Origin of the sequence: Propionicimonas sp. T2.31MG-18, from assembly GCF_964266745.1 — a bacterium.
In the GTDB taxonomy this organism is placed as follows: Bacteria; Actinomycetota; Actinomycetes; order Propionibacteriales; family Propionibacteriaceae; genus Propionicimonas.
The window spans coordinates 277,842-645,391 of record NZ_CAXWGX010000012.1 but is presented as its reverse complement, the minus strand read 5'-3'; the positions used below and the strand labels follow the sequence as shown (position 1 = coordinate 645,391).

Genomic DNA, 367,550 nt, shown 5'->3' with positions numbered 1-367,550 from the left:
ACTCCTATTCCAGGTCCTGACCGAGCGCGAGGAGAAGACCGCGATCGCGATCGCGTCCAACGAGCCCTTCAGCGGCTGGACCAAGACCTTCACCGACCCCCGCCTGTGCGCCGCGATCGTCGACCGCCTGACCTACGACGCCACCATCATCGAAACCGGCACGACCAGCTACCGCCTCGCCCACACCCGAGCAGGTGGGGCCAACTCAAGCCGTCCTGGTGGGGCCAAGTCGAGTTGACATACTCACGTGGACGCACTGACGCCTGGATCTACGTCGCAGAAGCAGGCGGATGGACTCGGTGGGGAGTCGACCACTACCTGGGCGCCTTCCAACCTCGCTGGTTCAAGAACGCGCCAGCAGAGGTCTAGCAGCCACGGCGTAGGCACACCGGGCGCGGTGAAGTCGGATGCTCCGCATCACCAGGAGCCGGCCGCGCTACCTATGACGAAGGTCGCGATTGCGATGCCCGAGAGGCCCCACACTGCCTTTCCGGCGAGGATCCAGCCGGCGGTCTTGGTGCCTGCCAGCCTCGAGAAGTGCTCGATGAAGCCGCGGTCAAGCCCTGGTACTCGCTGCCACTGCCGCCGCGGCACTTCCCGAACACCATCAGCCATGGCCGACAGACCTACACCCAACGCGACGAATAGCCCTGCAACGATCGCCCAGAGACCGCTTGGGTCGGCGAGGGCTCTGTCATCGGCGTTGGTCCAGCTAGCCGCACTGAAGATGAGCGCTGCCGCTGCCCCGATTGGAGGCAGCAGGCAGGAGCAAAGAGCAGCAATAGCGGTCGCCCGGGTTGCGCGGTCGGGCGCACGATCGGTCACGTTGGAATCATCTCGCACCGCATGGACGTTGGCCCGCGATCGCTCGGTCTACGCGTGCACGCGCGCAGCGGCACAAGCGATGCCCGCAGGTTGACCTATTCGCGGCTTGACCCGGCTTGCTTAGGGGTAGACGACGGTGTCGTAGGCACACAACTGGTCGACCTTCTTCAGGAGCCTGCCATTCTCGTCGACGATTTCCCAGTTGTTCACACAGCGACCCTCGAGCGGAGAGTTCATGATTCGCTCCTTCGTGTGCGGCATAGCTGTCGCCTTCGGCACGACGCGTCCATCTACTTTCGCCTGCAGAACGATGACTTGGTCGGAGTTGTTCTGGACCAAGATGGTGGGTCTTGCGGCTTCCAGGCCGCACCCGCCCAGCGCGAGGGCGATGGTGGCTGCTAATGCACTGAGAGCGGGCTTCATGTGGCCGTTCGTTGGTCGCTGGGTCGGGCCCGAGCCTAGTTGGGGCGAGGTGCGTCGGAAGCCGAAATCGAACTCCGCATGAAGAACCCGCCTGTGCTTCAGCTGCGCGCGATCGACATTGACATCGCAGATGTGAGGAGACGCCACCGGCAGCACCAAGACCGAAGACTGCCGTCGGCAGTGCCAGTGGCCCGCACCGCTAGCTCCTAACAAGCTCATCGGCAAGACCGCCCGGGTGGATAGCGGCATGGGCGGCTTGCTGACAGTCCCCGCGAGCGTTCCTTGACTCACAACATCGATCACACGGTGGTTGTGCGACCCCGGCTGTAGCTTCGTGCGTGCAGCGACGGGTCCTGGTCGGGGGGAATCCCTGGCGGTGGGCCCTCGCGGCTGTCGGCCTGCTGTTTGTCAGCCTTGAACTGCCGCCGTTCTTCAGGCCGCTGCCCGACTATGCAGCAGGATGGTTTCGCCCGGCGGAAGCGTTCTCTCAGCCGACATTCTGGCCCGCTGGGTTGCCGGGCGTAGCGGTGGCTGCGAGTGGTGGATACCACCGGATCTCCCGCCGAAGCGAACGGCCGCGGACTCGGACCCAAGCCGCCCGCGGTGTTCGCCGAGGGGCCACATCGGTTACCTCGGGAGCGCGAAACACAAGCTCGGTCCTGACTATGCGGTCGTCGATCGAATCGATCAGCACTGCGCTGGGACCCCGTACACCGCTGATCAGAGCGCCGAGCTGCTGAAAGAGCACTTCTGCGCTTTCGCCCCGCTCGAACCCGCGGGCGGTCGACTCGTGTCCCCCGAAGCTCGATCGAAACGCGGTCAGGAGATCGCCTGCGACTTGGAGTGCCGCCGTCCGGCTCGGATCCGCCGCAGGCCAAAGCTGAACCTCGAAGTAGCCGTCCGCAACGTCGGACACACGCCATCCAATGTCGGGTCTCAGCGCGAGGTATTCAGGGACTAGAGCGGCCAACCCCGCGGCGTCGAGACGGGGCAGCGACCGGCGGGCAAGCCAGTTGAGAAGCCCGACCGCGATGACGTCCACGAGCATCACTGCGAGCGCGACAAAGAGCAGAACCAATGAGATCCAGGGGATATCCGAGACCGGCCACGTTCCCGTGCCCCATTCAATCAACGCGGTCTCCAGGGCCAGCCCACCGAGCGAGGCGAGTGACAGCCATTGGGCAGACCAGCCCCACACCGAGACTTCCGCCCCGTTTGCCAGCCAGAACCCGCCCCAGTTGCTCTGGCGCGGTCGCGGACCCCTGGTGATCCCACTCACAGCCGAAAGGCTAGCCCTAGCCCACCGGCGAACCCACGGAGCGGGTCTGCTGCACGATCAGGTGACAGTGGTTAGTCACGCAGCCTGATCGGCTGTCGAGACGAGAAGCGATCCGCTGCCTGAAGCGCTGCGTCGCCCGCCAGACCTACCACGCAACCCTCGCCGCTCCGACGCGAGGGTTGACGCTCCACAGGACCATCACAGAGGGGAGCCAGATGAGGTCGCGGCCGGGCAGCCGTGAGGCTACCGTCCGCGGCGCGGCATGACCGGATGATTCCACTCCGTTCTAGAGTGCGTGTTGTGGGACTAGGCCGTCTTGTGCAGCAACTCCGCTCCAGACTCACGCCAGCGAGCCCAGCCTGGGCGGCGCTCACTTCCCCTGCGCATGCTGCGGGTACCTCACCATCCAAGAGCCGGGCGATTACGAGTTGTGCCCGGTCTGCTTCTGGGAGGACGACCCTGACCAGCAGCAGGACTCCGCCTTCGAGTTCGGGGCCAACGGATACTCACTGGCCTTCGCGAAGGAAAGCTACGCAGCTACAGGATCGTCCCACCCGAGCTTCCGCTTCAGAGTTCGCCACCCGCTGCCCTCGGAACTGCCGCTTTAGCTCCGCGGAGCGCGGCAAGTCCGGATGAATCTCGAGGGGGCAGCCAGGCCGTGAGAGCATCGTGCTCGTGGCGAGCTGGGTCTATTGCGTGATTGCGATGGCGCTTCTGCTGATTGCCGTGGCCCGCGAGACGGAGACCGTCCCTGCGAGCGGGCCACGCATCGCGCTGATGCTGATTCCGGCCGCCGTGGCGATGACGCTCGGCGCACATGCAACCGGGGTGGACCCATCGCCTCTCGCAGCTGGCACGTTCGGGCTCGCCTGGACCACGCTCAGCGGCTTTCACCCAGGACGAGTCTGGCGGGCCAAGGGGTCGAAGGGACGTCGCCTTGCCTTCGGGGCTCTTTGGGTGTCCATCGCCGCCTGGGTCGCGGCGTTTGTGTTGACGACCGCCTGATCGCGGCAGATGAGGTCGCGGCCGGGCAGCCGAAGGCTACCGTCCGCGGCGCGGCATGAGCGTGAATCCCCACCCAGCCATCCAGGGGTCCTGAGGGGCGCTCACGGATGGTCGAGATCGGCGGGGCTTGCGGTTCAGATCTGTCCGACGATGGCTTTGGTTTCGAGGTATTCCTCGAGTCCTGCGGTGCCCCAGATGCGGCCGTTGCCGGAGTGTTTGTAGCCACCGAAGGGGGCGAACAGGTTCGGGGTGACGGCGTTGACGACGACTTGTCCGGCGCGAATCCTGGCTGCGACCCGTTTGGCTTGGTCGGTGTCTTCCCCGGTGACGTAGCCGGCGAGGCCGTACTCGCTGTCGTTCGCGATGCGGATCGCGTCGTCGATGCCGGTGTAGGTGATGACGGACATGACGGGGCCGAAGATCTCCTCTCGGGCGATGCGCATGTTGTTGGTGACGTCGGCGAAGACGGTGGGGCGGACGTACCAGCCGCTTGCGGTGGGGTCGGGTTTGCCCGGGCCCCCGGTGATGAGGGTGGCGCCTTCGTCGAGTCCGATCTGGATGTAGTCCTGGACGGTGTGCCACTGGGTCTGGTTCGCAACAGGCCCGAGGTCGACCTCCTTCATCGGGTCGCCGACGGTGAGCCCGTCGACCGCGCTCTTGACTCGTCGGAGAAAGTCGTCGAGGAGTGGCGCAGGGACGAGTGTGCGGGTGGGCGCGGCGCAGGTCTGGCCGGAGTTGCTCATGACGCCGTTGACGGCGGTGGTGACGGCGAGGTCGAGGTCGGCGTCGGGCAGGACGATGTGGGCGGACTTGCCACCGAGTTCCTGGCTGACCCGTTTCACGGTGTCGGCGGCGTCCTTCTGCACCTGGATGCCGACGTCGGTGGAGCCGGTGAATGCGACCATGTCGACGCCGGGGTGCTTGCTGAGCGCGGTGCCTACCGTCGAGCCCTTGCCGACGAGCAGGTTGAACACCCCTGCCGGGACCCCGGCAGCGTCCATGATTTGGGCGAACACCTCGCCGGCGTGGGAGACGATCTCGGCGGGCTTGAGGATGACGGTGCAGCCTGCGGCAAGGGCGGGGGCGACCTTCTCGGCCATTTGCAGCGAGGGGTAGTTCCACGGCGGGATCAGGGCGGCGACGCCGACTGGATCCTTGTCGATGATGTGGTCGCCGGCGACGTCGTGGAACGGGTAGCCGGGCAGGGTGTCGATCATGGACGTGAACTGCAGGATCGCCGCTCCCACGGCGATCCGGCTGCCGGCGATCGGGATTCCCATGTCGGTGGTGACGGCGATCGCCATGTCCTCGGCGCGACGGGTGAACTCGGCGGCGATCCGGCTGAACATAGCCACCCGATCCGCGATCGTGGTGTGGGAGTAGGTCTCGAACGCCGCCCGGGCGGCCGCGACAGCCCGGTCGACCTCGTCGAGGCCTGCCAGGGCGACCCGGCCGGTCACCTGGCCGGTGGCGGGGTTGCGCAGCTCGTTGGTTAGTCCGGCCCAGTCGGTGGTCCAGGTGCCGTTGATGTAGTGGGTGACCAGATCGGTGGTGGCTGTAGCGGTCATGGTGGTGTCCTTTCAGGGGATGTCCCGCGATGGCGAGACTGCGAGCGACGGTTCCTGAGGTGCCGGCGGCTGCCAGCCAAGGGCGCCGGGAGCCACACCGCTCGGCCCGTCAGTTGCGGGGGAGTCCCGTGGCGCGGGCGATGAGGGCGTCGTACTGGCGGTCGGAGAGGATGCCGCGGGCCGCGATCAGCGGCTTGGCGCCGAATCCGACCGCGTAGCGGGTGCGGGGTCGCCGGGCGGTCACGGCCTTGGCGATGGCGTCGGCGATCACCGAGGGCGGGGAGTTGCGGTTGGCGTTGGCCTCCGACCGCAGCGAGCTGGCCACGGCCTTGGCCTGGGCGGCGTACGGGCCGGTCCCGGAAGTCGCCTCGACGTGATCGGCGGCGATTGCGCCCCATTCAGTGGCGATGCCGCCGGGCTCGATGACCACCACGTCGATCCCGAAGGGGGCGACTTCCATGCGCAAGCAGTCGCTGAGCGCCTCGAGGGCGAACTTGGTGCCGTGGTACCAGCCGCCCAGCGGGGTGTGCAGCTTGCCGCCCATCGAGGTGATGTTCACGATGGTGCCCGACCGCTGGGCACGCATGTGCGGCAGCACGAGCTGGGTCAGCCGCATCGCGCCGAACACGTTGACCTCGAACTGGCGACGGCCTTCGTCGATGTCGACGTCCTCCAGCGCGCCGTAGGAGCCGTAACCGGCGTTATTGACCAGGACGTCGATCCGGCCGGCCTCAGCGATGATCTTCGCGATGCCGGCGGTCATCGACGCTTCGTCGGTGACGTCCATCGCGACGGCCCGGATGCCTTCGGCGGACAGCTTCTTGAGTCGTTCGGTTCGGCGGGCTGCTCCGTAGACGGTGTAGCCCAGCGACTGGAGCTTGCGGGCGGTGGCCTCGCCGATCCCGGAGGACGCTCCGGTGACGAGGGCAACGGTGTTGGTCATGGTCTCTCTCCTGCTGTAAAGTGAATCTCGGTTCACGTACATCATGAACCATCATTCACGTTAATGCAAGTGAGAGATCCTCTCTCGTTTCATGGAGGAGTCAGATGGCTGCCGAACGGCCCCAACGCGCCGACGCGATCCGCAACCGACGCCGGATCCTGGACGCCGCCGCCGCGCAGATCACCACCGCCGGCCCCGAGGTCGGCATGGACGACATCGCCCAGGCCGCCGGTGTCGCCGTCGGCACCCTCTACCGGCACTTCCCGACCAAGACCGACCTCCTTGCCGCGGTGATCGCCGAGGACGTCTCCGCGATCGCCGATGACGCCGAAGCCTCCCTCGCCCGCGTCCGTGCCGGCGCTCGCGCGGTCGACGAGGTGGTCGGCTTCCTCCAGCGCGTCGCCGAGGCCACCGCAAAGAGCCACGCCGTCAAAGCCGCCGCCGCCGGCCTCGGCGTTCAGGGTCATGGGGAGCAGACCGACGAGACCCGTGCCGGCGTCGCCGTGGCAGAGCTCCTCCAAGCCGCCCAGCGAGACGGCGACGTCCGTCCGAACATCACCGTCGACGACATCTACCTCCTCGTCGCCACCGCCCCCACAGACCAGCCCCAACAGATCGGGCGCTGGCTCGAACTCGTCCTCCCCGGAATCGTCGCTGGCTGACCACCGCTCCGTCGCGTCAACAACAGGAGCCCTGTCAGTCCTGCCCGAGGGGCGGGGGAATGCCGCCTTGCCGCACACGCTGTATTCGGCATGAGCGCGCGACTCAGGAGCTACCACTCGTCCAGGTGATGCTCCGGCGACGGCTATCGCCGAGATCGTCGCGGCCCTTCCTGCTGTGGGCCGGCTCGTCTTGGCCGAGTCGAGTCGTGTCCCCCGAGCGTCCGGCTTGCGCGCACCGGCTCGTGCCTGCCAGCCTCCTTGGAGCCGAACAGCAAGGAACCCGATGACCGACCAGACCACCCTGCACATGTGGACCGACGGCGCCTGCAAGGGCAATCCGGGTCCGGGCGGCTGGGGCGTGCTGATGACCTACGGCCCGCACTCCCGGGAACTGTTCGGCGGCGAGGCGCTCACCACCAACAACCGGATGGAGCTGCTGGCGGTGATCCGCGGCCTGGAGGCGCTGACCCGTCCCAGCGAGGTGCACCTGCACGTCGATTCCGCGTACGTGATGAACGGCATGACCAAGTGGATCCACGGCTGGAAGCGCAACGGCTGGCGCACCGCGGACAAGAAGCCGGTTAAGAACGCGGAGCTGTGGCAGGAGCTGGAGGCCCAGATCGCACGACACACCGTCCGCTGGGAGTGGGTGAAGGGCCACGCGGGCGATCCCGGCAACGAACGGGCGGACCAGCTGGCCAACCTGGGGGTGGAGCAGGCCCGCGGCTGAACGCATCCCGCAGGGGAGCCGGTGGTGATTCTGCAGATGGCCGGTTCCGCGCGTGCGCCCCTAGCCTGAGGGCATGGGCAGCTTCACAGAGCTCCTCGGAGCGCAGGTCAGGAATGAGTTCGCGGCGTCCCAGCAGTACGCGGCGGTAGCGGTGTGGTTCGACTCGCAGGACCTTCCGCAGCTCGCCCGCTACTTCTACCGCCAGTCGCTGGAGGAGCGCAACCACGCGATGATGATGGTCCAGTACATGCTCGACCGGAACCTGGCGGTGACGATCCCCGGGATCGATCCGGTGCGCAACGACTTCGCCACCCCGTCCGAGCCGATCGCGCTGGCGCTCGCCCAGGAGAAGCAGGTGACCGCCGACATCGAGGCCCTCTTCGCCGCCGCCCGCAACGGGGGCGACCCGCTCGGCGAGCAGTTCATGCTGTGGTTCCTCAAGGAACAGGTGGAGGAGGTCGCCTCGATGGCCACCCTCCTCAACGTCGCGCAGCGCGCGGGCGACAACTGGTTCGACCTGGAGAACTACGTCGCCAGGGAGAGCATCGGCGACGGTGGGCACGACACGTCCGCCCCGGCCGCGGCCGGGGGCGCGCTGTAGGCCCGGGCGGCGCGTCCAGATGCCGTCCGGAACCGCCGAGCAGGTCGAGGAGTACCTCGCCACCCAACCCGGGCCAAAGCAGGCCGACCTCCGGCACCTGCACGCCCGGATCCTGGCGGAGTTCCCGCGGTCCCGGCTGTGGTTCCTCGACGGCACGGACGAAACCGGCAAGGTCGTGGCCAACCCGAGCATCGGCTACGGCACCCACGCGCTGACCTACGCCGACGGATCCTCGCGCGAGTTCTACCTCATCGGCCTGAGCGCCACCACCAGGGGCATCTCGGTCTACGTGTTGGGGCTCGACGACAAGACCTTCCTCTCCCGCACCTACGCCGCCTCGATCGGCCGGGCCACCGTGACCGGCTACTGCATCAGGTTCGCCCGCCTTGCCGACATCGACGTCGACGTCCTGCTGGCGGCGGTCCGCCACGGCATGGCCAGGGACACCTCCGCCTCCGCGAACGTGTAGTCGGTGCCGGCCCGCCCCGTGCGCGGTGACGCCGGACGGGCGGGCCCGCATCCGGTCACTCGGCAGGGACGGACAGCTGCTGCAGCCACGCCTCCCAGGCCGGCTCCTCACGCCGCACGTACTCGGCCGCGTCCGGGGAGAACAGGTAGGCGCGCACGCCCGCCGACGACTCGCCCTCCCCCGCCCCGTGCACGAAGACGGTCAGCATCCCGGGCACCGGCGCCGTGAGTCGGACGAGGGCTTGCCGCTCGCCGACGCGCTCGACCCTGCCGGTGGTGTCGCGCAGCTCGAGAGTCGTGCCCTCCCCGCCCAGGCCCAGCTCCTCGCGCAGCGCCGCCCAGACCGTCCCGGCATCGCCCGGGTGGGACGCGGAGGCCTCGAGCGGCGTCGCCTCCTGGCCGGCGAAGTGCGCCAGGTAGAGGCGCAGGTTGTCGAAGAACGGCTTCCAGCTCGTCCCCATGTCCTCCCAGAACTCCGCCTCCCAGTCCGCGCCCGTACCGAAGCCACTACTCGTGACCCGCACCACGCAGGTGCCGCCGGACTGAGCCTCGACGAGGAACTCCGACGTCAACGGGCTCAGGGCGTCGGGGTCGAGGCCCATCAGGGCGGCCCAGTCCTCCTCGTAGACGAGGCGCCGTGGCGGCTCCCAGGCGGTCACGTGACCGTCCGAGCCCATGTCGGGGCCCATCGAGAAGTGCAGGGAACCGCCTTCGCGCTCCTCGAGCTCGGTCGGCAGGAACCAGGCGCTCATGCCCCTGGCGGTGGCGACCGCCTGCCAGACCTGCTCGGCGGTGCCGGGCACCTCGACGCTGAACTGCAGACGGTACGGGACGGTCGCGGTCATGGCTTCTCCTTCGGACGCGGGTGGACGGCGACGACGAGCCGGTGCGGGCGTCCGTCGTCGTGGTGGTAGCGGGCGGCCAGGTCGAGCACCGCCGCGGTCAGGTCGTCGGCGAAGGCCGCCCGGTCGGCGGCCGATCGGAAGCCGATCTCGGTGTCGATCGCCAGGGTGGGCAACCGCGTGCCGGTGACGCGGGCGCGGCGCGCCAGGGCACCGACCTCCCGGACCAGCCGGCCGGCCAGGGCGACCAGGTACGCGGCCGAGAAGTGGTCGGTGGTGGCGTCCGGGTCGGCCGCCGACGCGCTCACCGCCGCCGGCGACACGACGTAGGACGCCGCGGACGCCTGGAGCACCCGCTCGGTGATGCCCCCGTGCCGGCGCTCCTCGGACAGCTCCACCAGTCCGTGCGCCTCGAGCGCCTTGAGGTGGTAGTTGACCTTCTGGCGTGCGATCCCGACGCGGGCGGCCAGACCGGCGGCGGAGGCAGGCACGACCAGTTCGTTCAGCAGCCTCGCCCGGACGGGGTCCAGCGCCGCGGCGGCCGCCTCCGGGCTCTCGATGACTTCGACGTCCTGCATGGCCCCACCCTGCCCCTGACAACATTTCTTGTCAAGAGGTGCGGGAGGTGACGGCGGCGGCTTCGGCGTCACCCTCGCGGTATTGCTCCTGTCGGCGGGACGATGCAGGCTGGACCCTCGACCTGGGGAGGTTCCATGGGCAGGCTGATCTACGCGGCCAACATCTCGCTCGACGGTTTCCTGGAGGACGCGGCCGGTTCGCTGGACTGGTCGGTGCCCGACGAGGAGGTGCACGCCTTCTGGAACGAGCACGAGCGCGGGATCGGCACGTCGCTGTACGGGCGGCGGATGTACGAGACCATGCGGGTCTGGGAGCTGGATGACTGGCTGGCTGACGAGCCCGCGGTCGTCCGTGAGTACGCCGGGATCTGGCGTGACACCGACAAAGTCGTGTACTCCTCCTCGCTCGGGGAGGTGTCGACCGCCCGCACCAGGATCGAGCGCCAATTCGACCCTGAGGCGGTGCGTCGGCTCAAGGAAGCCTCCCGCGCCGACCTCAGCATCGGTGGCGCGACGATCGCCGCCGAGGCCTTCCGGCACGGACTGGTCGACGAGTGCGTCCTGCTGCTGTGCCCGGTCACGGTGGGCGGCGGCAAGCCTGCGCTGCCCCGCGGGGTCCCGCTCGACCTTGAGCTGATCGACCACCGACGGTTCGACAACGGCGTGGTCTTTGTGCGCTACGCGGTCCGGAACCGGTGACGGGAGACTTGCGCCGGGCGGATCGGCTCCCCGGGCGCTGAACAGGTCGCCGGCAAGGGTCAGCCGAACCTCGTCCAGTCGCCCTCTGAAACCACCTCGGCCCTGCCGTCGACGACCGTGATGGCCGTCTGCTCGTCGATCGCGTACGCCGGTCCGCCGATGCCGGCGGCCCACCGCTCGGCGTCGGCCGGGCTGTTCTGCGGGAACGCGCCCAGGTGCGGGAAGATCGAGAAGTCGACCACACCCAGCCCCGAGTCGTCGGGCGCCGAGGGCCACTCGACGAAGCACTCCCCGATCCGCGGCGCCATCACCATGCTCCCGGCGCTCACTCCCACCCACACCGTGTCGGAGAGCGAAGGCAACAGCGCGGCGAGGCCCGACTCCCGCATCCAGTGGCACAGGTACGTCGCGTCGCCGCCGTCGACCAGCAGGGCGTCCGCCTCCCGCACCCACGGCACCCAACGGTCGGCGCCCACGGTGGGCAGTGCGGTCAGCTCGAGGACCCCGAGCGAGGCCCAGCCGAGGCCGGTCAGGTGGCGGAACCGGGGATCGGCAGCGATCAGCCCCCGCACCGAGGCCGGACCGCACAGCGGGTGTCCCCACTGCGCCGTCGGCACGCACAGGGCGTGGCTGTCGGCGATCGGCTTCCCGAGGAGCTGCACGAGCGCCGACTCGATGCTGGCGTTCGTGACGCCGCCGGAGGTGAGCAGGAGTCTCACAGTGCCTCCCAGGGTCGGACAACGGGGATGTGCGCCCGGACGTCAGTCCGTCTTGGGCCCGATGGTAGTCACGCCGTCCGGGATCTCGTCCCGGCCCCTCGACGCCCCTACGATGCCGCCGTGACCGCTCGCCTGTATCTCGACGACGCGTACCTGTCGTCGTTCGGTGCCGTCGTCACCGCCGCCCACGACGGGTGGGTGGCCCTCGACCGGACGGCGTTCTACCCCGGTGGCGGCGGGCAGCCCCCCGACCAGGGATCCCTTGCCGTCGACGGGAGCGACGTCGGCGTGACCGAGGCGAAGGAGGATCAGGACGGCCGCGTCTGGCACCACGTCCACGCCGACCTCGGCGTCGGTTCAGCGGTGGAAGGCAGGATCGACTGGCCCCGCAGGCACACCGTGATGCGGGCGCACGGGCTGATGCACGTCGTGAACAGCGTTGCGCGTGCCCGTTTCCGCGGCGCGATCACCGGCGTCCAGCTCGGCGTCGACCGCTCCCGTATCGATCTTCGCCTGTCCGGGTTCGACCGGGACCGGCTGCCGGAGTTCGAGGGCGCGGTGAACGCCGTCCTCGCGCGGGATCTGCCGATCCGCGCCCACGTCATCCCCGAAGCCGAGTATCGCTCCCGTCCCGAGCTCGTCCGAACCCTCAACGTCGAGCCACCCGTGGCGGCCGGGAGAGTCCGGGTCGTCGAGATCGTCGGATTCGATGCGCAGGCCTGTGGCGGCACCCACGTCCACAGCACCGGCGAGATCGGCACCAGCCGGATCATCCGATACGACAACAAGGGTCGCGACAACAAGCGCCTCTACTGGGAACTGGCCTGACAGGTGCAGGAGCACGGGCGACGGAGCGGCGGTTCGTACGGATTCGGTCCCGACGCTCCGGTGTACCCCTCGGCCGAGTGTCTAGGCTCGGCGAAGGGTCCAGAGGAAGGTTCACGGCCGTGCCGCCGAAGTGGTCTGCACTGACTGTCGTGTTGGCAGCGGTGCTGATGTTCCCGCTGCCAGCGGCGGCCGCGCCGCGGCCTTCGCCGGGGACGTCTGCACGGGCGACGCGGATCAACGACATCGACGGCGACCGGAAGGTCGACCTCGTGCTGCTCGACCCGGGAACCGGCGACTTCTCCACCACGGACGACAGCGAGCAGCGCCGGGTCGGCGGCATTCGGATCCTGTTCGGCGACGGGGCGGTGCAGACCATCAGCCGACACCAGTTCCATGACCTTCCTGTCGAGGACTCCCGGTTCGGTGCAGGGCTCGTCGTGGGAGACCTGAACCGCGACGGGTACGCCGACATCGTGGTGTCGGATTCCAGTGCCAACGACTACAAGGGCGTGGTGTGGGTGGTCTGGGGATCCGCTCGGGGAGTCTCGGCACGAGGCGTGCAGATACTGCTGGAGGGCTCCCGCGGGCGTCCCGTGGGCGCGGCCTTGGCCTTCGTGCCGGTGCCCGACCCGGTCCTGGCCGTCGGGACGGAGGCGACGGACGGCCGGCCCGGCGGGGTGTTGCTGTGCCAGGTGACTCCCGGTGGCCGGCTCGGAGCCCAGCGCTACGTCACGATCGGGTCGCCCGGCATCGTCGGATCGGCGAGCGGGGGTCCGGCACTCGGACGGACCTTGGCCGCCTCGAACGACCTTCTGGTTCTCGGCGCGAACGAGGCCGGTCCGAAGCTCTACGGCGGAGCGGTCTGGATCCTCCAGATGGCCGGCGGGCTGACCTACTGGGCCATCCGCGTCACCCAGGACACCCCCGGGGTGCCGGGACGAACGGAGACCGACGACAACTTCGGGCTCGCGGTGTCGGTCCTGGACGACTGGGTCGCGATCGCCGTTCCGGAGGAGCGTGTCCGGGGGACGAACCTCCGGGGGGCGCTCCAGCCGGTCCGCGTCGAACGGACCGGTCACGGACTGAGGCTCCATCCCGGCAGGCTGATCTCCAGAGCTGACGCCCCCCTCGCCGCAGCGTCCGGTCCGACGGGCGCACCGCAGGAGGTCTTGATCACGCGCTGCAACACCGGATACGGAGCCATCCTCGGGCCTGGACTCGCGCCCGTACCGCTGGCCAGCGCCGCCGGCTGCACCTCAGAGACCCTCGGCACCGGAGCACAGTCCGGCATCGTGCGCACCGGCACGGGCGCCGAGGTCCGGGACCAGCCTGCCGTCGTCGAAGGCGGCGGCGTGATCGTGGGCTGGGCGGCACAGCGAAGCACCTACGACGCCGGGTCGTCAGACGCCTGGGACGTGGCTGCCGCCAAGCTCGCCCCGCCGGCAGCGTGAGCCCCCACGGCTGGCCGACCCGCAGGACCCGCGCGCACCGTCGGCATGATCGGGCGCTCGTCGACGCTCAGCGACCCCGGACCCCGCGGACGGCTCGTGGCACGACGTGGGTCTCCCGCGCTCGCAGCCACGGGACGGCCGCCAGCAGCGTGATCGCGCCGGTGACGCCGAACGCCAGCGCGTAGCTGCCGCGATCGACCAGAAGCCCGGCGACGATCGGCCCGATGATCGAGCCGAGGTCCGACGACATCTGAAAGGCGGCCAGAGCGGGGCCGCCGTTGCGCTCGCGACCCACCACGTCGGCCAGGGACGCCTGCTGGGCCGGGTTCAGCGCCCCCGCGCCGATCCCGGCGACCACCGACACGACGACGAGCACCGGGAGGTCGTGCGCGAATCCGGTCACCGCGGTGGCGATTCCCGAGACCACCAGCCCCGCGATGATGAACGGACGGCGTCCCACCCGGTCGGACTGGCGTCCGGCGAGGACGAGCCCTGCGGCGTTCCCCGCGGCGAACACCGCGAGCGCCATCCCGGCCACCCACGGTTCCCGGCCGACGACCGCGGTGGCGAACAGCGGCAGGATCGCGTTCCGCACGCCGAAGTTGGCCCAGCCGTTCGCGAAGCCCGACCCGAACGCCGCCCGGTAGGCGCTGTCCGTCCATGCCTCGCGGACCGTCAGCGCCGGCAGGGTCGGGCTGCCCGGCGCCGGACGCAGGGACGCACGCCGCAGGAAGACGGCCACGATCCCGGCCGCCAGCAGCAGCGCGACGGCGTACACCAGGAACGGCACCCGCAGCCCCAGCCCGCCGAGCAGTCCGCCGACCACCGGCCCGCCGACACCACCGAGGAGGAAGGCCGTCGCGTACGCCGACGACACCCGGGCGCGGATGCCGGGGGGGGCCAGCCGCACCAGCAGTGCCACGGCCGAGACCGTGAACATCGTCGAGCCGATCCCGCCGAGCCCCCGGAACACCAGCAACTGCCAGTAGTCCTGGGCGAACGCCGTGGCGCCGGTGGACACCGCGACGATGACCAGCCCCGCCAGGTAGACGGGCCGCTCGCCGAGCCGGGCGATGAGCCGCCCGCCCGCCGGGGCGAACACGAGCCGGAAGAACGCGAACGCGCTCACCACCACGCTGGAGGCGAGGGCGCCGACGCCGAAGCCCTGGGCGAACGACGGCAGCACGGGCGTGATCAGCCCGAAACCGATGGCGATGACGAACGCTGCGGCGACGAGCACCCACACCTCGCCGGGGATCCGGTCCCGGGCGCCGTGCGGCGTTGGTGGGGTCTGGTCGGGCACGGTCACCCAGTATGCCGAGCCGGAGGGAGTTCCCTCGGCAGGAGCGACGCGGCACCATTCGACGCGGTTCCGGCACGCCGCCCGCCGCTCTCGGCTACCGTCGAGAGATGGCTGGGCCCTCGGGCGAGGCGCAGACCCCGGACGGCTCCCGCTGGCACACCGCCGGCGTGGACGCGGCCTTCGACGCGCTCGGCAGCGGCGAGGACGGGCTCAGCAGCCGCGAGGCCCGGGCCCGGCTCGAGAGCTACGGGCCCAACGAGATCCGCGCGACGCGTCGGGTCTCCGGCTGGCGGATCCTCGCCGCCCAGTTCCAGAACGTGCTGATCGTGATCCTGCTCGCGGCGACCGGGCTGTCGTTCTTCCTCGGGCACTCCACGGAGTCGGTCGTGATCGCCGTCATCGTCCTGTTCGCCGTCGCCCTCGGCTTCGTCCAGGAGTTCCGCGCCGAGCGGGCCATCGAGGCCCTCCGCGAGCTCGCCGCCCCCGTCGCCACCGTCGTGCGGGACGGCCGGGAGGGCCCCGTGCCCACCCGCGACCTCGTCCCCGGCGACGTCGTGCTCCTGCACCCCGGCGACCGCGTCCCGGCCGACGCCCGCATGGTCGAGTCGGCCAACCTGATGGTCGACGAGGCCCCGCTGACCGGGGAGTCGCTGCCGGTGGCCAAGCACGCCGAGCCGCTCGCGGACGCCGACCTCGCCGTCGCCGACCGCACCAACATCGTGCACGCCGGCACCGCGGTGACCCACGGGCGCGGACGGGCGGTCGTGGTCACCACGGGCATGCGCACCGAGTTCGGACGGATCGCCCAGCTGCTCGAGGGCGTCGAGGCGGGCCGCACGCCGCTCCAGAAGAACCTCGACCGGGTCGGGGCCGTCCTCGCCCGGGCCGCGCTGGCGATCGTGCTGGTGATCGTGGTCCTCGGCCTCCTGCGGGGACAGCCCTGGCTGGAGATGCTCCTGTTCGGCATCGCGCTGGCGGTCGCCGTCGTGCCCGAGGCACTGCCCGCGGTGGTCACGATCTCGCTCGCCATCGGCGTCCAGCGGATGGCCCGCCGGCACGCCCTGATCCGTCGGCTCCCGGCCGTGGAGACCCTGGGCAGCACGTCGGTGATCTGCTCGGACAAGACCGGCACGCTCACCCGCAACGAGATGACCGTCCGCAGGGTGTGGGCGGCCGGCCGGACGTGGGAGGTCGGCGGCTCCGGCTATGAACCGGCCGGCGACTACTCCGTCGACGGTGCCGCCGCCGCCCCCAGCCCCGAGCTCACCGCCCTTCTCGCTGCCGCCGTCCTGGCCAGCGACGCCCGGCTCCAGCAGTCCCCGGACGGCTGGCGGATCACCGGCGACCCCACCGAGGGCGCGCTGGTGGTGGCCGCGGCCAAGGCCGGCCTGGACCGGGAGTCGCTGGAGGCGTCCGCGCCCCGCACGCAGGAGATCCCGTTCACCTCCGAGACCAAGCGCATGACCACGCTCCACGTCGCACAGGGACGTACGACGGCCCTCACCAAGGGGGCGCCGGAGGCCGTCCTCGGCGACTGCACGGGCCTGCGAACGGGCGAGGGCGTCGTCCCCCTCGACGAGGCCACCCGGGAACGGGTCGCCGAGGTGGCGAGGGCCTTCGCCGCCGACGCCCTACGCGTGCTCGCCGTCGCCGAGCGGCCCGACGCCGCGCTCGCCACCGCGCGCCACGGGATGACCCTCCTGGGCCTGGCCGGGATGATCGACCCGCCCCGGCCGGAGGCCCGGGCGGCGATCGAGGTGTGCGAGCGCGCCGGCATCCGGCCGGTGATGATCACCGGCGACCACCCCGTCACCGCGGCCGCGGTGGCGCGGGAGCTCGGCCTGCTGCGCCACGGACGGGTCGTGGTCGGCGCGGAACTCGACGCCATGGACGACGCCCGGCTGATCGAGGAGGTGCCGTCCATCGACGTGTACGCGCGGGTCTCGCCCGCGCACAAGCTGCGGGTGGTGAGCGCGCTGCAGGCGCGCGAGCACATCGTGGCCATGACCGGGGACGGCGTGAACGACGCCCCGGCCCTGAAGAAGGCGGACATCGGCGTCGCCATGGGCCAGACCGGCACCGACGTCACCAAGGAGGCCGCCGACATGACCCTCACCGACGACAACTTCGCCTCGATCGTCGCGGCGGTCGAGGAGGGTCGCGGGGTCTACGACAACATCAAGAAGTACCTGATGTACCTGCTGTCGGCGAACATCGGCGAGGTCGGGCTGATGGTCGGCGCGGTGCTCGCCGGCCTGCCGCTGCCGCTCTCGGCCGTCCAGATCCTCTACGTGAACCTCGCCACCGACGGCCTCCCCGCCCTCGCGCTCGCCGTCGACCCGCCCGAGGGCGACCTCATGGCGCGACACCCGCGCCACCCGCGCACCGGCATCTTCACCCGACCCGTGATCACCCTGATGGCCGCCGGAGGCGCGTGGTCGACGGCGGTGAACCTCGGCCTGTTCGCCTGGGTCCTCTCCACCGGACGCGGGCTGCGCGAGGCGATGGGCATGGTGTTCGTGTCCCTGGTGCTCATCGAGTTCCTCAAGGCCTACAACTTCCGCTCCGACCGGCATTCGGTGTTCGACCGGCCGTTCGCGAACCGCTGGCTGAACCTGGCGCTCCTGTGGGAGGCCGCCCTCCTCTGCGCGATCATCTACCTTCCCGTCCTCCAGGGCCCGTTCGGCACGTTCGGGTTGTCGGTGACGGACTGGCTCGTGGTGGTCGGGCTGTCCGCGTCCCTCGTGCCGGTGCTGGAGCTGGTGAAGTGGATGGTGCGCCGCGGGTGGCTGGGCGACCCGGACAGCCCGGCGCCGGGGGGCTCGCACGCCTGACCGCCACCCCCGGCCCACGCCGCGCCCTACAGGTCGCAGTCCTCACAGCCGCCGGCGAGGCGGGACCACTCCCCCACCTCCGGGCGGCTGGACGCCGGGGGCAGCGGCACACCGAAGAACTCCCGGCGCACCCAGTCGTGCAGGTCGAGGCCGTAGAAGATCACGTCGCTCTGCACCACCGACAGCACCGGCGCAGGCGCGGGGCACGGCCCGGCCGGGACGTAGCGGTGGCCGTAGAGCGGGACGAGCCGGGGCCAGCGGGCGAGCTGCTCGCGGGCGGTGGCCTCCGCCACAGCGGCCGCCGCGGGGCGCTCCCCCCAGGAGGCCGGCCAGAAGCCGTTGTGCCCGACGTCGAACAGCAACCCGTCGACCGGGAGGTCGAGACGGGCACGCACGATGATCTCGGGGTCGTCGCGCCAGTCCAGCCAGCCGTCGCCCACCGGGACGCCGAGGGCCAGCAGCGCGGCGTGGTCGTCGCAGAAGCGGAATCCCCAGCGCGCCTCGACGTCGACACGCTCGGCCTCGGTCAGGCCCGGTTCCAGGCGGGCGCCGGCCTCGACCAGCGCTGCGAACGCCCGTTCGGCCACCCCGCTCATCCCCCCATCATGGACCTGGAAGGGAGCAGATTTCAGCCGCGGCGCCCCGACGCCCCGCAGCCTCGTAGACTCCCAGCGCCGAACCGCGAGACCGGAGCACCCATGACCTATGACATCGACGAACTGCGCAGCCACTTCCCGTCCCTGCGCTCGGGGCTGGCCCACTTCGACGGCCCCGGCGGGACCCAGGCCCCCCGCGAGGTGGCCGACGCGATCGCCGCGACCCTGACCGCCCCCCTGTCGAACCGCGGGACGGTGGGCCCGTCGGAGCGGAACGCGGACGCCGCTGTGCTCGCCTTCCGTCGCGCCTACGCCGACCTCCTCGGCGCCGACCCGGCCGGCATCGTGTACGGACGCAGCGCCACCCAGCTGACCTACGACCTGTCCCGTCCCCTTGCCCGCACGTGGGCACCCGGGGACGAGGTGGTGGTCAGCCGCCTCGACCACGACGCGAACGTGCGTCCGTGGGTTCAGGCCGCCGCCGCCACGGGCGTGACCGTCCGCTGGATCGACTTCGACCCGGCGACCGGGGAGGTCGACCCCGACAGCGTCGCGCAGGCGATCACCCCACGGACGCGGCTCGTGGCCGTGACCGGCGCCTCCAACCTCATCGGCACCCGTCCGCCGGTCGCGGAGATCGCCGCCGCCGCCCACGCGGTGGGCGCCCTGGTGTGGGTCGACGGCGTCCACCACGCCGCGCACTCGTTCGTCGACGTCGCCGCGCTCGGGGCCGACGTCTACGTGTGCTCGCCCTACAAGTTCCTCGGGCCGCACTGCGCGGTGCTGGCCGCGTCCCCGGCCCTGCTCGAGACGCTCCACCCCGACAAGCTGCTGCCCTCCACCGACGTGGTGCCCGAGCGCTTCGAGCTCGGCACCCTGCCCTACGAGGTGATGGCCGGGGCCACCGCTGCGGTGGACTTCCTCGCCGGCATCGTCCCGGGCACCGGCGGCAATCGCCGCGCACGCCTGCGAGCGTCGATGGAGGCCGTGGACGCGCACGAGCTGCGGCTCCGGCGCCGGCTGGAGGACGGCCTGGCCGAGCTCGGCGACGCCGTGGTGCTGCACTCCCGCGCGGCCGACCGGACACCGACGCTCCTGCTCACGCTTCCCGGACGCCGCACCGCGGACGCCTACGCCTTCCTCGCCACGCGCGGCGTCCTCGCGCCCGCCGGGTCGTTCTACGCCTGGGAACCGTTCCAGCGCCTCGGTGTCGCCGACACCCACGGGCTGCGCCTCGGCCTGGCCCCGTACAGCACCGACGACGACGTCGACCGGGCGCTCGCCGGCCTGCGCGCGTTCCTGGGCTGACGCCTCACCCGCCCCACACCGCGACCGCCCCGCTGTGGCCGGTGAGCACCACCAGCACCAGCGCGGCGACCGCGGAGAGAACCACCACGACCGCGGCCGCCCACCATCCCGGACGCCACCGGGCCCGCAGCACCAGCGCCGCGGGGAGCGCGACCGCCAGCGCGACAGCCGGGTAGGGCACGACCTCGCCCCACGTGCGGTGGACGTCGACCAGCGACGGGGCGACGAGCGTCGCGGCGAGGGCCTCGCCGGACAGCTTCGCCACGATGGCCGACCCCGCCGCAGCGACGGCGAACGCCACCGCGAGCCAGCCGTACCGCTCACGGGCCCGGCCGGACGCGACCACGGCGAGCCCGCCGAGGGCCGCCAGGGGCACGAGCACCACGGCGGCGTGCACCACCAGGGGGTGCAGCGGAAGCCCGAAGACCGACATCGGCTACTTCTTCACCGCGTCGCCGTTGCGGTCCAGCACGAACCACACGCCGTTGACGTTCTGGCCGAGCACGTCGCCGGGCGCGCGGTCGTCCTTCCAGTAGTACAGCGGCCAGCCGTTGTAGGTGGCCTGGACCCGGCCGTCCTGGCGGGTGAACGAGCCGAGCAGGCTGCCGTCCACGCCCGCGCCGGCAGTGGGCGCACCGATCAGCGGTGGCCAGGCGACCAGGCAGGCGCCGGTGCAGGCGCTGGTGTTCGCGCTGTCCTTGGTGAACAGGTAGAGGGTCATGCCCTTGCCGTCCACGAGGACCTGGCCGAGGCTGGTGTCGGCCATCGCGAGGGCGAGGGTCGCCGCGTCCGCCGTTGCCGGGCTGGTCACCGGGGTCGGGGGGGCCGTGGCGGCGGTGGTCTGGGCCGGCGCGCCGGCAGGTGTGGCCGGGGTCGCCGTGCAGGCGCCCAGCAGGACGACGCAGAGCGCGGGCGCGACGGCCATGGCGAGCCGGGATCGTGCGAACATGGTTCCTCCTCGATCGGGTGGGTGGTCCTGCACGGTGATACGTCCGGGCTCGGGTTTCGGATTGCGTCGGCGTCCGAGGGGCGCCCGCGCAATCCGTCCGGCCCCTTCGCCCGTATCCGATGGTGTGACCCTGTTCTCGCTGGCCGATCGCGCATCGGACGCAGCGCTGGTGAGCGCGCTGGCGCTCAACGACGACGCCGCAGCGGTCGCCTTCGTCCGCCGGTTCCAGGGCCCGGTCTTCGGGCTGGCGGTCGCGATGACCCGCGACCGTGCGCTGGCCGAGGACATCGCCCAGGAGGCCTTCCTGCGTGCCTGGCGCGCGGCGGGCAGCTACGACCCGCGGCGGGGGTCGGTCCTCACCTGGCTGCTGACGATCACCAGGAACCTGGCGATCGACGCCATCCGGGCACGACGGTCCTCCCCCGTGGAGGCCGGAGAACTGGAGGTGCTGCTGAACGCCACCCTGGGCTCGAGGACGCCCGAGGGGACGGGTGGGCGGCTGGAGACGCTCGCCGCGGCCGAACGCCTGGCGCGGCTTCCACCCGAACAGGCCCGTGCCGTGGTGCTGTCGGTGGTCGCCGGCCTCACCATGGTGGAGGTCGCGGAGCACGAGGGCATCCCCTTGGGCACCGCGAAGACGCGGATCCGCACCGGGCTGCGCCGGATGCGGCTGGCAGTGGAGGCGGAACGTGACTGACCACCCCGGCACCGACGCGCTCGTCGCGCTGGCCCTCGCCGAACTCGACGCCGGCACCCAGGAGCGGCTCGTGGCGCACCTGGCTGCGTGCCCCGAGTGCCGCGACGAATACGCCGGCCTCTCCGACGGGCTCGCCCAGGCGCTGGCGTCCACCCCGTCGGTTGCGCCCCCGGCGGGCTTCTCCGGGCGGGTGCTGGCGGCCATGGGTGCGACGCAGCCCGCGACCCCTCCTCTCCCCCGGCGCACGCGACGCCCGGTGCTGCTGCTCGCCGCGGCCGTCCTGGTCGGACTCCTCGCCGGGATCGGCGGCACGCTGGCCGCGTCGTCGCTGTTCGGCGGGCCGCCGGCGACCCCGCGCCACGCCCCGGTCGCCGCCCCGTTGCTCACGGCACGCGGAGAGGCCGTGGGCTCCGCCGGCCTGGCAACCCTCGACGGGCGGCCCTATCTGGTGCTCAACGTCACCACCGGCCGGCCGGGCGCGACCTACGAGTGCGTGCTCGTGGCGCGCGACGGCTCCCGCAGCAGCGGCGGTTCCTGGTCGTTGAGCGACGAGTACGGCACCGGTGTCGCCTCGGGCTCGTGGGTCGTGCCGCTCCCCGGCGACCCACCCGCCTCCGTCGAACTGGTCGGGCCGGCCGGAACGGTGTGGTCGACCGGCACGTTCTAGACCGCGGCCCTGGCCCGGTGTCACCGGGGCGTCCGATACTGGCAGGCATGGCTTACGACGAGGAACTCGCCGGACGCCTCCGCGCGGCCCTGTCGTTCACCGACGGGGTGAGCGAGAGGCGCATGTTCGGCGGCCACGGCTTCATGGTGCACGGCCACATGGTGGCCGCGGCGAGCAGCAGCGGCGGCCTCATGCTGCGCGTCGACCCCGCCGAGGGGCCCGGCCTGTGCGACGGGAGCGGCGTGCGTCCCTTCCGGATGAACGGCCGCGACCTGGACGGCTGGCTGCACCTGGCGCCCGACGCCGTCGCCGACACCGCGTCCCTGGAGACCTGGCTGCGGCGCGGCCTCGTCTACGTGGCCTCGCTGCCGCCGAAGTAGCCCCCGCCCACGATCAGGAGGCGAGGAACGCGCGCAGCTGCGCCACGACGAAGTCGTGGTCGTCGCGCTGCGGCAGCCCCGAGACCCCGACCGCCCCGACCACCGCGCCCCCGCGCAGGCGGATCGGCACCACCCCGCCGTGGGCGGCGAACTCCCGCGGGTCGAGCCGGGCGTCGGTGTCGAAGTCCCGTCCGCGGTCACGGAAACTCTCCCCGACGGCGAGGGACGCCTGCCCGTACCGCAGCGCCACCCGGGTCTTGCGGGCCAGCCACTCGTCGTTGTCTGCGCTCGCCCCGGCCAGTGCCGAGTGGAAGACGCGCTGCTGCCCGAGCACGATGCCGATCACGACGGGCAGGCCCTGCTCGACCGCTGCGGCCCGCATCCGGCTGCCCAGCAGCCAGGCGTCGTCCACGGTGAAGTCGGCGAACCGGAGTTCCGCGTCCTCCCGCGACAACTGCTCGCTCAACTCGCTCATCCCGGTCCGTCCTCTCCTCGTTGTCCCGGAACGACGCTAGCCAATCCGCCCGCCCCGCGCATCGGGTCACGCGCGGGCACTTCCGGCCCGTTGGCCGGCGGAGCACACTGGCGGCATGCGGGTTCACCTCGGCTCAGACCATGCCGGCCTCGACCTCAAGGACCATCTCGCCACCCTGCTCGCGGCCGCCGGCCACGAGGTGGTCGACCACGGCGCGCCCACCTACGTCGCCGACGACGACTACCCGGTGTACTGCCTGCGCGCGGCCGAGGCGGTCGCGGCGGACCAGGCCGGAGGCCTGGCCGCTCTCGGCGTGGTGATCGGCGGTTCCGGCAACGGCGAGCAGATCGCAGCCAACAAGGTGCGCGGCATCCGCTCCGCGCTCGCCTGGTCGGAGGAGACGGCCCGCCTGGCCCGGGAGCACAACGACGCCAACGTGGTGGCCATCGGCGCCAGGCAGCACAGCGTGGCGGACGCCGCGCGCTTCGTCGAGGTCTTCCTCGGCACCCCGTTCAGCGGAGGGGAACGCCACCGCCGCCGGATCGGCATGCTCGCGGCCTACGAGGCCTCCGGGGCGTTGCCGCCGCTGCCCGCCGGCTCCTGACCCGGGAGGGGCGGGACGCCGGGCACCCGGCGGTAACGCCGCCCGTCCGGCGAACGCTCCAGCAGGCCCGCGTCCACGAGGTAGCGGCGCAGCGTCGCCACGTCGTCGGTCCGCGGTCCCAGCCGCTCGCCCAGCTCCGGCTCTGACAGCTCCTCCTCCGGCTCGAGGGCACGCGCGACGAGGTACTCCAGCAGTGCCCGGCGATCCGTCGCGCGCGACGGGTAGTCCTGGATCCGCCCGTCCCTGGAGAGGAACCGCTCGGGGCCAGAGGCCGGCGGGGCCGCGGCGCGGCCGAGCGTCGCGCGCAGGCGTCCCTCGGCGACCACCGGGCCGTCGGCCCCCGCCTCCAGCAGGCCCGCCGCCAGCAGCCGCTTCAGTGCCCGGTCCCTGGCCGCCCCGGGCGCCACCGGTGCCGCGGCCACCTGCGCGAACACGGCGCGGGTGTCGGCGTTGGCGAGCAGGGCCAGCGCGGCGCGCCAGTCGAGGGGTTCGTCATCGGGCATGCCCGGAGACTAGACCCGGCGACCGGATCCGCGCGTCCACAGGGCCCACGACCGGCCGCAGTCTTGCCCATACCGCCGGTTCCCGGCGTGTTCCACGATGGCAGCGCAGGGATCGCCGCCCCTGGTCTGCCCACGTCACCAACCGGAGGCACCATGCGGGTCACCCGCCTTCTCATCGCTGTTGCCGCGGTCGGCACGGCGACCAGTCTCATCCTCACCGCAGCGCCAGCACAGGCCCACGCGCCCGAGCCTCGCCCGGCACCGTCGCCGGAGGTCCTCAGCACCGCCGTCGCGGCTCCCTTCAACCTCGAGGTCAGCGGCCGACGGGTCCTGGTCGCCGACGGCGGCCTGAACATCGTCGGCAGCGTGAAGCCCGACGGGACCCTGTCCCCCGTCGTGGCCAGCGCGCCCGGGACGTCCGGCGTCGCGGCCGCCCACGGCAGGATCGCGTACACCACCACGGTGGGCGGGCCGCCCACCGGACCCATCACCGCCAGCGGCCTGACGATCGTCGGTCACGGCGGTCGGAGGACCAGCGCGGACACGCTCGCGTACGAGACCGCGAAGAACCCCGATGCCGGCGTCCACTACGGCGTCACCAACCCGAGCGCGTGCGTCCGCGACGCCTTCGAGGGCATCGGCCTCCCGGTCGACTACACCGGCGCCATCGACTCGCACGCCTACTCCGTTGCCGCCTACGGCCACGACTGGATCGTCGCCGACGCCGGGGCCAACGCCCTGCTCCGCGTGAGCAGGTCCGGCCGGATCTCCACGGTGGCCGTGCTGCCGGCCCAGCCGGCGACCATCACCGCGCAGGCCGCGGCGGCGTTCGGGCTGCCCGACTGCGTGGTCGGCGTGACCTACGCCTTCGAGTCCGTCCCGACGGACGTCGAGGTCGGCCCGGACGGCCAGCTCTACGTGACCACGCTGCCCGGCGGGCCGGAGGACGCCTCGCTCGGCGCGCGCGGGTCGGTCTACCGTGTGGATCCGCGCAGCGGCCGCACGAAGCTGGTCGCCACCGGGCTGCTGGGCGCCACGAACCTGGCGCTCTCCCGCGGACGGATCTACGTGACCGAGTTCTTCGCCGGGCGGGTCTCGGTGATCCGCAACGGCAAGGTCGGCGAGTTCCTCGACCTCCCTGGGGCCGTGTCGATCGAGGCCGGTCCGGGTGGCAGCCTCTACGCCGGCACCGGCCTGGCCGGGCCGCCGTCCATCGTGCGGATCGACACTGCGAAGGGCTGGCGGCACTGACGACGCGTCGCAGCGCGTCGTCAGACCACAGGGCCGGCATCCCGAGCAGGGCGTGGCCCGCGGCCCAGCGCCGGGCACGCGGGCCCGCCCAGGAGCCAGCCCGGTGGGAGGTGCGGCGACCTCTCACCGGGCTGCCACCCCGAATCGGCCGCGGCGCCCCTGATGTGGTGAGATGGTGCGCGTGGCTGTGCCGGACCGACTGAGCTATCCCATCCACCAGCGCACCCTGGGCAACGGCCTGAGGGTCGTGGTGAGCCCCGACCACAGCGTCCCGCTGGCTGCGGTGAACCTCTGGTACGACGTGGGCTCGCGCGACGAACGCCCCGGCGAGTACGGGTGGGCGCACCTGTTCGAGCACCTGATGTTCTCGGGGTCGGCACACGTCGCCAGCGGCGAGCACCTCAACACGCTCCAGGCTCTCGGCGGCTCGGTCAACGCCACCACCTGGTTCGACCGGACGAACTACTTCGAGACCCTCCCGGTGGGCGCGCTCGACCTGGCGCTGTGGATGGAGGCCGACCGGCTGGCCACGCTCCCCGACCATCTGGACGAGGCCAGCGTCGACACCCAGCGCGAGGTGGTCAAGGAGGAGAAGCGGCAGCGGTACGACAACGTGCCGTACGGCGATGCGATGACCCACCTCGCCGAGATGCTCGTCGGCCCGTCCCACCCCTACGGGCACACCACCATCGGTTCCATGGCCGACCTCGACGCCGCCACCGCCGAGCGCGCCGCGGTCTTCTTCCGCAACCACTACCGTCCCGACAACGCGGTGCTCACCCTGGTCGGCGACATCACCCCCAAGGACGGCTTCCGGCGCGCGGAGAAGGCGTTCGGGCACCTGCCGTCCTGGAACCCGAAGACGCGCCCGCCGGTGTCACCCCTGCCCCCGCTCGACACCGTGGTCGCCCGCCAGGTGGCCGGACGGGTGCCGGTGGCGGCCACCTACTTCGGCTGGCGCCTCCCGGTGCGCGACACGTGGGGTTTCGACGCCTGCGACCTGGCGCTGTCCGTCCTGGGCGGCGGCCAGACCTCCCGTCTCTACCGGGAGCTCGTGCGCAACCAGCAGATCGCCACGGCCGCCGGCGCGTCGGCCGTCCCGCTCGTCGGAGGGACGTCCTTCGGCATCGCGCAGGTGCGCGCACTGCCCGGCCAGGACGCCGCAGAGGCGACAGAGGCGGCGCTGGCGGAGATCGACCGCCTCGCCACAGACGGGCCCACCGACGCGGAGGTCGCCCGGGCGAAGGCCCAGCACGCCCGCGAGTGGCTCGCCGAGCTCGCCCGGTTCGACTCGCGCGCGGACCTGATCAGCACCTACGCCACGCTGCACGACGACCCCGAGCGCGTGAACCGGAAGCTGGACGAGGTGATGAGCCTCACCACCGATCGCGTCGCCGAGGCCGCGAGCGCGTTCCTGCGTCCCGACCAGCGGGCACAACTCGACTACCAGCAGGAGGCCGACGATGCGGCGCTCTGACCAGCGTCCCGAGGTGAAGGCGCCGCCGCGCTGGCGCTTCCCCGACCCGGCCCGGCTCTGGCTCGACAACGGCATGGAACTGATGGCCTGCCACCGCGAGGGCCAGCACGTGGCCGCCGTCTCCCTGGTGTTCGACGTGCCCCTGAACGTCGAGGGCGTCGACATCGAGGGGGTGGCCACGATCACCCAGCGCTGCCTCGACGAGGGCACGCGGACGCATCCCGGCACGGCCTTCGCCGAGAGGCTGGAGGACATCGGCGCCGTGCTCGGCGGGTCGGCCGGCTACGCCGGCAGTGAACTGAGCCTCGAGGTGCCGGCGGACCGGCTCGGCGAGTCGCTCGCGCTGCTCGCCGAGGCCGTCCGCGAGCCCGAACTGGCCGCCGACGACGTGGCGCGGCACCGCACGCTGCGCCTGGCCGAGATCGAGCAGGCGATGGCGAACTCCGCGCACCGGGCGGCGATCGGGTTCCGGTCCGCGGTGATCGGCGGGCGCTACCGCGCGTCCCGGATGCCGGGCGGCGAGGCGCGGACGGTGGCCGCTGTCACCACAGAGGACGTGGTCGCCTTCCACGGCAGGCACTACCGTCCCGACGCGGCGACGCTGATCATCTCCGGCGACCTCACCGGGCAGGAGTTCGGCCAGGCGGCCACGGCGTTCGGCGACTGGGCGAACCCCGCGGAGGGCTACTTCTCCCACGAGGTCCCCCAGGGCGTCGCCCCGCGGTGCCTGCTCATCGACCGGCCGGGCGCCGTCCAGGCGGACGTGCGGCTGGGGTCCTTCGGCATCGACCGTGGTGACCCGCGGTGGGCCGACCTCCAGGTGGCCACCCACGCCCTCGGAGGGGCGTTCCTGAGCCGCCTGAACAAGGTGCTGCGCGAGGAGAAGGGGTTCACCTACGGCGCTCACCTGGTGAACTCGCCCATGCGGGACGGTGGGCTGATCGCGGTGCAGGGATCCTTCCGCACCGAGGTCGTGCCCGAGGCGGTGAGCCTCGCCCGAGGGCTGCTCGACCTGAGCAGCCGTCCGATCACCGGGCAGGAGGTGGCGGCCGCGGTCAGCTACACCAACGGGGTCGCGCCCCTGCGCTACTCGACGGCCCAGGGCATCACCGACCGCATCTCCGCCCTCGTCCGGGACGGGGTGAACGTCGAGTTCGTGAACGCCAACTTCCAGGCCCTCACGCTGGTGACGCCGGAGTCGGCGACGCAGTCGATCCTCGAACTGCTGCCCCCCGACCGGCTGACTCTCGTCGTTGTCGGCGACGCGGCCGCGCTGGAGGCGCCCCTGGCCGCCGACGGCTGGCCGGTGGAGGTCGTGTCGGCGCCGTAGGCGTCCGCTCCTTTCCCGATCAGTTCTCCTGGGAGCCGCCGCCTCCGACGAAGGGCTGGAGCAGGGCGTTGAGGTCCGGCAGGTCCGCGAACCCGGTGAAGGTCCCCTCGTCCCTGATCTCGCGGGCGGCCTGAAGGAACCCGCGCCACGCCGTCTTCGCGAGCATGCCGCCCACGCTGATCCGGCGCACGCCGAGCGACGCCACTTCGGCCAGCGTGGTGAACGGGGTGTTGACCAGCAGGTTCACCGGTGTCGGCGACACCGCGGAGACGATCGCCGACACCTGGTCGACCGAGGTGAGCCACGGCGCATAGACGCAGTCGGCCCCGGCCTCGGCGTAGGCCGTCAGCCGACGGATGGTCCCGGCGAGGTCCGGGCGCCCCCAGACGAACCCCTCCGAGCGCGCGGTCAGGACGACGCCGGTGCCGGTCGCGTCGATCGCAGCCCTCGCCGCCGCGATCCGCTCGACGGCCAGCACGGGGTCGATCAGGGGGTGTGCGGGATCGCCGGAGAAGTCCTCGATGGACAGCCCGGCCACGCCGGTCCCCACCGCCAGCCCCACGTTGGTCGCGACCGCCTCCGGCTCGAGGGCATAACCGTCCTGGAAGTCCGCGTTCACCGGAAGGTCCACCGCATCGACGATCAGGCGCAGGTGGACGAGCGTCTCGTCCAGCCCGACGCTGTTGTCAGGGCGCCCCGTCGACCACGCGAACCCCGCGCTCGTCGTCGCCAGCGCGGGGAATCCCAGGGACGCCAGCGCCCGTGCGCTCCCCGCGTCCCACGGGTTCGGCATGACGAAGCACCCCGACTCGTGCAGCCGCCGGAACGCGGCCGTTCGTCCTGCGCCGTCGCTCATGAGGCACCCCCGTCCCTCCGACACCGACCCGGGCCGTGCAGCGACCGGCCCCTGTGGGCAGCGTAGGTTCGCCCGCGTCAGGCCGGACGTCCGTACTTGTGCCACAGCGCGTCGCGGACGGCCCCGGTCACCGGTCGCGCGTCGAACACGGTCCCTGCGATGTCCTCCAGCGCGAAGCGACCGCGCTCGAGGTCGCCGACCACCGGCCAGTGCGGGCCGTGGTCCTCGCGAGGACGTTCCCGCCGCCCGTCCGGCCAGGCCACGCGGTACCAGACCGACTCGGCCCTCTCCCAGAACAGCGGCAGGGCGCGGCTGGGCACCACCCGGCAGGTGAGGTAGCCGGCCACCCGGCCGCCCCGCGACAACTCCCACACGGCGTCGCGGAAGGGGTCGAGGCGGGGGTCCCGCGGCCACGGCTCAGCTGCTCTCACCCCGGAAGTCTCGCAGCCGCGCTCAGGAGTGTGGTACCGGGAGCCCGCCGAGCTCGTAGTCGACCTCGCGTGCCACCCGGTAGTCGCGCCAGGTCTGCTCGCGCACGAAGAGCCCGTGGTCGAACCACGCGGCGACGTCGGCCCAGTGGGCGACGAGCTCGCGATGGGGCAGGACGGACGCGTCCGGGCGCGGGGTGCTGCCCGTCCGCAGGCCGTCGGCGATGACGACCGGGTCTCCCCGCGACCGCATCACCAGCGTGCGACCCACCCGCTCGCGGACGCGCTGCCACGACTCCGGCCTCCGCGGCAGGACGGGCGTGTGCATCAGCACCAGCAGCGACACCTCGAGCCCGCGGTCGATCGCCCCGAGGACGACGTTGCCGCCGTGGCTGTGGCTGAAGGCCACGCGGACCCTCCCGCGCGCCCGCTGCCACTCCAGGAGTTCGGCCGCCGCACGCTCCCGGTCGTCCTCCCGGTAGGCCCCCGACCACCGGAAGTAGTCCTCGCCGGTGTAGAGCTCAGCGACCGACGACTCGGTGCGGATGAGCCGGTGCAGGCCCGACTCCGGGGCGTACCAGCGGTCCTTCACCAGCCTCGACCAGGTGCCGTGCACGGCGATGCTGATCGGTGACCCGACCACGCCGGCCGGCGCCGCCCGGAGCCCGGGCGCCTCTGCTCCGCCGAGGGCGGTGGCCGCGATCTCGGCTGCCAGCGGGTCCGGGGAGTCCAGGCAGCCGGCCAGCGCCGAGAATGCCCGGGGTGCGGCCGACTCGAGCGGCACGAACGTGCGGAACGCCGGCGGGACGACGATCGCCGCCACCGCCGCGCCCGCCATCGCCCGCTCCACGTCGTGGGGGTTGTCGAGGTTCACGTAGGCGTACGCGCAGACCGCTGCGGTCGTCGGCGCCGCGTCCAGTGCGGCGCGCAGGCCGGCCGTGGCGTCCGGGTCCATCGGGCGCTCGCCCGGCACCCAGTCGTGGCCCGCCACATGGTCGGAGGCCAGGTCGAGCGCGATGGTCGAGACGACGGGCTCCGGCAGCCCCTGCAGGGACCCCTCGTCCCCGAGCCGGGGGACGCCGAGGTCTGCGGCGTCCTGCCGGTGGGCCTCGCGCTGGTCCTGCGACCCGACCGCCAGCAGCGCGAGCAGGCCCAGCTGGGCGGCGCGGTTCGGGGCATGCCGGGCGTCCGCGCCATCAGCCCAGGCCTCCAGCCCCCGGGGCGGCATGGCCGGCATCGCGAGGGACAGGTCCTCCTGGCCGGGTGTCATGGGCCTCCCATCGACGGGCCGTTCCGACCATCGTTTCCGCCACAGAGCCTCCCCACAACGGGCAATGCTCCGCATGCCGGCGCCGGCGGACGACCCCTGCCGGGCACCTTCGCCGACTGGTTAGGGTGGCCTCCGTGGATCACGACTTCGACGACCTGCTCGCGTCCAACCAGCGCTACGCCACGTCGGCCCCGCGCAACTTCGACGGCTACGCCCACGCCGGCATCGCCGTCGTCACCTGCATGGACTCCCGCCTCCAGCCGCTGGAGATGGTGGGCCTCTTCCTCGGCGAGGCCAAGATCCTCCGCACCCCGGGCGGGCACGTCACCGAGGACGTCGTCAACGGCTGTGTCCTCGGCGTCCACCTGCTGCAGGTCGACCGCATCCTCGTGATCAGCCACAGTCGCTGCGCGATGGCCTCCGGGTCGGACGATGAACTACGCCGGCGCATCCTCGAGGCCAGTGGCCTGGACGCCGGCGCCTGCCACTTCGGCGCCGACCCCGACCAGGCGGGACGCCTCCGGGAAGACGTCAGGACGCTCGCGGAGCACCCCCTGATCGCCGGACGGGCACGCGTCGGCGGCTTCCAATATGACGTGGACACCGGCCTGCTCGAGCGCGTCTGCTGAGCGCGAACGCGGCGATGCCGGTTCAGGCGTCGATGCGCTCGGCGTCCAGGGCGTAGGCGCCCTCGATGATGAACTCCTTGCGCGGGGCCACGTCGTTGCCCATCAGCTTCTCGAACGTCGACTCCGCAGCCGCCGCGTCGTCGACGGTGATCCGCCGCAGCGTACGGTGCCGCGGGTTCATGGTGGTCTCCGACAGCTCGTGGGCGTCCATCTCGCCGAGGCCCTTGTAGCGCTGCGGCTCCTTGAACGACTGGCCCTTCTTCGTCAGCTCGGCCAGCTTCCGGCGGTACTCGGCCTCGTTGTAGGTGTAGATGTACTTCTCCTGGCCCTTGCGCGGGTTCGTGAGCTCGAACCGGTGCAGCGGCGGGACGGCGGTGTAGACGCGTCCCGCCTCGACCAGCGGGCGCATGTACTTGAAGAACAGGGTCGCGAGCAGCGTCCTGATGTGGGCACCGTCGGAGTCCGCGTCCGCCATGAAGATCACCTTGGAGTAGCGCGCGGCGTCGAGGTCGAAGGTGCGCCCCGAGCCGGCGCCCACGACCTGGATGATCGAGGCGCACTCCACGTTCTTGAGCATGTCGCCGACCGACGCCTTCTGGACGTTCAGGATCTTGCCCCGGATCGGCAGCAGCGCCTGGTACTCGGAGTCGCGCGCCAGCTTGGCCGTGCCGAGCGCGGAGTCGCCCTCGACGATGAACAGCTCGGTCCGGTCGAGGTCGGTGCTGCGGCAGTCGGCGAGCTTCGCCGGCAGGGTGGACGACTCCAGCGCGTTCTTGCGCCGCTGCGCCTCCTTGTGCGCGCGCGCCTGGACACGGGTGCGGGACGCGGACACGACCTTCTCCATGACCGCCCTCGCCTGCGTGCGCAGGGCCGCACGGCTGGAGGTGAGGAAGTCACCGAGTTCCGCCTCGACGATGCGGGTCACGAGCCGGGTGACCGGCGGCGTGCCGAGCACCTCCTTGGTCTGCCCCTCGAACTGCGGCTCGGCAAGGCGGACCGTGACCACGGCGGTCAGCCCCTCGAGTGCGTCGTCCTTGGTGATCTCCTCGCCGGCCTTGAGCAGGCGGGTCCCGTCCAGCCCCCGGAGGAAGGCTCGGGTGAGCCCGCGCTCGAAACCGGCGACGTGCGTACCGCCCTTGGGCGTGGAGATGATGTTGACGAACGACTGCACCTGGGTGTCGTACCCGGTCCCCCAGCGCAGGGCGATGTCGACGTCGAGGGTGCGCTCGACGTCGGTCGGCGTCATCGCGCCGCGGTCGTCCAGCATCGGCACGGTCTCGGTGAAGCTGTCGGTGCCCCGCAGCCGCAGCACCTCGGTCACCGCGGGATCGGACGCGAGGTACTCGCAGAACTCGGAGATGCCCCCGTCGTGCCTGAAGACCTCGGTGACCGGTTCCTGGCCCCGCGCGTCGGTGACCACGAGCTCGAGGCCGGGCACGAGGAAGCTGGTCTGGCGGGCACGGCCGAGCAGCTGCGGCAGCGCGAGCTGGGCGTCCTTGAGGAAGATCTGGCGGTCGGGCCAGTACCGCACGCGGGTCCCGGTGACGCCCTTCGCCACCCGCCCCTCCTTGCGCAGCGTGCCGCCGGGGGTGAAGGTCGCGTCCGGGCCGTCGCCGTCGAAGGTGCCGACGACGCCGCGGCGGAAGCTCATCTTGTGGGTCGCCCCGTTGCGGTCGACCTCCACGTCCAGGCGGGCGCTGAGCGCGTTCACCACGGACGCACCCACGCCGTGCAGGCCACCGGTGGCGTTGTAGCTGCCGGCACCGAACTTGCCGCCGGCGTGCAGCTTGGTGAAGACCACCTCGACGCCGGTGAGGCCGGTGCGCGGCTCGATGTCGACCGGGATGCCCCGCGCCCGGTCGACGACCAGCACGCTGCCGTCCGCGCCCAAGGTCACCTCGATGCGCTCGCCGAACCCGGCCAGCGCCTCGTCCACCGCGTTGTCGATGATCTCCCACAGGCAGTGCATCAGCCCCCGGGTGTCGGTGGACCCGATGTACATCGCCGGGCGCTTGCGGACGGCCTCCAGTCCCTCGAGCACCAGGAGGTGCCGGGCCTCGTAGTCCCTGCCCTCTGCGGCCTTCGTCGTCGTCACCGGCTGAGACTATCTCGGACGGGTAACAGTTCTTTGCAATCGCGTGACGGTGTCGGGCGGTCGCGGGTTCTGTCCGCAGGGCCGCCTACACTGAACACCTCACCGGGAACAAAGAGTGCTCCGCCCTCGTTGGAACCGGTGCGAGGACAGTGGTACTTCGCGTGGTGAGAGAGTGAGGAAGACCTGATGAGCGCAACCATTACCGAACCCCTGACCGCAGCCGATCGTTGCGACCGGTGCGGAGCTCAGGCCTACCTGCGGGTCACCCTCACCTCCGGCGGCCAGCTCCTCTTCTGCGGACACCACGGCAAGGCCCACTCGGACAAGCTCCAGCAGGTGGCCCTGAAGATCCACGACGAGACCGACAAGCTCAGCTGACGGTGTGGTCGAAGGGCCCCGGGGTCTCCCCGGGGCCCTTCGCCTGTCCGGACCGTTTGCGATACTCGGCCCATGAGCATCGACGCGGTTCGGGGTGACCTGACGACAGAGCGGGCGGACGCCCTGGTGAACGCCGCCAACTCCTCGCTGTACGGCGGGGGTGGCGTGGACGGGGCGCTGCACGCTGCGGCCGGGCCGGCGCTGCTGGCCGCGTGCCGCGAGGTGCGCGCCACCCGGTGGCCGGACGGCCTCCCGGTCGGCGAGGCCGTCGCCACCGCTGCCGGGCTGCTTCCCGCGCGCTGGGTGATCCACACGGTCGGGCCGAACCGGAACGCCGGCCAGGCCGACGAGCGGCTCCTGGCGTCCTGCTACACCCGCTCGCTGGACGTCGCACAGGACCTCGGTGCGCGCACCGTCGCCTTCCCGGCGATCGGGGCCGGCATCTACGGCTGGGACGCGGCGACCGCCGCGCGCGTGGCGGTGGGCGCGGTCGCCGCGCACCCGCGCGCCGGCATCGAACGGGTGCGCTTCGTGCTGTTCAGCGAGCGGCTGCTCGCCGCCTTCGCCGACGAACTGGCGACCCGCGCATGATCGTCGTGCCGTACGGCTCCTGGCCGTCGCCGATCAGCCCCGGGGACCTGGCGCGCGCGTCCCTCGGCCTGGACCGCGGGCTCGTCGACGGCGACCGGGTGTACTGGACGCAGGCCCATCCCGAGCAGCGCGGACGGGTCTCGCTGTGGACGATGGGCCCGGACGGCTCACGGGAGGAGCTCGCGCCCGACCACAGCGTCCGCAACCGGATCAACGAGTACGGCGGAGGCGCGTGGGCGGTCTCCGGCGGGGTGGTCGTGTACTCCGCCGACCCCTCGGGGGAGCTGTGGGCGCACGAGGGGGGCAGGCGGCGCCTGCTGGCTCCGGGCGGCGTCCACCGGTACGGCGCCCTCAGCATCGACCCGGGCCGTCGTCTCGTCCTCGCCGTGCGGGAGGACCACGCGTCCGAGGGACCCTGCGTGCAGCGCATCGTCGCGCTCGACCTGGACGGCGACAACGCCGGCGGCGGACGCACCCTGGTCGCCGGCGCGGACTTCTACGCCTCGCCGGCGCTCCGCGCCGACGGCCTGCTGGCATGGGTGCAGTGGCGGCTCCCGGACATGCCGTGGGACGCCACGGAGCTCTGCGTCGCGCCACTCGACGACCCGGGACTGCCCGTCCGTGTCGCGGGCGGACCGGGCGTCAGCGCACTCCACCCCGCCTGGGACACCACCGGCGGGCTGGTCCACCTCAGCGACGCCTCCGGTCACTGGAACTTCCACCGCTGGGACGGCGTCTCGTCCGTGTCGCTGCACAGCGACCCGCACGACTTCTGCGGCCCGATGTGGAACCCGGGGCCGGCGCCCTACAGCCTGCTGCCCGACGGGCGCATCGCCTGCGTGCGTCTGGTGGACGGCATCGGCCGGGCCGGCACCCTCGACCCGGCGACCGGGTACCTCGAGGAGGTGTCGACCGGTGCGGTCAGCTGCGAGCTGACCGGGCCGGGCGCCCGGGTCGTCGCCCTTCTCGGCTTCGCCGACCGGCCCAGGGAGCTCCGCCTGCTCGACCTGTCCGACGGCTCCGACGTGCTCCTCGCGCGGGCGGAGGAGGTGTCCCTGCCGCCGGAGGCGGTGTCGGTCGCCCGCGCGATCACCTGGGACTCCCCCGACGGCCCGGTCCACGCCTGGTACTACCCGCCCACCCATCCCGGCGTGTCCGCCCCGGAGGGCGAGCTGCCCCCGGTGCAGGTGTGGAGCCACGGCGGCCCGACCGCCTTCTCCTCCCCCGACTTCCGGCTCGCCACCCAGTTCTGGACCTCGCGCGGCATCGGCATCCTCGACGTGAACTACTCCGGCTCCTCCGGCTACGGGCGCGCCTACCGGGAGCGGCTCGACGGCGCCTGGGGCGTCAGCGACGTGCGCGACTGCGTGGACGCCGCCCGCGCGCTCGTCGCGGAGGGCCTTGCCGACCCCCGCCGGCTGAGCATCCGCGGCGGGTCCGCCGGCGGCTTCACGACGCTGGCCGCGCTCACCACGACCGACGTCTTCTCCGCGGGCGTCAGCCTCTACGGCATCGGCGACCTTGAGTCGCTCGCCACCGACACCCACAAGTTCGAGTCCCGCTACCTCGACCGGCTGGTGGCGCCGTACCCGGAAGGCCGCGACACCTGGATCGAGCGATCGCCGATCCACCACTTGGACCGGCTCGCCTGCCCGATGCTGATCCTCCAGGGGGCGGACGACACCGTGGTGCCGCCTGCGCAGGCCCACGCCATGGCCGACGCCGTCCGCGCCAAGGGACTGCCCGTCCGCCTGAGGGTCTTCGAGGGCGAGGGCCACGGGTTCCGGCAGGCGTCAACGATCACGGCGGTCGCCGAGGAGGTGCTCGCGTTCCTCGGTCGCGTCCACGGGTTCACCCCCGTGGGCGCCGCGGCTCCCGCCGCCGGCCCGGACGGTCGTCCGGGCGGGGCATGATCGTCTCCGGGACATCGGGTTCGGCCGCCGGGCCGGGCACGAAGCCGGCCGTCACCGACTGGGTGACGATCGCACGCGGGCCGCGACGCAGGCGTTGTTCGACGGCCGCGGCGAGGCGGGTCAGCAGCGAGTTCAGCACGATGTAGATCATGGCGAGGACGATCAGGGTGGGAATGAGGTTCGCGAAGGCCACCGCGAGGTTGGTGCCCGAGCGCAGCAGCTCCAGGTAGGCGATCATCGACCCGAGGGCCGAATCCTTCAGGATCACCACGAGCTGGCTCAGCATGGACGGGAGCATCGCCGTGATCGCCTGCGGCAGGAGGATCTCGGTGAGCGTCTGGAACGGCGTCAGCCCGATCGCCAGGCCCGACTCCCGCTGCCCCGCGGGCAGGCCGTTCACCCCCGAGCGGACGAGCTCGGCGAGCACGCACGAGTTGTAGACCGTCAGGCCGACGACCACCCCGAACAGCGGCAGCAGCGGGCCCGAGATGCGCAGGGCGAACAGGCCCGCGTAGTACGCGAAGAGCATCATCATCAGCACCGGAACGGAACGGAAGAACTCGACGAACGCGCCGCAGGCCCAGCGTAGCCAGCGCTGCGGCGCCAGCCGTCCCACTCCGAGCAGCAGACCGAACACGATCGACAGCAGCACCGACAGCGCGGCCGCCAGCAGCGTGCCGCCCAGGCCCGGCAGGAGATAGGCCGTCCAGGCGGTGGGGGTGAGGAACGGCAGCCACTTCTCCGCGGTGAGCTGGTTGTTGGCCGGGTCGGCGAGGCGCACAACGACGAAGGCCAGCAGTCCGAGAAGCGCGAGCACACCCGCGGCGGCGATCACGCGGTGACGGGCTCTCGCCCGCGGACCCGGCGCGTCGAACAGCACCGATGCGGCGCTCACCGGTGCACTCCGAGCCGGTTGGACAGCCAGGTGAACAGCAGGCCCATGGGCAGGGTGAGCACCACGAACCCGGTGGCGAGGAGCGCGAAGATCGCGTACAGCAGCGACGGGTTGAACTCGATCATGTTGCGCATCAGGTAGGCGGCCTCGGCCACCCCGACCGTCGCGACGACGGTCGTGTTCTTGGTGAGCGCGATCAGCGTGTTGCCCAGCGGCGCGATCGCGCCGCGGAACGCCTGGGGCAGCACGACGTGCCGCAGCGTCGCGGCGAACCCGAGGCCGATCGAGCGTGCGGCCTCCGCCTGTCCCGCTGGCACCGTGTTGATGCCGCTGCGGATCGCCTCGGCCACGAAGGCGGCGTGGTACACGGCGAGGGCGACCACGCCCCACCGGAAGCCGTTGTCGACGATGAAGGTCGGCGAGTCCGCCGGGGCCAGCTGCACCTTGAGGGTGTTCGCGATGCCGAGCGAGCACAGCGCGACGATGAGCGTGAGCGGGGTGTTGCGGACGAGGGTCACGAACCATGCCCCGAAGCGCTGGAGGACCCCGACCGGGGACACCCGGGCGACGGCCACCACCGTCCCGACGACGAGCGCACCGACGGCACCCCAGACGGTCAGCTGGACGGTCATCCAGAAGGCGGCGAGCACGTCGTACTCCCGCAGCAGCGTGGCCAGGCCGTCCAACCGCTCATCCTCCCGTCATCGGGCCGCCGGCCGTCCGCGGACTCCTCCGGCGGCGGGCCCGCGCTAGGCGCAGGCGTCGGCCTTGGGCGGGTTGGTCGCGGCGTCGGGGGTGAACCCGGACGTGCCGACGGTGTCGTCGAGGGCCTTCTGCCAGGACCCGTCGGAAACCATCTTGGCGAGCGCGTCGTTGATCGCCGTGCAGAGCTTGGTGTCGCCCTGCTTGATCCCCACGCCGTAGCGCTCGGTGCTGAACGTCTTGCCGACCACTTTCAGCTTCCCGGCGTACTGCGGCTGGGCGGCGAAGCCGGCGAGGATGACGTTGTCGGTCGTGACGGCGTCGATGCTGCCCGAGGCGAGGGCCTCGACGCACTTGGAGTAGGTGTCGTACTCCTGGAGCTGCACCTCGTTGGCGATGGTGTCCTTGATCTTCTTGGCCGAGGTCGAGCCCACCACCGAGCACAGCTTCTTGCCGTTCAGGCTCTCGGGGCCCGTGATGCCGGACGCGCTCGCGCTCACCAGCAGGTCCTGCCCGGCGATGAAGTACGGCCCGGCGAAGGACACCTTCTTCTTGCGATCGTCGGTGATCGAGTAGGTGGCGAAGATCATCTTCACCTGGTCGGACTGGAGCATGGTCTCGCGCTGCGCGGACGGGGTCTCCCGGAACTCCACGTCGGTGTAGCCGAGTTCCTTCGCGACGTACCGGGCCACCTCCACGTCGAATCCTTCGAAGGAGTCGCCGTTCTTCAGGCCCAGCCCGGGCTGGTCGAACTTGATCCCGACGGTCACCTTGCCTCCGCTGCCCGGGTCCCCGCCGGCGGGACTGGCCCCCGCGCAGCCGGACAGTCCCAGGGCCAGGACCAGCGCACCGCCGATCGCCCACCGGGGCGTACCACCTGTCATCATCTCTCCTCCTTCGTGGGGTGACTTCGTCGGGGATGTCAGTGGGTGAGGATCTTGCTCAGGAAGTCTTTGGCACGGTCGGTCCGGGGTGCGGTGAAGAACGCCTCGGGAGTGTTCTGCTCGACGACCTGCCCGTCGGCCATGAAGACCACGCGATCGGCCGCCTTGCGGGCGAAGCCCATCTCGTGGGTCACCACGATCATCGTCATGCCCTGCGCGGCGAGGGTCACCATCACGTCGAGCACCTCGTTGACCATCTCCGGGTCGAGGGCGGACGTGGGCTCGTCGAAGAGGATCAGCTTCGGGTCCATGGCGAGGGCGCGGGCGATCGCCACGCGCTGCTGCTGCCCGCCGGACAGCTGCGCGGGGAACTTGGCGGCCTGGTCGGCCACCCCCACCCGCTCGAGCAGCTCGAGGGCCCTCGCCTGCGCGTCGGCCGGCGTCAGCCCGCGCACCTTGACCGGTCCGAGGGTGACGTTCTGCAGGACGGTCTTGTGGGCGAAGAGGTTGAACGCCTGGAACACCATGCCGACCTCCGCACGCAGGCCCGCGAGCGCGGCACCCTCCTCCGGCAGCGGGACCCCGTCGATGGCGATCGAGCCGGAGTCGATCGTCTCCAGCCGGTTGATCGCACGGCACAGCGTCGACTTGCCCGAGCCGGACGGGCCGAGGACCACCACCACCTCGCCCCTGGCGACGTCCAGGGTGATGTCGTTGAGGACGTGCAGTGTCCCGAAGTGCTTGTTCACGCGGGAGAGGGCGACGACGGGCGGCCCGCCGGACGCCGGCGCGTGCCCTCCCGGTGCTCCCATCCACCGAACGTAACCGGAGTCCTCAGGACTTGGCTACGGTCGGTGCGGGCCTCAGAATTACGCCCCCGGGGGCAGGTGTGAACTCAGTCGAGGTAGTCGCGCAACACCTGGGAGCGGGACGGGTGGCGCAGTTTGCTCATCGTCTTCGACTCGATCTGACGGATCCGCTCACGGGTCACGCCGTAGACCTTGCCGATCTCGTCCAGCGTCTTGGGCTGGCCGTCGGTGAGCCCGAACCGCATGCTCACCACGCCGGCCTCGCGCTCGCTGAGGGTGTCCAGGACGTCGTGCAACTGCTCCTGCAGCAGGGTGAAGTTCACCGCTTCCGCCGGCACCACGGCCTCGGAGTCCTCGATCAGGTCGCCGAACTCGGAGTCGCCGTCCTCGCCGAGCGGGGTGTGCAGCGAAATCGGCTCGCGTCCGTACTTCTGCACCTCGACGACCTTCTCGGGCGTCATGTCGAGTTCCTTGGCCAGTTCCTCCGGGGTGGGCTCCCGCCCGAGGTCCTGGAGCATCTGCCGCTGCACGCGGGCCAGCTTGTTGATGACCTCGACCATGTGCACCGGGATGCGGATCGTCCGCGCCTGGTCGGCCATGGCCCGGGTGATCGCCTGCTTGATCCACCACGTCGCGTAGGTGGAGAACTTGTAGCCCTTGGTGTAGTCGAACTTCTCGACCGCACGGATCAGGCCCAGGTTGCCCTCCTGGATCAGGTCGAGGAAGAGCATGCCGCGGCCGGTGTAGCGCTTGGCCAGCGAGACCACCAGTCGCAGGTTGGCCTCGAGGAGGTGGTTCTTGGCGCGACGGCCGTCCTCGGCGATCCACTCCAGGTCGTCGCGGTCGCCGGCACCGGCCTGGCCCTCGTTCACGGTCTCCTCCGCGAACAGGCCGGCCTCGATGCGCTTGGCGAGCTGCACCTCCTGCTCTGCGTTCAGCAGCGCGACCTTGCCGATCTGCTTGAGGTAGTCCTTCACCGGGTCGGCGGTGGCGCCGGCCGCGAGCACCTGCTGCTCCGGCTCGTCCGCGTCGTCCGCGTCGGAGAGGCTGAAGCCCTCGTCCTCGGTGATCTCCTGCTCGGTCTTGGCGGCCTCGGCCGGCTCGAAGTCGGACTCGTCCACCTCGTCGAGGGTCCGCTTCTTGCCGCCGACGGTGAGGACGACGTCGTCGCCCTCGCGCTCGAACTTCACGTTCTCGACGGCGGGCTCCAGCACATCCTCGACGGTGAGCTCCTCCACCAGGGCCTCCTCGAGCTCCTCCTCGACGATGTCGGTGGGCTCGACCTCCTCTTCGGTCGCCTCGAGGGCGTCCACGTCGGGAGTCGGCACCGCCTTCACCACCGGGCCGGTGGCTTTGCGCGTCCGCCCACGGGGTGCGCCGGCGGCGCCTTCCTGGGGGGTGGAAACGGCAGCAGCACGGGCGCGTGGAGTCACGGGGCTAACCTCTCGCAGGGCGTTCAAGGGCGCACAACAACCGGGTGTTGTCAATACTTCGCCTGCCCCATTGTGCCACGGGATCGGCAAAGCCCCAAGCCGGGGCAGCACTTTAGGCTGTGGCCATGGCAATACCCCTCCTTCCGCCGGTCGCACCGCGCCGGCCGGAACCCCGCGTCCACCACGGCGACACCTTCGTCGACCCCTACGCGTGGATGCGGGACAAGTCCGACCCGGAGTTCCTCGCCTACCTCGCGGCGGAGAACGCGTGGACGGAGGCGGTCACGGCTCCGCTGGCCGGGCTTCGCGAGGAGCTGTTCGCCGACATCTCCGCCCGCACCCGGCAGACCGACCTGAGCGTGCCCGAGTTCGCCCGCCACCCGGGCCTGGGCGAGTTCTGGTACTACTCCCGCACCACGGAGGGCCTGGACTACCCCAGCATCCACCGTTGCCCGGCCGCGGGACGCGACAGCCTGCCCGACCCGTCCGCGGGGACGCCCGACGGCGAGCTCCTGCTCCTCGACGTGCAGGAGCTGGCCGCCGGGTCGGACTTCTTCGCGCTCGGGTGCTTCGAGGTCTCCCCCGACGGACGCCGTGCGGCCTACTCCGTCGACACCGAGGGCGACGAGCGCTACCGCCTCCGGTTCCGCGATCTCGCCACCGGCGAGGACCTGCCCGACGAGGTGGCGGAGGTGGCCGCCGGCGGATGCTGGGCCGGCGACGGCGCCTTCTGCTACCTGACGGTCGACGACGCCTGGCGTCCGGACCGGCTGTGGTGGCACCGGCTCGGCGACCAGGGTGCGGACGAGCTGTTGCACACCGAGCCCGACGAGCGGTTCTGGCTCGGAGTGGACGCCTCGCGCGACAACCGCTGGGTGCAGCTGGCCGCCGCCAGCAAGACCACCACCCAGGTGTGGCTGCTCGACGCGACGGACCCGGCGTCCGGGCTGCGCGCACTGACGGGCCGCCGGGAGGGCGTGGAGTACGACGTCGAGATCGCCGGCGACCGGCTGTTCATCGTCCACAACGACGGCGCGCCCGACTTCGCGCTCGCCGAGGCCCCGCTGGCGGCCACCTCGCACGAGCAGTGGCGCACGCTGCGCCCCGGCGAGGAGGGCACGCGACTGCTCGGCGTCACCGCCTACGACCGCGTACTCGTGATGAGCCTTCGCCGCGAAGGCATCCAGACCGTCGCGCTGCGGCACAGGGACGCCTCCGGCGACCTCGGCGCCGAGGTCCCCCTCGCATTCGACGAGCCGCTGTACCAGGTGGACGCCGACGACGGTGACGAGGCCGACACCGACCGCATCCGGCTGCACTACCAGTCGATGGTCACCCCCGACCAGGTCCTGGAGCACTCCCTCTCCGACGGCTCGCGGCGCCTGCTCAAGCAGCGTCCGGTGCTCGACCACCCCGTGCACGGACCGTACCGGCCCACCGACTACGTGCAGCGCCGGGAGTGGGCGACCGCACCGGACGGCACCCGCGTCCCCCTGTCGCTGGTGTACCGGGCCGACACGCCGCTCGACGGCTCCGCCGGGTGCGTCCTCTACGGCTACGGCGCGTACGAGATCAGCGTCGCGCCGACGTTCTCGATCGCCCGGCTGAGCCTCCTCGACCGCGGCTACGTGTACGCGATCGCCCACGTCCGGGGCGGGGGCGAGCTCGGCCGCGCCTGGTACGACGCCGGCAAGCTCGCGGCCAAGCAGAACACGTTCACCGACTTCGTCGCCTGTGCCCGCCATCTCGTCGCCGCCGGCTACACGACGACGTCCCGCCTGGTCGCGGAGGGCGGCAGCGCCGGCGGGCTCCTGATCGGGGCGGCCCTCAACCTCGCCCCGGACGCTTTCGGCGCCGCGCACGCCGCCGTCCCCTTCGTCGACGCGCTGACCACGACGCTCGACCCCGACCTCCCGCTCACGGTGAGCGAGTGGGAGGAGTGGGGCGACCCGCTGCACGACCCGGAGGCGTACGCCAGGATGCGGGCCTACTCCCCCTACGAGAACGTCCGCGAGCTGCCCTACCCGCCGATCCTGGTGACGGCCGGCCTGAACGACACCCGGGTCGAGGTCACCGAGCCGGCGAAGTGGGTGGCCCAACTGCGGCACGTCACCGGGGCGACGGACCGGGTCCTGCTGCGCACCGAGGTGGCGGCCGGGCACGGCGGCAATTCCGGCCGGTACCAGGCGTGGCGGGACGCGGCGTTCGAGCTGGCCTGGATGGTCTCTGCGACCCCTCCTCATCCCGCCGGGTGAGTCCGGCCACAGCCCTGGGTATGGGGGTACGTACGACCGTGGTCTGAATCTGGCCCCTACGGCTGCTCTCCGGGGATGCTCAGGGGCGTTCTGGGCAGAAAACCGCCCTGCTCGCACGTTGTACTGATGACGAGCGAAAGGGAGTCTCCGTGATTGCTACCGCACACAGGGTCCGCACGACGGACGGCATCGATGGAAAGGATGCCGTCGGCCTCTATCTGGACGGCATCGCCAAGACGCCGCTGCTGACGGCCGAGGAGGAAGTGCAGCTGGCCAAGCTCATCGAGGCCGGCCGCTACGCCCAGGCGATCCTCGACGGCACCCTGGAGGAGACCGAGGACGGCCTCCGGCGCGTGCGGGCCACCGAGGACGAGCTGCGCACGATCGCCGCGGAGGGCGAGGCAGCCATGCAGCGCTTCATCACCGCGAACCTCCGCCTCGTCGTCTCCGTCGCCCGCAAGTACGGCCGCGCGCAGATGCCGCTGCTCGACCTGGTGCAGGAGGGCAACACCGGCCTGATCCGCGCGGTCGAGAAGTTCGACTACACCAAGGGCTTCAAGTTCTCGACCTACGCCACCTGGTGGGTGCGCCAGTCCATCTCCCGCGGCATCGCCCAGCAGGGACGCATCGTCCGGCTCCCCGTCCACGTCGCCGAGCAGGTCAACCAGGTGTCCGCGGTCCGCCGGACGCTCGAGCGCCGCTTCGGACGTGAGCCGGAGCTGTTCGAGATCGCCGACGAGCTCGGCGTCCCCGAGGAGCAGGTGATCGACCTGCTTCGTCTCTCGCGCGACCACGTGAGCCTTGACGCCCCGGTCGAGGAGGACGGCGACACCGCCCTCGGCGACCTCCTGGCCCGCGAGATGTCCCCCGGCCCCGACGAGGTCGTGCTCGACGCGGAGGACCGCGCCCGGCTCGACGCCATGCTGTCCAGTCTCGACGAGCGCTCCGCCGACGTGGTGCGCCGCCGGTACGGCCTGCTCGACGGCCGCCAGGCCAAGCTCGCCGACATCGCCGCGATCTGGGGCATCACCGCGGAGCGGGTTCGGCAGATCGAGCGGCACGCGATTTCCAAGCTCCGGGAGGACTCCGAGGCGGCCTGAGCCTCGGGACACTCCGGGATCACACGGAAGCCCCAGGACGGCCGACCCCAGCACGGCCGCCCCGGGGCTTTCGTTCGTCCGCGACCGGAGCGGTGGCGACGCGGTCAGTCCTTCAGGAGCCGGATCAGGCCCTCCTGGGCGCACGACGCGGCGAGACGGCCGGCGGAGAACAGCCGGCCGAAGCTGAACCCCAGGCCGGCCGAGGCCGACGGGGACACCTGGTCGTAGAGCAGCCACTCGTCCGCCCGCGCCGGACGGTGGAACCACATCGAGTGGTCGATCGAGGCCACCTGCATGGTCGGGCCGGCGAACTCGACCGGGTGCGGGACGGTGCTCACCGCGAGCAGGGTCAGGTCGCTGAGGTAGGCCAGGACCGCCTGGTGCAGCTGACGGTCGTCGGGCAGCGCGCTCTCGGAGCGCACCCAGACCTTCATCGCCGCGTCCCGCGCCCCGGCGGCGCTGAGGGTGGAGGTGTCCGAGGCGAACCGGGTCTCCAGCACGCCCCATTCCTGGCGCCAGGCCTCGACGGCCCGCCGCGACCGTGCCCCCAGCACCTCCGACAGCGGCGGGCAGTCCTGGGGGTCGGGCACGCCCAGTGGCGTCGCGTCGGCGTGGTCGAGACCGGCCTCGAGCTCGTGGAACGAGCACACCATCGAGAAGATGACCCGTCCGCCCTGGTCGGCGACGATCCGGCGCGCGGAGAAGCTGCCGCCGTCGCGGGTGCTCTCGACGGTGTAGTTGATCGGCGTGCCGGCCACGCCGGCGCGGAGGAAGTAGGCGCCAAGGGAGTGGGCGACCCGGCCCTGCGGCACCGTGCGGTATCCCGCGGTCAGGGCCTGGGCGAGCACCTGGCCGCCGAACACGCGCTGGCGGGCCGACCCCGCGTCCTGGCCGAGGAAGGTCACCTCGGAGGTCTGCTCGAGGTCCAGGATCCCGATCAGCTCATCGACGGACTCCGGCACGCCTACCGCCGGAAGTCGTTGGGCGGGTCCTGCTCGGCCAGGAACTGCTCGACCGCCGCGCCGATCTCCTCCGCGCTGGGCACGGACGCCGCACCACTGCTGCTCAGCCGGTCGTACTGCTCCTCCAGCGCCTTCACGACGGCCGGGAAGTCGGCGTCCTCCGCGGTCTCGCTCTCGATCCCGGCCAGGTTGGCGGCCGCCCTCTCGGACAGCTCGGCCAGCGGGAACTCGAGCCCTGCGGCGTCCGCCACCCGTCGCAGGACGGCCTCGACGGCCTGCGGGAACGTCGTCTGCGCGAGGTAGTGCGGCACGTGGGCGACGAAGCCCTGCGCGAGCATCCCGGCCTCGCCCGCGCGGAACTCGAGGACGTGGGAGAAGCTGCCCGGCAGCTGCACGCGGTCGATCCACATCGGATTGCCGCTGATGGTGTGCGGGTCGGTGGCGTGGGCTGTGACCAGGGTCGGCCGCGTGTGGGGGACGGCCATCGGGACCCCGGAGACAGTGATCAGGCGGGACACGTCGAGCCGCTCCGCCAGGCCCAGCACGGCGGCGGTCGCCCGGTTCCACTGCGTGTCCGGCTCGGGACCGGTGAGCATCAGGAACGGCGTGCCCTCCGCGTCCAGAAGCCGGTGGATCACCAGCGAGAAGTCGGTCATCGACACCCACTGGTTGGTGTCGAACACCATCTGCGGCCGTCGCGAACGGTAGTCGTGCAGCTGGTCGTGGTCGAACTCCACCAGCACCTCGTGCTCGCAGGCCTCCAGCAGGTAGCGCCCCGCCGCGTGCGTCACCGACCCTGCGTCGATGTAGCCGTCGAGGAGGTGGAGGAGGGCGGGACGCGTCCCGCGGACGGACTCCATGAGCGCAGGGTTGAGGGTGTACAGCAACCGCGGATCCAGCACCCGGCCACTGTACCCCGGCCCCCTGCCACCACCGCGGCATTGCGCTGTGGGCTGACGGCGCGGCCCGTCAGCGGTGCGCGCGGCGGGCGAGCTCGGTCGGGGTCAGTTCGTTGAGGCGCCCCCCGAGGTCACCGAGCAGTTCGATGGTGCGGGCGGCGGCCGGGTTCGCGCGGACGCTCTCGCGCACGAGGGCGACGATGCGGCGGAACGGCGTGGGGTTCGTCGGGCGGACGTAGGCCACCTCGAAGCCCGACCACCCCAGCGCCAGCCCGGGGACGAGCGCGATCCCGACGCCGGCGGCCACGAACGCCAGGCCGGTGACGTGGTCCTGGGCGCGGGCCACGAAGCGCGGCGTGAAGCCGGCTGCTGCGCAGGCATCGGTCGCCAGGCGGGTCGCCATCTCGTCGCGGAAGTCGTACTGCACCCAGTCGTCCTCGCTGAACTCGGCGAGGTCCATCGTCCCGGCCTCGGCGAGCGGGTGGTCGTGCGGGAGCGCGACCAGGAAGTCGTCGCCGCCCAGCTCGACGCGCTGGAACGCGGGCGGCACGCGGGGATGGTCGCCCGGCACCTCGGTGTGCACCTCGATGTCGGCCTGGCCGGCGGTGTCGGCGGTGTCGCTCTCGTTGATCGACAGCTCGAGGGTCAGGCCGGGGAACTCCTGCCGGAGGGTCCTGGCCACGGCCGGCATCCAGGTGTACGCCGCCGAGGCGAACGTGCGCATGGTGAGCTTGTCGGTGGCACCCTCGCGCAGGTCGCGGGCCTGGGCCTCGAGGATCGCCATCGCCTGGAGCGCGTCGGCACTCGCCGCGGCGAGCTCGATGGCCGCCGGGGTGGGACGGATGCCACGGCCCACGCGCTCGACGAGGGTGAATCCGACCTCGCGCTCGAGCGTGTGCACGTGCTGGCTCACGGTGGACGGGGTCAGCCCCAGGCGGCGGGCCGTGTCGTTGACCGAACCGCTGGAAACCACCGCCCGGAGGATGCGCAGGCGATTGAGGTCGAGCATGACCTCATCATACGGCATCGACGAATGATTGTTCGGGATACTCAGCTTGTCCCGAATCAACAATCGCGGGACAATTTTCCCATGATGAGCTATACCCCAATCGATCGCGACCGTGAGCGGCTCGTCGAGGAGCTCGCCGCCGCTCGCGCCTTCACCCCCACCCGCCACGTTGCCGCCGCCAAGGACAGCGTCGAGCGCCCCCGCGCCCGATTCGCCCTCGCCGGCATCTTCCGCTCACACCCCGTGGGCGTCTGAGGACACCGGTCACCCCGCCGGCACCCCAGGAGCTCCGACCCGGTACCCCTCCCGCGGTCGGCACTCCGACGCCAGAAGGGCCCCCGCGCTCGACGCGGGGGCCCTTCTGCGTCACACCAGCGCTGCGGCCATCGCCGTCCGCACCCGCTTGGCCGACACCGGGACGGCCGTCCCGAGCGCCTGGGCGAACAGCCCGACCCTCAGCTCCTCCAGCAACCACCCGATCCGCGCCACGGCGTCCGGCAGCGGCCCGGACGGGAAGCGGGCGCACAACCGCGCGTAGTCGTCCTCCAGCTCCGCGATGACCGCCAGCCCCTCCGCCTCGTGGCGCGGGTTGCTCACCGAGGCGTCCAGCCGCCGCAGGATCGCCTTCAGGTAGGTCGGGAGCCGCAGCCACGCGTCCGCCGGCGTGGCGGAGACGAAGCCCCGGTACACCAGCCCGTCGAGCTGCTCACGCACGTCGTCGCGGGTGTCCGGGCGCGTGTCGGGGAGCCGGCGCCGCGCGTCCCCCGCCAGCTGGAGGATCTCGCCCGTCCGCTCGACGGCCCGCTGCATCGCCGACGCGGCGCCCGCACGCACGGTGTCGGCGAGGCGCGCGAACGCCTCCGCGTCCCGCACCGACGTCAGCCCGCCGACCTCGTCGGCCAGCTCCCCGATCGCCTTCAGCCGGGCGTCGGCGAGCAGCGCCGGGACGTCCGGGTACGGCGAGGTGGCCAGGGCCAGCTTCGTGGCGTTGCCCATGCGGGAGACCACCCACCGCGTGGGGTCGACCGTGGTCAGGGCGATCAGGCGACGCAGCCCGTTGCGGTGGGCGCGCCGGGCCGCGTCCTCGTCGGCGAAGACCTGGACGCCGACCCGGTCGGCACGGTCAACGAGAGCGGGGAAGCCCGGCATCGGCCGGCTGATCCGCTCCGGCAGCGTGCCGAACTCCCAGGTCGTGGCGCCGGGATGGGTCAGGTGGCTGGCCGCGGCATTGAGCGTGCTGCTGACCGCGGGCGCGAGCGTGGCGGAGAGCTCGGCGAGGTCTCGGCCGACGACCGGGTCGCTGCCCTCGGCCACCACCCGGAAGCGCACCCGCAGGTGGTCGGGCACCGCCTCCGGGCGCCAGGCGTCCGCCGGCACCTGCTCGCCGGTGAGGGCCAGTACCGCGCGACCGAGCGCGGTCCACAGCGGCTCGTCGGACGCGCCGGGGTGCGCGGCGAGCCACTCCAGGGCACGGCGGGCGGTGTCCGGAGCGGGCACCAGCCGGGTCCGCAGCGCCTTGGGGAGGGCACGGATGAGCTCCGTGGCGACCTCCGCCCGCAGCCCCGGCACCTGCCAGGTGAAGGCCGCAGGGTCGAGGCTGGTGAGACGCGCCAGCGGGACGGTCACCGTCACGCCGTCGTGGCCGGCGCCGGGGTCGAAGGCGTAGTCCACCGGCAGGTCGGACCCACCGACCGTCCAGGCGTCGGGGAACGCCCCGGTGTCGAGGTCGGCGTCCGGGGCGACCAGGTCGTCGATCGTGAGGTCGAGCAGGTGCTCGTCACGGCGCCGCGCGTCGCGCCACCAGCGGTCGAAGTGCGCGACCGTGACCACGTCGGCGGGGATCCGCGCGTCGTAGAACGCCGCGATGGCCGCGTCGTCGAGCAGGAGGTCGCGGCGCCGGTTGCGGTCCGCCAGTTGCTCCGCCTCTGCCCGGACAGCCTGGTTGCGCGCCCAGAAATGGTGGCGGGTGCGCCACTGTCCCTCCACCAGCGCCGAGGCGATGAAGACCTCGCGCGCGACCACCGGGTCGATCCGTGCGTAGCTCACCAGCCTCTGGGCGACGACGGGGACGCCGAGCAGGGTGACCCGCTCGTACGCCACGCACTGGCCGCCGCGCGCCGACCAGTGCGGCTCGGAGTAGGTGTGCTTCAGCAGGTGCCCGCCCACCGCCTCGATCCACTCGGCCTCGACCGGGGCGACCGTGCGCGCCCACAACCGGCTGGTCTCCACGAGTTCGACGGCCATCACCAGCGGCGGGTTCGTGCGGGCCGCGCTGGACCCGGGGTTGATCGCGAACCGCGCGCCGCGGGCCCCCAGGTACTCCGCCGGTCCCCGCCGCTTGCCGCGCGCCGGCCGGGCCATCGAGGCCTCGTCGAGGAGGCCGACGTGGGACAGCAGCCCGGCCAGCACCGCGGTGTGCACCCGGTCCATGCCGGCCGGCGCGTCGTTGCGGTGCAGCCCCACCTCGCCGCAGGCCTCACGCAGCTGCGTGTGCAGGTCCTGCCACTCGCGCACGCGGAGGAAGTTCAGGTACTCGGTGCGGCACAGCCGGCGGAACGCGTTGCCGGAGAGCTCCCTGCGACGCTCCCGCAGGTACGTCCACAGCCGCCACAGCGCGGCGATGTCCGAGCCGTCGGGGGTCGCCTCCGCTGCGCCGACCAGCGGGGCCCAGAAGCGGCGGTGGGCGGCGTCGGCCGCGGCCGTGTCGTCGGCGGGCCGCTCGCGGACGTCCGGGATCGCGATGCCGGCCACGATCGGCAGCACCTCGCGCAGGCAGCCCTGACGGTCGGCCTCCACCAGCATCCGGCCCAGGCGGGGGTCGACCGGCAGCCGGGCCAGCATGCGTCCGACCTTCGTGAGCCGCACCGTGCCGTGCGGCGTCCTGCCCCTGCCCTGTTCGATCGCGCCCAGCTCGGTGAGCAGCCGGAGGCCGTCCCGCACCTGGCCGGCGTCCGGGGGTTCGACGAACGGGAACCGGGTGATGTCGCCCAGGCCGGCGTCCGCCATCTGGAGGATGACCGAGGCCAGGTTCGTGCGCAGGATCTCGGGCTGGGTGAACTCCGGTCGCGAGGCGAAGTCGTCCTCGTCGTAGAGCCGGATGCACACGCCCGGCCCCAGGCGGCCACAGCGGCCGGCCCGCTGGTTCGCCGAGGCCTGCGAGATCGGCTCGATCGGCAGCCGCTGCACCTTGGTGCGCGCGGAGTAGCGGGAGATGCGGGCGAACCCGGGGTCGACGACGTACCGGATGCCGGGCACGGTGAGGGACGTCTCCGCCACGTTCGTCGCCAGCACGATGCGCCGCCCGGTGTGCGGCGCGAAGACCCGGTGCTGCTCCGCGGCCGAGAGCCGGGCGTACAGGGGCACCACCTCGGTGAAGCGCAGCTGAAGGCCGGCGATCGCCTCCGCCGCGTCCCGGATCTCGCGCTCGCCGGAGAGGAAGACGAGGATGTCGCCGTCCAGCGAGGTGGACAGCTCGCTGACGGCGTCGCAGATGGCGTCCACCTGGTCGCGGTCGCGTTCCTCCGCCGTCCCCACCACCGGCCGGTAGCGGACCTCGACGGGGTAGGTGCGCCCGGACACCTCGATCACCGGGGCATCGTCGAAGTGGGCGGAGAAGCGGGCGGTGTCGATGGTCGCCGAGGTGATGACGACCTTCAGGTCGGGGCGGCGCGGCAGCAGCTGCTTGAGGTAGCCGAGCAGGAAGTCGATGTTGAGGCTGCGTTCGTGCGCCTCGTCGATGATGATCGTGTCGTAGCGGCGAAGGTCCCGGTCGTGCGAGATCTCCGCCAGCAGGATGCCGTCGGTCATCACCTTGACGCGGGTCTGGCGGCTGCGCTGGCTGGAGAAGCGCACCTGGAACCCCACCGTGGCGCCCAGCTCCTCCCCCAGCTCCTCGGCCATGCGGGCGGCGACGCTGCGGGCCGCGATCCGCCGCGGCTGCGTGTGGCCGATGCTCGTGCGCCCGGCGAGCAGGCAGATCTTCGGCAGCTGGGTGGTCTTGCCCGACCCGGTCTCGCCGGCCACCACCAGCACCTGGTGCGCGCGCAGGGCGTCACGGATCTCGTCCACGTGGGCCGAGATCGGCAACGCCTCGTCGAAGCGGATGGCCGGGGAGTTCATAGCCGGCCAATACTACGGGGCCGCCGCGACGGGGGCGTCAGGACCCGTGGCTGTCCTTCGGCCTGATGACCACGATCGGGCAGCGCCCGTGGCTCATCAGGCCCCGGATCAGTCCGCCCACGGAGTAGGTCGGGAACGACGCGTGCACCTCGAGCACCAGCGCGTCGAGCTCCTCGGCCCGGGCGGTGAGCACGTCCAGCGGGTTGCCGTAGGACACCTCGAGCCCGACCTCCACCTCCGGGTAGTCCTCGGTGATCTCCGAGACCATGTCGACCATGCGTGCCCGAGTGACCTCGACCGCCTTCTCCTCCTGCTCGGCCGTCGGGTGCCCCGCGCTGAACCAGCGTCCCTGGGGAGCGCGGCAGACGCTGATCACCACGACCCGGCCGCCGTGGGCCCGGCATTCGCCGAGCGCCCACTCCAGCGCCACCGCGCCGCGGGCGGAGGTGTCCACGGCCACGCCGATGACGCCCGCGGGCTGCTCGCGCTGGAGGTTGTCGACGGAGACGACCACGACCGGGCAGTGCGCCGCGCCGACGGTGCCGACAGCGGTCGACCCGATGAAGGCCTTCTCGCCCGTGCCGCCGGAGGTGCGTCCGACGACCACGAGGGACGCCTCGTTGCTCATCCGGGTGAGGGCTGCCGCCGGGTTCCCGAGGACGACCTCGGTGCGCACCCGGGTGCGCGCGAGCCCGGACGCGACCGCCTCGGCCACCCCGGTCGCCAGCATCTCGGCCGCGCCCTCCTTGATCTGTTCGGGGTCGAAGACCACGCCCCACGCGCTGTTCAGGACGGTGTCGTCCACCGCGTGCACGAGCACGAGCTCTGCCTCACGCAGCAGCGCCTCCCGCACGCCGTGGGCGAGCGCGCGGAAGGAGTCGTCCGAGCCGTCGAAGCCGACGACGATCCGGGCCGGGCCCAGGTACGGAACGAGCATGCTCAACTCCTCGGGAGGTCGGCCGAGACGGCTCGGCCGGAATAGGAGAGTGGGGTGATGACCACGGTCAGGTCGCGGCGACCGGGCGCCCAGGGCGCGGGGAGCCGGACGTCGTCCGCACCCGCGCCCGATGCGTCACCCCGGACCAGGACGCTCCAGCCGGTCGCGGTCGGGACATCGATGTCGTCGACCTCGAACGCCACGCGCACCGTCCCGGCGAGCTCGCCGAGCACGGAGCCGGGGCTCACCCGGAAGTAGATGCGTTCGCCGGAGACGGCGTACGTGACCGGAAGGACCTGCAGCCCCTCCGCCGACAACCAGCAGACGCGGCCGACGCTGTGGCCACGCACCAGATGTCGGCATTCGTCCCCCGACAAGCGGGTGAAGTGGCCGGTGTCCATCGCGCGCATGCTAGCCGGTCGCGGGGTCACCCGAGGCGGGAACCGCCGAAGACGCAGGCACTTCTTCGCCTCCCTTCAGCGCAGCCACGTGGACGCCGCGACGATCACCGGGATCGAGGCGATCGTCGAGACGAAGATGGCGTCACGCGCCAGAAGCGTGCGGACGTGGTACCTGCTCGCGATCAGGTAGATGTTCTGGGCGGTCGGCAGGGCGGCGATCACCGTCACCGCCAGCAGGTCCGACGCCCCGAGGTGGAACACGCCCGCGCCGAGCGCCAGCGCGATCGCCGGCTGGAGGAGCACCTTCAGCGGTGCCACCAGGGCGAGCTCGCCCGCGTGCGGGCCGCGTCCCGGAGCCGGGTCGAGGCGCAGCGAGATGCCGAAGGCGATCAGCATCGCCGGGACCGCCAGCTGGCCCACCATCTCCACCGGCCGCCACACCAGGTCGGGCACCGGGACGTGGAGGGCGTTCACCAGCAGGCCGGCCAGCGTCGCGACGGTCAGCGGGTTGCGCACCGGCAGCGTCACGTACTTCGACCAGGACAGGCGGCGTCCGTCCGCGCGGGCGGCGGCGAGGTCGAGCAGCGCCAGCCCGACGGGCTGGAGCAGCCCGACCTGGATCAGCAGGATCGGCGCCATCCAGGTCATGTCGCCGAGCACGTACGCGGCGACGGGCAGGCCGAGGTTGCCGGCGTTGGTGTAGACCGAGCACAACGTCCCGACGACGCGATCGGCCAGCCCGGCACGGCCGAGCAGGACCCGGGCGGCCACGAGGTAGACGGCTGCGGTGAGGACGATCGCCAGCGCAGAGACCACCAGCGTGCCGCTGAAGAGGTGCCCGAGGTCCGCCCGGGAGACCAGGCCGAGAAGGAGCGCCGGGGAGGCGACGGTGAAGGCGAGCCGCGACAGCATCCGGCGGTGCTGCTCGGTGAGGACGCGGAGGTGGGCGACCACCCAGCCGACCCCGATCACCGACCAGATGGTGAGGTATCCGCTGAGGGCTGCCTGCACGGCGTCAGGGTAGGCCCGCACGGGCGGGGACGCCGTCCCGGGTTCTCAGGGCGGGACGGAAGCCGGTCCGCGGGTGCCTACGATGTGCCGGTGCCCCGCCGCAACCACCTGATCGACCTCGCACGCATCGGCTCGATGCTGATCGTCGTGGTCTTCCACGCGCTGCTGTGGCAGGTTCTCCTCGTCGACGGGCAGGTGCGGGTGGTGCCGTGGGCGCCCGGACCGGTGCTGTGGGCGATCAGCTGGGTCGCCACGATCATCCCCGTCTTCTTCGTCGCCGCGGGCTACGCCAACGCCGTCGTGGTCGACACCTGGCGCGCCTCCGGCACCCCCTACGGAGCGTTCCTGACCCTGCGGGGCAGCCGGCTGCTCGGACCCATGTCGTTCTTCCTCATCGTGTTCACCGCCATCGGCACGGCTGCGACGTGGGCCGGCTGGCTGCCCGAGGCCGCGGCGCTCAGCCGGCAGTTCGCCCAGCTGCTGTGGTTCGCGGTGGTCTACCAGCTCCTGCTGGCTGCGGCGCCGCTCGCGGTCCGGCTGCACGACCGGTTCGGCGGGTGGGTGATGCTGCCGCTGCTCGCCGGGGTGGTCGCGGTCGACGTCGCCGTCCGGCTGACCGGCGACCTCGACCTCCAGTGGCTGAACCTCGCCTTCGCCTGGCCCCTGGCCCACCAGTGGGGCATCGCCTACCACCGCGGCTGGTTCCGCACCTGGCCGGCCGGGCGGCTCGTCGGTGTCATCGCGGCCTGCGCCGCGGTGATCGCCGTGCTGGTCACGGCCTTCGGGTACCCGCCCGCAGCAGTCGCGTGGGCCGACGTGCTGGTGGCGAACCTGCTCCCGCCCACGCTGGCCATCGTCGCCCTCGGCCTCGCCCAGACCAGCGTGCTGGCGCTCCTCGAGCGGGCCGGCGTGGCGGCGCGGGTGGGCGAGCGCACCGCCCGGGTGATCCGGGTGGCCAACGCGCTGCTGCTCACCACCTACCTGTGGCACATCCCCGCGATCGTGGTCTCCGCCGGCGCCCTCGTCGGGCTCTCACTGCTGCTGCCGTCCGTCGCCCCGGTGCTGATGAACCCCATCCTGCTCATCGTCGTGGTCGTGGCGGTCGTCGTCCTGGTGGTGCCGCTGATCGCGCGCGCGGAGTTTCTCCTGATCCCCCGTCCCGGTCCCGGCACCCCCCGGCCGGGGTGGGCCGAGGCCGGCTACGCGCTGTTCACCGCCGGCACGTGGGCGGTGTGGCAGCTGGGGGCGGTGCTCCACCCCGGCGACCTCCCCGGCGCCCTCGCCGTCCTCGCGTTCGCCGCCGGCGTCCTCGCCCTCCGCAGGGCAACGACGTTGACCGTCCACGTACACTGACCTCTCCGCAACACATCTGGAGGTCGCGTGGATCCGACCAGCTGGAACCTCCCGTTCCCGGCGATCGTCGCGGCCCTGTTCGTCATCGTGATGTTCCGGGCGAACGGCACCTACTGGCTGGGACGGCTCGGTTCGGCAGGAGCGCGGCGCACCCGCCTCGCCCGGCTCATGGACTCCCCCGGCTACCTGCGGGCCACCGAGCGCATCGACCGCTTCGGCCCCCCGGTGGTGGCGGTCTCGTTCCTGACCATCGGCTTCCAGACCGTGGCGAACCTGGCCGCCGGTGCCACCGGCATGCGCCTTCGCCACTACCTGCCGGCGGTGACCATCGGCTCGGTCGCCTGGGCGCTGCTCTACGCGACGCTCGGCACCGTGGGTGTCGACATCCTCGGCCGGCTCTACGAGCGGTCCCCCGTGCTGGCGGTGGGCGCGGTGGTGGTCGCGGCGCTCGCGATCGCCGGGTACCTCGTGTGGGAGGTCCGTCGCCAGGGGCAGCGGGACCGCGTCCCACAGCCCGGTGACAGCCCGGTCGCATAGCATCGGGCCATGGCCGAGACCAGGAAGTACGACCCCGCCGCCGGCAACGCCATCGCGCAGGCCCTGAGGGCCGCCATGGGCGATCCCGTCCGTCCGAGCGAGCCGGGGCGCGGTGCCGCGCCGCGCGCGGCCGCGCCCGACGCCGCGGCACCCGTGGTGACCACGTCCTGGCTCTCGCTCACCGTCACCGCTCCCGCCGATGCGGAAACCACCGGGGATGACGAGCAGGAAGGCTGATCCCGGGGGCCCGATGGGACGCCGGGAGCACTTCTCCGCACCGTTGTGGTGCGTCGCCGACGGCACGTGGCGCTTCGTCACCCTGCCGGAGGAGATGTCCGAGGTCATCCGCTTCGAGTCCGGGCCGCCGCGCGGCTTCGGCTCGGTGCGCGTCGAGGTCACGATCGGTGCGACGACGTGGCGCACGTCGGTGTTCCCGTCCGCGGGCGGCGGCCCCTACGTGCTGCCGGTGAAGGCGGCCGTCCGGCGGGCGGAGGACCTCGGGGACGGGGAGACCGTCACGGTCACCCTCCGGACTCTCGACAACTGAGAACGGCCGGCCGGACCGAGGTCCGACCGGCCGTCCGCGTGGCAACGATCAGCTGCAACCGCTGGTGGAGCCGCAGCCCTCGCAGATGTAGCAGGAGCCCGAGCGCCGCATCTTGGTGCCACAGGTGAGGCAGAGCGGAGCGTCCACGCTCAGCCCGGACAGCTTCTCCAGCACCTCGGCGGTCGAGTGGGCGTCCATCTCCACCAGGGCGGGCTGGTTCGGCCCGTCCTCGTGCACCCGGACGTCGTCGGCGGCGTCATTCTTCAGCGACTCGGACTCGATCAGCTCGGCCTCGTCCTCCTCCGACAGGTACTTGCCGGTCTCGACGTACCGCGCCCGCTCGGCGGCGGTGTGGATGCCGAGCTCGGCCCGCTCGTCGAAGGACAGGTAGTCCAGCGCCAGCCGGCGGAAGATGTAGTCCATGATCGACTGCGCCATCCGGACGTCCGGGTCGTCGGTCATGCCGGCCGGCTCGAACTTCAGGTTGGTGAACTTCTGCACGAACTGCTCCAGCGGCACGCCGTACTGGAGGCCGATGGAGACGGCGATCGAGAACGCGTCCATCACGCCGGCCAGGGTGGAGCCCTGCTTGCCGAGCTTGAGGAACACCTCGCCGAGGTTGCCGTCGTCGTACTGCCCGGAGGTCATGTAGCCCTCCGCCCCGGCCACCGAGAAGGAGGTGGTGCGGCTGACGCGCGACTTGGGCAGGCGCTTGCGGCGTGCGCGGTACTCGATCCGCACCTCGGGCTCGGCCTTGGCCTCGGTCGACTCCTCCGGCTTCTTGCCGTCGCTCAGGGGCTGGCCGACCTTGCAGTTGTCGCGGTACACCGCCAGCGCCTTCAGCCCGAGCTTCCAGCCCTGGAGGTAGACGTCGGCGATGTCCTCGACCGTCGCGGTCTCGGGCAGGTTGACGGTCTTGGAGATCGCCCCGGACAGGAACGGCTGCACCGCGGCCATCATCCGTACGTGGCCCATCGGCTTGATCGAGCGCTGGCCCATCGCGGTGTCGAACACCTCGTAGTGCTCGGGCTTGAGCCCGGGTGCGTTCACGACGTGGCCGTGAGTGGAGATGTACTCCACGATCGCCTCTGCGGTCTCCTCGGCGTAGCCGAGCCGCTTCAGCGCCCGCGGGATCGTCTGGTTCACGATCTGCATCGAGCCGCCGCCGACGAGCTTCTTGAACTTGACCAGCGAGAAGTCGGGCTCGATGCCGGTCGTGTCGCAGTCCATCATGAAGCCGATGGTGCCGGTGGGGGCGAGCACGGACGCCTGCGCGTTGCGGAACCCGTTCTTCGCCCCGAGCGAGACCACCTGTGCCCACTCCGCGGCCGCTGCGGCGTGGATCGGCTTGTCGAGCCCGTCGAACGTGCGCGCGTCGTCGTTCGCCGCCTGGTGCTTGCGCATCACCCGCTGGTGGGCGTCGGCGTTGCGCGCGTAACCGTTGTAGGGACCGACCACCGCGGCGAGCTCCGCGGAGCGGCGGTAGGACGCGCCGGTCATCAGCGAGGTGATGGACGCGGCCAGCGCACGGCCGCCGTCGGAGTCGTAGCCGCGGCCGACGGCCATCAGCAGAGCGCCGAGGTTGGCGTAGCCGATGCCCAGCTGACGGAAGTTGCGGGTGGTCTCGCCGATCGCCTCGGTCGGGAAGTCGGCGAAGGTGATCGAGATGTCCATCGCCGTGATGATCAGCTCGACGGCCTTCACGAACAGCCCGGTGTCGAAGGTGTCGTCCTCCCGGAGGAACTTCAGCAGGTTGAGGCTGGCCAAGTTGCACGAGGAGTTGTCGAGGCTCATGTACTCCGAGCACGGGTTGGACGCGTTGATCCGGCCGGACTCCGGGTTGGTGTGCCAGGCGTTGATCGTGTCGTCGTACTGGATGCCGGGGTCGGCACACTCCCACGCGGCCTCGGAGATCTTGCCGAACAGGTCGCGGGCGTCGACGGTCTCGATCACCTCGCCGGTCTTGCGTGCCCGCAGGCCGAACTCGGTGCCGTCCTCGACCGCCCGCATGAACTCGTCGCTGACCCGCACCGAGTTGTTCGCGTTCTGGTACTGGACGCTGACGATGTCCTTGCCGCCGAGGTCCATGTCGAAGCCCGCGTCACGCAGGGCGCGGATCTTGTCCTCCTCGCGCGCCTTGGTCTCGACGAACTCGTAGATGTCGGGGTGGTCGACGTCCAGCACGACCATCTTCGCCGCGCGCCGGGTGGCTCCGCCGGACTTGATGGTGCCCGCGGACGCGTCCGCGCCACGCATGAACGACACCGGGCCGGACGCGGTGCCGCCGGAGGACAGCAGCTCCTTGCTGGAGCGGATGCGGGAGAGGTTCAGGCCGGCGCCGGAGCCGCCCTTGAAGATGAAGCCCTCCTCCTTGTACCAGTTCAGGATCGAGTCCATCGAGTCGTCAACGCTCAGGATGAAGCAGGCGCTCACCTGCTGCGGGCTGGGCGTGCCGACGTTGAACCAGACCGGGGAGTTGAAGCTGAAGTACTGGTTGAGCAGCATCCAGGTGATCTCGTGCTCGAAGATCTCCGCGTCGTCGGCGGTCGCGAAGTAGCCGTACTGCTCGCCGGCCGCGCGGTAGGTGCGCACGACGCGGTCGATCAGCGTCTTGAGGCTGGCCTCCCGCTGCGGCGTGCCCAGGGCCCCGCGGAAGTACTTGGTGGTGACGATGGTGGAGGCGTTCAGGCTCCAGAACGTCGGGAACTCCACCCCCCGCTGCTCGAAGACGTGCTCGCCGGTCTTCCAGTTCGTCTGCACCACGTCGCGCAGTTCCCAGGTGACCTCGTCGTAGGGGTGGACGCCCGCGGTGGTGAACACGCGGTCGATCTTCAGGCCCTGTGACTTCCGGCCACCCCTGGGGGTCGCCTTGGCGGTTTCGGTCATGGTCGGGCTGCCTTTCGCTATCGGTGGAGGGGGGTGTGTCAGTTGGTGACGAGCGCCACGCGGCGCAGGTTCTCGATCTCGGCCTCGAAGTCGTCGACCGAGTCGTAGTGCTTGTAGACCGACGCGAACCGCAGGTACGCGACGGGGTCGAGCTCGCTGAGCGGCCCGAGGATGGCCAGTCCGACCTCGTCGGCCGGGATCTCGGCCTGGCCGCTGGCCCGGAGGGTCTCCTCCACGCGCTGGCCCAGCCGGGCGAGGTCGGCCTCGGAGACCGGACGGCCCTTGCAGGCCTTGGCGACGCCGGTGACGACCTTCTCGCGGGAGAACGGCTCGACGACCCCGGAACGCTTCAGGACGACCAGCTGCATCTGCTCGAGCGTCGTGAACCGGCGCTCGCACATCGGGCACTGGCGGCGACGCCGGATGCTCGTGCCGTCTTCGGCGACACGGCTGTCGAGGACCCGGGTGTCGGTGTGGCGGCAGAACGGGCAGTGCATTTCTCCGGCTCCTTCCTGGGGATGCGTCGGGGGATCACGCTGTGGATAACTTGTGGGCGGCGACCACAATCTGTGGACTAACCACATCCGTGTAACTACTAGATGTAGAGGTTATGTCTCCAGAGTGCCACTGGCAAGACAGCCCCGCTGGCGTGTCGCGCGGAGATGCTCCCAATTGCGGACGCCGGCCGGCCACAGGGGCCGTCCGGCGTCGTCGATGGCGGGAGAGGACTCCGGTTTCACCCCTGCGCGGCAGCGGCCACCACCGGCGGCGCGACGGGCAGCGGGGCGTCGCTCACGGCCAGGAAGCCGCTGACGAGCACCACGGCCGCGAGCGCGACCACGGCGAGGAAGAACACCACCACGACCGCGATCCCCCGATCGGTGAGCTCCCAGGTGCGGGCTGGGGTGGACGCGGCCACGCGAGCCGGGACCCGTGGCGCGGCCGGTGCGGCGACACCGCCCGGACGGCCGCCCGGCAGCGACACCAGGTGCGGGCGGGCCTGCGGGCCGCGCTCGACATGGCGCCAGCGGCGCGGCTCGGCGCCGGTGCCCGGCAGGCTCACCGGGATGGTCGTGGACAGGTCCTCGATCAGCAGCGCGCTCATGGCATCTCCTTCGCTCGAACAGGTGTTCGATACCTTTTCTATCCCAGCCCGCCGCGCGGATCAAGCAATTCGAACAATTGTTCGCTCCGCGTGTCGGACGTGGAACAGCCTCGCACCCGCCACTGACAGTTCCTCCAGGCCTCCCGAGCGCGTAAGATATGTCTTGTATCCAAGACGCGAGGAGCACGGATGGCCCACACCCACCCCACCAATCCCGACCGCCGCTTCTACGGCACCGTGACGGTCAGTGACCGCGGCCAGATCGTCATTCCGGCGGAAGCGCGCCGCGACCTCGGGATCGAGGTCGGCGACAAGCTGCTGGTGTTCGGCGACGTCGGGTTCGGCCTCGCGTTCGGCAAGGCCGACCAGGTGCTCGCCCGCGTCCCGGGCCTCGACCGGATCCTCGGCGGTGCCACCGGAGACGCCGGCGATGACTGACCCCCGCACCCGGAGGGCACGCCTCGTCGGTGCCAACCTCTGCGCGCTGGCGGCGGGCTCGGCGGTCGCCGTCCTCGCCCCTGTGCCCGTCCTGGCCCGCGTCCCGCTCGCCGCGCTGGCCGGAACCCTCGGCTACCTGGCGGGCACCTGGCTCGCCGGCCGGGCCGTCGTCCTCGTGCGGCGCGTGCGCTCCGCGCCCCCGGGCCGGCTGGTGCACGACCTCGCCCGACTGGCCCCGGGCACGCCAGGGGCGGGGGGCAAGGCCTCCGCGCTGGCGCGCCTGGTGCAGGCTGGCTTCCGCGTTCCGGCCGGGGTCGTCGTGCTCCCGGGCGCCTTCGACGACGGCGGGCTCTCCCCCGCCGGCTCCCGCGAGCTGGCACGCGCCCTGCGCCGCCTCGGCGGCGGCCCCTTCGCCGTGCGATCCTCCGCCGGAGCGGAGGACTCCGCGTCCGCGTCGTTCGCCGGCGCGTTCGCCACCGAGCTCGACGTGCCCGCCACCGCGGTGGTGGACGCCGCGTCCCGCGTCCACCGCTCCGGGGCCGCGCCCCGCGTGCGGGCCTACGCCGAGGCGCAGGGGGTCGAGGCCCACCAGCCGGTCGCGGTCGTGGTGCAGCGCATGGTGGCAGCGCAGCGGGCGGGCGTCCTGTTCACCGCAGACCCGCTCACCGGCGACCTCGACACCATGGTGGGCGACGTCGTCGAGGGCCCGGGCGAGGCGCTGGTCTCCGGCTCCGCCGACGCGACCCCGTTCCGCTTCCACCGCCCCGACGGCGCGTACACCGGCCCTGCCGTCCTCGCGCCGGTGGCCGCCCGGCTGCATGCCGCGGCGCACGACATCGAGGCCTGCTTCGGCGGAGTCGCCCTGGACATCGAGTGGGCGGTCGCCGCAGACCGCGTCTGGATCCTCCAGGCCCGGCCGGTGACCAGCATGCGCGGCTGGGACCCGGTCACCGCGGAGCGCAACGACACCCTCACCGGCACCTGCCTGTGGTCGGCGACGAACCTGTCGGAGGCCAACCCGGAGCCGCAGACCCCGCTCACCGTCTCCGTGGTCCGCCACCAGCAGGACAACGGCGGCCCGTCGATGAAGGTGAGGGGTCGCGAGATGGCCGGCTACGTCGGCGGGCGGCCCTACGCGAACCTGAGCGTGCAGGTGAGCGCACGCGGGCCGAAGGCAGCGGCGGACCCGCGGGCGGCCTACCGCCAGATCGCCGGGCTGTGGGGCGACCTGCCCGACGACGTCCCGCTGCCCGTGCTGCCCCTGACGAAGGCCGACTGGCAGGACGAGGGGCTGCCGTTGCTGGCCACGCTGGTCCGCCTGCAGTGGCACCGGCTGCGCCTCCCCCGCTTCCTCGCCACCAGCCGGGAGGAGAGCGCGCGGCTCGCCGCCCGCGTCGCGGCCGCGTCCACCGGCGCGGAGCTCGCGGCCCTGTGGCGGGACGCGGTGTTCCCCGCCTCCCTGCGCGCGTTCTGGGCGGTGATCGCCGCCACCGACGACCGGCTCGACCCGCTCGAGGACGAACTCCGCCGGCTCGTCGGCGCCGACGATTCCGCCGCGCTGCTGGCGAACGTCGCCGGGCTCTGCGGAGGCCTGGAGAGCCTCGGCCCCGCCGCCGGGCTCCAGGAGGTGCTCGCCGGACGCCTCTCCCGCGACGACTACCTCGCGGCGTTCGGGCATCGCGGCCACAACGAGGTCGAGCTCGCCTGGCCGCGTCCGGCGGAGAACCCCGGCTGGCTCGACCGCGCCCTCGCCTCCGCCGCGACCGGCGCGGACGTGGGACGTCTCCGGGCCGGCCGCGCCGCGGCCTTCGAGGCGGCCAGGGACCGCCTCAGGACGGACCATCCCGAAAAGGCGCGCGACGTCGAGCGCCGGCTGCGACGCAGGGCGCGCCGGGCCGCACTGCGGGAGCGCGTCCGCTCGGAGTCCGTCCGCTGGACCGGGGTCGGGCGAGGGTTCGCCCTCCGTGCCGGCGTCCTGCTCGGCATCGGCGACGACGTGTTCTTCCACACCCTCCCCGAACTGCTGGACGCCCTGGACGGGACCGGCCGGGCGCCGGACGTGGCCGCGCGCCGCGCCGTGGTGCAACGGCAGCGGGACCTCCCCCAGCTCCCGCTGTTCATCGTCGGTCGCTTCGACCCGTACGCGTGGGCGGCCGATCCCGGCCGGCGCGGCGACGCCTTCGTCGCGGGCCGTCCGCTGCCGCCACCACCGGAGGGCGACGAGCGGCTCGTGACCGGGGCCGCCGGGTCGGTCGGGGTCGCACAGGGACGGGTGCGCCGGCTGGACCGCATCGAGGACGCCGACCAGCTGCTGCCGGGCGAGGTGCTGGTCACCCCCCTGACCAACATCGGCTGGACCCCGGTCTTCCCCCGGGCGGGTGCGATCGTCACCGACCTCGGCGCGCCGCTCAGCCACGCCGCCATCGTGGCCCGCGAGCTCGGCATCCCCGCCGTGGTCGGCTGCGGTGACGCCACCGCGCGGCTCGCGACCGGCGACCTCGTGCGCGTGGACGGCGGCCGCGGCACCGTCGAGGTGCTGTGACGTCCGATTCCCGACACGCTCGAACATGTGTTTGATTCCGTCGCGGCGCCGGGTTAGCGTGCTGCCATGGCTAGCAAGGCAGAACCCCCGGCCCGCAAGCGGGGCCGTCCGCGCAAGGAAGACATCGCCGCCCAGCTCGGCACGAAGGTCAGCCACCTGCCCGACGGCCCGGCGGACGCGGAGGGCCTCACCGCGCGCCAGCGGCGGATCCTCGAGGTGATCCGCGACGACCTGCTTGCCCGCGGCTACCCGCCGAGCATCCGGGAGATCGCCGACCGCGCGGGCCTGGCATCCTCGTCCTCGGCCGCGCACCAGCTCAAGGTGCTCCAGGCCAAGGGCTTCCTCTTCCGTGACCCGCACCGCCCACGCGCACTCGAGGTGCGGCTGCCCGATTCGATGGCGGCTGGGGATGAGGTCGCCGTGGCGACCCGCATCGTCGAGCCGGACCTCCCCGCCCCGACCGCGCCGTCGGTGACCGTCCCGGTGCTGGGTCGCATCGCCGCCGGTGGCCCGATCCTCGCCGAGCAGGCCGTCGAGGACGTGTTCGCGCTCCCCCGCCAGCTCGTCGGTGAGGGGACGCTGTTCCTGCTGGAGGTCAGGGGCGACTCGATGATCGACGCCGCGATCTGCGACGGTGACTACGTGGTCGTGCGGCAGCAGCCCGACGCCGTCAACGGCGACATCGTGGCGGCCCTGATCGGTGACGAGGCCACCGTGAAGACCTTCAAGCGCACGCCGGGCCAGGTGTGGCTGCTGCCCCACAACCCCGCCTACGAGCCGATCGACGGCAACAACGCGTCCATCCTCGGCAAGGTGGTCGCCGTCCTGCGGAGGGTGTAGCCATCCGCATCCCGATCCGGGTCAAGCCGGGGGCGGGGAGGACCCGCGTGGGCGGCCGCTACGGCGAGGACGCCCTGGTGGTGGCCGTCCAGGCTCCAGCGGTGGACGGACGGGCCACGGAGGCGGCGCTCGCCGCGCTCGCGAAGGCCCTCGGATGCCCGGCCCGAGACGTGGCCCTCGTCAGCGGCGCCACGAGCAGGACCAAGCTGGTCGAGGTGCCCGACGACCGCGCCGGGCGCCTCGCCGAGCTCCTCGGCTCCTGACCGCCCTCCCCCGCTCGACCGGGTCCTGCGGACGTCTCGTGCGCTATCGGGACCGGCCCGGCACGACGCCGAAGCGCCGGCCACCGAGCCGATCGCCTCGCCGGGTGCTCCGACGAGGAGCCTCGGCTTCTCGTCGCACCCGTTGCCACGCCGCGCTGGCGCCCACGCCCGCGTGGCCGAAGCCCACCCGGGCCGGGCTCAGCGGGCGCCCGCGTCCGTTCCGCTGCCGAGCCTCCGCAGCGCCCCGATGGCCGTCTCGCGATCGGTGGTCGTCCAGAAGTCGGGCATCGACGCGGTGAGGAAACTGCCGTACCGTGCGGTGACCAGCCGGGGGTCCAGGACGGCGACGACACCGCGGTCGGTCAGGGTGCGGATCAGGCGTCCCGACCCCTGGGCCAGCAGGAGCCCCGCGTGCGTGGCCGCCACCGCCATGAAGCCGTTCCCCCCGCCCTCGGTGACCGCCTGTTGGCGGGCCTGCATCAGCGGGTCGTCCGGTCGCGGGAACGGGATCTTGTCGATGATCACCAGGCGGCAGGTGTCGCCCGGCACGTCGATGCCCTGCCACAGCGACAGCGTGCCGAAGAGCGAGGCCTCCGGGTCTTCCACGAACTCCGCGGTCAGCCGGGGCAGGTGCGCGTCGCCCTGGCAGAGCACCAGCCGTTCGGGGACGTGCTCGCGGCAGTACCGCGCGGCGGCCTCCGCCGATCGCTGGGACGCGAACAGGCCGAGCGTCCTGCCGTCCGCGGCCCACAGGAGTTCGGCCACCTCGGCGAGCGCCTCCGGCCCGATGCCGTCCCGCCCCGGCGGGGGCAGCTGCCGCGCGACGTAGAGGATTCCCTGGCTGCGGTAGTCGAACGGGGAGCCGACGTCGATCCCGCGCCAGTCCGCCGCGTCCTCCCCGGCCAGCCCCAGGGACGCGGCGATCGCGCGGAAGTCACCCCCGATCTTCAGCGTGGCCGAGGTGAGCACCACCGGGTGGTTGTCGAACACCCGGCTGCGCAGCAGTCCGGCCACCGACAGCGGGGCGCAGTTCGCCTGCCGGCCGAACCGCTCGGACTCCGACACCCACACCACGTCGTAGGGGTCGAGCTTCGCCATGCGCTCGGCGACGTCGAAGACCTCCTGGGCTGCGGCCTGCGCCTGCCGGCGGTCCGTCTCCTCGTCCTTGCCGCCGGCCAGCCCCGTGATCGCCGCGCGGGCGGCCGTGCGGACGCTGCGCAGCGCCGCCACCACTTCGGCCTCCGGCTCGGTGACCCGGCCGGGATCGGTCCCGTCCAGCGCGCCCTGCAGGGCGTCCGCTGCGTCCAGGAAGGCCAGCCCGACGTCGTCGGTGAGCCAGGCGAGGCACCGCTTCGCGACCCGCTCCACCTGCGACGGGCCGAGTTCGACGGACGCGGCACCGGTCACGCGGCTGACGAGCTCGTGGGCCTCGTCGATCACCAGCCCCTCGTACTCGGGCAGCGCGGTACCCCCGTGCAGCGCGTCGACCGCCAGCAGGGCGTGGTTGGTCACCACCAGCTGGCTGGCCCGCGCCCGCTCGCGCGACTTCTCCACCAGGCACTCGGCGCCGTAGGGGCACCGCTGCGCACCCAGGCACTCCCGGACCGGGACCGACACCTGCATCCAGGCGGCCGGGGTGTGCGCCGGAGCGTCGTCGCGGTCAGCGAGCCGCCCGGAGCCGGCCTCCTCCTCCGCCCAGCGGCGCAGCGCGACCACCTCCGCGCCGACCCCCGTCGCCTCGCCGGGCTCGGGCAGCAGGGCCTCCTGCTCCGAGCCCTGGCCGTCGCGCACCCGCAGCAGGCAGGCGTAGTTGCTCCGTCCCTTCAGGACGGCGTGGGTGACCCCCTGGCCGCACACCTGCTCGCAGGCCGTGACGGCGGCCGGGATGTCCTTCCCGGCGAGTTGGGCCTGCAGCGCGAGGGTCGCGGTCGCGATCACCACCCGCGACGCCCGGTCCTCGACGAGGCTGGCGAGGGCGGGGGCCAGGTAGCCCAGCGACTTGCCGGTCCCGGTCCCGGCCTGCACCAGCAGGTGCTCACCGTTGTCGAGCGTCCGGCCGACCGCGGCAGCCATCTGCTGCTGGCCCGGACGGGGGTGACCGCCGATCCCGGCGACGGCGGCCGCCAGGATGCGGTCGGCCAGGCCGCCTCCGCCGGCCTTCTCGCCATCCAGGCCGGCCGGCTCAGGCATCGCTGGCGTAGCGCGCGAGCTCGCCGGCGAGGTCGGCGTTCACGCGGGCGACCACCAGCGTGCCGTGCTCGGTGTGCTCGCTGCTGACGAACTCCCCGCTGAGGTGGATGCGGTTGATCAGGTCGCCGCGGTCGTAGGGCACGAGGGCACGCACCTCCACCTCCGGACGCGGTAGCCGCTGCTCGACCCGGGCCCGGAGCTCGTCCATGCCCGCGCCGATCCGGGCGGAGACGAACACCGCGTCGGGGTAGCGCCCCCGCAGGGCCAGCAGCGCGTCGGGATCCGCGGCGTCGGTCTTGTTCACCACGAGCTGCTCGGCGACACCGGCGGCGCCGATGTCGGCGAGCACCGTGCGGACGGCGGCGATCTGGCCGAACGGGTCGGGGTCGGAGCCGTCCACCACGTGCACCAGCAGGTCGGCAGCGACCGACTCCTCCAGCGTGGAGCGGAACGCCTCGACGAGGTCGTGCGGCAGGTGACGGATGAAGCCGACGGTGTCGGTGAGGGTGAACACGCGGCCGTCGGCGGTCTCGGTGCGGCGCGTCGTGGGGTCGAGCGTCGCGAACAGCGCGTCCTCCACCAGGACGCCGGCACCGGTGAGCCGGTTCAGCAGCGAGCTCTTGCCGGCGTTGGTGTAGCCGACGATGGCGACGCTCGGCACCTGGTTGCGGGTGCGCTGGGAGCGCTTGGTGTCCCGCACCGCGTCGAGCTCGCGCAGGCGCCGGCGCAGGATCGCGATCCGGGTCTTGATGCGGCGCCGGTCGGTCTCGATCTTGGTCTCGCCCGGGCCACGGCCGCCGATGCCGGCGCCGGCCGCGGCCCGTCCGCCCGCCTGCCGGGACAGGTTGCCGCCCCAGCCGCGGAGCCGCTGGCGCAGGTACTGGAGCTGGGCGAGCTCGACCTGCGCCTTGCCCTCGGCGCTCTTGGCGTGCTGGGCGAAGATGTCGAGGATCAGGGCCGTCCGGTCGATCACCTTCACCCCGACCCGGTCCTCGAGGTTGCGCAGTTGCGCCGGTTCCAGTTCGCCGTCGCAGATCACGGTGTCGGCACCGGTGGCGATCACCACCTGGCGCACCTCGTCCACCTTGCCACGACCGATGAACGTGGCCGGGTCCGGCGAGCTGCGCCGCTGCACGAGCCCCTCGAGCACCTGGGAGCCCGCGGTCTCCGCCAGGAGCTTCAGCTCGGCCATCGCGTTGTCGGCGTCCACCTCGCTCCCTGTCGTCCACACGCTGACCAGCACCACGCGCTCGAGCTGCAGTTCGCGGTACTCGACCTCCGTGATGTCGGCGAGCTGTGTCGACATGCCGGCCACGCGCCGCAGCGACAGCCGGTCGGCCAGGTCCTGCTGGTCGCCGTCGTAGTCGAGGTCTTCCGGGTCTGCTTCCCAGGGTTCGTACGTCATCGCTCTCAATCCGGAAGGGTGCACTGGCCACGGGCGACGACGACGGCCGGCCCGGTCAGCACGGCCTCCTCCCCGCCCAGGTCCACCTGGAGCGTGCCGCCCGGCACGCCCACGGTGTAGGTGTCGTCATCGCGCATGGCGGCGGCCGCGGCGACGACGCCGGTGCCGCAGGACTCGGTCTCGCCCACCCCGCGCTCGTGGACGCGCAGCCGCAACCGCCCCGGCGCCTCGCGAACGACGAACTCGACGTTGGCGCCGTGCGGGAAGGCGCCGGCGGGCTCCCAGGACGGTGCGTCGTGGGTGAGGTCGAGCGCGTCGAGCCGGTCCGCCTCGACGATGCAGACCGCGTGCGGGTTGCCCACGTCGACCGCCGTGGCCGGCCAGGTGTCCGCGCCGAGGCGGACCTGGACCTGCGCGCCGATGCGCGCCCGCCCCATGGTGACCGCGACGCGTCCGTCGGGCAGGAAGCGCCCCGTCCGCAGTCCCGCCCTGGTCGCCACGGTCACCTCCGTGCCGACGACCAGTCCCTCCTCCTCGAGGTAACGGAGGAAGACCCGCAGCCCGTTGCCGCACATCTCGGCGATCGAGCCGTCGGCGTTGCGGTAGTCCATGAACCAGCGCTCGCCCTCGGCCTCCCAGCCCGGCACGAGGGCACAGCGGACGGCGCGCAGCACGCCGTCGGCACCGATCCCCCCGCGACGGTCGCACAGGTGGGACACCTGGTCGGCGGTGAGGTCGTAGAGGTTGTCGGGGTCGGCGAACAGCACGAAGTCGTTGCGGGTGCCGTGACCCTTGGCGAATTCGATGTGCATCCAGCCCTCCCTATCCGATGAGCACCCTACCCCGCACCACCGACGCCATCTCCCCCGCGCTGCCCTGCCCGGCCGGGAGCCAGTGGATCCGCGGGTCGCGCCGGAACCACGACAGCTGCTTGCGGGAGAAGCGGCGGGTGCCGGTGATCGTGGCCTCACGGGCCTGCTCCTCGGAGAGCTCCCCGTCCAGGAACTGGAGCACCTGCCGGTAGCCGAGCGCACGGGACGCCGTCCGGCCCTCCCGCAGGCCCGCGCCGACCAGCCCCGTCACCTCTTCGACCAGGCCGTCGGCCCACATGCGATGGACGCGCTGCTCGATCCGGGCGTCCAGCACGTCACGGGCGACCTCGAGTCCGAACTGCACGACGTCGTCGAGGGCGTACTCCCAGCCAGGGAGCGTGGAGGTGAAGCTGCCGGTGAGCTCGATCACCTCGAGCGCCCGGACGATCCGCCGCCCGTTGCCCGGCAGGATGCCGGCGGCGGTCCCCGGCGCGACCGCGGCCAGCCGCCGGTGCAGCTCGGCGGCGCCGAGGTCGGCGAGTTCCGCCTCCAACCGCCCGCGCACCTGCGGGTCGGTGCCGGGGAAGGCGAACGCGTCGAGGATCGCATGCACGTAGAGCGCGGAGCCGCCGGCCAGCAGCGGCACCACCCCTCGCGACCGGCAGTCGGCGATCGCCGCCCTGGCCAGTGCCTGGAAGTCGGCCACGCTCGCCGAGCGCGTCACGTCCATGATGTCGATCAGGTGGTGCGGCACGCCCCCCCGTTCGGCGACCGACGGCTTGGCGGTGCCGATGTCCATCCCCCGGTAGACGAGCATGGAGTCGGCGTTGACCACCTCGGCAGCGATCCCGGAGGCCGCGAGCAGGTGCGCGAGCTCGACGGCCACAGCGGTCTTGCCGCTGGCCGTCGGGCCGTTGAGGGCCACCACCGGGAGGGTCACGCCGGCCATTGTCTCAAGTCCCCCGGAATGGTGCTTGGCACCGGCCGTCGGGGAGCACACAATGGAGGTCGCAGCCGCAGAGAGTCTCGGCGCCGGGAGCAGAAAGGAGGTCGGATGGACATCGTCGAACAGATCAAGGGTGCCGTGGCCGGCCACGAAGCTGACATCGCGGAAGGCATCGAGCAGGTGGGTGACTTCGTCGACGAGAAGACCGGCGGCCAGTACGCGGCACAGGTGGATCAGGCCCAGGAGTTCCTGAAGGACCAGCTGGGGGGCACTGCCCGGTAATCCGGATCCCGCCGATCTGGCGCGGGAGAACCCGCAAGACGACGAACCCGAGGGGTCGGTCCGCGATGACCGGCCCCTCGGCCCTTGTTCACGCCCGGGCGAGCCTGGGCAGTCCGAGCAGGGTTCCAGCCGGGGCCGCGGCCGCCTGCCGCGCTGCCCAGGCGTCGCCGCCGCGGGTGCGGCGCAGCGAGAGCAGGCCGTCGTCGGCGTTGAGGTGGTGCGGCGCCGCGTAGCTCACCAGGACCTCAGCGAGATCACCGGGACGTGGCCGGAGGTCGGGCTGGTCGGGCACGCGGACGTGCACCAGCCGGTTGTCGCGGGCACGGCCGGACATCCGGTGGGTGGCGGCGTCCTTGCGTCCCTCGCCGTCGGCGAACAGCACCTCGACGCGCTCGCCCACCAGGCGGAGGTTCTCGGCCCACGCGCTCTCGCCGACCACCTCGACCAGGCGCTCGTAGCGCTCCTGGACGACCTCGCGCGGCACCTGGTCGGGCATCGTGGCCGCCGGGGTGCCGGGACGGATCGAGTACTGGAACGTGAACGCCGCGGCGAAGCGGGAGGCGCGGACGACGTCGAGCGTCGCCTGGAAGTCGTCCTCCGTCTCGCCGGGGAAGCCGACGATGATGTCGGTGGTGATGGCCGCGTCCGGGATCGCCGCCCGGACCCGGTCGAGGATCCCCAGGAACTTCTCGCTCCGGTAGGACCGCCGCATCGCCTTGAGCACCCGGTCCGAGCCGGACTGCAGGGGCATGTGCAGCGAGGGCATCACGTTGGGCGTCTCCGCCATCGCCGCGATGACGTCGTCGGTGAAGGCCGCCGGGTGCGGGGAGGTGAAGCGGACGCGCTCCAGCCCGTCGATGCCGCCGCAGGCCCGCAGCAGCTTGGCGAAGGCGCCGCGGTCGCCGAACTCGACCCCGTAGGTGTTCACGTTCTGGCCGAGCAGCGTCACCTCCTGCACGCCCTCGGCAACCAGCGCCTGGATCTCGGCGAGGACGTCGCCGGGCCGCCGGTCGGTCTCCTTACCCCGCAGCGCGGGGACGATGCAGAAGGTGCAGGTGTTGTTGCAGCCGACGCTGATCGACACCCAGGCGGCGTACGCCGAGTCACGGCGGGTCGGCAGCGTGGACGGGAACCGCTCGAGCGATTCCAGGATCTCGACCTGCGCCTCCTGCTGCACGCGGGCCCGCTCCAGCAGCACGGGGAGCGAGCCGAGGTTGTTGGTGCCGAAGACCACGTCGACCCAGGGCGCCTTGTCGACGACGACCTGGCGATCCTTCTGCGCCATGCACCCGCCGACCGCGATCTGCAGCCCCGGGTGGGCCTGCTTCACCGGGGCGAGGTGGCCCAGGTTGCCGTAGAGGCGGTTGTCCGCGTTCTCCCGGACCGCGCAGGTGTTGAACACCACGACGTCGGCCTGCGAGCCCGGTTCGGCCTGGGCGTAGCCGGCCTCCAGCAGCACCCCGGCGATCCGCTCGGAGTCGTGGACGTTCATCTGGCAGCCGTACGTGACCACCTCGAAGGTGCGCATGACGGCGTACTTTACCTGCCGGCGGCGGGGCGGCGAGCCGCTCACTTGGCCAGGGCGACCGCCCGCGACTCCCGCACGACGGTCACCTTGATGCTGCCCGGGTAGGTGAGCTCCTCCTCCACCCGCTTGGCGATGTCGCGTGCGATCACCTGCGACTGCACGTCGTTGACGAGTTCGGGGGTCACCATCACCCGGATCTCGCGGCCCGCCTGCATGGCGAACACCTTGTCGACGCCGGCGTGCTCCTTGGCGATGTCCTCCAGCCGCTGGAGGCGCTTGACATACATCTCCAGGCTCTCGCGCCGCGCGCCCGGACGGCTGCCGCTGATCGCGTCGGCGGCCTGGGTGAGCACCGCCTCGACGGTGCGCGGCTCGACCTCGTTGTGGTGCGCCTCGATGGCGTGGACGATGTCGGGGTGCTCGCCGTGCCGGCGCGCCAGGTCGGCGCCGACCTTCGCGTGGGAGCCCTCCGCCTCGTGGGTGAGCGCCTTGCCGATGTCGTGAAGGAACGCGGCACGGCGGCAGGTCTCCACGTCGAGGCCGAGCTCCGCCGCGAGCATCGCGGCGATGTGGCCGCACTCGATCAGGTGCCGCAGCACGTTCTGGCCGTACGACGTGCGGTACTGCAGGGCGCCGAGGATGGGGAGCAGGCCCGGAGCCAGGTCGGTGATGCCCATCTCGATCAGGGCGTCCTCCGCCGCCCGGATGCACAGCTCGTCGACGCGACGCTTGCTGCGCTCGTGCACCTCCTCGATCCGGGCGGGGTGGATCCGGCCGTCGGCCACCAGCTCGGTGAGGGTGAGGCGGGCGGTCTCGCGGCGGACCGGGTCGAAGCACGACAACAGGACCGTCTCCGGGGTGTCGTCGATGAGGACGTTGACACCGGTGATCTGCTCGAAGGCGCGGATGTTCCGTCCCTCGCGCCCGATGATGCGCCCCTTCATCTCGTCGCCCGGCAGCGGGACGGTGGCCACGACGGACTCCGTGGTCTGCTCGGCGGCCAGCCGCTGCATGCTGGTGACGATGATCCGGCGCGCGGTGGCGTCCGCCGTCCGCCGGGCCTCCGACTCGATCTCCCGCATCAGCTGGGCGGCGTGCAGGCGCGCGTCCTTCTCCACGTGCGCCATCAGCTCGGCACGGGCGGCTTCCACAGACAGCCCGGCGACGGCGGCGAGGGCGTCCGCCTGACGGGCCTCCGCCTCCTCGAGCCGGGCCTCGCGTTCGTCCAGTCCGGCAGCGATCTGGTCGAGGTGGGATTCGCGGTTGTGCACCTCTTCGAGGTAGCGGTTGAGCCGGTCCTCGCGCTCGGCGAGCAGCTCCTCGCGCCGGTCGACGGCCTGCCTGCGCGAGCGCAGCTCCTCCTCGTGGGCCGCACTGACCGGCGTGGCCGTGGGCGGGGCGGCCGCCGGCACGGGACGCCGCTGGTCGCGGCCGGCCGCGCGGGCCGGGGTTCCGGGACGACGCCGGCCCCCCGGGGACGCTACGCCGCCGCGCAGGAACACCACCAGCAGGACGGCGACGACGGCGAGGACCAGGACCAGGACTGCGACCAGCACGGCCAGTACGAGCGTCGTATCCATGGCGTCCTCCTTGAGCATGTGCGGGACGCCACGGGTCCACTCCTGGTGCGAGCACGGTGTGGCCGGGGTGACGGCAAGGCAGGCCCGGCAGGGCCGGACCGGAGTATCGCGGGGTTCAGTCCCCAGTGGTGGTCAGTCAGTCGCTCAGGAATGGGTTCGCGTGCGTACCCATGGGCAGGCTAGGGCTGACCGGGTCATTCCGCAAGCTCCGGCAGCTCAGCCAGGACCTCCCTGGTGACCTGCGCGACCACGCCGGCGGAGAAGCCGCGTCGGGCCAGCGCCCCGGCCAGCCGGCGGTACTGCGCCTGCGGGTCGAGCCCGGCCAGCGAACGAGCCTTGCGCTCGGCGAAACCCCGGGCCACCACGTAGTCGCGATCGCCGTCGAGCTCCGCAACCGCCTCCTCGACCACGTCCCGGTCGACCCCCTTCTCGGCCAGCTCGGCCAGCAGGGCCCGCCGGCTCTTCTGCCGACGGTCACCCGCAGCGAGCCAGTCGCGGGCGAAGGTCGCGTCGTCGACCAGACCGACCTCCTCGAGCCGGTCCAGCACCGCGCTCGTCACCTCGGCCGGCACGCGTTTGCGCGCCAGCGCGCGTTCCAGCTCGGCCCGGCTCCGGGCGCGCACCGTGAGCTGCCGCAGCGCGATCTCCCTGGCCACCGAAGCCGGGTCGGCGTCGGGGACGTCCTCCGGCGAGCCGGCGACGTCCCCGAACGGCTCCTGGCCCATCAGCTCAGAACTCCACCTCGCCGGTCACCGGGTCGATGCCCTCCGGCACGTCCGAGCCCACCCCCACGCCGAGGTGGCTGAGGATCCGCCGCTCGATCTCCGCGGCGACCTCGGGGTTCGCCTTGAGGAAGTTGCGGGCGTTCTCCTTGCCCTGGCCCAGCTGGTCGGCCTCGTAGGTGAACCAGGCGCCGGCCTTGCGGATGATGCCGCAGTCGACACCCAGGTCGATGAGGCTGCCCTCACGGCTGATGCCCTGGCCGTAGAGGATGTCGAACTCCGCCTGCTTGAACGGCGGGGCCACCTTGTTCTTGACCACCTTCACCCTGGTGCGGTTGCCGACCATCTCCTGGCCGTCCTTCAGGGTCTCGATGCGACGCACGTCCAGTCGGACCGAGGAGTAGAACTTCAGCGCGCGACCGCCCGTGGTGGTCTCGGGCGAGCCGAACATCACGCCGATCTTCTCGCGCAACTGGTTGATGAAGATCGCGGTGGTGTTCGCCCCCGACAGTGCACCGGTCATCTTCCGCAGCGCCTGGCTCATCAGCCGGGCCTGCAGTCCGACGTGGCTGTCGCCCATCTCTCCCTCGATCTCCGCGCGCGGGGTGAGCGCGGCGACCGAGTCGATCACGATCAGCGCGAGGGCGCCGGAGCGCACGAGGGTGTCGGCGATCTCCAGGGCCTGCTCGCCGTTGTCCGGCTGGCTCACGAGCAGCGCGTCGGTGTCGACGCCCAGCTTGCCCGCGTAGTCGGGATCGAGGGCATGCTCAGCGTCGATGAACGCGCAGATCCCCCCTGCGGCCTGTGCGTTGGCGATCGCGTGGAGCGCGACGGTGGTCTTGCCGCTCGATTCGGGACCGTAGATCTCGACGACCCGGCCACGGGGCAGTCCGCCGATGCCGAGCGCGACGTCCAGGGCGATCGACCCGGTGGGGATCACCTCGATGGGCTGCCTCGTCTCCTCGCCCAGCCGCATCACCGACCCCTTGCCGTGCTGCTTCTCGATCTGGGCCAGCGCCGCCGCGAGCGCCTTCTCCCGGTCCGCTACCGCCATCTGTCGTGTCCTTTCCCTGGACCTCGGTCATTCCGTCGCCATCACCCTAGGCACCGCCCCTGACAATCACGTCAGGCACTCGGCGAGGGTGTGGACAGCGTCCGCCCAGCCGGGCAACTGTCCACAGGTTACCCGAACAGGTGTTCGAAATCACCGCGACACGCGGCCCGCCTCAGCGTTCGCGCAGGGGCAGCTCGAGGGCCTCCCACGCGGCCCTCCAGATCTCCTTGCAGGGGACGCCGCCGGCGAGCGCCTGGGTCACCGTCCGGTGCCCCAGCGGGGCGAGCACGACGGTGTCGGACCACATCAGAGAGTAGGCGGGGCCGAGGTGTGCCTCCAGCCGCGCGCGCAGGTCCGCTTCACGCACGACGGTCAGGCTGCGGCGACGTGCTGGCTGCGGACCGGCAGCTGGGTGACGCCGGAGTGGACGTCGATCTTGTCCGAGACCTGCCGCAGCACGCGCGAGAGCGGCACGTCGAGCGCGCCGCAGATCGCGTTCAGCAGCTCGGAGGAGGCCTCCTTCTGCCCGCGCTCGATCTCGGACAGGTAGCCCAGGCTCACCCGCGCCCTGCCCGACACCTCGCGCAGGGTGAGGTTCGAGGAGGTGCGCAGCTCACGCAGCGACTCGCCGAGCAGTTCCCGCATCAGCAGCGGGCGCTCGCGCACGTCCTGGATCATGTCTCGACTCTACCTGCCTGTCGTGGGATTGATCGACGGTGACTCAACGCCACGCTGGTCAGGGTTGTTCCCTCGACCCCGCCTCGAGGTCCAGCGCCCCGGCCAGCAGCGACAGCGCCGCGGCCACCGCGGCGGCCCGCACCTCGTCCCGGCCGCCGTCGAACCGGTACCGGCGGGCCCGGCCGCCGGAGGGCCCGGCCACCCCGAGCCACACCTCGCCGGGCTCGTGGCCGTCCTGGGGGTCCGGTCCGGCGACGCCCGTCGCCGACACCGCCCAGTCCGCGCCGGCGGCGTCACGGACGCCCGTCGCGAGGGCGACCGCCGTCTGCTCCGAGACCGGGCCGAACGCGGCCAGCACCCCGGACGGGACCCCGGCGAGGGTGTGCTTCAGGTCGGTGGCGTAGGCGACCACGCCCCCGCGGTAGGCGGCGGACGAGCCGGGGACGGAGGTGAGCGCGGCGCCGATCAGGCCGCCGGTGAGCGACTCCGCCGTCGCGACGCTCTGCCCCCGTCCCACCAGGACGGAGACCACGCGCGCGGCAAGCGGATCAGGCAGGACCGCTCCCGGTCCTCAGCGACTCCGCACGCAGGCGGAGCGCGTCCCGCACGTACATCAGGCCGGTGACCACGGTCAGCACGAACGCAGCCCCCATCACCAGCCACGCCAGCCAGCCCCAGAAGGGGGCTGCCTGCACGGTGAGCTGGATGGGGTAGGGCAGGAACATCAGTAGGGCGATCGCCTGGAGCAGGGTCTTCAGCTTGCCCCCCGCGGCCGCAGCCATCACGCCGTACTTCAGCATGGCGACGCGCATCCAGGTGATGCCCCACTCGCGGACGAGGATCAGGACGGTCACCCACCACCACAGCTCGCCGAGGATGCTGAGCGAGATGAACGCCGCTCCCGTGAGCGCCTTGTCGGCGATCGGGTCCCAGATCTTGCCGAAGTCGCTGACGAGGTTGTAGCGCCGCGCGAGCTTGCCGTCCAGGAGGTCGGTCAGGATCGCGACCCCGAAGGCGACCGTGGCGGCAAGGCGCCAGCTGAAGTCGAGCGGGTGGGCGAACAGCAGGACGAGGAAGACCGGAACCAGCACCAGGCGGAGGATCGTCAGCGCGTTGGGCAGCCAGGGGGGAATCCCGACGCCGACACGCTCGACACCCTGCGTCATCGCCCCTCCACCTCCACGACGAGATCGACCCCGTCCGTCGCGGTGACCCTACCCCAGACGAGGGCACCCACGGCGAGGTCGCCGACCGGTGGTTCGAGCGTAGTACCGCCGTCGCTCTCCGGACCCTGGTGGACCGCCCTTCCCGTGGCCGCTGCACCGCCGACCGACTCCACCAGCACCTGCGTGCGCTCCCCGAGCCGGTCGGACGCGCGCTGTGCGGAGACCTCGTCGACCAGCATCGACAGCCGGTCCACCCGCTCCTCGATCTGCTCCGGTCGCACCTTGCCGTCGAGCGTCGCCCCTTCCGTTCCCTCCTCGTCGGAGTAGCCGAAGACACCCACCGCGTCGAGACGGGCGTCGGCGAGGAACGCCGCCAGCACCTCGACGTCGGCCTCGGTCTCTCCGGGGAAGCCCGTGATCACGTTGCTGCGGATGCCCGCATCCGGGCGGACGGCGCGGATGCGGTCGACGAGGGAGAGGAAGGAGTCGGCGTCGCCGAACCGGCGCATCCGGCGCAGCACCGGCGCGGACGCGTGCTGGAACGGGAGGTCGAAGTACGGCACGACCCGGTCCAGGCCCAGCATCGTCTCCAGAAGGGACGGGCGGACCTCCGCCGGCTGGAGGTAGGACACGCGGATCCAGTCGAGGCCCTCCACCGCATCCAGCCCGTGCAGCAGGTGCTCCAGGTTCGTGCCGAGGTCCTTGCCGTAGGCGCTGGAGTTCTCGCTCACGAGCACGACCTCCCGGATGCCCTGCCCCACGAGCCAGCGCGCCTCCGCGACCACCTCGTCCGCCGGACGCGACAGGTAGGAGCCCCGGAACGCGGGGATCGCGCAGAACGCGCAGCGGCGGTCGCAGCCCGAGGCGATCTTCAGGGGGGCGGACGCGCCGGCCGTGAGCCGGTGGCGCGGGATCCAGCCATGGCCGGGGACGGTCACCTCTGCCGCCCTCGCGGGGCGGGCCACCGGCGTCACCGGCAGCAGGGCGCGGCGATCACGCGGGGCGTGGGCCTCGACGTGGCCGCCGGCGAGGATCCACTCCAGCCGCCGGGCGATCTGGGGGTAGTCGTCGAAGCTCAGCACGGCGTCCGCCTCGGGCAGCGCCTCGGCCAGCTCGCGCCCGTACCGCTCGGCGAGGCAGCCGACGGCGACCACCGCGCGGGTGGTGCCGTTCGCCTTGTGGTCGCCGGCCGCCAGCAGCGTGTCGATGGAGTCCTTCTTGGCCGCGTCGATGAACCCGCAGGTGTTGACCACGATCGCCGCGGCCTCGTCCGGGTCGTCGACGAGCGCGAAGCCCCCGGCGGCGAGCCGCCCGGCCAGCTCCTCGGAGTCGACCTCGTTGCGCGCGCAACCGAGGCTGATCAGGTGTACCGGCGTGGAATCCACCCGGCCACGCTACCCGATCCGACCCTCACCGCAGCCCCCCGTCGCGACGGCACGGACGGGCTACCCGGCGCGCAGCGCCTCCAGCACCTCGTCGAGGTCGTCGGGCTTCACCAGCACCTCGCGCGGCTTGGAACCCTCCGAGGGGCCCACCACTCCCCTGGTCTCGAGGATGTCCATCAGGCGCCCGGCCTTGGCGAAGCCGACGCGCAGCTTCCGCTGGAGCATCGACGTCGAGCCGAGCTGGAGGTTCACCACCAGCTGGGCGGCCTCGAGCACGAGTTCGAGGTCGTCGCCGATGTCCTCCGCGACCGCCCGTCCGGACTCGGCGGCAGCGGCCACGTCGTCGCGGTACTGCGGGCCGAGTTGCGCGGAGACCTGCTTGACGACCGAGCGGATCTCGGCCTCGGTCACCCAGGCGCCCTGCACGCGCAGCGGCTTGGACTGGCCCATCGGGAGGAACAGCCCGTCGCCCTGCCCGACCAGCTTCTCCGCCCCGGGAGTGTCGAGGATCACCCGGGAGTCGGTCATCGAGCTCGTGGCGAAGGCGAGGCGGGACGGCACGTTGGCCTTGATCAGGCCGGTGACCACGTCGGTGGACGGGCGCTGCGTGGCGAGCACCAGGTGGATGCCTGCCGCGCGCGCGAGCTGCGTGATGCGCACGATCGAGTCCTCGACGTCGCGCGGGGCCACCATCATCAGGTCGGCGAGCTCGTCCACGATCACCAGCAGGTAGGGGTAGGGCGCGAGCACGCGCTCCGAGCCCGGGGGCAGCTTCACCTGGTCCGCGCGGACGGCCTTGTTGAAGTCGTCCACGTGGCGGAAGCCGAAGGCGGCCAGGTCGTCGTAGCGCGCGTCCATCTCGCGGACCACCCACTGCAGCGCCTCCGCGGCCTTCTTGGCGCTGGTGATGATCGGCGTCACCAGGTGCGGGATGCCCTCGTAGTGGGTGAGTTCCACCCGCTTGGGGTCGACCAGCAGCAGGCGCACCTCATCAGGGGTGGCACGCATCAGGATCGAGGTGATCATCGAGTTCACGAAGCTCGACTTGCCCGAGCCGGTCGCGCCGGCGACGAGCAGGTGCGGCATCTTCGCCATGTTGGCCACGACGTAGCCGCCCTCGACGTCCTTGCCCAGCCCCACCGTCATCGGGTGGTGGTCGTTGCGGGCCCGCGGGGAGCGCAGGACGTCGCCGAGGGAGACGATCTCCTTGTCCGCGTTGGGGATCTCGATGCCGATCGCGGACTTGCCCGGGATCGGGGAGAGGATGCGCACGTCGGCGGAGGCGACGGCGTAGGCGATGTTCTTCCCCAGCGCGGTGACCTTCTCGACCTTCACGGCGTTGCCGAGCTCGACCTCGTAGCGGGTGACGGTCGGGCCGCGGGTGTAGCCGGTCACGGTGGCGTCGATCTCGAACTGCCGCAGCACCTCGGTGAGGCTCTGCACCACCTGGTCGCTGGCCTGGCTGCGGGCCCGCGGGACGGTTCCCGGCTTGAGCAGGGCGGGATCGGGCAGCGTGTAGACCACGTCGCCCGAGATCGGGGGCTGTTCGGCCCGCAACGGGCCGGCCGACATCACCGGCGCCTCCAGCGGGGGCTGGGATGCCTTGGCGGGCCCGGCCGGAGCCGGGGCGAGGTCCACGGTGAGCTCCGCGTCCGGATCGGGCTCCGGCTCGTCCTCCACCAGGGGGGTGTCGTAGGCCTTGTGGGGCGCCCCGTACTCGATCTCGGGCTTCTCCGGACGCCGCAGGCGCTCCCGCAGGGCGTGCAGCCGGGCGCCGAGCTCGCTCATCGGGATCCCTGCGATGACCAGGACGCCGAACACGGCCAGCACCACCAGGACGGGAACGGCCAGCCAGACCGTGAGCAGCTGGACGGTGAGCGAGGAGGAGATGTAGCCGATGAAGCCGCCGGCCTCGCGCACGAGCGCCGGCGGCGCGCCGCGGGTGGGCAGCCCCTTCGCGATCTGGATCAGGCCGAGCAGCCCGAACAGCGCGGACGCCCAGCCCACCGCCTGGCGCCCGGCAGTGCCGTGGCGCTCGGGGTGGCGCAGCGTCCGCCACGCCATGCCGAAGCACAGCACGGGGACGACGTAGGAGAACGACCCGAAGAGGGTCGCCACCGCGAGCTGCACCCAGTTGCCGGCAGAACCCGGGATGCCCACCCAGAACTCTCCGGCGACGAGGAGCCCCACGAGGATCAGGAACAGCCCGGTGCCGTCGTGACGGCGCTCGGGTTCGAGGTCACGGACGGCGGGTGCGACGGCGCGCGCCGACGAGCCGACCAGGGTGGCCAGGCCGCGCCAGGTCGCGGCGATGCCACGGCCGATGGAGCCGAGCACGCGGCTCAGCCCCGAGGGCTGCGGCTTCTTGCGGGCCGTGCTGCGGGGCGGTGTCTTCTTGCTTCCGGTGCTTCGGGAGGCGCTAGGGCGCGAGGACGCGCTGCTGCGGCTCCGCGAAGGGGAAGACGCGCGGGTCGCCATGAGTCGAAGGGTAGGCGATCGGCCCGCCAAAGCCGCGTCCCCACGCCGGTCGGCCCCGGAAGCCGCGCGTGGGCTCCTGAGCAGGCCCTCCTCAGGAGAAGTGCTGCCAGCCGGCCGCGGGCCCCTCCCAGGGGCTGCCGTCCACGAGCACCCTGGGCTCGCCGGGCACGACCCGCCCGATGACCCGCCAGCCCGACGGCACCCGCCCGGCGTCGAAGGCGCCGACCAGCGCGTGGTCGTCGCCGCCGGTGAGCTGGAAGACCAGCGGGTCGCCGCGCCCGATGGCGGCGGCGACGGCCTGCTGGGGCTCGGCGACCTCGAGGGTGGAGGTGTCGACGTCGAGCGTCACGCCCGAGGCTCGGGCCACGTGGCCGAGGTCGGCGAGGAGCCCGTCGGAGATGTCGATGAGTGCGCTCGCGCCGGCCTCCGCGGCCACCCGTCCCTCGCCGTAGGGCACCTCGGGGACGCGGTGGGCGACGACGGCCGCCCGCGGCGAGCGGAACCCACGGGCGAGCACGGCCACGCCCGCCGCAGCCCAGCCCAGCCGTCCGGCCATCGCGAGCACCTGGCCCGGACGGGCACCGGCGCGGGTCAGCGGCGGGAGGCCGCCGAGGTCGGCCAGCACGGTCGCGGTGACCACCACCTGGGGGGCCGACGTCGTGTCTCCCCCGACGAGCCGGACGCCGGCCCGCTCGCACTCGGCGCGGACGCCGCCGGCGAACTCCTCGACCCACGCCGCCGGGGTGGAGGCGGGAGCGGCCAGGCTGAGCACCAGGCCGACAGGGACGGCGCCCATCGCCTCGGCGTCGGCCACGCAGGCGGCCACAGCCTTGCGCCCCACGTCGGCGGCGCTCGACCAGTCCCTCCGGAAGTGCACGTTCTCGACCATGGTGTCGGTGGACACCGCCAGGTCGCCGGCCAGGCGCAGCACCGCACAGTCGTCGCCGACACCCAGCACCACCGGGCCGCCGGCACCCAGCCCTGCGGTGATGCGTCCGATCAGCGCGAACTCACCGACGTCGCCGAGCGTCTCCCCCGCGGCGTCGCCCCTGCCGGGACCCGCAGCGGTCACCGCAGCCCCATGGGCCGGGCGAGCGCGAGGTCGACCAGGGTGGCGATCAGCGACGGGTAGTCCAGGCCCGTGGCCGCCCACACCATCGGGAACATCGAGGTGCGGGTGAACCCGGGCATGGTGTTGAGCTCGTTGACCCACGCGACGCCGTCGGCGTCCACGAACAGGTCGACGCGGGCCAGGCCCTCCACCGCCATCGCGGCGAACGTGCGGGCGGCGAGGTCCTGGATGTCGGCCAGCAGGACGGGGTCGACATCCGCCGGCACCTGGAGCGACACCTGGTCCTCGGGCAGGTACTTGGCGTCGAAGTCGTAGAAGGCGTCGGCGGTGTGCATCCGGATCTCGCCGGGCAGCGACACCCGCGGCGGACCGTCGAGGTCCTCGATCACGCCCAGCTCGATCTCGCGGGCGCCGACGAAGCCCTGCTCGACCACGACCTTAGGGTCGAAGCGCTGCGCCTCGACGATCGCCGCCTCGAGACGGGCGGGATCGTCGACCCTGCCGATGCCGATGCTGGAGCCGCCCCTGGCCGGCTTGACGAACACCGGGAACGAGAGCGCTCCGGCGCGGGCGAGGCTGGCCGCGCGGTCGTCGCGCCACTGGGCCGGGGTGATCGCCTCCCACGGGCCGACGGGCAGGCCGGCGGCAGCCATCGCCCGCTTCATCAGGTCCTTGTCCATGCCGATCGCGCTGGCCGCGACCCCCGCACCCACGTAGCGGATGCCCAGCATCTCGAACAGGCCCTGAATGGTGCCGTCCTCGCCCCACGGGCCGTGCAGCAGGGCGAACGCCACGTCGACGCCGGCCACGTCGGCCAGGCGGTCGCCGTCCCGCGTGGCCACCTCGGGTCCGTCCTCGCCGCGCAGCAGGACGGCCTCCGGCCGGTCGGCCGGCACGCGCGGCAGGCGCCCGTCAACGACCTCGTAGGAGAGCAGTTCCGCGTGCGGGATGCGCACCCAGGCGCCGTCCGCGGTGATGCCGATGCCGACGACCTCGAACCGCTCCGGGTCGATCGCCCGGGCGACGCCCCCGGCGGTGAGGCAGCTGATCTCGTGCTCGGTGCTGACGCCGCCGAACAGCAGTGCCACCCGGACTCTGGCCTGTCTGGTCACCGTGTCACCCTAGCGGGCTGCGCCCCGCGGGACCCTCCGGCCCACCCGGATGTCGTAGACGTCGGTGGGCGGCTCCTCGCCGCGGATCTGTGCTACCAGTCCGGTCACCGCGTTCATGATCCGGACGCCGGCCATGGCGGCGGCCTCTGCGTCCTCGCGGCCGAGGAGGTCGGAGAGGTCCACCGGCTCGCCCGTGCGGAACACCATCGTCCGCCGGGGACGGAACCTCGGCCACACCGGCTTCTTGCCCGGCATCACGAAGTTGGCCCCCCACTGCCCGACCGGGATCACCGGGCACCCGCTGGAGAGCGCCAGCCGCGCGGCCCCGGGGCGGGCTGTCATCGGCCAGGTGTCGGGGTCGGCGGTGATCGTGCCCTCGGGGTAGATGACGATCAGCTCCCCGTCATCGAGCGCCTGCCGGGCGTGGACGAGCGCGTCCTTGGCCCGCGCGGTGCCGCGTTCCACCGGGATCTGGCCGGTGGCCCGGGCGAGCGGGCCGATCACGGGCACCTTCCACAGGTCGGACTTGCCCAGAGCGCGCGGCCAGCGCCCGTGCCAGACCACGTAGTGGGCCAGCGCGGGCGGGTCGAAGTTGGAGATGTGGTTGCTGACCAGGATCACCCCGCCGGAGCGGGGCAGGTGCTCTGCGTCGTCCCAGTCGGTGTCCACCAGCAGGTTCAGCAGCCAGCCGGCGAACCGTGCCAGCCGCCGGTAGGTGGGCTGGACGGGCGTCGGGTTGGCGACCCGCAGCGGCAGGCGGGACCGGGCGGGCTCAGGCGTCACGCCCGGATCATCCCATGGAACACCGTTCAGCCGGCGGTCCTCGCTGGCAGCGTGCGGGGCAGCCACGACGGACGCTTCGCCTCGAAGGCGGAGATCAGGTCCTCGTGCGTGAGGGTCAGGCCGATGTCGTCCAGGCCCTCCAGCAGGCGGTGCCGGGTGTAGTCGTCGATGGTGAACTCGAAGACGTTGTCCGCGGCCTCGACGGTGCGGTGGCGCAGGTCGACGGTGAAGGTGATCCCCGGCTCGCTCTCCGCGATCTCCCAGAGCTTCTCCACGACTTCCTGCGGCACCGTGGCGATGAGCAGGCCGGCCTTGCCGGAGTTGCTGCGGAAGATATCGCCGAAGCGTGAGCCGATGACCACCCGGAAGCCGTAGTTCTGGAGGGCCCAGACCGCATGCTCCCGCGAGGAACCCGTGCCGAAGTCGGGGCCGGCGACGAGGATCGAACCCGGCGCGTACGCGGGCTGGTTGAGCACGAAGCCCTCGTCGTTGCGCCAGGCCGCGAAGAGGCCGTCCTCGAAGCCGGTCCGGGTGACCCGCTTCAGGTAGACCGCAGGGATGATCTGGTCGGTGTCGACGTTGCTGCGACGCAGCGGGACGGCGACGCCGGTGTGGGCGCTGAACTTGTCCATGTCCTCGATCTCCTTACAGGTCGGCCGGCGAGCTCAGGGTGCCGCGGATCGCAGTGGCCGCAGCCACGGCGGGCGACACGAGGTGGGTACGACCGCCCTTGCCCTGGCGTCCCTCGAAGTTCCGGTTCGAGGTGGACGCAGAGCGCTCACCCGGGGCGAGCTGGTCGGGGTTCATGCCCAGGCACATCGAGCAGCCGGCCTCGCGCCACTCGGCACCGGCGTCGGTGAAGACCTTGTCGAGGCCCTCGGACATCGCCTGGAGCCGGACACGGGCGGAGCCGGGCACGACCAGCATGCGCAGCCCGTCGGCGATCCTGCGTCCCTTGATCACGGACGCGGCCAGCCGGAGGTCCTCGATCCGGCCGTTGGTGCAGGAGCCCAGGAAGACGGTGTCCACCCTGATGTCGCGCATCGGCGTGCCCGCCCCCAGCGCCATGTATTCCAGCGCGCGCTCCGCGGCCGCCCTGTCGACCGGGTCGGAGAAGTCCTCCGGCGCCGGCACCCGGCCGCCCAGCGGGACGCCCTGGCCGGGGTTGGTGCCCCAGGTGACGAACGGGGTGAGCTGGGTCGCGTCGATGTCGACCTCGCGGTCGAAGACGGCGTCCTCGTCGGTGTAGAGGGTCTTCCAGTACGCCACGGCGGCGTCCCAGTCCTCTCCGGACGGGGCGTGCGGGCGTCCCTGGAGGTAGGCGAAGGTGGTCTCGTCCGGCGCCATCATGCCGGCCTTCGCACCCCACTCGATGCTCATGTTGCAGATGGTCATCCGGCCCTCCATCGAGAGGTTGCGGATGGTGTCGCCGCGGTACTCCACGACGTAGCCCTGGCCGCCGCCGGTGCCGACCTTCGCGATCAGGGTGAGCACGATGTCCTTGGCGGTGACGCCGTCGGGCAGCGCGCCGTTGACGTTGACGGCCATGGTCTTCGGCCGGGCCTGCGGCAACGTCTGGGTGGCCAGCACGTGCTCCACCTCGGACGTGCCGATGCCGAACGCCAGCGCGCCGAAGGCGCCGTGGGTGGAGGTGTGGGAGTCGCCGCAGACCACGGTCAGGCCGGGCTGGGTGAGGCCGAGCTGCGGGCCGATGATGTGCACCACGCCCTGGTCCTTGTCGCCGAGGCTGTGGATGCGCACGCCGAACTCGGCGGCGTTGTGCCGCAGGGTGTCCACCTGGAGCTTCGACACCGGGTCGGCGATCGGCGCCAGGATGTTCAGCGTCGGGGTGTTGTGGTCCTCCGTGGCCATCGTCAGGTCGGTGCGGCGCACCGCGCGTCCGGCGAGGCGGAGGCCGTCGAACGCCTGCGGGCTGGTCACCTCGTGGACCAGGTGCAGGTCGATGTACAGCAGGTCGGGCTCACCGTCGGCGGTGCGGACGACGTGGTTCTCCCATACCTTGTCACTCAGGGTCTTGCCCATCGGACCTCCATCAGTGCAGCTGTGGGCTCGTAGCCCGATCAGCCTAACAGCTTGCATATCATGATGCGAGACGGCAGTCTTATCCTATGGACAACTCAAGCGGCGTCGGCGTCCTCGACAAGGCGGCCCTCGTGCTCACCGCCCTGGAACAGGGACCGACCACCCTCGCCGGCCTCGTCACCGCCACCGGCCTCGCCCGCCCGACGGCGCACCGGCTCGCGGTCGCCCTCGAGCACCACCGGCTGGTCTCGCGCGACCTCCAGGGCCGGTTCGTCCTCGGCCCACGACTCACCGAGCTCGCCTCCGCCGCCGGTGAGGACCGCCTGCTCGCGACCGCCGGCCCGGTTCTCGCCCGCCTGCGCGACATCACCGGGGAGTCGGCGCAGCTGTTCCGCCGCCAGGGCGACATGCGCGTGTGCGCCGCCGCCGCCGAGCGCCCGTCCGGACTCCGCGACACCATACCGGTGGGCACGCAGCTGACCATGGGCGCCGGCTCGGCCGCGCAGGTCCTGCTCGCCTGGGAGGATCCCGAGCGCATCCAGCGGGGCCTCCAGAACTCCTCGTTCTCCGCGGTGGCGCTGGCCACCGTCCGCCGCCGCGGCTGGGCGCAGTCGGTCGCAGAGCGCGAGCCCGGCGTCGCCTCGGTGTCCGCACCGGTGCGCTCCCCCAGCGGCAAGGTGATCGCAGCGGTCAGCGTCTCCGGCCCGATCGAGCGGCTCTCGCGGCAGCCGGGTCGCCTCCACGCGCCCGCGGTGATCGCCGCGGCCGAGCGGCTGAGCGAGGTGCTGCGTCGCAACGGCGGCGAGGGCTGAGCCCCACCGGCTGCGTCCCGACACGACTCACGCCCGGCGCCCACACGGGGCGCCGGGCGTGAGTGCTGTCCGGGTCAGACCTGGTCGGAGCGGTGCTCCACCACGTTCGTGCGCCGGCTGGCCTGCGCGTTGGTGACCAGGCCGATGATGATGGCGAGCACCCCCGCGCCCAGGCAGATGTAGCCGACCATCGTGAGGTCGACGCCGGGCACCATGTCGCGCACGGCGAAGCTGAGGATGGCGCCGATCACCAGCAGGGCGATGCCGGATCCGGTGGTCGTGGACATGGGTGTATCTCCTTCGTCTCGATTGTCGGAAGGGCAATACCCACGGCCGACCCACGGCAAACCCGCGCTCAGAACCACGACAGCCAGTAGCCGTGGGGGTGGCAGCGCGCCAGCGCCCGGTCGGTGCGGACGCCGTCCCGCCAGGTGGTCGTGCCGAGGACGGTCGCGTCGGACCCGACGAGGTCGCCCTCCACGGGCAGCACGGGCACCTGGTGGGGAGACTCCACCCACACCCACGACAGCTCGGAGGCTTCCCCGTGGCTGTCCAGCTCGTCCACCCAGGCGGACTGGGCCGCAGCGTCGAGGTAGCACAGCGCCCAGGAGGTCGTCACCACCGGCGATCCGGGGCCGAGGTCGCCCAGGGCGCCGGCGAGATCGGCGACGGCGTCCCCGCGGCGCACAGGCACCGGGTCGGCACGGAACAGCGCGACCGCCCGTTCGAGCCGCCGGAACCGGTCCTCCTGGTCGGGCCACACGCACGCCTCCAGCCACCGCGCCGCGTCCGGGTCGGCCAGGTCGACCGGTGAGGTGTCCAGGCCCAGCCGGGAGCTGATCTCCGGCACGGCCGGGGCGAGCCGGCGGCCGTCGGGGCGCACCGAGCACTCGACCACCAGCTCCCCCCCACCGAGGACGCCATGGCCGTCGTCGTAGGCGAGCCGGTCGAGCATCAGGTTCAGCCCCGCGCTCGCGCCCACGTCCAGCTGCGCCCACGGGCCGCCTCCGAGCTGCCCGAGCCCGGCCACCAGCAGCGCCGACCGGCCGATCTCGTTCGTCTGCGGCAGCCGGGTGGCGACGAGCTCACGGATCCGCGTGACGTGCCGGGCGCAGAAGTCGAGGAACACCGGCACCGGGTCACCGCCGGCCCGCTCCCCGGGCGGCGTGAGGTTCGGGTAGTGGCGCGCCAGCTCGGTTCCCGGCTCGCCGAGCAGAAGGTAGTGGACGGCGGCGAAGAGGGTCACCGGGACCCGCGCGGGGCGGGGCGCATCCGCGTAGAGCTCCGGCAGCAGCGCGGAGGTCGCGATGCCGTCGCTCAGCCGCGAGTACAGCGGCGCCCGACGCCGCGTCGTGCGGGAGAAGGCGGCGAAGCGTGCCGACAGGGAGGCCATTCAGTGGTCCTTCTCCGCGACGGCCTGGAGCAGCGAGCGGAGACGGGTCGGCAGCAGCTCCGCGAGCGAGATCGCGGTGCTGCTGCGCTTCACGCCCGGGATGGTGAGCATGGCGTTGGTCACGCGGTAGAGGTGGGCGGTGTCGCGGGCGACGACCTTGACCAGCATGTCCGCGTCCCCGGTGGTCGAATGGATCTCGATCACCTCGGGCAGGGCCACCAGGCCGGCCGCGGCCTCGTCCCCGCTGGACTGGCTGATCTCGAGGGAGACGAAGGCCACCAGCGGATAGCCCAGTGCTGCCGGGTCGACCCGCTGCCCGAAGTCGCGCAGCGCGCCGGCGCGGGAGAGCCGGCGCAGCCGTGCCTGGACGGTGTTGCGCGCGACGCCGAGCGTGCGCGCGATGCCGAGGATGGTGGCGTCCGGGTCGTCGTCGAGCACGAGGAGGATGCGGGCATCCAGCGGGTCGATGAGGCTCATGTTGAGCATCATGCTGCCTCGATCGTCTCCTGGGAAGCAGACTGCCCAGTCGCTGAGCGGCCGGTTGCGCAGCACGGCCGTCCCGGCCACCATGGCGCTGACACCGAAAGGCCCATCGTGCTCCCTGACTCCCTCCCCCGCCTCCGCGCTGCGGTCTCCGCGCTGCCCGCCTACGTCGCCGGACGGAAGGCCACCGGCGACCACGTCGCTGCGCTGGCGTCCAACGAGAGCCACTACCCGCCGCTGCCGTCGGTCCTGGCGGCGATCGCCGCCGCGGCCGGACGGGTCAACCGCTACCCCGACATGGCTTCTCTCGCCCTGCGCGAGCGGCTCGCCGAGGCCAACGGCGTCGGGGTCGACGAGATCGCCGTCGGCCCGGGCAGCGTCGGCGTGCTCGCCCAGCTGGTCGCCGCGGTGTGCGATGCCGGTGACGACGTCGTCTTCGCGTGGCGGTCCTTCGAGGCCTACCCGATCCTGTGCCAGATCGCCGGGGCCGGCGCGGTGCGCGTCCCCCTCACCACGGACGAGCGCCACGACCTGCCGGCCATGGCGGCCGCGATCACCGTCCGCACCCGGGCGGTGCTGCTGTGCTCCCCCAACAATCCCACCGGCACCGCGATCTCGCTGGAGGAGCTCGCGGCGTTCCTCGAAGTCGTCCCGCCGAGCGTGCTGGTGGTGCTGGACGAGGCCTACCGCGAGTTCATGGACGCCGACCTCGACACGGTCGCCCTCTTCCGCGAGTACCCGAACCTGTGCCTGCTGCGCACCTTCTCGAAGGCCTACGGGCTTGCCGGGCTGCGGGTCGGGTACGCGATCGCGCGGCCGGAGATCGCCGAGGGGCTGCGGCGCACCCAGGTGCCGTTCTCGGTGAGCGGCGTGGCGGAGGCCGCCGCGATCGCTGCCCTCGACGCGGAGTCCGAGGTGGCCGAGCGCGTGGCGTCCGTCACCGCGGAGCGCCCGCGTGTGGAGGCCGCCGCCCGGGCCCTGGGCTGGGACGTGCCGGCCGGCGCCGCGAACTTCGTGTGGCTGCGCACCGACGACGACGAGCGCGTCCGGCTGGTCGCAGCGTTCGACGCCGCGGGGATCATGGTGCGGGGCTACGCCGGGGACGGCGTCCGGGTGACGCTGGCCGACCGGGACAGCAACGACCGCGTCCTCGCCGTCCTGGCCGCCTTCGAGCGGGGCCGGCCGTGACGCCGGTCGAGGTCGAGGCGCCCCCCGCCCTGCGGCACAGCGTTGTCGAGGACGTCTTCGGCCTGCTCAGCGGCACCTTCGTGGCCTCGCTGGGGATCTTCCTGCTGAAGTCCGCCCAGGCCGTCACCGGCGGCACGGCCGGCCTGTCGCTGCTGCTCAGCTATGCCACCGGCTGGTCGTTCGGGGTCGTGTACTTCCTGTCGAACCTCCCGTTCCTCGCCCTGGCCGTGCGGGCGAAGGGCTGGAACTTCACGCTGCGGACGCTGCTCTCCATCGCCCTGGTCTCGGCCTTCGCCTACCTGCACCCGCTGATGCTCCCGCAGGCGCCGCTGAACCCGGTGTACGCGACCCTGGTGGGCAACCTGCTCGCCGGCGTCGGCATGCTGATGGTCTTCCGCCACCGCTCCAGCCTGGGCGGGCTGAACACGCTCGCCCTGCTCGCGCAGGAGCGGCTCGGCTGGCGTGCGGGGTGGGTGCAATTGGGCATGGACACCGCGATCATCCTCGCGGCCCTGGCCGTCGTGCCCGTCGGCAACGTCCTGCTGTCCGCGGCCGGCGCCGTCGTGTTGAACGTTGTGCTGGCGCTGAACCATCGCCCCGGGCGCTACCTCGGCTAGTTCCGGCACCCCGCTGTCCGGTCAGTACCCCCAGCCGACGGTGATCGTGACACCTAGCCGACGGTGATCGTGCCGCGGGGGGCCGCCGTGCCGGTGACGTCGGTCGCCGCCCCGCTCCCGTCGGCGGCGTCCACCCGCAACTGCCAGCGGTAGGTTCCGGCCGCCACCGTCCGGCCCGCCTCGTCGCGTCCGTCCCAGGCGACGCCCCGGATGCCGCCCGTGGACGTCCCGGCGGTGGCGAGCGTGCGGACGACCACCCCGTCCGGATCGGTGATCACCAGCGTTCCGGGCAACACCGGCTCGGTGAGGTCGAGCTGCACGGTCCACGGCGAGCGTCGAGTGGCTTTCCCCGCCGCCAGGGCCCCCAGGAGCCGGGGCGGGCCGGCGGCGAGGCCCTCGAGGGTGCGCAGGACGAGGTCCGTTCCGGTGTGGTAGGCCACCCGGTCGTCGTCCACGGCGAAGGTGCTGAAGCCCTCGTTGCCCAGCGGCTCGACCTCGCCGGTGGTGAGGTTCCAGGCGGCGAGCGGGAAGGAGAAGTCCTCGCTGGGCGTCTGGATCAGCGCCCAGCCGTCCCCGAGGCCCCACAGCACGCCCGGGTGCGTCAGCGACGCCCCGGTGCGGTAGTTGTGCAGCACGGTGTCGACGTCGTGGTCGGGCGCGTCGGAGAACACGCTCGTCCCGACCCAGTCGCCCCAGATCATCACCCAGGTGTAGAGCGAGGAACGGTCGGTGAGGAGGAACGCCGGCGAGCGGTAGCCCCCGGCCAGGTCGCGCACCCGCATCGTGTAGCCGTCCGTGTGGGTCGTGCTCACGTCCTCCACGACCAGGCTCCCGAACAGGGCTTTCGGCCTGCTCGCAGCGAGCACCTTCCCGGTGACCAGACCGACCTTGGCCATGCCGATCAGGTAGGGCCCGCTGGCCTCCCTCGCCAGCGCCTGTGGAACCACAGCACCCGGTCGGCCGTCGTCGTAGGCACGGAACCTCCCGTCGTTGCCGAGGACCAGCCAGCGGGACCCGGAGGCCGCCACCGGCGCGGCCACGGCCAGGTCGCTGCGGGCGCCCAGCGTCCCTGCGGAGACGTCCCTGAGCCACACCCGGTCACCGGAGCGGCCGTCGGAGCCGAGCAGGGTGGTCGGCGTGAGCGCCAGCGAGAACGGCGGGACGGGGCGGCGGGAGAGGGTGAGCCACTCCGTCGTGACGCCGTCCGCGGCCACCCGGAGGTGGTGCGGCTCCCCGGCCGCGTCGACGGTGCGGATCAGGGGCCGCGTCGGGTCACCGGGAGCGTCGATCCGCCAGGACGCCGTGCCGGCCGGGAGAGCGATGGGCGTGACGGTGCCGTTCTCGAGCAGGAGGGCCGACCCGCCGTCCGCGACCAGCGAGGCGGCACCGGCCTGGTACAGCCTGGCCGTCGTGCCGCGGTGGTCGCCGGTCGCAACCTGGTCGCAGGCCCGGGCGCCGCCGGGCAACGGCAGCCGGCAGACCCTCAGGCCGGCCGCGTCCGCGACGAGGGTGTAGAGCGTCGAGCCACCGACGACGTGTGCCTTCGAGCGGGGAATCGCGACCGGGGTGCGGGCCTTTCCGGTCGCGGTGTCGACGATGGTCGCGTAGTCGCGGCCGCCTCTCGCCGGCCGGCTCACACGGACGAGGAAGGACGAGTCGGCGCTGAACCCGTACGTGTGCTTCCAGCTGCCCCGGCCCTTGGGCAGCGCGGGGAACACGAGCTTCCGGCTGCGCCCCACCGTGACCAGGCGCCGGCCTGTGGAGAGCGCGGCCGCCGGGCCGAGCGCGGCGAGCCGCCACTCCTCGTCCCAGGCCATCACCGACGTCCGCGCCGGCTCGGACGGATCGACCGCCATCGGCCAGGCCTCGCCGTCGTCGCCGCCGTAGAAGCTCAGCCGGCCGTTCCCGGCAGCGCTCGTCCCGACCTCCGGGTACACCGGTCCCTGCGCCCAGGTGCGGCCGCCGTCCCTCGAAACGCGGTGGCCGCTCGCCGCCGGGTCCGCGGAGTCGAACAGCGCCCACACCACGTCCCCGGTGGCCCCGAGCACGCGGACGTCCACCGGCACCGTCGGGAGGGGTTCGCGCGAGACGCGGGGTTCGCCGACAGGCACGTCGGCGTCCGCGGTGACGCAGCCGCACAGGGCTGCGACGGCGCACAGCAGGGCCGTGGGCACCGCCCGGTGCACGGGCGCGCGGCGGGGACGGGACATGCGGCGGAGCCTCCTTCCGGGCCCCACGCTAGGACGGCGTGCCGCGCCCGCGGCGGGCCGGGTGCGTGTTCGTACGACTTCGGCGCCGGCCGCAGTCTTCCTAGACTCCGCCCATGGAGACGTGGCGGATCTGTGCGACGTGCGGGGTGGAGAACAGCATCGACCTCGAGGTCTGCGCCATCTGCGCGGACGAACGGCAGTACCTGCCGCCCGGGGGCCAACGCTGGACCTCACCGGCCGAGCGGGACGCGGAGGGCTGCCGGGTCGTGGTCGAGGAGCTCGAGCCGGACCTGTTCGGGCTCACCGTCCGGCCCCGGGCCGACATCGGCCAGACGGCCCTGCTGGCGCGCACGCCGGCCGGGAACCTGCTCTGGGACGTCCCGGGACACCTCGACGACGCCGCCGCCGAGGCCGTGGGCCGGCTGGGCGGGGTCTCCGCGATCATGGCCAGCCACCCCCACATGTTCGGCGTCCAGCGGGAGTGGGCGCGGGCGTTCGGCGCGACCGTGTGGGTCAGCGCCCGCGACCGGCACTGGGTCCGTCGCGAGGGCCCCGAGCTGCGCAGCTGGGACGAGCCGTTCGAGGTCCTGCCCGGCCTGCACGCCAGCCAGCCCGGCGGACACTTCCCGGGCAGCGCGGTCGCCCTCTGGACGGCAGGGGCCGGCGGTCGCGGCGTCCTGCTCAGCGGCGACACTGTGGCCACCGTCCCGGCCGAGGGCTGGGTGACGTTCATGCGCTCCTACCCCAACCGGCTCCCGCTCTCCGCGGCGGTGGTGTCCCGGGTGGCCGCGTCGGTCACGGCGCTGGAGTTCGATCGCCTCTACGACAACTTCGGCGGCGTCGTGAGGGCCGACGCGCGTGCCGCCGTGGCCCGCTCGGCCTCGCGCTACGTCAGCTGGGTGCGCGGCGACCACGACGACGAGACCTGACCGCCGGTGCTCACCGCGGGTTTCGGCGCGCAGCAGGCGCTCGCTCGCAGCCGCGGCCCGGTCGCCGCGGGTTTCGGAGCGCAAGATGGGCCCCAGAGCCGCCCCGAACGCGCCGAAACCCGCGCCGGGACGGGACGTCCACCGCCGCATGCCGTGGTGCGCTTCGAAACCCGCGGTCACCATCCGGGCGACCCAGGCGTAGTGTCGAGGTATGAGCACCAGTCATGAGGCTCGTGAGAAGGTCGCCCGCCGCGCCTTCGAGGCCCTCGGGCCGACCCCGTCCGACAGCGTCGTGCTGATGGTGCAGTGCGACGCCGCCCACCACCTGGCCACGGTCAGCCGGACCGCTGAGGGTCGGGTGTACCACTCGGTCCTGCACTCGAGGGCCCATGGACGCCGCGACTTCGAGGACCTCGGCCACCACGCGTCGCGGCTCGGCGTCGACTGGTTCGACCTGCTCGACGCGGACGACCCGGGGATCGGCGACGACCTCCCCGCCGGCTGCGACTGCGGCCCCTTCACCCTGTCGCGACGCCAGCTCGTCGAGCAGATCGCTGCGGGCCGTAAGCGCATCATCGTTCCCTAGGGTGAACGGGCCGGTTCGCCGACGGGCCCGCCAGCGCCCGAAGAGAGCAACCGTCCAGGGTCCGTCCGCTCGTTGGCCTCCTCGGGCGTCCCGTCCCTGGTGTCGGGCGATGGCAGTGGGCCGTCGGAGTGGTCGGTCGCTGACGCCGACGCGGTGGTGGCGGCGGCGCGACGCTGCATGCGAGCCAGTGACGTCGTCAGCGCTCCGAGGAACAGGACGGCGCCCAGCATCTCCGCCCCTTCCTCGACGGCGCTGGCGGTGGCGTAGAGCAGGTTCTGGAACCCGAAGGCTGTGACCACCAGCCCCCCGATCAGCTCCATGCCCGCCGCTGCGCCCACGTAGACGACCCCCGACACGACGAACGCGACCCGGGTCCACAGCGGCTGCGCCACCAGGAAGCGCAGGTAGACGACCGCGAACACGACCACCAGCGGCACGGCGATGACCACCCAGGCGAACCTCAGCGCGCCGTCCAGGGTCAGCGCCGCGCGGAGAGGCACCACGACCTGCTCGTGGAGCTGGACCAGCTCGTCCAGCGACAGGTAGGCGAAGATGACCGCCAGCCCGCGCCAGTGCCGGTGCCAGCGATCACCGCAGGCACGCGCGGCAGAGGCGACCCGCCACGCGCGCTCGGCACACAGGAACAGCAGGATCGAGGAGAACCACGTGGGGACGTTGGCCTCGAGGTCGTAGTAGAAGAGCCGCTCGAGGCTGTCCAGGCCGGGGAAGTCGACGTGCAGGCTGCGGAACACCTGACTGGCATAGCCCAGCGCGATCAGGCCGGCGATCGCCAGCACGAGCGTCCGGGTCCAGTGGCCCGGCAGCGCGACGGACCGGCGAAGGGACGTCTCGTGGCCGCTCCTACCCACGGTCGATCACCTTCCGCAGGAGTGTCGAGCTCAGAAGGGTGACAGCGACCGGCCCGGCTGTGGGGACACCCACGGCCTTGACCGGCAGCCGTGCTCGCGCGGCAACCGACACCCCATCCTCCTCCTGTCGACGCTGGACGACGCTCAGGTCGTCCACGGCGGCGCCGTACCGCCCTGGCACATACCCGTTCTCACGTGCTGCACGCCCTGGTCGTCCGCGTGCCCACCCGAACCCGCTCAGGCGTCCGCCGCACCCGATGCGCCACCTCAACGATTCGGACGGCGTCCCCAGGTGGGCACCCACCTCTGCGCCGAGGGCGGGCCGGACGCCTCGGCCGGCGACGGTGCGCCGGCCACGTCTTCGACAAGTGCGGCAGCAAGGGGGGCTGCCGGCGACAGGAGCGACCGTGCGAGGACGGTGACGATGGCCCCGGCGGAGTCAGGTCGCTGGGCGGGGTCCTTGGCGAGGCAGGAGGTGATGACGCCGGCCAGGTCATCCGGGGTGTCCGCCGGCAGGGGTGGGGGTTGGTCCTCAAGGTGGGCCAGGGCCGTCGCGATCGGGGTGCCCTTGTCGAACGGCTTGGCCCCGGTGAGCAGCTCGTGTCCCACGACACCCAGGGAGTACAGGTCGCTGCGCGGTGTGACGACGTCGCCGAGCGCCTGCTCGGGGCTGATGTAGTAGGTCGTGCCGACGACCTCACCGGTCAGGGTGTGGGAGGCGGCGGCCCCGACGTCCTTCGCGATCCCGAAGTCCATGAGCTTGACGTACCCGTCCGGGGTGATGAGCACATTGGAGGGCTTGAGGTCACGGTGGACGATCCCGTGGGCATGCGCCCGCTCCAGGGCACCGGCGAGCTGGCAGAGAACGCTGCGGACGACGCCGGCGGGCAGAGTGCCCCGGGCCTCGAGCAGCCCGGCCAGTGTCGGGCCGTCGATGAACTCCATGACCAGGTAGGCCAGCCCGTCGTGCTCACCGAAGTCGAAGACCTCCACCACATTCGGGTGGCTGATCTGTGCGGCGAAGCGCGCCTCCGCCCGGAAGCGTGCGGCCAGCGCCTGCTGCTCCTGCGTCTGCGGGTGCATCACCTTGACGGCGACAGTGCGTCCCAGCACACCGTCGGTGACGGCCCACACCTGCCCCATCCCCCCGGCGGCGACCATATGGTCGAGCCGGTAGCGGGACGTCAGCACGAAGCCGGGAACAAGTCTCTCCACGGCTAGCGCACACCGCCGGAGGACGGGAGGTCCGGCAACCGTCGGAGCCGTCCCGGGCGCGCGGGAGCGGCGGGTACGCCCCGGACCGGCACGATGAGCATTCGACCCCCTCCACACCGGTAACCGCCACGCGTCCCCCGAAGGTTACGCGTCGTGGGCGCGGCGCCGGCCGGCTGCGCCCTCGCCGGTCCGGGGCTGTCGGCTTCGCCGGTGGATCGCCCCGACGAGGCGGAGGACCAGCGGGCCGCACCAGATGAGCCCCACAACCACGAGGTAGCCCGACCAGTAGTCGCGGTCGAGCAGGCTGGGGTTGTCCGGACGCCTGCCGAGACCAGTGAGGAACGGGAACGCGACGAGGGTCACCAGCACGCTCAACGCTGCCGCACCGGAGACGTAGCGACGCCAGGCGGACGGCACGATCCGGCCGAGGACGACGCCGCTCGCAACGACGACCGGGACCGCGATGAGATCGACGACCAGGGGTCCGCTCAGCCACCAGGCACCCACCCCCAGGGCGGGCGCTGTGCCCTCGATCAGGAGCTGGAACATCAGGACACCGCCGTAGCCGACGACGAGGGCCCCCACGACCAGCAGGGCGGCCTGGAGCCTCCCGAGCCCTCCGACCGCCTCGCGGACGTCGGCGACCTGGCCGGTCACCACGGCTGCCAACCGTCGCCGCAGGACCTCGGCTCGCGTGCGCGGGGTCGCCGATGGCGTCATCGCCGGACCTCGATCACGGTGACCCACTTGGTCTGGAGTGCACCTGGCCGGTTCGGGGCGATCAGCCGTGCCGGATAGCCGTGGTCGAGCGCCAACTGTTCACCGTTGAGGCGCAACGCGAGCAGCGTGTCGGGGTGGTTGAGCGTCTGCTTGTTCACGGTGCTCGCGCCGTAGCCACCCGGATCGGGTGAGCGCACCGTGACCTGGGCGACACCGCCCGGGTCGTCGATGAGGTCACGGAGCGGGACGCCTTCCCAGCTCGCCCACGCGTTCCAGCCCTCGACGCAGGCGATGGGCAGGAGGGCGGAGTGCTGTGGCAACGCGCGAAGGTCGGCCAGGCTGAAGGTGCGTTCGACCCCCTGGTCGAGCACCGACAGGTGCCAGTCGGGATCGGCGACGACCCCGGCAGCAACCGCGCTGCGGTTGACCGGCAGTCCCTGGGGGCCGTTCCCGCTGCGCTGGGAGAGCACGCCCACCTGACGCAGCAGGGGGATCTTGTCGCCCGCCGTGACACCCGCGACGACCACCGCCCCGAGACCGGCCAGCCTCAGCACGTCCCGCCGGTTGAGGTCGGTGGCGTCGGCGGGTGGTTCGGGCTCGGCCCACAGCGCACGGACCTTGGGCAACTGGACGGCGATGTGCACGCCGATCGCACCGATGGCCACCCAGGCGACCGCGTAGTGGACCGGCGGGAAGAAGAACCCGAAGGCGTACCACTCGGCGACGTTCAGGAGCCCGGTGACGAGCTCGAAGACCGCCGAGGCGACCAGCACCAGCACCGACCCCCGCTCGAGCATGCGGAGGACGCCGCCGACCAGCGGGCGGTGCCAGAACCGGGGCGCCACCGACCAGAGCTTGACGGCCAGCAGCGGGATGGACGCGATCCCGGTCGTGACGTGGATGCCCTGGCTGAGGGCGTACCCCCACGCCGGCCCGTCCGGGAGCGGGAACAGGCCAGGGTGCTGGTGGAAATGGCTGATCAGCCCGGTGAGGAAGCAGGTGGTGAACGTGACTCCGAGCCACAGTCCCACCCGCAGGCTGAGCCAACCCCCGCGTGCGCGGGTCGGGTACCACTCGGGGCGCGGGATCAGGTCGGCCGGCTTCATCCGGGATCCCGCCGCCAGTGGTCGCTGGTCCGGAGCTCGGCCTGCCAGCGCCCCGCAGAGCACCACACATCCTGGACGCCGAACCCCGCCGCGGCCGCCACGGCGGGCAGGGCCCCGGTCGGCAGGCTGGACCAGTGGAACCAGTCGCTGGCGAGGTCGCCGGCGCGCAGGCGGACACGGTCCGTCCGCACGTGGGCACCGGTGCCCTGCAGGTCGAGGAGGACGGTTCCGGCGGGAGTAAGCAGGTCGCGGCATCTCGCCAGGAGCCGGATCGGGTCGGCCCCGATGCCGATGTTGCCGTCCGCGAGCAGGGCGTGCCCCCACCCCCCCTCGCGCGGCAGCGGACGGAACACGTCGCGCTGAAGGACCGCGGCGCCGCGCAGCCTCGCCAGCGCCACGGCCTGCCGGCTGATGTCGATGCCGAGGGTCGGGACCCCCCGCCCCAGCAGGGCCGTCGAGAGCCTGCCCGGCCCGCACCCGACGTCGAGGGTCGGACCCTGGCAGCGGTCCAGGAGGGCCTGGTCGCCGTCGAGGTGATCCCTGTTCCAGTCGCGGACCGGCAGCTCGGCGTCCCGGCTGCCCTCCAGCCACACCCGGTCACCGGCCAGTCCCAGCCCGTAGACCTCGGCCACCGTGGTCACGACACCTCCCTCGAGCGCGCGTGCAGGGCCCTGGCGAGCGCCCCGAACCTGCCGTCGGTGGCCGCGGCGACCTCCTCGAGGTCACGGACGTTGTCCACGTCCTGCAGCGTGGGCAACAGCTCCACCCGGTGCTGCTGCGCCTCCAGTGCGGCCAACGTGTCCGCCCCGGTGTGGTCGGTGGACATGGCCACGCCGGCCAGGCAGCGGGCAGCACCCGATCGCCTCAGGCCCAGGGCCCACCAGCCGCCGTCCTCTGCCGGGCCGAGGACCGCATCGGGGCCGTCGGATGAGGTCAGTTGCTCGATCGCGGCGGCGAGCACGCCGGGCTGGAGTTGAGGGGTGTCCATCCCGACCTGGAGGGTGGTGCCGAAGTCCCCCGCCGCGTCGATGTGGGCGGCAGCCAGCCGGGCCGCGAGTCCCTCGCCGCGTTGGGGTAGCACCCGGAGGCCGGCGAGGGCCGATCGGACGGCGGCCGCCGACATGGCCCGGGCGGGATCGCCCGACAGGGCGACCACCAGCTCGGCGCCGCTCAGGGCAGCGGCCGGGCGGCAGGCGTCCAGCGTGTCCAGAAGGGACGCGGCCGCGAGTGCGGCGGCCTGGTGCGAGGTGAACGGCGGCGTCAGGCGGGTCTTCACCTGGCCGGGGACCGGCGCCTTGGCCACGACCAGCAGGACCGGGCGTCCGCCGGTCATCGAGGCCGCCTTCGCAGGAGATCCCGGTTTGCCATGAGGACGCCGGCAAAGTCCCGCAACGCCCGAAGGGTGCCGCGGATGCTGCCGGTCACCTTGGACCGGCCGCCGTTGCGTGGGTGATAGGGAATCGGGTGCTCGGTGATCACCCAGCCCGCCGCGCGGGCGCGAAGCAGCGTCTCCAGCGGGTACCCGAAGCGGCGGTCGGTGACCCCCAGGTCGCGGAGCGCCGTCCGCCGCGCGATCCGCACGGGCGCGATGTCGTGCAGGTCGAGGCCGAGGGCGAGCGAGAGGACCGCGGCAAGCACGCGATTGCCCGCCCGCGCGTGCAGGGGCCAGGCCGCCGTGGTCACCGGTCGGCGTGCGGCGCAGCACAGGTCGGCCCGTCCGGAGGCGACGTCGTCGACCAGCGCCGCCAGATCGCCCGGCCTGATCGATCCGTCGCCGTCCAGGACGACCACGATGTCGCGGTTCGCCGCGCGGAGTCCCCGGTCGACGGCCGCGCCGTAGCCCGCACGATCCTCGCGGATGACCGTCGCTCCGGCCGCCTCGGCGACCTCGGCCGTGCGGTCCCGCGACCCGTTGTCCACCACGATCACGGCCCAGCCGGACGGCACGCCGGCGAGGAGTTCGGGAAGTGCTGCCTCCTCGTTGAGACAGGGGATCACGAGTTCGACCAGGTCGGCGGCGGCGGGGGCTCGGTGCATGGCTCGACGCTAGGTAGCCTCCGCCCCGCCGAACAGGCGGCGGGCATTACCGGGATCTTGCCGGAATCGGCAGGACCTTACGAGAGTCTTTCGGGCGCCGCCGACGCGGATCCCGCGACGCCGAAGCGCCCTAGCGTCGCGACGTGAGGACCACGCCCGCCGAGTTGAGTGCCACGCTCGCTACGGAACGGGAGCGGCTCACGGCCGTTGACTGGACGGTGCTCGCGGGGTCCCTCGGCCTGGTGTGGCTGGCCCACGTCGTCGGCCGCGCCATCGAGGCGTCGGGGACGATCATTCTGCTGCCGTTCCCGCCGATCTTCGCCGAATGGGCGCCGCACGTCTCCTGGTGGACCCTGCCGGCGGCAGCGATGCTGGTCGCCGCTGCCCGCCTCCAGCAGATCGCGGCCACGCTCCGGTGGGGCACCCTGCTGGCCGCCGGCTGGGCGGTGGGGTTCGGCTGGATCTTCTCCCTCGCCTCGGTGGACGGGGACTGGGCCACCAAGCTGCTCTCGCCCCACGAGTACCTCCACGACGTCCCGCTCGTCGGCGACCCGTGGGCGTTCCTCCGCGGCTTCTCCGAGCGGATCGTCAACGTCCCCGACGCCTGGACCACCCACGTGTCGGTCCATCCGCCGCTGGCGACCCTGGTGTTCTGGTTCCTCCAGCAGGTCGGTCTGGGAGGTCCGGCGTGGGCGGCCCTGTTCTGCATGGTCGTCGGCAGCCTTGCGGTGCCCGCGTGGGCGGTCACGCTCAGGGCGCTCGGCGCGCCGGGCACGGCCCGGCAGTTCGTGCCGTGGGCGGCGGTCTTCCCCGGGGCGGTGTGGATCGGAGTCTCGGGGGACGCGGTGTTCCTGGGCGTCGCATCGTTGGCGGTGATGGCCGCCTGCTGGGGCGCGGTCCAGCGACGCCCGCTCGCGTCGCTGGCCGGCGGGCTGTTGTTCGGCGCCCTGCTCTACCTGTCGTACGGCCATGTGCTCTACGGCATCGTGGCTGCCACCGCACTTCTGCTGTCGGCACGCAGGGCGGGGTGGTCGGTGGTCCGCTGCGGCTGGCTGCTCACGACCGCAGGGGTGGGCGCCGTGGTGGGGTTCTTCACCCTCGCCGGCTTCCGCTGGTGGGAGGGTCTGGCGCAGACACAGGTCCGCTACTACCAGGGGATCGCCGACTCCCGTCCCTACAGCTACTTCGTCTGGGCGAACCTGGCCGCCGTGGTGGTGTGTGCCTCACCGATCATCGCCCTCGCCCTCGTCCGGGCCGTGCGTACTGTTGCCGGCGCGCACCGGCAGCGCCTCGAGGCGGCGCCGGCGTGGCTCGCCCTCGCCGGCCTCGCGGTGATCGGGCTGTCGGACCTCAGCGGCCTGTCCAAGGCCGAGACCGAACGGATCTGGCTGACGTTCACCTTCACGGTGTGGGTCGCCGCCGGCCTCGCGCCACCGTCCTGGCGCCGCCCGGGACTCGTCGCCGCCGGCCTGTGGGCCCTTGCGGTGAATCATCTGCTGCTGACTGAATGGTGAACGGGGTGGAGCACGAACAGGAAGGAATCGGCATGCCGGCCACGCGCGTGCTGGTGATCGAGGACGACCCGACCACGAGGGATGTCCTGCGCCGCTACCTGACCCGGGCCGGCCTGGAGGTCAGTGAGGCCGACAACGGGCTCAGTGGCCTGGACGCGGCCACCCGGGAGGCGCCCGACCTGGTGATCCTCGACCTGATGCTCCCCGGCATCGACGGTCTCGACGTCTGCGAGCGAATCCGGCGGGCCAGCGACGTGCCGATCATGATCCTCACCGCGCTCGGCAGCGAGTCCGACCGGGTGGTCGGGCTGGAACAGGGCGCGGACGACTACGTGGTCAAGCCGTTCTCGCCGCGGGAGGTGACGTTGCGCGCCCAACGGCTGCTGCAGCGGTCCTCGCCCCGGTCCGCACCGTCGGCACCGCTGGTCGACGGGGACCTCGTCGTCGACCTGTCCGCCCGCCGCGCCAGCGTGGCCGGTCGCGAACTGGTGATGACGGCCCGCGAATTCGACCTCCTCGCCTTCCTGGTCGCTCACCCGAACAAGGCGTTCCGCCGGTCCGAACTCCTGGCGAAGGTGTGGGACTGGGACTTCGGTGACGACTCGACCGTGACCGTCCATGTGCGCCGGCTGCGGGAGAAGGTCGAGCCCAACCCCGCCAACCCGGTCCGGCTCCAGACGGTCTGGGGCGTCGGGTACCGGTACCAACCGATGGGAGACAGTGAATGAGCGAGGCCTTGCTGCACATCGCGCCCTGGGCACTGCTCACCTGCGCGGTGACGATCGTCGCCTTGTGGCTCCTGCTCAGGACCTTCCGGCGCCATCTCGGGCTCTCCCTTGCCCTCGTGGTGGCCTTCCCGCTGCTGGCCGCCCTCGGCTTCGTCGTGGCGATCAGCGGTTTCATGTTCACCGAGCAACTCGGCTGGACGTTGGTCACCTGCCTCCTGGTCGCGGTGATGCTCGTGCCGGGCTCGATCCTCATCGGCCAGCAGTTCGCCCGCCGCACTCTCGCCATCGAGATGCGCCGGGCAGAGGAACGTGCCAGGGAGCAGAGCCACCGGGAGCTGATCGCCTGGATCAGCCATGACCTCCGAACCCCCCTCGCCGGCATCAAGGCGATGGCCGAAGCCCTCGAGGACCAGGTGGTGGAGAACCCGTCGGAGATCAGCGACTACGGCGCCCGGATCGGACGGGAGTCGACCCGGCTCAGCGCGATGGTCGACGACCTGTTCGAACTCTCGCGGATCAGCAGCGGCGCGCTCGAACTCCGGGTGGAGCCGATCGCCCTGGACCAGCTCGTCGAGGAGACGGTCAGCAGCCTCCGGCCCGTCGCCGCCGGCCGCGGCGTCCACCTGGACGTCGACCTGCCGGGACTCGTGGGCATGGGGTCGGGACGCGAGATGGAGCGCGTGGTGCAGAACCTCATGGTGAACGCGGTCCGGCACACCCAGCCGGGACGGACTGTCCGGATCCGCGGTGGGGACGATCCGTCGGGGGCCTGGCTTTCCGTCACGGACGGCTGCGGGGGGATCCCCGCCGAGGAACTGCCGCGCGTCTTCGACGTCGGCTTCCGCGGCACCACCGCGCGATCGCCGGAGGCCGCCCCGCTCAGCCCGGGGGCAGGGCTCGGGCTGGCCATCGTGCGGGGGCTCGTCGCCGCCCAGGACGGGACCGTGTCGGTCCGAAACGTGCCCCAGGGCTGCTGCTTCACCGTCCGGCTGCCCGCGGCAGCCCTCGCGCGGGCGAGCTGACCGCCGCGAGGTCAGGTCAGGCGCGCAGGGGCGCGGACGCGAAGTCCGCGATCCCCTCGTCGAAACGGACCCGGGCGACGAACCCGAGCTCGGCCCTGATGCGTGCCGGGTCGGCAACGACGTGGCGCACATCTCCGGGCCGTCCACCGCCCACCACCAGCGGCTGGGGTCCGCGGAGTTCCCGCGTGAGCGCGCTCGCCAGGTCGAGCACCGTGTGGGGCTCCCCGGACGCGACGTTGTAGGCACGGTGCCCTGAGGCGACCCCGGCAGCAAGGCTCTCCAGCGCCTTCACGTTCGCACGGGCAACATCGTGGACGTGCACGAAGTCGCGCATCTGGCCACCGTCCTCGTAGACCCTGGGTGCCCGGCCCGCTGCCAGTTCAGAACGGAAGATGCTCGCGACCCCGGCGTAAGGGGTGTCGCGCGGCATCCTTGGCCCATAGACGTTGTGGTAGCGCAGGCTGATCGCCCGGCCCCCGGACTGCTCGCTCCAGGCGATCGCGAGGTGCTCCTGAGCCAGTTTGGTGGCGGCGTAGGCGTTGTGCGGTTTCAGCGGCGCCCCCTCCCCCACCAGCGCCCAGGTGACCTGCTCGCCGCACACCGCGCAGCGAGGTTCGAAGCGGCCCGAAGCCAGGTCCTCGATCGCTCTCGGGCGTGTCGCCACGTCGCCGTGGACCGGGCACACCTCCCGTCCACCGCCGTAGACCACCATGGAGGAGGCCTGCACCAGGTCGTTCACCCCGGCCCGAGTCATCGCGGACACCAGCGTTGCGGTCCCGACGACGTTGTGGGAGGCATAGTCCGGGGCGTCGTGGATCGTCAGCCCCAGGCCGACCATCGCAGCCTGGTGGCACACCGCATCGACCCCCCTCAGCAGGCCGGCCAGGCGCGACTCGTCGCGGACGTCGACGACGTGGAGGCCGTCGTCCACCCACGCCGGACGGGAGCGATGGGCCCTGTCCAGCAGGAGGTCAACGGCCAGCACCTCGTGACCCTCCAGGCGCAGGAGGTCGACGATCGTCGAGCCGATGAAGCCGGCAGCACCGGTCACAAGAACCCGCATGCGCTCAGTCCAGCCCACCGCACTCCACATGGCGAGCGATCCGGCCGCTCCGAAAGAACCTCGTAAGAACTGATTCCTGAACCGCCCCGGCGTGGGCGGAGGCTCTGGTCCACCACCTCCACCCGCACGAGCGGCCGCCACACCGCAGCGTCCCCGGCGAGCGCTGCCGGTGCCGCGTCAAGGTCGTCCAGCGGATGCCCGGCGGCGAGCCGGCGACGGTGGGCCTGGGCCTGTCGGTTCACGCGGTCCAGACGTCGGCTCAAAACGGAGGAAACCCCTTGCCAGATTCCTGGCAAGGGGTTTCACCTTGTAGCCCCGACGGGATTCGAACCCGCGCTACCGCCTTGAGAGTTCGCCACAGGCTAGGTGCAGCTGGTTCTGGAGCATGTTCTCGGCGCCAATGAGCGTGGCGACCAACGCGGACAGCAGCCCGAAACGTCCCCGGCGCGAACCGACTGTGTTGGATCTGTGTTGACCTCCATCCGGAAATCGAACAGGGTCCGTGGCACAACTCGCCAAACCTCGGTTGATTAGGGCCTAGTTGGGCGAGGGGCAGGGCGTGATCGGCGGCGGCAGCCCGCACTACCCCTTCGCCCAAGTGGAAGGTCCGTCGTCCTCGAGCGATCAGCCCTGCGTCCGGTGGCTGAGCGGCTAAGCACTAGAAGGACAGCCCTGGCGGCTCGGGACCGAGCCAGGGCTCGCCCGCGTTGGGCACGCTGAAGCCATTCCCCCGAAACGCCTCGTAGTCGAAGGCATCGCATTCGCGATACCCGAGCTCGTGATAGTCATAGAAGCCTTCCCACCGCTCGTAGCCGTTTCCGAGGTATCCCTCTAGGAACGCGTCCGCCATCGCACAGGCCAGCGGCGGAGCGGTCCACAGTGCACCCATCGCCAGCAGGTTGGCACCGTTTGCGGTTGCAGCACGCCGCGCTGCCTGAATGGTCTCAGCCACGGCGGCGTGAACATGCGGACACTTGCTGGCCGCGATGTGGCTCCCCATCCCCGTACCGTCGAAGACGAGGGCCTTCTCATACATGCCCTCGGCGATCCGGGAACCGACCAGGAACCCGACTCGGTGGTACATCAAGGTGCTGTCGAGGGTCGGCGTGAGGTCGTCAACCGTCCACCCTCGGATGGCGAGGTGCGCCTTGACGGCATCCTTCAGTGGGAGGCCACAGAAGTCGGCACCAACTACGACGTACTTGTCGCGTGCCAGCCTCATGCCCACTCCACGCTGTCCACACCCGCGCGGGTCCAACGTCCGGCGCTCGATATCGAAAGCGCGGCGGTCGCGTCGGAGGCGACGAGAGCTGCGCCGATGGCGCCGGCCCACGGTCCGAGCATTGCCTTCCTGAGGTGCACGCTGGTCGGGTGGTCGAACATGATGAGTGCCTTCATCTTGTCGAGCAGCGGGTGGAAGAGTTGAGCCTCGGCCTCGGCGATGCCGCCGCCGATTACGAAGGCGTCCGGGCACAACAAGGTGTGGACGTTCGCAAGCGCCACCGCGAGATGCGCGATGTAGGTGCCGACTGCAGACACGGCGGCGAGCTCCCCTTGCGCCGCGCTCCTGAACACTGCCTGGGCGGACGGGAGCCCGGTTGCGGTCACGAGCGCCTGCGTCTTCACGAACGTCTCCGCACAGCCACGGTTCCCGCAGCCGCACCGCGCACCACCAAGGCTGACGATCTGGTGCCCGAGTTCGCCGGCGAACCCTGAGGTGCCCTCCAGTAACGACCCATTGACGACGATTCCTCCCCCTAGGCCGGTGCCTAGGGTCACGCCGACAACAACTCGCAGTCCGCGGGCAGCTCCCAGACGTGACTCGGCGAGCGCGAAGGCGCGGGCATCGTTGACGATCGACGTCTGAACACCAGTGATACCGGACACGATGTCGACGGCAGGGACACCGTGCCAGACGCCAGGGAGGTTGGGCATAACGCCGGTGACGCCCGTGCGACGATCCACGGCGCCGGGAAGCGAGAACCCGAGGGTGGCAGGCGTGGCCGATCTGTCGAGGTGGCCCCGCGCTATCTCAGCTACCTGCTGCAGGATCTCGACCGGCGTCGTGCCGGTCGTGGCGCACTCGGCTTTTTCGATGACTTCCGGGGTGCCGGTGGCCTGTGAGAGGACGACGGACTTGATGTTGGTGCCGCCGACATCGACGCCCACGAACCTCGTCGCACCGGAAGGCGCGCTGCCAGGACCGCCAGGAGTCGTCTCGACGTCGTAGGGATTGTGGATCAGCATCAGCGCACTCCTCGTGGGTTGGTCACATCGCCACCGCCCAGCGAGAGTTCGCTTGTCGAACGAGGCTGGGAAAGCGGCTGCTCAGGAATCGGTGGGCATGGCTCACCTTGTCGGGAATCTCAACGCGTGCGATGAACCCCCGGCCATTCGGGCCGTAGCCGGCATCGTCGTCGGTAAGCCTCGGGATCTCTCCCAGCAGGAGCGACACGTACTGGGACATGTGCCACATTCCGGCGGGCGGGCGCTCGAACTGCAGGCGGCCGTGCGCGGCCACCACACTTGCCGAGTACGCCGCGAAGTTGATCACCTGGTGACCGGGCGGAAGGTGCTTTCGAAAGCCCGCGTCCATGCGCAGCTGCATGGTGGCGTCCTGAATCGCGATGATCGTGCGGTGGGGAATCGAGAGAGTGTGAAGGAGTTCGAGGCAGTTGGTCACGTTCGTGCCGCAGTTCGTCGAGCGCCGCTCGAGAAGGTCGACGTCGAGCCCGTAGCGAAAAGAGAGGTACTGCGCGATCAGGTCCGCCTCAGACCGGCTGGCCAGAAGGCTAGGGACGTGCTGCGCGACCTCGTGGCGCAGGAGTGCAGTCGTGTGGCCCTCACCGCCGACAATCATGTAGCGGGTGGCCAGCCGACGCCGCATGGCCAGGGCGAGCAGGTCGGCGCCCTCCAAGATGCTTCCGCCGAAGAGAACCAGGACGTCGGCGTGCGTGAAGCCTGCTGTGGCGAGCCCCGAGTGGTCGAGTGACGCCAGGTCGCGACGCCCAAGGAACCCGGCAAGGGCGTTGACCGCGTGGGCGATGAGGTCGAGCTGGTCGCTCGGGATCCCGGGCCGGTCAAGGCCCGGGATCGGTTGAGCGACTCCGCGCGGGGGCGATGGTCGGTTCCGACCACCCTGTCCCGCTTCAGAGTTCATGTCGTCGCCCGCGCAGCGTCAGCGGGCCGAGTTCGCAGCGGCGATCGCCTTGCGGGCTGCCGCGGCGACGTTCTCCGCGGTGAACCCATACTTCTCGAAAAGCAGACCACCACTTGCGGATTCTCCGAAGTGGTCGATGCTCACGATCTCGCCCGCGTCCCCGACATACTCGCGCCAGCCCATCGCAGAACCGGCTTCGACCGCCACCTTGGCGACGCCGGTCGGAAGGACAGAGGTGCGGTAATCGGCGTCCTCGGCATCGAACCACTCCCGGCACGGCATCGACACCACTCGGGTGCCAATGCCCTCTGCCTGCAAGAGCTCACGCGCGGCAACGGCGGTCGAGACCTCCGAGCCGGTTGCGATCAGCACGGTCTGGAGTTCGCCCACTGCGTCGAGCAATGTGTACGCGCCTCGCGCCGAATCGGACGCTGCGGCCACCCCAGCGGCGCTGCGGTCAATCGTGGGCAAGTCTTGGCGCGACAGGATGATCGCGCTGGGTCGGCTGGTGTTGGCGAGGGCAGCTGCCCAAGCCTGGGTGGTTTCATTGGCGTCCGCGGGGCGGATCACGTCGAGGCCAGGGATCACGCGCAGTGAGGCGAGGTGTTCAATCGGCTGGTGCGTCGGACCGTCTTCGCCTACACCGATCGAGTCGTGCGACCAGACGAAGATCGAGGGCACTTTCTGCAGGGCTGCCAGGCGCACCGCGCCCCGCATGTAGTCGGCGAACACCAGGAAGGTGCCGCCGTAGACGCGGGTCAGGCCCGACATCGTGATCGCGTTGAGGATGTTGCCCATCGCGTGCTCGCGGATGCCGAAGTGCAGCGTGCGGCCGCAGTAGTCGCCCGCGAAGTCGTGGCTCGACTGGTCGGGCGGCAGGAACGACGGCTGGCCCTTCATCGTGGTGTTGTTGCTGCCTGCGAGGTCGGCTGAACCGCCCCACAGTTCCGGCATCACGTTGGCGAGCGCCGTCAGCACCGCACCGGACGCCGCCCGGGTCGACATCTTGCCGGCCGGGAATTCCGGGAGTGCATCGGCCAGGCCCTCAGGAAGTCGGCGGGCGCTGAGCCGGTCCAGCAGGCACGCCTGCTCGGGGTTCGCCGCGCGCCACGCTTCGAACTTCGGCTCCCATTCCGCCTTCGCATTTGCCGCACGCTGCGCGGCCTGGGCCCTGGCGTATTCGAGCACCGGAGCCTCAACCTCGAAGGACACGGCCGGGTCGAAGCCCAGGCGCTCCTTGAGGGCCGCGATCTCCGCACCCCCCAGCTTTGCCCCGTGGACGGAGTGGTGGCCCGCCTTGGTCGGCAAAGGCCAGCCGATCACCGTGGTCAGCCGGATGAAGGACGGACGATCTGTGACCGCCTTCGCCGCTTCGAGCGCGGCCCAGAGGGCCGGCAGATCCTCGGCGTAGTGGGTACCACCGTTGGTCCAGTCGACGTGCTGGACGTGCCAGCCGTACGCGGCGTAGCGGGCGGCGACGTCCTCGGTGAACGCGATCTTGGTGTCGCCCTCGATCGAGATGCGGTTGTCGTCGTAGATCACGACGAGGTTTCCGAGCTTCTGGGCTCCGGCGAGGGAGGACGCCTCCGCAGAGACTCCTTCCTGCATGCAGCCATCGCCGGTGATGCAGTAGATGGTCCGGTCGAACAGGGACGGGGATCCCCATGGCGTCGTCGGATCAAGGAGAGCTCGTTCCCGTCGAGCCGCCATCGCGAAGCCGACTGCATCCGCGACACCGGCGCCCAGCGGTCCGGTCGTGCACTCCACGCCGGCGGTGTGACCGAACTCGGGGTGTCCGGGCGTGAGCGAGCCTTCGGTCCGAAGGGCCGCCAGGTCGTCGATCTCCAGGCCGTAGCCGGCCAAGAATAACTGGCAGTACTGGGTAAGCGACGAATGCCCGATGGAGAGCACGAAACGGTCGCGCCCGAGCCAGGTGGGGTCGGCGGGATCGCCCGTCATCACCTTCTGGTAGAGCAGGTAGGCCAGTGGCGCCAGGCTGATCGCCGTCCCGGGGTGGCCGTTGCCTACCTTCTCGACGGCATCCGCGGCGAGGACACGCGCAGTGTCCACCGCCCGCTGGTCGAGGTCGGTCCAAGTCAGGGTCGTCACTTCATTGCCTTCTCTCTTCGGTGTAGCCGCGGGACCCGCGACAGGTACTCGGTGCCGGGGCTGCTGGCGGCCCGCGCGTCCCGGCTTGGGTGCGCAGCCGTGCCGGGCCCGGCCCACGCTGAGCGACCTGGCAGGGTAGGTCGCGCAACATGGGGTGGTTACCGGGCCCGGCCGGGTGTGGTGGTCGCACGAAGGGGAGGGGTTACCTTCGACGACGTCTTCCTTCTCTCAGATGGCTGGGGGCGCGCTCCTTGGCGCGTCAGGGATGCCTTGGTGGCTGACCGCAACTGGTCTCAGACTGAGCCGGCGTTGGCTCGTGAGCCCACCGAGAACAGGTCCGGCGGGATCTGGATCGCCGGGACGCTTTCGGGGTCGAGCCCCGCAACAGCGCGGTGATCCCCCAGGTCGCACAGCCATGGCGGGTCGGCACCGAGGCGGGAAACCGTGATCGCCGCGATCGTGGAGGCCATGCAGAGGGAGTCGAGCAGCGTCTCGTCGTCGATCGCTGCGAGCTGCGGCCGCTTGTCGGCACCCAAGAGGCCGTGTTCCCACAGGGCATGGATGAGTCCCGACATGAAGGAGTCGCCTGCTCCGACAGCGTCCACGAAAGATGAGCAGTAGCCGGGCAGGACACGCAGGCAGCGCCTCGCTCCGTCAACCATCCGGAAGGTCGCGGAACCGCGCTCACCCTTGGTCAGGACGACCAGGGAGCCGCCATTGGCCCACTCGGCCGCGACCGATTCCGGGTTCCGGTCCGGGTACAGCCATTCCAGGTCCTCGGCCGACACCTTGGTGACATCGGCCGCGTTCACGAGCCGCTCCACCAAGGGCCGTACCCGCTCCGGGCTCTTCATGATGTCGGGCCGGATGTTGGGGTCGTAGGTGATAGTCGCGTGCTCCCGCGACCGGGAGATAAGCGCGAACACGTCGTCGGCGCCGGGCTGGTGGATCGCACCGAGGGACGCCGCGTGGACGACGAGGGGCTGGAAATCTTCCGGCATGGGTGGCAGCGCCCAAAGCAGGTCGAAGGAGTAGTCGAGCTTGCCGTCTTCGTGCATGACGATGTTCGCCGTCGAGGTGCGTTCGGCCTGCGTTGCACCGGGTGCGAGCGTCACGCCCGACTCGTCGAGGTGTTGCTTGATGACTTGGCCGTGGTCGTCTTCTGCCATCCAGGTGACGAGCATGCTGGGGTGCCCCAGCCGGCCGAGCCCGACAGCGACGTTGAGCGGACTGCCGCCGGGGTGTTCGCTCGCTGGTTCCCCCGGACGACGGATGACGTCCATCAGGGTCTCGCCAATGACGGCGGCCATTCCTGTGGCCACGGGAGTGCTTCCTTTCCTTTGCGTGGAGTTGGGCGGCCCTGGGGTGCGGGACGCCCAACCGTCACGACCGGGGTGTTACTTCAGCAGCTCGAGCCGCTTCGGATCGTCCTTGTAGACGTCCTTGATGTTGTCCTTCGTCACCGACACGGGGGTCAGCTCGTACAGCGGCACGTCGATCTTGCCGTTGTTGGTCTTGCTGGTCGGGGCCGGCCAGGCCTCGCCCTTCTGTGCGGCGATGACGAGCTTGACTGCAGCCTCGACCAGGGGCTTGGTGGCCTTGTCGGTGGTCTGGTACTGCTCGCCCTTCCAGATGGACACGATCGACTCGTTCTCGGCGTCGAGTCCGTCGACGACCGGGATGTCCTTGCCGGCCTGCTTGCAGGAGGTGATGATCGCGCGAGCGATGCCGTCGTTGGGCGACAGCACGCCGTCGAGCTTCACGTCCTTGGGGTAGAAGCCGGAGAGCAGGGTGTCCATGCGGGCCTGCGCCTTGGCGTTGTCCCAGTCAAGGGTTGCGGCCTGTTCGAACTTGGTCTGGCCCGAGACGATCTTGATGGTGCCGTCGTCGATCTTGGGCTGGAGGATCTCCATGGCGCCCTTGAAGAAGTTCGGCGCGTTCGGGTCGGCGGGACCGCCCGCGAACAACTCGATGTTGTAGGGGCCGGCACCCTTGAGCTTGCCCAGGCCCTCGAGGAGAGCCCTGCCCTGGACGCGGCCGATCTCGACCGAGCCGTACTGCACGATCGCGTCGATCGACTTGGTGTTCTGGATCAGCCGGTCGTACCCGATGATGGTGACGCCGGCGGCCTTGGCCTTGTCCAGCACCGAGCCCAGCTGCGAGCCGTCGATGGGTGCGACGACGATGACCTTCGCGCCCTGCTCGATCATGGCCTCGATCTGGGACTGCTGCTGCGGCACCTTGTTGTCGGCCTGCTGGACAAGCGGCTTGAAGCCGGCGGCCTGGAGCTGTGAGGTGAACTGGTCCATGCCCTCAGCCCAGTTCTGGGTGCCCAGCCAAGGCAGCGAGACGCCGATGGTGGCGTCAGCCGGGAAGCCGGCGGCCGTGGAGGCCGAGGTCGACGCCGAGCCGGACGCTCCCGGCGTAGCCGGCGTCGAGCAGCCAGCGAGCGCAAGGCCGGCCAGCGTGAGCGCGGAAAGGGCTGCTACAACCCTGGTTCCGATGGTCATGCGATACTCCTCCTTCTAGTGTTTCTTTAGGCCTGGCTGGCCTCGGCATGAACCTGCGGCTTCTCCGCAGGAGCACTCCGTCTGTTACGTCCCAGGATCGAAGAGCGGCCCTGGCGCTTGTTGAGGACGTCGATCGCCACGGCGGCGAGAAGCACGACACCCTTGATCACTTGGGTCTGGTCGGCACTGACTCCGGCGAGTTGCAGTCCGTTGTTGAGGACGGCCATGAACAGGCCGCCGACGATGGTGGCGAGAACCGTCCCGATTCCGCCGGAGACTGCGGCGCCTCCGATGAACACCGCGGCGATCACGTCCAGCTCCCAGCCGGTGCCATCAGATGGCCCGGCCGCGGTGGATCGGCCGATGAACATGATGCCCGCGACGGCCGCGAGGACCGACATGTTGAGCATCGCGAAGAAGTAGGTCCGGTCCACGTTGACACCCGTGAGGGCTGCGGCGGCCTTGTTCCCGCCGACGGCGTAGATGTGCCGGCCCGTCCGGGTGTGCTGGGTGAGCACGTGGTAGAAGATCACCAGGATGCCGACGATCAGGCCCGGCACCGGGAAGGACGTCCCCTTGATGCCGCTGGCGAACAGGTAGGTGAGGTAGAGGACCACCGCGACGATCACTGCCAGCCGGACAACGACTGGCCACAGCGCCGGCTTCTCCGTCGACGAGCTGGCCTTTCGCTGCCACGCGCGGACCTGCATGAACACGAGGGCTGCGGCACCGAGCACACCGAGCACGACCGTGGGCATGTTGAGGCCGGTGAGGTCACGTCCCCAGTCGGGGAGGTATCCGGCGCCGAACCAGGACAGTTCCTCGGGGGCAGGCTTCGAGATCGAGTGCGAGACCCAGATGACGAGGCCGCGGAAGATCATCATGCCGGCGAGCGTCGAGATGAACCCTGGGATTCCCATCTTTGCCAGCCAGAAGCCCTGCCAGGCTCCAATGAGAGCGCCGAGCGCGAGGCCGCCCAGGGCCGCCAGCCACCACGGCCATCCCCAGTCGGTGGCCGCGATCGCGACCATCATGCCGACGAAGCCCGCCACGGATCCGACCGACAGGTCGATCTGGCCCAGGATGATGATCATCACCATGCCGATCGACATCGTGAACACGTAGGCGTTGCCCGCGATGATGTTCTGGAGGTTGGACGACGTGATCATTCGTCCGTGATTTATGACCTGGAAGATGATCAGGGCAACCACGACCGCCGCCACCATGGCGAACTGCTGCAGGTCGCCTCCCAGCGTCTCCCTCAGCTTCTTCATTTCACGTTCCTGTCTTCTGAGTTCGGCGTCGCCTCACGGTTCGCGCCGGTGGTCATCAGGCGCATCAGGCTTTCCTGATCGGCCTGCGCGGTGGGCAGCTCGCCAGTGACGCGCCCCTCGCAGATGGTGTAGATGCGATCGGAGATGCCGAGCAGTTCGGGCAGTTCGGATGAGATCACCACGACCGCCTTGCCTTCGTCAGCCATCTGGTGGATGAGCTTGTAGATCTCGAACTTGGCGCCAACGTCAATGCCGCGCGTCGGCTCATCGAGGATCAGGACGTCCGGCTCGGAGAAGAGCCACTTCGCCAGCACGGCCTTCTGTTGGTTCCCGCCGGAGAGGGTCGAGACGCCGGTTTCGATGCTGGGCGTCTTGATCTTGAGAGCGACTCGGTAGGACTCGGCGGCCTTCTCCTCCTTGTCGCGGTCGATCAGTATCCCTCGCAGGAGGGCCTGCTCGTTGGCGCACACGATCGTTCGCTTGACCCTGTCCAGCAGGTTCAGTCCAAGGGTCTTGCGGTCCTCGGGCACGTACGCCAGACCGGCATCGATGGCCTCACGCACGCTGGCTGCCTGGACCGGCTTTCCCTTGACCCACATCTCGCCACCGAGCCATTGCCCGTAGGTGCGGCCGAAGAGGGACCGGGCCAGTTCGGTGCGTCCAGCCCCCATCAGGCCCGCCAGTCCGACAACCTCGCCGCTGCGCACCGTGAAGCTGGAGTTGTTGCACACCATCCGGCCCGGGTTGTCCGGGTGCTCGACGAGCCAGTCCCGCACCTCGAAGATGACCTCGCCGATCTTCGGGGTGTGCTCGGGATAACGGTTGTCGAGCGGGCGCCCAACCATCAGCCGGATGATCCGGTCCTCGTCCACAGAGCCTGGGGTGACGTCGTAGCTGTCGACCGTCTTGCCGTCACGCATGATCGTGATGGAGTCGCAGACGGCAGCGATCTCGTTGAGCTTGTGCGAGATCATGATGCAGGTAATCCCCCGCTTCTGCAGGCCCCGCATGAGTTCCAGCAGGTGCGCGGAGTCCGCCTCGTTCAGGGCCGAGGTCGGCTCATCGAGAATGAGGAGGCGGGTGTCCTTGCGAAGCGCCTTCGCAATTTCGACCAGCTGTTGCTGACCGACGCCGAGCTTCTTGACTGCCAGGTTGGGGTCGAGGTCCAACTCGACCAGTGCCAGCAGCTGGGAAGCGTGTTTGCGAGCGGCCGCCCAGTCAATCAGCGGGCCCTTCATGGGCTCATCGCCGAGGAAGATGTTCTCGGCGATCGACAACTCAGGGATCAACGCCAGTTCCTGGTGAATGATCGCAATGCCAGCGAGTTCGGAGTCGTGGGTGCTGTGGAAGTTGGTCTCCTTGCCCTCGAAGATCACCCTTCCGGCGTAGCTGCCGTGCGGGTGGACACCCGACAGCACCTTCATGAGTGTGGACTTCCCGGCACCGTTCTCCCCGCAGATCGCGTGGATCGAGCCGGTCCGCACAGCCAGGTTGACATCATCCAGCGCGAGCACACCGGGAAACTCCTTGGTGATGTGCTCCATCTGGAAGATGAGGTCTGATGGACCGCTCATGGCTGGCTTCTCAGTAGCTTCCGGCCTCGACCAGCGCGCTGGCGCCGGCGGGAGCGGCCTCGACAAGGCCCAGGACGATCGGCGTGCTGCGGTAGCCGATGCCCATGCGGTCGATCCCGGCGTCGATCAGGCGGAGGAAGTGGGCGCGGTCGCGGATGGAGCCGGAGCCCTTCACTTTTGCCCGCCCGGCGGCGCACTCCATCATGAGCGCAACCATCTCGTCGGAGGCACCGGTCTTCTCGTGCATGTTGGTGCCGGTGTAGAAACCGGTCGAGGTCTTGATGAAGTCAGCCCCGGCGGCGATCGACGCCTCGGCGACAGCCTTGATCTGGCTGATGGTCAGCGCGTCGGTCTCGAAAATGACCTTCACCGGCACGCCGGCTGCGTGGCACGGGTCGATCACCGCACGCAGGTCGTCCTCGACGCGCTTGAGTTCGCCGCCACGAATCCAGCCGAGGTTGGCGACGATGTCGAGCTCCTGAATGCCCTGCTCGAGGGTGATCATGGTCTGCGCCACCTTGGAGGCGGTGCTGGAGCAGCCAAACGGGAAGTCCACGACGACGCAGATGCCGGTATCGGTGCCGGCCAGAATCGGCGCGGCCAACTCGATGGCAGACGGGTTGATGCACGCGGTCTTGCACTTGTACAGCGCGGCGTTCTCAACCTCGTGACGAATCTCGTCCGGGGTGAACTCGGGCTTGAGCACCGAGTGATCGATGTAGACGGCGAGTTCGTCGGCGGTCATTTCTGCCGCGGGTTTGATCGGCTTCATTGCAGGAATCTCCATTTCTTGGTGATGTTTGTCAGATCAGGCGTTCACGCCGGCTTCGTAATGCACCGGCAGTCCGAGGTCACCGGCATACGCCAGCGCCTTGTCGAGGAGGGCCTGGTCGGGTGAAGGCACCTTTCCCAGGTCATAGGGGCGGCCAAGTCTGCGGTACTTGCCAACCCCGAGGGAGTGGTAGCCGAGCACATCGACTCGCGTCACCTTCTCTCCCATTGCGGCAACGATGTCGAATCGCTGACGCAGGTCGGTGGGATCGTCGTTGCAGCCAGGTACCAGAACCATGCGCACCCAGATCTCTGTGGCCTCATCCGCGAGCCTGCGGCCGTTCTCCAGAATGCGCTGGTTGCCGACCCCGGTAAGGCGCTTGTGCAACTCGGGGTCCGCCGCCTTGATGTCGTAGAGGAACAGGTCGGTTCCGCCCAGCACCTTCGCGAACTCCGTCCAGGGGACGTTGCCCGCGGTATCGATGGCGACGTGGACGTTCTGGTCGGCAAGGATCGCCTCGACGTCGCGAATGAAGTCGGCCTGCAGCATCGGCTCGCCACCGGAGAAGGTGACGCCGCCACCCGAAACGTCGTAGAAGGCCTTGTTGCGGAGCAGTCGGCGGGCGCACTCCGGCGCCTCGATCCACTCCCCCACCGTTTCGAACAGCCGAAGCGTGTTCTGCTCGACCACCTCGCTGGGCTTGCCCAGCTGGTCGCGGTCGATCGTCCACTCCTCGCCCGAGCGAGTGAGCGCGCCGCTGTTCTCTTCCAGGGCCAACTCGGGGTCCGTGATGCGCTCGGGGAAGAAGAACAGCTCCTCACCGGTGCGAAGGGTTTCGGGGTTGCTGCACCAGCGGCACTGCAGGTTGCAGCGCTTGAGGAAGACGGTCTGCCGCAGTCCGGGACCGTCCTTGGTGGAGTAGTCCTGGAACGAGGAGACCAGACCTTTCCTGGTCACAGCGAGTTCTCCGTCCGGGCGATGATCGCTTCCTGGGCTTCCGGCATGAGCGACACGAACTGGGCGCAGTAGCCGGCCACGCGGACGATCAGGCTGGTGTACTGGTCGGGGAACTGCTGGGCGAGCCGGAGGGTCTTGGAGTCGACGACGTTGAACTGGTTGTGGTAGATCCCCTTCACAAGGCTCGCGCGGAGGAAGTCGATGAACTTCTCCAGGTTCTCCTCGCCCGCGAGAGTCATCGGAGTGAACCGCATGTTCAGGAGCTGGCCGGCGGCGACTTCCTCGTTCGGCAGCTTGGCGACCGAGTTGATCACGGCCATCGGCCCAGTCACGTCGGTGCCCTGGGTTGGGGAGCAACCCTCGTTGAGCGGGTCCCCTGCGAAACGCCCGTCAGGGGTTGCTCCAACCACCTTGCCATTGGGGACGTAGGAGGTGATGTTCGAGGTGGACATCGTGTAGCGGCTGAGCTTCGGGCCGCGGCCCTCACGGACGGTGCGGTACTTCGGCAGCAGGCAGAGGTAGGAGTTGAAGACGTCGGCAACGATCTCGTCAGCCTCGTCGGAATCGTTGCCGAACTTCGGGTAGCTGATGATGTCGCGGCGAATCCGCTGGGAGGCGACCGACTGCCAGTTGTCAGCGAGTGCTTCCTTGAGCTGAGCGAACGAGAACCGGTCCGTGTCGAAGACGAAGTGCTTCATCACTGCCAAGGAGTTGCCCACGACCGCGGGGCCGATGTTGGACTGGGAGACGACGTCATAGGTGCACCCCCCCTGCTTGAGCGTGCGACCCAGCTTCATGGAGTCGTGGACGAACACACTTGCGAAGGGCGAAGCGTCGAACACCTCAAGGCTCACGTCGCAGACGGCATCACATTCGACGGCGAGGTCGGAGTAGAACTCCAGCAGCTTCTCCCAGGCCAGCCAGACCTCTTCATAGCTGTTGTACTCGATGTCGGTGCCCGGCTTGCCGTTGATGCTTACGAGCTGGATTCCGCTTCGCGGATCGGTGCCGTTGTTGAGCAGCAGCTCCAGCACCTTGCCCCAGTTGACGTAGGTCATCCCGGTCGCGCGATGCCCGTACTTGCCTTCCACGCCAGTCTCAACGCAGCCGATGGCACAGTAATTGAGGGAGTCCTCATGATCGACACCGATGCCGTCGAGGCCGGCGACGACGACGTGGTCGTTGAACATGGAGGGCATGCCCATCCCGGTGCGGATCAGTTTGGCGGCGATCTCCAAGAGCTCGCGAGGGGTGTCCAGGTTGTAGCGCATCGAGAAGTTCGGCTCTGCCAAGCGGCACAGGTTCATCGCCTCGACGCAGAGGTACGACAGGTCGTTGGTGCCGTCGACGCCGTCGGGACGGTAGCCGCCGACCATCAGGTTGCTGTAGAGCGGGTAGCCCTGGGAGAAGGTCGTGTGCCCCATGGGACGGACCTTGTTCAGGCTGGAGTTGAGGATGAAGAAATGCGTGAGGAGTTCAAGCGCGGACTCAGGAGTGATCAGTCCGGCAGCGAGGTCCTTCTCGTACAAGGGGAGCATGTACTGGTCGAAGCGGCCGTAGCAGAAGGAGTGGCCGTTGCTCTCGATCATCTGGAGCACGTGGGTGACATAGGCCGAGACAACGCCTTCGTAGAAGTGTTCGACCGGGCCCTCGAGCAAGGTGTCGCTCATCGCGGCCATGCGGAGCAATTCCGATCGGCGCTTGGCGTCTGCGCCCGCGGCCAGACCGCGCAGAAGCGGTCCGTACCGCTTCACGTAGTCGAGCGCACCCTCAAGGCTGATCACGACCGCCTCGTAGAAGACGCGCTGCTCAGGATCAATGACCTCTTCGAGGCGGGCCTTCGCCTCCTCAATGATGCCGCGGTAGCCCTTGGCGAAGATCAGGCTGTGGTCGGGGACGATGTGACCGTCACCGGACATCGAGATGCCGCCACGGTGGAGAACGCCTTGCGCCGAGGCGAGGTCCATCTCGGGTGACACAGTCGCCTTGACGACGTCCTCGTGGGTGTTGCCGTGCCAGAAGCCTTGGATCCCGCGCAGATCACCCTTCACCTGCTCGTCGACCTCGAACATGTCGCCGCTTCGCAGCGCGAACTCGTCCAGTTCGTCGACGACCCAGTCGATCGAGTACTCGGGGAAGATCGGGGCCGCGAAGCTTCGCGACGCCTGGTTGCCGAACACGAGCGAGTCGGGCTCCAGGTAGAGAGTCATGGTGCGCAGCGTCTCGGCGAAAGCGAGCGCCTTGCGGGTCATGTACGGCAGGTCGGGACGGTCGGCGAATACGCGGGTGTAGGTCAAGGCCCGCTCGCTGCACAGGGAGGCCCTGCGCTTCTCCATGCGAGAGCGCAACTGCGCTATCCGCGGCAGTTCAACCAGCGTCGCGTCGAGATCGAGTTGAAGAAACGGCTGCACCATCGCTCGCCACTCCTGTCCTGTTTCGTCCAGTGCCACAAACGTACACCTTTTCCGATCTAGTTGTCTAGTAGATGCCTAGGTCTATCTTGTACATGCTAGGGTTGTCCATGTTGGGACCCACGAGCTTCCGGCGGTACCCCTAGAACTTGTCTACCGAAGTGCGAGGTGAACACGACGTGAGCGTGAAGGCGACCCCCAAGCAGGGCTATCGCGAGATCGCTGCCTGGCTGTTGGAGCGCTGCGCCGAGCTGCCGCCCGGCAGTCCGATCCCTTCCGAACTCCAGCTGGCAGAGATGTTCGGCGTTCACCGCATGACTGCGCGGCATGCACTGGAGACCCTGCGGGCGGCCGGCAAGATCGAGCGCCGTCAGGGCGCGGGGAGCTTTACCGCCCAGCCGCCGATGCACCGCGACGAGGCGCTGCTGCATTCGTTCACCGAGGAGATCCGTCGGCGGGGCGAGCAGCCCAGCTCCATCGTGATCGAGCAGCGGCTCGGTATCCTCCCCGAGCGCGCCATGCTCATGGGCCTCGACCCTCGCCAGCCCCTGGTGCGGATCTACCGCGTGCGGTGTGCCGACGATATTCCCCTGGCTCTGGAGGCCAGCTACCTGCCCGGTGAACTCGCACAGGCTGTCGACCAGGATTTCTCCAGGACCTCGCTGCATCAGTGGCTGCGCGACGCGGGCTACACCCCAGCGAAGGCGACTGGCTTCATCTCCGCCCGCCTCGCTTCCGACCGCGAAAGTCGGCTGCTTGGCCAAGAGCCACCCACCGCCCTGTTGGTCGAGGCCCGAATCATCCGCGATCGCGACGACCGGGTGGTGGAGAGCACCGAGACCGCGTACCTCAGTTCCCGCTGGGCGATCGACACCTCTGCGTCCGTCGACGTCTGAACGGACCCGCTCGTCCCAGATCACCCGCCCGAAGTCGCTGGAGGTACCATGCCCGATCCGAACCCCCGATCGGTGTGCGCCCTCGCCATCGACGTCGACGGCACTCTGCTCGATCCGGGTCACGAAGTAACGTCGGCCGCCCAACAAGCGGTCCACATGCTCAGGGACAGCGGAGTGCTCCCGGTGATCACCACATCGAGGCCGCCGGCTGCCATCGCCGCCTTCGTCCGGCTGCTCGACCTGGCCGACATGCCGGTCGTGACCTGCCAGGGCGCGGTATGGGGAAGCACCGATAGCGTCGGCACCTTCCACGCTCGCACAGAGCACCCGGTGAATATCGACGACGCCCGCGACGTCGCCCGCCTTGCGCACGAACACGGATTCGGCGTCTCGTGGTTCTACCCCGACTGCTGGCTCGCCGAGTCGGCGGATCCGCTGGTCGCGCAGGAGGAAGTAATCACCGGAACCTCGGCCCGGCGCGTCAGCCAGCTGACGGACGAGGTCCGTCCGCCGCTCAAGATCCTGATCATGGCCACTCCCGGCAGGGAGGCCGAGCTGTCGGGTATGAGTCGTGCGTTGCCAAGCACGGTCGCCGGGGCAACCTCGCGAAGCGACTACCTCGAGATCGTCAAGCGGGGCGTTTCGAAGTGGTCGGCGCTGGAGGAGGTCTTCGCTGCCCACGACGTGCCGATCGACCGAACCGCCGCCATCGGCGACGGGAACAACGATCTCGAGATGATCAGCAACGCCGCGATCGGGATAGCGATGGGCCACGCGCCGAGCACCGTTCGCCAGGCCGCTCGCTGGATTGCGCCCGACAATCGTCACGAAGGGTTCGCCGCGGCCGTGGCGTGGCTCCTCCGCCACGGATTGGATGCGGACTAGGTCACCTGCGGCCGGCCGTTCCAGGCGCCGCGCACGACCCGGGGTGGCGCTCCGCATGGGAGCGCCACCGGCGGCCACGAGGGCCGGTGTCGAGTGGTCCGCGATGTCCATGCGATTACCTGATCAGGAGCCGAGCCGCTGCTCGGCTACTTCCCGGCCTTGATCAGATCGGCGCCCTTCTCGGCGATCATCATGGTCGGGGCCATGGTGTTGCCACTGATGAGCTTGGGCATGATCGAGGCATCGATGACGCGGAGTCCTTCAATGCCGCGGACGCGCAGCTGCGGATCCACGACCGCATCGTCGCCGGTCCCCATGCGACACGTACCGACGGGGTGGTAGTCGCACGACCCGTACTGGCGGGCGTAGGCGAGGATCTGTTCGTCAGTCTGCTCACCTGCACCCGGCAGCAGTTCCTTCGCGATGAACTGCTGCATCACCGGGCGTGCGAGGACCTCGCGGATCGTCCGCACCAGCGTGACCGCCATGTCCTTGTCACGCTGCGCGGTCAGGTACTGCGGGTCGATCACCGGCTCAATGGCAGGATCCGAGGAGGCGAGGCTGACCGTTCCACGGCTCTCCGGCCGGAGGAATGTCGAGTTGACCGTGAACCCATTGCCGTCCAGGTGGGTCTGGCCTCCGCGGACCACGAGGGCCGGCGCGATGTGGACCTGCATGTCCGGACGATCTGCACCAGGGCTCTTGAAGAATCCGCCACCCTCGACGATGACCGAGGCCGCCGGGCCTTTGCGCCAAAGGGCCCACTCGACGCCCGGAGCGATCATCGCCGGGAACTTCTGAAGGTGGTCGTAGCTGATCGGATCCTTGAGGCGAGAGTGCACGTTGACGTTCAGGTGGTCCATCAGGTTCTTGCCGACTCCCGGCAGATCGTGAACCGATTTGATCCCGACCTTCGACAACTCCTCGGCAGCGCCAATGCCGGAAAGCATCAGCAGTCGCGGTGTGTTGATGGCGCCAGCGGAGAGGACCACCTCTCGGTTAGCGCGGTAGACCTTGCCACCGGCGCCACCAACCTCGATTCCGACAGCACGCCCCTTCTCCACGACGACGCGGGTGACCCGAGCACCCGTGACCACCGTGAGGTTCTTCCGGCTCTTGATCGGGCGTAGGAAGGACGTAGCCTGCGAGCGACGAAGTCCCGCACGGTAGATGACCTGGTACAGGCCGGCGCCGTACATGCTCTTGCCGTTGAAGTCGGGGTTGTACGGGAGGCCCAACTCTTCCACCGCCTTCACGAAGGAGGTGCTGAGGACGTGCGGGTTCGTCTGGTCGGAGACCGCCTGCGGTCCGCCCTGGCCGTGGTACTCGTTGACCAGACGGCTGTTGTCCTCACTCTTGATGAAGTAGGGCAGGACGTCGGAGTATCCCCAACCCTCGTTGCCGAGGCTCGCCCAGTGGTCGTAGTCCTCGGCTTGGCCGCGGATGTAGATCATGGCGTTGATCGCGCTGGAACCGCCGAGGGTCTTGCCCTGGGGGTACCAGACCCGACGGTTGTCGAGGCCGACCTGCGGGGCGGTGAAGAACCGCCAGTTGACCTTGGGGCCCATCAGGAACGGAATACCGCCGGGGATGTGGATCATCGGGTTCCAGTCGCTGGGTCCCGCCTCCAGTAGGAGGACTGAGATCGACGGATCCTCGGAGAGCCGGTTGGCCAGTACGCAGCCTGCGCTGCCGCCGCCGACGATGACGTAGTCGAAAGACATTTCGGGGGTTCCCTTTCAGTAGGAGCTGGATTGCGCTAGTAGTTGATCGATGGCCCAGGCGACACCGTCATCGACGTTGCGCCATGTCACCCAGGTCGCGATGTTGCGGACGTCGTCGCTGGCGTTGTCCATCGCGAACGAGTAGCCCACAGCCTTGAGCATCGAGATGTCGTTGTCGCAGGCCCAGATGCCTGCGGTCTGGTTGAGGTGTACGCCGAGACCGGACAGCGCCGCGCGCAGCCCGGACGCCTTGTCGATCTGATGGTCCGTGACCTCCAGCCGAGTGGGGCTCGAGAACGCCCCCTTGATGCTGAACGGGAGCTCCCGGCGGTACTGCTGCAGCGCGGACTGGTCGGCATCGCGCCCGCAGGAAACGACCAGCTTGTGGGGGGCCATGTCCGGATGGAGCGCATCACCGGTGAGGACTTCGGGGTCTAGGCCGCTGATAGCAGCCTCCTGCAGGACCGCGGCGTCGATGCCCCGCACCAGCCACTGGTCGCCGATGAACCGGCTGACTGAGAGGCCGCGGTCGAGGGCGCGGTCTTCAAGACTCAGTGCCTTCTCGGGATCGATCCGGGCCTCGCAAAGGATCTCAAGCCCACCTCCCTCGGAGCGGCGGCCGACGAGAGCGCCTTGGCAGGCGACGAAAACTTCCGCTTCGATGCCGAGGCGGCGCTGGACATCGCGAAGCCGCGCTGGCGGCCGCGCGCTAGTGAGAATCACCCTCACGCCGGCCCGCTTGACCTTCCCGATCGCCTCGACGGTCGCGCCCGTGAGGACATCGCCATCGGTCAGGACCGTCCCGTCAACGGCCAGGGCGAGGACCCGCATCTCCCCGGCGGGAAGGGCTGACCGGGTCACACCGAATCCTTCCCGGTGGACGAGTCCGCCTCGATCCGGGCGGCTCGCATCAGGGCCTCCACGAAGTAGTGGTCACCCCACATCACGCTCTCGTCGATTCCGAGGCCGTTCTTCTGGTGGTAGGTCGCGTGCTTGATGATGCCCTCATAGCCGGGGGTGTCGGCAGCGATAAAGGTGGTTGCGCGCAGGCTACGCAGAATCCTGAGGCCGTACTCGCGGTACACCTGGACCTCCAATGCGGCAGGTGCCGACTCCGAGAGGTAGAGCATCGCTGCCGACGCCACCGCTGCGGCGGAGGCCTCCCACTGAGTGAGCGGGGACGGATCCAGCCAGTCGTTCGGCGGCACGCCGTTCGACGGCGTCATCGCGATGTAGTAATTCGCGGCGCGGCACGCAGCATCGAGGAAGGCGGGGTTGCCCGTGTGCTCGTACGCTGTGGTGAAGCCGTAGATCGCCCAAGTGGTCCCGCGCGCCCATGAGGAGTCGGTCCGCCACCCTTGATGGGTGTCGGCGCGGACGAACTCGCCGGTCCCAGTGTCGAACCAGCCTTCGTGAATGGTGCTGCCGTCGCCGCGGACGAGGTGACGCCGGCTCGTAAGGGCATGAGTCTCCGCGATCTGGCGAAGCTGTGCGTCGCCGGAGTACTCGGCCGCGCGGAAGATTATGCCGACGTTCATCATGATGTCGATGAAGGTGCTTCCGGGCGCCACCCAGGAACACAGGTACCCGCCGGCCTCCATGAATCGGCCAGCCATCGTGCGCCCCGCCTCGATCACCACCTCGCGCGCCCGCGCGTCTCCGGTCAGGTCGTAGCAGCGGCCCCAGCTCGGCTCCATCAGAAAGCCGATGTCATGGGTACCGGTGTCATGCTTGCGCGGCTCGACGATCCGGCTATACGCGCGAGCCTGTTCCAACCACCACGGGTCTTGCGAGCGGTCGGCGAACATCCATACCAGGCCCGACAGGAATCCGGCGCTCCACGAGGGAGCCCAAGGATCCTCAGAGACGACCCAACTGCCGTCCTCGGTGTAGGTCGGGGTTTGCCCCGGTCGGCGGGTGATCAGGCCATGGATCTGCTGCTGGGCGAAGTCGAGCGCCTCGTCAATGCTTAGCACCCGGTCGCCAGCCACAGACTCATACGAGCGATCGGCGTCGACCGAGTCGCGACCATCGCGCGCCACGATTGCGCTCGCGATGCGGGCGGTCACTGGCTCTTCCCCCGTGTCAGGAAGGCCGCGACCGCGGCTTGCTGGGCTTCGGTCGCGCAGCTCGTTGCGACGGCGTCCGCTTCGGCGATGAGGCCTTCAGTGAGTCCGGGCTGCAGCCCAATGCCGATTGCTCGCTTGGCGCCTCGGATCGCGGTGGGATCCTTCGTCGCATAGAGCGACGCCATTTCGAGGGCGGCCGCCACGGCGTCGTCCGCGACCCGGTTCACCAACCCTGTCTCGTGGGCCCGTGCAGCGGTGATGGTCTCGCCGCCGAAGATCATCTCGTTCGCGATTCCCCTGCCGACCAGTCGCGGGAGGCGTTGGGTTCCTCCCCAGCCCGGCAGATTTGCAAGATTGATCTCGGCCTGCCCCAGACGGGCCGTTGCGGCCGCAACCCGGATGTCACACGCCATCGCCAACTCGAGACCTCCACCGAGGGCGAAGCCGTTGATTGCTGCGATCACCGGGACGGGCAGTGCCTCCAGCCGGTCGAATAGGAGCTGGCCATAGCGCATCTGCTCCCTCGCCCGGTGTTCGCCGATGCCGTTGAGCTCAGTGACGTCGGCCCCCGCGCAGAACGCCTTCGAGCCCGATCCGGTGATCACCAGGACACGCGGAGCGTCGGCCGTGCCGAATCCCAGCTCAATGCCATGGATGACTTGGTCGAGCTCCGCCAGGATCGGCCGGTTCAAGGCGTTGCCTTTGGTGGGGCGGTTGAGAGTGGCGAGGAGGATCGGCCCGCGGGTCTCGCGCAGGACCAGGTCGTCGCTCATGTCAGGACTTCTCCTTCAGGGTCAGGTGCATGGGCTCGTCGCGGAAGATCGCGCGGGGCATCAAGGTGAGCTCGGGGCTGATCTTCGGGCGAAACCCCATCTGGGCGAGAACATCGGTCTCAAGATCGAGCCCGGGGGCGATCTCAATCAGTTCCGGGCCGTCGGCGGTGAGCCGGAACACGGCCCGCTCGGTGACGTAGGTGACCGGCTTCCCGTTCTTCAACGCCTGGCGGGCGGAGAAGCTGACCTGCTGAACGCCGGGGACGAGCTTCGCCTTACCTGCGGAATCGACCCGGATCCCGGGGCCGGGCGCTTCACCGTCTGTGGACTGCGTGGCACCGAGGGAGACGGCGCCTCCGGCGGCGAATGTGCCGACGAACACGATCTGTTTGGCCCCCTGGGAGATGTTGACGAAACCGCCGATGCCAGGGATGCGTCCGCCGAACTTGCTTACGTTGACGTCGCCCCGCGAGTCGATCTCGGCGAAGCTGAGCACGGTCACGTCCAGCCCCCCGCCGTCATACCAGTCGAACTGGTGACCGGCGTCGAGGCTTGCTTCAGGGTTCACGCAGAGGCCGAAGTTGCTGCCTCCGGCGGGGACGCCGCCGACGTGGCCCTGTTCGACCGTGAACGTGACCTCATCCGCACGACCCTCCTCGGCAAGGACAGCGGCGACCCCGTCAGGCATCCCGAAGCCGAGGTTGATCACGTCGTCGCCGTGGACTTCCATCGCCGCCCGGCGAGCGATCACCTTACGCAACGACATAGGCATCGCCTGGAGGGCAGTATGGTCCTCGCGTTGAGCGCCGGTGAGCACCGGGTCGTCCAGGGTCGCGAAGGACAGACGCTGATCGGGATCGACAACAACGGCGTCAACAAGCACACCGGGAACCTTCACGTCCCTGGGATCGAGCTCACCAGCCCCGACAGCCTCCCGCACCTGCAGCAGCACGACTCCGCCGCTGTTCTTCGCCGCCTGGGCCGCCGACAATGTCTCGGCGAGAAGACCCTCGCCGTCCATGGTCGTGTTTCCGCGGGCATCGGCCCGGGTCCCGCGGATGATCGCGACGTCGATCGGGAAGCTCCGGGTGAACAGGTAGTCCTCGCCGCCGAGGGTGAGCACCTCGACAAGGTCATCGATCGCCGAGGCGTTGAGCTTGCCGCCCTCAAGCCGGGGGTCGACGAAAGTGCCGAGGCCGACGGCCGAGAGGTGTCCGGGCCGTCCGGCCGCAATATCTCGGAGCAGGTGGGAGAGGGTGCCCTGGGGCAGGCAGTAGGCCTCAATCCTCTCGTCGACCGCCAGTTTCTGCATGCGATCGGTCCAGCCCCAATGCCCGCCGATAACCCGGCGGACCATCCCGGCGTGGGAAAAGCGGTCAATGCCGCCTCCGTGGCCATCTCCCATGCCCGAGACGTGGATCAGGGTCAGGTCGCGGGGATGGCCCTCAGAAAGGAACCGCGCCTCAAGGGCGGCGAGGATCGCGCCCGGCTCGTTGACGCCACCGCCTGACCCGTCGACCAGGACGGTATCGCCGTCGCGGACCAGCTTCGCGGCCTCTGCCGCGTCCAGGGTCTTCACAGTCTCACTGGCCATGAGGACGGTCAGACTTCGGGCGAGAACGCGAAGGTGCCGGCCCGCTTCCCGGTGCGGATGTTGACCGACTTGAGCTCAGTGAACTCCTCGAAGCCGGCCAGGCCCATCTCGCGTCCAACGCCACTGGCCTTGTAGGCACCGAACGGCATCTGAGGAGGAGCGTCGATGGTGGTGTTGACGTAAATCGTGCCGCTCTTCAGTGCCTTGGCTGACACCAGCACCTTGTCGATGTTCTTCGACCAGATGCTGTTGGACAGGCCGTACTCCACGGCGTTTGCCAGCCGGATTGCGTCATTCTCGTCGGAGAACCGCGTGGCGGTCAGGACCGGCCCGAAGATCTCGTGACCAAAGGCGGTCATGTCGGGCGCGACACGGTCAAGGATCGTGGGCGAAATGAACTGGCCGGAGGCCAGCTGTCCGGTGCGGAGCCGCTCGCCGCCCGCGACCAGGACGGCGCCCTGGCTCCGACCCTTCTCGACGTGACCGAGGACCGCGTTGAGGTGGCCCTCGTGGATGAGGGCGCCGACGTCGGTCGCGCGGTCGAGGGGATCGCCAACGGTGAGCTGCCGGGTCCGCCGAGCGAGTTCGACGAGGAACTCGTCAGCCACGCTGTCCTGGATGAGGAGGCGGGACTGCGCGACGCAGCACTCGCCGTTGTTGAAGAACCCGCCGAACAACACGCCCTCGATCGCGTCCTCTAGGTCGGCGTCGGCGAACACGATGTTGGCAGCCTTGCCGCCGAGCTCGAGGGACAGCTTCTTCAGATTGCCTTTGCCGGCGTCGATGACGTGCCGACCGGTCGCAGTGGACCCGGTGAAGGAGACCACGTCCACGTCCATGTGCTCGGTGATGGCCTGCCCAGTCGGTCCCGTACCGAGCGTGAGGTTGAGCGTGCCGGCGGGCAGCCCAGCCTCCTCGTAGAGCTTGACGATGGCCTCGGTGGTGCTGCTCGTGAACTCGGACGGCTTCACCACCACCGTGCAGCCCGCGGCCAGCGCGAACGGCAACTTCTGACAAAGGATCAGTGCGGGGAAGTTCCACGGCGTGATCAGCCCGACGACTCCCGACGGCTCCCGCAGGACCAGGCCCGTGAAATCCGGGCCGTTGGTGGTGTAGGTCATCCCATGCGTCTGGGTGGCCAATCCGGCTGCGTACCGGGTGAGCGTCGCCGCGCCGGCGATGTCTCCCTCGGTGAGGCGCAGCGGCTTGCCGCCCTCCTCCGAGTCGAGCCGCGCCAACTCGGCCGCGTTGGCGTCGATGAGGTCGGCGACGCGGGTCAGCACCGCCGCTCGCTCGAAGCCCGTCATGCGGGGCCAGGCGCCGACCTCGAACTGGCGGCGGGCAGCTGCCACGGCATTGTCCACCTCCTTGGGCGTGGCGCACGGGACCTCGGCAACGAGCTGGCCATTCGCGGGCGCAGTGCGGGAGAAGACGGTGTCACCCTCACCGACGACCCAGCGACCGTCGATGTAGTGATTGAGACGACGAACGGAGGTGGTCATACCGGCGGCCTCAGCCATTTCTCGGGCTCCTTTGAACGATGAGGTATGCCGAGTAGGCTACGCGGCAGTGTTTGTAGCTGTATAACGATATTTGCAGGTCGCAAACGCTCACGGGCAGATTCCAGCGTGAGCCACGCATTGAGGATCAAGGAACGGAGGTCACATGACTGCAGACGAGGCGGACTCCCCGCCGGCTCCACGGCGCGTTCGTGCGGTCGAGCACGCGATGGATGTTCTCGACGCGATCAACGCGCTCGACGGCCAGGCGGGCGTCAGCGAGATCGCCCGCCAGACGGGCCTTAGCAAGGCCGCAGTGCATCACCTTCTGGCCACCCTGGCCGATCGGCGTTTCGTGACCCAGGACGCCGTGACGTCGCAGTACCGCCTCGGCTGGGCGCTCTACGAGCTGGGCAGTTCGGTCGTCCATGGCCTCAGGCTCGAACGCGCCTCGGCGCCACACCTGGCATGGCTGGCGGCCCACACCGGCGAATCGGTGCTGCTCAGCATTCTCAGTGAGGACGAACTGCTGTATGTGGCGTCCGCCGACGCCCCGCAGACCGTTCGGATGGTGGCGACGTCGGGTCGCCGGTCCGCCTTGCACGCCACGGCTTCGGGCAAGATCCTGCTCGCGTTCTCCGACGACCAGGAGATGGTGGACCGGATCATCAGCAAGGCGCTTCCGCGCTGGACTCCCACGACCATCACGCAGCCGAACCGCATCAGGACCGATCTCGCCAAGGTCAAGGCGAGCGGCTTCGCGACGTGTTGGGAGGAGCGCGAGGTCGGATTGTGCTCGATCGCCATACCCATCCGCGACTTCACCGGTCACGTCGTCGCAGCCCTTGCCCTCGCTGGGCCGGCAGGCCGCCTGAACGAAGAGACGGTCGGTGCGCACCTGCCACCTCTGCTCCAGACGGGCAACCGTATCCAGCTGGAGTTGGGCGTGCGGCCGGCGACGCTGCGCGCGAAGGCCAAATAGGGACCTTGCCGCTGACTCGATGCTCCGTGCGCAACCCCGCTCACTTGGACTCGGCCGATCGAGGAGGGCCGACCGAGCCTCGGTCGATGAACCGCGGTGGGGTCGGCACCAGCACGTCCTGCGACGCGCCACCTCGGATCTGATGGAGGAGCGCCACCATCGCCTGTTCGCCCTGCTCGTCGTGAGCCATCGCGATCGTGCTGAGCGGCGGGCGCAAGAAGCTCGCGGTCCGGTCGTCGTCGAACGAGATCACCGAGACCCGATCGGGCACCTTCCACTGCGCCCGCTCCAGGGCGTCGAGGACCCCCAGTGCTTGGAAGTAGTTGCCCACGTAGATCGCGGTGACCGTCGATTCGGCTTCGACGAGCGCCCGGGTCGCGACGGCGCCGCCCTCCTCGCTCAACGACGTGGGAATCAGCTCCACTGACACTCCCGCCTGCACTCCCGCCTGCGCGAAGGCGCGCGCTTGCAGCGCGGAGTTGGGCAGCTCCGCCGGGCCGGCGATGTGTGCGACATGGCGGTGGCCGGCCTCCGCGAGGCGAAGCAGCGCCTCCCGCCCTGCTGCCTCGAAGTCGACCGTGACGTTGCGGCCGCTCCCGGGATGGAGTCGGTTGACGAACACATGAGGGAGCGGGCCGATCACGGCGCGATCCAGTAGCGGATGGCCCGGACGGTAAGACGCGATAAGCAATCCGTCGGTGCGGCCTGGGTCGGCGAGCTGCCGGTACGGAAGGGCCTCGGTGGCAGTGTCCTCGGAGATCAGCACCGCGTAGCCCTCTCTCGATGCGACCTTCATGGCCCCGCGAGCGATCCGGGCATACACGGGGTTGGTCAGATCGGGGATCAGAAGAGTCACGGTGCGGGTCTGGGCAGAGGCCAGCGCTCGGGCGCCAGGGTGCGGCCGATAGTTGAGCTTCTCCGCGGCCCGCAGGATCCGGGCTCGCGTCTCCGGCCGCACCCGCACGGTCGAGTCACCGTTGAGCACCCTTGACACCACCGAAGATGTGACACTCGCTTCGGTAGCCACATCCTGCAGACTCACCCTACCCTGCGTCATTCCACGGCCCCCTGCCGGATCGACCACTGCCTGGCCATCATCCTCGTGCCCGTCAGCACGTTCGGTACTGGGTCGTCTGCAGAGACGGCCAGCCGATCGGCGCCTCATGGAAGTACGCCGAGTTCATGATCCGCAGGTCCTCATCCACACGGAACCTCGCGCCAATGATCGGAAGAAGATCACGCTCGAGATCGACCCCCGGTGCGATCTCGACCAGGCGCAGACCCTCATCATCCAGTTGAAACACTCCACGCTCGGTGACGTAGAGCACCTCCTGGTGCGTCTCCAAGGCCCGTCGACCGGAGAAGGAGATCTGCTCCACTGCGTCCACGAACTTCGGTGCGCCCTCGCGGCGCACCTGGACGCCGAGCATGCCATCCACGGAGATGTCGGCGCCCACAGCCGCCGTGCCAACGAAGATGACGCGACGGGCACCCTGAGAGATGTTGATGAATCCGCCGACGCCGGATATCCGATTGTTGAACCTGCCAACATTCACATTTCCCTGGCTGTCCACCTGGGCGAAGCTCAAGACGGCGAGGTCGAGCCCTCCGCCGTCGTACCAGTCGAACTGGTGGCCGGCGTCCAGTGTCGCCCAGGGGTTGATCGCCATGCCGAAGTCCGAGCCGCCGACCGGCATCCCGCCGACATGGCCCTGTTCGACAGTGAGCACGACCTGGTCGCTCAGCCTTTCCTCCGCAAGGACGTTGGCAACGCCGTCCGGCATACCGAAGCCCAGGTTGACGACGTCGCCAGCGCAGAGCTCCTCGGTGGCGCGGCGAGCGATGACTTTCCTCACGCCCAGCGGCATCGGCGCGGCAGCTGAGGCGGCTGCAATGGCCTGGCCGGTGAGCAACCGACTCTCACGTGTGGCGTGGGAAAGCCGCTGCTCTGGCTCCTCCACCACCACGTCGACCAGGACCCCCGGGACGCGGACCGACCGGGGCGGAAGTGACATGGCGGCGACGCGTTCGCGCACTTGCGCGATGACGATGCCACCGCTGTTGCGTGCGGCTTGGGCCGCAGACAGCGTCTCGGCGAGCAGCCCCTCGTCGGCCATCGAGATGTTGCCCAGCTCGTCGGCTTGTGACCCCCGGATCACTGCGACGTCGATCGGGAAAGCTTTGGTGAACAGCCACTCCTGACCCGCGAGCTCAATCACCTCGACGAGATCCTCGGACGCCGAGGCGTTCAGGCGCCCTCCCTCCTGGCGGGGATCAACGGTGGTGCCGAGGCCGACTTGGGAGATCACCCCTGGCCGGCCGCCGGCAACGGCGCGAAGGAGGTGCGAAAGGGTGCCTTGGGGGAGGCAGTACGCCTCGATGCGCTCTTCGACGGCTAGACGCTGCATGCGCGGGCTCCACGCCCAGTGCCCGCCAATCACCCGCTTGACCAAGCCCTCGTGGGCCAGACGATCGATGCCACCGCCCTTGGCATCACCCATGCCGGAGACGTGAACGATCGTGAGGTCCCGGGGCGCGCCCTCCGTAAGGAACCGCCGTTCGACCTCACGCAGGAATAAGTCGGGATCGTTCACTCCGCCGCCGGACCCGTCGACGAGCAGCGTGGCTTCGTCCGGAATCAGCCGGGCTGCTTGCGCGCTGGTGCGGAAGTCAGGCACGTGTCTCCTCCGTAGATGGGCGGCCTTGCGAGCGGAGTGTGGTTGCGGGCGGTACAGACGTCGCGCGCTAGCGTGCCGACATCGGCAACGCGCGTGCGACTTCGACCTCACGCAGGAATAAGTCGGGATCGTTCACTCCGCCGCCGGACCCGTCGACGAGCAGCGTGGCTTCGTCCGGAATCAGCCGGGCTGCTTGCGCGCTGGTGCGGAAGTCAGGCACGTGTCTCCTCCGTAGATGGGCGGCCTTGCGAGCGGAGTGTGGTTGCGGGCGGTACAGACGTCGCGCGCTAGCGTGCCGACATCGGCAACGCGCGTGCGACTCTGCTTGAAAACGCGCTTTTCCAAGGAACGAAGTTACCGACTGAAGCAACGGGTGTCAAGGGTTCGGCCCAGAGCGCCAAAAGGCTGCCGGACGTCAACAGAGCGCGGCCACAGCCGCGTCAGGATCGACCGGAATGCGCAGGAAGGTCAACCTTGGGGCCAGCGCGATGTTCTTCATGAATTGCCCAGCGGTCAACGGCGCCGAGATCGCGTCCAGCATTTCTGCCACCGGTCGACAGCCCAGCGCATGCCGCGCGGCAGCGAGACCGGGGACAGGGTTGGCTCGGTCGCTGGCCGAGAAGCGCGCAAGGGCCCAGACCTCGGGCTTGTAGGCATGGCCGACTCGGAACTGGGCATCCGGGGGAAGCACCAGTCGGGAACCGACCGCATCACCGAGTGACGGGGGGTCGTTTACAACCACGTCCAGGCCGGAAGCCGCGCCAGCCACACCAAGGCTGTTCAGCACCATCGTCACACCTGGCCCGGTCCGAGGGAGGCGCTCGATCGGCTGCCCGATGGTCACGTAGTAGCTCTGACCCTCGGCCTGGTCCGAGGAGGCCACACGGGCCATTTTGAAGCCGATGTCGTCGCTCCAGTTCTCCAGCGAGACCATCTCGCCGGGCACGTCGGCCACGAAGCGAGAGTAATAGGTCCGCTCGTCCGCGATCATTCCGTTCCAGAGCGCCGGCCGCAGCAGGGCTGTGCACGCCAGGGCCCAGACGAGGACTACTGGGGCGAGCCAGCGGCGGACGCCGTCGAACGGAACGAGCGCGATCGGGGCGAAGAACAGGAAGGCTGCCGGCAGCAGAAACCGGCCATGCATGAAGTCGCCACCGACGCTTACGACGAAGCCCGCGTGGACCAGTGCCGCCACCGGCATCGCAGCGAAGACCGAGCGCCCCGGGTCAGTCGCGCTGAACGCTCGCGCACCCAGCAGGATCGCGCCGGCCAGCAAAGGCAGCCAAAGCCAGTACGTGTTCACGAAGTCCAGGACGTACGCCAAGCCCTGACCGATGGAACCGTTCGCCTTCGCCAGCGCGGTGTTCGGAACCAGACACGCGAAGAAGCCCATCCGGAACACCTCGTAGGCCGTCGGCAGGGCGAGCGCGAGACCGGCCGCCGCCAGCCAGCCCCGAACGCCGCGCCGGCTCTGCACCAGAAGGGCGATCCCGAGTATCAAGGCGATCAGGGCGAAGTCCGGCCGCACCAAGGGACCCAGCCCGATCAGCACGGGCAGCGGCCACGGCCTCCACGCGGGGCGCCCCGCCATACCGACCGACCGCACCGCTAGTGCCGCGAAGCATGCCGCCAGCCAGGCCATGGAGAGGGAGGTCTCGAGGCCGGACGTCCCGAAGTCCCAGACGGGCGGCAGGGCCGCCACCACCGCCAGACCTACCGGCAGCAGTATGCCGCGGCCACGATTCAGGGCCGCGGCACCGACCGCAAGCAGCACGAGCGCGAGCGTGGTCAGTGCCGATCCGAGCACAACCATGACGAGACCGGTCTCGGCCCGGGGAAAAGCCGCCTGGCCGGCCCAGACCAGCCCGATCCAGAGTGTGCTCGTGCCCACCTCGACCCGGTCGTTGACGTTGTAGATCGGGCCGCGGCCGGCCATCAACTGCTGGATCACGCGATAGTTGATGAAGCCGTCGTCGGACACCCACCTCCGAAGCCACACCATGGTGGTAGTTGCAGCCACGATCAGCGCCACGAGCACATGGGTCACAGCACGGTGGCGCCGCAGCGTCGGCTCGACAGTCATGGCTCCTCATCAAACAGTGCGCCTGGGGCCAGCAGCCGCATGCGACCGTCGAGGCAGGCGAACGATAGCGTGCGTGACGGCTGCTCGCAGGCATCTGGCCGCACGCGGTCGGTGCTCGCGACCCGCCGAAGCGACCGGGCGGGCCGTCCGGGACTAGCGGTCGACGCGGGCGTTGCCGCCGCGGGCGAGCTTGAGGACTTCGTCGACGGTAACCATGGAGGTGTCGCCGGGGGTGGTCATGGCGAGGGCACCGTGTGCGGCGCCGAGTTCGACGGCCTGGGTGAGGTCGGCGCCGGTGAGCAGTCCGTAGATCAGGCCCGAGGCGAATGAGTCGCCCCCGCCGACCCGGTCGAGGATCTCAAGGTTCTCGCGGTGCGTGGCCTGCACGAGGCCGCTGGAAGGGGACCAGGCGACCGCACCCCAGTCGTTCACGGATGCCGACCTGACGGTCCGCAGCGTGGTCGCGATCACGCCCATATTGGGGTAGGTGGCGGCGACGGCATCGATCATCGCGGCGAACCCCTCGACTGGCAGGGTGTCGAGAGTGTGGTCGACGCCGGGTACCTCGAAGCCGAGGGCGGCGGTGAAGTCCTCCTCGTTGCCGATCATCACATCGACGTAGCGCGCGAGTTCCCGGTTCACCTCCTGGGCGCGCGGCTGGCCGCCGATCGCCTTCCACAAGCTAGGGCGGTAGTTCAGGTCGTACGACACCACGGTGCCGTGCTTCTTCGCCGCCTTCACCGCCGCCAATGCCGTCTCCGCCGATTGCTCCGACAGGGCTGCGTAGATGCCGCCGGTGTGCAGCCATCGGACGCCCGCCTCGCCGAACAGCCGGTCGAAGTCGACCTGGTCGGGACGCAGCTGCGCGATCGCGGTGTGGCCACGGTCGGACACACCCTTAGCGCCGCGGACGCCGAAGCCGCGCTCGGTGAAGTTGAGGCCGTTCCGCACCCCACGTCCGACCCCATCCGAGATGGCCCAATCGATCCATCGGGCGTCGACGCCGCCAGCCAGGATGAAGCCCTCGACTAGGTGGCCGACCTCGTCGTCCACCAGAGCGGTCACGACCGCGGTCGGCAGGCCGAACACCCGCGACAGACCACGGATCACGTTGTACTCACCGCCTCCCTCCCAGGCGGCGAAAGTCCGCGCGGTGCGGATGCGCAGGTCACCGGGATCCAGCCGCAGCATCACCTCACCCAGCGCCACCGCGGCGTAACGGCACTCCTCAGCGGGACGGAGCTCGATGGTGTTTGCCATGGTCAGACCGCCTTCGCGTAGGTGGAGGAAGCCGTAGCGGCTTCGCGGCAGAGCCGCTCAATGGTGGCAGTGTCGCCGGCGTCGACCGCGTCGGCGGGCACCATCCAGGAGCCGCCCACGGAGGCCACGTTCGGTAGCGAAAGGTACTCACCCAGGTTCGCGGCCGACACCCCGCCGGTCGGGATGAACTGCACCTGTCCGAATGGCGCACCGAGCGCCCTCAGCGCGGCAGGTCCGCCGTAAACGTTGGCCGGGAAGAACTTCACTGTGGTCAGCCCCAGGTCGAGCGCCGCCATGATCTCGGTCGGCGTCACCGCACCTGGAAACACGGGCAGGTCGTGCTGCTGCGCCCGGCGGACCACATCGGCGCTGAACCCGGGGCTCACTATGAACCGCGCCCCCGCCTCCGCCGCCTTGTCGACCTGCGCGACGTTCAGCACCGTCCCCGCCCCCACCAAAAGGTCGGGGTTCGCTGCCATCCGACGAATCGCCTCCGGCGCCGCCTCCGTCCGAAGCGTCACCTCCGCCACTGGTATGCCGCCGGCGACAAGTGCCTGACCCAGGCCAACGGCCCGATCGACGTTGTTGATGACGACGACCGGCACGATCCGGCTTCCCGACAGTTCACTCAAGACGGCTCCTCGCTCCTTGCGTTTCATTCTCTGAAACGCTACGTTTCGTTCAGCGACACAATCATGACGAAGCCAGGCCCGATCGCGCAAGATCCCCGGACCTGGGGAAGCTAGAGCCAGCGCAGGCGGACAGGAGGAGAGCCCGATGGCGAACGAATCGACCGGACTTCCCGTCGGTGCTGCCGATCGGGCTCTCGATCTGCTGCTTGCGCTAGCAGATGCCGGCCCGGCTGGAACAACCCTTGGCGAGTTGGCAAGCTCGGTCGGCATCAACAAGGCCACCGCATACCGAGCTCTTACCACCCTCCGCCTCAAGGGCTTCGCCACGCAGGACCGCGGCGGAGCCGCCTACCGGCTCGGGCCGGCAGCGTTCGACCTTGGGGAGCGCCAGTACAGTCCGACAAATCTTGCCCGGTCTCTCCATCCCGCGCTCGTTGCCCTGTCACGCAGCACAGAGGAACTCGTCAACCTAGGTGTCCTCGCCGGCGACCAGGTGCAGTACGTCGACAAGGTCGAGCCCGAGCGAGCGATCCGCGTGTGGTCCGCCGTCGGTCAGCGCGTGCCCGTCGCATCCACTTCCATGGGGCGCGCCCTGCTCGCTGCCCGACGGGTGCCCGACGAGATGCTGCACGGATACCTGCGCAGCGTTCCCGAGAGCCGGCCGGTCAGCCATGAGCGACTGCAAGAAGCGGTGTCCCTCGCCCGGAGCCGCGGCTATGCAGTCGAGATGGGCGAGAACGAACCCGACGTGGCCTGCCTTGGGACCGCCGTGATGCGGGGTCGGGCGCCGGTGGCCGCGATCTCGATAACGGCACCAGTCATGAGGATGACCGAGAATCGCCAAAGGGAACTGGCGGGGTTGATCGTGCGCGAGGCTGGCCCTCTTCTGCCCGACGGCCTGTCGCTAATGCCAGCGCTCACTACGTGGCGCCCGTGAGCCACTCACGCCGGTACGTGACATCTTCATCCCAGGACGCTTCGAGCGCCCAGTCTGCCGTGTGCCATCCCAGCGTCGAAAGGAGCCAGTCATGCAGCTCGGTGTCTTCAGTGTCGGTGACATCACCCCCGACCCGACGACCGGACGGACGCCGTCGGAGCACGAGCGGATCGTTGCCGCCGTGACGATCGCGAAGAAGGCCGAGGAGATCGGGCTGGACGTCTTCGCAACCGGCGAGCACCACAACCCGCCGTTCCACCCGTCCTCGCCGACGACGCTGCTGGGCTTCATCGCCGCGCAGACCTCGACGCTGCAGCTGTCGACCGCGACCACGCTGATCACGACCAACGACCCGGTGAAGATCGCCGAGGACTACTCGGTGCTGCAGCACCTGTCCGACGGCCGTGTGGACCTGATGATGGGACGCGGCAACACCGGCCCGGTCTACCCGTGGTTCGGACGCGACATCCGCGACGGCATCGCGCTGGCCATCGAGAACTACGCCCTGCTCCGCAAGCTGTGGCGCGAGGACGTCGTGAACTGGAAGGGGAAGTTCCGCACCCCGCTCCAGGGATTCACGCTGGCGCCGCGTCCGCTCGACGACGTGCCGCCGTTCGTGTGGCACGGCTCGATCCGCAGCCCGGAGATCGCCGAGCAGGCCGCCTACTACGGCGACGGCTTCTTCCACAACAACATCTTCTGGAGCATGTCGCACACCAAGCGCATGGTGAACCTGTACCGCCGCCGCTTCCAGCACCACGGCCACGGCCCGGCCGACACCGCCATCGTCGGGCTGGGCGGCCAGTTCTTCATGCGGAAGAACAGCCAGGACGCGATCAACGAGTTCCGTCCCTACTTCGACGTCGCGCCCGTGTACGGCTACGGCCCCACGCTGGAGGAGTTCATGGCCGAGACCCCGCTCACGGTCGGCTCGCCGCAGCAGGTGCTGGAACGCACCCTGTCGTTCACGAAGGACGTCGGCCACTACCAGCGGCAGCTGTTCCTCGTCGACCACGCCGGGCTGCCGCTGAAGACCGTGCTCGAGCAGCTCGACCTGCTGGGCGAGATCCTGCCCGACCTGCGCAAGGGCTACGCCGAGGGCCGTCCCGCGCACATCCCGGACGCCCCCACGCACGCCTCGCTCGTCGCTGCCAGGGACGCTGCCGCTGCGTCGGCTCCCGCCGAGCCGGAGCGGCAGCCGTCCCGGAAGGTTCTCGACGACGTCACCGGACGCTCCGCGGAGGTCGCTGCCGGCTTGGCCTGAAGCTCGCTCCCACTTACTTCTCCAGAACAGAATCGCAGAAAAGGATCACCCAATGAAGATTGCCGTTGCCTCTGACCACGTCGGAGTGGAGCTCCGCCACGAGCTGGCCCAGGAGGCCCGGGCTCTCGGATACGAGATCCTCGATCTCGGTCCGGCCGAAGGAGAGGCCGCGGATTATCCCGTCTATGGCGAGCTCGTCGGCCGAGCGGTCAGTGCCGGAGAGGCGGACCTAGGGATCTTGGTGTGCGGAACCGGCGTAGGCATCTCCTTGGCAGCCAACCGCGTGCCAGGGATTCGGGCCGTCGTCTGCTCAGAACCGTTCACCGCCGAACTGTCTCGGCGGCACAACAACAGCAATGTGATCGCCGTCGGCGCGCGGGTCGTAGGTGCCGGCCTGGCGCGAGCAATAGTCCGCGCATGGCTTACCGCAGAGTTCGAGGGGGGCCGACACGCCAGGCGGGTGGACATGCTCGACGCGATCCGGTGAGCGTTCGCCACTTAGGAACCCGCCGCGGCGGCCGATCGTGTCGTGAGCGGTCGCCCGGGACCAGCTGTTCGACTCGGTCGCGACTTTGGCAGCGTTATTCGACGCCGCTTGGATATCCATCGCGGGCGTCCGCGCGTGTATCGCCGGGACCACCATATTCGACGCTCGACTCCGAGCCAGGCAGTGGCGCCGAGTTCGGGTTGCGCATGGACAACCACATCACTTCAGCCTCTGCGAAGGTTCACTCATGACACCGACCTTGCCTCCGGCCCGGTACATCGACCCCGCGTCAGCTCCGCCATTCCGATGGGGAGTAATCGGGACCGGCATCGCCGGTCGGTTCGTCGATTCCCTTCACAGCCACACCACTCAGCGCGCGGTGGCCGTCGCTGCGCGAGACCTCGACAGGACCGAGGCCTTCGCGAGAGAGCACTCCGTTGAGCGGGTCTTCGGCACCACCACGGCCCTCATCGAAAGCTCCGAGATCGACGTGGTCTACATCGCCACTCCGCACCCCCAGCATCGCGACCTTGCTTTGGAAGCGATCGCGGCCGGCAAGCACGTCCTCATCGAAAAGCCCATCGCAATGTCGGCCCATGAAGCGTCTGACATCACTGCCGCCGGTCGGGCCGCAGGCGTGCTCGTCATGGAGGCGATGTGGACGCGCTACCTGCCCCAGTCAGACATCGTGCGCCAAGTTGTCGCCAGCGGCCTTCTCGGCGACCTGCGGCTCGTCCGGGCCGACTTCGGGTTCGTCATGCCATTTCTGCCCGATCACAGACTGTGGAGCGCCGAACTCGGCGGTGGCGCCCTGCTCGACGCAGGAATCTACCCGATCTCGTTTGTTTCCTCCGTCCTGGGCAGCCCTTCCATGGTGATCGCAAGAGGCTCCACGGCACCCACTGGTGTCGACGCGTCCGCGGATGTGATGTTGGCCAGCGCGGATGGCGCTACCGGCATTGCATCTACGTCGATCATCACCTCGATGCCTGTCACCGCCGAGATCTTGGGCAGTGCCGGTCGGCTTCTCGTCCACGGGCCCTTTATCGGGCCCTCCGGCCTTACGCTCACGACTGGCTCTTTCTTCGATGAGTCGAGCACCACCTGGATCGAACCGTCCCTGGCCATGTACGACGGCATGAGCTGCCAGGCCACGGCCTTGGCGAAGTACGTTGCCGAGGGACGCGTCGAGTCACCCGTCCACCCGCACGCCGAGATCGTGTCGATCATGGCGACGATCGACGAAGCACGGCACCAGATCGCGGCATTGCCGGTCAACGGCTAGACGGTCATTACTCAAGGTCGGCGTGACGGGCGTACATCGAGTCCGCGGTCTGGCCGAGCTCAACCATGAGCTCGAGGACGACGGCGTCATACGTCAGCAGCAAGAGCTGCTCAAAGGCGGAAGCCAAAGGCTGGAGCGACGTCTGCGCAGATTGCTCATGCAGCTTCGGAGACACGCCCGGCAGCACAAGAGTGAGATCGGCCAGCTGAGCGATCCGCGAGGCGCGATCCATGGTCATGGCGGCCACGCGCAATCCCGCGGCGTGGGCACTCGCAGCGAGCGCCAAAAGGCCCTCGGTCTGTCCCGAGCCCGAACCGATAATCAGGAGGTCTCCCGGGCGCGAGTGCGGACTGGTGACATCACCGACGACCGACACAGACTTGCCGAGGTGAAGGAGTCGGTTCGCGAATGCTCGGCTGGCGAGACCGGAACGACCCGCACCCGCGAGGAAGATCCGGTCCGCAGCGAGGATTTCCGCTACCAGCCGCTGCAACTGCTCGGCGTCTACGCTGCGGGCATTGCGCGTGAGTTCTTCCAGGATGGCGGCCAGCTTGTCGTGGGCGCTCATATCGCGACTCCCCTCACCAACTGGTGGATCTGCCAGGCCTCGGCGACCGGGTCCGGCGCCGAAATGATCCCGCTTCCCACAATCACCACCTGAGGGCGGTAATGAAGGTATTGCGCGAGGGTCGCAGCACGGATGCCTCCGGCGACAGCCAGACAAAGCCCCGTGCCCGCGGCCGTTAGCTCGCGCAGGTCGTCAAGCGGCGAACGTCCGAGTGCCTGCTGGTCCACGCCGGTATGCACCGCAAGCATGTCCACCCCGAGCGCGGCGAGCTCCCTCGCCCGCACGGGCAGCTCGCGAACACAGATCATGTCGGCAACCACTTTCGTGCCTGGCCGCTCTCGCGCCGCTCGGACCGCCTCCCGAACCGAACCATCATCAGTCAGCGCGAGAATCGTCACATAGTCAGCCCCGGCATCGAAGGACATGGCCGCTTCGTCGTGGGCGGCGTCCATGATCTTCGCGTCGCTCAGCAGCTTGATAGCCGGATGTTTGGCCTTGATCTCTGTGATGATGTCGACCCCGTAGCGCATGAGCAGCGGCGTTCCAACCTCGACGATGTCCACTGCGGATGCCACCTGCTCCAGCAGCGAGAACAGATCCTCACGCGCGATATCGTCCAGTGCCAGTTGAAGCTGTGGTGGAGAAGGGCTCACGCGCGCAACTATTCCTCACCTTTCCCGTGCGGAGGAAGGCCGCGGCAGATCATCAGAGGGACGCGATCGTCGAGATCACGACCAGCGCGATCTGCGGCACCGACCTGCACTTCGTGCGAGGCACCATGGCCGGCATGAACCCCGGCACGGTGCTGGGGCACGAGGCGGTCGGCGTCGTTCGTGAGGTAGGACCAGGGGTGCGGAACCTGCGTCCCGGTGACCGGGTTGTGGTGCCCTCGACGATCGGCTGCGGCTACTGCTCCTGCTGCCGGGCCGGCTACTTCGCCCAGTGCGACAAGGCCAACCCCAACGGCGCCGCCGCGGGGACGAGCTTCTTCGGCGGCCCGGCGCCGACCGGCCCGGTTGACGGGCTGCAGGCCGAGTACGCACGGGTGCCGTTCGCCAACGTGGGGCCGGTGTGGCTGCCGGACGAGGTGAGCGACGACCAGGCCATCATGCTGTCCGACATCTACCCCACGGCGTACTTCGGCTGCCGGCTCGCGGAGATCGGCCACGGCGACATCGCGCTGGTGCTCGGCGCGGGGCCGGTTGGCCAGTTCGCCGTGACGAGCGCGTTCCAGCGGGGCGCCGGAAGGGTCCTGGTGGTGGACGGCATCGGCAGCCGGTTGGAGCAGGCGCGCCGGCGCGGAGCCGAGGCGATCGACTTCAATGCCGAGGACCCGATCGAGGTCATCAAGGAACTCACCGGCGGCATTGGTGTCGACGGGGTGGTGGACGCCGTCGGCGTCGACGCGCAGAAGCCGAAGTCGGGGCCGGCGGCCGGGGCCGTGTCGTCGCTGGAGGAAGCCTTCGAGGCCGAGCGGAAGCAGGCGGCACCGGAGACGAATCCGTCCGGCGGCAACTGGGTTGCCGGTGACGCGCCGAGCCTGGCCTTGCGGTGGGCGGTGCAGGCGGTGGCGAAGGCCGGCACGATCGGCATCATCGGGGTCTATCCCCCGGCCTTCGAGACCTTCCCCATCGGGGAGGCGATGAACAAGAACCTGACCATCAAGGCCGGCAACTGCAACCACCGCCGCCACATCCCGCGGCTGCTCGACCTCGTGCGTACCGGCGCCATCGACCCGGCGAGCATGCTCACCCAGGAGGTCGAGGTCCCCTCGGTCCTCGATGCCTACGCCACGTTCGACCGCCGCGAGTCGGGGTGGACCAAGGTCGCGCTGGACGTGGCCTCGTAGAGGCTCACCGGAGGCGCAGCCGCCGTCCAAGTCCACTTCGTCGCGGCGGGCCCTTCCCGCACCTGGCCGTACCCACCCGGGCACAGCACGAGAATCACCCGAATCAAGGAGAACAAAATGAGCGCATCCGACATCATCAGCGGCTGGCCCCAGGAATCACAGGAAGCCGCGCAGCTCGTAGTAGACACCTACGGCGAACCCCACGAGGCCACCGACTCCTACCTCATCTGGCACAACGTCGGAGCATGGAAGCGGATCGTCGCCTCCAAGCAGTTCTGGGCACACCAGTTCCCCGCACCCCACATCGACGCCGTCCAGAGCTTCATCGACTACCACGTCCCCGTCGACAAGGTCGGTGAACTGGCCACGTTCGACGGAAGCGTCATCGTCGATCGCACCGCCGGCGAGGTCTCAGCACGATGCCACGACGAGCAAGCGAACAACCTGGCCCTGAACCTCATGCATGACATCGTCTCGGGAGCGAAGGACGTCACCCAGGCACGCACGTACTACGCAACCGAGTTCCTCAACGCAAGACGCAAGCAGGCCACCCCCTACATGGACACGCTCAGGGTGTCCGCCGGCGTTGATACGCCCGACCCCGACCAGAGGCTGCTCTCCGACGACGACCTCGATAAGGTCAAAGCCGCGGGCTCACGATCGTGACGTCACACCTCGGGACCAGGTTGCTGAATTCGAACTCGAGCTCGTCCGTGAACGTGGACGGGAAGGCATCGCCGATCCGGCATCTCGTGAGCCGAGCCAATGCTGAGGCTGCCGCCCCAGTAAGGCGGTAGCGCGGGCCTGCGGCCACCTACAGCTCGTCAGTGAAAGCCGGAGTCGTTACGTGAACCGAAGCGTGCATGGTTGCCGATCCGGGTCGGACACCGAGCGAGTCAGCACAAATCCAACACACCTCGTGGGTTGAGTTCGAGCGTCACATCTCGAGGACGCTCCAGTCCCGGATGTAGAAGGCGAACCCGTCCGTGTCGTCGACCGCTTCGAACCCTAGGGTGAGGAGCCAGGCGTCGAACTCGTCGGCCAGGACCCGCTGAACAGCGTCGAGGGCGGTTCGATTGGTTCGGATGTTCCCGGGCGGTACCTGTCCGAGAGTCTCGACGAAACGACGCCAGTGTGGCTTGACCATCACGCGCCACAAGCGACTCTTCCTGACGTCGTCGCTGATGGCCCTCTTCGGTGAGACACCGTCGGGGATTCGGGCAGCAAGATAGGCCAAGAGTTTCCACGCTGTGTGCGTCTCCTGGACGATGCCGTACCACAGGCGCTCGACGTCCAGGTGCTCCTGGTACTCGACGCAGGCGACGCGAACGAGTGCGGCATGCCAGTGCTCGAGAACCCCGGGCAGGTCCCATTCGTTGTCGGAGGAGACCGAATGGTCGATTGCTCGTTCTGCTCGGTACTCCTGGATCACCTGGTCAGCGACTGCCTCCAGGTTCATCCGTCCGCGCGGAAGATGGCTGAGTTCAGGATCGGTTTCGCCGGCTTGGGTCATCGCAACGTGCTGGCCCTCGTGAAGCACGGTGTGAATAGCGATGCGAGCACACGCGGCGTGTTGTTCCGGCGTCTTGTCGAGTGCGAAGAGGATGTCGGGAAGGAGGACATCTATGGTGCCGTCGGGCATGGGCATGGTCTTTCCGCCCACCACGCCGGTGCTTCTGTCCATGCCGTAGCTGTCCCTGTAAGGGCCGGGCTCCATGCGCTGGCGAGCGGATTCCAGGAAGTCGCCGGTGATAATGAGACGGCACCGATCCGGCTCGACAGCGACCTGACCGAGCAATGCTGTGCACGCCGCGATCAACTCAGAAGCGACAGGTTCTTTCAGTGTCATGCCGAGCAGGGTCGGATCGGTGAACTCGAGCTGGATACTGGGCAGGCGGGGAGCTGAGTCCTTCACTTTCCAAGTGTCGTATGTGCCACCGACACCATGCCGCCACAGAAGCCGGGCGGCACTCAAACGGTCGCCTTGAGCTGTGGGGGCGCTTTCGCGGCGCGACCGGGCTTCAGCCCCCGGAAGGGATCGCTAGAGGGCGTCAGCCTCCCGGCACCCAACCGTGCTGCGGCGGTCGGCCGGGCCGATCGATCGAGATGACTGAACTTGGTCCGATCAGTCCCCGTTCGCGGTGCAGGCTGAGGAACGGGGATGACGCGACGTGTTCCCAGACTGGCAGCGCCCGAACCCCTTCAACGTCTGCGCGGCGCAGCTGCTGCAGTAGTCCGATGGAGAGACGAAGGTCGGAGTTCGCACGTCGGGCTGAATCGGTCAAGGTCCACCCAAAATGGCTGCCAGGATCGGGAAGCCAGTCGCTGCGATGGGTGCCGGGATGCCGCGTCAGGTACGCCGGCCCGAGCGCGTCCGCGAGAACCCACAACCCTCCGGATGCCAAACGCTGCCGGAGTTGCGTCTCGTGTACCGCCCCGACCTCGCTCGCCGTGAGCAGCACCGACTCGAGTCCTGTCAATGACCCAGGTCCGGCGCACCACGTTCCCTTCGACATGGCCTCCTCGAGGTCTTTCGAGCACTGCCGCAACTCTCCGGATCGGCCATCGAGTCGGAGTTCGGTCGGCCAGTCCGCGGCAGCCTGCCAGGACTGGAAGGCTGCAAGTACCGCAGCCCGGACATGCGGCACTCCGCCGGCTTGACCCTCGTAGGTCGCGAGGTCATTCTCAACGGTGCAGCAGATGCGGGCGATGGTTGCGGCCGTCCTCTGGAAGGCGTACTTCGTCGCTCGGGTCGGGCTGCTGAGGATCTCGGTTGCGATACTGGCCCAACGGCTGATGGCATCATCGAGGCTTCCTGGTGCGGGTCCGAGGCGCAGAAGAGACACTGGCCCTTGCAGCGGCCGGGGCGGCACATGGGAGCCTAACTCGGTGCCCTCCGCGAGATCACGGAGCAGAAGCATCGCGGCCAAGTGCTGTCCCCGCGGAACGGCTCGCGCGAGGCTGGCTTCGGCAGCGAAATGGAGGCTCGCGAGGATGTTGGCGCGAAGTTGCGAGCGGTCCATCAGGCTCGCCGACCTCACTACGTCGGGACGGGAGCCGAGTGTGTCGGCGAGAACTCCCAAGGTGAGCGCGACTCTGGTCAGGGGCGAATCCTCGTCTCTTGTCTGGCCATCCGGCGCTCCGGCGAGTTGCTGCAGAATGGGCCTGAGTTCGATCGGACCCTCCAGGAGGTCGAGCACTCGCGTCGCATTGCGCGCCAGGAGCGCCCAGGCATCGGTAGTGAAGGGCAATGACGTGCTCTGCGCGACCATGAACTCCCGGGTGCGCTCCCGTAGCGAGTCAAGCAGAGCCTCAACGCTGGCCACGGTGGTTCACCTCGACGAGGACTCGGCTGAGTTCGGCCAATGCGTTGTTCGCCACCGGGTCTGCGGCCAGGACGAGATAATGGATGGCTGACTCGAGGGACGACTTCGCTCCCCCGCTCGGCGGCACCGATGACGCCGGCCCTATCCACTCGCTGAGCGTGTCCTGGACATCGAGGATTCGCGCGGCGAGAGCAAGCGCGTCGCCGCTCAGGTCGGATTGACTCAGCAGCTCGTGAACAGCGTGGCCGAGGTGAGCCTGAGCGATGACCGCGTCGTGATGCATCGGATGCTCTCTAGGCGAGGTCGCTCGCTGAAGACAGCTGCTGGGCCACGCCTCACCTCACCGACGCGGGCCGAGGGCCGAGGTCGGGCGACTTCGCCGCAGTTCTGGGGTCGCCTGCTCGGTCGTGCTCTCTACTGGCCACGATCTCCCACACCGGTGCAGAGCGGGTGGTTTCGAGCGTGATGGCCTCTTGGCTGGCGAGCAGGTCGCTGGTGGCGTCGCCGGACGGCTGGGTGTGGGCCAGGATGCGATGAGCGGCGGCGATCACGCGGTCGCCGGTTGCCTTCACGACTTGATCAATGCTGCGGGTGTCGCCACTGCGTCCTGCGGCCTCGGTCGCCCAGCCGGCGACGTAGTTGAAGGTGTACTGGCTGGCATCCAGTCCGTGGGCTCGGGTGACGAGGTATGCAACTGACTCAGCGACCACCTCGCTGATGCCACGGCAGTGCGTGGAGCCGTAGGCGGCGATGTCGTAGGGTTCCATGGTGAGAACGTGGCCGGCTTCGTGCGACAGCGTGCGGACGGCGTGGGCGTCGTCGACGTCGAGCCGCACGCGGACCTGTTTGGTGGTGAAGTCGGTGAGCCCGTTCGCGGCCCCGCAGTCTCCTCTGGCGACGGTGAAGCCTTCGCCGGCGAGGAGTTCGGTGAGGGCGTCCCACAGCCCCGGCGGCGCTTGGCCGACCAGGAGCTGGGGCTGCGGGCGCACGAGTTGGGGTGGCGGGTCGACCTGGGACGCGTCGAACACGCTTGCCACTTTCGTTCCCACCAGTTGGTAGCGGTGCAAGGGCCGTCCGTGGTCGTCAACGACGGGCCTGCCGTCGGCATCCTCGATCGGGACCTTGCGGGTGACTGGCGCGAAGACCTTGATGGCCTTCTCGCCGCGGCGCACTTGGTGTCCTTTGGCTTGCCAGGCACGGTAGCCGGCGACGAGCGTGGCGTCGGGTTTGGCCATGAGAATCAAGCAGGTATTCAGAAACGAGTATTGGTGGAACGATCCGGCGAAGGTGAGCCATCGCTGCCAGTTCTCGCGATCATCGAAGGTGATGAGCTTGTCGGCGAGGTCCTGGTGCATCTTCTCAATCAAGTCTCGCCGTGCCGCCTCGGCCTCGTCTCGCTCCTTTGGCGAGTACGGCTTGCGGACCATCTGGATCACTGACCTGAGATCTCGCGGTACTCACGCTCCAGCTCGGCCAGCTCGCGGCCCGTGACGCCCGCAGCGCGCCGGTCCGCGATCTGGTCGAGCAAGTTCTGCCGGACCAGCGGGAGGTCGGCCGGGACACCGCCGCACCTGATCTCGTAGTCGTCCTTGACCATTTGCCGGCTCCGATCGTTGTATGGGTGCTCACCCCACTAAGCCGATGAGGAGGGGTCGATTCGGACAGACTGCACGGCTTTTCTTCGACGAAAGTGGGCCGGGAGACTCGATCGCGGGTTCAGTTGTGTGCCCGGCGCCCGGCGAGTGCGACCAACCAAGCAGCCAATCAGGCCCGAAGGGGGTGGGGCACAAACAGGATAACTGCGCCCGTCAATGCCCCGACCCCAGGCATCGCGGGCACGGAACCCCGAGGGGGTCCCTTGGCTCCAAAGGCTCGCGGTCCGCTCGGCCCTGCCGGCTCCGCCGGGGGGGGGACGCCACCGCGGAGCACGATCGCCGTTGATGCAGTCTGACAGTGTTGAAAACTAGCCGTCGTTGTTTGTCCGAATCGAGGCTCGTTTTCGGCTTAGTGGTGCAGGGAGACCACCACGACACAAGGAGGACGCCATGACTCCCAGACCTAGCCCCGGATCTGCCGCCCGTGTTGCAGAAGAACCTGCGGCGAACGAGGTCGGCCAGGCCGGCACCTCGAACCCGGCGAAGGTGATCGAGGACCAGCTCCTCACCACAGCGGAGGTTGCGCTGATGCTGCGGCTGCCCCCTGCCACGCTACGCACATGGCGGTATCAGGGGATCGGCCCCCGCTCGTTCCACCTGGGACCGCGCGGCATCCGCTACAAGAGCAGCGACGTGGCCACTTGGCTCGACCGCCAGTACGGCGCGACTGGCTAGAGGCTCTGGGACGCAATCAGCATGGGAACCATCGACAAGCTGCCAAACGGCAGCTATTACGCGCGCTGGCGAACGCTGGACGGGAAGAGCCGCAGCAAGTCCTTTGAACGCAAGAAGGACGCCGAGGTGTACCTGGTTGGGGTTGAGCGCGCCAAGCTCGCCGGCAGTTACGTCGACCCGTCTCGGGCCAAGGTGAAACTGGGACCGTGGGCCGACCAGTGGCTCGCAGACAAGACGAACATCACGCCGAAGACTCGCGACCGCTACCAGAACGTGCTCGACGTCCACGTCAAGCCTCGTTGGGCTGAGGTTCAGCTGGGCAACATCCGCCATTCCGACGTTCAGCAGTGGATCGCCAGCCTCAAGCTCGCGCCGGCCTCCGTCCGGAAGATCCATCGCGTGTTCTCCCAAGTGCTGGCCGCTGCGGTACGTGACGGCCGGATCGGACGTAACGTGGCCGAGCAGATCTCCCTGCCCCGAATCCACGAGACGGAGAAGCGGTTCCTGACCCACCTCCAGGTCGAGGACATGGCCGAGCTGGTCGGCGGCCCTCAGTGGAGCCTGCTGGTGCGCTTCCTTGCCTATACCGGCCTTCGGTGGGGTGAGGTGGCCGCGCTTCGGGTCATGCGGGTCGACCTCGCCCGGCGGCGTGTCGTTGTCGCTGAGTCGGTCTCACCGATCAAGGGAGTGATGACCTGGGGGGCCACCAAGGGCCACGAGCGGCGGGAGGTTCCCTTTCCGTCCTTCCTGGTCGACGAACTGACCGACCTCGTTCGCGGCCAAGCCCCGGAGGCCTTGCTGTTCTGTGGGCCCCGGGGCGCCGTCCTGCGCTCCCAGACCTTCCAGCGCGCAGCGCTGACCCGGGCGGCGGAGGAGATGGGTCTGTGCGTGGTCAAGGTGGACGCATCCGGAAAGCCGGTCACCAAGATGGTCGGAGGGGTCGCCGTCCCGGTGTTCACCAAGCACTTCCACCCCCACGAGTTCCGCCACACCGCGGCCTCGCTCGCGATCGCGTCCGGCGCCGACGTCAAGGTCGTCCAGCGGATGCTCGGACACAAGTCGGCGACCATGACTCTCGACTTGTACGGCCATCTGTTCGCCGACCGGCTCGACACGATCGCAGACGCGATGGATGCCGCCCGCCAGGCTGCCGTGGCTGATCGCCGAAAGGCGGCTGGGTCGTGAGGAACCGTCGGCTCCACGGACGTCCCCGGGGTGCGTTCCGGAGCCCCGTCCAGACCATCGCGACGGCCGTGCGCAGAGCCTCTAACAGTGCCCAGAACGTCTTCACGCGGCGGAAACTGTGTTGGATTTGTGTTGAGTAGGCCTTCCTAGGCCCACTGTTCGAATAAAACCCCTTGCCAGACTTACGTCTGACAAGGGGTTTCACCTTGTAGCCCCGACGGGATTCGAACCCGCGCTACCGCCTTGAGAGGGCGGCGTGCTAGGCCGCTACACAACGGGGCCCTAGCTGTCGCTCGAGAGCGACGTCAGCGAACACTACCAAACCGCGCCGGGCGACTCGGAATCCACTGCGTTGGGGTACTAGGACTCGAACCTAGACTGACGGAACCAGAATCCGGCGGGCTGCCAATTACCCCATACCCCAGGGTTTGCCGGCCACGAGGGCCGAGCAGAGACTCTACTAGACCGCGGCCGGGGCACCAAACCGGGCGCCGGGGGTGGTCGTGGCGAGCCGCATCCGGCGGGCGATCCACAGGGCGACGGCGGCCGAGGCCGCAAAGCCGCCCACCGCCCAGGCGAGGCTGGCCCAGGTGGCCTGGCGGTCGCTGAAGGTCTCGACCATCGTGCCCGACAGTGCCGCGTACCCGAAGGTCAGCAGGTTGTTCACCACGTGCAGCGCGATGCCGGCCTCCAGCCCGCCGGTCCGCATCGCCAGCCAGCCCGCGATGAGGCCGAAGGCGAACGCGTAGATCAGGGCCTGGCTGTTGCCCGAGTGCAGCAGGGCGAACACGGCCGACGAGCCCACCACCGCGAACCAGGGGCTGGTCGGCGCGGTGGTGTGGATCGCCTGCATCAGGTAGCCACGGAAGAAGTACTCCTCGGCCGCCGCCTGCAACGGGGCCGTGAGCAGGATCGCGACGACGTAGCCCCAGAAGGCGGGCTCGGGAGCCACCACCCACGGCTCGCCGATCCGGGAGACCACCCACACCCCGCCGAAGACCAGCAGCGAGGCCCCGCCCGTGACGAGCGCGTAGCGCCAGCGGAAGCCCGGCTGCACGGAGGTGAGCCAGCGCGGGTGGAACCGGTGCACGAACAGCACCAGCGCGAAGCTGATCGGGATCAGCGTGGCCAGCGCCAGGTGGGTGGCCACCATGCCCGCCGGTAGCCCGAAGGACGCCGCCTGCGCGGTGTAGGACAGCACGTCGCCGGGGCTCCCCGCCAGGGACCACGACGCCCGGATGATCGCGAACGCCACCAGCGGGGCCAGCACCATGTACGTGGCCAGGCCGAGCAGCGCGCCGCCGATCCCGAGCATGACCCGCCGCCACGCCGGAACGGACGGGTCGTCGACGACGAGCACCTCCGGGTAGCGGACGCCCGGACGTGGCGCGTGCCGGACCCAGGCGTCGACGCGGGCCCTGAGCGCGTCCGCCCAGGCCACCTCAGGCCTCCTCGGAGACGACCGGGTTGGTGAGGGTGCCGATGCCGGAGATCGTCACGCTGACCCGGTCGCCGGCGACCATCGGGCCCACGCCCGCCGGCGTCCCGGAGAGGATGACGTCGCCGGGCAGCAGGGTGGTGAACGAGCTGACGTAGGCGATGAGGTCAGGGATGGAGTGCACCATCTCCGAGGTGTTGGCCGTCTGAACCGGCTCGTCGTTCAGGCTCGTCAGCAGGTCGAGCCGGCCGGCCTCATCCATGCCGAGGTGGGTGGCGATCCACGGACCGAGCGGGCAGAAGCTGTCGAAGCCCTTGGCGCGCGTCCACTGGCCGTCCGCGGCCTGGAGGTCCCGACAGGTCACGTCGTTGGCGATCGTGTAGCCGAACACCACCTCCGCCGCGCGCTCGGGCGGCACCCGCCGGCAGATGCGTCCGATCACCACGGCGAGCTCGCCCTCGTAGTGGAGGTTGGACGTCTCCGCGGGGTAGACGATCGGCTCCCCCGGTCCGATCACCGATGTGTTGGGCTTGAGGAACACCAGCGGCGAGGACGGCACCGGCGCACCCTGCTCCGCCGCGTGCTCTGCGTAGTTGCGCCCGACGCCGATCACCTTGCTGCGGGGGATCACCGGGGCGACCAGGCGCACGTCGGCCAGCGTCAGGCGCTCGCCGGTGTAGTGGACCGGTCCGGCGAGCGGGTCGCCCGACACCACGGCCACCGTCTCGGGATTGGGTCCCTGGTCCTCGGCGAGCTCGACCACACCGAACGTCGGGTCGCCCTGGGCGACGAATCTGGCGATGCGCATGGGCGTCAGACTAGCCGGGCGGGCTCCTGCTCAGGCGACGATGTTCGCCAGGGGCTCGCCCGCGGCGAACCGCGCGAGCTGCTCCCGGACGAGCCGCAGCATCCGCGGCTGGAAGGCGGTGCTCTGGCCGCCCACGTGCGGGCTGATCAGCACCCCGGGCGTGCGCCACAGGGGATGGTCGGGCGGGAGCGGCTCCGGATCGGTGACGTCGAGGGCTGCCCGGATGCGACCCGTGGCCGTCGCTGCCACCAGGGCCTCGGTGTCGACCACGCGACCGCGGGCGACGTTCACCAGCAGGGCGTCCTGGGGCATCGCCGCGAGTTCCGGGGCCCCGATGAGGTGCTCGGTGTCCGGCGTGAGCGGGGTGATCACGAACACCACGTCGGCCTCCGGCAGCAGCGAGCCGAGCTCGCCGATCGCGTGCACCGGCAGCTCGCCCGTGCGGGCCCGGCGGGCGACCCGGGTGACCGAGGCGACCTCGAACCCGGCGAGCCGCCGCTCGATCGCCGCGCCGATGCGTCCGTAGCCGACGATGAGCACCCGCCGGTCGGCCAGCGACGTGCTGAAGTCGTTGCCCCAGGTGCCGGACGGCATGTTCCGGGCGTAGGTGTCGAGGTGCCGGTTGCTCGCCAGCGCCAGGGCCACGGCCAGTTCCGCCGTGCTCGCGTCGTGCACTCCGGCGGCGTTGCTCAGGGTGACGCCTTCGGGAAGGAAGGGCAGGAAGTTGTCGTAGCCGGCGCTGAGCAACTGGACCGCGCGGAGGCTGGTCATCTCCCCCACCCGGGCCATCACCGCGGGTGCCGGATGCATGTACGGCGCCACCAGCAACTCGACCTCCGCGATCGAATCCGGCCACGTGCCGTCCGCGAGGAAGCAGTCCGCCACGAGCCCCTCGGGGAGCGGTCCGACAGCCTCCAGGGCGGTCTCGACGTCGGGATAGGGCAACCAGATGCGTCTCGCCATGCTCCTAGCCTATGGTGCCGTTCATGAGCACCTTCGACGCCGTGGAGCTGATCAGGACCAAGCGGGACGGAGGTCGCCTCAGTGACGAGGCGATCGACTGGCTGATCCGCAACTACACCGACGGCGTGGTCACGGACGAGCAGATGTCGTCGATGGCCATGGCCATCTTCTTCCGGGGGCTGGACGGCGCTGAGCTGAGCCGCTGGACCCACGCGATGATCGCCACCGGCGAGCGGATGGACTTCTCCAGCCTGTCCCGTCCGACGGTCGACAAGCACTCCACCGGGGGCGTGGGCGACAAGATCACCCTCCCGCTCGCCCCGCTCGTCGCGGCCTGCGGCGCCGCCGTCCCGCAGTTGTCCGGACGGGGGCTGGGCCACACCGGCGGCACCCTCGACAAGCTGGAGGCCATCCCCGGCTGGCGGGCGAGCCTGACCAACGCAGAGATGCTGGCCCAGCTGGAGTCGGTCGGAGCAGTCATCTGCGCGGCGGGCTCCGGGCTCGCGCCGGCGGACAAGAAGCTCTACGCCCTGCGTGACGTGACCGCCACCGTCGAGTCGATCCCGATGATCTCCGCCTCGATCATGAGCAAGAAGATCGCCGAGGGCACCGCGTCGCTCGTCCTGGACGTGAAGACCGGCGCCGGCGCGTTCATGAAGACCTTCGCCGACTCGAAGGCGCTCGCCGAGACGATGGTCGGTATCGGCACCGCCGCCGGGGTGCGGACGGTCGCCCTGATCACCGACATGGACGCCCCGCTGGGACGCACCGCCGGCAACGGGCTGGAGGTCGCGGAGTCGGTGGAGGTGCTCGCCGGAGGCGGTCCCGCCGACGTGGTGGAACTCACGGTGGCGCTCGCCGCGGAGATGCTCGACTGCGCGGGGATCGACGCCGACCCGGCCGCCGTCCTGGCCTCGGGCCGGGCGATGGACACCTGGAAGGCCATGATCCGCGCCCAGGGCGGGGATCCGGACGCGCCGCTCCCCGTCGCGCGGCACACCGAGGTCGTGACAGCCGGCGCGGACGGCTACCTCACCGGCCTCGATGCCATGGGGGTCGGGCTCGCCGCCTGGCGGCTGGGGGCCGGACGGGCGAAGCAGGGCGATCCGGTGCAGGCGGCAGCCGGGGTCACCTGGCACGCGGGGATCGGCGACCGGGTCAGCGCCGGGCAGCCGCTGTTCACCCTGCACACCGACACCCCGGAGCGGATGGAGCGGGCGAAGGAGGCCCTGGCCGGCGCGGCCACGATCGGCGCGGAGCCGGTACAGCGGCGTCCGCTGGTGCTCGAGCGCGTCAGCGCGCGCTGATCGCCCGCTGGCGACGCTGCTGCCTGCGCAGGCGCCACCGGTCGAACCGGGTGGCGTGGCGGGCCTTGAACGTGCCCATGTTCAGCGACCCGCGGACGATGAACACCGGGCACCCCGCCGCCGGCACTCCCGGCACGGCGACCTTCAGGGTTCCCATCCCCTTCACCACCTGGTCGACGTTCACCGCCCAGCCCTCCGGCACCACGAGCACGACCGTGCCCAGGGTGGCCTCGACCAGCAGGTCGATCACCTCGGCGGCCGCGCTCGCCTGGAGGCAGTCGATCCGGACGGTCTCGATGCCGGCCCGGGCGATCATGAACGGTGGCACCGTCCACGACCCGCTGCGGCTCTCCCCCGACACCCCGGCGTTGAGCACGAGCGGGTCGTCGGGACGGTAGCCGACCCGGGCGAGCGCGGCGAGCGCCTCGGCGGCCGTCGGCAGCCGCACCGGCATCGCGACCGCGCCGGACGACCCGAGGTCGGCGAGCAGGCCGGACAGCTCGTCGTTCGTGCGGGCCGACCGGGCGCGCGCGGTGCGCTCGTCCAGCTCCTCCGCGCTCAGGCGCCCGTCCTCGGCGGCCCGGCGCAGTTCGGCGACGGCCCGCTCGCGGTCGTCATTGCCCACCCTGTACGCGCCCCCGCTGGTCATGGCCCAAGGCTAGCGGCGCGCGGCCGCACGGTTCAGGCCTCGACGGCCTCCTGCTGGAGCAGCCCCCAGCGGTAGCCGTCGTAGAGCGCCTCCCACGAGGCCTCGATGACGTTGGTGCCCACGCCCACGGTGGTCCAGGTGCGTTCGCCGTCGGACATGTCGATGAGGGTCCGCACGATCGCGTCCGAGCCGTGGCCCTGGTCGAGGATGCGCACCTTGTAGTCGGTGAGCTCGAAGGCGTCGACCTGGGGGTAGGCGTGGATCAGCGCCCCGCGCAGCGCGACATCGAGGGCGTTCAGCGGGCCGTGGCCCTCCCCCACCAGGTTGGTGGTGACCCCCTTCGCGCGCAGCTTCACCGTCGCCTCGGAGTCGCCCTCCGGCTTCACCTCGTGGCCGGTGAGCACCCGCCAGCTGATCACCTCGAAGAAGTCCTGGAGAAGGCCCAGCTCCTCGCGCAGCAGCAGTTCGAAGGACGCGTCGGCGGACTCGTAGGAGTAGCCGTCCATCTCGCGCTCCTTCACCTTGTCGGTGACCTTCGCCGCCAGCTCGCGGTTGGACAGGTCGTAGCCGAGCTCGGAGCCCTTGATCTGGATGTTGGCGCGCCCGGCCATGTCGGAGACGAGCATGCGCATGTCGTTGCCGACGAGGGTCGGGTCGATGTGCTGGTAGAGGTTGGCGTCCACCTTGATCGCCGAGGCGTGCAGGCCGGCCTTGTGGGCGAAGGCGGACGCGCCGACGTAGGGCTGGCGGTTGTTCATCGGCACGTTGGTGACCCCGGAGATGGCATGGCTGATCCGGGTCGCCTCCGCCAGCGAGGACGGCGGCAGCAGCGGCCACCCGTACTTCAGCTGGAGGTTCGCCACCACGGTGATGATGTTCGCGTTGCCGGTGCGCTCGCCGTGGCCGTTCATCGTGCCCTGGACGTGCATCACGCCGGCCTCGACGGCGGCGAGGGTGTTGGCGACGGCGCACCCGGTGTCGTTGTGGCAATGGATCCCGAGGTCGACGCCGACCTGGGCCGCGGCCGAGACGATGTCGCCCATCCACGACGGCAGCATGCCGCCGTTGGTGTCGCAGAGCACGACGACCTCCGCGCCGGCCTCCGCGGCGGTGCGGACGACCTCGAGCGCGTAGTCCGGGTTGGACCGGTACCCGTCGAAGAAGTGCTCACAGTCGACGAACACCCGGCGCCCGCTCGCGACGAGGTGGGTGACCGTGTCCGCCACCATCGCGAGGTTCTCCTCGAGCGTGGTGTGGAGGGCACGGAAGACGTGCTCGTCGTGGCTCTTGGCCACGATGCAGACGACCTCGGTCCCGGCGTCGATCAGCGCCTGCACCTGCGGGTCGTCCTCCGCCCGCGCGCCGACCCGCCTGGTGGCGCCGAAGGCCACCAGCTTCGCGTTCTTGAGCTGGAGCTCCCCGGCGGCGGCCCGGGCGAAGAAGGCGGTGTCGTTGGGGTTGGCGCCCGGCCACCCGCCCTCGATGAACCCCACCCCGAGGTCGTCGAGGTGGCGGGCGATCTTCAGCTTGTCGTTGACGCTGAGCTGCAGGCCCTCCTGCTGGGCGCCGTCGCGCAGGGTCGTGTCGTAGACGTGGAAGGCGTCCGGAGCGAGGGGAAACTGGGTCACCGGGCGATCCTGCCGTGCGCCTTCGAGGTTACGGAGAGGTTTCACGGCCTGAGACGATCCGTCCCATCCTCAGGACGGGAGTTGACGGCGGGTCTACAACGGTTGCATGGCAACCCTCCTCCACCGCGGCGTCCCCGTCCACAGCATCGGCGACCTGCCGCCCGTCGGCAGCACGCTGCCGGCCTTCACCCTGACCGGCTCCGACATGGAGGACTTCGGCCCCGAGGTGGCCGCCGGCCGGCGGATCGTGCTGAACATCTTCCCCAGCGTCGACACCGGGGTGTGCGCGATGAGCGTCCGCCGGTTCAACGAGCTCGCCGCGGGCCTGGCCGACACCGTGGTGCTGTGCGTGTCCGCGGACCTGCCCTACGCGCAGGCGCGCTTCTGCGGAGCCGAGGGAATCGGGAACGTCGTGATGGGCTCGAGCTTCCGCTCCGGCTTCGGCGAGACCTTCGGGGTCACCCAGGTGGACGGTCGCAACCGCGGGCTGCTCACCCGGGCGGTCGTCGTGGCCGATGCCGACGGCACCGTGCTCTACACCGAGCACGTCGAGAACATCAGCACCGAGCCCGATTACGACGCAGCGCTGGCCGCGTTCGCCTGAGCCTCGTCCGGGCGCGGGCGGCCGTCCCGCAGGAGGCGTGGTCAGACGACGCGCCGCAACCAGCCGTGCGTGTCCGGGACGCGTCCGTACTGGATGTCGAGGATCGCGTCGCGGATCGCCATGGTCGTCGGCGAACCGTTCCCGGGCAGCCGCCACTCCCCCGCGCCGGACTTGAACGCGCCGATCGGGGTGACCACGGCGGCCGTGCCGCAGGAGAACGCCTCCACCGTCGTGCCGTCCGCGATGCCGCCGAACAGCTCGTCCGGCGTCACGCGGCGCTCCTCGGTGACCAGGCCGAGCTCGCCGGCGACGGTCAGGATCGAGTCGCGGGTGATGCCCTCCAGGATGGTCCCGGTGAGCGCCGGGGTGACCAGGCGTCCGTCCGAGGTCACCAGGAACACATTCATGCCGCCCAGTTCCTCGACCCGGTCCTTGTCCGCGGCCTCGATGAACAGCACCTGCGAGCAGCCGTGCTCGTAGCCCTCGTACTGGGCGATCAGGGACGCGGCGTAGTTGCCGCCGCACTTGGCCGAGCCCGTGCCCCCCACGCCCGCGCGCGCCCAGGTGTCGGTGACCCAGATGTCGACCGGCTTGACGCCGCCGGTGAAGTACGGGCCCGACGGCGAGGCGATCACGCTGAAGGTGACCGTCTGGGCCGCACGGACGCCGAGGAAGACCTCGGAGGCGAACATGAACGGCCGCAGGTACAGGCTCCGCTCCCCCTCGGCGCCGGGCACCCAGCGGGCGTCCACGCCGACGAGTTCCGTGACGGCGCGCACGAAGTCCTCCACGGGCAGCTGCGGCAGCATCATCCGCGCGGCGGAGGCCTGGAACCGGCGGGCGTTCGCCTCCGGGCGGAACAGGTGGATCGAGCCGTCGGCGTGCCGGTAGGCCTTCAGCCCTTCGAAGATCTCCTGCGCGTAGTGCAGCACGGCGCTGGCCGGGTCGATCTGGAACGGCCCGTACGGCCGGATCTCATCCGCGCCCCATCCGCCGTCCTTCGTCCACGTCGCGACCGCCATGTGGTCGGTGAAGTGGTCGCCGAAGCCGGGGTCGGCGAGCACCCGGGCGACGTCGTCGTCGGTTGCCGGGGCCGGGTTGCGATGCAGGGGGAACGTCAGCGCCATGAGGGGCATGCTATCGCGCCCCGTGAGACGGATTCGTCCAGCCTTCGACCGACCAAGTAGCCTCGCGCGGGTGAGCGAAGCAGCAACCGGCACGCCCGTCATCTCCGTCATCGCCGGCGACGGCATCGGTCCCGAAGTGGTGGCCGAGGGCCTCAAGGTCCTCACCCGGGTCGTCGGCGACGACGCCTTCGAGTACGTCCACCACGACCTCGGCGCGGAGCGCTGGCAGCGCACCGGAGAGGTCCTTCCCGACGCCGAGCTGGAGCAGCTCGCCGCGAGCAGCGCGATCATCCTCGGCGCGGTGGGCGCGGCCCCCGGCTCGACGGCGATCCCGTCCGGCCTGCTGGAGCGCGGGCTGCTGCTGAAGCTGCGCTTCGCGTTCGACCACTACGTGAACCTGCGCCCGTCCAAGCTCTACCCGGGCGTCCCGACGCCGCTGGCCGATTCGGTCACAGGGCGCGGGCCGATCGACTTCGTCGTGGTCCGCGAGGGCACCGAGGGCCTGTACTGCGGCAACGGCGGCGCCTTCCGCGCCGGGACGCCGTTCGAGGTGGCCACCGAGGTGAGCATCAACACCGCCCACGGCGTCGAGCGCGTCATCCGGGACGCGTTCGTCCGCGCGGAGAAGCGCCGCAAGAAGGTGACGATGGTGCACAAGCACAACGTGCTGGTGAACGCCGGCGGGCTGTGGAACCGGTTGTTCCAGTCCGTTGCCGCCGAGCACCCCGACGTCGCGACCGACTACCTGCACGTGGACGCGGCCACGATCGCGTTCGTCCAGGACCCGCAGCGCTTCGACGTCCTGGTGACCGACAACCTCTTCGGTGACATCCTCACCGACCTGGCCGCCGCCGTCACCGGCGGCATCGGGCTGGCCGCGAGCGCGAACATCAATCCCGACGGCACCTTCCCGTCCATGTTCGAGCCGGTGCACGGCTCCGCGCCGGACATCGCCGGCAAGGGCATCGCCGACCCGACGGCGACGATCCTGTCGATGGCGCTGTTGCTGGACCACCTCGGCCGCGCGGACGACGCCCGCCGGATCGAGGCCGCCGTCGACGCCGACATCGCCGAGCGCGGCGCGAGCCGCCGGCCGACGTCGGTGATCGGCGACGACATTGCCGCGCGGCTGTAGCCCGTCCAGGCACGTCCGCGGCGTCGCGTGCGGGCGCCGACCCGGCCGGGAGGCTGCTTCGCCGGTGGCCGGCTACCGTTCGCCCAGGCTCCCGAACAGGTGCCGCCGCTCGCCGGTGAGGCGCCCCGAGACCCACCAGATCGCCTCCACCAGAACGACCGCGACCAGGCCCACCCAGGCGGCCGTCGTCATCATGGCGAGGTTGCCCGGGTCGAGCTGGGGGTCGAAGCGCTTCAGGAACGGCCAGGCCTGCACCCAGCCGCTGACCTGGTAGGGCAGCCAGAAGATCACGAGGTAGGCGGCGAGCGCGCACAGCGCGATCATCAGCAGCTTCCACCACTCGTAGGGACGCGCGGTCGCGATCATCACCCACGCGCCGCCGATCATCAGCGTGAGCAGCGCAGCGGTGGACGCCTGGCGGCCCAGGGACGGATCGGAGCCGGCCGGCGGCATGATCAGCAGGTAGCTGACGAAGGTGGTCACCGCCACCACCACCCCGGACGGGATGGAGAAGCTCATCACCCGCTGGAGGAAGCCCGGCCGGGCACGCTCGGCGTTCGGGGCCAGCGCGAGGATGGACGCAGGGATGCCGATCGTGAACCAGCCGACGAAGGAGATGTGGATCGGCATGAACGGGAACTGGAGTCCCCACAGCGCCACCAGCAGGGCGAGGATGATCGAGTACATCGTCTTGGTCAGGAAGAAGTTCGCGACCCGCTCGATGTTGCCGATGACGCGGCGTCCCTCGGCGACGACGTGGGGCAGGGTGGCGAAGCTGTCGTCGAGCAGCACGAGCTGGGCGACCGACCGGGTCGCGGCGGCGCCGGAGCCCATCGCGACGCCCAGATCGGAGTCCTTGATCGCGAGCACGTCGTTCACGCCGTCCCCGGTCATCGCGACGTTGTGGCCGCGGGACTGGAGCGCCGCCACCATCTGGCGCTTCTGCTGCGGCGTGACGCGTCCGAACACGCCGGCGGACTGGACCCGGTCGGCGAACTCCTGGTCGTCCTCCGGCAGCGTGCGGGCGTCGACGACGTCGCCGGTCTCGACGCCGAGCGAACCGGTGACCGCGCCGACGGAAGTGGCGTTGTCGCCGGAGATCACCTTCACCGCCACGTTCTGCGCGGCGAAGAACGCGAGGGTGTCGCGCGCCTCCGGGCGCACCTTCTGCTCCAGCACCACCAGGGCGCGCGGGCGCACGTCTCCGGGGGCGTCCGGGTCGTCGACCGGACGGTCGACCTCGCCCAGCAGCAGCACGCGGCGTCCGGTCGAACCCACCTGTTCGGCGCGGGCCGCCGCGGCGCTGTCACGGCCGGCGAGCACGTCGGGGGCGCCGAGCACCCAGTGGCCGTGGCCGTCGAACGACATCCCCGACCACTTCTTGGCCGAGGTGAACGGCGCCATCGCGGTCACCGTCCAGCTGCTGCCGGAAGGGGGCAGCGCGTGGGCGAGCGCCTGCACCGAGGCGTTGGGACGCGGGTCCGCCGCGGCGAGCTGGGCCAGCGCCTCCGCGACCTCGCCCTCGTCACCGTCGAGCACCTCGCACTCGCCGAAGCGCAGGCCGTTCTCTGTGAGGGTGCCGGTCTTGTCCGCGCAGACGACGTCCACCCGGGCGAGGCCCTCGATCGCGGGGAGTTCCTGCACCAGGACGTTGCGCTGGCCCAGCCGGACCACGCCCACAGCGAACGCCAGGGAGGTGAGCAGGACCAGACCCTCGGGCACCATCGGCACCAGCGCGCCGGCGGTGTAGAGCACCTTCGACTGCCACACCCCCGGTTGGTTCCACTGCACCCAGATCGTCGCCAGCCCCACCGGCACGAGCAGCCAGGTGATCAGGCGGAGGATCTTGTTGATGCCGGTCTGCAGCTCGGACTTGACCAGGGAGAACTTGCTGGCCTCCATGGTCAGCCGGGCGGCGTAGGAGTCGTGCCCGACCCGGGTCGCGCGGAACGCGCCGACGCCGGCGACGACGAAGCTGCCCGACATCACCTCGTCCCCGGGCTGCTTCAGCAGGGGGTCGGACTCGCCGGTGAGGAGTGACTCGTCCACCTCGAGGTAGGACGCCTCGACGACCTCCCCGTCCACGATGACCTGGTCACCGGGACCGATCTCGATCAGGTCGTCCAGCACGACCTCCTCGCGGGGAAGCTGTCGCGCGATCCCGTCCCGGCGGACGGTGGGCTTGCCCTCGCCGACCACGGCGAGGTTGTCCAGCGTCCGCTTCGCCCGGAGCTCCTGCACGATGCCGATGCCGGAGTTGATGATGATCAGGAAGCCGAACAGGGCGTTCACGATGGAGCCGGTCGTCAGCACCATGATGAACAGCACCATCAGCAGGAAGTTGATCCGCGTGAAGACGTTCGCCCGGACGATGTCCCAGGTGGTCCGTCCGGAGCGGGGAGGAAGGTCGTTCGTCAGCCCCCGCTGGACGCGGTCGGCAACCTCGTCAGCGGTGAGTCCCGGGGCGGTCGGCGCGGCGATCGTCATGCCGGAAAGCTTGCCAGACCCTGCAACCCTCGCCGCGGCGCCGCTCGGCGTCCTAGCTCGCCCACCCCTCCCACCGGCGCGGCGTCCCACCCGTCCCACTCGCCGCGTTCGCTGCCGAGTGCAACGCTCGCTACCGGAATTCCGGTAGCGAGCGTTGCACTCGGGGGCGGGAAGGGCCACGGGGCCCAACCGGGGCAGGGTGGGAGTTGGTGGGGACGGTCGCGGGCCCGTCCGGGGGCCGACGGGCGGACGGCATCGCTCAGGATGCGAGCCGGCCGTGGGTGGCCAGCGCGAGGGCACTCTCGATCCGGGTGCGGAAGCCGACGGGGTCGCCCAGGTCGGCCCACGTCCAGCGGACGACGGACCACCCGGCATCCCGGATCGCCTGCTCGCGAGCCTTCTCCCGCATCACGGTGCGCGCGAGCTCCTCCGGGGTTCCGAGGTACTTGACGCGTCCGTCGAACTCGCCGATCACCCAATGGTCGAGCCAGCCGAAGTCGGATCGGGCGATCCAGACACCCTGTCGGTCGTGCAGATCCACCTGGAGTTCCGGTGCGGGCAGGCCCACCTGCGCCATCAGGACGCGGCTCAGCGACTCCCCCACGCTCTCGGACCGCCCGTCGGCGAACCGCAGGGCCGCGCGCGCGATACCCACGCCGTGGCGACGGCGGGCGTCAGCGACCACCGCGGCCAGGGACGCCGGGTCCGCCCCGAGGTGGAGCGCCGCGTCGAGCGTCGCCACCGCGCGGTCGAACCGCAGGACGCACGCCTGGTCGATCGCCGTACGTTCGAGGCTGGTGGTGCGATAACCCGCGCGCTCGACGACGTCGCCTGGAGCCAGGGCGGCCACCCGCACGTGCAGGAACCGGCCCTTCCTGCCGTGCCCACCGGCCGGTCGCACCGCGGACACCCCGGCCAATTGGGCGTCCCAGGCGGGCAGCCCATGCAGCACGGCGGCGCTCGCATGGCTGAGGACGGTGTCCGGCCCGAACAGTGGCCACGTGGCCGCGATCAGCTGGCGATGCCGCTCGCGGACGTCGTCCGCCCGAGTGTCGACGTACCCCCCGTGCCTGATCCGCACGATCGCGCCCTCACGCACCTGCCTGGTCAGGCTCATCCGGTCCTGGCCTCTCGCCGCGAGCGATGCGGCCCTCGAGACATCCATGTCAGAACGCTGGACGAGGACGGCGTCCCTGCGCCACCCCTCTCGCCGAATCGACAACACCTCGCCGGAACCGACAACACCCGACCGCTGAAGCGTCCCCCCGTCCCGTCCCACCCCGCGTCGGGAACCCCGCCACGACGAGCCCCGCCCCCTCCCACCCCGCGTCGGGAACCCCGCCACGACGAGCCCCGCCCCGTCCCACCCGTCGCGTTCGCCACCGATCGCAACCCTCGCTACCGAAATTTCGGGGGCACGCGTTGCCTTCGGCAGCGAACGCCACGGGTGGGGCGGGTGGGACGCGCGGGACGGGTGGGACGCGCGGGGCGAGTGGGACGCGCGGGAGGAGTGGGACGCCGAAGGGACGGTCGGCCGCGACAACGTCGGCGGAACGCAGCGACGGCCCGTCCGTCGGACGGGGCGTCGCGTGCCGGAGCGTCAGCGGGCGGCTGTGCCCTCCACGTAGTCGTCGTCGTGGGACTTGACCCAGGCCATCAGGCCACGGAGCTTGCGGCCGGTCTCCTCGATCGGGTGCTGCTCCCCCTTGGCGCGCAGGGCCTTGAACTCGGGAGCCCCGGCGTCCTGGTCGTCGATGAAGCGCTTGGCGAACGCGCCGGACTGGATGTCGGCCAGCACGTCCTTCATGCGCTGCTTGACGGACGCGTCGATCACCCGCGGCCCGGAAACGTAGTCGCCGAACTCGGCGGTGTCGGAGACGCTCCAGCGCTGCTTGGCGATGCCGCCCTCGTACATGAGGTCGACGATCAGCTTGAGCTCGTGCAGGCACTCGAAGTAGGCGACCTCCGGTTGGTAGCCGGCCTCGGTGAGCACCTCGAAGCCGGCGGTCACCAGGGCGGACGTGCCGCCGCACAGGACGGCCTGCTCACCGAACAGGTCGGTCTCGGTCTCCTCGGTGAACGTCGTCTTGATGCCACCCGCGCGCAGGCCGCCGATCGCCTTGGCGTAGGCGAGGGCGAGCGGCCAGGCGTTCCCGGTCTCGTCCTTCTCGACCGCGACGATCACCGGGACGCCGCGTCCCTCGGTGTACTCGCGGCGGACGAGGTGACCCGGGCCCTTCGGCGCGACCATGCAGACGTCCACGCCCTCGGGCGGGGTGATGTAGCCGAAGCGGATGTTGAAGCCGTGCGCGAAGAACAGCGCGTCACCGGGCACCAGGTTCGGCTCGATGGCCTCCTTGTAGAGGTGCCGCTGCACCTGGTCGGGGGCGAGCACCATGATCAGGTCCGCCTCCTCGCAGGCCTGCGCCGGAGTGACGACCCGCAGGCCCTCGGCCTCTGCCTTCGCCCAGCTCTTGGAACCCTCCCGCAGGCCGACGCGCACGTCGACGCCCGAGTCGCGCAGGCTCAGCGCGTGCGCATGGCCCTGGCTGCCGTAGCCGATCACTGCGACGTTGCGACCCTGGATGACCGACAGGTCGGCGTCGTCGTCGTAGAACATCTCTGCCATCTGGTTTGCTGCTTCCTTCTCGCTACGCCAGCCGGGCGGCCGGACGGGTCTTCTCGATCTTGGCACGATCGCTGAGGGAGCGTCCGCCCCGGGCCAGCGCGACGAGGCCGGACTGGACCAGCTCCCGCACGCCGTAGGGCTTCAGCATCTCCAACAGGGCCTCCAGTTTGTCAGGAGAGCCCGTCGCCTCGATGGTCATCGAGTCGTTGTGGACGTCCACGGTTTTGCCGCGGAACAGCTGGACGATCTCGATGATCTGGCTGCGGCTCGCCGGGTCGGCCTTCACCTTGATCAGCATGAGCTCGCGCTGGACGGCCGCCGCCGGTTCGAGCTCGACGATCTTCAGCACCTCGATCAGCTTGTTCAGCTGCTTGACGATCTGCTCGAGCACGAGCTGGCTGTCGACCGCCACCTGGACGGTGATCCGCGAGAACTCCTCGTTCTCGGTCGGGCCCACGGCCAGCGACTCGATGTTGTAGCCGCGGCGGGCGAACAGGCCGGCGATCCGCGCGAGCACGCCGGGCTTGTTCTCCACCAGCACGCTCAGGGTGTGCGTGTTCACAGGTCTTCCCCCTCCCAGTCGGGAGCGAGGTCCCGAGCGATCTTGATGTCGTCGTTGCTGGTGCCGGCCGCGACCATCGGCCACACCATGGCGTCCTTGTGCACCACGAACTCGACCACGACGGGACGGTCGTTGATGGCCATGGCCTGCTCGATGACGCTGTCGACCTCCTCGGGCGTCTCCGCCCGCAGGCCGACGGCACCCATCGCCTCGGCGAGCTTGGGGAAGTCCGGCACGAGGTGGCTCTTCAGGTTCGTGTTGGAGTAGCGCTCCCCGTAGAACAGGGTCTGCCACTGCCGCACCATGCCGAGGCTGCGGTTGTTCATCACCGCGATCTTGACCGGGATGTCGTTCAGGGCGCAGGTGACGAGTTCCTGGTTGGTCATCTGGAAGCAGCCGTCGCCGTCGATGCCCCAGACCACCTCGCCGGGGCGCCCGACCTGGGCGCCCATCGCCGCGGGGACGCAGTAGCCCATGGTGCCGGCGCCACCGGAGTTCAGCCAGCGCGCAGGACGCTCGTGGGGCAGCAGGTGTGCGGCCCACATCTGGTGCTGGCCGACGCCGGTGACGTAGGTGGCGTCGGGCCCGGCGAGCTCCCCCAGCCGCTTGATCACGTACTCGGGGCTCAGCAGGCCCTCCTCCATCGGCTCCAGCCCCGGGGTGTAGCGGGTGCGCAGACCCTGGAGGTAGCGCGCCCAGTCCCCGTAGTCGGGCAGGTCGGTCTCGGCGAGCAGGGCGTTCAGCTCCGCGATGACCTCGGCGAGGTGCCCGACGATCGGGACGTCCGCCACGCGGTTCTTGGAGATCTCCGCCGGGTCGATGTCGGCGTGGATCACCTTGGCGTCCGGCGCGAACGAGTCGAGCTTGCCGGTCACGCGGTCGTCGAAGCGGGCACCGAGGGTGATCAGCAGGTCCGAGCGCTGGAGCGCGCCGACCGCGGCGACAGTGCCGTGCATGCCGGGCATGCCCATGTTCAGCTCGTGGCTGTCCGGGAACGCCCCGCGGGCCATCAGGGTGGTCACGACCGGGATCTTCGTGATCCGCACCAGTTCGGCCAGCGCGTCGAAGGCCTGGGCCTTGACCACGCCACCACCGACGTACAACACGGGGCGCCGGGCGGACGCGATGAGCCGCGCGGCCTCGCGCAACTGCTTGCTGTGCGGCTTGGAGACCGGGTGGTAGCCCGGCAGGTCGAGCTCCTCCGGCCAGACGAAGGGCGCCGGGTTGGTGAGCGCGTCCTTCGCGATGTCGACCAGCACGGGGCCCGGGCGACCGGTGCCGGCGATGTGGAACGCCGCGGCGATCGCGTGCGGGATGTCCTCCGGCCGGGTCACCAGGAAGCTGTGCTTGGTGATCGGCAGGGTGATGCCGCGGATGTCCGCCTCCTGGAAGGCGTCCGTGCCGATGGCCTTGCTGGTGACCTGGCCGGTGATCGCGACGATCGGCACCGAGTCCATGTAGGCGTCGGCGATCGCGGTGACGAGGTTGGTCGCCCCCGGACCGGACGTCGCGATGCACACGCCCACGCGGCCGGTGACCATGGCGTACCCCTCCGCGGCGTGGCCGGCGCCCTGCTCGTGGCGCACCAGGATGTGGCGGACCTTCGAGTCGTAGAGCGGGTCGTAGGCGGGCAGGATGGCGCCGCCGGGGATGCCGAAGACGACCTCGACCCCGACGCGCTCCAGTGATTCCACCAGGGCCTGGGCCCCGGTCAGGATTGTCGGTGACTCCCCGGGCATCTTTACCTCTCTTCTGTGACGGGTGGACGGAAGCAGAAAAAAACCCCCGCTGCGAAGCGCAGGCGAGGGAGCGTGTCGGTGGGAGAGCTGGCGCTCAACCGACACGCTGGAGAACTACGAGAAGGAACTTCCGCACGGGTCAAGGGTGGACCGGCCCGGGGGCGGTGTCAACAGCTCACCTCGGCGTTTCACATTCTGGGCTCCTCGTCCGGCTGGTGAGCGCCGCGGTGGGCGGCGACGAGCAAGCCTCAACCTCACCCTTCGACTTCGCCGGTGGTTCTGAGGAAATCTCAGTCGCCGTCTGGCAAGCCGACACGCCGATGGGTGACGATAGTCCGAGCTAGCAGACGGAAGGGACCCCCCATGTTCACCCACGCTGCGCCTGGAACGTTCCTGCGCGCCCTCGCGGTCACGGCCGCGGCGGCGCTCGTCCTCCCGCTCGTGGGCGCGGGCGTACCCGCACAGGCAGACACCGCCGTGGCGCCGAAGAGCGGCTCGGTCACCGTCCAGGGCGCCGGCTGGGGCCACGGCAAGGGGATGTCGCAGTGGGGTGCCTACGGCGCGGCGACCAAGGGCCTGGACTACACCGAGATCATCGCCTTCTACTACCCGGGCACCACCCTCGACTCCCTGCCCGACGGCAACACCATCCGTGTCTGGATCAGTGCCGACAACGACAACGGCGTGCACGTCCGGGTGGCGAAGGGCCTCACCCTCACCGACTCCGCCGGCACGAAGCTCACCCTGCCGACCGGCACGAAGTACACCAAGTGGCGGGTCCGTCGCTCGGGAAGCTCACGCGTGCTGTCCTACCGCAACGCGTCCGGCACCTACGTCACCTACGCGACCAAGCTCGACCCCACGCGGGTCTGGTACTTCTCCAATCCCACCACCGACACCGTCCGGCTGGCCATGCCGGACGGGTCCACCCGCACCTACCGCGGCAAGCTCGGCGTCCGCTTCTCCGGCACCGGCGTGCGGACGGTCAACTACGTCTCGATGGAGAACTACCTGCGCGGCGTCGTGCCGGCGGAGATGCCGGCGTCGTGGTCGGCCGAGGCCCTGAAGGCTCAGGCCGTGGCGGCCCGCACCTATGCCGCCAAGCTCCGCGACAGCGTGGCGTCCAGCGCGATCTACGACCTGTGCGACACCTCCGCCTGCCAGGTCTACAAGGGCGTGGCCGCGGAGTACGCCTCGACGGACAAGGCCATCGCGGGGTCGGCGAACAAGGTCGTCGAGTACAAGGGCAAGCTCGCCCTCACGATGTTCTCCTCCTCCAACGGCGGCTGGTCGGCCTCCGGCGGGTCCGGCTACCCCTATCTCGCCGCCCAGAAGGACCCCTACGACGGCGTCAAGCGCGACCAGTCCTGGTCGGTGACGCTGAGCTCCACGAAGATCCAGAAGGCCTACCCCTCGATCGGGACGCTCAAGGCCGTCCAGGTGACCGGCCGGGACGGGGACGGCACCTACGGCGGCCGGGTGGAGGAGCTCAAGATCGCCGGTTCCAAGGGCACGGTGACGGTGACCGGTGCGTCGTTCAAGAGCAAGTTCGGCCTCAAGGAGCGGTTGTTCAAGGTGGTCGGCGGTACGACGACGACCAACCTGATCACGTCCACGGCCACCGCCACGGCGACGGCGTCCAGCACGGCCACGGCGACGGCGACCGCAACGGCCACCGCGACCTCCACCGCCACAGCGACGTCCACGGCGACGGCGACAGCGACGTCCACGGCGACAGCGACGTCCACGGCCACCTCGACCGCGCTGAGCGGTTCGGTGCTGTCCGCCTACAAGGCGCTGGGCTCGACCGACGCCGGCACCCTCGGCGCACCCAGGGGCGGCGTGGTCACCACCTCGAGCGGCACCTACGCCGACTTCGCCATGGGGCGGATCACCTGCCCCACCGGCGGGTCCTGCCTGGTCAGCTTCGGCTGACCGTCCCCGGCGCCGGCGCGCCGCCGACGATCTGCCGGTGCACCCGGTCGAGGTCGACGTCCTTCTCGTGGACGAACAGCTCCCGGAGGCCGGGACGGTGTGCGAAGCGCGGCACCAGGTGCACGTGCAGGTGGAACACCTCCTGGCCCGCCGCGTCCCCGGAACTGCTGAGCAGGTTCAGTCCGTCGGCGGCCAGCCGGTCGACCAGCAGCCGGGCTGTCGCACTGATCGCCGGCGCGATCTCGGTGAGCGCCTCGGGCTCGCCCAGCAGGTCGTCTACGTGGCGACGCGGGACGACGAGCGTGTGCCCGACGTGCCAGGGGTTGATGTCCAGGAACGCGATCGCGTGCTCGTCGGCGTAGACCTGCTTCGACGGGATCTCCCCGGCGACGATGCGGCAGAACAGGCAGCTCATGCGGCCCAGCGTACGGCGATCCGGGTCGCGCCCGCTCAGCGGACGGCGAATCCGGCGGCGGCGAGGCCCGCCTTCACCTCGGCGATCCTGAGGGTGCCGTAGTGGAAGACGCTGGCTGCCAGGACGGCGTCCGCGCCTGCCCGGGCGGCCTCGACGAAGTGCTCGACCGTCCCCGCGCCGCCGGAGGCGATCACGGGCACGTCGACGACGGCCTTGACCGCCGCGATCATCTCCAGGTCGAAGCCGTCGGTGGTGCCGTCAGCGTCCATCGAGTTGAGGAGTACCTCCCCCGCTCCGCGCCCCGTCGCCTCGCGCACCCACTCGATGGCGTCCAGCCCGGCGGGGGTGCGGCCGCCGTGTGTCGTCACCCCGAAGCCGGACGGCTGCCCGGGCTCGCGCCGGGCGTCCAGCGACAGGACGAGCACCTGGTTGCCGAAGCGGTGGGCGATCTCGTCGATGGCCGCCGGGCGGGAGATCGCACCGGTGTTGATGCCGACCTTGTCCGCGCCTGTGCGCAGCAGCCGGTCCACGTCCTCGACCCCGCGCACTCCCCCGCCCACGCACAGCGGGATGAAGACGGTCTCCGCCGTGCGGGTGACCACGTCGTAGGTCGTCGCCCGGCCCTCGGCCGACGCCGAGATGTCGAGGAACACCAGCTCGTCCGCGCCCTGCTCCCCGTACGCCCGTGCCAGCTCCACCGGGTCGCCGGCGTCGCGCAGGTTGAGGAAGTTCACGCCCTTGACGACGCGGCCGTCGTGCACGTCGAGGCAGGGGATGACCCGGATGGCGAGCGACATGGCCACAGGGTACCGAGGTGTCAGTCCTCCAGCGGCGCGGCGTCCACCACGCCCCGGCGGACGCGGAACACCAGCTCGCGGCAGGTGTCGCGCAGCGGCCCGGGACCGGCGGCGTCCGCCAGCTGGCCGGCGGCGTCCACCACCTGGCGGGCCCAGCGGACGAAGTCGCCGGCGGTCAGCCCGGACAGGTACAGCACGTCGGAGAGCTCCGCGCCGGCGGTCCAGCCGTGGATGGCCTCGGCGAAGCCGATGTCGGGCTCGTCGTGGCTGGGCAGCCGGTGGTCGCGCTCCGACAGCGAGACCTGCCGCCAGATCGCGCGCAACCGGAGCTGGGCGTCCTCGGAGCGGCGGTCGGGCATCCGGGCCGGCGCCCTGCGGTCGCCGCGCGCCTCGTAGACGAGGCTGGACAGGACCGCGGCCAGCTGGGGGGCCGACAGCCCGTCGAAGACGCCGTCGCGGACCGCCTCCGCGGTGACCAGGTCCAGTTCGGAGTAGATCCGAGCCAGCATCCGTCCCAGTCCGGTCACCTGCTGGCCGCCGTCCGCGCTCAGGTAGCCCAGCGACTCCAGCACCGAGCACACGCGGTCGAAGCGGACCGCGATCGTGTTCGTGCGCCGCTCCACCTGCCGCTGTGCGGCGTCCGCGTCGCGCTCCAGCCGCAGGGCGGCTTCGGCGGAGCGCGCGTGCACCTCCCGGTCGGGGCAGCGGTGCACCGGGTGTGCCTTCAGCTCCAGCCGCAGCCCGGCGACCCGGGCCATGACGTCGGCGTCCGCGTCGGCCTCGGCAGCCGGCGCCTCCAGCGGCCCGTGCTCGATGCGGGACAGCAACGCCGCCCCGAGGTTGCGGCGGGACGCGGCCGAGCGCAGGTCGAAGTGCTTGGGGACCTTGATCCGTCCGGCCACGACCGGGGGGACGGGGAAGTCCAGCGCGGTCAGCCGCTTCACCTGCCGGTCCGGGGTGAGCACGGACGGCGTGGGCCCGTCTCCGCCCAGGCCCGGGTCGACCACGACGGCCCACCCGCGGTGCCGCCGGGCCGGGATGTCGATGATGTCGCCCGGACGCAGCGCGCGCAGGGCCTCGATCGTCTCCGCGCGGCGGTCGGCGCGACGCTCGCGGGCCGCCTCGGCCTCCACCGCCGAGATCCGTGCCCGCAACCGGAAGTAGGCCGCCGCGTCCCCCGCCTCGCAGGCGGCCTGTGCCCACTCCCGGGCGGCCCGGCTCCGGTTGGCGGCGATGGTGTGCGCCAGTCCGACCACGCCGCGGTCGGACTGGAACTGCGCGAACGACTGCTCCAGCAGGCCGCGGGCGCGCTCGCGTCCGACGGTCGCCACCAGGTTCACGGCCATGTTGTAGGTGGGCTGGAACGAGGAGCGCAGCGGGTAGGTGCGCCGGGACGCCAGGCCCGCCAGCGCCCGCGGGTCGAGGCCGGGCTGCCAGCTGACGACCGCGTGGCCCTCGACGTCGATGCCGCGCCGGCCCGCCCGTCCGGTGAGCTGGGTGTACTCGCCCGCCGTGATGTCGGCGTGCGTCTCGCCGTTGTACTTCACCAGCTTCTCCAGTACGACGCTGCGCGCCGGCATGTTGATGCCCAGCGCGAGGGTCTCCGTGGCGAACACGACCTTCACCAGCCCGCCGGTGAACCCTTCTTCGACGGCCTCCTTGAACGCCGGCAGCAGGCCGGCGTGGTGGGCGGCGATCCCGTCGCAGAACGCGGCGAGGAAGCGGTCGTACTCCAGCGCCGCCAGGTCGGACGGGCTGAGTCCCGCGGTGTGGCGGGCGGCGATCTCGGCCAGTGCGCGCCGTTCTGCGGGGGTGGTGAGACGCAGGCCGGAGTTGGCCAGCTGCCCGACCGCGGTGTCGCAGCCCTGGCGGGAGAAGATGAAGTAGATCGCAGGGAGCAGCCCCTCCGCGGCGAGCCGCTCGACGGTGGCGTCCCTGCGGGGCACCAGGTGGCGGCTGGCGTCCTGGCGCTCGCGGGCCGCGGCGCCGCCGTAGCGCCCGGAGCCGTAGGCGCTGGTCCGTCGCCCGTTCCCCGAGCGGCCGCGGGGGCGACGGCTGTCGTCGCGCTGGCCCCGGGACTCCTCCCTGGCCAGGCGCAGCAGCTCGGGGTTGACGTCGTCCCCACCGAACAGCTCCACCAGCCGCCGGCCCACCATCACGTGCTGGTACAGGGGCACGGGACGCCGCTCGGTGACGACCACCTCCACCCCGCCGCGCACCTCGGAGAGCCAGTCGCCGAACTCCTCGGCGTTGCTGACCGTCGCCGACAGGGCCACCAGCTGCACCGACTCGGCCAGGGAGATGATCACCTCCTCCCACACCGCCCCGCGGAACCGGTCGGCGAGGTAGTGCACCTCGTCCATCACCACGTAGCCGAGGTTCGCCAGGGTCGGCGAGCCCGCGTAGATCATGTTGCGGAGCACCTCAGTGGTCATCACCACCACCGGGGCCTCGCCGTTGACGCTGGTGTCGCCGGTCAGCAGGCCCACCGCGGCCTCGCCGTGCCGGTCGACGAGGTCGTGGTACTTCTGGTTGCTCAACGCCTTGATCGGTGTGGTGTAGAAGCACTTGCGCCCCGACTGGAGCGCCAGGAAGACCGCGAACTCCCCGACCACGGTCTTGCCGGCGCCGGTCGGCGCCGCCACCAGCACGCCCCGTCCGGCGGCGACGTGCTCGCAGGCCGCGACCTGGTAGTCGTCGAGGGCGAACGGGTACTGCGCGCGGAACGAGGCGAGGGAGTCCACGGGGGTAACCTAACCCGCCGCCGCCCGCTCGGCCGGGACGAAGACGTCCAGCATGTCCGGGACCGCCCGCAGGTGCAGGGGCACCGGGCCGAGCTCCTCCCCGTCCGCCATGCCGTAGAGGCCGTCGCCGTCGACCCGCACCTGGCGGGCACGGAGCAGCTCGACGGCCGGGTCCTTGACGAAACCGCCACTGAACATCGTGGGCAGGAGCCGCAGCAGGGTGGCGCGGCTCACCGGGTTGATGATCGTGATGTCGAGGAGGCCGTCGGTGACGTCGGCGTCGGGGCAGCCGCGCATGCCGCCCCCGAACACCCCGGCGTTGCCCACGGCGATGAACATCGCCGTCTGCTCCCTGGGTACCCCGTCGATCACCAGGCGGTAGGACAACGGCTCGAACCGGCTGAGCTCCGCCAGCGCCGACCACGTGTAGCTCAGCTGGCCGAGGTTCCAGCGCAGGTGGTTGGTGCGGTAGTTCACCCGCGCGTCGAAGCCCGTGCTCACGATCGAGCCGACCCAGCGCCGTTCGGCGCCCTCGAGCAGCGCGCCGGTCACCTCCATCAGGTCCATGCGCAGGGTGTGGCCGCCGACGATCGTGCGGATCGCGCCCGACAGGTCGGGCGGGACGCCGAGCCCGCGGCCGAAGTCGTTGCCGCGACCCGCGGCGACCAGCCCGAGCGGGACGCCGGTACCGGCGGCGGCGTTCAGGCCGAGGTGCATCATGCCGTCCCCGCCCATCACGATCAGGGCGTCCCTGCGGTGGCCCTCCACCGGTGGACGTGCCTTCTCGACCGCCTGGATGCACCGCAGGCGTGCGTCGCTGAACGAGGTGGTCTGGTGCACGTGGAGGGTGGCGTCCGGGAGCCCGGCCACCAGCCCGGCGGTGAGCTGGGGCAGCAGCCGGCGGGCCCGCCCGCGTCCGGCCGCCGGGTTCACCACCAGCGTGAGGGTGGGCCCGTCGTAGTGCAGCGCCATCAGGCGTCCGCCGGTACGGCGACCTTGGCCTTGCGCCGGTCGTGCACGCGGCAGAACACCTCCGCGGCCAGGTACAGCAGGCTCATCGGGATGGACAGCGCCAGCATCGAGAACGGGTCGGTCGACGGCGTGGCGGCGGCCCCGAACACGAAGATCCCGAAGATCACGTAGGTGCGGATCTTCCCCAGCTGGCTCGCCCGCAGGACGCCGACCAGGTTCAGGCCCACCACCACCACCGGGATCAGGAAGCCGATGCCGAACACCACCATCAGCTGGAGGGTGAGCTGGAGGAAGTCGTTGACGTCGATGAGGTTGGTGACCGGCACGCTGGACGGGGTGAAGGCCAGGAGCACCGAGATGCCCTGCGGCATGATGTAGTACCCGATCAGCACGCCCAGCAGGAACAGCGGGATCGCGGCCGAGAGGAAGCCGATCGCGTAGCGCTTCTCCTTCGCCAGGAGCGCGGGCACGATGAACGCCCACACCTGGTAGAGCCACACCGGGCTGGACAGCACCATCCCGGCCACGACGCAGACCTTCATGGCCAGGATCAGCGGGGTCGTCACGCCGGTGATCACCGTGGTCGGGTCGAGGTTCGGGTTGCTCTCGGCGAGCATCTGGACGGCCAGGGTGTAGGGCCGCAGCATCACCTGGTAGAGCGCGTCGTACCAGATCGCTGCGATCAGGCTGCCCAGGCCGATGGCCAGCACGGAGACGATCAGCCGGTACCGCAGTTCCCGCAGGTGGTCACCCAGGGACATCGTCCCGCCGGGGCCCGCCTCGGGCGGCCTCAGCCAGGCGAGGCGACGGCGCTTGCCTTCTGCCATCGGCGGATCAGGGCCTGTCCGCGTCCGGCCCGGGCGCGGGTGGGGACGCCGGCGGCGCCGGGCTGGGCGAGCTCGCCGGGCTGGCGGGGGCGGCCGGGGTCACCGGCTCGGCGGCACCGGAGCGCAGCGCCGCAGACTCCTCCTTGAACTCCCGGACGGCCCTGCCGGTGTTCCGTCCGACGCCGGCCAGGCGCGAGCCGCCGAACAGCAGCAGCGCGATGAGGGCGAGGATCACCCACTCCCAACCGCCGAGACTCGGCATGGCACTCTCCTTCCGGCGGACGCTGCGCGCAACCCTAGCTCTCGGCGCGCTCGGGCAGTTCCGGCCGGATCTGTTCGAGCAAATGCGCGAGTTCCTCCGCGCGGGTGCCCAGCATCTCCAGCTCCGAGAACAGGTCGGACGCCTTGTGCCACAGCCAGACGGCGTAGCTGACGAGCATGATCAGGCCGCCGAGGGCGATCCCGCCGAACACCAGCACCCAGACCATGGGGAGAACCCTACCCCGCCGGGTAGGCGGCCAGCGCTTCCGCTGCCGACTCCGCTGCCCCGGCGGCCGCCTCCGGCGGGTCGACCGAGACGACGTCCCTGCCCAACCGCAGGAGCAGCGAGCGCAGCCACGCCGGGTCGGCCACGAGCAGGTCGACCTCGAGCCCGCCGCGCACCTGCCGGACCGCGCGGATCGGGTGGTACTCGGTGATCCAGGCCGCGCTCGGCTTCAGGCGCAGCGTGACCTCTGCGGCGTCCGGACGCTGCTCGAGCCAGCCGGGTCCGAACTCGGGCGGCTCCCCGTGGTCGCCGGCCGGCTCGCCGGTCCGCCGGACGGCGTCGATGCGGTCGAGCCGGTAGGTGCGCCAGGCCGCACGGTCCCGGCTCCACGCCTGGAGGTAGCCGAACCCGTCCCTGGTGATGAGCCTGACCGGCGCCACCCGCGGCGTGGACGGGGCGAGGCCTGCGCCCGTGTAGTCCAGGTCCACCGCTTCCGCGGCGTCGATCGCGTCGGCGAGCTGCTCGCGGATCTCCTCCGACCCCGACACCACGCGCACCTGTGGCCCGGGGACCGCGGCCGCGCCGCTGGCGCGCTCCAGCTTGGCCAGCGCGGAGTCGATGCCCTCGGCGAGGTGCCCGCCGGCCAGTTCGCGCACCGCACGCAGCGCCACCACGAGGCTCATGGCCTCGTCGGGGGTGAACCGCATCGGCCGCGACAGGTACTCGGCGTTGGTGAGGCGGATCCGCCCGGATTCGGCGACGGTGTCCATGTCGATCTCGATCAGGTCGCCGGGCATCCCGCCGGGCAGGCCGCAGTACCACAGCACGTTGAGGTCGTCGAGCAGCTGCGCGGGCGCGATGCCGAAGACCGCCGCGGTGTCGCCCAGCTCCGCGTCCGGGTGCGACTGGAGGTAGGGGACGAGCGCCAGCAGCCGGTTCACCTGCTCCGCGGACGTCATGACGCCCGTCCCGCGGTGGCGGAGAGCTCTGTGACCACGGCGCGCCGGAGGCGCTGCGGGGAGAGCACGACGACGTCGGCGCCGTGGGCGCAGATCTCGCCCACCACGTCCGCGGCCCGCGAGTAGCTCACCGCCCACGCCTCGCAACCGGCGGGGACGCCGTCCGCGGCAACCGGGCGACCACGCCGGCGCAGGTCCGGCGCCCGTCCCGGACGCAGCGCGAGCACGGCCTCGGAGTCGGGCTGGCGCGGCTCGAGGCTGCGCCAGGCGGCCTCCAGGTCGACGTCGGGGACGCGGTAGCTGCCCGGCTTGCCGATCCGCTCCGCTGCGGCGTCCACCCGGGCGACCTTGAACATGCGCGGCGCCTGGCGGTCACGGTCCTGGCCGAGCAGGTACCAGGCCCCACGCCGGTAGGTCATCGCCCACGGCTCGACGCGCCGGGGGGTCCCCCGGTAGCCGAAGCGGACCGGCGCCCGCTCCAGCGTCGCCGCCCAGATGCTGGGGAAGGCGGGTTCGCGCGCACCGATGGACGGCGCCAGCGCCCCCAGCCGCCCAGGGTCCGGATCGACGCCGGCGGCGCGCAGCTTGGCCAGGGCGGAGACGGCCTGCTCGGCCTGGGTGGCCGACTCCCACACCGTCGCCGCCAGGCCAAGGGCCGCCGTCTCGGAGGGGGTGAACTCGATGGCGGGCAGCTCGAAGTCCTTGCGCCGGATGCGGTAGCCGACCTCGTCGGGGAAGAGCGGGTTGTTGCTGCCGGTCTCCACCGGCACGCCCATCGCGCGCAACTCGTCCTTGTCGCGCTCGAAGGTGCGTTCGAAGGCGGCGTCGGACAGGTCGTGGTACCCCTCGACCACCTGGCGGATCTGCGTCTTCTCGATGAACCGACGGGCCATGAGCAGGCAGATCGCCAGGTTCATGATCCGTTCGGACTTGCGGGTCGACACCCCGGTGACGTTACCTGAAATGCTGTGGGGACGGGCACACTTCCGCGCCCGGCGAAGGAGGGGTCGTGGCAGGCAGGTTCGCACCCAGCCCCACCTCCGACCTGCACCTGGGCAACCTGCGGACCGCCCTGGTCGCCTGGCTGCTCGCCCGGGGCAGCGGACGCGCCTTCCGGCTGCGGATCGAGGACCTCGACACCACCCGGGTGGCCGCGGCCGGTGACGTCGCCCGGCGCCAGCTCGCCGACATCGCGGCGCTCGGCCTCGACACCGACGGGGAGGTCGTGTGGCAGTCGCGGCGCCTCGACGCCTACGCGACGGCCGTCGCCGGCCTGGAGACCTACCCCTGCTACTGCACCCGCCGCGAGATCGCCGAGGCGGCCTCCGCCCCCCACGGCGACGGCCACCGGCCCTACCCGGGCACCTGCCTGCGGCTGTCCGCGTCCCGCCGCGCCGAACTGGCGGCGACCCGACGGCCCGCGCTGCGGGTCCGCGCCGGCGGCGCATCGTGGACGGTCCACGACGTCTGGGCCGGAGAGGTCACCGGCGTCGTCGACGACTTCGTCCTGGTGCGCAACGACGGCGTCCCCGCCTACAACCTGGCGGTCGTGGTGGACGACCTGGCCATGGCTGTCGACCAGGTGTGCCGTGGCGACGACCTGCTGTCGTCCTCTCCCCGTCAGGCGTGGCTGGCCGTCCGCCTGGGCGGGGAGCCACCGGCCTACGCCCACGTGCCGCTCGCGGTGAACTCCGAGGGCCGGCGACTGGCCAAGCGGGACGGCGCGGTGACCATGGCCGACCTCGCCGCGCGCGGCGTCACCGCGGGACAGGTGCTCACCCGGCTCGCGGCCTCCCTCGGGCTGGCCGCGCAGGACGAACCCGTGACCCCTGCGGAGCTGCTGCGCCGGTTCGACCCGGCGGCACTCCCCCGCGAGCCCTGGGTGGTGGCCTGAGCCCCGGCCGGACGGTCAGGCGGCCTGGGTGAACAGGAGGTCGATCACGTAGACGACGGTGTCGCCGGCCTCGACCGGCGGGTTGTTGCTCCCCTTGGGGAAGCCGTCGGCCGGGGGCAGGACGAGCAGGACCCGCGAACCGACCTTCTTGCCGAGCAGGCCGGACTGCCAGCCCGGGATGAGCCCGGAGAGCGCGCCGCTGGTCGGGGTCGCGAAGCCGTCGTCGATCAGCTTCCCGGTCTTCCAGGAGTAGCCGACGTAGCGGGCGGTGATGGTGTCGCCCTTGGCGACCTTCGCACCAGTGCCCTCGATCAGCGCCACCGCCGACATCGACGTCGGCGCGCTGCCGGAGGGGATCGTCACCGTGGGCTTGTCCGCGGCACCACCGGTGACCTTGGGCAGGCCGGCCGGGGGCTCGACGACCTTGCCCGACGGTTCGGTCACGGAGACCGCCAGCACGTCGACCACGAAGATCAGGGTGTCGCCCACGGTGATCCCCGCGGCCTCGTTGCCGCCCATGGCGTCGTAGCCGTCGGCGCCGGGGATCGCGATCAGCACCCGGCTGCCGGCCTGCTGGCCGGTGAGGCCCTTGCCGAAGCCCGCGATCACCTGGTTCAGCGGGAAGGTCGCGGGCGTCCCGGAGAACGACTCGTCGAAGTTCTTGCCGTCGCGGCCGTTGACGCCGTAGTAGTCCATCGTCACCGAGCCGTCCGCGCTCGCCTTCGGGCCGGAGCCCTTGACCAGCACCTCCACCCGGGTCTGGTCGATGGCGAACGGCTTGTCGAAGGTGACCGTCGGCTTCTTGCCGATCGCGCCCTTCACCGTGATGCCGTCGAGCGAGTTCTGCGCCTTGACGGTCGAGCTCGGCGTCGGGGACGCGCTCGGCGTCGCCGAGGTCGACGCCGACGGGCTCGTCGAGGTGGAGGGGGTGGCGGACGGGCTGCCGCAGGCGGTGAGCAGGAGCAGTCCGGCGACGACGGGGATCAGGCGGGCGTTAGGCACCCCGAGAGGATACCGAACCCGGCTGTGCCCACCGGCCCGAACCCGCCGGTACGGCCGTGCCCCGGCGGGGCCACGGTGTCAGGAGCCGGTGGGCGGCGCGTCCGCGAGGGCCGCCAGCAGGTCGTCCAGGCCGGCGGGGACCGGGTCGAGGGGGTCCGGCAGTCCGAGCGTCCGGTCAGCGGGACGCCCGTCGGCACCGGCCAGGTCGTGGACGGTGCAGGACTGCCAGTCCACCGTGGCACGCACGGACGCATTCTCCGCTGCGGCCACGACGGCCGCGCGGGCGGCGGCCCGAGTGTCCGGCGGAGGTGCCACACGCGCCGCGGCGACCTCCTCCGGGGTGGTCAGCCGGGTGACGGCGCCCCCGGCCTCCAGGACGCGGAAGGTCCCACCGAGCTCGTGGAAGGCGAGGTCGAGCTGTGCCAGCCGGCCCTCGGTCGCCTCCTCGCCGTGCCGACGGCGGAAGGCGGTGAGGAGCCGGCGCTTGGCCACCCACTCCACCTCGCCGGCGACCGTCTCCTCCTCACCGGCACCGACGGCGTCAAGGACGCGCGCCCAGAGCGCGGCCAGGGCCGGCTCGGCGTGGTCGCCGGCGAGTTCCAGGTGGGCCCGCTGCACCTCCACAGCGCTCAGCTGCCGCCCGTCGGCCAGCTCGAGGCGGGCCAGCGGGTCGTCCGCCACCTGCCGCAGGGCGGCCAGCGGGTCGGCCAGCCGCAATGCCTCCAGCCGGGCATCGGGACCGCCCGGCCGGTCGACGAGTTCGAGGACGGCCAGCATCGTGCCCACCTTCAGCCAGGCCGAGGGCTCCAGGAGGTTGGAGTCCCCGGCCAGGACGTGCAGCCGCCGGAACCGGGCCGGATCGGCCAGCGGCTCGTCCCTGGTGTTCACCAGCGGTCGCGAGCGCGTGGTGAGCGCGGAGAGCCCACCGTGGAGGTGCGCGGCGCGCTGGCTGATCCGGAACGTCCCCCGCTGCCACCGGCCGGCACCACAGGTGACGGGCCTGGTCACCAGGAAGGCCGTCAGCAGGTCCACGGCCCCCGCCAGTTCCAGGTCCCGGCCGACCAGGTAGTTCTCGTGGCAGCCGTAGGAGTTGCCGACGCTGTCCACGTTGTTCTTGAACAGCCGGAAGGACACCGGCGTCCCGGTGGACGCCGCCAGTTCCCGCGCCTGCGCGGCCAGGCCGGCGACGAGCTCGTCCCCTGCCCGCTCGGCCGCGAGCACCTGGCGCGGGGTCCGGCACTCGGGGGTCGCGTACTCGGGGTGGGCGCCCACGTCGAGGTAGAGCCGCCCGCCGTTGGCGAGGAAGGCGTTGGCGGAGCGATGCCGGGCGACCAGTGGACGGAACAGCAGCTCCGCGGCCTCCGGCGCGCTCAGCCGGCGCCCGCCGCTGCGGGCGCTCAGCCCGTACTCGGTCTCGACGCCCAGGACGCGGTCCACGGCCGCTACAGCTTCACCAGGTCGAGCAGCGCCCCGAGTTCCTCCCGGGTGAGGTCGCGGACGGCGCCCGACTTCAGGTCGCCGAGCCGGACCGGGCCGATGGCGATGCGCGACAGCTTGCGGACCGGGTGGCCGACCTCCTCGAACATCCGGCGGACCACCCGGTTGCGCCCCGAGTGCAGGGTGACGCGCACCAGGCTGCGGTCCTCCAGGCGCTGCATCAGCTTGGTGCGGTCGGCGCTCACCGGTCCGTCCTCGAGCGTGACACCGTCGCGGAGCCGCTTCAGGGTGGCCTCCGTCACCTGGCCGGCCACCTCTGCGACGTAGGTCTTGGGCACCTCGAAGGACGGGTGCGCCATGCGCTGGGCGAAGTCGCCGTCGTTGGTGAGCAGCAGGAGGCCTTCCGTGTCGGCGTCCAGGCGGCCGACGTGGAACAGTCGTCCCCGACCGCCGAGGAAGTCGGCCACCGTGCGGCGCCCGTGCGGATCGTCCATGGTGGAGACGACGCCGCGGGGCTTGTTGAGCACCACGTACTGGTGCTGGCGCTGCGGCGGGATGCGCTTGCCGTCCACCCGGATGACGTCGCGTGCCGGGTCGACCCGCAGGCCCTGCTCGCGGACCACCTCGCCGTTGACCTCCACGCGCCGCCGCGCGATCAGGTCCTCCGCGGCCCGCCGCGAGGCCACGCCGGCCTGGGCAAGGACCTTCTGCAGGCGGATGCCCTCTTCGGTGCTCACTCGGCCACCTCCGCCGTCGGGACGGGTGCGGCGTCGCGCAGCCCGCTTTCGGCGAGGCTCGCCAGTTCCGCCTCCAGCGCGGAGGCGTCGGGCAGGTGGGGGGCCAGCGGCGGCAACTGGTCGAGGCTGGTCATGCCCATCCGTTCCAGGAAGTGGGAGGTGGTGCCGAACAGGCGGGCGCCCGTCTCGCCGTCGCGGCCGACCTCCTCGATCAGGTCGCGCGTGGCGAGCGTCCGCATCACGCCGTCGACGTTCACGCCGCGGACGGCCGACACCCGGCCGCGCGAGATCGGCTGGAGGTAGGCCACCACGGCCAGCGTCTCCAGCGCGGCCTGGCTCAGCGTCCCCCGCTGCCCCTCGAGCAGCCAGCGGCCGATCACGTCGGCGTGCTCGTCGCGCGTGTAGTAGCGCCAGCCGTTGCCGACCCGGCGCAGCTCGAAGCCGCGGCCGGTGCGGTCGTAGAAGCCCGCGAGCTCCGCCAGGCACGCCTCGACCTCCGCGACGGGCGCGTCGACGGCCTCGGCGAGCTCGGTGGCCGGCACCGGCTCGGTGGCCATCAGCAGCAGCGCCTCCACGGCGCCGGAGATGGGCGAACCGGCCTCGTCCGTTGCTGTCATGCGGTCTCCTCCGGTGTCGGTGCCTGGTCGAATTCTGCGCCGATCGCCTCGGCGTCCACCTCCGCCCCGAGCCACCGGATGGTGAGCTCGCCGAGCGGGGTGAGCTGCTCGAAGGCGACGGCCTTCTCGCGGAACAGCTCCAGCAGCGCGAGGAAGCGGGCGACAACCACCAGGCGGTCGGCGGCGTCCGCGGTGAGAGCGCGGAAGGTGATGGCCGGGTGCGCGCGCAGCCGCCGTACGATCTCCTCCGCCTGCTCCCGCACCGACACCAGGGGGGCGTGGAGGTGTTCGAGCGACACCTGGGGCGGGGCCTTGGGGGTCAGCGCGCGGCCGGCGAACACGGCGATGACGTCGGCGAAGCCGTCCAGCACGACGTCGGGCAGGAGCGCGGCGAACCGCTCCTCGAGTCCCCCCGGGCGCGGGTGGCGTCGGGCCTGCACCTCGAGCGTGGTGGCCAGCCACCCGCTGACGAGCTTGAACGCGCGGTACTGCAGCAGCCGGGCGAAGAGCAGGTCGCGCGCCTCGAGCAGGGCCAGGTCCTCCGCGTCCTCCACCTCCCCCTGCGGCAGGAGGCGGGCGGCTTTCAGGTCGAGCAGCGTGGCGGCCACCACGAGGAACGAGCTGGTCTGGTCGAGGTCCCACCACTGGCTCCCCGTGCTGGCCTGCATCGCCTTGATGTGAGCGACGAACTCGTCGGTCACCTTCGACAGGGCGACTTCCGTGACGTCCAGCTTGTGCTTGGAGATCAGCTGGAGCAGCAGGTCGAACGGTCCGGAGAAGTTCGTCAGGTGGACGGTGAACTCCTCCGTGGGCAGCGGGCTCACGGCTGCCGCAGGCCGCGGACGAGGTCCGAGTCGCCCCCACGGGCCGCCAGGTCCGCCATGGCCAGCCCGATGGCGGTGCGAACGATCCGGCCGCGGTCCACGGCCACGCCGTACTGTGCGCGCAAGGTCAGCCGGGCCTGCTCGAGCGCGAGCAGCTCGTCGCTGCTCACATAGACGGTGATCTTCTCCTCGTGCCGCACCCGGCCCGACGGGAGACCCGGCTCCGCGCCCTCCTCCGGCGCCTCGGTGTCGGGCGCAGTGGTCGGCCGGAACAGTTCGGCAGCGCCCGGCAGTCCTACGCGCCGGGGCATCGGGCGAGCACCTCCCTGGCCAGCATCCGGTAGGCCGCGGCCCCGGGCGAGGTCGTGGCGTAGGTGGTGATCGGCTCGCCGGCCACCGTGGTCTCCGGGAACTTGATGGTGCGCCGGATGACGGTGTGGAAGACGGTGTCCCCGAACGCCTGCACGACCCGCTCGAGCACCTCGCGGCTGTGCAGGGTGCGCGCGTCGTACATCGTGCCGAGGATGCCGAGGATCTCCAGTTCGGGATTGAGCCGGTCCTGCACCTTGTCGATGGTGTCGGTGAGCAGCGCGATGCCGCGCAGGGCGAAGAACTCGCACTCCAGCGGCATGAGCACCTTGTCCGCGGCGGTCAGCGCGTTGACGGTGAGCAGGCCCAGCGACGGCGCACAGTCGATCAGGATGACGTCGTAGCTGTGCCGCACCTTGGTGAGCACCCGGCGCAGGGTCTGCTCGCGGGCGACCTCGGAGACCAGCTGCACCTCCGCGGCGGACAGGTCGATGTTGGACGGCAGCAGGTCGAGGCCGTCGACCACGGTGCGGGCGATCACGTCCTCCACAGCCGTGTGCTTGTTGAGCAGCAGGTCGTAGATGCTGGTGTCGAGCGTGTGCGGGTTCACCCCGAGGCCCACCGAGAGGGAGCCCTGCGGGTCGAAGTCGACGAGCAGCACCTTCCTGCCCGTCTCGGCCAGTGCCGCGCCGAGGTTGATCGTGGTGGTCGTCTTGCCGACCCCGCCCTTCTGGTTGCACATCGCGATGATGAGCGCGCGCTTGGGCTTGGACGGGTCGGGCGCAACGGGCTCGGGCAGGTCGGGCAGCGGACGCCCCGTGGGGCCCAGGTCATCCCCGGTCAGCATCGGTTCCGGGTCGATCAGCGCAGGGGTGTCGGTGTTGCTCACGGGCCCCACCCTAGCCCCCAAAATGTCGACAAGTCTGCTCGGGCCGGAGATTCCCGGCCGGCGTGTCCGCCGGGGAACGCTCACCGTGCGGGGACGACCACTTCCGCCTGCACCGGGCAGTGGTCGGACGGCAGCGGCCCGTCGGCGAAGAACGGACGGCCGTCGATCCGGCGGACGTTCGGGCCGGTGACGACCTGCCACGTCGGCACCCCCAGTCCCGGCGAGACGAACACGTAGTCGTAGCGGAGCCCGTCGGTGCGGATCGCCCGGTACCGCCAGCGCCCGCCGACGCGCGCGCCGAGCCCGTTGACGGACGCGGCGCCGGGCACCCGGCTGGTGTCGGCCCGCGCTACGTCCGCGGCGTCCCGCAGGCCCGCGGAGCCGATGGTCCGCAGCGCGGCCGCGTACTCCGGGCGCGGGTCCCGCGGCCTGGTGTTCAGGTCCCCGACCAGCACGGTCGGCACCTGCCAGCCGGGATTGAGCGCCGTGAGCAGGGAGACGATCCGGCTGGCCCCTGCCGCCCGCGCCCGGGCCATTTCCGGCCGCTGGTACGGGTCGAGGTGGGTGTTGGCCACCAGCAGCGACCGTCCGGTCGCCCGCGACGTCAGCCGGGCCCACGCCAGGTGACGGGCGTAGTAGCCCTGGCTGATGTCGGCCGCGTCGGCCGAGGCCACGGCGTAGGCGCTGTCGCGCACCAGCAGCGGCACGTCGAGATCGGCGTGGACGGGGGTGAAGCCCGGCAGGCGGTCCAGAAGGGGCGGCAGCGGGAGGGCTGCGGCGCTCGACGCCTCGTTCTCCTGCACCCCGATCACGTCCGGCTGCGCCTTCTCGATCCAGGCGGCCATCACCGGGACCCGGGCGGCCAGCCGCACCTCGTCGTCGGGAACGGACGGGTCGAAGTCCGCCGCGCCCCGGGTGGGGGTCAGCACGTTGAAGCTCATCACCGTCGTCCGCCAGCCGTCCCTGCGCGCCCCGATCGTGGCCGGGGGCGGACCCGCGGCGCCGGGTGGCCGGAGCGTGCCGCAGCCCGCGAGCGGGGCGATCGCCCCCAGCAGCAGCGTGCGGCGGGTGACCATGCCTCCACGGTAGGCGCGCGTCAGCGCGCGCGGGGGTGGACGGCGAGGAAGACCTCGCGCAGGTGCTCCACGGTCACCAGCGTGTAGATCTGGGTCGTGGTCACCGAGGCGTGGCCCAGCAGTTCCTGCACCACCCGGACGTCGGCTCCGCCGTCGAGCAGGTGCGTCGCGAAGGAGTGGCGCAGCGTGTGCGGGGACACCTCCACCGGGAGGTGCGCGGCCTCGCCGGCCTTCCGCAGCACGTTGTAGGCACTCTGCCTGCTCAGCCGCTGCCCCCTGCTGTTCAGCAGCAGGGCCGGGCTGGGCCGGGACGAGGCCTGGGCGAACGACGGCCGCCCGCGCACCAGCCAGGCCTCCACCGCCCGCCGGGCGTACGAACCGACCGGCACCAGCCGCTCCTTGCGCCCCTTGCCGAACAGCCGCACCCCGGCATCCGGATCGGCCACCAGCCCGGCCAGGTCGTCCACGTCGAGGTCGAGCACCTCGGAGACGCGCGCACCGGTGCCGTACAGGAGCTCCAGCAGCGCGGCGTCGCGCAGGCCCATCGGCGTGGTGGTGTCCGGGGTGTCCAGCAGCGCCTGGACGCCGGCGAGGTCTAGTGCCTTCGGCAGCGCCCGACCGGCCCTGGGGGGACGCACGACCGCGGCCGGGTCGGTGGGCGTGAGCCCCTCCGCGGCGGCGAAGGCGTGCAGCGAGCGGACGGCGACCAGCGCGCGGGTGGCGCTGGAGACCGACAGCGGCGCGCTGCCGTCCCGTGGAGCCTGGACGGCGGCGAGGAACGCCGACACGTCCGCGTCGGTGACCGCAGCGGGGTCGTCGATCCCGCGGGCGGCGAGGAAGGCGGTGTAGCGGGCCAGGTCGCGGCGATAGGCGGCCACCGTGTGCACCGACGCGCCGCGCTCGACCGTCAGGTGGTCGAGGTAGCCACGGACCAGACGCTCAACCGGCGTGGCCATCGAGCCCGGCCACCGTCGCGTTGTGGGCCTCCCGGGCCGCGCGGGCGGGCCAGTCGGCGTGGGCGGGGCGCAGGTCGTCCAGCCGCCCGGACAGCCGGGCCACCTCCAGGGCGAGCACGCCGGACACCATGGTCGGGTTCTGCAGGCGGCCGGCGAGCACAGCGTCCACCAGATCGGCCCGAGCCGCCCAGCACACCTCCATGTCGGCCTCCTCGTGGTGGGCGACGAAGCCCTCCGGCGCGGGGGCCTCGGACAGGTCGCGGGCCAGGTACACGCGCAGCGACTCCTGGTTGGCGCCGGGAGTGGTGAACAGGTCGACCAGCACCTGCCAGCGGCCGGCGCGCAGCCCGACCTCCTCCGCGAGCTCCCGCTCCGCGGCCGCCACCCAGCTCTCGCCGTCGGCGTCGAGCAGGCCGGCCGGGGGCTCGACGAGCTGGAACCCGACGGGGTGCCGGTACTGGCGCACGACGGCGATCCGGTCGGCGGCGTCCCACGCGACCACGCCGACCGCGCCGGGGTGCAGCAGGTACTGCCGCTCCATCCGGCCTCCGTCCGGGGTCACGACCGTGTCGTTCACGAAGTCCGACACCGCGCCCTGGCCGAGGACCCGGTGCCCGGCCAGCGGCCACGCCATCGGGACGTCGGTCACCTCGTCGCGGGCCAGCTGGCGGGCCACCGTCCTACTCCTCGCCCTCGGGGAGGCGCGCCGACAGCTTGCGTCGCAGCGCCGCCTGGATCAGGCCGCTGAACAGCGGGTGCGGCTGGGTGGGACGGGACTTCAGCTCGGGGTGGGCCTGCGTGCCCACGTAGTAGGGGTGCAGGTCGCGGTCGAGCTCGACGAACTCCACCAGGTTGCCGTCCGGGCTGGTGCCGGAGATGGCCAGCCCGTGTGCCGCGAGCTCGTCGCGGTAGGTGTTGTTCACCTCGTAGCGGTGGCGGTGGCGCTCGCTGACCCGGGTCGTCCCGTACTGCTGGGCCACGACGGAGCCGGGCACGAGGTCGGCCGCGTAGGCACCCAGGCGCATGGTGGCACCCATGTCGCCCTGGCCGGAGACGATGGCCACCTGCTCGGCCATGGTGGCGATCACCGGGGCGTGGGTCTCGGGCTCGAACTCGGTGGACGCGGCATCGGCCAGGCCGAGCATGTTCCGGGCGGCCTCGATGACCATGCACTGCAGGCCGAGGCACAGGCCGAGCGTCGGCACCTGGTTCTCGCGGGCGTAGCGCAGGGCGCCGAGCTTGCCCTCCACGCCGCGGATGCCGAAGCCGCCGGGCACGCAGATGCCGTCCACGTCACCGAGGTTCTCTGCCGCGCCGGCCGGAGTCTCGCAGGTGTCGGACGCGACCCAGCGGATCTTCACCTTCGCCCAGTTCGCGAACCCGCCGGCGCGCAGCGCCTCGGACACCGACAGGTAGGCGTCGGGCAGGTCGATGTACTTGCCGACCAGCGCGATCGTGACCTCTTCCTTCGGGTGGTGCACCCGCTCCAGGAGGTCGTCCCAGCTGGTCCAGTTCACGTCCCGGAACGAGACGCCCAGGCGGCGCACGACGTAGGCGTCCAGGCCCTCGCCGTGGATGACCTTGGGGATGTCGTAGATCGACGGTGCGTCCGGGCAGGAGATCACGGCCTCCTCGTCGACGTCGCACATCAGCGCGATCTTGCGCTTGACGCCGGTCGGGATGTCCATGCTCGCTCGGCAGACGATGGCGTCCGGCTGGATGCCGACCTGGCGCAGCGCGGCCACCGAGTGCTGGGTGGGCTTGGTCTTGAGCTCGCCGGAGGGGCCGATGTAGGGCACGAGGGAGACGTGCAGGAAGAACGCGTTCTCGCGTCCCACCTCGCGGCGCACCTGGCGGGCGGCCTCGAGGAACGGCAGCGACTCGATGTCGCCGACCGTGCCGCCGATCTCGTGGATCACCACGTCGACGCCCGGGCCGGCCATGGCCAGCATCTCGTCCTTGATCTCGTTGGTGATGTGCGGGATGACCTGCACCGTGTCGCCCAGGAAGTCGCCGCGGCGTTCCTTGGCGATCACCCGCGAGTACACCTTGCCGGTCGTGACGTTGGCCTCTGCGTTGAGCGGGACGTTCAGGAAGCGCTCGTAGTGGCCGATGTCGAGATCGGTCTCCGCCCCGTCCTCGGTGACGAAGACCTCACCGTGCTGAAAGGGGTTCATGGTGCCGGGATCCACGTTGAGATACGGATCCAGCTTCTGCATCGTGACTCGCAATCCGCGAGCGACGAGCAGGCTGCCCAGGCTGGACGCGGTCAATCCCTTGCCCAGTGAGGAGACGACTCCCCCGGTAACGAATACGTGCTTGGTCTGAGTCGAGTTCCCCACGGGCCTCCAGCCTAGCTTTGCCCAAGCGTGGCGACGCAAATCGCCGCTCCGCGGGACGCGCGGCGTAACCGGAATGTCATCGCGGGGCCGGGCTCACGCCGACGCCGACGCCGACGCGAGCAGCTCGCGGGCGTGGGCGAGGCTGGAGTCGCTGGAGTCGAGTCCGCCCATCATGCGCGCGAGCACCTCCACCCGGTCCTCCTCCTCGACCAGCCGGACCCCGCTCGTGGTCACCGAGCCGTCGTCGGACTTGGCCACGACGTAGTGACGGTCGGCGAAGGCGGCGACCTGGGCGAGGTGGGTGACCACCACCACCTGGCAGCGTTCGGCGAGCCGCGCGAGGCGCCGTCCGATCTCGAGGGCGACCGCGCCGCCGACTCCTGCGTCCACCTCGTCGAAGACGAAGGTCTGGCCGGTCACCTCGGTGGCGAGGACGACCTCCAGCGCGAGCCTGACCCGGCTGAGTTCTCCCCCGGAGGCCACCTTGCCGAGCGGGCCGGGAGCGCTGCCCGGATTGGCGGAGAACAGCAGGTTCACCTGGTCGGCGCCGTGCGGGCCGAGTTCGGCCGGGCTGAGCGCGAAGGACAGCCGCGCCCTGGGCATGGCGAGGGCCGTCAGTTCCGCCGAGACGAGGCGGGCCAGTTCGGCGGCGGCGGTCTCCCGGAGCGCGGTGATCCTGGCCGCGCCCGCTGCCAGCCGCGCGTCGAGGGCAGCCACGGTGGCCCGCAGCTCACCGACCCGCGCGTCACCGGCGTCCAGCTGGGTCACGCGGACGGCCGCGTCCCGCGCCCAGGCGAGCACCTCGTCGACGGTCTCCCCGTACTTGCGCGTCAGGTGCGCGAGCTCGGCGCGACGGCCGGCGATCCACTCCAGCCGCAGCGGGTCGGCGTCCAGCCCGGTGGCGTAGGACGCGAGCGACGACGCCACGTCCGCGAGCCCGGCCACCGCCCCGGCCAGCTCCTCGGCGATCGGTGTGAGTTCCGCGTCCTTCTCCACCGCCGGAGCGAGGGCCTTGCGGGCCGCACCGGCGAGGCTCAGCGCGTCGGTGGCGTCGAAGGCGTCCTCCTCACCCGCCAGCGCCACGAGCGCGGCGTGGGCGGCCTGGCGAAGGTCGTCCACCGCCTGCAGCCGGACGGCCTCCGCCGCCAGCGCACGGTCCTCCCCCGGCTGGGGGTCGGCCCGCGCGATCTCGTCCAGCCCGAACCGGAGGAGGTCGAGCTCACGCGCCCGCTCCTGGGAGCGCGTGGTCAGTTCGGCCAGCTCCGCGGCGGCTGCCCGCCGGGCCGCGAAGTCGGCGCGGTACGGCTCGAGCTCGGCGGCCAGCGCCTCGGCGGCGTAGCGGTCGAGCACCTCGCGCTGCCGCTCGGGCGTGCCCAGCCGCAGCTGTTCGGACTGCCCGTGCACGGTCACCCACTCCCCGACCAGCGCCGCACCCGTCGCCAGGGGCACCTGTGCGCCGCCGACCGCCATCCGCGACCGGGTGGCGCCCAGCTGGCGGCTCACCAGCACCTCGCCGTCCTCCAGTTCGGCCCCCAGCTCGGCCAGCGGCCCGTCCTGCCCCGGCCCGACCCGCCAGCGGCCCTCGACGAGGGCGCGGCCGGCGCCGTTGCGCACCAGGCGCGGGTCGGCCTTCGCGCCGGCCAGCAGCGCCAGCCCGGTGACGATCATGGTCTTGCCCGCGCCGGTTTCCCCGGTCACGGCGGTGAAGCCGGGGCCTGGTTCGATGGTCGCGTCGCCGATCACGCCGAGGTCGGCGATCCTCAGCTCAACGAGCATGGGCCGCGTCCCGCTCGGCGGCACCGCGCCAGCCGTCGACCGGAAGGCCGAACTTGCGCACCAGGCGGTTCACGAACGGCTGCTCGGAGGTGCGGGCCAGCCGCAGGCGATCGCGTCCCACGGTGGCCTCGATCTCCATGCCGCCGGCGACGTCGGTCGTGCGGCGCCCGTCGCACCACACGATCCCCCCGGGGCTGCCCCCGGGGAGCATCTCGATGGTGACGACCGTACGGGGGCCGAGCACGAGCGGGCTCGCGAACAGCGCGTGCGCGCTGAGGGGCACCAGCAGCAGGGCCGACAGGTCGGGCCAGATCACCGGGCCGCGGGCCGAGAAGGCGTAGGCCGTCGAGCCGGTGGGGGTGGCGACCAGCACCCCGTCGGTCGCCCAGCGGGACAGAGGGCGCCCATCCAGTCGGACGAGCACCTCGATCATCCGCTCCCTGGCCATCTTCTCGACCGACACCTCGTTGATGGCGAACGACCGCCACAGCTCGGCACCGCCGGGTTCGTCGCGCACGACGGTGTCGATCGTCATGCGCTCCTCGACCTCGTAGTCGCCCCGCGCCACGTGCTCGATCAGCGCACCGACCTGGGAGGACTCGAGTTCGGCGAGGAAGCCGACGTGGCCGAGGTTCACCCCGAGCACCGGCACCTGCCGGGGCAGCGCCCACTCGGCGGCGCGGAGGATGTTGCCGTCGCCGCCGAAGACGACCACCAGCTCGCAGTCGCGCCCGTCGTCGCCGTTGAGCTCGCGCACGTCGGCGCCGGGCACCCGCGCCGACAGGGCGGCGAAGTCGTCGGAGGCGGCCAGGCAGGTGATGCCGCGGGCGTTGATCCCGGTGATGAACTCTGCCGCGGCCTCCAGCGCGGCGGGACGCAGGGGGTGGAGGGTGACGGCGACCCGCCGGCTCTGGGAGTTCACGCGCCCACCCTAACCCGCGCCACCCCCATCCGGCCGGGCGCCGACGAGATGGACGAAGTACTCCACGTTCCCCGCCTCCCCCGCCAGTCCGCTCTCCCCACGCCAGGCCAGCCGGCGCCCAAGCCGCACTGCCTCGGCCACAACGTCCGACACAGCCCGCTCCCGCAATTCCGGGCTGCGGACCACGCCACGGTCGTCCAGGCCGGCACGGCCGACCTCGAACTGGGGCTTCACCAGCAGCAGCGCCTCGCCGCGCTCTTCGAGTACGCCGAACAGCGGCTCCAGCAGCAGCCGCAGCGAGATGAACGAGACGTCGCCGACGACGAGGTCGACCGGGCGACCGTCCAGGTGGTCGAGGGTGAGGTCGCGCAGGTTGAGCCGCTCCCTGACCACCACGCGGGGGTCCGCCCGCAGGTCCGGCACCAGCTGGTCGTGGCCCACGTCCACGGCGTACACGGTGCGGGCGCCGGCCTCGAGGAGGACCTGGGTGAACCCGCCGGTCGACGCGCCGGCGTCCAGCACGCGGTCACCGACGACCACGCCGGAGGCGGCCAGGGCGCCGGCGAGCTTGTGGGCGGCGCGGGAGACGTAGCGGTCGGCGCCGGCGACCTCCACCCGGTCCCGGATGGTCACGTCCTGTGCGGGCCGGGTCGCGGTGACGCCGTTCACCGTGACACGTCCGGCCCGGACCGCCTCGCTCGCCTGGCCTCGCGACCGGGCAAGGCCGGCGTCCACCAGGGCGCGGTCGAGCCTCACTGCTGGGGGGAGCGCAGGGCCCGCTGGAGCACCTCGACCGCTGCCGAGAGCTGCTGGTGGTGCTCGGAGACGGGCCCGTCCAGCCGGACGGCGGCCAGGGCGTCGTCGATCTCCGCGACGCCGGTGACGGGCGGCTCGGCAGCGGGGGTCTGGGGCTCGGTCACGGCCGACATCCTACGACTCGCCCAGCCCCCGGGCGGCGAGCGCTGCCCCGGTCGCCTGGGCCTGGCCGACGGCACGCACGACCACGGGCGTGACCAGGGCGAACAGGTTCCGCTCGCGTCCCCGGGCGCGGGCGGCCTGGCGGACCTGGCCGAACGTGTCCAGCAACAGGGGCACCGAGCGGAGCATGATCGCGATGGCCAGCCCCACCCGTTCGGCGTCGACGCCCAGCAGCCGGAACGGCCGCAGCGCGGCCACCAACGCGTCCAGCAGGACCGGGCCCGGCGTGGTCAGGGTGAGCAGCCTGCTGGCGTAGACGGCCGTGGCGAGGTTGGCGGTCACCACGACGCCGAGGTCGGGTCTGCCCACCAGCACCTGGTAGCCGCCGAGCACGGCGACGAGGATCCAGAACCCCAGCGGCAGCGCCCACGCCGTGCGCACGCCGACCCGGGTGGACGCGAGCAGGGCCAGCGAGACGCCGAGGGCGGTGAGGCTCGGCACCGGCGCGGAGACCGCGAGCGCCGGCACGGTGAGGGCCAGGAGCACCAGGTACTTCCAGCCCACCCCGAGCCGGTGGAGCCAGGAGTCGCCGGGCGCGTAGAGGCGGAACAGGTTCATGCGCGCACCAGTCGCACGTAGGCGGCGATCGCCTCGGCCGGGTCGCCGTCGGCGACCACCCGTCCGGCGTCGATGACGAGGACGCGGTCGGCCTCGGCCGCCAGGTCGAGGTCGTGGGTCGCCAGCACCACCTGCTGGTCGAGCCCGGCGAGCGCTGCGCGCACGAGATCGCGGTTGCGCAGGTCGAGCAGGGTGGTCGGCTCGTCCGCCACCACGATGCGCGGGCCTGCGGCCAGCACGGACGTCAGTGCGACGAGCTGCCGCTCGCCGCCGGAGAGGTCGTACACGCTCTGCTCCGCGACGTGGGACAGCCCGCGGTCGGCGAGCAGCCGGAGCGCGGCGGCCCGGCGTTCGGCACGGTCACGGACGAGGGGCCGCAGCGACAGTTCGACGTCGTCGGCAGGGGTGGCCAGCACGAGCTGGGCCAGCGGATCGGTGAACACGAAGCCCACCAGTCGGCGCACTTCGCGTCCCTGGCGTGCGGTGTCGAGATCGTGCACCCGCACCTGCCCGGTGCTCGGCAGCGTGAGCCCGTTGAGCAGCCGCAGCAGCGTGGACTTGCCCGAACCGTTCGCGCCGATGACCGCGATGCGTCGCTCGGAGAGCTCCAGGGTCGTCGGGTGCAGCAGCACGCGCGTCCGGCCGGGGCCGGAGGCGGGCAGGCTGACGGTGACGCCGGCGCCGAGGAGCTGGATCAACGCTCAGGCCGTGACCGGCCGCCGGGTGGCCAGCAGCGCGGGGAAGGCACGGTGGACGGCGACGGCGACCGCAGCGGCGGCGAACATCTTGACCAGGTCGCCGGGCCAGAACGCGAGGTCGGCCACGAACGCGGCCACCGGCGTCAGCTTGACGACCGCCACGAGGCCCACGATCCCCAGCGCGTGGATCACGAGGGACGCGGCCAGGCCGGCGAGGAAGAAGCCCAGGTACTGCCTGGGACCCTTCCATCCCACGAAGAGCCGGGCCAGGGCACCCGCGACCAGCGCGCCGAGGGGGAAGGCGATGAGGTAGCCGATCGACGGCTTGATCAGCACACCGAGTCCGCCGGTACCCCCGGCAAACACGGGCAGCCCGGCCATCCCCACCAGCACGTAGAGGAGCGCGGCGAGGAAGCCACGGACGGGGCCGAGGACCAGCCCGGCCAGCACGACGGCGAGCGTCTGCAGCGTGATCGGCACCCCGCCGGCCACCGGAATGGCGGGGGTCAGCGAGAACGCAGCGATCAGGGCTGCGAACACGGCGATCAGGGCGAGGTCGGTGGCGGGGGTCGTCTTGGCGGAAGCGGGCATGGCGGGCTCCTCTCGGTTCGGCCCGGGAAGGATACCGGGCACCCGGCGGGTCAGCGGACGAGTTCCAGTCCGGCCAGGGCGTCCGTGCAGTCCAGGGCCGGATCGGCCCAGACGAGGCGGGCGATGGCCCAGAGCGCGTCGAACTGGCCCTCGGAGGTGTCGGGCCGGGTGTCGAGCCGGATGGACCCGCCCTCGACCACGGCCACCTGGCCGCGGCAGGTCGCGCGTCCGCCGTCGACGTCCACGGTGCGCGGGGGCTCCAGCAGCGCGCGCACGTCGGCCCCGATGTGGGTGGGGCGCTCGCCCTCCCCGGCTCCCACGAGGTCGGCCTTGCCGTGCGCGCCGGTGAAGACCATCAGGGAGTCGATCCCGGCATTGGCCGCGCCGACGATGTCGGTGTCGAGCCGGTCGCCGACGAACACGGGACGGGAGGCACCGGTGCGGCGCATCGCCTCCTCGAGCATGGGACGGAACGGCTTCCCGAAGATCCGTGGCTGCCCGCCGACCGTGCCGGCGATCACGGCGATCGCCCCGCCGGCGCCGGGCACCAGGCCCCGCTCGGTGGGACGGGAGGCGTCGTTGTTGGTGGCGTACCAGGTGGCCCCGGCCTGGATGGCGAGGGCCGCCTCGTCCAGCCGCGGCCAGGTCATCGCCGGGTCGTAGCCCTGCACGACGGCCACCGGCTCGTCCGACGCCTTCGACACGGGCACGAGGCCCGCCTCGGCGACCAGGTCGGCGAGGCTCTCGCTGCCGTTCACCAGCACCCTCGACCCGGGGGCGAGCTCGCGTGCGATCTGGGCGACCGCCACCTGCGCGCTGGTGAGGACGTTGTGGTCGTCGGCCCGGAAGCCGAGCTCGACGAGGTGGTCGATGACCACCTGGGCGGCACGGGCGGCGTTGTTCGTGACGAACATGACCGTCGTGCCGCGACGCTGGAGCTCCTCCAGCGACTCCGCGGCACCGGCGACGGCCGTCGGCCCGAGGTAGATCACCCCGTCCAGGTCGAAGAACGCGGCGTCGTAGGCGTCGATCAGCGCGGTCATTCCGCGGGCGCCTCGCCGTCCTGCGGCGCGGGCTCGGCATCGGCGGGCTGCTCCGCCTCGCCGGACGCGGGCTCGCCCTCCTCGTCGAACTCGTCCTCGGACTCGTCGAAGTCGATCACGATGCCGCGGATCGCCGCCACGCGGTCGACCGCGTCGGTGGAGCCGTCGACGTCGAGCCGGACGACCGCGTCGAACCACCGCTCGGCCTGCTCGTCGTCGCCCATGCGCTCCAGCAGGTCGGCGTAGGCGTAGCGGAGCCGCGCACGGGCCACCTTGGTGCCACGGGCGCCGATCACCTCGATCTCGTTCCTCAGCAGCCTCAGGGCCTCGGCGGCCTGTCCGGTGTCGGTGCGGACCCCGGCCTCGACGAGCCGAAGCTCGATCTGCTGGGCAGCGTCGGGCTCGGCAGCAAGGCCTTCGCGGACGAGCTTCAGCGCGGCCTGGTACCGGCCGAGGGCCCGCTCGCAGTCGGCCATCGCCGGCAGGTACTCGTTGCCGCCGCTCATCCGGCGCAGGGCGCGGAACTCGGTCAGGGCGGTCGCGAAGTCGCCCGCGGCGTAGGCCGTCTCTGCCGCGGCCTCCCGGGTGATCGGCAACCGTGCGGCCCGGCGGCGTGCGGCCTCGGCGTGGGCGTAGGCGAGCTCGGGATCGGTGTCGATCAGCCGGCCCGCCATGAGCAGGTGGGCGCCGACGATCTCTGCCAGCTCGGCGGTCAGCCCCCGCAGTTCGGCGCGAACGCCGCGCGGCAGCTGCCGCAGGTCGAGCCCCTTCGGGGTCTCCGGCTCGTTGGCCTTCGCGGCCAGCCCCGGACGCGGAGCCTCGCGCACGCGGTCGTCACGACGTCCGCGTCCCGCGTCGGGACCGCCCGGCCGCCGGTCGTCACGACCGTAGCGCGACCCGGCGGCGTCGGGGCGTCCACCGGCCGACCGGGGCCCGCGGGACGGGCCACCGTACGGCTTGTCGCCGCGGGTGTCCTTGTCGTAGGGACGGTCACCACGCGGGCTCTTGCTGTACGGCTTGTCGCCGCGGGAGTCCTTGTCGTAGGGACGGTCACCACGCGGGCTCTTGCTGTACGGCTTGTCGCCGCGGGAGTCCTTGTCGTAGGGACGGTCACCACGCGGGGACTTGCTGTACGGCTTGTCGCCGCGGGAATCCTTGTCGTAGGGACGGTCACCACGCGGGGACTTGCTGTACGGCTTGTCGCCGCGGGAATCCTTGTCGTAGGGACGGTCACCACGCGGGCTCTTGCTGTACGGCTTGTCGCCGCGGGAGTCCTTCGACGGGGGCCTCGTGCCGCGCGTGTCCCTGTTGGACGACGAGCCGCCCTTCGCGGCTCCGGTGGACTTCGGGCCCTGGCCCGTGCGCGCGCGGCTCGTGCCGCCTGCACCCTGCGGCCGGCTGCTGCCCTGGCCGCGGGGTGCGCTCGAGCGACCGGATCCGCCGGCGCGATCTGGGGTGGGTTCGTTCACCGCACCATCCTGCCCTTCCGCGCCACGACGGCGCAAAGCAATGACCTGAAAAAGCACAACACCCCCGTGGGGCCGAAGCTCCACGGGGGTGTTTGTATGTCCGGCGACGTCCTACTCTCCCACAGGTTCCCACCTGCAGTACCATCGGCGCTGAAGGGCTTAGCTTCCGGGTTCGGAATGGAGCCGGGCGTTTCCCCTTCGCCATGATCACCGAAACTCTATGGAGTTGTGACGGGCCTCACCCTTGCGGGGAGGCTCCCGACCGTGACTCGAGAACCGCACAGTGGACGCGTAGCACCTTTGTAGGAAACAAGCCCTCGGCCTATTAGTATCGGTCAGCTCCATGCATTGCTGCACTTCCACATCCGACCTATCAACCCGGTGGTCTTCCGGGGGCCTTACCAGATTAACTCTGTGGGAACCCTCATCTTGAGACGTGCTTCCCGCTTAGATGCTTTCAGCGGTTATCACTTCCAAACGTAGCCAACCAGCCGTGCTCTTGGCAGAACAACTGGCACACCAGAGGTTTGTCCGTCCCGGTCCTCTCGTACTAAGGACAGCCTCTCTCAAGATTCCTACGCGCGCAGCGGATAGGGACCGAACTGTCTCACGACGTTCTAAACCCAGCTCGCGTGCCGCTTTAATGGGCGAACAGCCCAACCCTTGGGACCGACTCCAGCCCCAGGATGCGACGAGCCGACATCGAGGTGCCAAACCATGCCGTCGCTATGGACGCTCGGGCAAGATCAGCCTGTTATCCCCGGGGTACCTTTTATCCGTTGAGTGACGGCGCTTCCACGTGCCACCGTCAGATCACTAGTCCCGACTTTCGTCCCTGCTTGAGGTGTCCCTCTCACAGTCAAGCTCCCTTGTGCACTTACACTCAAAACCTGATTGCCAACCAGGCTGAGGGAACCTTTGGGCGCCTCCGTTACATTTTGGGAGGCGACCGCCCCAGTCAAACTACCCATCAGGCACTGTCCCTGATCCGGATAACGGACCTAGGTTAGATAACCAGAACAGCCAGAGTGGTATTTCAACGTTGACTCCACAAGAACTGGCGTCCCTGCTTCAAAGTCTCCCACCTATCCTACACAAGCTGTACCGATCACCAATACCAAACTATAGTAAAGGTCCCGGGGTCTTTCCGTCCTGCTGCGCGTAACGAGCATCTTTACTCGTAATGCAATTTCGCCGAGTTCGTGGTGGAGACAGCGCCCAAATCGTTACTCCATTCGTGCAGGTCGGAACTTACCCGACAAGGAATTTCGCTACCTTAGGATGGTTATAGTTACCACCGCCGTTTACTGGGGCTTAAGTTCGGTGCTTCGCTTGCGCTGACACTTCCCCTTAACCTTCCAGCACCGGGCAGGAGTCAGTCCGTATACATCGTCTTTCAACTTGGCACGGACCTGTGTTTTTAGTAAACAGTCGCTTGGGCCTGGTCTCTGCGACCCTCACCGCTTCGAGCAGCAAGTGCTCTGACGGATCAGGTCCCCCTTATCCCGAAGTTACGGGGGTATTTTGCCGAGTTCCTTCACCACGATTCTCTCGATCGCCTTGGTATTCTCTACCTATCCACCTGTGTCGGTTTAGGGTACGGGCGGCTAACAACTCGCTCACGAAGATTTTCTAGGCAGCATAGGATCACCCACTTCAGAAGCCAGAGGCTTCCTCGCCATCATGTCTCAGGCACGTGAGGTGCGGATTTGCCTACACCTCGCCCTACGCACTTAGCCCGGGACAACCATCGCCCGGGTTGGGCTACCTTCCTGCGTCCCTCCGCAGCTTGCCTAATACGAGTTTGGGTCACAGACTCAAGACTGCTTGGACCGAAGTCCGCCGCAGTCTCTTGCGTGTTTAGCATTACTCGCCTCGGCAGGGTCGTTGTTTCGCCGGTACGGGAATATCAACCCGTTGTCCATCGACTACGCCTGTCGGCCTCGCCTTAGGTCCCGACTTACCCAGGGCAGATTAGCTTGACCCTGGAACCCTTGGATATTCGGCGGACGGGTTTCTCACCCGTCATTCGCTACTCATGCCTGCATTCTCACTCGTGTGCTCTCCACGGCTGGGTTACCCCGCCGCTTCACCGCGCACACGACGCTCCCCTACCCATCCGCGCACCTGGACCACGAGGGCCTGGTTACAACGCGAATGACACAGCTTCGGCGGATTGCTTGAGCCCCGCTAAATTGTCGGCGCAGAATCACTTGACCAGTGAGCTATTACGCACTCTTTCAAGGGTGGCTGCTTCCAAGCCAACCTCCTGGTTGTCTGTGCAACTCCACATCCTTTTCCACTTAGCAATCTCTTAGGGGCCTTAGCTGGTGTTCTGGGCTGTTTCCCTCTCGACTATGAAGCTTATCCCCCACAGTCTCACTGCCGCGCTCTCACTTACCGGCATTCGGAGTTTGGCTGATTTCGGTAAGCTTGTGGGCCCCCTAGACCATCCAGTGCTCTACCTCCGGTAAGAAACACGCGACGCTGCACCTATATGCATTTCGGGGAGAACCAGCTATCACGTAGTTTGATTGGCCTTTCACCCCTATCCACAGCTCATCCCCTCGGTTTTCAACCCAAGTGGGTTCGGGCCTCCACGACGTCTTACCGTCGCTTCACCCTGGCCATGGATAGATCACTACGCTTCGGGTCTAGAGCACGCGACTATGTCGCCCTATTCGGACTTGCTTTCGCTACGGCTTCCCCACACGGGTTAACCTCGCCACGTACCACTAACTCGCAGGCTCATTCTTCAAAAGGCACGCCGTCACCCTTGCAGGCTCCGACGGATTGTAGGCAATCGGTTTCAGGTACTATTTCACTCCCCTCCCGGGGTACTTTTCACCTTTCCCTCACGGTACTTGTCCGCTATCGGTCATCAAGGAGTATTTAGGCTTAACGGGTGGTCCCGCCAGATTCATGCGGAATTTCAGGGGTTCCGCATTACTTGGGGTGACGCTCGGGAGAGATCAACTTACATCTACAGGGGTGTTACCTTCTTTGCCGGAACTTCCCAGAGTCCTTCGACTTCATTGATCTTTTTTGACTCCCTGACCGGTTAACAGCCCGGTCGGAGCGGCCCCACTACCCCCAGCATGCAACGCCTGTTAGCTATCACACACGCTGGGTTTGGCCTCTTCCGCGTTCGCTCGCCACTACTTACGGAATCACGGTTGTTTTCTTTTCCTGTGGGTACTGAGATGTTTCACTTCCCCACGTTCCCTCCAACTACCCTATGTGTTCAGGTAGAGGTCGCCGGACATTACTCCGGTTTCTTTCGAGGTTTCCCTATTCGGAGATCCCCGGATCGAAGCTCGTTTACCAGCTCCCCGGGGCTTATCGCAGGTTACAACGTCCTTCATCGGCTCTTGATGCCTAGGCATCCACCGATTGCCCTTAGTAGCTTGTTATTTCACTACAAAGATGCTCGCGTCCACTGTGCAGTTCTCAAGTAACGGGCGGGCCCAGGGCCGGCGCCACGAGTGGCTCCGGCAGCTGGTCCGCAGAAGAGGGGTTGCCAGGCAACCGACCCTTCAGGGCCCAACAGCGTGCTTCGGGTATCACTCCTGATCTCGAGGTTCCACTCCGCCGGCGAACCGGAGGTTGTACTGACGAGACAGGTGGCTCAACTTAGTGGTCAATGTTCCACTTCGGTGCCTGCTCCGCCATCGACGTGTGCGATGGAACGGAAGCGCTGGACAGGTTTGATTAGGCCTGCCAATGGCTCCTTAGAAAGGAGGTGATCCAGCCGCACCTTCCGGTACGGCTACCTTGTTACGACTTAGTCCTAATTACCGGTCCCACCTTCGACGGCTCCCTCCACAAGGGTTAGGCCACCGGCTTCGGGTGTTACCGACTTTCATGACTTGACGGGCGGTGTGTACAAGGCCCGGGAACGTATTCACCGCAGCGTTGCTGATCTGCGATTACTAGCGACTCCGACTTCATGGGGTCGAGTTGCAGACCCCAATCCGAACTGAGACTGGCTTTATGGGATTCGCTCCACCTTGCGGTATTGCAGCCCTTTGTACCAGCCATTGTAGCATGCGTGAAGCCCTGGACATAAGGGGCATGATGACTTGACGTCATCCCCACCTTCCTCCGAGTTGACCCCGGCAGTCTTCTATGAGTTCCCGGCCGAACCGCTGGCAACATAGAACGAGGGTTGCGCTCGTTGCGGGACTTAACCCAACATCTCACGACACGAGCTGACGACAGCCATGCACCACCTGTATACCGACCTTGCGGGGCACCTGTCTCCAGATGTTTCCGGTATATGTCAAACCCAGGTAAGGTTCTTCGCGTTGCATCGAATTAATCCGCATGCTCCGCCGCTTGTGCGGGCCCCCGTCAATTCCTTTGAGTTTTAGCCTTGCGGCCGTACTCCCCAGGCGGGGCACTTAATGCGTTAGCTTCGGCACGGAACCCGTGGAATGGGTCCCACACCTAGTGCCCACCGTTTACGGCGTGGACTACCAGGGTATCTAAGCCTGTTTGCTCCCCACGCTTTCGCTTCTCAGCGTCAGGAAATGTCCAGAGAACCGCCTTCGCCACTGGTGTTCCTCCTGATATCTGCGCATTCCACCGCTCCACCAGGAATTCCGTTCTCCCCTACATCCCTCAAGTCTGCCCGTATCGAAAGCAGGCTCAGGGTTAAGCCCTGAGTTTTCACTTCCGACGCAACAGACCGCCTACAAGCTCTTTACGCCCAATAATTCCGGACAACGCTCGCACCCTACGTATCACCGCGGCTGCTGGCACGTAGTTAGCCGGTGCTTCTTCTGCAGGTACCGTCATTTTCACTTCGTCCCTGCTGAAAGCGGTTTACAACCCGAAGGCCGTCATCCCGCACGCGGCGTTGCTGCATCAGGCTTTCGCCCATTGTGCAATATTCCCCACTGCTGCCTCCCGTAGGAGTCTGGGCCGTATCTCAGTCCCAGTGTGGCCGGTCGCCCTCTCAGGCCGGCTACCCGTCGTCGCCTTGGTGAGCCGTTACCTCACCAACAAGCTGATAGGCCGCGAGCCCATCCTTGACCGTCGGAGCTTTCCACCTCTGCAGATGCCTGCGGAGGTCGTATCCGGTATTAGCAGCTGTTTCCAACTGTTATCCCGGAGTCAAGGGTAGGTTGCTCACGTGTTACTCACCCGTTCGCCACTGATCAGAGGAGCAAGCTCCTCGTCACCGTTCGACTTGCATGTGTTAAGCACGCCGCCAGCGTTCGTCCTGAGCCAGGATCAAACTCTCCGTTGAAAATTATCAGCCAGGCCGAAGCCCGTTAGCTGTCAACTTTGGTTTGACACTGACGCAGACCCATTGCTGGATCTGTTCAATAATCAAAGGAATCCGTCCGGATCATGTTCGGCTTGCGCCTCGCACTCCCCGGTACGGGGTTGATTTGGCACTGTTTAAAGTGCCTATTGTGCATTGACTTTTAAAGCACGCTGTTGAGTTCTCAAGTTTCGGGTGCGCTCCTCGCTTTGGCTTTCACCGCTGCTTGGGGCAACTCGTCTTACTTTACTTGGCCTTCCGACCGGTGTCAAACCGGCCTTTCAGCCACCCACCACCCGCGACGAAGTCCGGATCTGGATGGGCTCTGGCATGAGCGCACATCGCATCCGTGCTAGTCAGTGGTGGTTTGGCGCCCCGATCCGGCCGTTCCAGGAGCTTTCCTGTCCCGTCCGCCTCACCGGCAGCGCTCGATGAACATTACGCAGTTCGCCGGGCAGGGTCAAATCGGCCGGACGCCCGGGCGTGTCGTCACCGTTCGACCGCGAGGGCACCCACCGTGCGGCGCCCCCGGCGCACGACGACGAACCGCCCGTGGAGCAGGTCTTCGGCCACCAGCCGGGCGTCCGCGTCGGTCACCTTGCGGTTGTTCAGGTAGGCGCCACCCTCGTCGATGGCCCGCCGTGCGGCCGACCGTGACGCCACCACGCCGGCGGCAACCAGGACCTCGACGACCGTCGGGAGCTCCTCCCCCACGCGCAGGGGCGGGCTGCCGAGCTCTGCGACCACGGCGCGCAGCGTCGGCTCCGGGAGCCCGGCGAGCTCCTCCCTGCCGAAGATCGCCGCGGCCGCGGCCGCGGCCGCGCGCCGCTCGGCCGGCGAGTGCACCAGGTCGGTGATGTCGTCGGCGAGCGCACGCTGGGCGGCCCGCAGGTGCGGTGCCTCCGCGGTCTGCCGGGCAAGGTCCTCGATCTCCTCCGCGCTGCGGCGGGTGAAGATCTTCAGGTACTGCACCACCATCGCGTCCTCTGCGTTCAGGAAGAACTGGTGGAACGCATAGGGACTCGTCATCGCGGGATCGAGCCAGATGGTCCCCGACTCGGTCTTGCCGAACTTCGTCCCGTCGGCCTTCGTGAGCAGCGGCGTGGCGAGGGCGTGCACCTTCGCGCCCTCCGCCCGGCGGATCAGGTCCACCCCAGCGGTCAGGTTGCCCCACTGGTCGGAGCCCCCTGTCTGGAGGATCACGCCGTGGCGCCGGTAGAGCTCGAGGAAGTCCAGCGACTGGAGCAGCACGTAGGAGAACTCCGTGTACGAGATCCCCGACTCCAGGCGCGCCTTCACCACCTCGCGGTCGAGCATCCGGTTCACGCTGAAGTGCTTGCCGATGTTCCGCAGGAAGTCGAGGGTCGACAACTCACTGGTCCAGTCGTAGTTGTTGACCACGACCGCCCCGTCGGGCCCGTCGAAGTCGACGAACCGGCTCACCTGGGCCCGGATCTTCTCCACCCATTCGTGGACGAGCTCCCTGGGGTTCAGGTTGCGCTCCGAGCTCTGCTTGGGGTCACCGATCAGGCCGGTCGAGCCACCCACCAGCAGGAACGGGCGGTGGCCCCCCGATTGGAGGATCCGCGACAGCATCAGCTGGACCAGGTTGCCCATGTGGATGCTGGGCGCCGTGGGGTCGAAGCCGACATAGGAACTCACCCGTCCGGCGTCGAAGGCGGACGACAGCGCGTCCGGGTCGGTGGAGTGGGCGATGAAGCCCCGCCAGGTCAGTTCGTCGAGTACGGCATTCACGCTGCGTAAGCCTAGATCAGAGCGGGCCCGGACTCCGGACGGGACCGGGGACGGCGCGCGCCTAGCGGGTCGCGGCGCCCGGGACGTCCTCGCGCAGGATGCGGCGCAGCTCGCCGGCCTGCTCGAAGGCCACCGAGTGGCCCGCGTCCGGCAGCTGGTACCAGCGCTTGGCCGGCGCCTCGAGCCGGTCGAACCAGGCCCGGGCGGGGTCGGTCCGTGCGGCGAGCTCGTGGTCACCGCACAGGATGAAGACCGGCACCTCGAGCCGCGGCGCCTCCCGGCGGAGGTCGACCCCTTGGAGCTGCGGGTACATCACCGAGAACATGTCCAGCAGGCCGCGCACGACGTTCAGCTTCTCGATCGGGCCGTACTCCTGGCCGAGCACCCCGAGCGGGCCGACGCCGCCGGCGGCCGCGCGCTCCCGGTACTCGCGCGGCGGGGTGTACGTGCCCTCGAGCACCGGGTAGAGCGTCATGATCCGCCCGTAGTCGAACACGCTCGGGTACGGCGGCGGGGAGAGCTGTGCGAGCTCCGCCACGAGCGCGCCGTCCCCGGCCGTCCCGGCCGCGGCGACCAGGTCGGCGTAGATCCGGCGGTCGGTCTCCAGAACGTCCACCATCTGCCCGCTGCCGATGTAGGACGCGAAGAGCTCAGGAGCCCGCTGGACGGCGAGCACCCCGAGCAGGCTCCCCCACGACTCGCCCAGCAGATGGATGGGTCGCCCGTCGAAGCGGTCACGCAGGTGCCGGGCGAGCTCGACGACGTCGTCGACCGCCCGGTCGAGGCTGAGCCCCGCGGCGTCGAGCGACGGGTACGACTTGCCCGTGCCGCGCTGGTCCCAGCCGACGATCGTGACGTCGGCCAGGAGCGGCTCGAGCAGGACGCGGGAGAACGCGAGGTCGCTCTGGCCCGGCCCGCCGCTGAGGTAGAGCAGCACCGGGTTGCCCGGGTCGGTCCCCCGGACCTGGATCCACTGGGAGTGGCCGCCGAGGGTCACCTCCTCGAGTTCGGCGAACCCGCCCCCTGGGGCGACGTCCCGCCCGACGGGGGCCGCGGTCGGTGGCAGCAGCAGCCAGCCGGCCAGCAACGCGGTGGCCGTCGTCGCCGCGGCCAGGGCCCACGGGGCCCGCCCCGGCATCCGCCGCCGGCCCCAGGCGGCGCCGAGGGCCATCGGCACCCCGGCGAGCGCCCACGGCACGACGCGGCCGAGCAGGAACGCGACGACGCCGAAGGCGGAGTCGAGCACCACCGGACCGGCGCTGGGCAGGCCGGTGCCCTGGCGTGCCACCTCGAAGGCGAGGATGTGGGCCGCCGGCATCGCCAGGGCCGCCCACCGCGAGCGGGTGAGCCGGCCGCCCAGCATCCCGACGGCCAGGCCGCTGGTCATCAGCGCAACGGCCTGGACGGCCGTGACCGGGCCGCGCGGTTCGTACCAGGCCCAGGCGAGGCCGGACGCGGCGCCGGCGAGGACGGCGAGCCCGGCGCGCAGCGGGCGCGGCAGGCCGAGGGAGTCGTGCGGGGAGGAGCTGTCCGAGGTCATGGGCCCATCCTCGCCAGCGCCGGCGGGCGCCGCGTCCGGCCAGGGCGTGGTCTTCGCCGTGCATCCCGGGGTGGACCGCGGCGCGGCATCCGTCCCGGGATGGACGCCGGCCTCCGTCCCGGGACCGTTGTCCGGCCTCGGCGGGGCACGGGATGCTTGGCGGGTGAGCATCTGGCGTGCCCTCCAGCGAATCGATGCCGCGAGGCCCTGGGTCCTCGACGGCGCGCTCGCGCTCGCCCTGCTGGGGGCATCGCTCGCGACGATGGCCGCCGCCGGCTCGCTGACCGCCGACCCGGTGCACCTGGGCCTTGTGCTGCTCGCCTCCCTCCCCTACGCCCTGCGGCGGCGGGCACCGCTGCCGGTGCTGCTCGTCGCCGGAGCGGCGGTGTTCAGCCTGCTGCTGCTCGGCCACGGCACGGCCGTCATCGGGACCGGCCTGTTCCTCGGCGCCTACACCGTCGCGGCACGCACCGGCCGGGGGGCGACAGCGGTCGCGGCAGCGTTCTGCGGCGTCCTGCTGGTCGCGGTCGCCGCGCTGCCGGGACGGATGGGGTGGCCGGAGTTCGCGACGAACCTCGCCCTGTTCATCGGAGCCTTCGCCCTGGGCTGGGGCGCGCGGGCCCACGCCGAGTCCACGCGCCTGCTCGCCGAGCGCGCGGAGCTGGCCGAGCGCGCACAGGAGGAGGCCAGCCGGATGGCGGTCAGCGAGGAGCGGCTGCGCATCGCGCGAGACCTGCACGACGTCGTCGGCCACTCACTGGGTGTGATCGCGCTCCAGGCCGGCGTCGGTGCGCGGGTGGCGCTGTCCGACCCGGAGGAGGCCCGCTCGTCGCTGCTGGCGATCGCGGAGCGCAGCCGGGCGTCGCTGCAGGAGGTGCGCCAGATCCTCGGCGCCCTGCGCAACCCCGAGGACGACGCCGCGCCCTCGCCCGGCCTGGACGACCTGGACGACCTCGTGGGGCGCTCGGCGGACGCGGGCGTGCGGGTGTCCGTGACCCGGACCGGCGAACCGTGGCCGCTCACCGAGTCCCTCGGCCTGACCGCGTACCGGGTGCTCCAGGAGTCGCTCACCAACGTCGTCAAGCACTCCGGGGCCGACCGGGCGGAGGTGGAGGTGCGCTACGAGCCCGACCGGCTCGTGCTCTCGGTCGCCGACCACGGGCGCGGCGCCCCCGCCCACGCCCGCGAGGGCACCGGCCAGGTCGGGATGCGGGAGCGGGTCGCCGTCTGGGGCGGCCGGTTCCGCGCCGGCAACCGTGCGGGCGGCGGGTACGAGGTGGCCGCGGAGCTCCCGCGGCCGGAGGAGGCTGGACGATGATCACGGTCGGGATCGCCGACGACGAGGCGCTGGTGCGCAGCGGGCTCGCGGTGCTGCTGAGGCACGAGCCCGGGTTCGAGGTGGTCGGCGAGGCAGCGGACGGGCTGGCCGCTCTCGCGCTCGTCCGCGAACGCCACCCCGACGTGCTGCTGATGGACATCCGCATGCCGGGCATCGACGGGCTCGAGGCGACCCGCCGCCTGGTCGGCGACCCCGCGGCGGCCGGGACCCGCATCCTGGTGCTGACGACGTTCGACCACGACGAGAACGTGTTCGCGGCGCTGCGGGCCGGAGCGAGCGGTTTCCTGCCCAAGGACACCGAGCCGCAGCGCCTGCTGGACGCCCTGAGGACGGTGGCCGACGGCGAGGCGCTGCTGGCGCCGAGGGCCACGCGGCGCCTCATCGAGGAGTTCCGGCGAACCGCCCCGGTCGCGCCGCCGTCCCGCCGGCTCGAGGGCCTGACCGACCGGGAACTCGACGTGCTGCGCGCGGTGGCCGCGGGACTCAGCAACGCCGAGATCTCCGAGCGGCTGGTGATCAGCTACGCCACGACCAAGACCCACGTCAGCCGGCTGCTGTCCAAGCTCGGCGCGCGCGACCGCGCTCAACTGGTCGTGATCGCCTTCGAGCACGGTGTCGCCAGGCCGTCCGCGGCCGACTGAGCTCTCAGCCCAGCGCGGCCCGGAGCTCGGCGAGCTGGGCCCGCACGGCCTGGGGCGCGGTGCCGCCGCGTCCGTTCCGGGACGACACCGAGCCTTCGGCGGTGAGCACGGCGAGCACGTCCACGTCCAGCTCCGGCGAGATGGCGGCGAGCTGCTCCGCTGTGAGGTCGGAGAGCTCCTGGCCGGCCGCCTCGCAGGCGCGGACGCACGCCCCCGCGATCTCGTGGGCCCGGGCGAACGGCACCCGACGGCGCACGAGCCAGTCGGCGACATCGGTCGCCAGCGAGAACCCGCGCGGCGCGAGGTCGGCCATCCGTGCGGTGTGGAAGCGCAGCGTCGCAACCATTCCCGTCATCGCCGGCAGCAGGACGCGGAGCTGGTCGAGGCTGTCGAACACCGGCTCCTTGTCCTCCTGGAGGTCGCGGTTGTACGCCAGCGGCAGGCCCTTGCAGGTGGCCAGCAGGCCGGCGAGGTTCCCGATCAGGCGCCCGGCCTTGCCGCGGGCGAGCTCGGCGACGTCCGGGTTCTTCTTCTGCGGCATGATGCTCGAACCCGTCGACCACGCGTCGTCCAGGGTGGCGAAGCCGAACTCGTGGGTGCACCACAGGATCACGTCCTCACTGAGGCGCGACAGGTCGACGCCGATCTGGGCGAGCACGTAGGCCTCCTCCGCCACGAGGTCCCGGGACGCGGTGCCGTCGATGCTGTTCGGCACCGAGGAGGAGAAGCCGAGCGCGCGCGCCACCAGTTCGGGGTCGAGACCGAGGGAGGTGCCGGCGAGCGCCCCCGAGCCGTACGGGCTCACGGAGAGCCGGGCGTCGAGGTCCCGCAGGCGCTGGAGGTCGCGCACCAGCGGCCACGCGTGCGCGAGCAGGTGGTGGCTGAGCAGCACCGGCTGCGCGGACTGGAGGTGCGTGCGCCCCGGCATGATCGCGCCGAGGTGGGCCTCCGCCTGGGTGGCCAGCGCGCCGGCGAGCGCCTTCAGGTCGTCGGCAAGGGCGGTGTTCGCGTCCCTCAGGTACGCGCGGATCAGGGTGGCGATCTGGTCGTTGCGGGAGCGCCCGGCGCGCAGCCGCCCGCCGAGGTCGGCGCCGACCCGCTCGATCAGGCCGCGCTCCAGGGCACCGTGGACGTCCTCGTCGGTGGCCGCGGCCACGAAGGCGCCGGAGGCGACGTCCGCGTCCAGCGCGTCGAGGCCGGCGACCATGGCCGCGAACTCCTCGTCGGTGAGCAGGCCCGCTGCGTGCAGCGCGAGGGCGTGCGCCTTCGAGCCGGCGAGGTCGTGGCGGGCGAGCCTCCAGTCGAACTGGGTCGACCTGCTGAGCGCGAACATCGCCTCGGCGGGTCCGCCGGCGAACCGGCCGCCCCAGAGTCGCCCGGAGTCGGTGGGGTCTGTCATCTGGCGCCTTTCAGCTGGTGTGCAGTCCGAGGAAGGCCTCGGCCATCGCCGCCCCGCCGTCCGCGGCACGGGTGACGATGACCACGGTGTCGTCGCCCGCGATGGTACCGAGGACGGAGTCCCAGCCGACCTTGTCGATCGCCGAGGCGAAGAACTGTGCCGCGCCGGGGGGTGTCCGCAGGACGGTGAGGTTGGCCGACCCCTCCGCCGACAGCAGCAGCTCTCCGGCGAGGCGGTTGAGGCGGGCGAGCGCGGCCGGGGTGCCGGGAGCGTGTTCCCCGGCCAGCAGGGCGTAGGCGAACTCGCCCGCAGGGGTGCGGACGCGGACGGCGCCGAGCTCGAGGAGATCCTTGCTGAGGGTGCCCTGCGACACCGCGATCCCGTCCGCGGCGAGCCGGGCGGCCAGCTCTGTCTGGCTGCGGACGACCTCGCGCTCGATCAGCTCGACGATCCGGGACTGGCGCGCCGACTTCGTCAGCGGCGTACGGGACTCGGTCATGGCCGTCCCCCGGCCGTACCCACCGCGTCGAGGAGCCCGGGCAGGGCCGCGACGAAGGAGTCGAGGTCGGTGTCGGAGATGACCAGCGGCGGGGCGAGGCGCAGCACGTGCGGGCGGGGCGCGTTGATCACGAACCCCGCCTCCAGCGCCGCCTCCGCGACGGCGGGCGCGACGGGGTCTGCCAGCAGCACGCCGCGCAGCAGCCCGCGGCCACGCACGCCGACGACCTGCGGGTGCCCCAGCGCGAGGATCCCTGCGGCCAGGCGGTCGCCGGCCTCGACGGCCCGCGCCAGCAGCCCGTCCCGCTCGATGATGCCGAGCACGGCCAGGCCGGCGGCGGCCGCCACCGGGTTGCCGCCGAACGTGGTGCCGTGGGAACCGGGGCCCAACAGGGACGCGGCCGCGCCCGTGGCGACGCAGGCACCGACGGGGAAGCCGTTGCCCAGGCCCTTGGCGAAGGTGACGATGTCCGCCGTGACGCCGGAGGCCGTGCTGGCCAGCCAGTCACCGCACCGCCCGATCCCGGTCTGCACCTCGTCCAGCCAGAGCAGCGCTCCGGAGGCTGAACAGATCGCGCGCGCACGCGCGAGGAAGTCCGACGGGGGCTCGACGACGCCGTTCTCGCCCTGGATCGGCTCGATGACCACGGCAGCCACGGTCTCGTCGACCACGGCCGCCAGCGCGTCCGCGTCGCCGTAGGGCACGAACACGACCTCCCCGGGCAGCGGCTCGAAGGGCTCCCGGTAGGCGGGGTTCGCGGTGAGCGCGAGGGCGCCGAGGCTGCGTCCGTGGAACGCGCCCTCCATGGCCACCAGCCGGGTGCGTCCGGTGCGCCGGGAGATCTTGAAGCCGGCCTCGTTCGCCTCCGTGCCGGAGTTGGTGAAGAACACCCGGGCCTCCAGGCCGGGCGCGTTGGCCGTCACGAACCCGGCGAGCCGCTCGGCCAGCGCGATCTGCGTGGGGGTGGCGAAGAAGTTCGACACGTGCCCGAGCGTCGACAGCTGGGCGGAGATGGCTCCGAGCACCTGCGGGTGCGCGTGGCCGAGCGCGTTCACCGCGAGTCCGGCCAGCAGGTCGAGGTAGCGGGCGCCGTCCGCGTCCCACAGGTGCACACCCTCGCCCCGGACGAACACCCGCTTCGGCGGCCCGAAGGTGTTCATCAGGGCGTGGGCGTAGCGGGCGGTCAGGTCGGCCTGGCTGCCGGTCGCCGTCGCGACGCTCATGCCCGGGCCCCCGGAGTGACCATCGTGCCGATGCCCTCGTCGGTGAAGATCTCGAGCAGCAGCGAGTGCGGCACCCGGCCGTCGATGACGGTGGCCCGGGTGACCCCGGCCCGGACGGCGCCCAGGCAGGCCTCCATCTTCGGGATCATCCCGGACGCCAGGCTGGGCAGCAGCGAGGCGAGGGCGTCCGCGTCGATCTCCCGGATCACCTCGGTCGAGGCGGGCCAGTCCGCGTACAGGCCGGCCACGTCGGTGAGCACGACGAGGCGCTCGGCGCCGAGGGCCGCGGCCAGGGCACCGGCCGCGGTGTCGGCGTTCACGTTGTGCACCTGGCCCTCCTCGTCGGGGGCCACGGTCGCCACCACCGGGATGCGGCCGGCGTTGATCAGGTCGAGGACGGCGCCGGGCTTCACCTCTGCGACCTCGCCCACCAGGCCGAGGTCGATCTGCTCCCCGTCGAGCTCGATCCCCTTGCGCTCGGCGATCAGCAGGCCGGCGTCCTCCCCGGAGAGCCCGACCGCGAGCGGGCCGTGGGCGTTGAGCAGACCGACGAGTTCGCGGTTCACCTGGCCCATCAGCACCATCCGGACGACATCCATGGCCTCGGGCGTGGTCACCCGGAGGCCGCCGCGGAACTCGCTGGCGATGCCCAGCCGGGCCAGCATCGAGGAGATCTGCGGCCCGCCGCCGTGCACGACGACCGGCTTCACGCCCACCATCCGCAGGAACACGATGTCCTGGGCGAACGCGCGCTTGAGGTCGTCGTCGACCATCGCGTTGCCGCCGTACTTCACCACGACGGTCTTGCCGACGTAGTCCTCCAGCCAGGGCAGGGCCTCGATCAGGATGGCCGCCTTGTCCCCCGCATCGATCATGTCGAGTACTCCGCGTTCTCTTTGACGTAGTCGTAGGTCAGGTCGTTGGTCCAGATCGCCGCGGACGCGTCACCGGCGTGCAGGTGCACCTCCACGAGCACCTCCCGCGCGGTGAGGTCTACCTCGGAGCGGTCGGCACCGAGCTGGCCGTCGACGAACACCCGGACGCCGTTGAAGGCGACGTCCACGTGCTCGGGGTCGTACTCGGCGGGGACGGTGCCGGCAGAGGCGAGCACGCGCCCCCAGTTCGGGTCGTTGCCGAAGATCGCGCACTTGAACAGGTTGCTGCGGGCGATCGCCCGGGCGACCGCAAGGGCGTCCGCCTCGCTGGCCGCACCCTCCACGCGCACCTCGATGTCGTGCGCGGAGCCCTCGGCATCGGCCAGGAGCTGCCGGGCGAGGTCCGCGCAGACGCCGGTGAGCGCCTCGGAGAACTCCGCGGCGTCGGGCGTGACCCCGGAGGCGCCGGAGGACATCAGGATCACGGTGTCGTTGGTGGACATGCAGCCGTCGGAGTCGGTGCGGTCGAAGGTGAACCCGGTGGCGGTGCGCAGGGCCTCGTCGAGCCCGGAGGCGGGGACGACCGCGTCGGTGGTGATCACCACGAGCATCGTGGCGAGCGCCGGGGCGAGCATGCCGGCCCCCTTGGCCATGCCACCGATCGTCCAGCCGTCCGGGGAGGTGTGGATGGACTCCTTCGAGACGGTGTCGGTGGTGCGGATCGCCTCCGCGGCCGAGGGGCCGCCGGTGTGGGCGAGGTCCTGGGACGCCAGCTCGATGCCGGTGAGCACCGCGTCCATCGGCAGCCGGACGCCGATCAGGCCGGTCGAGCAGACGGCCACGTCCGCTGCGGCGCACCCGACCTCGGCCGCCGTCCACTCGGCCATCTGGCGGGCGTCGGCCAGGCCGGCCGAGCCGGTGCAGGCGTTCGCCCCGCCGGAGTTCAGCACCACGGCGGCCAGGCGGCCGTCGGCGACCGCCTGCCTGCTCCACACCACGGGTGCCGCGGTGAACCGGTTGGAGGTGAAGACCGCGGCGGCGTGCGCGTCCGGGCCCTCGTTCACCACGAGGGCGAGGTCGGGACGGCCGGACGCCTTGATGCCCGCGGTGACGCCGGCGGCGAGGAAGCCCTTGGCTGCGGTGACGCTCATGCGGGGTCCCCAGGGAGCTGGCCGAAGGAGCGCAGTGGAGAGGAAGCCCGGGGAGTGTTCACGGTGCGACTCCGATCGTGGTCAGGCCCTGGGCCTCGGGCAGGCCGAGGGCGATGTTCATCGACTGGACGGCACCGCCGGCGGTGCCCTTGGTGAGGTTGTCGAGCGCGGCGACGGCGACCAGTCGCCCGACCGCGGCGTCGACGGTCACCTGCACGTGCACGGCGTTGGAGCCGACGATCGACTGCGTCTGCGGCCACATGCCCTCGGGCAGCAGCGTGACGAAGGGCTCGTCGTCGTACGCGGCGGCGTAGGTGGCGCGCACCACGTCGGCGGGCACCTCCGCGGCCAGCGGCGCGGTGACCGTGGCCAGGATCCCGCGGGGCATCGGCGCGAGCAGCGGGGTGAACGACAGCGACGGCTCACGTGCCCCGAGCAGGCCGAAGTTCTGGAGCATCTCCGGCACGTGGCGGTGGACGCCACCGACGCCGTAGGCGCTCACCGAGCCCATCACCTCCGCACCGAGCAGGTTCGGCTTCAGCGACTTCCCCGCCCCGGACGTGCCGCTGGCCGCGACGGCGACCACGTCACGTCCGGTGACCAGTCCGCCGGTGAGCGCGGGCAGCAGCGCCAGGGTCACCGAGGTCGGGTAGCAGCCGGGGACGGCGATCCGGCGCGTGGCCGAGAGCACCGCGCGCTGGCCGGGCAGTTCCGGCAGCCCATAGGGCCAGGTGCCGGCGTGCTCCGTGCCGTAGAACTGCCGCCACTGCGCGGCGTCGGTGAGCCGGTGGTCGGCGCCCGCGTCCACCACGAGGACGTCGGGACCGAGCTGGGCGGCGACAGCGGCGGAGTGGCCGTGCGGGAGCGCAAGGAAGACCACGTCGTGGCCGGAGAGGATGTCCGCCGACGTTTCCGCCACCACGCGGTCGGCCAGCGGCGTGAGGTGTGGGTGGTGGGCGAGCAGCCGCGTCCCGGCGTTCGAGCCGGCCGTCAGCGCACCGATCTCCACCTCCGGGTGGCCCAGCAGGAGCCGCAGGAGCTCACCGCCCGCATAGCCGGTGGCTCCCGCCACCGCAACCGTGATCGTCATGCCAATGACTATGCCGCATCTCGAATGAATATTCCACCTGAGCTGGGCGCGGCGGGTCGCTGGGTTACCATGCTCGACGTGCCACTCACCGCCATCGGCATCAGCCACCACCGTGTCCCGCTGGAGGACCTCGCGGCCCTGAGCCGTCACGGCGATGCGGTCCTCGACCGCCTCGACGGGGCCGGGCTCACCGGAATGGTGCTGCTGAGCACCTGCAACCGGTTCGAGCTCTACCTCGAGTCCGCGTCCTTCCACGCCGGGCTGGAGTCGGCCCTGGCTGCCGTCCGTGAGGCCCTGCCCTCCGACCAGCGCGGCGTCGTGGACCAGTTCGAGGTGTACGTCGGCCAGGCCGCCGTCCAGCACCTCCTGGAGGTCGCCAGCGGGCTCGAATCGATGGTGGTCGGCGAGGCAGAGGTCATCGGGCAGGTGCGCGAGGCGCTGGCCGCCGCCGGCGATCGCGCCAGCGCCGCACTCCACCGCCTCTTCCACGCCGCCCTGACCACCGCGAAGGCGGTCACCACAGAGACCGCGCTCGGCGCGTCCGGCCGTTCGGTGGCGACGATCGGCCTCGACCTGGTCGAGTCCCGGCACTTCCCGCTCGCCGGGCGCCGCGTCCTCGTGGTCGGTACCGGCAGCTACGCGCGGGTGGTCACCGCAGCGCTCGCCCGGCGCGACTGCGTCGACATCCACGTGTTCTCCCCCAGCGGCCGGGCCGACCGGTTCGCCCGGAGCCACCCGGTGATCGCCGTCGACCCGGACGGGCTGGACGAGGCGCTCTCGTCGGCCGACCTGGTGATCACCTGCAGCGGCGGGGAGCACCACGGCGAACCGGCGATCAGCGCCGGCCGGCTGGCGGGCGCGCGGTCCGCATCCACCGCGCTGCTGCCGGTGCTCGACCTGTCGCTGTCCGGTGACGTCGCCCCGGACGCCGCCGACCTGCTCGAGGTGGACCTGATCGACCTGGCGGAGATCGGCGCGCACGCCCCGGCCGAGCAGGGGGCGGCCGTCCTCGCCGCGCGCGACCTCGTCTCCCGGGGGGTGGAGGCCTACCTGCACCTCGAGCAGGGACGGGCCGCGACGCCCGCCGTCACCGCCATGCGGGCACACATCAGCCAGTTCATCGAACGCGAGATCGAGTCGGCGAACCGCCGCTACGACGCGGAGACCGCCGCGGCCGTCGCCCAGTCGCTGCGCCGGGTCTCCAACGCGCTGCTGCACGCGCCGTCGGTGCGCGCGGCGGAGCTCGCCCGCAGCGGCGGGCTGGCCGACTACTCGCGCGCCCTGAACACCCTGTTCGGGATCGACGTCGAGGCCGGACGGTGAGCGGGGCCGTTCCCCCGGCACCCCTGCTGGCGGCCTACGCCGGACGTCCGACCGGACGCCGCCCGGTGTGGTTCATGCGGCAGGCCGGCCGCTCGCTGCCGGAGTACCGGGCGCTCCGCGAGGGCACCTCGATGCTCGAGGCGTGCCTGACCCCGGAGCTGGCGGCGGAGATCACCTGCCAGCCCGTGCGCCGGCACGACGTGGACGCCGCCATCTTCTTCTCCGACATCGTCGTCCCGCTGCGGCTGGCCGGGATCGGCGTCGAGATCGTCGCCGGCGTCGGGCCCGTGCTCGACGCGCCCGTCCGTACCGCCGCGGACGTGGACGCCCTCCCTGACCTCGACCCCGCCGCGCTCGCGCCGGTGCGCGAGGGTGTCGCGGCGAGCGTCGAGCGCCTCGGCGGCGTCCCGCTGATCGGCTTCGCCGGCGCCCCGTTCACCCTCGCGTCCTACCTCGTGGAGGGACGCCCCGACCGGGCGCTGCCCGCCACCAGGGCACTGCTGGCCGAGGACCCCGCCACGTGGCACCGGCTGCTCGCCAGGGTCGCGGGGATGACCGCGGCGTTCCTCCGCGCGCAGGCCGAGGCAGGGGCCGTGGCCCTCCAGCTGTTCGACTCGTGGGTGGGCCGGCTGTCGCCGGCGGAGTACCGCAGCGCCGTCCAGCCGCACTCTGCGGCGGTGTTCTCCGCCGTCGCCGACCTCGGCGTCCCCCGGGTGCACTTCGGCACCGCCACCCGCGAGCTGCTGCCCGACCTGCTGGCCGCCGGTGCCGACGTCGTCGGCGTGGCCGCCGACATCGGGCTGGACGAGGCGAACGCCCTGCTCGGCGGCGCGGTGCCGCTCCAGGGCAACCTCGATCCGGCGCTGCTGGAGGCCCCGTGGCCGGTGCTGGAGGCGGCGGCGCGCGACGTCGTCCGCCGCGGCGCCACCGCCCCCGGCCACGTGTTCAATCTCGGCCACGGCGTCCCGCCGTCCACCGACCCCGACGTGCTCACCCGGCTCGTGGAGCTGGTGCACGCGATCCCCCTCGAGCAGGAGCACTGACATGCCGCACCCGGCCACGACGAGCCGTCCCGCCCACACCCACGGCATCGGTGCGGTGAAGCCGGACGGCTGGGCGTACAACCGGGCGCCGATGATCGTCTACTGGGAACTCACGAACGCCTGCGGCCTCGCGTGCCGCCACTGCCGCGCCACCGCGATGCCCGAGCCCGCGCCCGGCGAGCTGAGCACCGCCGAGGCGATCGCCGTCCTCGACGACATGCTGGGCTTCGCCACTGCCGCGGGAGAGGCGCTGCCGCACGTGGTGATGACCGGCGGTGACCCGCTGATGCGCGCCGACCTGCCCGAGCTGGTCGCCGCGGCCACCGCCCGGGGTATCGGCGTCTCGCTCGCCCCCGCCGTCACCCGGCTGCTCACCCGGGAGCGGCTGTTCTGGATGAAGGAGGTGGGCATCCAGGCGATCTCGCTGTCGCTGGACGGGTCGACCGCGGCCTTCCACGACGGCGTCCGCATGGTGCCGGGCACGTTCGACGCGACGATCGAGGCCCTCGACCTCGCCGCGGAGGCGGGCCTGCCGGTGCAGGTGAACACCCTCGTCACCGCCACGACCGCGGCGGACCTGCCCGCGGTGTACGAGCTGCTCAGCCGGCACACGCTCATGCAGTGGAGCCTGTTCTTCCTGATCTCGATCGGACGCGGCAGCGAGCTCGCGGAGCTCGCCCCCGGCGACGCCGAGCGGTGGTTGCTCTGGGCGGCCCAGGTGAACCGGGACGCCCCGTTCCGGGTGAAGACGACCGAGGCCATGCACTTCCGCCGGCTGATGGCCGCGCCGCTGCTGCGGGCGGGCCGGACGAAGCAGGAGGTCGAGGCGCTCCCGATGGCCCGCGCGTTCGGGATCAGGGACGGCAACGGCATCGTGTTCATCTCCCACCAGGGCGACGTGTGCCCGTCCGGCTTCCTCCCGGAGGTGGTCGGCAACGTGAAGGACACCTCGCTGGTCACCCTGTACCGGGACGCGCCACTGATGCGGGCCCTGCGCGACCCGGACCGGTTCGCCGGCCGGTGCGGCGTGTGCGAGTTCCACGACTGGTGCGGCGGCTCGCGGGCCCGGGCCTACGCCTGGACCGGCGACCCGCTGGAGTCCGACCCGCTGTGCCCCTACGTCCCCCGGACCACCCCGTGAGGCTGCTGGTCGTCGGGGGCGGCATCACCGGGCTGGCCGCGGCGTGGGAGGCGGCCTCCGGCGCCGACGGACGCCCGCCCGCCGAGGTGCTCGTGGTCGAGTCCGACACGCGCTGGGGCGGGAAGCTGCACACCGAACGGATCGACGACCTCGTGGTGGAGCACGGCCCGGACTCCTTCGTCAGCTACCGGCCGGCCGCGCTGCGGCTGGCCGCGGAACTCGGCATCGACGGCGATGTCATCGGCACCAGCGGCACCCGCAGCGTCTCCCTGCGCGCCCGCGGACGGCTCCGTCCGCTGCCGGCCGGCATGGGCATGGTGCTGCCCACGCGGCTGTGGCCGTTCGTCACCACCGGGATCCTCTCGCCGCTCGACAAGCTGCGGGCCGGCCTCGACCTGGTGCTCCCCCGGCAGCTGCGCGACGGCGAGGACGTGGCGATCGGCGCGTTCCTGCGCGCCCGCCTGGGCGAAGGGATCGTCCGGAGGTTCGCCGACCCGATGGTGGGCGGCATCTACGGCGCCGGTGTCGACCAGCTGAGCCTCGACGCCGTCCTGCCGTCGCTGCGCGCCGACGAGGCGGCCTCGCGGAGCCTGATGCTCGCCGCTCTCGCGCAGGGACGCCGTGCCCGCGCGGCCGGCCGGGCCGGCGGCTCGCCGTTCCGCACGCTCCGCGGGGGTCTCGGCACGCTCGTGGACGCGCTCGTCGAGCGCCTCGGGACGCTCGGCGCGGACCTGCGTCCCGGCACGTCGGTGGTCTCGCTGCGACCCACGGACGGCGGCGGCGCGGAGGCCGACCTGGGCGACGGGACGACCGCCACCGTGGACGCCGTGGTGCTGGCCGGCGGGGTGGCCAGTTCGGCCGCGCTGCTGGCGGGGCCGGCACCGGCAGCGACGAGCGCGCTGTCGGAGGTGCCACTGGCCACCTCCACCGTGGTGTCCCTCGCGTACCCCGAGGATGCGTTCGGCAAACCGCTGGAAACCCACGGGTGGCTGGAGGCCGATCCGGCCCCCATCAGCGGCGTGACGGTGAGCTCGGCGAAGTGGGCCGGGCGGGCGCCGGAGGGAACGGTGCTGATCCGGGCATTCGTGCCCGAACGCCTGGGCGAGATCGCGCGGGCCGGCGACGAGGTCCTGACCGCACGGATCGGCGCCCACCTGGCAGAAGTGATCGGCGTGCGCGGCGAGCCGCTGCTCACCCGGATCGCCCGGTGGCCGGCGATGATGCCCACCTACACCGTCGGTCACCCGGCCCGGGTCACCGCTGCCGAGGAGGGCCTGGCCGGACTCCCCGCGTGGCGGATCGCCGGGTCGGCGCTGCGCGGCGTCGGCGTGCCCGACTGCGTCGCGGACGGACGGCGCCAGGCCGCCCTCGCGCTCGACCATGCCGGAAGCCGGGCTAGGGTCGCACCATGAGCGAGAACTCCGGCGAGGGCCTGCTGGCCTACACCTCCTACTCCGTCTTCGCCCGGCGGGAGCCGATTCCCGACGAGGTGGCTGAGGCCACCCGCGACCTGGTGGAGGACCTCGCCACCACGGGCATCACCACCCGGGGCCTCTACGACGTGCACGGCATGCCCGCCGACGCCGACGTGCTGGTCTGGCTGCACGGCGAGTCCGCCTCCGACCTCCAGGAGGCCCAGCGCCTGTTCCAGCGCGAGGCCTTCGGCGGCCGTGTCGACCTGGCCTGGTCCGGCTACGGGGTGCACCGCCAGGCCGAGTTCAGCCGCGACCACGCCCCCGCGTTCCTGACCGGCGTCGAACCGCGGCACTGGCTGACCGTGTACCCGTTCGTCCGCTCCTACGAGTGGTACCTGCTGCCGGAGGCCGAGCGGAGGGAACTGCTGGCCGAGCACGGCCGCCTGGGCAGGGACTACCCGCAGGTGGCCAGCAACACCGTCGCGGCCTTCGCCCTGGGCGACTACGAGTGGCTGCTGGCGCTGGAGGCGGACGAGCTCACCGACCTGGTCGACCTCATGCGCCACCTGCGCGCGTCGGGCGCTCGCCGCCACGTGCGCCTGGAGGTGCCGTTCTTCACCGGCCACCGCATCACGGCCGCCGACCTGCCGCGGGTGCTGCGGTGAGCGCAGCGGCCTACGACGCCGTCGTGCTGCTCGGCTTCGGCGGCCCGGAGGCCGAGGACGAGGTCGTGCCGTTCCTGGAGCGGGTCACCGCAGGGCGCGGCATCCCGCGCGAGCGGCTGCGCGAGGTCGGCGTCCACTACTTCACGATGGGCGGGGTCAGCCCGATCAACGCCCAGAACCGTGCATTGCGGGAAGCCCTGGCCGACGCCCTCGCCTCGCTCGGCGTGGAAGTGGAACTGGTGCTGGCCAACCGCAACTCCGCGCCGTTCGTCGCCGACGTGCTCGCGGAACTCGCCGCCCGGGGGCACCGGCGCGCCCTGGCCGTCGCCACGGCCGCGTACTCCGGCTACTCCAGCTGCCGCCAGTACCGGGAGGACCTGGGCCTCGCGCTCGCCGGCGCAGGCCTGGACCTCGAGGTGCGCAAGCTGCCGCCGTTCTTCGACCTGCCCGCCTTCTCCGGCACGATCACGGCGCTGCTGCTGGCCGCCGTCGCCGGTGGCCCCGACCTGGCCGCGCCCACCACCCGGCTGGTGTTCACCACGCACTCGGTGCCGACCGCCGCTGCCCGCGCGTCGGGCCCGCACGGGGACGCGTACGAGTCCCAGCACCGCTGGGTGGCCGCGCGCGTCGTCGACGGGATCGCCGAGGCCACGGGCGTCCGCCCGGCGTGGGACCTGGTCTTCCAGTCCCGCAGCGGCCCGCCGTCGGTGCCCTGGCTGGAGCCGGACGTGAACGACGCGATCTCCGCCTACGCCGCCGAGGGGGTGACCGACGTCGTGCTGGCGCCGATCGGCTTCCTCTCCGACCACATGGAGGTCATCTGGGACCTCGACACGCAGGCGCGGCAGACCGCGGACGAGCTCGGCGTCCGGCTGGTGCGCACACCGACGGTGGGCACCCACCCCGCGTTCGTCGCCGCCCTCGCCGGGCGGATCGCGGACGAGCTCGCGACGGGCTCCCCGGAGCCGGCGGAGGGCCAGTTCTGCTTCGGCGCGTGCTGCGCGAACCCGCGCCACGAGCTGCCCACCGTCCCCGGCCTGGCCGAGGACGCACCGCGGTGAGGCTGCGGCTGGCCACGCGCGGGTCGGCACTCGCGTGGACGCAGTCCGGTCACGTCGCGGACGCGTTGCGCGCGCGGGGCCACGAGGTGGAACTGGTCAAGGTGGTCACGCACGGCGACGTCAGCACCGCGCCGCTGGCCGGACTGGGCGGGGTCGGGGTGTTCGTCGGCGCGGTGCGGGCCGCCGTCCTCGCCGGGGACGCCGACCTGGCCGTCCACTCGTTCAAGGACCTGCCCACCGCGGCCGCAGACGGGCTGCTGCTGGCCGCGGTGCCGCCACGCGAGGATGCCTCCGACGCGCTGTGCGCCCGCGACGGGCTCACCCTCGCCACGCTGCCCCGCGGCGCCCGGGTGGGGACCGGTTCGCCCCGCAGGGCCGCGCAACTGCTCGCGCTGCGCCCCGACCTCGAGGTGCTCGCGATCCGGGGGAACGTGGAGACCCGGCTGCGCCGGGTGCACGAGGACCTCGACGCGGTGGTGCTGGCCGCCGCCGGCCTGCGGCGACTCGGCCTGCAGGCCGCGATCACCCAGCTGTTCGGTTTCACGGACATGCTGCCGGCGCCCGCGCAGGGCGCCCTTGCCGTGGAGTGCCGCGCGGACGCCCCTGAGGTCGTGGCTGCGCTCGCCCCTCTCGACGACGCCGCCACCCGGTTCGCCGCCGTGGCCGAGCGGGCGGTGCTGGCCCGGCTGGAGGCCGGGTGCGCGGCACCGGTCGCCGCGCACGCCACGGTCGAGGACGGCCGGCTCACGCTGGTCGCGACCGTCGTGGCCGTGGACGGCTCGCGACGGCTCCTCGAGCGCGGCGACGCCGAGGTCTCTCCCGAGGCGGCCGAAGAGCTCGGACGGCGGGTGGCCGGCGGGCTGCTCGACGCCGGCGCAGCAGGGGTGGCCGACCTCGGCGCCGCCAGGCCCCGTCCCCTCGACGGGCGGACGGTCCTGGTGCCCCGGCGAGCGCCGCGTGGCACGGCGGACGCGCTGCGCGCCGCGGGCGCGGACGTGGTGGCCGCCGCGTTCACCACCATCGTCGACCTGCCGCGCGAGCCGCTCGAGGCCGCGCTGGAGGAGCCCTGGGACTGGGTGGTCGTGTCCTCCGCCCACACGGTGGACGCCCTCGCCGCCTGCCCCACCCTCGCGGGCACCCGGGTGGCTGCCGTCGGCCCGGCCACGGCGGACGCCCTGCGCGCGGCCGGGATCGAGCCCGACCTCGTCGCCGACCCCGGCGGCGGGGCTGCGCTGGTCGAGGCGTTCCCCGACGGCCCGGGACGGGTGCTGCTGCCCGGCGCGCAGGAGCCGTCGGCGGAACCCGCGGCCGGCCTGGCCGCGAAGGGCTGGACGGTCCGTCCCGTCGGCGTCTACGCCACCGTCGCGGAACCCCTGCCCGACGACGTGGTGCGGGGGTGGCGGGACGGTCGGTTCTCCGCCCTCGTGGTGACGGCCGGTTCGGTCGCCCGCGCCGCCGTCGATGCCTGCGGGCTGCCCGGCCCGGGCGTCGTCGCCCTCGGCGCGTCGGCGGCCGCCGCAGCGACGGCGTGCGGGATGGACGTGCGTGCCGTCGCGGCCCGGCCGGAGGCGTCCGCCCTCGTCGAGGCCGTGCTCGCCGCGCTGGGCGGCCCGTCCTGACCTACAGCAGGGGCACGAGGTCGGCCACCGAGTCGAGCACGAGGCTGGGCCGGTAGGGGTAGGTCTCGATCTCCTCGCGCGCGGTGACGCCGGACAGCACCAGCACCGTCAGCAGCCCCGCCTCCATGCCGGCCACGATGTCGGTGTCCATGCGGTCGCCGATCATCGCTGTCGTCTCCGAGTGCGCCTCGATGCGGTTCATCGCCGAGCGGAACATCATCGGGTTCGGCTTGCCGACGACGTAGGGCTGCCGGTTCGTGGCCGCGGTGATCATCGCCGCCACCGCGCCGGTGGCCGGCAGCACGCCCGAGGGCGAGGGACCGGTGGTGTCGGGGTTGGTGACGATGAACCGCGCGCCGGCGTTGATCAGCCGGATGGCGGTCGTGATCGCCTCGAACGAGTAGTTGCGGGTCTCCCCGAGCACGACGTAGGCGGGTTCGGTCTCGGTGAGCACGAACCCGGCGCTGTGCAGGGCGGTGGTCAGTCCGGCCTCGCCGATCACGAAGGCGGACTTCTCCCCCGGCTGGTTCTTCAGGAACGCGCCGGTGGCCATCGCGGACGTCCACAGGTTCTGTTCGGGAACAGGCAGGCCCGAGCGGGCGAGCCTCGCCGCGAGGTCCCGCGGGGTGTAGGTGGAGTTGTTGGTCAGCACCAGGAAGCGGCGGGAGGTGTCCACCCAGCGCTGGAGGAGTTCGATCGCCCCGGGCACCGGCTGCTCGTCGTGGACGAGGACGCCGTCCATGTCGGTGAGGAAGCATTCGATGTTGCGCACGCTGCGATGGGCCATGACCCCAGTCTGGCACCGGTGGGCGGACGGGAGTGCAACCGCCGGTGGACGGCCGGCGAACGGCGGCCTCCCCGGATGGCGGAGAATGGAGGTCCCCCACCTCGTGGTGGGTCCTGTCCCGCCAGAAGGAGTCCCGATGATCCCTCCCGTCCGTCGCCCGCGCAGGCTGCGCGGCACCCCCGCCGTCCGGCGCCTGGTCGCGGAGACCCGCGTCCGGCCCGCGCAACTGGTGCTGCCGGTCTTCGTCGCCGACGGGATCGCGGAGCCGCGTCCGATCGGCTCGCTGCCCGGCGTCGTGCAGCACACGCTGGACTCGGTGCGCGCGGAGGCCTCCCGCGCTGTTGCCGCCGGGCTGGGCGGCATCGTGCTCTTCGGCGTGCCCGAGCCCGACGACAAGGACGCCACGGGCTCGGCCGGCTACGCGGAGTCCGGGATCCTGAACCGCGCGATCGCCGCCGTCCGTGCCGAGGTCGGCGACGACCTCGTGATCGTCGCCGACACCTGCCTCGACGAGTTCACCGACCACGGCCACTGCGGCGTGCTGGCCGCGGACGGGACGGTCGCCAACGACGCCACCGTCGAGCTGTACGTGCAACAGGCCGTCTCCCAGGCGGTCGCGGGGACGCACTTCGTCTCCCCCTCCGGGATGATGGACGGCCAGGTGGCCGCCATCCGGGCCGGCCTCGACCTCGCGGGCTTCACCGACGTGGGCATCCTGGCCTACGCGGCCAAGTACGCATCGGCGTTCTACGGCCCGTTCCGCGAGGCCGTCGGCTCGTCCCTGGTCGGCGACCGCCGCGCCTACCAGCAGGACCCGGCCAACCGCAGGGAGGGACGGCTGGAAGCGTCCCTGGACGAGCTCGAGGGCGCGGACATCCTGATGGTGAAGCCGGCCGGGCACTACCTGGACGTTCTCGCCGACGTGGCGGCGTGGTCCCGGGTGCCGGTAGCCGCCTACCAGGTCTCCGGGGAGTACGCGATGATCGCCGCCGCAGCAGAGCGGGGCTGGATCGACCGCGACGCCGCCCTCCTCGAGTCGACGACGGCGATCGTGAGGGCCGGGGCCGACATCGTGCTCACCTACGCCGCGCTCGAGCTCGCCGGGTGGCTGCGATGAGCGGGAACGCCGAGGCCTTCGACCGCGCACGGGCCGTCATCCCCGGTGGCGTGTCCTCCCCGGTGCGGGCCTTCGGGTCCGTGGGCGGCACGCCGGTCTTCGTCTCCCGGGCTGAAGGCGCCCGCATCGTCGACGTGGAGGGACGCGAGTACCTCGACCTGGTCGGCTCGTGGGGCCCCGCCCTCCTCGGCCACGCCCACCCGGAGGTGGTCGCGGCGGTCCAGGCAGCGGCGGCGCGGGGGCTGTCGTTCGGCGCCCCCACCCTCGCCGAGGCCGAGCTGGCCGAACTGGTCCGCGAGCGGGTGCCGCTGGCGCGGAAGGTCCGGTTCGTGTCCACGGGCACCGAGGCCTGCATGACGGCGGTGCGCCTGGCCCGCGGCGCCACCGGGCGCGACCTCGTGGTGAAGTTCTCCGGCTGCTACCACGGCCACTCCGACGCCCTGCTCGCCGCAGCGGGCTCCGGCGTCATCACCGCGGGGCTCCCGGGTTCTGCCGGGGTCCCCGCCGCGGCGACGGCCCAGACTCTCGTGGTGCCCTACAACGACGCGGACGCGCTCCGCGAGGTGTTCGCCGCGCGCGGGACGGAGATCGCAGCCGTGATCACCGAGCCGGCGGCAGCCAACATGGGCGTCGTGCCGCCGGTTCCGGGGTTCAACGAACTGCTCCGCGAGCTCACCACGGCCCACGGGGCGCTGCTCGTCTACGACGAGGTGCTCACCGGCTTCCGCGTCTCACGCGCCGGCTGGTGGGGGCTCGAGGGCGGGGCGGTCACCCCCGACCTGTTCACGTTCGGCAAGGTGGTCGGCGGGGGCCTGCCGCTGGCCGCGATCGGCGGTCGTGCGGACCTGCTCGACCTGCTGGCCCCGGTCGGCCCGGTGTACCAGGCGGGCACCCTGTCGGGGAACCCGCTGGCCACCGCCGCGGGGATCGCCACGCTCCGCCTCGCCGACGACGCCGTGTACGCGGCGGTCGACGCGGCGTCCGCCACCCTGTCCGCCGCCGTGGCCAGCGCTCTGGATGCCGCCGGCGTCCCCCACCGTCTCCAGCGGGCCGGCTCGCTGTTCAGCGTCTTCTGGGGCGTCACCGGGCCGGTGCTCGACGACGCGTCCGCCCAACGCCAGGACGTGGGCGCCTACCGCGCGTTCTTCCACGCCATGCTGGACGCGGGCGTGGCGCTGCCCCCGTCGGCCTACGAGGCGTGGTTCCTGTCGGCCGCGCACGACGACGCGGTCCTCGACCGCATCACCGGGGCCCTCCCCGGTGCGGCGAGGGCCGCCGCTGCGGTGCTGGGTGCCTAGCTGCTGGTCTTGATGCCGACCCAGTCGCTGGTCGTGCTGATCGCGCCGTCGACGGTGAACTTCACCCGGTAGTAGTAGGTGGTGCCGGGCTTGAGCGAGCAGGTGTTCGGGGTGATCAGGGTGGCCCCGCCCGAGCAGCCTGCCGCCGTCACGGCGGTCACGGCGACCGGGGAGTTGGTGCTGGTGGTCGAGCTGTTGCCGAGGCGCCCGCTCCCGTTGGCCCCCCAGCAGTAGGCGCTGTCGCCGGAGAGCGCGCACGCATGGTCGCTCCCGCTGCTGACCCGGGTAACGGTGCCACTCAGGACCGAGGTCGCCACAGCCACCGGGGTCGTGCGGTTGCTGGAGGAATTGTTCCCGATCTGCCCGGACGCACCCTCGCCCCAGCAGTAGGCCTTCCCGTCTGCCACCACGCAGCTGAAGTACTGGCCCAGGCTCAGGCTGCTCAGCGTCGCACCGGCGGCCCAGGATTCGGTCACCGCCACCGGCAGGGAGTTGAGGGTCGTCGAGCCGTTGCCCAGCTGTCCGTAGAGGGCGTAGCCCCAGCAGTACGCGTCGCCGTCCGCGATCACGCACGTGTGGGCCTCACCTGCGCTGATCTCGGTGACGGTCCGGCCGGCGAGGGCGCCGGAGGTGCTCACCGCGACCGGGACCGAGCGGTTGTTGGCGGAGCCGGTCTGCCCGTCGCCCAGCTGGCCGGAGACGTCGGAGCCCCAGCAGTAGGCCTGCCCGCCGGCGAGAGCGCAGGTGTGACCGGCGCCCGCAGCGATCTCGGTCACGGTCTTCCCGGCCAGCAGACCACCGACCTTCACCGGGGAGGTACGAGGAGTGGTCGTGCCGTCTCCCAGCTGTCCACGGGAGTTGTCGCCCCAGCAGTAGACGTCACCGTCGGCGAGCGCGCAGGTGTGCATGTAGCCGGCCGCGAGCTCTGACGCACTGGTGAAGCTTCCGGCGGCGACGGGAACCGAACTGGCCGTCGCGGAGCCGTTGCCGAGCTCGCCGTACTCGTTCTGCCCCCAGCAGTACACCCCTCCGTCCGCGATCACGCAGGTGTGGTTGTCCCCGCTCGCGACCCGGCTGGCCGTGAGCCCGGAGAGCACACCGGTCGTGGTCACTGCTGTCGGGGACGTGCGTGCGGTCGTGGTGCCGTCGCCGAGTTCGCCGTTGTCGTTGTTGCCCCAGCAGTACACCGCACCTTCGAGCACGGCGCAGGTGTGGTCGGTGCCCGCCGAGATGCGGTCGACCACCAGGTTGTCCGTCCGTGCAGCGATGCCGCCGCGGTCGAGCGCGGAGCGCAGGGGTCCGGCGTACACGGTGACGGGGGACGATCCGCTGGAGGACGTGGACCGCTGGAGGGTGTATCCGGCGTAGGAGTCACCGAGTTCGGCCACGGCGTCCCAGCCCAGGGTGAGCGACCGGGAGGTCTTCGCGTCGGCGGACGGCACCACGGCCGCACGGGTCTTCGTGGTGGCGGTCACCCACGGGCTCGCGGGAGCCGTCCAGGTGCCGATGCTGTAGCCCAGGCGGTAGGAGAAGCTGCTGCCCTGCACCAGCGAACAGTCGCTGCCCACCAGGACCGCTCCGGCCGGGCAGGTGAGCCCGTTCACGGCCGCGTCGACCGGCACGCGCGAGGTCGAGCTCGCAGAGTTCCCGAGTTGTCCGCTGGTGCCGAGCCCCCAGCAGGAGCCCAGGGAGTCGCCGACCACGCAGGAGACGGACGCGCCGGCGCTGATCGAGGTGACCGGGCGACCGTCGAGTACTCCGGCCGTGGACACCGCCACGGGCGTGGTGCGCTGGGTGACCGTGTTGTCGCCGAGCTGGCCGTAGTTGTTGTAGCCCCAGCAGTACGCCGTGCCGTCGCTGATCGCGCAGGTGTGGGTCGACCCGGCGTTGATGGCCGTCACCGAGCCCGCCGTGAGCAGCGTGGCGGTCACCGTCACCGGCTGGCTGACGTCACCACTCGTGGCACCGTTGCCGAGCCGGCCGTTGGTCGTGCTGCCCCAGCAGTAGGCGGTGCCGTCCACCACCGCGCAGGTGTGCGTGTTCCCCGCGGACACCGACGTGACCGTCCGGTCGGCGAGGCCGGTGGCGGTAGAGACTGCCACCGGGCTGGTGTAGTTGCCGCTGGTGGAGGCGTTGCCGAGCCGCCCGTTCGTGCCGAGGCCCCAGCAGAAGGCGAGCCCGTCGGCGACCGCGCAGGAGTGGGAGGTGCCGGCAGAGATCGTCGTGACCGTGCGGCCGCTGAGGACGCCGCTCGTCACGACGGCGACGGGCGTCGAGGCGGTGGACGTGCTTCCGCGGCCGAGGCGGCCGTTGGAGCCGTTGCCCCAGCAGTAGGCGTTCCCGTCCGCCGTCGCGCAGGTGTGCGAGTCGCCCGCGGAGATCGACGTGACCGTCCCGCTCATCGCCCCGGTGCTGACCGCGACGGGGCTGGTGTAGGTGCCGGTGGTGGTGCCGTTGCCCAGGCGGCCGTTCGTGGCCAGGCCCCAGCAGTACGCGTTGCCGTCGGCCACGGCGCAGGCGTGGTTGGTCCCGACGCTGATGTCGGTGACGGTCTTCCCGGCCAGTGCGCCACCCACTTCGCGTGGGACGTTGGTCGAGGTGGTCGCTCCCAGGCCGAGGGCTCCGTTGGTGTTCGCACCCCAGCAGAAGACGCGTCCCTGAGCGACTGCACAGGACTGGGTGCCGCCGGTCGAGACCTTCGTCACGACGAGGCCCCCGGAGGTCGCGGCCGAGCCGATCGACTGCGTGGCGCTCGTGCCCGTGCCGGAGTAGAGCTCCGCAGCACCGCTCCCGCTCGGGGAGGAGGACCAGTCGAGCGTGTACTGCGGGGTCGCCCAGTCACCGCTCGCCGCGGCCCAGTCGATGTCGACGCGGGACGCGCGGGCGGTCGTGTCGGGCGTGATGGCGTCCAGGCTGGCCGCGCTGAAGCTGGCCTTGGCGAACTCCACGTCGACGTAGCTGGCCAGCGTGGCCTGCTGCTGCCAGATCAGGGACAGCGCGGCCAGCACGCCCAGTCCGAGCGCGGCGATCCGCCGGCGTCCCTTCCTGGGGGAAGCCGGGAGGTAGCGCAGACCCCTCCTCACTGCGCTACCTCCCGGTCGGCGTCCCGCCGGCGCCCGCCGGCGAGCCGGGCCACCACCAGCCCGGTACCGATCGCGGCCCCCGCGAGGGCCAGCGTCTGGGGAATGCCGTCCGCGCCGGTGTAGGCCAGGCCGTTGCCGTGGCCCTTGCCTCCGCCGTCGGTCTCGGCACTGACGACCTCGCCGGCGCCCCAGGCGTCCACCCGGAGCGTGGCGTTGACGTTCTCCTCCTGCCGGGCGAGCGTGGCCCGCACCTGCACCCACACCGGGTCACCGGCCGGGGTGACGCCCAGCTCGCGGGTGTCACCGTGGGTGGCGGGCAGGAAGGCCTGGTCGAGCGGGGTGTCGTTGACCCAGCTCTCGGCGACACCGTTGCAGGTCTCGCCCTGCCAGCGCTCCGTGCAGGCGAGGACGTCGACGCGAAGGGCGTCGGCGGCGACGGAACCGGCGGCGACGCCGAGCCCGACGTGCACCGCGCCCTCCTCGTCACCCCTGGTGTCCACCCCGATCTGCCAGAGCACCTGCTCCCCGGGAACCATCGAGGACATCCTCTCCTCGTCGGAAACGATGGTGAGGACCAGGTGCTGCCCCACCACCTGGTACTCGGTCTCCGCGGCCTGCGCCTCGCTGGCGCCCAGGACCTGGGAGCCGGCGACGACGGCCGCGGCGGCGATGATGGTGGCGCGGCGTGCCTGCCGCGGCCAGAACGCCCAGGTGACCAGGGCGCCGGCCAGGAGGGTCATCAGACCCATCAGCCGGGGGTCACGCAGGTTGGCGAACCAGGTCGCCACACCGGGCATCGACGCCAGCACGATGCGGGCGTCGTTGATGACGTAGGGCTCCGGGTCGTCGACCGCGTTGGCGTCGCCGCGCATCGTGATCACGCGGGACGACGGCGTGCCGGGAAGCGGCTCGATGGACGTGATCCGGTGCGTGATGGGCAGCTGGCCCGGGCGCTCCACCGTGGTCACGTCACCGACAGCGAGGTCGGCGGCCGGGACCAGCCGGACGAGCGCAGCCGACCCCGCGGGGATCGTCGGCGCCATCGAGCCGGTGGAGAAGAGGATGATCGAGAAGCCCCACAGGTGCGCGGCGAGGGCGGCGACGATGCTGGCGGCGCCGAGGGCGCCCAGCGTCCACAGCAGCACATCCACGATGCGCCGGCCGACGGCCGCGAGGCCACCGCTGAGGGCGCGCGACGGCGAGCTCTCGACAGCCCTGCGGGGTCGATCACTGGCCATGGTGTGGGGTTCCTCTGTTTGGCCGAAGCCCGGTCAGGTTCGCGGCGGCGAACCTGACCGGGAGTCCGGGATAGGGGCTACTTCGGGTCGGCCGGTGTTACTGCGAGACGGCCTGGAACTGCCAGGTGACGCTGCCGGTCTGGCTCTGGGCGAGGCCGCTGCCGGCGGTCACCTTGAAGCACAGGTAGGCGGGGGCGCCGGCAGTCGTGGTCGGCGAACCCATGGCGAGGGTGAAGGACGAGGCGCCGGTCACGGAGCTGATCGCGGTGCCGGCCGGGACGACCGTGGTGCCGGTGGTGCTGGTGGTGCAGCCCGCGGTGGCGGTCTTCACGACCTCGTAGGTCAGGTTGGTGACGGTGCCGGTGTTGGTGGAGGCCACCAGGTTCACCTGCGCGTTGTTGGTGGTGCCGGCGGCGAGCCGGAGCGCGTACGGCGCGGCGACGACGTCGGTCGGGGTCAGGTTGTTGAAGGGGGCGGTGAAGCTCAGTGCCCCGGCGGCGCCGCTGGTCGAGTGCTGCGAGAAGCTCGCCTGGCTGGCGTCGACGGCACCCTCGAGGTTGAAGTAGCCGGCGGTGAACGTCGCGTTGGCGTACTCCGAGTCGTTCCAGGAGGCCAGCGTCGCCATGGTGCCCACGCCGAGGACGAGGCCCCCCGCGAGGATGGCTGCGACCTTGCGGCTCCCCTGCCGCTTGGTCTCGGTGGTGGTGTTGCTCACTTGTCGTACCCTTTCGTGATATCCCCAATGTCGGATGAGTGGTTAGAGATTAACCAGCGAATCATTCACACAACAACTTCGAACCCAACTTTGATGGCCTCGCAGGGCCCTTGTATTGATCGTGGTTAAACCCTGAGCGCGACCGGTCCCTGAGGCCCAAAACCCCTTGTCACTCGCTAGAGGGTCACCCGTGAGGGGTCGGTGTCACCCCCCCGGATGACATTCTGTGAAATGCTATTGTCACCCGCGCGGGGACGTTGTGAATATGTGGGCTGTCACCCATTGGGGGACGTTCTCGAAAATGGGTTGTCACCTGTGGGGGGACGCCACCGAATTATCGGTGGTCACTCGCGTGGGTGACGATCGCCGAATTCTGTGGCGCAGCTGTGCCCGGTGGTGGCCCGCCCCCAGGGCGCCACGACGGGGCCGTCGGGACCCCCGGACACGCAGACGGCGCAAGCCCTCCCGCAGGAGGCGCTCGCGCCGTCGGTACCGGTGGCTAGAAGTCCCGCAGCACGGCCCCGCACCGTTCGGCAGCCAGGCTCACGGCCGCGTCGCGCGCTGCCGCCGTCTCCGCGTCGGTCAGGGTGCGGTCCGGGGCCCGGAAGCGGAGGGCGAAGGCCAGCGAGCGGTGACCGGGCGGCACCTGGCCGCCGGTGAACACGTCGAACAGGCTGATCGACTCCAGCAGGTCTCCTGCCCCCTCCACCAGCGCCTGCCGGACGTCACCGGCGCAGACACCGTCGGCGACGACGAGGGCGACGTCCTCCTTGGCCACCGGGTGCCCGGAGACCGGGAGGATGGAGCCCGTGCCGGGCGCGAGCCGGACGAGTGCGTCGAGGTCGAGCTCGACCGCCGCGGTCCGCGCCGGAAGACCGAAGGCACGCACCACCGCGGGGTGGAGTTCGCCGGCGTGCCCGACGACCTCGCCTCCCAGGACGAGCGCGGCACAGCGGCCGGGGTGCCAGGGCGCCTGGTCTGCGGGCCGGCGCTCCAGCGTCGCTCCGAGGGCAGCGGCGGCCTGGTCGGCGAAGGCGAACGACTGGGCCCAGCCCGCCTCGACCGCCTCGCCCTGCCACCCGGCGCGTCGCCACTGGCCGCAGAGCACGGCCGCGAGGTGGCGCGGCTGCACTGGCAGGGCCGCCTCGATCGCCGCGAGCTCGTCGGCGGAGGGGCGCCCGGCGACCGACGGGATGGGGGTGGCCGCACCGGAGCCGGCGAAGAACACCCGTCCCGCCTCGTAGAGGGCGAGGTCGTCGTTGCCGCGCGAGGTGTTGCGTCCCACGGCAGCGAACAGCCCGGGCAGGATCGAGGTGCGCAGGAAGGGCGCGGTCTCGGCGAGCGGGTTGGCCAGGCGCACGAGCGCCCGGCGCCGGTCGTCGTCCGGCACGCCCATCCTGTCGAGGTCCTCGACCGAGGCGAACGGGAACGTCAGCACCTCGACGAAGCCGCCGGCGGCCACGCGGGAGCCGATCGCCCGGCGAGCGCGCTGGTCCGCGGTGAGGCCACGCCCCACCGGTGCCGGCGGCACGATCGAGGGCAGCTTGTCGAAGCCGATCTTGCGACCGACCTCCTCCACGTAGTCGTAGGGGTCGCGCAGGTCGGGACGCCATGTCGGCGGCACCATGCTCAGCCGGTCGCCGTCGATCTCGACGTCACAGCCGCTGGCCCGCAGGATCTCCACCACCCGCTCGCGGGAGACCGGAAGGCCCAGGATCCTCGAGGGCAGGTCCGCGTCGATGGCCTGGGACGGCATCGCGGGCACCGCGCCGGCGACGGTCTCCGCCGCCGACAGCGTGCCGCCGGCCAGCTCGACCAGCAGCCGGGCCGCCAGATGCGCGGCGCTGTACGCCGCGGCCGGGTCGACGCCGCGGTGGAACCGCTTGGACGCCTCCGAGGGCAGGTTGTGACGGCGCAGGGTGCGCGAGATCGTCGTCGGGTCGAAGGAGGCCGCCTCGATCACCACCTCCGTGGTGGTCCCGCGCAGCTCCGTCGACTGCCCACCCATCACACCGGCGAGCCCGATCGGACCGGTGTCGTCGGTGATCAGCAGGTCGTCGGGGTCGAGCGCCCGGGTGACGTCGTCCAGGGTGACCAGGCTCTCCCCCGCCCGCGCCTTGCGCACGACGATCTCGCCCTTCAGCAGCGACGCGTCGTAGGCGTGGAGGGGCTGACCGGTCTCGAGCATCACGTAGTTGGTGATGTCGACGGCCAGCGAGATCGAGCGCATGCCCGCCATCACCAGGCGGCGGGCCATCCAGCGCGGGGTGGGGCGCGACGGGTCGATCCCGGACACGCCGAGGGCCACGAAGAGCGGGCACGCGTCGTCGTCCAGCCGGACGGGGTAGCCGTCCACCCGGGTGGTGGGCGTCGTCCGGGCGACCACGTCGGTGAACCGGACGCCCAGATTCTGGCCCGCCTCGCGCGCCAGGCCCCGGATGCTGAGGCAGTAGCCGATGTCGGGGCTCACGTCGATCTCGAGCACGTCGTCGCGCAGGTGCAGGACGTCCGCCGGGTCGTCTCCCGGTTCGAGGGCGCGGCCGTGGTCGTCGACCGGCGGCAGCACGATGATGCCGGTGTGGTCGTGGCCGATGCCGAGTTCGTCCTCGGCGCAGATCATGCCGTCGGAGGTGTGGCCGTAGGTCTTGCGGGCGGCGATCGCGAACCCGCCGGCCAGCCCCGCACCGGGGAGCGAGACGACCACCAGGTCGCCGACGGCGAAGTTGTGCGCACCGCAGACCACGCTGCGGCAGCCCTGCGGGTGGTCGGGGTGCGGCTCGTTGTGCCCGGGGCCCACGTCGACCTGCACCCAGCGGATCGTCTTGCCGTTCTTCTGCGGCTCGTCGACGTAGGCGAGGACGCGGCCGACCACGACCGGCCCGGTGACGTCGGAGCCGAGCTCCTCGACGCGCTCCACCTCGAGGCCCGCGCGGATCAGCACCTCGCCGAGCGCGCGTCCGGTCAGGCCCTCCGGCAGGTCGACGTGCTCTGCCAGCCAGCTCAGCGGCGCCCTCATCGTGCCATCCCCTTCAGTGAGCGGCTGAACCGTACGTCTCCCTCGACCATGTCGCGCATGTCGGCGGCGTTGTTGCGGAACATCAGCGTCCGCTCGATGCCCATGCCGAACGCGAAGCCGGAGTAGGTGTCGGTGTCGATGCCGCACGCGGCGAGCACCCGCGGGTTCACCACGCCGCAGCCGCCCCACTCGATCCAGCCCTGCGACTTGCAGGTTCGGCACGGGGCGTCCGGGTTGCCGACCGACTCGCCCCGGCACACGAAGCACTTCAGGTCGACCTCGGCCGACGGCTCCGTGAACGGGAAGTAGTGCGGGCGCATCCTCGTCTCGATGCCGTCACCGAACATCGAGCGGGCGAGGTGGTCGAGCGTGCCCTTCAGGTGGGCAAGCGAGATGCCCTTGTCGACCACCAGGCCCTCGATCTGGTGGAACACCGGCACGTGGGTGGCGTCGAACTCGTCGGCCCGGTACACCTTCCCCGGGCAGACGACGTAGATCGGCAGGGGACGGTCGAGCATCGAGCGGATCTGCACCGGTGACGTGTGCGTGCGCAGCACGATGTGGTTCTCCAGCGGCGCGACGAACAGGGTGTCGGTGGTGCCGCGCGCCGGGTGGTCGGGACCGATGTTGAGCGCGTCGAAGTTCAGCCACTCCCCCTCGGCCTCCGGGCCCTCGGCGATCTCCCAGCCCATCGCGACGAACACGTCGCCCATCAGGTCCATCAGCGCGGTGATCGGGTGCGGGGCACCCTCGGGGGCGAGCTCGACCGGCAGCGTGACGTCGATCCGCTCGGCCGCCAGGCGCTGCGTGAGCTCTGCGGCGCCGATCCCCGCCTCCCTCTCGGCGAGGGCGGCGTTCACCGCGGCGCGGGCCGCGCCGAGGCGCTGGCCGGCGTCCTTGCGCTCGGGGCCGGGCAGCGTCCCGATGGCGCGGTTGGCCAGGGCGAGCGGCGAACGCTCGCCGACGTGGGCGAGCCTCGCCTCCTTCAGCTCCGCGCTCGTGGACGCGGCGGCGAAGGCCCCCAGGGCGTCGGCGACCACGGCGTCGATCGCGGTCTGGGAGAGGTCGGCCGGTTGGTCTCCAGGCACGGTGATCGGTTTCCTTCGGGTCAGTTGGACGCGCGCTGCGCGCTGGCACTGGCGTACAGGCACACTGCCGCCGCCGTGGCCAGATTAAGGCTCTCCGCCTGTCCGTAGATGGGCACGGCCACGGTGTGGTCGGCCAGGGCCAGGTGTTCGACGGGCAGGCCCCAGGACTCGTTGCCCATCACCCAGGCGGTCGGCTTGTCCAGGTCGGCGTCCAGGTCGGTCAGGTCCGTGCCCGCGGCACCGTCGGTGGCGAAGATCTGCATCCCCGCCGCGCGGCAGGCCTCGATCGCCTCACCCAGGTCGGCACCCACCACGATCGGCAGGTGGAAGATGCTCCCCACGCTCGCCCGGACGACCTTGGGGTTGTACACCTCGACCGAGTCGGAGCTGAGGATGACGGCGTCCGCCCCGAACGCGTCGGCACAGCGGATCACCGTCCCGGCATTGCCCGGGTCGCGCACCTGGGCGCAGATCACGACCAGCGACACGTCCTTGCGGCGGTGCTTCTTCTTGGGCTTGTCTTCCTTCCTGGGCTTCTTGCCCAGGACGGTCTTCAGCGGCACGTCGATCGCCCGCGCGACCGCGACGACGCCCTGCGGGGTCACGGTGTCGGTCAGCGTGGCGAGGTTCTGCTCGCTCACGCCGTAGTAGGCGACGCCGGCGTCCCTGGCCATCTCGAACAGGTCGATGTTGTCCATCGCCGATGCCCAGCGGAAGAACACGGCGTCCACCACCCCGGGGAGCCGCAGGGCCTCGCGGACGGCCTGCCGGCCCTCCACCAGGAACAGGCCGGTCTCCTTGCGCTCCTGCCGGCGCTGCAGTGCCCGGGCCGCCCTCAGGACGGCCTGTGAGGGCTCGGGGAGTTCAATCGGTGCGACGCTCATCGTCTTCCACCTCGGCGAGTGGGGAGTGGATCGGCCGGGCCCGAAAGTGGGCCCGGCCGTCCGAAAGGGTGGGCTCAGGCGGCCTGGACCGGCTGGTTGGCCTTGGCGATCTCGACGAGCGCGGCGAACGCCCCGCTGTCGTTCACGGCCAGCTCGGCGAGGATCTTGCGGTCCACCTCGACGCCGGCGGTCTTCAGGCCGCTGATGAAGCGGTTGTAGGTCATGCCCTCTGCGCGGCAGGCCGCGTTGATCCGCTGGATCCACAGCGACCGGAAGTCGCCCTTGCGGGCGCGACGGTCACGGTAGGCGTAGGTGTAGGAATGCAGCAGCTGTTCCTTGGCCTTGCGGTACAGCCGGGAACGCTGGCCCCGGTAGCCGGAGGCGGCGTCCAGGACCTCACGACGCTTCTTCTGCGCGTTGACGGAACGCTTCACGCGTGCCATAAGGGTTACTCCTCAGTCTTCGTATCGGGGTTGGACGTCACTTGGCCTTGTAGCTGCCGAGGAGACGACGCGCCTTCTTGGCGTCGCCCTTGGCCACCACCTTGTCGCCGTCGAGACGACGGGTCTGGCTGGTCGGCTTGTGCTCGTTGAGGTGCATCTTGCCGGCCTGGCGGTGCATGACCTTGCCCGAGCCGGTGAGCCGGAAGCGCTTCTTGGCACCCGAGTGGGTCTTCATCTTCGGCATAGCGTGTGTCCTTACTCTTTCTTCCTACAGGTCGATGTCCGGGTCCATGTTGTCCGCCGGACCCCGCTTCTTCTTCGGCTGGGCCGCCGCAGCTGCGGCCGCCCTCAGTTCCGCCTCCTGCTGGCGCTCGGCCTCGGCGGCGGCGGCCCGGGTGGCCGCCTTGGCGGCCTTCGCCGCCTCGACCTCGACCTTGGCCTCGGTCTTCTTCCGCGTCGGCGAGAGCACCATCAGCATGTTGCGGCCGTCCTGCTTCGGGGCCGACTCGATGAAGCCGTCCTCGGCGACGTCGTCGGCGAGCTTCTTCAGCAGGTTGAAGCCCAGTTCGGGCCGGCTCTGCTCGCGTCCGCGGAACATGATGGTGATCTTGACCTTGTCCCCGGCCTTCAGGAACCGCACGACGTGACCCTTCTTGGTCTCGTAGTCGTGGGAGTCGATCTTGGGGCGGAGCTTCATCTCCTTGATCACCGTGTTGGTCTGGTTGCGCCGCGACTCGCGGGCCTTCTGGGCCGCCTCGTACTTGAACTTGCCGTAGTCCATCAACTTCGCGACCGGCGGGCGGGCCATCGGGGCCACCTCGACCAGGTCGAGATCTGCCTCCCGCGCCAGGCGCAGGGCGTCCTCGATCCGCACGATGCCCACCTGTTCGCCGGCAGGGCCGACCAGGCGCACCTCGTTGACGTGGATGCGATCGTTGATCCGCGGTTCAGTGCTGATGTGTCCTCCAAGGCTGGTGTTCGTCTGCCGACCGGCTGCACACGAAAAGGGGCCCCCGCGCATGCGGAGACCCTGAAGGACGGACGGTGCCGTGGCACCGCCTCGCGCGTACCGACCTGTCACCGGGGGCGATCAGGTGGGAGTTCAGGACTCCACTTGTGCGGACTGCCACCTCACGGCGCAGTCGATCCCGGCCAGTCTAGCCGTTGGAGGCCTCGGGCGACGAATCGGCGGCGTACAGCCACCCCCAGCCACCGTCGTCGAGGCGGACAATGCGCCGCCCGCGTGCCAGTTCTGCCAGCAGTTCGCCCTCGATCACCAGCGGGTGTGGCCCGGCGACGTCGACCAGCACGGCGACCGAGCCCTGCTCGACCGCGGACGCGGCGAGCTCGTCCAGGCGGCACGGCACCGGCCGGGCGTCGGCCTTCCAGGCGGTCAGGGCGTCCAGCCCGGTGAACGCCGGCAGCGCCGTCCGTCCATCGGCCGCGACGAGCTGGGCGGCCTGGAGCTGGGCGTGCCGGGTCGGGTCGGGCCCGTCCCCGCCGTCGTCGCCGACGGCGACCACCGGGAGCAGGAAGCGGGCCGTGCACAGAGCAGCCACGGCGGTGAGGTACCCCTCGTGGTCGCCGGCGCCGGCCAGCAGCGCGCGGAGCTGCGGATCCGGGTCGCCCCGGTCACCGGAGTACGCCGCGCTGGGACGGCCGAGCGTGGACACGGCTACAGGCGGCAGGCGTGGATGCTGGTGACCAGGATGGCGTCCGCGCCGGTGTCCCACAGGGAGTCCATGATCTGCTGGGCCTCCTTCGCCGGGATCATCGCGCGCACGGCGACCCAGCCGTCCTTGGCCAGCGGGGAGACCGTCGGCGCGTCCAGCCCGGGGGTGACGCGGCACGCGGCGTCCAGCAGCTCGCGGGGCACGTTGTAGTCGACCATCAGGTAGTCGCGCGCCGTGATCACGCCGTTCAGGCGGCGCTGGAGCAGGTCCAGCCCGGCCGGAGGGACGCCGCCGCTGCGGTGGATCAGGATCGCCTCGGACTCCAGGATCGCGTCGCCGAAGAGCTCCAGCCCGGCTCGCTTCAGCGTCGTCCCCGTCTCGACGACATCGGCCACGACGTCGGCGACACCCAGCCGCACCGAGCTCTCCACTGCCCCGTCGAGGTGGATCAGCCGCGCCGACACGCCGTGGCTCTCCAGGTAGGTGCGGACCAGCCCCGGGTAGGAGGTGGCGATGCGCAGCCCGGCGAGGTCGGCGACCTGCATCCCCGAGCCTCCGGGGGCGGCGAACCGGAACCGGGTGCCGCCGAAGCCCAGCGCCATCACCTCCTCGGCCTCCGCCCCGGAGTCGAGCAGCATGTCGCGTCCGGTGATGCCGAGGTCGAGGGTGCCCTCCCCCACGTACACGGCGATGTCACGGGGGCGGAGGTAGTAGAACTCGACCCCGTTGGCGTCGTCGACGAGCACCAGTTCCTTGGCGTCGTGGCGCTGCCGGTAGCCCGCCTCGCGGAGCATGCCGGTGGCAGCCTCGGCGAGGGAGCCCTTGTTGGGCACCGCGATCTTGAGCAGGTCGGATCCGTTCACCGCTGTTCCGTTCACAGGTATTCGTAGACGTCTTCGAGGTCGAGGCCGAGCGCGATCATCAGCACCTGGAGGTGGTACAGCAGCTGGCTGATCTCCTCCGCGGCCTCGGCCTTGCCCTGGTACTCGGCCGCCATCCAGACCTCCGCGGCCTCCTCGACGACCTTCTTGCCGATCGCATGGACGCCCGCGTCGAGGGCGCGGACCGTCCCGGAGCCCTCCGGGCGCGTCGCCGCCCGGTGCCGCAACTCGGCGAACAGGTCATCGAAGGTTTTGCTCACGACCGGTCAGCCTACCGGTGCCCGCGTGGGAGAGGCAGCCGCGGTCCAGCACGGCGGGCGGCTCGGATCCAGCGCGGTGGGCCGCCCAGGCCAGCGCGGCGGGCCGCCCGGGTCCCGCGCGCGGGCCGCCCGGGTCCAGCGCGGCAGGCCGCCGGGGTCCAGCGCGGCAGGCCGCCGGACCGCCCCACCCCGCCCACCGGCGCCTCACGCTCCCCAGCGCCTCGCGCTCCCCAGCGACTCGCGCTCCCCAGCGCCGAGGGCCAGCCTTACGGTCGAGGGCCAGTACACAGGGGCTGGCCCTCGGCATCAACGCTGGCCCTCAGCGCGGAAGTCTGGCCCTCAACGCGGAGGGCTGGCCCTCAACACGGAGGGTGCGGCCCGCAGCACCAAGGGTGCTCGCCGCACACCGACGGCTGGCCCCTCCAAACGGGCGATCGGGCGTCCCGACACCTGCGACGCCGAACGGAGGCGGCCCCTGAATGGAGACCGCCGCTCGCGCGGCCGGCTCCCGCGCTCCAGGACGTGTACAGATCGCCCGGACCGCCCCGTCCCACCGAGGACCAGCCTTACGGCCGAGAGCCAGCGCGCAGGGGCTGGTCCTCGGCAGGAACGCTGGCCCTCGACACGGGGAACTGGCCCTCGACACGGAAGGCTGGCCCTCGACACGGAAGGCTGGCCCTGGACGGCTGGCCCACGACGTCAGGCGCCGGGCCAGCACGAGAACGGCCCTCCACGAGGACGGAGACCGGAAACGACGGTGCAGAGCGCTGCGGCCCCGCGTCAGAGGCGGATGCCGAGGAGCGCGTCGGCGACCTCGGCCACCAGCGCCGGCGCGGACGGGTCGTCGCCGCCGGCTGCGGCCCAGGCGTCGATGGCGGCCAGGGCCGCGGGGGCGTTGAGGTCATTGCGGAGCGCGGCACGGACGGCGTCCAGCGTTGCGGTCGCGTCGGCTCCGGCGGACGCGGACGTTGCGCCGCGCCAGCGGCGCAGGCGCTCCTGTGCCACGGCGAGCACCTCCGGCGTGTACTCCCAGTCGGCGCGGTAGTGGTGGGCGAGCAGCACGAGCCGAACGGCCATCGGGTCCACCCCGTCGTCCAGCAGGCGACGGACGAACACCAGGTTGCCCAGCGACTTGCTCATCTTCTCGCCATCCAGGCCCACCATCCCGGTGTGCAGGAAGACCTTCGCCATCGGCCGCCCGGTGGCAACCCGGGCCTCCGCGGCGCACATCGGGTGGTGCGGGAAGGCGAGGTCGCGGCCGCCGGCCTGCACGTCGAACTCGGGGCCCAGCGCGTCGAGCGCGATCGCGGTGCACTCGACGTGCCACCCCGGTCGTCCACGCCCGAGCCAGGAGTCCCACGCGGGCTCGCCGGGACGCGCCTGCCGCCACACGAGGCAGTCGAGCCGGTGCCGCTTGCCGGGACGCTCCGGGTCGCCGCCGCGCTCGGCGAACACCTGCTCGGCCTCCACCACCGAGATCCCGGTGCCGGCCATCAAGTTGCTCGCCCGCGTCACGGAGAAGTACCAGTCCGGGTACACCGGATCGGGCACCTGGTAGACAGCCTGTTCGTCCCGGAGCACGGCGATCAGGTCGGTGACCGTCTCAAGGCTCTCCACCACCCCGGTGAGTTGGTCCGGCGGCAGCACCCGCAGGGCCGCCATGTCCGTGCGGTACAGCTCGATCTGCTCGTCGGCCAAGCCGACCCAGTCGACGCCGGTCGCCGCTGCACGCTCCAGGAGCGGGTCGTCCACGTCGGTGACGTTCTGCGCGAAGCGCACCCGCAGCCCCGCGTCCCGCCAGGCGCGGTTGAGCAGGTCGACCGCGACGTAGGTCGCGGCGTGGCCGAGGTGTGTCGCGTCGTAGGGCGTGATCCCGCAGGCGTACAGCCGTGCCTCTCCGGTCAGCGGGCCGGCCGGTTGCAGCATCCCGGTCACGCTGTCGTGGAGCAGGACGCGACCGCTTCCGGAGCCCGGCAGCACCGGCGGTTCGGGGGTCACCCACGCACGCATGGGCCGCAGCCTACCGGGCACCGGTTAGGGTGTGCTGCGAGCCGGAAGGGGAACCGAATGGGTTGGTTGGAAGCGATCGTGCTGGGCATCGTCCAGGGTTTGACCGAGTTTCTCCCGATCTCCTCCAGTGCGCACCAGTCGATCGTCGGACAGCTGTTCTTCGGCGGACACGACCCCGGTGCGGCGTTCACTGCGGTGAGCCAGCTGGGTACGGAGACCGCCGTCATCGTCTACTTCGCCAAGGACATCGGACGCATCATCGCCCGCTGGTCGGGGTCGCTGGTGGGACGCGTCCCGCGCGAAGACCCCGACGCCCGGATCGGCTGGCTGGTGATCATCGGTTCGATCCCGATCGGCATCCTGGGCCTGCTGTTCGAGGACGCGATCGGCACCAGCCTGCGCAACCTGTGGATCACCGTCGCCATGCTCGCCGGCGTGGGCATCGTGCTCTGGATCGCCGACCGCGTCGCCCGGAACCGGTACGAGCTCACCCAGCTCACCTGGCTGGACGGCATCGCGCTCGGCTTCGCCCAGGCGCTGGCCCTGATCCCCGGCGTCTCCCGCTCGGGCGCCACCATCGCCGGCGGGCTGTTCCTCGGCTACAAGCGCGAGGCCGCCACCCGGTACGCGTTCCTGCTCGCCGTCCCCGCGGTCTTCATCTCCGGGCTGTTCAAGCTCAAGGACATCCCCGACGACCCGAACCTCTCGTGGGGGCCCACGATCGTGGCCACCGTGATCGCCTTCGGGATCGGCCTGGCCGTCATCCACTGGCTGCTGAAGTACGTCAGCAAGCACAGCTTCTCGATCTTCGTCTGGTACCGGCTGGGGCTGGCGGCGCTCGTCGCCGGGCTGCTGCTGGGCGGGGTCCTGCAACCGTAGGGGACGCGCGGATGCAGCGACGGTCGGTCGGCCACAGCGGCCTGCAGGTGTCCAGGCTCGGCCTGGGCACCCTCACCTGGGGTCGCGAGACCCGGCTGGAGGACGCCCGTCCCCTGCTGCGGTCCTTCGTCGCCGCGGGTGGGAGCCTGGTGGACACCGCCGCCGCGTACGCCGCGGGGGACGCCGAGCGCATGATCGGACGGATGCTGCGCGCCGGCGACGTGCAGCGCGACGACCTCGTGCTGGCCAGCAAGGCAGGCTTCGGCATCCGGGACGGCCAGCGGGTCGTGGACACCTCGCGCACCGCGCTGCTCTCCGACCTGCGTGGCTCGCTGCGCCGCCTCGGCACCGAGCACCTCGACCTGTGGCAGCTCCACGCCTGGGGCCAGGCGCCCCTGGAGGAGTCGCTGGCCGCCATCGACACCGCTGTCGCCGCGGGGGACGTCCGCTACGCCGGCGTGTGCAACTTCGTGGGCTGGCAGACCGCGCAGGCGGCCACCTGGCAGGCGGCGTTCCCGGGGCGCACGCCGCTGAGTTCTGTCCAGGTCGAGTACTCCCTGCTCGCCCGCAGGGCCGAGGTGGAGGTGATCCCGGCCGCCCGGGCGTTCGGGATGGGCCTGTTCCCCTGGTCGCCGATCGGGCGCGGCGTCCTCACCGGCAAGTACCGCACCGGACGGCCGCGCGGCTCGCGAGGGGCGTCCCAGCACTTCTCGTGGTTCGTCGAGCCGTACCTGGAGACGCGCTCGCGGGCGGTCGTGGACGCGGTGACGACCGCTGCCGCCGGCCTCGACCTGACCCCCGGACAGGTGGCGCTGCTGTGGGTGCGGGACGCCCCCGGGGTCACCGCCCCCCTGCTCGGCGCGCGGACGGTCGCCCAGCTCGAGCCCTACCTGGCCTGCGAGGACGCCGACCTGCCCGCGGAGATCGTCGCCGCGCTCGACGACGTCTCCGGCGGGCCCAACGCCATGCGCGAGGGCTACGAGCCCACGCTCACCCCCTAACGGCCGCGAGGAGACACCCGATGGCCATGGCTGACGCGGAGCGGTTCCAGCCCGCCTCCCTGGGCGAGTGGCACGACTGGCTGGCCGCGCACCACGACCGCGGGGCGGGCGTGTGGGTGGTGATCTGGCGGGCGTCGTCCGGCGAGACGCAGCTGACCTACGAGGAGCTCATCCGCGAGGCCCTGTGCTGGGGCTGGGTGGACGGCCAGTCGAGCCCCCTCGACGAGCGCCGGTCCATGCTGTGGTTCACCCGGCGCAAGCCGAACAGCCCCTGGGCCGCGACGAACAAGGCGCGGGTCGCCGAGCTGGCGCGCGAGGGCCGGCTCCAGCCGTCGGGGCTGGCCGAGATCGAGCGGGCGAAGGCCAACGGGATGTGGACGGTCTACGACTCGGTGGACGCGCTGGAGGAGCCCGTGGAACTCACCGAGGCCCTGGACGCCGTGCCCGCCGCCCGCGCTGCCTGGGACGCGTTCCCGAGGAGCGCGCGGAAGATGGGGCTCGCCTCGATCGCCCTGGCGCGGCGGCCGGAGACGAAGGCGGCGCGGATCGCGTCGATCGTGGACCGTGCCGCGCGCGGGGAACGTCCCGCCTGAGCCCGACCCGCCTCAGGCTCGGTCGAGGAAGTCGTCGAGCACCCGGCAGCCGAACTGCAACGACTCGACGGGCACGCGCTCGTCGATGCCGTGGAAGAGCGCGACGAAGTCGAGTTCCGGGGGGAGCCGGAGTGGCGCGAAGCCGAAACAGCGCACGCCCAGGCGCGACCACGCCTTGGCGTCGGTGCCGCCGCTCATGATGAACGGCACGGGGACGGCGTCGGGGTCCTGGGTGCGCAGGCTCGCCGACATCGCGTCCACCAGGTCGCCGTCGAAGGTGGTCTCCACGGCGACCTCGGAGATCGACACCTCGTAGCGCACCCTGTCCCCGATGAGGCGGGAGATCGTGTCGTAGAACTCCTGTTCGTAGCCGGGCAGGAAGCGGCCGTCGATCCCGGCGGTGGCCCGTCCCGGGATCACGTTGTGCTTGTAGCCGGCCTCGAGCATCGTCGGGTTGGCCGTGTTCGACATGGTGGCGCCGACCATGCGGGCGATCGACCCCAGGCGGGCGAGGGTGGTCTCCGCGTCCCCCGCGTTCACCTCGACGCCCAGGGCGTCCTCGACGGCGTCCAGGAACTGGCGCTGGGCCGGGTGCAGGCGCACCGGCCAGGTGTACGACCCGACAGCGCTCACGGCCTGCGCGAGCGAGGTGATCGCGTTGTCGTCGTTGCGCATCGACCCGTGGCCGGCCGTCCCGTCGGCGATCAGGTCGAGCCAGGCCAGGCCCTTCTCCGCGGTCTGGATGAGGTAGAGCCGCTTGTCCTTCACGCTGAGGGAGAACCCGCCGACCTCGCCGATGGCCTCGCTGCAGTCCGCGACGAGCTCCGGGTGGGTGTTGGCCAGCCAGGTGGCACCGAGCGGGCCGCCGGCCTCCTCGTCCGCGGTGAACACCAGCCGGACGGGGCGTCGCGGAGCGCGGCCGGCACGCATCCGCTCCCGGACGACGGCGAGGATGATCGCGTCGAAGTCCTTCATGTCCACCGCGCCGCGGCCCCAGACGTGGCCGTCGACGATCTCGCCGGCGAACGGGTCGACCTGCCAGTCGGACGCCACGGCCGGCACGACGTCGGTGTGGCCGTGGATCAGCAGCGGCGGCAGGGACGTGTCGCACCCCTCGGGCGCCCACTCCGCGACCAGCGACGTCCGACGCGGGGCCGACTCCAGCAGGGTGCTGGAGATGCCCACCTCGTCGAGCCGGGCTGCGACGTACTCCGCCGCCTCCCGCTCGCCCTTGGACCCCGCGGGGCCGAAGTTCGAGGTGTCGAAGCGGATGAGGTCGCTGCACAGGCTCGCGACCTCCTCGGTCGCGGCGGGGACGGAGTTCATGGGCCCATCCTGCCACTGCCCGGACACGACCCGGCGCCACCGTTTCGCCAACGAAGCCCCCTTGTGGGTATGCTTCTCTGGCTGTCCGGGAGACCGGGCAACACCACCTGTCCGGGTGGCGGAATAGGTAGACGCGCTAGCTTGAGGTGCTAGTGCCCTTTATCGGGCGTGGAGGTTCAAGTCCTCTCTCGGACACTCACTCGGCTCAGCGTTTCCCCTAGTGGGAGACGGTGAGCCGGTTGTAGTTTCGGGCAGAATCGCCCTCGTGATACTCCCGTGATACTTCGCGGGTCAGGCGCGCTTGATCACCGAGGCAACGAGGCTCGCCGCATCCGACTGCATGCCGGGCAGGACGTGGGCGTAGATGTCCATCGTGATGCCAACGGTCGCGTGCCCCAGCCGCTCCTGGACGACCTTCACCGGAACGCCGTTGGCCAGAGCCAGCGTCGCCCAGGTGTGACGAAGGTCGTGAAGTCTGATGCGCGGCACGACCTCCGAGCCGTCCTGATGCGTACCGAGCCTCTTCGAGCAGCTCGCCAGCGAGTCGGTGAACCGCCGCGTGAACCGGTCTGGGTGGAGCCGTACGCCCCCGGTGTTGGCGAACACGTAGGCGTCCGCCCGGACGAGTTGCAGCGCCAGCGACCCACGTGCTGTCCGGTGGGCCTTGAGGATCTCCACCGTGCCGGGGTCGAGATCCACGCGTCGCGGCTTCTTGCCCTTCGTCCGCCCTTCGATGAGTCGAAGTCCCTCCCCCTTCACTCGAACCGGCGTTAGCGAGCGACTGATGGTGATCACGCCCTTGTCGAGATCGAGATCCCTCCACCTGAGCGCGAGCAGCTCGCCGCGCCGCATGCCTGTGAGAGCAAGCGTGTGCCAGGCCGGAGCAATGTCGGTTCGGTGTTCGAACGCCCAGGACAGGAAGGCGGACAGTTGAGCGGCCGTCCAGGTGCACATCTCCTCGATGACTTCGACATCGCCCGCCAGATCATCGATTGCTGTCTCCTCGAAGTACGGCAGAACAGCGCTGTCCGCAGGGTTCCAGACAATCCGCTTGTTCTTGACGGCGGATCTGAGTGCAGCCTTGATGAGGACTGCTACGTACTGGACCTGGCGGAAGGAGAGCGGTCCGCCGTGGTTGTAGTCACGGCGGCCATGCTCTCGAAGGTCGGCGTACAGCTTCGTCAATCGCTGATCGGTGAGCTTGTCGAGCGTCACGCTTCCGATGTAAGGCACGACGTGAAGGCGCACGTTCTTGCGGTAGGAGGCCATCGTCGACGGGGCCAGCGGTTTGCCGTCCCTCGCCCGGAGTCCGTCCAGCCACTCCTCCATCCAGGCCTGCAGAGTGATCTTGGCCGGCTCGGAGTACTCCCCGCGGCGCATGTCGGTGAGGATGTCTCCGAGCGCGCTCGCGGCATCGTCCTCGCTGGAGTACCCGCGCCTGAGCTTCGTGTCTCCATCCGGGTTGCGCCACTTGATCAGGTAGCGGTCGCCCTGAGTCGTCGTGTACTTGCTGATGGTGCCCTGCCCTGCGGGGCGGCGCTTGCTCCTCTTCCGGTTCACGGTCATCGGTCATCCTTCCGTACGGCTGGCGGAATGATCTTGAGTGCCCGAGCCTTTCGCACCGCCGCCCGCGCCTGATCGTTGGTGACGTCGAAGTTGGGGCCACTGCCGGGGTAGCCCGCCGCCTGGAGCGCTCGTTGCACAGACTGGAGACCCTTCCGGCCACCTGAGAGATAGGCCGGTACCACGATCTCGCGGAGCAAGTCAACGGTCAGGATGGACTTGGGGCCTGGCCGGGCCCGTTCGTACTCCTGCGTGGCAACGTCTCGATAGAGCCCGAAGACGTCGGCGAGCTTGGGATCGTCCTCGGCAAGGTCGTACGGGAGCTTGGAGGTCAGAGCGACCGATATCGATCGCACGGATTCGATGGCCTCCTCGACGAGTTCACCGATACGTAGCCGACGCCACACCGCTGCGTTTACATGCAGCGGAAGACGGGCTTCGAACTCCGCCCCTTGGCCGAGAGGGACGGTCTCTACCGCGACGTGACCGCATACCAGACCTCCACTCTCGACCTGAAAGATGAACAAGGTGACCTTGAGATGAGCCTGTCGCCCAGGGATCTCATCGCCAAGGCGGGCAACTGATGACCCGATCCGCCCAGGTCGGGCGGCGCCAGTCACCTTCCGAGCTTGGCCGGGCGCGACTCTCACTGGGCCGTGGCCGGGCGCTTCGATTCGTACCAGCTTGCCATGTTCTCCGGTTCGGAAGTAAGCAGCCAAGCTCCCAACGAACCTCGGTGGCCCCATGCCAGGGCTGGCCGCGGGCGTCGTCGCGCTCCGAGTACCGCCGGGCAGTCCCTTCCCGATCCCACTCATGAGAGGCAATTTAGCATGCCTCTGTCGTGAACGTGTCAAGTCACGAACGGGCTACAGCACTTTCATAAGGGGTGCCGCATTCAAGCCAACAGTCTCGGCACGCTATTTCGGCATGTCCCTGGCTGCTTCGTGCTTTAATGTTGCGATGGAGCATTCTCCAGCCTCGCCCACGGACAGGAGGGCAACCTGATGACCGACGGACTGTTCTATCGGCGAGCTGAACTCGCCAGGCTCCTGGGGTGCGACCCCCGCACGGTCGACCGCGGCATAGAGGCCGGCACCATCCCCGCAGTGAGGATCGGCAAGTTCATCCGAATCCCAATCGCTGCCGCACACCGCGCCCTCGGGCTCGACATCTCCACCGAGCCCGCCGAAGCCGACGGCCCCGTCACCCAGCACCTTCACGCAGTCGGTCGGGGACGCGGCACCGCAGCCTGAATCCACTCCGACCACTCCACTGCCACGTAGCTCAAGGCGGTCCGAACTACCGCCTTGAGCGTTCAACCCGAGCAACGTGCACTCCGTTTCACGGCGCAATGCACGCTCTGCTGAGCGTGAGACGCGACCTCCTTGGTCCCAGCAGCAGCTACACCCGCGCGCGAACTGATTCTCTTCACTTCACCACAGGCGGATCCAGTCTCGCGAGCCTGGCAAGAGCCCCCACGAAGGTGGGGCATGCCGTCAGGATGGACAAAGTGATTCACATGCGTCTTGGCGTATGCTTTCCACCGTGAATCCTTCCGCGACGCCCCGATCGGGGCAGCACGAACGCTCCGTCCGATGGCGTCGTTCGGTGCTTCGTGCGGCGCTCAGCAGGGAGCAGGCGGAGGACACTGCAGCGCTCCTCAGGGTGGTGTCTGACGGCGCGCGCATTCGGCTGCTGAGCTTGATCCACAACAGCGTTGACGGGTCGGCGAGGGTTACGGATCTCACGGAGGCAATGGGAGTGAGCCAGCCGACAGTGTCGCGTCACCTGAAGTTGATGACCGAGGCCGGCATCCTGCATCGCAGACCGGAGGGGCGCGAAGTCTGGTACTCCATCGACTCGGGCAGCCTGAGCTCCATTGCCGATCTGCTTCGCTGAGGACGCGAGAGCGATGGGCAGCCAGCGCGCAACGCCCGACGGGCGCGGCGAACAGATCGTGACTATGGCGAATGCCGATCAGCTCAGCCTTCTCCACTTGATCGTGACCGCACCTTTCGGGCAGCCGTCTGCGACCGAGTTGGCGGGTCCTCGGGGCGACGCCCGGCTCACTCTCACCCACCTCGGTGAGATGGAGCATGTGGGGATCGTGAGCCGGTTGGCGGGCGAGCCGCTGGAGGCGCCTTTCAGGCCGACGGCGGACGGGCTGGCTCGTTTCGGCGGCGCGGCGATAGGGCTGCCCGAACTCGCGCCGGACCATGTTCTGACCCCGCCCGAGCATGTCCGGGTGCTCGAGAGCATCAGCGACGACTTGGCCGAGCGTTTCGGCGCGTCCTTCGAGCGGGCGACGGTGTCTAGATTCGTGCAGGACAGCTACAGGCTGCTCGCGTCGCGGGCATCGGTCACCAACTACCTGCCCGTGCTCGCGGCGCGATTCGCCGCCGAGCGGCTGGGGGCCTTGAGCCAGCCGCAGACGGGTGTTGTCGCAGACAGCGTGCTCTTCGTGTGTGTCCGGAACCAGGGACGGTCTCAGATCGCTGCCGCGCTGGCCCGCGCACGGATCGGCGATGGTCTGGTGGTTCGGACCGCTGGCTCGGTCCCGGCCTCGGGGCTGGATGCGACGGTTGTGGCGGAACTCGACCGCCGCGGAGTTGGTGGCCTGATGGACTTCCCCAGGCCTCTCACCGAAGAGGTGGTGAAAGCCTCGGGCATCATCGTGGCGATGGGCTGCGGTGATGCGTGTCCGGTGATCCCCGGTCGCCATGTCTGGACTGGAAGATTCAGGACCCGGTCGGACGCACCCCTCAGGAGGTGGCGAGGATTGTCGACGAAGTGGATGAGCGCGTCACGTCCTTGCTCGGTGCGCCGCGCGCACAACCTGCCGAATCCAGCCGGTAGCCGAGTGAACGAACCGTACGGAGCGCTGCGGGGAGCCCTGCGGCGGTCAGCTTTCGGCGTAGCCGCCTCGTCACTGAGGTGATCGCCGTGCTTGGCGGCACCCGGTTTGGCCACAGTGCAGATGCAAAGGCTGAACGGGCAACGGTGGTGTCGGTGATGATCAGCAGGAGGTGGAGTGCGTTGAACTCTGTTGGGCTGAGGTCCACGTGCTGGTCGGCCACCGATACGTCGTGGGCCGCGAGATTCAGGACGAGGTCGCCTGCGCACAGCGACGGCGCGGGTCGTGCGCGCGTCGGGAGCGTGTCGATGGCGGCGATCAGGTCCTCACTGGAGTAGGGCAAGGTGAGTATCGGCCTGGCCCCGGCCAGGATGGCTGGCCCGACGAGATCTGCATCCCAGCGGTCGCAGGCCAGCGCGACCGGCACCCCCAGTTGATGGCGGATGGCCTCGGTGACCACTTGGAGGTCGCGCGGGTCGAGGTGGCAGCTGAGGATGAACAGCGACGCGGCGCCGTGCGCTGCGGCGGCCACTGCGCGGACCGGTTCGGCGAAGACCTGAATGGCGATCCCGGACTCGCCAAGCTCGTCGCGCAACGTCTTGGCGGCAGAATCATCATCGAGGAGGACGATCTTCAGCCGGTCCGGGTCGGGGAGGTGCCGGATGTGGTCGGAGAGATCCTTGTTGCGTGCCTGTTCGGCGGTGAGCGTCATCGATCAGCCTGTCGGGGTCTAGCCGAAGCGTCCGGTGATGTAAGCCTCGGTGCGAGGATCCGACGGCGACTCGAAGATGGTGATCGTCAGGTCGAACTCGACCAGCTCACCGGTCCGGTCGCCGGTGGTCTCGTCCACCGTCGCGGTGAAGAAGGCGGTTCGGTCCGCCACACGCGCGGTCTGCTGCATGTTTTGGGTGACGATCACGATCGTGTACAGATCGCGCAGTTCCGACATCAGGTCTTCGATGCGCAAGGTGCAGCTGGGCGTGGTCCCGGTCCAGCCCGGGAATGGCTTCGTACAGGTTGACGGGGGTGCCGCCGAGCAGAGCAGCCGCGATGCGCAGGATGCGGGTCTCACCGCCCGACAGCGCGGCGAAGTTGTCCGCGCTGCGCTGGTCGACATCGACCCGCCACCAGCCCGGATCCTCACCGGGCTGGACCCAGCGCATCCCGCTGCTGGCGAACCGGCCACCGCAGCTGCGGATCAGCAACTCGACGCCGGCCTCGAGCGGATAGATCCCGCGGACCCACGCCCGCAGGCCGTCCGCAACCACATCCGGGTCGGTGTTCATCGACATGCCCGCTTCCTGACGGCCGGCTGAAGCTCGGCCTCGCGGCCGGTGTGGCGCTGGTCGAGAGTGCCGGCCCGAGGGAGGTCGGGAACGCTGCGCGAGCGGGAGCGGATCATCGCGGCCAGTACCGGGCCGAAGCCTTCGGTGATGACCTGGCGGTCACCGAGGTCCCGCAGCGCGGCCAGCCACCGGCGCCGGCATACCGCAGTGGTGCCACTGAGCACCGCCACGATCACCAGCGGAACCACGGCGGAATCCTCTCCTTCGGGCTCAAGGCCGGACGGGAGGCCGGGTCCCGTTTGGTGGAGGAGCTCCAGCTGTTTTCGCATCTGGCCAACAGCGGCGACGCCAAGTCCCTCGTCATCCACCCCGCCTCGGCGACCCACTCCCAGCTCACGGACGACGAGCTGCAAGCGGCGGGCGTCGCACCCGAGCTCGTGCGCCTGTCGATCGGCATCGAGCACGTGGACGACATCATCGCCGACATCGACCAGGCCCTCGGTGCGCTCCCCGAGCCCGATCCCGTCCTCGTCGCGGCGTCCAGGAGGCCGTCTGACCGACAGGAGACAATGGACTGTGGCGGAGACCGTCGGAGGTCGGGGTATCAGTTCCCGAGACTGTCCAGTGCGGCTTGGAGCAGGCCGCCGATCCGCTCTGCGATCGGCTGCATCGCCGCGTTGCCGGTGAGTTCGCGCATCGTCTGCGGGTCGATGGCCTCCACGATGGTGGTCGTGGAGTCGACGGATCGCACGACGACGTTGCACGGCAGCAGCAGTCCGATGGACTCCTCCGCCTGCAGCGCCTCGTACGCGCTGGGCGGGTTGCAAGCGCCGAGGATGACCTGCGGCCTGATCTCCACGCCGAGCTTCTTCTGCAGGGTGGCGGCCATGTCGATCTCGGTCAGTACGCCGAAGCCCTGGGCGGCCAGCGCCTCCCGGGTCGCGGCGAGGGTCGAGTCGAACGGCTGGTCGATGGTGGTACTAAGGGCGTAGCCCATCTCTTCCTCCTGCATCGTTGGGTAGGTGCCCTTGACCAAAGTAGTCCCAGAGCTGAGGTCAAGACAGAGTCGGCTGCAGGCGGGACTGTCGCGGTCCGGAAAGCGATGGGCTCAGGGCCTCGACAAGTGATTGGCAGCTATGGGCATGACGGACCGGTCGTTCGAGGGGGGGTGTTAGTCAGGCTCCCCCATGGGGTAGGAGTTGGCGGTGCTCGCGGGTCTGGTCATGATGGCGTTGGTCGCCGTCGTCTTCCTCCTGGGCCTCTATCTGGTGCACCGCGTCGCCGCTGTCGCGAGCGATCCGTTCGTGGCGCTGCCGTTCCAGTCCGGATGGCAGCCTGAGGAGCATGCGCTCTCGCGTTACCACGTGCGCTGGTACCTTCCCTCATTGTTGTTCCTCGCCTTCGACATCGAGATGCTCTTCATGTACCCGTGGGCCCTCCCCGCGACGGACACATCGGATGAGTGCTCTCGATCGGAGAGGCCGATGGAGGGCATCCACGCCTGCCCGTGCGCGTCGACCTGCGACGGCTGGGTCGGGGCGTAGGTAGGATCGGCCTGCCGTCGGGCGCCTCGACATTCACCCCCGGCGCGATGCGGAAACTTGGCAAGTAGAAGCTGGGGATCAGCCTGCTCAAGACGATCAGCGCGAACGGTGCCGTATGAGAATGTCAATCTGATCTGGGACCGGCTTGCCATTCGGATTCGGGACCACCACGGCCCGGTCAACGGGTGAGAGAGCGGGTGTCCCCAAGCGCTGATGGTGTTGTGTGGCACGTCTCGTCGTCAAGGGTGCTCCGCGCGTTCGCGGATGGGGCAGCGTCGAACGCCGTCCCCATGATCGTGGTCGACCGGCAGGGAAGGATGGCGTCCGGACAAGCAGTGAACTCCGTCATCGCCGGCAGGCAGCTCTGGGGCGCCGTCTCACTCGCGCTCGTCGCCGAGTTCGTGTCATACGCACAATGAGTCAGTGACCACTGTATAGTTCAGTGCATGCTGACTATTGCTTCGCGTCTTGATGTCATGAACCGGCTCGGCCGGGCCATGGCCGACCCGACGCGCTCCCGGATCCTGATGACCCTGCTCGACGGGCCGAGCTACCCGGCAGTGCTCTCGCGTGAACTAGAGCTGACCCGTTCGAACGTTTCCAATCACCTGACCTGCCTCCGCGACTGCGGGATCGTGGTCGCCCGGCCTGAGGGCAGGCAGACGCGGTACGAGATCGGCGATCCGCATCTCGCGGCGGCGCTCACCGCACTCGTAGACGTGACCCTCGCGGTCGACGAGCACGCGCGGTGCGTGGATGCTGCGTGCACGGTGCCGGGCTGCTGCGGGACGGGGGCGGGCGAGTGAGTGCGGCGTGCGGCTGCGAGCACGAGCCTGAGGCCAGGCCGGATGAAGAGGCAGAGGAGGCTGAGCGTCCCTGGTGGCGGGACCGCGGGATCATGGTCCCGGTATTCTCCGCTGTCGCGTTCCTCGCTGGACTGGTCGTTGAGTGGACGGTCGGCGAGCCCGCTGAGACGGCCTCGCTGGTGCTGTTCTGGGTCGCCCTGCTGCTGGGCGCGTCGACGTTCGTGCCGGGCGCGATCCGGAAGGTGCTCAAGGGCAAGCTGGGGATCAGCCTGCTGATGACGATCAGCGCGGTCGGCGCGGTCATCCTCGGCTACGTCGAGGAGGCTGCCGCGTTGGCGTTCCTCTACTCGATTGCCGAAGCCTTGGAGGACAAGGCGATGGACCGCGCCCGTGGCGGGCTGCGGGCGCTGCTCAAGCTGGTCCCTGAGACCGCGACGGTTCGCCGGGGTGGCGCAGCTGTCGAGGTCGCCGCGAAGGACCTCCAAGTCGGGCAGCTCATGCTGGTGCGCCCAGGCGAGCGGGTCGCGACCGACGGCGTCATCCGGTCCGGGCGCTCCAGCCTGGACACCTCGGCGATCACCGGGGAGTCGATCCCGGTCGAGGTCGAGCCCGGCGACGCGGTCTCGGCCGGGGCGATCAACACGGCAGGGGCGTTGGAGGTCGAGACGACCGCGGCGGGCACCGACAACTCGCTCACCACGATCGTCGAGCTGGTGGAACAGGCTCAGACTGAGAAAGGCGACCGCGCCCGCCTCGCCGACCGCATCGCCCGCCCCCTGGTCCCCGGCGTGCTGATCCTGGCCATTCTGGTCGCGATCATCGGGTCGATCCTCGGCGAACCGCATCTGTGGATCACCCGCGCCCTCGTGGTGCTCGTGGCGGCGTCCCCGTGCGCGCTGGCGATCTCCGTCCCGCTGACCGTCGTGGCTGCGATCGGCTCGGCGAGCAAGTTCGGCGTGATCATCAAGTCCGGTGCCGTGTTCGAGCGATTCGGCGTGATCCGCCACGTCGCCGTCGACAAGACCGGCACCCTGACCCGCAACCAGCCCGTCGTCACCGCCGTGCTCACCGCCGACGGGGTCACCGAGTCGGAGGCGCTAGCCTGGGCGGCCGCGCTGGAGCAGCACAGTACCCACCCTCTCGCGGCCGCGATCACTGCCGCGGCACCTGGAGCGGCCGCGGCCGAGGATGTGACCGAGCAGGCCGGGCACGGCATCGAAGGCATCCTCGATGGCGCGCGGATCACCGTGGGCAGCCCTCGCTGGCTCGACGCCGAAGGCCTGGGCGACCAGGTCGCGGCCCTGGAGGAGCAGGGCATGACGGTTGTGATCGTGCACCGCGACGGTGAGCCTGTCGCCGCGATCGGCGTGCGCGACGAGCTGCGCCCCGAGGTCCCCGAAGTCGTCCGCACCCTCGCCGCGCAAGGCATCAGGGTCACCATGCTCACCGGCGACAACGCCCGCACCGCCCGCGCCCTGGCCGCGCAGGCCGGGATTGACGACGTGCGTGTTGAGCTGCGCCCGGAGGACAAAGCCGCGGCCATCGGCGAACTAGGCGAAAACCGCTCCGTCGCGATGATCGGGGACGGCATCAACGACGCTCCAGCGCTGGCCGCCGCCGACATCGGCATCGCGATGGGCGCGACCGGCTCCGACGCCGCGATCGAATCCGCCGACGTCGCCTTCACCGGCCACGACCTGCGCCTGCTCCCGCGCGCGTTCGACCACGCTCGCCGCGGGCGGCACATCATCAACCAGAACATCATCCTCTCGCTGCTGATCATCACCGCACTGCTCCCGCTGGCGCTATTCGGAGTCCTGGGGCTTGCCGCGGTGGTCCTCGTGCACGAGATCGCCGAGGTCGTCGTCATCCTAAACGGCCTGCGCGCGGCTAGAACACGCGCATGACCAGGCAGAACCTCGCCGCCCAGGTCGAGGACGAAAGTGCTGGCGCACGGCCGAAGCAGACGAGAGCGCTGCCCGTCACCCTGGTAGTTGCCGTGATCGCCGTCGTGCTCGACCAGGGCTCGAAGGCCCTCGCTGCGGCTCAGCTAGCCCCGGGTGACCGGATCCCGCTGCTCGGCGACCTGTTCGGCCTGTCCCTGGTCTACAACCCCGGGGCCGCGTTCTCGCTCGGCTCCGGAGCCACCTGGATCTTCACCCTCGTCGGGGCCCTCGCCGCCGGGAGTGTGGTCACTTTCGCCGCGCGACTACGCGGTGCACGATGGAGCCTTGCGCTGGGGCTGGTCCTCGGCGGTGCAGCCGGCAACCTCGCCGACCGGCTCTGGAACCCACCCGCCTTCGCGCGCGGGAACGTCACCGACTTTCTCGCCTACGGCGACCTCGTCATCGGAAACATCGCCGACGTCTTCGTCGTGCTCGGCGTCGTCCTCATCTGCCTGAACCTCCTCCGGTCAGGCCCACACCAAGCGACGAACAATGAACAAACCGGAGACGCCTCATGAAGGTCGAACTCCTGCACATCGTCGACTGCCCGTACACGGAGGCCTTCCTTCGCGTTCGGTGAGGACTTGAAAGAGGAGCTCGGCTCCTCGTTTGTCGTTCCATGTAGCCGAGCTCATCGACCTATCCCGATGTCGGCATAGATGTATGTCGGATTAACGGTGTGTATGGGTCCGGCCTGATCCGACGGGAGACGGCCGTTACTGACACGACCGAGATGGTGGAGATGATCGACCCCGTGACGGGAGAGATCATCGATCAGAGGCAGCTCACTGAGCAGCTACTCGCCCAGGCGAAGGCTCAGGGGATGTCCCTGGTCGGCCCGGGCGGGTTGTTGTCCGGGCTGACCAAGCAGGTCCTGGAGTCCGCCTTGGAGGCGGAACTGACCGAGCACCTGGGCCACGAACATGGCGCGGCGCCGCTGGGCACGAAGATGCGTAACGGGACCCGGGCCAAGACGGTGTTGACCGAGATCGGCCCGGTCGAGATCGAGGTCCCGAGGGATCGCGACGGCTCATTCACGCCGGTGATCGTGCCGAAGCGGAAACGGCGCCTGGACGGGATCGACCAGATCGTGTTGTCGCTGAGTGCCCGCGGCCTCCCGACCGGGGAGATCGCCGCCCACTTCGAGGAGGTGTACGGCGCCAGGGTGTCCAAGGACACCATCAGCCGGATCACCGAGAAGGTCGCCGGTGAGCTGGCCGAATGGTCCAGCCGACCGCTGGACCCGCTCTATCCGGTGATCTTCGTGGACGCCATCGTGGTCAAGGTCCGCGACGGCCAGGTCCGCAACACCCCGTTCTACGTTGTAATGGGCGTCACCACCAACGGGGAGCGGGACATCCTGGGGATCTGGGCAGGCGACGGCGCCGAAGGGGCGAGGTTTCTGGCTGCAGGTCTTCTCCGAGCTGAAGAACCGCGGCGTCGACGATGTGCTGATCGCTGTCTGTGATGGGCTGAAGGGCCTGCCGGGGGCGATCACCACCACCGGGGACCGCACCGTCGTGCAGCAGTGCATCGCGCATCATCCCGACGTCTTGGTTATGCCGAGTTCGGTTTCGTTTGTGCTTGTCAGGACGGCGTGAGGGGTGGATCGTTCGGCATAATCGCGTGGCCTTCACAGGTTGGTGAGCCAGGTCAGGAGTGCGTCGTCGGGTTGGTAGCGGCCGGCGGGGATGTCGGGTAGCCGGGTCCGGTCGAGGGCTTGTTGTTTGATGACGAGGTCGGCGTGGAGATGGATGCCGGTGGTGGCGATTTGTTCGTGGCCAAGCCATAGCGCGATCACGCTGGTGTCGATGCCCGGCGTGGAGGAACCGCATGGCGGCGGTGTGTCGCAGGGTTTGAGCATGGACGTACCTTCCTGAACCAGCGCCCCAACGCCGGTCCCGATCAAGAGCTACAAGGACTTCAGATCAGCCTCGGGATGGTACGTTCCCTCACGTCACCCCGGCGAAGACCATTCACAGGTTCTGATCATTTGCTCCGGGCGAGACCGACCAGAATCCGAGCGTCGTCCACACCACCTCAGGACTGGAGCGGCTCGGTGTGGCTCACCTTCGACTGTCGTCTCACAGCGGAGTTTGCCAATTGGCGACGAGCACCTGTAGCTGCGCGATGATCGAAGCCCAGATGCCGGTGACCTGCATGATCCCCACAGCCATCAGCAAGACGCCGCCGACCTGAGTGATCCGGCGAGCATGACGGCGGGCGAGCGCATACATCTTGAACGCTCGTTGGATACCCATGGCTGCCAACAGGAAGGGTAGCCCGAGGCCGACGCTGTAGGCGAAGGACAGTAACGCTCCTCGACCGGCGCCGCCGGTACTGAATGACAGGCCGAGAACGGCCGCGAGTGTAGGGCCGATGCAAGGTGTCCACCCGACCCCGAAGAGGACGCCCAGCAGAGGCGCGCTCGCGACGCCGAGGCGAGGCTTGAAGCTCACCCGGAACGAGCGGGCGAACAGTGGAATACGTCCCAAGACGCCGGCGAATATCAGCCCTAGCAGAATGGTGAAGACGCCCAGTACCTTGATGATGAGGTCTTGGTGCTTGAGTAGCAGGGTTCCGGCGGCACCAAACGCAGCCCCGTAACTGGTGAAGACGGCGGCGAAACCGAGCACGAAGAGCAAGGTTCCAATGACCGTGCGACTGGGGCCGCGCGGTCGGGGAGTTCTCGCTGCGACAGGGGTGGCCGTGTGCGCGGTGCCGCTGGGATGGTTGGTTGGTTGCGTGTTGGCAGAGGCTGCGTCGGCGCCCGCGGTGCCGGTGACATAGGCGAGATAGCCGGGCACCAGCGGTAGACAGCAAGGACTGAGGAACGACACCAACCCGGCAGCCATAGCCACCGGGATAGCGACAAGCAGGGGTCCGTACGCGACCAGATCGCCGGGGTTCACCTGTTGGCCTCACCGAGGGCGATCTCGTCCTTGAGTATGCCCTTGAGGGTGTTGTAGGTGACGGGCCCGATGACTCGGGTGGCGACTTGGCCATGAGTATCGACGACGAGGGTGGTGGGGACCACTGTGGTGGGGATGGTGTCCCGGAAAGCGAGCAACACTTCGCCATTGATGTCTTGAACGCTTGGGTACGGCACCCTGAAGGTCCTCACAAAGGCCTTTGCTGCGTCGAGGTTGTCCCGGGTATTGATGCCGACGAAGCGAACACCCTTATTGGCGTACTCGTTGGCTAGTCGAACCAGGTCAGGAGTTTCGGCCCGACAAGGTGCGCACCACGATCCCCACACGTTGATAACCACGATGCTGCCCGCCAAGCCCGACGGGGAGAATGCCTCGCCATCTAGCGTGGTGCCTTCAAGCTTGGGTGCTCCAACGCGCTTTCCGGGAGGGTAGAGGTCTAGGCCCGGCTTGGTCTGGAGGCCGGCCTGAACGCCCGCAGCAGGCGCTCCACGGTTGTCGGTGTTCGTCCACGGGCTCCACAAGATGACGATGGACACCAATGCGACGACGCAAAGACCCCACACAACGGGCCGTGTGCGCCGGACCGCCTCGACGGCGTTCATAACGGCTGCGACCCGATCTTCTGTTCAGACTCGTGCGGCAGCCTGATTCGGACGCCGGCGATTGCCGCACAGTTGGTAGTAAGCGACACACTCTCACCATCCTCGACCCACGCCACTGATCCCGGCAGCCAGCTCACGCCCAACTGTATGAGCAGCTGTCAAGGTTGAAGATTCCCCTCGATTCGTGAGTTCTCCCGGACGTTCCCGTCTGGGAGTCCTTTGGTGAGCATGACGCCGGCTACTGGGCCACGCAGACCCAGGCCGAGGAGGTCAGGGTCGCCCGAGCGGTCAGTACGTCTGGAAACCGACTCGCACCCATGGGGCGGTCGTGTCCCACAACGCAGCCTCAACTGATCCTCGTCGATCGAACGAGCCGTCCCGGTTCCGGCGGCCAGTGGCGTACCGCGATCTTCAGCGTCCCCTGGGCCATGACAGCTAGCGCGGCGGCGTAGCCGTCCAGTGGCGCGGACAGCTCGCGCACTACAGGGCAACCAACCTCCGTAGGCCTGGCGGGGTCGAGTGTTCGGTGTGCGGTCGCCTGCGCCTTGAGCAGGGCCTCGCTGCGCACCCACCGTGGACCGCGCGCCGCGCTGTCGAGATCGGATAGGCGTTGCACGTCCACCCCCACGGGGCCGTGTCCGCTCACGGCGACGACGACCAGCAGGCCTGAGTGGGACACCGCGGCCCACTGGGCGGGTGTACCCGGTCCCACGATGTTTGGGGCGCCGTGCGGGCCTCCACATTCGTTGCAGGTCCGGTCGATGACCACGTCCGCGGGCGAGACTCCCATCCGATCGGCAACAGCCACGCGGAGCAGGGCAGCGCCAAGGAGAGATCTCGCGCGGTCTGCGGGACGATCGAGGGAGTCGACCCGCGCCCGTTCTGTGGGGTCAAGCAGATCGAGGACTGACCGGTCGGCAGCGGTGAGAGTGGTCCACCAGACCATGACGTCCACGATTTACACTCCGATTCTGTGACCTAATCCAGTTAGGATAGCCTTACCTGCGTGAGTCTCCTGACGGCCCCGGCCACACGCCGCAGCCTGTTGCCGACTCACCGTGGGCCATCGGCCGATCGACCGGCGCTGATCAGCACCTCTGGCGCGGTCCTCTCCCACGTCCGGCTGGGCGAGATGGTCGAGGAGCTCGCCGCCCGGCTGCCGGACGTCGGGAGCGGGCGCCGGCTGGTCCATGTGCCGCTGCGTCCCGACGTGGACAGCGTGACGGGATACCTCGCGACGCTGGCGGCTGGACACGCTGCCCTGGTGACGCCGGCAGCGGCCGAGACGATTCTGGGCCGGTATCGGCCCGACCTCGTCGCCACCGGAGACCCGGACCGTCCCTTCGAGGTCCGCTCGACCACGCCTCAACACCTGCTGCACCCCGAGCTCTCGCTGCTGCTCAGCACCTCGGGCAGCACCGGCTCCCCGAAGCTCGTCCGGCTCGCCCACCGCAACATCCTCAGCAACGCTTCCGCGATCGCCGCTGCGCTCCGCCTTACCGAGCACGACCGTGCGCTCACCAGCCTGCCCCTCCACTACTGCTTCGGGCTGTCGGTCCTGCACTCCCATCTCGTCGCCGGGGCCTCAGTGGTGCTGCACGACGGCTCGCTGCTGGCCCGGGAGACCTGGAACGTCGTCGACCGACTCGGCGTCACGACATTGGCGGTGGTGCCGCACTCGGTCGAACTCATGGAATCGACGGGCGTCCTGAACAGGCCGCATCCCTCGCTACGCCTCATCGCCCAGGCGGGGGGACGGATGCCCCGCGAGCGTGTCTTGCGAACGGCCGCCCTCGGGCGCGAGCACGGCTGGGGGCTCGCGGTGATGTACGGCCAAACCGAGGCGACCGCACGCATCTGCGTCCTCGACCCGACCGACGTCGCCCGGCACCCGGACGCCGTGGGCCGGCCGGTGGCAGGCACGTCGGTGCGGGTCGACCCGACCGTGCCGGAGGCTGCCGACGGTGTCGGTGAGGTCCTGGTACGGGGCTCGGGGGTCATGATGGGTTACGCCGAGCACCCCGACGATCTGGCCCTCGGCGCCATGCTCACCGAACTCCGTACCGGCGACCTCGGCACCATCGGGGACGACGGCCTGCTCCGACTCCACGGTCGACGATCCGGGTTCGTCAAGGTGATGGGGCTCCGGGTCGATGTGGCGCGCGTGGAGGAAGCGCTCACCGCCGCGGGCCTGACCGCCTGCGTGAACGGGGACGAGGACGGCCTCACCGTCGCAGTCCAGCCGCAGCCCGGGACGCCGGCCGCCACTCTCGAGCATCGCGCCCGCGACCTCGCCGCCCGGGCCTCCGGGCTGGGACCGGCCGCGGTCCACGCCACTGCGATGGACCTGCCACGCCTGCCCAGCGGCAAGCTCGACCGACCGCTGTGCGCGGCACTGGTGAAGAGCACCCGGGTTGCGACCACCCGGGAGACGAGGGCCGGGGGTGGCGTCCCCTCGCTGGCCACCGACGTCGCGACCGCGATCCGTCACGTCCTCGGACGAGACGCCATCGACCTGCGCCGCACCTTCGTCCAGCACGGCGGCGACTCGCTCAGCCACGTCCAGGCCTCGGTGCGCCTCGAAGGCCTCCTCGGCCCGCTCCCGCCCAACTGGCACCACCGCCCGCTGGCCGAACTAGTCGAGCTCGGCACCACCCGCGCGAACCACCTCACAGCGTCACGGTGGTCGTCCGACCAGCCCCGCGGCTGGTGGTCCTGGCGTGTCTGGCACTCGGTGGAGGCGTCAGTGGCGATCCGCGCCGTGGCTGTGGTGCTCATCCTCGGCTCGCACGCCGACCTCTTCACGTTCCGCGGCGGCGCGCACACCCTGTTGGCGGTTGCGGGTTTCAACGCCGCTCGCTTCGGCCTCTCGGCACCTACTGTCGGGGGCCGCTGGCGGGCGGGTGCCCGGACCCTCGTCGGCGTAGCCGTCCCCACGATCGTGGTCGCGCTCATCGGCATGGCGAACGGGGGGCGCTACGGGTGGGGCAACGTGCTGCTGGTGAACTGGTTGACCGGCCCCGTGTCCCAGGCCAGCCACAACGAGTTCTGGTTCGTGGACACACTCCTCGCCTGCACCGCGACGATCACGGCTGTGTTGTCCATCCCGGCCGCTTCCCGGGCGTGGCGACGTCATCCCTGGCGGGTTGCGATGATCCTGACGACCCTCGCCCTCGTCCCACGATTCGTCATCCTGAACGAGGGAGAAGGTCTGCTGCGCGGCATGATGCCGACCACGATCTGGCTGTTCACGCTGGGCGCCGCGGCGGCGCACGCCGACACCGGCTGGCGGCGCGGCCTCACCCTGGTTCTCGCCGTCGTCGGGGGCGTCGGGTTCTTCCCCGCCGACCCCGCCCGCAACGCCGTGGTCATCGCCGGCATCGTGGCGCTCACCCTGCTGCGCAGCGTGCGTCTCCCTGCGCCGGCCGTCCCTGTGGTGAGCCTGCTGGCTGCGGCATCCCTCTACATCTACCTCGTCCAGTTCCAGATCATCACCTTCGCGTCCGATCCCCTCACCGGGGCGGTCCTCTCGCTCGCGACCGGCTGCCTCCTTTGGCGCCTGGCGGACGGTCCCGTGCGGCGGCTCCAGGGCCTGGTCCCACTCCCCACCAACTCGAACGAAAGGCTCCCGTGACCCGCACTCACCGTCTCCGGACGGCCGCCCTGATCGCACCGGCGCTTGGGCTCGCCCTGACAGCCTGCTCAGCGGGTTCGGCCCCGCCACAGGAGACCTTCCAGGCGCAGCCCGGTGTCCTGCAGATCTACTCCTCGCAGCACCGTAACGTCACCGAGGCCTGGGCCAGTGGATTCACCGCCAGGACGGGAATCCGAACTCAGGTCCGGGAGGGCCAGGACTCCTCCATGGGCCAGATGATCGTGGCCGAGGGAGAAGCGTCCCCCGCCGATGTCTTCCTGACCGAGAACTCCCCCGCCATGACCGTGGTCGAGCGCGCCGGCCTCCTCGCACCGGTTGCGGCGACGACCCACGGCCAGCTGTCCGAAGGGCTGGCACCCTCGTCGGGACTCTGGACGCCGATCGCCGCCCGCTCCACGGTCCTGGTCTACAACCCGGCCCAGATCAGTGCCGACGAACTCCCGTCCTCGATCATGGACCTCGCCAGCCCGGAATGGGCCGGGCGCTGGGGCGGCGCCCCGGGCGGGGCCGACTTCCAGGCCATCGTGGCCGGGATGCTGGCCGAGCGGGGCGAGTCCGAGACGGCCGCCTGGCTCAAAGCCCTCGCAGACAACGCCGAGGTCTACCAGAACAACATCGCCACCATGAACGCGGTCAACGCCGGTCAGGTCCCGATCGGCATCATGTACCACTACTACTGGTACCGCGACCAGGCCGGGACGAAGGAGGGCAGCGCCAACACCGCCCTCCACTACTTCGGCGGCCAGGATCCGGGCGCCTTCGTCAGCCTGTCCGCCGGTGGAGTGCTCGCCTCCTCCGACATGAGCGCCGAGGCGCAGCAGTTCCTCGCCTACATCACCAGTCCCGAGGGCCAGCGCATCCTCGTCGAGAGCGGATCGATGGAGTACGCGGTGGGCGCCGGCGTCGAGTCGGACCCGGCACTGCCGCCCCTGGCCGGCCTGTACGCCCCGGTCGTCGACCCGTCGGCGCTCAACTCCGAGACTGTGGTCTCGCTGATGACTGATGCAGGCATCCTCTAGGGCGCCCGGCGGCGTCCTCCTGCTCGCCACCGCGGTCGCCGCCCTCACCGTCCTGCCGCTGCTGGGCGTCGTCGCCAACGCGCTCTCCGCCGGCACCCAGCTCGCGGCCGACTACCTGTTCCGCCCCCGGGTCGGTGAACTGCTGGGCAACACCGCCCTGCTCGTCGGCGCAACCGTGCCCGCCACGGTGGTCGTGGGCGCCATCGCAGCATGGCTCGTCGAACGCACCGACCTGCCCGGGGCCGGGGTGTGGCGGGGGTTGCTGCTCGCCCCGCTCGCAGTGCCGGCGTTCGTCAGCGCCTACGCGTGGGTGACTGTGGCGCCGGAACTCACCGGCTTCACCGGCGCCGCCCTGGTCACCTCGATGGCCTACTTCCCGTTCGTGTTCCTTCCCGCGGCGGCCCTCCTACGCGCTCTGGACGGTGGTGACGAGGAGGCCGCCCGCTCTCTCGGTCTCTCCCCGGCGGCTGCCGTAATGCGCACCGTGCTGCCGCGACTGCGCCCCGCGTTGAGTGGCGGCGCCCTGCTGGTCACGCTCCACCTGCTCGCCGAGTACGGCGTCCTGGAGATGATGCGCTTCCAGACGTTCACGACTGCGATCATGCAACGCTACGCCGTCGGCTTCAGCGACGCCTCCGGAAGCCTGCTCGCATCAGTGCTGCTCGGACTCTGCCTGCTGGCCCTCGTCGCCGAAGTGCTGGCCCGAGGCCGGCGCCGGGTCGCGCAAGTCGGCGCCGGAGCCCCGCGCCGCCCCGCGCCGGCGCGACTGGGCGCGTGGACGGCTCCCGCCCTGGCCTTCCTGACCGCGCTGGTCTCCGCATCTCTCCTGGTACCGATCGTGACCGTGATCCGCTGGCTGGTCGCTGCCCCGTCCGGGGCTGGGCCGGTCGGCGCGCACCTTGCCCAGGTCACGATCAGCACGCTGGGCCTGGCCCTCCTCGGCGCGGCAGCGGCGACCACCGCCGCACTGCCGGGGGCCTGGCTGCTGGCCCGCCATCACTCGGCCCGCACGCTGCTCCTCGAGCGGGCCACCTACCTCGCCAGCGCGCTCCCCGGGGTCGTCGTGGGCCTCGCCCTGGTAACCCTCTCGGTACGGTGGGCACGCCCGATGTACCAGACCGTCGGACTCATCGTCGTCGCCTACGCCATCCTGTTCCTCCCCCGCGCCATGGTGTCGTTGCGCGCCGGCCTCGCCGCGTCCCGCCCCGAACTCGCCGAGGCCGCCCGCTCGCTCGGGCTGGGCGGCGGGGCAACCTTCCGGCGCGTGGTCCTGCCTCTGATCGGGCCGTCCGTGTTGACCGGGATGGTGCTCGTCGCTCTTGCTGTCGGGACGGAGCTGACCGCAACCCTCCTGCTCGCACCCACCGGAACCGACACCCTCGCCCTGGCGTTCTGGCGCGAGGCCAGTGAACTCGACTACGCGGCCGCCGCCCCGTACGCCGCCGTGATGGTGGCGCTGTCGGCCCCGCTGACCATCCTTCTCCGTCGGCAGATCGTGGAGGTGCCATGAGTGAAGTTGTCCTGCGCGGCGTCACAGCAGGCTACGGCGGCGAGGAAGTCCTCTCCGAGGTCGACCTGACCGTTCGCGAGGGCACCACAACGGCCGTGCTCGGAGGCTCCGGCAGCGGCAAGACCACCCTCCTCCGGGTCATCGCAGGCTTTCTCCCCCCACGCTCGGGAACCGTCGCCGTCGGAGGCTCCCCCGTCGTCGGGCCGGGCACCTGGGTACCGCCCGAGCGCCGGGGCGTCGCCTACGTCCGGCAGGACGGTGCGCTGTTCCCCCACCTCTCCGTGGCCGGGAACATCGCCTTCGGCCTCCCCAGACCCCGCCGCCGTCACCGCGAGCGGGTCCTGGAACTGCTCGACCTGGTCGACCTGCCCGCATCCATGGCCGACCGGCGCCCGGATCAGCTGTCCGGCGGCCAGCAGCAGCGGGTGGCCCTCGCGCGGGCGCTGGCCCCCGGGCCCGCCCTGGTGTTGCTCGACGAGCCCTTCTCCTCGCTCGACGCCACGCTGCGCGCTGCCACCCGCGAGGCGACCGCTCGGGCACTGAAGGGCGCGGGCGCCACCGCGATCCTGGTCACCCACGACCAGGAGGAGGCGCTCTCCATCGCCGACGAGGTGGCCATCCTCGCCGCCGGGCGGTTCCGTCAGGTGGGCCGCCCGGAGGTGGTCTACCGCGAACCCGTCGACACCGGCGTGGCCACCTTCCTCGGCGACACCGTGCTTCTCCCCGGCACCGCGGCCCACGGACAGGTCGAGTGCCGGCTCGGCAGGCTGCCCGTCTCGGGCCCACAGCCCGGGGGACTTGTCGAGGTCATGATCCGTCCCGAGCAGATCAGCCTCACCGCCGCGACGGCGGGGGCGCTCGACGCCACCGTCGGCAGGGTGACCTACTTCGGACACGACGCACTGGTCGAGCTTGTCCTCGCCGATCCTGCCGGGGTCTCTCCGTTGCGGGCGCGCGTCATGGGCCCGCAGGCCCCCGCCCCCGGCGATCGGGTGGGCGTGTCGGTACAGGGTCCCGTCCGCACCTTCCCGGACCGGCGCACGAATCCGCCCGTCGCGACAGTGTCCGGCTGAGGCAGCCGAAGCGGGGATCGGTCGCGCCCCACGACTGCGCTCAGGTTCCCGGAAGAGAAGGCAGCGGAGGTCCGGCTGAGCTCGAGGTAGCGCGAACCTATCGGGATGCGTTGGGGGCGCCATCGAGGGCCGGGAGCACCCAGAAGGCAGCGAGATCGATCAGGGTGCGGGTCATCGGCGCCAGACTCGCGCGCAGCTCTGCGTGGCGTCGTGGCTTCAGTGGTGGTCGGGCGTCGATCGAGGGATCCCTGGGTGAAGGCGTCCTTGCGATCAGGTCGATCAACGGGACGAATCGAACGGCGGATACCTCGGAGATATTTGCTGGCGCGGACAGGGACGGTGAGTTCGACCAGGCCAGGACGGGCGTGACGAGGAACCCGCTGTCAGGTAGGGCGAACCGGGGCAGGGTGGCAACGACGTGCACGCTTTCCGGATCAAGTCCTACTTCTTCGCGCGCTTCCCGGAGGGCTGTGGCGATTGCGTCGTGGTCGTCGCGGTCGTGAGCGCCTCCGGGGAAGGTGACCCGACCGGGGTAGTCCCCAAGGTCGGTGGCGCGTTCAGTGAGCAGCACTTCCGGTCCGGCGGGCCCGGACGTGATCAGGATCAGGACCGCGCTGGGCCGGAGGGTCACCGGGCGGGCCAGCGCGGGGCCGTCGGCTGGGTTCTCGGCAGCGACCCGTGCCGCCCAGTCCGGCATGGGCGGGGTCCAATCGGGTCTGCGTTGGGGGTCCTCGCTGGGGGCGGGGTGCCACTGGGTTTGACCGGAGGCCAGCCGCAGCGTGGCGACACCGGGTTCGGGCCCGGCGCCATTGACCAGGCGCAGTTGCTGCCCGAATCCGGGGTGACCGAACACGGCCCTGGCCGGGCGGGGCGAGGCCGCGCCGGGGGTGGCGGCCGGCCATTCTGCGGGGTTGTTGGCGACGACCACAAAGGCCCGGTTCGCACCGACGAGCTGGGCGGCCGGGCCGCCGAAGGCGGTGAGTGTCTCGCTCATGGCAGGCACGAGGACGAGGTTGGCGCCGACCTCGGTGAGGGACATGGACGGCGTCCCGGTTGAGCAGGTCACGGCAGACGAGGACCACCGCGTGCCACCCGTCGGTCCCGACGTGGACGCGGATCTGGGGGTAGGGGTCGGCGTCGACGCCCTCGGTCACGGGCCGATCGGCCGGACTGAACTTGTCGTGGACCAGGGGGTGGGCCAGGCCACGGACCCAGGTGAAGGCCCGGTTACGGCGGGTTCCATCGGCCTCTGGTGTGTGGACGCTGCCGGCGACCAGCACGTTGGGCCCAGCGGCGTCGGTGACCCAGTGGCGGAGGCGTTGGGCCAGGGCTGGGGTGAGGGCCAGTTCGGGCAGGACCACGATGGTCGCGCCCTGGTCCACGGCGGTGCCGATCAACGCGTCCAACTGGGCGCCTTGGCGTCGCTCGTCTGCGGGACCGATGTGGAAGACGCGCCCGTCGGGTCCGGCGGGGAACTCCAAGTCGGCCAGGGAAGCGTTGGGGTGCACGGTGGCGAGTACCGTATCGGCGCCCAGGAAAGGTGCCCCCGTTTCGGCCAGAGAGTAGTCGAACACGACGTGGAACTGGGCGGCCCACTCACCGGCCAGGCGGACGTGCCGGGTCTGGTCGAGGCGGTGCGCCAGACGCCACGGTGGCGCGGTGGGCACCAAGGTCGTCACCGCAGTGACGTTCGCAGCCCCCAACGGCACGGGGTCGCCCACTCCGGGACGGTAGGGGCTTCGGGCGCGGAAGGACGCGCTGAGGCTGACCTGGTATTGCTCATCGATGAGTTCAGCCACCCGGTGAGCCATTGCCACGACAGGCACATCGTCGTCCCGGGCGAAGAGGGTAGCCAGCTCACCGCGGACAGTGTCGTCGAGAGAGGACCGATCGCGGGTGCCGACCATGGTCCGGCGCACCGGGTCGACCCGGGCTTCGAGTGCGGTCTGGACCGGTCCGTCCGTCATCAGGGCTTGCAGCTGTCGGTGGTGGTCCCGGCACCAGCGCAGCAGCACGGTGAGGACGATGAGTGGCTCGGCCTCGGCGGCCACGGCCTCCCGCAGGGCGGTGAATCGGTCGGGTTCGGCCACCAGAGCGGCGACGCAGGACGGGCAGGGCTGAGCGGACGGGGCCGCGCCAGCCACGGCGCGCTGGGTTTCGGTGGTGTCGCAGCAGCACGTCGGCGCAGCTGCCGCCGCGGGCGGCGCCTCTGGGTGGCGAGGGGTCATCGTTGTCCTTGGCTACGTCAGAGCTGTGGCCAACGCGTCCCGGGCTGCCAGTCCTGAGGGGCTGGCTGGGCTGATCCCTGTGCTGGCTCTCTGGCTCCGGCGGGCCGGTGCGCCTCGTGTCCAGCGTGCCCGGAAGCCTCGGTCGGCCGCTGCCCATCCCGGTCCTGGTGGCCATGCCCCTGGCCCTCCCCTTGGCTGTGGCCATGACCGCCTCCGCATCCACCGGAGCCGTGGCCTCCGTGGCCACGCAGGTGCATGACGAGCATGCCGCCGACGAGCGCGATCCAGATCCAGTTGCGTACAAGGAAGTCCAACATCATGAACCTGCCGTTCTGAGGGCTGGTGCCCTCACACGAGCCAGTCTCGGCAGCTCTGGTTGTCGTTCCGCTGTCGCCGGATCAAGGTTTCATCAAGACCGGGGATCGACAGCGTCGGAGGAGGTGCCGCCGGTGACGGCGGCTGGGTGGTTGCGCGGGGACCTGAGCTGGATGAGCGGGAGTGCGGCCAGCACCAGGACGATCCCGAGCCACTGGCGGGGGGTGGGTGCCTCGCTGAGAAGCAACCACCCGAGCAGAACGCCGAATACGGGTGTCAGCATCGTCCAGGCGGTCAGCCTGACGAGCTCAGCGCGGCGGACCTCGGCGAACCAGAGCAAGTTCGTGGCAGCCGTGCCGATCACGGCGATGAAGGCCAGGACTGCGAGGAACTGAGGCGTCCACGCAACCTTGGGCGCGCCTTCCGCAGCGGCGGCCCACGCGGCCAGGGCGGCGCCGCCAACCAGGAACTGGAGCGCCGTGAGCGCAACGACGTCCACGTCCACCAGCCGCCGGGCGATGAGGGTTCCGACGACCGTGGCCGCCGAGGACGCCAGCGACAGCAACGCCCCGGCCGTCCCGGCCCCGCTCGCGGCTGCCGCGACTCCCAAGCCGACGAAGCCGAGGAGCAGCCCGGCCAGCGCCCATCGGGTGGGCCGCTCCCGGAAGAGCAGCCATGCCGGCAGCACCATGAGCAGCGGCTGGGAGTTGGCGAGCACTGCGGCCACGCCACTGCTCACCCCGGCAGTCCCTGCGAACATCGCGGCATACGCGAGGGCCACGTTGACCAGCCCCAGCACGAGCACCCATGGCCACGCGGCCCGTGGGGGCGGCCGCCAGCCGGTGCCAACGGCTGCAAGCAGCACGACCGCGCCGGCCACCAGGGAGCGAAGCGCGGCGAACCACAGCAGGGGGGCGTCCTGCAGGCCCCAGCGGATGGCGACGAAGCAGGCGCCCCACCCGGCGGTGATCAGGACCATCCGGCCGGGGCGCGGGACGAGCGCCGGTCGGGGCATGCCGGTGCCCATCCCGGATTTCACGACGCCCGGCGGGCGCGACCGGGCCACACGCCGTCTGGGGCGTCAGCCATGTCGATCGGTCCTGGACCTGGAGCGGGCACTGTGGAGTGCCTGGAACACGCGAGCGGCCAGGGCCAGCGTGACAGCCAGGACGATGCCGCTGACTGCGACCCGCAGACCGGTGGCTGGTGACCCTGGTGAGGAAAGCGCCGCGCTGAGCGATCCGGCGGCCAGCGTCGCCACTAACAGGAGGATCCACAGGCTGCTGCGGGCTCGCCGAGCAGAACCGTTGCGCGCCGGAGGGCTTGTCATGGCGGTTGTGGACTGCCTTCCTTCGTCGCTCACATGCCCAGGTGGGTCTTGGCCGTGGTGAAGGCCATCAAGATCGTCAAGACGATGATGGCCGCCACGATGGCGCTGGCGATTGTCATGGCAACTCGGCGGTGTCGCCACGCGCGGTGCGGGTTGCGGTCGATGAACGGCAGGGCCACAAGGATGGTGAACAGGGCGCCGCCGCCGTAGAGGATCCCTGACAGGCCGATCCAGTTCTCCAGGGTGAACATCCACCAGAACGGCCACATCGGCTTGGTCACCTCGATGCCCTCGACGGGCGCCGGACCGACTGGGGGTGGGAAGGTGACGGCCAGCAGGCCCAGGGCCCCCAGCAGGGCGAGCCCGAGCGCGGAGATCCGGCGCAGGTGGTGGGTGAACGGCTCGACCGGCTCCGCTGCCGGCGCGTCGGTGGACTCGTCGTCGGCGGTCAGCGATGGGTGGGGGGAGATGCGGTGCCGCTTGACCAGGAGCGCGTGCAGCGTGAACAGCACGACGATCAGGCCCGGTATGAGGACGACGTGGGCGCTGTAGAGGCGGATCAGGATGGAGACCCGGTTGGCGAAGTCCGGGGAGAACCACAGGCCGCCGCCGCCGAGCAGGTTGGCGACCTCGACGTTGTGCCCGAGCGCCTCGTACCCTTCCTGGTCCCACTTGAGGACGGTTCCGGTAAACAGGGCGAAGATCACCAGCCCGAACATGGCGACACCGATCAGCCAGTTGCCTTCTCGGGGGCGCTTGTAGGAACCAGTGAGGAAGACCCGGAGCAGGTGCAGGGCAGCGGTGACGTACATTGCTTGGGCGGCCCAGAAATGCACGCCGCGGACGAACCACATGCCCCACTCGTGGGTGACAATGTGCCGGACCGAGGCGTTGGCCTCCTCCGGAACCGGAGCGTAGAACTGGGTGAGCAGGATCCCGGTCACGACGAGCAGTACCAGGGCTGCGGCGGTGATCCCGCCCAGGCTCCACGCGATGTTGTTCGCGTGCTCCGGGACGGGATAGGTCAGCGCGGTGATGCCGAGCCGGTCATCGACGACATCGAGGGCGCGGCGCCACCACGGGCGGGTCGCAGCGGTGTTCGGGCTGGTCGAGATGGCCGGGTCGGCGCGGAGGGTGCTCATGGTGTCTCCTCCCGGGATGCTTGGGCGTCACGGTCAGCGGGTTGTGCCAGCCTGCGCCGCAGCTGTGCCGGGGTGTCGGCTGGGCGGTAGCGATAGGCCAGGTAGCTGCCGCCCAGCAGCAGCGCCAGCGACGCGATGGCGAGGATCCAGCTCGGGGCGGGCGCGTCGGGCCGGCCGGCAAGCTCCGGTTCGATGGTCCGGGTGCCGGTGGACATGCCGGTGGCGGGTGGAAGCGCGGCGACCGCGGCACTGATGGCCTGCGCGAGCAACTCCTGGGCGCGGGTCACCTGGTTGGCTTCGAGTGCCGCGCGCGCCTGCTGCACCTTCGCGATGTCGACCCCCGCGTTGTCCGAGGTCTCCAGAGCGTCGTCGACCTTCTCCATCGCCACCTCGATCCCGGCCGCGCTCGTGTCGTGAGCCAGGTGCCCCAATGCCTGCTGCGCCAGCACGTACCCAACGGTTGTCTCCTCGCCCCCGTGTGCCGAGGCAGTGGCTGCACCGGCTACGGCGAAGAGTCCCGCGAGGATCACCACCAGCACGGCCCGCCGGCCCGGTCGAACTGCGGTGGCCTCGATCGGCACAGTCGTGCCGGTGCGACTGTCTGGACGTCGCGTCATAGTTCAGGGTCTCCCCCGGACGTGGGCTGTTTCGTATGCGGATGGTCAAGGTTTGACATCGACGCGTCGGCGACGTTGATCACCCGGCTGCGCGCGCGAGTGGGCGAGGGCCGCATCGATGTCGCGGCTGGGACGCACGGATGTCGGCGCAACGGCTACCGGCCTGGTGCGGGCGGGATCGTGATGGTGAATTGCGCGCCCTGGCCGGACACGTCGCTGTCGGCGGTGAGGGTGCCGTGGTGGGCCTCCACGATCGCGCGGGCGATGGTCAGTCCGAGGCCGGAGCCGGCGCTGCTCGGCGCCTTGTGGAATCTCCGGAACAGCTTCTCGGCGTCCCCCGGGGGAAATCCCGCTCCGGTGTCGCGGACTTCAATGATCGCGCCGGGGTGGCGGGGGTCCGGGTCGGCGCCGGCCTTGACGGTCACGGTTCCGCCGGCGGGTGTGTGTCGCAGGGCGTTGTCGAGCAGGCTGGTGATGACTTCGTTGATCCGGTCGGGGTCCACGAGCAGGTCGGGGGTGTCGGCGGCGACGGACCGGGTGAGGCTCACCTGGGCGGCCCGGAATCGTTCCCGGCTTGCGGCGACGGCGGTGTCGACGAGTGCGGCAACTGGCACGGGCCTGGTGCTAAGCAGGAGTTGGCGTTCCTGGGCGCGGGAGACGACTTCGAGGTCGGCGACCAGACGCCGCAGGCGCGCGCTCTGACCGGTCAGGGTTTCCAGGGTCTGGTCGTCCACGGGGAGGATGCCTTCTGCGATGGCCTCGACGGTGGCCTCGAGCGATGCGATCGGGGTGCGCAGCTGGTGCGCCAGGTCTGCGGTGAGTTCCCGGCGGGTGGTCTCAGTGGCCTCCAGCCGCTGGGCAAGTTGGTTGATCGACACCGTCAGGGTTGCGAGCTCTGATCCCATCCGGGGGTCCTGCAGCCGGGTGTCGAGTCGTCCGTCGGCGAGTGCCCTCGCGGCGATGGCGGCGTCCTGGATGGGTGTCGCAAGCCGGCGGGCGATCAGCCAGCTGATCGCCAGTGCTGTTGCTGCGGCAGCGAGGATCCCGACCGCGAGGGCGGTAAGGACGGCCTGTTCGAAGGCGCTCATCAGGTGCTCAAGGATCTGCTGGTCCAGAGTCACTCCTGCGTCCTGCAGGTGCATGTCGAACAGCGGCCAGGAGAGCAGGAGTGCCCCGAGCAGGACGGTGCTGGCACCGGCGAGGATGACGAGGGCGATGTTGATCAGGAGCCGGCCGGCCAGCCTGAGCCCCGGTCCCTTCGGTTTGGTCTGCCGCGGGTTCATCCCGGTCCCATTCGGTAGCCGACGCCCCGGACGGTGAGAACGTAGCGGGGCGATCGCGAGTCGTCGCCCAGTTTGCGCCGCAGGTGGCCGATGTGGATGTCGACGAGGTGTTCATCGCCGGGCGCGGCGCCGGTCGTACCGTCCCAGACGTTGTCCAGGAGCTGCTGCCGGGTGAACACGACCCGCGGACGGCTGCTCAAGGTCTCCAGGAGTTCGTACTCGGTGCGGGTGAGCCCGATCAGGGACGATCCGACGTGGACCTCCCGCGCCGGGGGGTCGATGACAAGGTCGCCGAACACCTGCTTCGCCGGTTCGCCGGAATCCTCCGGTGCGCCTCCCGTCGTGCGGGGCCGGCGGAGCAGGGTGCGGATCCTGGCAACCAGTGCTCGAGGGGAAAACGGTTTGGTTACGTAATCGTCGGCACCCACAGCGAGCCCGACGAGCAGGTCCACCTCGTCGGCGCGGGCGGTCAGCATCAGCACGTAGCAGCGGGAGAAGGTCCGCAACTGCCGACACACCTCGATCCCGTCCATGCCGGGAAGGCCCAGATCGAGCACCACCACATCCGGCTCGGCTTCGCGGGCCAGCGCCAGGGCGGTCTCGCCGTCGGCAGCGGTGCGGACGTCGAAACCGTCCCGGGCCAGGAAGCCCTCGACGACCCGCACCAGGCTCGGCTCGTCGTCCACCACCAGGGCGCTCAGCCTCGGAGTCTCGACCACGATCAGGCGTCCTCCTCCGTGACGAAGTTCCCGTGCCAGGTGTGGTACCAGACTGCCCCGGTGAGGGCGTTCACCGAAAGCATGCCCACGATGTTGCCGCCCGATTCAGTGTCGATCGTGTAGTAGCCCGGGAATCCCTTCACGTCAGTGACGGTGGCTTGGGCGGGCAGGTTGACCCGCAACCAGTCATCTGCCATGACCCGCGCCTGGTCCGGCGAGACAGTGGCGTCCCGGGAACCGGAGTTCCACATCATCGCCGGCCCCTGCTCGGTGGACACCGACCCGTCGGTCGGGTTCACCAGCAGCTCCGTGGCAGGCCGCCCGGCGGCGTCTTTCAACTCGACGTAGAAGTTTCCGGTGAACTGCATCACCTCACCCGGCCGCAGGCCCCGGCCGGAGCCGGCGAGCGTCGCACGGGCGCGCGCCTGCGCGATCCCCTGGACGGGCGAGCCATCACCCGCCAACCAGACCTGCCGGCCCATCATGCCGCCCCCCATCCCCGGGCCCGGCATACCCCGGCGCCCGTTCGAGGTGTTCGGGTAGCCCGGCCCGGACGTCCCGGCGGTGGGAGTCGCGACCAGGGTCGTTCCCGAGGCGACCAGGACGACGGCGAGCGACCCGAGCAGCAGCACGCTCGCCGCCACCAGCACCAGCCACGCCAGCCGCCGCGAAGAGGTCCGTCTGGGAGTGCTCAACGCAAATCCTCCCCACGAACCCGGCCGAGCGCATCGCGCTGGGCCTGATAGGTCTGCAGATCGATCTCGCCACGCGCGAACCGCCGATCCAGGATCTCCTCAGGGCTCTCCTGCGTCGGCCGGGTGCCGTGGCCCGCCTGACGACCGGGCAGCAACCTGCTCACCGCCCAGACGATCCCGGCGATCAGCACCACCCACAGCAGCACAATGCCGATCATGCCGCCGAACGCCATGCCGCCCCAACCCATGCCGCCATATCCCATCATGTCCGTACTCCTCGTTCGCTTGGGCGGCGCTCCTCGCCGCCCGACACAACCAGCCTGCCCGCCGCTCATAGCGGTCACCCCCACCGCGAAGTAAAGATCTCCCATAGCCGGCCACCACGGTTTGGCCGCCGCGAAGCTGTTGAGGGAGATGTCGCAGCCGAAGCGACCTGCGAGATTTGGCCAATCTGCGCGGGTCGACCACCATGGTCGGGTGATTCTCCACCTGGTCCTCAATCCTTGCCGTGATGCCTGCGGAACCGTTCCGACAGGCGAGGAGGTCGACGGCGCGCCAGTCTTGCGCTGCCCGGGCTGTGAATCGAAGTGGGTCGAGGTCGCGGACCCGGGCCCCGCGGAGAGCAGTCCCACCCGCAGCGAAGCTTGAGCTGGCGTAGCGGACGGCGATACCCGCCTGGTTGCCGCGTGCCTGCGCCAGCCGGCGGGTTGAGGGGCTCCGGGCGACGGTTCGGTCAAGATTGGATCAAGAGATGGCCGCCGATGCCCCCGCAGCAGCCGGCCGCGGCCGTCGGTCCGCCATACTTCGAAGATGAGCAGCACCGTGCCGGCACCGGCCAAGATCCTCGTCGTTGATGATGAACGAGCCTTGGCGCAGATTCTTGGGTCGTACCTGGTGAAGGCCGGGTATGAGGTTCACTATGCGGTGGACGGCCCCGGCTCGGTCGCCGCCGCACGCGAACTCGATCCCGAGGTCATCCTGCTCGACCTGGGCCTGCCCGGGCTGGACGGGATCGAGGTCTGCAGGCAGGTGCGGACCTTCTCGGACTGCTACATCCTCATGCTCACCGCGAGGGACGATGAGACCGACCGGATCATCGGTCTCGGTGTGGGTGCCGACGACTACATCGGCAAGCCGTTCAGTCCAAGGGAGGTGGTCGCTCGGGTGAGCGCGGTTCTGCGGCGACCCCGCCTGTCGAGAGCGACCTCACCCGAGGAGTCGGCTGAGAAGCGTCAATTCGGTGACGTGGTGATCGATCCAGGACTGCGGGAGGTCTGGGTCGGCGATCGCCGGCTCAGCCTCACCCGCACCGAATTCGACATTCTGGACGTGCTTTCCAGCAACCCGCGAGCCACGCTCACGCGCCGTCAGATCATCGATCGCGTGTGGAACACCGAGTGGGTCGGTGACGACCACGTCGTGAACGTGCACATCGCGAACCTGCGTCGCAAGCTTGGCGACGATCCGATCGAACCCCTCTACCTGCTCACCGTCCGGGGAGTCGGGTATCGCATGGGCAGGCCCGAGGCTCCGCCCAAGTGAAGCGACCGACCCGCCCCAAGGACTGGAGCCTGGGGGTCCGGCTGTTCGTGGCGCAGAGCCTGGTGCTGCTGGCAGCCATCGCCACCGCCGGCGGTGTCGCGGCGATCCTGGGGCCAACCCTGTTCCATGACCACCTCATTGCCAGTGGTCACGTGCCGACATCCCCGGAGATCCCCCACATCGAGCAGGCCTACCTGGACTCAAGCACCGCTTCGCTGGCGGTCGCCATGGTGGTCGCGATCGGCTGCGCGCTGGGCGTCACCTACTACGTGACCCGTCGAATCCGACGGCCGCTGGAGAAGCTCTCCACGGCGGCGAAGGCCCTCTCCCAGGGCAGCCACGAACTTGTCGTGATCGAAGCGGGCGCCGGGCCGGAGTTGGCGAATCTCGCGGCAGCTTTCAACGACATGACCACGCAGCTTGCGGCGACCGAGCAGACCCGTCTTCGTCTCCTTGGAGACCTGGCGCACGAGTTGCGCACTCCCCTGGCCAACATCCAGGCGCACCTGGAAGCCGTCGACGACGGCGTAGCGGAGTGGGATGCCGATACCCGCAGCCTTCTTCTCGCCGAAACGAATCACCTGAGCCGGCTTGCCGGGGACCTCAACGACGTTTCCCGGGCCGAAGAGGGCCGGGTCACCATCGAGCCCAATGTGCAGTCGCTTCGTGATGTCGTCGCCGACGTGGTGGATGCCCATCAGCCGAAGTTCGATGCCAAGGACGTCACCCTCGCGCTCCTCCCCGGTGAGGACGCGGTTGTGGCGATCGACGCGATCCGTATCGGCCAGGCGCTCAACAACCTGGTCAACAACGCGTTGAGGCACACCTCCCCCGGAGGAAGTGTCACGATCACAGTCCAGAAGACCCAAGAAACTGCCCTCGTGGCGGTTGCCGACACCGGCGACGGCATCGCCCCCGATCAGCTGCGCCATGTCTTCGACCGGTTCTACCGAGGAGACACCGCCCGAACCCGCGATGCTGCAGGATCGGGTATCGGGCTGACCATCGCCCGCGCGCTCGTCGAAGCCCACGGCGGCCAGTTGACGGCTGTGAGCCCCGGCTCGGGCCTGGGATCCACCTTCACCCTGAGCCTCCCGATCCGCCGCACCCCACGGTAGCTAGCTCGCACGCAGCCGAAGCCTCCTGCCCGACCCGGAGCGACCTCAATGGCGATGCGACGAGCCCATCCCGAGATGCATCAGCGCCATCATCCCGAAGCACACCAGTCCGCCAAGGAGTGGCGCCAGTCCGCCGCCGCTGAAGAACTGCCACAGACCGATAGCGACGAGCGGCACGCACATCAGCAGCATCATCCAGCCGTGACCTCCGCGACTTCCGTGCTCGGAGTGGTCGGCCTGATGGCCGGCGTGGCTCGCCTGATCCGGGACCGACCGATCCGGGGACGTCTCGGCGTCGGGGTAATTCGCCCACGGCGGCGACGACTTCGACTGGTTATCCACGCTCACGGCAACTCCTTCTCCACACTCCACCTCGGTGGAGGTTGTCCTGTCTGCAACTGTGCCCACCACACATTCGGTTCCTGTTCGGCGTGGATCAAGGTGCGGTCAAGAAGAACGAACCGACGGTCGCGGCGACCCGGCAGGTGATTCGGCTCGGGTCGGCGATACGTGACGGACTCGCTGGACTCTGTGACCGCCCAACAGCGAACGAGCCGCCACGATGGTGACGAGCCACAACAGAACCAGCGCAAGACAGATGAGGATCCAGCTCGCGACCGGGGGGCCTTGATGCAGCACGTCACTCCCTTCGTGGGTCGATGCCTCGCGGTCAGGATGCCGGGCAGGTCGTTCGGCTCAGCCGTGGTTCGGGTCAAGATTCGGACAAGAAGGGGCGATCGCTCAGTTCCCGACAGGACGCCGCCTCCCCCGCGCCCGGTTGGGGTTCTTGACTGAATCTTGCGGGAAGGTCTGCGCAATCCACACCAAGGCACGGCACCGTTGACCTGACCGGCCCGTTGCTGCGGCCCACTCACTGCTTCCTTTGGAGATTGATCACCGTGCTACCCGTACTGTTCAGCATCTTCGGATTCCAGATCCAGTCCTACGGGGTGAGCAAGGCAGTCGCCGCCCTCGTCGGTGCGTACATTCTCGGCCGACGCTTCACTCGGCTCGGTTACGACAAGGACACGGCGTACTCCCTGGTGATGTGGGCGACAGTGTGGGGCTTCGTGGCAGCCAAGGTCTACTTCCTGATCGACAACTGGAGCAACTTCGACCTGCACATGCTCGGCAGCTCCGGATTCGTCTGGTACGGCGGCCTGATCGGTGGCGTCCTGGCCGTTCTCGTGATCACCCGCCGCCACGGACTTCCGCTCGGCACGGTTGCCGGAGCGATGGCGATGCCGCTGTCGGTCGCCTACGGCATTGGACGGATCGGATGCTTCCTTGCCGGCGACGGCACGTACGGCAAGCCGACCGACCTGCCCTGGGGAATGGCCTTCCCCAACGGGGCCGTTCCCGTCAACGTCCCGGTGCACCCGGCCCAGCTCTATGAGGCTGCGGCGGCGTTCCTGATCGCTCTCGCCCTGTGGGTGCTGCAGGACCGGATCGCCCCGATCGCGGTGTTCGGCAGCTACCTCGTGATGAGCGGGCTCTCGCGGATCCTCGTCGAACTCGTGCGGATCAACAACCCGGTGCTCCTCGGCATGACGGAGGCGCAGCTCTTCGGCCTGGCGAGCATCATCGGGGGCATCGTCCTGATCGCAAGAGCCAGGGGCGCCGGCCAGACCGACTCGCCAGAACCCGCGCCCCTCACGACCCCGGTTGCCTGAGAACCTCGCGCTGGCCTCCGCCCACCCAACGGGGGCTGAAGCGAAGCCAGGGCTCGGCGATCTCGCCCGGCGTTCTCAACGGCAAAGCCATCGGATCCTGATCGCCGCCCTGGCTGGCGCCCTGACCAGCGTCGGCTTCGCCCCGATCGGCCTGTGGCCCGGAACGGTGGTCGGGGTGGCGGGCTTCGCGCTGGCCTCCCGCGGTCCGTACAGTGGCTGCCGGGCCGCCGCGGTGGGCACGGTCTTCGGGTTCGTCTTCACGGCCAACACCCTCAACTGGATGGGGATGATCGATCTGGGGGCAGCGGCCGGGCTGATCGTCGCGATGACCACCTGGTACGCGCTCCTCGGCGTAGCCACCAACCTGGCCTTCAGGACCCGGGCCTGGCCGGTCCTGTCCGCCGGGCTCTGGTTGGCCATGGAGTATGCGGCGTCCCGATTCCCGTTCGGTGGATTCGGGTGGCTTCGACTGGGCTACACGATGATCGACTCTCCCCTGTCAGGGCTGCTCCCGCTGGTCGGCGTCGGCGGGCTCAGCTTCGCCACAGCACTGCTCGCGCAGTCGCTGGCCTGGGTCGCCATCCGGACGTCGTGGCGCCGAGTCTCGGTTCTCGCCGCCCTCATCGCGGGACTGCTTCTCGCGGCCTTGGCGGGACGCGCGCTGCCTCCCCCAGCAACCACCGGCAACATCACGCTCGGGTGGGTCCAGGGTGGTGCCCCCGGGGGTGGCGTCTACGGGATCGGTGCCGAGCGCTCCACCTCCTACCGCCACGCCAGCCAAACGGCGAAGCTCGCCGAGGAGATCAGCAGCGGACGCGCAGACGTGCCCGACGCGGTGATCTGGCCCGAGAACGCCACAGATCTCGACCCACGAGTCGACGCGACAACCCGCAGCCTCATCGAAGCCTCGGTCGCCGCCGCCCGGGCGCCGATACTCGTGGGAACGATCCTCAAAGGTCCAGGGCAGGACGAACGACAGACCGCATCGCAATGGTGGACGACCCAAGGCGCCGGCCCCACCTACATCAAGCGGTCTCTCGTCCCGTTCGGTGAATGGATTCCGTTCCGCGACGTCCTGCTCCCCCTCGTTCCGCAACTCCGCTACGTGGGAGCGCAATCGGTCCCCGGGACCGTAGCCGGCACCCTGCCGGTCACCCTCCGCGACGGTCGTGCCGCAACCGTGGGGGTTCTCCTCTGCTTCGACGTCGCCTTTGACCAGGTCGCCTACGACCTGCCCGGCAACGGCGCCCAGATCATCGTGGTGCAGAGCAGCAATGCGATGTACCAGGGCTCGAGCCAGGTGGACCAGCAGTTCGCCATCACCCGGGCTCGCGCGGCGGAACTGAAGCGGGAAGTACTCGTGGTCACCACCAGCGGCGTCAGCGGGATCATCGGCCCGGACGGCAAGCCACGACTTCGAGTCGAGCAAGGCGCCGCCAGCGGGGTCACGACCCTCCCGCTCCGGGACGGACTCACCCCGGCAGCGATGATCTCCGTCCCGCTCCAGCAGGTCCTCAGCCTCGCCTCCCTGGCGTGGCTCGCCCTGCTGGCCCGGAGCTGCTACATACGGTGGGCCATCGGCATCAGGAACAGGTACACGTTCATCACGGTCAAGACCCCGAGCAGCACCAGGTAGGGGGTCGTGGTGGCGCGGCGGCGTGCGACGCTGCCGTAGCGGCGGTTCGTGATTCGGCGGATGGTGTAGGCCGAACCTGCCACCCCGAGGGCGAGGATGATCAGCTGCAGGATCAGGATCGTTGAGGAACTCGCCAGCGCCGTCGGCATCTGGGCCGAATCGAAGCCGAACAGTGATGCGACGGTGGAGAACACGACCCCGCCCTCCGCGAGGAGGTGGAAGAGGTTGTGGGCCAGGTGGGCAGCGATGTCCAGCGGGATCAGGGCGTAGCCGAACCTCGCGAAGTTGGTCACCGTGTTCTCGAGGTTGCCGCGCGAGGCGACCTTCGAGGCCAGCGCCATCAAGCCGACGGGAACGCTCACCGCGACCACGAAGGCGACGGTGAAGATGAGCGGGTAGCTGGTGATGCCGGTGGTCTTTTCGATCCAGCCGAGGATGTCCTGCCAGATTGAGAGCATGGTGAGGTTCTGGATGAGGACGATGCCCATGATCGCCATGGCGAGGAACGATTCCTCGATCTTCGGCTTGTCCAGGAACCACAGTTCGCTGAGCGGCTTGCGTGCCCGCACCTGGATGGCATCGTTGGGGCAGGCCTTGATGCAGTTGGCGCACAGGGTGCAGTTCGCGCTGGAGTCCATCGTCCGCGGGAAGTTGAACAGCGGGCAGCCGGGCTGGGTGGCGGTGCCATTGAAGCAGGCCGCCTTCGCCTTGCAGGTCCTGCAGATGTCCTGGTCGGCGCGAAGTTCGACCACGCTGCCGCGGGAGTAGTTGCTGCACAGGCCGCCGAGGAAGCACAGGTAGCGGCAGAACGTGCGCCGCTGGAAGAGTGCTCCGGAGATGATCACCCCGGTGGTGAGGAGAAGAAGGAGTACGCCTGAGCCCCACGGTGACTCGACGATCCCCCAGACGTGGTCGCTCCAGGTGATCGCCAGGAACTGGGCGTCGATGATCCACAGGCCGTACAGCTTGAGGAACCGCGGCACCGGCCGGTTCACGCCGACAAGCTTCTGGACGACGTCGGAGATCGCGCCGAACGGACAGACCGCGCACCACAGGCGCCCGACCAGCACGAAGGTGATCGGCAGGATGGGCCACCACAGCACCCACATCAAGGCGGTGCCGGCATTCCTTTGCGCGGCGGCCGGCCCGGCGAGCAGCTGGAACGCCACCAGACCGAAGACAGCGGCCACCGGGACCTGCAGGATGCCGGGGTACCACCGGCTGCGCAGGATCCTTGCGATGAGCGAGATCCTCATCAGGTTGGGACCCGCCGGGGCTGAAGGGAGTGGGGGGTTTGCGTCGAGGTCGGACTCCTCGTCCCGCGGACGCAGCTGAATCAGAGTTGGCATCGATCGTCCTTGTTCGTCTGGGTGGGCTATTTGGCCGGCCGGGTGGGTCGGGAGGAGGTGGCGGCATGACGCTTGTCGCGTCGGCGCAGGACGGCGGCGGTGATCATCACCCCGCCGTTGACGGCAGCGAAGCCGCCAACGAGGGCCGCGACCGGGCGTGGCGGGGTCGCAACGCCCTCGCCATGAGCGTGCGACGACCCTTCAGCTGCGCCGCCGGCAGGCTCCGCGTTCCCACTTCCGTGATCCATCCCCGGCATGTCCTGGTCGTTCATGCCCGACTGCCCGTGGTCCATGCCCGGCATCGTCTGATCATTCATCCCGGTGCTCGGGGTGGGGGTCGATACAGACGGGCTCGCATTGTTCATGCCGGGCATGTCTTCATGACTCATCCCGGTCATGTCCTCATGGCTCATCCCGGCCATGTCGTCGGTGGCCGACGCCGATGGCGAGGGAGCTGGCGTCACAGCGGGCTCGACGGCCGGCGCTGCGTATCCGCTCCGGGGCCCGGCCGCTACGGCGAATTGGGCACCGAACGCGGGCAGCAACATCGCCACCATTACGGACGCAGCGACGACGTACGGTTTCATCAGGGGGGCTCCTCGGGGTCAGATCTCCTGAACTATGTCGGGCGGCGAACGCGGCGCGCGACCCAGAACGCGCGAGTACACCAAACCTTCACAAACACTTGACGAGATCTCGATGTGTGCCGCTTGGCACCTTGTGGGAGCCGGTTCGCGGCGACCTGGGCGCTACCGATGTTCGCCGGAGTCAGCGCGCCACCCCGGACCCGTCATCGAACGGTCCCCCGCACTGCATTCCCACCACAAACGACGAAGAAATCGTCAAGGTTCCGTCTGCTCGTCGCTCCACGATGCCAGCGGACACCCTGCGTGCAGGCACTATGTGCGGCATGACCTCATCGCTCCCGTCGTCGGCCATGCCCGCCCGCGCGTCAGACCGCTCCACCCAGCCGACCCGGGCGACGGTGGACGGGAACGAGGCCGCGGCGCGGGTGGCGCACGCCCTGAGCGAGGTGCTCGCGATCTACCCGATCACCCCGTCCTCGGCGATGGGGGAGTCGGCGGACGCCTGGTCGGCCGCCGGCCGCACCAACCTGTGGGGGGCGGTACCCGACGTCATCGAGCTCCAGTCCGAGGCCGGCGCGGCGGGAGCTCTGCACGGCGCGGTGACGAAGGGGGCGCTCGGTGCGACGTTCACCGCGTCCCAGGGGCTGCTGCTGATGCTGCCGAACATGTACAAGATCGCCGGCGAGCTCACCCCCGCGGTGATCCACGTGGCCGCCCGGACGGTGGCCACCCACGCGCTGAGCATCTTCGGCGACCACTCCGACGTGATGTCCGCGCGCACCACCGGCTGGGCGATGCTGTGCGCGTCCAGCGTTCAGGAGGCGCACGACTTCGCCCTGGTCGCGCACGCGGCGACGCTGCGCTCGCGGGTGCCGTTCGTGCACTTCTTCGACGGGTTCCGCACCAGCCATGAGGAGAACACGATCCAGCTGCTCGCCGACGACGACCTGCGGGCGTTGGTGCGGGAGTCGGATGTGTTGGCCCACCGGGCCCGAGGGCTGACCCCGGACGCGCCGGTGATCCGCGGCGTCGCCGAGAATCCCGACACGTTCTTCCAGGCGGCGGAGGCCGCCAACCCGTTCCACCTCGCCGTGCCCGAGACGGTGTCGCAGGTGTTCGACGAGCTCGCCGCGCGCACCGGGCGCCGCTACTCGCTCGTCGACTACACCGGCGCCCCGGACGCGGAGCGCGTCGTCGTGGCGATGGGCTCGGCCGCCGGCTGCCTCGGCGAGACCGTGGACGAGCTGGTGCGCCGCGGCGAGAAGGTGGGCCTGCTCACCGTCCGGCTGTACCGGCCGTTCCCGACCGAGGCCTTCCTGGCCGCGCTGCCGGCCACCGTGCGCGGCATCGCGGTGCTCGACCGCACCAAGGAGGTCGGCGCCCCGGCGGAGCCGCTGCACGCGGACGTCCTGGTCGCGCTGGCGTCCCGGCCGCACGTGACCACGACGGGGGAGCGTGCACCGCTGCGGGCAGGGCTCACGGTGATCGGCGGGCGCTACGGGTTGTCGTCGAAGGAGTTCACCCCGGCGATGGCGAAGGCGGTGTTCGACGAACTGGCCGGGGCCGCCCCCCGGCCGCGGTTCACCGTCGGCATCGTCGACGACGTCACCCACCTCTCGCTCACCCCGGACCCGGCGTTCCGCGTTCCCGACGACCACCTGTCGGCCGTGTTCTACGGACTCGGCTCCGACGGCACGGTGGGCGCGGCCAAGAACTCGGTGAAGATCATCGGCGAGCAGCCGGAGGCCTTCGCCCAGGGCTACTTCGTCTACGACTCCCGCAAGTCCGGCGCAGTCACCGTGTCGCACCTGCGGTTCGGTCGGACGCCGGTCCGGGCCACCTATCTGGTCGACCGGGCCGACTTCGTCGCCGTCCACCAGTTCGACCTGCTCACCGCGATGAAGACCGTCGACATCGCCAAGCCGGGCGCCACGCTGCTGCTGAACTCCCCCCACGGCGAGGACACGTGGGAGCACCTGCCGGTGGAGGTGCAGGCGGAGATCGCGGAGAAGCGGCTGCGCACGTGGGTGATCGACGCCGAGGCGGTGGCGAAGGCCGCCGGGCTGGGCAAGCGGATCAACACCGTGATGCAGCCCTGCTTCTTCTACCTCTCCGGCGTGCTGCCCGCCGACGAGGCGGTGGCAGCGATCAAGGCGTCCGTCGAGGCCACCTACGGCCGCCGCGGTCGCACGGTCGTGGAGCGCAACTACGCGGCGATCGACGCCGCGATCGCCGCGCTGCGCCCGCTGCCGGCCGCGCTGCGTCCGACCAGCCACAGCCACCGGCTCCCGCCGCTGCCGGCAGAGGCCGGCGACTTCGTCCGCCGGGTCACCGGTGCGATGCTGCACGGCCAGGGCGACCTGCTCCCGGTCAGCGCGCTGCCCGTGGACGGCTCGTGGCCGACGGGGACGTCGAAGTGGGAGAAGCGCGGCATCGCCGCCGAACTGCCGGTCTGGGACCCCGACCTGTGCATCGACTGCGGCAAGTGCGCGGTCGTGTGCCCGCACAGCGCGATCCGGATCAAGCTGGCCGACCCGGCCGACCTGGCGGGCGCGCCCGAGGGATTCCTGCACAAGGAGTACAAGGACCGCCAGCACCCCGGCCGGCGGCTGATCGTCCAGGTCGCGCCCGACGACTGCACCGGCTGCGGCATCTGTTCCGACATCTGCCCGGCCCGTTCGAAGAGCGAGCACAAGCACAAGTCCCTGGACATGGCACCGGCCCGCGATCACCGCGACGTCGAGCGCGACCGGTTCGGGTTCTTCCTCGGCCTGCCCGAGATCGACCGCACCCAGGTGCGCGCCGACCAGGTGAAGGGCGTGGCCCAGCTGCAGCCGCTGTTCGAGTTCTCGCTGGCGTGCTCCGGCTGCGGCGAGACCCCGTACATCAAGACGCTCACCCAGCTGTTCGGCGACCGGATGATCATCGCCAACGCCACCGGGTGCTCGTCCATCTTCGGCGGCAACCTGCCGACCACGCCGTACACGACCAACGCGGACGGGCGCGGCCCGGCCTGGTCGAACTCGCTGTTCGAGGACAACGCCGAGTTCGGGCTGGGCATGCGGATCGCGCAGGACCTCCAGGTCGCGGAGGCGCGCCGGCTGGTCGGCCTGCTGCGCAACGAACTGGGCCACGGGGTCGCGGACGCGCTCCTCGCCGCCGACCAGTCCGACGAGGCCGGCCTGGCCGCCCAGCGGGAGCGGGTCGCCGAGCTGAAGCGGGCGCTGGCCGCGCACGTCGGCCCGTCCGGGGCCGGCCCGGGCATCGGACGGGCCGAGGCCGGCGAACAGGCCCGGCAGCTGCTCTCGCTCGCCGACCAGCTGGTCGACAAGTCGGTGTGGATCATCGGCGGCGACGGCTGGGCGTACGACATCGGCTACGGCGGGCTCGACCACGTGCTCGGCAGCGGACGCAACGTGAACATCCTGGTGCTCGACACCGAGGTGTACTCCAACACCGGCGGGCAGGCGTCGAAGGCGAGCCCCCGCGGCGCGACCGCGAAGTTCGCCACCGCGGGCAAGCCGACCCGCAAGAAGGACCTGGGGATGCTGGCGCAGGCCTACGGCGACGTCTACGTCGCGCAGCTCGCGATCGGCGCGAACCAGCAGCAGGCCGTCCGGGCGATGCTCGAGGCCCAGGCGTGGCCGGGGCCCTCCTTGCTGATCGCCTACTCCACCTGCATCGCGCACGGCATCGACATGGCCACGTCGATGAGCCACCAGGCGGACGCGGTCGCCAGCGGCTACTGGCCGCTGTACCGGTTCCGTCCCGGAGAGACCGCGCACCCGTTGCACCTGGACAGCCGGGCGCCGTCCACCCCGGTGCGCGATTTCATGCTCAGCGAGGCGAGATTCGCCATGCTCGCGAGGGCGAATCCGACACGCGCGGAGGAATTGGCAAATCTCGCACAGGCAGATGTCGACGAACGCTGGCACTATTACTCGCAACTGGCCGGTGTGGAACGTGGTGTGCCGGCAGGCAAGGAGGCGACTCATGAGGCGCCTCCGCCCGAGAGTTGACGAGCAGCGGTCCAGCCTTGTCTGAACCTTGACCGAACCTTGCCCTGCGGTTCGACATCGTCGAGGACCATGGGAGGCGTGAGTCAGCCAGTAGACACGTCAGTTGATGGAGCACCGGACGAAGGCGCCGTTCAGGCGACACCCAGCCCGCTGCCTGGGTCGAAAGGTCGCGCGCGTCTGCGTAGTGCATGGGCTGCGACGCGTGCTGGTTTCGGCAGCCTCCTCGGGCTGGTTCCGCACGTGATGCACCACATCGGAATCGTGGCGGGAACCGCGCTCCTGGCCGGCTTCTGGGGCAACGCCGCTCTCTATGTGCTAGGTCTCGTTCTCAGTGTCCCGATGTTCAAGCGGCTGCACCGCCGATATGGATCGATCGCTGCCCCTATCGTGGGTGCATCGGTCTTCACCGCCCTGTTCCTGTTCTCGGCGCTCGTCCTCGGGCCCGCGATCAACGGCGTCGGGTCGGCGCCGACAGCGCCAGCACCTTCGTCTTCCTCCGCTGTGGAGTCAGGGCACGCGACGCACCATCCCTGAGTGACTCCGGTTCGTAACGCACCGCTGGTCTCTCGGCTGGATGACCCTGTCGGTGAGGCTTTCGTTGGGTCCAACCGGAACGACCAGCGCCTCTGAGTTGCGGTCGGACACTTGCCGGGGCCAGGCCCTGACATGATCAGGGCACGGCCCATGTCGAGTTCAGCCTGTCGGGTTCGCTTCGGAGGGTGGTCGGCCTCCGGCTACCTGCTCGTGGGCCGAGACGCCGCTGGGGTGGCGCCTGTCGGCACGGGCTGGGCGGGCAGCCGGAGGCGTCGCAGGAGGAGCGCATTGGCGGCGACGATCACGCTGGAGCCGGACATGGTGATCGCGGCAATCTCCGGGCTGAGCATGAGGCCAAGGGAGCTGTAGAACACGCCAGCGGCGATCGGCAGAGCGACGGTGTTGTAGCCGATCGCCCACCCCAGGTTCTGTCGCATCTTCCGGACAGTACCCCTGCCGATGCGGAGCGCGACCGCGACGTCCATCGGGTCGGAGCGCATCAACACCACGTCGGCGGTTTCGATCGCCACGTCGGTGCCGGCGCCGATCGCGATGCCGAGATCGGCGGTGGCCAGTGCGGGGGCATCGTTCACACCGTCACCGACCATCGCGACCCGGCGTCCATCGGCCTGCAGGCTCGCGATCCTGGACGCCTTGTCCGACGGCAACACTTCGGCGATGACCGTGTCGATGCCGAGCTTGTCGGCGATCCGCCGGGCGGTGACCTCGTTGTCGCCGGTAAGCATGACGACCCTGACGTCGGCCTGGTGCATCGCAGCCACTGCGGCGGCCGAGGTCGGCCGGGGCGCGTCGGCGAGCGCGATCACGGCGACGGCGCGATCATCGACAGCGACCAGGACCGCGGTCCGTCCGGCGTCAGCGAGCTCGTCGCGGCGGGCGCCGAGTGCCCCGGCCAGGATTCCCTCGGCGTCGAGCAACCGCCTGTTCCCGACCAGAACCCGACGGCCTTCGACAATGGCGCTCGCGCCGTGTCCGGGCGTGCTGCGGAAGCCTGCCGCGGTCCGTTCGGGCGCGCCACGATCGGCAGCGTAGCGGCGGATCGCCCTGGCCAGCGGGTGCTCGGACTCCCACTCCACCGCGGCGACCGCGCCGAGCAGCTCCAGTTCGTCGATTCCGTCGACCACCAGATCGGTCACCTCGGGCTCACCCAGGGTGAGAGTCCCGGTCTTGTCCATGACGACGACGTCGATCCCGGCCGCGGACTCCAGCGCGGTGGCGTTCTTGAACAGCACCCCGCGTCGCGCACCGAGGCCGGTACCGACCATGATGGCGGTCGGGGTCGCCAGCCCCAGCGCGTCGGGGCAGGTGATGACGACCACGGTGATCGCGAACAGGACCGCGGTTGCTGGCGGCGCGCCGGCCAGCAGCCACGCGAGCAATGTGGCTGTGCCGCCGATCAGGGCGACCAGGACCAGCCAGAACGCGGCCCGATCCGCGAGCCGCTGCCCGGGCGCTTTGGAGTTCTGCGCCTGTTGGACCAGGGCCACGATCTGTGCCAGGGCGGTGTCGGACCCCACCCGGGTCGCGCGGACCCGCAGCGCGCCGACGGTGTTGACGGTGGCGCCGATGACCGGCGAGCCGATCGTCTTGGCTACAGGGAGGCTCTCGCCGGTCACCATGGACTCGTCGATCTCCGATTCGCCGTCGATCACGGTGCCATCGGTGGGGATCTTCGCGCCGGGACGCACCAGCAGCACGTCCCCCGGGGTCACCTCGGAGGTGGGGACCTCGACCTCGCGTCCGTCGCGGATGACGACCGCGCGTGGCGGGGCGAGCTCCAGTAGGGTGCGGATGGCGTCGTTCGCGCCGCCGCGGGCACGCATCTCGACCCAGTGGCCCAGCAGGACGAACGTGGTCAGCACGGTGGCGGCCTCGTAGAAGACCTCGCCGCCGCCGGTGAGGGTGACGCCAAGGCTGTACAGCCAGCCGGTACCAACTCCGACTGCGACCAGCACCATCATGTCCAGGGTTCGGGCCCGCAGTGCCCGCCAGGCTCCGTCGAAGAAGATCCAGGCCGAGTAGAAGATCACCGGCAGCGACAACGCCAGGGCGAACACGTCGTCACGCAGACCGAACGGCGCCGGCACGGCAAACCCGAGCACGTTGCGCCCGATCGGCGACCACAAGGTGATCACGACCGACAGCACCAGCGCGACCAGGAACCGGTTGCGCATGTCGCGGGCCATGTCCGCCATCGACACGCCGGCGTGGTGGCCTCCGTGGCCCATCACGTCCTGCGGGGTTCCAGCCGCAGGCAGCTCGTGATGGTCGGGCCCGCCATGCGTCGTCGCCGCGTGATCGTGCGCCGCTTGTTCGTCGGTGACCTGGACGGCGGTTCCCGCAGGGGCCTGGGGGTGCCCGTGGTCGTGGTGAGCGGCGTGGTGGTCGTGGTCGTGGCCGGCGGGGTCGGCGGTCGGGTCGCAGATGTGGTCGGGCACCGACTGGCCTGCGCAGTGGTAGCCGCAGTCGAGGACCGCCTGGCGAAGTCGGACCACCGAGGTTCGGGAAGGGTCGTAGGTCACGTTGGCGGTCTGCGCGACGGGGTTCGCGTCGACCGCAAGAACTCCGGGCTGGCGTGCCAGGAAGGCTTCAGCAACGCCCTTCGACGAGGCGGCGTGCACCCCGGCGACCTCAAGGACGACGGTTCTGGGTTTCGTGGACATCAGGGCTCTCCCTCGGGTGATCATCGGCCGCGACTCGGATTCCGCGGGATCGGGTCGGGTCAGCTGCGCACGAGTCGGGCGATCGCCTCGGACGCCTCGGTGACCTTGGCGTCGAGGGTCTCGTTGCCTGACTGGGCGGCCTCGGCCAGGCAGTGCTGGAGGTGTTGTTCCAGCAGCACCAGTGCCACCGATCGCAGGGCGCTGGACGCTGCCGACACCTGGGTGAGGACGTCGATGCAGTAGACGTCGTCGTCGATCATCCGGCCGATGCCGCGCACCTGGCCCTCAATGCGGTGCAGGCGGGTGAGGAGCGCCCTCCGGTCAGGCCGCTGGTCGCCGGGCATGCTCCTCACCTCCGTTCTCGTCTGCGGGCTTGAAGGTTGTCGTTCAGTGGCCGTGGTGCGCGGTGTGGGCCTGGCCATGTCCGTAGCGGTGCGGGTCGGCGTCGAACGTCTCCGCGCAACTGGTGGAGCAGAAGTAGAAGGTCGTTCCGTCGTGCTCGCGGGTGGCCGCGGCCTTGGCGGGGTCGACGCTCATGCCACAGACGGGATCGATGGCCTTGCTGGTCTTCTTCTTGCCGAACATTGGGGTTTCCTCTCGATGGTGTTGGGTGGGGTGGGGTGCTTGGGTTCCGCCGACCTCGACGACGGGCTGGACGGCGGCCAGCGGGATGTCGGGGATGGGGCGCGGGTTGAACCGGCGGAGCCGGTTGGCGTTGGTGACAACCGACAGTGACGACAGCGCCATGGCGGCGGCGGCGATGACCGGGCTGAGGGTGACCCCGAACGCCGGGTAGAGCACGCCAGCGGCGATCGGGATGCCGAGGGTGTTGTACAGGAAGGCGAACGCCAGGTTCTGCTTGATGTTGCGCATCGTCGCCCGCGACAGGTCGACCGCGGTCACGACCCCCGACAGGGCCCCGGAGATCAGCGTGATGTCGGAGGATTCGATGGCGACGTCGGTGCCGGTGCCGATCGCCGAGCCGACGTCAGCCTGGGCCAGGGCAGGTGCGTCGTTAATACCGTCCCCCACCATGCCGACCACCTTGCCTTCGGCCTGGAGGCGCCTGACCTCGGCGGCCTTGTGCTCGGGAAGGACCTCGGCCACGACCCGTCGGATACCGACCTGGGCGGCGATCGCGGCGGCGGTCGCCCCGTTGTCGCCGGTCATCATCACAACCTGGATGCCGCGCGCCTCCAGGGCGGCCACGGCCGCTGCCGAGCCATCCTTGAGGGTGTCGGCAACGCCGATCACGCCTGCGGGTCGGCCCCCGAAAGCGGCTAGCATCGGCGTCTTTCCTTGCCCGGCGAGCCAGTCGTGGGCGGCCAGCAGAGGCTGGACGTCCACCCCGGCGGACTCCAGCAGCCGCCGGTTGCCGACCAGCACCTGTTCTCCGTCCACGGTGGCGCGGACGCCCTGGCCGGTGACCGACTCGAACCCGGCCACGTCGGGCAGCCGGAGTCCCCGCTCGACGGCACCGGCGACGATCGCGGTCGCGAGCGGGTGTTCGGAGGTACGTTCGACGGCCGCAACGGTAGCCAGTAGCCGGGCCTCCGTGAGCTCTCCGGCGGGCAGCACGTCGGTCAGGGCAGGCACGCCCTTGGTGATGGTGCCGGTCTTGTCGAGGATGATCGCGTCGAGTTTGTGGGCGGTCTCGAGTGCCTCGGCCGAGCGGATCAGGATGCCGTGTGCGGCACCCTTGCCGGTGCCGACGGTGATCGACATCGGGGTTGCCAGGCCGAGGGCGCAGGGGCAGGCGATGATGAGCACCGATACTGCCGCGACCAGGGCGAACACGAACGTGGGCGGCGGTCCGAAGAGCATCCAGAAGGCGAACGTCCACACCGCGATCGCGATCACGGCGGGCACGAAGTAGCCGGACACCTTGTCGGCCAGCCGCTGGATCGGGGCCTTGGATCCTTGCGCCTCCCGGACCAGCTTGATGATCTGGGCCAGCACGGTGTCCGCGCCGACCTTCGTCGCGACGTAGCGCAGCGAGCCGGTGGTGTTGATCGTGGCGCCGATCACGGCGTCTCCGACCGCCTTGGTGACCGGCATCGACTCTCCGGTCACCATCGCCTCATCAATCGTTGACGCGCCGGCGATGACTTCTCCGTCGACGGGCAGCTTCTCGCCGGGCCGGATGACCACGACGTCGCCGACGAGGACCTCCTCGATGCTCACCTCGAGTTCCTGGCCGCCGCGTTCGATGCGGGCGGTGCGGGGCTGCAGGCCGATCAGTTTGCGGATCGCTTCGCCGGTGCCGGCCTTCGCCTTGGTTTCGAGGAGTCGTCCGAGCAGGATCAGGGTGACGATCACCCCGACCGCCTCGAAGTAGACCTGCCGCAGTTCCGCGGGCAACAGCCCGGGCATTGCAGTGACGAGCACGCTGTAGCCGAATGCGGCGACCGTGCCGAGGGTGATCAGCGAGTTCATGTCGGCGTTGCGGTGGGACAGGGCACGCCAGCCGACGCGATGGATCGGCCACCCGGTGTAGAACATCACCGGCGTGATCAGGGCCAACTGCAGCCACGGGTTCATCAGGAACTCAGGCACCCACGTGACCCGGAACAACTCGGACGCCATCACCGCGAACAGCACCGGAGCGGTCAACGCCGCACCGATCACCAGTCGGCGCACCAGATCCCGGATCTCGGCGGCGCGCTCCGCATCCTCCTCAGAGGCATCGGGGGCGGCGCCCTGTGCGGGCGGGGTCGGCGCAGCGGTGTGCTCGTGGCCGGCAGCGGGCGCCGTCTGGCCGGCTACGCCGCGATCACCACTGACCCGGATCACTCCCGACACCATGTTCATGCCGCAAGCGAAGCGGAACTCGCCGGCCTCGGCCGGAGTGAACTCGACAGCGGTCGTGCGGAACGCCGGCAGGGATGCGTTCACCTTGAAGTCGGGCATCACCACCCGGGAGGTGCACTCACCGCCCTCACGGCGGTCGAACAGGATCCGCACCGGGACCCCGGGTCGCACGCCCTCGATCAGATCGGGGCTGTAGCCGCCATCCACGGTGACCCGGACGACCTGGACGCCGTCTTCCAGTTCAACCCGGCCGGCCTTCCTCGGGCCGAAGAAGAACCATCCCAACAATCCGGTCAACACCACCGCGACGCTGATCACCAACCAGCCCATCGCACTCACCATCCTCTGCACCGCAAGCCTCATACCCCATGGGGGTATCTTCTGTCTGAAACCGTACGCTCCCAATCACCGGTATGGCGGTGAGGTTCGGTCAAGATCGGATCAAGATCTCCACTGGCCGTTGCAGCGAACCGTTTCGGCTCAGAACCTCCGTCGCTGCCCGAGCAGATCAGCTGGACGGTCTGTACGGCGGACGTCAACAAGCCCCGCCGGAGAAGTTCGGGCCGGGGCCCAGGTCCAAGTCGGGGACGCGGTTCTAGTACTGGAGGCTGGTCATCATGCCGATTTCGGCGTGGTAGATGTTGTGGCAGTGGTAGGCCCACTTGCCGGGGTTGTCGGCCTGGAGGTCTGCGGTGACGGTCTGCATGGGCAGGACCAGCACCGTGTCCTTCCGGAGGCCGCCGTTCTGGGGAAGTGACCAGGTGTGGCCGTGGATATGCATGGGGTGGGCCATCATCGTCATGTTGGTCATCTGGAGCCGCACCCGGGCACCGTTGGTGGTGCGGATCGGGGTGTCGGCACCGAACACGGTGCCGTTCATCCCCCACGCGTAGGGCTGCATCTGACCGTTCAGGGTGACCTGCTCGACCTGGTCGGGCTGCTGGTCGGGCAGTCGCGCCGCGTCGGCAGGCATGAGTGCGGTCAGCAGCAGCGGGTCGGCGTCCAACTCGGCGGGGCGCACGGTCGCGGACGGGGCCGCACCGGAACCGGTCCGCACCAACGCCAGGCCCTGCCCGCCCTTGCCCTCGGCGGACGCGACCAGCGGGAACACACCATCCCCCAGCGTGACCAGCACATCGACCCGCTCGCCCTGGGCCAGGTACAGGGCTCGGGTCTCGGCCTGCTGGACCGGAAAGCCGTCGGTGTGGGTGACGGTCATCACGTGCCCGCCGAGGGCCACCCGGAAAAGGGTGTCGGCGGCGGCGTTGATGATCCGGATCCGGGCCTTCTGGCCGGGCTTGGCGGTGAGGGTTCGGGGTGACTTCGGGATTCGTCCGTTGATCAGGTAGTACGGGTAGCGGATGTCCCCGACGTCACCCAGCGGGGAGGAGCCCATGCCCCCCATCCCGCCCATGTCGTGGTTCATGCCGGTGCTGACCGTGCCGTTCTGGGCCTTGAACTCGGCGAGGATGTCGTCTGGGCTCTTGCCGACTCCATCGGTCCAGTCGTCGAGCACCAGCACCCATTCGGCGTCGTAGCCACCCGGCTCGGCCGGGTCCTCGATGATCAGCGGCGCGTACAGGCCGCGGTCGATCTGCACGCCACTGTGGGGATGGAAGAAGTAGGTACCGGGATCGGGCGCCCGGAAGGTGTAGCTGAAGCTGTCACCGGCCGCGATCGGGTCCTGGGTCAGGCCAGGCACGCCGTCGGCCGCGTTGTGCAACCTGATCCCGTGCCAGTGGACGCTGGTGTCGACCGGCAGGGCATTCTCCACGCGGATCGCCAGCACGTCGCCCGACTTCGCGCGCAACTCCTTCCCGGGCAGGACGCCGTCGTACAGCCAGGTGGACGCGGTCACTCCACCCAGGTCGACCTGATCCACGCCGACCCGCAGCGTTGCCTCCACCGAAGGCTTCCCCAGGCTGGGCGTGGGCGCGGCCGAGACCGGAGCACGGGTAGCCGCGCCGCCACCCGTTGACGAGCAGGCCGCCAGTAGGCCCGCGCCGGCCAGTCCCATGCCTCCGACGATCAGCTGTCGACGGGTGAAGCTGCTGTTCAAAGGTCGCTCCTCAATACTTCGGTAACCGGAGTGCCAGCATGCGCAACGACTTGGGCGACTTCGGCACGGGTTTCATGAAGTTTCGGTCAAGATCTGCCCGACCGCCTCGGGAGAAGGAGCGTGAGCACCGCTCCCCTGCCCGGTCCCTCACTCGCCGCACTCAACTGGCCGCCGTGGGCTTCGGCGATGGCACGACTGATGGCCAGGCCGACCCCGGTGCCGCCGCGCTCCCGGTCCCTTGCCGTGTCGGCCCGGTAGAACCGCTCGAAGATGTGCGGCAGGTGCTTTGAGGAGATGCCATCTCCGTCGTCGGCCACCTGGAGCTCCACCCAGCCATCCCGCGACGCCACCGAGAGTTCGACGCGCCCGCCGGGGGCCGTGTGCCGCAAGGCGTTGGACAGCAGGTTTCCCAGCACCTGCCCGATTCGGGCGGCGTCGGCCTCAACCGTCAGGTCCGGCCCGGAAGGATCCGACGTGAGCGTCAGGGTGACCTGCTTTCGGTCGTAGCCATCCCGGGCAGCGCGGATTGCGCGCTCCGCGAGTTCTAGGGCGTTCGTCGTCTGGAGGTCCATCGCCAGACGGCCCTCTTCGGCGGCCGAGACCTGTCCGATGTCCCCGGCCAGCCGGGAGATCCGCTGTATCTGGTCGGTGAGGATCCGCCACGCCTCGGGGCCCGGGTCGATCGCACCGTCCTCGAGGCTCTCGACGCAGATCTCCATGCTGGCCAAGGGCGTTCGAATCTCGTGGGCCAAGTCGGTGAGCAGCCGGCGTCGCGTCGCCTCGACACCGCCGAGCTTCTCCGCCATGGCGTTGAAGCTGTTGGCGAGGGTGTCCAGCTCCCGGGAATCAGCGTCCTGTACCCGCAGGTTGTAGTCGCCCTGGGAGATGCGGACCGCGGCATCGCCCAGCCGGTCCAACGACCGCCGCAACCGTCGTGCAACCAGGACACTGACGATCACGGTCCCGGCGAAGGCGATCAGCAGGCCGATGGTGAGCGACAGCAGGCCCGCGGTGCGGAACGCCTCAGCCGAATGCGCGAGCACCTCTGGGTTGGCCTGGCCGGCCTGGTGCATGTGCGCCTCGAACAGGGACGGTCCGGCAATCGCGGCGACGACCACCATGGTGAGCGCCATCGCTGTGGACACGGCGATCTGGGAGATCAACAGCCGGGTGGTGAGACTCCCGGGGGCTGACCGGCTCACTGTGCCGGCCCCATTCGATAGCCCACGCCGCGCACGGTCTCCACGAAGGATGCTGCCGACACCCCGCCCAGCTTGCGGCGGAGATGGGCGACATGCACATCGACGAGGTGCTCATCGCCCACCCAGTCCTCGGTCCACACGCGGTCGACCAGCTGGCGACGCGAGAACACCAGACCGGGCCTCGACGACAGGACTGCCAACAGGTCGAACTCGGTCCTGGTCAGGTCAACCTCGGCCCCACTGACCAGAATCCGCCGGCCCAACGGGTCGACGGTGAGCTGGCCGATGGACCACTCATCGTTCTCGCCACCACGTTCGGCGCGAGGACGTCTGAGCAGCGCCTTCACCCTCGCCACCAATTCTCGAATGCTGAAGGGCTTGGTCATGTAGTCGTCAGCGCCCGAGGACAGGCCGATCAGCTTGTCGATCTCCTCGTTGCGGGCGGTGAGCATCAGGATGTAACAGTCCGAGTGGCGCCGGATCTCGTGGCACACCTCGAGCCCATCCTTCCCGGGCAGCCCGAGATCCAGGATGACCACGTCGGGTCGGTCCGCCGACAGTGCCCGTGCCACCGCCGCCTCCCCGTCGTGCACGATCGTCGTCCGGAACCCCGCCTGCCCGAGGTAGTTGCCGATCATGCCCGCGAGCACGGTCTCGTCGTCGACGACGAGGATGTGCGGGCCGGCCGAAGTCGCGCGCTGGGTCATGCGGGCCATCTTGCCCGCAGGCCCGCCCCCGCCCGAGTCGATGGTGCGGATCAATACCGTTTCTTCACGATTCCTTCGGCGTATCTCCGCACTCCTCGATCACGCTAGTTACAGCTGGCGACTTGCCCAGGAGGTGGCGATGATGGGATTCGGGATGATGGGCCCGACGAGCTGGGTCCTCGGCGCGCTCGCAATGGTCGTGATCTGGGGCGGGGTCTGGTGGGCTTTGTCCACCTTCGTCTTTCGCTGGCCACCCAGGGAGCACGCTCCCGCACCGAGAACCTCGGCGCCGACCGCCCCTGCGACCTGGGACCGGCCGGACTTCAGTGTCGGCAATGCCCGAACTCTGGACGCCACCGGACAGAACGCGATGTTTCAGCCGCCGACATCCGCAGCCCTCCCATTCAGTTCAGCCACCCAGAAACAGGAAGCGACTACCGATGAGCCTTGACCGTGCCCTCCCGCCGCCCACTGCGATCACCTTGGTGACCGCACCGGGCTGCCACTTCTGCGAGGACGCCCACAAGACCCTCACCGAGCTGACTCATCGCGACCCCTCACTGGTTCTGCAGCTGGTCGAGGCGGCGACACCGCTCGGCACCGCACTGATCAGTGCGCACCGGCCCGCCATGAACCCTCTGGTGCTCGTCGATGGGCGCTACTTCTCCGCCGGCCGACTCCCCCGTCGCAAGCTGGAAGCACTCCTCTCACGGCGCGAGTCGGTCGCTGCAGGAGGCGTCCGCAATGGGTGACCTGCTCACAACCGGGGGAATCCTCGCGGCCTTCTTCGCCGGCGGGGTCGCGCTCTTCGCCCCGTGCTGCATCGTGTTCCTCGCACCGAGCTACCTGGCCGGCGCGGTGAAGAACCGCCGCTGGCGGCTGCTGCCCCTCACCTTTCTCTTCGCGGCCGGTCTCGCCGTCGTGCTCGTGCCGATCACCGTCGGCGTCAGCCTGATCGCGGCAGCCATTGCCAAGTACCACTCGGTGCTCTACTGGGCCGGCGGAATCCTGATGCTCGTGCTGGCCGGCTTCACACTGTTCGGGCGCATGTGGAGCCTCCCGAACTTCCTCCGTGCGCCCGATACCGCCCGTGGTGACGGTGCCAGCTTCTTCGCCCTCGGCGTCTTCAGCGGCATCGCATCCAGTTGTTGCGCGCCGGTCCTGGTCGGCGTGATGACCCTCTCCGCGCTCGCCGGCAACCCCGTCGGGGGCGTCGCCCTCGGCCTGGCGTACGTGTTCGGGATGGTCTTCCCGCTGTTCGTCATGGCCCTGGTCTGGGACGCCACCGGCCTGCGCAACAAGCCACTGGTCGCCAAGCCCGTCCGGCTCCGCCTGGGCCGCTGGACGCTGGCCACCAACACCGTGAATCTCACCGTCGCCATCGGCTTCGCCATCATGGGCGTCTTCATCATCTACCTGGCCAACACCGGCCAGATGACCAGCGGTCCCGACGTGCAGGTAGCCATCGGACGCGGCCTCGCCACCTGGTTCGCCCAAATCGAAACCTGGCTCCAGCCCGTGCCCGAACCGATCCTCGGCCTCGGCCTACTGCTCGTCGCCGGCGTCTTCGTCTGGGGCACCCTCGTCGGGCGTCAGCGGGTGCGCCGGCCGTCCGACCATGCGCTCACCGGGCCGGTCGAAGCCCCTCCACCGTCGCGGCCGTCCACCACCGAGCCTTCGAACCACTGAAACCACTTCGCGAACAAGGAACAACACCATGAGCACCAACAACGCCCGCCAAGAGCTGCACGCCCGCCAGCGCGCCGCCGCGACCGCAGACAAGCGGCGACGAACCTGGCGCCGCTGGCTCGCCTGGTCCGCCGCGGTAGCAGTGGTGGCGATCATTGCCGGCATGCTGATCACCTCCCAGACCACCACGGCCACAACCAGCACAACCGCACCCGACTTCACCATGGCGACAACCAGCGGAACATCCGTCACCCTCTCCACACTCCGCGGGAAGCCCGTCCTGCTCTACTTCAACGAAGGCGCCGGTTGCGGCGCCTGCCTCATGCAAATGTCATCCATCGAAAAGAACAAGGCCGCCTTCGACGCCCTCGGCATCACCGTCCTCCCGATCGTGATGAACTCCAAGGCCGAAATCACCGCCGACATGAACCGCTACGGTGTCACCACCCCATTCCTTCTCGACGACGGCAAGGCGTCCAAAGCTTACGGCACCCTCGGTAAAGGGATGCACGCCGAATTGCCGGGGCACAGCTTCGTCCTCATCGACGCCCAAGGGGTCCAGCGCTGGTATGGCGAATACCCATCAATGTGGCTGGATCCCCAAGCGCTCATGACAGAAATCAAGGCACGCCTGGGACAGTAGCCGGACGTGAGGGCGCTGTTGGGGCGGTCGTGCCGACGACTCCGAGTCATCCCCCCGGCGCTCCTGGCAGTAGCGGGTGGCGTCGGCGTCTTCGCCGTCCTCGCGAGCCGGGGACCTCAGCCGGGCCTCGCTGCTGTCATCGCGATCGGCGCCGTGACTGCGGTCCTCCTGATCCACAAGTCGGCAAGGTGGCGCCGGTCGCATCGCCTCGCGAGGCGCCCCGGCGGGTGCCATCAGGCGGATGCCCTCGTGGTCGAATCCTCAACGAAACAGCACGCACCCGGCAGTCTCGGAACCGACAGCTGAGTGATTAACGCACCTCCGACTACTCTATATGAGAAACTGCTGATAGACTCTTAAGCAGTACTTCAGCTTTCGGAGGGGTGTTGCGCAAGATGAGCCGTCGGGTTGGCGCTCCACCCCGCTACGCCTACCAGGACGAAACCCTCCCGCCCGCCCTCGCCCGCCATCGACCCCGTCGGAACCGGGTCTGGGCGGCACTGAGCCCGGCACTGGTAGGCGCGACCGCCGCCGTGACCCTGCTCGGATCCGTGGCGATCGTCCCCTCCTTCGCCGCCAACTCCTTGATCATTCCAGTCACCGCGAAGACCATCGCTGGCGATTCCGATCCCGAAGTCACCATTGCCGACCTTGCCGCGGAACGCCAAGCGGCCCTCGAGGACGGCAGTGGCGCCATCGAAATCCAGCTCGAAGCCACGCTCTTGGCCGCGCACCACAAACGCGAGGCGTCGCAGACTTCTCTGATCAAGACAGAGATCACGCGCCTGCGGAACCTCAGCACGTTCTTGTGGCCGACTGAGGGTGGCGTCTCATCGGGATTTGGGTGGCGCATTCATCCTATTCTGAAGACCCGCAGGCTGCACAACGGCGCCGATATCGGTGGTGCGTGCAACAATCCGATCTACGCGGCACAATCCGGCATTGTCGTCAAAACGGGAACCGGCTACAGCGGGGGCTCTGGCAACAACGTCCGCATCGACCACGGCACGATCGAGGGAAACAACATCCAGACCGCCTACCTGCACATGACCCGGTTCGTCGTGAAGATCGGCCAACGCGTCGACAAGGGCGATCTGGTCGGCTACGTGGGCAGCACCGGGCTGTCAACCGCCTGCCACCTTCACCTGTCGCTCTACAAGGACGGGGTGGGCAGCGACCCGCTCGAATACGTCAAGAAGTAGGCACTCGTCGATCCCGAGATGATGACAGTCAATGGCGGGGCCGCATCTGAGGCGGCGACGGCCAACGTCACCGCGGGCATGGCCCGAGCAGCATCAAGGACAACTACAGAGCAACGACGACCCGCCGGCCGTGCCGTTGGCCGCCTCGCCCATGGGCTGCTTGAGGATTGAGTATGTCAACTCGACTTGGCCCTACGATGGTGGTGGGTTGGCCCCACCTGTGCGTGACCCATTGCCGCGCCCCAGCCGCGCTATGGGACTCACCCGTTTCCCGCCCCTCACGGCGTGTAGCGATCCATCGCAGCGGGTTATCGTGGTGATCGAGTTGCCGCAACTGGTCCGTTGGGCTGCGCCAAGGGGTAGTTGGTGGTCCTCGGCAGTTGAAGGAGGCGGCACGCAGCCGTGGCGGCCAGAGCGAAGACTGCGAAGATGGTCAAATTGGTGAGTGCGTCCGCCCAGGTAACCTCCTGAGTCGCTCGCAGTTGCGCGACACTCGACGTCAGCGCGGCGATCGAGTAAGCGCCGACATTGTTGACGATGTGGGCTGCGATCCCGGCCTCGAGGCCGCCGGTGAGAATCACGAGGCACGAGGCAAGCATTCCGAACGCGAATCTGTCCAGCAGGAGAGCTGCATTCTGGCTGCCGTGGAGCGAGGCGAACAGTAGGGATGAGGCTACGACTCCAATCCAGGGGTTCGTGGTGACTCCGGTCACTGCCTGTAATAGGTAGCCCCTGAAGAGATACTCCTCGGCTGCGGACTGCCAAGGAGTGACGATCGCCACCACGACGAGGAAAGCCCACCACCCCTCCTGCGGTGCGAACTGGAGCGGCTCACCCCGGAGGCTCCCGACCACCAGTGTGCCGCCAAGAACGACGACAGCCGCAATCGCGAGGCAGGTGACCAGATAACCTGGGCGAAGGCGCTGCTCGACGGAGGATAATTGTCCGAACGGTGCGCGATGGAACAGCGTCATCAACAGCCAGCAACACACCAATAGCGCGGCGATCGCCACGCCGTTCGCGGCAAGTCCGGCGGGTGTCTCGTACCTGGTGGCGGATGTGCGGAAGTCGGCGAAGGGGACGTCGGGCGCGACCAATGCGTGGGCAGCCGCGGTTACTGCAAGCGAGATCCACGGGGTGAGAAGGAAGTAGACAGCGAACGCCACGACGATGCCGAATAGCGCTGTCGTCCTTCCTCCGGGGCGGCTGAGTTGCCCGGCGAAGGTGACGGAAGACCCCGCTGAGTCTGGTTTGCCCGGGTCGGTGCTCGTGCCTGGTCGGGCGCGGAATGTCCCCATGAGTGGCTGCTTCTGTCTAGCGCGCCGGTGATGGTGCAGAGGGACGGCGCTCGGCGGTGGGGCTCACGCGGACAGCGGTCGCTGCGTGGACGCTGAGTTCGACAGGGGTGTCGTTGATGCTGAGCCAGGCAGCCGCGGCAGCAGGGTTGATCTCGGTGACGGTCAGCCAGGTACCAACGGAGATGCCGTGCTCGGTGAGGTAGCGCAGGATGTCGGGCGAGCGGTCGCATACTCGCAGAACCTGCACGCGATTGCCGGGTTCGGCCTCGCCCAACGCCTGGCTGTGGTCGGATGGAATCCGTCCATCGACGTCGGGGATGGGGGCGCCGTGTGGGTCGTGGGTGGGGTGGCCGAGGGCGGCGTCCATCCTGTCGAGCACCAGGTCGGAGGCGGCGTGTTCCAACCGGTTGGCCTCGTCGTGGACCTGGTCCCAGGACAGGCCTAGTCGTTGTACGAGGTAGGTCTCCAGGATGCGGTGGCGGCGAACGATGTCGACGGCGATCGTACGTCCGTCGTCGGTCAGGTCGATGGAGCCGTAGGGCTGGTAGGAGATCAATCCGTCCCGGGCGAGCCGTTTGAGGTTCGCCGACACGGTCGAGGGGGTGACGCCCAGTTGGGCGGCCAGATCGGTGGTGGTGGGTTGACCACCGGGCCACTCGTGGGCCTTCCAGATCAAGGTGACGTAGTCCTCGACCATGCGGGTGACGGGGGCGCGATTCATTGCCCCCATGCTAGGGAAACGCTGATCAATGAGCGAGTCTCGGTTGTCGGGTTTGGGGCGTTTGTCCTGTGTCGTGGCCCTGGATTGTGCTGTTGGCTAGGCAAAATGCTATTGTGACCGAGTTCCAGCCGAGTTTGTCCGATGTCGAGTACACGCAGCGTCGCCGTACCCCGAAGGCGGGAAGAGTTCCTAAACCGGATGGACCAGGTCGTGCCGTGGGCTGACTGGGTCAAGCTGATCGAGCCGCACTACTTCTCCAACAAGCGGGGCAGGCGGGCGGTGGGCCTGGAGACGATGCTGCGGATGTGCCTGTTGCAGGTGTGGTTCCACTTGTCCGATGAAGGGGGTGGAAGACCAGATCAACGACTCGTTCGCGATGCGTCAGTTCATGCGGCTCGACTTCGGTCGCGGCCAGCAGGTTCCGGACGCGACCACGCTGCTGCATTTCCGGCACCTGCTGGAGCGTCACAAGCTGGGCGAGAAGATGTTCACCGTCCTCAACGCCAAGTTGGAGGCTGATGGGCTGATGATGCGCGGGGGCAGCATCGTGGACGCCACGATCATCGCCGCCCCCTCCTCGACGAAGAACACTTCGGGTACCCGGGATCCCCAGATGCGTCAGACTAAGAAGGGTAATCAGTGGTACTTCGGGATGAAGGCCCATGCCGGGGTTGATGCCGGGACCGGCCTGGTGCACTCGGTCAGCGTCACGGCGGCGAGCGTGCACGACCTGGACGAGATCACCCGGCTGGTCCGTGATGATGATCAGGTGGTGTACGCCGATGGATTATCAGCACCGGGGTTTAGCAACGCGCCCTAGGCGCGTGCTCCGACCGCGACCTTCGACTGGTCCTCGTCGATCGGCGGCTCGTCACGGAAGGGTGCCACGAGCGTGCGCAGGATGTCCCGACGGTGCGCGATCAAGAACGCGGCCGCGAGGACGAGGTGGACGGCGCTCAGGAAATAGCGGCCGGTGGTGTCGGTGACCAGGAACTGGACGCCGAACAGGGCGGGCGAGCCCGATCGCGGGCCACCAGTGGAACCGCAGCGCGAGGATGATCGCCACGCCGAGCAGGGTCTGGGTGGCGGTCAGCGTGAACTCCTCGATCTGGCGGGCGTCCAGGGCCAGCGAGGAGGGGCCGCCGCCCAGGAAGTGCGCCACCGGCAGCGACCCGACCAGCAGGCTCCACTGGTTGACCTTCGAGGCGATCAGGGCGCCGATGGCGGCCGCTCCCTTCCCGCGCACGGCGAACATCACCGCGATGATGAACTCCGGGGCCTCCGAGGCTAGCGGCGCGAGCACTGGACCAGGAAATAGCTGTCGACACCGAGCGCAGAACCGGATGCAACGAGAGCTTCTGCGAACGGCTCGGCTGAGGCCAAGATCACTGCGCCGGAGCCGAGAAACATCGCGACTACGAGCACCCGACGGGCGGTGGAATGCAGGTCGGCGATGAGGGCTGCCGCGCCGATGAACTCCTCCTCCTCAACACTCTGGGCCTGCCCGGCCCGCCACAGGTGGAGGCCGAAGAGGGCGATCAGACCCACCCCGAACCACAGCGGGATGCTGCCGATCAGCGGAATCGCGAAGGCGATCACGCCCAGGATCGCGAGGAAGCCGATGTCACGGCGGCTGTCACGAGGCAGCACCAGGGCGCTCGGGACGACTGCTCCGTCCCGGCGGGCAGCACGGCGGGCGACGACGAGTGCCACGATCACGACCAGGGGCCACCCGAAGCCGAGCAGCAGCCGGTTCGACCCGGTCATGTTCGCGGCGGCGAAGTGCCGGTAGGACGGGTCGGAGCCGGACCGGTAGGCGTAGTACAGGTCGACGGCGTACTCCGGCAGGACGGCGATCAGCGCCAGCAAGGCGATCGCCAAGGCGCCGGAGATATCCTTTTGGGCGGCCTCGGCGGCCCAGGCGAGCAGGAACGCAGCCGCCACCACGGCGGCGCCGAAGACGAGCACCGCCACCACAGGCGGGAATACCATCCCGAGCACGCGGGTGGTGATCGCGGGCACCGCGATGAGCAGACACAACAGGATCCGACGGACAAGGGCAGCAGGCATCGGGAGTCTCCAGGTGATGCCGTAGCCGAGGGGTCTGCCCTCGGCCACGGCGATATGGCCGAAGGTCTCGTTCGCCTCCCAATGTGAGGTACTACTCCGGGCGGATCAGAATGACCGCCAGCATGTCGACGCACCGCGTCCGAACCAGGGTTCGGCGGAACTACTCCCCTTCGCAGTTCAGCTTCTCCAATGGTTCCCGGGTGTGTCCACGCACAGACTCATGTTGGACGAGCCACACAATTCTCCGCTGCGGCTTCAGGTGTTTCTGCAAGCCAGCGGCTACTCCCGGTCCGTTAACGCCCCTTCGATCCCGCCAGCCAACCCGAGCGGCGTGCGCGTCTGGCCGTTTGTGTTGGGGCGGCATGCTTGGCACATGACCTACCCAAAGGACCCCCCTCCGTACGAGCCATATCCCGATCCCGGGCAGCAGCCTCCTGCGACCGCGCTGGTGTGTCCCAAGTGCCACGGCGCCATGCGCACCTACGAACGCAACGGCATCCAGTTGGAGCAGTGCGGCAACTGCCGCGGACTCTTCCTCGACTTCGGCGAACTCGAACAGCTCACCCAGATGGAAGGCCGGTTCCTCAACCAGCCACCCCCGATGCCCGGTTACGGCCCGGCGTGGGGCAAACACGGCGACCGCCGATACCGCAAGGGTGGACTGGCTGGGCTCTTCTTTTCCAGTTAGCCGCGACGCACTAGCACGATCCAAGGGCGGAGGATCGGTGAACGAGCACTCCCCGAACGGCAGACGCGGACGGACCAGGACGTTCGCGAAGGCTCCGCCCGTCGCGGTTCTTGCCGCGGCGGCGGCAGCCCAACTCCTCCTTGCCCGCGGTCGGCGGACGTCGGCGATGTCCGTGATTGAGTCGGCACTGGTGGCGGCGCTGGCGCTCGGGCTGCTGATCGGGAGCCTGGTCGGCTTCCGGCGCCAACGCACGACAGTGGATCCACTTGTTCCTGGGCGAGCAACCTCTCTGGTGGTGACCGGGCCGAATGCCGTGACGCGGAATCCGATGTATGTCGGGATGGCCGGGGTTCTGCTGGCGCATGCCGTTGCGCGTCGATCGCTGCCGGGGCTGGTTCCGTTGGCGGGATTCGTGGTCTGGATGGACAGGCTCCAGATCCCGCCCGAAGAAGCGGCTCTGGAAGCCACCTTCGGCGACGAGTACCGACGCTACGCCCGACACGTCCCACGATGGCTCGGCGGCACCCCCGGCCGGCAAGAGGTACTCGGCAGCGGGTCCTGTGGAGGCCACGGACTTCAGATGCCTCAGCGCGGGCGTCGGCGACAAGTGCGCTGCGCGGATGGCGGGCTGCAGATTCGTCCCAAGAATGGAGCGAACCCTTCGCGAGCTCCCCGGTAGCCGGGACAGGCCGGATCGAGGACCGGGATCTGCGGTAGCCTCACCGCCGGGCTGCGAACCCGAGCAACAGGAGGCCGGGCAGGCTGGTCGTGGCCAGGAGACCGGCGAGCCACGGGCCGAGAGCGACCGCGGGGGTCAGTCCGGTGCGGAGTGGGATGGTGGTGACCCGAGCGCCGGCGGTGTCGGCGGGGAGCTCATCGAGGAGTGTGCCGTCGGGGGCGAAGGCCTGGCTGGTGCCCGTCGTGGAGACGTTCACGACGCCGCGACCGGTCTCGATTGCGCGCATCCGGGCGAAGGCAGCCTGTTGCAGGTTCTCGTCGGTGCCGCGGAAGTCGCCGTTGTTGGACTGAAGCAGGTACAGCTGAGCCCCGTCCTGGGCACCCCGCCAGATGACGTCGTCGAAGATCACGTCGAAACAGATCGCCAATCCCACCCCGACCCCGTTCAGGCTGACATACGGGGAGTTGGTGCCGGGGGTGTACTCGCGTCCGATCAGGCCGATCAGGTCCGGTGCGATGCGCTGGTAGAACCATAGGTCGGGCACATACTCACCGAACGGGACCGGGTTGGCCTTGTCGAACAGCTGGACTACGCCGCCGGCGGCCGGCCAGAGCAGGGACGTGTTGTAGGTGTTCCCCCCGCGACGGGTTGCAGCGTTCACCAGCAAGGGTGCCGAAGCCTGGCGGGACAGCTCATCGAGCGCTGCATCGGTCCCCGCGTCGTTGAGTGGGTCACTGTCTACCCCTCCTTCGGGCCAGACCAGCACATCCACCGGCTGGCCGATCAGCGGAATGCTTGCGGCGGTCTGTGCGGTGAGCATCGCACCAGGGGCAGCGGCGTCGAAGTAGCCGGCTGGCCCGTTGCCCTGCACCCATCCGACGGTTAACTCACCAGCCGGTGTGGTGGGGAACTGCGGCACAACCAGAAGCAAGCCGATCACCGCGGCGGGCATGACCAGGCCTCGCCAGTCACGCCCGCGACCGACCCGCCACCACTGGCCGATCCCCGCACAGACGGTCGCGATCATGAACGACATTCCGGTCACACCTACCCACGAGACCGCTTCGGCGAAGGGGCTGGTCGCCTGGCTCATCCCCAGGCGAGCCCAGGGGAATCCGCCGTAGGGCCAACTGCCCATGACGGTCTCGCGCAGCGTCCACAACCCTCCGACCAGAAGCGGGACGACCACCACCTGACCCCACCGGCCGCGCAGCGCCCGCGTGGACCACCGGAAGGCCAACGCGATCGGTACCGCTCCCACGGCGAACAACAGCGCCTGCACGCCAGCCAGACCGAGCCACGGCAGCGGACCCAGAAACCGTCCCGCCCAACTCAGGTGAGTCACGTAGAAGGCACCGCCGTAGACCAGACCAACCAGAAGGGCCCCGCCTGCCCGGCGGCCGGTGAGAGCGATCAAGGCCAGGGTGACGCTGACAAGCGCGATCGGCCACCAGCCGAGTTCAGGGAACGCTGTGTCCAGCGCCAAGCCAGCCAAGGCCGAGGTCACGACAGCCCACCCCAGCGGCAGCACGGGCTGAGTCAGGTGCGCAGGCTGGCGGGCACCGCCCAAGCGGCAGCTGGTCGTTGTGGTGATCGTTGGGCTGCTCACCATAGAGCAATCCTTCTTCCGGCCGCACTCGTCCTCAAGCGACTTCATCTTTCGACCTTGACTGACCATTGGTGACGTCGGTGAGTTCAGCAGGCCCAAGGTCTTGAGGACATGTTCGTTGACATTGACGAACTAGCAGCTGTCTCGAAACTCCTTGAGATTGGTGGGGCCAGCCAGCGTAACGGCGGGTCCGAACTGCAGCGGCAGGAGCCTGCTGGCCGGGTCGGGCAGATCGTCGGCGGAAAGTGGCGCTCGCGCCGTGGGTGACGCCATCGAGGGTGAGATCGACCTGCACGGTGGACTGGAAGTCGCCCAGCGTCGCGGACTGTTTGCCCTTGCCGGCCGGGCCATTCCACCACACCGAGCCGGCCGGGCCGCAGCCGATGCGGGGATTGGTCGCCTCGAACGAGAGCGAGCGTCCGTTGGCTGCCGTGAGCGAGATGATCGCCGAGGCCTGTACCGGTGAGGTGGCGAGGCCGCCCACAGACAACTCGACACCGAAGGAGTCTGGGCGTCCGTCGTCGGCGATGACCGCGATCTGCGCCGTGGATTCGGGGATCGCCTGGTCGGACGGGGTCTGCCAGAGCAGGTCGGCGACCATTTCGCCGCCGTGGCCCGAGGCGAAGACGCTCACCCGGTGGTCGCCGGGCAGGCCCCGCGGGCGGACCACCCACCAGCCGCCGCCCGAGGCTTCGGTGCGCGCGTTGATGCTGGTCGGGCTCTTGTCCATCCCGCTCGACTGCCTCACCGTCAGCTCGTCGAAGACAGGGACCGGGACGTAGACGAACAGCACTTCTGGCCACCCGACTGAAGGCGGGTAGATGTCGAAGCCGTCCACGCAGACGCTGCCGCCGCCGGCGCCTGAGTAGTAGAAGGTGAACGGTGACAGCGTGAGCTCGGTTCCGGCGAACCGCACCCGAAGGCACGGACCAGAGCCGGGCGCCCGGGGAACTGCCATGGTTGACGGTCGCAGTCGGGGTGGGCAGGTCCGGGTCTGACGCGCCAGGAAGGGGCGCGTGGCAGCACGGTGGCGCCACCGGTCAGCGGGCCGGCGGCTGCCACCACCAGAGCAGTGCGTTCCTCGCACCGCGCTCCACGCCCGTGCCTGCCCAGTCGTTGCAGGTAGTCCTCCGACTTCAAGCGAACCCGTCCGATTCCCCCAAAGATGGCCCGGGTGGTGCCCTGTGACGACTGCGTCGACGTGGTCAATGGCCAAGCATCCTGCGGCACGCCTGGACGAGCACGCAAGTCATGTCTGGGTGCTCGGGTGAGCGGAGCGCCTGGACGGTTGCGATCAGGGTTGCCGCGCGGGCCGGCAGGTCGAGGTTCGCCCAGGGGTCGCCGGTGGGTGGTACTGCGGCGCCGCCAGCGTCTCGATACGCGGTGAGGAGAGCGTTCCAGGAGGCGTCGTCGAGTAGTCCCGCCGCCCACAAGCCGGCAGGACGTGCGAGGTCCCAGGCCGGGTCGCCGATGCCAGTGTCGTCCGGATCGAGTAGCTTCCAGCTACCCTCGGGCGGGCGGCCCAGTTGCCCGAGGTGGAGGTCGCCGTGGATCAGCGTGGTGCGAGACGGCTGGCGTAGCTGTCGGATCAGGCCATCGCCAAGTTCTGCGAGCCAGTCCAGGTTCTCGCCGGTGTGCTGGCGGAGGTGGGCGGTTGCTCGTGCGAGGCGGGCGGGCGCGCCGGAGGGCGGAGCGCCGGGCCGAGAGGGCGGGGTCTGGTGCAGTCTGGCGAGCAGTGTTCCCAGCTGTGTCCAGGGCGGCTGGTCGGTGGGTGTGAGCACGCCGACGTGCGGCCAGGTCGTGGCCAGCCGCCCTCGTGGTCCGGGCATCGGCAGGGCGCGCAGCGGCTGGATCCAGAAACGGCTGACGCCCGGTCGGGCCATGCTCTGCAACCGGCGGGCGAGGAGGACGACGTCGGTTCCGCGAGGGTGGAGCTTCACGACGACTCCGGCGCAGGTGTACAGCTGTGCGTGGTCCGGGCCGGGTTGGCGCCGACCTTGCTGCGTCAGTTCGCGCACGACGGTCCGCGGACCGACAGTGGCGTCATGGTCACTGGCCACCAGTCGCACGAAGTCGGCGATGTCGTCCGAAGCAGCGGTTCGCTCCGGCCGCTCTTCGTGGCTGCCGGCTTGGGCCTTGCGCGCCCTCGGGTCTGCTTGGCGACTCGTTGCCGGGTCTTGGCGTCCGGTCGGTGTCGGGTTCGTTGTCACCGGTACTCCAGGGCGATCGCCATCCCTGTTTCGGCGTGGTAGGGGTTCTGGCAGTGGATGCTCCATGCCCCGGGATTGGTGGCGTCCAGCTGGAGCGGGATGGTGGTACTGGGAGGTATCAGGACGGTGTCCTTCCGTAGCCCGTTGGGCATGGCCATGGTGTGTCCGTGCAGGTGCAGGGGATGGGCGCTGGTTGTGGCATTGGTGACATCCAGTTGCAGCCGCTGGCCCTGGAACACGGTGATCGGGTTGTTGCGTCCGAACGGTGCCCCGTTGATGGTCCACCCATACGGATCGGCCTGACCGCCGAGGCGAAGCCGGGCGAACACATCGGTGGGGCGGCCGGGCAGCCGGGCCGAGTCGTCCGGGGTCAGTTCGGTAGCCTGGAGTACCGGCTTGGTGAACTCGGGTAGCCGACCAACGGCTGGTGCCATGCCGGTGGTGGTACGGATAAGGGCCATGGCTTGCCCGGGTCGACGCCAAGGTCTCGCGACGAGCGGGAACACACCATCGCCGAGGTTGACCAGCAGGTCGTAACGCTCGCCCTGGCCGATGTGGAGCGCCGCTGTCTCACGTGGCGCCACCCGGAAGCCGTCGGCGTGGGTGACGGTCAGCCGATGCCCGCCGACAGCGAGGGTGAAGATCGTGTCGGAAGCGGCGTTGATCACCCTCAGCCGCAGCCGGCGGCCCGGTCGGCCGCGGTAGCTGACCGGTGCTGCGGGCAGGGCGCCGTTCACCAGGTAGTAGGGGTAGTTGACGCGGCCCGGGTCGCCAAACGGGGCGGTGCTGGTGCTGCCCGTCTGGGCCGAGGTCGTCGGCCGGGTCGCGGTGAGCGCTCGCAGCACATCGTCGGGGGTGCGGCCGGTCCCGTCGACCCAGTCATCGAGGACCACGATCCACTCGTCGTCGTAGTCGCCGGGCTCGGCCGGGTCGGCAATGGTCAGCGAGGCGTACAGGCCGCGGTCGAGCTGGACACCGACGTGGGCGCCGTAGAGGTAGGTGCCCGGACGCTGCGCGACGAACTCGTACAGGTGGCGGCCGCCGGGGGCGATCGAGTTCTGGGTCATGCCCGGCGCGCCGTCGACACCGTTGGGCAGCGCGAGCCCGTGCCAGTGGAGGCTGGTGTCGGCGGGCAATTGGTTGTCCAGGGTGATCCGCAGCAGGTCTCCCACCCGCGCGTCCAGGCCGGGTCCTGGCATGACATCGCTGTAGGCCCAGGTGTCGACCAGCAGCCCTCCCAGATCGACGGTGGTCGGGGCTGCCCGCAACGTCTTCTCCACCACGGTGCCACCGGCGGCGGGGGCGAGCCGGGGCGGGGTCGGGTAGGGCATGGTTGGCTGCAGGGACGCGCCGTCCGGCCCGGAGCGAGTGCGGGCCGGGACGCAGCCGCCCAGCAGCCACGTCCCGGTGATTGCCAGGCCGCCGCCGATCAGGCTGCGACGTGAGGTGTCCATTGCTCGTTCCATGGTTCGCTGACCGGTTCTCGTGGGCTATTCGGCGAGGGCCTGCTGGATTAGGGTCTCCAGTTCGCCGAAGGACTGGGGCTCGATGAGCTTGCCGTTGAGGAAGAAGGTCGGGGTTCCCTGAACGCCCATGCTGGTGCCGTCCTGGACGTCGCTTTGGATGCGGTCGGTGGTGGCGGTGGCGTTGTAGGCGGCCTCCCACGTGGCCATGTCCAGGCCGAGTTCTTGGGCGTAGCCGCGGAAGACGTCGTCCTTGGGGACCTGCTGTTCGGCCCATTCGGTCTGGGCTGAATACATCTTGGTGTACATGGCTTCGAGTTGGCCCTGCTGGGCGGCGGCCTCGACGGCGCGGGCAGCGCGCAGGGCGTTGAAGTGGCTCTGGATGGGGAAGTAGCGGATCACGAAGCTGACCCGGTTCCCATAGGTCCGGCGCAACTCCTCGATGGCGGGGAAGGCGGCGCCGCAGGCTTCGCATTCGAAGTCCAGGAACTCCACGAAGGTCACCTTTGCGTTGGGGAGGTCGTTGAGCCGACGGGAGTCCTCCCGCACCGTGAGGTCGGCCGATGAGGTGGTCGACGGTGTCGGTGTGGCGATGGCGGCCTCCTGGGGGCGGGTGAGCTGGAAGCCGGCGTAGGCCCAGCCCGCCACCAGGACGACGCCAATCACGACGAGCACAATCCTCCTGACTCGTCGTTCGGTGCTGGCTCTGGTCTGGTCCTCGGGAGTCGTCCGTCCCTGGGGGCGTCTGTCGTTCTTGCTCATGTCGGTCTCCTGATGGCTTGTACTGGTCGGTGGATGTTGGTGAGGGTGGCGGTCCGGGGAGCCCGCGGTCAGGGGTTCGACCGGCTCCGGCGAGGCGTCACTGGTGTGGGGTTAGCTGACAAGTGCTGGGCCGTACTTGGTGACGACCAGCGTGGTGATGGCGGTGAGCCACAGCACGACGAGCAGCAGGTCGAGCCCCATGCGGAGGCCTGCGTTGGCTGCGTTGTGGACCGGCCGGGGTAGGTAGAGGTTGCCGTCGCGGATGTTGACGTGGGTGAGGGAGGCGAACACCAGGGTGGTCGACACGGTCACCACTAGGCACCAGGGGCACAGTGCTCCGATGACGAAGGTGGATTCGAAGAAGAGCCAGTACGCGAAGGTGAGCCCGAGGGTGTAGACGAGTTGGGCGGCGAGCATGAACGCCCGTGGGAACCGCACGCCGGCCAGGCTGGCGACGGCGATGGTGATCACCACAGGCTCGGCCATCAGGCCGAGGAAGGCGTTCGGGAACCCGAACAGGCCTGCCTGCCAGGAGCGCGCCACAACGCTGCAGCTGATGACTTCGTTGATGTTGCAGGGGAGGGCGATCTTGGGGTCGGCGGCGAGCCGGATCGCGTCGGTGGCCAGGACGAAGGAGGAGTACAGGCTCAGGCAGGCGGAGAACAGCATGGTGGAGAAGATCCACCGGTCGGTCTGCCGGAACCGGTGGGCACGTTCCAGCAGGTCAGCTGGATAGGGCATGGAAGGGTCGCTCTCTGATGTCGTTGGCTGCGCCCGCGATGTCATGACATGCGGGTGCGCAGCACAGCCCGCACGGCGCGGTCGCGCCGGCCGGCTGTATGGAAGGGGCTAGATCAGCAGGACGACACCGGTGGGCCGCGCCGCTGCAACGGCCGGTAAAGGCCGAAGCGCACGTCCATACATTGCGGCGCGGGCGCCGCAACGGTCGCGATGGCCACCACCGGGGCATGGAAGCCGCGAGCCGGCAGCCGCTGGCGAAGCCAGTCACGAACCTTGCGGAACGCCCGACGAGCCCACAGGCCGGCGCCGAGCGCCATCAATACCCCGACCGCGCCAGCAACCAGGGTGGAGGTCGATACCAGCACCCACAGCTGCACCGCGACGCCGTAATTGCTGCCCGGCAGATAAGAGTGCTCCGGACACAGCCGTGACTCGGCCAACACGTCCAGGTGCACACCCAGCGAGGCCAACAGCGGAACCTGCGGCGAGCAGGTCGTATCGCTCACGCTCCCGCTCGCGGCGGCGGCGGCGGCGAGGTTGGCGCCACCGACTGCGGTCAATACGACAGCGCTCCACGCACTGCGGTGTCGACGTGTTCTCATCAGCGCTCCTCGGCCTGCCGGGGTCAGTCTAGCCCGCGCCCAGAAGGCCCCGAGCTGACCTGACCGGGCGGCTGCGGCAGGCCAGCGCCAGTCGCGTCCCCCACTATCGACCGGGTGTCGATGACCCGATGGTCCGGCGCCGGTGGCCGGCTGCGGCTGTCGCGCCACGCAAGGCGCAAGGCGGCAGCGACGCCGACCGCGAGGGCGATGTCAGCGAGGTTGCCGACGAACAGTTCGCCGTAGGCCAGGAAGTCCGTCACGCGACCGCGTCCGAACGACGGCTCGCCGAGGAGTCGGTCGACCAGGTTTCCCAGCGCCCCGCCCCAGATGAGGCCAAGGGCGACAGCCCAGCCCTTCGACCGCGCGCGGGCGGCCAGCCGTCCCAGGACAACCACCGCGACCACACCCACGACGGTGAAGACCCAGGTCGCCCCTGACCCGAGCGACAGGATCGTGCCCGGGTTGAACGCCAATTGCAGCCCGAGCAGGTCACCAAGCATTGGTAGGCGCGCGTCCTGGCGCAATACGGACCGAGCAAGAGCCTTGCTGCCCTGATCCAGCAGCACCGTCCCGCCCGCGATCAGGGCGGCCACCGCGAGCCCAGAGGTGCGCGCGGTGGGAGGATCCGCCGAGACCGGCGAGCCCAAGGAGTTGGACACGTGCGGTTCGCTCACCGCCGCCGCCTAGGCAGGTTTGACGATCCTGCCCCTGCGACCGGGTTGGAGGCCCGGGTCACGGCCGGCCCGTCAGCTTCACGCGGGGCGCGGGCGAGTCGCCGGCCTGCCGGTTGGGCTTGTCCTCGTGGACGATGCCGTGGTGGTCGCGGTTGTTGTCGAACCGCAGCAGCCGCAGGGCGTTGAGGACGACCAGCACGGTGGAGCCCTCGTGGATGAACACGATCGGCCCCATCGCCAGCCCGACCAGGCTGGCCGGCACGAGGGCGGCGACAATCGCGAGTGCGGCGATCAGGTTCTGCCGGATCAAGCGGGTGGTCGCCCGGCTCAGCCGCAGCATGAACGGGACCCGGCCGAGGTCGTCGGCCATCAAGGCGATGTCGGCGGTCTCCAGCGCCACTGCGGAGCCGGCGGCCCCCATGGCGATGCCCACGCTGGCGTTGGCCATGGCCGGCGCATCGTTGACGCCGTCGCCGACCATGCAGGTGATCCTGCTCTCGCGGCCGAGTTCGCGGATCACGGCCACCTTGTCCTGCGGAAGCAGCTCTCCCAAGGCGCGGTCGATGCCCACCGAACGGCCGACCGCTTCGGCGACCTGCTGGTTGTCGCCGGAGATGAGGACGAGTTCACCCACCCCGGCCGTGCGCAACACTTCGAGGGTGTCCCGGGCCTCCTGCTTGGGTGCGTCCATGACACCGATCACGCCTAGGAACCGTTCACCATGCAGCACCAGCATCGTCGTGCGGCCTTCGGACTGGAGCTGCTCTACGGCTGCTACCAGGTCGGCGGGGGGCTCGGCGCCGGCTTCGGACAGCATCCGAAGACTGCCCATGAGAGTGGGGCGGCCGTCGACGACAGCCCGCACGCCACGGCCGGTGACCGCCTCCAGATCGGCAGCGGTCAGCCGGGCGTTGTCAGGCACAAGCCCAGCGAGATCACGGACCACGGCGGTCGCCAACGGATGGTCACTCAAGGCCTCCACGGCCAGGGCGACCGCGCTGAGTTCTGCGGTTGTGGCCCCGTGCGCCGCGATGGTGTCGGTCACGGTCGGGTGGCCCCAGGTGAGGGTGCCGGTTTTGTCGAAGGCCATCGCCTCAACCTTGCCGAGACTCTCCAGCGGCGCCCCGCCCTTGACAAGGACCCCGGCGCGGGCCGCCCGAGCCACCCCCGCCAGTACCGCCGCCGGGGTCGCGATCGCCAACGCACACGGGCTGGCGGCCACCAGCACCAGCATCGCCCGGTAAAAGCTGTCCACCGTGGGCTCCTGCAGGAACAGGACGCCCACAACGAAGACGACCGCCACCGCCGCAATGACGGCAGGTACGTAGAAGCGCTGGAACCGGTCGATGAAGCGCTGCGTCGGCGACTGGGCTGTGTCGGCCTCCTTGACCAGCTTGACCACCCTGGCCAAGGTCGTGTCGGCCGCAGCGGCGGTCACAACCATGTCGAAGGCTCCCGGGCCGTTGACCGTCCCGGCGAAGACCCGGGATCCGCTAGAGATCGCCGCCGGGTTCGCCAACGCCTTCTCGACACTGGGCACCGGCGCCTTCTCCACCGGCATAGACTCGCCCGTCACCGCGGACTGATCGATCGCGGTCGACCCGACACTCACGAACCCGTCCGCCGGAACCCGCGAGTTGGGGCGCACCGCCACCACATCACCCACTACGAGCTCCTCCACCAGCCGTTCCTCAGTGGCTTCCTGCCCGACCCGGACGGTCGCGGTCCGCGGAGCAAGCTCGGCCAGCGCCTCGATCGAGCGGGTCGCGCGCGCCATGGCGAACTCCTCCAGCGCGTGCCCGATGCTGAACAGAAACAACAGCACCGCGCCCTCGGCGAGCTTGCCGACCGCAGCAGCCCCGACCGCCGCCACGATCATCAAGAAGTCGACCTCGAAACGCCCCCGTCGCACCGACCGCCACGCCCCGCGCACAGTGAAGAAGCCGCCGAAGAAGTAGGCCAGCAGATACAGGCCCACAAACACCGCCCCCGGTGCCCCCAGGCCGAACTCGGTCAGCAGGCCCGACAGGTACGCCACCCCGGAGGCGATCGCGAACCACAACTCCCAGCGGCCATCCCCATGTGCATCCTCGGAAGACCCGTCACGATCGATAACACTCATGATCGCATCATATCATGATATTGTGACGTGATGGTCGACTCGTGACTGCGTGCGGAGTCGGCGCCGATCTGGTTTGATCAAGGGTGCCCAACTGCTCGGAGGTTCCACGATGCTGCTGACAGAAGCGGAACGCGTGGCGGAAGTGATGGGCGGTCTCGCGACACCCGCCCGCGTCCTGATCCTCGCGCGGCTGTTGCAGTCACCCGCCACGGTCGGCGAACTGACCGCCGAACTCGGTCTCTCCCAGACCGCAGTCTCCAACCATCTGCGAATCCTCCGCCACCTCAACCTCGCGACCGGCGACCGCCAGGGCCGTCATGTGACCTACCATCTTGAGGATGACCACGTCCGCGCCATGATTGAGCAGATCCTCACCCACGCCAGCCACGGCTGACGGGGTCACACCGGCGGTGCAGAGAACCGATAGACTGAGTAGAACCTGAGAGCACCTTAGGCTATCCTCATGCTGCCGGGAGGGGAGAATGGCTGACGGTCAAGCGGGGCGGCTCGCACGGCTCGCCATGAGCGTGGTGGCACTCTCCACGCTCCTCGTTGTGAGCAACTCGGTGGAACTCAGCCACCAAGCCCACGCCGCGGACCTACCCGCACGCCAACCGCTGATCGGCACCGCCAGAACCGACCCCCCCTCCACAAGACAACTCGCCGAACAGCGCGCCGCGAGCCTTCACCAAGCCGCTCGCCTGGTGCAGACCGCAGCCCAGCAGTCCCGGCTGCAAGACCATCGCAGTGGGGAAACGGAGCAAGCCAACGCCATCCAGGCAGAGGTTGATCGCCTGAACAACCTCACCGAGTTCGCATGGCCCACCAACGGTGGCGTCTCCTCCGGGTTCGGCATGCGCAAACACCCCATCCTCGGCTACGTTCGCCTGCACAACGGAGCCGACATCGGCGGCGCCTGCGGAAACCCCATCTACGCCGCCCAGTCCGGAACAGTCACCAAAGCCGGCTACAGCAGCAGTTCGGGCAACAACATCCGCATCGACCACAGCACCATCAACGGCAAACGTGTAGAGACCGCCTACCTTCACATGAGCAAGCTCGCCGTGCGCAACGGACAGAGAGTCAACAAGGGCGACATCATCGGCTACGTCGGAACCACCGGGCTCTCCACCGCCTGCCACCTCCACCTCGCCCTCTACGAGGACGGCAGCGGCAGCGACCCACTCGACTACCTCCAGCGCAGTTGATGGCATACGCCAGCAGCACCGGGCCCTCGTGGAAGCCTGTGACCCCGTCGATGGGACGCCACCCAGCGGCCGCCAAACACACCACCGGCACCCCGACCGCTGGGCGCATTGGGCACCTTTGAGGTTCCCCCGGATCGGCATCGGGATTGAGGTCTACGCTCGACAACCTCAACCCGCGGTCGCCTTGGTGTCTTGTACCGCGCCTTGCTGAGCGGCCTCTGCCAGGCGGCGGGGGAGGTGGTCGTCAGGCAGGCTCAACGACCCGACTGCAGCGCCCCGGTGGTGGCGACCACGTGGGTCAGCACGTCGATACACGTCCTGCTCCACCATCCGGGCCAAGCCGCGTAGCTCACCCTCGATCCGGTAGAGGTGGCTGATGAGGGCAACTCGTCGAAGTCGGTAGTCACAGCCATCACCTCCTGTACTCCGTGCGCTCCTGGTGAGTGTGGCTGGTCTTGGGGTGGCCGTATCGGTGGGGGTAGGCGTCGAACGCCGCCGCACACCCGGTCGAGCAGAAGCAGAAGGTCCGGCCGTCATGAGCGCAGGTTGCCGCGGGGCGGGCCGGGTCAACCGCCATCCCGCAGACCGGATCGATCGCCTTGGCGGTCTTCTTCCTGCCGAACACTCTCGTTTCCTCGCGGCGAACGGTGGGCTTGGACTCGTCCCTGGCGCTGACCATGGGGACCACGATGGTCGACGCGGGCACGGGGATCGGGCGTGGCTGGAAGCGACGAAGTCGGTTGGAGTTGGCCACCATCGACAGCGAGGACATCGCCATCGCCGCGGCCGCGATCATGGGGCTCAGGGTGATCCCGAAGGTGGGGTAGAGGGCACCGGCGGCAATCGGGATGCCGAGGCTGTTGTAGAGGAAGGCGAACACCAGGTTTTTCCGGATGGTGCGCATGGTGGCGCGGGAGAGGTCGACGGCCGTCACCACTCCCGACAGCGCCCCGGAGATGAGCGTGATGTCGGAGGACTCGATCGCCACCACATCGGTGCTCCGTGTGCCGATGACTGAGCCGACATCGGCTTGGGCGAGCGCGGGCGCATCGTTGATGCCGTCCCCGACCATCCCGACGATCTTACCTTCGGCCTGGAGCCGCTGGACCTCGGCCGCCTTGTGATCGGGCAGGACTTCGGCGATCACGCGAGCGATGCCGACCTGGCTGGCGATGGCAGTCGCCGTGTTGCGGTTGTCGCCGGTCATCATGACGACTTCGATCCCTCTGGACTGCAGCGCCTGGACCGCCGCGGCGGACCCCTCCTTGATCGTGTCGGCGACGCCGATCACACCGGCTGGGTGTGCATCGATGGCGACCATGATGGGCGTCTTGCCCTGTCCGGCCAACCAGTCGTGGCCGGCCATCAGCGCCGCTGGATCGATGCCGGCCGCCTCGAGCAGGCGGCGGTTGCCGACACGGAGGATCTGGCCGTCGATGACGGCCTGCACACCCTGCCCGGGGATGGACATGAACCCTGCCAGCTCGGGCAGGCTCACTCCGCGATCGGCGGCCCCGCGTACGATCGCGGTCGCCAGGGGGTGTTCGGAGGCCTTCTCCGCTGCCGCGACCAGACCGAGGAGTTGGTTCTCTCCGATGCCGCCAGCCGGCAGGACGTCGGTGAGCGCCCGCACCCCCTTGGTGATGGTCCCGGTCTTGTCCAGGATCACCGCATCGAGTTTGTGCGCTGTCTCCAGCGCTTCGGCCGAGCGGATCACGACGCCGTGGGTGGCACCCTTGCCGGTGCCAACGGTGATCGACATCTGGGTTGCCAGGCCGAGGGCGCACGGGCAGGCGATGATCAGCACCGATACCGACGCGACGAGGGCGAAGTTGAACACGGGCGGGGGGCCGAACACCAACCAGGCCACGAAGGCCCACACCGCGATCACCATGACCACGGGCGCGAAGTAGCTGGACACCTTGTCGACCAGCCGCTGAATCGGGGCCTTGGATCCTTGCGCCTCCCGAAGCAGCTTGATGATCTGGGCCAGCATCGTGTCGGCACCGACCTTCGTGGCCCGGTAACGCAAGGTGCCGGTGGTGTTGATCGCGGCCCCGATCACGGCATCACCCGGTGCCTTGGCAACCGGCAAGGACTCGCCCGTGACCATCGACTCGTCGACGCTCGCGGAACCGGCGACCACCTCACCGTCCACGGGGAGCCTCTCCCCCGGCCGAATAACCACCTCGTCACCGACGATGACCTCGTCGACTGCCACGTCAAGCTCCTGGCCGCCGCGAACGATTCGCGCGGTCCGGGGCTGCAGCCCGATCAGCTGGCGAATCGCGTCGCCCGTTCTAGCCTTCGCCCTGGTCTCCAGCAGTCGGCCGAGCAGGATCAGGGTGATGATCACGCCAACGGGCTCGTAGTAGACCTCGCGCGACTCCGGCGGCAGGAGACTGGGGAGGAACGTCACCAGCAGGCTGTAGGCGAGGGCGGCCATCGTGCCGACTGTGATGAGGGAGTTCCTGTCCGCGTTGCGATGGGCCAGCGCCCGCCAGCCCGTCCGGTGGATGGGCCAGCCGGCGTAGAACATGACCGGAGCCACCAGCAGCAACTGGAGCAATGGGCTCATCAGGAAGGCCGGAACCCAGGCCACTTTGAACAGCTCGGTGGCCGTCACCGCGAACAACACCGGAGCGGACAGGACCGCGCCCACGATCACTCGGTGGGACAGGTCACGGATCTCCACCGTCCGCTCGGCTTCTTCCTCGTCGGCAGCCGTTGCGAGAGCCGCCGCTGTCGCGGGCTCGGCGTGGCGTCCGTCGGCCTCGGGGGAGGCCCCGCCGGATGGCGGGGGTCGTCTCGGCGCCTCGCCCTGGACCCGGAGGAGGCCCGAGACCATGTTGATTCCGCACGCGAAGCGGTACTCCCCCGCGCTGGTCGGGGTGAACTCGACGGCGGTCGTTCGGAACGCCGGCAGTGCCGCGTTCACCTTGAAGTCCGGCACGACCACGCGGGAGGTGCACTCCCCGCCCTCCCTGCGATCGAACAGCAGTCGCAGCGGAACGCCCGGACGGACGCCCTCGATGAGGTCGGGGCGGTAGCCGCCGTCCACGACGATGCGCACGACCTGGACCCCGTTCTCAAGCTGCACGCGCCCGGCCCTCTCGGACCCGAAGAAGTACCAACCGAGCAGCCCGGTGATCCCGACCGCCACTGCCACCACAAGCCAGACCACGTCGCTCTCTCCACCTGCGCGTATACGGGGTGCGGGTATCCCAACTCGGCAACGCTATGTCCCCAAAACACCGGTCAACAGGCGCGTCCGGTCAAGAATCGGTCAAGATCGCGAAGGCGTCCCGGACGCCGACCACGGCACGATCAGGGGCGTCTTCCCCAGACGGGTCCGGTCGAGATGGGACACGGGCTCGACGTCGATGGGCACGTCGGGGCCCACGCCTGCGTGGCAGAGTCCGGCCAGCACGGCGCTCCTGATTCGGGGAAGGTCGAGGTGATGGTCCGGGTCGAGAACCCTCACCGCGAGGCCGTTGGGCAGCTGGCGAACCTGCCAGCCGTGAACGGCCAGCGGGCCCACCGCGTCGTGGAAGACGTCGGGGCGGACGACAACCGCGCCGCCGGCGTTGGCGGTCAGGCGGAGGCAGGACTCGGTCCTGCCGATCACCGTTTCCAGCACCCGATAGGGCGAGCCGCACGGGCACGCCCTGGTCGCCAACCGGACGGAGTCGTCGAGCTCATACCGGATCAGCGGCAAGGTGCGGGAGAACAGGACGGTGACCAGCAGCCGGTCGGCGAGCTGACCGTCCGGCACCGCACGGTAGGCAGCGTCGACGGGCTCGACGAGCACGAAGTCCTCGTACAGGTGCAGCGAACCCATCGGACACATGGAGGCGATTGTGGCTGTTTCGGTGGCGGCATAGGTGTTGAGGACGTCCACTCCCCACGCGTGGACCGCCATTCGTTGTGCTGCGGGGAGGAGTTCCTCTGAGGCGGTGATCACCTTCTCGGGAGCAATTCTCAGGCTGCCCGCAAGTTGCGCCTCGGCCAGCGGGGCGAGCATCGACGCATAGCAGACCAGGAGCCTGGGACGGAACCGGTTGAGCTGGTTCACGATCTGCTCCAGAGGGTCGGTTGCGTTGACCCTCAACGTGGGCACCAACCTGCTGCGAATCGAGGCCCCGACCACGGCGGACTGGTGGGTCGGGTTCCGGGTCGACACGATGGCCGTCGGCAGTGGGTGCCCGGGACCCACCCTGACGCCGACCCAGTCGTTGACCCTGGCGTAGGAGGCAAGGATGGAGACCCACTCGCGGCGGTCCCAGACGAAGACTCCCCGTTCGCCGGTAGAGCCACCAGTTGCAGCCATCCACCATCGACCCCGCCAGGGTAATGACGGGTCAGTACCGTCCGACTCACGCTCCGCGAGGTTCCGTTCGACTAACTCCCGCCTCAAGGACGGCGCGGTGACCAACTCGTCCCAGAACTCCATCAGGGTAGACTTCGTCATGGGCGGCAGTTCCTTCAACGGCGCAGCGTCGAGGTGACGGTGATATTCAGCGAGGAACGGGGATCGCTGCATCGCATGTTGGCGTAGCTGGTGCAGCCGGACGGACTGGAAGCGCATGAGGCGGGACCGGCTCCAGCGCAACCGCCCCTGCTGACCGGTTCGTCTCAGCAGAAGGTCGGCGAGCAGGAGGTTCATCAGGCAGACGCCTCCCACCCGACCTCGAGCGGATCAACCGGGTCCCGGACCATCGGCCCGGATGAGACAACGCGAAAGCCGGCCCGCAGGATCGCCGCCCTCACGACGGCAGGATCCGCACTGCCCGCGGCAGGGATCGTGATCAGCGAAACCCCGAAGGGCACCAGCCGGACACCCACTTGCTCAACCTCGGGCAGGCTGCGGATCTCGTCGAGGGCGACCCCCACGCACTTCGAGCAGGTGAGCCCCCGGACGCGGAAGGCGACACTCTTCGAGCGTTGCGGTGACTTGGCGGCCTCTGGCATGACTCCATCGTTCGCCTGCGGAAGTCAACATGTGGTGTCGAGCCGGTTAAGATCGAGAAAGGGCGGACCTCCGGATGGTGAGCCGCGCGGACCGCGGTGAACCCGCCGACCAGGACTCCGGGCCGATCGATTTGGAGGCGCTGTACGTGGACGCGTAGAGTCCGCGCCATGCAGTTCTCCACGAACGCTCACGCTCGCGCCATCCGGTTCTCCCGGCCCGCGATGTGTCTGTGTTGCGTCGTGACGCGCGCCTGTATCTGACCTGCGCAAGCCCTGATCCGGACCTGAGCGAATAGCGCTCGGGCCCTACTTGGCCGCCCGGGACGCAGCACAATCCCCACGCCCTGAGGCGTCGCTCCTGCGCGTCCTCGCTTGCAAGAACAACACCGAACGAAAGGCACAACCATGAAGTTTTCCCGCTCACTCCGGGCACTCTCCGCCGCGATCGTCCTCGCAGCGACCCTCTCGGCGTGCTCGACGCCCTCAGCTCCGTCCGCACCGGGATCCACCGCAGCGAGCAGTTCGAATCCCGCGTTAACGGAACTGCAGAAGTCCGGAGTCCTGAAGGTCGGTACGGAGGGCACCTACTCCCCGTTCACCTTCCACGACGCTGCCACCAACGAGCTGGCCGGCTACGACGTCGAGGTGATCACCGCGGTGGCTGCCAGGCTGGGTGTGAAGGCGCAGTTCTCCGAGACGAAGTGGGACGCGATCTTCGCAGGTCTCGAGGCCAAGCGGTACGACCTCGTCGCCAACGAGGTGTCAATCAACCCCGAGCGACAGGCCAGGTACGACCTCAGCGAGCCGTACTCGGTCTCCTATCCGGTGGTGATCGTCAAGGCCGACAATGCCGACATCACCTCCCTTGCTGCGATCAAGGGCCGGACAGCCGCCCAGACCGCGACATCGAACTGGGCCGACTTCGCGCGGCGGGCGGGGGCCACGGTGGAGCCGGTCGACGGGTTCACCGAGGCCGTGGCGGCGGTGAAGGACGGCCGTGTCAACGCGACGTTCAACGACAGTCTGGCGGCGCTGGAGTACTTCACCACCACCAAGGACAGCTCGGTGAAGATCGGGTTCGAGGTGCCCGATCAGACGGTCACTCAGGCGTTCGCGCTGCGCAAGGACTCCGGTCTGGTGGAGCCGATCAACGCGGCGCTGAAGGAGCTCGCTGCTGACGGGACCCTGGCCAGGATCGGCCAGAAGTACTTCGGCAAGGACATCTCCAAGTAGACCGTCGCTGCACGGGAGGGGTGTGACGTGGACGCCAGTACCTGGGAACTGCTGCTGCACGCGGTGGGTCCCCTGCTGCTCGGTGCGATCGCCGGGACGATCCCGCTGACGCTGATCTCGTTCGTGGTCGGACTCGTCATCGCCTTGGCGGTCGCGCTGGCCAGGCTCTCGTCGATCAGAGTGCTCGGGTGGTTGGCCGGGGGCTACATTTCGGTGATCCGCGGCACACCCCTTCTCGTGCAGTTGTACATCATCTTCTACGCACTGCCCTCGCTCGGGGTGGTGATCGATCCCGTCCCGTCCGCGGTGATCGCCTTCTCAATGAACGTGGGCGGGTACGCTGCGGAGGCGATCCGCGGATCGATCCTGGCCGTCCCCCGCGGGCAGTGGGAAGCCGCCAGCACTGTCGGGCTGAGCTATGCCACAACCCTGCGAAGGGTGGTCCTTCCCCAGGCCCTGCGAGTCGCGGTGCCCCCGCTTTCCAACACCTTCATCTCGCTGGTGAAGGACACCTCCCTCGCATCGTCGATCATGGTCACCGAGTTGCTCCGCCGAGCTCAGGAGATCGCCGCGCCCTCCTATGAGTTTCTGGCCCTGTACTCCCTCGCCGCCGTCATCTACTGGGTCATCTGCACCGCGCTCTCCTTCGCCCAGCAGCGCCTCGAGCAGCGTCTCGGGCGATATGTCACCACCTAGGAACCCACATGCCCCTGGTCACGGTTCGCAACCTTCACAAAGCCTTCGGCGACCACGTCGTCCTGGCCGACGTCAACCTCGACGTCGCCGAGGGCTCGGTCACCGTCCTGATCGGCCCATCCGGTTCAGGCAAGACCACGCTGCTGCGCTGCCTCAACGGGCTGTCCCACCCACAGCGAGGCCTCGTCACCATCGGGGATGTCACCGTGGACTACTCCACCAACCCGAACCGACGCGAGCTGGCTGCCCTGCGCGCACAGTCGGGCATGGTCTTCCAGGCCCACCACCTGTTTCCCCATCGCACTGCCCTGGAGAACCTCACCGAGGGTCCGGTCCACGCCCATAGCGAGCCGCTGGCCTCGGCTCGGACGCGCGGCCGCGCACTGCTCGAGCAGGTGGGGCTTGCGGACAAGGCGGACGCCTACCCCAGTGAGCTGTCCGGAGGCCAGCAGCAGCGGGTGGGGATCGCCCGGGCCCTGGCCCTGCGTCCGAGGCTGATCCTGTTCGATGAGCCGACCTCAGCACTCGACCCCGAAACCGTCGGCGATGTGCTCGCCGTCATGAGAGACCTGGCCGACCAGGGCTGGACGATGGTGGTGGTCACCCACGAGATCCGGTTCGCCGAACAGGTGGCCGACCACGTCGCCTTCCTCGACGGCGGACTGATCGTCGAGGAGGGTACGCCGGCCCAAGTCCTCACCAGCCCTCGGGAGCACCGGACCAGGCAGTTCCTCCGTCGCGTACTCGACCCCCTCGCCGGCGAGCCGGACCAGAACCGGTCGTAACGAGCCGGACAGGGTCAGTTCTGGGGTTGACCCACGCCTCCGGTGCACTCCCCTTGGGTTCGGGCGCCTTGCTGCCGTCGCCGTACTCGGTGATGAACGCAGACAGTTGGGGATCGGAGGCCGAGGTCAGCTTCATCTGGACGCCCCACGCGGACGCGACCACCGGGGCCGGCAGGTCGGGGTAGGGGCTCAGCAGGGCGTAAGGCTGATTCCTCAGCAGGTCCTGCAGTGCTTTCACCTGGTCGGCGGGGAGATCCGGACGGTAGGTGATCCACATGGCGCCGTGCTCGAGGGAATGGACCGCGTTCTCGTCCACGACCGGCTCGGTGTAGATCCCGCAGTTCTGCCACACCGAGGCATGGTTTCCGCCCACCGGCGGTTTCGTGTCGTAGGTCGCCGTGCCGGTGATGTGTCCACGCGCTTCGTTCGGGTAGGAGGCTGCGCCCGTTGCTGTGGTGGCCGGGCTGCCCGGGCGGGTCGCCCACAGGGCGACCGCCACGACCAGGTCGACCACGGCCAAGGCGGAGCTGCCCCAGATGATGAGCCTGCGTCGGCGCTTCCGCAGTTCCTCGCGACGCGAGGCTTCTCGCAGGGCCGCCCGGCGCGAGTTCGGATCCGGCTTCTGAGGCATGGTCATCCTGTGGGGCTCAGCGGAGTGATGGGTACCTTTCATTCTCCTGTGGGCGGCAACCCGACCGGCTCCAGGCTGGATGAAGTTCTGGTCAAGGTTTCAACGCCGCGGAGCGGAACGTGGCGACGGCGGCCTGGATCCGGATCGCCCGTTCCGGGTGGATCGTCCTCAGCCGATCCTGGCTGCGGCGGACTTCCTGACCAGGCGCTCGTAGCCGTCCTTGATGCCCGCGACCATGACAAGGACCTTCCGGTTCCGGTCCTCCGGCCGCACCTTGTAGGTCTGGCGGATCGCTCCCTTGATGGGTGTGGAGCCGCGGTACCACTGGTACTGGTAGGTGACCGGGCCGGGGCCCCAGCCCCCATGGCTGGCCGTCAGGGTCTTCCCCACTCGTCTGGTGCCGGTGATCGTGGGCTTGGGTGTTGAAACGAGCCTGGCCTTGGCTACGGTCGCCGTGGCTGCCGACACCTTCGTTACGGGCGTGTAGCCGGCCTTCGATCCAGTGATCGCCACTGTCAGTTTCGCGCCGACGTCGGCGGGGCCCACCGTGTAGCGAACCGATGTCGCGCCCTTGATGGCGTTGCCTCCACGGAACCATTGGACAGCGAACGAGACTGGGCCCGGTGCCCATGTGCCACCGATTGCGCCGAGGGTCTCAGCAACCCTAGGCGAGCCGGTGATGATCGGGGTGGGGGTGGACTTCAGGTTGGCGGTTCGCACGACCTCGGTCGCGGCCGAGGCGCGGGCGGTGAGGGTGTAGCCCTTCCTGGAGCCGGTCACCACCACTGTGAGCGCTGCGCCAGCATCAAGAGGCTGCACGTCGTACTGCGCCCCGGTGGCGCCGGCGATGGCGCTGGCGCCCCGGTACCACTGGTAGGAGATGCTCACCGTGCCGGGCCCCCAGGTGCCCGCTTGCGCCTCCATGGTCTGACCGACCTCGGCGAGACCGCTGACCGTGGGCTTCGCGGCATCGAGCGTCATGAACAGGGCCGCCCAGGTCTGCTTGTCGATCGAGCCGGTGACGGCCTGTCCGGCCGTGGTCTGGAATGCCTTGACAGCTGCCAGCGTCTCGTTACCGAACGTGCCGGTCGCGGGAACGCTGTGGCCGAGTGCGCCCAGAAGTGTGTTCGCGGCGGATACCCGAGGGCCGCTGCTCTTCGTGTCGAGTTTCGCGAAGACGGCGCTCAGGGTGAGCTCTCCTGCCTCCCCGTCGACCTTCAGCTTCCTGGCCGCCTGGAACTTCGACACCGCCGACTCGGTTGCGCGGTCGAAGCGTCCGGTGATCGGGGTGGTGTTGCCGGCGGCCTGTAGGAGGTACTGCAGAGCAGTCACCTTGGCCCCAGCGCTGCCGGACTTCAGGACCAGGCCGATCGGGACGACGTCGTAGTCGCTGAGGGAGTAGCTGCTGATCAGCGAGGACAGTGACCGGGCGTAGCTCTCGGGGTCCTTCGGGCTCACCACCTCGGCGAGTGCCCGCAGGAACTGAGGCCGGTTTGCCATCACCGTATTCGCGCTCTTGTATGCGGCGTCTCTGGTGATCGCTGCAGCATTGGCGTAGAACGAGTTCGTCACGGAGGTGAAGTTGGCGTACCGGGTCGAGCCGATCGTGACACAGCCGGACTGGTAGAGCCTCGCGGCCGAGCCGGTGCCCTCGGCGGTGCTCGCGAAGGCAATCTTCGGGAGGCGTCGAAGTCCTGCATAGTACGAGCGCTGCTTCCAGTAGCTGAGCGTGCTCCTGACCACCCCGTAGGCCCGTCCCCTGGCCTCGATGATGCGCCACTCGCCGCCGGGAAGCCGCTTGGTCAAGACCGCCATGTGGCCGATGCCGTTCGCCCGGGCCGGGTTGTTGCGGAGGAACACCATGTCGCCAACCTTCGGGGACCCGCTCACCGCACGGCTTCGGTTGTACATGCCGGCGGCGGTGTCATCACCCATCCGGTAGGCGCCGGATTGGTTGTTCAACCAGATGACCAGGCTTGAGCAGTCGAAGGTGGTCGGGCCGTTGGCACCCAGGACGTACGGCTTGCCGACCTGCGCATCGGCAAGGCTGGCGTACTGCGACTCGGTCATCGTCCCGCTGCAGGGGGTGTCGAAGAAGTTGTTCGCCTTCCTGGCCACCTCGGACCCACCCCAGTCCGACGCCGAGATCGCCTGCGCGATCGACACCGACGCCGGCACACCGAACTTGCGCTGGGCCGCCTGCGCCGCGCCCACGACTCTGGCGATGAACTCGGTCCTCCCGGTACCCGAAGCGGCCTGAGACGGTGGCGCCGCAATGAGCCCGCCGCCCAGAGACAACGCGATCCCCAGCGCCACCGACAGCATTCTCGCCACAATTCTCACAAGGAGATTCGTACCGAGCGACTGTCGACGTCGGCAAGGTACTGGTTGAGACTTTGCGTCTCGTCCGGCGACACCAAACCGTGTCTGGACTAGGTGCGATACAGCTCGGATGGATCACCAGGACACCACCCCGAGGGGTCTAGAGTTTTGATTGCGATCCGTTCCTCTCACAGTTGCACAAACAGACTCTGAACAGATTCTTTACCAAATGCATACAAACGAAGGGGGTACTCCTCCGGCCGACGCCAGGGGGTGACCGACGAGCGTCCGACTCAACCACCTCACGCGATCTTGACCATTCCGATACGGGGAGGAGACCGACTCTTCACGATCGACAGGAATGCTGGGGAGTAGGGCGTCACTCCATGGGAACGCGGGTCGCCTCGCACGTGCGAATCCCATGGAGAGGTTCTCCCGTGAGGTGTCCGATCCCCGAGGGGGTCCTCACTCCCGGGTCCGCCGCCGTGCTGTTTTGACATGGGGCAGCGCCAGGTGGGATAGAAGGTGGGGCTGGCACGTGGAAGGCCGGCCCCACCCCGCCGAGGTCGAATGTCGCGAGCCAGCGGGCGTGCGCCCAGGGACACCTTGCGGGTGAGGTCGTTGCCACCCCCTATCGGGTGCCAGCGAGCACCAGCCCCGCCCAGGGCGACCAAGCTCGACAGCCACCCGCACCGCGGGCGCGACGCGCCGCCAAACCTCGCGAGCATGACGAGCCCGACCCAGTGGTCGACGTTCACCCGGGAACTGGGCCCTCCTTCGGGCAGTCTCTGGGACCCTTCTCAGGTGGCAGGAGTCCCGATCATCTCGTATTATCTGTGCATCTATTCAGATGAAAGGTTGAGAATGGGGTCGGTGGAGAGCCTGGAGGGCTGTGTGGTGACGGCCGTCCACCCGGAGAAGGTGCGACTTGCGACGGCACATGCGCCTGCAGCCGAGGAGTTAGCGCGGGTGAGCGCGGTGTTCAAGCTGCTCGGGGACCCGACCCGGACCCGGCTGCTGTACGCGTTGCTGGAGGCGGGTGAGTTGTGCGTCTGCGACCTTGCAGCGGCGACGACCAGCACGGAAACCACTGTGTCGCAGGCCTTGCGGCTGCTCCGGGCTTCTGGTGTGGTCAGCGGGCGACGCGAGGGACGCAACGTGTTCTACCGGTTGTCGGACGCCCACGTCCGGTTGCTGTTGGACGTGACCAGGGAGCACATCACGCACGACCCGCGGCAGGCAGCGGCGGCCGCGGCAGAGGAGGCCTGATGGGCCATTCGCACGAGGTAGGCAGCGCCGCGGGCCGTCATCGCTGGCGGCTCGCTGTCACGTTCGCGCTGGTCGCCGTGTTCTTCGTCGTCGAGTTGTCCGCCGGGCTGCTGTCGGGTTCGCTGGCGCTCATCTCCGACGCCGGGCACATGGCCGCCGACGTCACCACCTTGGGCGCGGCGCTGATCGCGACCCGGCTGGCCACGCGCAAGGACAGCACCGGCCGGCGCACCTTCGGCTCCTACCGTGCCGAGGTGTTCGCGTCCGGATTGGCCGTGCTGATGATGCTCGGGGTCGGCGTCTACATCGGCCTGGAGGCGGTCGGACGCATCGGAACGGCACCGGCGCTCGCGACCGGGATGATGATGGTCGTCGGCGTCCTTGGACTGATCGTCAACCTGGTCAGCATCGTGCTCCTGCGGGCCGGAGCGGGAGAGAGCCTGAACCTGAAGGGCGCCTACTTCGAGGTGATCGCCGACACCGTCGGGTCGGTCGGGGTCATCGTGGCCGGACTGATGGTGTCCTGGACGGGGAACGCGTGGTGGGACACCGGCATCGCCCTGGCTATCGCACTCTTCGTCGTCGTGAGGGCGGTGGCGTTGGGACGCGAGGTTCTGGCTGTCCTGGGACAACACGCACCCGAAGGCATGGAACCCGCAGAACTCACCGACGCCCTGATGGCCGTCACCGGCGTGAGCGAGGTGCACGATCTGCACGTGTGGCGGCTGACCTCGGGCATGGACGTCGCCACGGCACACCTGGTCACCTCACCTGGGGCCACGCCCGGCGCCGTGCTCGCCGATGCCAGCACGACGCTGCGGGACCGTTTCCAGATTGCCCACGCCACCCTCCAGATCGAGACCGCCGGAGATGGCGACTGCCAGGGCGCGGACTGGTGAACCCGAACCGCCGGCGCGTTCGTGGGTGTCAGCGGCAGCAGTTGTCGGTGCAGTCGTCGCCGTCCACAGCGGACGCGGTCGGGGCGCAGCACGCGTCCCCACGCCAGGCGTCGCGCCCTTCCTTGACCGCGAAACCAGCGATGACGAGCGCGGCGATCGGATCGGCCCAGTACCAGCCCAGCGTGCTGTTCAGGACAAGTCCGACCAGAAGCACCGCGGACAGGTAGGTGCACAACAAGGTCTGCTTGGAGTCGGCCACCGCCGAGCCGGAACCCAGTTCGCGGCCGGTACGGCGTTCGGCCCAGGACAGGACCGGCATGACCACCAGGCTGACCGCGGCGAGCACGATCCCGACCGGCGAGTGCTCTGCCGGCGCCTGCGTCACCAGGCTGCGGACAGCGTCCCCGGTCACGAACGCCGCGAGACCGAAGAACGACACCGCGATCAGGCGCATCGCGACCCGTTCGCGCCGCTCATGGTCGACAATGGCGAACTGCCACGCGACGGCTGCGGCGGACAGCACCTCGACCACCGAGTCCAGCCCGAAGGCCACCAGGGCGGTCGAAGAAGCCACGGTACCTGCGGCCAGGGCAACCACCGCCTCGATCACGTTGTAGCCGATCGTCGCGCCGACGAGAAGCCGGACCCGTCGCCTCAGGATGGCGCGACGTGCCGGACTCGGCCCGGACGAGACGACTACGAGCGGCTGCACGAGCACTCCTCACCGGCACAACACTCCGGGTCCACCACCAGCACCACCCGCAACAACTCGTCGAGCGCGGCCGCCAGGTGCGGATCTGCCAGGCGGTACCACGCGTGGCGACCCTCCCGGGCAGCCTCGACCAGCCCGCACCCCCGCAGGCAGGTCAACTGGTTGGACATCACCTGCCGTGATACGCCCAGGGCGTCGGCCAGTTCAGAGGGCACCTCGGGCGCCTCCCGAATGGCCAGCAGGATCTGCACCCGAGTGGGATCCGACAACGCATACCCCAGCCGAGACAGGCTCTCGGCATGACTCAGGACGACTGTGCTCACCAGGCGAGCGTACAGCAGTTGCTGTATCAATGGGCCAGACGGCCACAGGGCGCCCGCCTCCCCACCTCTGGACCAGCACTGACCGGTCAGGGGTTCCTCAGGGGGTGTCCCCTCTGGGGCTCGTCCCAGCCGTCAGCCCTGACGCCAGGTCAGCACGATCGCGGCGGCGGCCGCAGTGATCTGGGCCGCGGTGGTGGAGCGGCCGAGGGAGAGCCGTAGCGCGCCGAGGGCCAGGCCGGCGTCGATGCCCATCGCCAGCAGGGTGTCCGAGGGGGTGTGGACGCCGGAGTGGCACGCGCTGCCAGTGGACGCGGCGACCCCGGGCGTCACGTCCAGCAGGTCCGCACCGAGCCGGTCCGGCAGCGCCACCATCAGCGTGTTGGGCAGGCAGCCGTCGGCCGGGCTCACCCGTCGCAGGCCGGGGATGCCGGCGGAGAGCCCCCGCCACAACTGCTCGCGCAGTTCCCTCTGGCGCGCCGGTTCGGTGGCCAGGCAGCCCAGGGCGAGTTCGGCGGCCCTGCCGAGACCGACGATGCCGGCCACGTTCTCGGTGCCCGGGCGCAGGCCCCGTTCCTGGCCCGCACCGACGAGCACCGGACGGATCGCCGTGCCCCGCCGTGCGTACAGCGCCCCGACCCCCTTAGGCGCGTACAGCTTGTGGCCGGCGATGCTGAGCAGGTCCACCCCGAGGTCGTCGACCGCCACCGGGATCTTGCCGACAGCCTGGGCCGCGTCGGCATGCATCACCCCGCCGGCGGCGTGGACCCGCTCGGCGACTCCCGAGACAGGCTGGATCGCGCCGGTCTCGTTCTGGGCGAGGATCAGCGTGCCCAGGCCGATCGGCCCGGCCGGCACCTCGTCGGGGGACACGCGGCTCTCGGCGTCCACCGGCAGGCGATGCACGGTCCAGCCGTCGGTCTCCAGCAGGGCGAGCGGCTGGACGGTCGCGGGGTGTTCCACCGCGGAGGTCACCGCGAACCGGGTCGCCGCCAGGACCGCCGTGCCGCGGACGGCGAGGTTGTTCGACTCGGTGCCACCGGAGGTGAAGGTGATCTCGTCCGGCCGCGCCCCGACCAGCGCCGCGACCCGCTCGCGCGCGGCGTCCACCGCGTCCCTTGCGGTCCGGCCCAGCGGGGTGGCGCTGGACGGGTTGCCGAAGTGTTCGGTGAGGTAGGGCCACATCGCCTCCGCCACCTCGGGTGCGACCGGGGTGGTCGCGTTGTGGTCGAGGTAGACCGGCGCGGTGTCCATCAGAACACCAGCACCTTGTCCGCCACCATGGTCTCGTGGGTCAGCTCGTCCAGGGTCGAGCGCTGCGCACCGGGAACGAGGTCATCCTGGGCCAGCCCGCGGGCGTCCATGCAGGTCCCGCAGACCAGGATGCGACCGTTGCCGCGAACCACGTTGCCGAGCATCTTGTTCACGTTGTAGTAGCCCTCCGGCACCTTCTGGCCGGCCTTGGCCGCGCTCGCCGCGTCCCCCATCAGGAAGACCACCACCTCGTGGTCCTCGTCGAGCCGCTGCAGGTTCACCGCCAGCCGCAGGCCGTTGTAGACGCGCTCGGTGCCGTAGGGCGGGTCGTTCAGGATGAACAGGGTGGACATGTCAGTTCCTTCTCGTACGGTCAGCGGCCGGCGCGGCGCCGGACGCGGTGAGCCAGTCGGGGTAGCCGACCTGCAGCCGGGCGGCCGGGAACCCGGCAGCGCGGAGCTGGTGGACCGCGGCGGCCGCCATCACGCAGTACGGGCCGCGGCAGTACGCCACGATCGGCGCGTCGCGAGGCAGCCCGCTCAGCCGCTCGGCCAGGTGCGCCAGCGGGACGTTGACCGCTCCGGGCACGTGGCCGCTGGCGAACTCCCGCTCGGGACGCACGTCGATCAGGGTCAGCTGGTCATCGGCGGCCATGGCCTCCCGAAGTTCGGCAAGACTGACCGCCCGGGCACCGTCGACCGCGCCGAAGAACGCCGACGCCAGCGCCGCCACGTCCGCGATCCGGGCCTCGGCCACCGCCACCAGCGCCTGGTAGGCCCGCAGCACCGCGGGATCGGCCAACCGGTAGATCCGGGCACTGCCCTCGACCCGGCGGGCCACCAGGCCCACCCCCGCCAGGACCTGCAGGTGGCGTGAGGTGTTCCCCACCGAGGCGCTCACCTCGCGGGCCAGGTCCTCCACGCTCCGCTCGCCCTGCGCCAGCACGTCGATCAGTTCCACCCGCTTGCCGTGACCGAGCGCGGCACCGACCCGGGCGAAGTGGCCGAACATGCCGTCCTTGAACTCCCGACCATCCACCACCAATCCCCTATTCCCGAGATCTGTAGAATAGCGGGGCTCGGTGCATCTGCTCACGCGTCTACGCGACGATCGGACTCCGAGTCGGGAGACAGCTATCTGAGCGCCACAACGGCCTCCAAGAGGACCGTCGCGATCGACACCGACCAGACGTCAGGCAGGTCGGGATGCGTGACGCCTCGAGCGCCGAAGGCCGTATCACCGGCCCATGTTGCGCGCACGCGACGCCACGGTCGTCGAGGTCCGTTGCAGGGAATGTTCTGCAGGCGCGACGGTCTCGCAGGGAGTTGGGCTGTGGGCCTGCCCAGGCGATCTGGTCACCACTTCCCGCTGTTCGACGTGGTCGACGGCTGCCCGCAGCTCTCTGCTTGCCCGTTCGCCCCGATCGATCAAGGTCGCGCCGTAGGCGGTTCCGGGGTCTGGCACCCAGTGGGCTCGGCTCGCTCCGGGATGGCGGGTCTGATAGGCCGGGCCGAGTGCCTGCACGCTGATCCAGAGGCCTCCGTCGGCGACGACGCGGATCAGTGCTGACTGGTGCTGGGCCGCGATCTTCTCCGCCTGCACGAGTGCGGTGAACATCGCGTCCTGCTGTAGCGGAGTCTCAGCCTGAACCAGGTGCTGTGCAGCGAAGGCTTCGTCGAGTTCGCGTGATCGGTGCCGTAGTTCGGTGGTGCGTCCGCCGAGGCGTACTTCGGGTGGCCAGTCGGCGGCGATCTGCCAGGCCTGGAACGCGCGAACCATGGCTGCCTCACCAGGGCCGTCGACATGGCGTTCCCCCAATGGGTCGGCGAACGCTATTGCGGCCGCGTGACAGATGCGGGCGATGGTGGCTGCCGTGCGTTGGAAGGCGTAGGACGTGATCCGGGTCCGGCTGTTGAGGATGTCGGTGGCGTTGTCTGCCCATCGGTCGACAGCCTCGTCGAGGCTGCCTGGGAATGGGCCCAGGGAGAGCCCGCCGAGGGGTTCATGCAGGGCCCGCCAGGGGACGTAGGAGGCGGCTTCCGTAGCGTCCGCCAGATCGCGGACGAGGCGGCGGTCTCGGGAGTCGGGATCGGTGTGCATGGCGGTGAGGGTCACCATCGCGACCTGGTGCAGCGCGCCGAGTACGCACGAGCGCAGTTGCCCGCGGCTGGCGTGGTCGGCGTGGTTGACCGTGTCGGGGTGCGAGTTCAGGGTGTCGGCGAGAACGCCCAGGGTATAGCCGATCGCCGTCATGGCTGAGTCGACGGGGGCGTCACGTCGCACCATGTCTCTGAGCATCTTCTGGAGGATCGGCATCACGTCTGGTGGCGGGCCGATCGTGGCCAGGATGCGGATCGTGCCTTGGGCGAGGCGGTGCCATCCGAGCATGGCTGCCTCGGGTGAGGTGGGCTGTGTCATCAGCTCGCCGGTGCGGTCGTGTAGTGCGGCCAGGAGGGCGTCAACGGTCGCCATGATCGCCTGCCTTGTGCAGCACGGCCAGCAAGGGTGGCCAAACCTGGGAGGGCACGGCCTCCACGGTTCTGCCGAGAAGCTGGCCTGCGGCCGCCAAGGAGTCGGCGGCCGAGTCTCCAGCGGGCACCCACGATGGCTCGACGCTCAGTTCCTCGAAGAGGTTCTCGATGTCAAGGATCTCGGTGGCGAGCGACAGTGCCTGGCCGGTTGGGTCGGGCTCGACCAGGAGTTGGTGGGCTGCTTGGCGAAGGTGGCCGAGAGCCTGCCCGAGAACACTGTCCATATCCCACTAAGCCGATGAAGAAGGGTCGATCCGGACAAACAGACAGAAATTGCTACATCAGAAGTAGACCGGGGAGTGCGATCGCGGCTTCAGTTGTAAGCCCGACACCCACGAGACGAGTCTCCCGAAATGGCCGATCAGCCCGCGGGGGTGGGGCACGGTCAGGATAACTCCGCCTGTCAATGGGACCGGTACGGCGGCGTTGGCTCGACCATCGTGCAGATCCGCGATGAGAGCGTCACACCTGGCGAAGGACGACTCAGGGACGGGTCCAACCCGCGCCCAGCAACGTGTGTGGCCGTCAGAAGTAACCCATATTGGTATTCTTCTGACATGACCGAGGTTTTGACCTACCTGGAGCGTCTCCGCGAGGTCGCACTGGACCAGCACGGCTTCGTGACGACCGCACAAGCCGTCGCCGACGGCATTCCGAAGACCGAGTTGCCCAAGCTCGCCAGTCGCGGCCGCATTGAGCGCGTCGCGCATGGGGTGTACCGGATCCCCCAGGTCCCGACGACTCCGCACGACAACTGGGCGCTGGCGGTGCTGTGGACCGGCGTGGCAGAGGCCTGCCTGTCGCACGAGACGGCGCTGGCCGCGTGGGACGTGAGCGACGTGAACCCCGACCGGGTCCACCTCACCGTCGGCAAGCACCGACGACTACGACGCGCCGGTGGTGAGCGGTACGTCATCCACCAGCGCGACGTCGATCCTGGCCTGCGCACCTGGTGGGAGGGCATCCCCATTACCAACTTGCCCACGACCATCGCCGACTGCATCGACACCGGCACTCCCAGCTACCTCATCCGACAGGCAATCGAACGAGGCGGACGCACCAGCCTGCTGCCCGCGTCCGACCGCGACCGGCTGATCCGACTCCTTGAGGAACGTGATGGACGCGCCTGAGTCGGTGAACCTCGCCGCAGCCCTGGCCGGCCTTCGCCCGAAGGAGAAGGCACCAAACTCAGCGCGGGTACTGGACGGCTGGATCGCGCAAGCCGAGCGACAACTCGGCTCCGACGGAGGTCGTCTCGGCTGGCTCGTCGCATCCACCGTGGCAGCTGCTGCCCTCCAGCAGGCGGTGGGCGAACAGGGAGAGCCGCTGTTTCTGGTCAAGGGTGGCACGCTGCTGCAGCACCGCCTGCCACGGCTATCGCGGGCGACGACTGACCTCGACGGTCTGGTCCGCGGCGACCTCGACCGGTTCATCGAGGTGCTCGACACGGTCCTTGCCCGACCCTGGGGTCCATGCACCCTGCGCCGCAACCCCGTCGAGGTAATCCAGGTGCCCAACCGCGTCGTCAAGCCCAGACGGTTCGCCCTTATCGTGCAGGTCAACGGCGTGACCTGGCGTCGCATCCAGGTCGAGATCTCCCCCGACGAGGGCTCGGCTGGAACTCATGGCGAACCGGTACCCGCGCCATCACTGGCCGGCTTCGGCCTACCCACACCCGACCACCTGACCGGGCTGGCGATGCGCTACCAAATCGCGCAGAAGGTGCACGCGGTGTCTGACCCCCACGACCCACCGGACTTCCAGAACGACCGCGCCCGAGATGTCGTCGACCTGCTCCTGCTGCGCGACCTCATCCGCGAGACCGGAAGCCCAACCCATCCCGAGGTCAAAGCGGCCATCCTCGACATCTTCGACACCCGGGCCCGCGACGCCTCCACCCTCGGCTACCCCGAACGAACCTGGCCCGCCCGCATCACGCCCTACCCCCACTGGACCGCCAGCTTCGAACGCGCCGCCCAGTCCGCGGCAGTCGCGGACACACTCGAGCAGGCCGCCGCACAAGCGAACGCCTGGCTCGACGAACTCGACGCCAGCTGAGGCGAACTCGTGATACTTGCGTGATACTGCCGCCCCCGTACCGGCATGCGCCGGGGTGCTCCCGGACGTAGGTTGCGCAGCCTCCGCCACGCTCCAGAAGCGCTCAAACGCACTGGAGTGCACTCGCCTGAAGCACCTGAAGCATGAGTTCAAGTCCTCTCTCGGACACCCAGCGGACGTGGCCCTGACCAGGCAAATGGTCAGGGCCACTGTCGTATCCGCGGGGCGAAAGACCAGCGCCCCCAGGGGGATCGGGGCTAGTCCCCGTCCAGGACCTCGCGCAGCCTTGCCGCGAAGGCGGCCGGGTCGTTCTGCGGCGACCACTCGTTGGCGGCGAACCCGCCGTGGTCGCCGGGGAACTCGACGGCCTCCACTCCGAGCAGCGCCGCGAGCGCCTCGCCGGCCCGGCGGGGCATCGCCGCTCCGCTCGCCGCCCCCACGGCCGGCACGACCCGCACGCCTGAGGCGCGCAGGGCCTCGCCGTCGGGGTGGTACGCGGGCATCGTCATGTTGCGCCCGAGGAGCGCGTCGTCGCGGCTGCCGTCGTCCTCGGCGGAGAACCCGAACACCGCCGGGTCCGGCGCCGGCCGGTCGAGGAAGTCGTCAGGGAGCGGGCCGTCGTACATCACCAGCTGGATGAACTTCGCCATCGCCGGGCCGTGGCCCCGGGCGCGGTAGGTCGCCACGATGTCGGCCGTCACCTGCTCGAGCACCTCGCCGTCCTCCAGGAGCGCGGTCAGCGGAGGCTCGTGGGCCACCACCGTGCCGACCTCTTCCGGATGTGCGAGCAGCCACGGGAGCGCCGCGACGGCGCCACCGCTGGAGGCGAACACGTCGACCGGGCCCAACCCGGTCGCCGCCACCACCCGGTGGACGTCGTCGCCGTGCACCTCGTAGGACACCGCGGCGCCCTCCTCGAGCGTGCTGCGCTCACTGACCCGGGGGTCGTAGGTGATCACCGTCCGGTCGCCGAACTGGCCCACCAGCTGGGCGAAGCCCGATGCACCCATCGGCGACCCGAAGACGAGCAGCGGTCGGCGGTCGCCCGGCGTGCCGGGCCGGTGCACGTCGTAGGCCAGCACGGCGCCCGGCACCTCGAGCGTGTAGGTGGTCGTCTCGGTCATGGTTCATCCTCGGCCCGGCCGCCCCTCCTGACAAGGCGCTACGCCTCGGAGCGCACCGTTGTTGACCGACTACGGATCACAACGGTGCACGCCCGCGCGAGCTCAGCGCGTGGGGGTGCCGATCCGGTCGAGGACGGCGCGCGCGGTCTCGGAGTCGATCACCAGGTCGGTGGCGACACCCGCGCGCAGGGCGCCGACGACCGCGGCCACGCGGGCGGCGTCCGCGGCCACGCAGATCCGCCGCGGGATGCGACGCAGCTCCGCAGGGGTGGGGCCGGTCGCCCGCCGGTTGAACGGGATGTCGGCCCACGTCCCGTTCTCGCGCAGCAGGACCGTGCAGACGTCGCCCACCACGCCGTCCAGGGCCAGCCGTGCGACGTCCGCGTCGTCGAGGTAACCCGCCGAGTACACCTCGCAGCGGGTCCGCGCCTGGAGGCTGCCCACGCCGAAGACGGCGATGTCAGCCCGCGCCCTGAGGTCGAGCACCTGCTGCACCGAGCGCTCCTGCCACATCACGTCCCTGGCCGCGGGCTGGTCGAAGAAGGCGGGAAGGGGGAACAGCGCCAAGTCGGCGTCGAAGGCGTCCGCGAGCGCGCGCAGGATCTCGCCCGTGTACGACAGCCCGAAGCCCCGAGGGTTCGCCCCGCCGTTGAGCTGGACGGCCGTCGCCCCGGTGAGCGGACGCCGCGAGACGTGCTGCACCACCCGGGACACCGTCGCGCCCCAGGCCACCCCGATGACGTCGTGGTCGCCGACCGCCTCGGTCAGCAGGCCACCGGCCATCTTCGCGACCTGGTCGAGGCGGGCGGTCTCGGTGGCGCTGGCCCGCACCGCCACCAGGTGCACACGCACCCCGAACGCGTCGGCCAGCGCGAGCGCGGGCGAGGAGGTCGAGCCGGCGTGGTCGGCCAGGGTGATGCGCACGAGGCCCTGGTCACGCGCCTCCCGGAGCAGCCGCGAGACTGTCGAGCGCGAGAGCATCAGCTGCTTCGCGATGGACTCCATCGTCTCGCCCTGCACGTAGTACCGGGACGCCGCCTGGTAGCGGTCCTCGTAGCGGACGTCCGGGGACGCGGGCGCCGCCGCCGGCGGTGCCGGGCGGTTCGGACCACCCCTGGCCACGTCGCTACCCCGGCTCGCCCGGGCGGAGCCGATCGCGCCAGCCGGGGTAGAGCCGGTCGGCATCGGCGGGGAAGGACGCGAAGGCGCGGGCGAACTCGTGGTGGGTGGCGGCCCATTCGACGGGATCCGCGCCGGCGGCCCAGCAGTCATGGGCCTGGCGAAGCGAGCGCGCGCCGGCCGCCGGGCCGTCCAGGTGGCCGTAGGCGCCACCGCCGGCGGTGTTGAGGACGTTCGCGTGGCCCAGGTTGGCGAAGAAGCCGGGCAGCCGCAGGGCGTTCATGCCGCCGGAGACGATGGGCGCGGTCGGCCGCATGCCGTGCCACTCCTGGTGGAACGCCGGGCCGGAGTAGGAGTCGCGCTCGCAGATGTAGGCGATCGCCCGGTCGTCGGCGCTGCCCTCCATCTTGCCGTGGCCCATGGTGCCGACGTGGATGCCCGAGGCGCCCTGGAGGCGGGCCATCTTGGCCAGCACGTAGGCGGTGTAGCCACGCCGCGACGACGGGGAGGTGATCATGCCGTGGCCGGCCCGGTGGTAGTGCAGGAACTGGTTGGGGAACCAGCGCCGCGCGGTGGTGACCATGCCGGGTCCGCCGACGAAGCCGTCGACCAGGAAGGCGACCTTGTCCGCGTCCGGACCGAACGCGGACAGGATGAACTCGCCGCGCGCGACCATCTCGGCGTGGTCGTCTGCGGTGATGTTGGCACTGAACAGCTTCGCCTCACCGGTCGCGTCCATCGCCCGCTTCATCGCGTCGTAGACCAGCGGGATCGTCTGCCTCATCGGCGCGAACACCTGGTTGCCCTGCGGCTCGTCGTTCTTGATGAAGTCCCCGCCCAGCCAGAACTCGTAGGCCGCCCTGGCGAACGGCTCGGGACGAAGCCCCAGCTTGGGCTTGATGATCGTGCCGGCGATGTAGCCCCCGTCCACGACCGGGCGTCCCAGGGTCCGCCACAGGTCGGCGATGCCCCTGGCCGGGCCGTCGAAGAGCTCGATCACCCTGCGCGGCACCCAGAAGTCGTACATCCGTGCCGACTCGATGTCGCCCATGCCCTGGTTGTTCCCGATGGTCAGCGTCAGGAACGACACCAGCATCATCCGGCCGTCGGTGATGTTCCGGTCGAACAGCTCGATCGGGTACGCGATCCGTACCTCGCCGGACGCCTCGTCGGCCCGGTAGACGATCGCGTCCACCCCGCGGGTGAAGTCATCGGTCGTGGACACCTCCACGTTGGTGCCCGTGGAAGACTCGGCGGCGAAGTGCGCGGCCGCCTCCACGAAGCCCACCCCCGGCTTCGGCCTCAGCCAGTACGCGCACAGCACGTGGCGGCCGCCGGCGATGAGCTCGTCCTCGCTGATCCCCAGGTCGGCGTACCTCCGGGACTGGTCCACAATGACTCCCATCACACTCGAAAAGCGCGCACGGAAAAGGAATGCCGGCGCACAATTGTTCACGGAACCGGCCACCCGGGGAACGAATTCCACACACCGGAGCGACCGTCCTCGCTGCGCCAATGCTAATGTCTGCGACGCGGCGCACGGAACGCACCGGAGGCGGCTTGCACAATCGTTCACCGAATCCCCGGCCCGGTGGCGTCATTGCGCAATGTGCGTCCGCGGACGCCCTTGTCGCTCTCCGGGTCAATAGCCTTTCGCCACCTGCCCACGACCGAACCCGAAGGAGCGTCCCGTGGCGGCCCGGACCCTCACCCAGCACCTGCTCGATGTCGGCAGCGACGTCCGCGGTGCCGGCTACGCGCACATCCTGAGCGCGGTCTCGGTCGCGGTCAAGCTGACCGCCGCCACCATCAGCCGGGGTCCGCTCGTGCTCGAGGGCGCCACGGCGACGGCCGGGGAGGACCGCCACGTGCGGCTGCGCCTGCGACGCCTGGCGACGGGCGCCCTCCTCGCGCAGACCGCGGGGATCCACCAGCTGGCGGGCATCTCGATCGCGGGCACGCCCCGGCTGCACCAGGTCTCGCCCGAGGGCCGCTACCTGCTGCTGATCGAGGCCATGCACGGCATGTCCAACCTCGCCGACAACCTGCCCGTGGGTTCGGCGTTCTCGCTGCTCGAGCGCACCGGTGACGGGCCCTGCACGCCCGCGGAGTTCCTCCAGCACGGCCACCGGCAGGTCGCAGCGGGCATCGCCCTGTACGGCCCCCGCACGGTGCTCGTCATGACCACCGGGGACGGGGTGGACGGCTTCACCCTCGACCGCGATGTGGGCAACTTCGTGCTCACCCACCCGCGGGTGCGCGTGCCCGCCGACGCCCGCATGTTCGCCATCAACGCCACCGAGGCGCCGTTCTGGCCGGCCCCGGTGAAGCGGTACGTCGAGGAGTGCATGCGCGGCACCACCGGCCCGCGGGGGCAGGACTTCAGCATGCGCTGGAACGCGTCCGCGCTCGTCGGGGCCTACCGGGTGCTGGTGAGCGGCGGGCTCTTCCTGGCCCCTCGTGTGGAGCGCCCGGGTGCGTGGCTGTCGCCCCTGCTGCACAACGCCGCACCCCTGGCCCTGCTGGCCGAGCAGGCGGGGGGCGCCGCCAGCACCGGCACCGGCCGCGTGCTGGACGTCGTCCCCGTCGACCTCGGCACCCGGACCCCGCTGTTCCTGGGCAGTACCGCGGAGGTGGAGCGGCTGGAGCGCTACGTCGCCGACCACGCCAGCGGGACCGACCGGGAGTTCTCACACCCGCTGTTCCACAACCGCACCCTGTTCGCCGACTGACCGGATTCCAGGAGGACGCATGTCGCGCAAGCACCCGGTGATCGCCATCACCGGCTCCTCGGGAGCCGGCACGAGCACCGTCACCGACACCTTCCAGCAGATCTTCCAGCGGGAGGGCATCACCGCAGCCATCGTCCACGGCGACTCGTTCCACCGCTACGACCGCGCCGAGATGAAGCGCGTGCACGCGGAGGCCGAGGCCGCCGGACGGGCGGCGATGAGCCACTTCGGCCCGGAGGCGAACCTCTTCGAGGAGCTCGAGGGCCTGTTCCACCAGTACGGCGAGAACGGCACCGGCAGCGTCCGCAACTACGTCCACGACGAGGGCGAGGCGCTGCTGTTCTCGCAGCCACCCGGCACGTTCACACCCTGGCAGGAGCTCGCCCCCGGCACGGACCTGCTCTACTACGAGGGGCTGCACGGGGCCGTCCAGACCGACACGGTGGACGTCGCCCGGCATGCCGACCTGCTCATCGGCGTGGTGCCCACGATCAACCTGGAGTGGATCCAGAAGCTGCACCGCGACCGCACCAAGCGCGGCTACTCCACCGAGGCGGTGACCGACACCATCCTTCGCCGGATGCCCGATTACGTGAACTTCATCTGCCCCCAATTCACGAAGACCCACATCAATTTCCAGCGGGTCCCGATCGTGGACACCTCGAATCCCTTCGCGGCGCGCTGGATTCCGACGGCTGATGAATCCATGGTGGTCATTCGATTCGCCGATCCTCGCGGAATCGATTTCCCCTACCTGCTGTCGATGATCGACGGTTCGCTGATGTCGCGGGCGAACAGCATCGTGGTGCCCGGCGGCAAGATGGAGCTCGCGATGCAGCTCATCCTGACGCCGCTGGTCTGGCGACTCCACGACACCGCGAGCAGGGAACGCTCCGTGGTCGGCAGCGGCGTCGGCTGACCCCCGGAGCTACCGGGCGTAGGCGACGGCGATCGCTGCGCCCAGCGCGGCGTTGTGCTTGACCAGGGCGATGTTCGCCCGCAACGACTCCCCGCCGGACAACTCGACGATGCGTCCCAGCAGGAACGGCGTGATCGCCGCGCCGGTGATCCCCCGCTGGTCGGCCTCGGCGACGGCCTGCTCGATCAGCCGCCCGATCTCCGCCTCGGGGATCTCGTCCTCGACCGGGATCGGGTTGGCGACGACGATGCCGCCGGCGAGCCCGAGCGACCACTTCGCACGCATCGCGCGCGCCACCTCCTCCGCGCTGTCCAGCCGCAGCGGTGAGCGGAAGCCGCTGGAGCGGGAGTAGAACGAGGGGAAGTCGTCGGAGCCGACCGTGACCACGGGCACGCCGAGCGTCTCGAGCACCTCCAGGGTGCGCCCGATGTCGAGCAGCGACTTCACCCCCGCGCTGACCACGGCGACGTCGGTGAGGCTCAGCTCGGTCAGGTCGGCCGACACGTCCATCGAGTGCTCCGCCCCGCGGTGCACCCCGCCCAGGCCGCCGGTCACGAACACGTGGATGCCGGCGAGCGCCGCCAGCCGCATCGTCGAGGCGACGGTGGTGGCGCCGTGCTCGGCCCGCGCGATCACCACGGGCAGGTCACGGATGCTCACCTTCCGCACGTGCTCGTCGGAGCCGAGCAGGTCGAGCTCGTCGTCGTCCAGCCCGATCCGGGGGACGCCGTGCAGGACCGCGATCGTCGCCGGGACGGCGCCACCGTCGCGGATGATCTGCTCGACCTCGCGGGCGGTCTGCACGTTCTTCGGGTACGGCATGCCGTGGCTGATGATCGTCGACTCCAGTGCGACCACGGGACGGCCGGACGCCAGCGCGTCCCGCACCTCCGGGGCGACGGCGAGCAGGGGATGCGGTTCGGTCATGGTCGGGCTCCTCATGGTTGTCGGGTGTCGGCGAGGGCCGCGGCGAACGCGACCCCGAGGTCGGGGCGGACGGTGTGGCCGCTGGCCACGGTGAGGGCTGCGGCGAGGTGTCCCTGCCGGGCAGCCTCCGCGGGGCTCTCCCCCGCCAGCAGCCCGTGCACGAACCCGGCAGTGAGGGCGTCGCCCGCGCCCGTGACGTCCGCGACCTCTGCGGGGACGGCGTCCAGTGCGACCACGTCGTCCGCGCTGACCAGCAGGCTGCCCCCGGCGCCCCTGCTCACCCACACGTGGGCCACCCCGCGCGCGTGCAGGCCGCGGGCGGCGGTGACGATGTCGGCGGTGGTGTCGTCCACCGGGCGCCCGACGAGGGCGGCCAGTTCGTCGACGTTCGGCGTCACCGCGTACACCGGCAGGTCCGGACGCAGCAGCGGGGCGATCCGGGCCGCCTTGGCGACGCTGACCGGTTCGAGCACCACGGGGACGCCGCCCCCGCCGGCCACCGCCAGCACCCAGGCCGCCACGGGCACGCCCACGTTCCCGTCCAGGACGGCGACACCGGCGTGGGCGATCAGCTCCTGGGACCGGCTCAGCGCGGCCACGTCCATGGCGTCGGTGGCGGCGAAGTCCGACAGCCCGACCACCAGCTCGCCGTCGGAGTCCAGGGCGGCGAGGTAGCTGCCCGTGGGGTGGGGGCTGGTGACGACGTGGTCGACGTAGACCCCCGCCTCCGCTGTGATCGCGAGCAGGTCCCGTCCCGCGGTGTCGGCACCGACGGCCGCGACGAGGTGCACGCGCCCGCCGAGGCGGGCCACGCCCTCCGCGATGTTGCGGCCGACGCCGCCGGGCGTGCGTCCGACCACGGCGGGGTTGGAGGTACGCAGCCGGACGGTCGCCACGCTGCGGGCCTTGATGTCCCAGGCGGCCCCGCCGACGACGACCGCCCAGGGCTCACCGCGCAGGATGTAGCCGCGGCCGACGATCTCGCCCTTCTGGCTCAGCGCGGACAGGGCGACCGCCACGGCTCCCTTGCTGGTGCCGAGGCTGCGGGCGAGCCCGGCCGCGTCGAGCAACGGCTGTGCCCGGAGCAGGGCGAGGATCTCGCGCTCCCGCGGCGTCAAGGTCACACTAGGCATTCTTAGCGGACCTTGATTCTCTTAGCAATCCCTCGGCGCCCCCCGTGCCGGACTACTCTTCGCATCGTGCCCTTCGCGTCCGACCCCGCACACCCGGACACGATCACCCAGTGGTGCGAGCTCCATCTCGGCTCCTCGCCGGTGCACAGCTTCATCGCCGACCCGCCGTCGTCCCAGCTGTGGGGCTTCGAACTCGCTGACGGACGCGTGGTGGCGGTGAAGGTGCGCCCCGCGTCCGCGCGTCTGGACACGTGCGTCGCGGCCCAGCGGAGGGCCCACGAGGCCGGCATCGCCTGCCCGCTGCCGCTGGCCGGGCCCGCCCCGATGGGGCCGGAGCCGCTGCTGGTGACGGCGGAGACGTGGCGTTCGGACGGCGCCGTGGTGCCCGCTGAGGACCCGCCGGGCAGCTACGGCCGGCTCCTCGCTCGGCTGGTCACCGCGCTGTCCGGGCTGGATCCGGCTCCCCTCGTGCCGCCACCACCATGGTTGCGCTACGACCATCGCGCCGCCGGCCGCCTGTGGGCCCCGGTGGCCGTCCCGGGCCGGGATCCCGAGGACGTGGTGCGCGTCCTGCCGCCCGGGCTGGTCGGTCAGGCCCGCCTCGCGAGGGAACGGCTGCTCGCCGCTGACCTCCCGTCCGTCATCGGCCACCCCGACCTCAACGGCGCACACGTGCGGTGGCTCGACGGCCCCGGCGGCGCCCCACTGCCGGTCGTGCACGGCTGGGACGAGCTCACGGCGCGTCCGGAGGCGGTGCTGGTGGGGTGCCTCACCGCCAACTACCACGAACTCCCCGATGAACCGCGGCTGGCACCCGTGGTGCAGGGGGAACGCGTCCTCGCCGCCTACCAGGCCGAGACCGGACGGGCCTTCAGCGCGGACGAGCTCGAGGTGGCGTGGGCGGCGAGCCTGTGGGTGGCGGCCCACAACGCGGCCATGGAGCACGTGAACGGCGCCGCGGGCCAGGTGACGCACCAGCTGGTGCTCGACGCCCCGCTGCGGCTCCACCTCGCGGGCTGCTGACGCTAGCCCGGCTGCCGCGCCGCCCGCACGCGGTCGCGCCAGGCCCGGTAGCCGACAGCCGCCGCCGCGACGCCGAGGCCGAGCAGCGCCGGCCAGCCCGTCAGCCAGAGCAGCACGCACACGCACAGCAGGGAGAAGCCCGCCGTCAGCTTCTCGCCCCGGCCGGGCAGCAGCTTGACCGCCGCGGCGGTACCGAACACGTACACCAGCGTGAGTCCGCCGGTGACCAGGAGCATCAGGGTGTGCAGCTCGATCGGCAGAAGCTGCGCGACGACGGCAGCGGCCACGACGAACACCAGCGAACGGCGGGTGGTGCCGAAGGCGCGGTAGGGCAGGGCCCCCTCCCGGGCCAGTGCGGCACCGAACCGGCAGGCTCCCGTGACGTAGGCGTTCACGGTGCCGAGGGTGAGCAGGACGGCGACGACGGCCAGGACGGGGCGTACCGGGCCGCCGAGGCCCCTCGCGAGCAGGTCCGCCAGCGGGGCCTGGCTGCCGGCCAGGTCCGGCCCCAGCACCACGACGCTGGCCCACGCCACCGACAGGTAGAGGACGCCCACGACGATCACGGCGAGCATGGTCGCCCTCGGCACGTCCCGCCGTGGGTTCGCGTACTCCGGTGACAGCGAGGACACGGCCTCCCAGCCGGCGAAGGCCCAGACCAGGAGGGCCGCGGCCGAGCCGACCGCCCCCCACCCGGCGGGAGCGAAGGGCGTGAGGTTGCCGAGGTCCGCGTGTGGGAGCGCGGCCAGTGCGGTGACCAGGAGCAGCGTGGCGAGAGTGGCCGACAGCGCCAGCTGGACCCGTCCGGACACGTGCAGCCCCAGCCAGTTCATCCAGAACACCGCGGCGATGATGGCCAGGAAGGTGAGCGTCTTCGTGAGCTGGCCGCCCCCGACGACATCGGCGACGTAGCCGCCGGCGAACGAGCACGCCGCGGGGGCCCCCAGGGGCACGGCGAAGTAGAAGATCCAGCCGACGGCGTCCGCGGCCCGGGTGCCGAACGCCCGCCGGACGTAGGCGGAGACCCCTCCGCCGTCGGGGAAGCGCGCGCCGAGCTCGCCGAAGGTCCAGGCCAGCGGGGCCGACAGCACGACGAGCGCCAGCCAGGCGACCAGGGACGCGGGGCCGGCGATCGCGTCGGCCACGGCCGGCAGTGCGATCACCCCGGCGCCGAGCACGGCCCCGGCGCTCAGGGCCGTCCCCTGGGCCACCGTCAGCTTGTGCACCGCGTCACCCTAACGGCTGGCGCCGACACCGCGTGGCCGGGTCAGCGAAGTTGTGCGCATGGCAGCGCGGTCCGACGTCACCAACTTGACGCCGGGTTCGCCGGCTTCTTCGTGCTGACCGTTGCCACGTCGGTGATCCTGAGCTGGGTGTACCGGCTGGGCCGGGGGTCGGTGCTGGCGTGCGCCCTGTTCCACGGGGTGATCGACGTGATGTTCGTCGCGACCGGGGTCCTGTCGGCATCGCCGTCGGCCTTCTGGGCCGTCGTGGTGCTGCACGTGGCGGTCGCGGCAGCGCTGTGGTGGCGCGGCGCCTTGCGTCCGGTCACGGCCGCCGCTTAGCTCGGGGCATGTCCACCGTCCACCTCCGCCCGGTCGAGCGGCTGGTCTTCTTCACCGACGCCGTCGTGGCGATCGCGATGACCCTGTTGATCCTCCCGCTGCTGGAGTCGGTCACGGACGCGGCGAAGGAGGGCCTCGACACCGGGGGCTACCTCCGCGCCCACGACGGCCAGCTCGTGGCGTTCGCGCTGAGCTTCGTGATCATCGCGGCGTTCTGGCGCGGCCACGACCGGCTGTTCGAGCACGTCGAGAAGCAGGACGGTGTGCTGCTGCGGCCCAACGTCGCCTGGATGTTCACCATCGTCTGGCTGCCCGTCGCGACCGCCCTCATCGGCGCCCTCGAGACCGATCGCCTCCAATTGGCGGTCTACATCGGCACGATGCTCGCGACCAGCCTGATCCCCCTGTCCATGCGCTGGTGGCTGGGCCGCCGGCCCGCGCTGGTCGGGCCCGGTTTCGCAGCGACGGCGTCCGCGCTGACGGCCCCGGGGGTGTCCACGGGCCTGTTCGCCCTTGCGCTCGTGCTGGCGGTCACGGTGCCGGGGCTCCAGTTCTGGTCGCTGCTGGTGCTGCTGCTCGAGCCGCTGGTCGCCGCCGTCCTCCGGCGCGTCCGTCACCCCTGACATGCCAGGAGCGGACGGCCGGTGAGGCTCGTCCGCTCCTGTGGCGTCTTCTGCGATCGGGTCTTCCTCAGGTCAGTCGCTGCCGGCCTCGCGGCCTCGCAGCAGCAGCGGCTGCTCCCCCCTGGCGCTTCCAGCCTAGGGACGCGGGGCCCTCCACGTCTGTCCCCCCGACGGGGGACATCACGGCGTCGTGCGGTCGGCGTCCGCGCCGGCATCAGGGGCCGGGGACGTGGCATCCTGCGCCGCTGAGGCGCTGCCGGGCGGGTGCGGCGCAGCCGGAGCGGACGCGGGGGCCGGGGCGTGCACGACCACCGGGCGCCGGGCCCTGCGCCGCCAGGCGAGCAGGGGGACGACGATGAGGGCCGCCAGCGCGGCGAACGGCAGCACGGCCCCCACGACGGTCATCAGCACGCGGCTGCTGGAGACCAGGGCGTTCCATCCCGCCATGAGCCCGCCGAGGAACCCGGTGGTCTCGATCTCGCTGGCCTTCTCCGGAGTCTCCAGGGTGATGGTGACCGGCGACGTCGCGACCCGCGCGGCGAGCACGCGCTGCTGGGCGACCAGGGAGTCCCGCTCCGAGATCCGGGCCTGCGTCTCCCCTTCGAGCTGGATCAGGTCGCTGGTGCGGTCGGCACGCTTCCACAGCTCGCGCAGCCGCGCGATGGAGTCGTTGAGCGTGCGGATGCGGGCGTCCACGTCGGCGACCTCGAGGCTGACGTCCTCCGACGACACCACCCTGCTGGTCAGGGTGCCGACCGACTTCAGCTGGTCGAGGGTCGAGTCGAGGCGGTCGGACGGCACCGTGATGACGATCGTCGAGACCGGGCCACGCTCGTCGTCCGCTGCCGCACGGGTGACGAGATTCTCGGCCGTGACCTGTCCGTCCATCGCCCTGGCGAGCTGGCGCAACTGGGCGGCGGCCGCCTCGACGTCGGTCACGGTGATCCTGACCAGCGCCGTCCGGGCGATCTTCTGCTCGACGGTGATCCCGGGCACCCCGGCGGGCTGTTCTGCCGGCGCCGGCTCCGCCCCGGCCTCGCCGGGGGCGTCGACGCGGCCGTCGGCCGCCATCGTGGCGTTGGGGAAGGAGGCGCCCGACCCGCCGGAGCAGCCGGCCAGCAGGGCGAGGGAGGCGATCGCGGCGGCGGCCGCGCCGAGCACGGGCAGTGTCTTCATGCCCTGTCCCACGGGCGGCGCATGCGCTTTGTTGCGTAGGTGGCGCCACGGCGCCGGACTGTTGCGCAATCGTGACCTGCACCAGACTGGGCCGATGACCTCCGACAGCTACGACGTCATTGTGATCGGCGGCGGGCCGGCCGGCGAGAACGCCGCCGACTACGCGATTCGCGGCTCGGACCGCACCGCCCTCCTCGTGGAGCACGAGCGTGTGGGCGGTGAGTGCTCGTACTGGGCGTGCATGCCGAGCAAGGCGCTCCTGCGGCCCCTGGACGTGCGGGCGGCCGCCGAGCACCTCGAGGGGCTACCCCAGCACGTGCCGGTGGACGCGGCCGCACTGTTCGCACGCCGTGACTCCTGGGTCTCGCACTACGACGACAGCGGGCAGGTCTCGTGGGCCACGGGGGCCGGCATCGACGTCGTCCGCGGCACCGGCCGGCTGGCCGGCGAGCGGCGCGTGCAGGTGACCACGGACGGGGTGACGCGGGAGGTCGAGGCCCGCATCGCGGTCGTGCTCGCCACGGGCAGCGTTGCGGTGGTCCCGGGCACCTTCGCCTCGGTGCACCCGTGGACGTCGCGCGACGCGACCGGGCTGTCGGAGGTCCCGAAGTCGATAGCCGTCGTCGGCGGCGGGGTTGTCTCGGTCGAGGCGTGTACCTGGCTGGCCGGGCTCGGGGCCCGGGTGACGCTGCTCGTGCGGGGCCGGCGGCTGCTCGAGCGTTTCGAGCCGTTCGCCTCCGACCTGGTCGCGGACGGCCTGCGGGGCGCGGGCGTCGACGTGCAGTTCGGCGCGGACGTCTCCCGGGCCGAGCGGCCCGACGGCAGGGACACCGGCGTCGGGCGGGTGCACGGCGGCCCGGTCACGCTCACCGTGGACGGCGCGTCCCGGGACTTCGCCGAGGTGCTCGTCGCCACGGGACGGCGTCCGGCCACCGACGCGCTGGGGCTGGAGACCGTCGGACTTCCCGCCGACGCGCTGCGGCAGGCGTCCCTGCTGCCGCAGTGGCTGCACGCCGTCGGAGACGTCAGCGGAGAGGCACCGCTCACGCACTGGGGCAAGTACCGGGCGCGCCTGGTCGGGGACCGGATCGCCGCCGTCGCCGAGGGACGGCCCGTCCCGGACGAACCCGCGGACGTGCCGGTGCCGCAAGTTGTCTTCACCGACCCACAGGTGGCCTCCAGCGGCCCCAGCGAGGACGAGGCCACGGCCCGCGGCCTCGTGGTCGACCCCGTCGAGGTCGACCTGACCAGCGCCTCGGGCTTCGGGCTCTTGCGTGACGACGCCTCGGGCCGGGCGAAGCTGCTCTTCGAGCGCGACACCGGCCGCCTCATCGGCGCGACCTTCGTCGGGCAGGAGGTGGGCGAGCTGGTGCACGCTGCGACCGTCGCCATCGTCGGCCGCCTGACGGCCGGTCAGCTCTGGCACGCCGTCCCGTCCTACCCGACGGCGAGCGAGGTCTGGCTCCGCCTCCTGGAGGCCTACCGGGCACGGTGAGGCGTCCGGTGCGGCAGGTGCCACTGGCCGTGCAGGTCCTGCGCGAGGAAGCCCTCCTCCGCGAGGCGGTCGAGGGCGGCCAGGCACCGCGGGAGGGTGATACCCGCACGCAGCGCGACCTCCCCCGCCGGTAGTGCGCCGCGGCCAGGCACCGCCTCGAACACCCGAAGTTCGACGCCGTCCAGGTCGTCGGTCGCGCGGTGCTCCCCCGGCGTCCGCGGGCTCGCCCTTCCCAGCGGCGAGAGCAGCTCGAGCACGTCCGTCGCGCCCGTGACCAGCACCGCCTCGGCCTCCCGGATCAGCCTGTGCGGGGTGACGGACGTCGCGCTGCCGACCGGCCCGGGGACCGCCATCACCACGCGCGCGAGCGCATTCGCCCACGTCACGGTGTTGCGGGCGCCGGAGCGGGCGGCGGCCTCCACCAGCACGGTGCCCGGGGCGAGCGCGGCGATCAGCCGGTTGCGGGCCAGGAACCTCACCCGCGTCGGGTGCTCCCCCGGCGCCAGCTCGCTCACGAGCACGCCACGCTCGGCGATGCGCTCGAACAGGGGCCGGTGGCCGGCCGGATACGGCTGGTCGAGTCCTCCGGCCAGCACCGCCACGGTCGGCGTCCGGCCGGCGAGGCACCCGCGGTGGGCCGCGGCGTCGATGCCGTACGCGCCGCCGGACACGATGCTGCGTCCGCCTTCGGACAGTTCCGCCCCGAGGTCGGCCGCCACCGTGTCTCCGTAGGCGGTGGAGGCCCGGGACCCGACGATCGCCACGCTGGAGGAGCACAGCTCGCCCAGGTGGCCACCGCCGCCGACCCACAGCCCCAGCGGCTCCCCCGACAGCTCGTTCACGGGCTCGCCCCCGACGAGGTCCGCCAGCGCGGCGGGCCACTCCTCGTCGTCGGGGACCACGAAGCGCAGCCCCGCGGCCCGGGTGCGGGCCACGAGCTCCTCGGGCACGACGCGACGCGCCCGGACCGCGAGCGGCACGTCGCCCGGTCGCTCCCTGACACTGGCCCACACAGCTTCGGCCCCGTACGCCGCCACCGCCTCGGCGACCGCGGGATGGCCCGGTTCGACCACGGCAGCCAGGGACATCCTCGCGAGCCGCTCGTCCATCACGCCGCCTCCGTTCCCGACTCGCCCCGCCGCATCGCCAGGGCCGTGTGCAGGTGCTCGCGCCCGGGCCGGTCCGCCCCCGCGAGGTCCGCCACCGTCCAGGCGAGCCGCAGCACCTTGTCGACCCCCCGGGCGGACAGGCGTCCCCGGGCCACGGCCGCATCGAGGATCTCCGCGCCCTCGGGGAGGGGCAGGCGCTTGCGCAGGGCCGGCCCCGGCACCTCGCCGTTGGTGCGCCACCCGCTGCCGTCGAGGCGGCGGCGCTGCCGGTCGCGCGCGGCCCGCACCCGCTCGGCCACGACGGCCGTGCTCTCGGCGGGCTCCTGGCCGTGGCGCAGGAATGCCGCCTTCACCGGGCGCAGCTGCTGGTGGATGTCGATCCGGTCAAGGATCGGCCCCGACACCCGCGAGGCGTACCGGCGCACGGCCATGGGCGCGCAGCGGCAGCCGCCCCCGGGCGTACCGGCCATGCCGCACGGGCACGGATTGGCGGCCAGGACGAGCTGGAAGCGCGCCGGGTAGACCGCCGTCGCCATCGATCGCCCGAGCACGATCCGTCCCGACTCCAGGGGCACGCGCAGCGCCTCCATCACCCGGGGGGAGAATTCCGGCGCCTCGTCGAGGAAGAGCACGCCGCGGTGCGCTCGCGACACCGCCCCCGGAAGGGCGATTCGGGCCCCTCCGCCGACCAGGCTGGCGATGGAGGCCGAGTGGTGGGGGTCTGCGTACGGCGGACGCCGGACCAGGCCGCCGTCGAGGTTCGCACCGACGAGGGAGTGCACCGCGGACACCTCCAGCGCCTCGCTCACCTCCAGGTCGGGCAGCAGGCCGGGCAGGCGCTCGGCCAGGAGGGTCTTGCCGGCCCCCGGCGGCCCGTGCAGGTAGAGGTGGTGCCGGCCGGCCGCGGCGACTTCCAGCGCCCACTTGCCCTCCGCCTGCCCCGCGACATCGGCGAGGTCGAGGCGTGCCCGCTCCTGCGCCGGTTCCTCCGCGGGGGGCGGCAGTGTGGCGCCCTCACCGCCGGTGAGGACGTCGAACAGGTCGGCGAGGTCGCCGGCCCCGAACACCTCCACGCCGTCGACGAGCGAGGCCTCCCGCATCTGGCCGGCCGGCACCACCACGCGGGCGAACCCGCGTCCGGCAGCGGAGAGGATCGCCGGCAGCAGCCCCCGCACCGTGCGCACCCGCCCGTCCAGCCCCAGCTCGCCGAAGAGCGCGAGCCCCTCCAGCGCCGCCGGGTCGAACTTCCGTCCGGCAGCGGCCACGGCAGCCGCGATCGCGAGGTCGTAGTGGGAGCCTGCCTTGGGCAGGGTCGCCGGGGAGAGGTTGATCGTCACCGGGTCGGACGGCCACCCGAAGCCCGTCGACGCCATCGAGGCGCGGCACCGGTCGCGGGCCTCGTACAGGGCCGCGTCCGGGAGCCCGACCATGGTGGTGCGCGGCAGGCCGCTGCTGATCGCGGCCTCGACCTCGACCATCGTCCCCTCGATGCCCACCAGCGCGACCGACCACGCCCTCGCCTGGCTCACCGTCCGATCCCCGGCACGTGGGTGATCACCGGCGGCGCCCCTCGCGTGAGCAGCACGCCGACCCCGTCGAACCGGATGTGGCGCACCGGGGAGGGCTGCGCCCGCAGCCAGTGCAGGGCCACCTGCTTCAGCTTGGCGACCTTCGCCGTCGTGATGCCCTCCAGCGGAGGGCCGAAACCCAACCCGATGCGGCACTTGACCTCACAGAAGACCACCACGGGCTCGGGGCCCGGCTCCAGTGCCACGATGTCGAGCTCTCCGGCCGGACACCGCCAGTTCCGCTCGAGGATCCTCCAGCCCAATCGCTGCAAGTGTGCTGCTGCCAGTTCCTCCCCGACGTGCCAGACCTCGGCGCGTTCCACCGCAACCACCTCCCGATGGTCACTATCCGGGAGGGACCGGCCGATCGCGTCAGCGGGACGCGCGGCCTGTGGACGAGCGGTGCGCCGTCCACAGGCTCAGAGGTTGTCGGGCACCTTCAGGTCGCTGTGGGCGATCTCCTCGATCGACACATCGCGGAACGTGAGCACCTTGGCGCTCTTCACGAACCGGGCCGGACGGTACATGTCCCACACCCAGGCGTCGCCCATCGACACCTCGTAGTACACGTCACCGCCCTCGGTGCGCACCTTCAGGTCGACCGCGTTGCACAGGTAGAACCGGCGCTCGGTCTCCACCGCGTAGGTGAAGATGCCGACGACGTCCTTGTACTCCTTGTACAGCTGCAGTTCGAGTTCAGACTCGTACTGCTCCAGGTCCTCGGCACTCATAACGCACTCACCTTAATCGTTCGCCGCACGTTGTCGAAGCACATCCGGTGGATGCGGCTCGGCCCGTGCTCGTCGAGCCGCTCCTGGTGCAGCGGCGTGCAATAGCCCTTGTGGATGTCGAACGCGTACTCGGGCAGGTCCTCGTGCCATCCGGCCATGATCCGGTCACGCGTCACCTTGGCCACCACGGACGCGGCCGCGACGCACGCGGCCACCCGGTCGCCCTTCCAGATCGCCAGGCTCGGCACGCCCAGGCCGTCGACGCTGAAGCCGTCGGTGAGCGCGAAGTCCCCTGCGGGTGCCAGGCGAAGGAGCGCCCGCCGAAGCCCCGCCAGATCGGCGTGGTGCATGCCGAGTTCGTCGCACTCCCGAGCCTCGACGCTGACCACCGACCAGGCGAGCGCGCGCGAGACCACCTGGTCGTAGACCCGCTCACGAGCGGCAGGGCTGAGCAGCTTGGAGTCCGCGAGCCCGGGGATCTGGCCCCCGCGCCCCGGCTTCAGGATCACGGCCGCCGCCACGAGCGGGCCCGCGCAGGCTCCCCGTCCCGCCTCATCGGCACCGGCGATCAGCTCGAACCCGGCGCGCCGCAGCGAGGCCTCGTAGGCGTAGATGCCGGCGTCCCGGCGCACCACGATCCCCATGATCGCCTAGCAGACGACCTTGGGGCCGGTCAGCACAGGTGCCTCCGGCGGCGCCTCTCCTGCGGGCACGCCCTCGAACGTCCGCGGACGGCTGATGCCGTGGAAGCGACTGAACGGGTACACCACCGCGACCGCCGTGCCGACGATGTTCTCGACCGGGATGAAGGCGTTCGTCCCCTCGGGAGCGCCGCGCGTGTCGTCGGACAGGTGGCAGCGGGAGTCGGCGGAGTCGTTGCGGTGATCGCCCATGACGAAGACCCGCCCGGCGGGCACGACGATGTCGAAGGCGACCGAGGACGGCTCGACCTGCTTGCCCGTGGTCGGGTCGACGTAGAGGTAGTCGCCCTCGTTCAGCGCCGTCCCGTTGACGCTCACGCGTCCACGCGCATCACAGCATGTGACGTGGTCACCCGGCACGCCGATGACGCGCTTGATGAGGTGGTTGGAGCTCTCGTCCGGCGCCAGCCCGACGAAGACCAGGGCACGATTCACCGGGTCGTCGTTCACCTTCGCGGGCGCCAGCCAGTCGAGGGTGTCGCGGAACACGATGATGTCGCCGCGCTGGTAGCCGGCGATCTTCTGCACGGCCACGCGGTCACGCACCAGGAGTGTGTTCTCCATCGAACCGGAAGGGATCACGAACATCTGCGCCACGAACAGGCGCAGCAGGGTGGAGGCGATCAGGGCGCCGACCACGACGATCGCGATCTCGCGCAGCCAGCCGCCGACGGTCGACAGGGCACCGCCGCGCTCGCGCTCGGTTTCGCTGGGTGCGCTCACCGCACTCCCTTCGTGGGGCTGCCCTTCACGCTGCGAGTCTGCCACCACCGGGACGTCCGGAGGCCTCAGCGGTCGCGCTTCTCCTTGATCTTCGCAGCCTTGCCACGAAGACCGCGGAGGTAGTACAGCTTGGCGCGTCGCACGTCGCCCATGCGCTCGACCTCGATCTTCTCGATGATCGGGCTGTGCAGCGGGAAGGTGCGCTCGACGCCGGTGCCGAAGCTGACCTTGCGGACGGTGAAGGACTCGGCGATGCCAGAACCGGTGCGGGAGATCACGGCGCCGGCGAAGATCTGGATGCGGGAGCGGTTGCCCTCGATGACCCGCACGTGCACCTTCACCTGGTCGCCGGGACGGAAGTCCGGCACGTCCTCGCGCAGGGCGGCCTTGCCGATCTGCTCAACAAGCTGGTTCATGGTTTCCTCGCCAGTGCCACAGGACACTTCGTCTCGTTCTGAGTGAGGTCCGTCGAGGCCTTCCCCCTGTGGCAGGAGCGCCGACGGCACAACGGTCAACAAGTTTGCCACACCCGCCCCCGGCGAGGGTAATCGCCGCCGCCCCGCGTCCCCCGTCACCGTCGCCGGCGGGCAGCCGTCCCCTGCGTTCCTGCCCCCGAGTGCAACGCTCGCCACCGGAATTCCGGCAGCACGAGTGACAATCGGCAGCAAACGCGGACCGGGGAGGGCAGCGGACGGCCTCCGCGTCCGGCAACCCTTTGGTGGGCGGCCGCTGCGTCCGCCAACCCCCGCCTGGCGGTCGCCACCTTGCCCGGAGGTCGCCCTGGAGGTCTGCCGTGCGCGGACGCCGCCAGGCGCGCCGTCCCCCGCGTTCCTGCCCCCGAGTGCAACGCTCGCCACCGGAATTCCGGCAGCACGAGTGGCAATCGGCAGCGAACGCGGGTCCGGGAGGGCCGGGGACGGGCAGGGGCAGAGGGGCCAGGGCGGAGACCGGAAACGGCGTCGGCCCCCGGAGCGTGCTCCGGGGGCCGACTCAGGCGGATGACCTACTTGCCGTCGCGGGAGAACAGCGAGGCGATCAGGTCGCGGTTGAGCTGGCTGATCGTGTCGAACGGGATCTGCTTGGGGCAGACCTCGGCGCACTCACCGATGTTCGTGCAGCCGCCGAAGCCCTCGGAGTCGTGCTGCGCGATCATGTTCTTGATCCGCAGCTTCCGCTCGGGCTGGCCCTGCGGGAGCATCGCCAGGTGGGTGATCTTCGCCGCAGTGAACAGCATGCCCGAGGAGTTCGGGCAGGCTGCCACACAGGCGCCGCAGCCGATGCAGGTGGCAGCGTCGAAGGCGCGATCGGCCTTCAGCTTGCCCACGGCATTGGCGTGAGCGTCGGGGGCAGCGCCGGTGTTCACCGACACGTACCCACCGGCCTGGATGATCCGGTCGAAGGCGCCCCGGTCGACGACCAGGTCCTTGATCACCGGGAACGGGCCGGCCCGCCAGGGCTCGACGTCGATCACGGCGCCGTCCTCGAAGGACCGCATGTGCAGCTGGCAGGTGGTGGTGGGCACCGGCGAGTTGCCGCGGCCGTGGGCCGTGCCGTTGATCACCACGCCACACATGCCGCAGATGCCCTCGCGACAGTCGTGGTCGAAGGCCACCGGCTCCTCACCCTTGACGGTGAGGTCCTCGTTGAGGAGGTCCAGCATCTCCAGGAAGGACATATCGGGAGAGACGTCCTGCACCTGGTAGGTGACCATGCGCCCCTCCGAGGACGCGTTTGCTTGGCGCCAGACGCGCAGGGTGACGTTCACTTGTAACTCCGTTGCTTCAGCTCGATGAAGTTGTACTCCAGGGGTTCCTTGTGCAGGACCGGCTTCTCGCCGGTACCGGTGAACTCCCAGGCGCCGACGTAGAGGAACTCGTCGTCATGACGCAGCGCCTCGCCGTCCTCGGTCTGGCTCTCCGCGCGGAAGTGGCCGCCACAGGATTCGCGCCGGTGCAGCGCGTCCACGCACATCAGCCGGCCCAGCTCGAAGAAGTCGGCCACCCGGCCGGCCCGCTCCAGGGTCTGGTTGAAGTCCTCGTTCACGCCGGTGACCTTCACGTCACGCCAGAACTCCTCGCGGAGCTCGTCGATCTTGGCGATCGCGGTCTTCAGGCCCTCCTCGGTGCGCTCCATGCCGCAGTACTCCCACATGATGTGGCCGAGCTCCTTGTGGAAGGAGTCCACCGTGCGGGTGCCGTTGACGCTGAGCAGCGCCTCGATCCGGCCCTTCACCGACGCCAGCGCCTCAGCGGCCGCCGGGTGGGTGTCGTCGATCTTCTCGAACGGCGCGCCCGCCAGGTAGTCGTTGATGGTGTTCGGCAGCACGAAGTAGCCGTCGGCCAGGCCCTGCATGAGGGCGGACGCACCGAGCCGGTTCGCACCGTGGTCGGAGAAGTTCGCCTCGCCGGTCACGTACAGGCCGGGGATGTTGCTGGACAGGTCGTAGTCCACCCACAGGCCACCCATGGTGTAGTGCACCGCCGGGTAGATCCGCATCGGGGTCTCGTACGGGTTCTCGCCGGTGATCTGGGCGTACATGTCGAAGAGGTTGCCGTAGCGGGCGGCGACGCCGTCCTTGCCGAGACGTCCGATCGCGTCGGCGAAGTCGAGGTAGACACCCCGGCGCACCATCCGCTCGTTGCCCTCGTGGTCGAACTCCTTCACGGCGGGGCCGACACCGCGGCCCTCGTCGCACATGTTCTTGGCCTGGCGGGACGCGATGTCACGCGGCACCAGGTTGCCGAACGCCGGGTAGATCCGCTCCAGGTAGTAGTCGCGGTCGGCCTCTGCGATCTGGCGCGGGTCCTTGTCGCAGTCCTCGGCGCGCTTCGGCACCCAGATCCGGCCGTCGTTGCGCAGCGACTCCGACATCAGGGTCAGCTTCGACTGCGTCTCGCCGTGCACCGGGATGCAGGTCGGGTGGATCTGCGTGTAGCAGGGGTTGCCGAAGTAGGCGCCCTTGCGGTGGGCCCGCCACGTGGCGGTCACGTTGCAGCCCATGGCGTTGGTGGACAGGAAGAACACGTTGCCGTAGCCGCCGGTGGCGAGCACGACCGCGTCGGCGTAGTGGCTCTCGATGGCGCCGGTCACCATGTCGCGGGTGACGATGCCGCGGGCGCGGCCGTCCACGACGATGAGCTCGAGCATCTCGTGCCGGGCGTACATCTTGACCGTCCCGGCCGCGACCTGCCGCTCCAGCGCCTGGTAGGCGCCGATCAGCAGCTGCTGACCGGTCTGGCCGCGGGCGTAGAAGGTGCGCTGCACCTGGACGCCACCGAAGGAGCGGTTGTCGAGCAGGCCGCCGTACTCACGGGCGAACGGGACGCCCTGCGCGACGCACTGGTCGATGATGTTCGCGCTGACCTCTGCCAGCCGGTACACGTTGGTCTCGCGAGCGCGGTAGTCGCCGCCCTTGACCGTGTCGTAGAACAGCCGGAACGTCGAGTCGTTGTCGTTGCGGTAGTTCTTGGCCGCGTTGATGCCGCCCTGGGCGGCGATCGAGTGCGCCCGGCGGGGGCTGTCCTGGTAGCAGAAGTTGAGGACGTTGTAGCCGGCCTCGCCGAGCGAGGCGGCCGCGGCGCCACCGGCGAGGCCGGTGCCGACGATGATCACGGTCAGCTTCCGGCGGTTGGCCGGGTTGACCAGCTTGGCCTCGAACTTGCGCTTGGCCCACTTCTGCTCGATGGGGCCGGCCGGAGCCTTGGCGTCGGCGATCTCCTCGCCGACCACGAAGTAGTCGGCGCCGGCGTCGGTCTTCTCCGCCTTCTGGCGTGAGGTCTTGGTCGTCGTGGTCATCAGTTGATCCATCCGAAGAAAACGGCCACCGGCATGATCATGAAGCCGATGTAGAGCAGGAGGGCGACCGCCCAGGCGCAGCCGTTCAGCACGGCGCGAGCCTTGGCGCTGGTGTTGGCCCCCAGCGTGGCGAATGCGCTCCAGAACCCGTGCCGCACGTGCATGCAGACGGTCGCGATCCAGATCGCGTACAGCAGGACCATCCACCAGATCCGGAACTCGCCGACCACCATCTCGTACGGGGTGGTGTAGGCGCCGGCCACCAGTGCGGAGTGCACGGTGAACTGGGCGAGGTGGAAGATCAGCAGGCCGGCCAGGATGATGCCGCCCCAGCGCATGGTGCGCGCCGAGTAGGTCTGGGCCAGCTGCTTCTTCACCTGGTACGCGGACGGGTTCGCGTCCATCGCGCGCTTCCAGAGGGTGATCGCCGAGTACATGTGGAGCACCACGGACGCGACCATCACGGCGCGGAAGATCCAGATGAACCAGCCCTTCGGGACCAGCGGGTAGAGGATGTCCCCCTTCAACCACTCTGCATAGTGGTCGAATGCCTCGGCGCCGAGGAACATCTTGAGGTTGCCGTACATGTGCATCAGCAGGAAGCCGATCATGATCAGACCGGTGACAGCCATCAGGGCTTTCAACGCGACCGTGGATCGGACAGCTCTCTGATGAGGGGTAAGAGTCGTTGTCGCCACGTCCACAGACTAGTGAGGATCGGCGACAGTTTCTGACGCCTGCGGCCTTTCCGGCACAGCCGGTCTCAGATAACGGACAAGGACTGGACGAAGGGCCGATTCGGCGCAATTGAGCAAAAGCGACGTGCCCTAATTGCGGCCCTCGAGAAGGTCAGGACGGCGCTCCGCGGTCCGGCGCCGCGACTGTTCCAGGCGCCACTTCGCGACCTCGCCGTGGTGGCCGGACAGCAGCACCGGCGGTACCTCAAGGCCTCGCCAGAGGGCCGGCTTGGTGTACACGGGGTACTCCAGCAGTCCGTCCAGGTCGGTGCCGTGGGACTCCTCCACCAGCGACGCCGGGTTGCCCAGGACGCCGGGCAGCAGCCGGACCACCGCTTCGGTCACCGCGAGGGCCGCCACCTCTCCCCCGTTCAGCACGTAGTCGCCGAGACTCACCTCGAGCACCTCCATGCGGGAGGACGCGTACTCGACGACGCGGGCGTCGATGCCCTCGTAGCGTCCGCAGGCGAACAGGAGCCAGTCGCGCGCGGCGAGGTCGTGGGCCAGGGGTTGGCTGAACGGGACGCCGGCCGGCGTCGGCACCACCAGCACCGGCGTCGGCCCGTCCGCGGGGACCAGGGCGTCGAGCGCCTCGCCCCACGGCTCGGGCTTCATCACCATGCCGGCTCCCCCGCCGTACGGGGTGTCGTCGACGGTCCGGTGCCGGTCGTGCGTCCAGTCCCTGAGGTCGTGGACGCCGAGGTCGAGCAGCCCGGCCTCGACGGCCTTGCCGACCAGGGACAGCCGCAGCGGCGCGAAGTAGTCGGGGAAGATCGAGACCAGGTCAATCCGCATCGGGCACCTCTTCCAGCAGCCCAGGGATCGGCGCGATCACCAGGCGGCCGGCTGCGGTGTCGACCTCGGGGACCAGCGCGGTCACGAACGGCACAAGGCGGTCGCCCGCGGGCGTGCGGACGACGAGCAGGTCCTGGGCGGGGTTGTGCTCGACGGACACCACCGATCCCAGCTCGCGCCCTTCGGGGTCGACCGCGGTGAGCCCGATGAGCTCGAGGTCGTGGTACTCCTCGTCGCCGGTCGCGACGTTCGTCCCCTCGGCCCAGAGGTCGAGCCCGCGCAGCGCCTCGGCTGCCGTGCGGTCGGTGACGCCGTCGAAGGCGACCACCAGGCGTCCCTGCTGCCAGGAGTGGCCCGCGACGGTGAGGGTCCGCTGCCCGGAGGTGACGACCTGCCCTGGGGCGAACCGCTCCTCGACGCTGTCGGTGCGCGGACGCACGCTCACCTGGCCACGCAGGCCGTGCGCGCGTCCGACGGTGCCGACGATGACCTGCTCGCTCAACTCGCCTCCGATACGAGCATCCGCCCCGCCGCGGGTGCGGACGGGGCGGATGGGTGGGTGGTGCTCAGCGACGGCGCGGCCGGCGGTCGACGTCGACGAAGTCGACCCGCACCTGCTCGCGGCCGGCGAGGGCTGCGATCACCGTCCGCAGCGCACTCGCGGTGCGCCCCTGCCGTCCGATGACCTTGCCGATGTCCTCCGGGTGGACCCGCACCTCGAGGGTGCGGACGCGACCACGGTCGGACTCGCGCACCCGGACGTCGTCCGGGCTGGGCACCAGTCCACGGACCAGGTGTTCCAGCGCGTCGGCCAGCATGCTCATCAGGCCTCTTCTTCGGCCCCGGCCGGAGCCTCGGCCTCCGCCTGGTCGGCCTTCTTCTTGCGCGAGATGGCGGCGGTGGCCGGCTCGCTGTCGGCCTCGGCGAGGGCGGCGTTGAACAGCGCGACCTTGTCCTTCGGCGCGGGCTGGTCCTCGACGCCGGAGGGGCTGGTGTCACCGCTGAACTTCTGCCAGTCACCGGTGCGCTTGAGCAGCGCCACGACGGCCTCGGTCGGCTGGGCGCCGACGCCGAGCCAGTACTGCGCGCGCTCGGAGTCGACCCGGATCACCGACGGCGAGTTCTTCGGGTGGTAGAGGCCGATCTCCTCGATGGCACGGCCGTCCCGCTTGGTGCGGGAGTCCATGACGACGATGCGGTAGTGCGGGGAGCGGATCTTGCCGAGCCGCTTCAGGCGAATCTTGACAGCCACGTGTGTGGTATCTCCTGTGGGAAAGGTCCGGTGACGTCACCGGGCCGGACGGGTGAACGCCGGCGCTCGCTGTGGGGCAACGCGCACCAGGTTCGGGTGGATCCGTTGACCGCCGGCGATGAGAGGGCACCGTCGGGCACAGATGCGTCGTTCATTGTGCCAGAGCAGGGCCGGACGACGCCAATGAGCACCCGGCCGCATGCGCACGCCCTTCCCCGCCGAGCGTCGCCGCGGCCCCTCCACGCCGTCGGCGAACAGCGGAACAGGGCCACCGGGCGCGGGCGTTGGCACGGTATGGCCGATTCCGAGGCGCTGGACGCCTACTCCGCCGCCGTGGTGAGGGTGGCCCGGCAGGTGCTGCCGAGCGTGGCCAGCCTGCGGGTCCGCGGCGCGCGCGGCGACGGTGCCGGGAGTGCCAGCGTCGTGACCTCCGACGGATTCCTGCTCACCAGCGCCCACGTCGTCGAAGGGGCGCGGCAGGCCACCGCCGAGTTCGCCGACGGCACCCAGGCCACCGTCGAGGTGACCGGGAGCGACCCGCTCTCCGACCTCGCCGTCCTGCGGGCGACGGGGCCGGCACCCGACCCCGTGGTGCTGGGCGACGCGACGACCCTCCAGGTCGGGCAGCTCGTCGTGGCGCTGGGCAACCCGCTCGGGCTGTCCGGCAGCGTCACCGCCGGCATCGTCTCCGGGCTGGGCCGGTCCCTGCCCACGCGCGGCGGACGGGTGGTGGACGAGGTCATCCAGACCGACGCCGCCCTGAACCCGGGCAACAGCGGCGGCGTCCTGGCCGACAGCGCCGGCCGCATGGTCGGGGTCAACACCGCTGTCGCCGGTGTCGGCCTCGGGCTGGCCGTGCCGATCAACCCCAGCACCCGGCGGATCATCGACGCGCTGATGAGCACCGGACGGGTCCGGCGCGCCTGGTTGGGCGTGGCCGCCGGCCAGGCCCCGCTGCCGCCCCCGCTCGCGTCGCGGCTGGGCCGCGCCACCGGGCTGAGGGTGGCCCAGGTCGTGCCCGGGAGCCCGGCGGCGCTGGCCGACCTGAAGGTGGGCGACGTCGTGGTCGCGGTCGCCGGGGAGCCGATGGGGTCGGCCACGAGCCTGCAGCGGTGGATGGTCGAGGAGGCCATCGGGCGTCCGGTGGAGATCACGGTGTGGCGCAACGGCGCCCTGGTCGACGTGATCGCCGTGCCGCGCGAACTGACCGCGTGAGCCCCCTCCCGGGCCGGACGGGTTCGGCCGCAATCAGGCGGGGCGGGAGGGATGGACCACCCGGCCGCGCAGGATCACCAGCTCGGGGTGCCGGGTGACGGACGGGTCGCGGCGCGGGTCGGCGGCGTACACGACCAGGTCGGCGCCGGCCCCGTCGGCGAGCGGCGGAGCACCCAGCCACTCCCGGGCACGCCAGGACGCCGAGCCCAGCGCGAAGTCGGCACCCCCCAGCGCGGCGAGCATCGTGATCTCTGTGCCGATGAGCCCGTGGCTGATGGTGCCGCCCGCGTCGGTGCCGGCGTACACCGGCACCCCGGCCTCCACGGCGGCCGAGATCGTGGCGAAGCGGCGGGCGTGCAGCGCCCGCATGTGCGCGGCGTAGGCCGGGAACTTCTCCTCGCCCGCGTCGGCGAACGCGGGGAAGTTCTCCAGGTTGACCAGCGTGGGCACCAGCGCCACCTGCCGCTGGGCCATGAGGGCGATGGTGGAGGCGTCCAGCCCGGTGCCGTGCTCGATGCCGTCGATGCCCGCGCGCACCAGCTCGTGCACCGACTCCTCCCCGAAGCAGTGGGCGGTGACGCGGGCTCCCAGCTCGTGGGCCTTCGCGATGGCGGCCGCGGCCACGTCGGACGGCCACAGCGGGGCGAGGTCGCCGGCGTCGCGGTCGATCCAGTCGCCGACGAGCTTCACCCAGCCGTCCCCGCGGCGGGCCTGGCGGGCGACCTCCGCGATCAGCTCCTCGGGCTCGACCTCCTCGGCGTAGTGGCGGATGTAGCGCCGGGGACGGGCGATGTGGCGCCCCGCCCGGATGATCCGGGGCAGGTCCTCCCGCGCGTCGATCCAGTGGGTGTCGACCGGCGAGCCGGCGTCGCGGATGAGCAGCGTGCCCGCGTCCCTGTCGGCGAGCGCCTGCGCCTCGGCGACCTCGTCGGCCACCGGGCCCTGGGAGCCCAGCCCGACGTGGCAGTGCGCGTCGACCAGGCCGGGGAGGATCCAGGCGTCGCGGCACACGGTGACCGCCCCGGGGACCGGTTCGGTGCGGACGAGCCCGTCCGCCACCCACAGGTCGGTCTGCTCCCCGCCGGGCAACAGGACGCCGTGCAGGTGCAGTCGCTGCGCCTCCGGCGCCGTGGGCACGGGGGCTGCGGCGTGGGAGTGCGCGAAGAACTCCGGCTCCCCCAGCCCGGGGGGTGCGTGCCCGCTCATCCCCGGCTCGTCAGCGCGGGCCGGTGTTCTTGGGGTTGAACAGCTGCTGCAGCTCCGGCGGCAGCTGGAACTCCCCGACGGCCTTCGCCAGGTCGGCGTCGCTGGGCACCTGCTGTCCGAAGACCGCCGGCGGCGGCGTCGCCGCGGCCGGGGCGGCCGGGCCGCCGGAGCGCCGGGCCGGGTTGCCGGACACCTTGTGGGTGCCCTTCTTCTTCTTGGCCTGCTGCTTCGGCGCGGGACGCCGCGCCCCCGGCATCCCCGGCATCCCGCCGCCGGCCAGGCTCTGCATCATCTTGCGGGCCTCGAAGAAGCGGTTCACCAGGGAGTTCACGTCGGACACCTTCGTGCCGGAGCCGGACGCGATGCGGGCGCGGCGCGAGCCGTCGAGGATCTTCGGGTTGGCGCGCTCGGCAGGGGTCATCGAGTAGATGATCGCCTCGATCCGGTCGATCTCACGCTCGTCGATATTGTTGATCTGGTCCTTCATCTGGCCCATCCCGGGCATCATGCCCAGGATCTTGGACAGCGGGCCCATCCGCCGAACGGCCTGCATCTGCTGGAGGAAGTCGTCGAGGCCGAACTCGCCCTTGCCCGCGATCAGCTTCTGGGCAGCCTTGGCCGACTGCTCGGCGTCGAAGGTCTTCTCCGCCTGCTCGATCAGCGTCAGCAGGTCGCCCATGCCGAGGATGCGGCTGGCCATCCGGTCGGGGTGGAACGCGTCGAAGTCGCCCAGGCCCTCGCCGTTGGAGGCGAACATGATCGGCCTGCCGGTGACCCGGGCGATCGACAGCGCAGCGCCACCGCGGGCGTCGCCGTCGAGCTTGGAGAGCACGACGCCGTCGAAGCCCACGCCCTCGGCGAACGCCTGGGCGGTGTTCACCGCGTCCTGGCCGATCATGGCGTCGACGACGAACAGGATCTCGGTCGGGTTCACCGCGTCGCGGATGTCCACGGCCTGCTGCATCATCTCCGCGTCCACGCCGAGGCGGCCGGCGGTGTCGACGATGACGACGTCGTAGAGCTTGCTCATCGCCTGGAGGATCGAGTTGCGCGCGACCAGCACGGGGTCGCCGACGCCGTTGCCGGGTTCGGGGGCGAACACGTGGACGCCTGCCCGCTCGCCGACGACCTGGAGCTGGGTGACGGCGTTGGGTCGCTGCAGGTCTGCGGCAACGAGCAGCGGCGAGTGGCCCTGGTCCTTGAGCCACTTGCCGAGCTTGCCGGCCAGCGTCGTCTTGCCGGAACCCTGGAGGCCGGCGAGCATGATCACGGTCGGCGGGCGCTTGGCGTAGCGCAGCGGCCGCGCCTGGCCGCCGAGGATGCCGATGAGCTCCTCGTTGACGATCTTGACGATCTGCTGCGCGGGGTTCAGGGCCGCGTGGATCTCGGCGCCGTGGGCGCGCTCGCGCACGGCGGCGATGAACTCCTTGACCACGGTGAGGTTGACGTCGGCCTCGAGCAGGGCCAGGCGGATCTCGCGGGCGGTGGCGTCGATGTCGGCGTCGCTCAGCCGGGTCTTGCCGCGCAGCCCGCGGAACGCGGCGGACAGGCGGTCGGAGAGGGTGTCGAACAAGGCTCTACCTCACGGTCGGTGACTCGGGACATCCTACCGGGAGCTCCGGCGCTCCCCCGGCGCGCGCGGCGCCGCTCAGTCGAGGATCAGCTGGACGAGCACGAGGTCGAGCCAGCGGTCGAACTTGCGTCCCACCTGCGGCAGCCGTCCCACCTCGACGAAGCCGAGCGAGCGGTGCAGGCCCACAGAGGCCTCGTTGTCTGCGCTCAGCCCGCCGATCAGGGCGTGGACGCCGTTCGCCCGCGCCGCCGCGACGACGGCCTCGAGCAGCGCCCGCCCGATCCCCCGCCCCTGGTCGGCGGGGCGCACGTACACGCTGTGCTCCATCGTGGCGGCGTAGCCCGCCTTCGCACGGAACGGCCCGTACGCCGCGTAGCCGACCACCTCGCCGTCCTCGTCCGCGACCAGCACGGGGTGGCCGTGCCCGGCCTTGGTGGCGTACCACTCGGCGTGCTCGACCGGCGTCCAGGGCAGGAGGTCCCAGGACGCGGTGGTGTGCACCACGGCGTCGTTGTAGATCTCCAGCAAGGCCGGCAGGTCCGCAGGGCGCGCCGGGCGGATCCGCATCAGGACTCCGCGAGCAGCGCGTCGACGAAGCCCTCTGCGTCGAACGGCGCCAGGTCGTCGGGGCCCTCGCCCAGGCCGATCAGCTTCACCGGAACGCCCAGCTCGCGCTGCACCGGCACGACGATGCCGCCCTTGGCCGAGCCGTCGAGCTTGGACAACACGATGCCGGTGACGTCCACGACCTCGGCGAAGACGCGGGCCTGGGCCAGCCCGTTCTGCCCGGTGGTGGCGTCGATCACCAGCAGTACCTCGGTGACCGGCGCCTTGCGCTCGATCACCCGCTTGATCTTGCCCAGCTCGTCCATCAGGCCGGTCTTGGTGTGCAGGCGGCCGGCGGTGTCGACCACCACGACGTCCGCGCCCCCGCTGATGCCGGCCTCCACGGCGTCGAACGCCACGGAGGCCGGGTCGCCGCCCTCCGGCCCGCGCACGACGGGGACGCCGACCCGCGAGCCCCACGTCTGGAGCTGGTCCGCGGCCGCGGCCCGGAACGTGTCGGCAGCGGCGAGCACCACCGAGTGGCCCTCGGCGACGAGCACCCGGGCCAGCTTGCCGATGGTGGTGGTCTTGCCGGTGCCGTTGACGCCGACGACGAGGACCACCCCCGGCAGCCCGTCCGCGCCGGTGACCCGCAGCGACCGGTCGGCATCGGTCCCGACGAGCCGCACGAGCTCGCTCCGCAGCACCGACCGGGCGCGGGCCGGGTCGGAGACCGCGTCGATCGACAGCTCGCGGCGCAGGGCCGTGATCAGTTCGTCGGTGGGGCCCACGCCGAGGTCGGCCGTGATCAGGGTCGCCTCGAGGTCCTCCCACGCCTCCGCGTCCAGCCGGTCGGCGGCCAGCAGGCCGAGCAGGCCGCGGGCGAACGGGTTGTTGCTCGCGCTCAGCCGGCGGCGCAGCCGGGTGAGCCGGGACGCCGGAGGCTCGGGGGCCTCCAGCCCGGGCTCCTCGGGGGCCGGCGCGGGAGCGGGCGCCGCGGGCGCGGGTGCTACCGGCTCGGGCGCTGCGGGGAGCTCCGCCCCGGGAGGAGCGGGCGGCAACGCCCTGCGGCGTCCGACGACGATGGTGACCGCGGCGACGAGCAGGACGAGGCCGACCGCGGCCATGAGGTACCAGAAGATCTCCACCGGGTCATGGTAGGCAACCCGGGGCGGGCCGCGCCGACGGCGTCAGCGGGTGGGCGGCTCCGAGGCCGAGGGCGCGCTGCGCGCCGACATGGCGCTCCGGGCGGACGCGGCGCTGCGCGGGATCTCACCGAAGAAGTCGACCAGCGCCTGCGGCGGCTCTGCGTCGCCGTTCAGGTGGCGCGCCGTATTGGCCAGGACGTTCGCGACGTCGGGCGCACGGTCGGCGAGGCTGCCCCGCATCCCCACGGCCACGACCGCGATGACGCACAGCGCTATCGCGACGATCGCCACGGTGATGATCCAGTAGGTCACAGCTCGCCTTCCGACACGGGACTTCCTTTGTCAGTATGCCTGAGGAAATCCGGCTCTCAGCCTTTGCTGCGGGCCCTCTCAGTCTTCCTTCAGTCGCTGGCTGATGACCGCGGAGACGCCGTCCGCCCGCATCGTCACGCCGTACAGGGCGTCCGCGATCTCCATCGTCCGCTTCTGGTGGGTGATCACCAGCAGCTGGCTGTCGGCGCGCAACTCCTCGTAGATCTCCAGCAGCCGACCGAGGTTGGTGTCGTCGAGGGCGGCCTCGACCTCGTCGAGGATGTAGAACGGGCTGGGCCGGGCCTTGAACAGCGCGACGAGGAACGCCACCGCCACCAGCGAGCGTTCGCCGCCGGACAGCAGCGAGAGCCGCTTCACCTTCTTGCCGGGCGGGCGCGCCTCCACCTCCACGCCGGTGGTCAGCCACTGGCCGGGCTCGGTGAGCACGAGGCGTCCCTCGCCGCCGGGGAACAGGCGCGCGAACGCATCCTCGAAGGCCTTCTCGACGTCGGCGTAGGCGGCAGCGAACACCTCCTGCACCCGCGCGTCGACGTCGGCGATGATGTCGGTGAGGTCGTCGCGGGTCTTGCGCAGGTCTGCCAGCTGCTCGGCGAGGAAGGTGTGCCGCTCGCTCAACGCGTCGAACTCCTCCAGCGCCAGCGGGTTGACCTTGCCCAGCACGGCGAGGTCGCGCTCCGCTGCGCGCAGCCGCTTCTCCTGCTCGGCGCGCACGTAGGGCACCGGTTCCGGCCGCGGGTCGTCGGGGCCGAGCGGCGCGCCGTCGGGGCCGACGAGCACCGGCACCGGCTGGTCGGGGCCGTACTCGGCCACCAACGACTCCGGCTCCAGCCCGAGTTCCGCGAGGGCCCGCTCCGCCAGTGCCTCGATCTTCATCTGCTGCTGGGCGCGCGCCAGTTCGTCGGCGTGGACGCTGTCGACCAGGCCCTCGAACGAGCGCGCGAGCTCGCGGCCCCGCTGCCGGGCCGCCGACAGGTCCGCCTCGGCCTCGTTGCGGCGTTGCTGGGCGAGCGTCCGTTCGGCCTCCGCCAGGGCGCGGGACGCCGCCACCTGCCCGGCGAGCCACTCCGCGGCGGCCTGGACGGCTGCTGCCACCTCCGCCTCCCTGCGCAGCTGTTCGCGCCGGGCCGCGGCCTTGGCCCTGGCCGCACGCTCGGCCTCCGCTGCCCGCAGCAGGCTCTCCGCCCTCCCGGCGAGGGCACGGGCGCGCTCCTCCACGGTGCGCAGCGCCAGGCGTGCGTCCATCTCTGCGGAGCGGGCGCCGCGCGCCGCCTCCGCGAGCCGGTCGCGCTCGGTCGGGTCGGCCTCGCTGACCTCGGTCTGCGCGGACGCCAGCTCCAGCCGCGCCTCCAGCTCGCCGAGGTTCGCCAGCGCCTGCTCGCGCGCGGTGGCGGCGTTCTCGGCCGCCGCGGCCAGCCGGCCGGCCTCCGCCTGCGCCGCACGGACGGTCTGGTTGAGCTCCCCGGCCTCCTCCGCCAGCGCGGCGTGCTCGGCGTCCGACTCGTGCAGTCGCGCCAGCGCGGCGTCCGAGCGCTCGCGGGCCGCGGCGAGCACCGCCTGCGCCTCGGCGATCGCGAACCGCAGCCGCTCGGTCTCGGCCTGCGCGGCCCCCAGCCGCTGGTTCGCCTCGTCGAGGGCGGCCTGCACCTCCAGCAGCGACGGGGCGGACGACGAGCCGCCGGCGGCGAACCACGCGCTGAGCACGTCGCCGTCGAGGGTGACCGCGGTCACCTCTGGCAGGTCGGCGACCAGGCGCCGTCCCTCGGCGAGGTCGTCGACGACCGCCACCTTGAACAGCAGCCGCTCGATCGCCGGACGCAGGGCGGGCGCGCACTCGATCATGCGGGACGCGTAGCGCGCGGCGCCCGGCAGTTCTGGCCAGGCGGTGGTGTCGGGACCGGCGTCCCCGCCCAGCAGCAGCCCCGCCCGGCCGAGGTCCTCCGCCTTCAGGTGGTCGAAGGCCGCGACGGCCGCGTCCAGCCCGGTCACCGCGACCGCGTCGGCCGCAGAGCCCAGCGCCGCGGCGATGGCCACCTCCGCGCCGGAGGGGACGCTGATCAGCGCCGCAACGGAGCCGAGCAGGCCGTCCAGCCGGTCGCCGGCGGCGAGCAGCGCGGCCGAGCCGTCCCTGCGTTCCAGCCCGAGCGCCAGCGCCTCCGCGCGGGCGGCCGCGGCGCCACGCTCCGCCGCGGCGGCGCGTTCGGCGTCCTGGAGGCGCTCCAGGGACGCGGCGGCCTCCTCGGCGTCCGCCTCCGCCGCCTCGTACGCAGCGTCCAGGCCGCTCTCCCCCGCGCTCAGGCCGGCGAGGGTCGTCTCCAGGGACGCGAACCGGTGGCGGGCGTCCTCCGCGCGCTCCTCTGCCTCCGAACGGGCGGCGGACAGCCGGCCGATCTCCGCGGCCGCGGCCTCGGCCCTGCTGCGCAAGGTGTTGACCTCGCCCGAGAGCCGGGCGAGGCCCTCCCTCCGGTCGGCGATCGCCCGCTGCTGCGCCGCGTACTGCTTCTCCGCCTCGGCGTGCAGTGCCTCTGCGGCGTTGCGCGCCTGCGTGGCCGCGGCCAGCGCGTCGGCTTTCGCCGCCACCTCCGCCTGGAGGGCCTCCTCCGCACGCCGGACCTCGGCCGCCTCG

348 protein-coding genes, 3 tRNA genes, 3 rRNA genes and 4 pseudogenes (1 of these 358 only partly in view) are annotated in these 367,550 nt (G+C 70.4%); 117 read left to right on the top strand and 241 right to left on the bottom strand.

Going from position 1 to position 367,550, the window contains the following annotated elements; genetic code table 11:
* The coding region (locus tag ACFQQJ_RS08055; protein WP_377105463.1) for an ATP-binding protein at window positions 1-238 on the top strand (238 nt) is incomplete at its 5' end.
* A gap of 179 nt (window positions 239-417) precedes the next feature.
* On the opposite strand, the gene ACFQQJ_RS08050 is transcribed toward ACFQQJ_RS08055, so the two are convergent.
* The 3 genes from ACFQQJ_RS08050 to ACFQQJ_RS08040 all read right to left on the bottom strand — a co-directional run bounded on the left by ACFQQJ_RS08050 (window position 418) and on the right by ACFQQJ_RS08040 (window position 2,527).
* The gene (locus tag ACFQQJ_RS08050) at window positions 418-825 is read right to left on the bottom strand and encodes a hypothetical protein (RefSeq protein ID WP_377105461.1); all 408 of its coding nucleotides are present in this window, start codon (window positions 823-825) and stop codon (window positions 418-420) included.
* 120 nt (window positions 826-945) lie between these two features.
* Complete coding sequence (locus ACFQQJ_RS08045) at window positions 946-1,407, bottom strand: hypothetical protein (RefSeq protein WP_377105460.1); 462 nt, start codon at window positions 1,405-1,407, stop codon at window positions 946-948.
* Window positions 1,408-1,735: 328 nt separating this feature from the next.
* Window positions 1,736-2,527: a hypothetical protein gene (locus ACFQQJ_RS08040; RefSeq protein ID WP_377105459.1), complete on the bottom strand. Its 792-nt coding sequence runs from the start codon at window positions 2,525-2,527 to the stop codon at window positions 1,736-1,738.
* Between the two features lie 359 nt (window positions 2,528-2,886).
* On the opposite strand from ACFQQJ_RS08040, the gene ACFQQJ_RS08035 reads away from it, so the two are divergent.
* Window positions 2,887-3,135, top strand: coding sequence for a CPCC family cysteine-rich protein (locus tag ACFQQJ_RS08035; RefSeq protein ID WP_377105519.1), 249 nt, complete (start codon window positions 2,887-2,889; stop codon window positions 3,133-3,135).
* 67 nt (window positions 3,136-3,202) lie between these two features.
* The gene (locus ACFQQJ_RS08030) at window positions 3,203-3,532 is read left to right on the top strand and encodes a hypothetical protein (protein ID WP_377105458.1); all 330 of its coding nucleotides are present in this window, start codon (window positions 3,203-3,205) and stop codon (window positions 3,530-3,532) included.
* Window positions 3,533-3,666: 134 nt separating this feature from the next.
* On the opposite strand, the gene ACFQQJ_RS08025 is transcribed toward ACFQQJ_RS08030, so the two are convergent.
* Window positions 3,667-5,100 carry an aldehyde dehydrogenase family protein gene (locus ACFQQJ_RS08025; protein WP_377105457.1) on the bottom strand — a complete coding sequence of 478 codons (1,434 nt, stop codon included), beginning with the start codon at window positions 5,098-5,100 and terminating at the stop codon, window positions 3,667-3,669.
* A gap of 109 nt (window positions 5,101-5,209) precedes the next feature.
* On the bottom strand, window positions 5,210-6,043 hold the full coding sequence (locus ACFQQJ_RS08020; RefSeq protein WP_377105456.1) for an oxidoreductase: 834 nt from the start codon (window positions 6,041-6,043) through the stop codon (window positions 5,210-5,212).
* Between the two features lie 104 nt (window positions 6,044-6,147).
* Here ACFQQJ_RS08020 and ACFQQJ_RS08015 point away from each other — a divergent pair, with 104 nt between their 5' ends.
* From ACFQQJ_RS08015 to ACFQQJ_RS08000, 4 genes are all read left to right on the top strand, one after another.
* A complete protein-coding gene (locus ACFQQJ_RS08015; protein WP_377105455.1) occupies window positions 6,148-6,705 on the top strand; it encodes a TetR/AcrR family transcriptional regulator in 558 nt (185 codons plus the stop codon).
* 283 nt (window positions 6,706-6,988) lie between these two features.
* On the top strand, window positions 6,989-7,435 hold the full coding sequence (gene rnhA, locus ACFQQJ_RS08010) for a ribonuclease HI (protein WP_377105454.1): 447 nt from the start codon (window positions 6,989-6,991) through the stop codon (window positions 7,433-7,435).
* A 73-nt stretch (window positions 7,436-7,508) separates the two neighbouring features.
* On the top strand, window positions 7,509-8,036 hold the full coding sequence (locus tag ACFQQJ_RS08005) for a ferritin (protein ID WP_377105453.1): 528 nt from the start codon (window positions 7,509-7,511) through the stop codon (window positions 8,034-8,036).
* Between the two features lie 19 nt (window positions 8,037-8,055).
* The gene (locus ACFQQJ_RS08000; RefSeq protein WP_377105452.1) at window positions 8,056-8,505 is read left to right on the top strand and encodes a DUF1801 domain-containing protein; all 450 of its coding nucleotides are present in this window, start codon (window positions 8,056-8,058) and stop codon (window positions 8,503-8,505) included.
* Window positions 8,506-8,560: 55 nt separating this feature from the next.
* Here ACFQQJ_RS08000 and ACFQQJ_RS07995 read toward each other — a convergent pair whose 3' ends face one another.
* Window positions 8,561-9,349, bottom strand: coding sequence for an SRPBCC domain-containing protein (locus ACFQQJ_RS07995; RefSeq protein ID WP_377105451.1), 789 nt, complete (start codon window positions 9,347-9,349; stop codon window positions 8,561-8,563).
* Entirely contained in the window at window positions 9,346-9,924 is a 579-nt protein-coding gene (locus tag ACFQQJ_RS07990; protein ID WP_377105450.1) for a winged helix-turn-helix domain-containing protein, read from the bottom strand. The genes ACFQQJ_RS07995 and ACFQQJ_RS07990 overlap by 4 nt, the downstream gene beginning before the upstream one ends.
* 135 nt (window positions 9,925-10,059) lie before the next feature.
* Here ACFQQJ_RS07990 and ACFQQJ_RS07985 point away from each other — a divergent pair, with 135 nt between their 5' ends.
* Window positions 10,060-10,623 carry a dihydrofolate reductase family protein gene (locus ACFQQJ_RS07985; RefSeq protein WP_377105449.1) on the top strand — a complete coding sequence of 188 codons (564 nt, stop codon included), beginning with the start codon at window positions 10,060-10,062 and terminating at the stop codon, window positions 10,621-10,623.
* A 59-nt stretch (window positions 10,624-10,682) separates the two neighbouring features.
* Here ACFQQJ_RS07985 and ACFQQJ_RS07980 read toward each other — a convergent pair whose 3' ends face one another.
* Window positions 10,683-11,342, bottom strand: coding sequence for a Type 1 glutamine amidotransferase-like domain-containing protein (locus ACFQQJ_RS07980; RefSeq protein WP_377105448.1), 660 nt, complete (start codon window positions 11,340-11,342; stop codon window positions 10,683-10,685).
* Window positions 11,343-11,462: 120 nt separating this feature from the next.
* Between ACFQQJ_RS07980 and ACFQQJ_RS07975 the strand changes: the two genes are divergently transcribed.
* Window positions 11,463-12,170 carry an alanyl-tRNA editing protein gene (locus tag ACFQQJ_RS07975; protein WP_377105447.1) on the top strand — a complete coding sequence of 236 codons (708 nt, stop codon included), beginning with the start codon at window positions 11,463-11,465 and terminating at the stop codon, window positions 12,168-12,170.
* Between the two features lie 149 nt (window positions 12,171-12,319).
* The gene (locus ACFQQJ_RS07970) at window positions 12,320-13,621 is read left to right on the top strand and encodes a VCBS repeat-containing protein (RefSeq protein WP_377105446.1); all 1,302 of its coding nucleotides are present in this window, start codon (window positions 12,320-12,322) and stop codon (window positions 13,619-13,621) included.
* A gap of 67 nt (window positions 13,622-13,688) precedes the next feature.
* Here ACFQQJ_RS07970 and ACFQQJ_RS07965 read toward each other — a convergent pair whose 3' ends face one another.
* A complete protein-coding gene (locus ACFQQJ_RS07965; RefSeq protein ID WP_377105445.1) occupies window positions 13,689-14,924 on the bottom strand; it encodes an MFS transporter in 1,236 nt (411 codons plus the stop codon).
* Window positions 14,925-15,031: 107 nt separating this feature from the next.
* Between ACFQQJ_RS07965 and ACFQQJ_RS07960 the strand changes: the two genes are divergently transcribed.
* A complete protein-coding gene (locus tag ACFQQJ_RS07960) occupies window positions 15,032-17,758 on the top strand; it encodes a cation-translocating P-type ATPase (protein WP_377105444.1) in 2,727 nt (908 codons plus the stop codon).
* Between the two features lie 26 nt (window positions 17,759-17,784).
* On the opposite strand, the gene ACFQQJ_RS07955 is transcribed toward ACFQQJ_RS07960, so the two are convergent.
* The gene (locus ACFQQJ_RS07955) at window positions 17,785-18,354 is read right to left on the bottom strand and encodes a hypothetical protein (RefSeq protein WP_377105443.1); all 570 of its coding nucleotides are present in this window, start codon (window positions 18,352-18,354) and stop codon (window positions 17,785-17,787) included.
* A 102-nt stretch (window positions 18,355-18,456) separates the two neighbouring features.
* Here ACFQQJ_RS07955 and ACFQQJ_RS07950 point away from each other — a divergent pair, with 102 nt between their 5' ends.
* Entirely contained in the window at window positions 18,457-19,662 is a 1,206-nt protein-coding gene (locus tag ACFQQJ_RS07950) for a cysteine desulfurase-like protein (protein ID WP_377105442.1), read from the top strand.
* Between the two features lie 4 nt (window positions 19,663-19,666).
* On the opposite strand, the gene ACFQQJ_RS07945 is transcribed toward ACFQQJ_RS07950, so the two are convergent.
* Together ACFQQJ_RS07945 and ACFQQJ_RS07940 are read right to left on the bottom strand one after the other, a co-directional pair.
* Entirely contained in the window at window positions 19,667-20,095 is a 429-nt protein-coding gene (locus ACFQQJ_RS07945; RefSeq protein WP_377105441.1) for a DUF2231 domain-containing protein, read from the bottom strand.
* 3 nt (window positions 20,096-20,098) lie between these two features.
* Window positions 20,099-20,611: a hypothetical protein gene (locus ACFQQJ_RS07940; protein WP_377105440.1), complete on the bottom strand. Its 513-nt coding sequence runs from the start codon at window positions 20,609-20,611 to the stop codon at window positions 20,099-20,101.
* A 124-nt stretch (window positions 20,612-20,735) separates the two neighbouring features.
* Between ACFQQJ_RS07940 and ACFQQJ_RS07935 the strand changes: the two genes are divergently transcribed.
* Genes ACFQQJ_RS07935 through ACFQQJ_RS07925 form a run of 3 tightly spaced genes read left to right on the top strand, consistent with a single transcriptional unit; the run spans window position 20,736 to window position 22,355 of the window.
* Window positions 20,736-21,308, top strand: a complete 573-nt coding sequence (locus ACFQQJ_RS07935) for an RNA polymerase sigma factor (protein WP_377105439.1) — start codon at window positions 20,736-20,738, stop codon at window positions 21,306-21,308.
* The gene (locus tag ACFQQJ_RS07930) at window positions 21,301-21,975 is read left to right on the top strand and encodes an anti-sigma factor family protein (protein ID WP_377105438.1); all 675 of its coding nucleotides are present in this window, start codon (window positions 21,301-21,303) and stop codon (window positions 21,973-21,975) included. Before ACFQQJ_RS07935 ends, ACFQQJ_RS07930 begins: the two co-directional genes overlap by 8 nt.
* 47 nt (window positions 21,976-22,022) lie before the next feature.
* A complete protein-coding gene (locus ACFQQJ_RS07925) occupies window positions 22,023-22,355 on the top strand; it encodes a TfoX/Sxy family protein (protein WP_377105437.1) in 333 nt (110 codons plus the stop codon).
* Window positions 22,356-22,368: 13 nt separating this feature from the next.
* Here ACFQQJ_RS07925 and ACFQQJ_RS07920 read toward each other — a convergent pair whose 3' ends face one another.
* The gene (locus ACFQQJ_RS07920; protein ID WP_377105436.1) at window positions 22,369-22,830 is read right to left on the bottom strand and encodes a heme-degrading domain-containing protein; all 462 of its coding nucleotides are present in this window, start codon (window positions 22,828-22,830) and stop codon (window positions 22,369-22,371) included.
* Window positions 22,831-22,945: 115 nt separating this feature from the next.
* Between ACFQQJ_RS07920 and ACFQQJ_RS07915 the strand changes: the two genes are divergently transcribed.
* Window positions 22,946-23,434, top strand: a complete 489-nt coding sequence (locus ACFQQJ_RS07915) for a ribose-5-phosphate isomerase (protein WP_377105435.1) — start codon at window positions 22,946-22,948, stop codon at window positions 23,432-23,434.
* Here the strand turns inward: ACFQQJ_RS07915 and ACFQQJ_RS07910 are convergent.
* The gene (locus ACFQQJ_RS07910) at window positions 23,389-23,937 is read right to left on the bottom strand and encodes a DUF2087 domain-containing protein (protein WP_377105434.1); all 549 of its coding nucleotides are present in this window, start codon (window positions 23,935-23,937) and stop codon (window positions 23,389-23,391) included. The genes ACFQQJ_RS07915 and ACFQQJ_RS07910 overlap by 46 nt on opposite strands.
* Window positions 23,938-24,090: 153 nt before the next feature.
* Here ACFQQJ_RS07910 and ACFQQJ_RS07905 point away from each other — a divergent pair, with 153 nt between their 5' ends.
* The 3 genes from ACFQQJ_RS07905 (at window position 24,091) to ACFQQJ_RS07895 (ending at window position 27,995) form a co-directional block, all read left to right on the top strand.
* Window positions 24,091-25,188, top strand: a complete 1,098-nt coding sequence (locus tag ACFQQJ_RS07905; RefSeq protein WP_377105433.1) for a ScyD/ScyE family protein — start codon at window positions 24,091-24,093, stop codon at window positions 25,186-25,188.
* Window positions 25,189-25,369: 181 nt separating this feature from the next.
* The gene (locus ACFQQJ_RS07900; RefSeq protein WP_377105432.1) at window positions 25,370-26,665 is read left to right on the top strand and encodes a M16 family metallopeptidase; all 1,296 of its coding nucleotides are present in this window, start codon (window positions 25,370-25,372) and stop codon (window positions 26,663-26,665) included.
* On the top strand, window positions 26,652-27,995 hold the full coding sequence (locus ACFQQJ_RS07895) for a M16 family metallopeptidase (protein ID WP_377105431.1): 1,344 nt from the start codon (window positions 26,652-26,654) through the stop codon (window positions 27,993-27,995). The genes ACFQQJ_RS07900 and ACFQQJ_RS07895 overlap by 14 nt, the downstream gene beginning before the upstream one ends.
* 19 nt (window positions 27,996-28,014) lie before the next feature.
* Here the strand turns inward: ACFQQJ_RS07895 and ACFQQJ_RS07890 are convergent, their stop codons facing one another.
* From ACFQQJ_RS07890 to ACFQQJ_RS07880, 3 genes are all read right to left on the bottom strand, one after another.
* Entirely contained in the window at window positions 28,015-28,851 is an 837-nt protein-coding gene (locus ACFQQJ_RS07890) for an isocitrate lyase/phosphoenolpyruvate mutase family protein (protein WP_377105430.1), read from the bottom strand.
* Window positions 28,852-28,928: 77 nt separating this feature from the next.
* On the bottom strand, window positions 28,929-29,282 hold the full coding sequence (locus tag ACFQQJ_RS07885) for a hypothetical protein (RefSeq protein WP_377105429.1): 354 nt from the start codon (window positions 29,280-29,282) through the stop codon (window positions 28,929-28,931).
* A gap of 22 nt (window positions 29,283-29,304) precedes the next feature.
* Complete coding sequence (locus ACFQQJ_RS07880) at window positions 29,305-30,549, bottom strand: hypothetical protein (RefSeq protein WP_377105428.1); 1,245 nt, start codon at window positions 30,547-30,549, stop codon at window positions 29,305-29,307.
* Window positions 30,550-30,683: 134 nt separating this feature from the next.
* On the opposite strand from ACFQQJ_RS07880, the gene ACFQQJ_RS07875 reads away from it, so the two are divergent.
* Window positions 30,684-31,178: a beta-class carbonic anhydrase gene (locus ACFQQJ_RS07875; protein WP_377105427.1), complete on the top strand. Its 495-nt coding sequence runs from the start codon at window positions 30,684-30,686 to the stop codon at window positions 31,176-31,178.
* 22 nt (window positions 31,179-31,200) lie between these two features.
* Here the strand turns inward: ACFQQJ_RS07875 and ACFQQJ_RS07870 are convergent, their stop codons facing one another.
* On the bottom strand, window positions 31,201-33,273 hold the full coding sequence (locus ACFQQJ_RS07870; RefSeq protein WP_377105426.1) for a type IIA DNA topoisomerase subunit B: 2,073 nt from the start codon (window positions 33,271-33,273) through the stop codon (window positions 31,201-31,203).
* A 186-nt stretch (window positions 33,274-33,459) separates the two neighbouring features.
* Here ACFQQJ_RS07870 and ACFQQJ_RS07865 point away from each other — a divergent pair, with 186 nt between their 5' ends.
* The 3 genes from ACFQQJ_RS07865 (at window position 33,460) to ACFQQJ_RS07855 (ending at window position 36,155) form a co-directional block, all read left to right on the top strand.
* Window positions 33,460-33,651: a hypothetical protein gene (locus ACFQQJ_RS07865; protein WP_377105425.1), complete on the top strand. Its 192-nt coding sequence runs from the start codon at window positions 33,460-33,462 to the stop codon at window positions 33,649-33,651.
* Between the two features lie 72 nt (window positions 33,652-33,723).
* Window positions 33,724-34,242: an O-acetyl-ADP-ribose deacetylase gene (locus ACFQQJ_RS07860; protein WP_377105424.1), complete on the top strand. Its 519-nt coding sequence runs from the start codon at window positions 33,724-33,726 to the stop codon at window positions 34,240-34,242.
* Window positions 34,239-36,155 (top strand): alpha/beta hydrolase family protein, encoded by a 1,917-nt coding sequence (locus ACFQQJ_RS07855; protein WP_377105423.1) that lies wholly within the window; start codon window positions 34,239-34,241, stop codon window positions 36,153-36,155. The genes ACFQQJ_RS07860 and ACFQQJ_RS07855 overlap by 4 nt, the downstream gene beginning before the upstream one ends.
* On the opposite strand, the gene ACFQQJ_RS07850 is transcribed toward ACFQQJ_RS07855, so the two are convergent.
* The 5 genes from ACFQQJ_RS07850 to ACFQQJ_RS07830 form a co-directional block, all read right to left on the bottom strand.
* A complete protein-coding gene (locus tag ACFQQJ_RS07850) occupies window positions 36,094-37,050 on the bottom strand; it encodes an amino acid ABC transporter permease (protein WP_377105422.1) in 957 nt (318 codons plus the stop codon). The genes ACFQQJ_RS07855 and ACFQQJ_RS07850 overlap by 62 nt on opposite strands.
* Window positions 37,047-37,736: an amino acid ABC transporter permease gene (locus ACFQQJ_RS07845; protein WP_377105421.1), complete on the bottom strand. Its 690-nt coding sequence runs from the start codon at window positions 37,734-37,736 to the stop codon at window positions 37,047-37,049. The genes ACFQQJ_RS07850 and ACFQQJ_RS07845 overlap by 4 nt, the downstream gene beginning before the upstream one ends.
* A 63-nt stretch (window positions 37,737-37,799) precedes the next feature.
* Window positions 37,800-38,639: a glutamate ABC transporter substrate-binding protein gene (locus ACFQQJ_RS07840; protein ID WP_377105420.1), complete on the bottom strand. Its 840-nt coding sequence runs from the start codon at window positions 38,637-38,639 to the stop codon at window positions 37,800-37,802.
* Between the two features lie 35 nt (window positions 38,640-38,674).
* On the bottom strand, window positions 38,675-39,448 hold the full coding sequence (locus ACFQQJ_RS07835) for an amino acid ABC transporter ATP-binding protein (protein ID WP_377105419.1): 774 nt from the start codon (window positions 39,446-39,448) through the stop codon (window positions 38,675-38,677).
* 83 nt (window positions 39,449-39,531) lie between these two features.
* Window positions 39,532-40,878: an RNA polymerase sigma factor gene (locus tag ACFQQJ_RS07830; protein ID WP_377105418.1), complete on the bottom strand. Its 1,347-nt coding sequence runs from the start codon at window positions 40,876-40,878 to the stop codon at window positions 39,532-39,534.
* A 125-nt stretch (window positions 40,879-41,003) separates the two neighbouring features.
* Between ACFQQJ_RS07830 and ACFQQJ_RS07825 the strand changes: the two genes are divergently transcribed.
* Both ACFQQJ_RS07825 and ACFQQJ_RS07820 read left to right on the top strand, forming a co-directional pair.
* A complete protein-coding gene (locus ACFQQJ_RS07825; RefSeq protein WP_377105417.1) occupies window positions 41,004-43,133 on the top strand; it encodes a S9 family peptidase in 2,130 nt (709 codons plus the stop codon).
* A 152-nt stretch (window positions 43,134-43,285) separates the two neighbouring features.
* Window positions 43,286-44,233, top strand: a complete 948-nt coding sequence (locus ACFQQJ_RS07820; RefSeq protein WP_377105517.1) for an RNA polymerase sigma factor RpoD/SigA — start codon at window positions 43,286-43,288, stop codon at window positions 44,231-44,233.
* 104 nt (window positions 44,234-44,337) lie between these two features.
* Here the strand turns inward: ACFQQJ_RS07820 and ACFQQJ_RS07815 are convergent, their stop codons facing one another.
* The 3 genes from ACFQQJ_RS07815 to ACFQQJ_RS07805 all read right to left on the bottom strand — a co-directional run bounded on the left by ACFQQJ_RS07815 (window position 44,338) and on the right by ACFQQJ_RS07805 (window position 47,103).
* Entirely contained in the window at window positions 44,338-45,195 is an 858-nt protein-coding gene (locus ACFQQJ_RS07815; protein ID WP_377105416.1) for an acyl-CoA thioesterase, read from the bottom strand.
* A 2-nt stretch (window positions 45,196-45,197) separates the two neighbouring features.
* Window positions 45,198-46,097, bottom strand: a complete 900-nt coding sequence (locus ACFQQJ_RS07810) for a PAC2 family protein (RefSeq protein WP_377105415.1) — start codon at window positions 46,095-46,097, stop codon at window positions 45,198-45,200.
* A gap of 67 nt (window positions 46,098-46,164) precedes the next feature.
* Complete coding sequence (locus tag ACFQQJ_RS07805) at window positions 46,165-47,103, bottom strand: LysR family transcriptional regulator (RefSeq protein WP_377105414.1); 939 nt, start codon at window positions 47,101-47,103, stop codon at window positions 46,165-46,167.
* Window positions 47,104-47,187: 84 nt separating this feature from the next.
* Between ACFQQJ_RS07805 and ACFQQJ_RS07800 the strand changes: the two genes are divergently transcribed.
* Complete coding sequence (locus ACFQQJ_RS07800; RefSeq protein ID WP_377105413.1) at window positions 47,188-47,358, top strand: hypothetical protein; 171 nt, start codon at window positions 47,188-47,190, stop codon at window positions 47,356-47,358.
* A gap of 111 nt (window positions 47,359-47,469) precedes the next feature.
* On the opposite strand, the gene hrpA is transcribed toward ACFQQJ_RS07800, so the two are convergent.
* The 4 genes from hrpA to ACFQQJ_RS07780 all read right to left on the bottom strand — a co-directional run bounded on the left by hrpA (window position 47,470) and on the right by ACFQQJ_RS07780 (window position 53,571).
* Window positions 47,470-51,222, bottom strand: coding sequence for an ATP-dependent RNA helicase HrpA (hrpA, locus tag ACFQQJ_RS07795; RefSeq protein ID WP_377105412.1), 3,753 nt, complete (start codon window positions 51,220-51,222; stop codon window positions 47,470-47,472).
* A 37-nt stretch (window positions 51,223-51,259) separates the two neighbouring features.
* On the bottom strand, window positions 51,260-52,159 hold the full coding sequence (locus tag ACFQQJ_RS07790; RefSeq protein ID WP_377105411.1) for a universal stress protein: 900 nt from the start codon (window positions 52,157-52,159) through the stop codon (window positions 51,260-51,262).
* A gap of 2 nt (window positions 52,160-52,161) precedes the next feature.
* Window positions 52,162-52,560 (bottom strand): pyridoxamine 5'-phosphate oxidase family protein, encoded by a 399-nt coding sequence (locus tag ACFQQJ_RS07785; protein ID WP_377105410.1) that lies wholly within the window; start codon window positions 52,558-52,560, stop codon window positions 52,162-52,164.
* 75 nt (window positions 52,561-52,635) lie between these two features.
* On the bottom strand, window positions 52,636-53,571 hold the full coding sequence (locus tag ACFQQJ_RS07780; protein WP_377105409.1) for an AEC family transporter: 936 nt from the start codon (window positions 53,569-53,571) through the stop codon (window positions 52,636-52,638).
* Window positions 53,572-53,661: 90 nt separating this feature from the next.
* Here ACFQQJ_RS07780 and ACFQQJ_RS07775 point away from each other — a divergent pair, with 90 nt between their 5' ends.
* From ACFQQJ_RS07775 to ACFQQJ_RS07760, 4 genes are read left to right on the top strand one after another with little or no spacing between them, the layout of a single operon-like run.
* Window positions 53,662-54,924, top strand: a complete 1,263-nt coding sequence (locus tag ACFQQJ_RS07775; RefSeq protein WP_377105408.1) for an acyltransferase family protein — start codon at window positions 53,662-53,664, stop codon at window positions 54,922-54,924.
* A 27-nt stretch (window positions 54,925-54,951) separates the two neighbouring features.
* Window positions 54,952-55,461, top strand: coding sequence for a DedA family protein (locus tag ACFQQJ_RS07770; protein WP_377105407.1), 510 nt, complete (start codon window positions 54,952-54,954; stop codon window positions 55,459-55,461).
* A gap of 9 nt (window positions 55,462-55,470) precedes the next feature.
* The gene (locus tag ACFQQJ_RS07765) at window positions 55,471-55,698 is read left to right on the top strand and encodes a hypothetical protein (RefSeq protein WP_377105406.1); all 228 of its coding nucleotides are present in this window, start codon (window positions 55,471-55,473) and stop codon (window positions 55,696-55,698) included.
* Complete coding sequence (locus tag ACFQQJ_RS07760; protein WP_377105405.1) at window positions 55,679-56,008, top strand: DUF1905 domain-containing protein; 330 nt, start codon at window positions 55,679-55,681, stop codon at window positions 56,006-56,008. Before ACFQQJ_RS07765 ends, ACFQQJ_RS07760 begins: the two co-directional genes overlap by 20 nt.
* Window positions 56,009-56,056: 48 nt before the next feature.
* On the opposite strand, the gene ACFQQJ_RS07755 is transcribed toward ACFQQJ_RS07760, so the two are convergent.
* The 3 genes from ACFQQJ_RS07755 to ACFQQJ_RS07745 form a co-directional block, all read right to left on the bottom strand.
* Window positions 56,057-58,894, bottom strand: a complete 2,838-nt coding sequence (locus ACFQQJ_RS07755) for a vitamin B12-dependent ribonucleotide reductase (protein WP_377105404.1) — start codon at window positions 58,892-58,894, stop codon at window positions 56,057-56,059.
* A gap of 38 nt (window positions 58,895-58,932) precedes the next feature.
* Entirely contained in the window at window positions 58,933-59,391 is a 459-nt protein-coding gene (gene nrdR, locus ACFQQJ_RS07750; protein ID WP_377105403.1) for a transcriptional regulator NrdR, read from the bottom strand.
* A gap of 239 nt (window positions 59,392-59,630) precedes the next feature.
* Window positions 59,631-59,999 carry a hypothetical protein gene (locus ACFQQJ_RS07745; RefSeq protein ID WP_377105402.1) on the bottom strand — a complete coding sequence of 123 codons (369 nt, stop codon included), beginning with the start codon at window positions 59,997-59,999 and terminating at the stop codon, window positions 59,631-59,633.
* A gap of 189 nt (window positions 60,000-60,188) precedes the next feature.
* On the opposite strand from ACFQQJ_RS07745, the gene ACFQQJ_RS07740 reads away from it, so the two are divergent.
* From ACFQQJ_RS07740 to ACFQQJ_RS07725, 4 genes are all read left to right on the top strand, one after another.
* Window positions 60,189-60,437, top strand: a complete 249-nt coding sequence (locus tag ACFQQJ_RS07740) for an AbrB/MazE/SpoVT family DNA-binding domain-containing protein (RefSeq protein WP_377105401.1) — start codon at window positions 60,189-60,191, stop codon at window positions 60,435-60,437.
* A complete protein-coding gene (locus ACFQQJ_RS07735) occupies window positions 60,430-62,979 on the top strand; it encodes a PEP/pyruvate-binding domain-containing protein (protein WP_377105400.1) in 2,550 nt (849 codons plus the stop codon). Before ACFQQJ_RS07740 ends, ACFQQJ_RS07735 begins: the two co-directional genes overlap by 8 nt.
* Before the next feature lie 66 nt (window positions 62,980-63,045).
* Window positions 63,046-63,819 (top strand): transcriptional repressor LexA, encoded by a 774-nt coding sequence (lexA, locus tag ACFQQJ_RS07730; RefSeq protein ID WP_377105399.1) that lies wholly within the window; start codon window positions 63,046-63,048, stop codon window positions 63,817-63,819.
* A complete protein-coding gene (locus tag ACFQQJ_RS07725; RefSeq protein WP_377105398.1) occupies window positions 63,726-64,082 on the top strand; it encodes a DUF167 domain-containing protein in 357 nt (118 codons plus the stop codon). The genes lexA and ACFQQJ_RS07725 overlap by 94 nt, the downstream gene beginning before the upstream one ends.
* A gap of 198 nt (window positions 64,083-64,280) precedes the next feature.
* Here ACFQQJ_RS07725 and ACFQQJ_RS07720 read toward each other — a convergent pair whose 3' ends face one another.
* The 4 genes from ACFQQJ_RS07720 to miaA are packed head-to-tail and all read right to left on the bottom strand — an operon-like array spanning window position 64,281 to window position 69,438.
* Complete coding sequence (locus ACFQQJ_RS07720) at window positions 64,281-66,254, bottom strand: ATP-dependent DNA helicase (protein WP_377105515.1); 1,974 nt, start codon at window positions 66,252-66,254, stop codon at window positions 64,281-64,283.
* 10 nt (window positions 66,255-66,264) lie between these two features.
* Window positions 66,265-67,677: a GTPase HflX gene (gene hflX, locus ACFQQJ_RS07715; RefSeq protein WP_377105397.1), complete on the bottom strand. Its 1,413-nt coding sequence runs from the start codon at window positions 67,675-67,677 to the stop codon at window positions 66,265-66,267.
* Between the two features lie 5 nt (window positions 67,678-67,682).
* Entirely contained in the window at window positions 67,683-68,489 is an 807-nt protein-coding gene (gene dapF, locus ACFQQJ_RS07710) for a diaminopimelate epimerase (protein ID WP_377105396.1), read from the bottom strand.
* Between the two features lie 10 nt (window positions 68,490-68,499).
* Window positions 68,500-69,438 (bottom strand): tRNA (adenosine(37)-N6)-dimethylallyltransferase MiaA, encoded by a 939-nt coding sequence (gene miaA, locus ACFQQJ_RS07705; RefSeq protein ID WP_377105395.1) that lies wholly within the window; start codon window positions 69,436-69,438, stop codon window positions 68,500-68,502.
* Window positions 69,439-69,543: 105 nt separating this feature from the next.
* Here miaA and ACFQQJ_RS07700 point away from each other — a divergent pair, with 105 nt between their 5' ends.
* Window positions 69,544-69,717 (top strand): antitoxin, encoded by a 174-nt coding sequence (locus tag ACFQQJ_RS07700; protein WP_377105394.1) that lies wholly within the window; start codon window positions 69,544-69,546, stop codon window positions 69,715-69,717.
* A gap of 88 nt (window positions 69,718-69,805) precedes the next feature.
* Here the strand turns inward: ACFQQJ_RS07700 and miaB are convergent, their stop codons facing one another.
* The 15 genes from miaB to leuC form a co-directional block, all read right to left on the bottom strand.
* Entirely contained in the window at window positions 69,806-71,245 is a 1,440-nt protein-coding gene (gene miaB / locus ACFQQJ_RS07695) for a tRNA (N6-isopentenyl adenosine(37)-C2)-methylthiotransferase MiaB (RefSeq protein ID WP_377105393.1), read from the bottom strand.
* A gap of 41 nt (window positions 71,246-71,286) precedes the next feature.
* Window positions 71,287-72,825: a ribonuclease Y gene (gene rny / locus ACFQQJ_RS07690; protein ID WP_377105392.1), complete on the bottom strand. Its 1,539-nt coding sequence runs from the start codon at window positions 72,823-72,825 to the stop codon at window positions 71,287-71,289.
* Window positions 72,826-73,019: 194 nt separating this feature from the next.
* Window positions 73,020-73,550 (bottom strand): regulatory protein RecX, encoded by a 531-nt coding sequence (locus ACFQQJ_RS07685; protein WP_377105391.1) that lies wholly within the window; start codon window positions 73,548-73,550, stop codon window positions 73,020-73,022.
* 4 nt (window positions 73,551-73,554) lie between these two features.
* A complete protein-coding gene (gene recA, locus ACFQQJ_RS07680; RefSeq protein WP_377105390.1) occupies window positions 73,555-74,601 on the bottom strand; it encodes a recombinase RecA in 1,047 nt (348 codons plus the stop codon).
* Between the two features lie 172 nt (window positions 74,602-74,773).
* Window positions 74,774-74,968, bottom strand: a complete 195-nt coding sequence (locus ACFQQJ_RS07675; RefSeq protein ID WP_377105389.1) for a DUF3046 domain-containing protein — start codon at window positions 74,966-74,968, stop codon at window positions 74,774-74,776.
* A 5-nt stretch (window positions 74,969-74,973) separates the two neighbouring features.
* Window positions 74,974-75,279 carry a helix-turn-helix domain-containing protein gene (locus ACFQQJ_RS07670; RefSeq protein ID WP_377105388.1) on the bottom strand — a complete coding sequence of 102 codons (306 nt, stop codon included), beginning with the start codon at window positions 75,277-75,279 and terminating at the stop codon, window positions 74,974-74,976.
* 58 nt (window positions 75,280-75,337) lie between these two features.
* A complete protein-coding gene (locus ACFQQJ_RS07665) occupies window positions 75,338-75,835 on the bottom strand; it encodes a CinA family protein (RefSeq protein ID WP_377105513.1) in 498 nt (165 codons plus the stop codon).
* A complete protein-coding gene (gene pgsA, locus ACFQQJ_RS07660; protein WP_377105387.1) occupies window positions 75,828-76,445 on the bottom strand; it encodes a CDP-diacylglycerol--glycerol-3-phosphate 3-phosphatidyltransferase in 618 nt (205 codons plus the stop codon). Before pgsA ends, ACFQQJ_RS07665 begins: the two co-directional genes overlap by 8 nt.
* Window positions 76,442-77,830, bottom strand: a complete 1,389-nt coding sequence (gene rimO, locus ACFQQJ_RS07655) for a 30S ribosomal protein S12 methylthiotransferase RimO (protein WP_377105386.1) — start codon at window positions 77,828-77,830, stop codon at window positions 76,442-76,444. Before rimO ends, pgsA begins: the two co-directional genes overlap by 4 nt.
* Before the next feature lie 60 nt (window positions 77,831-77,890).
* Window positions 77,891-80,308 carry a DNA translocase FtsK 4TM domain-containing protein gene (locus ACFQQJ_RS07650; RefSeq protein WP_377105385.1) on the bottom strand — a complete coding sequence of 806 codons (2,418 nt, stop codon included), beginning with the start codon at window positions 80,306-80,308 and terminating at the stop codon, window positions 77,891-77,893.
* A gap of 91 nt (window positions 80,309-80,399) precedes the next feature.
* The gene (locus ACFQQJ_RS07645) at window positions 80,400-81,380 is read right to left on the bottom strand and encodes a thiamine-phosphate kinase (protein WP_377105384.1); all 981 of its coding nucleotides are present in this window, start codon (window positions 81,378-81,380) and stop codon (window positions 80,400-80,402) included.
* Window positions 81,377-82,492, bottom strand: coding sequence for a D-alanine--D-alanine ligase family protein (locus ACFQQJ_RS07640; RefSeq protein WP_377105383.1), 1,116 nt, complete (start codon window positions 82,490-82,492; stop codon window positions 81,377-81,379). Before ACFQQJ_RS07640 ends, ACFQQJ_RS07645 begins: the two co-directional genes overlap by 4 nt.
* 9 nt (window positions 82,493-82,501) lie before the next feature.
* Window positions 82,502-83,275 (bottom strand): lysophospholipid acyltransferase family protein, encoded by a 774-nt coding sequence (locus ACFQQJ_RS07635; protein WP_377105382.1) that lies wholly within the window; start codon window positions 83,273-83,275, stop codon window positions 82,502-82,504.
* A gap of 26 nt (window positions 83,276-83,301) precedes the next feature.
* Window positions 83,302-83,907 (bottom strand): 3-isopropylmalate dehydratase small subunit, encoded by a 606-nt coding sequence (leuD, locus tag ACFQQJ_RS07630; RefSeq protein ID WP_377105381.1) that lies wholly within the window; start codon window positions 83,905-83,907, stop codon window positions 83,302-83,304.
* A gap of 13 nt (window positions 83,908-83,920) precedes the next feature.
* Complete coding sequence (gene leuC / locus ACFQQJ_RS07625) at window positions 83,921-85,318, bottom strand: 3-isopropylmalate dehydratase large subunit (RefSeq protein ID WP_377105380.1); 1,398 nt, start codon at window positions 85,316-85,318, stop codon at window positions 83,921-83,923.
* A gap of 86 nt (window positions 85,319-85,404) precedes the next feature.
* Here leuC and ACFQQJ_RS07620 point away from each other — a divergent pair, with 86 nt between their 5' ends.
* Entirely contained in the window at window positions 85,405-86,130 is a 726-nt protein-coding gene (locus ACFQQJ_RS07620; protein WP_377105379.1) for an IclR family transcriptional regulator, read from the top strand.
* Window positions 86,131-86,204: 74 nt separating this feature from the next.
* On the opposite strand, the gene ACFQQJ_RS07615 is transcribed toward ACFQQJ_RS07620, so the two are convergent.
* The 3 genes from ACFQQJ_RS07615 to ACFQQJ_RS07605 all read right to left on the bottom strand — a co-directional run bounded on the left by ACFQQJ_RS07615 (window position 86,205) and on the right by ACFQQJ_RS07605 (window position 88,000).
* On the bottom strand, window positions 86,205-86,417 hold the full coding sequence (locus ACFQQJ_RS07615; RefSeq protein ID WP_377105378.1) for a DUF6458 family protein: 213 nt from the start codon (window positions 86,415-86,417) through the stop codon (window positions 86,205-86,207).
* 68 nt (window positions 86,418-86,485) lie between these two features.
* On the bottom strand, window positions 86,486-87,523 hold the full coding sequence (locus ACFQQJ_RS07610; protein WP_377105377.1) for a DUF2332 domain-containing protein: 1,038 nt from the start codon (window positions 87,521-87,523) through the stop codon (window positions 86,486-86,488).
* Window positions 87,524-88,000, bottom strand: a complete 477-nt coding sequence (locus ACFQQJ_RS07605) for an Lrp/AsnC family transcriptional regulator (RefSeq protein WP_377105376.1) — start codon at window positions 87,998-88,000, stop codon at window positions 87,524-87,526.
* A gap of 117 nt (window positions 88,001-88,117) precedes the next feature.
* Between ACFQQJ_RS07605 and hisC the strand changes: the two genes are divergently transcribed.
* Both hisC and ACFQQJ_RS07595 read left to right on the top strand, forming a co-directional pair.
* Complete coding sequence (gene hisC / locus ACFQQJ_RS07600; protein ID WP_377105375.1) at window positions 88,118-89,194, top strand: histidinol-phosphate transaminase; 1,077 nt, start codon at window positions 88,118-88,120, stop codon at window positions 89,192-89,194.
* Window positions 89,191-89,811, top strand: coding sequence for a YitT family protein (locus ACFQQJ_RS07595; protein WP_377105374.1), 621 nt, complete (start codon window positions 89,191-89,193; stop codon window positions 89,809-89,811). The genes hisC and ACFQQJ_RS07595 overlap by 4 nt, the downstream gene beginning before the upstream one ends.
* A gap of 53 nt (window positions 89,812-89,864) precedes the next feature.
* Here the strand turns inward: ACFQQJ_RS07595 and ACFQQJ_RS07590 are convergent, their stop codons facing one another.
* Window positions 89,865-92,021 (bottom strand): FlgD immunoglobulin-like domain containing protein, encoded by a 2,157-nt coding sequence (locus ACFQQJ_RS07590; protein ID WP_377105373.1) that lies wholly within the window; start codon window positions 92,019-92,021, stop codon window positions 89,865-89,867.
* Window positions 92,022-92,134: 113 nt separating this feature from the next.
* On the opposite strand from ACFQQJ_RS07590, the gene ACFQQJ_RS07585 reads away from it, so the two are divergent.
* Together ACFQQJ_RS07585 and ACFQQJ_RS07580 are read left to right on the top strand one after the other, a co-directional pair.
* The gene (locus ACFQQJ_RS07585) at window positions 92,135-92,950 is read left to right on the top strand and encodes a hydrolase (protein WP_377105372.1); all 816 of its coding nucleotides are present in this window, start codon (window positions 92,135-92,137) and stop codon (window positions 92,948-92,950) included.
* Window positions 92,951-93,161: 211 nt separating this feature from the next.
* The gene (locus ACFQQJ_RS07580) at window positions 93,162-93,536 is read left to right on the top strand and encodes a hypothetical protein (RefSeq protein ID WP_377105371.1); all 375 of its coding nucleotides are present in this window, start codon (window positions 93,162-93,164) and stop codon (window positions 93,534-93,536) included.
* Here the strand turns inward: ACFQQJ_RS07580 and ACFQQJ_RS07575 are convergent.
* From ACFQQJ_RS07575 to ACFQQJ_RS07545, 7 genes are all read right to left on the bottom strand, one after another.
* Window positions 93,533-94,405, bottom strand: coding sequence for a hypothetical protein (locus ACFQQJ_RS07575; protein ID WP_377105370.1), 873 nt, complete (start codon window positions 94,403-94,405; stop codon window positions 93,533-93,535). The two genes, ACFQQJ_RS07580 and ACFQQJ_RS07575, sit on opposite strands and share 4 nt — an antisense overlap.
* A gap of 267 nt (window positions 94,406-94,672) precedes the next feature.
* A complete protein-coding gene (locus ACFQQJ_RS07570; RefSeq protein ID WP_377105369.1) occupies window positions 94,673-95,620 on the bottom strand; it encodes a serine/threonine-protein kinase in 948 nt (315 codons plus the stop codon).
* Between the two features lie 144 nt (window positions 95,621-95,764).
* Complete coding sequence (locus ACFQQJ_RS07565; RefSeq protein WP_377105368.1) at window positions 95,765-96,340, bottom strand: hypothetical protein; 576 nt, start codon at window positions 96,338-96,340, stop codon at window positions 95,765-95,767.
* Entirely contained in the window at window positions 96,337-97,446 is a 1,110-nt protein-coding gene (locus tag ACFQQJ_RS07560; protein WP_377105367.1) for a molybdopterin-dependent oxidoreductase, read from the bottom strand. Before ACFQQJ_RS07560 ends, ACFQQJ_RS07565 begins: the two co-directional genes overlap by 4 nt.
* Window positions 97,443-98,087, bottom strand: coding sequence for a class I SAM-dependent methyltransferase (locus tag ACFQQJ_RS07555; RefSeq protein WP_377105366.1), 645 nt, complete (start codon window positions 98,085-98,087; stop codon window positions 97,443-97,445). Before ACFQQJ_RS07555 ends, ACFQQJ_RS07560 begins: the two co-directional genes overlap by 4 nt.
* Window positions 98,084-98,779: a DUF2064 domain-containing protein gene (locus tag ACFQQJ_RS07550; RefSeq protein ID WP_377105365.1), complete on the bottom strand. Its 696-nt coding sequence runs from the start codon at window positions 98,777-98,779 to the stop codon at window positions 98,084-98,086. The genes ACFQQJ_RS07555 and ACFQQJ_RS07550 overlap by 4 nt, the downstream gene beginning before the upstream one ends.
* A complete protein-coding gene (locus tag ACFQQJ_RS07545; protein ID WP_377105364.1) occupies window positions 98,776-99,483 on the bottom strand; it encodes a glycosyltransferase family 2 protein in 708 nt (235 codons plus the stop codon). Before ACFQQJ_RS07545 ends, ACFQQJ_RS07550 begins: the two co-directional genes overlap by 4 nt.
* Window positions 99,484-99,626: 143 nt before the next feature.
* On the opposite strand from ACFQQJ_RS07545, the gene ACFQQJ_RS07540 reads away from it, so the two are divergent.
* Genes ACFQQJ_RS07540 through ACFQQJ_RS07530 form a run of 3 tightly spaced genes read left to right on the top strand, consistent with a single transcriptional unit; the run spans window position 99,627 to window position 102,747 of the window.
* On the top strand, window positions 99,627-100,997 hold the full coding sequence (locus ACFQQJ_RS07540; protein ID WP_377105363.1) for a hypothetical protein: 1,371 nt from the start codon (window positions 99,627-99,629) through the stop codon (window positions 100,995-100,997).
* A gap of 32 nt (window positions 100,998-101,029) precedes the next feature.
* On the top strand, window positions 101,030-101,725 hold the full coding sequence (locus ACFQQJ_RS07535; protein WP_377105362.1) for a response regulator transcription factor: 696 nt from the start codon (window positions 101,030-101,032) through the stop codon (window positions 101,723-101,725).
* Window positions 101,722-102,747 carry a sensor histidine kinase gene (locus tag ACFQQJ_RS07530; protein ID WP_377105361.1) on the top strand — a complete coding sequence of 342 codons (1,026 nt, stop codon included), beginning with the start codon at window positions 101,722-101,724 and terminating at the stop codon, window positions 102,745-102,747. Before ACFQQJ_RS07535 ends, ACFQQJ_RS07530 begins: the two co-directional genes overlap by 4 nt.
* 16 nt (window positions 102,748-102,763) lie before the next feature.
* On the opposite strand, the gene ACFQQJ_RS07525 is transcribed toward ACFQQJ_RS07530, so the two are convergent.
* The 12 genes from ACFQQJ_RS07525 to ACFQQJ_RS07470 all read right to left on the bottom strand — a co-directional run bounded on the left by ACFQQJ_RS07525 (window position 102,764) and on the right by ACFQQJ_RS07470 (window position 118,616).
* On the bottom strand, window positions 102,764-103,810 hold the full coding sequence (locus ACFQQJ_RS07525; RefSeq protein WP_377105360.1) for an NAD-dependent epimerase/dehydratase family protein: 1,047 nt from the start codon (window positions 103,808-103,810) through the stop codon (window positions 102,764-102,766).
* A gap of 658 nt (window positions 103,811-104,468) precedes the next feature.
* On the bottom strand, window positions 104,469-105,032 hold the full coding sequence (locus ACFQQJ_RS07520) for an RpiB/LacA/LacB family sugar-phosphate isomerase (protein ID WP_377105359.1): 564 nt from the start codon (window positions 105,030-105,032) through the stop codon (window positions 104,469-104,471).
* Window positions 105,029-106,057, bottom strand: a complete 1,029-nt coding sequence (locus ACFQQJ_RS07515; protein ID WP_377105358.1) for an ROK family protein — start codon at window positions 106,055-106,057, stop codon at window positions 105,029-105,031. The genes ACFQQJ_RS07520 and ACFQQJ_RS07515 overlap by 4 nt, the downstream gene beginning before the upstream one ends.
* A gap of 22 nt (window positions 106,058-106,079) precedes the next feature.
* The gene (locus tag ACFQQJ_RS07510; protein WP_377105357.1) at window positions 106,080-106,970 is read right to left on the bottom strand and encodes a YdcF family protein; all 891 of its coding nucleotides are present in this window, start codon (window positions 106,968-106,970) and stop codon (window positions 106,080-106,082) included.
* 18 nt (window positions 106,971-106,988) lie between these two features.
* On the bottom strand, window positions 106,989-109,079 hold the full coding sequence (gene tkt / locus ACFQQJ_RS07505) for a transketolase (RefSeq protein ID WP_377105356.1): 2,091 nt from the start codon (window positions 109,077-109,079) through the stop codon (window positions 106,989-106,991).
* Window positions 109,080-109,372: 293 nt separating this feature from the next.
* Window positions 109,373-110,401, bottom strand: a complete 1,029-nt coding sequence (locus tag ACFQQJ_RS07500) for a carbohydrate kinase (protein ID WP_377105355.1) — start codon at window positions 110,399-110,401, stop codon at window positions 109,373-109,375.
* 75 nt (window positions 110,402-110,476) lie between these two features.
* The gene (locus ACFQQJ_RS07495; RefSeq protein WP_377105354.1) at window positions 110,477-111,589 is read right to left on the bottom strand and encodes a sugar-binding protein; all 1,113 of its coding nucleotides are present in this window, start codon (window positions 111,587-111,589) and stop codon (window positions 110,477-110,479) included.
* 26 nt (window positions 111,590-111,615) lie between these two features.
* A complete protein-coding gene (locus ACFQQJ_RS07490) occupies window positions 111,616-112,863 on the bottom strand; it encodes a sugar ABC transporter permease (RefSeq protein WP_377105353.1) in 1,248 nt (415 codons plus the stop codon).
* Entirely contained in the window at window positions 112,860-114,437 is a 1,578-nt protein-coding gene (locus tag ACFQQJ_RS07485; RefSeq protein WP_377105352.1) for an ATP-binding cassette domain-containing protein, read from the bottom strand. Before ACFQQJ_RS07485 ends, ACFQQJ_RS07490 begins: the two co-directional genes overlap by 4 nt.
* A 10-nt stretch (window positions 114,438-114,447) precedes the next feature.
* A complete protein-coding gene (gene deoC / locus ACFQQJ_RS07480; RefSeq protein WP_377105351.1) occupies window positions 114,448-115,209 on the bottom strand; it encodes a deoxyribose-phosphate aldolase in 762 nt (253 codons plus the stop codon).
* A 36-nt stretch (window positions 115,210-115,245) separates the two neighbouring features.
* Window positions 115,246-116,166, bottom strand: a complete 921-nt coding sequence (locus ACFQQJ_RS07475) for a glycyl-radical enzyme activating protein (protein ID WP_377105350.1) — start codon at window positions 116,164-116,166, stop codon at window positions 115,246-115,248.
* Window positions 116,163-118,616 carry a glycyl radical protein gene (locus ACFQQJ_RS07470; RefSeq protein ID WP_377105349.1) on the bottom strand — a complete coding sequence of 818 codons (2,454 nt, stop codon included), beginning with the start codon at window positions 118,614-118,616 and terminating at the stop codon, window positions 116,163-116,165. Before ACFQQJ_RS07470 ends, ACFQQJ_RS07475 begins: the two co-directional genes overlap by 4 nt.
* 140 nt (window positions 118,617-118,756) lie before the next feature.
* On the opposite strand from ACFQQJ_RS07470, the gene ACFQQJ_RS07465 reads away from it, so the two are divergent.
* Window positions 118,757-119,473, top strand: a complete 717-nt coding sequence (locus ACFQQJ_RS07465; protein ID WP_377105348.1) for a GntR family transcriptional regulator — start codon at window positions 118,757-118,759, stop codon at window positions 119,471-119,473.
* A gap of 48 nt (window positions 119,474-119,521) precedes the next feature.
* Window positions 119,522-120,358, top strand: a complete 837-nt coding sequence (locus ACFQQJ_RS07460) for an HAD-IIB family hydrolase (protein WP_377105347.1) — start codon at window positions 119,522-119,524, stop codon at window positions 120,356-120,358.
* 146 nt (window positions 120,359-120,504) lie between these two features.
* Here ACFQQJ_RS07460 and ACFQQJ_RS07455 read toward each other — a convergent pair whose 3' ends face one another.
* The 6 genes from ACFQQJ_RS07455 to ACFQQJ_RS07430 are packed head-to-tail and all read right to left on the bottom strand — an operon-like array spanning window position 120,505 to window position 128,038.
* Window positions 120,505-122,082, bottom strand: a complete 1,578-nt coding sequence (locus tag ACFQQJ_RS07455) for a GMC family oxidoreductase (protein ID WP_377105346.1) — start codon at window positions 122,080-122,082, stop codon at window positions 120,505-120,507.
* A 15-nt stretch (window positions 122,083-122,097) separates the two neighbouring features.
* Window positions 122,098-122,943, bottom strand: coding sequence for an HAD hydrolase family protein (locus ACFQQJ_RS07450; RefSeq protein WP_377105345.1), 846 nt, complete (start codon window positions 122,941-122,943; stop codon window positions 122,098-122,100).
* Window positions 122,940-124,151: a hypothetical protein gene (locus tag ACFQQJ_RS07445; RefSeq protein WP_377105344.1), complete on the bottom strand. Its 1,212-nt coding sequence runs from the start codon at window positions 124,149-124,151 to the stop codon at window positions 122,940-122,942. The genes ACFQQJ_RS07450 and ACFQQJ_RS07445 overlap by 4 nt, the downstream gene beginning before the upstream one ends.
* Window positions 124,148-124,924 carry an enoyl-CoA hydratase/isomerase family protein gene (locus ACFQQJ_RS07440; RefSeq protein ID WP_377105343.1) on the bottom strand — a complete coding sequence of 259 codons (777 nt, stop codon included), beginning with the start codon at window positions 124,922-124,924 and terminating at the stop codon, window positions 124,148-124,150. The genes ACFQQJ_RS07445 and ACFQQJ_RS07440 overlap by 4 nt, the downstream gene beginning before the upstream one ends.
* Before the next feature lies 1 nt (window position 124,925).
* Window positions 124,926-126,503 carry an acyl CoA:acetate/3-ketoacid CoA transferase gene (locus ACFQQJ_RS07435; protein ID WP_377105342.1) on the bottom strand — a complete coding sequence of 526 codons (1,578 nt, stop codon included), beginning with the start codon at window positions 126,501-126,503 and terminating at the stop codon, window positions 124,926-124,928.
* Between the two features lie 23 nt (window positions 126,504-126,526).
* Entirely contained in the window at window positions 126,527-128,038 is a 1,512-nt protein-coding gene (locus ACFQQJ_RS07430; protein ID WP_377105341.1) for an aldehyde dehydrogenase family protein, read from the bottom strand.
* Between the two features lie 145 nt (window positions 128,039-128,183).
* Between ACFQQJ_RS07430 and ACFQQJ_RS07425 the strand changes: the two genes are divergently transcribed.
* Complete coding sequence (locus ACFQQJ_RS07425) at window positions 128,184-128,999, top strand: IclR family transcriptional regulator (protein WP_377105340.1); 816 nt, start codon at window positions 128,184-128,186, stop codon at window positions 128,997-128,999.
* Window positions 129,000-129,039: 40 nt separating this feature from the next.
* Here ACFQQJ_RS07425 and ACFQQJ_RS07420 read toward each other — a convergent pair whose 3' ends face one another.
* The 6 genes from ACFQQJ_RS07420 to eda all read right to left on the bottom strand — a co-directional run bounded on the left by ACFQQJ_RS07420 (window position 129,040) and on the right by eda (window position 135,679).
* Window positions 129,040-130,056: a LacI family DNA-binding transcriptional regulator gene (locus ACFQQJ_RS07420; RefSeq protein ID WP_377105511.1), complete on the bottom strand. Its 1,017-nt coding sequence runs from the start codon at window positions 130,054-130,056 to the stop codon at window positions 129,040-129,042.
* A 52-nt stretch (window positions 130,057-130,108) separates the two neighbouring features.
* Window positions 130,109-131,677 carry an acyl CoA:acetate/3-ketoacid CoA transferase gene (locus ACFQQJ_RS07415; protein WP_377105339.1) on the bottom strand — a complete coding sequence of 523 codons (1,569 nt, stop codon included), beginning with the start codon at window positions 131,675-131,677 and terminating at the stop codon, window positions 130,109-130,111.
* Between the two features lie 67 nt (window positions 131,678-131,744).
* Window positions 131,745-131,897, bottom strand: coding sequence for a hypothetical protein (locus tag ACFQQJ_RS07410; RefSeq protein WP_377105338.1), 153 nt, complete (start codon window positions 131,895-131,897; stop codon window positions 131,745-131,747).
* 195 nt (window positions 131,898-132,092) lie between these two features.
* The gene (locus tag ACFQQJ_RS07405) at window positions 132,093-133,760 is read right to left on the bottom strand and encodes a hypothetical protein (RefSeq protein ID WP_377105337.1); all 1,668 of its coding nucleotides are present in this window, start codon (window positions 133,758-133,760) and stop codon (window positions 132,093-132,095) included.
* 153 nt (window positions 133,761-133,913) lie between these two features.
* Window positions 133,914-135,020 (bottom strand): sugar kinase, encoded by a 1,107-nt coding sequence (locus ACFQQJ_RS07400; protein WP_377105336.1) that lies wholly within the window; start codon window positions 135,018-135,020, stop codon window positions 133,914-133,916.
* A gap of 2 nt (window positions 135,021-135,022) precedes the next feature.
* A complete protein-coding gene (gene eda, locus ACFQQJ_RS07395; protein ID WP_377105335.1) occupies window positions 135,023-135,679 on the bottom strand; it encodes a bifunctional 4-hydroxy-2-oxoglutarate aldolase/2-dehydro-3-deoxy-phosphogluconate aldolase in 657 nt (218 codons plus the stop codon).
* Between the two features lie 118 nt (window positions 135,680-135,797).
* Between eda and ACFQQJ_RS07390 the strand changes: the two genes are divergently transcribed.
* The 4 genes from ACFQQJ_RS07390 (at window position 135,798) to ACFQQJ_RS07375 (ending at window position 139,625) form a co-directional block, all read left to right on the top strand.
* A complete protein-coding gene (locus ACFQQJ_RS07390; protein ID WP_377105334.1) occupies window positions 135,798-136,589 on the top strand; it encodes an IclR family transcriptional regulator in 792 nt (263 codons plus the stop codon).
* Between the two features lie 91 nt (window positions 136,590-136,680).
* Window positions 136,681-137,853, top strand: coding sequence for an LLM class flavin-dependent oxidoreductase (locus tag ACFQQJ_RS07385; protein WP_377105333.1), 1,173 nt, complete (start codon window positions 136,681-136,683; stop codon window positions 137,851-137,853).
* A gap of 52 nt (window positions 137,854-137,905) precedes the next feature.
* Window positions 137,906-138,340 (top strand): ribose 5-phosphate isomerase B, encoded by a 435-nt coding sequence (gene rpiB, locus ACFQQJ_RS07380; protein ID WP_377105332.1) that lies wholly within the window; start codon window positions 137,906-137,908, stop codon window positions 138,338-138,340.
* 247 nt (window positions 138,341-138,587) lie between these two features.
* Complete coding sequence (locus tag ACFQQJ_RS07375) at window positions 138,588-139,625, top strand: Gfo/Idh/MocA family protein (RefSeq protein ID WP_377105331.1); 1,038 nt, start codon at window positions 138,588-138,590, stop codon at window positions 139,623-139,625.
* Window positions 139,626-139,632: 7 nt separating this feature from the next.
* On the opposite strand, the gene hxlB is transcribed toward ACFQQJ_RS07375, so the two are convergent.
* Both hxlB and hxlA read right to left on the bottom strand, forming a co-directional pair.
* Window positions 139,633-140,193, bottom strand: a complete 561-nt coding sequence (gene hxlB, locus ACFQQJ_RS07370) for a 6-phospho-3-hexuloisomerase (protein WP_377105330.1) — start codon at window positions 140,191-140,193, stop codon at window positions 139,633-139,635.
* A complete protein-coding gene (gene hxlA / locus ACFQQJ_RS07365) occupies window positions 140,190-140,846 on the bottom strand; it encodes a 3-hexulose-6-phosphate synthase (RefSeq protein WP_377105329.1) in 657 nt (218 codons plus the stop codon). The genes hxlB and hxlA overlap by 4 nt, the downstream gene beginning before the upstream one ends.
* 26 nt (window positions 140,847-140,872) lie before the next feature.
* On the opposite strand from hxlA, the gene ACFQQJ_RS07360 reads away from it, so the two are divergent.
* Both ACFQQJ_RS07360 and ACFQQJ_RS07355 read left to right on the top strand, forming a co-directional pair.
* The gene (locus ACFQQJ_RS07360; RefSeq protein WP_377105328.1) at window positions 140,873-142,042 is read left to right on the top strand and encodes an alcohol dehydrogenase catalytic domain-containing protein; all 1,170 of its coding nucleotides are present in this window, start codon (window positions 140,873-140,875) and stop codon (window positions 142,040-142,042) included.
* A 117-nt stretch (window positions 142,043-142,159) separates the two neighbouring features.
* On the top strand, window positions 142,160-142,708 hold the full coding sequence (locus ACFQQJ_RS07355) for a hypothetical protein (protein ID WP_377105327.1): 549 nt from the start codon (window positions 142,160-142,162) through the stop codon (window positions 142,706-142,708).
* Between the two features lie 271 nt (window positions 142,709-142,979).
* On the opposite strand, the gene ACFQQJ_RS07350 is transcribed toward ACFQQJ_RS07355, so the two are convergent.
* The 5 genes from ACFQQJ_RS07350 to ACFQQJ_RS07330 all read right to left on the bottom strand — a co-directional run bounded on the left by ACFQQJ_RS07350 (window position 142,980) and on the right by ACFQQJ_RS07330 (window position 146,965).
* Entirely contained in the window at window positions 142,980-143,957 is a 978-nt protein-coding gene (locus ACFQQJ_RS07350; RefSeq protein ID WP_377105326.1) for a hypothetical protein, read from the bottom strand.
* A 136-nt stretch (window positions 143,958-144,093) separates the two neighbouring features.
* Window positions 144,094-145,368 (bottom strand): hypothetical protein, encoded by a 1,275-nt coding sequence (locus ACFQQJ_RS07345; RefSeq protein WP_377105325.1) that lies wholly within the window; start codon window positions 145,366-145,368, stop codon window positions 144,094-144,096.
* A complete protein-coding gene (locus tag ACFQQJ_RS07340) occupies window positions 145,355-145,651 on the bottom strand; it encodes a hypothetical protein (protein WP_377105324.1) in 297 nt (98 codons plus the stop codon). Before ACFQQJ_RS07340 ends, ACFQQJ_RS07345 begins: the two co-directional genes overlap by 14 nt.
* Window positions 145,652-145,703: 52 nt before the next feature.
* Window positions 145,704-146,795, bottom strand: a complete 1,092-nt coding sequence (locus tag ACFQQJ_RS07335; RefSeq protein WP_377105509.1) for an ArdC family protein — start codon at window positions 146,793-146,795, stop codon at window positions 145,704-145,706.
* A 5-nt stretch (window positions 146,796-146,800) separates the two neighbouring features.
* On the bottom strand, window positions 146,801-146,965 hold the full coding sequence (locus ACFQQJ_RS07330) for a hypothetical protein (RefSeq protein ID WP_377105323.1): 165 nt from the start codon (window positions 146,963-146,965) through the stop codon (window positions 146,801-146,803).
* Window positions 146,966-147,413: 448 nt separating this feature from the next.
* On the opposite strand from ACFQQJ_RS07330, the gene ACFQQJ_RS07325 reads away from it, so the two are divergent.
* Both ACFQQJ_RS07325 and ACFQQJ_RS07320 read left to right on the top strand, forming a co-directional pair.
* A complete protein-coding gene (locus tag ACFQQJ_RS07325; RefSeq protein ID WP_377105322.1) occupies window positions 147,414-147,698 on the top strand; it encodes a helix-turn-helix transcriptional regulator in 285 nt (94 codons plus the stop codon).
* Window positions 147,699-147,719: 21 nt separating this feature from the next.
* Window positions 147,720-148,883: a tyrosine-type recombinase/integrase gene (locus ACFQQJ_RS07320; protein ID WP_377105321.1), complete on the top strand. Its 1,164-nt coding sequence runs from the start codon at window positions 147,720-147,722 to the stop codon at window positions 148,881-148,883.
* 209 nt (window positions 148,884-149,092) lie between these two features.
* On the opposite strand, the gene ACFQQJ_RS07315 is transcribed toward ACFQQJ_RS07320, so the two are convergent.
* The 5 genes from ACFQQJ_RS07315 to ACFQQJ_RS07295 all read right to left on the bottom strand — a co-directional run bounded on the left by ACFQQJ_RS07315 (window position 149,093) and on the right by ACFQQJ_RS07295 (window position 152,092).
* A tRNA-Glu gene (locus tag ACFQQJ_RS07315) sits at window positions 149,093-149,165 on the bottom strand.
* 70 nt (window positions 149,166-149,235) lie between these two features.
* Window positions 149,236-149,307, bottom strand: a tRNA-Gln gene (locus ACFQQJ_RS07310).
* A 36-nt stretch (window positions 149,308-149,343) separates the two neighbouring features.
* Entirely contained in the window at window positions 149,344-150,324 is a 981-nt protein-coding gene (locus ACFQQJ_RS07305) for a CPBP family intramembrane glutamic endopeptidase (protein ID WP_377105320.1), read from the bottom strand.
* A 1-nt stretch (window position 150,325) separates the two neighbouring features.
* Entirely contained in the window at window positions 150,326-151,129 is an 804-nt protein-coding gene (locus tag ACFQQJ_RS07300) for a fumarylacetoacetate hydrolase family protein (protein WP_377105319.1), read from the bottom strand.
* Window positions 151,130-151,159: 30 nt separating this feature from the next.
* Window positions 151,160-152,092, bottom strand: a complete 933-nt coding sequence (locus ACFQQJ_RS07295) for a 2-hydroxyacid dehydrogenase (RefSeq protein WP_377105318.1) — start codon at window positions 152,090-152,092, stop codon at window positions 151,160-151,162.
* A 23-nt stretch (window positions 152,093-152,115) separates the two neighbouring features.
* On the opposite strand from ACFQQJ_RS07295, the gene ACFQQJ_RS07290 reads away from it, so the two are divergent.
* Window positions 152,116-153,399, top strand: a complete 1,284-nt coding sequence (locus ACFQQJ_RS07290; protein ID WP_377105317.1) for a thymidine phosphorylase — start codon at window positions 152,116-152,118, stop codon at window positions 153,397-153,399.
* On the opposite strand, the gene ACFQQJ_RS07285 is transcribed toward ACFQQJ_RS07290, so the two are convergent.
* Both ACFQQJ_RS07285 and cimA read right to left on the bottom strand, forming a co-directional pair.
* Window positions 153,386-154,048 carry a DUF1707 domain-containing protein gene (locus ACFQQJ_RS07285; protein ID WP_377105316.1) on the bottom strand — a complete coding sequence of 221 codons (663 nt, stop codon included), beginning with the start codon at window positions 154,046-154,048 and terminating at the stop codon, window positions 153,386-153,388. The two genes, ACFQQJ_RS07290 and ACFQQJ_RS07285, sit on opposite strands and share 14 nt — an antisense overlap.
* A gap of 32 nt (window positions 154,049-154,080) precedes the next feature.
* Window positions 154,081-155,676, bottom strand: a complete 1,596-nt coding sequence (gene cimA / locus ACFQQJ_RS07280; RefSeq protein WP_377105315.1) for a citramalate synthase — start codon at window positions 155,674-155,676, stop codon at window positions 154,081-154,083.
* A gap of 106 nt (window positions 155,677-155,782) precedes the next feature.
* On the opposite strand from cimA, the gene tpx reads away from it, so the two are divergent.
* On the top strand, window positions 155,783-156,280 hold the full coding sequence (gene tpx, locus ACFQQJ_RS07275) for a thiol peroxidase (RefSeq protein ID WP_377105314.1): 498 nt from the start codon (window positions 155,783-155,785) through the stop codon (window positions 156,278-156,280).
* A 41-nt stretch (window positions 156,281-156,321) separates the two neighbouring features.
* Here the strand turns inward: tpx and ACFQQJ_RS07270 are convergent, their stop codons facing one another.
* Window positions 156,322-157,407 (bottom strand): branched-chain amino acid aminotransferase, encoded by a 1,086-nt coding sequence (locus ACFQQJ_RS07270; RefSeq protein WP_377105313.1) that lies wholly within the window; start codon window positions 157,405-157,407, stop codon window positions 156,322-156,324.
* Between the two features lie 70 nt (window positions 157,408-157,477).
* Between ACFQQJ_RS07270 and ACFQQJ_RS07265 the strand changes: the two genes are divergently transcribed.
* Window positions 157,478-158,542, top strand: coding sequence for a 3-isopropylmalate dehydrogenase (locus tag ACFQQJ_RS07265; RefSeq protein ID WP_377105312.1), 1,065 nt, complete (start codon window positions 157,478-157,480; stop codon window positions 158,540-158,542).
* Window positions 158,543-158,614: 72 nt separating this feature from the next.
* Here ACFQQJ_RS07265 and ACFQQJ_RS07260 read toward each other — a convergent pair whose 3' ends face one another.
* The 5 genes from ACFQQJ_RS07260 to ACFQQJ_RS07240 all read right to left on the bottom strand — a co-directional run bounded on the left by ACFQQJ_RS07260 (window position 158,615) and on the right by ACFQQJ_RS07240 (window position 165,959).
* A complete protein-coding gene (locus ACFQQJ_RS07260) occupies window positions 158,615-161,029 on the bottom strand; it encodes an HAD-IC family P-type ATPase (RefSeq protein ID WP_377105311.1) in 2,415 nt (804 codons plus the stop codon).
* Window positions 161,030-161,288: 259 nt separating this feature from the next.
* Window positions 161,289-162,194, bottom strand: coding sequence for a hypothetical protein (locus ACFQQJ_RS07255; RefSeq protein WP_377105310.1), 906 nt, complete (start codon window positions 162,192-162,194; stop codon window positions 161,289-161,291).
* 435 nt (window positions 162,195-162,629) lie between these two features.
* Entirely contained in the window at window positions 162,630-163,658 is a 1,029-nt protein-coding gene (gene ilvC / locus ACFQQJ_RS07250) for a ketol-acid reductoisomerase (RefSeq protein WP_377105309.1), read from the bottom strand.
* Between the two features lie 22 nt (window positions 163,659-163,680).
* Entirely contained in the window at window positions 163,681-164,220 is a 540-nt protein-coding gene (ilvN, locus tag ACFQQJ_RS07245; protein WP_377105308.1) for an acetolactate synthase small subunit, read from the bottom strand.
* Complete coding sequence (locus ACFQQJ_RS07240; RefSeq protein ID WP_377105307.1) at window positions 164,217-165,959, bottom strand: acetolactate synthase large subunit; 1,743 nt, start codon at window positions 165,957-165,959, stop codon at window positions 164,217-164,219. The genes ilvN and ACFQQJ_RS07240 overlap by 4 nt, the downstream gene beginning before the upstream one ends.
* Before the next feature lie 363 nt (window positions 165,960-166,322).
* Here ACFQQJ_RS07240 and ACFQQJ_RS07235 point away from each other — a divergent pair, with 363 nt between their 5' ends.
* Window positions 166,323-167,894 carry a SpoIID/LytB domain-containing protein gene (locus tag ACFQQJ_RS07235; protein WP_377105306.1) on the top strand — a complete coding sequence of 524 codons (1,572 nt, stop codon included), beginning with the start codon at window positions 166,323-166,325 and terminating at the stop codon, window positions 167,892-167,894.
* On the opposite strand, the gene ACFQQJ_RS07230 is transcribed toward ACFQQJ_RS07235, so the two are convergent.
* From ACFQQJ_RS07230 to ACFQQJ_RS07190, 9 genes are read right to left on the bottom strand one after another with little or no spacing between them, the layout of a single operon-like run.
* The gene (locus ACFQQJ_RS07230; protein ID WP_377105305.1) at window positions 167,881-168,309 is read right to left on the bottom strand and encodes an HIT family protein; all 429 of its coding nucleotides are present in this window, start codon (window positions 168,307-168,309) and stop codon (window positions 167,881-167,883) included. The genes ACFQQJ_RS07235 and ACFQQJ_RS07230 overlap by 14 nt on opposite strands.
* 35 nt (window positions 168,310-168,344) lie before the next feature.
* Complete coding sequence (hisF, locus tag ACFQQJ_RS07225; protein WP_377105304.1) at window positions 168,345-169,106, bottom strand: imidazole glycerol phosphate synthase subunit HisF; 762 nt, start codon at window positions 169,104-169,106, stop codon at window positions 168,345-168,347.
* Between the two features lie 20 nt (window positions 169,107-169,126).
* Window positions 169,127-171,850: a DEAD/DEAH box helicase gene (locus ACFQQJ_RS07220; protein ID WP_377105303.1), complete on the bottom strand. Its 2,724-nt coding sequence runs from the start codon at window positions 171,848-171,850 to the stop codon at window positions 169,127-169,129.
* A 9-nt stretch (window positions 171,851-171,859) separates the two neighbouring features.
* Window positions 171,860-172,822 carry a diacylglycerol/lipid kinase family protein gene (locus ACFQQJ_RS07215; protein WP_377105302.1) on the bottom strand — a complete coding sequence of 321 codons (963 nt, stop codon included), beginning with the start codon at window positions 172,820-172,822 and terminating at the stop codon, window positions 171,860-171,862.
* Window positions 172,822-173,649, bottom strand: coding sequence for a twin-arginine translocase subunit TatC (gene tatC, locus ACFQQJ_RS07210; RefSeq protein ID WP_377105301.1), 828 nt, complete (start codon window positions 173,647-173,649; stop codon window positions 172,822-172,824). Before tatC ends, ACFQQJ_RS07215 begins: the two co-directional genes overlap by 1 nt.
* A 7-nt stretch (window positions 173,650-173,656) precedes the next feature.
* Complete coding sequence (locus ACFQQJ_RS07205) at window positions 173,657-173,911, bottom strand: twin-arginine translocase TatA/TatE family subunit (protein ID WP_377105300.1); 255 nt, start codon at window positions 173,909-173,911, stop codon at window positions 173,657-173,659.
* Window positions 173,912-173,945: 34 nt separating this feature from the next.
* The gene (locus tag ACFQQJ_RS07200) at window positions 173,946-174,137 is read right to left on the bottom strand and encodes a hypothetical protein (protein WP_377105299.1); all 192 of its coding nucleotides are present in this window, start codon (window positions 174,135-174,137) and stop codon (window positions 173,946-173,948) included.
* Between the two features lie 10 nt (window positions 174,138-174,147).
* The gene (locus tag ACFQQJ_RS07195) at window positions 174,148-175,095 is read right to left on the bottom strand and encodes a helix-turn-helix transcriptional regulator (protein ID WP_377105298.1); all 948 of its coding nucleotides are present in this window, start codon (window positions 175,093-175,095) and stop codon (window positions 174,148-174,150) included.
* Window positions 175,092-176,039, bottom strand: a complete 948-nt coding sequence (locus ACFQQJ_RS07190) for a helix-turn-helix transcriptional regulator (RefSeq protein ID WP_377105297.1) — start codon at window positions 176,037-176,039, stop codon at window positions 175,092-175,094. The genes ACFQQJ_RS07195 and ACFQQJ_RS07190 overlap by 4 nt, the downstream gene beginning before the upstream one ends.
* Before the next feature lie 65 nt (window positions 176,040-176,104).
* On the opposite strand from ACFQQJ_RS07190, the gene gluQRS reads away from it, so the two are divergent.
* Window positions 176,105-176,989 carry a tRNA glutamyl-Q(34) synthetase GluQRS gene (gene gluQRS / locus ACFQQJ_RS07185; RefSeq protein ID WP_377105296.1) on the top strand — a complete coding sequence of 295 codons (885 nt, stop codon included), beginning with the start codon at window positions 176,105-176,107 and terminating at the stop codon, window positions 176,987-176,989.
* Window positions 176,990-177,004: 15 nt separating this feature from the next.
* Here gluQRS and ACFQQJ_RS07180 read toward each other — a convergent pair whose 3' ends face one another.
* From ACFQQJ_RS07180 to ACFQQJ_RS07060, 25 genes are all read right to left on the bottom strand, one after another.
* Entirely contained in the window at window positions 177,005-177,991 is a 987-nt protein-coding gene (locus ACFQQJ_RS07180; RefSeq protein WP_377105295.1) for an FKBP-type peptidyl-prolyl cis-trans isomerase, read from the bottom strand.
* 78 nt (window positions 177,992-178,069) lie between these two features.
* Window positions 178,070-179,428 (bottom strand): proteasome accessory factor PafA2 family protein, encoded by a 1,359-nt coding sequence (locus ACFQQJ_RS07175; RefSeq protein ID WP_377105294.1) that lies wholly within the window; start codon window positions 179,426-179,428, stop codon window positions 178,070-178,072.
* 5 nt (window positions 179,429-179,433) lie between these two features.
* Window positions 179,434-180,165, bottom strand: a complete 732-nt coding sequence (locus tag ACFQQJ_RS07170; protein ID WP_377105293.1) for a pseudouridine synthase — start codon at window positions 180,163-180,165, stop codon at window positions 179,434-179,436.
* Entirely contained in the window at window positions 180,162-180,782 is a 621-nt protein-coding gene (gene scpB, locus ACFQQJ_RS07165; RefSeq protein WP_377105292.1) for an SMC-Scp complex subunit ScpB, read from the bottom strand. Before scpB ends, ACFQQJ_RS07170 begins: the two co-directional genes overlap by 4 nt.
* Window positions 180,779-181,606: a segregation and condensation protein A gene (locus ACFQQJ_RS07160; RefSeq protein WP_377105291.1), complete on the bottom strand. Its 828-nt coding sequence runs from the start codon at window positions 181,604-181,606 to the stop codon at window positions 180,779-180,781. Before ACFQQJ_RS07160 ends, scpB begins: the two co-directional genes overlap by 4 nt.
* Entirely contained in the window at window positions 181,603-181,917 is a 315-nt protein-coding gene (locus ACFQQJ_RS07155; RefSeq protein WP_377105290.1) for a hypothetical protein, read from the bottom strand. The genes ACFQQJ_RS07160 and ACFQQJ_RS07155 overlap by 4 nt, the downstream gene beginning before the upstream one ends.
* Window positions 181,902-182,762, bottom strand: coding sequence for a ParA family protein (locus ACFQQJ_RS07150; RefSeq protein ID WP_377105507.1), 861 nt, complete (start codon window positions 182,760-182,762; stop codon window positions 181,902-181,904). The genes ACFQQJ_RS07155 and ACFQQJ_RS07150 overlap by 16 nt, the downstream gene beginning before the upstream one ends.
* 122 nt (window positions 182,763-182,884) lie before the next feature.
* Window positions 182,885-183,880, bottom strand: coding sequence for an endonuclease/exonuclease/phosphatase family protein (locus ACFQQJ_RS07145; RefSeq protein ID WP_377105289.1), 996 nt, complete (start codon window positions 183,878-183,880; stop codon window positions 182,885-182,887).
* A gap of 20 nt (window positions 183,881-183,900) precedes the next feature.
* Window positions 183,901-184,836, bottom strand: coding sequence for a site-specific tyrosine recombinase XerD (locus tag ACFQQJ_RS07140; protein ID WP_377105288.1), 936 nt, complete (start codon window positions 184,834-184,836; stop codon window positions 183,901-183,903).
* Entirely contained in the window at window positions 184,820-185,470 is a 651-nt protein-coding gene (locus tag ACFQQJ_RS07135) for an NUDIX domain-containing protein (RefSeq protein WP_377105505.1), read from the bottom strand. The genes ACFQQJ_RS07140 and ACFQQJ_RS07135 overlap by 17 nt, the downstream gene beginning before the upstream one ends.
* A 46-nt stretch (window positions 185,471-185,516) precedes the next feature.
* Window positions 185,517-187,178, bottom strand: a complete 1,662-nt coding sequence (locus tag ACFQQJ_RS07130; RefSeq protein ID WP_377105287.1) for a CTP synthase — start codon at window positions 187,176-187,178, stop codon at window positions 185,517-185,519.
* A 93-nt stretch (window positions 187,179-187,271) separates the two neighbouring features.
* A complete protein-coding gene (recN, locus tag ACFQQJ_RS07125; RefSeq protein WP_377105286.1) occupies window positions 187,272-188,954 on the bottom strand; it encodes a DNA repair protein RecN in 1,683 nt (560 codons plus the stop codon).
* Window positions 188,944-189,876, bottom strand: a complete 933-nt coding sequence (locus tag ACFQQJ_RS07120; protein WP_377105285.1) for an NAD kinase — start codon at window positions 189,874-189,876, stop codon at window positions 188,944-188,946. Before ACFQQJ_RS07120 ends, recN begins: the two co-directional genes overlap by 11 nt.
* Window positions 189,877-189,885: 9 nt before the next feature.
* Entirely contained in the window at window positions 189,886-190,632 is a 747-nt protein-coding gene (locus ACFQQJ_RS07115; protein WP_377105284.1) for a TlyA family RNA methyltransferase, read from the bottom strand.
* Window positions 190,629-190,796: a hypothetical protein gene (locus tag ACFQQJ_RS07110; RefSeq protein ID WP_377105283.1), complete on the bottom strand. Its 168-nt coding sequence runs from the start codon at window positions 190,794-190,796 to the stop codon at window positions 190,629-190,631. The genes ACFQQJ_RS07115 and ACFQQJ_RS07110 overlap by 4 nt, the downstream gene beginning before the upstream one ends.
* Before the next feature lie 10 nt (window positions 190,797-190,806).
* A complete protein-coding gene (locus tag ACFQQJ_RS07105) occupies window positions 190,807-191,412 on the bottom strand; it encodes an energy-coupling factor transporter transmembrane component T family protein (protein WP_377105282.1) in 606 nt (201 codons plus the stop codon).
* Window positions 191,409-192,110, bottom strand: coding sequence for an energy-coupling factor ABC transporter ATP-binding protein (locus ACFQQJ_RS07100; protein ID WP_377105281.1), 702 nt, complete (start codon window positions 192,108-192,110; stop codon window positions 191,409-191,411). Before ACFQQJ_RS07100 ends, ACFQQJ_RS07105 begins: the two co-directional genes overlap by 4 nt.
* 3 nt (window positions 192,111-192,113) lie before the next feature.
* Complete coding sequence (locus tag ACFQQJ_RS07095) at window positions 192,114-192,701, bottom strand: biotin transporter BioY (RefSeq protein ID WP_377105280.1); 588 nt, start codon at window positions 192,699-192,701, stop codon at window positions 192,114-192,116.
* 50 nt (window positions 192,702-192,751) lie between these two features.
* Window positions 192,752-193,744, bottom strand: a complete 993-nt coding sequence (locus ACFQQJ_RS07090) for an HAD-IIA family hydrolase (RefSeq protein ID WP_377105279.1) — start codon at window positions 193,742-193,744, stop codon at window positions 192,752-192,754.
* The gene (locus tag ACFQQJ_RS07085; protein WP_377105278.1) at window positions 193,741-195,213 is read right to left on the bottom strand and encodes a hypothetical protein; all 1,473 of its coding nucleotides are present in this window, start codon (window positions 195,211-195,213) and stop codon (window positions 193,741-193,743) included. The genes ACFQQJ_RS07090 and ACFQQJ_RS07085 overlap by 4 nt, the downstream gene beginning before the upstream one ends.
* Window positions 195,214-195,311: 98 nt before the next feature.
* Window positions 195,312-195,428, bottom strand: a 5S ribosomal RNA gene (rrf, locus tag ACFQQJ_RS07080).
* A 90-nt stretch (window positions 195,429-195,518) separates the two neighbouring features.
* Window positions 195,519-198,626: ribosomal RNA gene (locus ACFQQJ_RS07075) — 23S ribosomal RNA — on the bottom strand.
* A 322-nt stretch (window positions 198,627-198,948) separates the two neighbouring features.
* Window positions 198,949-200,467: ribosomal RNA gene (locus ACFQQJ_RS07070) — 16S ribosomal RNA — on the bottom strand.
* Together the 16S, 23S and 5S rRNA genes form the textbook arrangement of a ribosomal RNA operon.
* 507 nt (window positions 200,468-200,974) lie before the next feature.
* A complete protein-coding gene (gene tyrS, locus ACFQQJ_RS07065) occupies window positions 200,975-202,240 on the bottom strand; it encodes a tyrosine--tRNA ligase (RefSeq protein ID WP_377105277.1) in 1,266 nt (421 codons plus the stop codon).
* A 61-nt stretch (window positions 202,241-202,301) separates the two neighbouring features.
* Window positions 202,302-203,780, bottom strand: a complete 1,479-nt coding sequence (locus ACFQQJ_RS07060; protein WP_377105276.1) for an alpha/beta fold hydrolase — start codon at window positions 203,778-203,780, stop codon at window positions 202,302-202,304.
* Between the two features lie 163 nt (window positions 203,781-203,943).
* Here ACFQQJ_RS07060 and ACFQQJ_RS07055 point away from each other — a divergent pair, with 163 nt between their 5' ends.
* Both ACFQQJ_RS07055 and ACFQQJ_RS07050 read left to right on the top strand, forming a co-directional pair.
* Window positions 203,944-205,098 (top strand): sensor histidine kinase, encoded by a 1,155-nt coding sequence (locus tag ACFQQJ_RS07055; RefSeq protein WP_377105275.1) that lies wholly within the window; start codon window positions 203,944-203,946, stop codon window positions 205,096-205,098.
* Entirely contained in the window at window positions 205,095-205,760 is a 666-nt protein-coding gene (locus ACFQQJ_RS07050; protein WP_377105274.1) for a response regulator, read from the top strand. The genes ACFQQJ_RS07055 and ACFQQJ_RS07050 overlap by 4 nt, the downstream gene beginning before the upstream one ends.
* Before the next feature lie 4 nt (window positions 205,761-205,764).
* On the opposite strand, the gene argH is transcribed toward ACFQQJ_RS07050, so the two are convergent.
* The 6 genes from argH to argC are packed head-to-tail and all read right to left on the bottom strand — an operon-like array spanning window position 205,765 to window position 211,997.
* Complete coding sequence (argH, locus tag ACFQQJ_RS07045; protein ID WP_377105273.1) at window positions 205,765-207,159, bottom strand: argininosuccinate lyase; 1,395 nt, start codon at window positions 207,157-207,159, stop codon at window positions 205,765-205,767.
* A 10-nt stretch (window positions 207,160-207,169) separates the two neighbouring features.
* Window positions 207,170-207,658, bottom strand: a complete 489-nt coding sequence (locus ACFQQJ_RS07040; RefSeq protein WP_377105272.1) for an arginine repressor — start codon at window positions 207,656-207,658, stop codon at window positions 207,170-207,172.
* The gene (locus ACFQQJ_RS07035; RefSeq protein WP_377105271.1) at window positions 207,655-208,881 is read right to left on the bottom strand and encodes an acetylornithine transaminase; all 1,227 of its coding nucleotides are present in this window, start codon (window positions 208,879-208,881) and stop codon (window positions 207,655-207,657) included. Before ACFQQJ_RS07035 ends, ACFQQJ_RS07040 begins: the two co-directional genes overlap by 4 nt.
* Entirely contained in the window at window positions 208,878-209,756 is an 879-nt protein-coding gene (gene argB / locus ACFQQJ_RS07030; RefSeq protein WP_377105270.1) for an acetylglutamate kinase, read from the bottom strand. The genes ACFQQJ_RS07035 and argB overlap by 4 nt, the downstream gene beginning before the upstream one ends.
* Window positions 209,753-210,907, bottom strand: a complete 1,155-nt coding sequence (gene argJ / locus ACFQQJ_RS07025) for a bifunctional glutamate N-acetyltransferase/amino-acid acetyltransferase ArgJ (RefSeq protein ID WP_377105269.1) — start codon at window positions 210,905-210,907, stop codon at window positions 209,753-209,755. Before argJ ends, argB begins: the two co-directional genes overlap by 4 nt.
* A gap of 58 nt (window positions 210,908-210,965) precedes the next feature.
* Window positions 210,966-211,997: an N-acetyl-gamma-glutamyl-phosphate reductase gene (gene argC / locus ACFQQJ_RS07020; protein ID WP_377105268.1), complete on the bottom strand. Its 1,032-nt coding sequence runs from the start codon at window positions 211,995-211,997 to the stop codon at window positions 210,966-210,968.
* Between the two features lie 78 nt (window positions 211,998-212,075).
* Here argC and ACFQQJ_RS07015 point away from each other — a divergent pair, with 78 nt between their 5' ends.
* The 8 genes and pseudogenes from ACFQQJ_RS07015 (at window position 212,076) to ACFQQJ_RS06980 (ending at window position 220,264) form a co-directional block, all read left to right on the top strand.
* Window positions 212,076-213,320, top strand: coding sequence for a glutamyl-tRNA reductase (locus ACFQQJ_RS07015; RefSeq protein ID WP_377105267.1), 1,245 nt, complete (start codon window positions 212,076-212,078; stop codon window positions 213,318-213,320).
* A complete protein-coding gene (gene hemE / locus ACFQQJ_RS07010; protein ID WP_377105266.1) occupies window positions 213,317-214,363 on the top strand; it encodes a uroporphyrinogen decarboxylase in 1,047 nt (348 codons plus the stop codon). Before ACFQQJ_RS07015 ends, hemE begins: the two co-directional genes overlap by 4 nt.
* 1 nt (window position 214,364) lies before the next feature.
* Window positions 214,365-215,504 (top strand): TIGR04053 family radical SAM/SPASM domain-containing protein, encoded by a 1,140-nt coding sequence (locus ACFQQJ_RS07005; RefSeq protein ID WP_377105265.1) that lies wholly within the window; start codon window positions 214,365-214,367, stop codon window positions 215,502-215,504.
* Window positions 215,501-216,916: a protoporphyrinogen oxidase gene (gene hemG / locus ACFQQJ_RS07000; RefSeq protein WP_377105264.1), complete on the top strand. Its 1,416-nt coding sequence runs from the start codon at window positions 215,501-215,503 to the stop codon at window positions 216,914-216,916. Before ACFQQJ_RS07005 ends, hemG begins: the two co-directional genes overlap by 4 nt.
* Window positions 216,913-217,584: a hydrogen peroxide-dependent heme synthase gene (gene hemQ / locus ACFQQJ_RS06995; protein WP_377105263.1), complete on the top strand. Its 672-nt coding sequence runs from the start codon at window positions 216,913-216,915 to the stop codon at window positions 217,582-217,584. The genes hemG and hemQ overlap by 4 nt, the downstream gene beginning before the upstream one ends.
* A complete protein-coding gene (locus tag ACFQQJ_RS06990) occupies window positions 217,581-218,645 on the top strand; it encodes a ferrochelatase (protein ID WP_377105262.1) in 1,065 nt (354 codons plus the stop codon). The genes hemQ and ACFQQJ_RS06990 overlap by 4 nt, the downstream gene beginning before the upstream one ends.
* Window positions 218,642-219,550, top strand: a pseudogene (hemC, locus tag ACFQQJ_RS06985) (hydroxymethylbilane synthase); the annotation flags it as partial. The gene ACFQQJ_RS06990 and the pseudogene hemC, both read left to right, overlap by 4 nt.
* Window positions 219,530-220,264 carry a uroporphyrinogen-III synthase gene (locus ACFQQJ_RS06980; RefSeq protein WP_377105503.1) on the top strand — a complete coding sequence of 245 codons (735 nt, stop codon included), beginning with the start codon at window positions 219,530-219,532 and terminating at the stop codon, window positions 220,262-220,264. The pseudogene hemC and the gene ACFQQJ_RS06980, both read left to right, overlap by 21 nt.
* Window position 220,265: 1 nt before the next feature.
* Here ACFQQJ_RS06980 and ACFQQJ_RS06975 read toward each other — a convergent pair whose 3' ends face one another.
* Entirely contained in the window at window positions 220,266-221,051 is a 786-nt protein-coding gene (locus ACFQQJ_RS06975; protein ID WP_377105261.1) for an HAD-IIA family hydrolase, read from the bottom strand.
* A 136-nt stretch (window positions 221,052-221,187) separates the two neighbouring features.
* On the opposite strand from ACFQQJ_RS06975, the gene hemB reads away from it, so the two are divergent.
* Both hemB and hemL read left to right on the top strand, forming a co-directional pair.
* Entirely contained in the window at window positions 221,188-222,168 is a 981-nt protein-coding gene (gene hemB, locus ACFQQJ_RS06970; protein WP_377105260.1) for a porphobilinogen synthase, read from the top strand.
* The gene (gene hemL / locus ACFQQJ_RS06965; protein ID WP_377105259.1) at window positions 222,165-223,466 is read left to right on the top strand and encodes a glutamate-1-semialdehyde 2,1-aminomutase; all 1,302 of its coding nucleotides are present in this window, start codon (window positions 222,165-222,167) and stop codon (window positions 223,464-223,466) included. Before hemB ends, hemL begins: the two co-directional genes overlap by 4 nt.
* On the opposite strand, the gene ACFQQJ_RS06960 is transcribed toward hemL, so the two are convergent.
* From ACFQQJ_RS06960 to mshC, 13 genes are all read right to left on the bottom strand, one after another.
* Window positions 223,463-226,549, bottom strand: a complete 3,087-nt coding sequence (locus tag ACFQQJ_RS06960) for an RCC1 domain-containing protein (RefSeq protein WP_377105258.1) — start codon at window positions 226,547-226,549, stop codon at window positions 223,463-223,465. The two genes, hemL and ACFQQJ_RS06960, sit on opposite strands and share 4 nt — an antisense overlap.
* Complete coding sequence (locus ACFQQJ_RS06955) at window positions 226,546-227,787, bottom strand: hypothetical protein (protein WP_377105257.1); 1,242 nt, start codon at window positions 227,785-227,787, stop codon at window positions 226,546-226,548. Before ACFQQJ_RS06955 ends, ACFQQJ_RS06960 begins: the two co-directional genes overlap by 4 nt.
* A 97-nt stretch (window positions 227,788-227,884) precedes the next feature.
* A complete protein-coding gene (locus tag ACFQQJ_RS06950; RefSeq protein ID WP_377105256.1) occupies window positions 227,885-228,502 on the bottom strand; it encodes a SipW-dependent-type signal peptide-containing protein in 618 nt (205 codons plus the stop codon).
* Between the two features lie 499 nt (window positions 228,503-229,001).
* Window positions 229,002-231,518 (bottom strand): phenylalanine--tRNA ligase subunit beta, encoded by a 2,517-nt coding sequence (gene pheT / locus ACFQQJ_RS06945; RefSeq protein WP_377105255.1) that lies wholly within the window; start codon window positions 231,516-231,518, stop codon window positions 229,002-229,004.
* Window positions 231,515-232,606, bottom strand: a complete 1,092-nt coding sequence (gene pheS, locus ACFQQJ_RS06940; RefSeq protein ID WP_377105254.1) for a phenylalanine--tRNA ligase subunit alpha — start codon at window positions 232,604-232,606, stop codon at window positions 231,515-231,517. Before pheS ends, pheT begins: the two co-directional genes overlap by 4 nt.
* Window positions 232,607-232,626: 20 nt before the next feature.
* Window positions 232,627-233,490, bottom strand: a complete 864-nt coding sequence (locus ACFQQJ_RS06935; protein WP_377105253.1) for a TrmH family RNA methyltransferase — start codon at window positions 233,488-233,490, stop codon at window positions 232,627-232,629.
* 74 nt (window positions 233,491-233,564) lie between these two features.
* Window positions 233,565-233,933, bottom strand: coding sequence for a 50S ribosomal protein L20 (gene rplT, locus ACFQQJ_RS06930; RefSeq protein WP_377105252.1), 369 nt, complete (start codon window positions 233,931-233,933; stop codon window positions 233,565-233,567).
* Window positions 233,934-233,970: 37 nt separating this feature from the next.
* Window positions 233,971-234,177 carry a 50S ribosomal protein L35 gene (gene rpmI, locus ACFQQJ_RS06925; protein ID WP_377105251.1) on the bottom strand — a complete coding sequence of 69 codons (207 nt, stop codon included), beginning with the start codon at window positions 234,175-234,177 and terminating at the stop codon, window positions 233,971-233,973.
* Window positions 234,178-234,201: 24 nt separating this feature from the next.
* On the bottom strand, window positions 234,202-234,954 hold the full coding sequence (infC, locus tag ACFQQJ_RS06920; protein ID WP_377105250.1) for a translation initiation factor IF-3: 753 nt from the start codon (window positions 234,952-234,954) through the stop codon (window positions 234,202-234,204).
* A 136-nt stretch (window positions 234,955-235,090) separates the two neighbouring features.
* Entirely contained in the window at window positions 235,091-235,606 is a 516-nt protein-coding gene (locus ACFQQJ_RS06915) for an SseB family protein (protein ID WP_377105249.1), read from the bottom strand.
* A gap of 2 nt (window positions 235,607-235,608) precedes the next feature.
* Window positions 235,609-236,469 carry an ATP phosphoribosyltransferase gene (gene hisG, locus ACFQQJ_RS06910; protein ID WP_377105248.1) on the bottom strand — a complete coding sequence of 287 codons (861 nt, stop codon included), beginning with the start codon at window positions 236,467-236,469 and terminating at the stop codon, window positions 235,609-235,611.
* A gap of 11 nt (window positions 236,470-236,480) precedes the next feature.
* Window positions 236,481-236,747, bottom strand: a complete 267-nt coding sequence (locus tag ACFQQJ_RS06905; protein WP_377105247.1) for a phosphoribosyl-ATP diphosphatase — start codon at window positions 236,745-236,747, stop codon at window positions 236,481-236,483.
* A gap of 780 nt (window positions 236,748-237,527) precedes the next feature.
* Window positions 237,528-238,757 carry a cysteine--1-D-myo-inosityl 2-amino-2-deoxy-alpha-D-glucopyranoside ligase gene (gene mshC / locus ACFQQJ_RS06900; RefSeq protein ID WP_377105246.1) on the bottom strand — a complete coding sequence of 410 codons (1,230 nt, stop codon included), beginning with the start codon at window positions 238,755-238,757 and terminating at the stop codon, window positions 237,528-237,530.
* A gap of 57 nt (window positions 238,758-238,814) precedes the next feature.
* On the opposite strand from mshC, the gene ACFQQJ_RS06895 reads away from it, so the two are divergent.
* Genes ACFQQJ_RS06895 through ACFQQJ_RS06885 form a run of 3 tightly spaced genes read left to right on the top strand, consistent with a single transcriptional unit; the run spans window position 238,815 to window position 241,230 of the window.
* A complete protein-coding gene (locus tag ACFQQJ_RS06895) occupies window positions 238,815-239,636 on the top strand; it encodes an undecaprenyl-diphosphate phosphatase (protein ID WP_377105245.1) in 822 nt (273 codons plus the stop codon).
* 11 nt (window positions 239,637-239,647) lie between these two features.
* Entirely contained in the window at window positions 239,648-240,637 is a 990-nt protein-coding gene (locus tag ACFQQJ_RS06890) for an aldo/keto reductase (RefSeq protein WP_377105244.1), read from the top strand.
* A 20-nt stretch (window positions 240,638-240,657) separates the two neighbouring features.
* A complete protein-coding gene (locus tag ACFQQJ_RS06885) occupies window positions 240,658-241,230 on the top strand; it encodes a YdeI family protein (RefSeq protein ID WP_377105243.1) in 573 nt (190 codons plus the stop codon).
* A gap of 12 nt (window positions 241,231-241,242) precedes the next feature.
* Here ACFQQJ_RS06885 and ACFQQJ_RS06880 read toward each other — a convergent pair whose 3' ends face one another.
* The gene (locus ACFQQJ_RS06880; RefSeq protein ID WP_377105242.1) at window positions 241,243-242,556 is read right to left on the bottom strand and encodes a M20/M25/M40 family metallo-hydrolase; all 1,314 of its coding nucleotides are present in this window, start codon (window positions 242,554-242,556) and stop codon (window positions 241,243-241,245) included.
* Between the two features lie 109 nt (window positions 242,557-242,665).
* Here ACFQQJ_RS06880 and ACFQQJ_RS06875 point away from each other — a divergent pair.
* Window positions 242,666-242,751: transfer RNA gene (locus ACFQQJ_RS06875), tRNA-Leu, on the top strand.
* Window positions 242,752-242,847: 96 nt separating this feature from the next.
* Here the strand turns inward: ACFQQJ_RS06875 and ACFQQJ_RS06870 are convergent.
* Together ACFQQJ_RS06870 and ACFQQJ_RS06865 are read right to left on the bottom strand one after the other, a co-directional pair.
* Window positions 242,848-244,122, bottom strand: a complete 1,275-nt coding sequence (locus ACFQQJ_RS06870) for a tyrosine-type recombinase/integrase (RefSeq protein WP_377105241.1) — start codon at window positions 244,120-244,122, stop codon at window positions 242,848-242,850.
* Window positions 244,119-244,646: a hypothetical protein gene (locus ACFQQJ_RS06865; protein ID WP_377105240.1), complete on the bottom strand. Its 528-nt coding sequence runs from the start codon at window positions 244,644-244,646 to the stop codon at window positions 244,119-244,121. Before ACFQQJ_RS06865 ends, ACFQQJ_RS06870 begins: the two co-directional genes overlap by 4 nt.
* Window positions 244,647-245,123: 477 nt before the next feature.
* Between ACFQQJ_RS06865 and ACFQQJ_RS06860 the strand changes: the two genes are divergently transcribed.
* The 3 genes and pseudogenes from ACFQQJ_RS06860 to ACFQQJ_RS06850 form a co-directional block, all read left to right on the top strand.
* The gene (locus tag ACFQQJ_RS06860; protein WP_377105239.1) at window positions 245,124-245,372 is read left to right on the top strand and encodes a helix-turn-helix domain-containing protein; all 249 of its coding nucleotides are present in this window, start codon (window positions 245,124-245,126) and stop codon (window positions 245,370-245,372) included.
* A gap of 280 nt (window positions 245,373-245,652) precedes the next feature.
* Window positions 245,653-246,018: an ArsR/SmtB family transcription factor gene (locus ACFQQJ_RS06855; protein WP_377105238.1), complete on the top strand. Its 366-nt coding sequence runs from the start codon at window positions 245,653-245,655 to the stop codon at window positions 246,016-246,018.
* Between the two features lie 13 nt (window positions 246,019-246,031).
* Window positions 246,032-246,799, top strand: a pseudogene (locus ACFQQJ_RS06850) (three-helix bundle dimerization domain-containing protein); the annotation flags it as partial.
* Between the two features lie 82 nt (window positions 246,800-246,881).
* On the opposite strand, the gene ACFQQJ_RS06845 reads toward ACFQQJ_RS06850, so the two are convergent.
* Window positions 246,882-247,685 carry a winged-helix domain-containing protein gene (locus tag ACFQQJ_RS06845; protein ID WP_377105237.1) on the bottom strand — a complete coding sequence of 268 codons (804 nt, stop codon included), beginning with the start codon at window positions 247,683-247,685 and terminating at the stop codon, window positions 246,882-246,884.
* An 18-nt stretch (window positions 247,686-247,703) separates the two neighbouring features.
* Window positions 247,704-247,940 carry a hypothetical protein gene (locus tag ACFQQJ_RS06840; protein WP_377105236.1) on the bottom strand — a complete coding sequence of 79 codons (237 nt, stop codon included), beginning with the start codon at window positions 247,938-247,940 and terminating at the stop codon, window positions 247,704-247,706.
* Here ACFQQJ_RS06840 and ACFQQJ_RS06835 point away from each other — a divergent pair.
* Window positions 247,933-248,289 carry a hypothetical protein gene (locus ACFQQJ_RS06835; protein WP_377105235.1) on the top strand — a complete coding sequence of 119 codons (357 nt, stop codon included), beginning with the start codon at window positions 247,933-247,935 and terminating at the stop codon, window positions 248,287-248,289. The two genes, ACFQQJ_RS06840 and ACFQQJ_RS06835, sit on opposite strands and share 8 nt — an antisense overlap.
* Here the strand turns inward: ACFQQJ_RS06835 and ACFQQJ_RS06830 are convergent.
* Entirely contained in the window at window positions 248,256-248,507 is a 252-nt protein-coding gene (locus ACFQQJ_RS06830) for a hypothetical protein (RefSeq protein WP_377105234.1), read from the bottom strand. The genes ACFQQJ_RS06835 and ACFQQJ_RS06830 overlap by 34 nt on opposite strands.
* On the opposite strand from ACFQQJ_RS06830, the pseudogene ACFQQJ_RS06825 reads away from it, so the two are divergent.
* Window positions 248,412-248,699, top strand: a pseudogene (locus ACFQQJ_RS06825) (PLP-dependent transferase); the annotation flags it as partial. The gene ACFQQJ_RS06830 and the pseudogene ACFQQJ_RS06825 sit on opposite strands and share 96 nt — an antisense overlap.
* A 164-nt stretch (window positions 248,700-248,863) precedes the next feature.
* Here ACFQQJ_RS06825 and ACFQQJ_RS06820 read toward each other — a convergent pair.
* Window positions 248,864-249,271, bottom strand: a complete 408-nt coding sequence (locus tag ACFQQJ_RS06820) for a DUF302 domain-containing protein (RefSeq protein WP_377105233.1) — start codon at window positions 249,269-249,271, stop codon at window positions 248,864-248,866.
* Between the two features lie 193 nt (window positions 249,272-249,464).
* Here ACFQQJ_RS06820 and ACFQQJ_RS06815 point away from each other — a divergent pair, with 193 nt between their 5' ends.
* The 5 genes and pseudogenes from ACFQQJ_RS06815 to ACFQQJ_RS06795 form a co-directional block, all read left to right on the top strand.
* Complete coding sequence (locus ACFQQJ_RS06815; protein ID WP_377105232.1) at window positions 249,465-249,803, top strand: NADH-quinone oxidoreductase subunit A; 339 nt, start codon at window positions 249,465-249,467, stop codon at window positions 249,801-249,803.
* 446 nt (window positions 249,804-250,249) lie between these two features.
* Window positions 250,250-250,609 (top strand): ArsR/SmtB family transcription factor, encoded by a 360-nt coding sequence (locus ACFQQJ_RS06810; protein ID WP_377105231.1) that lies wholly within the window; start codon window positions 250,250-250,252, stop codon window positions 250,607-250,609.
* Entirely contained in the window at window positions 250,606-252,516 is a 1,911-nt protein-coding gene (locus ACFQQJ_RS06805) for a heavy metal translocating P-type ATPase (protein WP_377105502.1), read from the top strand. The genes ACFQQJ_RS06810 and ACFQQJ_RS06805 overlap by 4 nt, the downstream gene beginning before the upstream one ends.
* A complete protein-coding gene (gene lspA, locus ACFQQJ_RS06800) occupies window positions 252,513-253,073 on the top strand; it encodes a signal peptidase II (RefSeq protein ID WP_377105230.1) in 561 nt (186 codons plus the stop codon). The genes ACFQQJ_RS06805 and lspA overlap by 4 nt, the downstream gene beginning before the upstream one ends.
* Window positions 253,074-253,357: 284 nt before the next feature.
* A pseudogene (locus tag ACFQQJ_RS06795) lies at window positions 253,358-254,096 on the top strand (IS256 family transposase); the annotation flags it as partial.
* A gap of 92 nt (window positions 254,097-254,188) precedes the next feature.
* Here the strand turns inward: ACFQQJ_RS06795 and ACFQQJ_RS06790 are convergent.
* From ACFQQJ_RS06790 to ACFQQJ_RS06775, 4 genes are all read right to left on the bottom strand, one after another.
* On the bottom strand, window positions 254,189-254,419 hold the full coding sequence (locus ACFQQJ_RS06790) for a hypothetical protein (protein WP_377105229.1): 231 nt from the start codon (window positions 254,417-254,419) through the stop codon (window positions 254,189-254,191).
* Between the two features lie 220 nt (window positions 254,420-254,639).
* The gene (locus ACFQQJ_RS06785) at window positions 254,640-255,467 is read right to left on the bottom strand and encodes a cytochrome c biogenesis CcdA family protein (protein ID WP_377105228.1); all 828 of its coding nucleotides are present in this window, start codon (window positions 255,465-255,467) and stop codon (window positions 254,640-254,642) included.
* Window positions 255,464-256,024 carry a TlpA family protein disulfide reductase gene (locus ACFQQJ_RS06780; protein WP_377105227.1) on the bottom strand — a complete coding sequence of 187 codons (561 nt, stop codon included), beginning with the start codon at window positions 256,022-256,024 and terminating at the stop codon, window positions 255,464-255,466. The genes ACFQQJ_RS06785 and ACFQQJ_RS06780 overlap by 4 nt, the downstream gene beginning before the upstream one ends.
* Window positions 256,025-256,436: 412 nt before the next feature.
* Window positions 256,437-257,036, bottom strand: coding sequence for a 4'-phosphopantetheinyl transferase family protein (locus tag ACFQQJ_RS06775; protein WP_377105500.1), 600 nt, complete (start codon window positions 257,034-257,036; stop codon window positions 256,437-256,439).
* Between the two features lie 60 nt (window positions 257,037-257,096).
* On the opposite strand from ACFQQJ_RS06775, the gene ACFQQJ_RS06770 reads away from it, so the two are divergent.
* Genes ACFQQJ_RS06770 through ACFQQJ_RS06755 form a run of 4 tightly spaced genes read left to right on the top strand, consistent with a single transcriptional unit; the run spans window position 257,097 to window position 263,347 of the window.
* On the top strand, window positions 257,097-259,724 hold the full coding sequence (locus ACFQQJ_RS06770; protein ID WP_377105226.1) for an AMP-binding protein: 2,628 nt from the start codon (window positions 257,097-257,099) through the stop codon (window positions 259,722-259,724).
* Window positions 259,721-260,764 carry an extracellular solute-binding protein gene (locus ACFQQJ_RS06765; protein WP_377105225.1) on the top strand — a complete coding sequence of 348 codons (1,044 nt, stop codon included), beginning with the start codon at window positions 259,721-259,723 and terminating at the stop codon, window positions 260,762-260,764. Before ACFQQJ_RS06770 ends, ACFQQJ_RS06765 begins: the two co-directional genes overlap by 4 nt.
* On the top strand, window positions 260,748-262,274 hold the full coding sequence (locus ACFQQJ_RS06760) for an ABC transporter permease (RefSeq protein WP_377105224.1): 1,527 nt from the start codon (window positions 260,748-260,750) through the stop codon (window positions 262,272-262,274). Before ACFQQJ_RS06765 ends, ACFQQJ_RS06760 begins: the two co-directional genes overlap by 17 nt.
* Window positions 262,271-263,347 carry an ABC transporter ATP-binding protein gene (locus ACFQQJ_RS06755; RefSeq protein WP_377105223.1) on the top strand — a complete coding sequence of 359 codons (1,077 nt, stop codon included), beginning with the start codon at window positions 262,271-262,273 and terminating at the stop codon, window positions 263,345-263,347. The genes ACFQQJ_RS06760 and ACFQQJ_RS06755 overlap by 4 nt, the downstream gene beginning before the upstream one ends.
* Window positions 263,348-263,444: 97 nt before the next feature.
* Here the strand turns inward: ACFQQJ_RS06755 and ACFQQJ_RS06750 are convergent, their stop codons facing one another.
* The 8 genes from ACFQQJ_RS06750 to ACFQQJ_RS06715 all read right to left on the bottom strand — a co-directional run bounded on the left by ACFQQJ_RS06750 (window position 263,445) and on the right by ACFQQJ_RS06715 (window position 271,942).
* Window positions 263,445-264,386, bottom strand: coding sequence for an NUDIX hydrolase (locus ACFQQJ_RS06750; protein WP_377105222.1), 942 nt, complete (start codon window positions 264,384-264,386; stop codon window positions 263,445-263,447).
* Between the two features lie 1,598 nt (window positions 264,387-265,984).
* Window positions 265,985-266,905, bottom strand: a complete 921-nt coding sequence (locus ACFQQJ_RS06745; RefSeq protein WP_377105221.1) for a DMT family transporter — start codon at window positions 266,903-266,905, stop codon at window positions 265,985-265,987.
* 344 nt (window positions 266,906-267,249) lie between these two features.
* On the bottom strand, window positions 267,250-268,362 hold the full coding sequence (locus ACFQQJ_RS06740) for a cytochrome b N-terminal domain-containing protein (protein WP_377105220.1): 1,113 nt from the start codon (window positions 268,360-268,362) through the stop codon (window positions 267,250-267,252).
* Window positions 268,359-268,811, bottom strand: coding sequence for a hypothetical protein (locus tag ACFQQJ_RS06735; protein ID WP_377105219.1), 453 nt, complete (start codon window positions 268,809-268,811; stop codon window positions 268,359-268,361). Before ACFQQJ_RS06735 ends, ACFQQJ_RS06740 begins: the two co-directional genes overlap by 4 nt.
* Before the next feature lie 323 nt (window positions 268,812-269,134).
* Window positions 269,135-270,262, bottom strand: a complete 1,128-nt coding sequence (locus ACFQQJ_RS06730) for a sensor histidine kinase (RefSeq protein ID WP_377105218.1) — start codon at window positions 270,260-270,262, stop codon at window positions 269,135-269,137.
* Window positions 270,259-270,981 (bottom strand): response regulator, encoded by a 723-nt coding sequence (locus tag ACFQQJ_RS06725; RefSeq protein WP_377105217.1) that lies wholly within the window; start codon window positions 270,979-270,981, stop codon window positions 270,259-270,261. The genes ACFQQJ_RS06730 and ACFQQJ_RS06725 overlap by 4 nt, the downstream gene beginning before the upstream one ends.
* Window positions 270,982-270,983: 2 nt before the next feature.
* Window positions 270,984-271,676 carry a hypothetical protein gene (locus ACFQQJ_RS06720; protein WP_377105216.1) on the bottom strand — a complete coding sequence of 231 codons (693 nt, stop codon included), beginning with the start codon at window positions 271,674-271,676 and terminating at the stop codon, window positions 270,984-270,986.
* Window positions 271,673-271,942 (bottom strand): SHOCT domain-containing protein, encoded by a 270-nt coding sequence (locus ACFQQJ_RS06715; protein WP_377105215.1) that lies wholly within the window; start codon window positions 271,940-271,942, stop codon window positions 271,673-271,675. Before ACFQQJ_RS06715 ends, ACFQQJ_RS06720 begins: the two co-directional genes overlap by 4 nt.
* 544 nt (window positions 271,943-272,486) lie before the next feature.
* On the opposite strand from ACFQQJ_RS06715, the gene ACFQQJ_RS06710 reads away from it, so the two are divergent.
* On the top strand, window positions 272,487-273,218 hold the full coding sequence (locus ACFQQJ_RS06710) for a response regulator (RefSeq protein WP_377105214.1): 732 nt from the start codon (window positions 272,487-272,489) through the stop codon (window positions 273,216-273,218).
* Entirely contained in the window at window positions 273,215-274,336 is a 1,122-nt protein-coding gene (locus ACFQQJ_RS06705) for a sensor histidine kinase (RefSeq protein WP_377105213.1), read from the top strand. Before ACFQQJ_RS06710 ends, ACFQQJ_RS06705 begins: the two co-directional genes overlap by 4 nt.
* A gap of 45 nt (window positions 274,337-274,381) precedes the next feature.
* On the opposite strand, the gene ACFQQJ_RS06700 is transcribed toward ACFQQJ_RS06705, so the two are convergent.
* Window positions 274,382-274,684 (bottom strand): hypothetical protein, encoded by a 303-nt coding sequence (locus ACFQQJ_RS06700; protein ID WP_377105212.1) that lies wholly within the window; start codon window positions 274,682-274,684, stop codon window positions 274,382-274,384.
* Window positions 274,685-275,235: 551 nt separating this feature from the next.
* On the opposite strand from ACFQQJ_RS06700, the gene ACFQQJ_RS06695 reads away from it, so the two are divergent.
* Window positions 275,236-276,009, top strand: coding sequence for a prolipoprotein diacylglyceryl transferase (locus ACFQQJ_RS06695; RefSeq protein WP_377105211.1), 774 nt, complete (start codon window positions 275,236-275,238; stop codon window positions 276,007-276,009).
* Window positions 276,002-277,645: an apolipoprotein N-acyltransferase gene (gene lnt / locus ACFQQJ_RS06690; RefSeq protein ID WP_377105210.1), complete on the top strand. Its 1,644-nt coding sequence runs from the start codon at window positions 276,002-276,004 to the stop codon at window positions 277,643-277,645. Before ACFQQJ_RS06695 ends, lnt (ACFQQJ_RS06690) begins: the two co-directional genes overlap by 8 nt.
* Here the strand turns inward: lnt (ACFQQJ_RS06690) and ACFQQJ_RS06685 are convergent.
* Together ACFQQJ_RS06685 and ACFQQJ_RS06680 are read right to left on the bottom strand one after the other, a co-directional pair.
* The gene (locus ACFQQJ_RS06685; RefSeq protein ID WP_377105209.1) at window positions 277,570-278,994 is read right to left on the bottom strand and encodes a 4Fe-4S binding protein; all 1,425 of its coding nucleotides are present in this window, start codon (window positions 278,992-278,994) and stop codon (window positions 277,570-277,572) included. The genes lnt (ACFQQJ_RS06690) and ACFQQJ_RS06685 overlap by 76 nt on opposite strands.
* Window positions 278,995-279,020: 26 nt before the next feature.
* The gene (locus ACFQQJ_RS06680; protein WP_377105208.1) at window positions 279,021-279,581 is read right to left on the bottom strand and encodes a hypothetical protein; all 561 of its coding nucleotides are present in this window, start codon (window positions 279,579-279,581) and stop codon (window positions 279,021-279,023) included.
* 323 nt (window positions 279,582-279,904) lie between these two features.
* Between ACFQQJ_RS06680 and nifJ the strand changes: the two genes are divergently transcribed.
* Both nifJ and ACFQQJ_RS06670 read left to right on the top strand, forming a co-directional pair.
* Entirely contained in the window at window positions 279,905-283,600 is a 3,696-nt protein-coding gene (gene nifJ, locus ACFQQJ_RS06675; protein ID WP_377105207.1) for a pyruvate:ferredoxin (flavodoxin) oxidoreductase, read from the top strand.
* Window positions 283,601-283,840: 240 nt separating this feature from the next.
* Window positions 283,841-284,134, top strand: a complete 294-nt coding sequence (locus tag ACFQQJ_RS06670) for a hypothetical protein (RefSeq protein ID WP_377105206.1) — start codon at window positions 283,841-283,843, stop codon at window positions 284,132-284,134.
* A 200-nt stretch (window positions 284,135-284,334) separates the two neighbouring features.
* Here ACFQQJ_RS06670 and ACFQQJ_RS06665 read toward each other — a convergent pair whose 3' ends face one another.
* From ACFQQJ_RS06665 to ACFQQJ_RS06640, 6 genes are all read right to left on the bottom strand, one after another.
* Window positions 284,335-286,818, bottom strand: a complete 2,484-nt coding sequence (locus ACFQQJ_RS06665; protein ID WP_377105205.1) for a heavy metal translocating P-type ATPase — start codon at window positions 286,816-286,818, stop codon at window positions 284,335-284,337.
* Window positions 286,819-286,877: 59 nt separating this feature from the next.
* Window positions 286,878-287,162 (bottom strand): metal-sensitive transcriptional regulator, encoded by a 285-nt coding sequence (locus tag ACFQQJ_RS06660; RefSeq protein ID WP_377105204.1) that lies wholly within the window; start codon window positions 287,160-287,162, stop codon window positions 286,878-286,880.
* A 43-nt stretch (window positions 287,163-287,205) separates the two neighbouring features.
* Window positions 287,206-289,971 (bottom strand): heavy metal translocating P-type ATPase, encoded by a 2,766-nt coding sequence (locus tag ACFQQJ_RS06655; RefSeq protein WP_377105498.1) that lies wholly within the window; start codon window positions 289,969-289,971, stop codon window positions 287,206-287,208.
* 253 nt (window positions 289,972-290,224) lie between these two features.
* Window positions 290,225-291,646 (bottom strand): multicopper oxidase family protein, encoded by a 1,422-nt coding sequence (locus ACFQQJ_RS06650; RefSeq protein WP_377105497.1) that lies wholly within the window; start codon window positions 291,644-291,646, stop codon window positions 290,225-290,227.
* 128 nt (window positions 291,647-291,774) lie between these two features.
* Complete coding sequence (locus ACFQQJ_RS06645) at window positions 291,775-292,821, bottom strand: sensor histidine kinase (RefSeq protein WP_377105203.1); 1,047 nt, start codon at window positions 292,819-292,821, stop codon at window positions 291,775-291,777.
* Window positions 292,822-292,886: 65 nt separating this feature from the next.
* Window positions 292,887-293,597: a response regulator transcription factor gene (locus tag ACFQQJ_RS06640; protein ID WP_377105495.1), complete on the bottom strand. Its 711-nt coding sequence runs from the start codon at window positions 293,595-293,597 to the stop codon at window positions 292,887-292,889.
* Window positions 293,598-294,037: 440 nt separating this feature from the next.
* Between ACFQQJ_RS06640 and ACFQQJ_RS06635 the strand changes: the two genes are divergently transcribed.
* The 4 genes from ACFQQJ_RS06635 (at window position 294,038) to ACFQQJ_RS06620 (ending at window position 297,131) form a co-directional block, all read left to right on the top strand.
* Window positions 294,038-294,349, top strand: a complete 312-nt coding sequence (locus ACFQQJ_RS06635; RefSeq protein WP_377105202.1) for a glutaredoxin — start codon at window positions 294,038-294,040, stop codon at window positions 294,347-294,349.
* Complete coding sequence (locus ACFQQJ_RS06630; RefSeq protein ID WP_377105201.1) at window positions 294,342-295,286, top strand: cytochrome c biogenesis CcdA family protein; 945 nt, start codon at window positions 294,342-294,344, stop codon at window positions 295,284-295,286. Before ACFQQJ_RS06635 ends, ACFQQJ_RS06630 begins: the two co-directional genes overlap by 8 nt.
* Window positions 295,287-295,314: 28 nt before the next feature.
* Window positions 295,315-295,929, top strand: a complete 615-nt coding sequence (locus ACFQQJ_RS06625) for a peroxiredoxin family protein (protein ID WP_377105200.1) — start codon at window positions 295,315-295,317, stop codon at window positions 295,927-295,929.
* Between the two features lie 533 nt (window positions 295,930-296,462).
* Complete coding sequence (locus tag ACFQQJ_RS06620; protein ID WP_377105199.1) at window positions 296,463-297,131, top strand: M23 family metallopeptidase; 669 nt, start codon at window positions 296,463-296,465, stop codon at window positions 297,129-297,131.
* A gap of 308 nt (window positions 297,132-297,439) precedes the next feature.
* Here the strand turns inward: ACFQQJ_RS06620 and ACFQQJ_RS06615 are convergent, their stop codons facing one another.
* Both ACFQQJ_RS06615 and ACFQQJ_RS06610 read right to left on the bottom strand, forming a co-directional pair.
* Window positions 297,440-298,297, bottom strand: coding sequence for a CPBP family intramembrane glutamic endopeptidase (locus ACFQQJ_RS06615; protein ID WP_377105198.1), 858 nt, complete (start codon window positions 298,295-298,297; stop codon window positions 297,440-297,442).
* 148 nt (window positions 298,298-298,445) lie between these two features.
* Window positions 298,446-299,150 carry a metal-dependent transcriptional regulator gene (locus tag ACFQQJ_RS06610; protein ID WP_377105197.1) on the bottom strand — a complete coding sequence of 235 codons (705 nt, stop codon included), beginning with the start codon at window positions 299,148-299,150 and terminating at the stop codon, window positions 298,446-298,448.
* Between the two features lie 337 nt (window positions 299,151-299,487).
* Between ACFQQJ_RS06610 and ACFQQJ_RS06605 the strand changes: the two genes are divergently transcribed.
* On the top strand, window positions 299,488-299,970 hold the full coding sequence (locus ACFQQJ_RS06605) for an IS5 family transposase (RefSeq protein ID WP_377105196.1): 483 nt from the start codon (window positions 299,488-299,490) through the stop codon (window positions 299,968-299,970).
* 51 nt (window positions 299,971-300,021) lie between these two features.
* Here ACFQQJ_RS06605 and ACFQQJ_RS06600 read toward each other — a convergent pair whose 3' ends face one another.
* Both ACFQQJ_RS06600 and ACFQQJ_RS06595 read right to left on the bottom strand, forming a co-directional pair.
* Window positions 300,022-300,453, bottom strand: coding sequence for a hypothetical protein (locus ACFQQJ_RS06600; RefSeq protein WP_377105195.1), 432 nt, complete (start codon window positions 300,451-300,453; stop codon window positions 300,022-300,024).
* Entirely contained in the window at window positions 300,438-301,220 is a 783-nt protein-coding gene (locus ACFQQJ_RS06595; protein ID WP_377105194.1) for a hypothetical protein, read from the bottom strand. Before ACFQQJ_RS06595 ends, ACFQQJ_RS06600 begins: the two co-directional genes overlap by 16 nt.
* A 373-nt stretch (window positions 301,221-301,593) precedes the next feature.
* Here ACFQQJ_RS06595 and ACFQQJ_RS06590 point away from each other — a divergent pair, with 373 nt between their 5' ends.
* A complete protein-coding gene (locus ACFQQJ_RS06590) occupies window positions 301,594-301,908 on the top strand; it encodes a zf-TFIIB domain-containing protein (RefSeq protein WP_377105193.1) in 315 nt (104 codons plus the stop codon).
* A gap of 719 nt (window positions 301,909-302,627) precedes the next feature.
* Here the strand turns inward: ACFQQJ_RS06590 and lnt (ACFQQJ_RS06585) are convergent.
* The 9 genes from lnt (ACFQQJ_RS06585) to ACFQQJ_RS06545 form a co-directional block, all read right to left on the bottom strand.
* Complete coding sequence (gene lnt / locus ACFQQJ_RS06585) at window positions 302,628-304,244, bottom strand: apolipoprotein N-acyltransferase (RefSeq protein ID WP_377105192.1); 1,617 nt, start codon at window positions 304,242-304,244, stop codon at window positions 302,628-302,630.
* Window positions 304,231-305,112, bottom strand: coding sequence for a hypothetical protein (locus ACFQQJ_RS06580; RefSeq protein ID WP_377105191.1), 882 nt, complete (start codon window positions 305,110-305,112; stop codon window positions 304,231-304,233). The genes lnt (ACFQQJ_RS06585) and ACFQQJ_RS06580 overlap by 14 nt, the downstream gene beginning before the upstream one ends.
* Before the next feature lie 289 nt (window positions 305,113-305,401).
* A complete protein-coding gene (locus tag ACFQQJ_RS06575; RefSeq protein WP_377105190.1) occupies window positions 305,402-306,406 on the bottom strand; it encodes a phosphotransferase family protein in 1,005 nt (334 codons plus the stop codon).
* Entirely contained in the window at window positions 306,403-307,860 is a 1,458-nt protein-coding gene (locus ACFQQJ_RS06570; protein ID WP_377105189.1) for a multicopper oxidase family protein, read from the bottom strand. The genes ACFQQJ_RS06575 and ACFQQJ_RS06570 overlap by 4 nt, the downstream gene beginning before the upstream one ends.
* A gap of 36 nt (window positions 307,861-307,896) precedes the next feature.
* Window positions 307,897-308,544, bottom strand: coding sequence for a DsbA family protein (locus ACFQQJ_RS06565; RefSeq protein ID WP_377105188.1), 648 nt, complete (start codon window positions 308,542-308,544; stop codon window positions 307,897-307,899).
* A gap of 198 nt (window positions 308,545-308,742) precedes the next feature.
* Window positions 308,743-309,372 carry a vitamin K epoxide reductase family protein gene (locus tag ACFQQJ_RS06560; protein WP_377105187.1) on the bottom strand — a complete coding sequence of 210 codons (630 nt, stop codon included), beginning with the start codon at window positions 309,370-309,372 and terminating at the stop codon, window positions 308,743-308,745.
* A gap of 113 nt (window positions 309,373-309,485) precedes the next feature.
* Entirely contained in the window at window positions 309,486-309,878 is a 393-nt protein-coding gene (locus tag ACFQQJ_RS06555) for a hypothetical protein (protein ID WP_377105186.1), read from the bottom strand.
* 119 nt (window positions 309,879-309,997) lie between these two features.
* The gene (locus tag ACFQQJ_RS06550; RefSeq protein ID WP_377105185.1) at window positions 309,998-310,648 is read right to left on the bottom strand and encodes a signal peptidase II; all 651 of its coding nucleotides are present in this window, start codon (window positions 310,646-310,648) and stop codon (window positions 309,998-310,000) included.
* Between the two features lie 58 nt (window positions 310,649-310,706).
* Entirely contained in the window at window positions 310,707-312,770 is a 2,064-nt protein-coding gene (locus tag ACFQQJ_RS06545; protein ID WP_377105184.1) for a heavy metal translocating P-type ATPase, read from the bottom strand.
* A gap of 109 nt (window positions 312,771-312,879) precedes the next feature.
* On the opposite strand from ACFQQJ_RS06545, the gene ACFQQJ_RS06540 reads away from it, so the two are divergent.
* Complete coding sequence (locus tag ACFQQJ_RS06540; protein WP_377105183.1) at window positions 312,880-313,164, top strand: ArsR/SmtB family transcription factor; 285 nt, start codon at window positions 312,880-312,882, stop codon at window positions 313,162-313,164.
* Window positions 313,165-313,252: 88 nt separating this feature from the next.
* Window positions 313,253-313,978, top strand: a complete 726-nt coding sequence (locus ACFQQJ_RS06535) for a M23 family metallopeptidase (protein WP_377105182.1) — start codon at window positions 313,253-313,255, stop codon at window positions 313,976-313,978.
* A gap of 412 nt (window positions 313,979-314,390) precedes the next feature.
* Here the strand turns inward: ACFQQJ_RS06535 and ACFQQJ_RS06530 are convergent, their stop codons facing one another.
* The 3 genes from ACFQQJ_RS06530 to ACFQQJ_RS06520 all read right to left on the bottom strand — a co-directional run bounded on the left by ACFQQJ_RS06530 (window position 314,391) and on the right by ACFQQJ_RS06520 (window position 318,949).
* Complete coding sequence (locus ACFQQJ_RS06530; RefSeq protein ID WP_377105493.1) at window positions 314,391-317,141, bottom strand: heavy metal translocating P-type ATPase; 2,751 nt, start codon at window positions 317,139-317,141, stop codon at window positions 314,391-314,393.
* Window positions 317,142-317,264: 123 nt separating this feature from the next.
* Window positions 317,265-318,644 carry a phenylacetate--CoA ligase family protein gene (locus ACFQQJ_RS06525; protein WP_377105181.1) on the bottom strand — a complete coding sequence of 460 codons (1,380 nt, stop codon included), beginning with the start codon at window positions 318,642-318,644 and terminating at the stop codon, window positions 317,265-317,267.
* Window positions 318,644-318,949, bottom strand: a complete 306-nt coding sequence (locus ACFQQJ_RS06520) for a heavy-metal-associated domain-containing protein (protein ID WP_377105180.1) — start codon at window positions 318,947-318,949, stop codon at window positions 318,644-318,646. The genes ACFQQJ_RS06525 and ACFQQJ_RS06520 overlap by 1 nt, the downstream gene beginning before the upstream one ends.
* Window positions 318,950-319,354: 405 nt before the next feature.
* On the opposite strand from ACFQQJ_RS06520, the gene ACFQQJ_RS06515 reads away from it, so the two are divergent.
* The 3 genes from ACFQQJ_RS06515 to ACFQQJ_RS06505 are packed head-to-tail and all read left to right on the top strand — an operon-like array spanning window position 319,355 to window position 321,663.
* Entirely contained in the window at window positions 319,355-320,182 is an 828-nt protein-coding gene (locus ACFQQJ_RS06515) for a transporter substrate-binding domain-containing protein (RefSeq protein WP_377105179.1), read from the top strand.
* A 27-nt stretch (window positions 320,183-320,209) separates the two neighbouring features.
* Entirely contained in the window at window positions 320,210-320,878 is a 669-nt protein-coding gene (locus ACFQQJ_RS06510) for an amino acid ABC transporter permease (protein ID WP_377105178.1), read from the top strand.
* 8 nt (window positions 320,879-320,886) lie between these two features.
* Complete coding sequence (locus ACFQQJ_RS06505) at window positions 320,887-321,663, top strand: amino acid ABC transporter ATP-binding protein (protein WP_377105177.1); 777 nt, start codon at window positions 320,887-320,889, stop codon at window positions 321,661-321,663.
* Here the strand turns inward: ACFQQJ_RS06505 and ACFQQJ_RS06500 are convergent.
* Together ACFQQJ_RS06500 and ACFQQJ_RS06495 are read right to left on the bottom strand one after the other, a co-directional pair.
* Window positions 321,575-322,294, bottom strand: a complete 720-nt coding sequence (locus ACFQQJ_RS06500) for a DUF3105 domain-containing protein (protein ID WP_377105176.1) — start codon at window positions 322,292-322,294, stop codon at window positions 321,575-321,577. The two genes, ACFQQJ_RS06505 and ACFQQJ_RS06500, sit on opposite strands and share 89 nt — an antisense overlap.
* 168 nt (window positions 322,295-322,462) lie before the next feature.
* Entirely contained in the window at window positions 322,463-324,610 is a 2,148-nt protein-coding gene (locus ACFQQJ_RS06495; RefSeq protein ID WP_377105175.1) for a peptidoglycan-binding protein, read from the bottom strand.
* Window positions 324,611-325,585: 975 nt separating this feature from the next.
* Here ACFQQJ_RS06495 and ACFQQJ_RS06490 point away from each other — a divergent pair.
* The gene (locus ACFQQJ_RS06490; protein ID WP_377105174.1) at window positions 325,586-325,885 is read left to right on the top strand and encodes an ArsR/SmtB family transcription factor; all 300 of its coding nucleotides are present in this window, start codon (window positions 325,586-325,588) and stop codon (window positions 325,883-325,885) included.
* Window positions 325,885-326,784, top strand: coding sequence for a cation diffusion facilitator family transporter (locus tag ACFQQJ_RS06485; protein ID WP_377105173.1), 900 nt, complete (start codon window positions 325,885-325,887; stop codon window positions 326,782-326,784). Before ACFQQJ_RS06490 ends, ACFQQJ_RS06485 begins: the two co-directional genes overlap by 1 nt.
* A 28-nt stretch (window positions 326,785-326,812) precedes the next feature.
* Here ACFQQJ_RS06485 and ACFQQJ_RS06480 read toward each other — a convergent pair whose 3' ends face one another.
* The 7 genes from ACFQQJ_RS06480 to ACFQQJ_RS06450 form a co-directional block, all read right to left on the bottom strand.
* Window positions 326,813-327,496: a cation diffusion facilitator family transporter gene (locus tag ACFQQJ_RS06480; protein ID WP_377105172.1), complete on the bottom strand. Its 684-nt coding sequence runs from the start codon at window positions 327,494-327,496 to the stop codon at window positions 326,813-326,815.
* A complete protein-coding gene (locus ACFQQJ_RS06475) occupies window positions 327,481-327,819 on the bottom strand; it encodes an ArsR/SmtB family transcription factor (RefSeq protein ID WP_377105171.1) in 339 nt (112 codons plus the stop codon). Before ACFQQJ_RS06475 ends, ACFQQJ_RS06480 begins: the two co-directional genes overlap by 16 nt.
* Window positions 327,820-327,951: 132 nt before the next feature.
* Complete coding sequence (locus ACFQQJ_RS06470; protein WP_377105170.1) at window positions 327,952-329,070, bottom strand: cysteine desulfurase family protein; 1,119 nt, start codon at window positions 329,068-329,070, stop codon at window positions 327,952-327,954.
* On the bottom strand, window positions 329,070-329,423 hold the full coding sequence (locus tag ACFQQJ_RS06465; protein ID WP_377105169.1) for a DsrE/DsrF/TusD sulfur relay family protein: 354 nt from the start codon (window positions 329,421-329,423) through the stop codon (window positions 329,070-329,072). Before ACFQQJ_RS06465 ends, ACFQQJ_RS06470 begins: the two co-directional genes overlap by 1 nt.
* 1 nt (window position 329,424) lies before the next feature.
* Complete coding sequence (locus ACFQQJ_RS06460) at window positions 329,425-330,108, bottom strand: metalloregulator ArsR/SmtB family transcription factor (protein ID WP_377105168.1); 684 nt, start codon at window positions 330,106-330,108, stop codon at window positions 329,425-329,427.
* Window positions 330,109-330,306: 198 nt separating this feature from the next.
* Window positions 330,307-331,542: a hypothetical protein gene (locus tag ACFQQJ_RS06455; RefSeq protein WP_377105167.1), complete on the bottom strand. Its 1,236-nt coding sequence runs from the start codon at window positions 331,540-331,542 to the stop codon at window positions 330,307-330,309.
* Complete coding sequence (locus ACFQQJ_RS06450; RefSeq protein WP_377105166.1) at window positions 331,529-331,825, bottom strand: hypothetical protein; 297 nt, start codon at window positions 331,823-331,825, stop codon at window positions 331,529-331,531. The genes ACFQQJ_RS06455 and ACFQQJ_RS06450 overlap by 14 nt, the downstream gene beginning before the upstream one ends.
* A 333-nt stretch (window positions 331,826-332,158) precedes the next feature.
* On the opposite strand from ACFQQJ_RS06450, the gene ACFQQJ_RS06445 reads away from it, so the two are divergent.
* Both ACFQQJ_RS06445 and ACFQQJ_RS06440 read left to right on the top strand, forming a co-directional pair.
* Window positions 332,159-332,731 (top strand): type IV toxin-antitoxin system AbiEi family antitoxin domain-containing protein, encoded by a 573-nt coding sequence (locus ACFQQJ_RS06445; protein WP_377105165.1) that lies wholly within the window; start codon window positions 332,159-332,161, stop codon window positions 332,729-332,731.
* Window positions 332,718-333,659 carry a nucleotidyl transferase AbiEii/AbiGii toxin family protein gene (locus tag ACFQQJ_RS06440; RefSeq protein WP_377105164.1) on the top strand — a complete coding sequence of 314 codons (942 nt, stop codon included), beginning with the start codon at window positions 332,718-332,720 and terminating at the stop codon, window positions 333,657-333,659. Before ACFQQJ_RS06445 ends, ACFQQJ_RS06440 begins: the two co-directional genes overlap by 14 nt.
* A 257-nt stretch (window positions 333,660-333,916) precedes the next feature.
* Here ACFQQJ_RS06440 and ACFQQJ_RS06435 read toward each other — a convergent pair whose 3' ends face one another.
* From ACFQQJ_RS06435 to ACFQQJ_RS06425, 3 genes are all read right to left on the bottom strand, one after another.
* Window positions 333,917-334,783, bottom strand: coding sequence for an alpha/beta fold hydrolase (locus ACFQQJ_RS06435; protein ID WP_377105163.1), 867 nt, complete (start codon window positions 334,781-334,783; stop codon window positions 333,917-333,919).
* A 102-nt stretch (window positions 334,784-334,885) separates the two neighbouring features.
* Window positions 334,886-335,905, bottom strand: coding sequence for a sugar-binding transcriptional regulator (locus ACFQQJ_RS06430; protein ID WP_377105162.1), 1,020 nt, complete (start codon window positions 335,903-335,905; stop codon window positions 334,886-334,888).
* A gap of 4 nt (window positions 335,906-335,909) precedes the next feature.
* Window positions 335,910-337,307 (bottom strand): ribulose-bisphosphate carboxylase, encoded by a 1,398-nt coding sequence (locus ACFQQJ_RS06425; RefSeq protein ID WP_377105161.1) that lies wholly within the window; start codon window positions 337,305-337,307, stop codon window positions 335,910-335,912.
* 286 nt (window positions 337,308-337,593) lie between these two features.
* Here ACFQQJ_RS06425 and ACFQQJ_RS06420 point away from each other — a divergent pair, with 286 nt between their 5' ends.
* Window positions 337,594-338,634: a hypothetical protein gene (locus tag ACFQQJ_RS06420; protein WP_377105160.1), complete on the top strand. Its 1,041-nt coding sequence runs from the start codon at window positions 337,594-337,596 to the stop codon at window positions 338,632-338,634.
* A gap of 19 nt (window positions 338,635-338,653) precedes the next feature.
* Window positions 338,654-339,553, top strand: coding sequence for a phosphoribulokinase (locus ACFQQJ_RS06415; RefSeq protein ID WP_377105159.1), 900 nt, complete (start codon window positions 338,654-338,656; stop codon window positions 339,551-339,553).
* A gap of 9 nt (window positions 339,554-339,562) precedes the next feature.
* On the opposite strand, the gene ACFQQJ_RS06410 is transcribed toward ACFQQJ_RS06415, so the two are convergent.
* Complete coding sequence (locus ACFQQJ_RS06410; protein ID WP_377105158.1) at window positions 339,563-340,480, bottom strand: pseudouridine-5'-phosphate glycosidase; 918 nt, start codon at window positions 340,478-340,480, stop codon at window positions 339,563-339,565.
* An 11-nt stretch (window positions 340,481-340,491) separates the two neighbouring features.
* Window positions 340,492-341,604 (bottom strand): PfkB family carbohydrate kinase, encoded by a 1,113-nt coding sequence (locus ACFQQJ_RS06405; protein WP_377105157.1) that lies wholly within the window; start codon window positions 341,602-341,604, stop codon window positions 340,492-340,494.
* A 75-nt stretch (window positions 341,605-341,679) separates the two neighbouring features.
* Here ACFQQJ_RS06405 and ACFQQJ_RS06400 point away from each other — a divergent pair, with 75 nt between their 5' ends.
* The gene (locus tag ACFQQJ_RS06400) at window positions 341,680-342,636 is read left to right on the top strand and encodes a hypothetical protein (protein ID WP_377105156.1); all 957 of its coding nucleotides are present in this window, start codon (window positions 341,680-341,682) and stop codon (window positions 342,634-342,636) included.
* Window positions 342,637-342,638: 2 nt separating this feature from the next.
* Here the strand turns inward: ACFQQJ_RS06400 and ACFQQJ_RS06395 are convergent, their stop codons facing one another.
* Window positions 342,639-343,862: an APC family permease gene (locus ACFQQJ_RS06395; protein WP_377105155.1), complete on the bottom strand. Its 1,224-nt coding sequence runs from the start codon at window positions 343,860-343,862 to the stop codon at window positions 342,639-342,641.
* A gap of 111 nt (window positions 343,863-343,973) precedes the next feature.
* On the opposite strand from ACFQQJ_RS06395, the gene ACFQQJ_RS06390 reads away from it, so the two are divergent.
* Together ACFQQJ_RS06390 and ACFQQJ_RS06385 are read left to right on the top strand one after the other, a co-directional pair.
* Window positions 343,974-344,201 carry a hypothetical protein gene (locus ACFQQJ_RS06390; RefSeq protein WP_377105154.1) on the top strand — a complete coding sequence of 76 codons (228 nt, stop codon included), beginning with the start codon at window positions 343,974-343,976 and terminating at the stop codon, window positions 344,199-344,201.
* Window positions 344,202-344,209: 8 nt separating this feature from the next.
* Window positions 344,210-344,824, top strand: a complete 615-nt coding sequence (locus ACFQQJ_RS06385; RefSeq protein WP_377105153.1) for a TMEM175 family protein — start codon at window positions 344,210-344,212, stop codon at window positions 344,822-344,824.
* A gap of 180 nt (window positions 344,825-345,004) precedes the next feature.
* Here the strand turns inward: ACFQQJ_RS06385 and ACFQQJ_RS06380 are convergent, their stop codons facing one another.
* Window positions 345,005-346,000 carry a DUF4349 domain-containing protein gene (locus ACFQQJ_RS06380; protein WP_377105152.1) on the bottom strand — a complete coding sequence of 332 codons (996 nt, stop codon included), beginning with the start codon at window positions 345,998-346,000 and terminating at the stop codon, window positions 345,005-345,007.
* Window positions 346,001-346,094: 94 nt separating this feature from the next.
* On the opposite strand from ACFQQJ_RS06380, the gene ACFQQJ_RS06375 reads away from it, so the two are divergent.
* Window positions 346,095-347,495, top strand: coding sequence for a dihydrolipoyl dehydrogenase family protein (locus ACFQQJ_RS06375; RefSeq protein ID WP_377105151.1), 1,401 nt, complete (start codon window positions 346,095-346,097; stop codon window positions 347,493-347,495).
* Here the strand turns inward: ACFQQJ_RS06375 and dprA are convergent.
* From dprA to rpsP, 14 genes are all read right to left on the bottom strand, one after another.
* Window positions 347,480-348,604 carry a DNA-processing protein DprA gene (dprA, locus tag ACFQQJ_RS06370; RefSeq protein WP_377105150.1) on the bottom strand — a complete coding sequence of 375 codons (1,125 nt, stop codon included), beginning with the start codon at window positions 348,602-348,604 and terminating at the stop codon, window positions 347,480-347,482. The two genes, ACFQQJ_RS06375 and dprA, sit on opposite strands and share 16 nt — an antisense overlap.
* On the bottom strand, window positions 348,604-350,133 hold the full coding sequence (locus ACFQQJ_RS06365) for a YifB family Mg chelatase-like AAA ATPase (RefSeq protein ID WP_377105149.1): 1,530 nt from the start codon (window positions 350,131-350,133) through the stop codon (window positions 348,604-348,606). The genes dprA and ACFQQJ_RS06365 overlap by 1 nt, the downstream gene beginning before the upstream one ends.
* Window positions 350,130-350,495, bottom strand: coding sequence for a YraN family protein (locus ACFQQJ_RS06360; protein WP_377105148.1), 366 nt, complete (start codon window positions 350,493-350,495; stop codon window positions 350,130-350,132). Before ACFQQJ_RS06360 ends, ACFQQJ_RS06365 begins: the two co-directional genes overlap by 4 nt.
* A gap of 96 nt (window positions 350,496-350,591) precedes the next feature.
* A complete protein-coding gene (locus ACFQQJ_RS06355; RefSeq protein WP_377105147.1) occupies window positions 350,592-350,903 on the bottom strand; it encodes a DUF2469 domain-containing protein in 312 nt (103 codons plus the stop codon).
* Window positions 350,900-351,547, bottom strand: a complete 648-nt coding sequence (locus tag ACFQQJ_RS06350) for a ribonuclease HII (protein WP_377105146.1) — start codon at window positions 351,545-351,547, stop codon at window positions 350,900-350,902. Before ACFQQJ_RS06350 ends, ACFQQJ_RS06355 begins: the two co-directional genes overlap by 4 nt.
* A 6-nt stretch (window positions 351,548-351,553) precedes the next feature.
* Complete coding sequence (lepB, locus tag ACFQQJ_RS06345) at window positions 351,554-352,327, bottom strand: signal peptidase I (RefSeq protein WP_377105145.1); 774 nt, start codon at window positions 352,325-352,327, stop codon at window positions 351,554-351,556.
* Between the two features lie 65 nt (window positions 352,328-352,392).
* Window positions 352,393-352,743 carry a 50S ribosomal protein L19 gene (gene rplS / locus ACFQQJ_RS06340; RefSeq protein ID WP_377105144.1) on the bottom strand — a complete coding sequence of 117 codons (351 nt, stop codon included), beginning with the start codon at window positions 352,741-352,743 and terminating at the stop codon, window positions 352,393-352,395.
* 587 nt (window positions 352,744-353,330) lie between these two features.
* Complete coding sequence (locus ACFQQJ_RS06335; RefSeq protein ID WP_377105143.1) at window positions 353,331-354,092, bottom strand: succinate dehydrogenase/fumarate reductase iron-sulfur subunit; 762 nt, start codon at window positions 354,090-354,092, stop codon at window positions 353,331-353,333.
* The gene (locus ACFQQJ_RS06330) at window positions 354,089-356,122 is read right to left on the bottom strand and encodes a fumarate reductase/succinate dehydrogenase flavoprotein subunit (protein ID WP_377105142.1); all 2,034 of its coding nucleotides are present in this window, start codon (window positions 356,120-356,122) and stop codon (window positions 354,089-354,091) included. Before ACFQQJ_RS06330 ends, ACFQQJ_RS06335 begins: the two co-directional genes overlap by 4 nt.
* Window positions 356,122-356,766, bottom strand: coding sequence for a succinate dehydrogenase cytochrome b subunit (locus ACFQQJ_RS06325; protein ID WP_377105141.1), 645 nt, complete (start codon window positions 356,764-356,766; stop codon window positions 356,122-356,124). The genes ACFQQJ_RS06330 and ACFQQJ_RS06325 overlap by 1 nt, the downstream gene beginning before the upstream one ends.
* Window positions 356,767-356,949: 183 nt before the next feature.
* Window positions 356,950-357,654: a tRNA (guanosine(37)-N1)-methyltransferase TrmD gene (trmD, locus tag ACFQQJ_RS06320; RefSeq protein ID WP_377105140.1), complete on the bottom strand. Its 705-nt coding sequence runs from the start codon at window positions 357,652-357,654 to the stop codon at window positions 356,950-356,952.
* Window positions 357,644-358,156, bottom strand: a complete 513-nt coding sequence (gene rimM, locus ACFQQJ_RS06315) for a ribosome maturation factor RimM (RefSeq protein WP_377105139.1) — start codon at window positions 358,154-358,156, stop codon at window positions 357,644-357,646. Before rimM ends, trmD begins: the two co-directional genes overlap by 11 nt.
* 64 nt (window positions 358,157-358,220) lie before the next feature.
* Window positions 358,221-358,472 (bottom strand): RNA-binding protein, encoded by a 252-nt coding sequence (locus tag ACFQQJ_RS06310; protein ID WP_377105491.1) that lies wholly within the window; start codon window positions 358,470-358,472, stop codon window positions 358,221-358,223.
* Window positions 358,473-358,477: 5 nt separating this feature from the next.
* The gene (rpsP, locus tag ACFQQJ_RS06305; protein ID WP_377105138.1) at window positions 358,478-358,906 is read right to left on the bottom strand and encodes a 30S ribosomal protein S16; all 429 of its coding nucleotides are present in this window, start codon (window positions 358,904-358,906) and stop codon (window positions 358,478-358,480) included.
* 294 nt (window positions 358,907-359,200) lie between these two features.
* Between rpsP and ACFQQJ_RS06300 the strand changes: the two genes are divergently transcribed.
* The gene (locus ACFQQJ_RS06300; protein ID WP_377105137.1) at window positions 359,201-360,121 is read left to right on the top strand and encodes a S1C family serine protease; all 921 of its coding nucleotides are present in this window, start codon (window positions 359,201-359,203) and stop codon (window positions 360,119-360,121) included.
* Window positions 360,122-360,154: 33 nt separating this feature from the next.
* Here the strand turns inward: ACFQQJ_RS06300 and ACFQQJ_RS06295 are convergent, their stop codons facing one another.
* The 6 genes from ACFQQJ_RS06295 to smc all read right to left on the bottom strand — a co-directional run.
* Window positions 360,155-361,327: an amidohydrolase family protein gene (locus ACFQQJ_RS06295; protein WP_377105136.1), complete on the bottom strand. Its 1,173-nt coding sequence runs from the start codon at window positions 361,325-361,327 to the stop codon at window positions 360,155-360,157.
* 10 nt (window positions 361,328-361,337) lie between these two features.
* Complete coding sequence (gene ffh / locus ACFQQJ_RS06290) at window positions 361,338-362,900, bottom strand: signal recognition particle protein (RefSeq protein ID WP_377105135.1); 1,563 nt, start codon at window positions 362,898-362,900, stop codon at window positions 361,338-361,340.
* Between the two features lie 75 nt (window positions 362,901-362,975).
* Entirely contained in the window at window positions 362,976-363,467 is a 492-nt protein-coding gene (locus ACFQQJ_RS06285; protein ID WP_377105134.1) for a GNAT family N-acetyltransferase, read from the bottom strand.
* Window positions 363,467-364,573: a signal recognition particle-docking protein FtsY gene (gene ftsY, locus ACFQQJ_RS06280; protein WP_377105489.1), complete on the bottom strand. Its 1,107-nt coding sequence runs from the start codon at window positions 364,571-364,573 to the stop codon at window positions 363,467-363,469. Before ftsY ends, ACFQQJ_RS06285 begins: the two co-directional genes overlap by 1 nt.
* Window positions 364,574-364,636: 63 nt before the next feature.
* Window positions 364,637-364,906 carry a hypothetical protein gene (locus ACFQQJ_RS06275; RefSeq protein WP_377105132.1) on the bottom strand — a complete coding sequence of 90 codons (270 nt, stop codon included), beginning with the start codon at window positions 364,904-364,906 and terminating at the stop codon, window positions 364,637-364,639.
* Window positions 364,907-364,984: 78 nt separating this feature from the next.
* Window positions 364,985-367,550, bottom strand: the 3' portion of a protein-coding gene (gene smc, locus ACFQQJ_RS06270; protein WP_377105131.1) for a chromosome segregation protein SMC. Its footprint extends 995 nt past the window's final position; 2,566 of the gene's 3,561 nt are visible here — the last part of the coding sequence; its start codon lies off the right edge, out of view; its stop codon occupies window positions 364,985-364,987.

Coding starts and splice junctions, on each gene's coding strand:
- ACFQQJ_RS06535 (WP_377105182.1), top strand. CDS start 313,253: ATGGCTGACGGTCAAGCGGGGCGGCTCGCACGGCTCGCCATGAGCGTG.
- ACFQQJ_RS07390 (WP_377105334.1), top strand. CDS start 135,798: ATGGCGAACGAATCGACCGGACTTCCCGTCGGTGCTGCCGATCGGGCT.
- ACFQQJ_RS07835 (WP_377105419.1), bottom strand. CDS start 39,448: ATGGGAGCACCGGGAGGGCACGCGCCGGCGTCCGGCGGGCCGCCCGTC.
- ACFQQJ_RS06685 (WP_377105209.1), bottom strand. CDS start 278,994: ATGCCAACTCTGATTCAGCTGCGTCCGCGGGACGAGGAGTCCGACCTC.
- ACFQQJ_RS07550 (WP_377105365.1), bottom strand. CDS start 98,779: ATGACCGGCGGACGCCCGGTCCTGCTGGTCGTGGCCAAGGCGCCGGTC.
- ACFQQJ_RS07530 (WP_377105361.1), top strand. CDS start 101,722: ATGAGCGAGGCCTTGCTGCACATCGCGCCCTGGGCACTGCTCACCTGC.
- ACFQQJ_RS07440 (WP_377105343.1), bottom strand. CDS start 124,924: ATGAGCGACGACCTGGTCCTGCGCGAGACCCGCGGGCCGATCCTCCTC.
- hemL (WP_377105259.1), top strand. CDS start 222,165: ATGAGCGGGAACGCCGAGGCCTTCGACCGCGCACGGGCCGTCATCCCC.
- ACFQQJ_RS06640 (WP_377105495.1), bottom strand. CDS start 293,597: ATGACCCAGCGCGCGACTTCGGCCGGCCCGCACATCCTCGTCGTCGAC.
- ACFQQJ_RS06410 (WP_377105158.1), bottom strand. CDS start 340,480: ATGACCGAACCGCATCCCCTGCTCGCCGTCGCCCCGGAGGTGCGGGAC.
- ACFQQJ_RS07535 (WP_377105362.1), top strand. CDS start 101,030: ATGCCGGCCACGCGCGTGCTGGTGATCGAGGACGACCCGACCACGAGG.
- ACFQQJ_RS06285 (WP_377105134.1), bottom strand. CDS start 363,467: ATGCGGATCCGCCCGGCGCGCCCTGCGGACCTGCCGGCCTTGCTGGAG.
- ACFQQJ_RS06525 (WP_377105181.1), bottom strand. CDS start 318,644: ATGAACCTCCTGCTCGCCGACCTTCTGCTGAGACGAACCGGTCAGCAG.
- ACFQQJ_RS06635 (WP_377105202.1), top strand. CDS start 294,038: ATGAGCCTTGACCGTGCCCTCCCGCCGCCCACTGCGATCACCTTGGTG.
- ACFQQJ_RS07990 (WP_377105450.1), bottom strand. CDS start 9,924: ATGCAGGACGTCGAAGTCATCGAGAGCCCGGAGGCGGCCGCCGCGGCG.
- ACFQQJ_RS08000 (WP_377105452.1), top strand. CDS start 8,056: ATGCCGTCCGGAACCGCCGAGCAGGTCGAGGAGTACCTCGCCACCCAA.
- ACFQQJ_RS06740 (WP_377105220.1), bottom strand. CDS start 268,362: ATGAGCACCCTCCGCGCCGACCCGGCCATCTCGACCAGCCCGAACACC.
- ACFQQJ_RS07855 (WP_377105423.1), top strand. CDS start 34,239: ATGATCGTCGTGCCGTACGGCTCCTGGCCGTCGCCGATCAGCCCCGGG.
- ACFQQJ_RS07285 (WP_377105316.1), bottom strand. CDS start 154,048: ATGACCAGCGGGGGCGCGTACAGGGTGGGCAATGACGACCGCGAGCGG.
- ACFQQJ_RS06650 (WP_377105497.1), bottom strand. CDS start 291,646: ATGGGACTGGCCGGCGCGGGCCTACTGGCGGCCTGCTCGTCAACGGGT.
- ACFQQJ_RS06350 (WP_377105146.1), bottom strand. CDS start 351,547: ATGGGGATCGTGGTGCGCCGGGACGCCGGCATCTACGCCTACGAGGCC.
- ACFQQJ_RS07785 (WP_377105410.1), bottom strand. CDS start 52,560: ATGGACACCGGCCACTTCACCCGCTTGTCGGGGGACGAATGCCGACAT.
- ACFQQJ_RS07525 (WP_377105360.1), bottom strand. CDS start 103,810: ATGCGGGTTCTTGTGACCGGTGCTGCCGGCTTCATCGGCTCGACGATC.
- recA (WP_377105390.1), bottom strand. CDS start 74,601: ATGGCGGTAGCGGACCGGGAGAAGGCGCTCGCGGCGGCGCTGGCCCAG.
- ACFQQJ_RS06300 (WP_377105137.1), top strand. CDS start 359,201: ATGGCCGATTCCGAGGCGCTGGACGCCTACTCCGCCGCCGTGGTGAGG.
- ACFQQJ_RS06465 (WP_377105169.1), bottom strand. CDS start 329,423: ATGTCCACCCTGTTCATCCTGAACGACCCGCCCTACGGCACCGAGCGC.
- ACFQQJ_RS06540 (WP_377105183.1), top strand. CDS start 312,880: ATGCTGCTGACAGAAGCGGAACGCGTGGCGGAAGTGATGGGCGGTCTC.
- nrdR (WP_377105403.1), bottom strand. CDS start 59,391: ATGCACTGCCCGTTCTGCCGCCACACCGACACCCGGGTCCTCGACAGC.
- ACFQQJ_RS06610 (WP_377105197.1), bottom strand. CDS start 299,150: ATGAATCGCGCCCCCGTCACCCGCATGGTCGAGGACTACGTCACCTTG.
- eda (WP_377105335.1), bottom strand. CDS start 135,679: ATGAAACGCAAGGAGCGAGGAGCCGTCTTGAGTGAACTGTCGGGAAGC.
- dprA (WP_377105150.1), bottom strand. CDS start 348,604: ATGGACGAGCGGCTCGCGAGGATGTCCCTGGCTGCCGTGGTCGAACCG.
- ACFQQJ_RS06660 (WP_377105204.1), bottom strand. CDS start 287,162: ATGCCCGGCGACCAGCGGCCTGACCGGAGGGCGCTCCTCACCCGCCTG.
- leuC (WP_377105380.1), bottom strand. CDS start 85,318: ATGGGCAAGACCCTGAGTGACAAGGTATGGGAGAACCACGTCGTCCGC.
- ACFQQJ_RS08015 (WP_377105455.1), top strand. CDS start 6,148: ATGGCTGCCGAACGGCCCCAACGCGCCGACGCGATCCGCAACCGACGC.
- ACFQQJ_RS07610 (WP_377105377.1), bottom strand. CDS start 87,523: ATGGCCTCCCTGTCGGCACGCTTCGCCGCCTTCTCCCGCACGACGCGG.
- ACFQQJ_RS06295 (WP_377105136.1), bottom strand. CDS start 361,327: ATGAGCGGGCACGCACCCCCCGGGCTGGGGGAGCCGGAGTTCTTCGCG.
- hemB (WP_377105260.1), top strand. CDS start 221,188: ATGATCCCTCCCGTCCGTCGCCCGCGCAGGCTGCGCGGCACCCCCGCC.
- lnt (WP_377105192.1), bottom strand. CDS start 304,244: ATGAAGTCGCTTGAGGACGAGTGCGGCCGGAAGAAGGATTGCTCTATG.
- ACFQQJ_RS06710 (WP_377105214.1), top strand. CDS start 272,487: ATGAGCAGCACCGTGCCGGCACCGGCCAAGATCCTCGTCGTTGATGAT.
- miaA (WP_377105395.1), bottom strand. CDS start 69,438: ATGGCCGGCGTGACCCTCCCGGTGGTGGCCCTCAACGGCCCGACGGCC.
- mshC (WP_377105246.1), bottom strand. CDS start 238,757: ATGCGTGCGTGGGTGACCCCCGAACCGCCGGTGCTGCCGGGCTCCGGA.
- ACFQQJ_RS06515 (WP_377105179.1), top strand. CDS start 319,355: ATGAAGTTTTCCCGCTCACTCCGGGCACTCTCCGCCGCGATCGTCCTC.
- ACFQQJ_RS07320 (WP_377105321.1), top strand. CDS start 147,720: ATGGGAACCATCGACAAGCTGCCAAACGGCAGCTATTACGCGCGCTGG.
- ACFQQJ_RS07290 (WP_377105317.1), top strand. CDS start 152,116: ATGAGCACCTTCGACGCCGTGGAGCTGATCAGGACCAAGCGGGACGGA.
- ACFQQJ_RS06835 (WP_377105235.1), top strand. CDS start 247,933: ATGCGCAAGGTGCAGCTGGGCGTGGTCCCGGTCCAGCCCGGGAATGGC.
- ACFQQJ_RS06895 (WP_377105245.1), top strand. CDS start 238,815: ATGGGTTGGTTGGAAGCGATCGTGCTGGGCATCGTCCAGGGTTTGACC.
- ACFQQJ_RS07325 (WP_377105322.1), top strand. CDS start 147,414: ATGACTCCCAGACCTAGCCCCGGATCTGCCGCCCGTGTTGCAGAAGAA.
- ilvC (WP_377105309.1), bottom strand. CDS start 163,658: ATGGCAGAGATGTTCTACGACGACGACGCCGACCTGTCGGTCATCCAG.
- ACFQQJ_RS07425 (WP_377105340.1), top strand. CDS start 128,184: ATGACTGCAGACGAGGCGGACTCCCCGCCGGCTCCACGGCGCGTTCGT.
- ACFQQJ_RS07485 (WP_377105352.1), bottom strand. CDS start 114,437: ATGAGCGGTCCATCAGACCTCATCTTCCAGATGGAGCACATCACCAAG.
- ACFQQJ_RS07495 (WP_377105354.1), bottom strand. CDS start 111,589: ATGACCATCGGAACCAGGGTTGTAGCAGCCCTTTCCGCGCTCACGCTG.
- tpx (WP_377105314.1), top strand. CDS start 155,783: ATGGCAACCCTCCTCCACCGCGGCGTCCCCGTCCACAGCATCGGCGAC.
- ACFQQJ_RS06440 (WP_377105164.1), top strand. CDS start 332,718: ATGGACGCGCCTGAGTCGGTGAACCTCGCCGCAGCCCTGGCCGGCCTT.
- ACFQQJ_RS06775 (WP_377105500.1), bottom strand. CDS start 257,036: ATGGTCTGGTGGACCACTCTCACCGCTGCCGACCGGTCAGTCCTCGAT.
- ACFQQJ_RS07960 (WP_377105444.1), top strand. CDS start 15,032: ATGGCTGGGCCCTCGGGCGAGGCGCAGACCCCGGACGGCTCCCGCTGG.
- ACFQQJ_RS07340 (WP_377105324.1), bottom strand. CDS start 145,651: ATGCATCACGACGCGGTCATCGCTCAGGCTCACCTCGGCCACGCTGTT.
- ACFQQJ_RS07230 (WP_377105305.1), bottom strand. CDS start 168,309: ATGAGCTGCCTGTTCTGCCGCATCGTCGCCGGGGAGATCCCGTCGAAG.
- nifJ (WP_377105207.1), top strand. CDS start 279,905: ATGACCTCATCGCTCCCGTCGTCGGCCATGCCCGCCCGCGCGTCAGAC.
- ACFQQJ_RS07910 (WP_377105434.1), bottom strand. CDS start 23,937: ATGCCCGATGACGAACCCCTCGACTGGCGCGCCGCGCTGGCCCTGCTC.
- ACFQQJ_RS06665 (WP_377105205.1), bottom strand. CDS start 286,818: ATGTCCACGAAACCCAGAACCGTCGTCCTTGAGGTCGCCGGGGTGCAC.
- ACFQQJ_RS07420 (WP_377105511.1), bottom strand. CDS start 130,056: ATGACGCAGGGTAGGGTGAGTCTGCAGGATGTGGCTACCGAAGCGAGT.
- ACFQQJ_RS07200 (WP_377105299.1), bottom strand. CDS start 174,137: ATGGTCTGGGTGCTGGTGTTCGGCGGGATCGCCCTCGGCGGCCTGATC.
- ACFQQJ_RS06625 (WP_377105200.1), top strand. CDS start 295,315: ATGAGCACCAACAACGCCCGCCAAGAGCTGCACGCCCGCCAGCGCGCC.
- ACFQQJ_RS07035 (WP_377105271.1), bottom strand. CDS start 208,881: ATGAGCGTCGCGACGGCGACCGGCAGCCAGGCCGACCTGACCGCCCGC.
- ACFQQJ_RS06570 (WP_377105189.1), bottom strand. CDS start 307,860: ATGGACACCTCACGTCGCAGCCTGATCGGCGGCGGCCTGGCAATCACC.
- ACFQQJ_RS07375 (WP_377105331.1), top strand. CDS start 138,588: ATGACACCGACCTTGCCTCCGGCCCGGTACATCGACCCCGCGTCAGCT.
- ACFQQJ_RS06820 (WP_377105233.1), bottom strand. CDS start 249,271: ATGCAGGAGGAAGAGATGGGCTACGCCCTTAGTACCACCATCGACCAG.
- ACFQQJ_RS07765 (WP_377105406.1), top strand. CDS start 55,471: ATGGCCGAGACCAGGAAGTACGACCCCGCCGCCGGCAACGCCATCGCG.
- ACFQQJ_RS07400 (WP_377105336.1), bottom strand. CDS start 135,020: ATGGCAAACACCATCGAGCTCCGTCCCGCTGAGGAGTGCCGTTACGCC.
- ACFQQJ_RS06380 (WP_377105152.1), bottom strand. CDS start 346,000: ATGAAGACACTGCCCGTGCTCGGCGCGGCCGCCGCCGCGATCGCCTCC.
- lspA (WP_377105230.1), top strand. CDS start 252,513: ATGACCAGGCAGAACCTCGCCGCCCAGGTCGAGGACGAAAGTGCTGGC.
- ACFQQJ_RS07195 (WP_377105298.1), bottom strand. CDS start 175,095: ATGACGTCCGCGGAGCAGGTGAACCGGCTGCTGGCGCTCGTCCCCTAC.
- ACFQQJ_RS06545 (WP_377105184.1), bottom strand. CDS start 312,770: ATGAGTGTTATCGATCGTGACGGGTCTTCCGAGGATGCACATGGGGAT.
- hxlB (WP_377105330.1), bottom strand. CDS start 140,193: ATGAGCGCCCACGACAAGCTGGCCGCCATCCTGGAAGAACTCACGCGC.
- ACFQQJ_RS06760 (WP_377105224.1), top strand. CDS start 260,748: ATGCAGGCATCCTCTAGGGCGCCCGGCGGCGTCCTCCTGCTCGCCACC.
- ACFQQJ_RS07300 (WP_377105319.1), bottom strand. CDS start 151,129: ATGCGCATCGCCAGATTCGTCGCCCAGGGCGACCCGACGTTCGGTGTG.
- ACFQQJ_RS07760 (WP_377105405.1), top strand. CDS start 55,679: ATGACGAGCAGGAAGGCTGATCCCGGGGGCCCGATGGGACGCCGGGAG.
- ACFQQJ_RS06750 (WP_377105222.1), bottom strand. CDS start 264,386: ATGTCCCTCACCGAGGTCGGCGCCAACCTCGTCCTCGTGCCTGCCATG.
- ACFQQJ_RS07520 (WP_377105359.1), bottom strand. CDS start 105,032: ATGAGGCTGGCACGCGACAAGTACGTCGTAGTTGGTGCCGACTTCTGT.
- ACFQQJ_RS06885 (WP_377105243.1), top strand. CDS start 240,658: ATGGCCATGGCTGACGCGGAGCGGTTCCAGCCCGCCTCCCTGGGCGAG.
- ACFQQJ_RS06630 (WP_377105201.1), top strand. CDS start 294,342: ATGGGTGACCTGCTCACAACCGGGGGAATCCTCGCGGCCTTCTTCGCC.
- ACFQQJ_RS06605 (WP_377105196.1), top strand. CDS start 299,488: ATGAAGGGGGTGGAAGACCAGATCAACGACTCGTTCGCGATGCGTCAG.
- ACFQQJ_RS06435 (WP_377105163.1), bottom strand. CDS start 334,783: ATGACCGAGACGACCACCTACACGCTCGAGGTGCCGGGCGCCGTGCTG.
- ACFQQJ_RS06845 (WP_377105237.1), bottom strand. CDS start 247,685: ATGACGCTCACCGCCGAACAGGCACGCAACAAGGATCTCTCCGACCAC.
- ACFQQJ_RS07800 (WP_377105413.1), top strand. CDS start 47,188: ATGAGCTATACCCCAATCGATCGCGACCGTGAGCGGCTCGTCGAGGAG.
- ACFQQJ_RS06455 (WP_377105167.1), bottom strand. CDS start 331,542: ATGGCGACCGTTGACGCCCTCCTGGCCGCACTACACGACCGCACCGGC.
- ACFQQJ_RS06645 (WP_377105203.1), bottom strand. CDS start 292,821: ATGGCGCTCACCATGGTGGTCGTCGCCGCGATTGCCGGACCGTCCCTG.
- ACFQQJ_RS07745 (WP_377105402.1), bottom strand. CDS start 59,999: ATGAGCGCGCTGCTGATCGAGGACCTGTCCACGACCATCCCGGTGAGC.
- ACFQQJ_RS06520 (WP_377105180.1), bottom strand. CDS start 318,949: ATGCCAGAGGCCGCCAAGTCACCGCAACGCTCGAAGAGTGTCGCCTTC.
- ACFQQJ_RS07235 (WP_377105306.1), top strand. CDS start 166,323: ATGTTCACCCACGCTGCGCCTGGAACGTTCCTGCGCGCCCTCGCGGTC.
- ACFQQJ_RS06450 (WP_377105166.1), bottom strand. CDS start 331,825: ATGGACAGTGTTCTCGGGCAGGCTCTCGGCCACCTTCGCCAAGCAGCC.
- hrpA (WP_377105412.1), bottom strand. CDS start 51,222: ATGAACTCCCCGGCCATCCGCTTCGACGAGGCGTTGCCGATCTCGGCC.
- ACFQQJ_RS07560 (WP_377105367.1), bottom strand. CDS start 97,446: ATGAAGCCGGCCGACCTGATCCCGCGCCCCGAGTGGTACCCGACCCGC.
- rpmI (WP_377105251.1), bottom strand. CDS start 234,177: ATGCCGAAGATGAAGACCCACTCGGGTGCCAAGAAGCGCTTCCGGCTC.
- ACFQQJ_RS07330 (WP_377105323.1), bottom strand. CDS start 146,965: ATGGTCAAGGACGACTACGAGATCAGGTGCGGCGGTGTCCCGGCCGAC.
- dapF (WP_377105396.1), bottom strand. CDS start 68,489: ATGCACATCGAATTCGCCAAGGGTCACGGCACCCGCAACGACTTCGTG.
- hemQ (WP_377105263.1), top strand. CDS start 216,913: ATGAGCGAGAACTCCGGCGAGGGCCTGCTGGCCTACACCTCCTACTCC.
- ACFQQJ_RS07790 (WP_377105411.1), bottom strand. CDS start 52,159: ATGCTCGTTCCGTACCTGGGCCCGGCCCGGATCGTCGTCGGCTTCGAC.
- ACFQQJ_RS06935 (WP_377105253.1), bottom strand. CDS start 233,490: ATGAGCGTCGCACCGATTGAACTCCCCGAGCCCTCACAGGCCGTCCTG.
- ACFQQJ_RS07580 (WP_377105371.1), top strand. CDS start 93,162: ATGAGCACCAGTCATGAGGCTCGTGAGAAGGTCGCCCGCCGCGCCTTC.
- ACFQQJ_RS07940 (WP_377105440.1), bottom strand. CDS start 20,611: ATGTTCGCACGATCCCGGCTCGCCATGGCCGTCGCGCCCGCGCTCTGC.
- ACFQQJ_RS07545 (WP_377105364.1), bottom strand. CDS start 99,483: ATGCACCGAGCCCCCGCCGCCGCCGACCTGGTCGAACTCGTGATCCCC.
- ACFQQJ_RS07460 (WP_377105347.1), top strand. CDS start 119,522: ATGCCCGATCCGAACCCCCGATCGGTGTGCGCCCTCGCCATCGACGTC.
- ACFQQJ_RS07995 (WP_377105451.1), bottom strand. CDS start 9,349: ATGACCGCGACCGTCCCGTACCGTCTGCAGTTCAGCGTCGAGGTGCCC.
- argC (WP_377105268.1), bottom strand. CDS start 211,997: ATGACGATCACGGTTGCGGTGGCGGGAGCCACCGGCTATGCGGGCGGT.
- ACFQQJ_RS07920 (WP_377105436.1), bottom strand. CDS start 22,830: ATGAGCGAGTTGAGCGAGCAGTTGTCGCGGGAGGACGCGGAACTCCGG.
- hflX (WP_377105397.1), bottom strand. CDS start 67,677: ATGACGTACGAACCCTGGGAAGCAGACCCGGAAGACCTCGACTACGAC.
- scpB (WP_377105292.1), bottom strand. CDS start 180,782: ATGACAGCAACGGACGAGGCCGGTTCGCCCATCTCCGGCGCCGTGGAG.
- ACFQQJ_RS07515 (WP_377105358.1), bottom strand. CDS start 106,057: ATGCTGATCCACAATCCCTACGACGTCGAGACGACTCCTGGCGGTCCT.
- ACFQQJ_RS07950 (WP_377105442.1), top strand. CDS start 18,457: ATGACCTATGACATCGACGAACTGCGCAGCCACTTCCCGTCCCTGCGC.
- ACFQQJ_RS06810 (WP_377105231.1), top strand. CDS start 250,250: ATGCTGACTATTGCTTCGCGTCTTGATGTCATGAACCGGCTCGGCCGG.
- ACFQQJ_RS07895 (WP_377105431.1), top strand. CDS start 26,652: ATGCGGCGCTCTGACCAGCGTCCCGAGGTGAAGGCGCCGCCGCGCTGG.
- ACFQQJ_RS07955 (WP_377105443.1), bottom strand. CDS start 18,354: ATGAGCGGGGTGGCCGAACGGGCGTTCGCAGCGCTGGTCGAGGCCGGC.
- ACFQQJ_RS07860 (WP_377105424.1), top strand. CDS start 33,724: ATGAGCATCGACGCGGTTCGGGGTGACCTGACGACAGAGCGGGCGGAC.
- ACFQQJ_RS07700 (WP_377105394.1), top strand. CDS start 69,544: ATGGACATCGTCGAACAGATCAAGGGTGCCGTGGCCGGCCACGAAGCT.
- recN (WP_377105286.1), bottom strand. CDS start 188,954: ATGCTCGTTGAGCTGAGGATCGCCGACCTCGGCGTGATCGGCGACGCG.
- rnhA (WP_377105454.1), top strand. CDS start 6,989: ATGACCGACCAGACCACCCTGCACATGTGGACCGACGGCGCCTGCAAG.
- rny (WP_377105392.1), bottom strand. CDS start 72,825: ATGGATACGACGCTCGTACTGGCCGTGCTGGTCGCAGTCCTGGTCCTG.
- rplT (WP_377105252.1), bottom strand. CDS start 233,933: ATGGCACGCGTGAAGCGTTCCGTCAACGCGCAGAAGAAGCGTCGTGAG.
- ACFQQJ_RS07585 (WP_377105372.1), top strand. CDS start 92,135: ATGGAGACGTGGCGGATCTGTGCGACGTGCGGGGTGGAGAACAGCATC.
- ACFQQJ_RS07215 (WP_377105302.1), bottom strand. CDS start 172,822: ATGGCGCTGCACTACGACGGGCCCACCCTCACGCTGGTGGTGAACCCG.
- ACFQQJ_RS07685 (WP_377105391.1), bottom strand. CDS start 73,550: ATGGGCCAGGAGCCGTTCGGGGACGTCGCCGGCTCGCCGGAGGACGTC.
- ACFQQJ_RS07335 (WP_377105509.1), bottom strand. CDS start 146,795: ATGGTCCGCAAGCCGTACTCGCCAAAGGAGCGAGACGAGGCCGAGGCG.
- pheT (WP_377105255.1), bottom strand. CDS start 231,518: ATGAGGGCGCCGCTGAGCTGGCTGGCAGAGCACGTCGACCTGCCGGAG.
- ACFQQJ_RS06590 (WP_377105193.1), top strand. CDS start 301,594: ATGACCTACCCAAAGGACCCCCCTCCGTACGAGCCATATCCCGATCCC.
- ACFQQJ_RS06860 (WP_377105239.1), top strand. CDS start 245,124: ATGACCGACGGACTGTTCTATCGGCGAGCTGAACTCGCCAGGCTCCTG.
- ACFQQJ_RS06505 (WP_377105177.1), top strand. CDS start 320,887: ATGCCCCTGGTCACGGTTCGCAACCTTCACAAAGCCTTCGGCGACCAC.
- ACFQQJ_RS07510 (WP_377105357.1), bottom strand. CDS start 106,970: ATGAACTCTGAAGCGGGACAGGGTGGTCGGAACCGACCATCGCCCCCG.
- ACFQQJ_RS07430 (WP_377105341.1), bottom strand. CDS start 128,038: ATGGCTGAGGCCGCCGGTATGACCACCTCCGTTCGTCGTCTCAATCAC.
- ACFQQJ_RS07145 (WP_377105289.1), bottom strand. CDS start 183,880: ATGGTCACCCGCCGCACGCTGCTGCTGGGGGCGATCGCCCCGCTCGCG.
- ACFQQJ_RS07205 (WP_377105300.1), bottom strand. CDS start 173,911: ATGCCGAGTCTCGGCGGTTGGGAGTGGGTGATCCTCGCCCTCATCGCG.
- ACFQQJ_RS07270 (WP_377105313.1), bottom strand. CDS start 157,407: ATGGCGCTGACGTTCCCCCTGCATCGCAACCCGGCCCCGGCAACCGAC.
- ACFQQJ_RS06500 (WP_377105176.1), bottom strand. CDS start 322,294: ATGCCTCAGAAGCCGGATCCGAACTCGCGCCGGGCGGCCCTGCGAGAA.
- ACFQQJ_RS07240 (WP_377105307.1), bottom strand. CDS start 165,959: ATGCCCGGGGAGTCACCGACAATCCTGACCGGGGCCCAGGCCCTGGTG.
- ACFQQJ_RS07925 (WP_377105437.1), top strand. CDS start 22,023: ATGGCTTACGACGAGGAACTCGCCGGACGCCTCCGCGCGGCCCTGTCG.
- ACFQQJ_RS07670 (WP_377105388.1), bottom strand. CDS start 75,279: ATGATCCAGGACGTGCGCGAGCGCCCGCTGCTGATGCGGGAACTGCTC.
- rpiB (WP_377105332.1), top strand. CDS start 137,906: ATGAAGATTGCCGTTGCCTCTGACCACGTCGGAGTGGAGCTCCGCCAC.
- ACFQQJ_RS07880 (WP_377105428.1), bottom strand. CDS start 30,549: ATGACACCCGGCCAGGAGGACCTGTCCCTCGCGATGCCGGCCATGCCG.
- ACFQQJ_RS07915 (WP_377105435.1), top strand. CDS start 22,946: ATGCGGGTTCACCTCGGCTCAGACCATGCCGGCCTCGACCTCAAGGAC.
- ACFQQJ_RS07140 (WP_377105288.1), bottom strand. CDS start 184,836: ATGGCCACGCCGGTTGAGCGTCTGGTCCGTGGCTACCTCGACCACCTG.
- lexA (WP_377105399.1), top strand. CDS start 63,046: ATGGCTAGCAAGGCAGAACCCCCGGCCCGCAAGCGGGGCCGTCCGCGC.
- ACFQQJ_RS07260 (WP_377105311.1), bottom strand. CDS start 161,029: ATGACGATCGCCGCGCCGACCGCCCCGGGACTCACCGCTGACGAGGTT.
- ACFQQJ_RS06375 (WP_377105151.1), top strand. CDS start 346,095: ATGACCTCCGACAGCTACGACGTCATTGTGATCGGCGGCGGGCCGGCC.
- ACFQQJ_RS07255 (WP_377105310.1), bottom strand. CDS start 162,194: ATGGATGTCTCGAGGGCCGCATCGCTCGCGGCGAGAGGCCAGGACCGG.
- ACFQQJ_RS07005 (WP_377105265.1), top strand. CDS start 214,365: ATGCCGCACCCGGCCACGACGAGCCGTCCCGCCCACACCCACGGCATC.
- ACFQQJ_RS07385 (WP_377105333.1), top strand. CDS start 136,681: ATGCAGCTCGGTGTCTTCAGTGTCGGTGACATCACCCCCGACCCGACG.
- ACFQQJ_RS07865 (WP_377105425.1), top strand. CDS start 33,460: ATGAGCGCAACCATTACCGAACCCCTGACCGCAGCCGATCGTTGCGAC.
- ACFQQJ_RS06715 (WP_377105215.1), bottom strand. CDS start 271,942: ATGATGGGATATGGCGGCATGGGTTGGGGCGGCATGGCGTTCGGCGGC.
- ACFQQJ_RS07105 (WP_377105282.1), bottom strand. CDS start 191,412: ATGAACCTGTTCCGCCTCTACGCGCCCGGCGACTCCTGGCTCCACCGG.
- ACFQQJ_RS07060 (WP_377105276.1), bottom strand. CDS start 203,780: ATGACCTCGGACAGCTCCTCCCCGCACGACTCCCTCGGCCTGCCGCGC.
- ACFQQJ_RS07150 (WP_377105507.1), bottom strand. CDS start 182,762: ATGCTGACCGGGGATGACCTGGGCCCCACGGGGCGTCCGCTGCCCGAC.
- ACFQQJ_RS07890 (WP_377105430.1), bottom strand. CDS start 28,851: ATGAGCGACGGCGCAGGACGAACGGCCGCGTTCCGGCGGCTGCACGAG.
- ACFQQJ_RS07650 (WP_377105385.1), bottom strand. CDS start 80,308: ATGGCGACCCGCGCGTCTTCCCCTTCGCGGAGCCGCAGCAGCGCGTCC.
- leuD (WP_377105381.1), bottom strand. CDS start 83,907: ATGGACAAGTTCAGCGCCCACACCGGCGTCGCCGTCCCGCTGCGTCGC.
- miaB (WP_377105393.1), bottom strand. CDS start 71,245: ATGCGCACCTTCGAGGTGGTCACGTACGGCTGCCAGATGAACGTCCAC.
- ACFQQJ_RS06470 (WP_377105170.1), bottom strand. CDS start 329,070: ATGGACACCGCGCCGGTCTACCTCGACCACAACGCGACCACCCCGGTC.
- hisF (WP_377105304.1), bottom strand. CDS start 169,106: ATGTCGCTCGCCATCCGGGTCATCCCCTGCCTCGACGTGCACGACGGC.
- ACFQQJ_RS06745 (WP_377105221.1), bottom strand. CDS start 266,905: ATGCCCCGACCGGCGCTCGTCCCGCGCCCCGGCCGGATGGTCCTGATC.
- ACFQQJ_RS07565 (WP_377105368.1), bottom strand. CDS start 96,340: ATGACGCCATCGGCGACCCCGCGCACGCGAGCCGAGGTCCTGCGGCGA.
- ACFQQJ_RS07840 (WP_377105420.1), bottom strand. CDS start 38,639: ATGATGACAGGTGGTACGCCCCGGTGGGCGATCGGCGGTGCGCTGGTC.
- ACFQQJ_RS06595 (WP_377105194.1), bottom strand. CDS start 301,220: ATGCCTGCTGCCCTTGTCCGTCGGATCCTGTTGTGTCTGCTCATCGCG.
- ACFQQJ_RS07620 (WP_377105379.1), top strand. CDS start 85,405: ATGGACAACTCAAGCGGCGTCGGCGTCCTCGACAAGGCGGCCCTCGTG.
- ACFQQJ_RS07135 (WP_377105505.1), bottom strand. CDS start 185,470: ATGGCGTGGCCGCTGGCCGGGCACCGGGTCCTCGGCCAGGGCGCGGTG.
- ACFQQJ_RS06425 (WP_377105161.1), bottom strand. CDS start 337,307: ATGGGAGTCATTGTGGACCAGTCCCGGAGGTACGCCGACCTGGGGATC.
- ACFQQJ_RS06355 (WP_377105147.1), bottom strand. CDS start 350,903: ATGAGTGCCGAGGACCTGGAGCAGTACGAGTCTGAACTCGAACTGCAG.
- ACFQQJ_RS06890 (WP_377105244.1), top strand. CDS start 239,648: ATGCAGCGACGGTCGGTCGGCCACAGCGGCCTGCAGGTGTCCAGGCTC.
- ftsY (WP_377105489.1), bottom strand. CDS start 364,573: ATGGCCGCGGTCGGCCTCGTCCTGCTCGTCGCCGCGGTCACCATCGTC.
- ACFQQJ_RS07825 (WP_377105417.1), top strand. CDS start 41,004: ATGGCAATACCCCTCCTTCCGCCGGTCGCACCGCGCCGGCCGGAACCC.
- ACFQQJ_RS07740 (WP_377105401.1), top strand. CDS start 60,189: ATGGCCCACACCCACCCCACCAATCCCGACCGCCGCTTCTACGGCACC.
- ACFQQJ_RS07755 (WP_377105404.1), bottom strand. CDS start 58,894: ATGACCGAAACCGCCAAGGCGACCCCCAGGGGTGGCCGGAAGTCACAG.
- ACFQQJ_RS07590 (WP_377105373.1), bottom strand. CDS start 92,021: ATGTCCCGTCCCCGCCGCGCGCCCGTGCACCGGGCGGTGCCCACGGCC.
- ACFQQJ_RS06385 (WP_377105153.1), top strand. CDS start 344,210: ATGTCCACCGTCCACCTCCGCCCGGTCGAGCGGCTGGTCTTCTTCACC.
- deoC (WP_377105351.1), bottom strand. CDS start 115,209: ATGAAGCCGATCAAACCCGCGGCAGAAATGACCGCCGACGAACTCGCC.
- tatC (WP_377105301.1), bottom strand. CDS start 173,649: ATGGCAGAAGGCAAGCGCCGTCGCCTCGCCTGGCTGAGGCCGCCCGAG.
- ACFQQJ_RS07405 (WP_377105337.1), bottom strand. CDS start 133,760: ATGACTGTCGAGCCGACGCTGCGGCGCCACCGTGCTGTGACCCATGTG.
- rplS (WP_377105144.1), bottom strand. CDS start 352,743: ATGAACCAGCTTGTTGAGCAGATCGGCAAGGCCGCCCTGCGCGAGGAC.
- ACFQQJ_RS06415 (WP_377105159.1), top strand. CDS start 338,654: ATGTCGCGCAAGCACCCGGTGATCGCCATCACCGGCTCCTCGGGAGCC.
- ACFQQJ_RS06880 (WP_377105242.1), bottom strand. CDS start 242,556: ATGAACTCCGTCCCCGCCGCGACCGAGGAGGTCGCGAGCCTGTGCAGC.
- ACFQQJ_RS07090 (WP_377105279.1), bottom strand. CDS start 193,744: ATGACCGCGCTGATCGACGCCTACGACGCCGCGTTCTTCGACCTGGAC.
- ACFQQJ_RS07490 (WP_377105353.1), bottom strand. CDS start 112,863: ATGAAGAAGCTGAGGGAGACGCTGGGAGGCGACCTGCAGCAGTTCGCC.
- ACFQQJ_RS06790 (WP_377105229.1), bottom strand. CDS start 254,419: ATGCTCAAACCCTGCGACACACCGCCGCCATGCGGTTCCTCCACGCCG.
- ACFQQJ_RS06870 (WP_377105241.1), bottom strand. CDS start 244,122: ATGACCGTGAACCGGAAGAGGAGCAAGCGCCGCCCCGCAGGGCAGGGC.
- ACFQQJ_RS07945 (WP_377105441.1), bottom strand. CDS start 20,095: ATGTCGGTCTTCGGGCTTCCGCTGCACCCCCTGGTGGTGCACGCCGCC.
- ACFQQJ_RS08025 (WP_377105457.1), bottom strand. CDS start 5,100: ATGACCGCTACAGCCACCACCGATCTGGTCACCCACTACATCAACGGC.
- pgsA (WP_377105387.1), bottom strand. CDS start 76,445: ATGACGCAGGGTGTCGAGCGTGTCGGCGTCGGGATTCCCCCCTGGCTG.
- ACFQQJ_RS06330 (WP_377105142.1), bottom strand. CDS start 356,122: ATGACCACGACGACCAAGACCTCACGCCAGAAGGCGGAGAAGACCGAC.
- ACFQQJ_RS07155 (WP_377105290.1), bottom strand. CDS start 181,917: ATGCCCCGGCGCGTAGGACTGCCGGGCGCTGCCGAACTGTTCCGGCCG.
- ACFQQJ_RS07095 (WP_377105280.1), bottom strand. CDS start 192,701: ATGCCCGCTTCCGCCAAGACGACCCCCGCCACCGACCTCGCCCTGATC.
- argJ (WP_377105269.1), bottom strand. CDS start 210,907: ATGAGCGTCACCGCAGCCAAGGGCTTCCTCGCCGCCGGCGTCACCGCG.
- ACFQQJ_RS06955 (WP_377105257.1), bottom strand. CDS start 227,787: ATGGCCAGTGATCGACCCCGCAGGGCTGTCGAGAGCTCGCCGTCGCGC.
- ACFQQJ_RS06445 (WP_377105165.1), top strand. CDS start 332,159: ATGACCGAGGTTTTGACCTACCTGGAGCGTCTCCGCGAGGTCGCACTG.
- infC (WP_377105250.1), bottom strand. CDS start 234,954: ATGCGCGGGGGCCCCTTTTCGTGTGCAGCCGGTCGGCAGACGAACACC.
- trmD (WP_377105140.1), bottom strand. CDS start 357,654: ATGCGGATTGACCTGGTCTCGATCTTCCCCGACTACTTCGCGCCGCTG.
- ACFQQJ_RS06310 (WP_377105491.1), bottom strand. CDS start 358,472: ATGCTGGCCGACGCGCTGGAACACCTGGTCCGTGGACTGGTGCCCAGC.
- argH (WP_377105273.1), bottom strand. CDS start 207,159: ATGACAGACCCCACCGACTCCGGGCGACTCTGGGGCGGCCGGTTCGCC.
- ACFQQJ_RS07805 (WP_377105414.1), bottom strand. CDS start 47,103: ATGCTCGACCTCAATCGCCTGCGCATCCTCCGGGCGGTGGTTTCCAGC.
- ACFQQJ_RS07040 (WP_377105272.1), bottom strand. CDS start 207,658: ATGACCGAGTCCCGTACGCCGCTGACGAAGTCGGCGCGCCAGTCCCGG.
- ACFQQJ_RS06560 (WP_377105187.1), bottom strand. CDS start 309,372: ATGCCCTATCCAGCTGACCTGCTGGAACGTGCCCACCGGTTCCGGCAG.
- ACFQQJ_RS06855 (WP_377105238.1), top strand. CDS start 245,653: ATGCTTTCCACCGTGAATCCTTCCGCGACGCCCCGATCGGGGCAGCAC.
- ACFQQJ_RS08005 (WP_377105453.1), top strand. CDS start 7,509: ATGGGCAGCTTCACAGAGCTCCTCGGAGCGCAGGTCAGGAATGAGTTC.
- ACFQQJ_RS06655 (WP_377105498.1), bottom strand. CDS start 289,971: ATGGTGAGTGCGATGGGCTGGTTGGTGATCAGCGTCGCGGTGGTGTTG.
- ACFQQJ_RS07905 (WP_377105433.1), top strand. CDS start 24,091: ATGCGGGTCACCCGCCTTCTCATCGCTGTTGCCGCGGTCGGCACGGCG.
- ACFQQJ_RS07050 (WP_377105274.1), top strand. CDS start 205,095: ATGATCACGGTCGGGATCGCCGACGACGAGGCGCTGGTGCGCAGCGGG.
- ACFQQJ_RS07455 (WP_377105346.1), bottom strand. CDS start 122,082: ATGTCTTTCGACTACGTCATCGTCGGCGGCGGCAGCGCAGGCTGCGTA.
- ACFQQJ_RS07985 (WP_377105449.1), top strand. CDS start 10,060: ATGGGCAGGCTGATCTACGCGGCCAACATCTCGCTCGACGGTTTCCTG.
- argB (WP_377105270.1), bottom strand. CDS start 209,756: ATGATCGATGCGGGGGACAAGGCGGCCATCCTGATCGAGGCCCTGCCC.
- ACFQQJ_RS07615 (WP_377105378.1), bottom strand. CDS start 86,417: ATGTCCACGACCACCGGATCCGGCATCGCCCTGCTGGTGATCGGCGCC.
- ACFQQJ_RS07735 (WP_377105400.1), top strand. CDS start 60,430: ATGACTGACCCCCGCACCCGGAGGGCACGCCTCGTCGGTGCCAACCTC.
- ACFQQJ_RS06485 (WP_377105173.1), top strand. CDS start 325,885: ATGGGCCATTCGCACGAGGTAGGCAGCGCCGCGGGCCGTCATCGCTGG.
- ACFQQJ_RS07605 (WP_377105376.1), bottom strand. CDS start 88,000: ATGAGCCTCATCGACCCGCTGGATGCCCGCATCCTCCTCGTGCTCGAC.
- ACFQQJ_RS07295 (WP_377105318.1), bottom strand. CDS start 152,092: ATGGCGAGACGCATCTGGTTGCCCTATCCCGACGTCGAGACCGCCCTG.
- ACFQQJ_RS06975 (WP_377105261.1), bottom strand. CDS start 221,051: ATGGCCCATCGCAGCGTGCGCAACATCGAATGCTTCCTCACCGACATG.
- ACFQQJ_RS08020 (WP_377105456.1), bottom strand. CDS start 6,043: ATGACCAACACCGTTGCCCTCGTCACCGGAGCGTCCTCCGGGATCGGC.
- ACFQQJ_RS07355 (WP_377105327.1), top strand. CDS start 142,160: ATGAGCGCATCCGACATCATCAGCGGCTGGCCCCAGGAATCACAGGAA.
- ACFQQJ_RS06730 (WP_377105218.1), bottom strand. CDS start 270,262: ATGAACCCGCGGCAGACCAAACCGAAGGGACCGGGGCTCAGGCTGGCC.
- ACFQQJ_RS06680 (WP_377105208.1), bottom strand. CDS start 279,581: ATGAAACCGTACGTCGTCGCTGCGTCCGTAATGGTGGCGATGTTGCTG.
- ACFQQJ_RS06755 (WP_377105223.1), top strand. CDS start 262,271: ATGAGTGAAGTTGTCCTGCGCGGCGTCACAGCAGGCTACGGCGGCGAG.